The organism is Streptomyces sp. NBC_01016 (assembly GCF_026341035.1).
GTDB lineage: Bacteria > Actinomycetota > Actinomycetes > Streptomycetales > Streptomycetaceae > Streptomyces.
In genome coordinates this window covers 4,795,789-5,252,804 of record NZ_JAPEOQ010000001.1, presented here as the reverse complement: position 1 = coordinate 5,252,804, position 457,016 = coordinate 4,795,789, and the positions used below count along the sequence as shown (strand labels likewise).

Genomic DNA, 457,016 nt, shown 5'->3' with positions numbered 1-457,016 from the left:
CGCGCCAGGATCCGGCCGAACCGTGGCGCCTCCCGGTGGACGCCGAGGGGCCGCGCGCCAACCGGCAGGCGCTGCGCGACGTGATGGACCACTGGCTGTCGCTCGGCCTGTCGGGCTTCCGCGTCGACATGGCGGCGTCGCTGGTCAAGGACGACCCCGACCAGTCGGCGACCTCGGCGCTGTGGCGGGAGCTGCGCGGCTGGCTGGACACCGCGCACCCGCACGCCGCGCTGCTCTCCGAGTGGGGCGACCCGGCGACCTCGGTCCCCGCCGGTTTCCACGGTGACTTCTTCCTCCAGTTCGGCCCGGTCCGGGACGGCATCGCCCTGCGGTCCCTCTGGAACAACTTCGAGGGCACGGTCAGCGAGCCCTGGGAGCCTCTGGAGCCGTATTTCGGGGCGGAGGCCCAGGGCTCCCCGCGGACGTTCCTCGACATCTGGCGCTCGACCACCGACACCATCGGCGACGCCGGGTTCGCCTGCCTGCCCACCGCCAACCACGACTTCTCCCGCCTGTGCTGCGGCCCACGCACGCCGGAGCAACTCCCCACCGCGTTCGCCTTCCAGCTGACCTGGCCGACGCTGCCGGCGATCTACTACGGCGACGAGATCGGCATGCGCTACGTCCCCGGCCTGCCCGACCACGAGGGCAGCCGGCTCGGCCCGCGCTACAACCGGGCCGGCTCGCGTACGCCGATGCGGTGGGACGGCACCGAGAACGCGGGCTTCTCCACCGCCCGGGCCGACAAGCTGTACCTGCCGCTCGACCAGGCCCCGGACCGGCCGAACGTCGCGGACCAGCGGGCCGACCCCGACTCACTCCTGCACCTGGTCCGACGCCTGATCGAACTGCGCACGTCGCGCCCGGAGTTGGGCTCGCGTGGCGCGACCCGTGTGCTGCACGACGGGTATCCGCTGGTGTACGTACGGGGTGAGCACCACCTGGTCATCGTCAACCCGGGCCGCGACGCCACCACGTTCGACCTGCCGTCCGAGTACGCGGGCCGGGCCGCGACGCCGCTGCTCGCGCAGGGTGTCGAGGTGGCCGAAGGAGCGGTGCGGGCGGCCGGGTTCGGCTTCGGGATCTTCGAGGTCTGAGCCGGGCCGCTCCTACGACGTGGGCGGGGCGCCGAAGAGGCGGAGGACGCTCAGGCGGAAGGCGGCCTCGGCGTCGGCGTGTGTCATGCGGCCGGAGGTCGCCTCGTCGCCCGCGGCGTGGCCGAGGGCGACCGTCGAGGCGACCAGCCAGTGCGTGGGGAGGTCCGGGGTGAACTCGCCTGCCTGTTGCCCCCGTTCGACGAGCCGGGCGAGACGTTCCGTGACGGGTTCATGGAGTTCGCGGTCCCGGTCCTCTTCACGACCCCGGCCCTTTTCGCGACCCCGGCCCTTTTCGCGACCCCGATCCTCTTCGCGGTCCCGGTCCTCTTCGCGGTCCCGGTCCTCTTCGCGGTCCCGCTCGGCTCGGTCGCCGGGCTGCGGGGGCGGGGCGGCGGCCTGGAGGAGCGGGGCATTCTCCTCGAACGACCGCCAGGACGCGTCGAGGAACCTCAACAACGCCGCCGTGGCCGATCCCTCGTCGAGCATCGCGGCTTCGAGCGCGGTGACAGACTCCGCCGTCATCCGGTCGACCGCGGCCCTGACCAGACCCTCGCGCGAGGAGAAGTGGGCATAGACCGTCTGCCGGGTGACACCTGCGGCCTGCGCGATGGCCGCCATCCCCGCGTCGGGCTGCCGCCGGAGCAGTCGGGCCGCCGCGTCGAGCACCTGGGTCCTGCTGCGCTCTGCATCGGCCCTACGGCGCGGGCGGCGTTCCTCGGAGGCAACCATCTCTTCCACCCTTGTCAGAATTACCGGATCGGGGATATCTTACAGACCTGTAAGAGATCGTAGCCGACCAGGGCTCGCCGACTCGTGGCGCCGGCGTGCACATCGAGAATCCACGGAATCCACGGGGAGCAGCCATGCCGCCTTTTGCCGACACCGATACCGCGACGTTCATCGGCGCCTTCTTTGATTCCCTCACCTCCTCGACCGTCCGGGGCGACGCTCCGGACGAGGTGATGGAGCGCCACTTCACCCCGGACATCGTGCAGTTCAGCGACGGTATCCGGCTCGATCACCAGCGCCTCCGCGATCACTTGCGGCCGGTCTCCAGGAACGTGACGGACTGGCGCTTCGAGGTCCACGAGGCATTCGCGGACGGCACGCACATAGCCGCCCGCCTCACCATCCACGCCGGCACCCGCAAGGGCGGCCCCGCCAGCACCGACGTACTCCTCTTCGCGGACTTCACGGACGACGGACGCATGCACCGCGCGCACCAGCTCACCCGCACTCTTCCCGAGCCGGGCGTCCAGGCGGAGGCGGAGGCGGAGGCGGCCACGTGAATGCATCCCGTGCCGCGCGGATCCGGCTCGTCCACTGGGTCGCGCTGCTCGCCACCGGTCTGTTGGCCGGCGCGTTCGGGTACGGCGCCGCCAACCTCGCTCCCACCTTCGACGCCGTGCCTCAGAACATGCGGTTCGACTTCCACACCGAGCTGATGAAGGTCAACGGGATCACGATGCAGGCCGCGATGGCCGTGTCCGCGCTGAGCTCCCTCGCTCTCGCCGTCCTCATGCGCGGTCACCACCGGGCCGTGGCCGCGGTGGCGTGCGCGTTCGCCATCACCTCCTTCCTTGTCACCCGCTTCGGGAACGTTCCGATCAACGGCAGAATCAAACAGTGGGCGGTGCACGGGGCTTCGGCGGACACGGCGGAACTCCTACGGCGCTGGGAGCTGTTCAACATCACCCGGACCCTCACCGCCGTCGTCGCGTTCACCCTCCTGATAGGTCTCGCCCTGCGGCCGCGCGTGGCGGAGGTGGACCGGGCCGCCGCCCTCAGCCCTTCCGCACGGTGAACTCCGACCGCTTCACCCGCAGCAGCGTCCGCCCACCCTCCGACGAAGACTTGGCACCTTCGCAGCGGGCCGGTCCGTCGACGGCGACCACGGCCTCGGCGCCCAGCGCGCGGAATGTGACCTGCCCGTCGCCGACACTCGTGATCTCGGCGGTGGCGTAGGCGAGGCGCAGGCCGCCCGCCGTCACCCCCAGCGGCAGGATCGCCGCGCTGCGGCCGGGGATGTGGAGGCGTTCGCCGCCGAAGAGGGCTTTGCCCTTCTCGGTGACGGAGACGTTCTCCGCGTATCCGGAGGTGACGTTGAAGGCGTGCAGCAGGCGGCCGCCGTCGGCGTCGCGCGTGGTGAGCAGGAAGACGCCGGGGCGGGTGGCGGAGTGCCGCACGGCAGGTGTCGCGCCGAGTTCACGGAACGCGCCCAGCCAGAAGTCGAGGTCGCAGCGGTAGTCCGTGGCGACGACGACGGCCCGGCCCTTGCCGACGGGGATGTCGAAGCCGCAGCCCTTGCCGGTGGTGAGTTCGCGCAGGATCGTCGTCCCGCGGCTCGACGCGCACAATTGGGCCTTGCCGACGCGGATTTCGGCGATGCCTTCGGCCCAGCCGTGCGCGGACACCGACAGCCAGAACCGGTCGGCGTCGGTCATGGTCTTCTCGGGCTTCAGGCCGAGCGCCTCCTGGAGGACCGTGCAGCTCTCGCCCGCCATGTCCTTGCCGGGCACCTTTCCCGAGAGGAGCAGCTTGCCACCCGCTTCCAGGTAGCGCACCAGCCGCTTCTGCAGGGCGGCCGCGAGGTACTCGCCGGTGGCGAGCGCGAGGACCGGCACGTCCTTCGGATCGACGTCCCCAGCTTGGAGGTTGATGCTTCGGTAGCGGAAGCCGCCGAGGAGCATGGCGCGGGTCAGCGCCCCGCCGGGCCCGTAGCCGCGGGTGCTCTGCACATCGGCCAGGACCGCGTCGGCCTTGTCCCGCCCGGGCGGGTGGTACTCGGTCAGGTAGTGGTCGGGTACGAAGGCCAGCGCCACGTCGTCGTACTCGGGGCGGGCCGTCGCGAGGAGCGGAGCGAGCGCACGGACCGAGCGGGCGCTGCGCCGGGTCGGCTCGAAGCTGACGCCGCGCCGGCCCTCGGGGTCGACGGGCGCGGCGAAGCCGTGGCGTTCGCCGGTGATGCCGATGCGGTCGTTGCCGTCGCCCGTCGGCTCGTCGAGCTTGGGGTTGAATCCGCCCGCGAACAAGTAGTAGTTGAGCATTTTGTTGCCCTGGGCGAGGCAGAGGCGGGTCTTGAGCCAGGTGCTCTCGGCGTCGCTCTGGTCCGACAGGGTGTTTCCGTAGTCGGCGTGCCCGGCGTCGAACTCAAGGGCCGACAGGGGCTGGTCGTCGTCGGCGACCGCGTCCATGAAGGCGTTGATCAGGTACAGGTCGGTGACGTTGTGGAGGTCGAGATCGCCGAGGTAGAAGTCGGCGCCGGCGATCATGCCGGGCCTGCCCGCGTAGGTCTCCATGAGCTGGCTGATGCCGATGGGGAAGTTCTCTGCGGTGCCGCCGCCGGTGCCGTGGATGTTGATGAGGAAGGGGATGCCGGACACACCGCCGTCGTGCGCGTAGCGCTTCAACTCGTCGACGTAGCGGGCGAATCGGCCGCGCATGAACGTGCCGAGGTCGTGCATGAGCGCGGCGGCGTACGCGTCCTTGGGGGCGCGGATCGCCTTGTCGCGCTCGTCGGCGGAGGCGCCCGCGAAGGGGTAGCGGTCCTTGAGACCGTCGCCGTATGTCGCATCGAGCCAGTCGTTGAAGTCGGCCAGGAGGCCCGTGGTGAGGTTCGGGCCGTTGCTGACCCAGGCCAGCATGCCGATCTCGTTGTCGAGTTGGCAGGCGATGACGCCAGGCCGCCCCTTGCGGTGCAGGCGCTCGGCGAGCACCGGCATGACGGCCGCGTACCAGCGCTCGACCTCTTTGAGGTAGGCCGGGGCGAGGTAGTCGAGGGCGGCGGTGGTGGCCTCGGCTCCGTCCCAGCCGGTGCCGACGATCTCGGGATGGTCCTTGGCGACACGGAGCGGCACGCCCTCGCCCTTGAGCTCGGCCATGGTGAAGGGGCCGGGCCGTGCGATGACCTTGAAGCCGTTGTCGCGGCAGAGGTCGAGGAAGGCGCCGAGATCGCGTTCGGGACGGGTGCGTCCTGTGACGTCGAGGCTGCCGTCGCCGGTCTCGTGCCACATCCAGGGGATGTACGTGGCGATGGTGTCGAGCCCGGCCTCCTTCGCGCGGTCCAGGCGGGAGTGCCAGTCCGCGCGCTTCAGCCGGAAGTAGTGGATCTCTCCGGCCATCACCACGGTGGGCTCGCCGTCGATCCACAACTGCTTGTCGCGGAAGGTGACATCGGCGTCTGTGTGGGTGGCGGTGCCGGGCTCAGCGGCGACGGCTTCGGTGCCGGTGCCTGCCGCGAAGGTGGCCGACGCGGCGGTGAGACCGGCGAGCACGGTGCGACGGCGGGTGCCGGTGGTCCCCGGGGACATGACAGGGGGAAGTCCGGAAGACATGGCGGCTCCTGTGGGGAGGAGAAGAGGAGGGGGCGGTGCCCGTCACAGGTGCTCGGGCACATCCTGGTAGTGCAGTTGAAGCTGCGTGAGCTGCTCGGTCAGTTCCTCGACCAGGTCCGCGTACGCGGGGTCGGCGTAGCGGTTGTGCAGTTCGTCCGGGTCGCGGATCAGGTCGAACAATTCCCACTCGGGGGTCCTGCGCTCGTACTTCGCGCCGGGCTGGCCCGAGCCGTGACCGGGGTAGTGGATCAGCTTGTGGGTGTGGGTGCGGATGCCGTAACTGGCCTGGACGTTGTGGCAGACGTCGAGGTGCTCGAAGTAGCGGTAGTAGACGGCCTGCCGCCAGTCCTCCGGGTGCTCGCCGCGCAGGAGCGGGAGCAGGCTGCGGCCCTGCATGCGCGGGTGGGGCCGCGCGCCCGCCAGGTCGAGGATCGTCTGCGCGTAGTCGATGTTGACGACCAGCTCGTCGCAGGTCGACCCCGCCGGCACCACACCCGGCCAGCGCACGACGAGCGGGATCCGCAGCGACGGGTCGTACATGAACCGCTTGTCGAACCAGCCGTGTTCACCGAGGTAGAAGCCGTGGTCGGAGGTGTAGACGACGGCGGTGTCGGCGGCGTCGCCCGAAACGTCGAGGTGGTGCAGGACGCGGCCCACACTCTCGTCGAGTGCGGCGATGACCCGCAGGTACTCCTTGATGTAGCGCTGGTAGCGCCACTCCCGCTCCTCGCGCTCCGAAAGGCCTTCGGGGACGGGGGCCTTGAGGTCGCTGTCCTGGAGGTCGCTCATCCGCATCTCGGCCTCGGCGGCGGCACGGGCGCGGTGACTGTAGTCGTCGTGGAGCGTCGCGGGTGCCGGGATGTCCTGGTGCTCGTACAGGTGGCGGTGACGCTCCGCCGGTTCGAACGGGCGGTGCGGGGCCTTGTGCTGGATGAGCAGGGCGAACGGCTTGTCGGGGTCGCGCCCGTCGAGCCAGTTCAGCGCCAGGTCCGTGATGATGTCGGTGACGTAGCCGGTGTACTGGTTCTCGCCGTCGCGGGTGACGAAGGTCGGGTCGTGGTAGACGCCGTGCTCCGGCAGGATCTCCCAGTGGTCGAAGCCGACCGGGTCGCTCTTCGGGCCGTGCCCGAGGTGCCACTTGCCGATGATGGCCGTCTGGTAGCCGGCGGCCTGGAGCAGCGCCGGGAAGGACGGCTGCGCGGAGTCGAACTTCTGGCGGTCCTGCTCCAGCGTCGTCATGCCGTTGATGTGGCTGTACGTGCCGGTGAGCAGGCTCGCGCGGGCCGGGGAGCAGATCGAGTTGGTGCAGAAGGCGTTGTCGAACCGCATGCCCTCGGCGGCGAGCCGGTCCACGGCCGGGGTGGTGTTGATGACGCTGCCGTACGCGCCGATGGCCGGGACCGCGTGGTCGTCGGTCATGAAGAGGACGAGGTTGGGGCGGCGGCTTCCGGGAGGCGTGGTCCCGGCCCTTGCCCGCCGCATCACTTGAGGCCCGCCGTGGCGATGCCCTGCGTGAAGAAGCGCTGGAGCAGCACGAAGACGAGCAGCACCGGCAGGACGACCAGGAAGGCACCCGCCATCAGTACGCCGTTGGAGCCGTCCGCCTGCGTCGGGTCGGTGGCGAACGTGGCGAGGGCGACCGGCAGCGTGTACTTCGACGGGTCGTTGGTGACGACGAGCGGCCACAGGAAGTTGTTCCACGACCCCAGGAACGTAAAGATCGTCAGCGTCGCCAGGGCCGGTTTGACCAGCGGAAGCACGATGCGCCAGAAGATGTACCACTCACGGGCGCCGTCCATCCGGGCCGCTTCAAGGAGTTCGTCGGGCACGGCCTGGATGAACTGGCGCATGAGGAAGACACCGAAGGCGCCGGCCGCGAACGGCAGGATCAGCGCGGCATAGCTGTCGACCAGATCCATCCCGCTCATCATCACGAACTTCGGCAGCAGCATGAGGTTGTCCGGCACCATGAGCGCGCCGAGCACCATCGCGAACACCGGCCGCTTCCCCATGAAGTTCAGCTTGGCGAGCGCGTAGCCGAGCATCGAGCAGAACAGCAGGTTGCAGGCGGTGACGAAGACGGCGACGAGGGCCGAGTTGAAGAACGCCTGGCCGACGTCCATCAGGTCCGCCAGCTTGCCGAAGTTGGCGAGCGTCCATTCGGTGGGGATCCACACGGGCGGGCTCGCGCCCAGCTCGCGCGGGGTCTTGAAGGAGGACAGCGCCATCCACAGGAACGGCGCGACCATCACGAGCAGGCCGACGCTCAGGAGCACGTACACGGAGGTGCGCGACAGGCGGGACCTGCCCCCGCGGCCCCGGACGTCGGTCGTGGTGGCGCTCATGAGGTCTTGTCCTTCAGCAGGCGGAGCTGGAGCGAGGTGACGGCGAGGACGATCACGAACAGGACGTACGCCATGGCGCTGGCGTAGCCCATGTGGAAGAAGTCGAAGCCCTCGCGGTACATGTCGAGCGACAGCGTCATGGTGGCCTCGTTGGGGCCGCCCTGCGTCATCACGAACGGCTCCTCGAAGACGTTGAGGAAGCCGATGGTGGTCATCACGGCGACGTACAGCATCGTCGGCCGGAGCAGCGGCACCGTGATCTTGCGGAGTTCCTGGAAGGGTCCCGCGCCGTCGATCCGGGCCGCCTCCCGCACCTCGGTCGGGATGGCCTGGAGGCCCGCGAGGAACAGCACCATGGCCGTGCCCATGTTGCGCCAGACCGCCATCACGATCAGGGACGGCATCGCGAGCGTCTCGGACGCGAGGAAGTCCGGGGTGGAGAAGCCGAGTTGGTGGCCGACGCCGGCGATCAGGCCCTCGCTGGGGTCGAGGACGAAGCGCCAGATGACGGCGACCGCGACGATGGCCGTGACCACCGGGGCGTAGAAGCCGACGCGGAAGAAGGTGCGGAAGCGGTCGATGCCCGAGTTGAGGAGGACGGCCGTGACGAGGCCCGAGCCGATGGTGAGCGGCACACCGAGGACCACGAAGTACAGGGTGTTGAGCAGGGCGCGGACGAACTTGTCGTCCTGGAACAGCTTCGTGTAGTTGTCCAGGCCGACGAACTGTGCGGACAGCGGGTCGGTGACGTTGCGCAGGCCGAAGTCGGTGAAGCTCATCAGGAGCGTGGCGACGATCGGGAACGCCATGAAGGTGAGGAACACGGCCAGGAACGGCGTGGAGAACAGCCAGCCGGCGAGATTGTGGCGCGCGAGCCGGTCCTTGCGCAGACCCTTGCCCCCCGGGCGGGGCGGGACGTCGTCGGTACGTCCCGCCCCTTCCGGGTCCTTGCGCACGCGGCCTTCGGCGCCGGTGGCCGCGGTGGTGGAGCTCATGACGTCAGCCCACCAGTCCCTCGACGGACTTCTGGAGCTGCTTCGCGGTGGCGCTCGCGTCGGCGCCGCGGGCGATCTTCTCCAGGGAGGTCTCGATCTGCACGGCGACCTCGTTCCACTTCTCCACCGGCGGGACGGCCTTGGCCGAGCCGAGCGCCTTCTCGAAGACGGGCAGCGAGCTGTCGCCGCTCTTCATCGCGGGCTGGTCCCAGGCGGCCTTCGCGGCGGGCAGCGTCTTGTCGACCTGGTACCAGTGGGCCTGCACCTTGGGTGTGGCCAGGTACTTGGTGAACTCCTCGGCGGCCGCCTTGTGCGCGCTGTCCTTGAAGGTGACCAGGGAGGAGCCGCCAACCCAGGAGGTGGACGACGTGTCGCCGGGCACGGGCGCGACGGCCCACTTGCCCTTCAGCTCCGGGTGCTGGTCGTTGATGTTCTGCACCATCCAGGGGCCGGACTGGAACATCGGCCGCTTGCCGTTGGAGAAGTCCTTGGCCGCGTCCTCGCCGGGCGTGAAGTTCTTCTTGGCGAGCCCCTTGTCGAAGTAACTCCCCCACGCCTTGAGGGCCTTGACGGCCTGCGGCGAGTCGAGGGCGGGCTTGCCGTCCTTGCCTATGAGCTCGCCACCGGTCGAGTACAGGTACTGGAGCCAGCCCTGCCAGGCGCCGGTGCTGCCGGGCTGCAGCTGGGTGCCGTACTCCGCGCCGTGCTTCTTGTACGCGGTGGCGAGCGCCTGCTGGTCGGCCCAGGTGGTCGGCGCCTTGGTGACACCGGCCTTCTTGGCGAGGTCGGTGCGGTAGTAGAGCGCGCGCACGTCGGCGTACCAGGGGACACCGTAGGCCGTGCCGTCCTTGACGTTGCTGTCCCAGGTCGCGGGGAAGAAGTCGGAGCGCTTGAAGGCCTTGGTGTCGACCGGTTCGAGGGCGTCGAGCGCGATGAACTCACCCATCATCGTCGAGCCCATCTGCGCCATGTCCGGGAGCTTCTTGCCCGCCAGGGAGGACACCAGCTTCTGGTGCACGACGTCCCAGCCGACCGGCGTGATCTTCACCTTGATGTTGGGGTGTTCCTTGGTGAACTCCTCGGCCACGGGCTTGAGTCGCGCACCCTCCTCCCCCATGGCCCACACGGTCAGCGTCTGCTTGGCGTCGGCCGCGACCTCCTCGCCACCTCCGCTTCCGCACCCGGTCAGGGCGATGGCCGACACGAGGGTCAGGGCCAGACCGGTGGACAGGGTGGTGCGTGACATGGCTCCTCCTAGACGCGCAATACGCGCTTGTGCTCGGGCTGGGGCGAGCAAGCGGCAACAGCCGTTGTATGCGCTGCCTGTATGCGCTTACACAACGATGCAGGCACGACCCTGACGCACGGTTTGGGTCAGCTCAAGAGCCACAGAGGTAACGCTTGGGTAAACCTGCTGAACTGGAGGTACGGGACGGGGAGTCGGAGGGGTGGGCGCGGCACACCGAAAACCGGGTGACCGGCGCGCGGGCGGGGCATGCTGGGCCGGGTACCGCCGCGGCTGAGTCCGCGCCCCGGACCTGCGCCTGACTGGCCGGGCTCCGCCCCGGACCGCACCTGGCCCCGCCGGGCCGCGCCCCGGCCCCGCGAAGGCCCCAGCCTTGCTCCGCCCCGCTCCCCCACCTATGGTGAATGCGCTTTCATCCGTCGGAGGGCCGGTCACGCCCCCGCAGCAGACTCGGGGGCCGCCCACATGACCACCACCCCCACGGTGTACGACGTCGCCGAACGCTCCGGCGTCTCGATCGCCACCGTGTCGCGGGTCTACCGCAACCCCGACTCCGTACGCGCACAGACCCGCGAGAGGGTGCTCGCCGCCGCCCGCGAGCTCGGCTACGTCCCGAGTGGCAACGCCCGGGGCCTGGCGAGCCGTTCGACCGGCGTGCTCGGCCTGTGCTTTCCCGACTACTCGGATCCGGACGCCGAGTCGGAGGCGGAGGCCGGGGTCGGCGACGAACCGGACGACAACGCCGCGATGCTCTACTCCGACCAGATCATCCGCGGCATGGAGCGGGCCGCCCGCCGGCACGGCTACGCGCTGCTGATCGCGGCATCACTGAAGAGCGGCCCCGAGACCCTGGTCGCGAAGGTGGCGGGGCGTGTCGACGGTTTCGCGGTGCTCGCCCGCACCGTCCCGACGGAGGAGCTGGAGGTCATATCGCGTCGGCAGCCCGTCGTGATGCTGGCGGGCCCGCGCGAACCCGGCGAGCAGGACCGGCCGGTGCGGCTCGACCACATCCAGGTCGCCAACGCCGACGGACAGCGCGAGTTGACCCGCCATCTCATCGAGGACCACGGCCTGCGCCGCCTGGCCTACGTGGGCTCGGCGGAGGACTCCCCGGACGTGGAGGCCCGGTTCCACGGCTACACCGAGGCCTGCCACGCCGCCGGCATCGACGTGGCCGACGTACCCGATGTGCGCGTCGGCATGATGACGCAGGCGGAGGGCGCGCGGGCCACCGAAACCCTGCTCGACCGCCCCGGCGAGCGCCCCGAGGCACTGCTCTTCGCCAACGACCAGATGGCGGTCGGCGCCCTGCACACCCTGGAGCGTCGGGGTCTGTGCGTGCCGCAGGACGTGACGGTCACCGGCTTCGACGGCATCCCGCTCGGCCGCATGGCGCGCCCCGCGCTCACCACGGTCCGTCAGCCGATGCGCCGCATGGGCGAGGAGGCGGTGGAGCTGCTGGTGCGGCGCCTCGGCGGCCAGGGGAACAAGGAACCCGAGTCGCTGACGCTGCCGGTTTCGCTGGTACGCAGGGCGAGTTGCGGCTGCTGAGGCCCGGCCTCTTTCGCTGGACAGCTGGATAGGCTGAGCCCCCGTCCACACCTCCTGGGGGAGCAAATGGCCAGTAGATTCACCGAGTTGGTCGTCGACTGTCACGATCCGGAGCGGCTCGCCGCCTTCTGGTGCGAGGTCCTCGACTTCAAGGTGCTCGAACGGAGCGAGGACAAGGTCGAGATCGGCTCCTGGGAGCCGACCGTCGAGGAGGTCCGGGCCCGCCAGATGCCGCCCACCTTAGTGTTCATCCGCGTACCCGAGGGCAAGAGCGTGAAGAACCGGCTCCACCTGGACGTCAGCCCGGTCGACCGCAGCACCGACGACGAGGCGACGAGGCTGCTCGCCCTCGGCGCCACCAAGGTCGACGTGGGCCAGGGCCCCGGCCGCAACTGGGTGGTCATGGCCGACCCCGAGGGCAACGAGTTCGACGTTCTACGCACGCTGGCGCCGTCCGACTAGCCACACGGCGCACCCCGCCCTCATCGTCATCCCCATATCGGTCATACTCGATGAAACATGCACAACGTCTCAGATCGAGGAGTCCGTCATCACCATCACAGGACCCGCGCCCCGAGCAGCCGTTGACCGAGCCTCCGGCCCCTCCCGGCTGTGGCACGGCGTGTTGGCCGTCGTCGTCGCGGCGGCGCTCGTCGCGCAGTTCGTGCTCGTGTTCAGCGGTGGGTCCTCCGCCGGGGCCGGGGACACGACAGGGGACGAGGCCGGCACGTGGACCCGGCTGGTGCGCATGCTCAGCTACTTCACCATCCAGAGCAACATCCTCGTCCTGGCCTGCGCCGTGATCCTGGTGCTGCGCCCGGGCCGGGACGGCGCCGGGTGGCGGGTGCTGCGGCTCGACGCGCTGCTCGGCATCACGATCACCGGTCTGGTGTTCGCGATCGTCCTCGCGCCGCAGATCCACGCCGAAGGTGTCTCGCTGTGGATCACGGTGGGGCTGCACTACATCGCGCCGCCGATGACGCTCGTCGGCTGGCTGCTGTTCGGGCCGCGCGGGCGGATCGACGGCGCGACCGTGGGGTGGGCGTTCGTGTGGCCCGCGCTGTGGATCGCGTACACGCTCGTGCACGGCGCGGTCACGGACTGGTACCCGTATCCGTTCCTCGACGTGCACACGCGCGGCTACGGCCTCGCGCTGCGGAACATCGTCGGGGTGCTCGTCGTCGCGGGGCTGCTGGCCTGGTTGTTCGGGTGGATCGACCGGCGCCTCGGCCGCCGACTCAAGCGGCCGCTGCCACTTCCCGATCACTTCTGACACGGCAGCGCACCACCGTGCGCTCCGACGGGAACCGGGACGTCAGCGTGCTGGAACCTCGGCCCACACGCAGTGTCCGACCGCGAGCCTCCGGCTGCCCCATGCGCCACCTACGAGCCGGCCCACCAGCAGCAGGCCACGGCCCCGCTCGACGGAGTCGGGCGCGACAGAGGTGCGTCGCAGGACGGCGGCCGGCAGGCCGGGGCCGCGGTCGAGGACCTCGACGCACAGGGTCCGGCCCACGGTGAGGCGCAACTGGTAGGGGCCGCAGGCGTGTTCGCAGGCGTTGGCGACGAGTTCGCTGGCGACGAGGACGGCCGCGTCGACGGCGCGCGGGTCGACGGCGTACACGTCGAGCGCCTGCCGCACCCGCTCGCGGGCCTGCGCGGCGGCGAGTTCGATGGGCTGGTTCCAAGTCAGCAACGGGCGGGAGCGTTCCGCGTATTCGGGCAGCGCCTGCCGACCGTCCGCTGTGCTCCGCTCGCTCGCCCCATTCGCGCGGTAGACGTACATGACGGTTCCTCCGGATCGGTACGTGGGGTGGCACCCTTCCCATGACATTCGGCGCAGCCGTGCAAGCGGTTTGGAATACGGCGTGCGACCGCCGGGCGTTCACCGGCGCGCGGCCGATCCCAGGACAACCCCCGCGCACCCCCTGTCATCACGGCCCCGTCGCGTGAAAGGATGCGCGGGCACAACTCCGACACAGCACCGCCGCAGGAGGCCCGCATGCGTAGGAGGACGGGCGGGCTGATCACGACCGGCGACGGGACCGTGGTGATGCTCGCCGAACAGCGCCCCGGCGCCGACGGCCAGTGGCGGATCACCGCCCGCACCCAGGCCGGCCGGCAGATCGCCGAGGTCCGGTTCCGGCTGTGCGAGGACTGCGCGGTCGGGCGGATCCAGGGGATCTGGGTCGACGAGTTGTGGCGCCGCGAGGGGATAGGCCACGAGTTGTTGCGCGGCGCGATCGCCGTCGGTGACGGCTTTCGCTGGACCACCACGCTGCAGTCGTCCATGGGCCGCCGCTTCTTCGTGGCCACGGGCGCGACGGAGGGCGTGGAGCTGCTGCACGGCCGGCCGCTGTGCGCGCACATGATGGGGCGGTGGGGCCGCGCCTGGGCGAGACGGGCGGCGGCCTGAGCCGGTCGCCGTCACTCGGATCTCTGCTGCATGGACCGGTGTCCCCTGGGTACGCGGGGGCGCCACCCGCCATCCACCAGAGGCTTGATCATGGATTCGAACGCAACCCCGCAGAACGGCTCCTCCCCCGCGCAGCAGGCGCTCAGCGCTCTCAGCATGAATACAGAGGACCAGGGCGCGCTCGACGCGCTCGCCGAGTGCGAGGTCCTCGTGCCCGTGCCCGACGAGGTGGGCGCGGAACAGGACGCGGCCTCCCCCGGGCTGTCCCTGCCGGTCATCGAGCAGCCCGGCGGCGAGCAGCTGGTCCCGCTCTTCACGTCCGAGCTGCGCATGTCGGAACTGCTTCCGTTCATCTCGCGCTGCACGCCGGTGCCGCTGGGCGCGCTCGCCGCGAGCTGGCCGACGGAGCTGTCGATGACGATCGACGCGGGTTCACCGGACGCCCTGACGCTCAACGGCGCGGGCGTAAGGGAGTTGCTCGGCCACCGGACCTGAGCAGGACCCTCCGTACCGCACCCCCACCGAGGACCACTGACGACCACAGAGGAGGCCCCGTGCCCTTCCGTGACCGTACGCACGCCGGTGAAGAACTCGCCCTGCGGATGCTGGAGTGGGCCGACTCCAGCGATCTCGTCGATCCGGTCGTGCTCGCGCTGCCACGCGGCGGCGTCCCCGTGGCGGCGCCCGTCGCGCACGCGCTGCAAGCGCCCCTCGACGTCCTGGTCGCCCGCAAGATCGGCGTGCCGGGCCGGCGCGAGACCGCGATCGGCGCCGTCGTCGACGAGGAGCCGCCCCTCTTCGACCGGGTGGCCCTCGAACTCCTGGGCCTGAGCGAGGAAGGGCTCGGTTCCGATGTCGCGGCGGCGCGGGACGAACTGCGGCGCCGCACCCACGCGTACCGCACCGACCACCCCACGCCGCCGGTCGAGAACCGGACGGTGATCGTGGTCGACGACGGGCTCGCCACCGGCCTCACCGCCACCGCGGCCCTCATGTCGCTACGCCGCCGGGGCGCGGACCGCCTTGTCCTCGCGGCACCCGTCGGCAGCCCGCAGACCGTGGCCGACATGCGGGGGCACACGGGCGACGTGATCTGCCTCGAACAGCCGGCGGACTTCCACGCCGTGAGCGAGGGCTACGACCGGTTCCCGCAGGTCTCGGACGCGGAGGTGATGGACGTACTGAACGCGTTCCACGCCCGCGAGGACCGCCACGAGAGAAGCGGCCGCGGCTGACCCGTAGAGGCCGAGCCGCGTCACCACCCGGTGAGCACCAGATGGTTCACGAGCAGGGCGAGCGCCACCTGCGCGGCCAGCCACGGTCTCGCCCGGGGGAGGAACGCGCAGGCGGGGACGAGCCACATCGCGAAGGGCAGCCAGATGCGTTCGGTCTCCGCCTTGCTCATACCGGACAGGTCGGCGGCGAGCAGGGCGAGGAGCGCGGCCCCGGCGAGGAGCGCGAGCCGGGCCTGCCCGCCTCCCCTGCCGTCCGGCCGGACCAACTGCCCGACCGTCCGCCGCAGCCCCGCCACCGTCGCCACACCGACGACCAGGACCGTGCACGCGAGATTGGCCCACACCCAGTAGCCGTACGGTCGGATGCCGCCTGCTCCCTGGTCGTAACGGGTCATCAGCAGGTGGTACGCCTCCCACCAGTTGAACCCGGCGAGCGTGAACACCACCGGCACGACCACGAGCCCGGCGCAGAACAGGGCCGCCAGTGCCACCGGCCGCTCCCGCACCCTCCCCCGCCCGAGGAAGAGGACCGCAAGCCCGATCAGCGCGAACAGCGTGAGCCCGTACGAGAGGTAGCAGGTCAGGCCGAACAGCAGCCCGGCCCCCGCCGCCCACCAGACCGAACGCCCGCTCACCGCCAGCGCGAGCAGGGCCACCGCCCACGCGGCGACGGCGGCGAAGTACGCGTCGGCCGAGACGCCCATCCACACCGCGCCGGGCACGACGACCATGAACGGGGCGGCGCGGCGCGCCAGTTCCTCCCCGGCGAGCGCGCGCACGGCGACGAGCACGGCCACGCACGCCGTCGCGCCGACGATGACGCACCACAGGCCCGCCCATCCCCCGCCGCCGAGCCCGATGCGGTCCAGGAGGACGAAGGTGAGCGGGGCGGCGGGCGGGTGCCCGGCCGTGTGGGCCGGCCAGTGGTCCGGTGAGTCGATGAGGATGTGCCGCGTGTAGTCGCGCAGGGTGGCCGGGATGTCGTGGAATCGGTCGATGACCTGCAGATATTCGTACTTGGTGGTGAGTCGTTCCGCGACGCCGCGGTGCCAGCCGTCGATCAGGGCGAGGGAGAGGACCCAGGCGGTGGCCGTGGCCCAGGCCGAGGCGAGCAGCGCGCGCCAGCGGAGCCGGGTCGCGAGGGCGGGCCCGTACGCGACGACGGCGGCGGCCACCGCGAGGGCGGCGGGTGTGCCGGGGCCGAGGTGCGGGAGCCACTTGCCGTACAGCGGGGGCGCGCCGACGTGCAGGGTGCCGTAGGTGTCCTCGATGTGGCGGCCGACGAGCACAGCGGCGAGGACGAGGAGGAGCGCGGAAGCGGCGGCGTACAGGTCGCGGCGCGTGCCGCGCGGTTCGGTGCGGGGGTCCGTGCGGGGGTTCACACCGGAACGCTAGGCCGAGAGGCGTCCCGCACTGCGCCGACCGGCCCTGATGTCAGCGTTTCGTCATGAGTCGCGCACCCCGCCGGCCGGTACTCGCGGCCTACGGTCGAGACATGCGCGACACCCCCGCCTCGCCCTCCTTCTGGCGCAGCCCGCTGCGCGGCCCCTGGTTCACCTCCGTGCTGGGCCTCGTGCTGCTCGTCGGCATCACCGCCCTGTTCGTGACCGGCCTCGTCTCGTACGCGGCGTACAACCCGGGCCTGGCCCCGGTCAACGACAAGACCCCGGACAAGGGGATCCTCGGCTTCTACCTCTTCGCCTGGCCGACGGATCCGCACTGGCTGTACCGGCTCACGCAGGGCGTGCACGTCACGCTCGGCGTCACGCTGATCCCCGTACTGCTGGCGAAGTTGTGGTCGGTGGTGCCGAAGCTGTTCGCGCTGCCGCCGGCCCGTTCGCTGACGCACGCGCTCGAACGTGTCTCGCTGTTGCTGCTGGTCGGCGGCGGGCTCTTCGAGTTCGTCACGGGGGTGCTGAACGTGCAGCTCGACTATCTCTTCCCCGGCTCGTTCTATCCGCTGCACTTCTACGGGGCGTGGGTGTTCTTCGCCGCGTTCGTGGCGCACGCGGTGCTGAAGGTTCCGGCGGCGGTGCGCAATGTGCGTCGTGCGCGCGAGGAGGGGGAGTTGGTGGCTCCGCGACCGGATCCGCCGACGGTGTCCCGGCGGGGCGCGCTGTGGTTCGTCGGGGGCGGCTCGCTGCTGTTGTTCGGTACGACGGCCGGGCAGAGCTTCGACGGCCCGCTGCGCCGCACCGCGCTGCTCGCCCCGCACGGCGGCGCGGACCCGGGGACCGGCCCCAACGGCTTCCAGATCAACAAGACCGCCGCCTACGCGGGGATCGACCGCGCGGAGACGGCCGAGGAGGCGTGGCGCCTGGTCGTGGTCGGGCGTTCGGGCCGCACGGTCCGCCTCAGCCGCGCGGAGCTTGCTCAACTCCCCTTGCACAGCTCGGCGTTGCCCATCGCGTGCGTGGAGGGCTGGTCGACGTCCGACCAGTGGTGGCGCGGCGTACGGCTGCGGGACCTGGCAGCACTCGTGGGCCACGACGGCGATCCGCCGGATGTGCTCGTCGAGTCGCTGCAACGGCGCGGCGCCTTCCGACACGCCGCGCTGCGCGCCAACCAGGTCGCCGATCCACGGTCGTTGCTCGCCCTGTACGTCAACGGGGAAGCGCTCTCCGCCGATCACGGCTACCCGGCGCGCGTGATCGTGCCCGCCGCACCGGGGGTGCTCAACACCAAGTGGGTGGCCCGACTCACCTTCGGAAAGGTGTGACCCCGATGTCACTCTTGCGTCGCATCCCTCTGGGAAGCCCGCTTCAACTCCTGTTGCTGCTCTGCTCGTTCGCGCTCGCCGGGTACGCGGGGGTGCGGATGCTCGCCGACGACTGGTTCGGGGTGGCGCTGTGGTTCGTAGGCGCGGCCCTCGTGCACGATCTCGTACTGGTGCCGTTGTACGCGGGCGTGGACCGGCTGCTGGTGCGTGGGAGCGCGGCGGCCGGGCGCCGGGAGCGGGTGGGGTACGTCCGGGTTCCGGCCGCGCTCTCGGCGCTGCTGCTGCTCGTCTGGTTCCCGCTGATCAGCGGGGCGCAGGAGGAGCGCTACCGGTCGGCGACCGGCCGCTCCGCCGATGTGTACCTCGGCCACTGGCTGCTGCTCACGGCGGCGCTGTTCGCGGGTTCCGCGCTGGTGCTCGCCGTGCGGGTGCGCAGCGCGGCGAAGCACCGGCCGCCCACGGACCACTGATCGACGGGGCGCAGACCCGCCCCGGCCGCGTACCGGAGCAGGGCGGGGGTGCCGAGCCGCGCCCACGGGAAGGGGTGACCTCCGGACTGCCCCGGTGAGTCGGTGACCTGCACGCTCGCCCGCTCGTCGACGTCGACGGGCGCGGCTTCGGCTATCAACATCCCGCCGGGGGCGAGGAGTTGGACGACGCGGGCGAGCAGGGCGGCGGGTTCGCCGCCGATGCCGATGTTGCCGTCCATCAGCAGCACGGTGTTCCAGCGGCCCTCGCCGGGCAGCGGATCGAACACCGAGCGGCACAGCGCCTGGCCGCCGAGACCACGGCTGTGGGCGACGGCGGCGTCGCTGACATCCACGCCGAGTGCGGTACGCCCCTGCCCGGCGAGCTCCGCGACGAGCCGTCCGGGCCCGCAGCCGACGTCGAGCACGGCGCCCTCGCAGCGTTCCAGCACCTGCCGGTCGACGGCGTCGGCCCGCGCACACCATCGCTCCACCTCGAGGGGCAGCAGCCACCCGTCGGCGCGCCGCAGGAACAGCGGCCCGCGCCCGGTGCGCAGGGCGGCGGAGTACGGGTCGGCACCGGCCCAGGGGGCGGCGGGCGGGGCGCTCACCGGTCGGCCCCGGCCGTACAGTGCGCCAGGCGCGCCGCGAACCGGCCGTGCGGTGCCTCGGCGGCCACGGCCGCGGCGTCCTCGGCGGTGTCGACGTCACGCAGGGGCGGCAGATCGCGCACCCGCAGGCCCGCCTCGACGAGCCGGGCGCGCTGTGCGGCGCCGGTGTGCGCCGTGGACATGGGCACGCCGCGCAGCAGTCCCGGTTCGGGGTCGGCCAGGCCGAGGGCCCAGAAGCCGCCGTCGAGGGCCGGGCCGAACCAGGCGTCGCAGTCGGCGAAGTCGACGGTGAGGAGCTCGGGCCGGACCTGCGGGGTGTCCATGCCGATGAGGAGCGCGGGTCCCGTGCACCCGGCGAAGGCGGCCGCGAGGCGTTCGTCGAGGCCGCCCGCGCACTGCGGCACGACCTCGAAGCCGGGCGGCAGCCAGGGGCCGGGCGCGCCGTCGAGGACGAGGACGCGGCGGGCGGCCGGGGCCTGGGCGACCGCCTCCAGGGTGTCGGCGAGCGCGGCCTCGGCGAGCTCCGCCGCCTCCTGCGGCGTGAAGGGCGGCGTGAGGCGGGTCTTGACCCGGCCGGGGCGCGGCTCCTTGGCGATGACCAGGAGGTCGACCGGCGATTGACGGCGTGTGCTCACCGCGTGCTTCCTTCCCGTACGGGCGTCTCGTTCAGCACCCGGCTCATGTCGCGCACCGCGTGCCAGGTGCCGCGCCAGGTGCCGGTCACCTTGGAGGCGCCGGTGCGCGGCAGGTACGGCACGTCGTGCTCGGTGATCCGCCAGCCGGCGTCGGCCGCGCGCACCACCATCTGCAGGGGGTAGCCGCTGCGCCGGTCGGTGAGGTCGAGTCCGAGCAGCGCCTCGCGGCGCCCGGCGCGCAGCGGCCCGAGGTCGTGCAGGCGCAGGCCGGTCCTGCGGCGCAGCATGCGGGCGAGCGCGAGGTTGCCGGCGCGGGCGTGCACGGGCCAGGCGCCGCGCGCCGTCGGGCGGCGCCGTCCGAGGACCAGGTCGGCCTCGCCGTCCGCCACTTCGCGGACGAAGGGGACGAGCAGCCCCGGGTCGAGGGAGGCGTCGCAGTCGCAGAAGCACACGATGTCGGCGTCGGACGCGGTCAGGCCCGCGTGGCAGGCGGCGCCGAATCCGCGCCGCTCCTCGCGCACGACCTGGGCGCCCAGCGAGCGGGCGATCCCGGCGGAGCCGTCGGTGGATCCGTTGTCGACGACGAGGGCGCGCCAGTGCGGCGGGATCCGGTCGAGGACCCAGGGCAGCGCCTCGGCCTCGTTGAGGCAGGGAAGGACCACGTCGACGGTGGTGGGTGGGCTTGTCACGGGTCTCACCCTACGAGCCCGATTCCGACATTTCGGGCGCGGGATCCTTACGAAACACGGACGTCGACCGCTCGGCCCCGGCCGGGACGCCGCGGAGGCCCGGCGCGGTGCGAGGCTGGTGGCATGCAGCAGTCATACGAGCCCACGGGGCCGGCCCCCGACGGCGGCGCGGCCCGCGTCCTTGTCGTCGACGACGATCCGACCGTCGCCGAGGTGGTGGCGGGATACCTGGACCGCGCCGGCTACCGCGTGGACCGCGCGGACGACGGCCCAGCCGCCCTCGCGCGGGCCGCCGCGCACCGACCCGACCTGGTGGTCCTCGACCTGATGCTGCCCGGCATGGACGGCCTGGAGGTGTGCCGCCGAATGCGTGAACGCGGCCCCGTCCCGGTCATCATGCTCACCGCGCGCGGCGACGAGGACGACCGAATTCTCGGCCTGGAGGTCGGCGCGGACGACTACGTGACGAAGCCGTTCAGCCCGCGCGAGCTGGTGCTGCGCGTGGAGTCGGTGCTGCGCCGCGCCCGCCCCGCCACCGCACGGCAAAGCCCGCTGCGCGCGGCGGGCCTCACGGTCGACCCGGCGGCGCGCCGGGTCACACGGGACGGCACCGAACTCGCCCTGACCTTGCGCGAGTTCGACCTCCTGGCCTACTTCCTGCGCAATCCGGGGCGGGCGTACAGCCGGGAGGACCTGATGCGCGAGGTGTGGGGCTGGGAGTTCGGCGACCTGTCGACGGTCACGGTCCACATCCGCCGGCTGCGCGGCAAGGTCGAGGACGATCCGGCCCGCCCGCGCCTGATCCAGACGGTGTGGGGCGTGGGCTACCGCTTCGAGCCCGCCCCGCGCACCGAGCCCGTCGAGCGGGAGGCCTGACCGTGCACGACAAACTCCTCATCGCCTTGTACGCCTTCGCGGGCGCCGCCGCCACGGGGCTCGCCGGTGCGGCCGCGCTGCGGCTGCTGCGGCGCCGCTCGCTCACCGCCTCGCTCGCCGTGGTCGCCACCGTCGGCGTGGTCGCGATGCTGGCGGGCACGCTCGCCGTGGCGTGGGCGATGTTCCTGTCGCCGCACGACCTGTCAGTGGTGACGACGGTGGTGGCGATGGCGGCGGTCGTCTCGCTCGCGACGGCACTCGTCCTCGGCCGCTGGGTGGTGGCGCGCAGCCGCGAACTGGCCGACGCAGCCCGCTCGTTCGGCGACGGCGGCGACTTCGCCGCGCCCGACGCCCCGGCCACCGCCGAACTGGAGGAGCTCAGCCGGGAGCTGGCGGCGACCAGCGCCAAGCTCGCCGCCTCCCGTGAGCGTGAGCGCGCCCTGGAGACCTCGCGGCGCGAGTTGGTCGCCTGGATCTCGCACGATCTGCGCACCCCGCTCGCGGGCCTGCGCGCCATGGCGGAGGCGCTGGAGGACGGCGTCGCCGCCGACCCGGACCGCTATCTGCGCCAGATGCGCACCGACGTCGAGCGGCTCAACGACATGGTGGGCGACCTCTTCGAGCTGTCCCGCATCCACGCGGGCGCGCTGCCGCTGGCCCCGGCAAGGATGTCCCTGTACGACCTGGTCAGCGACGCGCTGGCGGGCGCCGACCCGCTGGCGCGCGAGCACGGGGTGCGGCTCGTCGGCGAGCAGGTGGAGCCGGTGCCGGTGGAGGTCGACGGCAAGGAGATGAGCCGGGTCCTGGGCAATCTCCTCGTCAACGCGATCCGCCGCACCCCGGCGGACGGCACGGTCGCCGTCGCCGCGCACCGCTCGCCGGAGGGCGTGGTGGTGTCGGTCTCGGACGCCTGCGGCGGCATCCCCGAGGAGGACCTCCCGCGCGTCTTCGACACCGGCTGGCGCGGCACCCACGCCCGTACTCCCCCGGCGGGCGCGGGCCTCGGCCTCGCGATCGTGCGCGGCATCGTGGAGGCGCACGCGGGCCGGGCCACGGTCAGCAACATCCCCGGCGGCTGCCGCTTCGAGGTCACGCTGCCCAGTGCCGCCGCGAGCGCCGCCGCACCGTGATGGCCGCCGTGCGGCATGGCTTGGAACCCTCGACGGCGCGCGCCGCGGCGACGATGTTCGGGCGCGAGCACCTGCTGACCCACTGACCGGGGCTCACCTGTCCATCGCGGCGCGCGCGAACTCCCGTACCCCGTCGTCGAATTGCACCTCGGGCTTCCACCCGAGCTCGGCGCGGAGCCGCGCCGAGTCGGCGGTGATGTGCCGGACGTCGCCGAGACGGTACTCCCCCGTCACGACGGGATCGGGCCCGCCGTACGCCGCCGCGAGCGCCGACGCCATCTCGCCGACGGTGTGCGGCGTGCCGCTGCCCGTGTTGTAGGCGCGCAGCACGCCCGGCTCGGCGTCGGCCTCCAGCGCCACCGCGTTGGCCTCGGCCACGTCCCGTACGTGCACGAAGTCGCGCCGCTGGCGGCCGTCCTCGAAGACACGCGGCGCCTCGCCGCGGGCGAGCGCGGAGCGGAAGAAGGAGGCGACACCGGCGTACGGGGTGTCGCGGGGCATCCGCGGCCCGTACACGTTGTGGTAGCGCAGCGAGAGCGCCGTCCCACCGCTCGCGCGCGCCCAGGCGACGGCGAGGTGTTCCTGCGCGAGCTTGGTCGCGGCGTACACATTGCGCGGGTCGACGGGGGCGTCCTCACCCACGAGGCCGGGCGCCAACTCGGCGCCGCATTCAGGGCACTTGGGCTCGAACCGTCCCGCGTCCAGATCGGCGGCGGTGCGCGGACCGGGCCGGACGACGCCGTGCCGCGGGCAGGCGTAGCGCCCCTCCCCGTAGACGACCATCGACCCGGCGAGCACCAACCGCGGCACACCGGCCTCGGCCATGGCGGCGAGCAGCACCGCCGTGCCGAGGTCGTTGCGCGAGACGTACTCGGCGGCGTCGGCGACCCCGTTGCCGAGCCCGACCCGCGCCGCCTGATGACACACGGCGTCGACGCCGACCAGCGCGCGGGCGACCGCGTCGGGGTCGCGCACATCGGCGCCGGGATCCTCCCGCACGTCGAACACGACGGGCTCGTGCCCGCGCGCGGTCAGCGCCTCGACGACATGGGACCCGATGAACCCGGCACCGCCGGTGACCAGTACTCGCATGCCGCCACGCTAGATCCCCCGGCCCCGCACACCACGGCAACGGGCCGATGCGTCACTACTCCGTAAGACCCGGCCGCACCGCCCCTTGACACGTTTTGCATAATGCAAAGGTCGGTATTTTGCATGGTGCAAACGTGAGGCAGGGAAAAGAGTGAGCGGCACAGGAGGCGGCCTGCGGGCACTACGCCCGATGCTCGGCGGCCGGGGTTCGACGATGGTTCTCGCGGTGCTCGTGGGTGCGGGAGCGGGGCTCGGCTCGATCGTCTTCCGCTGGTGCATCCAGACGTTCACGCGCCTGTTCTCCGGGCACGGCGACTACGCGGCGGACCCCGGCAGCGCCAACCCGCACGTGCCCTGGCTCGGCCCCTTCTTCGTCCTCGTCACCCCCGTCATCGGCGGCCTCCTCTACGGTCCGCTGGTCAACCGCTTCGCCAAGGAGGCGCGCGGGCACGGCGTGCCGGAGGTGATGCTCGCGGTCGCCAAGCGCGGCGGCCGGATCAGCCCGAAGGTGGCCGTCGTAAAGACACTCGCTTCGGCGCTGACCATCGGCTCGGGCGGTTCGGTGGGGCGCGAGGGGCCGATCGTGCAGATCGGCTCGGCGCTCGGTTCGACGCTCGGCCGCATCACCGGACTCTCGGAGGAGCGGTTGAAGCTGCTCGTCGCGTGCGGCGCGGCGGGCGGCATCGCGGCGACGTTCAACGCGCCGCTGGCCGGTGTGTTCTTCGCGATGGAGCTGATCCTGCGGACCTTCACCGTCGAGGCGTTCGGCGCGACGGTCCTGGCCAGCGTCACCGCGAGCGTGATCGGCCGGGCCGCCTTCGGTGACGTGGCATTCCTGAGCCTGCCCGACTTCCCGGTCCAACACCTCGGCCAGTACGCCCTGTTCGCCGTGCTCGGCGTCGTCGCGGGCGCGGTCGGCGTCGGCTTCTCGCGCGTCCTGTACGCGATCGAGGACGCCTGCGACTGGCTGTGGCGCGGCCCCGAGTGGCTGCGCCCCGCGGTCGGCGGGCTCGCGCTCGGCCTGGTCCTGCTCGCGCTCCCCGAGATGTACGGGGTCGGGTACCCGGTCCTGGAGAAGGCGACGGAGGGCGGGTACGCCATCGGCTTCCTGCTGCTCCTGCTCGTCGGCAAGATGATCGCCACGAGCCTGACCATCGGCATCGGCGGCTCGGGCGGGGTGTTCGCGCCGAGCCTGTTCATCGGGGCGATGCTGGGCGCCGCGTTCGGCGCGGTCGCGCACGGCCTGCTGCCCGGCACGGCGGGAGCCGTCGGCGCGTACGCGCTGGTGGGCATGGGCGCCGTCTTCGCGGGCTCGTCCCGCGCGCCGATCACCGCCGTGGTGATCCTCTTCGAGCTGACCGGCGAGTACTCGATCATCCTGCCGCTGATGCTGGCGATCGTCCTCGCCACCGCCACCAGCCGCCTGCTCACGCGCGACACCATCTACACGCTCAAGCTGCGCCGCCGCGGCATCGACCTGGACGGCCCGGCGCCGGACGCGCCGCTCGGCGGGCAGCGGGTGGCCACCGTCCTGGAACCGCTGCCGACTCCCCTGCCCGCGTCGCTCCAACTGGCCGACGCCGCCGAGCTGTTGAGCCGCTCTGGCCACGGCGCCCTGCCCGTGTGCGACGACCGTGGCGCACATCTCGGCGTCGTCACGGCGCAGACGGTGGCCGAGACGCTGGCGGAGCAGCCGGACGGGGCGCCGTCCACCGTGGGTGAACTCGCCCTGCACACGCCCCGCGTCACCGCGGACCAGCCGCTCGCCGCGGCGCTGCACACGCTTCTCGCGGCGCCCGGCACGGGACTCCCGGTGATGCACACCGACAAGGACGAGCCGGTGGGCTGGCTCAGCCACCAAGGGGCGCTGCGGGCGCTGCACCGGCCTGCGCCCGCGCAGGCCTCGTCCGCACAGGGCGTGCCCGCGTAGGTTCAGCCGGCGGAGCCCGTCGGCAGATCGGCCCAGCCCAGCGGGTGCAGGGTCGGGTCCGGGTTGTCGGGTGCCGAGGGCTCGCCGCCTGCCTCGTTGAACGCGTCCAGCGCGCCGATCAGCGACGCGCGCTGCTCCGGGTCGAGGCGCTCCACGATCCCCGCGATGTCCTCGCGGCGCCGCGTGGTCACGTTCTCGACGGTGCGGCGCCCCTCGTCGGTCAACTGCAGGAGCGTCTCCCGGCGGTTGGCGGGGTTCGCGCGGCGGTCCGCGAGTCCCGCCGCGATCAGCCGGTCCACCATCCGCATCGCGGTGGACGGCGCCACGTGCAGCTGCTCGGCGAGCATGACGAGTTTGGTGGCGCCGCGCGTCGAGAGCACCACCAGCATCCGGAACTGGGCCAGCGTCACCCGGTCCTCGACCTCCGCGAGGGACCGGGCCGACACGGCGACGAGCAGCCGCGACGCGGTGAGCACCGCTCGGGTCACCGCGTCCACGTCGTCCCGGCCCTCGGCCCGGGGCCCGCTCCCGCTCTCAGCCATGCGCCCTCCTCGCGGTGTCGATACCCGCCAGTATGAGGTCGATGCCGGCCAGGAACTGCGCCCGGTCGTCATGTTCGGGCAGTTCCGCGGCCACCTGCCGCAGGAACGGGTAGCGCGTGGCGTCAAGTTCATTCCACCGGGCGGCGATTCCGCCGAGGAACGCCGAGCGGTCGGTCGCGCCCGGGAGTACGAGGCCGGCGTTCGCGGCGTTCTGAGCTGCGGCTCCGAGTACGTAATTCAGCAGCGCGGAGGCGGAGTTGAACTGCTCGGCGCGCGCGACGCCCAACTCCTGGAGCCGGCCACCGAGGCCCTCGAAGATCTGCAGCAGCGCGGCCCCCCACGGCTCGCGGGAGAGCTGGGTTCCCACCCACGGGTGCACGTCGATCGCATCGAAGACGCCGAGCGCCAGGACACGGATCCCCTCCCGCGGATCCTCGTCACGGGCCACGTCCGCCATGACGCGCGTGACGACGCCGTCGGTGGCCGCGGCGAGCAGCTCGTCCTTGTTCGCGACGTGCCAGTAGATCGCTCCGGCGCCGGTCGCCAGACGCGCCGCGAGGGCGCGGAACGTCAGCCCCTTCTCGCCCTCGGTGTCGAGGATCTCGATCGCCGCCTCGACGATCCGCTCCTTGGAGAGCGCGTCGGTGCGCTGTGCCCTGGTCGCCATGGGTCCCATTTTGACACGGCTGGAACATTGTTCCAAACTGGTACTGGAACAACGTTCCACGCTCATCGCTTCCCGAAATCTCGGACTCTCGAAACGGAGCAAGATCATGAACACGACTACGCACACGACTGCGAACACGACCACGCACACGACCACCCCGATCACGATCGTCGGCGCGGGCCTCGGCGGCCTCGTCCTCGCCCGGGTCCTGCACGTCCACGGCATCCCCGCGACGGTCTACGAAGCCGACCCCTCGCCGGACTCCCGCACCCAGGGCGGCCAGCTCGACATACACGAGGCCGACGGGCAGGCGGCCCTCGCGGCGGCCGGGCTCACCGAGGAGTTCCGCGCGATCATCCACGAGGGCGCCGAGGCGCTGCGCGTGCTCGACCAGCACGGCAAGGTGCTGATGGACGAGCCCGACGACGGCAGCGCGAAGCGCCCCGAGGTGCTCCGCGGCGACCTGCGCCGGATCCTGCTCGACTCGCTGCCCGGGGGCACGGTCCAGTGGGGACACAAGATCACCGGAGTCCTGGCGCTCGGCGACGGCCGCCACGAGCTGGCCTTCGCCGACGGTTCGACCGTCACCACCGGCCTCCTCGTCGGGGCCGACGGCGCCTGGTCGAAGGTCCGTCCCCTCGTCTCGGACGCCACGCCCGCCTACACCGGCACGACGTTCGTCGAGACCTACCTGTACGACGTGGACGAGCGCCACACGGCGGCCGCCGACGCGGTCGGCGCCGGCGCCCTGCTCGCCCCTTCCCCCGGCAAGGGCATCAACGCGCACCGCGAGGCCGGCGGCATCATCCACACCTACGTCCAACTGACCCGCCCCGCCTCCTGGTTCGCCGACATCGACTTCACGGACGTGGCCGCGGCGAAGGCCCGGATCGCGGCCGAGTTCGAGGGCTGGGCCCCGGAGCTCACCGCCCTGATCACGGACGGCGAGTCGGCCCCGGTCGCGCGCATGATCCACACGCTGCCCGACGGACACCACTGGGACCGCGTGCCGGGCGTGACGCTGCTGGGCGACGCCGCGCACCTGATGCCGCCGTCCGGCGACGGCGCCAACCTGGCCATGTTCGACGGCGCCGAACTCGGCAGGGCGATCGCCGCGCACCCCGACGACATCGAGGCGGCCCTCGCGGACTACGAAGCGGCGATGTTCACCCGCACCTCCGGCTTCTACGACGACGCGCGTGAGATCTTGGACCTCTGCCTCGGCGACGGCGCGCCGCACTCACTCGTCGACTTCTTCACCGCGGCTGGTGAGTCCGTCGCTGGCGAGTCGGCTGCCGGCGAGTCCGTCACTGGTGAGCGCGTCGCCGGTGAGACGGCGACGGAGTACGACGCCGCGCGAGCCTGACCCGACGAAACCCACCGAAAGGCACCGGCGCACCCACCCGCACCATGGTGCGGCGCCGACCCTGGCGGGACAATGTGCCGGATCCGCCCCTCGCCGGGACGGCCCCGCACACTCGTCGAAGGTGGCACCCGTGAATATCGACGGCAGCGACGGCTATTACGACCTGGGACCCTTCCACCGCGAGGTCACCACCGGCTCACCCGAGGCCCAACTGTGGTTCGACCGCGGCCTGTTGTGGGTGTACGGCTTCCACCACGAGGAGGCGGCCCGCTGCTTCAAGCGGGCCATCGAGGCCGACGAGCAGTGCGCCATGGCCCACTGGGGCCTCGCCTACGCGCTGGGTCCGAACTACAACAAGCCGTGGGAGGCGTTCGACGAGCGCGAGCTGACGTCGAGCGTCGAACGGACCCACCACGCCGTCCAGCGGGCCACGCTCGCCGCCGCCCGCGCGACACCGGTCGAGCAGGCGCTGGTCGACGCCCTCCGGCACCGCTATCCGTCCCCCGGTCCCGCCCCCGACCAGTCGGTGTGGAACGAGGAGTACGCGCAGGCCATGGGCAAGGTCTACGCGAACCACCGGGACGACCCGGATGTCGCGACGCTGTACGCCGACGCCCTGATGAACCTCACGCCCTGGCAGCTGTGGGATCTGCCCACCGGTCGTCCCGCCGAGGGCGCCCGCACCGTCGAGGCACGGGAGGCGCTCGAACACGCGCTCGCGCGGCCCGACGGCCGCGACCACCCCGGCCTGCTGCACCTCTACATCCACCTCATGGAGATGTCGCCGACGCCCGAACAGGCGCTGCCGGTCGCCGACCGGCTCCGGGGCCTGGTGCCCGACTCGGGTCATCTGCACCACATGCCCACGCACATCGACGTGCTGTGCGGCGACTACCGGCGCACCATCGAGGCCAACACCCGCGCCATCGAGGCGGACGAGCACGCACTGGCCCGCGACGGCGCGATGAACTTCTACACGCTCTACCGCTGCCACAACATCCACTTCCGGCTCTACGCCGCGATGTTCGCGGGCCGGGCCGAGGTCGCGTTCGACTCCGTGGACCGGCTCGAGGCGGCGGTCCCCGAGGAGCTGCTGCGCGTCGAGTCCCCGCCCAAGGCCGACTGGCTGGAGGGCTTCCTGGGCATGCGGGTGCACGCCCTGGTCCGCTTCGGCCGCTGGCAGGACCTCATCGACCTGCCGCTGCCCCGCGACCCGGAGCTGTACTGCGTGACGACGGCGATGACCCACTACGGCAGGGGCGTGGCCCTCGCCGCGACCGGCCGCACACAGGAGGCCGCGGCGGAACGCGCGCGCTTCACCACCGCCGTGGAACGGGTGCCGCAGTCCCGCACCCTCTTCAACAACACGTGCCTCGACCTCCTCGCCCTGGCCGGGGCGATGCTCGACGGCGAACTCGCCTACCGGACGGGCGACTTCGACCAGGCCTTCACCGACCTTCGCCGCGCCATCCACCTCGACGACACCCTTCCCTACGACGAGCCGTGGGGCTGGATGCAGCCGACCCGCCACGCATACGGGGCACTGCTCCTGGAGCAGGGCAGGGTGGCGGAGGCCGCCGACGTCTACGCCGCCGACCTGGGCCTCGACGACGCCCTCCCCCGCCCCCTGCGCCACCCCAACAACGTGTGGGCGCTGCACGGCTACCACGAGTGCCTGCTCCGCCTCGACCGCGACGCGGAGGCCCGGATCATCGCCCCGCAGCTGACGACGGCACTGGCGGTGGCGGACGTCCCGATCCGCTCGTCGTGCTACTGCCGCCTGGACTCGGGGACACCTGAGGAGGAGAACGACTGCTGTTGACGGCTGCCGTTCAGGCCCTGCCCAGCAACCTGGGTCAACTCCCCCGTTCATCTCTCACGCCTGGCCCCTCACTCCTGACTCCTCACTCCTGCTCCTCCAGCAGACAGAACCCGCCGCCACGGCAATCCCCGCACACCTCCCCTTCGCGCTGCCCGCTCCCGTGGCAGGCCCCGCACAACCCGTCGTGCCACGTCGTCCCGTCCAGCGCGTGGTGCGGGTGCGGATAGTGCGTGTCGGGGAGCACGCACTCCACCTGTGTGTCCGGATGCCGTCGGACACACAGGTCCCGGCCGGGCTGCCGACGCCGAGCTTCCTCTGTCATGACTCCTGCTTCCCCTTCCGCTACGACTCCAGGGAAGCATCCACCACTGACAATCGGGCCGACAGCGCCCCGCCGGGCCGCGCCGCAGGCCCCGGTGTCAGGCTTCGGCGCGCTCCGCGGTGACCACCACCGCCGTGTACGGCAGGGTGAATTCGCCGCCCATCGCGTCGATCGCAGCGCCCGTGCGCGCCAGCAGGTCCGCCAACTGCTCCGGCCGGTACGTGCCCGCCTCCCCGCTGGTGCGCAGCTGTTCCAGCCACGCGTCGCGCGTGTACGTGGCCTCCCAGTCGAAGTGCCACTCCTCGGGCTCGCCGAACAGAGCGGTGTCGCGCAGCCCGTCGGCGACCTTCGTGAAGATCGCCCCGTACGCGTCGAGCGTGGGGCGGGCCCAGGGGTTGCGCGGCGAGTCGGGCAGGGCCTCGCGGTGGGCGGCGGCGAAGGCGGCCGCGAGCTCGGGCCCTGGGCGGAAGACGTTCCAGAAGAGGGCGAGGCGTCCACCGAGGCGCAGCACCTCGGCCGCCTTCGTGGCTCCTGCGACCGGGTCGACCCAGTGCCAGGTCTGTCCCGCGACGACCGCGTCGAAGGTGCGGCCCGCCGCGTCCCAGGTCTCGAACTTGCCGACTTCCACGTCGAGTTCGTGACCGCGGGCGTACTCCGCCATGCGCGCGTCGACGTCGATACCGAGGACGGTGCAGCCCGCCGCCCGGAACTGGCGGGACGCGATGCCGGTGCCGCAGCCGACGTCGAGGACGTCAGGGCCGGGCGCGGCGGCGGCGATCCGGGCGACCAGGGCATCCGGGTAGCGGGGCCGGGTGCGGTCGTAGCGCTCGGGGTCGGCCCCGAAGGACTCCGCCATGGCGCGGGCCTTGTGCGGTTGGTTCGCAGCGGCCTCAGAGGGCTTCACATCACGAGTGGGCATGCGCCCACCATAGTGGGCACTCGCCCACTCTTCTACCCTGAGCCGAACCCCGAGCCGAGTCGAACGAAGGAGAAGCGCAGGTGCCGACCGGTGTGGCCATACGCGATGTGCGGGAGCAGCTCTTCGACGCGGCCGAGCGCGTCCTCATGCGGGACGGGGCCGCCGCGCTCACCAGCCGGGCGGTCACCACGGAGGCGGGCTGCGCCAAGGGCGTGCTGCACCGCCACTTCGCCGATTTCGACGCCTTCCTGGCCGACCTCGTCATCGACCGCGCGGGCCGCATGGAGGAACGGGCCGCCGCGCTCGTCGCTACCGCCGGCACCCGTACCGTCGTCGACCTCCTCACCGACGCACTGACGGACCTGTTCACGCCGGTCGTCGTCGCCATGGTCGGCCTGCTCACCTTCCGCGACGGCCTGCGCGCGCGACTGCGGGCGGCCGGGCGGCCCGGTGTCACGGTCCTGTCGGACGCCACCGCCATGCTCCGCTCGTACCTCGAAGCGGAGCGGCAGGCCGGCCGGTTGACGCCCGACACGGACATCGACTCCCTGGGCCTGACCCTCATCGGCTCGGGCCACCTGCTGTACGCGAACCGGGAGGACGGCCCGCCCGCGGAGGCGGACGTCCGCCGGGTCGTCACGTCCGCCGTCGCGGGAGCGCTGCCCCACTAGCAACTGGACGGATCGTCAGGCGCCCGCGTGCACGCCGATGCCGCCGGAGACGGCGAGGTTCTCGCCGGTGATGTAACCGGCGGCGTCCGAGGCAAGAAAGGCCACGGTCTCGGCAACGTCCGAGGGTGTGCCGACGCGGCCCAGCGGGACGCCCTCACCCCACGAGTCGACCATTTCCTGGGAGACGCCCAACTTACTGTAGGCGGGGGTGTCGATCAGCCCTGGGCTGACGGCGTTGACGCGGATGCGGCGCGGGGCGAGTTCGAGCGCGAGGGACCTCACGAGAGGCAGCAGGGCCCCCTTGGCGGCCGTCATGGCGGCCCCGATCCCTTCGCCGGCCCCGACGGTGAACACGACCGACGCCCCCTCCTTGAGGTGCGGGAGCGCCTTTTGCAGGGTGAAGAAGTTGCCCTTGACGTTGATGTCGAAGAGAGCGTCGAAGGCATCTTCGTCGGTCGACTCGATCGGGCCCGGCCGGGAAATGCCGGCGTTGAGGAACAGCAGGTCGCGGGAGCCGAATTCGCGGCGCACCTGGCCCATCAACTCGTCGACGTCGGACAGGGACCGCGCGTCGACCCGGACCACCTTGACGTCCTCGGGAAGTCCGGCCTCGGTGACGTTACTGACGCCGGTGACCATGACGCGGTAACCGCGTGAGCGGAGCAGTTCAGCGGTGGCCTTGCCGATACCGCTGGTTCCACCGGTGATCAAAGCTGCAGGTGCAGACATGGTGCGCCCCTTTGCGTGCTGCCGGAGGTAGGAATTGACAGCCTACGTCAACCTGTCAGCGACTGCCAAACTTCGTGCGAGTGCCACCCTGGCAGTGCCGGGATAGCCTGAGGGCATGAAGCAGGAAGCCAAGACGGCGGCAGGCGCACCGGCCACACTGTGGGACCGGACGCGGCAACTGGCCTCCAAGGAGATCCTCGAGACGGCCCTGCACCTGTTCACCGAGCAGGGTTACGACGAGACGACCACCGCCCAGATCGCCCGCGAGGCCGGCGTCTCCCAGCGCACCCTCTTCCGCTACTTCGGCACCAAGGAGGACCTCCTCGGCGGAGGCCAGGAGCAGTTCGGGCAGGTCCTGACGGACGCGATCAACGAGCAGCCCGCCGGGGCCGACATCTGGGACACCCTGCGCGCGGGGCTCGCCGCCGTACTGGCGCTGCACGACAGCCGCGAGCAGGCCCTGGAGCGGTTCCGCCTCCTGCACAACACCGCCTCGCTGCGCGCCGGTTGGCTCGAAAAGCGCATGCGCCTCCAGGAGGCCGTACTGCCGCTCATCGAGGCGCGCATGGGCATCGCTCCCGGCAGTACGGACCCGAGGGCCCGCGCGGTGATCGCGACGGCATTCGCATGCCTGGATGCCGCATCGATGACCTGGGTCGACAACGGCGGCAAGGGCGACATCATCGACCTGTACGACGCGTGCCTGGCCGCGGTGCGCGGCTGACCGCAGCGCACGACCGGCTACAGCATTGCGACCGCCGCCCCACTCGTGCCGGAGCGCCACCTTCATCTACCTGAGCACCTCCTGAGAATGTCTCCCAAATTGTTGACACTTACGTTGACAGTTGATGCCGTAGGTCCGGGGACGGGACTCGCTCGCCCCAAGAGCCACACGGGAGCCACGAGTTGAAGCACAGGGCCATCAAGCGCAGAAACGTCGTGATCGGGATCGGGGCGACCGCGGGCGCCGCGGTCGCAGGCGGTCTCACCCTGTCCGCGCAGGCGTCGACCGGAACCGCGCCCGACGAGCCTTCCGGCGCCCTCACGTTCGACACGGACGCCTACAAGGAGCTGACCACGACCGTCACCACCGACGACGGCGACAAGGAGGTGAAGTACCGCTTCTGGAAGGCGATCACCTATGTCGCGAAGCCGGTCGACGAGACGTACCAGAGCCTCAACGTGAGTGAGCCGGTGGAGATCGACGGCAAGGCGATCGACGCCTCCGACGCGCCCATCCTGTTCGCCAACTCCGTCGGCGGCTATATGCCGTCCTCCGTCGCGGACGCGGACGGCGTAGGGGGCGGCGGCATGCCCGGTGGCGGCGGTGGCGGTGGCGGTGGCGGTGGCGGCGGCATGCCGGGCGGTGGCGGCGCGATGAACGCCAACCAACTGCTCGCCCTCGCCGCCGGCTACGTCGTCGTGGAACCGGGAGCGCGCGGCCGCACCCTCAAGGACGACGACGGCACGTACTACGGCACCGCGCCCGCCGCGATCGTCGACCTGAAGGCCGCCGTGCGCTACGTCCGCGCCAACAAGGGCCGCATTCCCGGCAACACCGACCGCATCGTGTCCGCGGGCACCAGTGCGGGCGGCGCGCTGTCCTCGCTGCTCGGCGCCTCCGGCGACAGCAGGATCTACGCGAAGTACCTGGCCGACCTGGGCGCGGCCGACGCCTCCGACGCGATCTTCGCGACCGGCGCCTGGTGCCCCATCGCCGACCTGGAACACGCCGACGGCGCGTACGAGTGGAACTGGGGCGCCAACAAGCAGAGCAACGGCGAGCAGGTCGACCAGGCGACGTCCAAGCAGTTGCGGGCCCAATTCGCCGAGTACCAGGCCTCGTTGAGGCTGCGCAGGATCGACGGGCACGGGCTGCTGACCGCCCGGAACTACGACGACTATCTGCTGACGCACTATCTGCAGCCGTCGGCCACCCGCTATTTGAAGGGTCTGTCGGACAGCGACCGCGCCGCGTACCTCGCCGACAACACCTTCATCACGTGGCACGGCGGGCGGGCCACGTTCACGTGGGAGGACTTCCTCACGCACGTGGGCGCGCGCAAGAAGGACACGCCCGCCTTCGACCCGTTCGACCTGTCCGCCCCGGAGAACAACGAGTTCGGCGCGGGCACCACCGAGGCGCGGCACTTCACCGCGTACGGCGCGCGGCACGACACGTCCGGTCTGGACAGCAAGCGCGTGGCGTCGGACATCCCCGAGAAGCTCGACCTGATGAACCCGATGTACCACCTGGAACGCCGCAACCCCGGTCGCTCCAAGCACTGGTGGATCCGGCTCGGCACCAAGGACAGCGACACGTCGCTGACCGTCTCCGCCAATATCGCGGCGAGTGCGGCCGGGCTCGGTGACAAGGTCGACCACCTCTACTACTGGGACCAGGGGCACGGGGCCAACACCGATCCGGCGGACTTCATCGCGTGGATCGCCCAGGTGACGGGCCACAAGAGGAAGTAGGCGCGACGCACGCGAGCCACTGTGGCCCGGCCCCCGCGAAGGGGCCGGGCCACAGTGCCGTACGCACGGATCAACCGGCCATCGCCGGCGCTCCCTTCCTGCCCCCGCTCCCCCGGTTCGCCCGGACCCTGATGGTGAGCGCGGCCAGCGCCATCATCACCGCGCCGAACACGGCCGCCACGGCGAACATCGAAAAGCCCAGGTCCGCGTGGCCGGCCGCGAGCAGCTGGCCGCCCATCCACGGGCCGAAGACGGCGCCGAAGCGGCCCATGCCGGAGACCCAGCTGAGCGCGGTGGGCCGGTCCTCCTCGACGTGGTGCGAGCCGACCGTCGCGTACACCATCGTCTGGCCGCTGAACAGGAGCAGCCCGGCGAGGAAGACGACGCCGTACAGCACGACCACCGACATGTGTACGCCCATCAGGTAGACGAAGACCGCGGTCAGCGCGAACCAGATGATGACGATGCGGCGCGGGCCCACACGGTCGGCGAGGCGGCCCGCGACCAGCATGCCGACGATGCCGCCGACGTTGAGGAACGTCGAGAAGAGCAGCGAGTCACCGGTGTCGTAGCCGAGGTCGCCCATGATCTTCGGCAGCCACTGGCCGACCCCGTAGACGAGCAGCAGGCCGGCGAACGACGTCAGCCAGAAGCACAGCGTCGTCAGCCACTGGCGGCCACGGAACAGGGCCTTGATGCTCTCCAGCTTGTCGGCGGCGTGCCCCTTGGGCTCGGGCAGTTCGAGGCCGTACGTGCCCGCGAGGGCCTGCGCGTCGCCGGTACGGCCGCGGGTGAGCAGGTTGGTCGGCGACTCGGGCAGCAGCTTCAGGGCCAGCGGCAGGAAGATCAGCGCGGGTATCGCGCCGACGAGGAAAGCCGAGCGCCAGCCGAAGTCGTCGATCAGCCACAGCGCGAGCAGCGGTGCGACCGCGCCGCCGGTCTGGTGGGCGGTCATGATGACACCGGTCGCGAGCGCCTTGCGGGCGCCGGTGGTGAACTCCATCCCGTACGAGATGGCGATCGGCAGCAGCGCGCCGAGACCGAAGCCGCACACCAGGCGGAGGAAGCCGAAGACCCCGGCGCTCTGGGCGAATCCGCAGCCGACGGTGGCGATGGTGAAGACGACGACCGAGGTGAAGACGGTCTTGCGGCGGCCCACCCAGTTGCTGACGGTGCCGGAGAGGATCGTGCCGACCAGCATGCCGAAGGTGGTGTAGCTGCCGATGTCACCGGCGGAGGCGTCGGTCAGGCCGAGTGCCTTCGAACCGAGCATGTGCGGCAGCGCGGAACCGTAGATGAACGTGTCGATGCCGTCGATGAACACCAGCGCCCAGCACAGGGCGATGACGATGGTGCGGCTGCGGCGGGACGGGTCCGCGGCGACGGCGGAGGCCGCGTTTTTGGGCAGGGCGGAGCGGTAACGCGAGGACATCGTTGTTCCTCTCGTCCGGGCGGTCCGGTGGCGGCCCGGTAAGGGTGGAGTGGAATGCGCGGGGACGGTCGGGGTCAGGTCTTGATCGGCGGGGTTCCGTGGGTGTGGAAGGACTCGATGGTCTTCAGGCCCCAGGCCTGGCCCTTCTTGCGCTCTTCCTCGGTCCAGGTGATGAGCGGCCAGTCGGGGGCGAGGACGAGGCGGGTGAGCGGGTTGCACAGCTCGATGCGGTTGCCGCCGGGCTCGTAGACGTAGAGGAAGAACGTCTGCTGGATGGCGTGCTTGTGCGGGCCGGTCTCGATGAACACGCCGGTGTCGATGGCGAGATCGGCGGCGCGCAGGATGTCCTCGCGGTTGTCGGTCGCGAAGGCGATGTGGTGCAGGCGGCCGTTGGCGCCGGTCCAGTCCTCGGTGTAGACGACGTCGTACGACTTGTTGGTGAAGGTCAGCCACTTGCCCGCGATGCGCCCGGTGTCGAGCTGGATCTGCTCGGTGGGGCGGGCGCCGAGGACGTCCGACTGGAAGTCGGCGTTGAGCGCGACGTCCGAGGCGAGGAAGTTGACGTGGTCGAGGCGGCGGACGCCGACGCCGCGGTTGGGCTTGGCCTGCGGCTGGTTCTTGAGGGCCGGCTTCAGCTCGTCGGGGGCCCGGTAGTGCTCGCTGTCCCAGTAGAGGGCGAGTTCGTGGCCGTCCGGGTCGGTGGTGACGAACAGCTTGCCGATGCCGGGCTCGTCCTCCGCCCAGTGTCCGGTGCCGCCGGACTCCTCGACCGCCTTGATGCGACGCTGAAGCGCTTCCTCGCTGGAGGTGCGCAGCGCGATCCGGCCGAGTCCCGGCTGGTCGCGGGCGGTGAGGACGAGGCTGTGGTGCTCGTAGTCGTCGAAGGTGCGCAGGTAGACGCTGTCGCCGTCCTGGCCGCAGACGGTCAGGCCCAGGAAGTCCGTGAAGAAGCCGACGCTGGCGTCCAGGTCCGGGGTGAACAGCTGGGCGTGGCCGATGTGCGCGATGTCGCCGAGGGGCGGAGTCATCGGGGACCTCCTGAGTTCTGTGCGGGGAGGGATGCGGTGTCGACGGAGCGCGGGAAGACCGCGCCGTCGAAGAGTTTTCGGGCCGTGCGGACTACGGCGGTGCGCCGCGGGGCGGGAAGTCCGTCGGGGCCCGTGGTGAGGCCGGCTTCGATGTCGGTGAAGCCGGTGGGGTGCTCGATGCGCAACCGGTCTGCTCCCGTGGGCGGTTGGGCGATGCCGTCCGCCACGCTGCCGGCCATCCGCAGCCCTGCCGCCACGCTCGCCGCGCCGAGCACGCCGATGGAGGTGTGGCAGCGCACGGGGATGAACGTACGGGTGGTGACGGCGCCGCCGTGCCGGGGCGGGGCGAGCAGGGTCAGCTTGGGGACGGTGGCGTCGGAGACATCACCGAGGCCCATCAACTCACCGGCTTCCAGGCGGATTTCACGGAGACGCCGGGTCAGCTCCTCGTCCGCCTCCAGCTCCTTCGGGTCCTCGTAGCCGGTGACCTTCAAGGAGTCGGCGGGTATGAGCACGGTCGGCATGCCGTTGTCGACGCAGGTCACCTCGGTGCCGGCGACCGTGTCGCGGAGGTGCCCCGTCGGAAGCAACGCGCCCTCGCCCGGCGGGAATTCGATGACCACGGCGGCCGCGGTCCCCGGTACACCGGAGATCTCCGCGTTGCCCGTGTAGTCGACCCGGCCGCCCGGCGTGGGGAACGTGGCCGTGGCCCGGTCACCGGAGTTGACCATGCGGATACGGACCGAGGTCTCCTCCTCCCCCGCGGACACCAGGCCGCGCTCGACCGCGAACGGGCCGATGCCGGCGAGGATGTTGCCGCAGTTCTGACGGGCCGACACCACGGGTTCGTCGACGTTCACTTGGAGGAACAGGTAGTCGACGTCGGCGTCCGGGTCGTCCGAAAGTGACACCACCGCGACCTTGCTGGTGAGCGGGTGGCCACCCCCGATGCCGTCGATCTGGCGCGGGTCGGGGCTGCCCATCACCCGCAGCAGCAGCTCGTCGCGGGCGGCCGGTTCGGCGGGCAGGTCCTCGGCCAGGAAGTAGGCGCCCTTGGAGGTGCCGCCGCGCATCAACAGACAGCGCACCTCATCGAACCGGGCCCCTTCCGACCCGGCCCCCTCCGCCCCGGTCACGAGGTGTGTTCCTCGTACGTGCGGTACTCGACGCCGAGCCGCTTGAGGGTGTCGCGCAACCCGTAGCGGTCCAGGCCGAGTTGGCCCTCCAGGAAGGCGGCGCGGGTGGCGGCCTCCTTCTCCTCGCGGGCCTGGGACTTCTCCGCGGCCTCGGCGGCCCGTTCACGCGGCACGACCACCACACCGTCGTCGTCCGCGACGATGACATCACCGGGACGGACGGTCTCACCCCCGATGACGACCGGGACGTTGACGCTGCCGCCGGTCGCCTTCACGGTGCCCTGCGCGGACACGGCGGCGGACCAGGCGTGGAAGCCCATCTCGCGCAGCTCGGCGGTGTCACGGATCCCGGCGTTGGTGACGATGCCGCGCACCCCGCGCTTCTGCAGCGCCGTGGCGAACAGCTCGCCGAACATGCCGTCGGTGGACGGAGATGTGGTGGTGACGACGAGGATGTCGCCCTCGCCGCACTGCTCCACGGCCGCGTGGATCATGAGGTTGTCGCCGGGCCAGGAGAGCACCGTCACCGCGGTGCCGGCGATGCGCGTGTCCTGCTGATTGGGGCGCAGGTGGTGGCCGAGGAGGCCGGTGCGGCCCATCGCCTCGTGGACGGTGGCGACGCCGTACCCGGCGAGCGCCTCGACGTCCTTGGGCTCGGCCTTGGGCGGGTTGGTGACGATGACGCCGGGCATCAGGCGAGCTCCTTCGCGATCTGCGGGTACGGGCGCATGTACGCCTCGGCCATGGTCTTGTGGGCGAGCCCCAGGTTGGGCCCCGCGTTGCGCTTGAGCTGCACACCTCGGCGTACGGCCAGGTCGGTGTAGTACTCCCACAGGTGCTGCTGGGCGCCCAGGCACTCCATGGCCTTGCGCTTGATGTCCCAGACCTCGGTGATGTCGAGGAGGACCTCGGGCTTGAAGCCGCTCATCTCGGGCTGGTGCGGCTCGAAGTAGAAGACGGGCGGGGCGCCGATGATCTCGCCCTCGCCGGGGTAGCCGATGGCCTGCGCGAGGACGCGGGCCTGCAGGGCCATGCGGTTGGCGGCCGGGTGATCGCCGTTGTACGGGTCCTCGACCGGGTGCGTGAGCACCACGTCGGGCTGGGTGTCCCGGTAGACCGTGACGAGCCGGTCGGTCAGCTCGGCGGTCTCGACGAGGGGGTAGTCACCGGCGTCAAAGAAGTGCACGTCGGCGCCGAGCGCGGCGGCGGCCCGCTCCGCCTCGTCGCGGCGCAGCGCCTTGATCTCGTCGAGCTTCTTGCCCTCCCGCCAGGCCTTGGCGGACTCGCCGCGCTCCCCGAACGTCAGGCACGCGATGCTCACCTTCTCGCCGCGGGCGGCGGCGAGCGCGATGGCACCGCCGGCCCGCCACACGAAGTCCCCGGCGTGCGCGGTGACCACGAGGGTCGATCGTGGCGGGGTGGCGGGCACGTTGCCGTTGGTCATTGCTGCATCTCCTAGGTGACAGGTGTGCGGCCCGCCCCCGGTGCAACGTCAGTCGGCGCTCAACACGTCGATCACACTGCGGAGGTGGGCGCGGACGGCCGTCTCGGCCGCCTGCGGGTCCCTGGCGCGGATCGCCTCGATCATCGCCAGATGCTCGCTCAGGGACTGCTGCGAACGCCCCGGACGCAGCGCCAACTGGAAGCGGTGACGCACCAGTTGGGCGTTGAGCCGCTCCAGGAGCCCGACGGCCGTGTGCTGGCCGGAGATCTCCCGGATGCGGGCGTGCAGCTCGTGGTTGAGGTCGGAGTAGGTGAGCGGGTCACCGTCCGCGACCGCCTTGGACATGGCGTCACCGAGCCCGGTGAGCTCGTCGAGCTGCGCGTCGGTGGCCTCCTCTGCCGCCTTGGCCGCGCACAGCCCTTCGAGTGCCATCCGGCACTCGGTGATCTCCACGGCCTCCTCGACCGTGACGACCCGCACCCGCGAGCCGCGGTTACGGATCCGCTCGACCAGGCCTTCCGCGGCCAGCTCGAGCAGCGCGGCACGGATGCTCGCCCGCGTCACGTCGTACTGCTCGGCGAGTTCGTTCTCCACCAGCCGCTGGGCCGGTGACATCTCGCCGCGCAGAATCGCCTTCCGCAGCTGATCGAGCGCGTACTGCTTGGCCTGCTCTCCGGAGCCCGGACGGGCTTCCTCCGGCATCTGCCCTCCCTGAGTGAGTGCGTGTCGACGCTAAATCTAGGCGAACAGAATTGTCAACGATTTTGTTCGCAACCTGTCCGCACGCTTTGACCCGCCACTGGCGCCCCGCGCGACGGCAGCGCGACTCAACTCCCCTCCCCACACCGCGAGTTCACCCCTTGTACGCTTCCGCTTCGGACACCACCCCCTTCCCCCTCACACCAAGATCACAGAATGCATCCGCCATGCTCACGCCATGAAGGAGCTTTCACGTGGCCATTCCACGGACGTCCCTGCTGGTCCTCGCCACCACCGTCGCCGCGCTCGCCGTGACCGCGACGGGCCCGGCCCAGGCCGCCTCTCGAGCGCTGCCCGCCGTCCCGCCGCGCGCCGAGACCGCCGCCCTGCACGACGACGCCGCGGGCGGTGACGCGGACGCCGACGACCCGGCGATCTGGCGCAACCCCGCGGACCCGGACCGCAGCCTCGTCGTCGCCACGGCCAAGCAGGGCGGCCTGCGCGTCTACGACCTCGACGCGCACGAGGTGCAGTCGCTGCCGGCCCCCGCGGGACCCGGCGCCGACGACGCGCCCGGCCGGTTCAACAACGTCGACCTGGTCCACAGCGCCGGCCTCGGCGACCTGGCGGTGACCTCGGACCGCGGCAACGACCGGCTGCGCTTCTACCGCATCGACCGCGACCGCGCCGGCGGCCCGCTCACCGACGTCACCGACCCGAAGGCGGCCCCGGTCTACTCCGGCTCCCAGGACGAGATCAACGAGCAGCGCACGGCGTACGGCCTGGCCACCTGGACGGACAAGGCGAGCGGCCGCTCGTACGCCCTGGTCAGTCAGCGTGAGCGCACCCGCCTCGCCCTCCTGGAACTCAAGGGCAACGCCGACGGCACGGTCGGCTACACCAAGGTCCGCACCCTCGACCTGCCGTCCACCTTCGGCCTCCCGAACGGCGCCACCTGGTCACCCTGCGGCGAGCCCGGCGAACTCCCGCAGGTCGAGGGCATGGTGGTGGACCCGGCGACCGGCACGCTCTACGCCGGCCAGGAGGACGTCGGCATCTGGCGGCTGCGCGCCGACCTCACCGGCGCACCGAAGCTGATCGACAAGGTGAAGGAGTACGGGGTTCCGGGCACGTACGACGAGGCGACCGAGGAGTGTGTCGCGGGCGCCGACCCAGGCTTCGGCGGCAAGCGCCTCACCGCGGACGTCGAGGGCCTGACCCTGGTCACCGAGAAGGACGGCGACGGCCTGCTCCTCGCCTCCAGCCAGGGCGACAACACCTTCGCCGCGTACGACCGCGAGGTCTCCGACGCGAACAAGTACGAGGGCGGCTTCCGCGTCACGCCCGCCTCGGCGGAGCTCGACGGCTCCGAGGAGTGCGACGGCGCCGCCGCGCTGAACGAGCCGCTGGGCCGCCGCTACCCGAACGGTCTGCTGGTCGTGCAGGACGGCCACGACGCCCCGGGCGAGACGGACCGCCCCTCCACCAACTTCAAGTTCGTGGACCTGGGCGCGGTCACGGACGCGGTCGACGACTGACGGCCTCGGCGGGCCGCTCGTCGAACGGCCCGCCCCACGGAGCCTCCAGCGCCGCACGCAGCCCGCCGAGCACCTCCTCCCCGATGCGCTCCGCCAGCCGGGCCTCGAGACCGTCCAGGGCCCGCCGCGCCCGCTCATGGGCGCGCCGCCCCTCCGCGGTACGGCGGACCAGGCGCTGCCGGGCCGACGCGGGGTCCGGCACCTGCTCCAGGAGGCCGTCGTCGATCAGGGCGCGGACGGCCTGATGGACGGTCTGCCGGGTCACGCCCATGCGGCGGGCCAGCTCGGAGACGGTGGTGCCGTCCGCGTCGAGCATCGCGAAGAGCTGCACCTGGGTGGGCGTTATCGGCGCCACACCTTGCGCCTCCAGAGCCGCGAGCAGCCCGTCCTCGAACCAGCGCCGGGCGTCACCGAGGAGCTGCGGCAGATCACGTCGGGGCTGGCTAGTCACTTCTTCGTCCTCCCGGACTCCCGGATACCTCGACACAGGCACTGTCCTTGCTCTTGCCCGTCGACCTCTTGCTTGTCGACCTCTTGCCTGTCGACCTCTTGCCTGTCGACCTCTTGCCTGTCGACCGCTTCACATGTCAGGCTACCTGACACAGAACGTCAGGCACCCTGACACAGGCAAGGATGATCCGCATGACCATGGAGTTCGCGACGCGCTACCGCAGCGCCTCCCGCATACCGGCCGACCCGTCGAAGCCGTACGTGATCGAGAAGGGCGAGGGCGACCGGGCCCACCTCTTCGGCGATCTCGTCACCGTCTACGCGGGCGGCGAGCAGACCGACAACACCTTCAACTTCTTCACCGTCGAGGGCCCGAAGGGCGACATCATCCCGGCGCATGTGCACGCGGACACCCACGAGGTGTTCTACGTGACGCAGGGCGCGGTCCGGCTCTTCGCCGAGGACCCCGAGGGCGAGCAGCTGGAGCGTCTGCTCACGCCCGGCGACTTCGGTTTCGTGCCGAAGAACTGCGCGCACGCCTACCGCATGGAGCGCCACCACTCCCAGGTCGTCGGCGTCGCCGCGGGCCCCGGCGGAACCTTCGAGCGGTTCTTCGAGACGCTGGGCACACCGGCGGAGGAAATGGGCCTGCCGGCCCGGCCGTTCGTCCCCGAGCCGCACAAGTTCGGCACGGTGCCGCAGGAGTACGACGTCCGCTTCCTGCCCGACCACCAGTGGCGGACCTCGTGACGCCGGGCGAACTGCGGCAGTTGATCGCCGCGCCGCCCCCGGACGTCACGCCGCTGCCCCGGTCGACCGAGTACGCGGGTGGCGTCCGGGCGTTGCGCGGCGTCCCGTACGCGGACGTGGATGGTGCCCGCCCGCTGGAACTCGACCTGTGGCTGCCCGCGTCGGCGGGCCCGGCGCCGCTGGTGCTGTTCGTGCACGGCGGGGCGTGGCGGCGCGGCCGGCGTGACGACATGGGTGTGCGTACGCGGGGGTGGGCCCCCGGCCCGTTCGAGCAGCTCGCGGCGGCGGGCCTCGCGGTCGCCTGCGTGGACTACCGGCTCAGCGGCGAGGCGACGTTCCCCGCGCCGCTGGAGGACCTGCGGTCGGCGCTGCGCTGGCTCGGCCTGCGCGCGGACGAGTTGGGCATCGACGCCGAACGCACCGTCGTCTGGGGCGAGTCGGCGGGCGGCCATCTGGCCTCGCTGCTCGCGCTCACACACGACGAGCCGCGGCTCGCGGGGGCGGTCATCTGGTACGGCCCTGCGGACCTGACGACGGCGCGGCCCCCGTTCGATCCGGCCAACCCGGCCACGCCCGAGGCGCTGCTCCTGGGTGACGCCCCATCTTCGGTGCCCGAACTGGCGGACGCAGCAAGCCCGTTGAGACGGGTGCACGCGGACGCACCGCCCTTCCTCGTCGTGCACGGCGAGGCCGACTCGATGGTGTCGTGCTCCCACGGCCGTGACCTGTCGGACGCGCTGCGGGCGGCCGGGGCGCCGGTCGAGCTACGGACGGTGCCGGGGGCCGACCACGGCTGGCACGGCGCGGACGACGCCGAGGTCCGGCGGATCTTCACCGCTTCCCTGGACTTCGTACGGCAGCACACCTGACCACCCCTTTGCGCCGCACGGTTGACCTGGCAGATTGGTGTGTCCCTGCCCCCGCCTGGTGAAGAGGTGCGCGATGAGCCCGCAGTTCGGCGACTACCAATTCGAGATCTACCTCGACGGACTGCGGGGCGTCACGCCCTCGCAGCCGATGGACTTCGCCACCCTCGAACAGCGGGCGCAGGCGGCCCTCTCCCCCTCCGTCTGGTCCTACGTCGCCGGGGGCGCGGGCAACGAGCACACGCAGCGCGCCAATGTGCGGGCCTTCGAGCGGTACGGACTCGTGCCCCGGATGATGGTGGGTGCCACGCAGCGCGACATGTCCGTGGACCTGTTCGGGATGCGCCTCGCCTCACCGCTGTTCATGGCGCCGGTCGGCGTGATCGGGCTGTGCGCGCAGGACGGACACGGGGACCTGGCGACGGCGCGGGCCGCGGCGCGCACCGGCGTACCCATGGTGGCGTCGACGCTGACGGTCGACCCGATGGAGGACGTGGCCGCCGAGTTCGGTGACACACCTGGCTTCTTCCAGCTGTACACACCCACCGACCGGGCGCTCGCCGAGAGCCTCGTCAAGCGGGCGGAGGCGGCGGGCTACAAGGGCATCGTGGTCACGCTCGACACCTGGGTCACCGGCTGGCGCCCGCGCGACCTGTCGACCTCCAACTTCCCGCAGCTGCGAGGCCATTGCCTCGCCAACTACATGTCGGACCCGCGCTTCCAGGAGATCGCCGCGAGCACCGACCCCACGGACCTCGTACGGTCCTGGGTCGGCCTCTTCGGCAACCCGCTCACCTGGGACGACCTGCCGTGGCTGCGCTCGCTCACCGATCTGCCGCTGATCCTCAAGGGCATCTGCCACCCCGAGGACGTGCGCCGCGCCAAGGATGGCGGCGTGGACGGCATCTACTGCTCCAACCACGGTGGCCGCCAGGCCAACGGCGGCCTTCCCGCGCTCGCCGCGCTGCCGGGAGTCGTCGAGGCGGCGGAGGGCATGCCAGTGCTCTTCGACTCCGGAATCCGCTCGGGCGCCGATGTCATCAAGGCGCTCGCGCTGGGTGCCACGGCGGTGGGCGTCGGGCGCCCGTACGCGTACGGGCTCGCGGTCGGCGGCGACGACGGCCTCGTGCACGTCCTGCGCTCCCTGCTCGCCGAGGCCGACCTGATCATGGCGGTGGACGGCTATCCGACCCTGGCGGACCTGACACCGGAGGCGTTGGTGAAGTCGGGTCCCTACGGCGATTGAGCAGCGGAGCCCCGTGGCGTGGGGGCTATCGCAACAGGTCCCGTACCGCCGCGAGCGCCGCCTCGGCCGTCGCCGGGTCCACGCCCGGACGGGCGAGCGCGCTCATCGGGATGGGGGCGGCGTCGGGCAGCCCGGCGCAAGGGGTCAGGCCTTCGGGTTCCTGGCCGACCGCCGCGAGCAGCGCCACGCCCTGGCCCGTGCGGGCGAGGTCCAGGGCCCCCGCGAGATAGCCGGCGTCGCCGACGACCGAGGCCGGCACCCCGCGCGCGGCCAGGGTCCCGATGGCCCTGCGGCGAATGGCGCAGGGGTCCTCGATCGCCACGAGAGGCACGGGCTCCGGGGCGGTCGGCGGCTGCCAGCCGGGGACGGCGTACCAGGTGAGTGGGAGTCCGCCGACGGGTGTGCCCTCGGTGGCCGCGGCCTCGGTGACGTACACCGCGACGTCGACCCCGCCCCGTTCCACGGCCTCCACCAGGCGGGCGGAGCGGTCGATGCGGAAGCGGACCCGGCAGCCGGGGCGCACCTCCTGGACGGCCGCGGTGAGCCGGGGCAGGAACTGGTCCGCGGCGTGCTCGGTGGAACCGATGGTCACGGTGTCGCCGTCGGCGTCGAGCAGCGTGCGTACGGCCTCGTCGTGGACGGCGAGTATCTTCCGCGCCTGTTCGAGCAGCAGCCGCCCGTCGGGGGTAAACCGGGTGCCTCTGCCCTCGCGTTCGACGACGGGCCGCCCCAGGGTCTTCTCCAGCTTCCGGACGTGCTGGCTCACCGCGGACTGGCTCAGGGACAGGGCCTCACCGGCGCGGTGGAAGCCGCCGCAGTCGGCTATGGCCGTCAGGCTGCGCAGGGCGACGAGGTCCAGGAGGGGTCGGGGCATGCCGTGACAGTAGTCGTCATCGGCGATCGATCGCGATCCCTGATCGGTTTCGATCCGAATTCGTCGTTGGACGCTGTCGACCACGGCCGGTCATGATGGGCACATGTTGCACGCGCCGTCTTCCGCTGCCTTTCTGACGCGGCGCCGAGTCATCGACTTCGGCGTCACGTGCAGCGCGCGCTGTCGCTGACCTCCTGCCGCACTCCTCCCCTTCACCGCGTCGCGCCTCTTCACCGCGTCACGCGTCGCCCGGCTCACGCCTGCACCGACGCGTGACCTCGCGGCGCCCGAAGGGCCCGGCCCGCTGCGCCTTCCCTTCCCCTCGGCACCCCTGATCCCCTCGGCACCCCTGACACCGCCGATCGCCCTCGCCCTCCCCCTCGCCCGATGTCCGCCTGCCCCGAACCGGGAGTCCCCTCCTCATGCCCTCACCCCATGCCGAACTGCCCTTGATCGTGGAGGCCCTGGCATGACCGTGACCACGACCGTCGCCGAGTTGCGCGAGCAGCTCGCCTCCGACGCTCCACCTGCTCTGCTCGACGTCCGCTGGGCGCTGGGCGACCCGCACGGCCGCGAGCACTACGCCGAGGGGCACATCCCGGGCGCCGTGTACGTCGACCTGGAGACGGAGCTGGCGTCCGCTCCGACGGCGTGGGGCGGCCGCCATCCGCTGCCACCGATCGACCGACTCCAGGACGCCGCGCGCCGCTGGGGCCTGCGGCGGGACCGGCCCGTCGTCGTCTACGACGACCTGGGCAACACCGCCGCGGCGCGGGCCTGGTGGCTGCTGCGGTACGCGGGCCTGGACCGGGTGACGCTGCTGGACGGCGCGCTCGGCGCCTGGCGCTCCGCCGGTCTGCTGTTGGAATCGGGCCAACCCGCCGCCCCGCCGCGGGGCGATGTCGTCCTGCGCGAGGGCGCGCTGCCGCTCACCGACGCCGACGGGGCGGCCGAACTCGCGGCATCCGGGCTGCTGTTGGACGCCCGGGCCGGTGAGCGGTACCGCGGCGAGGTGGAGCCCGTCGACCCGCGCGCCGGACACATTCCGGGCGCGGTGTCCGCGCCGACCGGCGAGAACCTGGCGGCGGACGGCACGTTCCTGCCCGCCGACGAGCTGCGCAAGCGCTTCGCGGAGCTGGGGGCCGACGCGGCCGGGCGAGGTCCCTACGCGACGGGGCCGGGCGCCGACACGGCCGGGCCAGGTTCCTACACGGCCACGCCGGGTGCGAATTCCGCACCCCGCATCGGTGTCTACTGCGGCTCCGGTGTCACCGCGGCCCACGAGATCGCCGCCCTGGAGATCGCCGGGTTCCGTGCCGTCCTCTTCCCCGGCTCCTGGTCCGCCTGGTCCACCGACCCCGACCGCCCTGCCACGAAGGGAGAGCGGCCATGACGACGGACCACCTGGACACCGCGGTCCTGTCACCACCCGCGGACCATCCGCCCGCGCCGTCCGCCCGTGTCACCATCCGTGGCACCGCGAAGACCGGCCGCCGCCTCGCCGTGCCACGTTCCGTGCGCCGGGCCGCAGGACCCGTCGGACTCGTCCTCCTCTGGTTCCTGACATCGGCCACCGGTGTGCTCCCGGAGTCGGTGCTCGCCTCGCCCGTGGACGTCGTCCGGCAGGCCGTCGAACTCACCCGCAGCGGCGAACTGCCCGACGCCGTCGCCGCGTCCGGCCGCAGGGCCGCCACCGGATTCCTGATCGGCGGATCGGTGGCGCTGGCGCTGTCGCTGCTGGCGGGGCTCTTCCGGCTCGGCGAGGACGTGGTCGACTCCTCGATGGGCATGTTCCGGGCCATCCCCTGGGTGGGTCTCATCCCGCTGTTCATCGTGTGGTTCGGCATCGAGGAGACGCCGAAGATCGCGCTGGTCGCGCTCGGCGTGACGTACCCCCTGTACTTCAACATCTACGGCGGCATCCGCTCCACGGACGCCCAACTCGTCGAGGCCGCCCGGATGATGGGGCTCGGCAAGCTCGGCCTGATCAAATACGTGATCCTGCCGAGCGCACTGCCCGGCGCGCTCGTCGGACTGCGGTACGCGCTGTCGACCGCCTGGCTCGCCCTCGTCTTCGCCGAGCAGATCAACGCGGACGCCGGTCTCGGCTATCTGATGAGCAACGCCCAGCAGTACTTCCGTACGGACGTCATCGTGCTCTGCCTCGTCGTGTACGCGCTGCTCGGCCTCGTCTGCGACTTCGCCGTACGGATCCTTTCGCGCCGGCTGCTCGCCTGGCGCGCCAACTTCGAGGGCGAGGCATGACCCCCATGGCCGACACCGTCACCAAAACCGAAACCGAAACCGAAACCGAAACCGGCACCGGCACCGGCACGCACACCACGGTCAACAGCGTTGAGATACGCGGCCTTTCGCGGGCCTTCGACGGTCACACCGTCCTGCACGACCTGGATCTCGACCTGCGCGAGGGCGAGTTCGTGGCGCTGCTCGGGCACAGCGGCTGCGGCAAGTCGACGCTGCTGAGGATTCTCGCCGGCCTGGACGAGGAGATCGGCGGCGAGGTGACCGTGCCCGCGCGGCGCAGTGCCGCCTTCCAGTCGCCGCGGCTGCTGCCCTGGCTGAAGACGTGGCGCAATGTCGTGCTCGGGCTGCCGGGCCGGCCCGACCGGGCTCTCGCCGACAAGGCGCTCGCCGAGGTGGGCATCGCGGAGCGCGCCACCGTCTGGCCCAAGACGCTCTCCGGCGGTCAGGCCCAGCGTGTCTCCCTGGCCCGCGCCCTGGTCCGCGAGCCCGAACTGCTGCTCCTGGACGAGCCGTTCGGCGCCCTGGACGCGCTCACCCGGGGTCGGGTCCAGCAGTTGGTGGCCGAGCTGTGGGAGCGGCACGGCTGCGCGATCCTCCTGGTCACGCACGACGTGGAGGAGGCTCTGCTGCTCGCCGACCGGGTCCTGGTGATGGACGAGGGACGCATCGCCCACGAGCTCACCGTCGACCTGCCCCGCCCCCGCGATCTGACCGCCCCCGAGTTCGTCACCCTGCGCGCCCGCCTCCTCAACTGGCTCGGCGTGACCGGCACCCTGGAAGGAACCCCGTCGTGATCCGCAGAATCGCAGCCGCCGCCCTGAGCCTCACCGCCCTTGTCTCGCTCACCGCTTGTGGCGCGGACTCCTCCGCGGACGCCGCCGCCGAGGACGGCCGGGCCACCCTCACCATCGGCGACCAGGCGAAGACCCTGCAGACCATGTTCGCCGCGTCGGGCGCCCTCAAGGGGGCGAAGTACAAGGTGAAGTGGGCCGAGTTCGAGGGCGCGGCGCCGCTGTACCAGGCGGTGCAGGCGGGCGCTGCGGACACCGGGTACTCCGCCGACCTGCCGGCGCTTCAGGCGCTCAGCGGCGGGCTGAAGATCAAGAACATCGCCGCCCTGAAGAACGACGGCTCGCACGTGGGCATCGTCGTCCGCAAGGGTTCCGGCATCGACAGCGTCAAGGGTCTCAAGGGCCAGAAGGTCGTAGTGTCCTCGGCGAAGGGCAGCATCTCGGAGTATCTGCTGGCCAATGTGCTGAAGCAGCACGGGCTCAGTTACCGGGACGTCAAGGTGCAGTATCTGCTGCCGACCGACGCGCAGGCCGCGTTCGCGTCCGGGAAGGTCAAGATCTGGGCCACCTTCGGCGTCTACCAGACCGTGGGCCTCCAGCAGGGCGGCAAGCTCCTCGTCGACGGACAGGACGGCCGGGTCAGCGGGATCGGCTTCGTCAACGCCTCCGATGACGCTCTGGCCGACTCCTCGAAGAAGGCCGCGCTCACCGACTTCGTGAAGCGTCTCGGCACGGCCCTCAAGTGGACCAGCACGCACAAGGACGCCTACGCCAAGGCCATCGTCGAGCACAACGGCGCCGACCCCTCCGTGGCGAAGACCCTGGCATCGGCGGCGTACGGCAAGGTCCTGCCGGTCTCCGCCGACGTGAACAAGACCGTCCAGGGCGTCGCCGACCTCATGAACGGGATCGGAGTCCTGAACCCGAACGTCGACGTGGCGAAGTCGGCGGACACCTCGCTGCTCAAGTGACCCACCCCCACAACTGACCTTTCGAGCCCAGGAGTTGTCCATGCCTGTCGAGTTCATCAGCGCCGTCCACACCGATTCCGGCGCCTCCGGTCCCGCCGCCGCGAGCCGCACCGGCTTCGACCCCGCCTACCTGCGCAGGTACGCCCGCGCCCTGGACGACGGGGGTTTCGACCACACCCTGGTCGCCTACCACTCGGCCTCTCCGGACGCCCTCCAGGTCGCCCAGTTCGTCGCCACCCACACCGAGCGCATCCGGCCGATCCTGGCCCATCGGCCGGGCGTCGTCTTCCCCACCCACGCGGCCCGCGCCCTGGCCACCCTCGACCGGATCAGCGACGGGCGACTGTCGCTGCACATCATCTCCGGCGGCAGTGACGAGGAGCAGCACCGCGAGGGTGACTACCTCAACAAGACGGAGCGGTACGAGCGTTCGGACGAGTACATCCGGATCCTGCGCAAGGTGTGGCAGTCCGAAGGACCGGTCTCGCACGAGGGCAAGTACTTCCGGTTCGAGGGCTACCACTCGGACGTGAAGCCCGTGAACGGGCTCGTGCCGATCTCCGTCGGCGGCTCGTCCCAGGACGCCTACCGGGTCGGCGGACAGCAGGGCGACATCTTCGGCCTGTGGGGCGAGCCGCTGAAGGAGACGGCCGAGCAGATCGCCGCCGTGAACGCGGTCGCGGACGCGGCCGGGCGCCCGCATCCACGCATCTGGGTGTCGTTCCGCCCCATCGTCGCGCCCACCGACGAGCTGGCCTGGGAGAAGGCGCACCGCACGCTGGGGGCGCTCCAGGACCAGGCACGCAACACCGAGTTGCTCCGGCACTACCGCACCACGGGCCGCCCGGCCAATGTCGGCTCCCAGCGGCTCCTGGACGTCGCCGGGCGCGGCGAGGTCCACGACCGCTGCCTGTGGACCGCCCCCGCCGTCGCCACCAACGCCGCGGGCGCCTCGACCGCCCTTGTCGGCTCGCCCGAGACGGTCGCGAAGGCGCTGCTCGACTACGTCGACATCGGCTGCGACCTGCTGTCGATCCGCGGCTACGACCCGCTCAACGACGCCATCGACTACGCCCGTCACGTGGTGCCACTGGTACGCCAGGAGCTCGCCCATCGGGCCACGACCCGCGCCGCCTGACCGAACCAGGACACCGAGATGACCACCGCACCCCAACGAACCGCCTCCGCCACCCTCCTCGGGCTGCTCGCCCGCGACCTGCCTCCCGACCGGCTGAGCACCGACCCGGCGGCCCTCGCCGCACACACCACCGACCGCTCCGGCACCCGCCCGGACGGGGAACCCCTGGCCGTGGTGCACGCCCGGCACACGCAGGACGTGGCACTCGCCCTGCGGCACGCCCAGGCACTGCGCGTGCCGGTGGTGCCGCGCGGGGCCGGTACCGGCCTGTCGGGCGGAGCCACGGCCGATGAGGGCTCCCTGGTCCTCGACCTCTCCCGGATGAACCGGATCCTCGAACTCGACGCCTTCGACCAGGTGGCCGTCGTGGAACCCGGCGTCATCACCGCGGAGCTGGACCGCGCGGCCGGTGCGCACCGGCTGCGGTACGCGCCCGACCCGGCGAGCGCGGCCCTGTCCACCATCGGCGGGAACATCGCCACCAACGCGGGCGGTCTGCGCTGCGCCAAGTACGGGGTCACCCGTGACAGCGTCCTCGGCCTGGAGGCGGTGCTCGCCGACGGAACGGTGGTCACCACCGGGCGCCGTACCGTGAAGGGCGTCACCGGGTACGACCTGACCGCGCTGCTCACCGGCTCGGAGGGCACCCTCGCGGTGATCACCGGGGCGACCCTGCGCCTGCGGCCCGTCCCGGTGACGGTGGCCACGCTGGCCGCGTACTTCCCCACCTTCGAGGCGGCCGCCGAGGCCTCGTACGCGATCGCGCGGGCCGGCGTCGAGCCCGCGCTGGCCGAACTGGTCGACGGCCCTGTACTCCAGGCCATCGACCCGGCGCTGCGGGAGCGGGGCGCCGCGCTGCTGCTCGTGCAGTGCGACGGGGCGGGCGCGGCGGTGGAGGCCGCGGCGATCGCCCGGCTGATCGCTCCGTCGGCCACCTCCGTGGAGACCACCGAGGACCCGGCCGAGTCGGAAGCACTGCTGGCCGCCCGCCGCCTGGCGCTGCCCGCGCTCGAGAGGCTGGGCCGCCCACTCATCGAGGACATCGCCGTGCCGCGCTCCCGGCTCGCGGAGGCGGTGCGGGAGATCCGGGCGATCTCCGCGCGCCATGACGTGCCCGTGTTCACCATCGCGCACGCGGCCGACGGCAATCTGCACCCGATCGTCGTCGTGGACCGGGCCCTGGACCGACTGCCGGACGCCGCGTGGGAGGCGGCCGGCGAGATCTTCGCGCTGGCGCTGCGGCTCGGCGGGACACTCACCGGAGAGCACGGGGTGGGCCTGCTGAAGCGGCAGTGGGTCGCCGAGGAACTCGGCCCCGCGTCCCACGCGTTGCAGCGCGGCCTCAAGGAGGTGTTCGACCCGCGGGGCATCCTCAACCCCGGAAAGGCCCTGTGACACCGGGGGCGGGCGGGCTCAGCCGGCGGACACCGCGTCGATCAGGCGCGTGAGCGCGTCGGCGGCCTTCGCCAGTCCGTCGTTCGGGGTGACCGGCTCGTCGAGGTAGCGGTCGCGGCGCAGTTCCAGCATGAGGGCGGTGACGCGGGGCTCCGTGCCGTAGTACGTCAGGGGGACGTACGCGCCCGCGAAGGGTGTGTTCACGGCCGTGTCGCCGTACGGGGCGAAGGCCTCGCGGGCCCGGGCGAGGAGGGTGTCCGGGGTGTGGAACGGGTCGGTGCCCAGGCAGACCGGTGGGCGCGGGTCGCTGCCGTGCAGTTCGTAGGGCAGGGCCCGGCTCGGGTAGGAGTGGACGTCGATGACGACCGCCCGGCCGGTCGCGGCCAGGCGGTCCGCCACTGCTTGCGTCATGGACTGGGCATAGGGGTGGAAGTACGTGTCGAGCAAGGCCTGCTCGTCCGCCGGGGGTTCGGGGCGCAGTGGCTCGCGGTGTGTGGTGCGTGTGTAGACCGCGCCCATGCCGACCGACCGCATCTCCTCGCGTTCGTCGGGGAACCGCTCCGGGTCGACGACCAGGCGCGAGCGCTCGTTGACGAAGCACCAGGGTGTGACGGACGCGGCCCTCGCGGCGCGTTCCGCGACGGCCTCGGTGTGGGCGTCGGTGATGAGGTCCAGCTCGTGTTCGAGGGCGGCGTCGTCCAGCAGGAGTCGTGAACGCACCCGCTCCGGGATCTCACGGGAGGCATGCGGTACGTGCAGGAGCACCGGGGAGTCCGGATCGCCGGGGTGCAGCCGGTGGGGCGGTGTGTCCATGTGTCCCACTCTCCCATCCGTCCATTTCCTGGGACAGGTGGTTTCGAGGTGTGGGCGAGGGGTAGGGAGCCCAGCCGCTACTACTGAATGGACAGTGAGTAGCTGAAGCGCGACAGGAGTACCTCACCTTGCCCGAAGCACCTGCAGAACTCGTGCGCCACCTGTGGATCCCGCTCGCCGACGGCACGCGGCTCGCCGCCCGTGTCTGGCTCCCGGAGGGCCCCGCACGCCCGGCACCCGCGATCCTCGAATACATCCCGTACCGCAAGAACGACGGGACGGCCGACCGCGACAACAGCCTGCACGCCCGCTTCGCCTCGTCCGGCTACGCCGCCGTCCGCGTCGACCTGCGCGGCAGCGGCGACTCCGACGGGCTGATGCTCGACGAGTACGCGCAGCAGGAGCTGGACGACGGCGTCGAGGTCATCGCGTGGCTCGCCGAGCAGGAGTGGTGCGACGGCACGGTCGGCATGATCGGCAAGTCGTGGGGCGGCTTCAACGGCCTCCAGATCGCGGCCCTGCGCCCGCCCGCGCTCAAGGCGATCGTGACGGTCTGCTCGACGGACGACCGGTACGCCGACGACGTGCACTACACGGGCGGTTCGCTGATCGCCTCCGAGATGCTGCCGTGGGCGTCGACGATGCTCGCCTACAACGCGCGGCCCGCCGACCCCGCCGTGGTCGGCGACGACTGGCGCGAGCGGTGGCTGGAGCGGATGGCGGACACCCCGGTGTACGTCGAGGAGTGGCTGCGGCACCAGACCCGCGACGCCTTCTGGAAGCACGGCTCGGTGTGCGAGGACTTCGGGGCGATCGAGGCGCCGGTGCTCGCGGTGGGCGGCTGGTACGACCCGTACTGCGGCGCCGTACTGCGCCTCCTCGAAGGCGTGAACAACGCTCCGGTGCGGGCGCTCGTCGGGCCGTGGGCGCACACGTATCCGCACCAGGCGGCGCCCGGGCCCGCGATCGACTTCCACGGTGAAGTGGTGCGCTGGTTCGACCAGTTCCTGCGCGGCAAGGACACCGGGGCCCTGGAGGATCCGGCGCTGCGCGCATGGCTGCCCGAGTGGGCGGCGCCCGGCGGCGACCGCGAGCAGCGGCCAGGCCGGTGGGTGGCCGAGCAGCAGTGGCCGTCGGAGCGCATCGAGCGGCAGGAGTTCGCGCTGGCCGGCGAGTCGGCGGGCGAGGCGGTCGAGCACGACCCGCTGCGCTTCAGGGACGCACACCTCGACAGCACGCGCGTACTCGGCACTGCGGGCGGCAGCTGGCTCCAATTCGGTGACGCGGCCGGGCAGTTCGGCCCGCAGGGCGGCGACGACGGGCTCGCGCACTGCTTCACCACCGCGCCGCTCGACGAGCGCGCGGAGATCCTCGGCGCACCGTCCGTGACACTGCGGGTGAGCGCCGACCGGCCCGCCGCGCAGCTCGCGGTGCGGCTCAACGACGTGGCTCCGGACGGCAGTTCGCGGCTCGTCACGCGCGGCCTGCTCAACCTCACGCACCGCGAGGGCCACGAGGAGACGCTGCCGCTGGAGCCCGGGCAGGCCTACGACGTGAGCGTGCCGCTGGTGGCGACCGCGCACGCCTTCGCGCCCGGCCACCGCATCCGGGTCGCGGTCTCGTCCTCGTACTGGCCGCTGGCCTGGCCGTCCCCCGAGCCGGTCACGGTCACCCTGCACCCCTCCCCCGCCACCGCGCTCCACCTGCCGGTCCGGCCGCCGACGGACGCGGACGACGAGCTTCGCCCCTACGGGGAGCCGCAGCCGGACCTGCCGGTCGAGCTGTCCACGTCCGGTGAGGGCGCCTCGCGGCGGATCGAGCACGACCCGGTCACCGGCCGCACGGTCGTCGAACTCGTCATTCGTGACGGGCAGTTCAAGGACCTCACCGACGGCCTGTGGAAGCGCGGCGACGCCGTCGATCGCTTCTCGCTCACCGAGGGCGACCCGTCCTCCGCCGTCGTGGAGTGCGAGCGCACCGAGGAGGGCGGGCGCGGCGACTGGCACTGGAAGGTCGTCACGCACAGCCGGATGACCGCCGACGCCTCCGCGTTCACCGTCGTCAACACCCTCACCGCCTACGAAGGGGACACCCGCGTCTTCGACCGCACCACGGACGCAGTGATTCCCCGGCAGGGAGTCTGAACATGCGCAGACGCACGTTCCTGACCGGCTCGCTCGGTGTCGTCGCGGCCGCCGGAGTGGCCACGGCCACCGGGTCGGCCGCCGGCACGGGCCCCGTGATCACGGTCGGCTCCAAGCAGTTCACCGAGTCGTGGGTGATGGGCGAGCTGTACGCCCAGATCCTGCGCAAGCGCGGCTTCGACGTCGTCCTCAAGTCCAACGTGGGCAGCGCCGACCTCATCGACCGCGCGCTGCGCAACGGGCAGATCGACCTGTACCCCGAGTACACGGGCGTCATCCTGCAGACGTTCGCGATGCCGAAGCACATGCCGACGACGGCGCGCGACACATACGAGGCGGCGAAGAAGTTCGAGGCGGGGCGCGGGATCTCGCTGCTGCCGCCGACGCCCTTCCAGAACCGCAACGCCGTCGCCGTGCGCACCGCCGACGCGCGCAAGCACAAGCTGAAGACCGTCGGCGACCTCGAGCGCCTCGGGAAGATCTCGTACGCCGAGTACCCCGACAACATCACGGGACCGCTCGGCTTCGACGCCGTCGTCAAGGCGTACGGGCTGCACGACATGAAGGTGCGGCCGCTCAACATCGGCCTGCAGTACCCGGCGCTGAAGAACGGGGACGTGGCCGCGGCCGACGTGTTCACCACCGACCCACAGCTGCGCCGCTACGACTTCACCATCCTCGACGACGACCAGGCCATCTTCGGGTTCCAGAACGTCTCCCCCGTCGTACGCACGTCCCTCGTCGAGAAGTACGGCAAGCGGCTCACCGAACCGCTGAACGCCGTCGACGAGTTGCTCACGGAGGAAGCGATGCAGGCCCTGAACGAGGCCGCCGCGATGATGCGGCTGAGCCCGGCGAAGGTCGCCGACCGGTTCCTGAGAGCGAACAAGCTGATATGACCGTGACCGAGGAGCATTCCACGATGCAGACCGCTGGCGCCGCCGACGACATAGTTTTCGACTCGGCCACCAAGACGTATGACGGCACCGACGACCCCGCGGTCGACGCGCTGTCCCTGACCGTCCCGGCGGGCGAGATCTGTGTCCTGCTCGGCGCCTCCGGGTGCGGCAAGACGACCGCGCTCACCCTCGTCAACCGGCTCACCGAGCTGACGAGCGGGGACATCCGGATCGGCGGCAGCAGCATCCGCGAGCAGGACGTCATCGAACTGCGGCGCGGCATCGGCTACGTCATCCAACAGGCCGGACTCTTCCCGCACTTGACGATCGAGGAGAACGTCGCGACGGTGCCGCAGGTGCTCGGCTGGAAGAAGCCGAGGATCGCGGAGCGCTCGCGCGAGCTGCTCGAACTGGTCGGCCTCCCGCACAAGGAGTACGCCCACCGCTACCCCTCGCAGCTCTCCGGCGGCCAGCGCCAACGCGTCGGCATCGCACGGGCGTTGGCGGCAGACCCGCCCATCATGCTGATGGACGAGCCGTTCGGCGCGCTCGACCCGGTGACGCGCGAGCACGTGCAGGACGAGTTCCTGCGCCTCCAGGAACAGGTGCAGAAGACGACGCTGTTCGTCAGCCACGACATCGACGAGGCCGTCCGCATGGGCGACCGCATCGCGATCCTCGCCAAGGGCGGCAAGCTGCTCCAGTACGACACCCCGGAGCGGATCCTGCGCGAGCCCGCCGACGACTACGTGGCCCGCTTCGTCGGCACGGACCGTGGACTGAAGGCACTGACCCTGCGGACGCTCGGCGACCTGAAGCTGGAGCCGGCGGACGAGGCCGGTTCCGACGACGTGCTGCGCACGAGCGACACACTGCGCACCGCCCTGTCGGTGCTGATGGCCGGCGGCGCCGAGCGGCTGTCCGTCACGGACGAGGCCGGAAAGCCGGTGGGCTCCGTCACCGTCGAGCTCATACGGGAGGCGGCGTGAGCGGGTTGCTGTCCCTGGCGGCGGGAACCGACCCCGTCATCCCCGACTTCGGCACGGTCAGTTCGTGTGTGCGCGACAACGGCGTGTTCTGCGTCGACTGGTTCACCGCGAACTTCTCCAGCGTGTTCGGCCCGGCTCTGGTCCAACACGTGCGCCTCACGATGATCGCGGTCGGGATCGGCTTCCTGATCGCGTTCCCGCTGGCTCTCCTCGCCCACTTCCGGAAGTGGCTGGTCAGGCCGCTGGGCGGGCTGACGTCGTTCCTCTACACGATCCCGCCGATGGCGCTGTTCACGCTGCTCGTCCCGGTGTCTGGCCTGTCCGTGCTCACCGCCGAGATCGCCCTGGTCGCGTACACGCTGATGGTGCTGTTCAAGTCGACGGTCACCGGCCTCGGCGAAGTACCGGAGGACGTACGCCGTGCGGGGGTCGGCATGGGCCTGACCCGGCGCGAGATCCTGTGGCGCATCGAGCTGCCGCTCGCGCTGCCCGCCGTGATCAGCGGGCTTCGGGTGGCGACCGTGACCACGATCAGCGTGGTCGAGATCGCCGCGTTCATCATCGACCAGGGGCTCGGTTCGCCGATCATCCAGGGCCTCCAGTCGCCGTTCAACACGCAGTTCATCGGGGCCGGTCTGCTCGCCGTGGCGCTCGCGCTCGCCGCCGACGGACTGCTCGTGCTGCTCGGCCGGGTGCTCACGCCGTGGGCCAGGACGCGGAGGACCGTCTGATGCACACCTTCCTCTCGAGTTTCTCGTTCATGGCCGACCACTTCGGCCTGCTGCTCAGCCGGACCGTCGACCATCTGCTGCTCTCCGCGGCCGGAGTCGCCGTGGCCCTGGTGATCGCGGTGCCGCTCGGTGTGTGGCTCGGGCACCGCGGCAAGGGCTCGTTCCTGACGGTCAGCATCTCCAACATCGGCCGGGCACTGCCGTCCCTGGCCCTCATCGCGATCTTCCTGGGCCTGCTCGGCATCGGCTTCGTGAACGTCATGACGGCGCTGGTCATCATGGCGATCCCGCCGGTGCTCACGCACGCGTACCTGGGTGTGGAGCAGGTCGACGCGGACCTGGTGCGGGCCGCGCGCGGCATGGGTCTGACGCAGTGGCAGATCCTGTGGCGCGTCGAACTGCCCCTCGCCCTCCCGGTGTTGTTCACCGGCATCCGGATCGCCGTCGTGTACGTCATCTCCAGCGCGACCCTGGCGGCCGTCGCGGGCGGCGGCGGGCTCGGCGACATCATCCTCAACCAGGTGTCGTACGGCCTGTCGGGCGTGATCGCGGCGGCGCTGTGGGTGGCGGTCCTGGCGCTGGTTGCCGACGGCCTGTTCGGGGCCGTCGGCAACCGGCTCGCGCCGCGTGGGACGCGCGTCTAGAACGACCGTCTGGGACGCCCGTCTGAGACGGGCGTCCGGGACGCGCGTCTAGATCCCCGCGTCGCAGCAGCCCTCGCGGCGCATGTGGCGGCCCACTTCCAGCCAGTCGTCTCCGGTGGCCCTCAGTGTTCTGGAGGCCACCGGTTCGAACGAGCCGACAAGGTCGGCCTGTTGGAAGGGGACGCCGCCGCGCAGCACGGCCGTCGTACGGATCAGGTCGTCGAAGTCGGTGAACGGGTCGCCGTCGACGATCGTGAGGTCGGCGAGCTTGCCCTCCTCCAGGGTGCCCAGGTCCGCGTCCGCCCCGAAGATCCGTGCGGGCATGAGCGTCGCCGTGTGCAGCGCCTGGGCCGGGGACAGCCCGCCGCGGTGCAGGGCGCGCAGCGCCAGGTGCAGGTGGAGGCCGACCGGGACGAGCGGCTGGTCGGTGCCGAGCGCGATATGCCCGCCTGCGGCGAGGACGCGCCGGTACACCGCCAGCTCCGTGTCCAGCGTGGCAAGTTGGGCAGCCGTGGGCGGTGTCTTGGCCAGCTTCTCCACGGCGGCGGTGTCCCACGGCGGCATCAGGCGCGTGACGCGCGGGTCGTCCGCGAGGGCCGGATCGGCGCCGATCAGCGGCTGTGCCGTGAACGGAGTCGCGATGAGATGGAAGTCGCCGGTCCTCGAGTAGATCTCCTGGACGTCCTCGCCGGAGTGGCCCGTCGCCGTCGTCGCGTGCCCGAACTCCAGGCGCTGGGTGGCCTGCAGATGGGTCGTCAGGTCCTGGCCGAGCTGGATTCCCGGTGTGCACAGGTGGCTGCCACTGCGCACCCCGAGATGTTCGTGCGCGAAGGATGCCGCCTCCTTCATCACCCAACCCGGCGCCCGCACATAGGTTTTGACGAAGTCCCAGTCGAGCGCGGCGGCCCGGTCGAGGGAGCGGCGCAGGCCCGCGCGGGTGCGGTGGGCGCGTCCCATGCTGTAGGCGACGCGCGGCCCGTCGAGCAGTTCGCCGGTGGCGAGGAGCCGCGGCCCCGCGAGCGCCCCCGCGTACACCGCTTCCCGGATGCGGGCCTGCTCGTAGGCGAAGCCGCCGAGGGAGACCGCGGTGGTGATGCCGTACGCGAGTTGCAGCGCGGTCTGGCGGCCGCCGTAGGTGGACTGCCAGGGGTGGGTGTGGGCGTCGAAGAGGCCCGGGATCACGGTCTTTCCGGAGGCGTCGATGCGCTTGGCGGATGCCCGGCTGCCCGCGCGGTGCGGGGTGACGGCGGTGATGCGGCCGCCCTCGACGGTGACGTCGACGTCGTCGCGGACCTCGGATCCCGTGCCGTCCCAGAACCGGCCCGCGTGCACGACGGTGTCGGCGGGGCGGGGGCGGCGGTGGTCGAGCGGGATCCTGACCGTACGGGCGGTGCCCTTCGCCACGTCGAGGAGGCGGAGTCGGCCCGCGCTCAGGTAGAGGAGCTGCCGGCTGTCGGCGGACCAGCTCGGGTGGTCCGCGGCCTCGTCGGTGACCTGGCGGGGCTCGCCGTCCGGGGTGCCGTCGGCGCGTACCGGCAGCAGCCACAGCGCGGACTCGACGACCACGGCCATGGTGCGGCCGTCGGGCGACCACACCGGCCCGGAGTCGTAGCGGTCGGCGATCGAGACGTGCGGGGCGACCGCGTGGACGACGGCCTTGCCGGTCCCGGTGTCGACGACGCGGATGAGGTTGTAGCCCTCGCGGAAGCGCTGGTTGAGGCGGCTGCGGTCGCACAGCGCGACGTATCTGCCGTCGGGCGACCAACAGGGTCTTCCGGGCAGTCCGCCGCTGCCCATCGGCGCGGCGAGGACACGTTCGGTGCCTGCGGTGAGGTCGCGGACGACGAGGTTGCCGGACATGTCGATGCAGGCGAGCCGGTTCCCGTCGGGCGAGAGCGCGGGGAAGACTCGGCCACCCTCGGCGAGCACCGTCTCCTTGCCGCTGTCCAGGTCATGTCGGCGTACGGAGAACAGGCCCGCCCGGTCGTCGGCGTAGACGAGCGCCTTGCCGTCGGGGGTCCAGGTCGGGGCGAGTACGTAGCGGGTCTGCGGGGCCTGTACGACCTTGCGCGGGGCACGGCCGCCCGAAGTGGCGCCGATCCACAGCGAGTTGAGGGCGGCGAAGGCCACCTGCTTGCCGTCGGGCGACAGCGCCGGCAGGTGCGGGGAGCGGACCGGGCGGACTCCCCCGGCCTCGAAGTCGTACTGCTTGACGCGGTAGCGCGGCCGGTCGACCGGGAGCTTCGCGGTGAACGCGATCCGTTCGCCCTCGCTCGGGGCGGCGGGGCGCACGAGACGGAAGCGGCCGTCGACGGTGAGCAGCAGGGTGTCCGGGCCCGTCCAGCGTGGCGGCACGGGGGCGAGGTCACCGGGAACGTCGACCGGCTTTCCGTCGACGACGAGGGTGCAGGTGGCGGCGGGTGACGCGGTGGTCCGCAGATAGGCGAGGGAACCCTTGGCCTTCGGCGCGACGGCGGGGGTCATGACCTGGGCGCCGGAGTCGTCGGTGTGCTCTGTCGTGACGGACCCGGTTCCGTCGGCGGCGACCGAGGCGAGGGTGGACGCCTGGAGGGTTCCGGCGTCGGTGACCACTCCTCGTACGAAGAGCACGCGCGTGCCGTCGGCGGACCAGGTCGGGTCGAAGTCCTCCCAGGCACCGGCCTGCCCCGGGCCTTCCTGGCCGGGAGCGCCGGTGAGGCGGGTGAGGGTTCCGTCGCGTACGTCGATGGTCCAGATGCGGTACGGGGCGGCCGACTCGGGGTCGCCGCCACGCTCGGAGGCAAAGGCGATCCGGTGGCCGTCCGGGGACCAGGCGGGGCCGCGGTCGTCCCACGGCCCGTCGGTGAGCTGCTTCGGCGTGCCCCCGTCGGCGTCCAGAAGCCACAGGTGGAAGCCGCCGCCCTGGTAGCCGCAGACGACGAGCCGTTTCCCGTCGGGGGCGAACTGGGGGCGGGTGGGCTCGAGTTCGGGGGTGGTGAGCGGTCTCGCGGTGCCGCCCTTGCGCGGGATCGACCACAGGATGTTCTGGATCTCGGCGACGAAGCGGTCACCGGACGGGGCGAGGGTGGCGGCCCCATTGGTGGCGGCGGTGAAGGAGAGCGACGCGGGGGCGGTCGCGGCTGCCGCCGCCGCCGTCGCCGGTTCGAGGAGCGCACCGGCGCCCGCGGCGACGGCGCCGGCCGTGGCGGTGGTGGTCTGCAGGAACCGGCGGCGGGTGAAGGACGGGCCGGCGACAGGGGCGGTGACGGGGGTGGTGTCCATGAGACTCCCATTGCACGGAGGGCATGTGGGCCCACGGGACCGAGGGGGCCCGTGGGCCTTGCGGGACCGAACTGTGCGCGAGTCGGAGAAGGGACGCACAGCAACATACGTGGCACCCGCAGTGAGTCAACATGGCCGACGCCGCGAACCGGCCGATGGACACACGGAAGCCGCCCGCCGGAGTGGGCACGGCGGGCGGCTTCCAGGAGCTTGAAGTCCGGCTCTGCGTTCGGCTTTCCGCTACTGCTCGACCGGGCCGGTGGGTCCGGTGAGCGGCAGCACCGTCTGGCACTTCACCGCGCGGGGGTGGGCGGGATCGAGCGCGTTCAGTACGTGGGTGAGGGTGATGGGATCGTACGGGGCCTGGAGATGGTCGGAGTAGTCCTTGGCGCAGGTGTCCTGGAGGCGGATGTTGCGCACGGTCGCGCCGGGGCCCGCCTTGAGGAAGGCGTTGGTGTAGGGCGTGACCACCTCGTCGTACTTGGTGGCGATGACGGTGTAGTCGACGCCCGGCACGGTGTCGCCGCCGGCGTCCAGGGCCTTGTTGAAGTCCGAGCCGATCTCCTGCTCGGAGAGGGCCGGTGCGGTCTTGTCGAGGAACCCGTTCACCGGTTGCAACAGGTGGAGTTGGCGGCCGAGTTCGGTGATTCCGGAGAGCGTGGTGCCGTGGTTGGAGGGGGTGATGCCGACGAGCTTGTCGACCTTGCCCGCGGCGCTCGGGTCGTCCTTGAGGTAGGTGCGGGGCAGCGGGCCGCCGCCCTGGGAGTGGCCGACGAGGTCGACCTCGGCCGTGCCCGTCGCGCCGCGCACCTTGTCCACGAAGGCGCCGAGTTGAGCCGCGCTCTCCTTCATGTGGGCGGTGCCCTGGATCGGCGACGTCTGCTTGTCGGCCCCGTAGTTGAAGGCGAAGACGCAGTAGCCGTTGTTCGCCAGCAGGGGCGCCGCGCCGCGCCAGTTGTCGTTCATGTTCTCGAGCGTGCCGTGGACCAGGACGACGGGTCGCGGATGTTCGCCGCTCGGCTTGCAGCCCCAGTCGTTCGCGCCGGGCGGCGCCTCACCGGCCTTGAAGAATCCGGCCAGGAATCCCTTGGTGAAGTTGTACTCGACCGGCCGTTGCTCCTCGGCGGCGGTCGCGTGCGGGGAGCCGAGCGAGACAAGTCCCGCGATTCCGAGGACACCCGCGGCGGCCGCGCCGAAAACCCTGCGTCTCATTTCCAGTACCGTCCCTTGTTCTGGAATGCCGCGTACTGCGCGGCATCGGACGGCGTGAAGCTAGGAGACACCGGAGGGGCCCGGCAATGGTGTTGGCACGGCGGTGCGTTCGGCGCGCAGAACGGTGCCAGGTTTCCGTACGCACGCCGATCGAAAGTGTCACTTGGGTGAGCGCTTCGCCGCTCCCGCGACCCCAGTGATCCGCAATATCGCTGGTGAACGACCGACTAGCACCGGTAGTTGACTTCCTGTCAACATCTTGACCCGCGAGTAACCTCGACCCATACTCGGCGGACGGACGGACCTGGGAGCGAAGGGATGAACGGTTCCGACACGGCGGCAATGCCGTCTTTCGGCGGCGCATGGGCAGTGTTTCCGCAGCGCCTCGGAGACGAGCTGCGCAAGGAGAACCGCACCCTGGCGGCCGAGATCATCCATGAAATCCGGCGCCAGATCCCGGAATTCTCCCGGCCGTTGTCGGGGAAGTTCGGGGCATTCATTCGAAACGGCGTGGAAACCGCTCTCGCCGAATTCGTCGACCGGGTAGGCGAGGGCGGCGGCGAACTCGACGCGCGGCGCCTTCCGGTCTACCGGGCGCTGGGGCGCGGCGAGTTGGCGGTGGGACGGAGCCTGGACGCGCTGCAGGCGGCATACCGCCTGGGCGGCCGGGTGGCGTGGCGCCGCTACGCGCGGGTGGCGCGCCGCCTGTCGCTGGGCACGGAGGCGGTGGCGCAGCTCGCGGAGACGGCGTTCACCCACATCGACGAGATCGCGGCGGAGTCTGTCGCCGCGTACGCCCGCGCCCAGGCGGACGCGGCGGGAACCCTGGGGCGTCGCCGCCACCGTCTCCTCACGTTGCTGATCGCGTCGGACCCGCCGGCGGCGGACGCCTTGGAGCAGGCGGCGCGGGATGCGGAGTGGGCATTGCCGGAGACGGTGGCGGGGGTGGCGTTGGGGCCTCGGCGGGTTGCGGGGTCCGGGGCCGGGGCGACTGGTCCGGGGACGGGGCCTCCCGGCGGTTCACGGTCACCCGCGCCCGGCACCGGCGGTTCACAGTCACCCGCGCCTGGGACCGGCGGCTCCCAGTCACCCGCACCCGGCACCGGCGGGTCCCAGCGGCCCGCATCCGCCCCGGGTGGGCAGCCCACGGCATCCGCCCACGACGACGCGGATGCCGCGCCCACCTTCCGGAAGCCACTCCCCCAGGACGTGCTCGCCGAGCTCGACGGCCCCGCCCCCTGCCTCCTCGTCCCCGACCCCGACCCCGACCTCAACCCCGGCACCCTCCTCACCGACCCCCGCCTGCATCGGCTGCTGCACGAACGCTCGGGTGTCATCGGCCCCGTCGTCCCCCTCGCCCAGGCCGCCGATTCGCTGCGCTGGGCCCGGACCCTGCGCGAACACGGTCCCGCCGACGCCCACCGGGAGGCGGGCCGACACCTCCCGGACCTCCTCCTGCTCGCCGACCCCGCGCTCGTCCGCCTCATGGCCACGCGGCGCCTCGCGCCCCTCGCAGGCCTCACTCCGAAACAGCGCAACCGCCTGGCCCACACCCTCCTCGCCCACCTGCAGAGCCCGCACGGCAGCGCACCCGAACTCGCCGAGCGCCTGGACATCCACCCCCAGACCGCCCGCCAACGCCTGCACCACCTGCAACGCCTCTTCGGCCCCGCCCTCACCGACCCGGACGCCCGCTTCGAGCTGGAGGCGGCGCTGCGCGCGAAGACACCGGAGACCCAACCGTAAGCCCGTGACCTGCGGGAACGCCCGCCGGTCACCTCCAAGGAATACCCCACCCCGTACCTCCGTTGAAGGGCTCGAGCAAGGAGGCAACAGTGGAGCAGCAGTACTACACGCACGGGACGGCCGCGGAGCGCTGGGACCGTGCCCAGATGTTCTTCGACGCCAAGGAGTACGCGAACGCCGCCCGGATCCTCGACGGCCTCGTCGAGGAGGTACCCGAGCAGACCGGCCCCCGCCTCCTCCTGGCCCGTTCGTACTACCACTCGGCCCAACTGGGCCGCGCCGAGACCGAGTTGCGCACCATCGTGGAGCGCGACCCGGTGGAGCACTACGCCCGCCTGATGCTCGGCCGCACGCTGGAGCGGCAGGGCCGGGGCGACGAGGCGGCTCCGCACCTGCGGATGGCGTCGGCGCTGTCGGGCGACTTCGACTAGCTGGTCGCGCGCCAAGCACAGATCAACAGACACAGAACAGCATGCGGGTCCTGCCATCCGGGCAGGACCCGCATGCTGTTGAGGCTCGTACAGGTCTAGCGCAAGCCGGATGCCAGAACTCGCCCGAGCGCCGCCCTGCCCGCAGGCCCCCATGTCGGCTTGCCGCCAGGAAGACCCCGATCACCGTTCTGGCCCATGAGGATGAGGAAGAGGCTCTTCATGGCGGCCAGCCCTCGGGCACGCCGGACCGTCGCGTCGTCCGCACGCGCGTACGCCTCGAAGAACCGTGAGACCACGCCCGCGGGAAGGAGCAGCCACGCCGCCGCGAGGTCCCATGCCGGGTCACCGGCGAACATGGCATCGAAATCGACCACGCCCGAGAGGGTCCCGTCCGAGACGACGACATTCGCGGGATGAAGGTCACCGTGCAGCCATACCGGTGGCCCCTGCCACTCGGGGGCCGCAACAGCGTCGTCCCAGACGTCCCGGACGGCCCCGACCTCGGCGGCAAGACCGCCGGCGTCGATGGCTTTCAGGAAATCCTCGAAGCCGTCCGTGCACTTCTTGGGGTGAGCGCCGCGGTCCGAACTGGCCGGCGCCTCGGCGGGCGCCTCCACATGCAGCGCCCTGAGGAACCCCGCCAACGCGTCGGCCGCGTGGTCGCCGCGACTGATCGCGGCAGAGTCCAGCGGCTCGCCGCGAACCCACGTCATGACACTCCACGGCCTCGGAAAGCGCGCGGACGGTTCACCGATCCGCACAGGGGTCGGCACCGGGAGCGGAAGACGCGGGGCCAGGACAGGCAGCCAGCGGCACTCCTTGCGCAGAAGCTCCGGGACACCTTCCATACGCGGCACGCGCACGGCCAAATCGTCCCCGAGACGCCACATCTTGTTGCCCCAGCCGCCCGCCACTTCGCGGATGGGCAGCCCCGCGAGGTCCGGATGCTGGTCGGTGAGCAGGTCGTGCACCAGCTCTGCAGTGATCTCGATCTCGCCGTCGGTCATGCGAAGCCACAGTAGGTGCATTCCTGCTGACGGCTCAGCCGTGTTGCGCGTTGGTGGCTCAGCCGTGTCGCCTGCCGGTGGCTCAGCCGAGTCGCCGGCGGACGGTGACCGCAAGACCCAGGAGAGCGCTGCCGCTGTGCCGGTGAACGGGGCCGACGCAGGCCGTACAGCCAGCCCGAGAGCAGTCCGGCCAGGCTGGCGGCGGCAACGATGGGTGCGGCCGCCCCAGGCGTTCCGTGCTCGGTGGCAAAGGCGCTCACCGAGAGGCTCATGGTGCCGAAGTACAGGCCGATGGCCAGGTTGAGTGCGGCGAGGAGGAGGAAGTCGGGACGCAGCAGCGTCGGCTCGGTGCGGAGCCCCTCGGCGTGCCGGCGGGCAGGACTGGGGGCTGTCCGGGTCTGGAGCGTGAGGGCTCCTCCCCCGCCCAGTACCAGGGCTGTGGCGAGGGCGCTGGCAAGCGGAGTCGCCCCGGCCGCACCGAGGGCGGTGACCAGGACGGGGCCCACCAGAAAGGCACTGGCGTTGGCGAGTGATTCCAGGGAGAAGGCGGTGGGCAGTTCGTCGTCGCGCCCGTCACGGAGCAGATGGGCCCAGCGCGCACCGGAGAGCGCCCCGAGCTGAGGGATGGACGCACCGGCGCAGCAGGCGGTGGCGACCGCTGCAACAGGCGCGGTGAGCGTGAGGACTCCCGCCATGGCCAGGCCGTGGGCCAGGAGGGAGAAGGGCAGGATGCGGGTCTGCCCGAACCGGTCGATCAGACCGGCCAGTTGAGGCCCGACCAGTGCCTCGGCGAGGGCGAACCCGCTGGCTGCGAGGCCTGCCGTGCCGTACGAGCCGGTGCGGGCGTGCAGCAGCCAGACCAGACCGATGCCGGTCATGGCGATGCCGACGCGGCCCAGGGCCGCGGAGAGGAAGAAGGCGGTGGCGCCGGGGATGCGCAGCAGGGGGCGATAGCCGGATGCGGCGGAAGGCATGACGATGTCCTTCGGTGCCGCCGGGCGGGGTGGGCCACGGTGGATCGCCGGCGCCTGGCACCGCATCGGGTGCGACGAAATCACTGGTGCGATCCGTGGCCCGCCGGGGACGTCCAGAACTGCGGAAGGACGGGACACGCGTCCTTGCCGCCGCCCCAACTCACCAGGCGGAGTACGCTATTTCGGTCCGGGCCAAGGCGGACCCGGACGACTGCGAGGACCGTAGCAGGAGCCGGAGCGGAGCAGCCGTACGGCCGGGAGCCGCGGCGGCCGCGCACCCGTGAGCTGGGACTCGGCTAACCTTGCTGAACGATGAACCGCACAGATCAGCCCGCGCCGGCCCCTCGCCTGACCACTCCCTGGGGAGACGTCGACCTCACCCGCTTCCCGGAGAACCCCCGCGACCTGCTGCGCGCATGGGACGCCGCGGACACGTACCTGCTGCGGCACCTCGCCGACACGGGAACGGACCTGACGGGCGCGGTGACGGTGGTGGGCGACCGCTGGGGCGCGCTGGCCACGGCGCTCACGGGGATCCCCGGCTGTACGCCGACCCTGATCTCGGACTCGCACCTCGGCCAGCAGGCGACGTACGCGAACCTGACCCGGAACGAGCACACGGGCACCCGCCTCCTCACCACGCAGGACACCCCTCCCGCGACCATCGACGTCCTCCTCGTCCGCGTCCCGAAGAGCCTCGCCCTCCTCGAGGACCAACTGCACCGCCTGCGGCCCGCCGTGCACGCGAACACGGTGGTGATCGGCACCGGCATGGTGAAGGAGATCCACACCTCGACGCTGAACCTGTTCGAGCGGATCATCGGCCCGACGCGTACGTCGCTGGCGGAGAAGAAGGCGCGGCTCATCTTCACGGAGCCGGACCCGACGCTCGCCCCGGCCCCGAACCCGTGGCCGCACACCTACCAACTCCCATCCGACATCGGCCCGTTGTCCGCTCGCCCGGTGGTCAATCACGCGGGCGTGTTCTGCGCGGAGCACCTCGACATCGGCACCCGTTTCCTCCTCCAGCACCTCCCGCGGGCCACGGACGCGCGCAGGATCGTCGACCTGGGCTGCGGCAACGGAGTCGTCGGCACGAGCGCCGCGCTCACCCACCCGAACGCGGACGTCCTCTTCACGGACGAGTCGCACCAGGCGGTGGCTTCGGCGGAGGCCACGTACGCCGAGAACGTCGGAGACCGACCGGGCAAGGCCGAATTCCGCGTCGCCGACGGCCTCGCCGACACACCTCCCGGCAGCGTGGACCTGATCCTGAACAACCCGCCGTTCCACACCCACCAGGCCACGACGGACGCGACGGCGCACCGCATGTTCACCCAGGCCCGCGCGGCACTCCGCCCCGGCGGCGAGCTGTGGGTGGTGGGCAACCGTCACCTCGGCTACCACGTCAAGCTGCGCCGCCTGTTCGGCAACAGCCAACTGGTCGCCAGCAACGCGAAGTTCGTGATCCTGAAGGCGGTCAAGCGAGAGCCTCGCGACCGGCGCGGCTGAGCGCGTTCAGGCGGACCGGATGACGTGGTGGATCGCGGCCGCGACGTCGACGGCCACATGGGTGGGCCGGTAGCCGTCCGCGGCCCAGGCCCGCCCACCCGAGACCCATACGCTCCGCAGCCCGAGCGCGTGGGCGCCCGCGATGTCGGCATGGGGTGAGTCACCGACGACCCACGCCCCCTCCAAGGGAACGCCAACGGCTTCAGCGGCCGCCCGAAAGATCTCCGGATCCGGCTTCTTGTGACCGACGGCCTCAGAAACGGCCCACCCCTGAACAAGCCGGTCGAGCCCGCTGGTCCGCATCTTCGCCACCTGCTGGGCAGTACGGCCGTTCGTCACGATGCCGCAACTCCAGCCCCCGCCCGCGCTTTGACCAACGCATCGCGAGCGTCCTCCGCCAGGACGACACGATCCGCACCACCCCCATCAAGAAGCGCACGAACGGCCGCGACAGGCACCACATCGCCGTACCTGTCCGCCATCGCCGCGGCGACTTCCCCACGCGCCGCGTAGCCACCGCCATCCAGATCCATCACCCATCCGACATCGACGGCGGCCAAGCCGTACTCGGCGAGGAAGTCCACGACGGCTGCACGGAATGCGGCATCTCGGTCGACCAGGGTGTTGTCCAGATCCAGCAACAGGAGCGGAAGCGGCATGACCGGAAGTGAATCACGCTCCGCAAAACCGAGTGCCGCCGCACGCTGTCGGCTGGTTACGCACGGGCCACGCCATGCCAGTACGCCGCGATCTTCGAGGTCTGCCGCACGATGCGGTCGGGTTGCGGCGGCGCAGGCCAGAACTGGAGGAGGTAGTGGTCGGCCGCATCGCCCTCCACACGCGTGTCAAGATCATGCCCACGGTCCATCCCCCGCCCGCTGTAGCGCACCCGGTAGTCGGTCTCCTCGAGTCCGAGCGGCCAGTCCCGCTCCCCGGCCCACTGCTGCAAGCAGGAATCGCCGGAGAGGGGCCGGAAGGACACCTCCACGATGTCCTCCCACACCGGGTCGACAGCGGGTTCACGGTCGTGGACTTCTACGGTGAAGCCCACATCCCCCGTGTGCAGTCCGGTGACCAGCCACAGAAAGCCCGGGACCGCCGCACCGCACAGACCGGATGCCTGTCCGGCGAACGTCTCATCCAGATCCGGTTGATCATCGTGCTCGCTGACCACGTAGACCTGCCCATACGAAACATGAACCTCACCCGTAACCGGCCTGTGCACCAGGGCCCCTCCCCATACAGGCCGCCAGCGTCAGCGGCCATCGTGGCGTCATGCTAAGCGGCCCCACTGACAGTGCGAGGTGCTGCCACCTGCGGCCCATCCCGAGAGGCGCGACAGTGAAAACTATGAGTGCCTGAGTGGTGACGGGATGCGTATCCGTCACGTCTTCGTCTCACTCAAGGAGTCTTCATGAAGCCCATGATCAAGCTGGGTCTCACGGCAGCTGCGGCCGGCGTCGCCGTCCTCGGAACAGCTGGCATCGCCGCCGCCGACACCGACCCGTTTGGTGTGGCGCAGAATTCGCCGGGCGTCGTCTCCGGCAACGTGGCTCAGGTCCCGGTGCACATCCCGGTCAACGCCTGTGGCAACTCCCTCGATGTCGTCGGCCTGCTCAACCCGGCCTTCGGGAATGCCTGCTTCAACAAGTAGTGACGCAACGAAGCCCCCCTGCGCCGCAAAGGCGGAGGGGGGCTTCGTCGTTCGCCGGTCCTGACCCGGACCTTGTAGGAACGTCCCCCTCCGGGCCACGATGCCCGCATGAAGGGTGATCTTTTTGCGAGCGAGTACATGGTGCAGCCCGCCGTCGCGCCGGGCATGACCGTTCAGAACGCCAAGTCGATCCGGTACGTGATCGACGGCGAAATGCTGGCTCGGCAGGGGGCGATGGTCGCGTACCGGGGGAATCTGAAGTTCGAGCGGAAGGGGCAGGGCGTCGGCGGCATGCTGAAGCGTGCCGTCACCGGGGAGGGGCTTCCCGTGATGAAGGTGCACGGCCAGGGCGAGGCCTGGTTCGCGCAAGAGGCGCAGAACGTGTTCGTCGTGGACATCGAGCCCGGCGACGTGTTCACCGTCAACGGCCGCAACGTGCTCTGCTTCGACCCCACATTGACGTACGAGATCAAGACGGTGAAGGGCGCCGGGATAAGCGGCGGCGGGCTGTTCAACAGTGTCTTCACCGGGCACGGCCGGCTCGGACTCGTCTGTGAGGGCAACCCGCTGGTACTGCCGGTCTCGCCGCAGCAGCCCGTGTACGTGGACACGGACGCGGTCGTCGGGTGGACCGCCGGTCTGCGTACCTCACTGCACCGTTCGCAGTCGCTCGGCTCGATGATCCGCGGCGGGTCCGGGGAAGCGGTGCAACTCATGCTGGAGGGCGAGGGGTTCGTGGTCGTACGGCCCAGCGAGGCGAGCCCGCAGAAGCCGCAGCAGCACTAGCGCCGGTGTAGTCAGCGCTCCGGTACCTGACCAGTACCGGAGCACCAGCAGAGCGGGAATCGCTCAGACGACCAGGACCCGGCGCCCGCGCGTGTGGCCTGCCTGGCTGTCGACGTGCGCCGCCGCGGCCTCGGCCAGCGTGTACGACCTCTCGACCGGGATGTGCAGCTTCCCCCGAGAGATGAGGTCCACGGCCTCGGCCAGCGCCTGCGGCACACTCCCGGCCGCGCCCGAGAACCGGACCCCGAACTCGGGCGCACCGAGGTCGGCGATGGAGATCACCTTCTGCGGGTCCCCGGTCAGTTCGACGAGTTCGCGGATCACGCCCGAGCCGGCCAGGTCGAACGCCGCGTCGACCCGGCCGATCCCCCGCACCCGCTCGACCCAGCCCTCGCCGTACGTCGTGGCGTGGGCGCCCAGGCCGCGCAGGTAGTCCTGGTTCGCGGCCCCGGCCGTACCGATCACCTTGATGCCGCGGTCGCGGGCGATCTGCAGCACCGCAGAGCCCACTCCCCCGGACGCGCCGCTGACGAGCAGTGTCTGCCCCGGCCGGACACCGGACTCGCGGATGAGGCGCAGTGCGGTCTCCACCACGGACGGGTATCCCGCGGCCTCTTCGAACGTCAGCTCCTCGGGCATGCGGGCCCAAGCCGTCAGCACGGCGAACTCGGCGTAGGTGTCGATTCCTTCGCCGAACACCCGGTCCCCGACCTCGGCCCCTTCGACGCCCTCACCGACCTCGTCCACCACCCCCGCGGCGTCAAGGCCGACCCCGGAGGGCAGTTCGATCGGATGGGCCCCCAGCACCTGCCCCTCGCGGATCCTCCAGTCGACGGGGTTCACGCCGGCAGCGCGCACGGCGATGCGTATCCGGCCGGGGCCCGCATGGGGATCCTCGGCGTCGATCAGGTGCAGCACGTCAGGGCCGCCGAACTCGGCGAAGCTCACTTTTTTCATGCGGCCGACCGTAACACTAACCGTTAGTGTTTCACGACGGTTAGTTTTTTATAGCTGTTGTTCTTTTGCATCTGCTAGCGTTCGAGCATGACCGAGCCGCCGTCCGGACGTCGCGAGCGCAAGAAGGCCGCGACCCGCCAGAAGATCGCCGATACCGCCCTGCGGCTCTTCCTGGATCGCGGGTACGACGCGGTGGGCATCCGCGACGTGGCCGCCGAGGCCGACGTGGCCGTGACCACGGTCTTCTCCCACTTCGCCTCGAAAGAGGCCCTGGTCTTCGAGCAGGACCAGGACTTCGAGCAGCGCCTCACGCGGGCAGTCAACGACCGGGCGCCGCACGAGCCCCTCATCCCCGCACTGCGCCGCGAGATCGAGGCCCTGGTCCGGCACTGCACAGCGGACAGCTCCGCCCCGATCTGGCAGATGATCGAGTCCTCGCCGGCCCTGCGGAAGTACGACGAGTCGATGCGGCTGCGCCACGCGGAGTCGCTGGCCGCGGCCATCGCCGCCGACCCCGACCTGCCGCACACCGCCACGGCCTGCCGGACGATCGCGAGGTTCGTGATCGACGCGTTCGCGCTGGCCCGCGAGGCGGCCGAACCGGACGCCGCACTCGACGAGATCTTCCGGATGGTCGAGGCCGCCTGGGAGGCCGGCCGCCCCGCGACCGACGCCATCGCCGACACGGACACGGACACGGACACCGACACAGGCGCCAAAGCGACGGCCTGAGGGGCGCCCTAGAAGACGTGCGGCGTCGCGTTCGCGTGTTCCTCCACCGCGATCCGCGCCAGCTTCGTCAGCATCATTCCGTTGCGGACCGCCACCAGGTAGTCCACCGGGAGCCCGTGCATCCGCGTGCCCGGCCCCCTGAGCGGGTGCCAGTCGAGGACGAAGAGGGTGTGCTCGGCCCACGGGATGAGGGTCATCGCGATGCGGGCGGCCCCGAACGGGTCCGCCTTCGCCTCGAGTTCGAGGCGCTGCTCCGGCTCGCAGATCCGGACCGTGCTGGTGTCGTCGAGGGTCAGCGGGCCGAGGCCGACCCGCACCTTGAGCGCGGCGCCCACATCCGGCCACGCGGGATCGACGTCGAGCACCTGCCGGGTTCCCGTCACCCACTCCCCGTAGCGGTATCCGTCCGAGAGCAGCGCCCAGACCTCGGAGGGTGAACTCAGGATCAGTCGACGGGTTCTGGCCATGGGGTCCGTCACGCTCCTGTTCCCGTGTTCCCAGCGGACACGGATGCCGTATTTCAGGACAAAACTAACAGCGGGCCCGCCCCCTCGCCCGAGGAGGCGGGCCGCGCCCGGATCGGTCCATCGGTCCCGAAGGTCGCGTATACGTCGCGTACACACGGGGGCTCCGCGACAATTGCGCGATGACAGCGACGGCTGGTCCTACTCCCGACGCCGCCCCCGGCATCCGGCTCTCGTCGGCGCGCGGGCGGTGGATCCTCGCGTGCGTGGTGCTGGCGTCCGGGATGGCCATGCTCGACGGGACGGTCGTCAACGTCGCCCTCCCGACCATGGGACGCGACCTCGGCGCCTCCCTGTCCGCGCTCCAATGGGTCGTCAACGCCTACATGCTGACGCTGTCCGCGCTGCTCCTGTGGGGCGGCGCGATGGGCGACCGGATCGGGCGACGGCGGGCGCTCGTCCTGGGCGTGGCATGGTTCGCGGTCGCCTCGGCGGCGTGCGGACTCGCCCCGAACGAGGGCACGTTGATCGCGGCGCGGGCGCTGCAGGGGGTCGGCGGGGCGCTGCTGACCCCCGGGTCGTTGGCGCTGGTGCGGTCGGTGTTCCACCCCGACGACCAGGCCCGCGCGGTGGGCGCCTGGTCGGGTCTTACCGGCGTCGCGGGGGCGCTCGGGCCGTTCCTCGGTGGGTGGCTGATCGATGGGCCCGGGTGGCGGTGGATCTTTCTCATCAATGTGCCGATCGCCGTCGTCGTGCTGGTCATCGCCCTGCGCCACGTCCCCGAGAGCCGGGACGCCGCGGCCGCGGACGCCCCCTTCGACCAGGTCGGTGCCGTGCTCGCGGCGGTGTGTCTGGCCGGGGTGAGTTACGCGCTGATCGGGTCGTCGGGCGGTGCGTTCTCCGTGGCGGCCGGCCTCGCCGCGCTCGTCGGTGTCGCCGCGGGTGTCGCCTTCGTGGCCGTGGAGCGGCGGCGGGCCGCGCCGATGCTGCCGCCGTCGCTGTTCCGCTCGCGCCTGTTCAGCGCCGCGAACGGGATGACGCTGTGCCTCTACGCGGGGATCGGCGGCATCCTCTTCATGCTGCCCGTCCAGCTTCAAGTCGCCCTGGGGTACGACGCGTTGCAGGCGGGAGTGGCGACGTTGCCGGTGACCGCGATGATGCTGCTGCTGTCGCCCAGGGCCGGTGATCTGGCGCGCCGGGTGGGGCCGACGCCGCCCCTGGTCGTGGGACCTGTCGTCGCCGCGGTCGGGGCGCTGCTCATGTTGCGGATCGGTCCGGGGTCGCCGTACGCGACCGATGTGCTGCCCGCGGTCGCCGTCCTCGGGCTCGGCATGAGCCTCTTCGTGGCCCCGCTGACGACGACGGTGCTCGCGTCGGTGGAACCGGAGCACGCCGGCCTCGCCAGTGGCGTCAACAACACGGCGGCGCGGGTCGCACAGCTGCTGGTGGTCGCCGCGCTGCCGCTGGCCGTCGGCCTGTCTGGCGATGCGTACACGCGGCCCGAGTCCGTGGACACGTCGTTCCACCGGGCCGCGGCCGGCTGCGCCGCGCTGTTCGTACTGGGCGCCGCCACGGCGGCCCTGTTCATCCGGCCCCGCTCGGTGCGCCCGCGCCTGGAGGCCGCGCCCCGCCCGCAGTGCCGGTCCCATCTCGGGGTCTCCGCACCGGCGTTGGAACCGGGCGCCGAGCGGCGCCGGTAGGCAGGGCGCAGTCGTACGTCGGCCGCGGCCGCGAATTCGCGTGCAAGCGGCGCCCAACCCTGATGGGATCATCCGTCGTGAACGACGACTTCCTCAGCAACCCGGACCTGACGGACAGGATGGAGCGGAATCTGGCGGAGCACGCCTGCCATCTGCATCGCGGCATGGGCGGCGCGACCGTCACGGAGGCCGATGACCTCCTGATTGCCGATAGCGGCCTGGACGACGACACCTTCAACATCGTCGCCGCGGCCCGCTTCACCGACGGCACCTCGGCGGCACGTATCGCCGAGACGCAGCGCGCGCTGGCTCGCACCGGGCGTCCGTTCTCCTGGTGGGTCGGGCCCGCCTCGACGCCACCGGACCTCGGCGCCCGCCTGGCAGCGGCCGGTCTACCGACGGCCGAACGCGAGACGGCGATGTGGGCCGAGCTGGACGACACCCTGCCGGCGCCCGACGTGCCCGGACTGGACATCCAGGCGGTGGCCACGCCCGAGCAACTCGCCGACTACGCCGCCGTTCTCGCCGCGAACTGGACCCCGCCCGCCGACACGGTCCGCCGCTTCTTCGCCCAGGCCGCTCCCCTGGCCCTCGACCCGCACTGTGAGGCCCGCTATCTGGTCGGCTACGTGGACGGCCGCCCGGTCTGCTCGGCCGAGGTGTTCCACCACGCGGGGGTCGCCGGGATCTACAACATCAGTACGCTGTCGGCCCACCGCCGGCGCGGCTACGGCGGCGCCATGACCCTCGCCGCACTCCACACGGTCCTCGACCGGGGCCACCGCATCGCGGTCCTCCAGGCGTCCCCCGACGGCGAACCCGTGTACCGCAGGTTGGGGTTCCGCACCTGCGGCGAGTTCACCGAACACGCCGTCACGCCCTGACCCGGCCCCTCGAAACCATCACGGGCCGGGGCGTGGGGGCCCCTGCCGCTGCAGCAGTCGGCGGCACTGTCGGACCCGGCGGGGCCGCCCCGACAACACGTAGCCGGCTGACGTAGGGTTCCTCCCCGCGGCCGCTGCCGCCCCACCCCATGTCAGGGCGCCAGCGGCCGTTGGCACGCCCCCCACCCACCCCAAAGAAGCGCGCCGGCACAGCACGGCGCCGCACTGACGATCCCGGAACGAGGGCCCCACCGTGACCGAGACCAGTACCCGACCCGCCCCCGCGGCGGACCTTCCGCCGCCCTCCCTGTCGACGAAGCGGCGCCGCTTCCTGACCAAGCTGTGCATGGTGATCGCGGGCGGCATGTTCATCGACGGGTTCATCCTCGGCAGCACGGGCGTCGTGATGCCGGCGATATCGAAGGACCTGGGCCTGTCGTCCGCCGGCGAGGGGCTCATCGCCGCGGCCGCGCTGCTCGGCATCTTCCTCGGCGGCCCGGTCGGCGGCTATCTGGCCGACCGGTTCGGCCGCAAATCGATGTTCACCATCGACCTCGCCCTGTTCCTGGTCTGCTCCGTCGCCCAGTTCTTCGTCACCGAGGCGTGGCAGCTCGTCGTGGTCCGCCTCGTCATGGGCCTGGCCATCGGCGCCGACTACTCCATCGGCTGGCCGCTGCTCGCCGAGTTCGCACCCGCCCGCCTGCGCGGCCGGCTGCTCGCCGTACAAGAAGTCGCCTGGTACGTCGGCTACCTCATCTCCTACGCGGCCGGCTACGCCCTGATCGCGTCCACGTCCGTCAGCTGGACCGTCATCCTCGGGCTCAGCACCGTCCCGACGGTCATCGTCCTGCTGCTCCGCCTCGGCACCCCCGAGTCACCGCGCTGGCTGATGAGCAAGGGCAGGACCGAGGAGGCCACCGCCCTGGCGAGCGAGTACCTGGAAGAGGAGGACCAGCGCGACCTCCACACCCCGGCGCCGCGCACCGGGGGAGGCTTCGGCCGGCTGTTCTCCCCCGAGTACCGCAAGGCCACGATCTTCGTGAGCGTCTTCTGGGTCTGCAACGTCACCCCGTACTTCGCCATCGGCGCCTTCGCACCGACCGTCCTGGAGCACCTCGGCATCAAGGACGGCCTGACCGGCGCGCTGGCCATCAACGGGCTCGTGGTCGTCGGGTCGATGGTCTCCGTGCTGCTCATCGAACGCGTCGGACGGCGCAAGCTGGCCGTTCCGCCGTTCTGGATCTCCACCGTCGCCCTGGTCGTCGTCGCCTTCTTCTCGGGCACCTCCGCCGTCCTCGTCCTGGTCTGCTTCCTCGTCTTCTCCCTGGTGAACGCCGCGTCCACAGCGCTGTCCGGGGTGTATCCGGGTGAGGTGTTCCCCACGGAGATCCGCGGCGCGGGCGTCGGCTTCGCCACCGCCGTCTCCCGCGTCGGCGCCGCGGCCGGCACCTTCCTCCTGCCGCTCTCCGTCGACAGCCTCGGCACCTCCGTGACGATGCTCCTGGCGGCCGCCATCAGCCTGATCGGCGGCATCGTCTCGCACCGCCTGGCCCCCGAGACCAAGGGCCTGACCCTCAGCCAGGCCTGCGCCCCCGCGCAGTCGGCCTGAACCCGTAGCACCGCGACGACACGTCCCGGCTCCTGCTCGTCGGCAGGGAAGCAAAGAACCGCGACGAGCGGGAGCCGGGGCGTGAGCTCCACCTACACGCCAGAACCACGCCGGTTAAGTCTGTTCTGTCCGGTGTTCCAGGCGGTAGCTTTGACAAGAGGTCGCCCGAGGGAGGCTGATGCCATGCCGTGGTACGTCTGGCTGCTCGCCGCCGCGGGTCTTGGCGCCGCGGAGTTCTTCACGCTGACACTGGTCTTCGGGCTGTTCGCGGGTGCGGCCCTGGTGGCGGCGGTGGTCGCCGGCGTGGGTGTCGGCCTGCTCGGCCAACTCGTGGCGCTCGGGGTCACGGCGGCCGCGGGCCTGATCCTCGTACGGCCTGTCGTGCTGCGCCACCTGGCGCAAACGCCCCTCATCCGCGACGGCAGCGATGCTTTGATCGGCAAGCGCGCCGAGGTCATGCAGGAGGTCACCGCGACCCGCGGCCTGATCAAGCTGTCCGGGGAGCAATGGTCCGCCCGCACCCTCGACGAGAGCCACGTGATCCCCGTGGGGGCGCTGGTCGACGTCATGGAGATCGAAGGCGCGACGGCGGTCGTCTACCCCCGCGAGCTCCTGCCCTGAACCGAACGGCCGACCATCCAGCAACGGAGGAAGCGTGGACGCAATTGTCATCCCGATTCTGGTGGCGGCCATCGTCGTCATCCTTCTCGTGGCCACCTCCGTGCGGATCGTCCCGCAGGCCCGCCGCTACAACATCGAACGGTTCGGCAGATACCGCCGCACCCTCCAGCCCGGCCTGAACCTCGTGCTGCCGGTGGCCGACCGCGTCAACACCAAGCTCGATGTGCGCGAACAGGTCTATTCGTCCGACCCGAGGCCGGTCATCACCGAGGACAACCTCGTGGTGAACATCGACACCGTCCTCTACTACCAGATCACCGACCCCAGGTCGGCGGCGTACGAGGTGGCCGACTACCTGCAGGCGATCGACCAGCTCACCGTGACCACGCTGCGCAACGTCATCGGCAGCATGGACCTGGAGGAGACGCTCACCTCACGCGAGGAGATCAACACCCGGCTGCGCACCGTCCTCGACGACGCCACCGGCAAGTGGGGCATCCGCGTCAATCGCGTCGAGATCAAGGCCATCGACCCGCCGAACACGATCAAAGAGGCGATGGAGAAGCAGATGCGGGCCGAGCGGGACAAGCGCGCGGCCATCCTGCACGCCGAAGGGGAACGACAGGCCAAGATCCTCACTGCGGAGGGCACGAAGCAGAAGGACATCCTGGAGGCACAGGGCACGCAGCAGGCCATGATCCTGCGGGCGGACGGCGAGGCCAAGGCGGTGGAGCGCGTCTTCCAGGCCGTCCATCGCAACAACGCCGACCCGAAGATCCTCGCCTATAAGTACCTCGAGACGCTGCCGCACCTGGCGAAGAGCGAGAACAACACGTTCTGGGTGATCCCGGGAGAGCTGACGGAGGCGGTCCGCTCCGTCTCCAGCGCCTTCGCCGACCACTCGACGATGGGGCTGCCCAAGAACGTGCAGGCCGAGGAGGCCGCCTCCGGCCACGCCGCCGACACCGCGGACGACAGCGGAACCCAGGAGATCGAGCCGGGCCCGCAGAACACCGCCGCCGCGGCCGCCGACGAGGTCGCCAAGCAGGCCGCCGCCGCGGTGAACAACGCGAAGGCCGAGGCGGAGGCCGCGAGGACACCCCAGGTGCCGGGCCGGGGGAAGCCGTCCACGGACTGAGCGAGTCCAACTCGCCTGCTTCAGCGCGTAGTTGACCGCTCGATGCGGCGATCGGCGTGGCCCCCTCCTCGACCATTCCTCACCGGTCGGTGTCCGGAGGTGGGACCGGCCGCTCCGACAGCACGGGTTCCGCGCGGAGTTCGGGCCCGCGCAGCCTCAGCAGCGCCTCGAACTCCCGCGTGCGGCCCGCCTGGTACGCGGCGATGCTCTCGGGGTCGTACTCGTAGAAGCCGGTGTGGTCCTGGAGGCCGCGGCGGTGGGTCGCCATGTTGTCCTCGACCACGGCCGGCGCGCGGAACCGGTCGCCGAGCTGGGCGGTGAGGTAGCGGGAGGCGTAGTACAGGATGTCCCCGCCGCCCCAGTCGATGAACTCCAGGGGGCCCAGGACGGAGAAGCGTGTTCCGAGGCCGGCGCGTACGGCGAGGTCGATGTCGGTGGCGGTCGCGACGCCCTCCTCGACCATGCGGGCGGCCTCGTTCATGACGAGGGCCTGGAGCCGGGGCACGATGTAGCCGGCCGCGGGTCCGCACACCACCGGTATCTTGCCGATCCGCCGGAGCAGCCCGGTCATCCGCTCCACCTGCCCGGGGTCGGTACGGTCGCCGCGGCTGACCTCGACGAGGGGCATGAGGTCGGCGGGGTTCAGCCAGTGCGCGTTCAGGACGCGGCTCGGGTCGTCGACGAGGTCGGCGATCTCGGTGACGAGGAAGGTCGACGTGGTCGAGGCGATGACCGCGTCGTCCGCCACGTGCGCGTCGACCCAGGAGAGGATGTCGCGCTTGACGTCGATGACCTCGGGCACGGCCTCGAACACCACGTCCGCGTCGGCGAGTCGGATCTGCGCGGACTCGCGGTCGCAGACGACGAGTTGGGGTGGCCGGCCGGAGTCGGCACGTAGGTGTTCCCGGATCTGCTGCTCGGCCGCCTTTCGGTACGGCGCCCGGTCCTCGTCCGTCTCCTTGACGTCCGCGAGGGTGACGTCCATGCCCGCGGCCAGGAAGGCGCGCGCGATGCCCTGTCCCATGCGTCCGGCACCGACCACCACCACGTCGATGCGTTGCGTCGCTTCGGTGTCTTCCGTGTCCGTCATGCCGGCAACCCTTCGTGAAGCAGCTTGGTCAGTTCGGGACGGGTGAGCCGGGCCAGGCCGAGGGACTCCAGCGTGCGGCCTTCGGCGTACAGATCCTTGCCTGTGACGGCGGACGCGATGCTCAACAGGCCCTGTGCGACCGGTGTTTGGATGCCGGCCCAGCGTCCGACCGACACCAGGAACGACAGGCCGAGGCGGGTGTCCTCCAACATGTACCGGTGGTCGAGCAGGTCGATCTTCTCCCGCCAGTCGCCGCTGTCCGTGAGCCGTTCGTGGGCGGCGCGGCCGTACATCCACTCGTCGCCGTCCGTCGCGTAGTGGTCGGCGAGCGGGAAGTGCGGGGCGGCGTACCCGAGCGCCTCGCGGACCGCGATCCGTTCGGCGTCGAGGGCGTCGGTGACCCAGCGGATCGACGGCTGGGTCCCTTCGTTGTGGATGTCCCAGGACGAACTGTGCTCCAGCGGACCGGCGTTCATGAGGATGAGCGGCGGATGGATCACCGGGCCCGCGTTCATGAGCGCGCCACTGAGGCTGTCCTCGACCGGTTCGACGGACGGGTAGGCCTCCCGCAGCACGCGGAACGCCGCGTCGGAGGAGCGGACCGGGAAGACGCCGGTGGGCAGCCGCGTCGCGTACCCGCTCACCACCACCTCGGCCGGTCCGTGCGTACGCGCCAGATAGGGCAGCGTGCCGGTCTCGGCGAGCGCGACGTCCGCCGTGTTGCCCGCCTCGGCCATCGCCTTGGCGAAGAGCAGCGTGCCGAAGGTACCCGGCGGCAGGAACACCACCTGGCCGTCCCGGAGCAGCGGTGCCACCCGGGCGGCCAGGTCCTCGTGCACGGTGGCCGGCAGCGGTACGACCACGAGTGTCGCGCCGCGTACGGCTTCCGCGAGGTCCGCGACGGGATGGATGGCCCCGGCGCGTGCCGTGTCGCTCACCGGTACGTTCCTGCTGCCGCGATGGTCGCGGACGCCGAGGGCGCCGAGGGCGCGCAGCGCGTCCAGGGCCATGGTGTCCCGCCGCCACCAGCGCACGGTGTGGCCGTTCTCCGCGAGTTCCGCCGCCGCGGCGAAGCATCCGTGTCCGCCGCCGAGGATGGTGATGTCCATGAGTGGTCCCGTTCCCTTCAGTTGAGCGTACGAAGCGCGGTTGCGCGGGTCGTGCTAGGTGGCGACGTTCGGCTCCTGTGCGATGGCGCCCGGTCCTTGGGCTGCGAGCCGTTCCTCGCGTGCGAGGCTCCGGCGGAAGTGTGCGCAGCCGCGCCACAGCAGCACGATGCTGCCGACCGAGGCGACGCCGTACACGAGCGACAGGGACGTGCCGATGCGCCCGGCCGATCCGAGCAGTTCGTCCGTGACCAGCGCGACCAGCGTGGTACCCAGGCCCACGGCGGCCAGGTTCGAGATGAGCAGGAAGACGGCGGACACCTGGGCGCGCATCTGGTTCGGGCTGAGCACCTGCATGGCGGCAGTGGACGCGGGCATCGGGAACGAGGCGAAGAACATCGTGACCGCGAGCAGCGCCAGCGACAGCCACAGGGGTCTGACGTGCGGGAAGACGATGACGGGGACGAGCATGCCGATCGCGCCGACGACCCCGGCGCGCATCGCTCCGTCCGGGTGTCCGAGCTTGGTGAGCCGGTCGACCAGCCACCCACCGAAGAGCACACCGGAGCCGTTGGCCAGCAGGACGACACCACCCAGCACATAGCCGACCTCGGTCGCGCTCAGCCCGAACGCGCGCATGTAGAAGGCCGGTACCCATGCCATGAGGCCGAGCAGCACCATCGCGTAGCAGGAGAAGCCCGCGTAGTGGCAGAAGAACGTCCGTGCGTGGCTGCGCAGGAAGGTGAACACATCGCGCATGGCCACCTTCCGTACGGCGCCCGCGGAGTCCCGGGCCAGCCCGCGTCGCACCGGGTCGCGGACCGTCAGCAGGAACACGAGCGCGACGAGCAGTCCGGGCAGACCGATGATGAAGAACGTCAACTGCCAGGCGTGCACGTCTCCGACGAGCGGCAGGGAGACCCGGTCGACGTCCTTGAGCAGCCCGATGACGTACCCGCCGATGAAGAACGCGGCGCTGCCTCCGATGAACGAGCCGAGCGAGTAGATCCCGGCCGCCCGGCCCAGCCTGCTCTTCGGGTACATGTCGCTGAACATCGAGTACGCGGACGGGGTCAGCGACGCCTCGCCGACACCCACCCCGACGCGGGCCAGGAACATGTGGGCGAACCCCTTGCTCAGCCCGGAGAGCGCGGTGGCCAGACTCCACAGCGCGATGCCGATGGAGATGATCACGGGGCGCGAACGGCGGTCGGCGAGCGCCGCGATGGGCAGTCCCATCACCGCGTACAGCACGGAGAAGGCGAGCCCGCTCAGGAGGCTGAACTGCGTGTCCGTCAGGCTGAGATCGCGCTTGATGGGCTCGATCATCAGCGACAGGGCCTGGCGGTCCACGAAGGACAGGACGTACGCGGCCGTACAGATGCCGACGATGTAGGACTTGTACCGCTCGGACATGCGGGGTTCGGGTTCGATTTCGGACAGCAGTGATGGCTCGGTCATGGGACGGCGCCTCATCGGGTCTGGGTGGGGTGGTGCCCGGTACGAGATGGTGCTGGCCAAACGAGTTCAGAGGCTATCCACGCCCAACTCGCCCAGCCATCCCGGGAATCCCGGTGCGGAGTCGGGGATTTCCCGCATCACCTCGGCCGCCGACTGTCACCGCGGCGATGGGCGGTGCGGGAGCGGGTGCCTGGAGGTCCTAGAGTGGGGCCGGTCTTGAAACAGCAAGGAAATGGGGATCAAGTGGTCGACATGGCAGCCGCGGCGCGGAAGGTCTTCGACCGGTACGACGTCGACGGGGACGGGCAGTTGACTGCCGAGGAGTACCGGCAGGTCGTCGCGGAGCTCGGCGACACGGGCGTCACCGCGGAGGCCGCGCAGGAGCTCATCGACACCATCGACAGCGATGGTGACCGCAAGGTCTCGTTCGAGGAGTTCCGGGCCTCCATGGGGCTCTGACCCCGAGCCACCGCGTGTGCCCCCGGATCCGCGGATCCGGGGGCACAGGCATGTGTGCATCGGCAGGCACCGGACATGAAGGTGACTTGCGGTGCTTCGGTCGCTGGGAGTAGGTCCTGCGCCCGAGGCGCGCTGCGCGCCTGCTTGGCTAGGGTCGGCCCTCATGGAGACCACAGGAATCGTCCGCCGCCGGACGGCGGAGCGCTTGCGCGACGCTCTGGAGCGGCTCGCCACCGAACGGGACGTATGGGTGTCGACGGCCCACCCCGATCACGGTCCGCACCAGGTGCCGCTGTGGTTCCTGTGGGACGGGAGCGCGGCGTGGCTGTGCACCGGCGCCGCGTCCGCGACCGCGCGCAACGTCCGCGAAGAACCGCGTGTGCACCTGTCGCTGCCGGACACCTTCGACGTACTGCTCCTCCAGGGTGAGGCGGAGTGCTTCCCTGACCAGGAGGTACCCGAGGGCGCGGCGGCGGCGTTCGCCGAGAAGTTCGGGTGGGATCCACGCTCGGAGGACGGCTCCTTTGTGTACGTACGCGTGATCCCGCGGACCGTGCGCGCCTGGCGCGGCGAGCCGGAACTGCGCGGGCGGGTCATCATGCGCGACGGGATTTGGCTGGAATAGGGGCACCCTCTTCGTCCGGTTCGTCGGCCGCTTCGGCGCGTGGCCGGCGCCACCAGTGGTCGCGGCGCGGGTGCAGTGCCCGGCCGAGCCTGCGCCCGATGAGCAGATAGCCGAGGAAGGCGCCCGACGCGTTGAGGATCACGTCATCGATGTCGAACGCCCGGCCGGTGACCAGCAGCCCCTGAGCGACCTCGACGGTCAGCATCACCAACGCCGTCATGAGCACCACCCGGACGAAGCCCCGGGTGCGCGGGAAGAGCACCGGCAGCAGCACTCCGAACGGCATCCCGAGGACGACGTTCCCGCCGACCTGCTTGATCGTGTCGAGCCAGTCGGGCTGGTCGAAGTACACGCGGATCGAACTGCCCGGGTCCAGGTTGGTGTGCGTCAGCGATTCCGACATGGGGGACGGAACGAGGGTGGCCTTCGCCAGCCCGACGGCGAAGGCCACCATGCAGACGAAACCAACCGCCATGACGAGGGCGCGGACCAGCCGCCGCCCCCACGAGCGCCTCTGCGTGCGGGATTCGGTTTCCATGTGCCGTCGTTTACCACGGAGTCGGCGCCGCACACGCCCTGTGTACGGCCGGAATCCATCGGTCCACTGCGGACGCGGGTTTCACGCCAAGACCTTGACACGCTCACGACCACTTGTATGGTCTAGTCCAAGCAACGGCCGTTCTGCACAAGGGAGTTCACCCGCGCCACGCGTCGGGTGAACTCCCTCCTGCCCCACTTCGCGCCTCTTGGCCCCACCCTCGAGAGGCCGGCCCGAGCGTGCGCCCCCACTTCACGCACGCCCCGGGAAGACCTGAAGTGAAGGAGTACGCATGAACGCCAGAAGGAAGACCGCCGCGCTCATCGGCGCGGCCCTGGCCCCGGTCATCGCCGTCAGCCTTCCCGCCGGTTCGGCGAGCGCCCACGGCTACATCTCCACCCCGCCCAGCCGACAGGCACAGTGCGCGGCAGGCACCGTCTCCTGCGGTGACATCACCTACGAACCGCAGAGCGTCGAAGGCCCCAAGGGACTGACGAGCTGTAGCGGCGGCAACAGTCGGTTCGCCGAACTCGACGACGACTCCAAGGGCTGGGTCGCCACACCGGTCTCCCGCAATGCCGCCTTCGAATGGAAGCTGACGGCGCAGCACGCCACCAGCACCTGGCAGTACTTCGTCGGCGGCCAGGAGATCGCCGAGTTCAACGACAACGGCGCGAAGCCGGGCGCCACGGTCACTCACCAGGTGGACTTCGGTTCACTGACGGGCCATCAAAAGGTCCTGGCCGTCTGGAACATCGCGGACACGACGAACGCGTTCTACTCCTGCATCGACGTGAACGTCGGCGGCTGAGCGAGCACCCCGGTACGGCGGCGTCGCGGGCCCTTCCCCCACGGCGGGCCCGTCCCGTCCCAGCCCGCGGCGCCGTACCCCCCACCCCCCACCACTCCCCCTCGATCGGAGTGCTTTGCCATGCGCCTCCGCACGCTCAGTCTGCTGACCGCGACCGCGACCGCCGCCGTCCTCGGGTCCCTGACCCTGGCCGGCCCCGCGTCCGCCGAAAAGGTCGACGCGCAGGCCGACTTCGTCGTCAGCCAGGGCCAGTTCGACCAGATGTTCCCGGGCCGGAACTCCTTCTACACGTACGAAGGCCTGACCGCCGCGCTCAGCGCCTACCCGGGGTTCACCGGCACGGGCAGCGACACCGTACGCAAGCAGGAGGCCGCGGCCTTCCTCGCCAACGTGAGCCACGAAACCGGCGGACTGGTCTATGTCGTCGAGCAGAACACCGCCAACTACCCGCACTACTGCGACAGTTCACAGTCGTACGGCTGTCCGGCGGGCACCGACAAGTACTACGGACGTGGCCCGATCCAGCTCAGCTGGAACTTCAACTACAAGGCCGCGGGCGACGCGCTCGGCATCGATCTGCTCCACAACCCCGATCTCGTGCAGAACGACGCGGCCGTCGCCTGGAAGACCGGCCTCTGGTACTGGAACACGCAGAGCGGTCCCGGCACCATGACCCCGCACAACGCCATGGTCAACGGTTCCGGATTCGGCGAGACCATCCGCAGCATCAACGGCACCTTGGAGTGCAACGGGGCAAACCCCGGGCAGGTCCAGAGCCGTATCGACAACTACAAGAAGTTCAGCCAGATCCTCGGCGTCGACCCGGGCGCGAATCTGAGCTGCTGAGCCGAAAACAGGGTGTCGGCGCCGTCATGGTGTGCCGAGCCACGTGCCGGGAAGTCGTCCTCGAGGTGCGCCGAGTGATCAATATGCACAGACTCGGCCCTGACGAGCAGAGATGAGGACGACAGCGAGAGGCGGCATCGGCACGTGGCCCACACACCTTCTGACGGCCCGACCCCCAGAGGCCGCAAGCGTATGCCGGAGACAGTCGCGGGCATGCCCCAGCATGTGCGCGAGGAACTGGCTCGTCGGCTGCGACGCACCAAGCGGGCCTATCGCAAGCAGGACGTCCAGGTCGTCGAGAAACCGCTGCTCAAGCGTGCTGTCGGCGCCTCGGCGCTCGGCAACTGCATGGAGTGGTTCGACTTCGGTGTCTACAGCTATCTCGCAGCCACCATCGGCAAAGTGTTCTTCCCGGGCGCCTCTCCGGGTGCCCAGCTGATCTCGTCCTTCGCAACATTTGCTGCCGCATTCGTGGTGCGACCGCTCGGCGGCCTGGTGTTCGGCCCGCTCGGTGACCGGATCGGGCGGCAGAAGGTACTCGCCACCACCATGATCATGATGGCGGCGGGAACGTTCTCGATCGGACTCATCCCGAGCTACGCGACCATCGGCATCGCCGCTCCGATTCTTCTGCTGCTCGCCCGAATGGTGCAAGGCTTCTCGACCGGTGGCGAATACGGCGGTGCCACCACCTTCGTCGCCGAGTATTCGCCGGACCGACGGCGCGGCTTCCTCTCCAGCTGGCTCGACTTCGGCACCTTCGTCGGCTACGCCCTGGGCTCCGCGCTGGTCACCGTATTGAACGTGGTCCTCACGGACGACCAGATGCTGACCTGGGGCTGGCGCCTGCCGTTCCTGATCGCGGGACCGCTGGGCATCATCGGCCTCTACATGCGGCTGAAGCTGGAGGAGTCCCCCGCCTTCCAGCAACAGCTCGACGAACACGAGAAGAGCCTCGCCCAGGACTCGGTCGGCAGTGAGTTCAAGACCATCATCCGTGAGCACCGGCGCCCCCTGCTGGTGTGCATGGGCCTGGTCCTGCTCTACAACGTCACGAACTACATGGTCACCGGCTATCTGCCGACCTATCAGACGGAAACGCTGGACCGCTCCAGTACCTCGGCGGACATCCTGGTGCTCATCGGCATGGTGTGGATCGTCCTTCTCATCACGTTCCTCGGGCGCCTCAGCGACCACATCGGCAGGCGCCCCCTGTACGCGGGTGCGGCAGTCGCCATGATCATCCTCGCCATCCCCGCCTTCCTCCTCATCAAGGCGCAGGGCACCTGGCCACCCATCTTCGGCGTGCTAATCCTCTCCACGCTCCTCGCGTGCTTTGCCGCACCGAGCGCGGCCACGCTGCCCGCATTGTTCCCGACCGCGGTGCGGTACGCGGCCATGGGCATCGGCTTCAACTTCGCCGTGGCGGCGTTCGGAGGCACCACCCCGCTGGTGACAGAGGCGCTGGTGAACGCGACCGGCGACAAGTTGGTGCCCGCCTACTACTTGATGGCGGCCGGAGTCATCGGCCTGGTGACCGTCAAGTTCCTGCCGGAGAGCGCCCAGTTGCCCCTCAGCGGGTCCCAGCCGATGGTCGGTTCGGCGGAGGAACAGAAGGAACTCATCGACACGTCCCAGGACTTGTACCAGTACGCCAAGGAAGAGTCCTCGGCGCGCTGACCACCCTCGCCGATCAGCGGTGGACCCGGGGGTCGGGTTGGCGCCGGGTGGCATGGATGGAGCCGAGCAGGCCGAGGGACTGGGCGCTGGGGCTGCCCGGGTCGGCGTGGTAGATGACGAGCTGCTGGCCGGGCGCTTCGCGTACGTCGAAGGCCTGGTAGTTGAGCGTGAGGGCACCCACGTCCGGGTGGAGGAAGTGTTTGGCGTCCTGGGTCTTGCCGCGCACGGTGTGGGCGTTCCAGAGGCGGGCGAAGTCCGCGCTGTGCTCGGTCAGGGTGCGGACGAGCTCGCGCAGCCGTGGGCTGTCCGGGTCGAATCCGGTTGCCTCGCGAAGGTTGGCGACGGTGGCCTGTGCCGCCCGGTCCCAGTCCGCGTAGAAGGTACGGCCCGCGGGGTCGAGGAAGGCCATGCGGGCCAAGTTGTCCGCCGGCTCGAACGGGGCGTAGAGGGCATCGGCCAGGGCGTTGACCGCGAGGAGGTCCAGGGTGCGGTTCATGACGAACGCCGGCGTGTTCGCGTAGCCGTCCATCAGCTGGCGCAGCGCCGGGCCGACCCGCTCGGCGGCGTGGGCGGAGGACCGGTCGTCGGGCGTGGCCCCGGCCAGCCGGTACAGGTGTGCGCGGGCGTCCGCGTCGAGACGCAGCGCGCGGCTGAGGGCGTCGACCACCTGGGCCGAGGGACGGCGTTCGCGTCCTTGTTCCAGGCGGGTGTAGTAGTCGGCGTTCACTCCGGCCAGGACGGCGACCTCCTCGCGGCGCAGTCCGGCGACTCTGCGGGCCCCATGGCTCGCCATACCGACGTCCTCCGGCTGAAGGCCGGCTCGGCGTGTGCGCAGGAAGTCTCCCAGGAGGTTGTCGTCCATGCGTTCAGGCTAGGCGGCGGCCAGATGGGCTGCCTGGGTGTGCTGCACCCAGGCAGCACACGTCCTGGTTGATGGCCACTGACCTGCGCAGACTCGGTGCGGCAGGAACCGCAGCATGTCGGCATCAACGAGAAACAAGGACTCCACCCATGACGGGACAACGACTTGACGGCAAGGTCGCCCTGATCACCGGCGCGACCGGCGGCCTCGGTACAGCGACCGCCGAGCTCTTCGCCCGCGAAGGCGCCCGGCTGGTGATCACCGATGTCGCCGCAGGTCCCCTGCGGGACCTGTCCGACCGGATCGGGGCACACGGTGCGGAGGTCGTCGCCGCCCACCTCGATGTCTCCTCCGCGCGGGAATGGGACGAGGTGATCACCCTCGTACGGGACCGATTCGGAACCCTGGACGTGCTCGTGAACCTCGCCGGCATCGTGGACTGGCCAGGTGTCGAGGACACGCGGGAAGAGGCTTGGGACCGCGTCATCGACGTGAACCAGAAGGGCACATGGCTCGGCATGAAGGCGTCGATGCCGCTCCTGCGCGCGAGCGGCAACGCGTCGGTCATCAATACGTCGTCGGTACTCGGCCTGGTGGGAAGCGGCGCGGCTGCGGCCTACCAAGCGTCCAAGGGGGCCGTGCGCCTGTTGAGCAAGACCGCCGCGGTCGAGTACGCCCGGCAGGGAGTACGGATCAACTCGGTGCATCCCGGGGTGATCGCCACACCGATGATCCAGGAAATCCTGGACGACCAGGGCGACCAGCAGCCGGACATCCAACGCACCCCGATGCGGCGCGCCGGCCGCGCCGACGAGATCGCCCCCGCGATCCTCTTTCTCGCCTGCGACGACTCCTCGTTCGTCACCGGCTCGGAGCTGGTGGTCGACGGCGGACTCACCGCGCACTGAGCAGACCGACCGGGGCGCGCGGCGTCCACGACCGTCCGGCTGTGTCCACAGAAGCATCCGAATCCACCGAGTTCGCTGGGAAGACCGCCCTTGTCACCGGGGCCACTCGGAAGACCGGCCTCGCCCTGCTCGACCGGCCGAGCAACGCACCCCGAGACGTCGCGCGTTGCTCGGGTCAGTGGCGGCGGACCAGCGGGAAGGGCAGGGCCCGGCCGGCCTGAGGAGGACGCCGAGACCTCGATGCTCGCGCTGCACCTGCACCTGCTCCGGTTCGCGCTCGGGCACATCAACACCCTGCTGCCGCAGCGCGAGGGCCGGGCACAGCGACAGTTGACCCGAGGTCGAGCCGCTTGCCCATATCCAGGCGGGAGCTCCGGTATTCAGGCTCTTCCGACAGCAAAATCGACGTGAAGTCGTGGACGAGGACGTCGGATGCAGAACCGCAGTGGCGTACTACGGCTGCGAGGAACATCGGTACAGCCGTGGCATTCAAGGCACGGCTGTGCGTCTATCCAGTCCTTGATGCCCTCTCGGACGGTCGACTACGAGCCCGCCCCGGCCCGTCCTGTTCTTCCCGCCCCTCTCGGTGCGCCGGCATCGGGGCCCCGGCCGCTGGCGGGAGGGCCGCGGCGATGCAGTCGAGGACGCGCTGGAGCCCCTGCCGGAACTGACCTTCGCGGCTCAGGTGCGGCTGGCGCGCCTCCGTCACGATCTTGGTGAAGATCGGGTACTCCCCGCTTTTCACCAGCCCGTCGATGTACGGGTAGCTCCGCTCCATCCATTCCGACTCGCTGAGACCGCTGCGGCGGACTTCCCTGGCCGTGCTGATCTCCTCGCGGACGATGCCCTCGACGTAGCTGTTCAGCAGGGCCACGAGGCCGAGGTTCTCGTCGATGGGGACGAAGGCGTCGAGTACGCCCATCAGCCCTTCGACCAAGCGCAGTTGGTTGGGGCCGAAGCTGGGGAGTGACCGCTGCACGGTGGCGATCCACGGGTGCCTCATCCACATGGTCCGCAGCTCGTCGGCGTAGCGGGTCAGGTCGGCGCGCCAGTCGCCCGAGGGCATGTCCGTGACGTCGATCTCGCCCATCACCTGGTCGGCCATGAGCTCGATCAGGTTCTCGCGGCTCGGGACATACCGGTAGAGCGACATCGCGCCGGCGCCGATCTCGGCGGCGATCCGCCGCATGGTGGCGGCTTCCAGCCCCTCGGCGTCGGCGATCCGGACGGCCGCCTCGGTGATCTTCGCGCGGCTGTGGACGGGCGTCGGCCCGTAGGCCGAGCGCTCGGGCCGCATCCAGATGTTCACGTACTCGGCGTCGGTCACCGTTTCCACCTCCTTGGTTGCGTACATAGTACCCAGTCGTTTAGCGTGCCCGTCGAGACCGCGTACAAGGTACCCAGTGGAGGGGTCTTATGCCTGATCCGATCGTGGTCGCCGAAGGGCTGCACAAGTCGTTCGGCGACAACCACGCCCTGCGGGGTCTGGACCTGAGCGTCCCGAGAGGAAGAGTCTGTGGCGTGCTGGGGCCGAACGGCGCTGGCAAGACGACCGCAGTGCGCATCCTGGCCACCTTGTCCGATCCCGACGCCGGGCACGCCCGCATCGCCGGACACGACGTCGTCCGCGAGGCCGGCAAGGTGCGCGCCAGGATCGGGCTCGCGGGCCAGCACGCTGCCGTGGACGAGAAGCTCACCGGTCGCGGCAACCTGCGCATGTTCGGGCGCCTCTCCCACCTGTCCCGGCGTGAGGCGCGACGACGGGCCGACGGGCTGCTCGAACGCTTCGACCTGATGGACGCCGCCGACCGGCAGGTCGCCGGCTACTCCGGTGGCATGCGCCGCCGCCTCGACTTGATCACCAGCCTCATCCTGCGCCCCGAGGTGCTCTTCCTGGATGAGCCGACCACGGGCCTGGATCCGCGCAGCCGCGGCGAGATCTGGGACAGCATCCGTGAGCTGGTGGCGGACGGCACCACGGTGCTGCTCACCACGCAGTACCTGGACGAGGCCGACCAACTGGCAGACGACATCGCCGTCGTCGACCACGGACAGGTGATCGCCACGGGCACACCCGACGAGTTGAAGGCCACCATCGGCGACCGCCTCGACGTCGAACTCGAAGACCCCGCCGCCCTGGACACGGCGGCGACCGTGCTGAAAACCCTGGCCGGAACCGATCCCACGGTGACCGCCGACCGGCTCAGCGTCGCCCTGCCGGGCGGCGGCTTCCGGCTCTTCGACGCCATGCGCGAGCTCGACCGCGCCGGGGTCGCCGCGGCTGATGTGCGGCTGCGCCGTCCCACCCTCGACGAGGTGTTCCTGCGCCTCACCGATCGGAAGGAACTGGTCCGATGACCGATCTCGCCCCGCCGCCGGGTCACCGCCTGCGATGGACGTTCACCGACGGTCTGGCCCTCGTCGGCCGCGAGCTGGGACGGCTGCGGCACGCTCCCGGCGAGCTCGTTGCCGCTTTGATCTTCCCGGCCGTCATGGTCGTGCTCTTCGGGTACGTCTTCGGCAGCGCGATCCAGGTGCCGGACGGCGGCGACTACCGCGAGTACCTCATGCCGGGCCTGTTCGCGATGGTGACCTTCTCCGCGTGGTTGGGGGTCATGACGCGGATGGCCGCCGACGCCTCCCGCGGTGTGATGGACCGGTTCCGCTCCATGCCGATGGCGCGCTTGGCGGTGCCGTTCGGGCAGACCGGCGCCGACCTGCTGACCGGACTGCTGATGCTGGCCGTGATGGTGGGCACGGGCCTGCTGGTGGGCTGGCAGCCGCACCGCGGCCTGATCCCCACCGCCCAGGCGTTCCTGCTGATGATCGTGCTGCGGTACGCGCTGAGCTGGGTGGGTGTCTATGTGGGTCTCGCGGTGAAGAACGACCAGGTCGCCGACGCGATGGTGCCGCTGGGCCTGCCGTTCACGATGCTGTCGAACGCGTTCGTCCCGACCGACGGGATGCCGGGGTGGCTGCGCTTCCTGGCCGACTGGAACCCGGTGAGCGCGCTCACCGCCGCCGCACGGGAGCTGTTCGGCAACCCGGGCACCCCGTCCGGAGACGTGGCCTGGCCACTGGCGCATCCGGTGACCACTGTCCTGCTCTGGTCGTCCGCGCTTCTGGTGATCTTCGTCCCGCTGTCGCTCCGCGCCTACATGCGCAGAGGACGCTGACCACTCCAGGCATCTGCCCCGCAGACCGATCGCCGCTCACCGCGCCAGAGCGGCGCTCAACGACACCGACGCCATGGAGACGTCATGAGCTTGTTCCGGCTCGACGCCAGCATCCTTCCCGGCACATCCGACAGCGCCGAACTCGCCGACCTCTTGGAATCGGAGTGGACCGCAGTCCACCGCGACGCGACGGTGGTACGCCGCCATCTGGGCACCGACCCACTGCCCGCCGAAGCCTGGGCACATGCCCACACCGCAATGCGACGCCCGGACCCGACCGCACTCCCGCCCAGCGCGACGCGCTCACCCTCGCTGGGTCGCTCACCGCGGAACTCGAGGCCGCCTCGGCGGTGGTGCTCGCCGTGCCCTCCCCACCTCACCGCACCACAACCGGCACCGTCACCCTCACCGCCTCCGCTCGTCCCCCATGGCGCGCCTGGTGCACGTCGCGGTACGACCCGTCCGCCCGGCGCCGTTGGTACACCAGCGTCAGCCGTGCCGCTCCCCTGCGCAGCCCGCGGAGCGTCACCGTGCCGTCCTCGACGCGTACCGACGCCAGGCCGGCCGGACGTACTTCGGCCCGCACCCGGTTCTCCGGTGCCGACAGGTCGAACGCGGCGCCCGCGGCGCTGCGCACCACGCAGGAGACGTCCGCGGCCCCGCCCACGTTCACCGCGGCCGGTCGGGCGGTGAGCCTGAACGGGGCGGTCCCGGCGGGCACCGGTTCGTCGCCGGTGGACTGGTCGATGGTGAGCAGCAGGTGGCCCGCGGCGTCCACGCGGTGGTCGTCGATACGCAGCCGCTCGGTGTAGACGACGCGGTCGGGCGACGTGGGCGACGTCCGGCCGTGGTGCACGTAGTACAGCTCGCTGCCGTCCGGTGAGGCGGTCAGACTGCCGTGGCCGGTGGAGTACATCCCGACGTCCGGATTCTGCGAGAGCACCGGGTTGTTCGGGTACTTGCGCCACGGACCCAGCGGGTGATCCGCGACCGCGTAACCCACGCCGTAGTACTGGTTCTCGAAGTTGTTGGCCGAGTAGGTCAGGTAGTACAAGGTGCGCCGCTCACCGGCGTGGACGTAGTCGTGCCGCCAGGCCGTGGAGCCCTCTTCCCAGCGACGGTCCTTCTTCGAACCGCCCGACGTCGCATGGTCGTTGACGTGTGCGTCCTCCCAGGGCTGCGGGTCGGCCGCGTAGGTGAGGACGGGCACGAACCCGTCCCGGCGCAGCTCGTCGGCAGTGCCGGTCCGCGCGTTGGCGTCTGCGTAACGGGGGTGGATGGTGGGCATGGTGGCGCCCTCGGGGTCCCGCCACCAGTGCGTGGTCAGCTCGACGGCGGCGATGTTGGATTCCTCGATGTACTTGCCGAGGCCGGTGTCCCACACCCAGTTGCGGTAGGCGTTGCTGGAGAAGTAGAGGTAGATCCGCCCTTCGTCGAAGAGCAGGTTCGCGTCGATCATCGGTATGTAGGAGCCCAGCGGAGCGGTGCGCCCCTCCTCCTCGGTGGCCGGCGGGGTGAGCTGGTCGGCATCCATGATCAGGTTGACGTCGTGGTAGTCCGGTTTGTACGGGTGGTAGTCCAGCGGCCGGTCGTCGATGTTGCGGAACGGGCCCTCGGGCGTGCGGGACACCGCGACCCCGATCGAGCACGGCTCCTCGAAGTCCGCGTGGCGGAAGTACTGTTCGGCCATCGTGCTGCCCATGCGGGCCGCGTAGAACAGGTAGTACAGGCCGGTGTCGGGGTTGCGGTAGACCTCCGGCGCCCAGAACCAGTCCTTGCCCCACTGCTTCGGGTCGTCGGCACGCAACGCACCACCGGGCAGGCGCTCCCACGTCGACAGGTCGGGCGAGCGGTGGACGCCGAAGTAGTAGCCGTCGTCCGAACCGCCCGTGCAGTACGCGTAGTAGTAGCCGCTGGGCTCGTCGAACAGTACGTAGGGGTCACCGCCGGACGTCATCGCGTCGTTGGCGTACGTGGCGTCGGTGGCGGTGAACGCGCCTGCGCCGCGGTCGGGTTGCCGCGGCGAGGCGACGGCGGCGCCGGGCGCCAGGGCCGCGGCGGCGAGGGCCAGCGTCCCGCCGAGGACGGCGCGTCTGGCGGGCGGGAGAGAGGGGCCTTCGGGCCGGCGGCTCATGACTGCACCTTTTCAACGTAACCATGCGCTTCAACGAAGCGACGAACAAAGGGGGTTGGGGTGTGCGGTCCGGTGGGACCGCCGGTCTGCGGTTCGGTGGGACCGCCGGTCTGCGGTCCCACACATCTGCCGCGGTCAGCAGCCGCCGCAGTTGTAGAACGTCACGTCCCAGTGGTTGCCCTCGTCGGCATACACGTTGCCGGACGCGGCCTTGTACTGCGGGGCACCGTCGCCGCGCAGACCGATGTAGGAGAAGTGATTCTTGACGTAGTTCGTGACGCAGGTGCTCTTGCCGAAGTCGAGCTTGTAGCCGTTCCAGTGCGAGTACGTGCCGCTCGCGTGGCCGGTCTCGGTGCCACCCGTGATGTTGAGCGCGCACCCACTGGCCGACTTCAGCGTCTGGGCACCCTGGGCGGTGGCGAGATTGAGCTGGTCGAACGACGTGCACGTGGACACATTGCGGTCGGAACAGCCGCCGGACGAGGACCAGGTGATCCCGACCGATCTGAACATCGACGTTGCCGTCGCGTGCGAGATCTTCGTGGCGGCGAACGCGTCGGTGGCGGTCGTCAGCACACCGAATCCGGGGGCGACGAGAGCGCCCGTGGTGAGGGCGAGCGCGGTGAGCGCGGAACGAATACGCATGGGAATCGCGGTCCTTCCTGCCAGTGCCTGAGTGGGATGTGACAGCTGTGGTGCAGGTGGATCGGCACAGATCGTGCCAGGGTCTACGCGCGTGGGGAAGACCTGGGACGGTCGGGGGCGCGGCGGGCGACCGGACAGGACCGAGGTCGTCACCGATCGGCGACGACCTCGAGATCGCCGCACCACCCCAAAGGCGATACGATACGTCTCGTCTAGCGTTGGCCCCGCCCTGGAGGAGAACCATGGAACGCTTCATCGACGCAGCACCCGGTGTACGGCTGTGGACGGAAGACCGGGGTGACACCGACGCGTCTCCGATGCTGCTGATCATGGGAGCGCAAGCGTCCGGCCTGGGCTGGCCGGACGAACTGGTGGACATGCTCGCCTCGCGCCATCGCGTGATCCGCTACGACCACCGCGACACCGGTCGCTCCACCTGGGCGTTCGACCAACGGCCCTATCCCCTCAGCCAACTTGCGGAAGACGCCGTCACGGTGTTGGACGGCCTCGGCGTCGAACGCGCCCACATAGTGGGCATGTCACTGGGTGGCATGCTCGCCCAGCTCCTCATCGCCGACCATCCGGACCGGTTGCTCAGCGCGACGCTGATAGGCACGAGCGCGCTCAGCACCGTCCCGTACATCCAGCCGGACGGAACCCGGATCCCGCCTGAGGAACTCCCCGGTATCGCACCCGATCTGCTTGAGATGTGGTGCCGTCCCGTTGTGGACCTCGGCCTGGAAGCGGAGTTGGAACGGCGGGTCGAGCACTGGCGGATTCTGGGCGGCGATCAGCTTCCCTTCGACGCCGAATACGTCCGCGCCCTGGAGCGAAGGGTCATCGAGCACACCGGGCACTACGCCACCAGTACCGCGCATGCCCGCGCCGACGCGTCCGACCTGGACCGCACCGAGCAACTGGCAGGGGTCACAGTGCCCACCCTGGTCACCTCTGCTCCCGCCGAACCGGTCTCCCCGCCGCCCCATCCCGACCACCTCGCCCAGGCGATTCAAGGCGCACGCATCATCGAGATCCCCGGCATGGGGCACGCACTCCCACCTGAGGTGCACACGCCGCTCGTCGCCGCGATCCTGGACCACACCACCAGACACTGACTGGACCACACCACCAGACACTGATGCGAGGCCATCACCACCGAGGCGACCACCGCACCCCACGGCACGCTGTCGGCGGTGTCGGCCGCAACACTGCAGGACACACTTCAGCAGCTGCAGTCGATCCTCGGTGCCATCGACGACGTGCCGCCCGCCGCCCCCACGATGCGATACGCGCAGGGGCCGGCAGGCCGCCCGTGACGCGTCAGGTCCTGTTGGCGATGGCGGCGAACCCGCCGTCGGCCGGGACGTCCACCGTCAAGGTGTCATCGGCCGTCACCTTGTGGCTCTCCCGCACGAGTCCGTCCGGGCCGTCCCTGACCACGTCGATCGTGTACGTACCGTGCCCCAGGAAACGCAGCGGCACCTTCTCGGTGTGGGCCTCGCCGGCGGTCACGTTGCCCAGGAACCAGCGGTTGCCGTCCCGGCGGGCGAGGGTGGTCTTCTTGCCGGGGTCACCGGCCACCAGCCGGGTCTCGTCCCAGACCGTGGGCACGGTCTCCAGGAACTTCTCCAGCTCCGGGCGCTTGCGGTACTCCTCCAGCGAGCCCGCGAAGTTCTGCAGCCCGGATTCGTAGACCACCGAGAGCGCCAGCTCCGCGGCGTCGGACACCGGGATCTTGCCGGTCTGGAAGTCCATCGGGGTGAAGTCCATGGAGCCGACCACGTTGCGGGTGTAGGGCAGCACGGACACGTTGGCCGCCGTCACGTTCATCTGCTCCGCGCCGTGCACCGCCTCCATCGACATGACCTGCGGCCAGGTCCGCTGGACGCCGTGCGGGATGGTCGAGCCGTGGAAGTCGACGAGGAGGTGGCGGGCCGCCGTCTCCTTGAGGATCCCGTCGTACCACTGGTAGCGGACCTGCTGGTCCGAGTCCATGAAGTCGATCTTGACGCCGACGACACCCCAGTCGGCCAGCTTGTCGAACATCGCCTTCTGCTCGTCGGCGGTGTCCACGTCGGTGTAGTGCAGCCAGAGCAGCACCTTGACGCCACGCTCCTTGGCGTACGCGGTCAGCTCCGGCATCCAGTCGGTGGTGTTCCAGCCGTCGTCGACGAGTGTGTACTCCCAGTGGTGCTCGGCGGCGTAGTCCACCATCGACTTCTGCTTCTCCAGGCTTCGTTGAGCCTCGTGGCCGCCGTCCATCCACGACCAGGCGACCTTGCCGGGCTCGATCCAGGAGGTGTCCTTGACCCGGGACGCCGGGGCGACGTCGTCGGTGAGCGTGGACTCCGTCACGGTCGCCAGATCGCCGGTCGTCACCGTCCGCCACGGGGTGCTCAACGGCCCGGACGAGTCGACCTCTTCGTCCGCGAGCGAGACCCGGTACTCGCCCTTGCCCTTGGTGTGCGCCAGATGGCTGCCGGAATAGCTGCCGGTCACGTCCGACTCGCTCAGCAGCACGTAGTCGCCACCGGACCCCGTGCCGCGGGTGCGGAACAGTGCCGGGTAGGCGTAGTCGTCGTCTGCGGCGCCGGCCGCCGAGGTCGACTGGTGTGCGGCTTCGTAATTGCCGTCCGACCAGGTGTTGATCCACGCCGGCGCGCTGTCGGGCACCTCGAAGGTGGAGGCCTCCTTCGTGACCTTCACACCGTCGCCCCGGGCGTCCGGCACCACGTAGCGGTACGCGACGCCGTCGGCCGCGGCTCGCACCACGACCCCGAGCCGGGCGCCGTCCGCGTTCTCGAAGTCGAACCGGGACTCCGTCTGATCGACCGTGCGCTTGAGGCGCTTGCCGACGGTGGCGGTGTAGCGCTCGTGCACCTTCCGGTCGGATCTGTGCACGAACTTCAGGCCGGACGTCAGATCACCCTCGTCGGTGACGATGCCCAGCGCCCCGGGTTCGAGCACGGTGCGGCCGTGCAGACCTACGCCGAGGGTGAGCCTTCCGTCATCGGCCAGGCGGAGGTCCGCAGTTGGCCCGGTTCCACCCCGGGAGACGGCCCAGCACCGGTGGTCGTCGGCCTGCGCCGACGGGGCGAGCAGGCTGCCCGCCATGGCCGCGGTCGCGATGGCGACGAGCAGCACGGATGGTCGTACACGCATGAGTTCCCCTTGGTCTCGTGGTCTCGGAAGCCGACGGCAGCATCAGGGTTTCCGGACGCGGCGCCCGCTACAGCAGGGTCAAGCTGTCGATGTTCGCGCCGGCGGACCGGGTGAGGGCCGCGCGGACGGTGACGTTCTCCCCTTGCGGGAGATCCGCGGTGAAGGAGGCCGTGGCCCAGGTGTCCCAGCCGCCGGTGGGCGGCATGGCGAGGGTGGCGACTTTCGTGCCGTTGACGTCGACGTCCATGGGGCGGTCCGCGTCACCGCCGTTGGCGTACCGGACAAGGAGCCGCTTCTCGCCCACCGCGGGCACGGTGACGGTCCATGCCAGGGTCGATCCCGCCGCCGACGTCCCGGTGAACTCGGCGTAGCCGGTGCCGGTGTAGCCGGGGTGGCGGCTGCCGATGACGAAGGCGCTGTCGAGCCGGGCGGCTTCGGCCTGGTGGACCGTCCCGCCGCCGACTCGGGGGTACGGGGCGCCGCTGGGTTCGACGGTGACGGCCCTGCCGCCGCCCTTCGCCATCCGGATCTCCGGGGTGACGACGCTCAGGACCTTCGCCTCGGCGTCCCACACACAGCCGGCTCCCTTGTCGCTGAGGAGGGCGGCAGCCTCACTGGTGAAAGCGGGCAGCGTGCCACCGCCGTCGACCCGCATTCCCACGGGGCTCGCCAAGCCGTGGAAGCGGACGAGGAAACGGCGGGCGTCGGGCGCACCCTCGTACGAGCCCTTCGGGTGCGCGATGACGGCGCGGGTGGAGGCGTCGGTGAAGGTGAGGCGGGTGACACTCGTCTGCCTGCCGCTCCGGTACGCCTCGGTCACCCCATCGTCCTCGACGACGTCGAAGACGCCGTCGGCCCCCGCGTAGACATCCATCTCCAGCTGCCGCTTGGTGAGGTAGGCGGTGCTCTGCGCGTACGGGTACTTGGGCAGGATCGCCCCTGCCCTGACGAACAGGGGTGTTTCGCCGGTACTCGCGGTGTGGGAGAGGTCTTCGCTGTCGGATCCGGTGTGCTTCTCATCCGTCCAGAAGTCGTACCAGTGCGCACCGGCCGGCAACCAGATGTGCTGCTCCCCGCCCTCGGAGGTGACGGGGGCGACGAGGAGCGAGGGGCCCCACATGTACTGGAGGTCGTGGGTGTAGGCCTGGGGCCGGTCCTGGTGGTCGATCACCATGGCCCGGGCCATGGGCATGCCGGTGGCGGCCTGGTGGGCGAGCGTGTAGACGTACGGCATCAGGCTGTAGCGCAGCTGCCCGAATCGCGCGAAGTCCGCCTGGGCCTGCGGGCTTTGGTCGAGTGGCCAGCGTGATGCCCGCTTGCCCTTGTCCTTGGTCGAGGCGGTGCCGTGCGGGCGCCAGATCGGGGCCAGACTCGACCAGCCGACGGGCCAGTTGCGGTAGAAGGCGTCGGAGATCACCTCGCCGTGGCCAAAGCCTCCGCCGTCGATGTTGGCGTACGGGAATCCGCCGAGGCCGGCCGTCTGCATGCCCCGGATCTGGTTGCGCATCTCGTCGTAGGTGGAGTCGATGTCACCGGTCCAGTAGTGCCCGTAGCGCTGCTGGCCCGCGGTGGCACCGCGGCACCAGGTCCACGGGCGTTTGCCGGGCCCGATGTGCCCGGCCCCTGCCGGGTCCCAGCCCTCCTCGCCGACTCCCTTGTGCAGGTTGAGAAAGTAGGCGTTGCGGTCCTCGGACCAGGTGCGGCCGTCCGCCGTCTTCGCCGTGTACGGGATGGCTCCGAGGTCGTCGACCTCGTCGATCCACAGTCCGTCGCCGGGATACTCGAGGGCGGGGTCGAGTGCCTTGCCCCAGAAGACCTTCCACACCCAGGCACGGGTGTCACGGTTGCTCCAGTCGGGAACGGCGTTGTTCTCCTTCACACCCGCAAGATCGGCGACCGCGAAGCTGTAACCAGGGGGCGGGCCGCCCTTCCAACCCGCCATCTCGTTGGTGTTGTTGCGGTTGTAGTCCAGCGTCACGGTGACGCCGTTCCCGGCGGCCCACTTCTGGTACCCGGCGGGGTCGGGCCAGCGCTCGCGGCTGAACTCGAACCACGATCCGGACCAGGAGCCCGAGCCTTCGCGCCAGCGGTTGTCGTTGACCTGGTGGTCGAACGGGAAGCCCGCGGCGCGGTGTCGGGTGACCTTCTCTCGCCACCAGTCCTGGTCACTGACGTCGGCGAAGTTCTTGTCGGACATCTGAAGCCCGAAGATGGACCGCTGAGGCAGCCGCGGACGCCCGGTCAGCTGCGTGTAACGGTCGAGGAGCTGCGCGAACCGGGGGCCGTTGATCAGGAAGTAGTCCAACTGGGGGCGCGCTCCCCCGGCGTCATGACCGTCGGCGTGGAACCCGTACCCGCCGCTTCCACCGAAGCTGAACGTCGTGTCGAACGTGGTGTTGAAGAAGACCCCGTACCCCTTGCTGGAGAGGTAGAACGGCACGATCGCGGGCGCCTGATTGTCGGGGTTCTCCACTGCGCCGGAGTAGTTGTGGGACACCGTGTCACCGGTACGGTCGAGTCGCGGCGTGCGGCCGAGGACGCCGTGCCCCGCCTTCAGGAAACGTTCGTCGGCCTGTGGTGGCGCGAACGCCTCGGCGGCGACCGTGTGGTCCGGGCCGCTCCAGGTGATGCCGTGACCAGCGTCCTCCTTCGCGAGCAGGGCGCCGGTGTCCCGGGCGTAGAACTCCAGCCGTAATGGCTTCTTGCGCAGGACGACGCGGGGACCGTCCGTCGCCGCGGTGCGGAACTCGACGGTGTCCTCGGTGGCCCTGACGTGCAGGCTGCCGCGCATGGCGGAGTGGCTCCGCGGCTGCACCATCTCGTAGTGGGTGTCGGGGAGGAAGCTCTCCCCGGCGCGGGCCGCGCGCACCCTGACGATCTGGTCGCCGTACGCGGTGAGGCGCAGCCGCTGGCCAGTGACGCTCGTGACGGTGACGCTCCGGCCGTCGTCGGTGGTGTGTCCGGCGTAGTCGGTGAGTTGTTCCTGCGCGTCATCTGCCGCGTGGGCGCTCTGCGGCACGACGGCGCCCGCGGCCAGGGCGCCGGCCGCCGTCGACAGGAGGGTTCTGCGTCTGATGCGTTCGCGCTTCATCGCGTCTCCAAAATGGACCGAATGGACCGACTGGACCGGACGGAGTCGTGCGGCTCAGAGGGACGGGCGATCACCACATGACATCGTTGTCAAAGCCTCCGTACACGCATCACTGGATGTATTTGTGCGGTGCCGGTGAACCTAACGGGCGACCCTTCGAGGGGTCAACAGCCGTGCACCACCTGCCCGTTGGGAGCGCGGCACTGGTGAGCCGGCGGGGCTCCGAGGGCGGGTGGGAGGTGCCCGTCCAGGTACCGCGGCTCCCACGTCGAGCGTCCAGGAGTTCCACCAGCCAACGGTCACCGTCGTTCCGCTGAGGCTCAGCAGGAGCCACACCAACGGGGAGGAACCGAGGTCGTCGGTGTTCCAGCGGTCTCCCGCGTAGATGTAGGTAGTGGCTGAAGTGCCTCGGACCGGGATGATGTTCGCGGTCTGCGTGTTGTACGTCTTGGTGCCCTGAGGCGCCAAGGTGCGGAAGGACGACCAGGAGCCGGAGAGCGAGGTGGCGGTCGCGTAGACGTTGTCGGCTCCGGTGGTTCCCGCCGCGCCGAATCGCGGGCTTAACCGTGCTTGAGCCGGATCTCAAGGCCGACTTAAAGATCGCCGACCGGGCCCTCAGCGATCGTTTCAAGACACGCCGACGACTAGATTCGCCCCGTGAGTCCCGAAGCAACCGCCCCTGATCCGTCCATGTACCCCGCCCTCTCCGCCTACTTGGCACAGACACCACGGCTCGGGGGACGCAGGACGGACAGGTCGTCGCACACAGAGGCCGGACCGACCCACCCCGTGCCGTCAGCCGCCTCACCCACCTCACACCGCAGGACGGGCAAGGGGCGTCGCCGCACGGCCGGCCCGGCGAACCGGACGACCGGTGCCGCCACCCCGGCACTACGCATCCCGCTGCCGCGCCCGGGGTACGCGTTCGCCGCCGTGATCGCCCTGGCCACGGCCTCGTTCCTGGCCCCGACGCACGACTCCGCACCCACCCGACCGCACGCGGCAGCCCCGCACCAGCCCGACGTGTCCAGCCCTCCACACCCTCCCGCGAGCCCACCGTCCCCCACCGACAAGCCCGCACATCACTCCGCTCCTCCGGCGAACCCCGGCACCTCCCGACCACACACGACCCCGGATCCGGACGAAGGAGACCAGGATGTCCTCGCTGTCGGCAGTACCGGCAGCGCGGTGGTGCGGGTACAGGAACAACTGCGGCAACTGAGGCTCTACACAGGCCCCTTGGACGGCCACTACAGTCACGACGTCGCAGCCGCGGTGGCCCGCATGCAGCAGGCACAGGCCATACCCGAGCCTCTCGGCCACTACGGACCAGCGACCCGCGCAGCGATCACCACCGCGGCCACCTGACTCCGACTCCCCCCACTCCCCCACTCCTCCACACCCCCACACCCCCACACCCCCACACCCCCACACCCCCACACCGAAAGGTGACCACATGCACCGCAACGCCCTGCGCGCATACGCCACCGCGGCGGCCGCTATCGGCTGCGCCATCACCTTCTGCGTCTCCACCGCGCACGCCGCCGTCATCTGGGACGGGGACGCGTCCCAGGGCACGGGCGCCTTCGCCACCACGCTGTGCGACAGCCCCGGCAGCGTCACGACGGGCAACTGGAACGACGGGCACGGCACGTTCTTCAAGTTCAACAAGCCCATCGGCACGCCGCGTTGCGAAGGACACAGCGTGCGTACCTCGGCAGGCGAGTACACGTTCAAGAACAACAGCACGTACTGGTTCGGCTGGGACTCGATGACCAAGACCGGCAACGCGCAGACCGTGTTCCAGTGGAAGTCCAACGGCACCAACGACCAGCACAGCCAGAACTATCCCGTCCTCATGAAGGTCGAGGACGGGCAGCTCAAGGCCTGGTACGTCGCACCCGGCGAGACGTGGATCCCCATTGGCAGTACGCCCTGGACCGAGGGCGCCTGGCACTCCGTCCAACTGGGCATCACCACGGACTCCGCGGGGCAGGGCACCTTGTCCGTCTACAAGGACGGCAACCGGTTCGCCTCCCGCACCGGGGCCCGAACCTGGGACGACCTGGGCAACAAGCCACGCTGGGGCACCTACTTCGGCACGGACACCAGCACCGCCTCCATCAACTGGGTCGCCGGACTGAAGATGGGGACGTCCCGGGAAGACGTCGACTGAACCACACACCCGCCCGGTCCACGCACATCGCAGGCAGGAACCCGGACACTCGACCCAGCCGGTCCGTGAGATCTTTCCTCGGCTCCGACCTCTTCCCCATACCAACCAGTCGGTACTACCGTCGGGCCACTCCACGCGCACAGTCAACATGCCGTGGGCTCACGGAACCGGACTGGGAGGCACGGTGTCGATCACGCCTGCGGCGGCGCAGCACCCGAGTACCACCGGGCGGGGCGCGCCCCTGCGTCTGCTCGGAAACCGGCGGCTCGACCGGTATCCCGAACGCGGGCCTCGCTACTGGTACTTGGGGATCGTGGTGGCCGTCACGATCATTCTCTACTACCAGCTGTACGTGCAGTACGCGGTGTCGACCGCCATCATCGGCGAGTACGACATGTCGTTCCGGTACTTCGTGTACATCTCGGTGGCGGCGAACGCCGTCGGCGCGTTCGCCTCGCTGGCGGCGGGCCTCGCCGACCGGTGGGGACGGGCCAACATCGTGGTCTACGGCCTGCTCGTGGTGGGTCTGCTCACCACGTTCGCGCTGCCGCACGCGCCGGACAAGGTGAGCTACCTGCTCGGATACTGCGCCGTCGCGCTCGTCGAGGGCATGATCCTGGTGGCGACCCCGGCGCTGATCCGTGACTTCTCTCCGCAGCTCGGCCGCGCTTCCGCGATGGGCTACTGGACGATGGGGCCGATCATCGGCAGCCTCGTCGTCACCGCGGTGACCTCCCGCACCTACGGGGGCGGGACGAACTGGCAGGACGAGATCCGCTTCGCCGGGATCAGCGGACTCGTGTTGTTCGTCGTCGCGTTGTTCGGGCTGCGGGAACTCGCGCCGGCACTGCGCGACCAGATCATGGTGAGCCTGCGCGACCGTGCGCTGGTCGAGGCACGGGCCAAGGGCATCGACACGCAGGCGGCGCTGCACGGGCAGTGGCGGCAGATGATGCGCCTGGACGTGATCGGCTCGGCGGTCGCCATCAGCCTGTACCTCATGCTGTACTACGCGGCCGTCGGCAACTTCGTGCTGTACTTCTCCACCACGTTCGGCTACACACCGCAGCGCGCGAACGCCCTGCTCAACTGGTACTGGGGGGCCAACGCGGTGTCACTGGTGGTCGCGGGGCTGCTGTCCGACCGGCTGCGGGTGCGCAAGCCCTTCATGCTCCTCGGCGCACTCGGTTCGATCGGGTTCACGGCGGCGTTCGCCCTGCGCGCCACCCAACCGGGCACCGGCTACTACACGTTCGCTCTCATCGTCGTCGGGATCGGAGTGACCAGTGGTGTGGCCTACTCGCCGTGGATGGCGAGTTTCACCGAGACCGTCGAGCGGCACAACCCGGCGGCCACGGCGACCGGGCTCGCGATCTGGGGCTGGGTCGTGCGGATCACGGTCGCCCTCTCCGCTGCCCTGCTGCCGCTCGTCGTGCACTCGACGACCCCGCTCATCGAGCACGGCGCCGAGGTCAAGCAGGCCTCCGTGCAGGCGGCTCCCGCGCTGAAGATCCGCGCGGCCCACCCGAAGCTGTTCGCCCAACTCGACACGTATGCACCGGGGAAGGTACCGCCGGCGCTGCACGAGCGCGCGCAGGAAGAGGTCGGTGCCGCCGGATTGCGGACCGTACAGAAGGCGGCACCACAGCTGAAGGTGCTCAGCGAACACGGAGCCGAGGTCGAGCAGGCCACCGCCGACACCCCTGGCCAGTGGCAGGCGTGGTGGTGGGTGTGTCTGGGCGGGCAGGCACTGTTCCTGCCCTTCGTGTTCGTCATGTCGGGTCGGTGGCGGCCGCGGGACGCGCGGCGGGACCTCAGTGACCATGAGGAGGCCGTGGCCCGGCAGTTGTCCGAGATGCACAGCGAAGAGGAAGAAGGTGCCCGCGCATGAGCGCCCCCACCGAGCTGCACGCGCTGACCGCACTGGAACAGGCGGCCGCCGTCCGCGCAGGCCAGGTATCCGCCGTGGATCTGGTACGTCATCACATCGGGCGCGCCGACGCCCACGACAAGCGGTTCGGCGCATTCATCACCCGCACGAACGAGGCGGCGCTGGACGCCGCGGCGCACGCCGACGCCACGCCGGCCGCGCAGCGGGGCACCTCTGCCCTGTTCGGGGTTCCGACAGCCGTCAAGGACCTGGTGGACACCGCAGGTGTGACCACCACGTTCGGCTCGAAGGCCTTCGCGTCACGGGTACCGACCCTCGACGCGCACAGCGTGACTCGCCTGCGGAACGCCGGCACGATCAGCCTCGGCAAGACCAACACCCCGGAATTCGGCTGCTGTTGCTACACCGACAACGACGTCGTGGGCCCGGCCCGCAACCCGTGGGACCCGGCCCTGTCGGCCGGCGGGTCGAGCGGGGGCGCGGCCGTCGCGGTGGCACTCGGGCTGGTACCCGTCGCCCACGCCAGCGATGGCGGCGGCTCGATCCGTATCCCGGCGAGCGTGTGCGGACTGTTCGGTATCAAGCCCTCACGTGGCCGCGTCAGTTCCGGGCCGGCCGGCGCCGAGGCGACCGGTCTGTCCGTGCAAGGGCCCCTGGCCCGCTCGGTACGCGACGCGGCCGCACTGCTCGACATCCTGGCAGGGCCCGAACCCGGTGACCCCCACTGGGCACCCCCGCTGCCGTCCGGCGAATCGTTCCTCGGCCACGCGGACCGTCCCCCGCGCAGACTGCGCATCGGCCGGTACGCGACACCTGCCGCGCAGGGCATCACCGTGGACCCGCAGTGCCTGGCCGCCTGGGAACACGCCTCTCACCTCCTGGAACGCCTCGGGCACACCGTGGAGGACATCCCCACACCCTTCGGCCCCGAGATCAGCGACCACTTCGTGACGGCATGGGGTGTGCAGTCCCTCGGCCATGTCCTCGACACCGAACAAGAGGCGCTGCTGCGGCCGGTGACGCGGGCTTGGCGGGAATACGGACGCGGAGTGAGCGGCGAAGAGTTCGCGGCCGCACTGACCGCAATGCACCGGGCGTCACGCGCGGCGGTACGCGCGACGCAGGACTATGACGCCGTACTGACACCGACCCTGGCAACACTGCCACAGCCGCTCGAGCACTTCGACGAGTCGGGCGACCCGTTGGTGAACCTCCATCGCCAGAGCGCTTTCAGCGCGTTCACCAGCCCGTACAACATGACAGGCCAGCCGGCCGTCAGCCTCCCCCTGTACTGGACACCCCACACCGGGACCCCGGTCGGCGTCTCACTGGCAGGACGGCCCGCGGACGAGGCCACACTCATCACGCTCAGCGCCCAACTGGAAGAAGCAAACCCCTGGCGCCACCAGTACACACGCCTGCAGACCGCACACTGACCCCGGCTCGGGGGCCCGCCGACCATAACGCTTGGTCCACCATCACAACTCCGGTACGGACGACGGGAAATGACCCGCCCCCCGACCGGTGTGCCGACGCCGCCTCCAGCAGCGCCCGCGATCAGTGGGCGCCCGGCTTGGCCGCGACACGCTCCAGGACGGCGTCCAGTTCGGCGCGGGACCACCAGGAGCCGTCCCGCATCACTCCCGCGATCCTTCGGAGAGCGGCGTGGTCCTCCAGCGGGTCCTCGTCGAGGAGCACCAGGTCGGCGGGCATACCTGCGGCGACCTGACCGAACTCGCCTTCCTCGCCCAGGAATCGGGCCGCTTCGGTCGTTGTCATCCGCAGGATGGTCAGCGGGTCGAGCCCGGCCTCGGTGAGGTGGTCGAACTCGTCGTGGAGGGCGAAGCCCGGGATGATTCCCGCCGCCCCGCACGCATCCGTACCGGCGACCATCGGCACTCCGGCGTCGGCGAAGGTCTTGGTCATCCTCAGCTGGGCCGCCCAGTGGTTGTGCAGCGCGTCGCGGGTGACGTCGGGGAGCTGGGAGAACTTCTTCGACGACTTGTCCCAGGTACGCAGTCCCTCGGGGGCCATGTAGCGGCGCCTCGGGTCCTGGGTGTGTTCCGGTGAGTCGCCGAACTGCTGGGTGTGGACCCGGATCAGGGTCGGACACTGCCACGTGGTGTGTTCGACGAAGAGGGCCGCCAGTTCCTCCGCCTTCTGCTGGTCGTACGTGCCGTCGGCGAGGTCGTACGCGTGCGCCTCCGTCTCGGACGTGGCGGTCGCGGGGTTGGTGACCATGCCCTTGATCAGCTTCATCGCCAGCTTGTCGGCGCCCGGGATCTTGACCTTGGGAATCGGCGGGAGCTTGCGGGTGGCGTTGGTGGCCCGCACCTCACCCTCCTTCGAGGACGCCGCGGCGAACACGGTGACACCGGGGCCGAGGTGCTCGATCGACCACACACCGCCGTGGGCCGCCTCACGAGGATCGAGGTCGGCGGGCAGGTGGCCGCCGAGACGGATACCGAGACGGTTCGCCTCCTTCAGAGCCGCCAGGAAGGTCTCCCGGGTCGTCATGCCCGCCTTGACGAAGTCGGCGCCGTCCCGGTGCTGTTCACGTACGGCCTGCACCGCACCGTCGGTGGTGCTCGCGTTCAGCGGGGTCAGCAGGTCACCGGCCGTCGCCTTGAGCGCGGGCGCGCCGGTCGGCTGCGGCAACGTGCCCGCGCTCCGGGACTTCAACAGCGCCCGGTTTCCCGACATCTGGCGGAAGCCGACGACACCGTTGGCGAGCATCAACGCGTACGTGCCGTCGACGTCCTTCGGGGTGTTCAGGGCGTGCAGGTGCATGTCCATGTACCCCGGGACGACGAACCGGCCCCGCCCCTCCACCACGTGCGCATCCGAGGTGGGCGCACCGGTCGCGGTCACCGACGTGATCCGGCCGCCTTCGACCACCACGTCCTGGCCGGGGGTGCGGCGCCCGTCCAGCGGGTCGACCACGGTGACGTCGCGCACCACCACGCGCCCGTTGACCGAGGACGGCTCGACGTACCTGCTCATGTCTCTCCTTGATGTCGTCTTGATGTCATCGCGAGATGTGGTCTTGGTGTCATCGCGGGATGTCGTCTTGGCGCCATCGCGGGATGTCGTCTTCGTGTCATCGCGGCGTTCGGGCCTGGGCGGCCGTCATTCGGCGAAGAGGCGACGCGCGTTGCGCGTCGTGAGGTCCCGCCAGGTCTCGGTGGCGGACGGCTGCGCCGCCGAGTCGACGGAGGCCACCTGGGCGAGGGCCCCCTCGGCAGGTGTCCAGCAGTAGTCACTGCCGTACAGGAGGCGCTCGGTGCCGAACGCGGCGTCCAGGGCCGGGATTTGGCGCGGGAAGGGTGTGCCGGCCATGTCGTACCAGAGGCGGCCGAGCTGCTCCAGGGCGCTGGGCGCGTCCTTGTTGCTGCCACCGAACACGGTGCTGAACAAGTCGATCCGGTCGGCGAACAGCGGCAGCGCTCCCCCGCCATGGGTCAGCACCCACCGAATCCGCGGAAAGCGGGGGAGTACGCCGCGCAGAAGCAGGTCGCCGGCGGTGCGGGCGGTGTCGAAGAGGAACTCCAGCATCGGCCGCGGCCGCCCCAGGGAGACATCATCGACGTTGGGCGGTGACGTGGGGTGGACGAAGACGAGGGCGCCGCGGCGGTCGAGGTCCTCCCACAGCGGTTCGAAGCGCGGATCGCCGAGGTAGACGCCGTGATGGTTGGTCTCCACGGCGACCCCGTCCGCACGGAGCACGTCGAGGGCGTGGGCGACTTCGGCCAGCGAGCCCTCGACGTCGGGCAGCGGCAGGGAGGCGAAGTGGCCGAACCGCTGCGGCCGTTCGGCCCGCACACGGGCGCCGAACTCGTTGACCTCACGCGCCAGCGAACGGGCCGCGCCGTCGTCCCCGAAGTGCACGCCCGGCGAGGAGATCGACAGGTAGGACTTCTCGATGCCCGAGCGGTCCATCAGGTCGAGGTGCTGCTCGACGCTCCACGAGGGCCAGCCCGGCATCCCGTCGGGGTGCTCGACGCCGGCGGACCGGGCCGCGGCGACGTAGCTGTCGGTGACGAAGTGGGCGTGGACGTCGATGAGGCCGGTCGGGGTCGGGGTCATGCGGGGCTCCCTGGATTGCAGGTCCGTACCTGAACCAGCGTAGGAACGCCGCCGTAGAATGGAATTGGTGATGCCAATGAATGAAACGCCGAGTTCTGGTGGCGGCGACTCCCGGCCGCGACGCGGAGGGAAGCCCGCCGAGGGGCAACCGGTCATCGACCGGGCCTTCGCCGTGCTCGGCACGTTCGACAGCGATCATCGTGCGCAGACGCTCGCCGAGCTCGCGCAGCGCAGCGATATCCCCCGCAGCAGCGCGCTGCGGCTCGCCCGGTCACTGGTGCACGCGGGTGCGCTGGAACGTCTCGACGACGGCCGCTACGTCGTGGGGCTGCGGCTGCTGGAGACCGCATCCCTGGCGCCGCGCGGGCACGGGCTGCGGTCCGTGGCCATGCCGTTCATGGAGGACCTCTTCCACGTCACGCGGCAGCACGTGCTGCTCGCCGTGCGCGAGGGCGAGGAGGCCGTGCTCGTCGAGCGGCTCTCGGCGCTCGACGCCAGCCCCGTGCGCTACCGCGTGGGAGGCCGCCTTCCGCTCGCGTCCACCGGCGCAGGACTGGTCCTGCTGGCGTTCGCCCCGCCGCCCGTCCAGGACCACGCCATCGCGACCTACGCCCCCGGCGGCGAGGGCCACGACGACATCTGCACCCCGGCCGACCTGCGGCGCATGCTGGCGGAGGTCCGGCGCGGCGACCACGCGTTCGGCCGTCAGAGCCGCCCGTGGCCGGTGACCACCGTGGCCGCGCCGGTGCGGCAGGGGGACGAGGTGGTGGCGGCGTTGTCGGTGGTGGCCCCCAGCACCGGCTTCGCGGAGGCGGGCTTTGGGCCTGCGGTGCGGGCGACGGCCCGGGCGATCTCGCGTCGACTTGACGAGGACGACCGGCGGACGACGCGCCCCGGCGACGCCGACACCGGTCCGTGAGGCTGAGGCCGGGACGGGTCGGGCCGGGCCGGGCCGGGCCGACGCGTGCCTGACCCCCACCGCGGCGGTTACCTAGCCCCTATCCGCCTCCAGCAACCTCCGTTAGGTACAAACCTAGACGTCCGCACCATCAACCTCAGCGAGCAGCCGGATCTGAGCGCACGCCCAGTCTCGTCCCGCACGCAGAGCCTCGTCGCCCCCGGCGTCGTCGTGCATGGTGGGCGCGTTGTCGCGTCCCTCCGAGCACCGTGACAGCCTCATCTCTTCTCCTTCGGCCGCCGGTTCCGCGCGCCGAAGCGCAGCCCATCCCTTCGGCCGAGGCCCTTCCGCGCTCCCGAGTCGGTCCTCGTTCTCAACCAGCGAGGCGTCCCGGCTCTTGCCTTGCGGGCGTACGCGGCGATCGTGGGTTCGGCGTCGGACGGGGCGGTGACGGTGTGAAGGGGCGGGCCGACCCTCCCGACGAACCGGCCGACCGGGCGCACCCGCTGGAGACGTCCGCCCCCCATTACCTTCTTCGTAGCCCCGCAACGGGGTTACCGGCCTTCGGAGTTGGCATGACTACCTCCCCTTGTCGAGATCATGGCCTGGGGGGTGGTGTCACCGGCTCCGGAGGCACTGACAGACCACTAATTAGGGGCATGACCACCGGCCTTTTCGCAGGTCGGGAGGCTCTTCGTAATGTGGATGTGGCGATCAGTGCCGTGGCGAGGCCGGGTGAACAGCACCGAAGGAACCATGACGTGATCGATACCAGCAGCATCGACGTCTACCTCGGACTGGACGTCGGCAAGGGCGAACACCACGCCACCGCACTCACCCCGACCGGCAAGAAGACCTTCGACCGACGGCTGCCCAACAGCGAGCCCAAACTCCGCGAGGTCTTCACCAAACTGCAGGCCAAGCACGGAACCGTCCTCGTCATCGTCGACCAGGTGGCCTCCATCGGAGCCCTGCCACTGGCCGTCGCCCGCGACCTGGGCTGCCACGTCGCCTACCTGCCCGGCCTGACCATGCGGCGGATCGCCGACCTCTATCCCGGCGAGGCCAAGACCGACGCGAAAGACGCGTTCATCATCGCCGACGCCGCCCGGGCCATGCCGCACACGCTGCGCTCGGTCGACCTCGACGACAACACGATCGCCGAACTCCAGATGATCGTCGGGTTCGACGACGACCTCGCCGCCGAGGCAAACCGCCTGGCCAACCGGCTCCGCGGCCTGTTCACCCAGATCCACCCACACCTCGAGCGGGTGATCGGCCCACGCATCCAGCATCCCGCGGTGCTCAGGCTATTGGATCAGTTCGGATCCCCAGCCCAGATCCGTAAGGCCGGACGCCGCCAGCTGATCACCTTGATCCGGCCGAAGGCACCGCGGATGGCCGAGCGACTGGTCGAGGACATCTTCGCCGCGCTCGACGAACAGACCGTCGTCGTTCCGGGCACCAACGCGGCCACGCTGATCGTCCCGAGCTTGGCCAACTCGCTCCAGGCCGTGCTCGACCAGCGCAAACTCCTGGCCCACCGGATCGAACAACTCCTGGAGGCACACCCTCTTTCCGAGGTCCTGATGTCCATGCCCGGCATAGGCATCAGGACCGGCGCCCGCATCCTCATCGACGTCGGTGACGGCACCAGCTTTCCCAGTGCCGCCCACCTCGCGGCCTACGCCGGCCTCGCCCCCGCGACCCGCAGCTCCGGGTCCTCGATCCGCGGCGAACATCCCTCACGCAGAGGAAACAAGCAGCTCAAACGCGCCTTCTTCCTCTCCGCTTTCGCAGCTCTGGCCGACCCTGCATCGCGGACCTATTACGACAAGAAGATCAAGGAGGGCAAGCACCACACCCAAGCCCTCCTCTGCCTCGCCCGCCGCCGAGCCGACGTCCTCTTCGCGATGCTCCGCGACGGCACCTACTACCAACCACCAACCCCGATCGCCCCTTGACCAGAGTCATAGGGACACCCCCCCATGGAGCGCGGAGTCGTCGGCGCGTACGTGGCAGTGGTCGGACCGGCCTCGGACGGCGACGCCGTCACGGTGAGAGGGGAGACGACCGTGACCGGAAGGTGCGGCGGTAGGCGTCCGGGGGCACCCCCACCGTCCGGTTGAAGTTGCGGCGCAGTGTCGTGGCCGTACCCATGCCGGTGGCGGCCGCGATGGTGTCGACCGTGTCGTCCGTGGTTTCCAGCAACTCCTGTGCGTGCCGGATCCGTTGGACGAGCAGCCACTGCAGCGGGGTGGCGCCGGTGACCGCCCTGAAGTGGCGCCCCAGGTGGCGGGAGCTCATCCCGGCCTGGCGCGCCAGGTCGTCCACGGTGAGCGGTTGGTCCAGGCGCCGCATCACCCACGGGAAGAGCCCGGCGAGTGGGTGGCTGTCGGGGGCCGGGACAGGCGTGGTGACGAACTGGGCCTGGCCGCCGTCCCGATGGGGCGGCACCACCAGGCGCCTGGCGAGGGTGTTGGCGACCGACGAGCCGTGGTCGAGGCGGACGAGGTGCAGGCACAAGTCCATGGCGGCGGCCTTGCCCGCGGACGTGAGCACGCGGCCGTTGTCCACGTAGAGGACGTCCGGGTCGACCTCCACCCGAGGATGACGCTCGGCCAGCACCTGGGTGTGGGCCCAGTGCGTGGTGGCCCGCTTGCCGTCGAGCAGGCCGGCCGCGGCCAGCACGAAAGCCCCCGTACACAGGGAGGCCACCCGCGCGCCCGCCTCATGGGCCGCGCGTACCGCGTCGACCAGCTCGGCCGGCGGATCCACGTCGATGTCGGCCCAGCCGGGGACGATCACGGTGTCGGCGCACGCGAGTTGATCGAAACCGTGGTTTGGCTCCAGCCGGAACCGCCCGGCCCGCACAGGACCCGGCCCGCAGACCGCGAGGTCGTACCAGGCGTCGGTCGGGACGACCGGGTTGGCGCCGAACACCTCGCAGGCCAGCGCCATCTCGAAGTGCAGCATTCCGTCGGTGACGGCCACAGCAACCGTAGTCATGTCCGGAATTGTACGGGCCATGTCGTTCCGGACACTCGTGCCGAGTGCCCTTCTCGACCAGGATCTTCCTTACAGAGCACGGCGGTTGAAGCATTCCACTTCATTCGGATACGTCGACGAGTACGAGGAGAACCCATGGGATCGGGCCAGGCGGTTACGGTGTTCGGCGCGTACGGGCACACCGGGCGGTTCGTTGTGGCGGAGCTGCGGACGCGTGGGTTCCGCCCGGTGCTGAGCGGCCGCGACGCCGACAAGCTGAAGACGTTGGCCTACGAGACCGGGTTCGACGCTCTCGACGTCCGCCCGGCGACCGTCGACGACCCGGCATCACTGGATCGCGCGCTGGCCGGCAGTGCTGCGGTCGTCAACTGCGCGGGCCCGTTCGCCACGACGGCCGCCCCGGTGATCGAGGCGGCGCTGCGGGCCGGTGTCCCGTATCTCGACGTGGCGGCCGAGATCGAGGCGAACATCGACACCTTCGCTCACTTCGCCGACCGGGCGCGGGACGCACACGCGGTGATCGTGCCGGCGATGGCCTTCTTCGGCGGCTTCGGCGACCTGCTGGCCACCGCGGCCATGGGCGACTGGACATCGGCCGACGAGGCGCACGTCGCGTACGGGCTGAGCAGCTGGCACCCCACGACCGGGACGCGCACCGCGGGTGCGGTGTCCCGGGAGCGGCGGGACGGTCGGCGCGTCCGCTACTCGGGCGGGCGCCTGGAACACCGCCACGACGCGGCGCCGACTCTGGAGTGGGACTTTCCCGCGCCGATGGGCCGCCGCGCCGTCGTCGGGGAGTTCACGATGGCCGACGTCGTGACGCTGCCCAGTCATCTGACCATCCCCGAGGTGCGCACCTACATGACCGTCGAGGCGGCCCGGGACATCGCCGCACCCGAGACGCCGACACCGGCGGCGGTCGACGAACACGGCCGCTCCGACCAGACGTTCGTCGTCGACGTCGTCGTCCGCTCGGGCGCCACGGAACGGCGCGCCGTGGCCCGCGGCCAGGACATCTACGCCGTCACCGCGCCACTGGTCGTGGAGGCGGTCGACCGCGTCCTCACCGGACGGGCCAGGACGGTCGGGGTCGCCTCCGCAGGCGAGCTCTTCGACGCCCCCGACTTCCTTCGGGCGCTGGCTCCGCACATCACCGTGGAACTGGGACGGTAACGGACAGGCGGGGGAACAGCGGCTGTGCTGCGGGCAGCAGCCCGTCGACCGGTGTCAGCTGTCCGGTGATCCGCATGGCCCGGCGCCTTCCGGCAGACGTCCACCAGCGCCGGCTCCCCGAGAACCGCCGGCGCGGAGGCGGGGACGACTCCGTCGCGAAAGCGGTGGACCATCGTCACGATGCGGTGGACGAGGTTTCCCGACCCACACCAACTGGCCTTCGCGGCTGGGCTCGCATCACCGACCAGGCCGCCTCCCCCGTTTGTACTTAACGGCGGTTGCCTAGCCCCTATAAACCTCCAACAACCGCAACCACACCTCACTGATCGTCGGATACGCCGGCACCGCATGCCACAGGCGGTCGATCGGGACCTCGCCCGCGATGGCGATCGTTGCCGAGTGGATGAGTTCGCCGACCGCCGGGCCGACGAATGTGACGCCCAGGAGGATCTCGCGGTCGAGGTCGACGATCATGCGGGCGCGGCCCGTGTAGCCGTCGGCGTAGAGGCCGGAGCCGGCCACGTTGGCCATGTCGTAGTCGATCGCGCGGACGCGGTGGCCCGCTGCCTCCGCCTCGGCGAGGGTGAGGCCCGCGCTCGCGGCCTCGGGGTCGGTGAAGACGACCTGTGGGACCGCGTCGTGGTCGGCCGTCGCGGCGTGGGCGCCCCAGCGGTCGGTCTCCAGGAGCGGGACGCCCGAGGCGCGGGCGGTGATCGCGGCGCCGGCGATGCGGGCCTGGTATTTGCCTTGGTGGGTGAGGAGGGCGCGGTGGTTGGCGTCGCCGACCGCGTAGAGCCAGGTGCTCTCCTTCACCCTCAACGAGTCGTCGACCTCCAGCCAGGAGCCCGGTTTCAGGCCCACCGTCTCCAGGCCGATGTCGTCCGTGCGCGGCGCGCGGCCCGTCGCGAAGAGGATCTCGTCGGCCTCGAGGGTCGTGCCGTCGTCGAGGGTTGCTGTGACCGTTCCCGCGGGCGTCCTCTCCACCGATGCCACCGAGGTTCCCGTGCGGAGTTCCGCGCCCGCCTCGCGCAGCGCGTCCGCGACCAGCTCGCCGGCGAAGGGCTCCATGCGGTCCAGGAGGCCGCTGCCGCGTACGAGCAGCGTGACCTGCGAGCCGAGTGCCTGCCAGGCCGTGGCCATCTCGGTGGCGACCACGCCGCCGCCGACCACAATGAGGCGGCCCGGCACCCGGTCCGCGCTCGTGGCCTCCCGGCTGGTCCACGGCTTGACCGCGTCGAGGCCCGGGAGTGGCGGCAGGGCGGCGCGGGTTCCCGTGCAGACGGCGACCGCGTGGCGTGCCGTGAGCGTCGTCACCGTGCCGTCCTCGGCGGTGACCGTGACGCTGCGCGGTCCGTCGAGGCGGCCGTGGCCGCGGTACAGGTCGATGCCGATGGACTCCAGCCAGCCGACCTGGCCGTCGTCCTTCCAGTGAGAGGTGTAGTCGTCGCGGTGCGCGAGGACCGCCGGGGCGTCGAGCGGGCCCTGCACCGCCTGGCGCAGGCCCGGCACCCGGCGGGCGTCGGCGCGGGCGATCACCGGGCGGAGCAGCGCCTTGCTGGGCATGCACGCCCAGTACGAGCACTCACCTCCGACGAGCTCGCTCTCCACGATGGCGGCGCTCAGTCCCCCGGCTCGCGCGCGGTCGGCGACGTTCTCGCCGACGGGTCCGGCTCCGAGCACTACGACGTCGTACGCGATGGCTTCGGTCATACGCGCCAGTGTCTCAGTGTGGTCGGATGTGTGCGTGCCGAGCACATGGGTACGAGCGCGGAATACGTCCGACATCCGGACGGTTGTGCACAGCGGCTTTGCCCCCGACGGCTTCGCCCCGAACCCCGGAAGCAGGAAGAGGGAAAACACCATGAGCAGCACCACCACGGAGCTGACCAAGGAGAACTTCGATCAGACGGTCACGGAGAACGAGTTCGTACTGATCGACTTCTGGGCTGACTGGTGCGGGCCTTGCAAGCAGTTCGCCCCGGTCTACGAGGAGGCCGCTGAGGCCAATCCGGACCTGGTGTTCGGCAAGGTCGACACCGAGGCGCAGCCGGAGCTTGCCGCCGCTTTCGGGATCCAGTCGATCCCGACGCTGATGATCGTGCGTGACCAGGTTGCCGTGTTCGCGCAGCCGGGGGCGCTGCCGAAGGAGGCACTCGAGGACGTCATCGGCCAGGCCCGCAAGCTGGACATGGACGAGGTCCGTGCGTCGGTCGCCGAGCAGCAGGCGAAGGCCGAGCAGGAGGGCCAGGGGCAGGGGCAGGGTCAGGAGGGCTGAGACTCTTCCTCCCCCCTCCCTCTGTCACTCGATTGAACCCGAGGCGGTCGCCTTTTTGGCGGCCGCCTCGCGGCATGTCCGCGGCCTTGCCGGTGGGGCGTGCGCGTCAGGCCGACTCGCGTGCCACCAGTGTCACCGCCAGCGCCTCGCACGGTTCCGGCTCCGTGTCCTCCTCCGGGGCCCTGACCAGGCGGTCCACCAGTTCGGCGAGCTCCCGGCCCGAGGGCAGGTCGAGGCGCACCGTGCTCAGGCGGGGGCGCAACAGTCGGCCCAGCATCAGGTCGTCCGCGCCCATCACGGCGACGTCGCCGGGGATGTCGACGCCCGCGTCCTGCAGCGCGCGCATCAGCAGCATGGCGTACTCGTCGTTGTACGCGAACACGGCCTGGAGCCCCAACTCGCTTACCTGCGCTGCGGCTTGGGACGCGTCCTGCTCGTCGTACGCGAGGGGCAGCGGGACCGTCTCCGCGCCCGCCTCGCGTACGCCCTCAAGGCGCGGCACCGCGAACATGTCGAGGCCCGTCTCCTTCGGCATGACGACGCCGATACGCCGGCGGCCACCGTTCAGGAGATGCGCGGCGGCGACGCGGCCGACCTCCCGGTGGTCCGTGAGCAGGGCGTGCGCGCCCTCGACCGGCTCCGGGCCGAGCGTGATGACGGCACGGGCCCCGGAGCGGCGGAGCACGGCGATGCCGTCGGGTCCCATTCCGACCGGGCCCAGCACGGCGACGGGGCGCAGCTCGGCCCAGGCGCGCGCGGCGTCGTCGCCGCTGAGGCCCACGCTGCCGTACTGCACGACGGTGTAGTCGAGGCGGCTCAGCGCCCACTGGAGTTCGTTGAGGAAGGCGCTGTACAGAGGCCCGATCGGCACGTCGGGGGTGGGCACGAGGACGATCCGGGTGTGTCCCGCGCGCAGGCTGCGGGCGGCGGCGTGCGGGACGTAGCCGAGTTCCTTGGCGGCCGCGTGGACGCGCCGCCGGGTCGGCTCGCTGATGCGGACCGCGCTCGTGTTGTTGAGCACGTAGCTGACGGTGGCGCGCGAGACCCCGGCGAGGCGTGCGACGTCGGCACTCGTGGGCAGGGCGCCGGACGCGGCCTTGTGGGGCGCGGACGGCTGGGCGGACTGCTGCTTCGGTATCTGCACCATGACGTACGGCATCCTTGCAGACGCCGCCCAGCGGCTTCGGCTACCCCCTGCCCCCAGCCCCTACTCCTGGCTCAGCCCCGCGCCAAGGTCCTCCACAGCTTCGGGTCCTCGAAGTTCAGCGCCCACAGGACCGTGTTCCGTACGCCGTACTTCCGCAGGACCGGGAGGTGTGCGGCGGTGCCGGCGGCGTCCTGGTACCAGACGGTGCGGCGGGTCGCCTTCTTGCCCTTGCCCTCCTTGTACGTGAAGTGGGGGGTGCGGGACTCCGGGTCGAGGGCGTAACGGGCGCCGACCTTGCGGCGCAGCACCTCGGCGGACCTCGACGTGACGTGCCGGGCGCGGTGCTTGCCGCCGCCGTGGGGGCCGCCGACCTTCCAGTTCCAGCCGTACGCGGGCAGCCCCATCTCCAGTTTGGCGCGCGGGACTTGGGTGGTGGCGCGGGAAAGGATCTCGTCGTACCACTGGGGCGAGGCCAGCGGTCCCGGCTTGCCCTCAGCGGAGTGCAGGTTGTACGCCATGATCCGCACCCGGTCGGCGGCGGCGCCCAGCTTCCGGTAGTCCCAGATGCGGCCCGTCGAACGGGTCTTGGGCATCACGGTCAGGAAGCACTTCTTGCCGGAGGCGTGCAGGCGCGCGCAGAGTTGGGTGGCGAAGGTGGTGTAACCGGCGCGCACCGCACGGTACTTGTCGTCGGGGGCGGTGGCGATCGACTCGTAGTCGATGTCGAGCCCGTCGTAGGCGCGGCTGCGGACGACGTCGAGGAGCGCGTCGATGTGGCGGGTGCGGGACTTCTTGTTGTTCAGGACCTTGGCCAAGGCGCTCGGCTTCATCGTCTCCATGACCGTGGGGACGACCTGGATGCCGCGGGCGTGCAGTCCGTTGATGATGCGGCGCTCGCCCGCGCCGGTGTGGCCGGCGACGCGGGCCGCGGATTTCGTCTCGTACCAGAAGGGGCTGATGGTGCGGATCTGCGCTGCGTGGTCGAGGGCGTTCTGGTAGGCGGCCTCCTGGTCCCAGTACGGGAGCCAGGCGGAGACGGTGCGCGGGGGCGCGGCCTCGGATGCGGCGGGCCCGGCGGGCGCCGCGGCGGTGAGGGCGAGGGTCCCCGCGAGGACGCTGAGGACGGTGGTGTGACGTCGTTTCATGGGGCGAGCCTGCGGCCCATCCGGCGTACCCGCCGCAGGGATTGGGCCGGTCGGCGTCTAACGTGACCCGCGTGACTGCCTATACGGATGACCATGCATACGAACACCCCGGCCGCGGCGGCGCGACGGCCACGGTGGAGGCCGAGCCGACACGGGTCGGCGCGGTGCGCACCGAGTACGCGCCCGCGCACGACGGCGACCCGGATCCCGGCGAGATCGTGTGGACCTGGGTGCCGTACGAGGAGAACGACGGGCGCGGCAAGGACCGCCCGGTGCTCGTGGTCGCCCGGGAGGCGGCCGGCACCCTGCTGGCGGTTCAGCTGTCCAGCAAGCGGCACGACGGCGACCGCGAGTGGGTGGCGCTCGGCTCCGGCCCCTGGGACAGGGACGGCCGGGACTCGTGGGTGGACCTCGACCGCGTGCTGCGCGTGCACGAGAAGGGGATGCGCCGCGAGGCCTGCGCCCTGGACCGCGGCCGGTTCAACACGGTGGTGCTGCGGCTGCGGGAGCGCTACGGCTGGCGCTGATCCGTCGGGCCGACGCCTCTCGGGCTGAGGCGGGCCGGGCCGAAGGCGCGCTCGAACGCGGAGCGGGTGGCCGCGCCCTTCGTCCGGTCGAGAACGGCGAACACGACCTGCTCGAAGCGGTCCGCGAAACGCCCTTCGAGCGGGGCGCGGAAGGCCTCGGCCACCTGCCCCGGATCGTTGCGGAACACCCCGCAGCCCCAGGCCCCGAGGACGAGCCGCCGGTACCCCTCGGCCCCGGCGACCTCCAGCACGCGCTCGGCGCGCGCGGCCAGGGCCGCGGGTATCTCGTGCACCCGCTCCGGGGTGCGCTGCGCGATCACTCCCGCGTTCGGCGCGGGTGACGTCAGGAAGCCGGCCTCGAACGGCGCGTCGAGCAGCCGGCCCTGGTCGTCACGGAACACCGGGACGGCCGGCGCGTGAATGACCCGGTCGCTGTAGAAGGCGTCGCGGTGCTCGCGGTGGTGGGCGTAGAACTGGGGCACCTCGATGAGGCACGTGTACAGCGCGGAGCAACGACAGAGCGCCTCTTCCTGGGCCTGCGCCCCGTTGAGATAGCCGCCTCCGGGGTTGCGCGCCGAGGCGAAGTTCAGGACCGCCACCGGCTGCGGCCGCTCCCCCACCATGCGCCGTGCCGCCTCCAGGCTGCTCTCGCCCGTGACCTCGACGTTCTTCCGGTCCACGGGCGGCATCGGTGGCACGGGCACAGGGTCGGGCCCGTACATCCTGGTGCCCGCCCGCGCCCGCTCCACCGCGGCGCCGATCGTCACCACGCGGCCCCCGTCGCCCGCGTACTCCCCCGAGTCGACGATCTTCTCCGTGCTCCGCGCGAGCTCGCGCAGTCGTGCGCTCACGCCGCGTCCCCCGTCGTCTCCCCCGTCGTGTTCATGAATCCATCGTGTACGCACAGTGACTGCTCGGGCAACAGGTTTTCGCCGTGCCCGGACAAGTGCCGGACAAGTCCCGGACAAGTCCCGGGGATGTCCAGAGGCACTCTTGTGCGAGCCGCCCGAACCGTCTTGGGTGGAGGGTCTGCATCGCCCGGAAGGGGCCCGAACCACGGGCCGAATCGACGGCATGGCCCCCACCAGGGACCATGGAGAACGTGCGAACCAGGAGGAATCCCCCCATGAGCGAGGGAGACTGTACGGCGTTCGGTGAGCTGGTCACCGAGGCCGAGGCGGAGGCTCTGGTACGGGGCATCTGCTTCAAAACCGGACCACCGCGCAAGGTCGGGGTCGAGCTGGAATGGATCGTGCACGAGCCGCGGCCCCTGCTGAAGCCGTGGCACCCCTTACCACCCGAACGACTCGATGCGGCGTACGTCGCACTGCGCGCCCTGCCTCTGAGCTCGGCGCTCACCGTGGAACCCGGCGGGCAGCTGGAACTCAGTTCGCTCCCCGCCTCCTCCCTCACCGAATGCGTCTCGGCCATGCGGGCCGACCTGACCGCCGTGCGCGCCGCGCTCCGCGGCCACGGACTCACCCTGTCGGGACACGGCACCGACCCGTGGCTCCCCCCGCGGCGCGTTCTCCATCAACCCCGTTACGACGCCCTGGAGGCGTCACTCGACCGTGCCGGGCCCGCCGGGCGCTCCATGATGTGCTCGTCCGCGTCCGTGCAGGTGTGTCTGGACGCGGGGCACGAGGAGCCGGGCCCGCAGGGGCTCGGCAGGCGCTGGCGGCTCGCGCATCTGCTGGGCGCGGTCCTGGTGGCCGCGTTCGCCAACTCGCCGATGCTGTCCGGGCGCCCGACCGGCTGGCGCTCCACGCGGCAGTTGCTGTGGGAGCGGATCGACGTGGGCCGTTCCGGCGGCGTACCCCTCGACTTCGATCCGCGCGAGGCATGGGCACGGCACGTGCTCGACGCGCCCGTGATGTGCGTGCGTGCCGAGGACGGGCCGTGGCAGGTGCCGGACGGGCTGACCTTCCGCGAGTGGGCGCGCACGGGTGAGCCGCGGCCGCCCGCCCACTCGGATCTCGACTACCACCTGACCACCCTCTTCCCGCCCGTGCGCCCGCGCGGACACCTCGAACTGCGCATGATCGACGCGCAGTCGGGCGACGACGGGTGGCTGGTGCCGCTCGCCGTCACCACCGCCCTGTTCGACGACCCGCAGGCCGCCGAGACCGCGTACCGCGCGGTCAAGCCGCTCGCGGAGCGCGCGGGCCCGCAGCCCGCTCCGCACAACCCGCTGTGGCACGACGCGGCGCGGCTCGGCCTCACCGATCCCGAGCTGCGCGAGGCCGCCACGGCCTGCTTCACGACAGCGCTGGAAGCACTGCCGAGGATCGGCGCGGGCCCGGACGTGCGGCAGGCGGTCGCGGACTTCACGCGCCGCTATGTCGTCCGCGGCCGCTGCCCCGCCGACGACGTGCTCGACCAGCTCACGCGACAACCCGCTCAGGGGAGGACGGTCCGGTCATGACCGCTGAGGAGAATGTCACCACGGACCCGGAGGCGCTTCGCGGCCGCGCCGCGGACGCACTCGAGGCCGCCCGGCGCCGCACGACACTGCTGACGAGCTGTGTCGACGAGGGCGAACTCACCGCCCAGCACTCGCCGTTGATGTCACCGCTCGTCTGGGATCTCGCGCACATCGGGAACCAGGAGGAGCAGTGGCTGCTGCGCGCGGTCGCGGGACAGGAGGCGATCCGCCCCGAGATCGACCCGCTGTACGACGCCTTCGAGCACCCGCGCTCGGAGCGCCCGAGCCTGCCGCTGCTCGCGCCGCATGAGGCGCGCGGCTATGCGGCGGACGTCCGCGGGCGCGCCTTCGATGTGCTGGAGAAGGCCTCGTTCGAGCCGGAGGGGACGCGGAGCCTCACCCGCTCGGGCTTCGCCTTCGGAATGATCGCCCAGCACGAACAGCAGCACGACGAGACGATGCTGATCACGCATCAGCTGAGGAAGGGCGGCGCGGCGCTCACCGCGCCCGACCCGGAGCCCCGGGCGCGTCCGTACGACGGTCCCGCCGAAGTCCTCGTCCCCGGCGGGCCGTTCACGATGGGCACGACGGCCGAACCGTGGGCCCTGGACAACGAGCGTCCCGCGCACACCCGCCTGGTTCCGCCGTTCCACATCGACACGACGCCGGTGACGAACGCCGCGTACATGGAGTTCGTCGAGGAGGGCGGCTACCGGGAGGAGCGCTGGTGGGCGCCGGCCGGCTGGGCGATGGTGCGCGAGCACGACTTCGAGGCGCCGCTGTTCTGGCGCCGCGAGGGCGGGCAGTGGCTGCGCAGGCGGTTCGGGGTGACCGAGCCCGTGCCGCCGGACGAGCCGGTGCTGCACGTGAGCTGGTACGAGGCCGACGCCTATGCGCGGTGGGCGGGGCGCCGCCTGCCGAGCGAGGAGGAGTGGGAGAAGGCGGCCCGCCACCACCCGGCCTCGGGCCGTTCGATGCGCTACCCGTGGGGTGACACGGACCCGACGCCTGACCGCGCGAACCTGGGCCAGCGCCACCTGCGGCCCGCCCCGGCCGGCAGCTATGAACTCGGCGAATCCCCGCTCGGCGTACGGCAGTTGATGGGCGACGTGTGGGAGTGGACGTCGAGCGACTTCCTGCCCTACCCGGGGTTCGTGGCGTATCCGTACCGCGAGTATTCGGAAGTATTCTTCGGGTCCGACCACAAGGTGCTGCGTGGTGGTTCGTTCGCCGTGGACGTGGTGGCGTGCCGGGGCACGTTCCGCAACTGGGACCATCCGATCCGCCGGCAGATCTTCTCCGGGTTCCGCACGGCGTGCGACGCCGAGCCACTGGAGCGTGCCTGATGTGCCGTCATCTTGCCTATCTGGGGCCGCCGGTACCGCTCGGCGAGGTCGTCGACGCGCCGCCGCACAGCCTGTTCCGGCAGTCCTGGGCGCCGCGCAGGCAGCGCCACGGCACGGTCAACGCCGATGGTTTCGGGGTGGGTTGGTACGCGGACGGCGACCCGGTGCCCGCCCGCTACCGCCGTGCCGGACCCATCTGGGGCGACGCGGCCTACCAGGACCTGGCCCGCGTGGTCCGCTCCGGTGCGCTGCTCGCGGCGGTCCGTGACGCGACGCTCGCCGGGGCGGACGGGGAGGCGGCAGCGGCCCCGTACGCGACCGGGCCCTGGCTGTTCAGCCACAACGGGGCGGTACCGGGCTGGCCGCAGTCCCTGACCTCTCTGACACCCACCCTGCCGCCGACGGACCTGCTCTCCATGGAGGCCCGCTGCGACGCGGCGTTCCTGTGGGCGCTCGTCCTGCACCGGCTGCGGGCGGGCGACGAGGAGGCGCAGGCGCTCGCCGACACCACCCTGGAGATCGCCGAGGCGGCGCCCACCGCCCGCCTCAACTTCCTGCTCACCAACGGCGAGACGATCACCGCCACGGCCTGGGGCGACACCCTTTGGTACCGCACCGAGCCGGGCCGCTCCGTCGTCGTCGCCTCCGAGCCCTACGACGACGATCCGCACTGGATCGAGGTCCCCGACCGCACGCTGCTCGCGGCGAGCCGCACCGACGTCCTGTTGACCCCGCTCAAGGAGCCCTCCGCGTGAGCCCGTTCCGCATGACCCGCACCCTGCCCGAGGACGCCACCGACGCAGCCCTTCGGGCCGACGTCCAGCACGGCCTGACCAGCTCCCCGAAGACACTGCCGCCCAAGTGGTTCTACGACGCGCGCGGCAGCGAACTCTTCGACGAGATCACCCAGTTGCCCGAGTACTACCCGACCCGCGCCGAGCGCGAGATCCTGATCGCGCGCGCCCACGAGATCGCCGCGGCGACCGGTGCGCGCACGCTCGTCGAGCTGGGCTCCGGCTCGTCCGACAAGACGCGCCACCTCCTGGACGCGCTCACCGACCTCACGACGTACGTTCCCGTGGACGTGAGCGAGAGCGCGCTGCGCGGCGCGGCGGACACGCTCCTCGCCGAGCGGCCCGCGCTCGACATCCACGCCATGGTCGCCGACTTCACGGCCTCGTTGGAGCTGCCGGAGACACCCGGGCCGCGCCTGGTCGCGTTCCTCGGCGGCACGATCGGCAATCTGCTGCCGGACGAGCGGTCGGCCTTCCTGACGGCGGTGCGCGGCCTGCTCTCCCCCGGCGACTTCTTCCTCCTCGGCACGGACCTGGTCAAGGACGAGGTGACGCTGGTGGCGGCGTACGACGACGCGGCGGGCGTCACGGCCGCGTTCAACAAGAACGTGCTGTCCGTGATGGACCGCGAGCTCGGCGCCGATTTCCGTCCCGACGCGTTCGAGCACGTCGCCCTGTGGAACGCCGAGTGCGAGTGGATCGAGATGCGGCTGCGCTCCACCACGGCGCAGACCGTGAAGATCCCGGCCCTCGACCTCGAGGTCGACTTCGCGGCGGGCGAGGAGGTGCGCACGGAGGTCTCGGCGAAGTTCCGCCAGGAGGGCGTGAAGGCGGAACTTCACGACGTGGGCCTTGAGTTGGGCCACTGGTGGACGGACGAGGAGGGAAGGTTCGCGCTGTCCTTGAGCAGGGCGTCGGCCGGACCCTTCTAGGCGGGGCCCTTCTGGACGGGGCTCTTCTGGACGGGGCTCTTCTAGGCGGGGCCCTCAGGACCTGTCCGACGGGCCGGCGGGACGGTCCGCTGTGACCAGCCAGGACGTGCTGAGCAGCCGGACCGTCCCGTCCGCCGCCTCGAAACCGCGCAGGTGGTCCGTCAGGGTGCCGCGGGCGCGGGCCTGCGCGCCCGCGCCGGTCTGCTCCATCAGGTGGCGGCCGGGGCCGGTCCCCAGCAAGAACTCCGCCGCGTCCTCGGCGCCGGTCCCCCATGTCCCGTGGGCCTGCGCCTGGTTGACGGTGACGGCGGTGAAGCCGGCCGCGGCGAGTACCTCGCGGATGCGGTCCGGGTCGGCGAGGGAGAACATGCCGGGCAGCCCCGCCCGCCCGAGGTCGCCGACCGGCAGGACGCCGCGCAGGGATGCCATCGCCGCGACCCAGTCGTTGAGGGCGGCGGCGGCCGGGCAGACGAAGGCCAGGCGGCCGCCGGGGCGCAGCGCCCTGCCGACGTTGGCGAAGGCCGCTTCGGGGTCGGCGTAGAACATCACCCCGTAGCGACTAATCCCCGCGTCGAACGCGCCCGCCTCGAAGGGATGCGTCTGCGCGTCGCCCTGCGTGAAGGAAATGTTGGCGATGCCCTCCCGGTTCGCGCGGGCCCGCGCCTCGGCCAGCATGGGGCCCGACAGGTCGAGGCCCACCGCGTAACCGTGGGGCGCCCGGAGCGCGGCGAGGCGTGTGGTCTGCCCGGAGCCGCAGCCGAGGTCGAGGACCCGTTCGCGCCCGGCGACCCGGGCGGCGGCGAGGAGCGGGGCGTTGAACCCCTCGTTGACGGCGTTCCAGCGGTCCTGGTGCCGGGCCCAGTGGGCGCCTTCCGGGCCGTTCCACGCATGCGCCTGCTCTGTGTTGACGATGTCCGGCACGGGGGCCTCCTCGGGTGAAGGACGGAGAATGGGCGTGCGCCCAAACAGTATGGGCATGTGCCCAACCTGGCAATCCCCGCTACCATCCGGGATGTCGTGCCCCTCGCGGGCAGCGGAACCGGAACGGAAGAGGGGCCCATGTCACCGCGCGGAGTGGCGACGCCCGATGTGCGCGAGCGACTGTTCGCGGCCGCCGAGCGCGTCGTGCAGAGGGACGGCCCTGGCGCGCTCACCAGTCGGTCCGTGACCACCGAGGCGGGCTGCGCCAAGGGGCTGCTGCACACGCACTTCGCGGGGCTCGACGAGTTCGTGGCCGAACTCTGCCTGGACCGCTTCGCGCGGACCGCGACGAAGGCGCGGGCACTGTCGGAGCTCGTCGGAAAGGGCACGGTGGCGGGGAACGTCGACGACGTCGCCCAGGCGCTGTTCGACTCCGGTGGCCCTGCCGTCTCGGGCCTCGCCATGACCCGCCCCGCCGCCGCGCTGCGCGTCCGCGAGGCACTGGAGGGCGGGGCGCCCGGCTTCGCGACCATCCAGGAGGCCGTCACCGGCTATTTGGAGGCCGAGCGGGAGCTCGGCCGGGTGGCGCGGGCCCTCGACGCGGGCGCGACGGCCCTCGCCGTCGTCGGCACCGCCCATCACCTTCTGATGACGAGCTGGCCGGGCGCACCGGACCCGCGGCCCGAAATGACGCGACTGGTGGCCGCGTTGCTGTGCAGGTCATAGACCCTGTCTTCAAACTCCCGTCTGCCCGACGGCGTTGACGGGAGTTCGAGAACAAGGCCTAGTGGCCCGCGGGCTCCGCGGCCGCACCGGTACCGGAACTGCCCTCTGGGATCGCGGACTTGGCCGGCTCGTCCGTTCCGGTGTCGCCCTGGCGGCTCCGCGTGCGGTGCCGCAGCAGGGCCAGCGGGGTGAGGAGTACGGCCAGGAGGCCGCCGCCCAGGCCCAGGGCGGGGAAGCCGGCGCCCGCCACCACCGCGCCGGAGGCCGCCCCGCCCGTGGCGCCCGCGAGGGAGATGCCGACGTCGACGAGGCCCTGGGTGCGGGCCCGGGTGGCCACGGGGAGCGCGTCCGTGATGAGGGCGGTGCCGCTGACGAGGCCGAAGTTCCAGCCGAGGCCCAGCAGGACCAGGGCCGTGGCGAGCGCGGCCACGGAGTGCGGCGGCGCCAGGGCGGCGAGCGCACCCGCCGCGAGCAGCGTCGCCCCGGAGGCCGCGGCCAGCCACAGCCGTCCGATGCGGTCGACAAGGAGTCCCGTGAGCGGGGACGGCAGATACATGGCACCCACGTGCAGGGCGATGACCAGGCCCGTGGCCTGGGTACCGTGCCCGTGGGCCTGCATATGGACCGGTGTCATCGTCATGACAGCGATCATCACGAGCTGGGTGAGGACCATGACGGCGGTGCCGGTGGCCACGCCGCGGGTGTCCGTACGCCCTGCGTTTCCGGTGGCCGACACCCGCTCCGCCGCCTCCTCCTCGGCCGCTCGCTCGCGCGAGAGCAGCAGCGGGTCGGGGCGCAGGAGGACGGCCAGGGCCACGGAGGCCGCACCGTACGCGACCGTGGCGAGCAGGAAGGGGCCCGCGAGGCGCGGTATGCCCCAGGCGTGCGCCCAATTGCCCGTCGCATGGACGAGGTTGGGGCCGATGACCGCCCCGAACGTCGTCGCGAACAGGACGGTGCTGACCGCCCGGCCGCGCCGCGCGGGCGAGGCGAGGTCGGCCCCGGCGTACCGGGCGAGGAGGTTGGCGGCCGTGCCCGCGCCGTACACCAGCAGGGAGACGAACAGCAGCGGCACGCTGCCCGCGACCGCGGCGAGCACGACGCCGAGGCTGCCGACCGCGCCGGTCCCGTACCCCAGGGCGAGTCCGGGGCGGCGGCCCCACCGCTGGCAGAGCCGCCCGATGCCCACCGACCCGAGCGCGGCGCCCCCGGTGAACAGCGCGCTGGGCAGCCCGGCAAGACCCGTGGAGCCCAGCATCTGCTCGGCGAGCAACGCCCCCACGGTTATGCCCGCGGCGAGGCCCGCCCCGCTCAGGGCCTGGCAGAGGACGAGGACGGCCAGCACCCGCCGCTGCGCGGGGTGTTCGGGCGTCGGCCGTCCGGCCCGCGGGGACCGTGCCGCAGAGGTCACGCCGCGCCCATCGGTTCGGCGGGGGCGCTCGGCGCCATCGGTTCGAGCGCCGCGATCTCGTCCAGCGGCATGCCCAGGTGCTGGTGCAGGTAGCGCACGATGGTCCAGTGCGGCAGCGCACCCTCGTCGAAGGGCCCGAACTCCCGGCAGTACAGCGGGATCCAGCGCAGCGCCTCCTCGGCGACCTGCTCGCGGCCCGGCTCGGCCTGGTAGTCCTCGTAGGCGATGCTGCGATGGTGGATGAAGTACCGGCCCGGCAGGCGCTCCTCGCACAGGGCGACGTACTCGCGGGTCTGCAGGATCAGGTAGTGCCAGATCTCGTCAATGGCCTGCTCGACGGGGAGGAAGAGGCCACTGAGCCGCTCGCGGTACTTCGAGACGAGGTAGAGGTAGCGGAGGCACTCGGTGATCTGCCGCTCCACGTAGGCGCGTTCCTCGCCGGTCTCCTCCTCGCCGGTCTCCTTCACGAAGTACGCGACCACCTCGCCGTGCAGGTCGTGCCCGAGCAGTTCGCGAAGGTCCTCACCGGTGACGGTCGCGGCGGGCGCCTCGTGCGGGTCGTTCTGGTTGCCCATGTGGCTCTGGTTGTCCACGTGGTTCTGGTCGTTCACGTGGTTCTGGTCGTTCACGTCGTTCCCCTCAGGTGCTTCCCTCGGTGCTTCCCCGGTACGTCCCGGCCCTCGCTGCCCCGTGTGGCAGATACCCCTCAACTCCTCGCCAGCCAGGCGTACTTGCCGGAGGCGCCGATGGGGATGTGGTCCCGGTGTTCGACGCGGCAGGCGCGCCCGGTCAGCGCGGAGACGGAGCGCCCCACTGCTTCGGACTCGTCCGTGCCGAGCGGCTTGCCGTCGAAGGTGGTGCAGCGGAGCACGGCCGACTGTGGCCCACTCCCCTCCGACTCACCCTCCAGCAGCAGCAGTTGGTGCACGAAGACGCGGGGTGAGGCGGCGCCGACCCGCTCGTCCAGGTCGCCCGCCGCGACGGGCCCGTCCGGCCCGTCGAGGAGCTCCTTCTCCCGGCCGCAGAACGAGACGATCTTCTCGGGGTCCGGCGAGCCGTCCCGCGTACGGGCGCAGTCGCCGGAGCGATAGCGGACCAGCGGCATGTGCGGGTTGCGGACGCTGGTGACGATGAGGGAGTAGAGGGTGCCACCCGGGGCGACGGGGAGGAGCTCGACGCTCATCCCCTCCAGGTACGGGCGGTAACTGCCGGTGCGGTCACTGTAGAAGAGGTAACCGAGCTCGGTGCTGCCGAAGAGGTCGACGACCGGGCAGTCGAACCGGCTCTCCAGGAAGCGGCGCACGTTCCGCGGCGTGTACTCGTACGCGGTGATGATGCTCGCCGGGCGCGGGAACGCCTCCGGGTCCTCCCACAGTCCGGCGTCCTCGGCGTGGCGCACGAGGTGCGCCAGGTGGTAGCCGGAGCAGTCCAGGTGGTAGCGGCCCTCGGGGTGCGAGGCGGCGATCGCGCGCAGCTCACCGAGCATGCGCTCGACATCGGCACGCTCCCACAGGGCGGGGTCGAGCCGCAGGTTGAGGTAGACGGTGCGCTCGTCCAACCGCCGGTCCTCCAGGGAGGGTTCGGCGTCCGGGGTACTCGCGTGACCGTCGTTCCCGTCCTGCCCGCCGCGCTTCTTCGCGTTGACGCGGGCCACGTGTTCGGTCGCCAGGACGGTGGTGAGGGAGGCGCGCCGGCAGCCGTCCCGCCAGGTGTGCGCGATGTCGGGGTGCTCGCTCCACAGCCGGTAGTAGGAGCGGAGCAGGAAGTAGGGGGGTCGGATGAGCTGCATCCGCGCGTGGTTGGTGCCGGTGGACAGGACGTACTCCGCCTCGCCTGCCGTGAGGGCGACCTCCAGCTGCGGCGTCATCCAGTTGTCCGGGAATCCGCGGGCGATCTCGGGCTTCTCCAGCACGGGGAAGTGGCCGCGCGCGACGGAGTCGCGGTAGATCGGTATGTCCTTGACCTGCTCTATGACGTCGGCCGTCGGCTGACCGTCCATGGTCGTCCTCGGAGGATCGGGAACGTGGGGGGTGAGGCGGGCGGGGCGCTCACTGTCGCCCGTACGCCGCCTGGAGGCGGGCCGGGCCGGTCCTGTCGGTCCGACCGCGGCCCGCTCCGGGGACCGCCGCTGTCACCTGGGCCGGTGTTCAGCCGCAGCCCTTGATCATGCGACCGGGTGCGTCCCGCTTCAGGAAATGCAGCCGGTCTTCGGGGCGGCGCTGATGCAGCCCGCCTTGGGGGCCGCGCTGATGCAGCCGTCCTTGGCGGCCGTCGCCGAGTTGGCGGCGACCCAGCCCTGCCAGTTGGCGTCCTGGGCCATCTTCTTGACGAGCTTCTCCATGTCGACCTCCGTAATGGGTGGGGACAGCGGTACGACCAAGATCCGTACCGCCCGGCCGAGCGTAAAAGGGGCCCCAAGAAAATGTCAAAGGTCGGTAAAGTGAACGAGCCAACGACGAGGGGAAATCGGCTCGAACTGATCGTTAACGGGGTGCCCTAGCCGCGCTCGTCGAGGCGGTGGGTGATCTCCCGGGAGGCCCGCTCCGCCTCCGTCGACGGGTCGCCGCCGGCGAGGACCTTGGACATGTACTTCTTGATGGGGTTGTCGCCCGCCTCCACGTTCGGCCACAGCGGCGAGCGGGGCGTCGCCTTGCCGTGGGCGGCGCCGACGGCCATCGCGGCCACGCCCGGCTCGCCCGCGACCGCGCCGGCGAGGGTGGTCTTGTTCGGTACGTAGTTCATGGTGCGGGCCAGGTCGGTGTTCCACTTCTCGCCGGCCAGCGCCTTCACGACCTCGACGGCGCCGTTCCGGTCGTCGGTGTTCGCCGGCACGACCAGGTCGGAGCCGCCGGTGAACACCGTTCCCGGCCTGCTCGACGTCTTGCCGGGGATCGGGAAGTAGCCCAACTTCCCCTTCAGTTCCGGGTTCTTCTGAAGGATGAGCTGGGTGGCGCCCGGCACGGAGATGATCTGCGCGATGTCGCCGCGCGCGAACTGCTCGGCCTGCGGCGGGTGTTCCTCGTCGGCATCCTTGGGACCACCGCCGAGCGCCTGGAGTTGTCGGTAGAAGGCCATGCCGCGCAGCGCGGCGGGGGTCGCCAGGGTGCCGGACCAGACGCCCGAGGACTCCTTGGCGAGGTGGCCGCCCTCGTCCCAGATGAACCCGGAGAGCGTGTACCAGTCCTGTCCCGCGAGGTAGATGCCCTGGGTGCCGCCGGAGTTCAACTCCCGCGTCGCGTCCAGCCATTGGGCGCGCGTGGTGGGCGGCTTGTCGATGCCCGTCTGCCGGAAGAGGTCCTTGTTGTAGATGACGACCCGGTTGGCCGCGTACCAGGGAATGCCGTACTGCCGGGAGGTGTCGACGCCGGGCTCGGCGAGGCCGGGCAGCCAGTCGTGCATGCCGAGGTCGCGCGCGGACTCCAGGGAGAGGTCGAGCAGGCCGTCCCCCTCGACGTACTGCGGGACCTGGGTGTTGCCGACCTCGATGACGTCGGGTGCGCCGGACTCGTCGCCGCGCTCCTTGCCGAGCGCCTTGGTGACCTTGGCGCCGATCCCGGTCCAGTCCTGGATGCGGATGTCGAGGGTGATGCCGTCGTGCCGGTCCTCGAAGTCCGCCGTGAAGCGTTTGACGAAGTCCTCCGACGCGCTGCCCCGCATCAGCCACACGGTGACCGTCTTCTCCCCCTCCCCCGTGCCCGGCAGGGCTCCGCATCCGGTGAGCAGCGCGGCGGTGGCGAGGAGGGAAGTGAAAGTCAGGGCGGGGCGGCGGGAGTTCACGTCGGTCACTTTCTGCCTGCGGACAGGGAAGGTCGGCCCGACGTGGGGGATGAGCGCACGGCTCGTACGGGTGTTCAGGGAGTTTGGTATAGACCAACGGAGGGGTCAAGAGGTGTGGCATACGGATGGCGGGCCACGCCCCGCTGGGGCACGGTGGAACCATGTCGAACCACACGTATCGCGTCACCGAGATCGTCGGCACCTCTCACGAAGGCGTGGACGAGGCGGTCCGCAATGGGATCGCGCGCGCCTCGCAGACCGTGCGCAACCTCGACTGGTTCGAGGTCACGCAGGTCAGGGGGCAGATCGTCGAGGGCCAGGTCGAGCACTGGCAGGTCGGCCTGAAGGTCGGCTTCCGCCTGGAGGACGACGCCTGAGCCCGCCCCGGCTCAGGTCCGCCCCTCGCGCTCCTGCGCGTCATTCAACGCCGCCGACGTGCTCGCCCAGCGGGCCCGTACGACGGTGAATCCGGCGCGCTCCGCCTCGTCGCAGACCAGCTCGTCGTCGTCCACGAACGCCCGGACCTCTCGGCCGCGGGCTATGCGGCGCAGGACGTCCAGCTTGGTGCGCCGGGCCGGCCTGCGGTCGTCATTGCGCCGCATGTGGACCGGCCCCTCCGGCAGCTTCTGCGCCGCGAGCCAGGCCGCGGTGTCGGCCCGGCACCGCTCCGGGCGCCCGGTCAGATAGACGACGTCGCATTCCGCCACGTACGAGAGGACGAGCGCGATCCCCTCGGCGAGCGGCGGATCGTGCGGCGCGGCCGCGAAGAACGCGTCCCAGTCCCGCGGCCGGCGCTCCAGGAACCGCTGGCGGTGCGCGGTGTCCGCGAGGGTGCCGTCGAGGTCGAACACGGCGAGGGGGCGTCTGTCACTGGGCATGTCGCTCAGCTTATGCGGAAGGCCCTGCGCGGCTTGTGCGGAAGACCCTTCGCGGCCCGGGAATCCCTGGGGCGCCACGGCGTTGAACCAAGGTGTGAGCACCGTGATCGAATCGACCCGCTTCTCCGTCCTGGACCGCTCCCGCACCCGCGAGGGCCACTCCGACCAGGACGCGCTGCGCGACACCGTTTCCCTGGCCCAGGACCTGGAGCGCCTCGGCTACAGCCGCCTGTGGGTCTCGGAGCACCACGGTGTGCCGGGCGTCGCCGGTTCCGCGCCGACCGTGCTCGCGGCGGCCGTCGCGGCGGCGACCCGCACCATCCGCGTCGGCACCGGCGGTGTCATGCTGCCCAACCACCAGCCCCTGGTCGTGGCCGAGCAGTTCGGGGTCCTGGAGTCGCTGTTCCCCGGCCGGATCGACATGGGGCTCGGCCGCTCGGTCGGGTTCACGGGCGGGGTGCGCAAGGCGCTCGGCCGGGACAAGGACGACGCCGACGACTTCGCGGCGCAGCTCGACGAACTCCTGGCGTTCTTCACCGGTACGTCGCCCACGCGCGTGCACGCCCGCCCCGCCGAGGGCCTGGCCGTCCCGCCGTTCGTGCTCGCGATGGGAGAGGGCGCCTCGATCGCCGCCCACGCCGGTCTCCCGATGGTGATCGGCGACCTCCGCTCCCGCGAGAAGATGCTGCGCGGCATCGACCGCTACCGCGCCGAGTTCCGCCCCTCGCCCTGGGCCGCGGAGCCGTACGTCGTGATCTCGGGGACGGTGGCCGTGGCGGGCAGCGAGCCGGAGGCGCGCCGGATCCTCGCTCCCGAGGCCTGGTCGATGGCGCACTCGCGCACGCACGGCACGTTCCCGCCGCTGCCGCCCGTCGAGCGCATCGCGGGCTTCGACATGACCGAGAAGGAGCGGGAGCTGTACGAGTCCGGGCTGCGCGGCCACATCGTGGGCACGGAGCAGCAGGTCACCGACGAGCTGGAAGCGGTGATCAAGGAGAGCGGGGCGCAGGAGGTGCTGGTGACGACCAGTACGTACGACCGTGAGGCCCTGCTGGAGTCGTTCCGCCGTCTGGCCAGGATCGCGCGCCTGACGCCCCGCTAGGACGCCCCGCTAGGTGCGCTCCTTCACTCCGAGGCCGTGCAGCAGCATCGGCAGTGACGCGTGCAGTTCGCGTTGCCAGTACGGCCAGGTGTGGGTGCCGGGGCCGTAGAAGTTGGTGGTGAGGTGCTTGGCGCCCGCCTTCCTCAACTGGGCGGCCAGGGCGTGGTTCTGGCGGTTGAAGTCGGCCTCCAGGGCATTGGTGGTGGTGCCCGCCGGGTCCAGCGGGCCCGCGGTGCCGTCGCCGCAGGACAGGTACACGGGTAGCGACTTGAGGCGCTTGGCCAGGTGGTACGGGTCGTGGGCCGCCCAGATGTCGCGCTGCGCGACGGGGTCGCCCCATACGCGCAGGGGGTCGTCGCCCTGGCCCGCGAAGAAGCCCATGATGCGGCTCGTCGACTCGTCGTTCAGGAGCGGGTGCGCGGAGCCGGAGTAGGCCGCGGCCGCCTTGAACATCCCCGGGTGCCGGGCCGCGTACAGGAGCGCGCCCTGGCCGCCCATCGAGAGGCCCGCGACGACGCGGCGGGAGCCCGCGCCCCAGTCGCTCTCCAGGAGGCGGCGCAGGTCGCGGGTGTGGAAGGTGTCCCAGGCCGGATCGCCGCCCTCACCGTGGTTCCACCAGTCGCTGTACCAGCCGTTCCAGCCGGCCTCGGGCATCACGACGAGGACGTCGCGCAGGCTCTCCACGGAGGCGACGTCCGTCATGTTCGTCCAGGACGTGTAGTCGCCGCAGCAGCCGTGCAGCAGCCACAGCGTGGGCCAGTGCTTCGTGCGGTCGCCCGGGTTCCAGCCGTCGGGGGTGAGCAGGCGGACCTTGACCGTGCGCCCGCCGAGCGCCGACGCGCGTACGGAGAGGTCCACCTGACGGTCGGCGACCTGAGTGACGTCGACGACCTCGGCGGCGGGCCGCGACTTCGTGGCGGCGAGGGCCGGCGGGGCCGAGCCCAGGGTGAGCAGCAGGGCGGCCAGGACGAGCAGCAGGCGTCTGGTGCGGCGGGTCAGGGCGGCGGTCATGGCGGCTCCCTCGATTCGTCCGGCGCTCGGGTCAGTGGATGTCCGCTTGGGTCAGTGGGTGTCCGCTTGGGTCAGCTTGCGTCAGTGGGTGTCCGCTTGGGTCAGCTCGGGTCAGTGGGTCGCGGGGAGCACCAACAGGGCCTCCCCGACCGGGCGTTCGCCGGTCGCGTCGGACGGATCGTTGATCACCTGGTCATCGACGACCATCGTGGTCGAGCCGCCGCCGTCGAGGTTGATGGCGTCGCGCAGGCCGAGGGACTTGGCGACATCGGCGCTCTCGTTGATGCTCAGGCCGAGGGATCCGGTGCCGCGGCCGTCGGCGGTGACGAGCACCGTGCGTCCGGCGGCGTCCGTGCCGGCGAGGGTGCGCGGGTTCCGCTTGTGCACCCAGCCGTAGTAGAAGCTCGGGTTGTCGGGCTGCACCATGCCATCGGTGGCCGGGGTGACATGGAGGCGGCCGTCGCGGACGAGTTCGGGGCCGCCGTTGAGGATGCTGGTCGAGCGGGAGGCGGTGAAGGGCCGCCCCTTGGTGTCCTTCAACCCGCCCTGGATACGGAGGGGTTGACCGATCTTGGCGAGGGCGGTCAGCTGCGCCGCGTACGCGCCCGTGGCCTGGACGCTGCGGCCTCCGGCAGGCAGGGCGCCGCCGCGCGACGAGCGCACCTCGACGACCCGGCCGGCCCGGTCCAGGACGGCCTCGGCGCCGTCGCCCTTCGGGGTCTGCTTGCCGAACTCAGGGGTGAACGCGACGAGTTCGTCGGGGTCGGTGCAGGTGGTGTCGTGCAGCGGCCGGGCGGTCGGGGTGTCGTCTGCGGTGCCGCCGCAGTTGCGGATCAGGCCGGGGACGCGGTCGATGCCGTCGAGCGGCAGTTTCGCCCCGCCGACGCGGACGCTCCCCCGCCAGGTGAACCGCTCCACCTCGGTACCGCGCGCGGAGTCGTGGACGACGAGGCCGGGCCGGCCGTTGACTGCCTCGCTCAGCAGCCGGCCGTTGTAGACGCCGACGCCTGCCGGGTCGCCGGGGGCGCCCGCCTTGGGGTCGAGGACGAAGAAGCCCGCGTTGACGCCGGCCGTCGCGCCCTCGGCGGCGGCGAGCGCGCTGGTGGTCTCGCGGTTCTCCAGGTCGGGGCCGTACGAGGCCTTGAGGTCGCCGTGGAACTTCTTCGGGTCGATGGTCAGGACGTCGACGCGCCAGGGGCCGCGGTCCCCCGCGTCCCCGTCCCAGCCGGTGTACCAGGCGGATCCGGTGTATCCGGCGGCGCGCAGCCGGGTGCGTTCGGCGGTGGCAGCGGCCTCGGTCGGGAAGGTGCCGACGCGGACCCGCCAGCCGAGCGCGCCGCCCGCGTAGTCGGCGGTCGCCGCGGTGGTGACCTTCTCCGAGCGGGCATCGAAGCCGTCCGCGCGCAGGTCGGAGGCGAGTTCGGCGGCGCTGGCCGCGTCCTTCAGGGCGGTCGGCGGCGCGTCCGGGTCGGGCGATCCGACGCCGCCCGGGATGGAGACCTCCACGGTCCACGCCACGGCCGGGGCATCGGCGCCGCGCACGATCCGGGTGAGCGTCACGCCCGGCTGCAGTGTCCGTGTCGTCCGCGTCTCGGACAGGTCGGCGGCGCCGAGCGGCAGGCCGCCGCGGCGAGGACCGGACGAGGCGGGGGCCGGTGACGACGTGGCCGGTGCGGTCGCCGCACCCACGAGGGCGAGAGCGCACAACGCCGCGCCCACGCCGAACAGTCTGCCGCTCACAAGCCCCCCACTCACTGCCCGAATGACGACCTCCGTAACGGTGCGTGAGCCCATGACCACCAGTCAAGGCGTGTGCACATCATTCATCGGGCGTTCTCCGTGCCGCCGCTGCCGCGACGTGGGTGGATCATGGAGTACGACACCGTGACCGCACAGCCGTCCGTACGACCGGGAGCCCGCCCCATGCACCACCCCACCTCGCCCGACCCCCGCCACGACGGTCTCGTGCGGGTGCGCGGCGCCCGCGAGCACAACCTCAAGGGCGTCGACGTGGACATCCCGCGGGACGTCCTCGCGGTCTTCACGGGGGTGTCGGGCTCGGGCAAGTCGTCGCTCGCTTTCGGCACGATCTACGCCGAGGCGCAGCGGCGCTACTTCGAGTCGGTCGCCCCGTACGCCCGCCGGCTGATCCATCAGGTCGGCGCGCCGAAGGTCGGCGAGATCAGCGGGCTGCCGCCCGCGGTGTCGCTTCAGCAGAGCCGTTCGGCGCCGACGTCCCGCTCCTCGGTCGGCACGGTCACGACGCTGTCGAACTCGCTGCGGATGCTGTTCTCGCGGGCAGGTACGTATCCGGAGGGCGCGGAGCGCCTGGACTCGGACGCGTTCTCGTCCAACACGGCGGCCGGGGCGTGCCCTTCGTGCCACGGCCTCGGCCAGGTGCACCGCACGACCGAGCAACTGCTGGTGCCCGACCCTTCGTTGTCGATCCGCGAGGGGGCCATCGCGGCGTGGCCGGGTGCCTGGCAGGGCAAGAACCTGCGCGACGTCCTCGACGCGCTGGGATACGACGTCGACCGCCCGTGGCGGGAGCTGGCGCAGGCGGACCGGGACTGGGTCCTGTTCACGGACGAGCAGCCGGTGGTGACCGTGCACCCGGTGCGGGACGCGGGCCGCATCCACCGCCCTTACCAGGGCACGTACATGAGCGCGAACCGGTACGTGCTCAAGACCTTCTCGGACTCCAAAAGCCAGTCGCTGCGCGCGAAGGCGGAGCGGTTCCTGGAGAGCACGCCGTGTCCGGCCTGCGGCGGTGCCCGGCTGCGCGCGGAGTCGCTGGCCGTCACCTTCGCGGGCCGTACGATCGCCGATCTCGCCGGTGTCCCGCTGGCGGACCTCGCCGACCTCCTGGCCACCGAGGGCGGCACGTCCGAGACGGCGCGCGTGCTCACCGAGGATCTGCGGGCCCGCATCGCCACGGTCACGGAGCTCGGGCTCGGCTACCTCAGCCTCGACCGGTCGACGCCCACACTGTCGTCGGGTGAGCTCCAACGGCTGCGCCTGGCAACCCAGTTGAGGTCGGGTCTCTTCGGCGTCGTGTACGTCCTCGACGAGCCGTCCGCCGGGCTCCACCCCGCCGACACCGAGTCGCTCCTCACCGTCCTCGACCGGTTGAAGGCGTCCGGCAACTCCGTCTTCGTGGTCGAGCACCACCTGGACGTCATGCGGCACGCCGACTGGCTGGTCGACGTGGGCCCGCAGGCCGGGGAGCACGGCGGCCTGGTACTGCACAGCGGCCCCGTGGACGGCCTGCGCGAGACCACGGACTCGGCGACAGCCCGCTACCTCTTCGCCGAGGAACCGGCGACCGAACGCCAAGTCCGGGTGCCTACCGGCTGGTTGAAGGTCGGTCCGGTGACCCGCCACAACCTGGTCGACGTCACCGCCGAGCTCCCGCTGGGCGCCTTCACCGCCGTCACGGGCGTCTCCGGTTCCGGGAAGTCGACGCTGATCGGCGAGATCACCGAGGACCTGGAGGGCGTCGGCCGGCTCGTGGTCGTGGACCAGAAGCCCATCGGCCGCACACCCCGCTCCAACCTGGCCACGTACACGGGCCTGTTCGACGTCGTACGCAAACTCTTCGCGGCGACCGACGAGGCGAAGACGCGTGGCTACGGCGTCGGCCGCTTCTCGTTCAACGTCACCGGCGGGCGCTGCGAGACATGTCAGGGCGAGGGCTTCGTCAGCGTGGAGCTGCTGTTCCTGCCGAGCACGTATACGCCGTGCCCGGACTGCGCGGGCGCCCGCTACAACCCCGAGACCCTCCAAGTCACTTACCGGGGGCGGAACATCGCCGAGGTCCTCGACCTGACGGTGGAGTCCGCGGCGGAGTTCTTCGAGGCGGCAGACGACGATACGGCTGCCGCGGCCCGTCCCGTACTGCGCAGCCTGCGCACGCTCCTCGACGTCGGCCTCGGCTATCTGCGACTCGGGCAACCCGCCACCGAACTGTCGGGCGGCGAGGCCCAACGCATCAAGCTGGCCAGCGAGTTGCAGCGCGTGCGGCGCGGCCACACCCTGTACCTCCTCGACGAGCCGACGACCGGACTGCACCCGGCCGACGTCGAGGTGCTGCTGCGGCAACTGAACGGCCTCGTCGACACCGGGCACTCCGTGGTCGTGGTCGAGCACGACATGGCGGTGGTGGCCGGGGCGGACTGGGTCGTCGACATGGGGCCCGGCGGTGGCGGCGCGGGCGGCCGGGTGGTGGCGGCAGGCCCGCCGCGGGAGGTCGCCGCCGCACCCGAGAGCGCCACGGCGCCATACCTGGGACGCGCGCTGCCCTAGAGTCTGCCCGCCGTCACGGGCAGGCACTCGGCGAGCAGGTCGACGACGTCGCGCCAGGCTCGCCGCGCGTGCTGTGGGTGGTAGCCGACGCCGGGACGTACGGTGTGGTCGACCGGCGGGTGGTGGAAGGCGTGCAGGGCACCGCCGTAGACCGCGAGGCGCCAGTCGACGCCCGCGGCCTGCATCTCAGCGGTGAACGCCTCGCGTTGCGCGGGTGCCATGATCGGGTCTTCCGACCCGACCCCGGCCCACACCGGGCAGCGAATGCGCGCTGCCTCGCCCGGTCGGCCCGTGGTCAGTGCGTTGACTGTCCCGATCGCGCGCAGGTCGACGCCGTCACGCCCGAGTTCCAGCCCGATGGCGCCCCCGGTGCCGTAGCCGACGGCGGCGATCCGGTCGGGGTCGGTCCGCGGTTCGGTGCGCAACACGTCGAGCGCCGCATGACCGATGCCCCGCATCCGGTCAGGATCAGCGAGCAGTGGCATGCAACGGGCCAGCATCTCCTCGGGGTCGCTCAGATAGCGCCCGCCGTGGAGGTCGAAGGCCAGCGCTACATATCCCAGCTCGGCGAGAGCATCGGCCCGGCGGCGCTCGACGTCACTGAGCCCCGTGCCCTCCGGTCCGAGCAGCACCGCGGGCCGGCGGTCGACACCGGCCGGGAGCGCGAGGTGCCCGATCATCGTCAGCCCGTCGGCCGGATACTCGACCGTACGCGTCGTCATCGTCGCAGTCGTCGTCATGAGACTGGACTGTAGTGATCGTCGAGCCCGGTCCGGCCGCTGTTCTGCCGCAGGCAGAGCAGCCTGACTCCGAGCAGGCGAGGGGCGCCGGGGGGAATCTTTGTGGCGGTGGCGGAACGCGATGACGGGACCGGAGGTTGAGCACCACGCCGGTCCCGCCCACCCCGCGCTCTTCGCGGGACGCCTGTCGCGCTTGGTCGATCAGCGGCTGACCTTGCGGTTCGCGCGCAGCCACTCCTTGTTCATGCTGGTGATGGAGAACAGCGGGATGCCCTTCGGGCAGGCCGTCGCGCACTCGCCGGTGAGCGTGCAGCCGCCGAAGCCCTCCTCGTCCATCTGACCCACCATGTCGAGGACGCGGGTCTCGCGCTCGGGCGCGCCCTGCGGGAGGACGTTGAGGTGGTTGATCTTCGCCGAGGTGAACAGCATCGCCGCGCCGTTGGGGCAGGCGGCGACGCAGGCGCCGCAGCCGATGCACTCGGCGTGCTCGAAGGAGAAGTCCGCGTCCGGCTTGGGCACGGGCGTGGAGTGTGCCTCGGGGGCGGCGCCCGTCGGGGCCGTGATGTAGCCGCCGGCCTGGATGATCCGGTCGAAGGCCGAGCGGTCCACGACCAGGTCCTTCACGACCGGGAAGGCGGAGGCGCGCCACGGCTCGATGTCGATCGTGTCGCCGTCCTTGAAGGACCGCATGTGCAGCTGACAGGTGGTGGTGCGCTCCGGGCCGTGCGCGTCGCCGTTGATGACGAGCGAGCAGGCGCCGCAGATGCCCTCGCGGCAGTCGTGGTCGAAGGCGACCGGGTCCTCGCCCTTGAGGATGAGCTCCTCGTTGAGGGTGTCGAGCATCTCCAGGAACGACATGTCCTGCGAGATTCCGTCCACGTCGTACGTGGACATGTGGCCGTCGGCGTCGGCGTTCTTCTGGCGCCAGACGCGCAGGGTGAGCTTCATGCGTAGCTCCGCTGAGTGGGGTGGACGTACTCGAAGACCAGGTCTTCCTTGTGCAGGGTGGGGGCAGCGCCGGTGCCGGTGAACTCCCAGGCGGCCGCGTAGGAGAACTCCTCGTCGACGCGGGCGGCCTCGCCGTCGGGGGTCTGTGACTCCTCGCGGAAGTGGCCGCCGCAGGACTCGGCGCGGTGCAGCGCGTCGAGGCACATCAGCTCGGCGAGCTCGATGTAGTCGATGATGCGGTTGGCCTTCTCCAGGGACTGGTTGAACTCCTCGCCGACACCGGGCACCTTGATGCGGCGCCAGAACTCCTCGCGGATCTGCGGGATCCGGTCGAGCGCCTTGCGCAGCCCCGCGTCGGTGCGGGCCATGCCGCAGAACTCCCACATGAGCTCGCCGAGTTCACGGTGGAAGGAGTCCGGGGTGCGGTCGCCGTCGACCGCGAGCAGCTTCGCGAGCCGCTCCTCGGTCTCGCGCACGACCTCGACGGTGGCCGGGTGTTCGGCGTTCACCTCGTCCTTGTGCGGGTGCTTGGCGAGGTAGTCGTTGATGGTGGCCGGGAGGACGAAGTAGCCGTCCGCGAGGCCCTGCATCAGCGCGGAGGCGCCGAGCCGGTTGGCGCCGTGGTCGGAGAAGTTGGCCTCGCCGACCGCGAAGAGCCCGGGGATGGTGGTCTGGAGGTCGTAGTCGACCCACAGGCCGCCCATCGTGTAGTGCACGGCGGGGTAGATCCGCATCGGCGTCTTGTACGGGTCCTCGTCGGTGATCCGCGCGTACATGTCGAAGAGGTTGCCGTACTTGGCCTCGACGGCCTTCTTGCCCATGCGCTTGATGACATCGGCGAAGTCGAGGTACACACCCTGCCCGCCGGGGCCCACTCCCCTGCCCTCGTCGCACACGTTCTTCGCGGCGCGGGAGGCGATGTCACGGGGCACGAGGTTGCCGAACGCCGGGTAGATGCGCTCCAGGTAGTAGTCGCGCTCGTCCTCGGGGATCTCGCCCGCGGGACGTGTGTCGCCCTTCGCCTTCGGCACCCAGATGCGGCCGTCGTTGCGCAGCGACTCCGACATCAGGGTCAGCTTCGACTGGTGGTCGCCGGTGCGCGGGATGCACGTCGGGTGGATCTGCGTGAAGCACGGGTTGGCGAAGTAGGCGCCGCGCCGGTGGGCGCGCCAGATCGCCGTGGCGTTGGAGTTCATGGCGTTCGTCGACAGGTAGAAGACGTTGCCGTAGCCGCCGGAGGCGAGCACGACGGCGTCCGCGAAGTACGTGTCGATCTTGCCGGTGATGAGGTCACGGGCGACGATGCCGCGGGCCTTGCCGTCGACGATGACGAGGTCGAGCATCTCGGTGCGCGGGTGCAACTCGATGTTCCCTGCGGCGACTTGGCGGCTGAGGGCCTGGTAGGCGCCGAGCAGCAGCTGCTGTCCCGTCTGGCCGCGGGCGTAGAACGTACGGGACACCTGCACACCGCCGAAGGAGCGGGTGTCGAGGAGGCCGCCGTACTCGCGGGCGAACGGCACACCCTGCGCGACGCACTGGTCGATGATCTCGACGGAGATCTGCGCGAGGCGGTGCACATTGGACTCGCGGGCGCGGAAGTCGCCGCCCTTGACGGTGTCGTAGAACAGGCGGTGCACCGAGTCGCCGTCGTTGCGGTAGTTCTTCGCGGCGTTGATGCCGCCCTGCGCGGCGATCGAGTGGGCGCGGCGCGGCGAGTCCTGGTAGCAGAACTGGACGACGTGGTAGCCCTGTTCGGCGAGGGTGGCACCGGCGGAGCCGCCCGCGAGGCCCGTGCCCACGACGATGACGGTGTGCTTGCGGCGGTTGGCCGGGTTGACCAGCTTGGCCTCGAAGCGACGGGTGTCCCAGCGCTCGTTGACGGGGCCTTGCGGGGCCTTGGTGTCGACGACCGGTTCGCCGGTTGAGTAGTCCGCATACTCCGTGGATACAGTCATGTCTCTCAGCTCACCAATCCGGTCATGACGCCCACGGGCACGGCGATGAAGCCGAGCGTGAGCACTACGGCGAGTACGTTGCCGACGGTCTTCAGAACGCGGTCGCGGGTGCGGCTGCCGACGCCGAGGGTCTGTGCGGCGCTCCAGAACCCGTGCTGGACGTGGAAGCCGAGGGCGAGCATCGCGACGATGTAGATGACGTTGCTGTACCAGGTCGAGAACGTGTCGATGATGTTCTGGTACGGGCGCAGGTGCTCGTAGCCCCCGGGGTGCACCGTGCCGGTCGTCAGGTCGAGGATGTGCCAGACGATGAACAGGGCGAGGATGATGCCGCCCCAGCGCATGGTGCGCGTGGCGTAGTCCGAACGCGGCTTCTTGTGCACGTACTTGCTGGGGCGCGCCTTGATGCCGCGCCGGCTCAGCTGGTACGCGGACGTGGCGTGCGCGACGACGGCGACGACCAGCACCACCCGGACGATCCACAGGCCCCACTCGTAGTGGAGGACCGGCTCGCCCATGGTCCGCAGCCAGTGGGCGTAGTGGTTGATCTCCGGAGGACCGAAGAAGATCTTGAGGTTTCCGATCATGTGGGCGACCAGGTAGAGCAGCATGACGAGGCCGCTCACCGCCATCACGGTCTTCTTCCCGACGGAGCTGTCCCAGACAGTGCGTGCCATGGACGGCCGTCGGTCCGTCCTCGTTGCCAGAGCCATGGGTCAAGACGCTAGAGCCCAAGGGCCCGATCGGTCCAAGACATGGTCCGCCTCATTTCGATAGGCATTCGCTATCGAGGGAACTATGCTGGCCGGTATGCAGTTCCAGCAGCTCCAGTACTTCGTCGCGGTCGCGGAGACCCGGCACTTCACGCGCGCCGCCGAGCTGGTGCATGTCGCCCAGCCGTCACTGTCCCAGCAGATCCGGGCGCTCGAGCGGGAGCTGGGGGTCGATCTCTTCCTGCGGGCCCGCGGTAACATCTCGCTGACCGACGCCGGGGAGGCGCTCCTGCCGCTCGCCCGCAGGATCCTCGCCGACGCGGACACGGCGCGGCACGAGGTGCAGGAGCTGGCGCAGCTCAAGCGGGGCCGGGTGCGGCTGGGCGCGACGCCTTCGCTGTGCACGGGCCTGCTGCCGGACGTGCTGCGATCCTTCCACGACCGGTACCCGGGGATTCAGCTGCTGATCGAGGAGGGCGGCTCCCACGACCTCGTACGAGAGCTCGCGCGCGGCGCCCTCGACCTCGCGCTCGTCGTCCTCCCGCTGCCGGCGCCCGCGCCCGCCCTGACGACGGTGGAGCTGCTGCGCGAGGAGCTGGTCGTGGTGTCGTCCCAGGACGCGCCCGCGCCGGGACGGGGCCGGAAGTCCGTACGGATCTCCGACCTGGAGGGCGAGCGGCTCGTCATGTTCCGGCACGGGTACGACCTGCGGGAGCTGACCGTCGCCGCGTGCCGGGGCGAGGGGTTCGAGCCGGACTTCGCGGTGGAGGGCGGCGAGATGGACGCGGTCCTCGGGTTCGTACGGGCCGGGCTCGGGGTGGCGGTGGTGCCGTGGATGGTGGCGCACCGGGCCGGGGCGGATCTGCGGGTCACTCCGTTGGCCAAGCCGGGGCTGAGCCGCACGATCGCGCTGGCGCATCGGTCGGATGTGGCGCCGCCGCGGGCTGCGCGTGAGCTTCAGCGGATGCTTTTCGAGGGGCGGGAGTAGCGGGTTGCGGTCACCCCTCTTGTTTGCGGTCACCCGGTGGCGCGGTCGCGGGGCTCTGCCCCGGGCCCCGCTCCTCAATCGCCGGAGGGGCTTAAATGGCGGAACCGGGCTGCGGTCGCCAGAGCCACTACGGGTCCCGGTCCGTGAGGCAGTACGTTCCGCCCGACGGGTCTCGCAGGACCGTCCAGGCGCGGCCCTCCTGGAGGGGTGTCGCGCCCAGTGACGTGTGCCGGGCGACGGCCTCCTTGCGGTTGGCGCAGGCAAGGTCCGCGTGGGCGGAGGGTGGGTCGTCGGTGTCGAGGCGTTGGAGCAGGAGTTGGATCGGCGTCGCCTTCAGGAGGCGGAACTCCGGGCTCTCGCAGGGGACTTCGGGCCATTCGGTGAGCGCCGACCAGAAGTCGGCCTCCGCGTCGTACGCGCCCGGCGCCGTGTCCAGGCACAGCTGGTCGAGGCGGCTGCGGGGCTCGGTGGTGGGCGGCGGGACCGTGTGCTCGCCGCGCCACGTGTCCACGCAGAACCGGTGCCCGACCGGTGAGCGCAGCACTTCCAGGCCGGGTTCCGCGTGCAGCAGGCTCGCGCCGAGCCGGCGGGCCCGCTCCCCCGTGGCCACCACGTCGTCCACCAGCAGGTCGAGGTGGGCGCCGCCCGGCCCGTCCACCACGCCCTGAACCTTCACGCAGGCGTCGGTGGCGTCGGGCAGCAGCGTGGCGAACTGCCCTTGTTCACCCCGGAGTTCGGAGGTCCGCGTCCCGGTCGCCCGCGACCAGAACGCGCAGGCCGCGTCCAGAGTGGCGTACGGCCGGTCGAGGAACAGATACGCCCAGCGGATCATCCGACGCTCACCCCGTCGCGTCGGCGAGAGCCAGTTCGTGGAGGCGGTCCGGGGGGCCGGGGCGGGCGTAGTACCAGCCCTGTGCGGTGTCGCAGTTGAGGTGCCTGAGCTGCTCGGCCTGCGCCCCGGTCTCCACGCCCTCGACGGTGACCGAGAGGTCGAGGCTGTGGGCGAGCGAGACGATGCCCTCGACGATCTTCAGGTCGACGGGGTCCGCGGGGAACTGCTGCATTCCCTGCGTGAAGGAGCGGTCCAGCTTCAGAACGTTCACGGGCAGGCGGCGCAGGTTGGCCAGATTCGAGTAGCCGGTGCCGAAGTCGTCCAGGGCGATGTCGACGCCCATTTCGGAGAGCCGTCTGAGGGGCTTCAGGAGGTCGTCGTCCGCCCCGATAAGGGCCGATTCCGTCACCTCCAGACACAGCGCGTCCGGTTCGAGGCCGAAGCGCTCCAGGATGTCGACGGTGTCCGTCACCAGGCCGGGGTGGGTCAGCTGCATCGGGGACAGGTTGACGTTGATGCGGAACGGTCCCGCCTCCTCGTACCGGTCCTGCCAGATCCGCGCCTGCCGGACCGATTCCTCGAGGACCCAGCGGCCGAGCGGCACGATCAGCCCTGTGTGCTCGGCGAGCGGGATGAAGCGGTCGGGGCCGAGCACGCCGTGCTGCGGGTGCAGCCAGCGGACCAGGGCCTCGGCACCGCGCACACTGCCGTCGCCGAGGTGCACCAGGGGCTGGTACTCGATGAAGAACTCGCCGCGGTCCAGGGCGGCGGGCAGCGCCGTCGTCAGACCGTGCCGCGTGATCGCCCGGGCGTCGGCCTCGGGGTCGGCCAGCTCGTAGCGGTTGCCGCCCGCGGACTTGGCCCGGTACATCGTGATGTCGGCACTGCGCAGCACCTCGGCGGGGCTGCGCTCGGCGGCCGGACCCTCGACGATGCCGACCGAGCCGCGCACGGTCAGCTCGCGGCCGTCGATCCGGATGGGCGTGGCCAGGGCGTGCATGATGCGTCCGGCCAGCTCGTCGACCTCGGCCTGGGTGTCCTTGCCGGTGGTCAGCGCCACGAACTCGTCGCCGCCGAGCCGCGCGACCATCTCGCCGGGCGCGGTGGCGCAGGCCTGGAGACGGTCCGCTACCTCGACGAGGAGCCGGTCGCCCGCCGCGTGGCCGAGGCTGTCGTTGATTGTCTTGAAGCCGTCGAGGTCGAGATAGCAGAGGCCGAAGCGCATGCCGTTGCCCGCGCTGAGCACCTTCTCCAGGCGCTCGAAGAACAGGGTGCGGTTGGGGAGCCCGGTGAGCGCGTCATGGGTGGCTTCGTAGCGCAGCCGCAGGTTCAGCAGCCGGCGCTCGGTCACGTCCTCCATGAGCGCCAGCTGGTACTGGGGGGCGCCGTCCGCGTCGCGCAGCAGCGAGACCGTCAGGTTCGTCCACAGGGCGGTGCCGTCCGGGCGCGAGTAGGCCTTCTCCACCCGGTAGTGCTCGCGGTCCCCCTGCACCAGCTCGTGGTACATGCGCCAGATGTGCGGGGCGTCCTCGGGGTGGGTCAGCTGGTGGGCCTTGCGCTTGAGCAGCTGCTGCCTGCTGCCGCCGAACATCCGCACCATCGTCTCGTTGACCTCGAGGATGGTGCCGTCGAGGTCGGCGATCCCGATGCCGATCGCGGCGCCGTGGAACACCGCGCGGAACTTGGCCTCGCTCGCGTGCAGGGCCTCGGCGACGGCGCTGCGGGCGTCGAGCGCGGCGCGCGATATGGCCTCCTGTTCGCTGCGGGTGCGCTCCCGCAGCGCGCCCGCGAACCCGGCGGCCATCGCGTGCTGGATGCGGGCGCAGCGGGAGCGCAGTTCCTCCGCGCGCTCCGCGGAGGGCGCCTGTTCGCCGCAGTGCCGGACGAGATGTGTCTCCACCACGTCGAGGGACTGGGTGAGCGCCTCGGGGTCGGTGCAGTGGGCGTCGACCAGGGCCGCGCCGACGGCCTGTGCCTCCGCGCTGTCCAGGGCCTGCGCGGCGAGCACGGTGCGCAACCGGCGTACGAGCGGCACGAGTTCCGTCTCGAACTCGTGCCGGGTCAGCGAGGTCGCCGTGACCGGGAAGATCGCCCGGCTCCAGATCATGGCGAACTCGCGGGCTCTGTCTTCGGTCCCGCCCGACGCATCACCGCCGATGCCGTCGTCGGTCCGTGCCGACTTGCCCGCCCGGCCGGCTTTTCCGGCCTGAGGTCCGGGGTTCGTGCCCCGGGAGGATGCAGCAGTCACGCCTTGCGCCCCACTCCCACATAGCCCGCGTACGTGTACGGGTCCTCGTCCTCCGGGGCGGTGTCGGGCCGCCACACCGGCATCGCCACGATGCCCGGTGCGACCACCTCGTACCCCTTGAAGAACCGTTTGATCTCGTCGCGGTTCCGCATGATCAGCGGATTGCGGACATCGTTTCGATAGACGTCGACCATCCCGTCCGCCCGCTCCGTCTCTATGGGCATGCCCTCATTGGAGGCATGCGTCACAATGAGCAGGCTGCCGGGTGCGAGCGCCTCACTGAGTTCGGCCACCGCCGCGTACGGGTCGTCGGCCTCCTCGATGAAGTGCAGTACGGCGACGAGGAGCAGGGCCACCGGCCGTTCCAGGTCGAGGAGTTCGGCGACTTCGGGGCTCTCCAGGATCTCCCGCGGCTTGCGAAGGTCCGCCGTGACGACTCCGGTGTGCGGGACGTCCTCGAGGACCGCCTTGCTGTGCGCGACGGCGACCGGGTCGTGGTCGACGTACACCACGCTCGCTCCGGGGCTCGCCTGCTGGGCCACCTCGTGCACATTGCCGAACGTCGGGATGCCGGAGCCGATGTCGAGGAACTGTGTGATGCCCTGCTCGGCGGCGTACCGCACGGCCCTGCGCATGAACGCCCGGTTCGCCTGCATGATCTTCGGCAGCCCCGGCAGGAACTCCATGGCCTTGCGGGCGGCCTCCCGGTCGACCTCGAAGTTGTGCGAACCGCCCAGGTAGAAGTCATAGATTCGGGACACACTGGGCACCGAGATGTCGATGCCCCGTGGGGCCCAGGCGGGACGCTGCATCAAGGTCTCCATGGCGTAGGCGTGCCGGTGTTCGAGCAGAGGCTACTGATCCACCGCCAATGGAGCGAGTCAAAACGGAAATTGACCGTCCGTTCCCGGTCACTGCCTCCGTCACGTGCCAATCGGCAACGATCCGAAACCATCCCGAAACCTTCTCTTTCCTCGACGAAAAGAACCGGCCCGCTCCCTCCACACGGCCTGACCTGGCCATGCGGGGAACGGACCGGCGACGAGCCAATTCCGTTGACGACTCTACTGTGAGCGACTCACCGAACGCACTTGACCCTCCTGGTTGTTACTTGGGAGCGCCTACCGGCTTTCCATTCGGAGCGGCCGCGTACCAAGTACCTCCTACGCCCTGACCGTTCGTGTCACCTGGCTTTTTGTCGCCCGAGAAGGTGTAGACGGGCCAGCAGTTCAAGGTCTGCTGCTTGGTTCCGTCGGGCCTTGTGAAGGTCATGTAGCCCTTCAGTGGAATGTTCTGCGTGTCGTTCTTCGCAACCGGAGCGAGTGCGGGCCACTTCTCGGCGCAGGCGCCGACGCAGTTCGACTTGATGGGCCAGGCCGAGTCCTTGAGGAAGCGGTAGACCGTCATGCCGTTCTTGTCGACGACGACCTCACCGAGCTTCGGGTCGTTGCGCGTGGAGAGGCCCTCGAGGTCGGCGGGTTGGGCCCCGGCCTCCTGCTCGGCCTTCTTGTTGGCCTTCTTGCCGTCGGGGGCCGCGGCCCACCAAGTTCCGCCCACTCCCTGGCCCTTGACGTCACCGGCCTTCTTGTCCATCGCGTAGTGGTACATGGGCCAGCCGTCGACCGTCAGCTGCTTCGTGCCGTCGGCGGCGGTGACCTCGCCGAGCAGTGAGGCGTCGACGCCGGGCGCGGCCTTGGCGCCGCTCGCCGGCACGACCGGCCACGCCTTCAGGCAGGTCGCGTCGCAGTTCGACTTGGGCGGTTCGGCGGTGTCCTTGTCGAAGCGGTACAGGGTCATACCGTCGCTGTCGGTGAGCACCTTGCCGAGTTCCTCGCTGTCCCACGAGGCCAGCTGTCCCGCGGACTTGGCCTTGGCCGCGCTCTTGTCGGTGGTGCCCGACGAGCCGTAACCGTCGGAGGACCCGTAGCCGCCTTGCGCATCGGCCGCGCTGCCCACGTTCTGGCCCGTGTCCGCCTGGTCGCCCTGGTCCTGACCGCACGCCGTCGTCAGCGCCAGCAGGGCCGCAGCTGTCGCTACGAGCGAGGCGCTCCGCCAGGAGGTCTTCATCTCAACTCCCGCACATTGCTTGGGTGTTGTGCGAGCCCCGGGTGGGTCGCACATGGCCCTAGGTACGCGCGGCGGTGACGGCTGTGTTCAATGCGGGGGAAGATTTCTTCGGGTGCGGCAGAGGAGTGCCCCGTAAGGCGCAGGTTCCGTAGCAGGCCCGCGCACTCCTGCAAACCCGAATGCTCCCGCGCCCCACCATCGGGGCATTCCGGGTCCGTGTCGGCGTGCCGGGGCCCGCCGCTGCTCAGGATCATGGTCGTGCATCGAACCAAGCGCTCCGGGTCAGCCCTGGTCACCCGCGTCATCGCGGTGCTCGCCACCGCCTGGCTGTGCGGCGCGCCGAGCGCGGCCGCCATCGCCGCACCGCTCGCCGTCCCTGCCGACGCTTGCGCGTACGCCTCCGTCGACGGCGGCTCGTCGGGCGACGCGGTGGCGGTCTCCGGCAGCGGCGTCATCTGCCGCGCGGGCCCCAGCACTCCCCCACCGAAGAAGCCCGCCCCCAAGCCTCCGCCCCCCAAGCCGGCGCCCCCACCACCTCCTCCACCTCCGCCGCCAACACCTCCACCGCCTCCGCCTCCACCTCCGCCGACACCAACACCGACCCCGACGCCTCCCCCACCTCCGCCCCCGGCTCCCGAACCGCCCCCGAAACCACAGCCGAAGCCGACCCCGACCCATACGAAGCCGCCGCCCAGCCCGAAGCCGGTGCACTACCCGGCCTACCGCCCCACCGCCCACCGCGCCCCACCGCGCGGCGGCCCGTCCCTGGTCACGCTCACCCTGCTCATCACAGCGCCCGCGGTGCTCGCCGTCGCCGCGCTGCGCCCCCGCTGAACTTGTTGAACATTTGTGGAGCTGTCGATGTCGGAATGGCTTGTTCTCGCCCTCGCGATGCTCGCGGTCTGCGGTGTCGTCCTCGTCGTCCAGGTCCTGCAGCAGCGCAGGATCGGCGATGACGACGACCCGTCCGAGACTCCCGACGTCATCGAGTACATGACGATGATGATCGGCGTGGTCTATGCGATCGTCCTCGGCCTCGCCATCGCGGGCGTCTGGGAGGGCCGCAGCGCCGCCGAGGACCACGTACGCAACGAGGCGCAGGCGCTGCACGAGGTCAATGAACGCGTCCGGGTCTACCCGGCGGACGTGCGGGACAAGATTCGCGCGGATGTCGACAGGTATGTCAGCCATGTCGTCACCACCGAGTGGGACTCGATGCGCAACGAGGGCGAGCTGACCGCCAAGGGTGACGCGCTGCTGCAGAAGGTGCGCGAGGACGTCACGGACTTCGAGCCGAAGAACGACTTCCAGGCGCAGGCCTACCAGCCGCTGCTCGACCAGGTGACGGCCGCCGACGAGGCGCGCGGAGCCCGCTCGGACTCGACGAGCGCCACGATGCCGGGCGTCGTCTGGTTCGGTCTGATCGTCGGCGCCCTGGTCACCATCGGCATGATCTTCGCGCTGCAGATCAGGCGCACCAAGCGCGAGCTGGTCCTCGCCGGGCTCTTCTCGTCCCTGATCGCGTTCCTGCTCTTCCTGATCTGGGACCTCGACGCGCCGTACAGCCGGGGCGTCGCGGCCACGGCGGAACCGTTCCTGATGCTGTTCCCCGGCGCGAACTGACCGTTTCCTGCTGCGGTTCGCCCCTGCGCGCCGCACGCTGTGGTGCATGACCCGATGGCACGCACCGATCGTCGTCCACCCGCCCGCACCGGCGGGTGGACGGCATGTCTCCGTCCGCGGACAGGCGCTCGGCCTGGCGCACAGCGATACGGACCTGACCGAGCTGCTGCGTCGCGCCGGGTTCGGCGAGTCGGACGTGACGCTGGACGATCCGCACCTCGTGGAGTGGCGCGGCGCGGACCCGCACGTCTGGCACGCCGGCGGTCCGATCGAGCATCAGCACGGCCGGGAAGACACCTGACCGGCCCACATGTGTGCCCCGTTCGTACGACACCGATCGCGGCCGTACGGGGGTGTCCCTAGCGTTTCCGGCATCGAGGTGCCTGTCCCCTGCGCGCGGAAACGGTCCGCTGCCGCTCCTCGTGGACCCCGGAGGAACCCCATGCACGCGATACGCGCCGCATCCGCCGCCGCTCTCTCGCTCACCGCACTGACCCTGACCGCGCCGACGGCGCACGCCGAGGACTCCGACTCGTTCCGGCCGAGCATCTCCCCCACCACGATCGCCGCGGGCGGCAAGGTGACCCTGTCGGCCAGCGGGTGCAAGGGGGGCACCGAAGTGTCGGCCGGGATCTTCGACACCGCCAAGATCGGCCCCGGCGAGGGCCCCCGCACCGTTCCCGTCGACTGGGACGCGAAGCAGGGCGCCGCCTACACCGTGACGTTCACCTGCGACGGCGGCCAGCCCCGCAGGGTCGACCTCACCATCGCCACCGGCCGCCCCGACTCCTCCCCCAGCCCCGTCCCCCAGGGCGTCAAGGCCGGTATCGGTGGCAGCGCCGGTGGGCTCGACCTGCAAGAGGTCGCCCTCGGTGGCGCGCTGATCGCGGGCGCGCTCGGCACCGCGTACGTCGTGGCGCGCCGCCGCACCGGCGACAAGAGCGCCTGACCCGCCCGGCCCCGCCCCATGTCGAACTGGCGCTTCGCGGACGAGGAACGGCCCAGAAGGCGCGCCCCGTGGGGTGTGCTCGCGCTGGTGCTGCTCACCGGGCTCGCACTCGTCCGCAGCGGGTCGGGGGAGTTCGACTCGGGCCCGCCGCAGCCCGCATCTGCGGCAGCCGACGAACGGCGCGCGCCTGAGCCGGCGCAGGCGAAGGCCGCCCGCCCGCTGTCCTTCTCGCCGGTCGACCGGGTCCGGATCCCGGCGATCCGGGTCGACGCACCCGTGACGGAGGTCGGCCTGGACGCGGAGGGCTGGATCGACGCGCCGCCGCCAAAAGAAGCCAATCTGGCGGGCTGGTTCTCGGGCGCGGCGGCGCCCGGCGAGCGGGGCACCGCGGTCGTCGTCGGCCACGTCGACAACGCACGCGGCCCCGCCGTCTTCTACGGCCTGGGCTCGCTGCGCGAGGGCCACCACGTGGAGATCCGCCGCAAGGACGGCAGGACGGCCGTCTTCCGGGTCTACGGGGTCGAGGTGTTCGCGAAGTCCCGCTTTCCTGGCCGCAAGGTCTATCGCTCGCACAGCACACCCGAGCTGCGGCTCATCACGTGCGGCGGCCACTTTTCGAAGCGTGACGGTTACGAGGGGAATGTCGTGGCGTTCGCGCGCCTGGTGTCGACGCGCTGACGTCACATCACAGATGTCACGTCACAGGTCTCACGCCCGGATGTCGCGTCACACGCCGTACGGGCGCGGAACCGTCATCCGGTACCCGGCGTCTAGCAGGCGCGGCAGGTAGCTGCGTACGGCGGTGAGTGTCTGGGAGCGGTCGCCTCCCGCGTCGTGGTTGAGCACGATCACGCCGGGGGCCGCCCGGTTCACGACCCGCGAGATCACCGTCGGGGCCCCGGGGTTGTCCCAGTCGAGCGAGTCCACGGTCCAGGCCAGGGGCTCCATGCCGAGTTCGGTCCCCAGCTCGAAGACGTTCCGGTTCCACGCACCGTAGGGCGCCCGGAACCAGAGCGGAGGCTCGCCGATGGTCCTCTCGATGAGCTCGCAGGTGCGCTCGATCTCGGCGCGGATCCGCGTTCTGTCCAGCTTCAGGAGCAGGGGGTGCGTCCACGTGTGGTTGCCGATGACGTGTCCTTCGTCGACCATCCTGCGCAGCAGGTCGGGGCTTTCCCGCGCCCTGTCGCCGCACACGAGGAAGGTCGCGCGCACGTCGTGTGCGCGCAGGATCCGCAGGATCTCGGGGGTGTACGCGGGGTCGGGTCCGTCGTCGAAGGTGAGCGCCATGGCGCGGTCGCCGGGATCGGTGCCGAGGCTCAGGATGGGCGCCTTGCGCACCTTCAGGGCCGCGCGCCGCGGACCGCCCGGTCCGGCCATCGGGCGCAGCCGGTACGTGGACGGCTCGCGTACGGGTCGGGCGGCCCCGCCCGCCGGGTCCGGGGCGGCGCCCTGCCGGTCGGGTCCCGCGCAGCCGGTGAGCGCGGCCAGGCCGACGGCGGTGACGCCGCGCAGCAACGCGCGCCGTCCCGTGGTGTCCTGATGCTTTGTCATGATTAATGCGTGACACGGCACGCGGGCGCCGCGCACGGAACCACCGGATGGGACGCGGGAAAGCACCTGATCGGCGGCTTCTCGGTTAACCTCTGCCGCGTGACCGAAGATCAACCACATCAGTTCGAACGTGGCACCGACGGACCGAAAGTGATCGTCGTCGGTGTCGACGGATCCGATTCCTCGTTCCGCGCGGCGGCCTACGCAGGGGGCCTGGCCCGCAGGCAGCACGCGCTGCTCGCCGTGGTCTACGTGCAACCCGTGATGACGAGCGGGGCCGCGCTCGGGGTGCCCGTCGCCGAGACGACCGACGAGATCGCGGAGGGGCTCATCGCCTACATCCGCGAGGCCACGGAGCGGGTCAAGGGCATATACGACGTGCGCTGGGAGTTCCACACCTTCCGCGGCGACCCGTTCAACGGCCTGGTCACGGCCGCCGACGAGTTGAAGGCGGACGCGGTGGTGGTCGGTGCATCGGAACAGGCGGGACACCGCATCGTCGGCTCGGTCGCCGTACGCCTGGTGAAGGCGGGCCGCTGGCCGGTCACGGTCGTCCCCTAAAAATTTCCGTGGGTGCGCCAACGGCGCTGCTGTCTTCCGTACCTGCCGCCACAGCGGCATCATGATCGGCCGTCAGCCGTCGTCGCAGCAGCGAAGAGGTGAGGTCCCCATGACCGTCCCCCCGAAGATCTCGAGAGGGCAGGGCGTACTGCGCCGTAAGCCCATCGAGCAGATCGAGGACACGGAGTCCGGCGGAAAGCTCACCCGCTCCCTCGGCCTGTGGCAGCTCACCGCGATCGGCGTCGGCGGCATCATCGGCGCGGGCATCTTCACCCTCGCCGGCACCGTCGCGAACGGTACGGCGGGGCCCGCGGTCCTCATCTCGTTCCTCATCGCGGGTGTCGCGAGCGCGGCCGCGGCCCTCTCGTACGCCGAGTTCGCCGGGATGATCCCGAAGGCCGGGTCCGCGTACACGTACGGCTACGCCGTGCTCGGCGAGATCGTCGGCTGGTTCATCGGCTGGGACCTGCTCCTGGAGTACACGGCGATCGTCGCGGTCGTCGCCATCGGTATCTCCGGCTACTTCAGCTTCCTGCTGGGCGAGATGGGTGTCGACCTGCCCAGCTGGATGCTGGGCGCGCCGGGCACCGGCGGCGGCCACAAGGTCGACCTGTTCGCCGCGGCGCTGTGTCTGCTCATCGCGTGGCTGCTGAACATGGGCATGAAGAACGCGGCCCGCTTCGAGACCTTCGTGGTCATCCTCAAGGTCCTCGTCGTGCTGCTCGTCATCGGCGTCGGCGTCTTCCACATCAACTCGGACAACTACACGCCGTTCTTCCCGTTCGGCGTCAGCGGCGCGTTCACGGGCGCGGCCACGGTCTTCTTCGCGGTCTTCGGCTACGACGCCATGTCGACGGCGGCCGAGGAGTCGAAGGACGCGCAGCGCCACATGCCGAAGGCGATCATCTACTCGCTCATCATCTCGATGATCCTGTACGTGCTCGCCTGCCTCGTCCTGACCGGCATGCAGAACTACAAGGACATCGACCCGGAGAGCGGGTTCTCGACCGCGTTCAAGTCGGTGGGCCTGAGCGGCCTCGCGGACGTGATCGCGGTGGGCGCGATCATCGGCATCCTCACCGTGATGTTCACGTTCATGATGGGCGTCACGCGCGTGTGGTTCGCCATGTCGCGCGACGGCCTGCTGCCGAAGTGGTTCGCGAAGACCCACCCGACGCGGCACGTGCCGACCCGCGTGACGTGGATCGTCGGCGTCGCCTCGGCGCTCATCGCCGGGTTCCTGCCGATCGGCGAGGCAGCCGAACTCACCAACATCGGCATCCTGTTGGCGTTCGTCGTGGTCTGCGTCGCGGTGATCGTGCTGCGCTACCGCCAGCCGGAGCTGCCGCGCTCCTTCCGCACGCCGGCCATGCCGTTCGTGCCCGTCCTGGGCATCATCTTCTCGATCTGGCTGATCACGTTCCTGCAGTGGCAGACGTGGGTGCGGTTCGCCGTGTGGTTCCTGATCGGTCTGGTCATCTACTTCGGCTACTCCTACCGGAAGTCCGAATTGGCCCGTACATCCGACTGATTCGGCTGATTCCGCACTGGCCCGCCGGGGCTCCACCCGTCCCGCTCGCCGCACCGCTCGTCGAGGGCTTCGCCCCGCCCGCCGCACATCCCCGCGCGTCCCCTGGGCGCGCGGGGCGTGCTGCGTTGCCATACGCCCATGACGACGGCGCTCACGACACCCACGACGACGGAGGAGGACCTCGCCCAGGTCCAGCGGGAGCACGGCGGCCCGCTGTTCTCGTTCCTGCTGCGCCTGTGCGACGGTGACGCCCAGCGCGCGGAGGACCTGGTCCAGGAGACGTACGTACGCGCCTGGCAGCATCCGGAGGCCCTCGACCCGCGCTACGAGTCGGTGCGGCCCTGGCTGTTCACGGTCGGGCGGCGGCTCGCCATCGACGCCCGCAGGGCCCGGCTCTCGCGGCCCGCCGAGGTGGGCGACGCCGTCCTGGAGAACGCCCGCGTGTGCGCGGACCACGCGGAGCGTTCTGCGGCCGCGCTCGACGTGCGGGAGGCCGTGGCGACCCTCTCCCCCGAACACCGTGCCGTGCTGCTCGAGGTCTACTTCAAGGGCGCCAGTGTGGCGGAAGCCGCACGCGCACTCGGCATCCCCACCGGTACCGTGAAGTCCCGTGCGTATTACGCGTTGCGGGCGTTGCGGCGCGTTCTTCCGGGTTATGCATCCGACCTGCGATGAAACCGAGGGCCGGGTCAAGCATCGGTAAAGCGCCTTGCTCCGCACCCCCTTTCCTCGATTGAGTAATCCGCTGTCCTCCCCGGTGAGTTGAGACGGGTGGTCCGGGGGCCGGAGCAGCACGCGGACCGGAGGAAGGCAGGAAGGCGATGCGGTACGGGAGCGATGAGGGCACGGACGGCATGTCCGGCGCCGAGGGTGGACCGGGCGGCGGACTCGTCGTCCCCATGGCGTGGTTGTACGCGGAGTACATCGCGGACGAGTTGTTGCGGACGGGCGACCTGATGCCCCCCACGTCCTTCGAGTTCAAGGCGGGGCGGGACGCGCTCGCGCTGACGATCTTCCTGTCCGACGCGGGCGACGAACTGTCCGGGATCCGCGTCGTGTCCCAGCTGGAGAACTGGCTGTCGCTCACGGCGTACGACCAGCCGTGGCAGTCGTGGGTGCGGGACCGCTTCACGGAGCGGCTCGACCAGGACGCGCTCGCGCGGCGGCCCTCGCCCGACCTGCTGCTCGCCGAGGCGGCGTGGAGATGGCTGGAGGAGACCGAGCTGCTCGCCCCCGACCTGGACGCGGTGCCCGTGCCGGACGAGGAGGACGGGCCGCAGGTGTGGACTCCGGCGTGGCAACTCGGGTTACCGCTCGGCCACTTGGCGATCTCGCTGTTCTAGACCTCGCGCTCGTAAGAGGTCTACGGCGCGTACACGCCCGCCCGGTACTTCGGGATGCGGATCGTGATCTTCATGCCCGCACCCTCCGCGGTCTCGATCACCAGGCCGTACGCGTCGCCGAAGACCTGGCGCAGGCGTTCGTCGACGTTCGACAGGCCGATGCCGTGCCCCTGGCCGCCCTCGCCGCGCAGGATCGCCCGGAGTTCGCCGGGGTTCATGCCGACGCCGTCGTCCTCGATGACGACCTCGGCCTCGGCTCCCGCGTCGGTGGCGCCGATCGAGATACGGCTGCGGGTGACGGCGCCCTCCAGGCCGTGCTTGACCGCGTTCTCGACGAGCGGCTGCAGACAGAGGAACGGCAGAGTGACCGGGAGGACCTCCGGGGCGATCTGCAGGGTGACGGAGAGCCGGTCGCCGAAGCGGGCGCGTACCAGCGCCAAGTACTGGTCGATGGAGTGGAGTTCGTCGGCGAGCGTGGTGAAGTCGCCGTGGCGGCGGAACGAGTAGCGGGTGAAGTCGGCGAATTCCAGGAGGAGTTCGCGGGCCCGCTCGGGGTCCGTACGGACGAACGAGGCGATCGCCGCGAGGGAGTTGAAGATGAAGTGCGGGGAGATCTGCGCGCGCAGCGCCTTGATCTCCGCCTCGATGAGACGGGTGCGGGAGCGGTCCAGTTCGGCGAGTTCGAGCTGGACCGACACCCAGCGGGCGACCTCGTCGGTGGCGCGGGCGAGCACCGCGGACTCGCGGGCCGCGTAGGCGACGACCGCCCCGAGCACCCGGCCGTCCGCGACCACGGGCGCCGCCACCGCCCACCGCAGCGGGCAGTCGTCGTTCGGGCAGCCGCAGCCGAACGCGGCGCTGCGGCCACCGGCCAGCACCGGGCCCACCCGCTCCATCACCTGGGCGGCGTGGGCGTGTTCGGCCGCACCGTCCCAGGCGAGGACGGTGGAGCGGTTGGTGACGGCGAGGGCGTCGGTGCCGAGCAGCGTGCGCAGGCGGCGCGCGGACTTGCGGGCGGTGTCCTCGGTGAGGCCCGCGCGCAGCGCCGGGGCGGCGAGCGAGGCGGTGTGCAGGGTCTCGAAGGTGGCGCGCTCCACGGGCGTGCCGACGTCGCTGCGTCCGTCGGGGTGCGCGGTGCGCCGCCCGAGCAGGAATCCGGCGCCGAGCAGGAGGGGGCACAGGGCGATGAGGACCGCGGTGACGGTGCCGCTCACTCGGGATCGCCTCCCGTCTCCCCCGCACGCGCCCGGGGCGGCTGGCCGCCCAGCGCGTCGAGACCGCGTCCTGACGCCCCCAGCGACTCCGAGAGGTGCAGCCGCGTCATCGTCGCCGTCGTGTGCGGCGGGATCGCGTCCCGCGTGGCCAGGGACACCAGGATCATCGCCAGGAAGCCGACCGGCACCGACCACACGGCCGGCCAGGCGAGCAGCGTGTGCAGCCAGCCGGACGTGACAGGTCCTGCCACCGTCAGCGTCACCGCGACCAGGGCGGAGCCGCCGCCGAGGAACAGGCCCGCGAGGGCGCCCGGCGGGGTGAGACGGCGCCACCAGATGCCCAGGATGAGCAGCGGGCAGAACGAGGACGCCGACACCGCGAACGCCATGCCGACCGCGTCCGCGACCGGCACTCCGTCCACCAGGAGCGCCCCGCCGAGCGGCATGGCGATCGCGAGCAGCACGGCGAGCCGGAAGTGCCGTACGCCGCGCGCCTGCAGCACGTCCTGGCTGACGACCCCGGCGACCGCCATCGTCAGCCCCGACGCGGTGGACAGGAACGCCGCGAACGCGCCGCCCGCCACCAGCGCGCCGAGGAGGTCGCCCGCCACCCCGTCGAAGACCCGCCCCGGCAGCAGCAGCACCGTGGCGTCGGCGTCCTGGGTGGCGGTGAGTTCGGGCGCGTACAGGCGGCCCAGCCAGCCGTACACAGGCGGCAGCAGATAGAAGAGGCCGATCAGGGCGAGGACCACGACGGTGGTGCGGCGGGCCGCGCGGCCGTTGGGGCTGGTGTAGAAGCGGACGACGACGTGCGGCAGGCCCATCGTGCCCAGGAACGTGGCCACGATCAGGCCGTACGTGGCGTAGAGCGGATGGTCGGCGCGGCTGGTGGCGAGCGGCTGGCCCGCGCCGACCCCGGCGGACGGCGGGGCGAGGGTCGCGGCCTCCGGTGGCGGGGCGCCCTGGCCGTGCCAGGCCAGCAGGAGAAAGAAGGCGGGCACCAGGAGGGCCGTGAGCTTGAGCCAGTACTGGAAGGCCTGGACGAAGGTGATCGAGCGCATGCCGCCCGCCGCGACCGCGAGCACCACGACCGCGGCGACGAGCGTCGCCCCGAACCAGCGGGGCGCTCCCGTGAGGATCTGCAACGTGAGGCCCGCGCCCTGGAGCTGGGGCACCAGGTACAGCCAGCCCGCCCCGACCACGAACAGGCTGACCACGCGCCGCACTTGGCGGGATTCGAGCCGGCCCTCGGCGAAGTCGGGCAGCGTGTACGCGCCCGAGCGGCGCAGCGGCGCCGCGACGAAGACGAGCAGCACCAGATAGCCGGCCGTGTATCCGACCGAGTACCAGAGCATGTCCGGGCCGTGGATGAGGAGCAGCCCGGCGATGCCGAGGAAGGAGGCGGCCGAGAGGTACTCGCCGCTTATGGCCGCCGCGTTGAGCCGGGGTCCTACCGTGCGGGACGCCACGTAGAAGTCGGACGTCGTGCGGGAGACGCGCAGGCCGAAGCCGCCGATGAGGACGGTGGCGAGGACGACGACGGCCACCGCCGTGATCGCGTACGCCTCGTTCACGGCGCTCCGTGGTCGTGCGCGTCGGCCGGGCGGCCGCGTACGAGGTCGGCGAAGTCGCGCTCGTTGCGCTCGGCGCGGCGTACGTACCACCAGGCGATGAGTACGAGGAAGGGGTAGCAGCCGAAGCCGAGGACGAGCCATTGGACGGGTGCGTTGCGCAGGGCGCCGAAGAACAGCGGCAGGGCCGCGACGGGGACCGCGAGGAGCATGAACGCGGTGATTCCTGCGCGGAGTTGGCTGCGCATGAGGGAGCGGACGTAGGCGGCGCCGAGGGTGGTCTGTTCGTCGATCTCCCATTGCGTACGGAGGCCTGCCGGGCCGGGGGGTTGGCGGGGTTCGCCGGTCACGGTTTCGCGTTGCGGGGGATCGGGCACGGGCGGAGTTTAGGCAGGTGGGGTGGGCTGGGGGAAGGGGTGGCTCGCGGTTCCACGGGGGTGCGGTCGCGGGGCTCTGCCCCGGACCCCGCTGCTCAATCGCCGCAGGGGCTTGATTTTGCTGGACCGGCGCCGGAGCTAGATTTGCTCGGCCCGCGCCGAAGCTTGAATTGCTCGACCCGCGCCGGAAGAGGCTACGGTCTGCGCATCAGCAGTTCTCGTACCCGGCTCGCATGTCTGCGGCTTACCGCGATCTCCGCCGAGCCGACCCGGACCGTCATTCCGCCGCCGTCGAGGCGGAGTTCGTCGATGCGGTGGAGGGCGACGAGGTGGCTGCGGTGGACGCGGACGAAGCCGAGTTCCTGCCAGCGTTCCTCCAGGGTGCTGAGCGGTATCCGCACCAGGTGGCTGACGCCGTCCTCCGTGTGCAGGCGCGCGTAGTCGCCCTGCGCCTCGGCGTAGATGATGTCGGAGATGGCCACGAGCCGGGTGATGCCGCCGAGTTCGACGGGGATGCGGTCGGCGACGGTGGCCGGGGGCGGGGCACTGACCACGCGTTCGGCGACCCGGCTCACGGCCTCGGCGAGGCGCTCGCGGCGCACCGGCTTGAGGACGTAGTCGACGGCCTTCAGGTCGAAGGCCTTCACCGCGAAGTCCTCGTGAGCGGTGACGAAGACGACGAGCGGGGGCCGCGCGAAGCCCGCGAGCAGCCGCGCCACGTCGAGTCCTGTCAGGCCCGCCATCTGGATGTCGAGGAAGAGGACGTCGATGGCCCCGTCCCCGCCGGGCCCCTCCTCCAGGGCGCGGCCGATGCGGCGCAGCGCCTCGTTGGCGTCGGTGGCGCCCTCGGCGCTGCGTACGCGCGGGTCGGCCCGCAGGAGGTACAGGAGTTCGGCGAGGGCGGGTTCCTCGTCGTCGACGGCCAGTGCGCGCAACATGCCGCGGAGTGTAATCGCGCGGTCGCTTGAATGAATCAGCCGCCTCCTGCGTACCGGTAACCGACAGACGGAGGAAGGCATGTGGTCCCTGGAACGGCATCGCGACGTAGGCGCCTACGCGCTGGGGGTTCTCGACCCCGCGGAACGCTTCCGCTTCGAGGACCATCTGCCCGAGTGCGCCACGTGCGCGTCCCTGGTCGGTGAACTGGCGCCCACGACCGGTGTGTTGGCCGTGTACGCGCGGGCGACGCCGCCGTGTGTGGAGGCGTTCGCCCGCCCGGCGCCCACGTTCCTCGACCGGGCCGTGGATCGGCTCGGCGCGCTGCACCGCAGGGCGCGGCGCCGGCTGTGGGGTGCGGCCGTCGCGGCGGTGCTGGTGCTCGCGGCGACGGGGCAGGGAGTCGCGCTGCTCACCGGGATCGGTACGGGTCCCGGGCACACGGCGACGCTGCGCGGCCACGACGCGGGGACCGGTGTGGCGGCGACCGTGACGGCGGACGACCGGGACTGGGGAACACAAGTGGGCCTGGACGTCCGGGACTCGGGCGGGCCGCGGGTGTGCGAGCTGGTCGCGGTGGGCCGGGACGGTTCGGAGCAGACGGTGGGGACGTGGACGGTACGCGGGGACGAGGTGGCGCTGGACGGCGGGGTGGCGGCGCGGCCCGCGGACCTCGATCGGTTCGAGGTGCGGGCGGACGACGGGGTGCCGCTGCTGTCGCTCCCGATGCGCTGAGCCCCTATTTGAGCAGTCGTGACATCCGCCGGTCCGCGAGCGGCTTGCCGCGCGTCTGGCAGGTCGGGCAGTACTGGAGCGCGCTGTCGCTGAAGCTGACCTCGCGGACCGTGTCCCCGCACACGGGGCACTTCTCCCCGGCCCGCCCGTGCACGCGAAGCCCGCTCTTCTTCTCAGCCTTGAGCTTCCCGGCGGCGACCCCGCGCGAGCGCTCGACGGCTTCGGTCAGCGTCGTGCGCATCGCCTCGTACAGCGTGTGCACGTCCTCTGCGCTCAGCCCGGACGTCGGTTTGAACGGGGACATGCGGGCGGCGTGCAGGATCTCGTCGCTGTAGGCGTTGCCGATGCCCGCGATGAGCGACTGGTCGCGCAGGGCGCCCTTGATCTGGCGCCGCTCGCCTTTCAGCAGTTCGGCAAAAGCCGCCTCGTCGAAGTCGTCCGCGAGCGGGTCGGGTCCGAGGCGGGCGATGCCGGGGACGTCCCCGGGGTCGCCGACCACGTACACGGCGAGCTTCTTCGTGGTCCCGGCCTCGGTGAGGTCGAAGCCCTCGCCGGTCTCCAGGGCGATGCGCAGCGCGAGCGGTCCCTTGCCCGGTTTCGGCGGCCCGTCGGGGAGGCGCTCCTTCCAGTGCAGCCAGCCCGCGCGGGCCAGATGCGTGACCAGGTGGGGGCCGTCCCCGGTGCTCACGTCCAGGAACTTGCCGTGCCGCGCCACGGCCGTGACGGTGCGGCCCTCCAGGGCGGTGGGCGGCGGGTCGTACGTCTTCAGGACGCTCACCGCGACCGGCAGGACGCGCACGATATCGCGTCCCACCAGGTGCTCGGTGAGGAAGTCCTTGAGCGCTTCGACCTCGGGGAGCTCCGGCATGTCCGTCAGCCTCTCACTCGCGCGTGGGCACCACGAATTCGCACCAGACGCACTTGCCCCCGCCGCGCGCCTCCACGCCCCACACGTCGGCGAGCTGGTCGACGAGGAACAGGCCGCGTCCCGATACGCCGTCCTCGCCCGCCTCGCGGCGGCGCGGCAGGGCGCTGGAGGTGTCCTCCACGTCGACCCTGAGTCTTCGGTCGGCGCCGGTGAGGACGCGCAGGGTGACGATGGCGGGGCCTTCGGTGTGCATGAGGGCGTTGGTGATCATCTCGTCGGCGACGAGTTCGATCTCGTCGGCGTTCTCCTTCGCTCCCCAGGCGCGGACGGCGTGCCGGATCATGTGGCGGGCGGCCTTCAGCGCCTCCGGGTCGCCGGGCGGCACGTGTTCGGTGAGTCGGCTGCCGCTCTGCACCGCGCCCGCGCCGCGGCGGCGCAGGAGCAGCAGCGCCACGTCGTCCTCGACGTCGCGTTCCTCGCACGACGCGACGAGCCGGTCCGCGAGCAGGTCGAGGTCGTCGGGGCCCGTGCCGATGAGCGTGGTGAGGGTCTGGAGCCCGTCGTCGAGGTCGGCGCCCGGCTGTTCGACGAGGCCGTCGGTGCACATCACCAGCGCCTCACCGGGGTCGAGTTCGGCGGTGGTCACCGGGTATTCGAGCCGCCCGAACTCGGCCGACAGGCCGAGCGGGAGCCCGCCCTCCACCGCGAGCCTGCGGCAGTTTCCGCCGGTCAGGCGCAGCAGCGGGTCGAGGTGTCCGGCCCGGACGAGCTGGACGACGCCGGTCGACAGGTCGGCCTCCGCGTACAGGCAGGTCGCGAAGCGGTCGGTGTCGAGTTCGTGCAGGAAAGAGGAGGCGCGGGCCATGACGGTGGCGGGCGTGTGGCCCTCGGCTGCGTAGGCGCGCAGCACGATGCGCAGCTGGCCCATGACGGCGGCGGCGTGCGTGTCGTGTCCCTGTACGTCGCCGATGACCGCGCCGACGCGGCCGCCGGGCAGCGGGATCACGTCGTACCAGTCGCCGCCGATGTCCCGGCCGAGCGAGGCCGCGCGGTAGCGGACGGCGAGGTCGGCGCCCGGCACGTTCGGGATGGTGCGCGGCAGCATGGCCTGCTGGAGGCCCTGGGCGAGGTCCTTCTCCTGCTCGTAGAACATGGCGCGCTGGAGGCTCTGCGCGATGCTGCTGCCGAGCGCGACCATGACGTTGCGCTCGGAGTCCGTGAAGCCCTGGCGGTCGTGGAAGAGCAGGCCGACGACGCCGATGGGCCTGGCCTGCGCGATGAGCGGCAGGTAGGCGGCCGAGGTGATCTCCATGTGGGCGATCCGCGGCCACAGCTCGGGGTAGTCGGCGGCGAACTCCTGCGGTGACTCGATGAAGCGGGGCTGGAGGGTGCGCACGGCCTCGCTCATCGGATACGGGTCGTCGACGCGGGTGGTGTGGATGCCCGGAACGAAGGTGCCCTGGGGCCCCTCGGCGACGAGGTGGATGCGCCCGGACCTGACGAGGCCCATGACGAAGCTGGCCGAGCCGCGTTGGTCGACGCCGTGGGTGTCGCGCAGCACGTCGATGACGTCCTGGACGGTGCGGGCGTGCGCGAGGGCGGCCGTGGTGTTCTGCACGACGCCGGTGTCGCCGCTCCGGAGGGCTCGCCGGGCCTCACGCTCGGCGTGCACGGTGGCGTCGTTCAGCTCGTCGGTGGCGTCGCGGACGATGCCCACGATGCGGCGCGGGCGGCCGTGCTCGTCGCGTCGGATGTAGCCGCGCGTGTGGGTCCAGCGCATCTCGCCCGTGCGGGTGCGGATGCGGAAGTACGTCCCGTAGGTCTCCTCGCCGCTCTTCAGGGCCCTCGCCACGAGGCTGTCGAGCCGCCCGCCCTCACTGACCGGCACCCGCAGGGCCAGGGTCTCCGGGTTGCCGTCGTACTCCTCGGGGCGCAGGTCGAAGACCTCGTGGGCCTGGGCGTCCATCGCCATGAGGCCGGTGTCGAGGTCCCAGTCGAAGCTGCCCATACGCAGGCCCCGGCCGTAGGCCTCCAGAAATCCGCGTGGGGAGTCCTCCGGGCCCTCCCCGCCTGGGGCGTTCCCGGACTCCTCGCCGCCCCCGTTACCCGCGCCCATGGGCCCCACGCTAGGCCGAGCCCCCTTCGCCCGCACGTCGTGACCTTGGCGGGAAACGGGGCACACACTGGTGGCATGGACTGGTTCGACGCTACGGACTACTGGCTCGCACGCCTGGTGTTCCAGCGGGGCCTCGCGGCGCTCTACCTCGTCGCGTTCGTGGCGGCGGCGCTCCAGTTCAGGGCGCTGCTCGGGGAGCGCGGGCTGACGCCGATCCCCCGGTTCGTGGCGCGCGTGCCGTGGCGGGCCGCGCCCTCGCTGTTCCGCCTGCACTACTCGGACCGGTTCTTCGCCGGGTGCGCGTGGGGCGGCGCGGTGGTGGCGGCCGGGCTGCTCGCGGGGGTGGACGGGCTAGTGCCGCTGTGGGCGGCGATGCTGCTGTGGCTGGTGCCGTGGGCGCTGAATCTGTCGATCGTGAACGTGGGCCAGACCTGGTACGGCTTCGGCTGGGAGTCGCTGCTCCTGGAGGTCGGCTTCCTGGCGGTGTTCCTGGGGAACGACGAGGTGGCGCCGCCGGTCCTGGTGCTGTTCCTGCTGCGCTGGGTGCTGTTCCGGCTGGAATTCGGGGCCGGACTGATCAAGATTCGGGGCGACGCGTGCTGGCGGAAGCTGACCTGCCTCGACTTCCACCACGAGACGCAGCCGATGCCGAACCCGCTGAGCTGGTTCTTCCACCACCTGCCGCGCCCGCTGCACCGGGTGGAGGTCGCGGCCAACCATGTCACCCAGCTGGCGGTCCCCTTTCTCCTCTTCACGCCGCAGCCGGTCGCCACCTGGGCGGCGGCCCTGATGATCGTCACTCAGCTGTGGCTGGTCGCCTCGGGCAACTTCGCGTGGCTGAACTGGCTCGCGATCGCCCTGGCGGCCTCCGCGCTCGACCTGTCCGCGCTGCACACACCGCCCGCGCTCCCCGAGGCGCCGCTCTGGTACGAGATCGTGGTCATCGCCCTCACGGCGGGGGTGGCGGCGCTCAGCTACCGGCCGGTGCGCAATCTGCTCTCGCGCCGCCAGTCCATGAACCGCTCCTACGACTCCCTGCACCTGGTCAACACGTACGGGGCGTTCGGCTCGGTCGGGCGGGTCCGGCAGGAGATCGTGATCGAGGGCACGGCGGAGGAGGTGCCGCGCCCCGAATCGGGCTGGCTGGCCTATGAGTTCAAGGGGAAGCCGGGCGATCCGCGCCGGCTGCCGCGCCAGTTCGCGCCGTACCATCTGCGGCTCGACTGGATGATGTGGTTCGCCGCGCTGTCGCCCGCGTACGCCAGATCCTGGTTCCAGGGCCTGGTCGAGCGACTCCTGGAGGGCGACCGGGACACGCTGCGACTGCTGCGCCACTCCCCCTTCCCCGCCGACGCGCCGCCCGTGCACATCCGGGCGCGCGTGTACCGCTACCGCTTCACGTCGTGGCGGGAGCTGCGGGAGACGGGGGCGTGGTGGGAGCGGACCTACGTACGGGAGTTCCTGCCGCCGACCCGGCTGAGGTAGACGCGGCGGGCGGTGTCCCCGAAGATGTGCGGGTCCGCTCCGCCCACCAACTCCCGTGATATGTCGACGACTTGTTGATAGGTGGCCGCGAGCGTGCACACCGGCCAGTCGGAGCCGAACATCACGCGGGCGGGGCCGAAGGCGTCGATGACCGTGTCCGCGTACGGCCGCAGATCGTCGACGGTCCAGCCCGCCCAGTCGGCCTCGGTGACCATGCCGGAGAGCTTGCAGACGGTGTTGGGGAGCGCGGCGAGCGCGCGCACGTCGCCCCGCCAGGGGTCGAGCTCCCCCGATGCGATCGGCGGCTTGCCCAAGTGGTCGAGCACAAAGGTGAGTTCGGGGTGTTCGGCGGCGGCCTTCACGCAGGCCGGCAGCTGGTGCGGCAGGACCAGCAGGTCGTAGACGAGCCCGGCGTCCGCGACGGCGGCTAGCCCGCGCCGCACTTCGGAGCGGAGCAGCCACTCGGGGTCGGGCTCGCCCTGCACCTGGTGCCGGATGCCCACCAGGTGCCGCCCGCCCGGCAGCTCCCGCAGCCGCTCCAGGGTGTCGCCGACGTCGGGCCGGGTCAGATCGGTCCAGCCGACGACCCCCGCGACGAGGTCGCTGCGCTCGGCGAGCGCCAGGAACTCGGGCGTCTCCTCGGCGACGCTGACCGTCTGTACGAGCACGGTGGCGTCGACACCGGCCGCCCGCAGGTCGGGGGCCAGGTTGTCGAGGGTGAACGTGCGGCGTATCGGCGCGAGTTCGGGTCCGGTGATCCAGTCCTGGTCGCGTACGGAGAGGTCCCAGACGTGGTGGTGCGCGTCGACTGTTCCGGGTGTCACGGCAGCTCCCATGCGACGGGCAGTCCGGCGTCGGCGCCTTCGGCGGAGTAGTCGTGGGCGACGTCGAGGAGTTCGTCCATGCGGGCCTGCCAGGCGATGTTCACCGGCAGCTTGTCGAGTTCGGCGAGCATGCGGGCGTAGTCCTCGCACTCGATGACGTGGAACAGGTCGGTGCCGCTGCGCCAGATCGTCCACTTCCGGGCGCCCGCCGCCCGGATCGCGGCGACGAGTTCCTCAGGCACCTCCCGGTGGGCGGCCTCGTACTCGTCGATCAGGTCGGCGCGGACCTTGGTGTGCAGGGCGACTCTCACGTGTGCGGCTCCTGTTCCGAAGGTACGGGCACGTCGGCCGGGAGGAGGTGCCGGTCGCGGGCCTCCTGCCAGAACGCGGCGGGCACCGGGGTGGTGAACTGCTGTGCCGTGTCGGCGACTTCGGCGGCCGAGCGGGTGCCGACGAGCACGCTCGTGACGCCCGGGTGACCGAACGGGAAGGCGAGCGCGGCGGCGCGCAGGGTCGTGCCGTGGCGCTCGGCGAGGTCCTTGAACCGCCTCGCGCGGCGGAGGACCTGGGGCGAGGCCAGGGCGTAGTCGAAGGTGCCGCCCTGCTTGGGGTCGGCGAGCAGTCCGGAGTTGAAGACGCCGCCGACGACGACGGAGACGCCGCGTTCGGCGGCGGTGGGCAGCAGCAGCTTCAGGGCGCGCTGGTCGAGGAGCGAGTAGCGGCCGGCGCACAGCACCACGTCGACATCGGTTTCGCGGACGAAACGGGACAGCATCGCGGACTGGTTCATGCCCGCACCGATGGCGCCGATGAGCCCTTCGCCGCGCAGCCGCTCCAGCTCCGGGTAGGCCTCGCCGAACGCCTCCTTCGCGTGGTCGTCGGGGTCGTGGATGTAGGCGACGTCGATGCGGTCGAGCCCGAGGCGGCCGAGGCTCTCCTCGATGGAGCGGCGCACCCCGGCAGCGCTGAAGTCCCACACCCGGCGCGCGGTGGCGGGCACCGCGAAGCCGTGTGCACTGTCGTCGCCCACGGCCTCCCCGTTCGCGGACCGTTCGAGCAGGCGGCCGACCTTGGTGGACAAGGTGTACGAACCCGTGGGCCGGGTGCGCAGAAACTCGCCGATCCGGCGCTCGGACAGGCCGAGGCCGTAGTGCGGCGCCGTGTCGAAGTAGCGCAGGCCCGCGTCCCAGGCCGCGTCCAGGGCGAGGTACGCCTCTTCGTCGCGGACGGGCGTGTAGAGGTTGCCGATGCCCGCGCCGCCGAAGCCGAGTGCGGTGACCGGGACTTCGCCGCGGCCGAGTGTGCTGGTGCGCATGCGGATCACTGTTCCACGGGGCGAAGGCGCAGCCCCTGCATGCCGCCGTCCACGGCGACGGACGTGCCGGTCGTCGCGCCGGACAGGGGGCTCGCCAAGTGGGCGATGGCGCCCGCGACTTCGGCGGCGGAGACCAGGCGCCCGGTGGGCTGGCGGGCTTCGAGGGCGGCGCGTTCGGCGGCCGGGTCGTCCGCCTTGTCGAGGAGTCGGCCGACCCAGGGGGTGTCGGCGGTGCCGGGGTTGACGCAGTTGGCGCGGATGCCCTCGCGTATGTGGTCGGCGGCCATGGCGAGCGTGAGGGAGAGGACCGCGCCCTTGGACGCCGCGTACAGGGCCCGCTGCGGGAGCCCCGCCGTGGCGGCGATGGAGCAGGTGTTGACGATCGCCGCGTGCTCGGAGTCCCGCAGCTTGGGGAGCGCGGCCCGGGCGACGCGGACCATCCCGATGACGTTGACGTCGAGGACCCGGTGCCATTCGGCGTCGTCGTTGTCGGCGACGGTGCCCTGGGCGCCGATGCCCGCGTTGTTGACGAGTACGTCGAGCCCGCCGAGGTCGCGGGCCGCCGCGGCCACGGCGGCCCGCACCGCGGCGTCGTCGGTGACATCGGCGGCGTATCCGCGCAGCGGCTTCTCCACGTCGGTGATGTCGCGGTCGAGCACCGCGACGTCGGCGCCGCGCGCGGCGAGCAGCTCGGCGGTGGCCCGGCCGATGCCGGAGGCGCCGCCCGTGACGAGGGCCTTCAGGCCCGCGAAGTCCTGGACGCTCTGGACGCTGGCATCGCTCATGCGGCGGCTCCGTTCGGGTCGGTGGATCCGGGAGCTTCGGTGGATCCGGGTGCTTGCGTAGCGAGGTCCTTCGCCCAGAACTCGCCGTCCGGGTAGGTGAATTCGGCGATGGACGAGGCGTGCATGGTGGCGGAGAACCCGGGGGCCGCCGGGGCGGCGTAGTGGCCCTGGCGGACGACGACCGGGTCGACGAAGTGCTCGTGCAGATGGTCGACGTACTCGATGACACGGTCCTCGGTGGTGCCCGTCAGGGCGACGAAGTCGAACATCGACAGGTGCTGGACGAGCTCGCACAGGCCCACGCCGCCCGCGTGCGGGCACACGGGGACGCCGAACTTCGCGGCGAGCAGGAGGATCGCCAGGTTTTCGTTGACGCCGCCGACGCGCGCGGCGTCGATCTGCAGGATGTCGATGGAGCCTGCCTGGAGAAGCTGCTTGAAGACGACGCGGTTCTGCACGTGTTCGCCCGTGGCGACCTTCACCGGGGCGACGCCCCGACGGATCGCCGCGTGGCCCAGGATGTCGTCCGGGCTGGTCGGCTCCTCCACCCAGTACGGCTCGAACTCGGCGAGGGCGTTGGTCCATTGGACGGCGTCGCCGACGTTCCACCGCTGGTTGGCGTCGACGGCCATGCGGATGTCCGGGCCGACGACCGCGCGGGCGGTGCGGCAGCGGCGGATGTCGTCGTCGAGGTCGGCGCCGACCTTCAGCTTGATCTGGGTGAAGCCGTCGGCGACGGCCTGCCGGGCGAGGCGGGTGAGCTTCTCGTCGCTGTAGCCGAGCCAGCCGGGAGAGGTGGTGTAGCCGGGGTAGCCGCGCTCGACGAGGCGCGCGGTGCGGTCGGCGGCGCCCTGCCGCCCCAACTGAAGGAGCTCCAGGGCCTCTTCGGGGGTGAGGGCGTCGGCGATGTAGCGGAAGTCGACCTGAGACACCAGCCACTCGGGGTCCGCCTCGGCGAGCAGCCGCCACAGCGGTTTGGCGGCGCGCTTGGCGGTGAGGTCCCAGGCCGCGTTGACGACGGCGCCGATCGCCATGTGCATCACGCCCTTCTCGGGCCCGAGCCAGCGCAGTTGACTGTCGCCGATCAGGTCGCGGTTGAGGCTGCCGGGGTCGGCGCACAGCGCGTCGAGCGGGCGGCCGACGACGTGGTGGCTCAGCGCGCGGATCGCGGCGACCTGGACGTCGTTGCCGCGCCCGATGGTGAAGGTGAACCCGTGCCCCTCGTGTCCGTCGGGGTCGTCGGTGCGCAGCACGACGTACGCGGCGGAGTAGTCGGGGTCGGGGTTCATGGCGTCGGAGCCGTCCAGCTCCCGGGAGGTCGGGAACCGGATGTCGTACGTGTCGACGGCGGTGACGCGGGGCGAGGTGGAGGACACGTGCTGCCTTTCGGGCGGGGGCGGAGGCACTGCGACTGCGGGGTCAGTCCTGGGCGCGGCCGGTGGTGACACGGGCGACCATGAGGGCGAGCAGGATGATTCCGCCGTAGATGGCCTGGATCCAGAAGGACGGCACCTGGGCGAGGGTCAGCATGTTCTGTACGACACCGAGCAGGAGTACGCCGGTCAGGGCGCCGAACATGGTGCCCTTGCCGCCGTCGAGGCTGATGCCTCCGATGACCGCGGCGGCGAACACCGTGAAGATCATGTTGTTGCCCTGGTTGGCGCTGATGGCACCCACGTATCCGGTCTGCATGATGCCGCCGACGGAGGCGAGGACACCCGCGACCACGAAGACACCGAGCATGACGCGCTCGACGCGGATGCCCGCGGCGCGCGCGGCCTCGGCGTTGCCGCCGATCGCGTACAAGGCGCGGCCCACGCGGTGGTACTTGAGGATGAGCCCAGCGACGCCGAACGCGATCGCGGCGAACCACACCGACATCGGGACCCGCAGGAACGTGGAGGTGGCGAGCGCGAAGAACGCGTCGGGCATTCCGAACAGTGTCTTGCCCTTGGTCGCCCCGACGAGCAGTCCGCGCAGCACGATCAGCATCGCGAGCGTCACGATGAACGCGTTGAGCTTCAGCTTGACGACGAGCACACCGTTGAAGGCGCCGATGCAGGCTCCGGCCACGAGCACCGCCAACAGCGAGACGGCGACGGGGAATTCGGTCCCGAACCCGGACTGCGCGACGGGCAGCACGAGCAGGGCGCCGAAGGCCGGCGCGATGCCGACGACCGATTCCAGCGACAGGTCGAACTTGCCGCTGATGAGCACGAGCGACTCGGCGAGCACCACCATCGCGAGGGCGGCGGAGGAGCCGAGGATGGAGATGATGTTCTGCTCGGTGAGGAACGAGTCGTTGAGGACCGCGCCGAGGATCAGGAGCAGCAACAGGGCGGGTACGAGGGCGAGTTCGCGGGCGCGGCGGATGAGGACGTTCCGGGCTGACCCGCGCTGTTTCGCCTGCCCTGTCGCCGACACCTCGGGGCTCTGCCCCGGACCCCGCGCCTCAACGGCCGGCGGGGCTTGATTACCTGACGTCACTTGCAACCCCCTCGATCGACGCGATCAATTCGTGGTCCGCCCACCCCGCCGCGTGCTCCGCGACAACACGCCCGTGGAACAGCACAAGCACCCGGTCACACCGCCGCAGGTCGTCGAGCTCGTCCGACACGACGAGGACCGCCGTGCCGTCGTCCCGCGCGCTGTCCACCCGCCGCAGCAGCGACTCCTTGGACTTCACGTCGACGCCGGCCGTCGGATTGATCAGCACGAGCAACCGCGGGTCAGAGGCGAGCGCACGGGCCATCACCACCTTCTGCGCATTGCCACCGGACAGGTCGGACACGGGCTGGTCGGGCCCTTCCGTATGGATGTCGAGCCGCTGGATCAGCTCACGGGCGAACCGCCGGCGGCTCTCCGTACCGATGAAGCCGCGCCGGCCGAGCCGCCCGAGCACCGACAGCGTGGAGTTGTCACCGATGGACATCCCGGTGACGAGCCCCTGGTCGTGCCGGTCGCGCGGGACACACCCCACGCCCGCGGCGAGCGCGGCGGACACGTCCCCGAAGGGCAGCACGCGCCCGTCGAGCCGGGCGATGCCCGACGTGGGCGTGTGCAGTCCGGCGAGGGACTCCGCCAGCGCGATCTTGCCGCTGCCGCTGGAGCCCGCGAGCCCGACGACCTCGCCGCGCCGCGCGGTCAGATCCACGTCCTCGTACGTGTCCGAGGTCAACCCCACCACCTCCAGGACGACGGGCTCGACCGCCTCCTCGGCCGCCTGCTCGACGACCGCCTCCGCCGCGGCCGCCGCCTGTTCCGCGACCGCCTCCCCCGCCATCGCCTCGACGAGGGCGGGCCGCGGCAGTTCGGCGACCGGGGCGGTGGTGATCCAGCGGGCGTCGCGCAGCACGGTGACCGTCTGGCACACCTCGTACACCTCCTGGAGGTGGTGCGAGATGAACAGGAAGGTGACGCCCGATTCCTGGAGCGCCCGCATGCGGGCGAAGAGCCGCTCGATCTCGCGGTTGTCGAGCTGCGCGGTCGGCTCGTCGAGCACGATGAAGCGGGCACCGCCGCTCAACGCCCGCGCGATCTCGACCATTTGCCGGTCCTCGACCTTGAGGTCGGCGGTGCGCGCGCCGGGATCGACGCGCACGCCCCACGTGTCGAGCAGCTCCCGGGCCTCGGCGTCGAGCTTCTTCCAGCTGAAGAAGCCGCGCCGGGCGCCCGGCTGCCGGTTCAGGAACAGGTTCTCCGCGACGGTCAACTCGGGGATGACCGTGGGCTTTTGGTAGACGCAGGCGACCTTGGCGCGCCACGCCTCCCGGTCGCCGAGCGGCGGCGCGGACTCCCCGTCGAAGGTGAGCGTGCCCGCGTCGGCGGCCTGCAGCCCGGTGAGGACCTGGACGAGCGTGGACTTGCCCGCGCCGTTGCGCCCGACGAGCGCGTGGGACTCGCCCGCGCGCACGGTGAGCCGGCCGTCGGCGAGGGCGACCGTGGGCCCGTAGCGTTTGACGATGCCGCGGGCCTCGACCAAGGGCGGGGTGGCGGCGGTCACTTGACCGTGTTTCCCCACAGCTCGGAGTCGTCGACGTTCTTCTTGGTGACCAGCGGGGCGGGCAGTTGGTCCTCAAGGGTGCCGCTGGGCAGCTTCACGATCTTCGAGCCGTGGTCGGTGGCCCCGGGCTTGAACTTCTTCCCCTGCATCGCCGCCTTGATGTAGTACATGCCGTACTTGGCGTACGTGTCGGCGGGCTGCGAGACCGTCGCGTCGATCTGGCCCTTGCGGATGGCGGCGAACTCCTGCGGGATGCCGTCGTTCGACACGATCGTGATGTGCTTGGCCGAACCCGCCTTCTCCAGCATCCCCTTGGACTTGAGGGTCTGCAGCGTCGGCGCGAGATAGACCCCGCCCGCCTGCATGTAGATCCCCTTGATGTCGGGGTTGGCGTTGAGGAGGGTGTCGAGCTTGGACGCGGCGGTGTCCGACTCCCACTTCGCCGGGATCTCCAGGACCTTGAGCTTCGGGTATTTGTCCTTCACGCAGTCCCGGAAGGCCTTGGACCGCTCGCGTCCGTTCACCGACGCGAGATCGCCCATGATCTGGACGACCTTGCCGGACTTCACGTGGTCGCCGAGGTACTCGCAGGCCTTCTTGCCGTACGCGACGTTGTTGGCCCGTACGACCATGGCGACCTTGCCCTTGTCGGGCGCGACGTCCACGGCGACGACCGGCACGCCCTTGCGCTCGGCCTGGTCGAGCCCCGCGCCGATGGCGGCGCTGTCGAGCGGCGCGACCACGAGGCCCTTCACGCCCTGGTTGAGCTGGTTGTTGATGTCGGTGATCTGCTGCGACGGGTCACTGTTGGAGTTGACGGTCTTCAGCGCGTCCACGCCCTCGGACTTCGCCATCTTCGGCACGTAGTCGTTGTACGACTGCCAGAACGGCGAGGTCAGCAGCGGCAGGATGACACCCACCTTGCCCTTGCCGTCGCCGGCTCCGCCGCCACCGCCCGCACCGGCCGCGGTGTCCTTGGTGCTGCCGCAGGCGGCGAGGGCGAGGGCGGCGCAGCCGAGCAGGGCCACCGCGCCCAGCCCCCGCCTTCTGGAACTGCGGGCGCGCGAACTGCGAGCGCGCGCCGCGCTGTTCCCCCTGGTCGTTCCCTTCGAGTCCATCGTGGTGCCAGTCATCGGACTGCTCCTCGGCTCCTGAAGTCATGGGCGCGGTCGGTCCCCGCCCCTCCGGTTCCGGCCCGCGCCGAGATATTTATCAGACCACTTCGGGGCCCCAACACCCTTCGTAGGCAAGTTTTCTCGGTATTTACGCCCTCTGGGGCTGCGAAGAGGTCCGACTTCCTCGGTAGTGGTCCGACCACCTGGCTGGTTACACTGCGCGGCATGCAGAAGGCCACCGTCACCCAGCGGGCCATCGACCAGCTCAAGGCGATGATCGGCAGCGGCGAGCTCCAACCGGGCCAACGGCTGCCCACCGAGCGGGATCTGGCCGTGCAGCTCGGCATCTCGCGCAGCTCCATGCGGGAGGCGATCCGGGCGCTCACGGTGCTCGGCGCCCTGGAGGCGCGGCACGGATCCGGCATCTACGTCACGCAGTTGGAGGCCGGTGACCTGCTGGAGACGTTCGGGGTCGTCGCCGATCTGTCGCGCGGGCCCCGGCTCGTGGAGCTGCTCGAGGTGCGCCGCATCCTGGAGTCGACGGCCACGGCGCTCGCCGCGGCGCGGATCACCCGTGCGCAACTCGCCGAGGTCGAGGACCACTTGGCGGCGATGGAGGCGACGGACGACCCGGAGGAGATCCTGTCCCACGACCTGGCGTTCCACCGGACGATCGCCGCGGCCGCGGGCAACGACACGATGGCGGCGATCCTGGAGGGTCTGTCCTCCCGGACCTTCCGGGCGCGGGTGTGGCGCGGCTATGAGCAGGAGGGTGCCTTCGAGCGGACCCGTCGCGAGCATGCGCGGATTCTGCGGGCGCTGACGGCGCGGGATCCGGAAGCGGCGAGGGCCGCTGCCGCGGCGCATGTGGGTGAGGTGGAGGAGTGGTTGCGGGGGCAGTTGGGCTGACGCCCCCGGTCGGGCGGGGTTGACGCCGCGGGGCTCTGCCCCGGACCCCGCGCCTCAATCTCCCCCAGCCAACGCTGGGAGGTGCCCCCTGCGGGGCTTGAAATGACGAGACTCAGTCGCCGACCGGGCCAGGTTTGCCGACAGGACTTGAGACGGTCGACCCGGACGCCAGGGAGGAGGCGGTCGGTCCGGCCGCCGCCAAGCTGGTCGACTTCTTCGGCAAGCATCTCTGATCAGGCCCGCCTCTGATCAGGCCCGCCTGAAGCCCGGAACCGAAGGCCCCACGCCCACCGCGAGTGTGGGGCCTTCGCGCGCGCTCACTCCGAGGCCGCGACCTCCAACGCCGTCAGCAGCAACTCCAACGCCACCTCGAAGGAACTCCCCGCCATCAGCGGCAAGTGATCGCGCGCAGCGCCGAGTTGGGGATGCGTCTCGGCCGAAAGGTTCGCGTACTCCCCCGTCCACGCCCGGTCGTCCGCCTCCCGCCGCTCCGCGGGCAGCGCCAGATACGCGGCGTCGAGGGCCGCGTGGCCGAGGACGGTGTCGACGAAGGCGGAGTAGTGCCGCACCGCGTCCTCGTCCCCGAAGCCGGCCCGCTTGAGCAGCCCGATCCCCGCGTCGACGGCCCGGAACTCGTGCGGACGCCGCGTCACCCGGTACGCCGCGAGCGCCGCCACCCGCGGGTGCGCGCGGTACCCGCGGTGGATGCGCAGGCCGAACTCGCGCAGCCCGTCGCGCCAGGCCATCCGCTCGGGGTGGAAACCGTCCATGGCCTCGCCGATGAGCCGGTCGGAGACGGCGAGCAGCAGGTCGTCCGTGCTGTGGAAGTAGCGGTACAGCGCGCTCGGGTCGCAGCCCAGGGCCGCGCCGATCCTGCGCACGCTCAGCGCATCGCCGCCGTGCTGCCCGACCAGGCGCAGCGCGCATTCGACGATCACGTCCTCGGACAGCAGCACCCCCGATCTGGTCGGCTTGCGGCGCCGCCGCTCCACCGGGATCCGCCCTTCCGGCACGGCCCTCTCCCCTCCTTCGCCCGACGCGTCCCGCTTATGACAACACCATTGACGCAAGCTGACAAGGCCGATTTGATCGCGGTCGCCGCCCCTCGCACACCTCCCACTCCCCTGTCCTCCCTGCCTCCCCTGCCGTCAGGAGATCGATCATGAGAAGCGAACCACCGGGCCTGCGCCGCTCCCTCGGCCTCGTCGACGGCATCGCCATCGCCGCGTCCAGCACCGCCGCGACCACCAGCATCGGCATCGGGATGGGGTCCCTCGCCGCGACGGTCGGGCTGCACGCGCCCGCGGTCCTGCTCGTCGCGTTCGTGCCGATCCTGGGAATCGCGGTGGCCTACGCGCGGCTGAACCGCCAGGAGCCGAACATGGGCAGCGGCTATGTATGGGTGGGCCGTTCGCTCGGCCCCTGGCTCGGCTTCCTCACGGGCTGGGTCACGCTCGTCGGCACACTGATCTTCATGGCGTACACGAGCGCGGTGACGGGCTCGGTCTTCCTCCAGTTCGCCAACAAGGCACATCTGCATACGGTGTTGGGGATTGACCTCGACCCGAACTCGACGGCACTTTCGACCGTCGTCGGCCTGCTCGTACTCACCGCCGTCACCGTCACCGCGGTCACCGGCGTCCGCAAGGCGACCCGCCTCCAGGCGTGGCTGCTCGTCTTCGAGTACGTGGTGCTGCTCGGGTTCTGCGGCTGGTCCCTGGTCACCGGCTCGCACGCCTTCCAGTGGTCGTGGTTCAACCCGTTCGACATCCACGGCGGCACGGCCTTCGCGCAGGGCCTGGTCCTCGCGGTGTTCTTCTTCTGGGGCTGGGACGCGGCGTTCACGGTGACCGAGGAGACGAAGGACGTGCGGGACGCGGGGCGCGGCGGGTTGATCGCCCTGTTCGCGATGCTCGGACTGTTCCTCTACGGTTCCGTGGCCTTCCAGCGCGAGATGTCGCTGCCCGAACTGGTCGAGCAGGGCCCGCAGGCCCTCACCTACCTCGGCGCGAAGCTCGCCGACGAGCCGGTGGCCAGCCTGCCGCTGCTCGCGCTGCTGTTCTCGGCGGTGGCCTCCCTCCAGGCCAGCGTGATCCCGACGGCGCGCGGGCTGCTCGCGATGGGCCGGGACCGCACGATGGGCCAGGTGTGGACGCGGGTGAGCCCCCGCTACGGTTCGCCGGCCGCGGGCACCGTCGTCGTGATGTCGATCGCGGCGGCCGTGGCCCTGCTCGCCCTGGCGATACCGAAGTTGAACGAGATGATCCTCGCCGCCGTGAACTCCATCGGGCTCACCGTCGCCCTCTACTACGGCCTCACGGCCCTCGCCTGCTCGGTCCGTTTCCGCTCACTGCTGCGCACAGCGCCCCGCGAGGCGGTGCGCGCGGTCCTCGTGCCGGGGCTCAGCGCACTCGCGCTGCTCGGCATCGGGGCGTACCTGGCGTACTCGTACGCGACGATGAGCGACCACTTCGAACTGTCGCCGGACAACGGCTGGTTCATGCTGGCGGTGCCCGCGGTGATCGTCGTGTCCGGTGTCGTGATGGCCGCCGTCGCCAAGTACGGGCGCCGCTCCCCGTACTTCAGGACCGGGCGCGGCACGGACGCCGACGCCGTCGAACTGGCCGGGCCGACGGCCAACTGACCGCCCTCTCGTAACACCCGCACATGTACTAGGAGTTGAAAACATGTCCACACCCGCCGACCTCGTCTTCACCGGCGGTCCCGTCCACACCGGCTCCCCCGCCCGCTCGCGCGCCACCACGGCCGCGGTGCGCGGCGAGCGGATCGTCGCCGTAGGCCACGACGAAGTACGCGAGTTGATAGGCCCGCGCACCGAAGTGGTCGACCTGGCGGGGAAGTTGCTGATCCCCGGTTTCCAGGACGCGCACGCGCACCCCGTCGGGGCGGGCATGGAGATGGGCCAGTGCGATCTGAGCGGCTCGACGACGCTCGCCGAGTACCGGGAGCGGATCGCCGCGTACGCGAGCGCGCACCCGGACGCCGAGTGGATCACCGGGGGCGGCTGGGCGATGGAGGCGTTCCCCGGCGGGCTGCCGACGGCGGCCGAGCTCGACGCCCTGGTGCCGGACCGGCCGGTGTATCTGGTCAACCGCGACCACCACGGCGCCTGGGTCAACTCGCGTGCCCTGCGGGCCGCGGGGATCGACGCCCGTACCCCCGACCCGGCGGACGGCCGCATCGAGCGCGAACCGGACGGCACGCCGACGGGCATGCTCCAGGAGGGCGCCGCGAACCTCGTCGGCCGTCTGCTGCCTCCGGTCACCCGCGAGGAGAAGATCGCGGGCCTGCTCCGCGCCCAGGAGCACCTGCACTCGCTCGGCGTCACGGCCTGGCAGGACGCCATCCTCGGCGACCACGCCAACCTCACCGACCCGACGGACGCGTATCTGGCGTGCGCCGACGACGGGCGGCTCACCGCGCGTGTCGTGGGCGCGCTGTGGTGGGACCGCGCTCGCGGCACCGAGCAGATCGGGGAACTGCTCGCCCGGCGCGAGGCCGGCACCCGTGGCCGGCTCCGCTCGACGACCGTGAAGATCATGCAGGACGGGGTGGCGGAGAACGGCACGGCGGCGCTGCTCGGCCCGTATCTCGACGGCTGCGGCTGCCGCTCGGACAACAGCGGGATCAGCTTCGTACCGCCCGAGGCGCTGAAGAAGTACGTGACCGAGCTGGACGCCCACGGTTTCCAGGTGCACTTCCACGCGCTCGGCGACCGGGCCGTCCGCGAGGCACTCGATGCCGTGGAAGCGGCACGGGGGGCCAATGGTTGGACGGATACCCGCCCGCACCTGGCTCACCTTCAGGTCGTGCACCCCGATGACATCGGCCGGTTCCGGGAGCTGGGCGCGACGGCGAACATGCAGGCGCTGTGGGCCGCGCACGAGCCGCAGATGGACGAGCTGACGATCCCGTTCCTCGGGGCGGAGCGCTCGGCCCGGCAGTACCCGTTCGCGGCGCTGCTGGGGGCGGGGGCGACACTTGCGGCGGGCAGCGACTGGCCGGTGAGCAGCCCGGATCCGTTGCAGGGGATCCATGTCGCGGTGAACCGGGTGCTGGCGGATGCGCCTGCGGGGACGCCGGTGTTCCTGCCGGAGCAGCGGATCGGGCTGGGCGATGCGCTCGCGGCGTACACCTCCGGTAGCGCGTACGTGAATCATCTGGACGCCGATACCGGGGTTATCGCGGCGGGGTGTCTCGCGGACCTCGTGGTCCTGGACAGGGACCCGTTCGCCGGGCCCGCGACGGAGATCGGCGCGACGCGTGTCGAGCAGACCTTCGTCGGGGGTCAGCGAGTGTTTGCCAGTTGACGCCCAACGGGGCTGGGGCCTCGGGGCTCTTCCCCGGACCCCGCGGGCTCTCGCCCGAAAGGCGGGGCTATAGGTGCCCCGTCGGACTCAATCCACGCTGGGCAGAATGTGCGGCTCAGCCAGATCGTCCTCGTAACCCGCGAGGCGAATCGGCGCCGACCTCGCCCAGACGTCGAGACTGCCAAGCTTCTCCGGCCTGCGTCGGCCGGCCCGCTCGGCTCGGTCCTTAGGGCTCTGTTCGCGATTCGTCTTCTCTGGTGTCACCGCGCACTCCTTGTGTGTCGGGTAACCCGCTTCGGCGGTCCGTCCCTGCGTCGCGCGGGGTCCGGCGCCCGATCGGGCTTGTGTAGAGGGCCAGTTCGGGCGCGGTGGCGCCGGTTGTCGCTCGTTGGGTCGGCCGTGGTTCTCGGTCTGTCCCTGTACGGCCACCATGGGTCGAGGTGTCGGACCCACTTGCGGTAACCGTGCGGCTACAGCCTAACCATATGAGCGGGGGTCCGCTCACTGGGGCTGGAATCTCTGGGTCTTTCGGAGGTCGCCTGGCGTTCATTCAGCCATGGACACCCGTCCAGGCGCGAAGGGTTTTCGCTCGTACGGGGGCACTTCAGGACATCACGGCGTGTCGCCAGGCGGTGTTGACGCGGCCCCAGGCGTCGCCCGGGGCCGACGAGGCGCGTGGGACGGGGCGGCCGACGCCGGAGATTGGCGTCAACTCGCCCCCTGCCGCCGGACGCTAATCGCTCTCGACCGGCACGTTCTCCGCGCGCCCACGCAGGGTCCGTACGAGGAAGAACGCTCCCACCAGCACGACGACCGCGACCAGGACGAGCAGGTCCGGGACGCGGTCGCCCATGCCGCGCGCCCACTGCTCGGCGGCGAACGAGTTGTCGACGTCGAGGAGTCCGGGAAGCGCCGTCGTCCCGTCGAAGACCAGAAACAGCGTGCCGAGCGCCAGGAAGAACAGACCGGAAGCCAGCGACGTCGAGTGCGTCTCGAAACGGCCGATGCGGATCGGACGGCCGCGCAGCCACCGCTTCCCGCCAAGGTCGAACCGTTCCCACAACAGCGCGAGCAGGAACAGCGGTACGGCCATGCCCAGGGCGTACACCGCGAGCAGCGCACCGCCGTACACCGGGTGCCCGCCGAGCGCCGCGACCGTGAGGACGCTGCCGAGGATCGGTCCCGCGCAGAAGCCGGCAAGGCCGTAGACCGCCCCGAGCGCGTACACCGACACCGCGTTGGTGGGGCGGATGCGGCCGGAGAGTTCCGACATGCGGCGGGAGGCGAAGCCGCGTCCCGCGATCTGCAGCACGCCGAGCGCGATGATCAGCCAGCCGCCGATGGAGACGAGCAGGTCACGGTTGCCGTAGAAGAAGCGGCCCGCGTACGAGCCGGCGGCGCCGAGCGGGACCAGGGTGGTGGCGAGCCCCAGGTAGAAGACTCCGGTGCGGGCGACGAGCCGCGTCGGGCTGTCGATGGAGTACGCGAAGAACGCGGGCAGCAGCAACGCGCTGCACGGGCTGAGCAGGGCGAGCAGGCCGCCGAGGAATGCCGCGAAGTAGCCGATGTCGCTCACTTGCCGCCGCCGGACTTCGCGGACTGCGCCTTCGCCGCCTCGATGGCCTGCTCGAAGGCGGCCTCGGGCTGCGCGCCCGCGATGGGCTGGCCGTTGATGAGGAAGGACGGCGTGGAGGTGGCTCCGAGCGCGTACGCCTCGTCGCTGTCCTGCTTCACCGCGGCCTGCGCCGCCTTGCCTGCGCGGTCGGTGCGGAACCGGTCGAGGTCCTTCACCCCGGCCTCGCGGGCGAGCGCGTCGAGGCGGTCCGCGCCGAAGCCCTTGTCCTTGGCGCCGTCGGCGTACGCCGCCTTGTGGAACTGCCAGAAGCGGCCCTGCTGTCCGGCGGCCCACGCGGCGCGCGCGGCGGACTGCGAGTCGGCGCCGAAGATCGGGAAGTTGCGCCACTCGATGCGCAACGTGCCGTCGTCGACGTACTTCTTCACCAGGTCGGGTTCGGTGTCGCGGGCGAACTTCCCGCAGTAGCCGCACTTGAAGTCGGCGTACTCGATGAGCACCACGGGCGCGTCGGCGCGGCCCTGCGCGAGCGGGTCCTTGGCGTCGCGCCGGGCGAGCTTCACGAGCTTGTCGGTCAGCTCGTCGTTGGCCTCTGTGGTGTCCGCCTGCTGCTGGTCGGCCACGTCGGTACGGGCCTCGGGCCTGGTCGCGGTGTACGAGACGGTGCCGAGGAGGATCGCGGCCACGGCGACGGATGCGGCGATCGCGGCGGTGCGGCGCTGCTTGGCGCGGATGGAGGTGTTCTTGGGCATGACGAAGTCGTCCTTGCGTGCGTGAGGAATGCGTGATGACGGGTGGGGCGGGGCGTCATCTACACGCGCAGGACGGACAGTTCGACCGGTGAGGGCGGATCGTTGGGCGGCGGCGGGCCGCGGCCCACCGGGGTCGGCGGCACGATGCCCGTGAGCGGCGCGGCGGCGCCGTGCCCGTGGGCGTACGCGAGCGGGGCGAGGAGTTCGTGGGCGCTCGTGCCGCGCGTGGGCACGCCCTGGCGGCTGTCGGGGGCGTGCTGCCCCTGTGGGTCGCAGTCCGGTGTGCCCGGCGACGCCAGTTGCTGTACGGACGCGAGGGCCGGGGCCGGTTCGACGGGTGCGCCGCCGAAGTCGCTGCCCCATGCCGTGCCCAGCACGGTGACCAGGAGGGTCACCAGCAGAGCGGGAACGGTGAGGCGGCGCATGCGGCAATTCTGCACCATGGGAGAAAGGGGACAGCGTTCACGTCCTGTTGACCGGTGGGTCGGCTCGGCCTCAGTTCGCCATGGTCTGCTTCCGGACAGGCTGCGGAAGAGCTTCGGGAGGAGTCTCAATGGCGAAGTCAACTGCCATGGAACGCGTCGAACTGCGCACCGTCGAGGAATTGATGGCCGCCCTGCACGCCTGCCGGGGCGCCTGGGACGCCCCGGACCGCAGCGGCGATCCCGTCGATCTGCACGATCACGCGCTGCAGACGGCGGCGCTGCTGCGCCGCTCCCGGCCCAGCGACAAGGAGTTGCAGGTCGCGGGCCTCGTCCACGACCTCGGGCATCTGCTGTGCCCGGGCGACGACGCGGGGCACGCGGACCGGGCGGCGGACGCGGTGCGCGGCCTCCTCGGCGAGCGGGTGGCACAGCTCGTACGGCTGCACGTGCCGGCGAAGCGGTATCTGGCGACGACCGAGCCGGGGCGCGGCCTGTCCCCGCAGAGCGCGCTGACGCTGGGCGTTCAGGGCGGCCCGATGACGCCCCGGGAGGTGGCGGCGTTCGAGGCGGACCCGCATTCCGAGGATGCGGTGACGGTGCGGCAGGCGGACGACGCGGGCAAGGTGGTGGGCCTCGACGCGGGGGTCCTGGAGGACTGGCGCCCGGTGCTCGAACTCGTGGCGGCCACCCACGCCGCGTACGTCCGCTAGTCCGGCGGCCTCCACAAACGGCCCACGAACCGTGCACGGCTGACACATCGTCATACACCGTGCGCCCGTGAGACCGTACGCGCATGGCTGCGTCCCCGATGGCTCCCACGGATCACCCGCGCGTGCTCGACGGCAGGGCGGCCGTCGTGACCGGCGCCTCGCGCGGCATCGGCCGCGCGATCGCGGAGGAACTCGCAGACTCCGGCGCCCTGTTGTGCGTGACGGCGCGGGATCCGCACGGGGTACGCGAGGCCGTCGCGGCGCTGCGGGCGCGGGGCGCGGAGGCGGTGGGTGTGCCCGGGTCCGTGGCCGATCCGGCGCATCTGTGGGAGGTGACGGAGCGGACGATGGCCGAGTTCGGGCGGGTCGACATCGTCGTGAACAACGCCGCGACCAACCAGCCGTACGGCCCGCTCATGGACGCCGATCCGGATACCTGGCGCACGGCCTTCACGATGAACGTGGAGGCACCGCTGCGTCTGGTGCAGTGCGCGTGGCGGGCGTGGATGAGCGAGCACGGCGGCGCCGTCGTCAATGTGTGCACGGAGGGCGCGGGCCATGTCGGCCCGAACGTCGGCGCGTACGGCACCAGCAAGGCGGCACTGCTGCACCTGACCGCTCAACTGGCGGGCGAGATGGGCCCGTTGGTGCGCGTGAACTCCGTCTCCCCCGGCCTCGTCCGCACCGAGATGGCCCGCTTCGTGTGGGAGCGGGCCGAGGAGTCGGTGGCGGCGGGGCTTCCGACCGGGCGGATCGGGGAGCCGGAGGACGTGGCGCGCGCGGTGCGCTGGCTGGCCTCGGACGAGGCGTCCTGGATCACCGGGGCGGAGCTGCTTGTGGACGGCGGTACGCGGGTGCGCGCCGCCTCAGCGGGCGGCGCGTCGAACGACGCCGTCCACAAGCAGCTGCGTCACCACTTGCCGGGCTCGTAGTCCTTCAGGAAGACGCCGTACACGTCGTCGCCGGCCTCGCCGCGGACGACGGGGTCGTAGACGCGGGCGGCGCCGTCGACCAGGTCGAGCGGGGCGTGGAAGCCCTCCTCGGCGAGGCGCAGCTTGTCGTAGTGCGGGCGCTCGTCGGTGATCCAGCCGGTGTCGACGGAGGTCATCAGGATGCCGTCGGCCTGGAACATCTCGTGGGCGCTGGTGCGCGTCACCATGTTCATCGCGGCCTTGGCGGCGTTGGTGTTCGGGTGGCCCGCGCCCTTGTAGCCGCGGCCGAAGACACCCTCCATCGCCGAGACGTTGACGACGTACGCGCGTCCGCTCTCCGCCTTCTTCGCGGCGTCGGACATCGCCGGGCGCAGCGCGCTGATCAGGATGAACGGCGACGTGTAGTTGCAGAGCTGGGTCTCGAGCAGCTCGACCGGGGAGATCTGGTCGATGGTCTGCACCCAGGTGTTGGAATCGACGACGTCCGGGACGAGGCCGCCCGCGTCGATCGCGGAGCCGTCGAGGTGCCGCTCGACGCTCGCGTTGCCCGCGACGAGCGCCAGGTCGGCGACCTTCTGGGCGTCGATGCCGCTGGTGCCGATGGGCAGCGCGGCGATGCCGTCGACGGAGCCCGAGTTGAAGGCGCCGATGACGTGGTGCGGCGGCAGCTCTCCTGCGGGCAGCGGCGCGCTCTCGCCGTCGACGAGGGCGGCGTAGGCGGAGGGCAGCCGGCGCACGGTCTGCGTCGCGTTGTTGATGAGGATGTCGAGCGGGCCCGCGGCGGCGACCTGCTCGGCGAGGGCGACGGCCTGGCCCGGGTCGCGCAGGTCGAGGCCGACGACCTCCAGGCGGTGGATCCAGTCCGCCGAGTCCTCCATCGCCTTGAAGCGGCGGATGGCGTCCTTGGGGAACCGGGTGGTGATCGTGGTGTGCGCGCCGTCACGGAGGAGGCGCAGCGCGATGTACATGCCGATCTTGGCGCGGCCGCCGGTGAGCAGGGCGCGCTTGCCGCTGAGGTCGGCGCGGGCGTCGCGCTTCGTCCGGTTCAGGCGGGCGCAGTCGGGACAGAGCTGGTGGTAGAAGTAGTCGACTTCCACGTACCGGGTCTTGCAGGTGTAGCAGGAGCGCGGGCGCTGGAGTATCCCCGCGAACCTGCCCTCCTCGGTCTGCGAGGAAGGCAGGATGCCCTCGGTCTCGTCGTCGATGCGCTGCGCGGACCCGGTCGCCGTCGCCTCGGTGACCGCCTTGTCGTGGGCGGTCTTGGCGGCGCGGCGCTCCTGGCGGCGGCGCTGCTTCACGGTCCGGTAGATGCCGGCGGTGGCCCTGCGGACGGTGATCGCGTCGGGATGGTCGACGTCGATCTCGTCGAGCTCCTCCAGCACACTGAGGCAGACGGCGAGCCGCTCGGGGTCGATGCCGGGGCCGAGGTCGGCGTCGCCGCTCTCGACGGCGTCCGTGGCCTCGACGACCTCGTCGGCCTGGTTGTCCTCTGTCACGGTCATCGCCGCTGCTGTTCCTCGTGTCGCTCGTGCCGCGGCGACACCTGGGGGCCGCGGCTGCCAAAAGGCGGCACCTTACAGGTCACTCGGTTGATCCCGCCAGATCCGGAGGATACTGGCGGGAGCGGCGTCGACCCAAATGACGGTCGTCGGCACCAGCGGCTACGTCAGGTCGCCGCCTTCTCGCACGCCGCCCCGAGCGCGGCCACTTCCTCCCGGATCGCCCGCGCCAGCACGTCGAGGTCCGGTACGGCGCTCGCGTCGGCGACGAGGCCGTAGTGGACCCGCCCGCGGTACGTCGACACCGCCACCGCGAGGGACTGGCCCTGGGCCAACGGCGCCAGTGGGAAGACCTCGGTGAGCGGGCAGCCGCCCAGTTTCAGGCCGAGGCTGGGCAGCGGCACGCTCGTGACCAGCAGGTCGAAGAGGAGGCGCGCGTTCTGGCCGACGAGGCCGCCGCCGAGCCGGAGGCCGAGCGGTGGGACGTGGTCGGCGAGCAGGGCGACGGCGCCCGCGCCGCGCGTGGGCCCGACGTCCTTGCGCCGGTTCATGGCGGCCCGTACGACCCGCAGCCGCTCCACCGGGTCCGGCTCGGCGACGGGCAGGCGCAGGAGGTAGCCGGAGAGCCGGTTGCCCTGCGGGTGGGCGGTGCGGGGCCTGCGCCGGGAGACCGGGACGAGGGCGCGGGGCTCGACGCCCTCGCTGCCGTCGCCGCGCTCGTCGAGCCAGCGCCGGACGGCTCCGGCGACCACGGCTATCAGCACGTCGTTCACCGTGCCGCCGACCGTCTTGCGGATGCGGTGCACGTCGTCGAGGTCGAGCACGACCCCTGCGGTGCTCCGGGTGCCGCTGGCCTTCGAGGTGAGCGCGGGCGACGTGCGCACACCCCAGGTGGCGCGGGCGACGGACGCGCCGATGGACACGGCCTGTGTCGCGCTGGTCGCCAGCGCCCGCACATGGTCGGGGTAGCGGCGCGGGTCGAGGTCACCGAGGGTGATCTCGCGCAGGCCGGGGAACGGGAGGCGCAGTCCGCGGCGCGGGGCGGGCGCGTCCTTCGGGGTGCGACCGGCGGGCAGGTCGATCGGGTCCATGACGCCGGCGGCGAGGGTCAGGGCGCGCAGCCCGTCGGCGAGTGCGTGGTGGAACTTGAAGAGCACGGCGAACGACGCGCCGTCGGCGGCCGGCAGCACGTGCGCCTCCCACGGCGGGCGGCCGCGGTCGAGCGGGCGTTCCATGAGCGCGCCCGCGGCGGCGTGGAAGTCGTCGACGGGCCCGGCCATCCACACGTGGTCGAGCGGGTCGAAGTCGGCGGCGGGCACGCGGGCCGCGCCGCCGACCGGCACGAGCACGCCGGCGATCCGCATCCGCAGGCCCGCCACGCCCGCGGCGCGGGTGGCGAGCAGCTCGAAGGCGTGCCGGGCGGCTCCGGGGTCGTCGGCCTCGAACACGCCCAACGCCCCGAGGTGCATGGGGTGTTCGGCGGTCTCGATGTTCCAGAAAGTCAGGTCGAGTGGAGCGAGCAAGTCCGAACTCAGAGAGGTCATGAAGGGCTCTCGCGTCGACGACGGTGAGCCCGCAGTCAACCGCCAGCAGTCGATTACGGTCAAGTACGATCATGCCACTCTGCGTTAACAACTGATGAAGACCCGCCCCTCTGGGAGAGGCGGGTCTCATGTGACTCAGTAGACCACTCAAGTGGCGTGTCGTTTACGTCACTTGAGGGCGGGCGGCGCCGCGTCGGCACCGGTCCCCCACGCCGACGGTTCGCCGCCGACGGTGAAGGACAGGTTCCGCAGGCCCCGCAGATCCTCCGTGGTCAGATACGTCTTGTCGTACGCGGCGCCGTCCGTCCGCGCCGACTGGATGTACCGGTTGCCCTCCGAGGTGCCGGGCGCCCGGACGGTCAGCGCGCCCTTCGGGTAGTAGCGCCGGTCGAGCGTGACGTCGACCCGCTCGAAGACGGGCGTCGACAGGCTCCACGTGTCCGTGCCGGGCTGCACCGGGAAGATCCCGATCGACGACAGGACGTTCCAGGCGGACATCGTGCCCAGGTCGTCATTGCCGGTCATGCCGGTCGGGGTGTCGGTGAACAGGGTCAGCGCGGCGTGCACCACGTCGGTGGTCTTCCACGGCTGACCGGTGGAGAGGTACGTGTAGGGCGCGATCAGGTCCGGCTCGTTCTGCGGGTTGTACTTGTCCGCGTTGTAGTAGTCGTACGGGCCGTTGACCCACACCTCGCGGGCGGTCTTCGCGGGGTCCTTCACCAGCTCGTCGTAGGCGAAGAACGAGTCGAGGCGCTTGTTCGCGGCCTCCTTCCCGCCGATCAGATCGACCATGCCGGGCAGGTCCTGCGGGACGAGCCACTGATACTGCCAGGACGTGCCCTCGTGGAAGCCCTCGCTCTTGGCCGGGTCGGCGGGGCCGGTGAAGGCACCCGAAGCGTCGCGCGCACGGAAAAATCCGGTCAAACTGTCGTAGATCTTCCGGTAGTTCTGCGCCCGCTCGGTGTACCGCTTCGCGTCGTCCTTGTGCCCGAGCTCCTTCGCCATCTGGCCGAGCATGGCGTCGGACAGGGCGTACTCGAGGGTGGCCGAGGCCCCGTGGTCGTAATCGGAGTCGCCGGGCTTCACGTGCTCGCGGTCCTTGATGTACGGCGCGAACCCGTCGGCGAGGTACTCCTTGTTGGCCTCGCGGCCCACGGGGGCGGAGTCGGCCGGCGGCACGCCGTCGGCGTTCTTCTTCAGCGCCCGGTAGGCGTCCTCCTCGTGCCCCTTGAGCAGACCCTGCTGGTAGGCGTTGGTGAGGAAGGGGGTGACCGGGTCGCCGGTCATGATGTTCGTCTCGACCGTGCCGTAGCCCCACTTGGGCAGCCAGCCGCTGTCCTTGTCGATCCGGATCACCGACAGCGCCATGTCCCGCGACTCGCGCGGCGCCAGCAGCGAGAGCAGCTGCGCCTGGGTGCGATACGTGTCCCAGAGCGACCAGTTCTGGTAGTACGTGAATCCCTTGGCGCGGTGGATCTTCTGGTCCCAGCCGGTGTAGCGGCCGTCGACGTCGCTGCCGATGTTCGGCGCGAGGAACGAGCGGTACAGCGAGGAGTAGAAGGTGCGGCGCAGGGTCTCGCTGCCGCCCTGTGCCTTGACGTCGTCGAGCCGGTCCTCCCACGCGGACTGGGCCGCGGCGTGCACGGAGTCGAAGGAACGGCCGCCCTCCGTACGGAGGTTGAGCGCCGCGCCGTGGGCGTCCACGTAGGAGATCGCGGTCGTCGCCTCGACGGTGCGGTCCTTGCTGGTGTCGAAGCGGAGATACGCGCCGTTGCGCTCGGCGTCCGCGGCCGAGGACTTGGAGCCCTCGGTGACGGTGTCACCCTTCCAGGTGCCGGACGTGGCGAAGGGCCGGTCGAACTTGGTGATCGTGTAGAGCGTGTACTGCTTGGTGTCCTGGCAGAAGCCGCTGCCGGTGATGGCGGTGCGCACGGTCCTGCTGTCGAGGATGTCGACCTTGGTGTGCACGGTCTTGTGCAGCGACTGGCCCGCGTTGATCATCACGTTGGCCTTGTCGGTGGCCGGGAACGTGTACTTCTGCACGCCGGTCCGCTTGGTGGCGCTCAGCTCCGCGTCGATGCCGGTCTTCAGGCCCACCTTGTAGTAGCCGGGCGACGCCTTCTCGTCGTCGTGGCTGAACTCGGCCGCGTACTTCGCGTAGTCCGTGCTCCCAATGTCACCCACGGTCGGCAGCACCGGCAGGTCGCCGCCCAACCCGCAGCCCACGCCGGACAGATGGACGGTGGAGAAGCCGCGGATGTGGTTCTCCGAGTAGTCGTATCCGGTGTTGTGCCCGGTGTCGGGCGAGAACTGCACCATGCCGAAGGGGACGGCGGCGCCCGGATAGGTGTTGCCCTCGTTCTCCGTGCCGATGAACGGGTTGACCAGATCGGTCAGTTGGCCGTCCCCGGAGGAGGCCGAGGCCGCGGCGGGTGCCGCGAGGCCGGCGCCGAGCAGCGCGGCGGCCGCGGCGAGCACCCCCAGTGTGCGGCGGACGGGTCTTCTGCGGCTTCTCATCCTGCACCCTTCGACAACGTTGTCAGCATGGCTGGTCATTCTTCGTGCGCCCCAACGGCCCGTCAAGACTCCGGCGCCCACCAAGACTCCAGCACCCATCAAGAATCCAACCGCCACAGGTGGTCCTCCGTCCCGTTGTCGGCGAACTGCACGACCTGTGCGCTGTCGGCCGTGGACATGCCGTCGACACCGAGCACCTTGCCGCTGTGCCGGTTGCGCAGCAGGAACCAGCCGTCGCTCTGCTCCTCCCGCTCCCACAGCAGGCCCTCCCGGCCACTGCCGTCGTCCTCGTACTGCACGACCAGCGCGCTGTCGGCGGTGGAACTCCCCTTCACTGCCAGGTACTTACCGCTCTGGCCGTTGCGGATCCGGAGTGCGCCCGCGTCGGCCGGCAGGAGCTGCCACGCATGGTCGCCGGTGCCCGCATTGCGGAACTGCACGACCCGCGCGTCGTTGTCCGTCGACATGCCGTCGACCGCGAGGACCTTGCCGCTGTGCCGGTTCAGCACACGGTGGTGGCGCGGCTGTGGCGTCCACGAACTACCACTCGGGGCCGCGGTCGGGAACGCGGTGATCCGCAGCCGGGCCGCGCCCATCGGCACCAGGGTCACGTCCTCCACCACCGCCCGGCTGCGCGCGGGGCTCGGTTGCAGGGGTGCGACGACGCCCTCCTCGTCGGCGATCCACTCGGGGATGCGGCGGGCCCGCGCGGTGAGCGTGAGCGGCGTGCCGTCCAGGGTGAACGGGTTGTCCGCGAGCGGCCCCTCCTTGCGGTGCACGGTGGCCGAACTGCCCGCTATCAGACCGTAGTTCCAGGGCGTGGTGGCGTGCACGTCGTACTCGGGGAATGTGTCGTCGCCGCCCGTGCGCACATATCTCTCGCCGATCCGCAGCGAGTACGTGAGCGGGCCGTGGTCGACGCTGACGCTGTCGTGGTTCCCCTTCCAGGTGCGCAGCGCGGTCCTCTGCGGCAGGCGCAGCCGCACCTCGTCGCCGTCCCGCCACGTGCGCCGGACCTCCGCGAACGAGGGCCCCTTCGCGGCCTTCACCGGGCGGCCGTTGACCGTCAGGCGCGGCGCCTCGCACCACCCCGGAATGCGCAGGCGCAGCGGGAACTCCACCGCACGCTCCACGCCGACGCTCAGGGTCACCGTCTCGTCGAAGGGGTACTCCGTCTCCTCCCGCACCGTGACCTTCACCCCGTCGCCCGCCTCGGCGCGTACCTCGCACGGCGCGTACATCGCGGCCACCAGCCCACCGTCGGGCCCCGCGAGCCACAGTTCCTCGGCGAAGTAGGGCCAGCCCATGCCGTAGTTGTGCGGGCAGCACCGGTACTGGTCGACGCCGGGCTGGAAGGACTGCATGGCGAAGCCGTTCTGGAACTGCCCGTCGGTCTTGCGGGTGTTGTCGAGGTCGATGCCGTTGGCGCTGGTGACGTAGTGGATTCCCTTGCCGGTCGGGTCCAGGGCGGCCGGGAGCATGTTGAAGGCCAGGTCCTCGCAGCGGTCCGCCCACACGGGATCGCCGGTGATCCGGGTGAGCAGCTCGTGGCTGGCCATGAACTCGACGATGCCGCAGGTCTCGAACCCCTGGCGCGGGTCGCCGAACCCGGGCCGGGCGTTCTCGTCCCCCGCCATGCCGCCGCCGGGGAACTGCCCGTATTCGTGCAGCACTTGGTCGTACGTGCGGTAGGTGGCGCGGCGCAGTTCCGCCGCCCCTTCGGTGGCCCACTGGGCGTACTGGGCGGGTTCGCGGAAGCCTTGGGCGATGTTGACGTTGTGCGGGGTGGGGAGCTTCCCCGTCCAGTCGGCTCCGTAGCGGTGCATCTTGCCGACGAGGTCCACGAGGAAGGCATCGCCGGTCCGCTCGTACAGCCAGCGCGCGGTGTCGATGCCGTCGCCCCAGCGCACGGAGACCCAGCTGCTGTCGAAGGCACCCTTCCCCTGGGTGGCCATGTAGGTCATGAAGCGGGTCAGGAACGGCACGATGCGCTCGTCGTGGGTGTACTCCTCCCACGTACGCAGCGCCATCAGGAGCGGCAGGAACGGCCAGAAGTCCGGGCCTCCGTTCAACGACGTGCGCAGGGCGCGCGGCCCGAAGAATCCGTCGGACTGCTGGGTGGCGAGGATGGGGTCGATCCAGCGCCTGCACGTGGCGAGCGCGTCGGCGTCGCGAGTGGCGATCGCGAGGGGCACGAACCCCCGCAGCCAGTAAGGGACTTCCTCCCAGCCGGCGAGTTCCGGGTGGATCCAGCCGCACGTGTCCATGTCGAGGAAGTGGGACTTCCGCTCGTACCGTCCGCACAGTCCGGCCAGTTCCAGGCGCAGTTGGCCGGCGAGCCACCCGTCGGCGGTGACGCTGCCGACGGGCAAGCGCGTGAACGCGTCGGCGGCCGGTCCCGACGCGTCCGCCCGCGCCGTCGCGGTGCCCGCACCGCCCCACGCGGTGGCCGCACAGGCCACCGTCGCGGCCTGGAGCACGCCGCGTCGAGTCACAGTCATGAAGTGCCTCCTACGAAAGAGGGGCGGGCCCGTGAGTACGGGCCCGCCCCAAGGGCGTACGGGTCAGGAGCAGTTCGCCACGGTGTCCTGCGAGGCGTCGCGGATCAGCGCCTGCTGGGCGTCGTGCACCCGCTTCACGTCGGGCTTGACGACCCGGCGGTCATAGGTGAGCAGACCGTTCAACTCGCCCTCGACGTCGGAGATCTGCGTGTAGACGGCGCCGTTGCCGCCCTTGCAGGCCAGCTTGTGCACCTCGTCCAGCTTCTCGAGGTAGCCGTCCGTGTACGTCGCCGGGTCCACGTCGACGTAGGACTGCTGGACCGACCAGGCGTGGCCCGGCACCGCGAGGCCGAGGCCGCCGTACTCGCCCGCGACCAGGGCGCGTTCGCCGTCCGGCTTGGGTGGCAGGGCGGGGCTCGGGTAGCCGTGTTCATCCATGATGTCGCCGGTGCCGCCGTCCTTGCCGAGGTTGAGGCCCGACATGCCGTTGATGAGGCGGGTCGGGTCCCAGGACTTGGCCTGGGTGGCGAGGCGGCCCTCGTCGTACTGGCCCCAGCCCTCGTTCAGGGTGACCCACATGACGACCGACGGGTGGTTGATGTGCTGGTCGATCATGATCTTCATCTCGCGCTCGAACTCGGCGCGGGCGGCCGTCGACGGGTTCGTGCCGGCCTCCATCGCCGGCATGTCCTGCCAGACCATCAGGCCGAGCTTGTCGGCCCAGTAGAACCAGCGGTCGGGTTCGACCTTGATGTGCTTGCGGACCGAGTTGAAGCCCATTTTCTTGTGCATCTTCAGGTCGTACGCGAGCGCGTCGTCGCTGGGCGCGGTGTGCAGGCCGTCGGGCCAGAAGCCCTGGTCGAGGGTGGCCATCATGAAGACCGGCTTGCCGTTGAGGATGGTGCGCGGCGTGCCGTTCACCTTCTCGACGGAGATCGAGCGCATCCCGAAGTAGCTGCCGACCTTGTCCTCGCCGACGCCCACCTTGAGGTCGTAGAGGAAGGGGTCGTCGGGCGACCACAGGTGCGGCTTGGCGATCTTCAGGGTGAGCGGTCCGCCGGAGGTTCCGGTGGCGGTGGCGACCTTCTTGCCGTCCGCGTACGCCGTCGCCGTGACGGGGACGCCGTCACGAACACCCGTTGCGGAGATGGCCACTTCGCCCGTCTTCACATTCGGCGTCACCTTCAGGTCGGTGGCGTGGTCTGCGGCGACCGGCTCCATCCACACGGTCTGCCAGATGCCGGAGGACGGGGTGTACCAGATACCGCTGGGGTCGAGCCGCTGCTTGCCCATGGGCGGGTTCTCGGCGTTGTCGGCGTCGGTCGGGTCGTAGACGCCGACGATGAGTTCCTGAGTGCGGCCCGGCTTGAGGGCGTCGGTGACATCGGCGCTGAACTTGTCGTAGCCGCCCTTGTGATCGGCGACCTTCGTGCCGTTCACGTAGATCTCCGACTTCCAGTCCACGGCACCGAAGTTGAGCCGCAGCCGCCGCTTGTCGCCGACCTTCCAGTCGGCGGGCACGGTGAAGGTGCGCCGGTACCACATGCGGTCCTCGTGGCGCTGGACGCCGGAGAGCTGGGACTCGACCGGGTAGGGCACGAGGATCTTCTCGCCCAGCTTCTTGCCGACCGGCGGCTGCTCGCCCTCCTTCGCGGCGGCGAACTCCCAACTGCCGTTGAGGTTCTTCCACTTGTCGCGGGTGAGCTGCGGACGCGGGTACTCGCGGTGGGCGTTGGCCGGGGTGACGTCGTCGCCCCACTTGGTGGTCAGCTCGTGCGTCGAGTGGTTGGGCCCGCTCGACCAGAAGGAGCCGATGGCCGTGCCGTCGCTTCCGGCCAGTCCGCCCTTGCCGTCGTACGTCACGTCGGCCTGGCCCGAGGCGTCGCCGTCCTTGTTGCCGACGACCGGCTCGTCGAGGCCCACGATCAGCGCGCGCGGGTCGTCGGGGTCCGCCTTCGCCGTGCCGAGCGGCCACTTGGCACCGCCGATGACGGCCTTCAGGTGATCGTTGATGTCACCGGGGACGGCGCCCAGCTTCTGCGCGAAGTCCAGCTTCAGGGTGCGGCCGTCGCCGAGCACGGTGGTGCCGATGGCGCCGTCGTACTTCCAGTCGTCGGGGATCCGGAACGCGGAGGACGGGATGGCCTCCTTCTTCTCACCGGGCTCGGTCCAGCGCAGGTGGAGGTTGGAGCCGCCGATGTGCTCGAAGTACTCGACCTTGATGTCGACCGCCTTGCCCGCGGTCAGGTCGACGGGCTGGGAAGTCTGTTCCTTCTCCCAGTCGTCGACCCAGTGGTCGATGACCAGCTTGTTGTCGACCCACAGCCGGAAGCCGTTGTCACCGATCATAGACAACGTTGTCGGCCCGGACTTCTCCGGCACCAGCTTCCCGGTCCAGCGCACGCTCGCGTCGTCCGCCTGGCCGGTCGCGGACGACAGACGGGAGTCGAGGCTGTTGAAGTCGATCTGCGGGTCGAAGCCGGTGGCCTTGAGCTTGTCGAAGTCGAAGGCGCCGGAGGCGGACTGGGTGTAGTACTCGCCCTTCAGTCCGTGCGGCACGACCGGGTCGTCGTCCGCGGTGGCGGCGGCGCCGGACGGGGCCACCGCGAGAGCGCTGAGGCCCAGGGCCGCGGTGAGGAGCAGGGACAGATGCCTTGCGTGACGTCTGAGGGTTCGGGGTTCTCCGGGATTTCTGGGGTTCCTTGTGCGCACGGATCCTCCTGTGCTGGGACGCGTCGAGGATGAGTGGCGGCTCGCCGCTCGGGTCTGTGCAACTGCGGTGTATTACGTTGGACTTCGTTGAACATTGTTGCGGGGACGGGCAGTTGGCATCACAGCACGGGCGCGCGTCCCCGGCAAGACCGCGGGACCCGGATGGCCACTGAAACCACACTGAAACCAGCCTGAGTGCGCCGTGCCACAGCCTCTGCCGCATGACCACCACGACAGCGACACCCCCTCCCCTCGCCATCGCGGCGAAGGGGCTCCGCAAGGCCTACGGCGACAAGGCCGTGCTCGACGGCATCGATCTCGCGGTGCCGGCCGGCTCCGTCTTCTCGCTGCTCGGGCCGAACGGCGCGGGCAAGACCACCGCCGTCAAGATCCTCTCCACGCTCGTCACCGCCGACGCGGGCGAGCTGTCCGTCGGCGGCCACGACCTCGCCGCCGACCCCCAGGCCGTGCGCGCGGCGATCGGGGTGACCGGGCAGTTCTCGGCCGTCGACGGCCTGATCACCGGTGAGGAGAACATGCACATCATGGCGGATCTGCACCATCTGCCCCGGCGCGAGGGCCGCCGGCTGGCCGCCGGGCTCCTCGACCGCTTCGACCTCTCCGAGGCGGCAAGCAAGCCCGCGTCGACGTACTCCGGCGGCATGACGCGCCGCCTCGACATCGCCATGACGCTGGTCGGCTCCCCGCGCATCCTGTTCCTCGACGAGCCGACGACCGGCCTCGACCCGCGCAGCCGCCACACGATGTGGCGCATGATCCGCGAACTCGTCGCCGACGGTGTCACCGTCTTCCTCACCACGCAGTACCTGGACGAGGCCGATGAACTCGCCGACCGCATCGCTGTGTTGAGCGAGGGCCGGATCGCCGCCTCGGGCTCCGCCGAGGAGCTGAAGCGGCTCGTGCCGGGCGGCCATGTGCGGCTGCGGTTCACCGATCCGGCCGGCTACCGGGGCGCCGTCGCCGTGCTCCGCGATGTCACCGCGGACGACGACGCGCTGACGGTGCGGATCCCCAGCGACGGCACCCAGCGCGAACTGCGCTCCGTACTCGACTGGTTGGACGCGGCGGGCATCGAGGCGGACGAGCTGTCCGTGCACACCCCCGACCTCGACGACGTGTTCTTCGCCCTGACCGGCGGCGCCGAGCAGACCCTCCGGCCCGAGGAGGCCCTCCGATGAACAGCACCGCCCTGTCCCTCGCCGTTCGCGACTCGTCCACGATGCTGCGCCGCAACCTCCTGCACGCCCGCCGCTACCCGTCGCTCACCCTGAACATCCTGCTGACACCCATCGTTCTGCTGCTGCTCTTCGTGTACGTCTTCGGCGACGTGATGAGCGCGGGGATCGGTGGCGGCCCCGCCGACCGCAGCGCGTACATCGGCTATCTCGTACCGGGGATCCTGCTGATGACCATCGGTGCCACTCCGGCCGGGACCGCGATCTCGGTCACGATGGACATGACGGAAGGGATCATGGCCCGTTTCCGTACGATGGCCATCCACCGCGGGTCCGTACTGATCGGGCATGTCGTGGGTAGCGTGCTGCAAGCGGTCGCCGGCGTCATTGTCGTTGGTGCGGTCGCGGTGGCCGTCGGCTTCCGGTCCACGGACGCGTCCGCCCTGGAGTGGCTGGCGGCGTTCGGCCTGACGGTGCTGGTGGCCGTGGCGCTGTGCTGGGTGGCCGTCGGGATGGGCCTGGCCAGTCCGAACGCCGAGGCGGCGAGCAACAACACGGTGCCGCTGATCATCCTCCCGTTCATCTCCAGCGCCTTCGTGCCGATCGACGCGATGCCCGGCTGGTTCCGGCCGGTCGCCGAGTACCAGCCGTTCACGCCCTTCATCGAGACACTGCGCGGACTGCTGCTCGGCACGCCGATCGGTCACAACGGGTGGCTCGCGGTCGCCTGGTGCCTGGGCCTGACCGCACTCGGGTTCTTCTGGTCGAGGGCGCTGTTCAACCGCGATCCGGCGTAGCGACGGCGCGGGCCGCGTCCCGCAGTTCGTCTCGCCCGAGGGCGGCGTACTCGGCCACCGCGTCGGTGTACGCCGCCCGGTCGGCGCTCTCGGCCGCCTGTCGGGCACGGGCCGCCGCCATCGTGGGCTGGAAGTCCCGCAGCACCCACAGCCGTTCGGCCAGGGCGAGCGTCCGTACGGCTTCGGGGGTACGGTCCGTGAGCCCGGCCGCGCCGAGCGCGTGCAGCACGGTGCCGAGGACGGGGAGTGCCAGCTGGTCGGCGGTCGGCCCCGCGTGCACGGCCCGCAGCCGGTCGACCGTGTCGGCGACCGGTGCGAGCCGGTCCACGTACGCGTGCGCCGTCACCGCCGTCGCCTGGATCTGCAGAGCCCACGGGTCGTGCCACAGCTCCCCGTCGTGCTGCGCTCCGGCGGCGGGCAGCCGTGCGACGGCACGGCGCCACAGCTCAAGACCGGCCTCGGTGTCGCCGCGGGCGAGCGCGATCTCGGCGCGTACTCCCAGGTCCGGGCTGTAGAAGGGGTCCTTCTGCGCGGTTCCCTCGGCCTCCGCCCGCCGCTGCCACGTCTCGGCCTCGTCCGGATCCGCGCGTTGCAGGCAGGCGAGCGCGAACCCCCAGCGGATGCCGACGTAGTCGTTCTCGTCGCCGAACCGGGGCAGTGCCTCGCGGGCCGCCCCGAGGTAGCGGTACGCGGCGTCGCCGTCGCCCGTCGTCAGACACAACTGGCTCAGCCGTGAGTAGCCCATGACCTCCAGGGGCGGGCTGTCGACCGCCGCCAGGACGTCGACGACCCGCCGCGCCGAGGCGAGCGTGCGGCCGATGTCGTGCTCGTACTCCCAGACGTACGTGGCGACGCTCTCGGCGACGGAGACGACCAACGGGTAGTCGCTGTCGCAGAGTTCGCGCAGCACGTCGTAGTCGGGAGGCAGCATCTCCGGTACGGCGACCAGCACGACCGCGATGGCGCGCAGCAGCGTGTCCGGCGGGGCCGGGGGCAGCCGGCGCAGGGTGACGAGGTGGCGCAGGACGCGCGGGGCGTGGTCCACGATGAGGCTCGCCGCGCACAACACCGCGGCGGCCCGGGCCACTTCGACGTACCCGGGTTCGGGGCGGTAGTGCGAGAGCGGGGCGCCGGTGTCGGCCGCGAGGGCGAAGAGGCGGGCGAAGTCCGAGTCGGTGGACCACAGGGCGGCGAGTACGGCGGTGACGGCCGCGGTGGTGGCCCCCTCGCCGCGGGCCAGGGCGTGCCGGAGGGCGGCGACGAGGTTGTCCTGCTCGGACTTGATCAGCTCCCGGGTGTCGGGGGAACGCGGGCCGAGCAGCGTGTCGTAGTGAGCGACACCGAACTCGCGTGCCCAGGAGCAGAGTTGACCGAGAGCCCGTTCCTCCTCGCCGGATTCCGCGAGCCGGGCCGCGCTGAACTCCCGTACGGTCTCCAGCATCCGGAACCGGACCCCTGAGGGGGTGTCGGCGACGGTCAGGAGTGACTGCTCGGCGAGCTGTTCCAATACGCCCAGTACGTCCAGCACGTCCAGCGCGTCCTTGCCGAGGACCCGTTCCGCCGCGTCGGCGGAGAACCCGCCGGGGAAGACGGACAGCGTGCACATGGCGGCGCGGGCCTCGTCCGCGAGGAGGTTCCAGCTCCACTCCACGACGGCGTGCAGGGTGCGGTGCCGCTCGGGAACGTCGCGTACGCCGCCGCGCAGCAGGGCGAAGCGGTCGCCGAGGCGGCGCGCGATCTCGGGCACGGACAGGGCCCGCACCCGCGCCGCGGCCAGCTCCACGGCGAGCGGCAGCCCGTCGAGGTGTCCGCACAGTTCGGCCACCGCGTCCGGCGGCAGGTCGACGCCGGGCCGTGCGGCCCTGGCCCGCTGGCCGAACAGCTCGACGGAGGTGTCGGGACCCAGCTCCGGCAGCGCGTGCACCGCCTCCGACGTGAGCCCGAGCGGCGACCGGCTGGTGGCGAGCACGCGCAGGTCACGGGCGCGGGACAGCAGCGCCTGGACGAGGTCGGCGACCGCCCCGACGACGTGCTCGCAGTTGTCGAGGACCAGCAGCGCGGGCCCGGCACCGAGCGTCCGGACGATGCCGGACACCGGGTCGGCCGGGGCATGCCCGGCGACGGCGCCGTGCCGCCCCTCCCCCACGCCGAGCGCGGAGGCCACCTCCGCGGCGATGTCCGCGTCCGCGGGGACACCGGCCAACGGCACGGCGTGCACGACGCGTTGCCCGGCCCGGCGGATCACGGCGTACGCGAGCCGGGTCTTGCCGAGTCCGCCGGGGCCGACAACGGTCACGGCGCGCGCCTCACGCAGCAGTCTCTCCACCGCGGCGATGTCCTGTTCACGGCCGAGGAGTTGGTTCGGTTCGTGCGGTACGCCGTGCCGGACGACGGCCGGTTCGTCCCGCAGCAACTCGGCCTGAATGTGACGGAGTTGAGCACCGGGCTCGGCACCCAGTTCCTCCCGGAGCCCACGGCGGTACGTCTCGTAACGAGCGAGCGCGGTGGAAGGGCCGGCCGTGGCGGCCTCGGCGCGGAGCAGTTCGGCGAGCACCTCCTCGTCGCGCGGCAGCCGTACGGCGGTCTCCGCCAGCGGGCCCGCGGCCTCCGCGTACCGGCCGAGCCGGGCGAGCGCGAGGGCCCGCGCGCGGACGAGCTCCCGGCGGACCGGGGCACGTTCGGCGCGCAGCGCGGCCACGGGATCGTGCGTGCCGCCGGCCTCCTCCGGGGCGCCCTCCCACAGGGCGAGCCCGGCCTCGGCCCCGGCCAACGCGCCTGCGTGATCCCCGGCCCTGGCCCGCTCCGCGCACACGGCGGCGTACCGCAGCAGCGCGGAGCTGTCGACCTGGTCATCGGCGAGGCCGAGCCGGTAACCGGTCGGCGTGCTCGCGATGACATCGGCGCCCAGCTGGGCCCGCGCCCGCGCGACGAGGACCTGCACCGCCTTGCCCGGGTGCTGCGGCAGCTCCTCAGGCCACAGCCCCGCCACCAGCCGCTCCGTGCTGCACCCGGTGCGCGGCTCGCTCGCGAGGAGGGCGAGCAGGCCGCGCAGCCGGGGCGCGGTGACCTCCTGCCCGCGGTGGGCGACGCGGGGCAGGAGGGTCAGGTCGGTGGCCATCCGTGCAGGTTAGCCAAGCGAGCCGGGCGCGGGCGCCGCCCCGGCTCCACGCGGCGTCGCACGAGGGCGACTCCCGGCACGGAGACTGCTACACCCAGGGCGAGCCAGAACACGAGCTTGCCCGACGGCCCGTTGACCGTCCGCAGTTCCCCGTCGTCGTGCCGGCAGAACGAATCCGGCGGCAGGTACCGCGAGACCGGCGTACCGGCGCCGTGGCACGGCGAGGTCTCCGGGAACAGGGCCGGTTGCGCACGCTGTGAGAGGAACCCGCCGACGAGCACCGTCAACCACCCGGCGGCCAGGAACACGGTCATCATCCAGGCCGGGACCTTCGCTCGTCGCCCCAGCAGCCACAGGCCGCACGTCGGCAGGGCGAACACCAAGAGCGGCACGGACAGCACCAGCAGCGCTTTCATGAGCCAAGTACAGCACCGGCCACCGGCGCGCCCTCCCCTTTCTGCTCAGTGCACCGACTGCCCCTTGCCGAGGGCGATCACCCCGGACTTCGACACGGTGTAGAGCTCCGCGTCGCGGCCCGGGTTGACGCCGATGGTCGCGCCGACCGGGACCTCCACGTTTTTGTCGAGGACGGCGCCGCGTACCACCGCTCCTCTGCCGACCCGTACGTTGTCGTGCAGGACCGAGCCCTGGACGACCGCGCCGTCCTCGACGACGACGCCCGGTGAGAGTACGGAGCGGGTGACCTGGCCGCGGATGACGCAGCCGGGGCTGACGATGGACTCGGCCGCGATGCCGCCCGCGCAGAACTTGGCGGGCGGCAGCTGGCCGGGGTGGGTGTAGATCGGCCAGCGGCGGTTGTCGAGGTTGAAGACCGGGGTGTCCGAGATGAGGTCCATGTGGGCCTCGTAGTAGGCGTCGAGGGTGCCGACGTCGCGCCAGTAGCCGTGGTCCCGGTCCGTCTCCCCCGGCACGTGATTGCCGTCGAAGTCGTAGAGCTGGGCGACGCCTCGCTCGGTGAGCATCGGCACGATCGAACCGCCCATGTCGTGCGCCGAGTTGGCGTCCTCGGCGTCGGTCGTCAGCGCGTCGACGAGGACCTTCGAGGTGAACAGGTAGTTGCCCATCGATGCGAACACCTGGTTCGGGGTGCCGGGCAGCGGCGGCGGATCGGTCGGCTTCTCCAGGAAGGCGTCGATGCGCGTGCCGTCACGGGCCGGCGTGATGATCCCGAACTGGGACGCCTCCCCGCGCGGCACCCGGATGCCCGCCACCGTGACGCCCGCGCCCGACTCGATGTGCTGGGCGAGCATCTGCCGCGGATCCATCCGGTACACGTGGTCGGCGCCGAACACCGCGATGTAGTCCGGCTGTTCGTCGTGGACCAGGTTGAGGGACTGCAGGATCGCGTCTGCGCTGCCCGAGTACCAGCGCGGCCCGAGTCGCTGCTGGGCCGGGACCGGAGTGACGTAGTTGCCGAGCAGGCTCGACATCCGCCAGGTGGTCGTGACGTGCCGGTCCAGCGAGTGCGACTTGTACTGCGTCAGGACGCAGATGCGCAGGATGTCGCCGTTGACGAGATTGGACAGGGCGAAGTCGACCAGGCGGTACGTACCGCCGAACGTCACCGCGGGCTTCGCCCGGTCCGCGGTGAGCGGCATCAGCCGCTTGCCCTCCCCACCTGCCAGCACGATCCCGAGCACCGAAGGTCCGCCGCGCATCCCAACCCCCCTGTGATTCACGTACCGTTGAGAATCTCCTGGTACACGTCGACCGTGCGCCGGGCGATCGCGTCCCAGCCGAACTCCGCCGCCGCCCGCTCCCGACCCGCCTCTCCCATCGCCCGCGCCGCACCGGGATCGGCGACCACCCGGTTCAGGGCGACCGCGAGCCCCGCCTCGAAGGCCTCGGGCTCCGCGGCCGCGTACGGGACGAGCAGCCCCGTCTCGCCGTCCGCGACGACCTCGGGGATGCCGCCGACCTGCGAGGCGACCACCGCGGTGCCGCAGGCCATCGCCTCCAGGTTGACGATGCCGAGCGGCTCGTACACGGAGGGGCACGCGAACACCGAGGCGTGCGTGAGCAGTTGGATGACCTCGGCGCGCGGCAGCATGGCGGGGATCCAGCGCACCCCGTCGCGCGTGGCCTTCAACTCGTCGACCAGCTCCCGGAACTCGCGCCCGACCTCCGGAGTGTCCGGCGCGCCCGCGCAGAGCACGACCTGGACGTCCTTCGTCAGCCCCTTTGCCGCGCGCAACAGATGGGGCACGCCCTTCTGCCGGGTGATGCGGCCGACGAAGAGGATGTAGGGGCGCTGCGGGTCGATGTCGTAGCGGCGCAGCACGTCCGTGCCGGCGTCCGCGTGGTAGAGCGAGACGTCGATGCCGTTGTGCACGACACGGACCTTCTTCGGCTCCAGGGCCGGATAGCAGGCGAGGATGTCCTTGCGCATCGCGTGCGACACGGCGATCACGCCGTCCGCGGCCTCGATCGCGGTCCGCTCGGCCCATGCCGACAGCGCGTAGCCGCCGCCCAGCTGCTCGGCCTTCCAGGGGCGCAGCGGCTCCAGGGAGTGCGCGGTCATCACGTGCGGTATCCCGAGGTGCAGCGCCGCCAGATGCCCGGCGAGGTTCGTGTACCAGGTGTGGGAGTGCGCGAGGTCGCGGCCTTCGAGTGCCGCGGCGATGGCCAGGTCCACGGAGAGCGTGCGCAGCGCGTCGTTCGCCCCGTCGAGCGCGGGCCAGGCCCGGTGCCGGCGCACGCCGTCGGCCGCTCCCTCGCCCCACGTGTGCACCTCGAGGTCGACGAGGGGGCGCAGCTCGCGCGCCAGGAACTCCACGTGCACTCCGGCACCGCCGTAGACATCCGGCGGGTACTCCCTGGTCAGCAGTCCCACACGCACGCGCGGCCCCCGTAGTCGTCGGTCGGCGACACTCGCTCCGGATCGCTGTTCGAAAGCGCACCTCATGGTCACCCATGGAGGGCCCGTGCGGAAGAGCGCGGACCGTAACGGGCCCGAGTCTCCCCCGGGTCCCTGGGGCACCCGCCCTGGGGATGAATCAGGATGCGGCCTACTCCAACGGGAGTAGGACCCAATGCGTGCTCAAGTCGGACGACAGGGAGAGGTGAAAAGAGCGATCGTAGAGAGTATGAGAAGCGACCGTGCGCCACGCTGCACCCCCAGGGGCGCCTCATGAGCGACCTGGTGCTTTCCGTGCTGCTCTCGCTCGTCTCCGCCGTCGCGTACGCGGGCGGGGCGATCGTGCAGGAGCGCGTGGCCGTGACGTCGCCCAAGGCGGCGTACGCCCCCCTGCGCCGGCCCGCCTGGTGGGGCGCCGGATGCCTGAACGGCCTGGGTGCGCTGCTGCACGTCGCGGCGCTCGCCTTCGGCCCCCTCAGCGTCGTACAACCGCTGGGCGCCCTGACGATCGTGCTCGCCCTGCCGATGTCGGCGCTCCTGGTGGGGCGCAGGGCCGGGGCGACGGCCTGGCGCGGCGCGATCATGGCGACGGTCGGCCTCGCGGGGCTGCTCTCGCTGACCGGGTCCACGACCGAGCAGTCACTGGACGGGACGCAGCGCCTGTTCGTCGGTCTGATCACGGTGGGCGGCGTGCTGACCCTGATGTCGTCGGCCCGCGTGGCGCACCGGCACCCCGTGGTGCGCGCGGTGCTGCTCGCGGTGGCGGCCGGCGGCGCGTTCGGCATGGCGTCGGTGTTCACGAAGTCCGTGACCGAGGACTGGACCGGGCAGCCGCTGGAACAGCTCGCCACGCTCCTCGCGATCGCGGGCCTGGCCGTGACCGGGATGCTGCTGTCGCAGGCCTCCTACCGGGGCGCAGGGCTCGCCGCACCACTGGCGACCGCGACGGTCGTGAACCCCGTGGTGGCGGCGACCATCGGCCTCACCATGTTCGGCGAATCGTTCCGGTACGGCACGATCGGCACGATGCTCGCGCTCGCCTGCGGCGTCGTGGCGGCGGGCGGCCTGATCCTGCTGACGACGGAGCGCATCGGGCGCGGCCGCCGGTCGCGCGCCTCGGTCGTCACCACCCTCCCGCACGGAGCGTCACCGGTGATCCCGCCCGTGGTGCCGGACAGCCCGGCCGGGCTCGACTCCGTGCCGCTGCCGCAGCGCGCGCCGGGCCCCCGGCAGAAGCCGCCGTGCGGGGGCTGGACGGCCGAGGACATCCGGTCGTCCTGATACCGGCCCTGAGGCCTCTCGGACGCTCAGAGTCCCTGAGGCCTCTGGGACGCTCAGATCCTGACGCCGCGGGCCCGCAGATACGCCAGCGGGTCCACGTCACTGCCGAAGCCGGGCCCCGTCCGCACCTCGAAGTGCAGATGCGGGCCCGTGCTGTTGCCCGTGGAGCCGGAGCGTGCGATGCGCTGGCCCGCGACCACGCGCTGGCCGCTCTTCACCGTCAGCGCCGACAGGTGCCCGTACTGGCTGTACTTGCCGTCGGCGTGCCGGATCACCACTTCGTAGCCGTACGAGCCGCCCCAGCCGGCCGAGACGACGTGCCCTGCGGTGATGGCCTTCACGGAGGTCCCTGTGGGCACCGCGAAGTCGACGCCCGTGTGGTAGCCCTTCGACCAGGAGGAACCGGCGGCGCGGTAGGGGGTGCCGAGGGACGCGGCGACGGGGGCGACGGCGTTGTGCGTGGTGGCCTTCGCCGTGTCGGACTTCTTGGCGACGGGTTTCTCGGAAGTCTTGGCGGCGGGCTTCTCGGCGACGGGCTTCGAGGCCTTCTTCGCGGTCTGCGCCTGCGTCTTGCCCTTCACCTTCCCCGGCATGCCGAGGCGCTGCCCCGGCGTGATCAGGTCCGGGTCGGAGCCGATCGTGGCGCGATTAGCCGCGTACAGCGCCCGCCAACCGCCCTTCACGGACCGCTCGGCGGCGATTCCGGAGAGGCTGTCCCCGCTGACGACGCGGTACATCTGGGCGCGTCCCGCCCGTGACTGCGGCGTGGCCTGCGGCCGCACGTCCGGCGTCGCGGTCGTGCGGGTGAGGTCCGCGCGCTGCGAGCACACCGGCCAGGCGCCGGGCCCCTGCCCCTTGAGCACCTTCTCCGCCACGGCGATCTGCTGGTCCCTGGTGGCGAGGTCGGCGCGCGGCGCGTACGCGGTGCCGCCGTACGCGGCCCAGGTGGAGCGGGTGAACTGGAGTCCGCCGAAGAACCCGTTGCCGGTGTTGATGCTCCAGTTCCCGGAGGACTCGCACGCGGCGACCTTGTTCCACGTGTGCGCGTCCGCGGCCTGCGCCGTGCCCGCGCCGACGATCGGTATCGCCATGCCCACACCGCCCACGGTCACGGTGAGCGACGCCCGATTGACCCGGCTCGGCTGATACCGGCGGTGCCGGCCGCGTAACGCCATGAATGCCCCCTCAGCCACACGTAGGAGCGGCAAATTAGCCGCTCCTACGTAAGTGGACAAGAGTGCCCCGAGCCACCTTGGCGGGATTCAGCCCCTCAAGTGCCCAGGAATCCAACGAAGTTGTGCGGCCTGCTGGAAGGGGCCGCCGCCCTCGTGGTCGTTGAACGTGTACACCTCGATCGTCTTCTCGCTGCCCGCCCAGTGGTTGTACGCGCCGAAGACCGTGGACGGCGGGCAGGTCAGGTCCTCCAGGGCGGCGGAGAACAGGGTCGGCGCCGTGGCACGCGCCGCGAAGTTGATGCCGTCGAAGTAGGAGAGCGTGCGGAAGGCGCGCTCGTCCTCGCCGATGTGGGCCTTGAGGTAGAGGGCGATCTCCCGGTACGGGTGACGCTCGGTGAGCGTGGCCGCGCGCCGGAAGTCGCACAGGAACGGCACGTCGGGCGCGGCAGCCCGCAGGTCGGGCACGAGGCCCGCCACGGCGATCGTGATGCCGCCGCCCTGGCTGCCGCCGGTGACGGCGACCCGCGAGGCGTCCACGAGCGGGTGCGAGCGGGCGGCGTCGACGGCGCGCACGGCGTCCGTGTAGACGCGGCGGTAGTAGTACTCGTGCGGGTCCTGGATGCCGCGCGTCATGAAGCCCGGCTGGGACGGCGTGGAGCCGACCGGGTCGGGGGTGTCGCCGACGCTGCCGCCGCTGCCCTGCCCGCGGGTGTCCATCACGAAGTGCGCGAACCCGGCGGCCGCCCAGCGCAGGTGGGTGTGCGGCAGGCCGCGGCCGCCTCCGTAGCCGATGTACTCGACAACGGCCGGAAGCGGCTCGTTCGCGCCTGCCGGAAGGACCAGCCAGCCCTTCACGGGATGCCCGCCGAAGCCCGCATACGTAACGTCGAATACGTCGACTGCCGTGTACGGGACGTCGACGGGCTCGAAGCGTGCGTCCAGGTCGTGCTCCCTGGCCTCGACCAGGGTCTTCTCCCAGAAGGCGTCGAAGTCGTCGGGGGCGGTCAACTCCGGCTGATAAGTACGCAACGCATCGAGTGACAGGTCGAAATGAGGCACGCACGGCTCCAATTTCGTAGAGAGTCCACGGTGGAGAGAATCCATGGTGGGGTCGGATCGCCAACCTAACGCGACTTCCCACCAGAAATGAACAAGATCTTTCATCTTCCGCAGGCACAAGCAACAGAAGCGACAGGAGCGGCAGGCATGAGCGACACAGCCCAGATCGGTGTCACAGGGCTCGCTGTGATGGGGCGCAATCTCGCCCGGAACTTCGCCCGCAACGGCTACACGGTCGCCCTTCACAACCGCACGGCGTCCCGTACGCACGCGCTGGTCGAGGAGTTCGGCGAGGAGGGCATCTTCGTACCGACCGAGACGGCCGAGGAGTTCGTGGCCGCGCTGGAGCGGCCGCGGCGCCTGGTCATCATGGTGAAGGCGGGCGAGCCGACGGACGCGGTGATCAAGGAGTTCGCGCCGCTCATGGAGTCGGGCGACATGATCATCGACGGCGGCAACGCGCACTTCGCGGACACCCGTCGCCGTGAGAGGGAACTGCGCGAGCAGGGCATCCACTTCGTCGGCACCGGCGTCTCCGGCGGCGAGGAGGGCGCGCTGCACGGGCCGAGCATCATGCCCGGCGGCAGCGTCGAGTCGTACGCCTCGCTCGGCCCGATGCTGGAGAAGATCTCCGCCAAGGCGAAGGACGGCGCGCCCTGCGTGACACACGTCGGCCCCGACGGGGCGGGCCACTTCGTCAAGATGGTGCACAACGGCATCGAGTACGCCGACATGCAACTCATCGGCGAGGCCTACCAGTTGCTGCGCGACGTGGCCGGGTACTCCCCCGCGCAGATCGCCGACATCTTCCGCACCTGGAACACGGGCCGCCTCGACTCCTACCTGATCGAGATCACGGCCGAGGTCCTCTCGCACGTCGACGAGGCGACCGGCAAGCCCTTCGTGGACGTCGTCCAGGACCAGGCCGAGCAGAAGGGCACCGGCCGCTGGACGGTACAGATCGCGCTCGACCTGGGCGTGCCGGTGTCCGGCATCGCGGAGGCGGTGTTCGCGCGCTCCCTGTCCGGGCACGCGGAACTGCGCACCGCCTCACGCGAGTTGGCGGGTCCGACGGCCGTGGCACTGAGCGAGTCGGAGGCCGCCGCCTTCGCCGACCGCGTCGAACAGGCCCTGTACGCCTCGAAGATCGTGTCGTACACGCAGGGCTTCCACGAGATCTCCGCGGGCAGCGAGGAGTACGACTGGAACATCGACTCCGGTGCGGTGGCCCGGATCTGGCGCGGCGGCTGCATCATCCGCGCCGCGTTCCTCGACCGGATCACGGCGGCGTACGAGGCCGAGCCGAACCTGGTCTCGCTGCTGTCCGACAAGGGCTTCGCCGACGAGATCGCCGCGGCGCAGGACGACTGGCGCTCGGTCCTGGTCGCGGCGACCACGCAGGGTGTGCCCACGCCGGGCTTCGCCGCCGCGCTCGCCTACTACGACGCGCTGCGCGCCGAGCGCCTGCCGGCCGCGCTCACGCAGGGCCAGCGGGACTTCTTCGGCGCGCACACGTACCGCAGGGTCGACCGGGAGGGCTCGTTCCACACGCTGTGGGGCGGTGACCGCTCCGAGGTCGACGCGTAGCCGCTAGGCGGGTGAGGGCTCGGGCTCCGGTGGGTGTGGATCGGGGTCCGGGTCCGGGAGCGGCGGCGTCGGTGACGGCGAGGGCCGCGGCGAGGGCTCGGGCACCGGCGTCGGGAACGGGTCCGGCATCGGACCGGGATCCGGCCGGTCGGGACCGGGGCCGGGCCCGGGCGTGGGGGTCGGCGGGACGGGATCGGGGAACGGTTGGGTCATCGTTGGTTCCTCCAACGGTTCGGAGGGGACCTTTCCACTGTCTCCCGGCTCGCGTGCCCACGCCCGCCGAGTCCACGCCTACGACCCGTCGAGTGGCCGGCCGAGGTCGGCGAGCAGCTCGTCGAGCGCCTGCGTGAGGGCCTCGACGTTGGCCGGATCGAACCAGGTGGTGCGGATGCGTTCGTTGTTCCCGTTCGGCGTCTCGTGGTCGGCCGCGAGCCGGTTCAGGGAGCGGGTCCCGTCGCCCAGCGAGCGGCCGATGCCTTGGAAGAGGCCGCGGACGTAGCGGTCGGCGTCGTCGGGGGCGATGCCGTGGTCGGCGGCCCATGCGGCGAGCGTCGCGAGATACGCGTAGTGGGTGGTCAACGTGCCGGTCAGCGCGGAGAGAACGTTGAAGGCGGCCTCGTCCGCGACGGGCAGCGCGCCGCCCATCCGCGCGAAGAAGGCATCCACCTCCGGGTGCGAGGGGTGCACGACCGTGACGGAGCGGCGTTCGCGGATGGTCGGCAGGGGGATGGCGCGGACCAACGGGACGTCGGCGCCGAGCGTTCGACGCAGTTCGTCATTGCCGACGCCGGCCATCACGTTGACCACGACCCTGTCGCCGTCGATCCGTAGTCCGGCCACGGCGTCGTGCCAGTCCCGGCGGCGCACCGCGAGGAGCACCAACTCGGAGCGGTCCACCACCTCTTGGTTGTCGGCACACACCGTGACACCCGCGTACTGCTCGGACAGTGCCTCGGCCGTGCGGGCTCCCCGCGGGGAGAGGAACACCTCCGGCCAAGCACCGCCCTCGTGGCGCAGGCCCTCGACGACGGCCCGGCCGATCTCGCCCACCCCGATGATGCCGACGCGTCGCACCGTCTCCTCCTCCACCAACTGTCTCCTCCTCCATGGGTCCGTGATCACGTCGAGGCGGGTGCTGCGCGACGGGCCCGTCGCGCAGCACCTCGTTCAGTCCGCCAGGGCCGCACCGAGGAACTCGCGGATCTCCGTGCGGGCGGCCTCGGCCTGCGGTTCCATGCCCGGCAGGGAGAGGAACGCATGCTTCGCTCCCGGGTATTCGGTGAGCCTCACGGGTGTCCCGGCCTCCCGCAGTCGTTCGGCGTAGCGCCGGCCGTGGTCGGCCACCGCGTCCTGGGTCGGCACCACCACGAGCGCCGGCGCGAGTCCGCCCAGGTCGTCCGCGTACAGCGGCGAGTACGCGCGGGCATCGATCCCCGGCGGGACGGACAGTCGCCGCAGGAAGCGCAGGAGCGGCAGGGCGCGGGTCGGGCTGTACGCGTACTCGGCCGTCGAGGAGTGGTCCTCCATCGTGTCGGTCACGTCGACCGCGGGGTTGACGAGCACCTGCGCCCTGAGCCGCAGGCCGGCCTCGCGGGCCCGGATCGCGCTCAGGGCACTGATCAGCCCGCCGAAGCTCTCGCCGAAGACGGCCGTGCGCGCCGGGTCGACGCCCCACTGCCCGGCGTTCCGCACCACGTGCCGCAGCACGTCCCAGCCGTCGTCGGCGGCATGCGGGAGCGTGCTGTCCTGGGCGACGAGGCGGTGCTCGACCGAGACGACGACCGCGGGGAGCCGGGCGGCGAGGTGACTGTTGGCCCAGTCGCACTGCGCCGCCGTACCCACGAAGCCTCCTCCGTGCACATGGATCACGAGCGGCAGATCGACCCGGCCGCCGGCCTCCGCGTCCCGGGTCGCCGCCGGCCGGTACACCCGGACAGGCAGGTCGCGGCCAGGCAGCGCCACGTTCCGCCAGTCGACGACCGCGTCCGGGTCCGGCTCGCCGAGGACCACCCGAGCCGCACGGGACGCCCTGAAGCGGTTCTCCGCCTCGCGGTAGGCGATCAGTTCCTCGTTGGTGATCGCCGAGAAGTCCGGCTCCGGCGGCCGCTCCACAGCAGTGGTCTCACTCATGTCCCGTCTCCCCTGCGTCTGTTCGCTGCTTCGTCTCTTCGCTGCTCCCGATCGGGAGGCCCGGTCGGGCATGTGTCCTTAGTATGCACGCGGTGCGTGCATAACCAAGTGCATGACTGAAAACTACGCTCAGTGCAGTGCCGAGTGCATGGCCATGTGCATGAGCTAGGCTCGGCCGGGACGAGAGGGGAAAAATGGCAGCCCGAAGGCGCTGGTCGACCGAGGAGATCCTGGACACGGCGGCGGAGCTGCTGCGCACGAGCGACGCCGAGTCGTTCAGTGTGCGCAAACTCGCCGGCGCTCTCGGGACGGACTCCTCCAGCCTGTACCGGCACTTCCGCAACAAGACGGAGCTGCTGCGCGCGGTCGCCGACCGCATCCTTGCGGCCGCGATGGAGGGCTACCGCCCCGAGGGTGACTGGAAGCAGCGCATCACCGCGACGGCCCTGCGTCTGCGGGAGTCCTTCGGCGAGCACCCTCAACTCGCCGCGGTCTGGGGGCGCTACGCGTCCGGGGGTGCCGGCTCCCGGCTGGTCATGGAAGAGGTACTACAGGCCTTGCGGACCTCGGGCCTGCCCGATGAGGAGATTCCGGCCCGCTACCACCGGATCGTGATCCTCGTCGCCTCTCTGATCGCCTCCGAGGCGGGCATCGGCAGCCTCACCCCCGGCGAGTACGAGCAGGGCATGGAGCAATTCCGGGTCGCGGTGCTGGGTGCCGACCCCGAGCGCTTCCCCGCCCTGGCCCACTTCGCCCGCGAGATCCGCCCCCTCGGGGCCGACCGCGGTGCGGCGTTCGACGAGATCCTCGCCGCCCACCTCGCCCGGATCGAGGCCGCGATTCCCTGACGCGGGCGGGGTGGTGCGGCGCGTGAGGACCGGGCCGATTCTCAGCCTTCGGTGCGGCGCAGCCGTACGACGGGAATGTCGCGGCTCGTCTTCTTCTGGTAGACCGCGTAGTCCGGGAACAGCTCCACCAGGGAGTCCCACACCCGCGCCTTGTCCTGCGGCGACAGGGTCTCGGCGCGCGCCGTGAACCGCTCGGTTCCCACACGCAGCCGGACCTCGGGGTTGGCCTCAAGGTTCAGGTACCACTGCGGGTGCTGGTCCGAGCCGCCGTACGACGCCACGATCAGCTGGTCGTCACCGTCCGTGCCGTAGATCAGGACGGTGCGCCGCCACTGGCCGCTCTTGCGGCCCTCGTAGTCGAGGAGCAGGCACGGGGCGCCGTGGATGCTGGTGCCCTTGGTGCCGCCGGACTCCTCGTAGGTGCGGGCCTGTTCGGCGACCCAGCCGGTGGGGCTGATGACGACGTCGGTGCCGGGGTCGGTCATGCGGACTGCCTCCTGGTTCGGGGAGCCGGCCGGTCGCGCCGGCGGGCTCCCGGGTTCCGGGTAACTCCCTTCAAGCTAAGCGTTATTGGCGCTCGCGCATTCCGACGCGGCGGCGCCGAGTCCGGGGCGCGGGCTGGAGAGCACGGGCAGGGCGGTGTGGGCGCGCTCGGCGGCGTCGGTCAGGGAGGCCTGGGCCAGGACGATCACGTCGGCCTCGGCGATGCCGTCGATGGCGGTGGCGACGAGCGCGAGATACCCGTCCCTGTCCCCGGCGAGGAACAGCTCCCAGGCACCCTCGACGAACACGGTGCGCACGTCCACCGCGCGCCCGGCCCGCCGGGCCTCCTCCTCGACCAGGTCGACCGTCGGCCCGAAGGTGCTGCGCACCGTGGCGACCACGGCGATCCGCTCCCCCTCGGCGACGGCCCGCGCGGCCATCGGCCGGTCCACGCGCAGCACGGGCACACCGGCGTCCGCTGCGAGGCCCTCCGCGACGGCGCCGAGCGTGGAACACGTGCACAGCACGGCGTCCGCCCCGTCGGCGACGGCCGCGACGAGCAGCTCCCGGACCTCGTCGGTGACGGCCTCGGGTCCCTCGGCGCCGGCCCGCACGAGCAGTTCCTCGCGTACGACGTGACGCAGCTCCAGGCCCGGGTGGTCGGCGTCGCGCAGGGCGTCGAAGACCGGCACGTGGACGGGCGAGGTGTGCACGAGCGTCAGGTTCATGACCGGCACCCTATGCGCGGATGATCACCGGGCGCAGGGCCGTCTCACCACTTGTCGGGGTCGGCCTCGACGGCGGCCTTCGCGGCGAGCAGCAGGTCCGCGGAGGCCTCGGGCGCCTCGCCGGGGTGCCGCTCGGCCCACCGGACGACGAACGGGCACAGCGGAGCCACGGCCACCGACTCGGCGGCGGCGATGCCGTACAGCTCGCGGGTGAGCGAGCCCGCGATCCCCTTGCCCTCGTGTTCCGGCTCCACGACGGTGTGCACCGCAACGAGGGCCCGCTCGGGTTCATCAAGGACGAAGTACTGGATGCGGCCGACGACTTCGCCGCCGGAGCGGGCCTGCAGCAGCCCGTGCTCGCGGTCGTCGCGGATCTCGATGTCACTCATGGGCTCTCCTGCGTCGTGGGCGACCCCGGTCGGCCTGCACGACACACGGCCGCGCGTCGCGGGCCTCGGCCTCCTCGACCCGACCGTAACTGATGATCGCGATGTCAGGTCACCGCGTACGCGATGTCGCGCACCGCCGTCCGCGGGTGGGTGAAGCAGCCGAAGTGGCCGCCGTCCAACAGGCGAGCCTCCGCCGTGTTGTCGGTGACGGTGTGCCAGGCGCGGTCGGTGTCCTGCGAGAGGTCGTGGTCGTCCGTCCCGCGCACCGAGGTCAGCGGCACGCTCAGTGGCGGGCCTGTCGTGGGGCGGTAGTCCGTGAGGAGCGCGAGGTCGGCGGTCAGGGTCCGAGTGGCCAGTGTGGCCGTCTCGGTCGTGGTCAGGTCGGGGGTGTCCAGCCACTGGGGAGGCGTGTCGGCCTCCGCGCGGCAGGCGGCCGCGGCCTCGGCAGGGGGCGGGCTCCCGGAGACGATCAGGCGGCGCGGCTGCGGAAGGCCGAGCAGTGCGAGGTGGCGGCAGGTCTCGTAGGCGACGACGGCTCCCATGCTGTGGCCGAACAACGCGTACGGCTTGTCGGCCGCCCATTGCAGGGCGAAGGCGATCTGCCGCGAGAGTTCACCGAGGCCCGACGGGTACGGTTCGCCGACGCGGTCCTCACGGCCCGGGTACTGCACGGCCCACAGCTCGCACGCGTCGGGCAGATGGGGCAGCCAGCGCCGGTAGACGCTCGCCGCTCCCCCGGCGTGCGGGAAGCAGACGAGGCGGACGTCGGCGGTGGGAGAGGTTCGCAGCGGGCGCAGCCAGCGGGCCGCGGGCCCGGCCGCGGCGGTCATGACCGGCCCGCCGCGGTGGCGGTGTGCGCGGTGTCGACGGCGCGTGCCATGTCGGCCAGGGTGGCCGAGGCCTGGAGTTCGCGCAGCGGGATCTCGGTGCCGAAGCGGTCGTTGACGGCGAGTGCGAGGCGCATGGTGAGCAGGCTGTCGGCGCCGAGGTCGTAGAAGTTGTCGTGGCGGGAGGCGGGGGCCGGGCCGAGCACGCCTGCCCATTCCTGTGCGAGGGCCTGCTCCGTGCCGGGCCGTGGTGGTTCCTGTGGCGTGGGTTCGCGTGGCGGCGCCGCCCAGGAGATGAGCTGTTTGCGGTCGACCTTTCCGTTGCCGTTCAGGGGGAGTTCGGGCAGCAGCAGGTAGTCGGCGGGCTGGGTGTAGGAGGGTAGCCAGCGCCGGGCGTGGTCGCGTACGTCGTCGAGGTCCACGCCGTCGCCCTGGGGCACGAGGTAGGCCACGATGCGGCGGCCCGCTCCGGTGCCGGCCAGGACGGCGACGGCCCTGCCGACGGCCGGATGCCTGCCCAATACCCCTTCGATCTCGCCGAGTTCGATGCGGTACCCGTTGAGTTTGATCTGGTGGTCGGCGCGGCCGAGGAACTCCAGGACGCCGTCGGGCCGGTAGCGGCCGAGATCTCCCGTCAGGTACCAGCGCATGCCGTCGCGCTCGACGAAGCGTTCGGCGGTGCGGTCCGGGTCGGCGCGGTAGCCGAGGGCCACGCCGGTGCCGCCGATCCACAGTTCGCCGGGCACCCAGTCCGGGCAGTCGCGTCCGTAGGCGTCCACGGCCCGGTAGTGCTGGTTGCGCAGCGGGGTGCCGTAGGGCACGGACGGCCAGTCGGGGTCGGTCTCGGTGACTTCGTGGAAGTTGGAGTAGACGGCGCCTTCCGTCGCCCCGCCGCAGGCCACGAAGTGGCAGGAGGGCAGCAGGCGGCGCAGGCGTCCCGGCAGGTCGGTGCCGATCCAGTCGCCGCCGGTGAACACCAGGCGCAGGCTGTCGGTCGCGCCGCGCAGCTCGCCCGCGGTGATCAGCATGTCGAGCAGTACGGGGACGGAGTCCCAGACGGTGACGGCATGCGTCTCGATGAGGCGGAGCCATGCCTCGGGGTCGCGTCGTTCCTCGGGGCCGGGCATGACGACGCGGCCGCCCGCCATCAGCGGACCGAAGATCTCGTAGACGGACAGGTCGAAGTCGAGCGCGGAGACGGACAGACAGCAGTCCGCGGGGCCGACGCGCCAACGCCCGTTGAGGTCCTCCAGGGAGTTCACGGCGGAACGGTGGCTGACCTCGACACCCTTGGGGGTGCCGGTGGAGCCGGAGGTGAAGATGATGTACGCGGGCGCCTCGCGGTCACCCAACACCGGTGCGGGCAGCAGTGGTTGGGCAGGATCGAGGGCGGCCTGCCACGACAGACGCAGCGGCCCGTCGTCGGGCCGCCGCTCACCGGGCGTCGCGGCGTGCTCGGGATCACATATCACCACGCGCGCCCCGGACACCCCGAGCACCTGGCCCCTGCGCTGCTCGGGCTGTTCGGGGCCGATGGGGACGTAGCAACCACCGGCCGCCAACACGCCCAGGGCCGCGGTGACTTGGGCCTCTCCCGAGGTCAGACAGATCCCGACGGGTTCGCCGCCGCGCACCCCGAGGTCGCGCAGGCGGGCCGCGAGACGCAGCGCACGCTCGGCGAGCTCGCCCCGGGTGAGGGTCGTGTTCTCGTGGTGCAGGGCGGGAGAGGTGGCGTCGGTGGCGGCCAGTTCGAAGAAGCGCTCGTGCAGCAGCAGCCCGCTCTCGGGCCCGGTGGTGTCGTTGACCCGGGCGCGGGTCTGGCGCTGGCGCGCCGGAAGCCGCTGCGGGACCGGCGAGCTCCAGTCACGGTCGGCGAACGCCCGCAGCACGTCGTCGCAGTACTCGGTCATCGCGTCGAGCGTTCCGGGCAGGAACACCTCCTCCACGGCGTCCCAGGCCAGCACGTAGCCGTCCGCCGGATCGTCGGAGACGGGGTGGGCCAGACAGTCGAGCCAGACCTGCGGAGTGTGCGAGAGCATCCAGGTCAGCGAGCCGAACCGGCGCGTGAACCGGCGGGAGACCCAACTGTGTTCGAGTTCCGTATAGACGACGCCGAGCATGCCCGTGCGCTGCCCGTGGCCGCGCGCCGCCTGCTGGAAGTCGTCCACGGTGGGCGCTTGTGCGCGCAGCACGCCCTCGGAGCCGTGGGCGAGTGCGCGGAGGTCGGCCGGCGCTCCACCGGGCACCCGGGCGGCCGTCAATCGGCTGAAGTCGCCGACGGTCCGCTCCAGTTGGGGGTTACCACCGGGCCGGTCGAAGGTGGGGGTGTTGAGGACGAATCCCGCCGCCGGGTCCGCCTGCCAGCGGTGCAGGGTCGCGCAGAACGCGGCGAACGGGACGGCCCGCGCGGAGATGCCGCAGGCCCGCGCCCGGTCCTGGATACGCCGCCACACCGCGCCCGGCACGGTCACCTGGCGCCGGGTGAACCGGGGGACGCCCGCCAGTTCCTCGGGTTCGGTGGCGTACGGCAGCCGGGGCGCGGTGCGCGGCGCGGAGGTGCCGTCGCCGCCCTCGCCGGTCCGGCGCTCGTCCCGCTCCCCGTTGTCGTCGGAGCTACGGCGCCGGTGGTCCGCGAAGTCGGGTGACACGTGCGGGAGTTCACCGTCGTACAGCGCGACCAGGTCCTCGAAGAGTACGCGGATGGCCACCGGGTCGGCCGCCAGCAGGTCGATGTCGGCGTGCAGCCGGGATCCGCCGCCGGGCAGGAGGGTGAGGCCGAGGTCCATCATGCGTCCGGCGGCGACGTCCAGGCGGCGGTGCGCCATCCGTTCGCGGATGCGGTCCAGTTCGCCCGCGACGGTGGCGGGGTCGGCGCCGCGCAGGTCGTCGACGACGAGCCGGCCGGTCGGCGACGCCAGCGGGGCCCCTTGGTCGAGGCCGTTGAACGCGGTGCGCAGGGACACGTGCCGTTGCTGGAGCCGGTGGTAGGCGTCCTGGAGCCGGGTCTGGTCCGGCGCCCGGTCGTGGTCGAACTCGAAGGTCATGTGGCAGCCGGTCCCGCCGAGCGGTGTGCCGTCCTGGCGGCCCAGCAGATACGCCCGCTGGACGTCGGTGAGCGGATAGGGGGCGAGGTGGGAGGCGTAGGAGGTGTGGGGGGCCTGCGTCATGAAGTCCTCTCCAGTCGGTCTGCGGCCTGGGCCGCGGCGACGAGCGTCTCGGCGCCGCGCCGCACTTCGTCGTCCGTCACGGTCAGCGGCGGCATGACCCGCACGCAGTTCCCGGCGCTGCCGCCAAGACCCACCAGGAGCCCGCGGGTCCGGCACTCCTCCTGCACGGCGGCGGCCGTCGCCGGGTCCTGGAACGCGACCGCGAGCAGCAGCCCCCGCCCCTGCACCCGCCGTACGCCGCCGACGCCCGCGAGCCCCGTCTCCAGGAGGCCGCGCAGGAGATGCCCTGCCGTGTGCGCCCGGGCCGGGAGGTCACGGTCCTCGATCACGTCGAGGGTCGCGAGCGCGGCGGTCGTGGACAGCTGATTGCCGCCGAACGTCGAGATCGACGGCATCGGCAGGCAGTTCATGACCTCACGCCGTCCGACGACGCCGCCCAGCGTCAGCCCGCCGGCCAGGCCCTTGGCGAACACCAGCAGGTCCGGCCTGACGTCGTCGTCCCACTGATGCCCCCACCACCGTCCGGTGCGCCCCCAGCCGGTCTGTACCTCGTCGCAGATCAGCAGGGCTCCGTGGGAGCGCACCGCGCGGGCGTAGGCGGCGAGTTGCCCGTCGGCGAGCGGGACCGCCCCGGCCACGCCCTGCACCGGTTCGGCGATCAGCGCGGCCACCGGACGGTCCGGCTCGCTGTCCAGAACCCGCGTCAACTCGCTTACTCCATGGGCAACTTGATGCTCGTCCGCCACCTCGCCGGGCCCGTCCTGCGGCGGGACGTCCGGCACGAGCTCGACCCGCAGCGGGGTGCGTCCCGCGCCGTGCCAGCGGTGGTCCCCGGTCACGGCGAGCGCGCCGAACGAGCGGCCGTGATAGCTGTGCCGCAGCGCCACGACCCGGCCGCTTCTCCGGTGCTCGGTGGCCAGCAGCAGCGCCGTCTCCACGGCCTCGGTGCCCGAGCAGGTGAAGAACACCACCGCGTCGTCGATCCCGGACAGTCGCGCGATGCGCTCGGCCAACTCCACCTGGGAGGCGATGAGATAGAACGTCGAGGTGTGCACGACGCCGGTCCGCAGCTGCCGCTCGACGGCCTCGCGCACCTCCGGTACGTCGTAGCCGAGCAGGTTGACGGCGATGCCGGAATAGAAGTCCAGGTACGTACGGCCGTCACTGCCGCGCACGGTCCGGCCGCTGCCCGACACGATCTCCAGCGGCTCCCGGTACGACAGCGGGGACCAGGGCGGCAGGACCGCCCGGTGCCTCTCGATCAGACTGCGGTCACCGATGACGGGCCTCCTTCGTCGTGTGCGCCGGGATGCGGGACGACAGCGGGCGCCGGCCCGGCGGGCGCTCCCAGCGCCATGCCTCCGACGTGCATCACCTCACTGCCCGACCCGGCCAGGAACGGCGCCGTGACGGGCGCTTCGAGTGCACCGATGGGGCAGGCGCCGAGCCCGAGATCGGCCGCGGTCAGGCACAGCGTCTGCATCAGACATCCGGTGTCGCGGTAGACGAGGCTGAGCGTCATGCCGCCGTACTTCCATGACGTACGGGTCACGTGGGAGGCGAAGTACAGGCTGACGGGCGGGGCTTGGTCCATCCGTCCCGGCACGGTGACCAGCCGGTCGACGAGCTCTTCGAGATGCGCGTCCCACCCGCCGCGGCGCTCCAGCGTGTGCCCGAAGGGGTCGTAGTGGTGGACGCCGGGCTCGAGGCCGTCGACGGACCTGGCCAGGACGTAGATCTCCAGGCTGTGCCGACCGCCCCCGGAAGGGGATGGCCGCTGGGTCTGCTGGTGCTCCAGTGGCGACAGGTGGCCCCGCACGCGCGCCGCGCGCCCCAGCAGTGTTCCGAGGAGGTGGAGCGGCACCGGCTCGCTCGTGAACTCGCGCAGACTGCGCCGCTGGGCGAGCACGGTTTCGAAGGGGTGGGTCGGCGCCGGGGCCGGCGGGTCGGGCAGCCGCGTGACGGTTTCCGGCGTGGCCGGTGCCGGTATGCGGGCCGGGGGTGGCGTGCCCGGCAGGGAGTCGATGTCCGGGGGCACCATCGAGGCCTCCCGATGTGCGGCGCTCTGGTGCGGGCTGCAGCCGCCGGGATGATCGGGCGGGCTGTCGCGCGCGGCAGACACGGTGACGAGACCGGCCAGCTCCGCCGCCTCCAACACCTCTTGTAATCGGGCGAGTTGTGGAGCATCGGGCCACCGGCGGTGCAGCTCCTCGGCGGTGGTGGGGGCGCCCAGTCGGGACAGGACGCGCAGCGTGAGTTCGGGGTCGCCGGACGGGTCCGGCCAGGGACATCGGCGGCCGCTGCGCGCGTCGATCAGGAGGACGGGATGGCCCGCCGGATCCTCCTCGTCGGACGCCCACTCCATCAGGAGGTCCGGGTCGCGTTGATAAAGGAGCGGATCACTCATGCAGTCCGTATGCCTCACAAAAAACGGTACGGAACATGCACACGCCACATTCGGTATAAGTGTGACGATCGCACTTTCGGTGGGCTTTATCCGACTCGGGGGCCGGCGGTGAGGCAGCGGCCGTGCCCCGAGCGGCGAACTATTCGGCCCCTGCGCTCGGCACCAGGTTCGACGCCGACGCCTTGATCAGGTCCAGGGCCTGCGCCACCACCGGGTGCCGGGCGCCGCCCTTGCGGGTGGCGGCGAGGATGCGGCGGGCGGGGGCGGGTTCGCCGGAGAGGGGGATGCGGGCCACGGGCCATTCGGTGTTGATGCGGGCCAGGCGCGGCACCAGGATCACGCCCAGGCCGTGCGCCACCATCGCCGTGCCGGTGTCCCACTCGTCGGACTGGTGGCCCATGTCGGGCATGAAGCCGGCGGCCATGCACGCGGTGACCAGAAGGTCGTGGTACGTGGTGCCCGGTGTGCCCACGATCCAGGTCTCGCGGGCCGCGTCCGCCAGGACCACCCGCTCGCGCGCCGCCAGCGGATGGTCGGCCGGGACGACCAGGTCGAGCGGGTCGTCGAGGAGCGGCTGCTGTTCGAAGCGCTCGTCGGTCAGCGGCGGCGAGTCGGCCGTCACGACGACCAGGCCGAGGTCGGCCTCGCCCGTGAGCAACAGCTCGAAGCAGCGCGCCGGCTCCGCCTCCACCAGGCGGACCCCCAGCTGCGGATGCCGATCGCGCAGGGTCGCCGCGGTGGACGGCAGCAGACGCGTCGCGGCCGTCGAGAAGCCGCAGAGCGTGAACGAGCCGGTCTGAACGTCGGCCATCGCCGCGAGGTCACTGCGCGCCCGCTCCCACTGCGCCTCCAGGACGGCCGCGTGCTGGAGCAGCGTACGGGCGGCGGCGGTCAGCTTGATGCCTCGGCCCGCGGGCTCGAGGAGCACCACGCCGACCTGCTCGGCCAGCTGCCTCAGCTGGTACGAGACCGTCGACGGCTTGAGCCCCGTGGCCTCGGCGGCCGCGGTCACGCCCCCGTGCGCCTCGACCATCTGCAGCACCTTGAGCTTGGGATCGATCATTCGACCATCTTGCACGGTCACATGCAAGATCGTGTAATTGTGTCGATGGGTTAGCGGTGACACCCTGCGGTGGTGTTGATCCGCTTTATCGCCCGGGCCACGGCAGGCCTGTTTCTCGCAGTCGTACCCGCAGTCCTGATCGCCTCGGAGCAGAGCGATCCGGCCGTCGTCTGTTGTATGCCGTTGTCCGTTCTCGTGTGCTCGGCGCTCGCGCGGCCGCTCGCCGCGGAATGCGGCAGCCGCCCCGTCCAATTCGCGGGCCTGACCGCCCTGTTGGCGAGCCTGTCCGTGGTGTCGTTGACGGCTGGGCAATGGTCGGCCGGGATGTCGGTCTGGCCGACCGTGGCCGCCTCCGTGTTCGCCGGATTCGGTCACGGTCTCGCCCGCGGCGGAGCGGGCGCCGCCCTCGGCGTGCGCGCACCCACCGTCTCTTACCTGAGCTTCGGCCTGCCGGTCGTCGCCACGGGTCTGCTCACGCTCCTGTGTTCGGCGGCGACGGCGACAGCCCTGGTGGCCTCGGTGGTGGCGCTGCTCGTCTTTCCGGCGACTGGCGCCGCCCTCGGGACCGGCCGCGCCGGGCGCCGCCCGGATCGGCGCATTCATTGGATCGACCTGAACCACCTGTGCGGGAATCCCACCCGCAGTACCGCGCAATTCTGAGGAGTAGTACGTGCCAGCCGCGCACACCGTTTCCGAGCTTCCCGATACAAGGGCGGCCTCGGCCGGCGAAACATTGGTCACCGACCCCAAGGTGACCAGAAGGGCCGTCGGCGCCGCAGCCATCGGAAACATCACCGAGTGGTTCGACTTCGGCGTCTTCGCCAATCTGACCCCGGTACTCACCGCGGTGTTCTTCACCGGCGCGAGCCCGGCCGTCGGCACGATCGGAACCCTCGGCCTGTTCGCGGTCGCCTTCCTGGTCCGCCCGATCGGCGGCATGTTCTTCGGCCCGCTCGGCGACCGGATCGGCCGCACCAAGGTGCTGTCGATCACGGTCATCATGATGGCCATCGGCACGTTCGTGATCGCGTTCATCCCCGGCTACGAGACATGGGGCCCCGCCGCCCCGCTGCTGATGCTGCTCGCCCGCCTCGTGCAGGGCTTCTCGACCGGCGGCGAGTACGGCGGCGCGATGACGTTCATCGCCGAGTACGCCCCCGACAAGAAGCGCGGATTCCTCGGCAGCTGGCTGGAGTTCGGCACGCTGACCGGCTATCTCCTCGGCGGCGTCGCCGGCCTGGTCATCCAGCTGCCGGGCGTCATGTCGCACGAGGACCTGCTGTCCTGGGGCTGGCGCATTCCGTTCCTGATCTCCGGGCCGATCGGCATCATCGGGCTCTACCTCCGCCTCAAGCTGGAGGACACCCCCGCGTTCAAGGCCGTCGTGGCCGAGCAGCAGGGCCGTGAGGGCAATCAGACCCTCAAGGAGATCCGTCGGGTCTTCACCGACCACTGGCGGCCCATGCTGATCTGCATGGGTCTGGTGCTCGTCTTCAACGTCACCAACTACATGCTCACGACGTACATGCTGGAGTACATCGACAAGTTCGCCCCGTCGGTGAGCCCCACCTGGGCGCAGCTCCTGGAGATCTCGGTGCTCGCCGTCGGCATGCTGCTCATCACCTTCGTCGGCCGGCTCTCGGACCGCATCGGGCGCAAGCCGGTGCTGTACTTCGGCTGCGGCATGCTGATCGTGCTCGGCGTTCCTTCCGTGCTGCTGATCCAGCAGAACACCCTGATGTCGGTCTTCTTCGGCCTGGTGCTGATGTCGATGATGCTGCTCTGCTTCAACAGCACCATCCCCTCCACGCTTCCGGCGCTGTTCCCGACGGACATCCGCTACGGCGGTCTGTCGATCGCGTTCAACCTCTCGGTCTCGCTGTTCGGTGGCACGACCGCCGTCGTCAACGCCCTTCTGGTGGAGGCCACCGGCGACGTCAACGTGCCCGGGTACTACCTGATGGCGGCGGGCGCGATCGGCGCCGTCGCCGCCTACTTCGCGGCGGAGTCCGCGGGGCGGCCGCTGCCGGGTTCGGCCCCGGCGGTGGAGGCCCCGGCGGTGGAGGCCCGCGCCTGAGGCACGCCGTCGCTCATCACCCCGGTCACATATGTTGAAACTTGTGTGACCGGGGTTTTGACGTTGTCCGGATGATGTCGCGGGGCTGTCACAGGGGAACAAATGAGCGCATCGACATGCCTACGGTGTCGGTGTACCGGACAGCAAACCCCCACGGAATGGACCGCAGTGACTCGGCACACCACCTCCCGCCGCTTGCTCTTGGGCGTCTCCGCCTCCGCCCTCCTCACTGCCGCGTGCTCGCCGTCGTCCGACACCAAATCATCGGGATCGAAGACCTCGCCGTCGCAGTCACCGTCGGTCGAGGGCAAGGCAGCCGCGGCCGAGGGCAAGGTCCCGGGCGGCGCGCCCGACGGCGCCCTCGGCGTGAACTTCAACGAGGACCCCGCGGGCCTCGGCGCCACCCAACTGAAGGCACTCTCGGCCACCTGGGTGCGCGGCTTCGTCCCGATGACGCCGGGCGATCTCGACGGTGACGTCACGCAGCAGCGCGCCATCAAGGCGCTCCTGACCGCGCACGGTGACGGCCGCAAGACGATCCTCTCGCTCAAGTTCCCCTATGCGCTGGGGCCCACGAAGGGCCCGCTCCCCACGCCGGGCAGCGCCGAACTGAAGGATCTGCTGGCCCTCGTGAACCGGGTGCTGGCCGCAGTGCTCGGCAAGGTCGACATCCTCACGATCGGCAACGAGCCGTTCCTGGAGACGCTGCAGGAAGAGCGCAACAAGACGCTCAACGTGTTCTACGAGACGCTGGCCCGCCACGTCATCGAATACCGGGGGCAGCACGGCGGCGCGGGCTCCGGGACCAGCCTCTACATGGGCGCGCTCAACCACCTCGACGACCCGGCGGGCCGCACGCCCGCGACCGAGCGGTGGCTGCGGTTCGTCAACAAGACACCCGAGCTCGCCGGCGTCGACATCCACCCGCACGTCACGTCGCTGCAGAACGCCGCCAAGTACTTCAACTACGTGGTGCCGACCCTGCGTTCGGACCAGAAGTTCCTCGCCACGGAGTTCTCCCTGGTGCAGTTCTGGAAGGAGCACATGCACGACCCGGTGTCCCCGGCGTTCGCCAAGCGCTACAACGTGGACCCGGGCCGGAAGGTCTGGCAGGTGATCGGGGACGCCATCCAGCAGCCGTTCCCGCAGCCGAAGTGGAACGACTTCATCTCCATGACCCAGTGGTTCGACACCAGCAGGAACTACCTCACCGAGCAGATGAAGGCGTTCCGCGACACCGGGAAACTGGCGGTGGCGACCTACGGGGGCCTGCAGATCGAGTCGATGGCCTCGGGCTGGGACGCCAACAAGATGCCGTGGATCCTCAACCCCCTGTACGCCAACCGGACCGTGCGGCCGGGCGAGGGCGGCACCCTCGGCCGCAGCGTCTGGTTCGAGCAGTTCCGCGCGCTGCAGAAGACCGGCTGAGCGCGGCCGGTCAGCGCGCGACGGTCGGGGCGTGGCGCGACGCGTTGCCGACCACCGTGTTGCGCAGCGTTCCGAGGCGTTCCACCTCCACCTCCACCACGTCGCCGGGGTGCAGCAGCCACGGGGGCGTGCGCGCGTAGCCGACGCCGGAGGGTGTGCCGGTGGCCAGCAGGTCGCCGGGGCGGAGGGTGAACGTACGGGAGATGTGGGCGAGCGTGTCGCCGACGCCGTACACCATCTCGTCGGTGCGGCCGTCCTGGACGATCTCCCCGTTCACCCGGGTGACCACGCGCAACCCCTCGCGCAGGTCGCCGACTTCGGCGGCCGGGACCATCGGGCCGAGCGGGCCCGAGCGGTCGCCGTTCTTGCCGAGGATCCACTGCGAGGTGAGCTTCTGGGCGCGGCGCGCGGTGAGGTCGTTGAACGTGGAGTAGCCGACGACCGCGGCCAGCGCCTCCTCGGGGGTGGCGTCCACGAGCGGCGCCCCGACCCACGCGACGACCTCGCCCTCCCAGTCCAGGCCGTCCTCGCCGGACGGGACGGGGACGTCGGCGCCGTCGACAGTGAGCGACTGCGTCCAGCGGGCGAACAGCGTGGGGAACTCAGGCAGTTGAGTGTCGCGGAAGGTGCCCTCCGCCACGTGCTTCAGGTAGTTGAGGCCGATGCAGATGACGCGGGCGTCGGGGCGCACCGGGGGCACGAACGTCACGGTCGAGGCCGCGAGCGTCGGCCCGTCGGCGCCCGCCGCGAGATGTCCCGACGGGTCGGACCAGAACTCCTCCACCGGAGCCAGCACGGTCACCTCCCGCCCGTCGTCGGAGAGTTGGGCCACGTCCGTGCCCCTGTCCGAGCCCGGCTGCCGGATACCCACTATGCGCATGCGCTGCTCCCACATCGGAGGAAACCTCCAATCCCTTTAAAGGTTCGGAGGTTTGTGCTTCGATGGCGACTATGCCTGACGAACCAGCGGCCCGACAAGCGCTCATCGGCGGCCTGGGCGCCGCGCCCCGTCGTACGCGGGCCGAGCAGCTCGCCGCCGACCTCGATGCCCGCATCCGCGCGCTCGGCCTCCGCGCCGGCGACCCCGTGGGCACCCTCGACTCCCTTCGGGAGGAGACGGGTTACGCGTATTCGACGGTCAGCGAGGCGGTGCGGATCCTGCGCGACCGCGGGGTGCTGCAGATCCGTCCCGGCCGGGGCGGCGGCCTCTTCGTCGCCGACCGGGGCCCGGTGGTACGCCTGCGCCACACCTTGCTCGACGTACGGGACGAGCCGGAGACGGTCGCCGACGCCATCGAACTCCGCGACCACCTGGAGGTGTTGGTCGACATCGGCGCCGCCCGCTGCCGCGCCGACGAGGACGTCGCCGAGCTGCGTACGCTCCTGGAGGGGATGCGCGCGGCGCCGGACTGGGACGCGTTCATGCGGGCCAACTGGGCGCTGCACGAACGGATCGCCGCGATCTGCCCCAACCGGATGGCCGCCGCCGTCTACACCGGAACGCTCGGCCACCTCAACGCCTCCGCCTCCTCCCGGCTCGACGACGACACGGAGGCCTCGCAACGGTACCGGGCCGAGCGGTGCGGGGCGCACGAGGACCTCGTCGAGGCCATCGCCGCGGGCGACGAGTCCGCCGTGCGCGCGGCCGTGGCCCGCCACAACACCACCAGCTAGGGCCTGTCCGGGAGGAACGCCTCATGTCATCCGCCGCGTACCGCGAGTACCTCTTTCCGCCGGACCACCCGCGCATCCAGGAGCTCAAGGGCCTTGACCCGTACTCCTATCGGGAGGTCGCGCGGGCCGAGGGCACCTTCACGGGTGAGCTGATCCGCGGCTGGACGCCGCTCTACAAGAACGACTTCCGGGGCATCACGGAGAACGGCTCGCTGCGCGAAGGCCTCCATCTGCTCGAACCGGCGAAGCCGGGCGAGGAGGCACCGGTCGGCGACATGGTCTCCGCGGCAAGGGAGTTGCTCGACACACTGGACGCGGAGAGCCGGGACCGGATCTGCCACGCGGTGGACGCGGTGGAGTGGCAGACATGGGCCAACCCGGAGTTCATGCAGTTCGACACGGGCCTGCGGCTCGAGTTCCAGCCGCCCGAGGTGCGCCGCGCGGCCCTCACCCTCGTACGGGAGTCCCTCAGCGCGGAGGGGTACGACGAGGTCCGCACGATGATGCGGATCAACGGCTTCCTCGGTGAGGCCGTCGACCTCGAGAACATCCTGGGCGAGTTCAGCTACAACATCGCCCTGTACGGCACCCCCGACGAACACGCCCCGTGGGGATGGCAGCTCTTCGGCCACCACTGCGCCGTCAACTGCCTTGTTGTGGAGGGCCGTTCGACCGTCGGTCCGGTCTTCCTCGGCGCGGAGCCCAACGAGATCGACGCCGGGCCGCACGCCGCGACGACCGCCTTCACCGAACGTATCTCGCTGGGCCGACAGGTCATGGCGGCACTCACCACAGAACTGCGCGCCGCGGCGACCGTGTACGAGCGGATGGTCGACCCGGGCATGCCGGAGGGCCGGGTGCACCCCGGTGACGAGCGACATCTCGCGGGCGCCTTCCAGGACAACCGCGTGATCCCTTTCGAGGGAGTATGTGTGCGTGAAATACCCTCCGCCGCACGCGAGTTGGTGATGGCGACCGTGGAGGAGTTCCTCAAGCTTCTGCCGCCCGGCCCCCGCGCCGCGCGGATGCGGGAGGTGCGCGCGCACCTGGACGACACATGGTTCTCCTGGATCGGCGGCCACGGCCCCGACGACGTCTTCTACTACCGCGTCCAGTCCCCCGTGGTCATCGCCGAACTCGACCACCACTGCGGGGTGTTCCTCGACTACGACTCCCCCAAGCCGTTCCACGTCCACACCGTGCTGCGCACACCGCACGGCAACGACTACGGACGCAGTTGGGTGCGACAGTGGCAACAGGGGCGTCACCGGTGACCGAGGAGGACGCTCGATGACACGCACCACTGGCGCACGTGCGGCCACAGCACTCGGTCTGGCCATGCTCTGCATCGAGGGATACGACCTCTTCATCCTCGGCGCGGTCGGCCCCTCCCTCCTCAACCACCCCGGCTGGGACGTCACCAAGTCCACGCTCGGCCTGCTGGGCAGCCTCACCGCGCTCGGAATGCCCATCGGTTCCGTCGCGGCGGGCTGGGCCGGGGACCTGTACGGGCGGCGGCGACCGATGGTCATCAGTCTGGCCTGGCTCTCCGTCTGGATGCTGCTGAGCGCGGTCGCCGGGACGCTCGGCCTCTTCGCCGCGACCCGCTTCGCCACCGGCATCGGCCTGGGGGCGCTCATCCCGCTGGTCACCGCGTACGTGAGTGAATCGGCGACGCCCGCACGCCGCAACCTGCAAGTCGGCACCGCGCTGACCGGCCTCGCCTTCGGAGGCATCATCACGGGTGTCCTCGGCCGCGCGCTGCTGCCCGCGTGGGACTTCCACTCCCTGTTCCTCTTCGGTGTCTTCCCGCTCGTGCTCATACCGGTGGTGTGGCGGCTCGTCCCTGCGTCGGTGCCGTCGGCGGCCGGTGGGGAGCGGCCTGCCTCCGCCAACCGCCTGGGCGAGATCCTCGTCGCCCGGCACCGCAGGGCGACACTCCTCTTCTGGGCGGCCACCTTCACCGGCCTCGTCCTCGTCTACGGTGCGGGCACGTGGCTGCCGACCCTGATGGTCAAGAACGGCTACGACCTCAGCTCGTCCCTCGAGTTCTCCATCGCGTTCAACGCGGGCGCGGTGCTGGGCACGTTGGCCGCCGTTCTGTTCGCCGACCGCGGCCTCCTCAAGGCCGCCACGGTGGCGAGCTTCGTCCTCGCCGCACTCGCCATGATCACGTTGAGCACTCCGCAGCCCCGCCCCGTGCTGCTGCTCGCGTCCGCGGTCGCGGGGCTCGGCGCCCTGGGCACGCAGAACCTGGTCAACATCGCCGTCGCCCACTACTACCCGCCCCACCTGCGCGGCACCGGCCTCGGGTTCAGTCTCGGGGTCGGCCGCATCGGCGCCGTGGTGGGACCGAGCTACCTGGGCGCGGTCACCGTCCTGTTCGCCTGGCCCAAGGCCGGCTTCTACGCGTTCGTGGTTCCGGCACTGCTGGGGGCGGGGTTGGCGGCGATGTTCAAGGGCACCTCACGCCGCTCCGAGGCAGCCACCCCAGCCCGCGCGACACCGCGAGCCCGCTGGCGATGACCGCGGGCCGCACCGCCCGCAGATCCGCCGTGCCGGCCCGTACGACGACGCCGAGCGCGGCGACCACCGCACCGTCGGCGTCGAGGACGCGGGTGGCCACGGAGTCCACGCCGGGCGAGGTCTCCCCGTGCACCGTGGCCGCCCCGCTCTCGCGCACCTCGGCGAGCTCGGCGCGCAGCCGTTCGGGCTCGGTGAGCGTCCGCGGAGTAGGCGCCGGGAGCCCGTCCCGTACCAGTACGTCGATGAGTTCGGGTGCCGCGTGGGCGAGGAGCACCTTGCCCACGCCCGAGCTGTGCAGGGGCAGCCGCCCGCCGGGCCGGAACTCGACGTCGACCGCGCGCTCGGCCGAGAGCCGCTCGACGAGCACCGCCGACGTACCGTCAAGGACCGCGATCTGCACGTGCTGACGCAGCGCGGCGTGCAGGTCCTCCATGTACGGCAGCGCGACCGTGCGCAGCGGAAGGCTCAGCGGCGCCAGCGTGCCCAGCTCCCACATGCGGATCCCCACCGTGAACGTGCCGTCCCGCGCCCGGTCGAGGGCGCCGGCCTCGACGAGCTCGAGGGCGAGCCGGCGCACCGAGGCGTGCGGAAGACCGGTGGCACGGGTCAACTCGGCCAAGGTGAGCCGGGAACGGCCGGCACGGAAGGCGAAGAGGACGTCGAGCAGACGCGCACTCACGCTGCGCCCGGGCTGCCCGGTACGAGACATCCACCCCTCCTTCTCCCTCTACGCATGGGTAGTTGACGCCGATGTTCGCTCAATGAACATAGCGGTTACGCCGGTTGGCGGGGAGGGCGAGGATCCCCAGGGTGCCGCGAAGACAACGACGTACGCGGCGGAGTCCAGGAGGAAGCCAGTGCGCAACAAGCAGCAGGCAGGACCGCGGATCGCGATCGTGGGCGGTGGCATCGGCGGCATGGCGGCCGCGGCCTTCCTCCACCGCGCCGGACTGGACGTGACCGTCCACGAGCAGGCGGCCGCGCTCACCGAGGTCGGCGCGGGCCTGGTGCTCGCGCCCAACGCGGTGCGGCCGCTGCGCGCGCTGGGCGTGGCGGAATCCGCGCTGCGCCGGGCCGTACCCCTGGACTGGGGCTGGGAGTTCCGCCGCTGGGAGGACGGCACGGTGCTGTCCGCGGAACGCCTCGACGGGGTGTGCGAGCGCCTCTACGGGGAGCGCACGTACACCGCGCACCGCGCCCACCTGCTCGACGCGCTCAGGTCGGCGGTGCCGGACGAGGCGGTGCGGCTCGGGGCGCGCTGCACGTCCGTCGAACCGCATGCCGACGGCGTACGCCTGACCTTCGCCGACGGCACCCGCACCGACGCCGACCTGGTGATCGGCGCGGACGGCATGCACTCCCTCGTCCGCGAGACGGTCGCCGAACCGGAGCGCCCCCGCTTCTCGGGCCTGTGCGCCTTCCGTACGGTGGTCCCCGCCGCGGCGGCCCCCTCCTTCGCCCTCCGCCGCGCGCAGACGCTGTGGCTGGGCCCCGGCCATCACTTCGTGCACTATCCGATCTCCGCCGGCGCGGGCGTGAACGTGGTCGCGTTCGCCCCGGCGACGGACGAGACGGAGGAGTCGTGGAGCGCGACGGCCACGGTCGAGGAGTTCCACGCGGAGTTCGCCGACTGGGACGACCGGGTGACCACCCTCATCAAGTCCGGTTCCCTGCCCGGCCGTTGGGCCTTGTACGACCGCCCGCCGCTGCCCTCGTGGACCCGGGGCCGCATGACCCTGCTCGGCGACGCCGCGCATGCGATGTTCCCGTTCTACGGCCAGGGGGCCGCGCAGGCGCTGGAGGACGCGGCGGTCCTGGCCCGCTGTCTCGCCACCGACCCCGACACCCCGGACCGGGCCCTCGCCCGCTACGAGTCGGAACGCCTCCCGCGCACCACCCGCCTCCAACAGGCGAGCCACGCCCGCGCCGACGCCAACCACCTGCCGGACGGCCCGGAGCAGCGGGCCCGGGATGCGGCGCTCGGGGACGCGGATCCGTTGGTGGGGAGTGGGTGGATATACGGGTACGACGCGTCGGCGCTTGCCGTGTAGCGCCCCACCGTGCAGGGTTCTCTGGCCGACGACGTCCATGAACACGAAGGGGAGTTGACTGTGGCGATCGATCCGAAGGGTGCCGATCTCAAGCGACTGCTGGCCGAGGATCCCGGCGGCCCCGTCGTGATGCTCAACCTGCTGCGCTTCGCACCGGACGGCCGGGCGCTCTACCAGGAGTACGCCCGCCGCGTGGAGGAGGTGTTCCTGCCGCGCTACGGCGGAGAGGTCCTCTACTCCGGCTCGGGCGAAACCCCGCTGGTCGCCGAGACCGGCCAGGCCTGGGACGCGGTGCTGCTCGTGCGCTACCCGAGCCGCGAGGCCTTCAGTCGCATGGTGTCCGACCCGGAGTACCAGGAGGTCACCGGGCTGCGTACGCGGGCGTTGAGCGAGGCGGTCTTGCAGCCGTTGTCGGGTGGAGCGTGACGCCCGCGGGGCGTCACCGCGACGCCTTCCCCGGCGCCAGGTCGGCGAGGAGTTCGTCCAGCACGGCCTCCTCTTCGACGCGTACACCCATCTCGGCCAGCGCACCCGGCAGTTCGGGGTCCCAGGGTGCGGCGGCGGGGGCGCCGGTCAAGAGTTCCGCGCCGGTCAGACCGGTGGCGGCGCGGCGATAGTCCGCGGCCGTGTAGCGCCAGGGACGCCACGCGATGTGCCGGGCGAGGGTGGCCGCAATCCGGAGGCCGCCCCAGTCGAAGTCGCCGTGGTAGCGGAAGCCGACATCCGGGTCCGGGTCTTCGGTGCGCATCCCCGCCAGCAGCGTGAGTGCGGCCGTCGATGGCTGTCCCTGCAGGCACACCAAGGGCGGACAGAACGGGCCGTACTCCTCGGCCGCCGCGGACAGGACGGCCGGGTTCTCGCAGATGTACACCGGGCCGGCCACCTCGATGTGGTGCCCACGCGCCAGTTGCCGGAGTGTCAGGACAGCCGGTTCCCCCGTATCGGCGAGCCAGTCCAGGGCCGGGGTACCCCGCAGGTTGAGGGTGAGGACGGTGGAGGAGAGGTCATCGCGCAGCAGTCCGGCGGACGCCCACGCCTCTCGCCGCCACCGGGAACCGCTGCCGTCCGGGAACCCGGTGAGCGCACGGACACCGGACAGGACGAGGGTCGCCAGCGGAGTCCCGTCGTCCAAGGCATGGGCGGATCCGAGCACGCGGGCCGCATAGGCCGGTAGGGAAACGGGCGGGGCAGCGGGCAGGTGGCGCAGCGCCTGCACCGCGTCCGCCACGAGTGCGCGCGCCGTGTCCGGGTCGCCGGACAGCCGTCGCACGAGGCCGCTGCGGGGCAACTGCTCCGTCCAGGAGCGAAGTTCAGTGGGCGCGCCTGCCGCGGCCACCAGATCGTCCAGCGGCCCGTACGCCGATCGCCAGGCCCGCTCCTCGCGCATCCGGGTGGCGGCGAGTGAAGTGACGGCGCCGGTGAGTGCGACGACGGCCGGAGCAAGGCCGCCCGGGCTGGCTCCGGAACGTCGCAGGAGCGCGTCGACGACATCGAGGCGCACGCTGAGGCTGCGCCCGCCGACCCGCGGCGGACGCCCCAAGAGCCGCTCCGCTGCGGCCTGTTGAGCGGGGGTGGGGGCGGTCAGGCTGACGCTCCCGGTGAGGAGCTCGTCCCGTTCGAGGCGCCGCCGCGCACGGTCGAGCAGCCAGGCCAGATCGGGATCGCCAAGCAGGCGTCGCAGGCGGGGGCCATCGACGGGAGGTGCAGCCTGCCCGTCCGGAGCGGGCGCTGCCCAAGTGGGCCCGGGCGGCGCCGAAAAGCTCGACTCCGGCCCCAGCTCCTGGCCCTGCTGGTGCCGTGGCTGCTCGCTCAGTCCCACAGCGACTCCTGGGCCGCATCGGCGTCGACTGCCCCGACAAATCCGCCGCTGTACTCGGAGGCTTTGGGCCCTCCCGGTACGGCCCGGGGGCCAGGCACGACGGGTATGAGCGCCGCGCGCGGGTCCGGGCCTCTCTCCCGCCGCGCGCCGTTCCACTCCCACCGACTGACCAGCACGGCGGCGACCTCGTCGATCCTGGACAGCTGCGCGATGGCGACGCCCGGCACCTGCGGATAGCACGCCCACTCGCGCTCGCTGGTCATCACCACGTCCAGGTCGAAGGCGTGCAGCAGACCGAGGCACTTGGCGCGCGAGTCGTCGTCGACGCCCGCGAACGCCTCGTCGAGTGTGACCAGACGCGGCGCCTGTGGATTGCTCGCCGTCTGGTAGTGCGAGGACGCGGCGGCGAACAGCGGCACCGACACGGCCAGGACACGTTCACCGCCGGAAGCGGGTCCGGTCGCCGGCACCCACTTGCCATGCTGGTGGCGCTCGATGCCGAACTCGTGCCAAGAGCGGTAGTCGAGCGCCTCGGTCAGGTACTCCAGCCAGCTTCCCGCACTGTCGCCCTCCTGCTGCGCCGCGATCTGTGTCTGGAGGAACTCGCCGACGGCGGCGCGGTCCTCGGTCGACCACGCGTCAGCAGACTGCCGCAGGAGTTCGCGGGCCCTGGCAAGCCCGGCCGGCGCCTTGCGGGACGGGCGCCACACCAGGCGCAGCCGCATACCTGTGGAGGTGGGCCGATCCTCGAGTTCGGCATTCATCGCCACCACCTGCCGCTCCGCAGCACCGATCAGCTCCTGCAGCGTTCCCGCGACCTCGGTGAGCAGGTATGTCTCCAGGATCTCGCGCTCGTGCGCGGACAGGATCCGCTGGAGTTCGGCCACCTCGGCGGTGAGCGCCCCGGCAAGCGCGGGCACGGCGCGTTCACGACCCTGGTACACGATGTCGACGACCATGCCGTCCTCGACCATCCGCGCCGACGCGGAGTGCCCGTGCCGGGAGAGGGCGTCCTGAAGTGCCTTGTACTCCTCGTTCAGGCGCTTCTGTACGCGCTCCCACGCCCCGTCCGAGCTGTCGACCGAGCCCAGTTCCTGCTCGACGGCGCGGGCGAGCGCGATCGCGGGAGTCGGCGCCCAGGGCCCGGAGTGCTGGTCGGGGACGTCGAGTTCGGGCAGCGCGACAATGAGCAGGCCGGTGCCGACGAACCTCTGGAACGCGGCGATGGCGTCCGCACGCTGGGCCGTGGCCGCCGTGATGTCCTCCTGGAGCTGCTCGATGCGGCCCTCGGCCTTGTCCGCGAGGCGCTGCGCGGTGGTGTGCGCCTCGCGCGCTCTCCGCTCGTCTTCTGCGCAGGTGCGCAGTGCGTCGGCGGTTTCGGCGAGGCGGCGCTCCAGATCGGCGACGGCGGCACCGACCGTGGAACGGAGGGTGAGGTGGCGTTCATCGGCGGCGGCTGCCAGGCGCACCGCCTCCTCGGCGCGCGAGGCGAACGCCTCGGCGCGCTCGGCAGCCTGTCCGGTCTCGGCCCGCTCCTCGGCCAACGCGCTCGCGGCCTCGCCGCGTTCGCGTAGCTCGGGCCAGAGAGCGGCGAGCACGAGGGCGTGGCCGGTGAGCCCCTGGCGCACGGCATCGAGTCCTTCACGGTCCGCGGGAAGCCCCAAGTCGGCCGCCGTGTCGTCGAGTTCGCGGTCCGCCGACTCGGCGTACTCGATGGCGCGAGCCAGTCGTCGGGCCTGCTCGGCGTGGCGCTCCCCGGCCCGCTGGGCGGCCGCTGCGGCCGTGCCGGCATGGGCGTAAGCCTGGCGCAGAGGTGCATCGTCGGGCAGCGCGGCGAGTTCGGTGTCGAGGGTCCGGCGGCGGGCCTGAACACGTCTGCCGGCTTCCTCGATGCGACTCAACTGCTCGCTCGTGTACTCCAATTCGGCAACGACGACGGCAATGCGCGCACGGCGCGCCGCCTCGCGGGCCCCCTCCCCCACGTACGCGGCGGCCGGCTTGGTCCAGCGGCCGGTGAGAGCACCGACACGGAAGCGGCCGTCGGCACTGACGGCCGTGAGAACGCCCGCGCTCTCAGCGGAGTCCTCGATGGCCCGCGCGTCCAGGGCGATGGAGCGCAGCAGTCGGTCGACCGCCGCTTCGGACACGGCGGTCGCGCCCGCGTCCGCGTGGTCGATCGCGGGCCGCAGCACGTCGGCGAGGGTCGGTCCGGCCAACGGGGCAGAGGCGCGTACGAGGACGTCCTCCGTGTCGACGGTGGTCATGGCGCTGCCGTCGGGCAGCACCCAGGCGTCGAGCAGCCCGGACGCCTCGAGAGCCGCTTCGAGTCCGGCTCGCGCGTCGGCGTCGAGCCCCGAGGCGTCCGCGCTGTCGTCACGAAAGTCGACGAGTCGCCACAGCGGGGCTCCCTGCCGCCCTTCCCGCACGCCGTCGCCACGTGTGTACGGCGCGGACGGCCCGCGCTGACCGCCCGCCTCCAACTGCTGGTGTTCACGACGTAGTTCGGATTCCGCCGAGCGCAGGGCCGCTTCCCTCTGCGCGTTGCCGGCCGCCGCGTCGGCCAGTTCGGCGGCACGCACACGCTGGGCGGCACCCACGGCGGCCCGGGCGGGCGACGGGCCGTTCAGGTGGCCGGTCCAGTCCTGGAGGCGGTCGAGCATCCCGGTCTGGTCGTCGACCATCAACTCCGTGCATTCGGCGAGGTGTCCGCGCACGGATTGAACGAGGTCCCGTCCGCGGTCCTCGGCCGCCGCGTCCGCCTCGGCTCTCAGCTCGGCGGTGTGGGTGACTTCCTCCTCCGTCTCGTCGGCGCGGTGCGCGGCCGCGAGCCGCTCGGCGGAAGCCTCTTCCACGCGTGTGGCGAGGGCGTCGACGTGCGCGACGGTGCGGTGACGCCGCTCCACCTCCCCCTCGGCGGCCTTGCGCAGCTCCGCGAGCGGCGCGCCGTCGACGCGGATGTCGGTGGTGATGCGGGCGGCCCGGGCCGTGTCCGTGGCGCGCGACAGGGTCTCGGCCACGCGCTCCTCGACAGCCCGAAGCCGGCCGGCGGCCGCGTTCTCCCGCTCGAGGGCACGCTGGTGCAGGGCCTCGGCCTCAGCGCGGTCGCGCGCCACTTGTGCGGCGTCGGCCGCCGTGCGGTGCGCGTCGGCGGCGGCCTGTTCCAGGGCGCGTGCGTCGCGCATTTCGGGGCCTTCGCGCAGCGCGGTGTCCTGCGCGGCAAGACGGGCGGCAGTCTCGTCGAGCACGGCGAGCCGCGCGGACGCCGCCTCGCGGGCCGTCTCCGCCGCCGCCTTCTCGGCCTGGTGCCGGTTCAGGTCGCGGTTGAGGGTCTCGTACCGCACGTGTTCCTCACGCGGGAGACGGGCACGACGGCGGGAGGCGACGCGGGCGTAGCGGCGGTAGTGGTCGAGGAAGGCGGTCGCGGCGCGCTCCGCCTCACCGGCGGCACGCAATTCGTCCTTCTCCTCGTCGAGGGACCGGAACGCCTCGGCGACGTCCGCGACGACGGCCTGATCCATCGGCGGCAGCGCCTCGGTCAACGCCCGTGACAGGGCCGCCTCGTTGGGCCGCTTGGACAGCTGCGGCTGGCGGAGCTGGACGAGCAGGTCGACAAGGGCGGTGTAGCGCTGTTCCCCCAGTCCGAACAGGGCCTCGTCGACGGCCCGCCGGTACGCCTTGGCCGTGTCGTGGACCATGCCGTGCCCGGCGACGGCCTCGGCGAGCCGCTCCCGGGACAGCGCGGTGCGGGTGGCGTCCAGCAGGTTCAGGTCGCGCCCGATGCGCTGGTCGGTGACGGCGAACCAGTGGCGGGCGATGCCGCGCCCGGCGACCGCCTTCAGGCCGCACAGGAGCGTGCGGAAGTGTGCCTCGCCCGTGGTCTCGTCGACGCGGCCGAACTCGATCCAGGTGTAGCCGAGCCGTTCGGAGTGCGGGTGCTCGCCGCCGAGCAGGAGGTTCCACTCCATGCGCTTGTGCGGGTCGCCGTCCGGTTCGACACGGCGTGCGGAAAGGTCGCCGTCCAGGAGGAACGGCAGTGTCAGGGCCAGGACCTTGGACTTTCCGGTGCCGTTGTTGCCGCGCAGCAAAAGCCGCCCGTCACGGAACCAGAACTCCTCGTCGTCGTAGTAGAAGAGGTCGACGAGCCCGATCCGCAGCGGCTTCCAGCGCCCAGGGGCCGGTTCGGGGAGGTCCTTGAGGGGCTGGCCGGCGGCCGGCGCGGCGGGGTCGGTCATGGTCACAGGCCCTTCCGGGGTGTGGCGGTGCGGGTGGTGCGGGTGTCGAGCACGACGGTCTCGCCGACGGCGTAGCGGGCGAGCGCGGGCCGCGCGCGCACCGTGGTGCCGTCGCGCGTGATGAGGCCCAGGGCTTCGAGCCGGGTGACGGCTCGCTCGACGAGTTCGGGTTCGGCACCCGGTTCCTTCGCGGTCTTGGCCCAGTAACTGCCGTGCTCGGTGGCGAGCTCACGTACGCGCACGTGCAGCGTGGCCAGAGTGACGGGCTTGTCCTGGGCGGCGAGATGCTCGGCGAGGAGCAGGGTGATGTGGCCGTTGGTGCCCTGCTCGGGCATGCGCACGTCTGTCAGGTCGTCCTTCGGGTCGACCATCGCGATGCCCTCGGCCCGCACCTCCGCGACGAGCCCGGTCAGTTCGGTGATGCGCGCGGTGAGGAAGGAACGCTGACGGGTCAGATACGACAACTCCGCGTCGGTGAGTTCGTCGTAGTAGAGAACGGGGTCGTCGAGCAGGCGACGAGTGAGGGTGTGCCGGGTGGCACGGAAGCGCAGGTCGTCGCTGTCGAGGGCGGTCTCCGCGGTGAGCGCGGCGAGGCGCTCCTCGAACGTGGAGGCACTGACGAGCGAGGGGCCGTTGCGCGTGGCGAGCAGCCCGGCGAGCACGCGGCGCTCGACGTCGTAGAGGACGTCCCCGGCGCCGTTGACGTACGCGTCCTCGTCCCCGGCGACCCGGCGCAGCACTCCGAGGCGCAGCAGCAGGCGCACGACGGCGGCGAGGTCGAGGCGTTCGTCGCGCCGGTCCAGGGTGAACTCGATTCCTGTGGCGACCAGTTGGGGATCGGCGGCGTCGAGGACGATGTGGTCGGCGAGTCGACCGAGGGCGATCTGTGCCTCGCCGCGCTCCAAGGCAGCGAGGGCGAGGCACAACAGGACGTAGCGGCGCCGCGTGAAGGGGCGGGCCGCGGCGTTCGGCTCACGCGCGGGGTGGGTGGCGTCGTGCCGGGTACCGGGGGCCTTGCGCAGGCGGGCGGCCTGCGCGTCGACCTGGAGCGACCAGCCGGTGTTGCGGTCGAACCAGTCTCGCAGGTCGTCGGCGTGCCCGCGCACCAGCCGGAATTCGTCCGCGTACGGGCCCGTGGCGAGCAGCAACGGCTCGTTGAGCAGGGCCCGCGCGGCCCGCTGGAAGTCGGCTGCGCGCTGCCCGTCGAGGACTTCGGCGAGGGGCGTGGTCATCTGACAGCCCCTTCCGTGGCCGCGGCCGTGTCGCCGATGGCCAGGTCGACGATCTCCACGAGGTGATCCGGCCCCCGGAAGATCCCGTCCGGCAAGCGGATCTCCGCCTGCCCCGCATCACGAGGCAGGGCGGTCAGGCGGATCTCCATGGCCCCGTCGTTACTGGTCGCGACGGTTTGCGTCATGCCGGGGCGCCATGTGGCGAGGGCGTCACCGAGCAGTTGGAGGAAGAGCCGGAAGGCGAGCGTGTCGAGTTCACCGAGCCGGGAGAGGCGTATCTCCCCGTCGGTGACGAGCCGGGCGCGCGCGGCGGCCGTCTGCGCGGACTGCTCTGCGGCGAGCGCCGCGAGATGGCTTCGGGCCGCCGAGCGGTCCTCGACCCTGCGGGTCTTGCCACGCCGCTCGTAGCTGCCGGTACGGCGCAGCTGGGGGCTGATACGCAGGGCCGGCGCCTCGGCCCAGGGGGTCGCGGCGGCGACCGGGTCGGCAGCCCGTTCGCTGGCCGTGTCCGCGTCCACGGAGAGGTGCCGGGCCGGGTAGAGGCCGAAGGCGGTGCGCCACAACCGGTGCCGGGCCGCGTCGTCGGGGGCCTCGGCGAACCAGCGGGCCAGCGTACGGAAGTCCGCCGACCGGTCCGAACGGCCGGCCCGGCGGTCGTTCAAGGAACGGACCACCGCGAGGAGTTGAGGGATCGCACCGAGCGCCCGGCCGCGCAGCAGCCGCGCCTGCGATTCCCGCCCGACCTCGGAGACGAACCAGGCGGCGAGCCCGTCCCAGCGCCCGCTCCACCGGTCGTAGGCCAGCTTCTCGGCCCGGTCGGCCTCCTCGGGCGCAGCGTCGCCGGCCTCGCGCGCGGCGGCGATCCTCAGCAGCGGTTCGATGCGCCCTTCCAGCTCTCCGATGAGCCGGGCGATCCGCCCACCGAGGGTGATCAGGTCCTGCACAAACCTCTGGAGGTAGTCGATGAGCTGGTCCTTGTACGCGAGGAACACCTCGACCTCGACGCCGTGGAGGTCGATGGTGCTCTGCAGGGACCCCATGAACGCCCTGGCGTTGTCGGCGAGATCGGTGAACCGGCTGGTGAGGGCGTCGAGGGTGAGATGCACCTTCGCCGGGTCGCCCGCGCCCGCCTCGACATCCGAGGCGATGACCAGCAGGGCCCGCAGCTGCGTGATGATGTCGTGCAACGCGACCGCCTGCAGTGCACCGCGCCGCCCCAGCGCGTTGTCGTACGTCTGCAGCGCTTCTTCGGCGGCCTCGCCCGCCCGTGTCAACTGATAGATGAACCGTTTGCGGTAAAAGTCCTCGACTGCGGTGACGCGCGCGGTGTCGGGGTCGGCCCTCAGGTTCCCCCATCGCACCAGGGTGTCGAGTGCCTGCCCGACCTGGTCGACGTCGGCGGGGCGCCGCTGGGTCGGCAGCATCCCGTGCACGTCCTCGGGGCGCAGGTGTACGGCGAAGCGCTCCTTCGCCTCGAGGAAAGTGCCCATGACGGCGCGATACAGCACGGTGTTCTGCACCGTGAGGTGCGCGAAGGGCGAGTAGTCCTCCGTGTCGGCGTGCGGTGGTGGTTCTTCGATCATCGCCGCCCATTGTCCCCGACGACGCAAGCGCCGGGCCGGGTATTCGCCGCATCACCGCCGGTCACGACTGCCCGGTGGTAGCGCCATGGCCGCGACTACACCACCTGCCGTACCCCCTGGCCCCCGATCCCAGGGTTTTCCCCGTGGCCCAGGGGGTACGGCCGGGTCCATCGTGGAGACACGAAAGCACACGGGGGCTTTCGACACGGGGGACCCGACGGGGGAACAACGGGGAACCCACGGGGGATAACGGGGGACTGGGGGTGCCCGATGCGGGCACCCCCACTGTCTGTGCGCGCTGCGGAGGTACGTCAGGGGCGCGCCGACTCACTGAGCAGGCGCACGAGTTGGGCCCGCCGGTGCACCCCGTCCAGCTTTCGGTAGATGTTGCCGAGGTGGAACTCGACCGTCTTGACGCTGAGGAAGAGCTGTTCCGCCGCTTCGTGGTTGGTGACTCCGCGGCCGACCGCCAGGGCCACGCGGAGTTCCTGGGGGGTCAGCCCGTCCAGTGGTGTGGGGCCCGAGTCGACGCGGTCGCCGCCCGCGGCGTGGAGTTCGGCGGCGGCGCGGCCCGCCCAGCCGGCCGCGCCGAGGCGATCGAAGGTGGCGAGGGCGCGCTGCAACCGGCGGCGGGCCTCGCTGCGACGGCCGAGGCGGCGCAGGAGCTCACCGCACGCGAAGTCGGTCCGTCCCCGCTCGAACGGGGCCTGGATGTCGCCGAGTTCGGCGAGCGCCCGGTCCATGTGCCGCTCCGCGTAGGCCGGTTCGAGCATGCCCCGGCAGCGGGCGGCAGCGGCGGCGGTGATGGGGCGCCTGCCCCGGCCCGCCTCGTGGTCCAGGACGCGCAGCACCTCGTACGCCTCGTCGGTGCGGTGCAGATGGACGTAGGCCTCGGCGAGGTCGGCGGCCCAGGAGAGATAGAGGCCGTCGCCGCGGCCGTTGGCGAGGGAGAAGGCGCGTACCTCTTCCAGGTGTGTCGCCGCGTCTTCGTAGCGCCCCAGGCCGAGTTCGAGGAGGCCGAGCGCTCCACGCGCGCGTGCCGCGTCCATGGGGAGTTCGGCGGCCGCGGCCAGGGAGCGGCACTGTGCCTCGTGACTGCGGCAGTCCGCCTCCCTGCCCAGGACTGCCTCCGTGCGGGCCTGCGCCGCCAGCGCCCGGCACACCTCGATGACACGGCCCGTGTCCTCGCCGAGGCGGACGGATTCGTCGGCGTGGGCGAGCGAGGCGTTCCACTCGCCGCGCCAGAACTCGACGACGGAGAGCGTGCCGAGGAGGTGGGCGAGGAGGCCGACCGTGCTGGAGGAGCGGGCCGCGTGCACCGCGCGGTCGAGGAGCGCGTGACCCTGGTCCAGCTCTTCCGTGGCCAGGTAGCACAGGCCGCCGACGCCGGAGACCGGGTAGGGGAAGGACAGGTCCGGTACGGCCAGGGGCTTTTCGAGGTCGTGGAGCAGGGCGCGGCCGTCCTCCGCGTTGCCGCCCAGGAGTTCGACCAGCGCGTGCAGGAGGCGTACCGGCAGGGCCGCCGCCGCGTCACCGAAGGCGTCCGCGAGCTGCATCGATTCGGCGGACGTGGCGCGGGCTGCCGTGAGGTCGCCGATGGCGAGTTCGGTGAGGGTGATGCCGCCGAGCATGACGGCGGCGAGCGAGGGGTCGACGCGGCGGGCCTCGTCGACGGCCGAGCGCAGCTGCTCGCGCGCGCGGGCGGGGCGGCCGCGCTGGATGTCCACGTAGCAGCGCAGTTGGCGCAGCTCCAGGCGAGTGCGTTCGTGTGAGGCATGGTCGAGGGCGCGGTCCAGAAGGTCGGCGGACTCGTCGAGCGAGCCCGCGGCCTGGGCGGCGCGGGCGGCGGCGAGCAAACGGAGCGCCTTGCCCTCGTCGTCGGGGGTGAAGCGGGCGGCGTGGGCGTAGAGGCGGGCGGCGAGCGGGAAGGTGAGGCTGGCGGGGCCGCCGGACGCCGCCTTCGTGAGCGCGGCGGCGACCTCTTCGTCCGGGTCGGCGCCAGATTCGGACAGGTGCCAGGCGTAGCGTTCGAGCGCGGCGGGGGCGCGGGCGCCCTGGAGGGCCCGTGCGACGGTGCGGTGGGCGCGCCAGCGGCGGACGGCGGTCGCGCCGTGGTAGACGCCGGAGCGGACGAGCGGGTGCCGGAAGATGTACGCGCCGCCCTCGACCGTCATCAGGCCTGCCCGCTCGGCCGGTTCGAGGTCCGCGTAGGTCAACTCGTGGGCGCGCAGTACCCGTTCGGTTCCGGCGAGCGGGCGGGGGCCGAGGACCGCGAGCAGCAGCATGGCGTCCCGGGTGGGGTCGGGGAGCCGGGTGATGGCGCTGTGGAAGGTGCGGGCGAGGATGTCTCCGATGGGCAGCGGGGCGCCGCTGTCGGGGCGGTGGCCGCCGTGGGCGATCAGGGCGGGGAGTTCGACGAGGGCGAGCGGGTTGCCGCGGGCCTCGGACAGCAGCCACTGGACGTCGTGCGGCGGCAGCGGCTCCGCGGCCTCCTCGGCGACGAGTTCGCGGGCCGCCCCGGCATCGAGACCGTGGAGGCTGAGGGACTCCACGGGCGCGAGGCGGGAGGCGGTCTCGTCGGTGTCGCGGGTGGCGAAGAGGGCTACCACGCCCTCGCGGCCCAGGCGGCGGGTCGCGAAGGCGAGGGCGTCCAGGGAGTACGGGTCGAGCCATTGGGTGTCGTCGACGACGACAAGGACAGGGCCCGATTCGCTGATCGCGCCCAGCAGGCTGAGCGTTCCGGCGGCGACCGCGAACCGGTCCTGCGCGACGGCGGGCCCCAGGGCGAGGGCGCCGGTGAGGGCCGCGGCCTGCCGTTCGGGGATGCGGTCGAGGTGGTCGGTGACCGGCCGGAACAGGTCCGCGAGCCCCACGTACGGCAGTTCGCGCTCCGTCTCGATGCCCTGCGTGTGCAGCCGCGTGAGGTCACGGGCGACGGATTCGGCGTAACCGAGCAGGCTGGTCTTCCCGATGCCCGCCTCGCCACGGACGACCAGGGCGGCGCTGTGCCCGGTGCGCGCGCCGTCGACGAGGTCCGCGAGGCGCGCGCATTCCGCTGTGCGACCTACCAGCATGCGGTCAGGGTAACCCGCGGTCACGTTGCGGCGTGAGTGGTCAACTGGCCGTTCGTGCGGGCGGGTTGGGCACATCAAGCCCCGCTTCGGGACGAGAGCCGGCGGGTCCCGGGGCAGAGCCCCGGGACCGCAACCACGGCGAGCGTGGCGCTCCCTACGCCGCCTCCACGACCTCCGCTCCCCCGAACTGCGTCCGGTACAGCTCCTCGTACCGGCCGCCCCGCACCACGAGCTCCTCGTGCGTCCCGCGCTCCACGACTCGCCCCTCCTCCACCACGAGAATCTGGTCGGCGGAGCGGATCGTCGACAGGCGGTGGGCGATGACCACGGCCGTGCGCCCCTCCAGCGCCTCGGCGAGAGCTTCCTGCACGGCCGCCTCCGAGGTGTTGTCGAGGTGGGCGGTGGCCTCGTCGAGGATGACGACGCGCTGGCGGGCGAGGAGCAGCCGGGCGATGGTCATGCGCTGGCGTTCGCCGCCGGAGAGCCGGTAGCCGCGTTCGCCGACGACCGTGTCCAGGCCGTCCGGCAAGTCGCGGACGAGTGCGTCGAGGCGGGCGCGGGTCAGCACGTCCCACAGGTCGTCCTCGCTCGCCTCGGGGCGGGCGAGCAGCAGGTTCGCGCGGATGCTGTCGTGGAAGAGGTGTCCGTCCTGCGTGACCATGCCGAGCGTGGCGCGCAGCGAGACGGCGCTGGTGTCGCGCACGTCGACGCCGCCGATGCGGACGGCCCCGCCATCGGTGTCGTAGAGCCGCGGCAGCAGCGACGCGATGGTCGACTTGCCGGCGCCGGAGGAGCCGACGAGCGCCACCGTCTGGCCGGGTTCGGCCCGGAAGGAGACTCCGTGCAGCACCTCGGCGCCGCCGCGTGTGTCGAGGGAGGCGACCTCTTCGAGCGAGGCCAACGACACCTTGTCGGCGGAGGGGTAGCCGAAGCGGACGTCGTCGAACTCGACGGCGACCGGGCCCTCCGGGATCGCGCGGGCGTCGGGCTTCTCGTCGATGAGCGGCTTGAGGTCGAGCACCTCGAAGACCCGCTCGAAGCTGACGAGCGCGCTCATCACCTCGACGCGGGCGCCGGCGAGCGAGGTGAGCGGCGCGTACAGGCGGGTCAGGAGCAGCGCCAGGGAGACGACCGCGCCCGCCTTCAGGGTGCCGGTCAGCGCGAAGTAGCCACCGAGGCCGTACACGAGTGCCAGTGCGAGGGCGGAGACGAGGGTGAGCGCGGTGATGAACGCCGACTGCGCCATGGCGGTGCGTACGCCGATGTCGCGCACCCGGTGGGCGCGTTCCGCGAACTCGGCCGACTCGTCGCCGGGCCGGCCGAACAGCTTGATCAGTGTGGCGCCCGGCGCGGAGAACCGCTCGGTCATCCGCGTCCCCATGGCCGCGTTGTGCTCGGCGGCCTCGCGCTGGAGGCGGGCCATGCGGGAGCCCATGCGGCGGGCGGGGAGCACGAAGATCGGCAGGAGGACAAGGGCGAGCAGCGTGATCTGCCAGGACAAGGTCAGCATGACCGCCAGGGTCAGGATCAGCGTGACCACGTTGCTGACCACACCGGACAGCGTGTTGCTGAAGGCGCGCTGCGCGCCGATGACGTCGTTGTTGAGGCGGCTGACCAGGGCTCCCGTGCGGGTCCTGGTGAAGAAGGCGACGGGCATGCGCTGTACGTGGTCGAAGACGGCGGTCCGCAGGTCGAGGATGAGGCTTTCGCCGAGGTTCGACGAGAGCCAGCGGGCCAGCAGCCCGATGCCCGCCTCGGCGAGCGCGATGACCGCGATGAGGAGGGCGAGCCGGATGACGCGGCCCTCGTCGTCGCCGCCCACGATCGCGTTGACGACCGTGCCCGCGAGCATCGGCGTCGCCACGGCGAGCAGCGCGGTCAGGATGCTCAGGAACACGAACTGGGCGATGCGGCGCCGGTGCGGCCGGGCGAAGCCGGCGATCCTGCGAAGGGTCGCGCGGGCGAAGGGACGGCCCTTGGGCCCGCCGTCCTGGGCGTTCATGACGCTGTGCAGCTGCGTCCAGGCTGTGGTCTCCATGCTCATGCCGATGACGTTAGGACCTCAACCAATCTTGAGGTCAAGAACAATCGAAAACCACGGGAAATGGCGTACGACTGTGCACCGGTCACAGCGCTCGCTCCAGAAGATCGAGCGCGGCGCCGACACCCCGGTCACACCTCTTGACCCTCGGGTAACCGGAACGTAACTTCGCTTCAATTCTTGTGCCCATTACACAAGTTGTGGGCCCCGTACGATCGGGAAGCGAAGGAATGCCGGAGCTACGCAGACGTACCCTGCTGTCCGCGATCGGCGTCACCGCCGGCGCGGGCGCCGTCACCACCAGCCAGACCGCCACCGCGTACGCGGCCACGACGGACACCGCCGCGCCGCCCGCGCGGTACGAGAGCAAGGTCCGGGGCCTCCTGGCCCGTATGACTCTCGAAGAGAAGCTGGGCCAGCTCCAGCAGCTCCCCTGGTCCTACGACCTCAATCCGGGCTCCGGCACGACGAAGGCGGTCGAGGACGCGGCGCGGGCCGGGCGGGTCGGCTCGGTGTTCAGCATCTTCGGCGCGAAGACCACCAACGAGTTGCAGCGCATCGCCGTCGAGGAGTCCCGGCTCGGCATCCCGCTCCTTTTCGGCCTCGACGTCATCCACGGCTTCTGGACCAACTTCCCGATCCCGCTCGCCCAGGCCTCCAGCTTCGACCCTGACGTGTCCCGCTCGGACGCAGAGGTGTCCGCCAAGGAGGCCCGCTCCAACGGCGTGCACTGGACGTTCGCGCCGATGATGGACGTCACGCACGAGCCGCGCTGGGGCCGGATCGCCGAGGGCAACGGCGAGGACCCGTATCTGACCGCGCGGTTCGCGGCGGCCAAGGTGAAGGGCTACCAGGGTTCGGGCTACGGCTCGAAGGACACCGTCGCCGCGTGCGCGAAGCACTTCGTGGCGTACGGCGGCGCGGAGGGCGGCCGCGACTACAACACGGTCGACGTGTCCGAGTCGCGCCTGCGCAACCTCTATCTCCCGCCGTTCAAGGCGGCGTTGGACGCGGGCGTCGCCACGGTGATGGCCTCCTTCAACACCATCAGCGGCGTCCCGGCGCACGGCAATCCGCACACGCTCACCGACATCCTCAAGAAGGAGTGGGGATTCGAGGGCCTGGTCGTCAGCGACTACACGGGCGTTCAGGAGATGATCGCGCACGGCTTCGCCGAGGACGGCGCGGACGCGGCCCGGCTCGCCCTCAACTCCGGTGTCGACATGGAGATGACGAGCACCAACCTCCTCACCAACGGCAAGAAGCTGCTGCGCGCCGGGAAGATCAAGGAGCAGCGGATCGACGAGGCGGTGGCGAGCGTGCTCCGCCTCAAGTACGAACTCGGCCTGTTCGACGACCCGTACGTGGAGGAGTCGACGGCGATCAACGAGCCCTCGGCGGCCGCCCGCAAGGCGGCGTGTACGGCGGCGTCCCGCTCGATGGTCCTGCTGAAGAACGAGCAGGACGCGCTCCCGCTGAAGAAGTCGCTCAAGTCCCTTGCTGTGGTTGGCCCGTTCGGCGACTCCTCGGATCTGCTCGGTACGTGGGTGGTGCCCGCGTCGGCCGAGAAGTTCCCTGCGGTCAAGGTGCTCGACGCGGTGAAGAAGGCGGCGCCGGACGCCAAGGTCACGTACGCGCGCGGCGTCAACCCGGAGGGCAAGGACACCGGCGGCATCGCGGACGCGGTCACCGCCGCCAAGTCCGCCGACGTCACGATCGTGGTCGTCGGTGAGCCGTCGTCGATGAGCGGCGAGGCCGCGGCCCGCAGTGACATCTCGCTGCCGGGCGCGCAGGAGAAGCTGATCGCGGCGATCGCCGGGACGGGCAAGCCGTTCGTGGTGGTCCTGGTGGGCGGCCGGCCGTTCACCGTCGGCGACTGGCTGGACAGCGCCCCGGCCGTCCTGGAGGCCTGGCACCCCGGCATCGAGGCGGGCAACGCGATCGCGGACGTCCTGTTCGGCACGGTGAACCCCGGCGGCAAGCTGCCGGTCTCCTTCCCGCGCACGACCGGCCAGATCCCGATCCACTACAACCACGAGTCGACGGGCCGCCCGTACGACAAGGACAACAAGTACACGTCGAAGTACCTGGACCTGCCGCCGACTCCGCAGTTCCCGTTCGGCTACGGCCTCAGCTACACGACGTTCGCCTTCGGTACGCCGAAGCTGAGCCGCTCCTCGATCCCGGCGGGCGCCCTGCGCAAGGGCGACACCTTCGAGGTGTCGGTCCAGGTCCGCAACACCGGCTCGCGCTCCGGCGACGAGGTCGCGCAGCTGTACGTGCGCGATGTGGCGGCGTCCCTCACCCAACCGGTGCGCAGGCTGCGCGGGTTCAAGCGGGTCACGCTGGACGCGGGCGCGTCGACGACGGTCCGGTTCCAGCTCGGCGCGGAGGACCTCGGCTTCTGGACGAACGACTCCAGCGGCGAATTCCGGGTCGAGGAGGGCACGTTCGAGCTGTACGTGGGGAACAGCTCGACGGCGGATGCGAAGCTGAAGCTCACCGTCACCTGACCCCGTTGCCCCGGAGGTTCCCATGCCGGTCCGCGTCGAACGCGCAGGCCACGTCACCACGGTCGTCCTGTCCCGCCCCGAGGCCCGCAACGCGGTCGACGGGCCGACGGCGGACCGACTGGCCGCCGCCTTCCGGGCATTCGAGGCGGACGACGCGGCGCGGGTCGCCGTGCTCTGGGGCGAGGGCGGCACGTTCTGCGCGGGCGCCGACCTCAAGGCGATCGGCACGGAGCGCGGCAACCGGGTGGCGGAGGACGGGGAAGGGCCGATGGGCCCGACCCGCCTCCGCCTGACGAAGCCGGTCATCGCGGCCGTGGCCGGTCACGCGGTGGCGGGCGGACTCGAACTCGCCCTCTGGTGCGATCTGCGGGTCGCCGAGGAGGACGCGGTGTTCGGTGTCTTCTGCCGCCGCTGGGGCGTCCCGCTGATCGACGGCGGCACGGTCCGCCTCCCCCGCCTCATCGGCGAGAGCCGCGCGAGCGACCTGATCCTCACCGGCCGCCCCGTCCCGGCACAGGAGGCGTACGACATCGGTCTCGCGAACCGCCTCGTCCCGACCGGGAGTTCGCGCGCGGCGGCGGAGGCGCTCGCCGCGCAGATCGCGGGCTTCCCGCAGGACTGCCTGCGCAGCGACCGGGCGTCCCTGTGGGAGCAGCACGGCCGGGACGAGGCGGCGGCCATGGGCACCGAACTCCGTTACGGCATGGGTGTATTGGGCGGGGCGCTCGAAGGGGCGGGGCGGTTCGCGGCGGGGGCGGGGCGGCACTGGGCCTTCGAGGAACACGGTCCGGAACGCGACTGAGGCGGCGGGGCTGCTGGAGGCGGGACGCGGCTGGGCCGCTGGATGCCGGACGCGGCTGACCTCACAGGAGCCGAGCTGCAGAGCCGACCTCAGAAGCTCACCTCACCCGACCTCAGAAGCTCACGCCACCCGACCCCAAGACCTCACCTCACCCGAGCTCAAGAGTCGTCACGCCGAAGACCCGCTCCTCGGCGAACGCCCGGACCGGCCCGGTGTACATCCGGGCCGTCTCGAACCCCGGCACGAGACCCCGCCCCTCGGCGAGAGCGACCGCCGCCGGGTTCGACGCGGGCACATCGAGGCCGACCGGCCGCCCCGCCGGAGCGAGCGCGTCGAACAGGACACGCGCGTCGTCCGGCGTGTCCGCGAACAGCGGCCCGATCCGCGGCATGTCCTGCCCCTCGCGCAGCACGCCGTACCCGGTGACGCGCCCGCCGACGACGCGAGCGCGGACGACGTGCCCCTCCGTGGTCAGCCAGGACTCGAGGAAGCGGGGCCGGTCCGCCGGATAGCAGGCACTGTCGTACACGACGAGTGGCGCGATATCGCCCTCGACCGGCACGACGCCGTCGGCCGTGGGCCCGACCGCACCGCCGGTCGCGATCCCGGTGAACCGGACGGTGCGGTGGGCGAGTTCGAAGCCGGACTTGCGGTAGTTGCCCTGCTGGGCGACGACGCCGTCGAGCCCGACGGTGCGCCCGGCCGCGTGCGCGAGCCCCGCCTTCCATGTGTCGATGCCGTGGCCGAGGCCGCGCAGGTCGGGACGGACGAGGTAGCAGCCCAGGAAGGCGTACGCGTCCCCGTAGTTGACGACGGAGACGGCGGACACGGGCTCGCCGTCGATCCGGCCGAGGAAGAACCCGTCGGGGTCTTGGGCGAAGAAGCTGACCCCGTCGGCCACGCCGGGGTTCCAGCCCTCGTCGGCGGCCCACCCGCGGATCACCGGCCAATCGGCGAGCGTGGCGCGGGAGATGTCGAGGCGTGCGGGACGCTGGGGGACGCCACTCATGCGCGATGCTCCTGTCTCAGTTTCCACTCCGATGCCTCAGTTTCCACTCCGAGCTTCCACCCCGACCAGCCGTCCTCCCCCATTGCACCCACACGCTTCGCACACGTACGGCAGGATGTTCGTGCAGGCACTCGAACATCCACGGACGACAGGGGAGTTGCAGCCACCCATGCCCTCGACGCCCGACACATCCCCCACTCCACCGCGCATCGACACCAGCAGGCCGCACCCTGCGCGGGTGTACGACTGGTATCTCGGCGGCAAGGACAACTATCCGGTGGACGAGGAACTCGGCCGGCAGATCACCACGCTGGAGCCGACGGCCAAGTATGCGGCGCGGCACAACCGTTGGTTCATGCATCGCGCGACCCGGATGCTCGCGGCGCGCGGCGGCGTCACGCAGTTCCTCGACATCGGCACCGGCATCCCGACCGAGCCGAACCTGCACCGCATCGCGCAACTCGCGGCGCCCGAGGCGAGCGTGGTGTACGTCGACAACGACCCGATCGTGCTGCGGCACGCGGAGGCGTTGCTGCGCGGCACGCCGGAGGGGGTCACGCGCTACGTCCAGGCCGACGCCCGCGAGCCGGACAAGATCATCGAACTGGCCCGGGAGATCCTCGACTTCGAGCGCCCGATAGCGGTGTCGTTGATCGCGCTCCTGCACTTCATCCCGGACGGCCAGGGCGCGTACGACATCGTGCGCACGTTCGTCGACGCCCTGCCCTCGGGCAGCCACTTGGTCCTGTCGCACGTGGCCGCGGACTACGACCCGTCGCGCACCCAGCAGGCGATCGACATGTACGCGGCCGGCGGCGTCACCCTCGCGCCGCGCACGCACGAGGAGATGACGAAGTTCTTCACAGGGACCGGACTCGAGCTCGTGGACCCCGGTGTGGTCTGGCTCCCCGACTGGCACCCGGAGTTGGCCGTCGACGAGGACCGCGACGGATCGCCGGTGCCGATGTACGGGGCGGTGGGCCGCAAGAACTGAAGTGAGCTGAACCACCAGGCCACTTGGGAGCGACAGGACTTACGACGCCTTTACGCATGACGAAACTCACACATGGCGATAGCCACGTGACGGACCGCAGCGAATAGACGTACGGATCCCCTACGCTCTTTCACATGTCCGCCATCCCAGCCTCACGCTCCATACGGTCCGCCGACGTGGTCAACGAGCAGATTCGTGACCTCTGGGCGCGCACGGGTGGGCGCCTGAACCCCGAGGACCGCGCCGAGTACGAGTCGCTGGTCACGGAGTGGGCGTCCGCGATCGGCAGTGGGGTCGCGCAGCGCGCGTGACCCCACCCCGCGACCGCCGCCGCAGTCAGGACTGCGGACGGGAGCCGTGATTCGCCGCGTGCTTGCGGCGCGCCTTCTTCTTCCGACGACGCTTCGACGACATGGGACCTCCCGGGGCGGAATGGGACATTTCGCCTGTTAACCATTCCACAGGCCCCACCCACCCGCGAACGGACACCCGGCTACGCAGCGCGACGGCTCGCATACGCAGGTCACCACTCTCGGCAACCACTCCAGATGCGTCCCCTGCCGAGCGCTCATACCGTTGCTGCCATCCCCCAGCTCAACCACGCAAGGAGCAGTCATGGGTGACGACAGCGCCATGGACAAGGTCAAGGGCAAAGCCAAGGAGATGACCGGCAAGGTCACCGGCAACGACCGGGTGAAGGCCGAAGGGCAGACCGACCAGGCCCGTGGCAAGGCCAAGGAAGGCGTCGAGAGCCTCCGCGACAAGGCCGAAGGCGTCCGCGACTCCCTGCGGCGTGACGACGACCAGTAGTCGGCCTCGTACCGTGCCCGTGCCCTCCCGCTAGCGGGAGGGCACACGCATGCGGCGGCACGCGGCCCGCACGGACGTCACCCCGAAAGGCGCGGCGTCCGTGCGGACAGAAATCCGCAGGACTGCCCGCCCGCCTACTCCGGCGGCGTCGGCGTGTCCGCGCTGCGGTACATGGCCTGGAGGTCCATTTCGAGCTTGACCGTGGGGCCGACGACCGCGATGCCCTTGGCGAGCATGGTGCGCCAGTTCAGCGTGTAGTCCTCGCGGTGGAGTTCCGCCGTGGCGAGGGCCGCGCAGCGCAGTTCCTCGGCGTAGCCGCCGTTGACGACGCCGAGGTAGCCCGTTTCGAGGTCGACCGTGCGGCTCACGCCGTGCATGGTGAGGGCGCCCTGGACGGTCCACTTGGAGCCGCCCCGGTAGATGAAGCGGTCCGAGCTGAAGTGGATGTACGGGTAGTTCTCGATATCCAGGAAGTCGGCGGAACGCAGGTGGTTGTCGCGGGTGTTGTTGCCCGTGGTGATCGACCCGGCCTCGATGCGGACCTCGACCCGCGAGTCGGCCATGTCGGGCGCGATCTGGATGCCGCCCTCGAAGCGCGTGAAGCGGCCGTGGACGTGGGCCATGCCGACGTGCTTGGCGATGAAGCGGATCGCGGTGTGCGGCGGGTCGAACATCCAGGTGCCGGGCTGCGGCAGCTCGGGCGAGCGGCCGACGTGCAGCTGGATCCCGGTGAGCGGCAGCGTCTCGCCCTCGACGACCTCGACCGTCTGCTGGAACGGCTCCAGGCCCTCGGCCGCTATCAGGATGCTGTAGCGGCCGGGCTCCAGCGTGACGAAGACCAGGCCGAAGGGGTCGGTCGTGGCCTTCACGGAGACGCGCCCGCTCTGCGACTGCGTCACCGTGACCTGGGCGCCCGGCATGGGCTGACCGAACGGGTCGATCACCTCGCAGTGCACGCCGCCCGCACCCTGCGGCACGGAGTGGACGGGCCCACCACCCCGCGCTGCGGAACCGGCGCTCTTACGGCGGAACAATGCGAGGGGCATGAGGGGCCTTTCTTGGACATGTGACACGAGCGCGCCCACCTTGCCATGCACCCCGCCTGCCCAAATGGGGCGGAGTCGCGTATTCCGGCAGGCGCCAACCCGCCATTTCACAAGACCCACACCTTTCCGACGCCACCCGACCCCTGGACGTCACGCTCCTTCTCTCCCTCCCCGTGCGTGTTCACGGGTTCTCCGCAAAGCGTTGACGAAGCACGAAGCGCTCTGGCAGGGTCGCGAACCGGCGCCACCCCCACGTGGGACCGAGGAGATCCCCACCCGATGAAGTCAAGGCACACCCCCGCTCGCAGGACCGCGCCCCACACCCCCGCCCTGCGGCGCTTCGCCGAGACACACTGGGCCAGGGAGCCGGTGGTCGTCCCCGACGCCCCGGCGCTGGGTCTCGACCCGGCCGACGCCCACGCGCTCCTCCTGGCGGCGGCCGCACAGCCGGATCCCGTCCCACTGCGCCTGGCCACGGCCGACGGTGTGCTGCGCGAACCGGGCCCCCTGCTGCCCGGCCCCGCCGACCGGAACCTCGGCGGCTACGTCGCACGCCTCGCCTCCGCGCCGCAACTCGGCGGCGACGGCTGGCTGCTGACCGCCTCCGACCCGCTGCACCGTGACTTCTCCGCGTGGTCGCGGGTACGGGACGCGCTGGCCGGGCTCTGGCGGTACGTCGGGTGGCCCGCGGTCCCGGTGACCGCGGAGTTGGCCGTCGGCGACCGACACCACTCCGTCACCGAGGCGGGCGACCCCGGCGCCGCGTCCCTCACCTGGGTCATCGACGGCGAGCTGACCGTGCGGGTGCGCCCCGAACACACCGGAACCGAGTACGAACTCCGGGCCACTGCGGGTGACTTGGTGCACTGGCCCGCCGGGAGCCGGCACCTCGATCACCGTACGGGACCGTGCACGACGCTCCGGGTGAGTGTGCCCGCCCGGACGGCCTCGGCCCTGCCGCCGGTCCTGGACGCCGTCAGCGGGCTGATGCGAAGACGCGGCCCGCACCCGGACACCCCCGTGACGCTCCCCCACCCGCTGCCCACGAGAGCCGACGGACGGCTGGCGTTACCCGCCCGGCTCACCGCCTCCGCCCGGCTGTTCACGGACACCGTCGCCGATCCGGACACCGAGCGAGCCCTGCTCACCCACTGGGCCGGACTGCGCTCCGCCGCGGGCCTGAACCCGGCACCCGCGCCACGCCCCGTCGTGCCCCTCACCTCCCGGCACCGATTACTGTGCGTCAGCGAGATCATCCGGGTCGCCACCGGGGCGGACGACGCGCTGTGGGCGGCAAACGGACATGTCTGGCCGGTGCGGGGCCGCGCTGCCGACCACGTACTCAGCCACCTGCGCACGACACACCAAGACACCACGGTGGCCGACCTGGCCCGCTCGTCGGGGCTGTCCGACCGCTCCGCTCACCTCCACGGTGTGCTCCGCGAGCTGTGCCGTTCACGGGCCGTCGCGATCACGCCACCGGACCCGCACCGGTGACGGCGGGCGCCGCCACCCCGATCGACGTCCTCGGACCCGTCGGCCGGTCGGTCGACTGGCAACGCGTCGCGGCGGACCATTGGGACCGCCGGCCCGCGCTGCTCCGCCCGATCCGGACTCCCGGCCGAACCGCGCCTTTCAACCCCCACGAGGTCTTCGAGGGCGCCGTCGCCGCCGCGCACCACACCACGGCGGACGCCGACGAACGGATCCGGTTCACGGTGGGGCCGCGCCGCCTCACCGACCCCGGTGACCTCCTGCCCCGGCCGGAGGACGGGTCGTTCGCGGCCTACGACCGCCGCCTTGCACGGCAGTTGGGCGACACCCCCTTCGCCCTCGTCGTCCGGGAGCTGCACGCGGGACACCATCCGCTGTGGGCCAGGGAGCGGACCTTCCTCGCCGGCCTGTGGGACGAGGTCGGCCAGCCCCTGGCGCCCATCGGCACGACGCTGTGCCACGGAACGTCCGAGCCACCACGCCCCTCGCCCTCCCACCACCGAGCAGCAACGTTCCTCTACGTCCTCCACGGCCGCCCCCGATTCCACCTCACCGGCCCCGGGGACCGACGCTGGACGGCCTCGGCGCTCCCCGGCGACCTGCTCTACTGGCCCGCCGACCACGAGCACACCGTCCACGCGCCCGGCTCCCCCGCCACGACCGTGCGCATCTCCGTCCCGCGCGCCGCCTCGCCGCTCATCAGCCACTCCTCCCCGCACGGGACGTGGGGCACGGTCGACACCCTCGTACCGCACGGCGAGCCACCCGACGACCTGCCCGGCACCCTGCCCCCTGCCCTCGCCGCTGCGCTCGACCACCTCCGCCAGGAGGCCCGCCCCGCACCGCTCCAACGGCGCCTGGCCCACGAGGTGTTGCGGCACGCCACGGACGGCGGCCTGCGCCCGGCACCGGCGCCCACCCGGCCCGGCTACTTCACCGACGACGACGCGGTGCGGGCCACGGAGCGCGTGGTGTGGATGCCGGCCGGCGGGCAGCGCCTGGTCGCGGCGTGCGGACACGTCACGCGGACCGGGCTGACGGCGCGCGAACTGGGCGCCCTGATCGGCCGCTTGAACGACGGCGAGACGCTCCCGGTGGGCGAACTGACGCCGCCCGCACGCCGGTTGCTGGCGCGACTCTCCGCATTCCGCGCCGTGGAACGCCTGTAGAACCCACCCCGCCTAGATACGCAGGACTTCTGCAAAATTCTCGTACGCACGGGGTTCCCCGACCCCCACCCTTATGCAACAGTCCTGCACAACCGGACCGACGACACCGACGACACCGACGACGCGGCGGAGGAACAGTCCATGGCGGGGCACGACCGGGCGCGCGGGCACGATCTCGCGGCCCTTCGCGGACTCAACACCTCAGTGGTGCTGCGGTCGTTGCGCCAGGAGAGCCCGCAGACGGTCAGCCGTCTCACCGGCTCCACCGGCCTGTCCCGGCCCACGGTCGAGGTGCTGGTCGAGGAGCTGATCGCACAGGGCTGGATCGCGGAGACGACCGCGCCGCCCGCCGTACGCTCCCCCGGGCGGCCCGCGCGCCGCTTCCGGTTCCGGGCCGAGGCCGGGCACGTCGTCGGCGTCGACATCGGCCTCAAGAAGCTGGTGCTGCTCCTGTCCCGCCTCGACGGCGAGATCGTCGCGCGCCACCGCGAGGACTTCCCCACGCCCCTGACCGGCGCGGAACGCATCGAACTGCTGCGCACCAGGCTGCGCACCTTCCTCGCCGACCACAGACTGGGTCCGCACGACGTGTGGTCCGTCGGCATCGGCGTGCCGGGCATGGTCGACGACACCGGCCGGATCCGCTCCGTGATCGTCCCGGACTGGACCGACCTGGACCTGGCGCGCCGCCTCGCGGACGAACTCCCCTGCCCCGTCCTGGTCGAGAACGACGTGAACCTCGCGACGCTCGCCGAGCACTGGCAGGGCGCCGCGGAACTCGCGGACGACGTGGCGTGCGTGCTCGTGGGGCGGCGCATCTCGTGCGGCGTGATGATCGACGGGCGCCTGCACCGCGGGCGCCGCGGCGGCGCGGGCGAGCTGGGCATCCTGCCGCAACTCGGCCTGAACGAGGCCGGGGACGCGCTCGGCTGGGACGGCGACCGGCTGCCCGGCGAATCGGAGACCGACGCACTCGCACGCGCCGTCCGCGCCCAGCACCCCAAGGCCCTCGCCGTCCTGGACCGCTACCTCGCCGGCGTCGCACCCGGCATCGCCGCACTCGTCCTCGCCCTCGACCCCGAACTCCTCGTCCTGTCCGGCGCCCTGTCCCCGGTCGGCGACCCACTGGGCCCCCTCCTCGCCGCCCACCTCTCCCCCCTGACCCTCCACGTCCCCCTCATCACGGTCAGCACGCTGGGCCGCGAGGGCGTGGCACTCGGCGCGGTGCGCCGCGCCCTGGACGAGGTGGACACCCATCTCCTCGACGGGGCGGGTCCTTCGCGCCCGTCGTCCCCCGCTCACTGACACCTCTCCGTACACCTACCGACCGGAGGCGCGCATGCGCAGGAGAAGTCTTCTCGCCGGTGCCCTCGCGGCGACCCCGTTCGCCGCCGGCTGCAGCGCGAGCGGCGGCGATTCCACCGCCGCCATCCGCACGGGCCGCACCGCACTCTCGTACGGCATGTGGGACCCGGCCCAGGTCCCCGGCATGCAGCAGGTCATCCGGGCCTTCGAGCGCGAGAACCCGGACGTCTCCGTGGAAATCCAGCTCACCCCGTGGAACTCCTACTGGACGACGCTGCGCACGGCGATGCGGGGCGGCACGGCGCCCGACGTGTTCTGGATGAACGCCGTGAACATCAAGCTGTACGCGTCCAATGGCACGCTGGTGCCGCTCGACGAGCACATCGCCCGTGCCCGCACCCCGGTCGGCAAGCATCCCGAGGCACTGGTCGACATCTACAAGTACGGCGGCAGGCAGTACGCGCTGCCGAAGGACTTCGACACGATCGGGCTCTGGTACAACAAGGAGCTCTTCGACAAGGCCGGCGTCAAGTACCCGGATTCCTCCTGGACGTGGGACGACCTGCGCGACGCCGCGCGCGAGCTGACCGATCCGAAGCGGCGGGTCTACGGGATCGCCGCCGAGATGGACCGGCAGAACAAGTTCTATCCGACGATCTTCGGCGCCGGCGGCTACGTGCTGCGCGACGGCCGCTCCGGGTTCGCCGATCCGCGCTCCATCGAAGGCCTGCGCTTCTGGACCGACCTGGTGGACCGCGGCTGGTCGCCGCCACAGAGCGCCATGTCGGAGGTCCGGGCGCGCAATCTGTACCTGTCGGAGCAGGTGGCGATGAATTACGACCTGTCGTCGATGGCCTCGTTCATGTACGGGACGCCCGCCATCAAGGACCACGGCGGCGTCGCGGTCCTGCCGAAGGGGCGGGAGCGGGCGACCGTCATCCACGGCCTCGCGAACTGCATCAGCGCCAAGTCCCGCAAGCGGGAAGCGGCCTGGAAGTTCGTGGACTTCATGGCGCGGAGCCGGGCGGGCGAGATCCAGGCCAAGGGTGGAGTGACCATCCCCTCGTACGCGGGGACGCAGGACGCCTGGCTGAAGTCGATGCCCGAGTTCGACCTGCGGTGCTTCCTCGACATGGTCGACTACGCGTACCCGTATCCGAGTTCACGGAACACGGCCGTCTGGGAGGACCTCGAGTATCTGCTGCTCGGGGCGCCGTTCAGCGGCAAGGGCGGCATCGAGGGCGCGGCACGCACGCTCGCGAAGCAGATGGACCGGGCGCTCGACGAGGAGGACAACTGATGGCCGTGTTCCCGTCGACGGCCGCCGCGGAGGCGGAGGGCCGCAGCAGGAAACCTCGTACGAAGGCGGGGCGCGAGGGCACCACGCGCGGACCCAACTCCCGCACGCAGAAGGCCGCGTATGTCTTCATCGCGCCGATCGGACTCGGCTTCCTGCTGTTCTACCTCTGGCCGATGCTTCAGACCTTCGGCTTCAGCTTCACCCACTTCGGACCGTTCGGCGGCAACACCTGGACCGGCGGCGAGAACTACGCGCGCGTGCTGCAGGACGTCACCGTGTGGCGGGCCATCGGCAACACGCTCCTGTACGGGGCGATCGGGCTGCTCACGCTGCCGCTGTCGATCGCCGTCGCGGCCCTGCTGAACCGGCGCGGCCTGCGCGGCGTCGCCGTCTACCGGGCCCTGTACTTCATCCCGTTCGTGACGCTCCCCGTCGCGGTGGGCCTGGTGTGGAACTGGCTCTACAACGGCAACTTCGGCCTGCTCAACGAGGTGTTGTCGTGGTTCGGCGTGTCTCGGCACTTCTGGGCCTCGGACCCGTCGACCGCGCTGTGGGCCATCGGGGTCGTCGCCGTGTGGCAGAGCGTCGGCTACTACCTGATCATCTTCATCGCGGGGATCAAGGGCATTCCACAGGACTACTACGAGGCCGCCGAGCTGGACGGGGCGGGCCCGGTGCGCCGGTTCTTCACCATCACGATCCCGCTGCTGAGCCCGAGCATCTTCTTCGCCGCCGTCATCTGCGTGATCAACTCGCTCCAGATGTTCGACCTGATCTACGTGATGATGAGCCCCATGAACCCGGCGCTCGGGTCCACGCAGTCCGTCGTCAGCCTCTTCTACCAGTGGGCGTTCCAGCAGAACAACCAGGGCGCCGCGGCAGCTCTGGCCTTCCTCCTGATGCTGCTCACGGCGGCCCTGACGTTCCTCCAGTTCCGGCTCCAGAAGAAGTGGGTGCACTATGCGTGACTCGCTGCGCCGCGTGAACGGCGGCTCCGTCGCCACGCACGCGCTCCTCTCGCTCGGCGCGCTCGTGATGGTCTTCCCGTTCCTGTGGCAGCTGCTCACGGCGCTGAAGACGCTGCCGGAAGCGGTGCACGTACCGACGACGTTCCTGCCGCGGCAGTGGAACTGGGGCTCCTTCAAGGAGGTGTTCACGGCACTGCCCTACGGGGAGATGCTCGGCAACAGCCTCATCAACACGGCCGGCCGCACCGCGGGGCAGCTAGTGTTCTGCTCGCTCGCCGCGTACGCCTTCGCGCGGATGCGGTTCCGGGGCAAGAACGTGCTGTTCGCACTGTTCCTGTCGGTGCTGCTCGTCCCGTCCTCGCTGCTGATCCTGCCGCAGTACGACATCATCCAGCGGCTCGGCCTGCTGAACTCGCCGCCCGCGCTGTTCCTGCCGGGGATGTTCAGCGCCTTCGGCACCTTCATGCTGCGGCAGTTCTTCCTCTCCCTGCCCCGGGAGCTGGAGGAGGCGGCGCGCATCGACGGCGCGGGCCCCTTCCGCATCTTCTGGTCGATCATGCTGCCGCTGATCCGCCCCGCCCTCGCCGCGCTCGCGGTGATCACGGCGATGTGGTCGTGGAACGACCTGCTGTGGCCGCTCGTGGTGAACACGGACCCGGCGAAAATGCCGATCAGTGCCGGGCTGACCTCCCTGGAGGGGCAGTTCGAGACCAACTATCCGGTGATGATGGCCGGTTCGCTGATCGCGAGCCTGCCGATGATCGTCCTCTATCTCTTCCTTCAGCGGCACTTCGTGCAGGGCATCGCCCAGAGCGGCGCGAAGGGCTGACCCGAAGGACGAACCGCCCCCTCAGCAAAGGAGCTTCATGGCACGCCTCGACGTGGGCCTGATCGGTGCCGGCGGTATCGCCCGTGCCCATCTGCCCGCCTGGACCGCCCTGGGCGCGCGCGTCACGGTCCTGTCCACCGACGGTCATGCGGAGCAACTGGCCGCCAAGTACGCCGAGTTCGATGTGACGGCGGTACAGAGTCTCGCCGAACTCCTCGACCGGTGCAGCGTCGTCGACGTGTGCACCCCTACGTACACGCACCGGCAGCTCGTCCTCGACGCGGTCGCCGCGGGCAAGCACGTGGTGTGCGAGAAGCCGCTCTCGCTCGATGTCGCCGAGGCGCAGGAGATGGCCGGTGCGGCGCGGGCGGCGGGGGTGCTGCTGTTTCCCGCCCACGTCGTGCGGTACTTCCCCGCGTACGCGGCGCTCGCCGGTGCGGTCGCGGCCGGGAAGATCGGGGAACCGGCGGCGCTGCGGTTCACGCGGGCCGGGCGCTTTCCCGTGTGGGCGCCGTGGTTTTCCGATCCCGCGCTGTCGGGTGGCATTCTCGTCGACCAGATGATCCACGACCTGGACTTCGCGCGGCTGCTCGCCGGTGATGTCGTGCGGGTGCACGCGCAGGTGCGCGGCAAGCAGGACGCGGGTGCGGTCGCGGGGGACGTGGCGACCGGCACCGCGGTCCTCACGCACGCCTCCGGCGCCGTCAGTCATGTGCTGGGGGTGTGGGGGCAGCCCGATCTGCCGTTCCGGACGACGTTCCGGGTCGCCGGGCCTGGCGGGATCCTGGAGCACGACTCCACCGCCCACACCGGCTTCCGGGTGCTGGCGCAGGGGGTGCGCCAGGTCGGTGAGGGCATTCCGGGCAGTCCGATGACGGAGAGCCCCTATCTGACAGAGCTGCGGGAGTTCGCCGCGGCCGTCGAGGGCGGTCACGCGCCCCGCGTGACGGCGCACGACGGCGTCGAGGCCGTGCGGATCGCGTGCGCCGCCGCCGAGTCCGCGCGCACGGGCGCGCCCGTCGAACTGAAGGTGACCGAGGAGGCCGGGCTGTGAAGGGCGTGCAGGGCTTGAAGGTGGGTGTGTTGTCGTTCGCGCATGTGCACGCGGGCGGTTTCGCGCGGCAGCTCGCCGCGATGGACGGCGTGGAGGTGCTCGCGGCCGACCCCGACACAGATCTCGCGGCACCGGGCGAGGCCCGGGGGAAGGACTTCGCGTCCCGGATCGGCGTCAACTACGTAGACACGTATGAGGAGTTGTTCGCCTGGGGGCCCGACAAGGTCGTGGTCTGCTCGGAGAACGTGCGGCACAGGGCGCTGGTCGAACGCGCGGCCGCGCACGGCGTCGACGTGCTGTGCGAGAAGCCGCTCGCCACGACGCCCGAGGACGGCGCGGCGATGGTCGAGGCGTGCCGGGCCGCCGGGGTGCGGCTCGCGGTGGCGCACCCGGTGCGGTTCAGCCCGGCCTATCTCGCGGTGCGCGAGGCGGTGCGGGCGGGCACGACGGGTGAGGTGCTCACGGTGGCCGGCGCCAACAACGGCTATATGCCGGGCGCGCGGAGCCGCTGGTTCACCGACCCCGAACTCTCCGGCGGCGGCGCCGTCATGGACCACACCGTGCACGTCGCGGACCTCCTCGACGACCTCTTCGAGGGCTCCCCCGCGCGCTCCGTCTACGCGCAGACCAACAACCTCTTGTACGAGGGCCGGGCCGCGGTCGAGACGGCGGGCCTGCTCACCGTGACGTACGCGAACGGAGCCGTCCTCACGCTCGACTGCAGCTGGAGCCAGCCGCAGCACCACCCCGCGTGGGGCGGGCTCTCGATGCAGGTCATCGGCGAGCGGGCGGCGCTGGAGATGGACGCCTTCGACCAGAAGGTGCACGGCTTCAGCGAGACGGCACGGGCGGCCGTGGAACTCCCGTACGGCGTCGATCTGGACGCGCTGATGCTGCGGTCTTTCCTGTTCGGAGCCGACAGTTCCCCGGTCGATGTCACCGACGGCGAGGCCGGGCTGAGGTCGCTGCGGATCGTGGCCGCGGCGTACGAGTCGGCGCGGACGGGGCGGACGGTGCCGGTGACCGGCTAGCCCGTGATCGGGTTCGGCCGCCGGGCCGGGACCGGTCCGGCGGCCGGTCTCTGTCCGGCCGTCGGGATCACCGGCTCCGGGCAGGCAAGGCGTGCGACAGCGCGCGCATGCTGATGTCGACGACCGTACGGAGCTGCTTCTGGCTCGTCCCGGCCCTGCTCATCACGGCCAGCGACTGGTTCACCGCCGCGAGGTGCACCGCGAAGTCGTCGGCATCGCCCTCGGCCAACTGCGCGGCCCCCAAAGCGGTCCGCAGGCGCGCGCATTGCAGGCCCAGGGCCTCGGTCGCGCGTGCGGCGATGGCGGGGCTGAGTGCGGGTGACGACATTGCGGTCTGGGCGACCAGGCATCCGTCGGGTACGTCGGGGTCGGCGATGCGTTGCAGGGTGACCTCGAAGAATGCCCGTACCGCCTGGAGCGGTTCCTCGGACGCACGGGAAAGTGCCTGGTCGTAGCTGTCTCCGTAGCGCGCGGCGTAGCGGTCCAGGCAGCGCAGGTAGAGCGCGTCCTTGTCGCCGAACGAGGAGTAGAGGGAGCTGCGGTTCAGCCCGGTCGCCCTGGAGAGGTCGTCGACGGACGTGTCGGCGTATCCGGCCCGCCAGAACTGGGCCATCGCCGCGTCGAGCGCGACGCCCACGTCGAACTGCTTCTTGCCCGCCATCACGCATGCACCTCGTTCCTGGGCCGGTCGTCGTGGCCCCCGCCCATCCTATCTTGAACTAATCAGTTCAAGATGCCGTAGGCTCGAGGAATGACCGACGACGACGCCATGACCATGCCCCTGACCTCGAACCGCTCCCGCGGACAGAACCCGCTCCCCGGGCTGCCGCTGCACGACCTCGCGGGGTTCACCCACCGCTGGGTCGACGCGGACGGCATCCGGCTGCACGCCGTGGAAGGCGGCCGGTCGGGCGGCCCCACCGTCGTGCTGCTCGCCGGATTCCCGCAGACCTGGTGGGCCTGGCGCAAGGTGATGCCGAGCCTTGCCGAGCGCTTCCACGTGATCGCGATCGACCTGCCGGGGCAGGGCCACTCCGACCGCCCTCAAGGGGGCTACGACACCCACACCGTCGCGTCGCGCGTCCAGGCCGCGCTGGACGCGCTCGACGTGCCGAAGTACTGGCTCGTCGCCCACGACATCGGGGCCTGGGTCGCCTTCTCGCTCGCCCTCAAGCACGAAGAGCGCCTGCACGGCGTCGCCCTGCTGGACGCCGGCATTCCCGGAATCACGCTCCCGGACTCGATCCCCACCGATCCCGAACGGGCCTGGAAGACCTGGCACTTCGCGTTCCACCTGGTGTCGGAACTGCCCGAGACCCTCCTCACCGGGCGCGAGCGCGACTACGTCGAATGGTTCCTGAAGACCAAAACCCTTCTCCCGGACGCCTTCGACGGTGCGGAGATCGACCACTACGCCGCCGCCATCGCGGCCGAGGGCGGACTCCGGGCGTCTCTCGCCTACTACCGCGACGCGGCGGAATCGGCGCGCAGGAACCATGAGGCTCTCGGGCAGGGGAAGTTGACCGTTCCGGTCCTGGGGATCTCCAGTTCCCATGGCTCGATCCCCGACATGGCCGCCTCGATCGGCCCGTGGGCGGAGAACGCGACCGGCGCCTTCATCCCAGAGGCCGGGCACTTCATCCCCGACGAGCAACCCGACGCGACGGTGGACGCGTTGACCGCGTTCATCGATCGCGGGCGTGTCGGGTAGTTCGCCGTCACCCGCCGACCGGACACCCGGCGGCCCCGGTCAGCCGCGAGGCTCCCGCCCCGCCGCGGCCAGCACCCGCGCCGCCTCCCGGACCGCCGCCGTGTTCGCCTTGCCCTGCCGGGACCCCGCCAGCTTGGCCTTGATGTGGTCGCGGACGGTGATCGGCTCGTAGGCGAGGCCCGCGTCGGCGTCGAGGTGGCTGGGGAGCGTGGCGATCACCGCGTCGATGTTGCCGTCGTGGAAGTACGCCACCGAGCGGCGCCGCTTGATGGCGCCGTCGACGATCGGCGGCTTGACCCGGTGCAGGGTCGACATCCAGCGGTCGTTGGTGAGGCGGGCGGTGAGGTCGCCGAGGTTGACCAGGAGGGCGCCCTCGGCCGGGGACACGTCGTGCCAGACGCCGTCGGAATCGAGCACCTGCAGCCCGGCGACACGGTCCGCCCACAACACCGTGACCAGGCCGAAGTCGGTGTGCTCGCCCATGCCGGTCAGGTCGCCGTCGAGGGTGACGGTGCCTTCTGGGAGCGCGTAGTTGTTCATCCGCAGGACGTCCACGGAGTGGTCGGTGAGCGCCTCGAAGTGGCCGGGCTCCAGGCCGAGGGCGTCGCCGAAGGCCCGGGTCAGGACGCGGGCGACGCGGCCCGCGTGGGCGAAGTAGGCCTGCACGCGCGGCTCGAAGGCATCGAGTTCGGCGGGCCATACGTTGCGGCCGTAGTCGTCCTCGGAGAGGTCGAGGCCGGGGAAGGAGCGGGCCTCGGTGCCGACGTTGAACGCCTCGAAGAAGTCGTTCATCCGGGACGCAGACTCGACACCGAGGCTGAGGCTGAGCGACTCGCTCTTCGGCGGGCTGTAGCCGCGGTTGGCGCCCGTGACCCGGTAGGCGTTCTTGCGCTCGGACGGCAGAGCGAAGAAGTCGTCGACGGCGTCGGCCAGTCCGTCGAGCACCGCGTCCGGGACGCCGTGCCCGCGGATCTGCACGAAGCCCACGCGGGTGCAGGCGTCGTCGAGGGCGCGGGCCACGCGGGCCAGGTCCTCGGCCGAACCCCCGTCCACGTAGGGGCCGATGTCGACGACGGGGACCTCGAACGGGGTCGTCGCGGTCGGTTCGGGCACGGGCGTCTCCCTTGGTGAGGACCTCGACGGGCGGTCGCCTACATTGTTGATGCGAAACGGCTGGTGCGAAACGGCTGGTGCGAAACGGTTGATGCGAAACGGTTGATGCGAAACGGTTGGCGCGAACTGCTGGTGCGGACTGCTCGTACGAAATTGTTGGTGCGAACATTTTCCGCGTACGGTCCATGCCGTTTCGGCAGCGTAACGCGCCCAGTTGACCCTCGCCGCGTCCAGCCCCACGTACATCACATGGGCCCACCACACCGGTTTCCGCACACTTGAGGTCCCCACCCTCTCCACACTTCGGGCACGTACGGCAGGATGTCCGCAGTGCGCCCCCGACCGCGATTCCGGTCGGCGCGCCACCTCCGTCCCCGAACAAGCAGGTACCACGTGACCACACATCACATATCCGTCCCCACCGCAGCGTTCAGTCCCCGTGCGGGAGGTGCCCGTTGAGTCGCGGCATCGAAGTGCACGACCTGATCCTCGCTGGTGTCGCCCTGCTCGGCGGCCTGCTGGCGGGACTGCTGCTGCGCACCCTGCTGCGCTGGCTCGGCGTGCGCGCCGGGCAGACGCGGTGGTCCGGGGACGATGTGATCGTCGACGCGCTGCGCACGCTGGTGCCGTGGGCGGCGTTCGCGGCCGGCGCCGCCGTGGCCGCCGAGGTGCTGCCGCTCACCCCGCGTACGGGGCGGAATGTGAACATGGCGCTCACGGCGCTGCTCATCGTCATGGCGACGCTGACGGCGGCGCGGGTGATCACGGGTCTAGTGCGGGCGGTCGCGCAGTCGCGTGCGGCCGTGGCCGGTTCGGCGACCATCTTCGTGAACATCACGCGGGTCGTGGTGCTCGCGATGGGGTTCCTCGTCGTGCTCCAGACCCTCGGCATCTCCATCGCGCCGCTGCTCACCGCGCTCGGTGTGGGTGGTCTGGCCGTGGCGCTCGCCCTTCAGGACACGCTCGCCAACCTGTTCGCGGGCGTGCACATCCTGGCCTCGAAGACCGTCCAGCCCGGTGACTACATCCGCCTCAGTAGCGGCGAGGAGGGCTATGTCGTCGACATCAACTGGCGCAACACGGTGGTGCGGCAGCTCTCCAACAACCTCGTGATCATCCCGAACACGCAGCTGTCGGGCACGAACATGACCAACTTCAGCCGCCCGGAACAGGAGATGACCCTCACCGTGCTCGCCGGGGTCGGCTACGACGTCGACCTCGAGGTGGTGGAGCGGGTGACGGTCGAGGTCGTGACCGAGGTGATGAAGGAGGTCGAGGGCGCCGTGCCGGAGCACGAGCCGCTCGTGCGCTTCCACACGTTCGGCGACTCCCGGATCAGCTTCAACGTGATCCTGGGCGTCGGCGAGTTCAGCGACCAGTACCGGATCAAGCACGAGTTCATCAAGCGGCTGCACGCGCGCTTCCGCGCGGAGGGCATCAGCATTCCGTCGCCCGCGCGGACGGTGGCGCTGACGGCCGGCAGCCCCTCGATCGTGATCCCGCATCAGCGGGACGCGCAGGGGACGCCCGTCGCCCCGTCTCTGTAGCGCTCGACTCTGTAGCGCTCGACTCTGTAGCGCTCGACACCCGTCAGGTGCGGGCCGCGTCCGCGAGGATCTCTCCGACCACGCGCGACGCCGTCCGCACCATGAACGGGTTCAAGTCCCGGTAGTACGCCAGCTCGTGCGCCGCGATGGTCAGCGCCCAGCCACGCCCGCGCACCCACGTGTCGTCGTCGACTGCCGCGGCCTCCCGGAAGGTCCGCCGTTCCGGCCCGCCGAGGACGTACCAGGCCGTGATCAGGTCGACGGCGGGGTCCCCGGTGCCCATGCACCCGAAGTCGATGACCGCGCCGAGCCGCCCTCCGGACACCAGGAGGTTGCCGGGCTGCAGGTCACCGTGCAGCCACACCTCGCGGCCCGCGCCAGGGGTGCGCACCGCCTCGTCCCAGACCGCGAGGGCCGCCGCGGAGTCGATCGTTCCGTCCAGACGGCTGATCACCTCGCGGGTCCCGTCGGCCCGTTCGGCGAGCGGCCGGCCGCGGAACGACTCCGGCGCCCCGGCGGTGTCGATCGCGCGCATCACCGTGACGAACCCCGCCAGGTCCTCGGCCAGCGCCTCGGGCCGGTCGAGCCGCCCCACGACGGGGTTCTCGCCGGGCAGCCAGCGGTGCACCGCCCACGGCCACGGAAAGCCGTGCCCCGGCTCCCCCTCGGCCACCTGCTCCGGTACGGGCACCGGCAGCCGGGCGGCGAGATACGGCAGCCATTGCCGCGCCCCCGCCAGCTCGGGCACGATCCCGTCCTGGCGCGGCAGCCGGACCACCAACTCCTCGCCCAGCCGGTACAGAACGTTCTGCGTGCCGTGCGAGTCGACGTACTTCAGGGGCAGCTCCGCCCACTGCGGGAACTGCTCGTCGACCAGCGCGCGGACGAGGTCCTCGTCGATGTCCGGCTCGTCCTGGTGCAGCTTGCGAACGCCCATGGTCACCTTTCGCGGGAGCGGTCCCCTGGCCGGGCCGAGCGTAGCCAGGCCCGACCGCGCCCCGCGATCGGATTTCCGCTCACATCCGCGGGGTCACCCGGAGACCGAGGCCCGCCCGTTCTCGATGTGGCCCATCAGGCGCCGCGCGAAGTCGGGCTCGTCCTCGCAGCGCACCACCAGGTCGTACCAGCCGTGGGACTTCGCGGCGGGGTGCGTCACGGTGGTGCTGTCGCCGGGCGCGACACGGACCTGCCGGGTCAGGGCCGCGGCGTCGGCGGCGCGCACGTAGGCCTGCGGGCGGACGGTGAACACCTTCGCCTCGGTGCCGTGGTTGGCCAGCTTGATGCGCAGTTCGCGGGTCTTGGCGCGCACGGACGACGTGACCTCGGCGGTGGACGCGGCGAGGCCCGCGAACTCGCGGCGGAAGCCGTTGGGCCCTGTGACGGTGAACCGGTAGCGGTCCTTGGCCGGCGTCACGGTCAGGGCGCGGGTGCCGGAGACGTCCCGGTGCTGCGGCACGTCGAACTCCCCCTCGTACGGGTAGAGCGCGAAGTGGGCGCTGGAGGCGCCGGTGTTGGCGAGCGTGACCTCGACGCGCCCCTCGGCGATCCGTGCGTACGCGTCGGTCTGGTACGGCAGCGGGCGCGCGGGCCGGGCGCCGGGCTCCTGTACGGGCATCTTCTGGTCGGCCGGCGGGCTGGGCTTCCACCGGGCGGCGGCGGGCGGCACCGGGCCCGGGTTGTGCACGGCGGGCTGCTTCTCGGCGGTGTCGAAGTCGAACGCGGAGGTCAGGTCGCCGCATATCCGGCGGCGCCACGCCGTGATGTTGGGGTCGTCGATGCCGGTCCACTTCTCCAGGAAGCGGTTGACGGAGGTGTGGTCGAACAGCTCGGAGCAGACGTGACCGCCCACCGACCACGGCGAGACGACGAGCATCGGCACGCGCATCCCGAGCCCGGTCGGCTGCCCCTGCCACCACTCGTCGGGCTCGCCCGCCTCGGGCACGGGCGGCGGGACGTGGTCGAAGAAGCCGTCGTTCTCGTCGTAGTTGATGAGCACGACGGTCTTGCGCCATACGTCGGGGTGCGAGGCCAGCGCGTCGAGCACCTTGTACGGGACGCTGGCGCTCGCGGCGGGGACGGAGACGCTGGGGTGCTCGGAGTCGACCGCGGACGGCACCAGGTAGGAGACCGCGGGCAGCTTCTTGGCGGCGACGTCGGCGGCGAAGCGCTCGGCCAGGGTGCCGGTGGGCACGCGGCGCAGGGCGCGCTCGAACAGGCTGCGCTCGGCTTTGGTGAGCGCCTTGACGCCCTCCTCCAGGAGCCCGAGCAGCCGGTCCCGCTCGGCCGTGTCGCCGGCGTCGGCGGCCTTGCGGACCAGCGCGTAGAACGACTCCATGTACGTGTGCCCGCCGGTCTTGGCCAGCGCCTTGCGGGCGACGGCCTTGAAGGAGGCGTAGAACTCGATCTGGTTGTCGGTGAAGTTCTCCCACTCGGTGTACGTCTGCCAGCTGCGGCCCTCCTTCTCGAGGAGTTCGGCGAACGTGGGCCAGTCGTAGCCCTTGTGGGTGCCCTCGTCGTACGCGTCGTTGCCGATGGCGCGACCGCCACCCGGCTCGTCGCCGGAGTTGCCGCTCCACAGGTAGTTGCGGTTGGGGCTGGTGGAGCTGTGCATGGAGGAGTGGTAGGCGTCGCAGATGGTGAACGTGTCGGCGAGCTCGTACTGCAACGGGATGTCGGAGCGGTCGTAATACGTCATGGTCGCCGCGGTCTTGGCGGAGACCCACTGGTTCATCCAGCCGTTGTTCCAGGCCTTGTGGCCGCCGTTCCAGTCGTGGTTGAGGGCGTCGATGTACTGCAGGTCGTGCTGCTGTGCCTCGGCGGCCGCGCGCACGGAGAACGGCAGGACTCTCTTCGCGCCGTCCGGCTGCTCGAACACGGGCTTGCCGTCGGCGAGTTGGACGGCATTGAGGTCGCCGAAGCCGCGGACGCCGCGCAGCATGCCGAAGTAGTGGTCGAAGGACCGGTTCTCCTGCATGAGGATCACCACGTGCTCGATGGCGTCGAGCCCGCCGGACGGCGGCGCGGCGGCCAGGGCGCGCTGCAGCGAGGGCGGCAGCAGGGAGCCCGCCGCGGCGGCTCCGACGGCGCCCGCGCCGAGGGCGAGGGCGCGACGCCGGGACACGGGGTTGGAGAGGGGATGGGGCATGTCGGCGGCTCCTGGGTTCGGTGGGCACGGTCGGTACGCAGGGACGCTACGAGTGCAGACGGTACGGATGGTGAGCACCGGATGAACTCATGTCGGCACCACACAATCAAGCTCTGGACAAATGTGAGCATGGAATTGCTTGAATTTGACGAGTAGTGTGCGCCGCATGCTGGCAGAGCGACGACACCACCTGATCCTGCGTGCGCTGCGCTCCGGTGGGCCCGCGTCCGTCGCCGAGCTCGCCGAGCAGCTCACCGTGAGCCCGGCGACCATCCGCCGCGACCTCGTGAAGCTGGAGGAGGACGGGCTCCTCACCCGCGTGCACGGCGGCGCCGTCATGGAGGAGGGCGACCAGCCCTTCTCCGAGGTCGCGCAGGTGCGGGTCCCCGAGAAGGACACCATCGCCGAGCACGCGGCGTCCCTGATAGCCGACGGCCAGTCGGTCCTCCTCGACATCGGGACGACCGCGTACCGCCTGGCCCGCCAACTGCACGGCCGCCGGCTCACCGTCATCACCAGCAACTTGGTGGTGTACGAGGAGCTGGCCGACGACACCGGCATCGACCTGGTGCTGCTCGGCGGCATGGTGCGCCGCGAGTACCGCTCCCTGGTCGGCTTCCTCACCGAGGACAATCTGCGCCAGCTGCACGCCGACTGGCTGTTCCTCGGCACCAGCGGCGTCCGCCCGGACGGGCAGGTGATGGACACCACCGTGGTGGAGGTCCCGGTCAAGCGGGCCATGATCACGGCCGCCGACCGGACGGTGCTCCTCGCCGACTCCTCCAAGTTCCCCGGCACCGGCATGGCCAAGGTGTGCGGCCCCGACTCCCTCGACGTCCTCGTGACCAACTCCTCTGCCCCGGCGCCGACTTGTGCGGCGCTGACGGAGGCCGGCGTGAAAGTAGTCCAAGTATGAAGCTGACGATTCTCGGTGGCGGCGGATTCCGGGTGCCGCTGGTGTACGGGGCCCTGCTCACCGACCACGCGGAGGGCCGCGTCACCGAGGTCGCCCTCTACGACCTCGACGGGCAGCGCCTCGACGCGATCGCGCGGGTCCTCGCCGAGCAGGCCGAGGGGGTGCAGGACGCGCCGGCGGTCACCGTCACCACCGACCTCGACGAGGCCGTGCGCGGCACGGACTTCGTGTTCTCGGCGATCCGGGTGGGCGGCCTCGAAGGGCGCGCGGCGGACGAGCGGATCGCGCTCGCCGAGAACGTTCTGGGCCAGGAGACGGTCGGCGCGGGCGGACTCGCGTACGGTCTGCGGACGCTCCCGGTCGTCGAGGAGATCGCGCGGCGGGTCGCCGAACTCGCCCCGGACGCCTGGTTCATCAACTTCACCAACCCGGCGGGCCTGGTCACGGAGGCGCTCGCGGATCACCTGGGCGACCGTGTCATCGGCATCTGCGACTCCCCCGTGGGCCTCGGCAAGCGCGTGGCGCGGGCGCTCGGCGCCGACCCGCAGAACGCGTGGGTGGACTACGTCGGCCTCAACCACCTGGGCTGGCTGCGCGGGTTGAAGGTGAACGGCCGCGACGAGCTCCCCCGCCTCCTCGCCGACGACACCCTCCTCGGCTCCTTCGAGGAGGGCAAGCTGTTCGGCACGGAGTGGCTGCGCGAGTTGGGCTCGATCCCCAACGAGTACCTGCACTACTACTACTTCAACCGTGAGGCGGTCCACGCCTACCAGGAGGCGGAGGCCACGCGCGGCGCGTTCCTGCACGAGCAGCAGTCCCGCTTCTACGACCGGATGCGCGACCCGGCGGCCCCGCCGCTCAAGACGTGGGACGCGACGCGGGCCGAGCGCGAGGCCACGTACATGGCGGAGAACCGGGAGGCTGCGGGCGCGGGTGAGCGCGACGAGGCCTCGCTCACCGAGTCCGGCGGCTACGAGAAGGTGGCGCTCGACCTGATGCGGGCCATCGCCCGCGACGAGCGCACCACGCTGATCCTCAACGTCCGCAACCGCACGACCCTTTCGGCCCTCGACGCGGACGCCGTGATCGAGGTGCCGTGCCTGGTCGACGCCAACGGGGCGCACCCCGTCGCCGTCGACCCGCTGCCGGGGCACGCCACGGGCCTCGTGACGTCGGTGAAGGCGGTCGAGCGGGAGATCCTCGCCGCCGCCCGCTCCGGCTCGCGGGCGACGGCGGTGAAGGCGTTCGCGCTGCATCCGCTGGTGGACTCGGCGAATGTCGCGCGGCGTCTGGTGGACGAGTACCGGCAGGCGCACCCGGGCCTCGCCTACCTGCGCTGACCCTCCCGGTGCTCGACCGAGTTCCGGTATCCGTACGCCGCGTAGACGCCCACCCCGATGAGCATCCACGCCGCGAACCGGACCCAGGTCACCCAGTCCAGGTTGCTGATCAGCCACACGGAGAACGCGACGCCGATCGCGGGAATCCATGGCACCAGCGGCGTACGGAAGGAGCGCGGCAGATCGGGCCGCGTCTTCCTCAGCACGACGACGGCGATCGCGACCACGATGAACGCCATCAGGATGCCGATGTTGGTGAGGTCGGCGGCCTCCCGGATGGGCAGGAACCCGGCGATCAGCGCGGAGCCGATGCCGACCGGCCAGATCACCCGCGTGGGCACGTGCCTGCGCGGGTGGTTGCGCGCGAAGTAGCGCGGCAGCAGCCCGTCGCGGCTCATCGAGTACCAGACCCGGGACACCGCCAGCATGTTGGCGAACGCCGAGGTGGTGATGCCGATGACGGCACCGACGGCCACGACGAGACCGAGCCCGCCGAGCCCAACTGCCCCCAGAGCACTGGAGAACGGACTCGCCACATCGATATCCCGATAGTTCTGCATCCCCAACAGCACGACACACACCGCGAGATAGATGAACGCGGCGATGCCGAGCGAGACGAGGATGGCCTTCGGTAGCACCTTCTTCGCCTCGGCGCTCTCCTCGGCGGCCGCGCTCATGGCGTCGTACCCGTAGACGGCGAAGAACGCGGTGGCGGCGCCCGTGAACGCTCCCCCTACTCCGTAGGGAAGAAACGGCGTGTAGTTACCGGACTTGATGTGAAAGGCCCCGGCGACGACGACGAGCGCGACGATCCCCAGCTTCACCACGACGAGGATGGTCTCGAACCTCGCCGACTCCTTCGTCCCGCGCGACAGCACGAACGCAAGCAGCAGGCACAGCAACAGAGCGAACAGATCGACACGATGCCCGGACCCGGTGCCGGGCGCGCCGAGCATCCAGGACGGCACATCGATCCCGACATGCTCCAGGATGTACGAGAAGTACCCGGACACCGCGATGGCGACCACGGCCACGATCGCGGTGTACTCGAGCAGCAGGTCCCAGCCGATCGCCCAGCCGACGAACTCGCCGAGCGCGGCATAGGAGTACGTGTAAGCGGAGCCCGCCTTCGGGATGGCGCCGGCGAACTCGGCGTAGCAGAGGGCGGCCGCACCGCTGGCCACGATGGCGATGAGGAACGAGAGCATGACGCCGGGCCCGGCGTCCTCGTTGGCCACGACGCCGGCCAGCGAGAAGACTCCCGCGCCGACCAGGCCACCGAGACTGAGGGCGACCAGCTGCCACAGGCCCATGGTGCGGCGCAGTCCGCCGCTGGTCTCCTCCTCCGAGTCGTCGACGGGCTTGAGGCGGAAGATGCCGGCGCGGGAGAGGAGTCCCCCGTCGGGCCCGGCCGGGTCTCGGGTTGGATTGGTTGTCGTACGGGACACGGTGACTCCTTCAGGGACCGCGGGGGCCCTGCTGTGTCAGAGCACGAAGCCGTGCGGGAACGGGTCGCGCGGGTCGAGGAGGTAGTTGGCCGTGCCGGTGATCCAGGCTCGTCCGAAGAACTCCGGTACGACAGCGTCGAGTTGACCGACCTTCGCGTCGCCGACGAGCCGCCCGGTGAACCGCGTACCGATGAACGACTCGTTCACGAACTCGGTGTGCAGCGGGAGTTCGCCGCGCGCGTGCAGCTGCGCCATCCGGGCCGAGGTGCCGGTGCCGCACGGCGAGCGGTCGAACCAGCCGGGCTGGATCGCCATGGCGTTGCGCGAGTGCCGGGCGGTCGAGTCGGGGGCGAGGAACTGCACGTGCTTGCAGCCGCCGATGACCGGGTCCAGCGGATGCTGCGGCCGGTTGTGCTCGTTGATGGCGTCGGAGATGGCGAGCCCGGCCTTGAGGATGTCGTCCTTGCGGGCCCGGTCGAAGGGCAGCCCGAGCTGGTCGAGCTCGGTGATGGCGTAGAAATTGCCGCCATACGCCATGTCGTAACGGACCTCGCCGAACCCCGGCACCTTCACGGTGGCATCCAGCTCCAGCGCGAAGGCATCCACATTGCGCAGGGTGACCTGCTCGGCGACACCATCGCGCACACCCACCCGCGCCTCGACGAGCCCGGCGGGTGTGTCGAGCCTGACGACGGTCTCCGGCTCGCTCACCTCCACCATTCCGGTCTCCACGAGCACGGTGGCGACGCCGATGGTGCCGTGCCCGCACATCGGCAGGAAGCCGCTGACCTCGATGTACAGGACACCCCAGTCCGCGTCCGGACGGGTCGGCGGTTGCAGGATCGCGCCGCTCATCGCGGGGTGGCCGCGCGGCTCGTCGACGAGGAACCGGCGCAGCTCGTCGAGGTGTTCAAGCGCGTAGGTGCGACGCTCGGCCATGGTGTCACCGGGGATGGGACCCACGCCGCCGGTGACGACGCGGGTGGGCATGCCCTCGGTGTGCGAGTCGACGGCACTCAGCGTCCGGACGGACCGCATCAGACCGCCTCACCCTTCTCCAGGGACGCGATCGCGCGGGCCATGTCGGCCTCCACCTGCTCGCGCATCTCGGGCAGCAGCGCACCGCGCGGCGGCCGGCAGGGCCCGCCGAACCGCCCGACCTGCTCCATCCCCAACTTGATGGCCTGCACGAACTCGGTCCGCGAGTCCCAGCGGAAGGCGGCGACCAGCGGCTCGTACAGCGCCCGCGCCTCCTCCACCTTGCCCGCGATGGCCAGGTCGTAGAGTCGGGCGGACTCGGCAGGAAAGACATTCGGGAACCCGGCGAACCACCCGGTGGCCCCCATCAACAGACTCTCGAGCACGACATCATCAGCGCCACTGATGATCTCAAGGCTCGGCGCCTTCTCCTTGATCTCAAGCACCCGCCGCACATCGCCGGAGAACTCCTTCACGGCGACGATGTTGTCGATCTGCGCGATCTCGGCGAGCAGATCAGGCGTGAGATCCACCTTCGTGTCGAAGGGGTTGTTGTACACCATCACGGGCAGCCCGACGGAAGCGACGGCCGCGAAATGGTCAATGACATCACGGGAGTTGGCCCGGTACAGGGTGGGCGGCAGACACAGCACACCGTCGGCCCCGTCCTCGGCCGCGACCTCGGCCCAGTGCTTCGCCTGGTGGGACCCGACCCCGTGCACCCCGACGACGACAACACCATCGTCACCGACGGCCTCAATGGCGGTCCTGGCGACCCTCCGACGCTCCTCGTCCGTGAGGGACGAGTACTCACCGAGGGACCCGTTCGGACCGACACCACGGCAGCCGTTGTCGACGAGCCAGCGGCAGTGCTCGGCGTAACGGTCGTAGTCGACGGCGAGCCCGGCGGGCGCGGAGGCGTCCTCGGAGTAGGGCAGAGCGGTGGCGACGACAACGCCACCAAGACCGATGGAACCCTTCGCCTGCTGCTTCTTGGCACTCATGAACTGCTCTCCTCTGTACGGGAGTTGGTGGCGGACGTGTCAGTGGTTTCGGCGGACGTGGCAGTGGTTTCGGGGATCGTGGCAGTGGTTTCGGGGGTCGCGGCCAGATCGCCCAGCCGGACCGGGCGGGCGATGGGCCGCCGGTGCTCGCTGGCCGGGGGCAGGCCCGCGATGGTGTGGTCGTCGTCGCCGGGCGCGCGCAGGCGCGCACTGATCTCGGCGACGGTGGGCCCGCACATCCGGGCCTGGCAGGGTCCGAGTCCGGCGCGGGTGGCGAGTTTGGCGGCGCGCGGTGCGGAGGTGGACTCGTCGGTGGCGGCGCGGCACACGGTGGCGTAGTCCGTCTCCTCGCACCGGCACACCACGGTCTCGGGCCGCAGCCAGCCGGACCAACCAGCCCCGATGGGGTGCGCGCGGGCAAGGCGCGCGGCGAAGGCGCGGCCCTGGTCACGGCTGGTCCGCAGCCGGCGCACGGTCACGGCGTTCCGGTCGCCGCCCGCGGCGAGCCATCCGGCGAGCGCACCCTCGACGCGGGCGGCGGGCGCGCCCGCGACGCCGGTGATCTCCCCGGCCGCGTACACGTCGGGGCAGGTGGTGCGCTGGTCGCCGTCGACCTCGACGAACTCCCCTGCCGGGGTGGCGCGCAGCGCGCACCCGGCGGCGAGCGGCAGCTCCAGCTGCGGACTGAACCCGTGCGAGACACACACGGCGTCGACGGCGACGGTCCGCTCGCTCCCCTGCACGACCGACCAGTCGGCGCGCAACCGAGCGGTGACGACCTCCTCCACGCACCCGTCGCCGCGCGCCTCGATGACGGTACGTCCAGTGCGGTACGGAACCCGGTGCCGCGCCAACAGGGCGCTGTACTCGGCGAGTTCGGAGGCCTTCCCGGCCTGCGCGGCCAGCTCCCAGGGCCGCCGCCCCCACCCTCGGGCGAGAGTGGCGGGGGTACTGGCCTCCAGCACCTCACGCACCCGCGCCCCGGCCTCGATCAGCGACGCCGCCACCGGCAGCAGGAACGGCCCGCTCCCGGCCACGACCACCTGGTCGCCGACCACCACCCGCTCCCCCTTCGCCAGCGCCTGCGCCGCGCCCGCGGTGAACACGCCGGGCAACTCCCAGCCGGGGAAGGGCAGTACGCGGTCGTGGGCGCCGACCGCGAGCACGAGCGCGTCGGGGTCGAGCACGGGCCGGTCCCGGCCACCCCCGTCGGACGGGCCGCGCAGCACGTGCACGCGCGGCGGTCCCGGCTCGGCGGGGTCGGGGCGCTCCAGGGCCCACACGGCGGCCTCGGACCACCAGGCGCAGCGCGGATGGGCGAGGACCCGGCGGCGACGTGCGTCGAAGGCGCGCCAGCCGTGGTGCAGGCGCTCCGGCCGGGCGGCGGCGTAGGCCTCGGGGAGCATCCGGTGGTACTGGCCGCCGGGCTGCTCGGCCTCGTCGACCAGGGTGACCCGCGCGCCCGCACCGAGCGCGGCATCGGCGGCGGCGAGCCCTGCGGGCCCCGCGCCTACGACCACTACGTGGCGTGTCATGTGGCCTCCGTGGGGATCGGGTTGAGCGAGTACGTGAGGGTGAGGGGACTGTGACGTGGGACTTCGAATTGGCCGTAGTTAGGCGTCACAGTCCCGGACCGCGGGCAACGAAGCCGGCCACGCGGACGACGCGCGCTCACCGTTCCTCCCCGCGCGCCTGCCTCCGTACCTCGTCCCCGTCCCGCGCCCGCCTGCGGCACGCCCGTACGTCGCGCTCGGGGCCGACCGTGACCAGGCAGTCGAAGCAGGCACCGATGCCGCAGAACACTCCGCGGGGCGCGCCGGAGCAGCCGGTGCGCCAGGCGCGGCGGCCGGAGGCGAGCAGGACGCCCGCGATGGACTGGCCCTCGATTCCGTCGACGGGCTCCCCGTCGACGGTGATCGTGAGCGGCGTCTCGCGCCGCCCGACGGCGTCCGTGGCCGCCGGTATGCGTCGTGGGCTCATGCTGGCCAACCTCCTTGAGCGGTTCCCAGGACGGCCGGGCGGTCCACCCGGAACGGTGTCGCGTCGATCTCGGTGGGCCGGCCCAGGAGCAGGTCCCGCACGAGGCGTGCGGTGCCGACGGACAGGCCGATTCCCGCGCCTTCGTGGCCGCCCGCGTGCCACAGCCCGGCGAGGCGCGGGTCGGGCCCGATGACGGGCAAGTGGTCGGGTACGTAGGGGCGGAAGCCGCCGTAGGCGCGCATCACCGGGACGTCCGTGAGGGACGGGAAGAGGCGCAGCGCCTTGGCGGCGATCGCGGAGAGGGCGTCGACGCGGAGCCGGTCGTCGAAGCCGACGCGGCGGCGCGAGGAACCGATGAGGACGCTGCCGCCGCGCGTGGATTCGACGACGGCGGAGGTCTGCAGGTCCTCGGCGCTGCTGCCGACGGCGCCCACATAGTCGGCGTCGTACACCTTGTGGAAGACGGTGGGCGGGAGCGGGGTCGTGACGAGGACGTCGCCGCGGCGGGGGCGGACATCGACGGGTGCGCCGAGGCGGGTGGAGAGTTCGCCCGCCCAGGGTCCTGCCGCGTTGATGAAGATGTCCGCCTCGATGAGTTCGCCGTCGGACGTGCGGACCGCGGTGAGGCGGTCGGAGCGGGTGACCGCGCCGTGCACCTCGCAGTGGGTGCGGAGGGTCGCGCCTGCCCGCAGGGCGTCGGCGAGGAGGGCGGCGGCCGCGCCGGAGGGCTGGACCTGGGCGTCCTCGGGGTAGTGGATGGCTGCCGTGTGTTCCCGGGTGACGTACGGCTCGGCGGCCGCGAGTGCCCCGGCGTCCAGGGTCTCGGCGCGTACGCCGGCCTCGCGTTGGGCCGCCGCGAACTTCGTCAGTTCGCGGGCACCGTCGTCGGTGGTGGCGACGACGATGCCGCCCTTGGGGTCCCACTCCGTCAAGTCGCCGACGCCATCAGCTCGTTCGGACATCTCGGCGATGATCTGAGGCCACAGGCGGCCGGACAGTTGCGCCAACTCGAGTTCGGGGCCCGGGCCCTTGTCGGATACGAGGATGTTGCCCTCGCCGTGCGCGGTGGTCGCGGCAGCCGGGCGGCCGCGGTCGACGACCGTGGTGGCGCAGCCCGCGAGGGCCAACTCCCGCGCACAGGCGGCTCCGACGATCCCGGCCCCGAGAATGACCGCCCGCGTTCCATACATCGAACCGCCTCCGTTCGCTTCATCGAACAGCTCGGAGGCTAGGGCGGCCTTTCAGGGGGTGTCAACGGGTCCGGAAGGAGTGATCGATTAATTACCTGTAACGCTCACTCGTTCTCAGGTTCGGAGGCACCCGGCTTCGGGTGCGGGATCCCCAAGTGGGCGTGCTCGTGCGGCCGATACTGGAGCAGCAGCACCGAGTGCACGTCGCCGTCGAGCGCCGTGTAGGAGTGCGGGAGCGTGGCGTCGAAGCCCACGTAGTCGCCGGGGCCGAGCTCCACCTCGTCGCCGTCCACGCGGACTTGGAGCCGGCCGGTCTGCACGATGGTGTGCTCGGTGCCGACGTGACCGAGCGAGTCCTGCCTGCTGTCGGCCCGCACCACCTGGTCGTACACCTCGAAGACCAGGTCACCGAACTCCATCCGGCGCAGCGGCCGCAGGTCGACGCCCTGACCACTGAGCACCTCGACCTCCTTGGCGCGCACGACGGTCAGGCCGCCCGGCGCCCGCGTCTCCAGGAGGTCGGAGACGGGTACCTCCAGGGCGCGCGAGAGGCTGAACACCGTCTCGATGGTGGGGTTTCCGGTGCCGGACTCGAGCTGGGAGAGCGTCGCCTTGCCGATCTTGGAGCGTCGCGAGAGCTCCGATATCGACAGGCCGCGCTGCGTCCTCGCTCGGCGGAGATTGGCCGCCACCATGTCGCGCACCGACTCCTGAGGAACGTCCATAGCCTCTCCCTGACTCCCTTGACAGCGTTCGCTTTGACGAACACTATGCCGCACAACGCGTTTACTGACCCGAACGGTTCCTCGTTCGTTTCCATACTTTCGACGCTTTCGACGCAACGGCACCCAAGTACACGCCACTTGGAGGACTGATCGTGCGGCACCCCTCTGAACGTCTCCGACCGCTCCCCGGCGCCCAGGTAGAGCTCGTCGGCGGCCTCCTCGCCGACTGGCAGCGCCGCAACCGCGAGGCGACTCTGCCGCACACGGTGGAGCAGCTCCGCGCGGCGGGCAATGTGGACAACCTCCGCAGGCTTCTGCCCGATGAGAGCGGGGCCACCGCGTTCCGCGGGCGGTATCCGTTTCTCGACACCGACGTCTACAAGACGTTGGAAGGGCTTGTATACGAACTGGCCGAGCAAGATGGCGAGTTGGGCGGTGAGTTGGGCCACGAATTGCGCGGTCGTCTGCGTGACTTCTACGAGGAGGTCGTCACGCTGCTCGAGCGGGTCCAGGCCCCCGACGGGTACCTCAACTCCTATTACCAGGACCCCGACCAGGCCAAGGAACCCTGGTCCGACCTCGCCTGGGGGCACGAGCTCTACTCCTTCGGCCACCTCGCCCAGGCCGCGATCGCCGCTCACCGGCGGCTCGGCGACCGGCGGCTGCTCGATGTCACCGTGCGTTTCGCCGACCTCGTAGTGAAACGTTTCGGTCCGGGTGGCGAGGAGGCCGTCTGCGGGCACCCCGAGGTCGAGATGGCTCTGGTGGAGCTGTACCGGGAGACCGGGGACGACGCCTACCTCGCGCAGGCCCGGCTCTTCATCGACCGGCGCGGGCAGGGGCGGCGCAGCGGGCTGCGGCACAGCGTCTTCCCGCCCTCGTACTTCCAGGACGAGGTGCCGCTGCGCGAACTGCCGTCGGTGACCGGGCACGCGGTGCGCATGGCGTATCTCGCGGCGGGTGCGGCTGACGTGGCGCTGGAGACCGGCGACGGCGCGCTGCTCGACGTGTTGGGCCGACTGTGGGCCGACATGGCGGCCACGAAGCTGTACGTCACCGGGGGCCTGGGCAGCCGGCACTCCGACGAAGCGGTGGGCGACCGCTTCGAGTTGCCCTCCGAGCGTTCCTACAGCGAGACCTGCGCGGCGATCGCCACCATGCAGTGGGGCTGGCGGATGTTCCTGGCCACCGGGGACGCCACGTACCTCGACACCTTCGAGACCGTCCTCTACAACGCGTTCGCGGTCGGCCCCTCCGCCGACGGCCGCGCCTTCTTCTACGACAACCCGTTGCAGCGCCGCGCCGACCACGAGCAGCGCAGCGGCGCCGAGGCCGAGGGGGAGCTGCTGCGCAGGCCCTGGTTCGGGTGCCCGTGCTGCCCGCCCAACATCGTGCGGTGGATGTCCCAGCTCGGCGAGCACCTCGCGGCCGAGCGCACGGACGAGCTCGTGGTCGCCGGGTACGCGACGGCCCGGATCGACGGCCAGGAGCTGGCGGTCGACATGGTGACCGGGTATCCGTGGGACGGCGAGGTCCGCCTGACGGTCCGTACGGCGCCGGAGCGGCCCTACGCCCTCACCCTGCGCGTACCCGGCTGGGCCGACCCGGGCGATGTGCGGCTCACCGTGTGCGGGGAGGCCTCGGACCCCGATGTGGCGGACGGCTGGGTGAGCGTCCGGCGTCTGTGGCGGGTCGGCGACGAGCTCGTGCTGCGGTTGCCGATGGCCGTGCGCGCCCACGGTTCCCACCCCTACCTGGACGCGACCCGCGGCGCCGTCGCCGTCGCCCGCGGCCCTCTCGTCTACTGCGTCGAGCAGCAGGACTGCGGCGTCGACATCGACGACGTGACGCTCGACGTGGCCCAGGTCGCGGCCTCCCGTCCGCGTACGGACACGGACTTCGAGGGCGCGGTCGTCCTCGACGCGGAAGCGGGCGTCGCACCCCCGACGTCGCCCGAGCTGTACCCCGTACTGACCGGCACCGCCACGTCCGCCGCGTCCGCCGCGGACACCGCCGCCAAGACCACCGGCCTCACCCTCGTCCCCTACTTCCTGTGGGGCAACCGCGAGGCAGCATCCATGCGGGTCTGGATCCGGCGCGCCTGACCGCCGGTCCTCCGCCTCCCCCTCGCCTGTCTCTCCCCCTCGCCCCTCTCGCCCTTCCCCCTCTCCGCACTCTCCAGAAGGCGTCATGAGAAAAGCAATAGCCCTGCCCGCCGCCGTCCTGTGTACCGCGCTCGCCCTGACGCTCTCCGCCTGCAAGGGCGGCGGCGCGTCGGCCGCCAAGGAGGCCGACCCCGGCGCGGCCGCCGCGACCGGTGGCACGGTGCACGTCCTGGCCAACGCCGACTTCTCGCACCTCGACCCGGCCCGCGGGTTCGACGGCGGCGTCAACAACTTCTATCGCCTCATCTATCGCACCCTCACCACAACGGCGGCCGCCCCCGGCGCCAAGGGAACGAAGATCGTCGGTGACCTGGCCACCGACGCGGGCAAGCCGTCCGACGACAACAAGACGTGGACGTTCAAACTGAAGTCCGGCACCGCCTTCCAGGACGGCTCCGGCATCACCAGCGAGGACGTCAAGTTCGGGGTCGAGCGCGCCTGGGACCCTGATGCCGGGATCGGCTCGCCGTACGCGAAGCAGTACATCGAGGCGCCGGACGACTACCAGGGTCCGTACAAGTCGGGTGGCCTGTCGAGCATCGAGACGCCGGACGAGCACACCATCGTCTTCCATCTCAAGAAGGCGACCGCGCAGTTCGGTTACATCGCCGCGCAGCCCACGTTCACGCCGTTCCCGAAGGGCACCGGCACCAAGGCGGCCTTCGACCGCGAGCCCATCGCCTCCGGCCCGTACAAGCTCAAGAGTTATCAGCACGGCTCGAAGCTCGTCCTCGTACGCAACAAGGCGTGGAAGCGGTCGACGGACAAGGTGAGGGACGCGAAGCCGGACAGTTTCGTGTGGACCTTCGGTCTGGACCCGGCGACCATCGACGAACGTCTCATCGCCGGGCAGGGCGCCGACGCGAACGCCATCACCGGGGCCGCCCAGCTCCAGCCGGCGAGCGTCTCCCGCGTCCAGACCCCGCAGCTCAAGCAGCGCACCCTGTCGGGCATGACGGGCTGCACCTCGTACATGAGCATCAATACGAGCAAGGGTCCGCTCAAGGATGTACGGGTCCGTCAAGCCATCGAGTATGCGGTCAACAAGCAGACGACTGTTGATGCGCACGGCGGTTCCTCGCTCGCGACCGTGGCGACGTCCATCGAGCCGCCGGGCATTCCGGGCCGTGACACGACCGACGTGTACCCGAGCAAGGGCGGCACCGGTGATGTGAAGAAGGCCCGCAAGCTCCTTGCCCAGGCGGGGCGTTCCAAGGGCTTCACGTTCACGCTGGACACCCGAGCGGCCGGTGTGGAGCAGGCCACGGCCGTCGCGGTGCAGCAGTCCCTGAAGCGGGTAGGCATCAAGGTCAAGGTCAACACCATTGACACGTCAACGTTCTACGAGGTCATCGGTACACCCTCGCAACAGCACGACGGCGCGCTGACCGGCTGGTGCCCCGACTGGCCGGGCGGCAGCACCTTCCTGCCGCCGCTGTTCGACGGCCGCAACATCTCCAACAGCGGCAACCCGAACATCGCCATGCTCGACGACAAGAAGATCAACGACCGGATGGACGCGATCGAGGCGATGAGCGATCCGGACGCGCAGAACGCGGCGTACGGGAAGCTCGACGGGCAGATCATGAAGCTGGCGCCGATCGTGCCGCTGCACTACACCAAGGTCGTCTCCGTCACCGGCGACAACATCGCGGGCGCGTATCTCAGTCAGTCGTTCTCCGGCGGCATCGACTTCGTCTCCGTCGGCCTCGCGGACCCGGAGAAGTAGCCCGCCATGTCCACTTCCGTCCTCCACGAGGCGCAGCCGGGCACGGCCGGCGCGCCGCCGGGCACCGAGCTGCCCGGCTCCACCGGGCGCCGGGTCCTGCACGCCCTGTCCCGCGATGTCGGGGCGGTGCTCAGCACCGCCTTCCTGCTCCTGATCGTCCTGATGGCGCTGTTCGCCCCGCTGCTCACCATGATCACGGGGCACGGCCCCGACGCCTTCGACCGCGCGGCCGTCGACACCGACATCGGCGGCCTGCCGCGCGGTTCGTTCGGCGGGATCAGCGCCGAGCACTGGTTCGGCGTCGAGCCGCAGAACGGCCGCGACGTCCTGGCGCGGATCGCCTACGGGGCCCGTACCTCACTTCTGATCGCCGTCGCGGCCACCCTGATCACCACCGCGATCGGCACGGTCCTCGGGGTGCTCGCCGGGTTCCTGCGCGGCTGGGTGGACACGGTGATCTCCCGGCTCATGGACTTCCTGATGGCGTTTCCCGCGCTCATCTTCATGATCGCGATCCTGTCCGCGCTGCCGGGCAGCGGCCGGGCGCCGCTCCTTGTCGTCGTGCTCAGCGTGTTCGGCTGGCCGTATCTGGCGCGCGTGGTGCGCGGGCAGACGCTGGCGCTGGCCGAGCGGGAGTTCGTCGAGGCGGCCAAGGCTTCGGGCGCGGCCAAGTGGCCCCTGGTGTTCAAGGAGATCCTGCCGAATCTGCGCAACTCGGTCCTGGTGATGGCGACGTTGTCGGTGCCTGGCTACATCGGTACGGAGGCGGGTCTCTCCTTCCTCGGCGTCGGTGTCACCCCGCCGACGGCGTCGTGGGGGCAGATGATCGCGAGTTCCGTCTCCTGGTACCAGGTCGACCCCCTGTACTTCGCGATCCCCGGCGCCTTCCTGTTCGGCACGGTGCTCTCGCTGACCGTGCTCGGCGACCGGATCCGGCACGCCCTCGACGCGGGGGAGGCCGTCTGATGGCCCGTTATCTCGCCGGACGCCTCGCCTGGGTGGCGCTCATCCTCGTGGCTGTCTGCGTCTTCACGTACCTGATCTTCTTCCAGCTCTCCCCCGACCCGGCCGTGATGATCTGCGGCAAGACCTGCACCGCCGAGCGGATCGAGACCATCAGGTCGTCCCTCGGCCTCGATCTGCCGTTCTTCACCCAGCTGTGGGACTTCCTCAGCGGCATCGTCGTCGGCCGCGACTACGGCAGCGGCGCGAACCTCGTGCACTGCCACGCCCCCTGCCTCGGCTACAGCTTCCAAAGCGGCCAGTCCGTCTGGGACATGGTTCTGCAACGCCTTCCCGTGAGCGCGACCGTCGCGATCGGTGCCGCCGTGCTGTGGCTGCTCGCCGGGGTGGCCTGCGGGCTGCTCAGCGGCGTCAAGGAGGGCACCTGGTGGGACCGCGGCGCGATGAGTCTCGCGCTCGGCGGCTCCAGCATCCCCAACTACGTGCTGGCGCTGGCCCTTCAGTACGTGCTCGTGGTCAAGCTGCAGATCCTGCCCTTCCCTGCGGCGGTCTCCTTCGGCGACGATCCGCAGATGTGGCTCGAGTCGTATCTGATGCCGTGGATCGTGCTCGCCACCGGATACGCCTGTCTGTACGCCCGGTTGACCCGCTCCAACGTCATCGACACCCTCTCCGAGAACTTCGTGCGTACGGCGCGGGCGAAGGGTCTGCGGCCGACGCTGCTGATGCGCCGGCACGCGCTGCGACCCGCGCTCACCCCCATCACCACGCTCTTCGGCATGGACTTCGCGGGGCTGCTCGGCGGGGCGATCATCACCGAGACCGTCTTCGGGCTCAACGGCGTCGGCAAGATGGCCTCCGACGCGATCTCCAAGAACGACCAGCCGGTCATCATGGCGGTCACGCTCCTCGCGGCCTTCTTCGTGGTGCTCGGCAACCTCGTCGTCGACGTCCTCTACACCTTCCTGGACCCGCGCGTGAGGATCACCGCGTCATGACATCCGAGATACCGAACCAAAGAGCAGCTACGGACGGCCTGTTGACGGTCGAGGGGCTGACCGTCACGTTCCCCACCGGGCGCGGGCCCGTCGATGTCGTCCGTGATCTGTCGTTCACCGTGGAGCGGGGCGAGACCCTCGGCATCGTCGGCGAGTCCGGCAGCGGGAAGTCCATGACCTCGCTCGCGGTCATGGGCCTGCTCCCGCGCGGCGCGCGCACCAGCGGCAGCGTCCGCTTCCAGGGCCGCGAGCTGCTCGGCCGCCCCGACCGGGAGCTGCGGCGGCTGCGCGGTGACGCGATGTCGATGGTGTTCCAGGACCCGCTGTCCTCGCTCAACCCGTACTACACGGTGGGCCTGCAGATCGCCGAGGCCTACCGCAGCCACCGCGGCGGCTCGCGGCGGACGGCACGCAGGCAGGTCATCGAGGCGCTCGGCCAGGTCGGCATCCCGAGGCCCGCCGAGCGTGTGGACCACTTTCCGCACCAGTTCTCCGGCGGCCAGCGGCAACGCGTCATGATCGCCATGGCGTTGGTGTGCGAGCCGGCGCTGCTGATCGCGGACGAGCCGACCACCGCCCTCGATGTCACCGTGCAGGACCAGATCCTCACGCTCCTCACCGAACTCCAGCAACAGACCAGCACCGGCATGCTGTTCATCACCCACGATCTGGCGGTGATCGCCAACCTGGCGGGCCGTGTGCTGGTGATGCGGGGCGGCGAGCAACTGGAGTACGCGACGACGGAGGACGTCTTCTGCGCGCCCCAACACGCGTATACGAGAAAGCTGTTGGAGGCGATCCCCCGCATCGACGACGAACTGGCCGAGCCCGGCGGGACGCTCGCCGATCTCACCCCGCTCGGCGCGGCACAGGAGGACCCCCGGTGACCCCCGACCACTCCGACTCCGAGCGCGTGCCGCTGCTGCGTGCCCGCGGGCTGACCAAGACGTTCACCACGCGCGGCTCGCTCGGCCGCACGTCCGTGACCACCGCGGTCGACGACGTGAGCCTCGACATCCACCCCGGCGAGACCCTTGCGGTGGTCGGCGAGTCCGGCAGCGGCAAGTCGACCACCGCGCGCCTGGTGGCCAAGCTGATGGAACCCACCGCCGGCACCCTGGAGTTCGCGGGCGAGGACGTGACACGCGCGGGCGGCGCCGCGCTCGCCCGCTTCCGCAGCAACGTACAAGTGGTGTTCCAGGACCCGTACTCCTCGCTCAACCCCCGGCACACCGTCGAACGCATCCTGACCGCCCCGCTCGACTACCAGCACCTGCCGATCCCGGGAGGCCGCCGCGCCTTCACCCGCGAGCTGATGGAGCGCGTCGGCCTCAACCCGGACCACGCGCTGCGCTATCCCGCGCAGTTCTCCGGCGGGCAGGCGCAGCGCATCGGCATCGCCCGCGCGCTCGCGGTCGGCCCGCAACTGGTGATCTGCGACGAGGCGGTGTCCGCGCTCGACGTGTCGGTGCAGGCCCAGGTGATGAACCTGCTGCTGCGCCTGCAACGGGAGAACGGCTTCTCCTACCTGTTCATCGCCCACGATCTCGCCGTGGTCCGCCGGATCGCCCACCGCGTGGCGGTGATGCACCAGGGACGTATCGTCGAGTCCGGCCGCGCCACGGACGTCTTCGACCGGCCGCGGGACGCGTACACCCGCACCCTGCTCGGGGCGATCCCGCGCATCAACCCGGAGTGGGACCGCCGTCGGCGTGCCGCTCCCCGGACCTCTCAAGGACTGGAGTCGGCATGACAGAGACGACCCCCGCCACCTCCGCGCCCAGGTCGAGCACCCCGGATCCCCGGATGCCGCGCCTGGCCGAACTGCCGGACTTCGCCGCGTACATGGGCCAGGGCTGGGACGAGGCCGACCGGACGCCACCGACCGTGCCGGGGGTCGCCGATGCGGCCGCCGCGCACCGTGCGCGGCTCAGTGCCGAGTTCGCCGGGCGGCCGCTCGTGGTCGCCGCCGGACGGGCCCCGGTGCGCAGCAATGACACCGCGTACGACTTCCGGCCCGACAGCGACTTCTACTGGCTGACCGGTTGCGCGGTCGAGGGCGCCGTTCTGGTGCTGCGTCCCGCGCCCGGCGGGCACGACGCGGTGCTGTATCTGCCGCCGCCGGCCCGCCCCGGTGAGACCGGGTTCTTCGCGGACGCGGCGCACGGCGAACTGTGGGTGGGCCCGGCCCCCGGTCTGGACGACTGGCGCGAGGCGCTGCGCGTGGACACGGCGCCGCTGGGCGCCCTGGACGAGGCGCTGGCCGCGTGCACGTCGCAGGGCCCGCTGCTCACCGGGCCGCTCGACCCCGACATGGCCCGCCGCCACGGGATCGGGGTCTCCGCCGACCTCGGCCGGGCGCTCTCCGAGCTGCGCATGGTCAAGGACGCGTGGGAGATCGGCCAGCTGCGCGAGGCCGTGAACCGTACGGTCGAGGGCTTCGCCGCGGTGGTCCGCGAGTTCCCCGCGGCCGTGCGCGGCGGCGGGGAGCGCTGGCTGCAGGGCACCTTCGACCGCTACGCCCGCACGTACGGCAACGGTCCCGGGTACGCCACGATCGTGGGCAGCGGCCGCAACGCCGCGACCCTGCACTGGGTGCGCTGCGACGGGCCCGTGGCCGAGGACGCGGCGGTGCTCCTGGACATGGGTGTCGAGACGCGCAGCTACTACACGGCCGACGTCACCCGCACCTTCCCGGCGTCCGGCCGCTTCACCTCCGCCCAGCGTTCGGTGCACGACCTGGTGGAGCGCGCGCACCGGGCCGGGCTCGACGCCGTGGGCCCGGGGCGGGACTGGGCCGACTTCCACACGGCGTCGATGGAGGTGGTCGCGCGCGGCCTCGACGACTGGGGGCTGCTGCCGGTCTCCGTGGACGAGGCCCTCTCCCCCAAGGGCCAGCACCACCGCCGCTACCTGGTGTGCGGCATCGGCCACCACCTCGGCCTCGACGTGCACGACTGCGCCCGCGCCGACTACTCCGCGTACCAGGGCGCCCGCATGACTCCCGGCATGGTGCTCACGGTCGAGCCGGGCCTGTACTTCCACGCCCATGACACGACCGTGCCGCCGGAGCTGCGCGGCATCGGGGCGCGCATCGAGGACGACATTCTGGTGACCGGGTCCGGTTCAGAGGTGCTGTCGGCCGAACTGCCCCTGGATGCGGCTGGGTTGGAGCGCTGGATGGCGGCGTAGCCGGACCGCCACATCCTTACGTGTCTCACATATCGAACACCCATTACCGGTAAGTGAGACACATGAAAGGTTGTGATCCTCGTACCGTCCGACCGGTGCGAGGGTCGCCGGCGTCGAGTGCCGGTGGACGTACACCGCAACACCCCTGGGATTGACCCGAAGATGTCCGCTTCTGCCACCGGCCCGGCCCCTGCCACGTCCGCCGCGCCGTCACCCTCCTCCGGCCCGAAACCGGCCGCGCCGGTCAACCCGCGCTCGCGGGTCCTGATCGCCAGCCTCATCGGGACGACGATCGAGTTCTACGACTTCTACGTCTACGCGACCGCCGCCGTACTCGTCTTCCCCGCGCTCTTCTTTCCCAGCAGCGACCCGACCACCGCGCTCCTGTCGTCGTTCGCCGTGTTCGGCGCCGCGATGGTGGCCCGGCCCATCGGCGCGGCCTTCTTCGGGCACCTCGGTGACCGGCTCGGCCGCAAGAAGACGCTGGTCGTCTCGCTGCTCACGATGGGCATCGCCACCTTCCTGATCGGCGTGCTGCCCACGTACGGGTCGATCGGCTGGGCCGCCACCGCGTTCCTCGTGCTGATGCGGCTCGCGCAGGGCTTCGCGCTCGGCGGCGAGTGGAGCGGCGCGGCGCTGGTCGCGACGGAGAACGCGCCTCCGGGCAAGCGGGCGCTGTGGGGCACGTTCCCGCAGCTGGGCGCGCCGCTCGGGTTCATCATCGGCAACGGCCTCTTCCTGGTCATCGCCGCCCTCCTGCCGTCCGCTGCGGGCGCCGACCCCTCGCAGCCTTCGCAGGCGTTCCTGTCGTGGGGCTGGCGGATCCCGTTCCTGTTCTCGGCCGTGATGGTCGCGATCGGTCTGTGGGTGCGGATGCGCCTGGTCGAGGCGGAGGTCTTCACCAAGACGCAGGAGACCAAGAAGGTCCGCAAGCTGCCGCTGGCGACCGTGTTCCGGCACCACTGGAAGCAGCTGATCCTCGGCACCTTCGCGATGCTGGCGACGTACGTGCTCTTCTACCTGATGACGACGTTCTCGCTGAGCTACGGCCGCACCGCGAAGGACGCCGCCGTCCCCGGGCTCGGCTACAGCTACACCACCTTCGTGCTGATGCTGATCTTCGGCGTGGTCTTCTTCGCCGCGTTCACGCTGATCTCCGGGCCGCTGGCCGACAAGTACGGCCGCCGCAAGACGCTGGCCTGGATCACCGCGGGCATCTTCGTGTTCGGCCTGGTGTGGGTGCCGCTGATCGGGCTGGGCACGCTCGGTGTGGTGCTGTGGCTGGTCCTCGGCTTCACGCTGATGGGCCTCACCTTCGGCCCGATGGGCGCGCTGCTCCCGGAGATGTTCCCGACGTCCGTGCGCTACACCGGCTCCGGCATCTCGTACAACGTCAGCTCCGTCCTCGGCGCGGCCGTCGCCCCGTTCATCGCGGTGGCGCTGTGGGATGCCGGCGACGGCTCTCCGTGGCTGGTCGGCGTCTACCTGTCGGCGATGGCCGTCCTCACCTTCGTCGCGCTGCTGTGCAGCAAGGAGACGAAGGATGTGGAACTGGAGGCGGGCGAGAGCCCGGCGTAACCACCCTCTACGCAAAAGCCCGGGCCACCCTTCGTGGGCGGCCCGGGCTTTTGCGCCTACTCAGCCGCGGCGGCCGCGGGAGGTCGCGCGGCGGTGACCGGCCCGGACGAGGGTGATGGCCAGTCCGAGCGCCGTGAGCAGGCCCGCGCCGAACAGGAGCGGGCGCGCCGACGACGGCCCGGTGTCGGCCAGTTGGTCGCCCGACGGACCACCGGTGGGAACCGAGGTGGTCGGACCGGGAGACGGCGGCGTCGAGGTCGGAGTCGGGGTCGCGCTGGTGGGTGACGGCGTCGGGGTCGAATTGGTCGGTGACGGGCTCGAGCAGCCCTCGCCCGGCGTGTAGCTGAAGGTGATCCGGCCGTTGCCGGAGCGGGCACCGTCGCTGAAGGTGCTCCCGGTCGGCCCGATGCTGGACCCTCCTCCTCCGCCGCCGCCGGAGTTCTCACCGCCTCCGCCGCCGCCACCGCCCCCGCCGACGGCACCGCCGCCCCCGCCTCCGCCGCCCGCGCCACCGGTCGTGCCGGTGGGAGCGATATCGGGGTTTCCTGCGCCGCCGGTGCCACCGCTGTCCGGGGTGCCCGCCCCGCCGTCCTCGCCCGCCAGAGTGGGGCTGTTGTTGATCACCGTGCCGCCCTGACCGCCGGCCGCGCCCTTCCCGCCGGCCTGGCCTCCTCTCGCGGCTCCGACGGCGGCCCCGTCGTCGCCGCCGTCGGTGCCGTCCCGGCCCCCGCTGCCGCCGTTCACATCGGGGAGCCAGCCCGCCGCCCCGCCACCGCCCCCGGCGATGATCAGGGGGCTGCCGGACCGGAGCACGGTGCTCGCGCCGCCGCCTCCGCCGCCGTCGGGCCGGCCGGTCCCCGCGCCTCCGGAGCCACCACCGTTGTAGCCACCGGTGGTGCTGCTGCCCTGTCCGCCGACCTGCACCCGGAACACGTTGCCCGGTGCGACCGTCAGCTGGGCGCTCACCTGGCCGCCCAGACCACCGGTCGAGGGCGCCACGGAGCCGCCCTGCGCACCGTCGGCCACCACTTGGAGCCGGCACACACCCGCGGGGACCACGAAGCCCTGCCCGCTGCCGGTGTACCCGAACGTCGCCGTCTGCGGCGCGGCGGCGGACGCGGCCGGCGTCGCGGCCTGCCCCACCGCCAGCAGTGCGGCGGATCCCACGAGAGCCCCGGCCACGCCCAAGGGTGCCGTGCGAGCGATGCGGGTCCGGCAGGCGGCCGACCGCTTACGGGGGCGCTCCCCCGCGGTCCGACGATGAGGTGTCACAGGAAATGACCTCGTTCCAGAGCGGGGGCCGTGCGTTGACGGCATGGGACGTCAACCTGGCTACCACGGCACACCAATGGGGTTCCCGGCCGACACTCGCCCCGCAGCGGAGGAGTCATCCGTCCGGCTCAGCCCCCGGCGCCCTGCCCCGCTCTTCCCTCCGAAGCCCCGTCCACCGGCCCCGATGACGCGAGCCTGGGCGGCCACACCCCCGCCACCAGCACACCCTCCGCATACGCCCGGGCGACCAGTTCCGTGCGGTTCGACGCGCCCCAGCGGCGCGACAGTTGGCGCAGGTGGTAGGTGACGCCGTCGGTCGTCAGGCCGGTCTCGCGGGCCGTGCGGGCCGTCGTCGCGCCCGCGGCGAGCAGCGCCAGGATCCGCGCCTCCTGCGGGTGCGCGGGCGCGGACGCGGACGGCTTCGCGTCGGGCCCGACGGCCGTGTCCAGCACCCGTACCGTCACCAGCAGGTCGGGCACGCGGTTCGCGGTCTCGCTCACCGTGTCGACGATCAACTCGCCCCGGCGCCGCGCCCCGTCGCCGCCGCGCCAGGCCACCGCCACCGTGTAGCGCGAGCGGCGGCGCGCCTTCTGCGCCTGTGCGATCCGGTCGACCTGTGCCGCGTCGACCGGAGCGAACAGGTCGAGGATCGCGCGCCCCTTGAGGCGGCCCGCGGTGGTGCCCCACTCCAGGGCGAACGCGGCGTTCACCAGCCGTACGTCGCCGTAGGGATCGCACACCGCGACCGGCATCGGGATCCGGTCGAACAGCACCATCGCGCGATTGCGCCACAACACGGCGTCCCCGGTGTCCACCGACGCCTCGCCTCCCGCCTCCGTACGTACCGCTGTGCCACGGACGGCGCCCGCGCACAAGTCCGATACACCGTCAGCCACTACACAATCATGTAGTGGACCTGGCCTGGCCGGCAGGGGGAGCGGATCAAGCTGGAAGGCGCAGCTCCCCCACGCTGCGACAGCAGGTTCCCCCTCGCGAAAGGCACCGCCCCACCATGCCGGACTCCGCGCCCGCCCCCTCCCCCACGCCCGACGACAGCGCCTACGCCGCCGCCGGTGTCCCCGTCGTCGACGTCACCGCCATCGGCCTCGGCCCCGGACCGCTGCAGCAGATCATGGGCCTGATGCGGGAGCACGGTCCGCAGCTGGTGCGGCGGGTGCACGGCCGGGACGCCCTGTTCGTCTCCGAACTCGACCTCGTCACCGAGCTCGCCGACGAGACGCGGTTCGCGAAGAGCATCGGCCCGGCGCTGCGCAACGTCCGCGAGTTCGCCGCCGACGGCCTGTTCACCGCCTACAACGACGAGCCGAACTGGGCGCGCGCCCACGACATCCTGATGCCGGCCTTCGCGCTCGGCTCCATGCGTACGTACCACCCGGTGATGTACGAGGTCGCGCGCCGCCTCGTCGACTCCTGGGACCTCGCCGCCGCCGACGGCAGCCCGGTCGACGTGCCCGGTGACATGACCCGGATGACGCTCGACACCATCGGACTCGCCGGATTCGGCTACGACTTCGCCTCCTTCGCGAGCAGCGAGCCGCACCCGTTCGTCGAGGCGATGGTGCGCTGCCTGGAGTGGAGCATGAAGCGCCTGGCGCGGGTGCCCGGCGGCGACTACGAGGCCGCCGACGCGGCGTTCCGCGCCGACGCCGACTATCTCGCCCAGGTCGTCGACGACGTGATCAGCGCGCGCGTCGAGAGCGGCGAGCGGCACACCGACGACCTGCTCGGCCTGATGCTCACGGCCGAACACCCGCAGGACGGCTCCACGTTGGACACGGCCAACATCCGCAACCAGGTCATCACGTTCCTGATCGCCGGGCACGAGACGACGTCGGGCGCCATGTCCTTCGCCCTGTACTACCTCGCCAAGAACCCGGCCGCCCTCGATCTCGTACGTCGCGAGGTGGACGCCCTGTGGGGTGACACCACGGACCCGGCGCCGGACTTCGACGAGGTCGGCCGGCTCACGTACACCCGGCAGGTCCTCAACGAGGCGCTGCGCCTGTGGCCCACGGCCGCCGCGTTCAGCCGGGAGGCGCGCGAGGACACCCTGCTCGGCGGCCGCATCCCGCTGCGCGCGGGGCAGGCCGTGACCGTCATGTCGCCGATGCTGCACCGGCAGCCGGTGTGGGGCGACAACCCGGAGCGCTTCGACCCGAACCGGTTCACGCCGGAGGCCGAGGCGGCCCGCTCCCCGCACGCCTTCAAGCCCTTCGGCACCGGTGAACGGGCCTGCATCGGGCGGCAGTTCGCGCTGCACGAGGCGACGATGCTGCTCGCGATGCTCGTGCACCGCTACCGCCTGGTCGACCACGCCGACTACGAGCTCTCCGTGAAGGAGACCCTCACCCTGAAGCCGGACGGCTTCACCCTCACCCTCGCGCCGCGCACCCCGGCCGACCGCCGACACACTCCCCTGCCCGGCGCCGCAGGCAAGGCCGAAACAGACCTGGTGTCCGACACACTGCCGGCACGGGTACTGCCCGGCACCCGCGCCCTGTTCCTGCACGGCAGCAACTACGGCACCTGCACGGGGCTCGCCGCCCAGCTCGCCGACGAGGCCGCCGCGCTCGGCTGCGAGACGGAGGTCGCTCCGCTGGACGCGTACGCGGAGGGCCTGCCGACCGACCGCCCCGTGGTGATCGTCGCCGCGTCCTACAACGGCCGGCCCACCGACGACGCCGGGCGGTTCGCCGCCCGGCTCGACACCGACACACCTTCGGACGGCGTGGAGTACGCCGTGCTCGGTGTCGGCGACCGCAACTGGGCCGCCACCTACCAGCACTTCCCCACCCGCATCGACGAGCGCCTGGCCGCGCAAGGCGCCGAGCGGCTGTGCGAGCGGGCCGCCGCCGACGCCTCCGGCGACCTGGGCGGCACCGTCCGCGCCTTCACCGCCGACCTGCGCACCACCCTCCTGGAGCGGTACGGGGACCCCGAAGCCACCGCCGCGAACACCCCCGCCGAGCCCACCACCTCGTACGAGATCCGCGAGATCACCGGCGGGCCGCTGGATGCCGCGGCGGTCCGGCACGGGCTCGCTCCGCTGACGGTCACCGAGGCGCGCGACCTGACGGCGCCCGGCCACCCCCGCGTCAAGCGGTTCGTGCGGCTCGCGCTGCCCGATGGTGTGTCGTACCGGACCGGCGACCACCTCGCGGTGCTGCCCGCGCACGAGGACGGGCTCGTCGAGCGCGCGCTGAAGGTCCTCGGCCTCGACCCGGACGCGCTGCTCGACATCCGGGACGCCCGTCCGCGGCGCGACGCCCTGCCCCTCGACCGGCCCGTCACCGTACGCGAACTGCTCACGTACCACGTCGAGTTGCAGCACCGGCCGGGCCCCGACGAGGTGGCCGCGCTCGCCGCCGCGAACCCCTGCCCGCCGGAGGCCGCCGCGCTGCGGGAGCTGTCCGCAGACGACCCGCGCACCTTCCTCGACCTGGTCGAGGACCACCCGGCGCTGCGCGACGTCCTGAGCTGGGACCTGCTGCTCGGGCTGCTCCCGCCGCTGCGCCCGCGCCACTACTCCATCTCGTCCAGCCCTGCCGAACTCCCGGGCCACGTCGACCTGATGGTGTCCGTGCTCGACGCGCCCGCCGCCTCCGGCACCGGCCGCTACCGGGGCACGGGCTCGCACCACCTGGCCGCGCTCCGCCCCGGTGACACCGCCCTCGGCCGTGTCCAGCCGTGCCGCGACGCCTTCCGCATCGGACCTGACACCCCCGAGCCGGTCATCATGATCGCCGCGGGGACGGGTCTCGCCCCGTTCCGCGGAGTGCTCACCGAACGAGCGGCGCAGGGCGCCCAACTGCCGCCCGCGCTCCTCTACTTCGGCTGCGACCACCCCGAGCGGGACTTCATGCACGCCGACGAACTCCGGGCCGCCGACGCCGCGGGCGCGGTCTCGCTCCGCCCCGTCTTCAGCGACGCCCCGGTCGACGGCCACGCCTTCGTCCAGCACCGCATCGCCGCCGAGGGCGCCGAGATCGGCCGCCTCCTCGACGCCGGGGCGCGGGTGTACGTGTGCGGGGACGGCGCCCGGATGGCACCCGGCGTCCGCGCCGCATTCCGCGCACTGCACCGCGAGCGCACACCGGGCGCCGACGAGTCCGCAGCCGAGCAGTGGCTAACCACGCTGATGGCCGAGGGGCGTTACGTGGAGGACGTGTACGGGGGCTGACCGCACATACCCCACCTCAACGGGCCGGTTCTGGCTGTCACTGTGCTACGCCGGTACAGGGCAGCCAACCGGGCCGCTGACGGTCGGCCGCCGGGGCCGCCACGACCACCACCCGCGGCTCGCCGGCGTGAACCCTTCCGGACCGCGATAGGTGTCAACCCGCCGCCGGCACCAGCGCCGCCGCCGCCGAGCGCGCCGCGGCCAGCGCCTGGCGGTGTTCGGCGCCCGGCTGGCCCAGGACGACCCGGGTACTCAACCCGTCGAGCAGTGCGAGGAGTTGGGCCGCTCGGCCGGGGACGTCGTCGACGGCGAAGGCGCCGCGGTCCACCCCCTTGGCGAGGATCGCCTCCAGGTCGCGCTGCCAGCCCTGGTCCAACTCCTGCTGCGCGGCGCGCAGTTCGTCGTCGGAGCCGGAGCGTGCCCACAGCTCGATCCAGAGCATCCAGCGCGGGTCGCGGGGGCCGGCCGGCAGATACAGGTCCAGGAAGAGGTCGAGCCGGCGGGCCGGAGTCACCCTGCGGGCCAGCAGCCCCGTCCGCTCGTCGGTGAGCGCGGCCTCGCTGTACCGCAGGGCCTCGACGAGCAGCAGGTTCTTCGAGCCGAAGTAGTAGAGCAGGTGGCCCCCGCTGGTACCGAGCCGCTTGGCGAGCGAGGCCATGGTCAGGGACGCGAGACCCTGCTCGGCGACGACGGCCGTCGCCTCCTGGAGCGTACGGGTCCGCAGATCGCCGCCCGACCGCCCCGGCCGTGCCGCTGTCGACCCTGCCATCCGCGCCGCCCCTCACCGCTGTTCGTACGGATCGCAGCCTACCTCTTGACGTGGGGCGGCACCTCGCCGCATCTTGAATGCCATTCAAGTTTCTTGAACGGCATTCAAGCCGTTCCCTTGCGACGAGAGGCGACGGCATGACGGCACACCCGACCGCGCGGAACGCCCCCACGCCGGACGCTCCCGCGCAACCGGCCCGGGACGAGGTGTTCCAGGTCGAGGAGCACGGCATCGACCCGATCCCGGAGTCCGAACGGCACGGCGGGGCGCGGGACCTGTTCTGGCTCTGGTTCGGTTCGAACCTGACGTTCACCTACGTCATCAACGGCGCGCTGGCCGTCTCGTTCGGACTGTCCTTCTGGGAGGCCGTGCTCGCTGTCGTCCTCGGTGGCCTGACGTTCTTCGCCATCAGCGCGGCAGGCATGAGCGGCGTACGGACGGGCACGGCGACGCTGGTGATCTCCCGCGCCGCGTTCGGTGTGCGCGGCAACTGGCCGGCGGGCCTGCTGAACTGGATCGTCAGCATCGGCTACACCATCGTGAACACCGTCGTCGGCGTCCTCGCGCTCCAGGCGATCTGCGCCGAACTCGGCTGGCACGGCACCGCCGCCCGCGCCGCGAGCCTCGCCGCCACCCTGGCCCTCACCTTCGCCGTCGCGCTGTGGGGCCACGCCACCGTGCAGTGGGCCGAGCGCTGGCTGGCGTACGCGCTGACCATCGGGTTCGCGGCGATGCTGCTGTTCCTGCTGCCGGGCACGGACACCGGCGCCGCGCCCGCGCCGGGCGGCGCGGCCGCCTGGTCCCTCGCGTTCGTCGTGGTCCTCGCCGGGCCGATCAGCTATGTGCCGATGCCCGCCGACTACACCCGCTACCTGCCGGCCACCACCACTATGCGCGCGCTCACCTGGAACGGGGCGCTCGGCGGACTCATCTCCTCGGTGGCCCTCGGCGTCGCCGGCGCGGCGGCCGCGACACAGGCCGACCTCACGGACGCGGTGGCCGGGACGCAGGGGCTGCTGCCGGGCTGGTTCCAGCCGCTGTTCCTCGCCCTGGTGCTCGGCGGATCGGTCACCAACTCGATCATCACGCTGTACTCGTCGAGCCTCAACCTCCAGGTCCTCGGCATCCCTTGGAGCCGCGCGAAGGCGATCCTGATCAGCGCGGCGGTGACGGCCGCCGGTTCGCTCGCCGCGCTGTTCCTGGTCGACTTCACGGAGTCGCTGCTGTCGTTCCTCTCACTGCTCGTCATCGTGTTCGCGCCGTGGGGCGGTGTCTTCCTCACCGACATGGTGCTGCGCCGCTGCCGCTACGACGCCGAGTCCCTGCACACCGGACGCGCGGGCCGCTACTGGTACCGCGCCGGCTACAGTCCCGCCGGCCTGACCGCCCTGCTCGCCGGCATGGTCTTCGCGGCGCTCACCTGCGACAGCGCCCTGTGGCGCGGTCCGCTCGTGGCCCCGCTCGGCGGCATGGACCTCAGTGCCCTCGGCGCCGTCGTCGCAGCCGTCGTGTACGCGGCGCTCGCCCGCACCAGCGCGCGCCCGCACACCGCGTGACACCCCTTCCCTCACCACACCCCTCGTACGAGAAGGAACCGCACCCCCATGGCACGCGCACAGCACCACTCCCCCGAACCCGCCCCCGCCGACCTCGTCCTGCGCGGCGCCCGTATCCACACCGTCGATCCGGAACTGCCCGCGGCCGAGGCGCTCGCCGTGCGCGACGGGCGGATCGTGTGGCTCGGCGACGACGCGGACGCCGGGCCCTGGACCGGCCCGGACACCCAAGTCGTCGACGCGGACGGGCGGCTCGTGCTGCCCGGGTTCATCGACTCCCACAACCACGTCCGGCTCGGCTCGGACGACGCCTGCGTCCAACTCGCCGGAGCGGCAAGCCTTTCGGAGATCCACGACCGCATCACCGCGTGGCGCGAGCGGAACCCGGACGCCGCCTGGATCGAGGCCGAGGCATTCGACTACTCGGCGCTGCCGGACGGCCGGATGCCCACGGCCGCCGATCTCGACCCGGTCACCGGTGACACCCCCGCCATGGTCCTGAGCTACGACGTGCACACGGCCTGGCTCAACTCGGCGGCCCTGGACCGACTCGGCGTGCGCGCCGACCGTACGGAACTCCCCTTCGGCATCGCCCAGACCGACACGACGACCGGTGAACCCACCGGATTCGTACGGGACTTCGCCGTGCGCGGGCTGTCTCGCGACGGCCACCGGGCGCTGCGCGAGCTCGGTGTGCCGTGGGCGTCCCCCGAGCGGCAGTACGGGCGGCTCGTGAAGTCGCTCGACGACGCGATCCGGTTCGGCATCACCACGGTGGTAGAGCCGCAGAACTCCCTGGACGACCTGGCCCTGTTCGAGCGGGCCAGGGCCGAGGGGCGGCTGCGCTCGCGGCTCGTCGCCGCCCTGTTCCACCCACGCGGCACCTCGGACGCGGACCTCGACGACTTCGAGGCAGCCACGCGCGCGTACCGCGACGAGCGGATGCAACTCGGCCCGCTCAAGCTCTACATCGACGACGTCGTGGAGCCGCGCACGGCCGCGCTCCTCGAACCGTACTCGACCGGCTGTGGGGGTCACCGGGGCGAGACCTTCTACCCGGCCGAGGAGTTCGCCGACCTGCTCACGAAGCTGGACGCCCGCGGCTTCCAGTGCTTCGTGCACGCCACCGGCGACCGGGGCATCCGCACCGTCCTGGACGCCGTCGAGCAGGCCCGCGCCGTCAACGGGCCGCGCGACGCCCGCCACCAGGTCGTGCACGTGGAGTGCCTGGACCCGGCGGACGCGCCGCGCTTCGCCGGGCTCGGCGTCGTGGCGTGCATGCAGCCGCGGCACTGCGCACCGGAGATCGCGGGTCCCGGACAGGACTGGGCGGCGAACGTCGGCGCGGGCCGCTGGCACAAGGCATGGCCGATGCGCACCCTCGACGCGGCCGGCGCGACGCTCGCGTTCTCCAGTGACTGGAACGTCGCGGAGATGGACCCGATGATCGGCATCTACACGGCCATCACCCGCAAGCCGCTGGCCGGCGGCCCGGCGTGGATGCCCGAGGAGACGGTCGACGTGGCCACGGCCGTGCACGCCTACACGATGGGTTCGGCGTACGCCAACTTCCTTGAGGACGAGCGGGGTTCGCTGTCCGTAGGCAAGGTCGCGGACTTCGCCGTGCTCTCCCGCGACATCCTCCGGGCCGCCCCCGAGGACATCCCCGGCACCGTCGCCGAACTCGTCGTGGTGGCTGGGGACGTGGCCCACGAGACGGGCATATGCAGGAGCGGGCATTCCGTGAAGAATTGATGGGCACCTTGCTCCTTTTCGCCATTTCTCTCTGTACGGCAATGCGTGCATTCCACCGGTGAAGACCTTTCTCACAGTGGACCTGGTCGCAGAAATGAGGCAATGAAACCGCGCATTAACTGACGCGTATCCACCGGGACTCCTGGCGTCGATGCACTCCTTGGCATTGCAGGTCCGCCGTCAGGAGGAAATTCATGTCCTTCTTCGCCAGGGCTTCCTGGCCAGGAGACCACCGTGACGAGGTCGTGGCCGGCGCGCTCGCCGCCGCCGTGATCATCGTCCTCGGCTACGCGTCCGGCATCGGCGCAACGGCCGACCAGACCACAACCGGCTCCGCCCCGCCGACCGTCGGGGCGCCCGCCTCCCCGTCCGCCCCCAGCAGCCCCGATCCGACACCGACCGAGTCCCCCACGTCGGATTCCGGAGGTGACGGAACCGGGGACACCGGCACGCTGCCCGTGGGCGGAATTCCCGGCGGCGGTACGGGAGGAGCGGGGGAAGCCGCGGGCGGCCATGAGGGGCACGCCAATTCCAGTGGCCTTCCCGGTGACTCCGGCCATTCCGGTCACACGTCGCCGACGTCGCCGAACTCGCCGACCCCCTCATCACCGCCGTCCGCCACCCCCTCACCTTCCCCCTCCTCCCCCTCGACGTCGCCGTCGTGCGCGGACGGAGAAGTCCGCCTCGTACAGCCGCTCCTGAAGGGGGCGCTCACCCCTGTGACCGGGCTTCTGGATGGCCTGACCAACGGGGGCGACGGGACCTCCTCATCGGCGCCCAGCTCTCAATCCGCATCCGACGAAGAGGCCACCCCCTGTGTCGGCCTGGCCTCCGACCCCGCCCTGCTCACGGAGTTGACGCCGTGAGAACTCGCACTCGCTCCCTTTACGTCGTCGTTCTCGCCCTCGTGGCGCTTCTGTTCACGACCCCCGCCGCCTCCGCTCACACCGAGCTGGAGTCCTCGTCCCCCAAGAGCGGGGCCCGTCTCGACGAGCCCCCGAAGGAAGTCACGCTCACCTTCACCGAGCCCGTCGACCTTGCCGACCTCCATGTCACCCTGGGCGGCGACGAGTTGGCGCTCGCGCAGGAGAAGGGCCGCGACACCGTTGCCGCCGACATCCCCCTACGCAAGGCCAAAGAAGCCGGCCGCCACCTCACCTTGGCTTGGCATGTACGCAGCAAGGAGGACGGACATCCGTCCTCCGGGTCGCTGTCCTTCGCCCTCCCCGCGCACACCGGTTCCGCCGCTCCGGACCACGCCTCCACGGACGCCGCCGCCCCCGCGGTCGCGCCGTCCGGCACGGTCCGCACCGCCTGGGCCGTCGCCCGCTGGGTCGGATATCTCGCGCTGGCGCTGTACGTCGGCGGGCTCGCGTTCGTGGCGATGCTGTGGCCCGATGGCTCACGGGAGCGCAGGACCCGGCGCATCCTCGCCTCGTCCTGGGCGGCCGGTCTCGTCGCCACCGTGGCGGCGGCCGGGCTTCAGGGCGCGTTCGGCGCGATGGGCTCGATCGGCGACGCCTTCAAGGCCTCCACTTACGTCGACCTGCTGGGCAGTGAGGTCGGTGTCGCCCTGGCCTGCCGGACCCTGATGTGGGTGCTCGCGGCGGTGGTGCTCGCCGCGCTGCTGCAGAACGGCGAGCGCGCCGCACGGTCGCCGGGCTGGCGGGTCGGTGCGGCCGTCGCCTGCCTGGGACTGCTGCGCACCACGGGCATGGCGGGCCACAACTCCGAGGGCAGCCACCCCGGTTGGGGCGCGGTCGCAGACCTCGTCCATCTGCTCGGCATCTCGCTGTGGCTGGGCGGACTCACCCTGCTGCTGGCCGGCGTGCTGCCGCGCCGCCGCCCGGAGGAGATGTCGACCGCCGTCTCCGGCTACTCGGCGCTCGCCGGGGTGTCCGTCGCCGCGATCGCGGCAGCCGGGGCCGTACTCACCTGGCAGGTCGTCGGCTCGTTCGACGCCCTCTTCGCCACCGGCTACGGGCAGCTGCTGCTCGTCAAACTCGCCCTGCTGGCCGGGGTGTTGCTCGTCGCACAGCGCAGTCGCGGCTGGGTGCGCACCCGGCTCGACATCGCCGTTCTGCTGCGCGGGGACCGCGCGACCGTACGGCCCTTCGTCTACTCGGTCGCGGCCGAGACGGGGCTCGTCCTCGTCGTGCTCGCCGCGACGAGTTTGCTGGTCACCGCCGCTCCCGGCCGTTGACCCGCGTACCACCATCACCCAGTCCACAAGCCGATCCGCAAGGATCCGTGAGGAGAAGTTCGTTCATGACTACTGACGTTTCCGATCGCGACACACAGGCGCGGCAGCGCCCGCCGTCCCGGCGCGGCAATCGTGCCCTGCTCGCGGCCGGGCTCGGCGCCGCCCTGGCGTCCGTGGGCTGCCTCGGCCTCCTCCAGGCGGCCGACGGAGCCGCGGCTCCCGCCACCGCCGCGCCCCAACCGGCCGCCGAGGCCCACTCGATGGCCCAGATGCAGGAGCAGCGGCCCGCCGCCGCGGCAGCGGCGGCCGACCACACGATGAAGATCGCGGACATGAAGTTCGCGCAGACCAAGATGACCGTCAAGGTCGGCGAGACCGTGAAGTGGGTCAACGAGGACACCGCTCCGCACACGGTCACCGCGACCAGCGGCCCCGCGAAGTTCGACTCCGGCACGATGGAGAAGGGCGACACCTGGTCGTACACCTTCACCAAGCCGGGAACGTACGAGTACTACTGCGCCGTGCACCCCGACATGGTCGCGTCGATCACGGTGGTGGCGGACGACTCCGGCGGCGGGGCGGGCGGTTCGGACACGGGTGGTTCGGGCAGCACGGGCGGCTCCGGAAGCACGGGCGGTTCCGGCTCCGGTGGCTCGACCGGCGGCAGCGGATCCGGCGGCTCGACGGGCGGTTCCACCGGCGGCTCGTCCGGCGGTTCGTCCGGGGGTCACGAGTCAGGCGGCTCCATGGGCGGCGCCACCGGAGGGTCGAGCGGCGGTTCCGGCGGTGGCGACGACGGTGACGACGCCGGGCAGTGCCAGAGCGTCCAGCAGGTCCTCCTGCCCATCCTCCAGCACCTCAACAAGGCCCACCTGGAGGAGTCCCCGGGCCAGCAGGTCCAGGACGCGCTGAAGCTCGACAGCTACATCAAGATGCACACCGTCTGGGTCGAGTCGATCCTCACGCCCACCGTGGAAGGCGGCGGCTCCGTCCTCGACGACACGCTCGGCGTCCTGCTCCAGCACGTCAACTCCGCCCATCTCGAGGAGTCCCCGGGCCAGCAGGTGGCGGACATCCTCAACCCGGACGCGTACGTCAAGATGCACACGGTCTGGGCGGAGCACCTCCTCGCACCGTCGATCAACTACGTCTCGACCTCCTGCTGAACCGAGGTCGCCGACGAGGCGCGTGATGGCGGGCCGGCCGAGTCGCAGTCGGCCGGCCCGCCACCGCCGCCATTGTCCCCGCACGACCCGCCCAATGCCATGCCCCTCCCTCGTGAACCGAGGTGCCCGCCATGAGCGCACACATGACCACGCAGACCCTGCCCGTCCCGTCCGCCGCCCCGCCCGAACCCGGCCCTTCCTGGCTGCCACGCCCCGGCGCGTACGCCGCCGCCGGAGACCGCTGCATCGTCGAAATCAGCACCCGGCTCGGCCCGTTGACCACCCTGCGCCGCCGCGTCACCGCCGACGAGGCGACACTCACCGTCGCACCGACACCCGACGACTGTGTGCTGGCTCTCCGGCTCACCGGTGACGCGCTCGGCGGCGACGAGCTCTCCTTCGTCAGCACCGCCCTCGAACCGCGGGCGGACGGCGCCCAGTTGCTCGTCCACGGTGAGCTGGCCACGGCCGACACGACCGTTCCCGGCGTCCCCGCGACGCTGCCCCTGCGCGTCGTTTCCCGCACGGACGACACACTCCTCGTCCTCGGCACCGCCCGCGTCCCCTACGGTCACCTGCGCCGCACCACGGGCTTCGCCCTGTCCCGCATCCGCCCCGCAGACCAGCTGCGTCTGCTCGTCGCCGCGGAGTTCACATGCCCCGCCTGACCCACCGCGCCGCACACCTCGCGCTCGCCACCGTGATCGGCTCCGGCGCCGTCGTGTTCCTCCCCGTGCCCGCCGCACACGCGGCGGGTCACCAAGTCCTCATGTCGGACTACAAGTTCGGGCCCCGTACGCTCACGATCCCGGTCGGCGACAGCGTCACCTGGGTCAACCAGGACACCGCGCCGCACGACGTCAAGACCACGTCGGGCCCGGCCTCGATCCACTCACCGATGCTCGACAAGGGCGGCACCTGGAGCCATACGTTCACCAAGGCGGGCTCGTACGGCTACGTCTGCACCGTGCACCCCGGGATGACCGGCGGAATCGTCGTCAAGGCCGCCGCGACGACCCGCGCCCCGGCTCCCAGCACCCCACCCCCGGCGGCCGCACACACCCACGAACACCCCAGCCCGACACCCACCAAGACGTCGAGCGCGAGCCCCACCCCCAGCTCGACACCCACGCCGTCCGAACACCACAGCAGCGCGGCCGCCGCGCCACCGGCCCCCGCATCGCCCACACCGCAAGCGGAGCAGACCCCGGCGACGCAGGCCGTCGGCGCCGCCCGCCCGCTCGACCCGCTGCTCGTCCTGGCCGGGATCGTCGCCGGGTGCGCCGTGCTCTGCCTGCTCCTGGTCGGCTCCCGTGCGGCGGCGGCCTCCGCCGCGCACACCCCGGAAGGGAGGTGATCACACCGAGCGGAACCGCCACCCATGGTCGACGGGCCCGATCCCGGCCCCCAGCGCGAACCCCGCCGCGATGGCCCCGGTGACGTACTCCTTGGCCCGGCGCACCGCCTCCGGCACCTCATGCCCCTGGGCAAGACCGACCGCGACGGCCGAGGCGAGGGTGCAACCCGTGCCGTGGGTGTGGGCGTTGTTGTGGCGCGGCGAGCGCAGCCAGTGCTCGTCCGTGCCGTCGGTGAGCAGGTCGACGGCCTCGCCGGGCAGGTGACCGCCCTTGATGAGCACCCAGCGGGGCCCGTAGGCGAGCAGCCGCTCGGCGGCCCGCCGCATGTCACGTTCCGCGGTGTCGGCCTCGACCGCGACGCCGGTGAGTTCGGCGACCTCGTCGAGGTTCGGCGTGACCACCGTCGCCACCGGCAGCAGGCGGTCCCGTACGGCGTCGATCGCGTCGTCGGCGAGCAGCCGGTCGCCGTGCTTGGAGACGCTGACGGGGTCGACGACGACGGGTGCCGGCGCCTCGGCCAGCAACTCGGCGACCGTGACGACCATGTCGGGGTCGGCGAGCATGCCGGTCTTGAGCGCCTGCACGCCGATGTCGTCGACGACGCTGCGGTACTGGGTGCGCACGGCGTCGAGCGGGAGGCTCCAAGCGCCTTGTACGCCAAGGGAGTTCTGTGCGGTAACGGCGGTGAGCACGCTCATGCCGTGCGCGCCGAGGGCCAGCATGGTCTTGAGGTCGGCCTGGATCCCGGCGCCTCCGCCGGAGTCGGACCCGGCGATGGTGAGCACGCGGGGCGGCGCGACCGCGGGCGGTGTCTCGGTCATGCGGAGGCATCCTTTCGGATACGGGGACGGGTGTGGGTATCTCGGCTGTCGGACCAGGCGTCGGCGTAGGTCCGGGCGGCGACCAGTGGGTCGTCGGCGGCGCAGATGCCCGAGACGATCGCGGCCCCCGCCGCGCCCCCGGCCCGCAGGTGCGGCAGGTCGGCGGGGATGACGCCGCCGATGGCCACGGCGGGCAGCGCACTCGACCCGGCCAGCGCGGCGAAGCCGTCGAGGCCGAGTGGCTCGGGGGCGTCGTCCTTGGTGCGGGTGGTGTGCAGGGCGCCGATGCCGACGTGGTCGACGCGGGCGTCGGAGACCGCGGCGGCGTTCAGCTCCTGGGCGGTGGCCGCGCTCAGCCCCAACACCGCGTCGTCGCCGATGAGTTGACGTACGGCGGTGGCGGGCAGGTCGGACTGGCCCACGTGGACGCCCGTGACGCGTGCGCCGTTCGCCCGTGCGGCCAGGAACACGTCGACCCGGTCGTTGACGATCAGCGCGACGTGCTCGGGCAGGACCTCGGCGACGTCCAGGACGGTGCACAGGAACTCCCGTCCGCTCGCGTGCTTCTCCCGGATCTGTACGGCGGTGACGCCCCCGGCCACGGCCTGCGCAACGGTCTCGGCCACGGTCCGGCCGCGGGCCGCGCACTGCGCGGTGTCGGTGACCAGATACACCGACAGGTCGACACCGGCATCCATCGGCCGAGGGCGGGCCGTCATGTGTGCCGTCATGACACCTCCGCCCGCTTCGCGAGGTCCTCCGGGGTGAGCGCGGCGAGCGCGTCCAGGAAGCCGACGGCGAAGCTGCCGGGTCCTGCCGCGGTCCGGGCCGCGGACTCGGCGGCGACCGTGTACGCGGTGGCCGCGGCGACGGTCGTCGCGAACCGGTCCTCGTCCACCGCGGCGAACGCGGCCATCACCGCGCCCAGCGCGCAGCCGCCGCCGGTCACGCGGGTCAGCAGGGCGTCCCCGTTGGCGATCCGGGCGGTGCGCGTGCCGTCGGTGACGTAGTCCACGGGCCCCGACACGGCGACCACGCTGCCCGCCGTCCGCGCGAGCTCCGCGGCCGCGTCCTCGGCGTCGTCGACACCGTGGGAGGCGTCCACGCCCCGGCCGCCGCCGCCCGCGCCCGCGAGCGCGATGATCTCGGAGGCGTTGCCCCTGATCACGGTCGGCCGCAGCGCGAGCAGGTCGGCGGCCAGGGCCGTGCGTACGGGCAGCGCGCCGATGGCCACCGGGTCGAGCACCCACGGTGTGCCCGCCTCGGTCGCGGCGCGCGCCGCCTCGGGCATGGCGGCGCGCTGCTCGGCGCGCGGGGTGCCGAGGTTGACCAGCACGCCCGAGGCCACGCGGGCGAAGGGCCCCGCCTCGTCGGGGATGTCGACCATGGCGGGCGCGGCGCCCACCGCGAGCAGCACGTTGGCGGTGAACCCGGTGACCACCGCGTTGGTCAGGCACTGCACCAGCGGTGCGTCGTGCTGTACGCGCCCGAGCGCCTGCGCCGCGAAGGCGACGAGGTCTTCGGGGCGGCCGGGGGGCGTCTGGTGCATGGGGTGACTCCAGGTACAGGAGGTGCGACAAGTACAGGTGGTGCGAGGTGCAGGGCTCGTACGGCAGGTCAGCCGCGTCGCCGCAGCCGCAGCGGCGCGTACACAACGGCGGCCACGAGGAACGCTACGTAGTACGACACGTCCGCGCCGTGCAGCGCTTCGGCCACCGGGCCCACGTACAGGCTGGTGTCCATGAACGGGACCGCCGCGGCGAAGGCGGCCGCGAAGGCCAGCAGCGCCGGCCAGGCGGGCTGCCGCCGCTCGCGCTCGGCGACGAGGTCGAGCGGCGCTCCGGCCCGCGCCCTGGCCCGCGCGCGCCAGTCGACGAGGACGATCGCCACGAACCCGGGAATCCAGTACCCGACGAACAGCAGCACATTCTGGAACCGCGCGGTGGTGTCGGCGGCGTGCATCCACAGCACGAGCGGGAAGCCGAGCGCGGCGGCGAGGGCGGCGGCCACCGGGCGCGGGATGCGCACGCCGATGGTCTGCAGGGCGAGCGAGCCGCTGTAGTCGTTCATGGCGTTGCTGCACAGCGCAGCCAGCGCCACGGCGAGCAGCCCGAACGCGCCGACCGCTCCCCCGCCGAGGATCTTGTCGACCCCGGCCGCCGTCTGGTCGGTCAGCACGGAGGCGCCCCACAACCCGAGCGCCTGCACGGCCACGAACGACACGAGCAGGCCGAGCAGCGTGTACCAGAACATGCGGGTACGGGAGGTGGTGGCGGGCAGGTAGCGGCTGAAGTCGCTGGCGTACGGCGCCCAGGACAGGCTGAGGCTCAGCGCGATGGTGCCGGTCAGGACGAACGCGCCGGCGCGGTCGGCCCCGTGCACGGAGCCGTGGGCGGCCGGGTGCACGCCGTCGAGCAGCCGCCAGGCGATCAGCGCGAACGCGGCGCCGAGCACAAAGGTCATGACGATCTGCAGCCGGTGGATGGCCTCGTAGCCGAAGACACCGAGCAGGCCCTGAGCGAGCAGCATGACGAGGACGCCGGCCCAGAACGGCCAGCCGAACAACCGGGCCAGCGCGTCGCCGCCGAACAGGCCGATCAGCGCGTCCCACGCGATGGACGACAGCCACTGCAGCACGCCCGGCAGCACGACGCCCCGCCCGAACGCGAGCCCGGCCAGCGGCAGTTGCCCCGCCCCGGTCCGGCTCCCCCACGTCCCCAGGTAGGCGGTCGGCACCGCCCCGACCAGGGTGCCGAGCACGACGGCGGCGAGCGCGGTCGCGAAGTCGAGGCCGAGCGCGATGCCGACGGTGCCGGTGAAGACGCCGGTCATGGTCAGGTTCGGGGCGAACCACACGGTGAACAGGCGCCCGGCCCCGCCGTAGCGGTTGCCCTCGGGCACCGGTTCGATGCCGTGCCCCTCGATGCCGAGGTCGCCGGGTGCCGCGGGCATCCGCCCGTCGAAGGCGCCGCTCTCGCGGTCGGCAGGCAGGCCATTGGAAACATGCGCGACAGGCATGAGACATCCCTCCGCCAGTACGAACTGGTTCAGGTTCGACGGGTGTGTTCTCAGCCCTCGGGTGGGGCACCCCGTGTCCGGTTACGGCGGCCAGGGTAACGCGATGGCCGGGGTCGGTGCGCGCGTGGGTTCCCGTTCCGCCATGCCGCCTCTACCTTGCCCCGTGCAAAGTCCGCAATGAGGACCTGTGCGGCAGCTGGCCGACTTCCATCGGGTTTGCGATGCCGCGGCGCCCTCCCGCCGCGTGGGCACGGGGCCGGCGTCCGCAGGGACACACCACGAAAACGGGCCGAGATCCATCGGTCACCGGGCAAACACCGCGCGGCCTTGATCATCGCATCGAGCTAATGTCACCGGCTTTCCTTGGTTGGGCGGTCGAGGCGGCCCTTACGGTGATCCAGGTTCTGGACGCATTACCCCTGACATATCCATCTTTCCTTCTTCTGTCCCGTTGTTACGGGCAAGCGCGCTTTCGCCCGACCAAGGAGAGCTCACTCGATGACCGTTGACTCGACCACGCCGGACACCGCGTCGGTGCCGCGGCAGCAGACCAGCCTCGGCACGGCGGCCGCCCGCAACCTCGCCACCACGACCAAGTCCGCACCGCAGATGCAGGAGATCACCTCGCGGTGGCTGCTGCGGATGCTGCCCTGGGTCGAGACCAAGGGCGGCGTCTACCGGGTGAACCGCCGCCTGACCTACACCGTCGGCGACGGGACCATCGAGTTCATCCAGGACGGCGGCGACGTCCGGGTGATCCCCCGCGAACTCGGTGAACTGGCGCTGCTGCGCGGCTTCGACGACGTCGAGGTGCTCACCACCCTCGCCGACCGGTGCGTGCAGCGCGACTTCCGGGCCGGCGACACACTGGTCGAGCGCGGGGCACCGGCGGACAAGCTCCACCTGATCGCCCACGGCCGCGTCAGCCAGCTCTCCGAGGGCGAGTACGGCGACGAGGTCGCGCTCGACGTCCTCGCCGACGGCGACCGCTTCGGGGACAGCGCGCTGCTGGACGAGGACGCCCGCTGGGAGCAGACCGCGGTCGCCGAGACCTCGGGCACCCTGCTCACCCTGTCGCGCTCCGACTTCGCGGCCGTGCTGTCCGCGGCACCGCACCTGCGGGAGCACGTCGACGAGTTCACGTCGCTCGCGAGCCGGGGCCAGAACCACCGAGGCGAGGCCGAGATCCCCATGTCGGCGGGGCACGTGGGCGAGCACGAACTGCCCGGCGCCTTCGTCGACTACGAGGCGAAGCCGCGCGAGTACGAGCTCTCGGCCGCCCAGACGATCCTGCGGGTGCACACCAGGGTCGCCGATCTCTACAACGAGCCGATGAACCAGACGAAGGAGCAACTCCGGCTCACCATCGAGGCGTTGCGCGAGCGCCAGGAGCACGAGCTCGTCAACAACCGGGAGTTCGGCCTGCTCCACAACGCCGACTTCAAGCAGCGCCTCCAGCCGCACTCGGGACCGCCCACGCCGGACGACCTGGACGAGCTGCTCTGCCGCCGCCGCGGCTCGAAGTTCTTCCTCGCGCACCCCCGCACGATCGCGGCGATGGGGCGCGAGTTCAACGCGCGCGGGCTCTATCCCGACCACGTCGACCTCGGCGGCCAGCAGGTGCCGGCCTGGCGCGGGGTGCCGATCCTGCCCTGCAACAAGATCCCGGTCACCAAGGAGCGCACCAGCTCGATCCTCTGCATGCGTACCGGCGAGGACAACCAGGGTGTCGTCGGCCTGCACCAGACCGGGCTGCCGGACGAGTACGAACCGGGGTTGTCGGTCCGGTTCATGGGCGTCGACGAGCAGGCCATCACCAAGTACCTCGTCAGCACCTACTACTCCGCCGCGATCCTCGTGCCGGACGCGGTCGGTGTGCTGGAGAACGTGCAGATCGGCCGCTGGCCCAGCAGGTAGCGGAGCAGGACCTTCGGCCGACCGCCCCACCAAGGAGCCCTCAAGGAGACATGGATGCCCCCGCCTGAGCCGACACCTCCTCAGTCGAGCCTGCCGGAAGCGGTCTCCCGCTTCGGGGCACAGGTCCTGGCCGACGCCGCGGCCCGCGCCCGTGACATCGGCGCCGTCACGGGCGGCGCGCCCCGAGGGGCCCCGCCGGCCGCCGAGGCACCCACGGTCGAGGTGCCGCCGGCCCCGGTGCCGGTCGAGGCGCCTGCGGCCGAAGTCCCGGCCGCGACCGCCGACTTGGAGCGGCTGCTGCGCGGGCCCAGCGGCCTCGGCACGGCGGGCCTGCGGCTGACTCCGCGAGCGGAGCCGAGTCCGTCGGACCCGGCTCCGACGCCAAGTACCGCGAAGGGCCGGCCCGTTCCCGGCCTGTACCACCACCCGGCGCCCGACCCCGATCCCGTACGGGTCGCGGAGGTCGGCCGCCGGATCAAGGCCTGGGCGCTTGACGAGGTCGACCTGTACCCCGACGACTGGGAGGAGGAGTTCGACGGATTCTCCGTGGGCAGCTACATGGTCGGCTGCCACCCCGACGCACCCACCGTCGACCACGTCATGATCGCCACCCGGCTGATGATGGCCGAGAACGCGCTGGACGACTGCTACTGCGAGGACCACGGTGGCTCGCCCGTCGGCCTCGGCTCCCGGCTCCTGCTCGCGCACACCACGCTCGACCCGCTGTACACGACGCGGGAGTACCAGCCGCAGTGGGCGGATTCGCTCTACGCGGACGCGCCCCGGCGCGCCTACCGCTCCGCCATGGAGTACTTCGTCCAGGCCAGCAGCGCTTCGCAGGCCGACCGCTACCGGCACGACATGGCCCGGCTGCACATGGGCTACCTCGCCGAAGCGGCCTGGTCCGAGCACGACCACGTACCGGAGGTGTGGGAGTACCTGGCAATGCGCCAGTTCAACAACTTCCGCCCCTGTCCGACCATCACCGACACCGTCGGCGGCTACGAACTGCCGGCGGATCTGCACGCCCTGCCGGACATGCAGAAGGTCATCGCGCTCGCGGGGAACGCGACGACCATCGTCAACGACCTGTACTCGTACACGAAGGAACTCGACGCTCCCGGACGGCACTTGAACCTGCCGGTCGTGATCGCGGAACGCGAGGACCTGTCCGACAAGGAGGCCTACCTCAAGTCGGTCGAGGTCCACAACGAACTCATGCACGCCTTCGAGACAGAGGCCGCGGCCCTGGCCGCCGCCTGCCCGCTCCCGAACGTCCAGCGCTTCCTGCGGGGCGTCGCGGCGTGGGTCGACGGCAACCACCAATGGCACCAGAACAACACCTACCGCTACAGCCTGCCCGACTTCTGGTAAGAGATAGGACACATCAGTGACCAGCACCGAACTCACCGCCACGGCCCCCACGACCACCCCGTACATCCCCGAGCCGGCCACCCCCTACCAGGGGGACATCGCCCGCTACTGGGACGGCGAGGCCCGGCCGGTCAACCTGCGGCTCGGCGATGTCGACGGTCTGTACCACCACCACTACGGCATCGGCGCCGTCGACCACACCGCACTCGGCGACGGGACGGGTGCCGCGAACGAGCAGAAGCTGATCGCCGAGCTGCACCGTCTCGAGTCGGCACAGGCCGAGTACCTGCTCGGGCACCTCGGTGACATCGGACGCGACGACACCCTGGTGGACGCCGGCTGCGGCCGCGGCGGCTCGATGGTGATGGCGCACCAGCGCTTCGGGAGCAAGGTCGAGGGAGTCACGCTCTCCGCCAAGCAGGCCGACTTCGCCAACGGCCGGGCCGAGGAACTCGGCATCCAGGACCACGTCAGGGCGCGCGTCTGCAACATGCTGTCCACCCCGTTCGAGACCGGGCAGATCTCGGCGTCGTGGAACAACGAGTCGACCATGTACGTCGACCTGCACGACCTGTTCGCCGAACACTCCCGCATCCTGGAGGTCGGCGGCCGTTACGTGACCATCACCGGCTGCTGGAACCCGCGGTACGGTCAGCCCTCGAAGTGGGTGTCCCAGATCAACGCGCACTTCGAGTGCAACATCCACTCGCGCCGGGAGTACCTGCGCGCGATGGCCGACAACCGCCTGGTGCCGCAGACCGTCATCGACCTCACGCCCGACACCCTTCCGTACTGGGAGCTGCGGGCCACGTCGTCGCTGGTGACGGGGATCGAGGACGCGTTCATCAACTCGTACAGGGACGGCTCGTTCCAGTACCTGCTGATCGCGGCGGACCGCGTCTGACCGTCCGCTGACCACCAGGGAGGGGCCGTTCGCGAGCGGCCCCTCCCCCCTTCGACACACCCGGCGTTCGCGCCTGTGCCATGATCCGTCGACGGCGGCCGGCCCTGGGGAGGGACCGGCCGCCACTTACACGGCACGACACAAGGGGAGTTCACAAGTGAATCCGGGTGGGGATCAGAGCGGTTCGTCGCTGTCGGACGAGGATTGGGAGCGCTTCCTCCAGGAGTCCGAGGACGGTGTGCGGGACGCTCCGAAGGAGCCGTCGGCGCGCGCCCGCATGGTGACGCGCCGTTTGCAGGAGGAGGACGCCCGGCCCGATCCGTGGCGTTCGCACCAGCCGGCCCGGCCGCGCCGCCGTACGGGTTGGTACGTGCTCGGCCTGGTGGCGGCGCTGGCCGTGGTGGTCGTGGCACTCGCTCCGGGACGGGTGACGGACTGGTTCGGGTCCGGGTTCGGGTCCAGCTCCGCCTCCGACGAGACGACACCGCTCGCCGCGTCGCCGCCACCCGCGGGGTCGGCGGAACTCCCCACACTGGCCGAGCCGTTCAAGGGCTCCCCCGCCGCACGCTGGGCCTCCGGAACGGCCGGGATCTCTCTGCCCGCGGCCCGGGCCACCGGCTGGATGAGCAAGGCCCAGGTCGCCCGGACCCTCGAACGCTCCCGGGACTTCCTCGCCGCGTCCAGCCTGGAGCCCGGGGTGCTGCGCGGCGAACACCCCGCCGAGGCCATCGCCCTCATCAACCCCCACCAGCCGAAGGAACGCTCCTTCCTGGACAGGTCATTGACGTCACCGAGCGAAAAGTACAACCCGCTCGTCCTGTTCAGCCGCTTCGACGCAACGAAGGTCGAGCCGGCCGGCGACGTGGTCAAGACCCGCGGCCGCATCACGTACCGCGCAGGCGAAAGGGGTGCGCTGGAGGTCACCACCGACGTCACGTACGTGTACCCGGTGATGAGCGCGGAGACCGGCGACGACCGTGTCACACGCGTCATCGTCCGCCGCGAGGTCGTCATGAACTGGCCCGACCCGGCGAAGGTGATCACGGAGCCGGGCACCTTCTCGGTCGTCTCGAACCGCGTCGACACCACCAACGCCGGCTGCGAGACCTACACCGGCTACCTCACCCCGACCTTCACCGCCGAGCACGCCGCCGGCGACGGCCCCGTGGTGGACCCGTACGACCGGAGCGTCGCGATGGACGAGCGGATGGGCGGCGCCGGGGACGAGAGGTGCGGGGTCGCTGCGCGGTCGTGAACCGGAAGGGGCGGCGCGTCCGCCGAGCGCCCCGCCCCGCCCTGCCCCTCGCCGACCCGATCCATCAGGGGCGCAGTGACTCGGCCAGCCGCTCCAGGTGCCGCCTGATGTCGGCGAGCAGGTCGGTGCGCCCGCCGGACAGGACCCACTGCAACTGAAGGCCGTCGGACACGGCGATGCACTCCCGTGCGATGGCCTCGTAGTCGACGTCCTCACGGAAGAAGCCCTTCCGGGCACACGCCTCGAAGCGTGCCGCGAGTTCACTGATCGTGCGTTGGTACCTGGCCGCGAAGAGCTCGTGTGCGGCGCTGGACGGGTCCGCCGCCTCGGCGCTCAGCGTGACGAACAGTTCGATGAGTCCCGGCTCGGAGACGAATCGTCGGGTGACCGCGAGCAGGGCGTCGATCAGCGCGTCCCCGTCGGCGTCGGCCGAGGAGTCCACGAGGGCGGCCGCGACATCGAAGCGGTGCTCGGCGACCGCGAGCAGCAGGTGCTGCTTCGACGGGAAGTGGTGCAGCAGGCCGGTCGCCGTGATGCCCACTTCCTTGGCGATGCCCGTCATCGAGGTGTTCGCATACCCCGTTGTCGCGAACCGCTCGGCGGCCGTCGCGACGATGCGGTCCCTTCTCTCCCGTCCCACGGCGTAGCTGCCTCGACGTCTCGACTCGCTCATGCGCCGCAGCCTATCCCCGAAAACCGAACCCATTGGCTTTTCATTGAAACCCGAGTACTTTCGGTTTTCGTTCTCGCCGCCCGACGAGGCATGTCACGAAGGAGCCGCCGGTGGTCGCAGCACCCGTCACCCGCCTGACCGTCGAGTACCAGCCCGCCGCCCTCGCGATCGCCGTGCCGTGCCCACGCCTGTCCTGGGTGCCCGGACGGGAGCAGTCCGCTTACGAGATCGAGGTACGTGCGGCCGGTGAACTCGTCGCCCACACAGGGCGCGTGCCCAGCCGGGAGTGCCACCTGGTGGAGGTGCCGGATCTTCGCCTGCGTTCCGACACCGACTACGAGTGGCGCGTGCGCGTCTGGGACACGGACGGGGCGGTGAGCGGCTGGGCCTCCGCCCGGTTCGGAAGCGCGCTGCTGTCCGCGGACGACTGGACGGCCAGCTGGGTGCTGCCGAAGGCGCGCCCCACCGACATCGAGCGGTGGACCCTGCTCGACTGGGTCACCGGCCGCCGCCCCCAACAGGAGGCGGGCGAGCGCCTCGTACCGGTGCAACTGCTGCGCCAGCGCTTCGATCTCGACGCCTCCGTGGCGCGAGCCCGCCTGTATCTGACGGCCCGCGGCATCTACACCGCGGAGCTGAACGGCCGGCGCGTCGGCGACGAGGTCCTGGCGCCCGGCTTCGACAGCTACACCTCCCGCCTCTCCGTGCAGTGCTACGACGTGACCGATCTGCTCGGCCGCGGCGACAACATCCTGGGCGTGGCGCTGGCGGACGGCTGGTGGGCCGGGCGGATCGGGCTGACTGGGTCGAGCGCCCAGTTCGGCGCCACCACCGGCGCGCTCTGGCAGTTGCACATCGAGACGCAGGACGGACAGCGCCACCGTGTCACCTCCGACGGCGACGTGGTGTCCGCCGAAGGACCGTGGCCGTACGCGGACCTCTTCATCGGCGAGCGCTTCGACGCCCGCCTGTACGACCCGGATTGGAGCACGCCGGGCTTCGACGACACCACCTGGAACCCTGTCGAGACGGAGCCGGCCGACCCGAACGTACTCGTCCCCTTCGCCGGGGAACCGGTCCGCCGCGTCGACGAACTGCCGGCGCTGTCCGTTGCCCCGGACCCCGACGGCGGCTGGATCGCCGACTTCGGGCAGGTGGTCGCGGGCCGCGTCAGGATCACGCTGCGGGCGCCGGGCGAGGGCGACACCGTCACGCTCGAACACACCGAGACACTGGACGCGGACGGCCGCTGGTTCGAGAACATCGAGGGCATCAACAAGGAGCAGCGCGACACCTACGTCGCCGCAGGCCGCCCAGTCGAGACATACGAGCCCTCCTTCACCTTCCACGGCTTCCGCTACGTACGGGTGCGCGGGATCCAGGCCCCGCCCCACCTCGACGACCTGCGGGCGGTGGTGCTCTCCAGCGACCTGCCGCAGACGGGGTCCCTGCACCTGTCCGACGAGCGCCTGGACCGGCTGCACCGCAACGTGGTGTGGAGTCAGCGCGCCAACTTCCTGTCCGTACCCACGGATTGCCCGCAGCGCGAGCGGGCCGGGTGGGCCGGAGACATCCAGGTCTTCGCCCCCGCGGCGGCCAACAACGCGCTCGTCGCACCGTTTCTGACCCGATGGCTGGACAACCTGCGCGCGGACCAGGACAGCGAAGGGCGTATCCCGATCCTCTCCCCTCGCTCGGCCTACGACGACCAACTGGCGGACGCCGCCGAGGGGTTCGGCTCCATCAAGGCCTGCGCCGGTTGGAGCGACGCCATCGCCCTGGTGCCCTGGGTGCTCTACGAACGCTACGGCGACCGGCGGGTGCTGGCCGACACACTCGATGCCGCGCTGCGCTGGATCGACCACCAGCGCGGCAGCGCCGTCGAGTTGCCCGAGCGGCTGCGTGACACCGCCCTCACACCCGAACAACACACCCGCCAGGCACTCCTCTACAACGCGGGTGAACACTTTGGCGACTGGCTCACACCGAGCACCCTGGAGGGGCGCCCCCTCCATGAGGCCATCGGCGTCGCTCCGAAGCTGACGGCCGAGCTGATCGCGCCGATGTTCCAGGCACAGACGCTCACGGTCACCGCCCGATCCGCCGCCGCACTCGGCCGCACCGCCCTCGCCGCGCGACTGCGCGACGAAGCCGCACACGTCCGCGCGGCCTTCGCGGCCGAATACGTCGATGCCGAGGGACGTCTACCGGTCGCCCTGCAAGGCCCGTACGTCCTGGCCCTCGCCTTCGACATGGTGCCGGCCGCGCAACGCCCACTGCTCGTCGACCATCTCGTACACCTCATCACCGAGCGCGGCGAACGCCTGGACACCGGATTCCTCTCGGTTCCGTATCTGCTCGATGTCCTCTGGGACGCAGGCCACGCGGACCTCGCGCGGCGCCTGCTGTGGCAGGACCGGTGCCCGTCGTGGCTGTACGAGGTCGACCGGGGCGCCACCACCGTCTGGGAGGCGTGGGACGCCATCACGCCCGACGGCACGGTCCGCGCGGTCTCCTTCAACCACTACGCCTTCGGCTGCGTCGACGACTTCCTCTACCGCCGCATCGCCGGTATCCGGGCCACCGCCCCGGGCTTCCGCTCCGCGGTGCTCGAACCCGACCTCACCGGCCCGTTGGACCACGCCGACGCCGAGGTGTGGACACCGTACGGCCCGCTCCGCGTCGACTGGACCGTCACCGCCGGTGTCGCCGCGATCCACACCGAGATACCGCACGGCGTGGACGCCGTACTGGTCGCGTCCGGCCGCTCCGTCCAACTCGCCCCAGGTACCCACTACTTGCACATCTCCCTGCCCGCACAGGAGCACGGCAAGAAGTAGCACTACACCCCACGGTCATGCTTCGGACAAAGGAGTTCCCGATGACCGCCAACGCACTCCCGCTCACTCCGACGAACGCCTCCGCCACCAACGACACGGGCCCACGCCGCGGATTCATCCTCGTTCTCGGCCTCGCGGTCGGCTCCCTCAACGGAGTCCTGCTCGCCGCCTCGATCCTCACCCTCTCCATAGCGGCAGGCGGCATCGACAGCGCCCGGGCCACGACCGTGCTCTCCGCCGCCGTCACGGCCGGTGGGGTCGCCCAACTCGTGGGCTACCCCTTGGTCGGCCGACTCAGCGACCGCACCGCGTCACGATTCGGCCGCCGTCGCCCCTACCTGTTCATCGGGGCGGTCGTCATGGCCATCGGCGGCGCACTGGAGGTCGCCGCCCGCTCGACCACGGTCCTCGCTCTCGCCTACGTAACCCTGTCCATCGGCGCGGTCTGCGCCCTCGTGGCATGCAACGCGATCGTCCCCGACCAACTGCCCGCCGAGCGCCGCGGTCCCGCGTCCGCGGCCATCGGACTCGGCGCCCCCATCGGCGCCGTGGTCGGAATCTTCCTGGCCCAACTCGGCCAGCCGGACCTCGGACTCATGGTCCTTTACCCCACCGCCCTGGGCATCGCCTCGGCACTCGTCCTCGCGGCGTTCATCACCGACCGGCCGATCGGCCGCGCCGAACGCCCGCGGGTCACGCTCCGGATGACCTTGACGACCTTCTGGGTCAACCCGGTCCGTCACCCCGCCTTCGGGCTCGCCTGGCTCAGCCGCTTCTGCATCTTCTTCGGCGTCTCCAGCGTCAACGGCTACCAGGCCTTCTACCTGATCACGGTCCACCACATCGACCCGGCGACCGTCGGCACGAGCGTTCTGATGGCATCGCTTGTCGGCACGGGCACGGCCGTCCTCTTCTCACCGCTCGCCGGAAAACTCTCCGACAAGGTCGGCCGGCGCAAACCCTTCGTCATCACCTCCGCGGTGCTGTTCGCCGCCGGGCTCGTCCTCACGGCTCTCGCCCGCGACTTCCCCGCATTCCTCGCCGCCGTGGCCGTCACCGGCCTGGGGCAGGGCATCTACTTCGCGGTCGACTTCGCCCTGATCACCGAGGTCCTGCCCGACCCGGACAACACCGCGAAGGACCTCGGCATCATGAACCTCGCCATGTCCCTGCCGTCCTCGGTCGTCCCCGCCATCGCCCCGACCCTCCTCGCGATCGGCGCGTCGACCGCGGCCCCGCAGAACTACACCGCCCTGTTCGGCGCCGGAGCGGTCGCCGCCGTCATCGGGGCCCTGGCCATCACCCCTATCCGCGGGGTCCGATAGCCGCCCACACGCGCCCAGTTCAGGCACGAGCCTCCGCGGCCGCAACGATCCAGTTCCTGAACTCGACGGCGTAGTGCCGCATGTGGTGGTCCAGAACGTCCTCGGGGCAGGCCGTGGGGAAGTAGACCGTCAGGCTCGCGGTGAACCCGTCGGCGGTGTCGCCGAACTGGATCAGCGCCCGCCCGACGACGGTGCCGTCCTCCAGGAACAGGTTCGAGGACTTCCTGTTCGGAAACTCCGCCTCCGGCAGGAGTTCGGCCGCGTCGTCGGCCCAGGCCATCGCGGCCGTCCCCCAGCCGCCCATGTAGAACGAACAGACGTGGGGGCCGATGTTCTCCACCACGCGCGCCCCGATCTCATCGGCGCCCATCACGTAGTGCTCGGGGTGGGCGGCCAGGAGCGGGCGCTCGTCGCCGCCCTCGAAGGCCGCGTCCATCCAGGCCAGGAACTCGCCCGAGGTCAGGCCACGCGCCGTGAGCACCGTCGTGCCCGCGTTGAACTTGCCGTCGGAGGTGCGCGCACACTCCCGCAGGAAGTCGTTGCCCTTCTCGATGTCCTCGGCCAACAGGTCGAGCAGGCCCTCGCGGCCCAGTCGCGTCCGGAAGCGGTCCAGGGCGCGGCGCGCGTAGAACAGCTCCATGTCGTCGATGCTGCCGGTACCGGTGGGCCCCGAATCGAGCGTCACGGTCACGGCCTGGGCCTTCTGGTTGTCGGTCACGGGCAGCTCCTCCAGTCAAATGCGAACGTGCATATACGTTCGCTTTATGGCGATGAGAGTAGCCAGAGCGGGACACCCCTTGTCAACAACCGCTGCCATGACCGCCGTCGATACGATGCGGGGCATGACCGACCAGCACGACCGCCCGGCGCCGTACCGACAGCCCCAACAGGCGCGCAGCGCCGCGACGCTGGCCCGCGTGCTGCGCGCGGCGGAGGAGATCGCCGCCTCGTCCGGCCTAGAGGAGATGACGATCACCGGCGTCGCCGCACGCGCCGGCGTTGCGGTCGGCACCATCTACCGCCGCTTCGAGGACAAAGAGCAGCTGATCAACGCACTGACGGACCGGATGCTGGAACGGCGCGAGGCGTACGTGACCGAGCAGCTGAGCAAGGCCGAGCCGTCGCTCCCGGGCGTCATGGACGCCTACGCGCACGCCCTGCTGCAGTCCTTCGCCGACCACAGCAACCTCTTCCCCGAACTGCTGCGCACACGGGGGACCAAGCCTCCGGACCGCGGGGCCCGCACCATCACCGAGGTTCACCGCCTTCTGCTCGAGGCAGCGGCCCCCTATGCCGGCGAGATCCGTCGCTCCGACCCGCAGAAGGCTCTGGACACCGTGGCCCGCGCCATCCTCGGCGCCTGCTTCCACAACTCCGTACGCCCCGACCCGGCCACCGGCGAGCAGGCCCAGCGCCAGTACGCGGACGAACTCAGCGACATGGCGATCGCCTACCTCCTCACGCCCGACCGCCGCGGCGCCGACCGCACTTGAGGCACCGTTAGCCGTCGACGGCCGGCGGCGCCGGGACCAGCACGCTCTGCACGGCGGGCCCGACGAGCATGATCAGCTTCCCACGCTCGGCGCCGGTCAGCGTGGGGACACCGACGACGCGGCGCCCCACCACGAGCCCCACGAGCATCGATGACACGATCCCCGCACGGAGCGTCGCGTCGTCGATGTCGCGCGACGTAATGGCGTCGACGAGCAGCCGCTCCTCCAGGAACTCACGCAGCTGGTCGTTCGCCTGATCGTTGGCGATGGCACCCCGGAGCATCGCCATGAGCGGCTCCGAGCTCGCGGCGTCCACCTCCCACACATCGAGGAAGGCCCGTACGACGCGTTCACCGAGTCCCTCGTCCAGCCCCTCGAACGCCTCGCTGAAGCGTGTCAAGGCCTCCGCGGGGACGGACATCACGGCGGCGAACAGCTCGTTCTTCGACCGGAAGAACTGCATCACCAGCGACGCGTCCACCCCGGCGTCGGCCGCGACCCGCCGGATCGTGGTCGCGGTGAAGCCGTCCGCCGCGAAGCGGGCGCGAGCCGCCGTGAGGATCGCCTGCCGGGTCGTGTTCGTGCCCGGCCGGCGCCCGCGACGGGCGGCGGGGGCGGTCTCGGCGACGGGAGTCGTGTGCGCGGTCATGCCCCAAAACTACCTCCCATGCAATTAACTCAACACGTGTTGAGTTTTCGCTGCCGCAGACCTACGCTCGAAATGTCGGCAGAGCCCGTCCGTCGGCACAGAGATGCGAGGTACGCGCCATGAGCGATGTCCAGAAGGTGTACATGCCGTCCCAGCCGCTGGAGCCGGGCCCCCGCTACGGGATCCTGAGCGACTTCGAGCCCGGGACGCGCACGCTGGAGGCGGGCTTCCGGATCGCGCCGCCGTTCAAGCCGCTGCCCGTCGACATCGTGCTCGACAAGGACGTACCGGTCACCCTGCGCGACGGCGTCACGATCCACGTCGACGTCTTCCGTCCCACCGGATCCGAGCAGGTACCGGTGATCGTGGCGTGGAGCCCGTACGGCAAGGGCCAGGGCTCGTCCGCCAGCGTGATGGGCATCTTCGGCATGGTCGGCCTCGACAACGGCATCGTGTCCGGACTCGAGAAGTTCGAAGGTCCTGACCCCGCCTACTGGTGTGCGCGGGGCTACGCGATCTGCAACCCGGACATCCGGGGCGTCGCCAACTCCGAGGGCGACAGCGTCCTTTGGGACCGCCAGGAAGGCCGTGACTGCTACGACCTGATCGAGTGGCTGGGCGTCCAGGACTGGTGCACCGGCAAGGTCGCGATGAGCGGCACCTCCTACCTCGCGGTCTCCCAGTGGTTCACCGCGGCCGAGCAGCCGCCACACCTGGCGGCGATCAACCCGTGGGAGGGCGTCAGCGACGTCTACCGCGACCTGGTCATGCGCGGCGGCATGCCCGACACCAGCTTCGCCCGCCAGCTCCAGGACAACAGCTACTACGGCAGGGCCCACAAGGAGGACATCCTCACCGAGGCCGAGCACCACCCGCTGATGGACGAGCTGTGGGAGAACAAGATCCCGCAGTTCGAGAACATCAACGTGCCCGCGTACGTCGTCGCCAGCTACTCCAACACCCTGCACACCGCCGGTACGTTCCGCGCCTGGCGCCGGATGGCCTCCACGGACAAGTGGCTGCGCATCCACAACAGCCAGGAATGGCCCGACTACTACGACGAGACCAACGTCGAGGACCTGCGCCGCTTCTTCGACCACACCCTCAAGGGCGAGGACAACGGCTGGGAGCAGACACCCCGCGTGCGCTACTCCCTCCTCGACCTCCACGGCGGCGACCAGGTCAACGTCCCGGCGGACCGGTTCCCGCCGGCCGATGTCACGTCGACGAAGTACTACCTCGACGGGCGCACCCGGACCCTGGCAACCACGGCGCCCGCCGTCGAGGGCACGGTCGGCTACGACGTCGCGGCCAGCCCGGACCTGGTGTCGTTCGTGGCGCGCTTCGACGAGGAGACCACGCTGGTCGGCTACCCCAAGGCCCACCTGTGGGTCGAGGGGGACGGCTCCGACGACATGGACCTGTTCGTCCTCGTCCAGAAGCTCGACGCGTACGGCACACCGCTCCAGGCGTTCACCGCCCTCAACCAGGGCGCGCTGGCCATGGACGTCACCGAGCGGGGTGCCTCGATCCTGCGCTACAAGGGCTCCGACGGGCGACTTCGGGTCTCGATGCGCCACCTGGACAAGGCCCTGGCCACCGACGACGTCCCGGCACACACCTTCGACCGGGTCGAGAAGCTCTCCCCCGGCGAGGTCGTCGACGTCGAGATCGACCTGCTGCCGGTCGGCCTCACCTTCCAGCCTGGCGAACAGCTCCGCTTCATCGTCAGCGGCCGCTCACTGCTGGGCACGATGATGCCCGGCATCCGCGAGTACGCCCCGGCCAACAGCGGCCGCCACATCATCCACACCGGCGGCGACCGGGCCTCGTACCTGCAACTCCCGGTCAAGCAGGCGTGAACAACCGTCTGCTCAGGCGGGAAGTTCGGTGATACTGAGGGCGAAGTCCAAGTTCCCCACCCCGTGGTTGGCGAGGCCCACCGTGACCACGCCCGCCCCTTCCAGCCAGTGCGCCATTTTCAGGCCGCCGACGTCGAGCGGACGCATCCCGAGGCTTTCGATGAATGCCTCCACGCTCTCCTTGGCCCGCGCACTGTCGCCGGCGATGAAGACGTCGGGCCGACCCTTCTCCAGGACATGGCGGAAAACGGTGTTGAACGCCTTCACCACGTCGGCGTCGGCCGGGGCCGCCTTGGCGACTTCCTGCGCGATCGAGGTCTCCTCGCGGTGGGCCAGCCCGTCGAACGTGGAGTTGAAGGGATTGCTGATGTCGACGATGACCTTGCCCGCGAGTGCGTCTCCATAGTGGGTGACGACCGGTACGACGCCGTCGTGCAGCAGGGCCACGATGACGATGTCCCCGGCCGGGGCGGTGCCCCATTCTCCCGTCGTGGCGCCGCCGCCGAGAGCCTTGGCCAGGTCGTCGGCCTTGGACTGATCGCGGCCCATGACCTCGACGGTGTTGCCGCCCGCTATCGCCCGCGCGCCAATGGTGCGGGCCATGTTCCCGGTGCCGATGATGCTGATGCTGCTCATGAGGTGTCCTGCCCTGGTTGTCGGGTGGTGTGCGGTTCAGAGGGCGGTGGTGCCGCCGTCGGCGACCAGTTCCATGCCGTTGACGTAGCTGGAGTCGTCCGAGGCGAGGAAGAGGGCGGCGGAGGCGATCTCGTCGGGGCGGCCCATCTCGCCGCGGGGAATGAGGGACTCGAACTGGCTCTTGGTGGCCTCGTCGAAGAGTTCTTCCTGCTTGGCGGTGGCGACCTGGCCGGGGGTCAGGACGTTGACGCGAATGCGGCGGTCCTTGAGCTCGTTGAGCCAGATGCGGGCCCATGCCTGCTGGACGGCCTTGCTGCCGGCGTAGACGCTCCAGCCGGGGAACGCGCCGAGGGAGGCGTTGGAGCCGGTCATGAGGATGGAACCGCCGTCGTTGAAGAGCGGGAGGGCCTTCTGGACGGTGAACAGGGTGCCGCGGGCGTTGAGCCCGAACCAGGTGTCGAACTGGGCCTCGGTGATCTCGCCGAGCGGGGCGGGCTCGCCCCCGCCCGCGCTGGCCCACAGCACGTCGAGGCTTCCCTTCTCCCGCTTGACGGTGTCGTACAGGCGGTCCAGGTCGTCCAGGTTCGCGGCGTCGCCCTGGACGCCGGTGACGTTGCGGCCGATCTGCTTCACGGCCTCGTCCAGGGCGTCCTGGCGGCGGCCGGTGATGAAGACGTGCGCCCCTTCGTCGACGAAGAGCTTCGCGCCGGCCAGCGCCATGCCGGTGGTGCCGCCGGTGATGACCGCGACCTTGCCGTCGAGCTTTCCCATGGTCGTTCCCTTGAGTCGGTAATGCCGTGTGTACCTGGGGCGACGGCGTTAAGTACACCGTCTTGTGTGCTTACCGTACGGGGCGGACGCCCGGCGCGCAATCTATGTACACCGGTCGTTACCCAACTCGGGTACCATGGCTCCATGACGGAGACGGAGACGGAACTGGAAAAGGGCCCCACGGGCCGCCGCCGCGGTCGGGGCGCGCGCGAGCGCATCATCAGCACGTCCCAGCAGCTGTTCCGCGAGCAGGGCATCAACCGCACCGGTATGAACGAGCTCTGCGCGGCTGCCGAGGTGTCCAAGCGGACGGCCTACCAGCACTTCAACGGCAAGGACGAACTCGTCGCCGAGTACCTGCGCCGGTTCGACCCCTCCGTTCTGTCCGGCGTGTTCGACCGCACCGACCTCACGCCCCGCGAACGGCTCCTCGCCGCCTTCGACGTCTCCCCCACCACACCCCTGTGCCCCTACATCGCGGCGGCCGTCGAGCTCCACGACCCCCAGCACCCCGCGTCCCAGTACGCGCGTGACTACAAGAAGGCCGTCGCCGCGCGGCTCGCCGACACCGCCCGCGAAGCCGGCGCCGCCGACCCCGAACAGCTCGGTGAGCAGCTCGCGCTGCTGATCGACGGCGCCGCGGCCCGCACCCGGGTCCTCGACGCCGACGCCTTCCCCACCGCCGCCGCCATCGCTGCCGCCCTCATCGACAACGCCATCCCCGCCACAGCCGGCGAGGACCGGCGATGACCGGCGACGCGAGGAAGCATCAAGGTGACTCGGCACTCCGCGGCCGGACTGGACACGCTGCCGGTTCGAACTGACGGCTGATCACATCGGTCCGTACGCGGTGGCGCACGAAGAACTCGTACGCAGCCGGGGAGAGAGACGGGGGCCAGTCGGCCAGCTCAAGCGTGCCTTGAGGCGGCACCGCCTCCAAGCTGCCACATCTCGTAGTTCCCACACTCTGCCGTGATCTCGGCCGTCGACCGAGCCGCGGTGACGAAGTCGTCCACTACCGGCGAGGTGTGCGAGGCCGCCACCGCGAGGCACACCTGGTCGGGTGTCAGATCCGGGATGGGCACATAGGCGACGTCCGGATGCGAGTAGAAGACGGACGCCGAACGGGCCAGGAAGGAGATGCCCCGGCCGGCCGCGACAAGCTCGAGCGTCTCGTCCACCCCGCGCACCGGGTACCCGGCATTGGGGAGCGGGCGCTTGGTGGGCTGCGTGCTCGGGTCACCGTGCCAGACCAGCGTTTCACCGGCCAGGTCGGCCTCGGCGACCTCCTTCTTGCCGGCGAACCGGTGTCCTGCGGGCAGTACCGCCACCCGCGGCTCGGTGTACAGCGGGGTGACACGCAGGCCGGCCTCGTCGATGGGCAGCCGCACATAGCCGACGTCGATGCGGCCGTCGAGCAGCATCGCTGCCTGGTCGTCCCCTTCGATCCGCTGCACGTCCACGGCCACGTCCGGGTGCCGCTCCTCGAACGCACGGGCCGCCGGGATGACGGCAACGCCGGCCCGGAAGCCGACCATCAGCCGCCGCTTGCCGCCGGCGGCCGCGGACACCCGGCGGCGGACCGCGTGGGTTGAGGCGAGCAGCGGAACGGCGTCGTCCAGCAGTTGCCGGCCCGCATCCGTCAGCTCCACGCCGTGGCGATCCCTGGTGAACAGCGTGGCGCCGAGATCCTTCTCGAGCGCGCGGATCTGCCGACTGAGTACCGGCTGTGCGATGTGAAGCTCATCGGCGGCGCGGCCGAAATGCAGTTGGTCGGCCACGGTGACGAAATAGCGCAGTTTGCGCAGATCCAGATCCATGGAACCCCCAGCCCCATGATACCTCGAGGGTATCACCGCGGCTTCAATAGGTCTTGGACGCCACTCGGGCCAGATGACAGCATGAAAAGCAGGAACTTAAGGACGTCGCAGTGAATTCGACAGCAGAATTCTGCACAAGAATTCCGCATCGGAATTCGACCATGGGATTCAACGGCAGGACCACAACCCGGAAAGCAGGAACACCGATGAGCAGCATCAGCGTTATCGGACTGGGAAACATGGCCCGCGCCTTGGCCACTCGGGCGCTCGCCGGCGGTAACGCCGTCGAGATCATCGGCCGCGACCCGGCCAAGGCCAAGGACTTGGCCGCCACGCTCGGCGGCGCCACTGTCGGGACGGCCGGGGCCGCCCCGGACGGGGACATCGTCGTCCTCGCCATGCCGTACGCCGGCGCGGTGGCCGTAGTGAGGGAGTACGGGGACGCACTGCGCGGCAAGATCATCGTCGACATCACCAACCCCGTGGCCCCCGACCTGCAGGGATTCGTCGTCCCCGACGGCAGTTCCGGCGCACAGGAGATCGCCAAGGCGGCTCCCGACGACGCGCATGTCGTCAAGGCGTTCAACACCGTGTTCTCCCACGTTCTGGCGGCAGGACCGGCCGAGGACCGCCCTCTGGACATATTCATCGCCGGCGACGACGCGCAGGCGAAGGCACGTGTGGCGGCGTTCGTCGAAAGCCTGGGGCTGCGCCCCTGGGACACCGGGGACTTGTTCATGGCGCGGGCACTGGAGAACGTCGCCCTGCTGGAGTTGGGCCTCATGAACAACTCCGTCAAGCACACCAAATTCTCCCTCGGCATCACCCTTCTCGGCTGAGCGCACCCGTACCACCATCTCTCGTGCCGCATTACGCAGCCCATTCACGGCACGAAAAGACTCTGCACCTACCTTCACAAGGACAGGTTAAAGATGCGCGTATTCGTCGCTGGAGGGACCGGCCATTCCGGTTCGTACATCATTCCCGAGCTGATCGCCGCCGGGCACGAGGTCACCGGCCTGGCCCGGTCGGACGCCGCCGCGGCGGCATTGTCCGCGCTCGGCGCGAAGGTGCGTCGCGGCGACCTTCAGGATCTCGACGGGCTCAAGGAGGCAGCCGCGGACTCCGACGGCGTCATCCACGTCGCCCACCGGCAGGATCTGCTGCCCTCCGGCGGGCTCGACGCCGTGGCCGCTGCGGAGCTCCCGATCGTGCTCGCGTACGGCGAGGCACTCGCGGGAACCGGAAAGCCGCTGGTCACGGCGGGAAGCATAGGCTCGCCCGGCAACCTGGAGCGGCCGGCCACCGAGGCGGACCCGGCCCTCCCCGCCGGCGAGGAGCACAAGGGCACGCTGCGGGTCCGCAACGTCGTGGAAAGGGCCGTTGTCGACCTCGCCGGGCAGGGTGTGCGGTCTTCCGTCGTGCGGATCGCCAACATCGCGCACAGCACGACCGATCGTGCCGGCTTCCTTCCCACGCTGATCGCGCTCGCGAAGGAAAAGGGGTTCGTCGGCTACCCCGGCGACGGCGCGAACCTGTGGAACGCCGTGCACATCCGCGATGCCGCCACCTTGTTCCGCCTGGCGCTGGAGAAGGGGCCGGCCGGCACATACTGGCACGCGGTCGAGGACGGGGGCATCGCGTTCCGCGACATCGCAGAGGCCATCGCCGGCCGCCTGGGCCTGCCCGCCGTGAGCGTTCCCAACGATGCCCTGATGACTCCGGGGTACTTCGGGTTCCTCACGAATATCGTCACGCAGAGCTATCCGGCGTCCAACCTCATCACCCGCCGGACCCTCGGCTGGGAACCCGCCCGGCCCGGCCTGCTCGCCGATCTGGACAACGGCCACTATTTCCCCGCCGGTTGACCACGTGCCCGCCCGGCCGACCGCGCTCTACCCCATCACGGCGACCGCCAACACCACGACGAGCAGACCACTGACCAGGCCGGCCGCGATGAGGCGCAGCGTCGCGGAGAGGTGAGCCGGCGCCGGTGTCGGAGTATGGACGCAAGAACAGGAGCCCAGGCCGTGCTGGAGGAGGGGTGAGTCGATCCAGTACGGGGCGGACAGCTCGGCGAGGGGCTCATCGTGCAGTGCGTGGCTCATACCTGGGAAACGACTGTGCCCCGTGCGCGGGCGCGTGCCCCGGCGAAACCGTTATCTCGCCGGCCCCGCACGAGTGAAGCCGGATGCGCTCCGTGAGCGAAAGTGCCGATGTGAGGCCAACGTCGTGGACGAGTGGTGCTCGCGGCGCGGAATCGGGGTGCGTGCCGTCAACCCGCCGGGGCCGGCCCCGTCAGTGCGTACGGCTGCTCATTCCGCCTTCTCAGGGGATCATGGTGGGGTGGAAGAGGACGCCGCTCCCAGTCCGGGTCCCGTCTTTGACTTGGAGAGTCTCCAGGCGGCGACGGTGGGGGCAGGGCTGGTCACAGGGCCCTTCCACCGGCTGAGAGAGCGCAACCAGCCGTTCGAGAAACTGTTCGGCTTCTGGCGGGTGGGGCAGGAAGCGGGCGTCGCCCTGGCGGGGCCTGCCCTGCGGCCCGTGCTGCGTGCCCTGGATCTTGCCGGGACGGAGCGATCGACCGTCCTGGTCGATGTCCCCGGCAGTCACTCCGAGGGCGCGGCGCACCATGCGTGTGTGGTGACGTGCGTCCCGGTGCGGATCTGGTGCGGGCGTGCCACGTTGCTGCTGGCCGCGCGCATCACGACGCGCGTGCTCGGTGCCGGTGGTGGGGTGCGGGAAGAGGCGCACGACGCTCCCGCGAATGCGGTCAGGCGCTACGAGGCCCTGCTGTCGGCCATCCCGCACGTGGTCTGGCTGATGGACAGGGACGGGAGTGTGTCGGCCCTGGTCGGCCGGTTCGGACAGGGCAGTGGCGGCCTGTGGAACCCGGACGGGAACGGCTCGTGGATGGACGCCGTCCATCCCAAGGACCGCGCGTGGTTCGAGTCGAAGTGGCAGGACACCGCGCGCGGCCGGTCGCTCCTCGATGCGGAGATCCGCGTACGGGCAGCGGACGACACCGGCGGTTACCGCCACGTGAAGATCATTGCCGTACCGGTGCTGAGGGACGGCGAGCTCGTCGAGTGGATCGGCACGGTGAGTGACGCCGAGGAGCAGTGGCACAGGCAGATGCGGGAACGGCTCCTCGCAAGGGTGGCGGCCGAGCCCGTGGCGGGTGACCTCGCGGAACTGTTCGCCGGTACGGCCTCGGCCGTGGTGCCCGACCTCGTCGATGCCTTCGCCGTCTTCCAGCTTCAGAGCGGCGGCCCCGCCGGGCGCGATCCCGGCTCCGGCCTCCACCTCACCAGCCGGGTGCGCATCGCCCGCTCCCCGAACCTTCCGCCGATAGCTCCGCTCGCGGGCGACTTCGTTCTCGGCCCGCTGGCCGAGCAGGCGATCGAGCAGCGCCGGGCCCGGGTCATCAGGTTCCCGGTCGGCAGACCGCCCGATGGCCTGCTCTCGGGACCGACGCGGGCGTGGCTGGCCCGCGCCCAGGGCACGAGCCTGACGCTGCTGCCGATCGTCGTGGACGAGCGGACGGTGGCCCTCGCGGCGGCGGCGACCTGCCAGGGCAATCCGCCACCGAGCGACGCGGACATCGAGCTTCTCCAAGAGGTCCTGCACCGGGCTCAGGGCCCCGTGTCGCGCACCCTTGAACTCCAGAATGTGCGTGACACCGCCCTGGCCCTTCAGCGCTCGTTCCTGACCGCCCCTCCCCAGGTCGACGGTGCGGAGCTGGCAGCGGTGTACCAGCCCGCCAGCTCCCGGGCCGAGATCGGCGGTGACTGGTACGACGCCACGGCCTGCCGCGACGGATCCCTGACCCTGACGATCGGCGACGTCGCCGGGCACGACCTGAACGCCGCGACAGCCATGAGCAAGGTCAGCAACATGCTGCGCGGCTTCGCCTACGACAACCCCACGAGCCCCGCCCGGACGCTGAGCCGCCTGGACCAGGTGACACAGGGCCTCGACACCAGTCCGTACGTCACCATCCTCCACGCGGTGCTCACCCCGACGGAGAACGGTGGCCGGGATGTGGTCCTGTCCAATGCCGGACACCTCCCGCCCCTGCTCATTCCGGCCGGCCATGGGGTCCCGCGCTATCTCACCGCCGTCGACGGTCCGGACCTGCCCCTGTGCGTGGCACCTGGCGCGCAACGCGGTGAGTGGCACGAACAGCTCGGGCCGGGAGACACCCTGCTGCTCTACACCGACGGCCTCGTGGAGGTACCCGGGCAGGACATCGGCGACGGGCTCGGGCGGCTGGCGACCCGAGCCGCCGACCTCACGTCCCAGAGCCTGCCGCTCGCGACCCTCATCAAGGAGCTGCTCACCCTGCCCGGCGAGCGCCGCGACGACATCGCCATCATCGGCCTCCGTGTCACGGCCAACTCGCCGTGGACGGAGGGGACTTCAGGCATTCACCAATAGGATCTCCCGACCTGCAAGAGCTGTAGTCCGTCAAGGGCGACGGACGACGAGTTGAGCCGCCATGCCCCCGCTCCCGACGGCCCAACACCCGCCGCTGGAGGAACAGTTGACTCCCAGAAAGTGGGTGCGGTCGAACTGCGTCCAGGATTTTCCGCTGTCGGTGCTCACATCGCTGCCACTGGGACCGACCGCGACAGCAGTGTGTCCGCCGCCGGGGACCCAGGCCACGCTGTTGCGGAACCCGCTGAGGGGGTCACCGATCGACCAGGACGAGCCACCGTCGGCAGTGGAGGCATCCACACCCGAATCGATCCCCTCGCCCGGGTTGAAACCGCCACCGACCGCAAGGCCGTGCCGGGGGTCCCGGAAGGACAGCGAGGCGATGCTCGCCGTCTCGCCGCGAATCGGAGTGTCGGCAGCACTCCATGTCTTGCCGCCGTCGCGGGTATGGAACACCTGAGGGTTGTGACTGGAGCCGTCGCTGGTGCCGGTCGTCCCGAACCAGGCGTTACGCCGGCCGTTGGCGACCATGCACGTGCCGGTCGCCAGGGCGCTGTCGCCGGGTGTCGCGGCAGGCATTCCGCCGGACGGTGTCTGGCGCCATGTCCGGCCGCCGTCCTCGGTGGCCAGAATGCGGTACTTGCCGCCGACGGGGTCACTGACCGCAAGGCCGTGGCGGTCGTCGAAGAACGCCATGCAGTCGTAGAAGGCGTCCGGAAGCGTGTTGCGGAACACCAGTTGCCAGGTGGCCCCGCCGTCAGCGGTGCGGTAGATCCGCGAGGGTTCATCACCGATGGGAAGTGCCAGGACGAGGGCGTGATCACGGTCGAACGCCTCGACGTCCCGGAAGCTGTCGACGGCCCCGCCCGGCGGGGTGACGTCCTGCCAGGAGCGCCCGCCGTCCACCGTCCGCACCACGGAACCGTCGTTGGTGGCACCCCCGAATCCGCCACCTGCGGCCCACACCACCTTCCGGTCCACCACATCGAGTGTGATCAGCGTGTTGGTCGTGGCAGTCGGTGTGAGGCGCCACGACGGCAGGTCAGCCCGTCGATCCGCCGCAACGGACTCGGCAGCCGCCCCAGGAGCGATCAGAGCAACCACGAGTCCGACCACGATGAGTATCCGGACCGCGATCCCACGAACACCAAGTTCCATCCCACGAAGACTGGTTCGTCGCTGCGGGACCGGCCACCCCTGTAACTGGCCATTTCTGACGAGCAATTGGGGCACGGCAGGTGCAGCTCAATCATCCGACCCGCTGGGGCAACACATTGATACTCGTGGATGGTCCGGCGTCGCACCGACCCTCACGGCACAACCGTTCCCCCGACCCCCCGCGCCATGAAAGGGTCTTGACCATGGCGGAGCACCCCGAGCACACCTGGGACCACGAGGTCGACCTGCTGGTCCTGGGGTCCGGGGCGGGTGGTCTCGGCGCGGCGGCCGTCGGCGCCGAGGAGGGGCTCGACGTCCTCGTCCTGGAGAAGACGGAGTGGCTCGGCGGCACCACCGCCTACTCGGCCGGCACCGCCTGGATGCCCGGCCACCGCCACCAGCAGGACCCGGCCGCCGACACCGAGGCGGCGCACGAGTACCTCGACGCGCTCGTCGGCGACCGCGCTCCCCGTGCGCTGCGGGAGAGCTATCTCAGCCACGGCCCCGCCATGGTCGACTACTTGGAGAAGCGGCTCGACGTCGGCTTCTGGCACTCGAAGACGGTCGTCGACTACCACCCCGAGATCGCCGGGTTCGGCATCGGCCGCGCCCTGGAACCGCGTACGTTCGACGGCCGCAGGCTCGGCAAGGCCCGCTTCAGCCGGGTCCGCCGCCCGGTCCCCGAGTTCGCGCTGTTCCGGGGCACGCTCATGGTCCGCCGCCCCGAGGTGAACCGGCTCCTGAGCATCTTCGACGGCTCACCGCGCGGCGTCGCCACCGCCCTGCGCCTCGGGGTGCGCTGGGCGTGGGACATGCTGGGCCACCCGCGCGGCACCCGCCTCGCCATGGGCAACGCGCTGGTCGCCAACCTGTACCACCAGCTGCTCCGCCGTCGCGGCGACGTCTGGTTCACGGCCCGTACCAGTGAACTCGTCGCCGACGGCGAGGGCCGTGTCATCGGTGCCGTCGTCTCGCACCGGGGGCGCACCGTCAGCGTCCGTGCGCGTGGGGGCGTGGTCCTGGCGGCGGGTGGCTTCTCCGCGAGTCATGAGTTGAGGGAACGTCATCTGCCGTATCCCACAGCCCAGTTCACGCGGGCGGGCGAGGGGTCCACCGGCGACACCATCACTCTGGCCGCCGGGGTCGGCGGGGTGCTCGGCGAGCCCCGCGACGACAACGCGCTGTGGTTCCCCAGTTCCATCGGCCGCCGCCGCGACGGCTCCACCGCCGTCTTCCCGCACATCTGGGACCGCGCCAAGCCCGGCATCGTCGCCGTGAACGCGGCCGGGCGCCGCTTCGTCGACGAGTCCGTCTCGTACCACCGCTTCACCCGCGCCATGTACGACGCGCACAAGTCCGTGCCCTCGATCCCGGCCTGGCTGGTCACGGACGCGCGCACCCTCGCCAAGTACGGTCTGGGCATGGTCCATCCGCACCTGCCGAAGTCCCGGCTGCGGCGCCACGTCGCGTCCGGGTATCTGCGGACGGGCCGCACCCTGCAGGAGCTCGCCGCGTCGATCGGCGTGGACGCCGAGTGCCTGGCCCGTACCGTCGCCGACAGCAACCGGTACGCGGCGACCGGCGTCGACGAGGAGTTCGGCAAGGGATCGCACCCCTTCGGCCACCAGTACGGCGACCCGGCCCACACCCCGAACGTCAACCTCGGCCCGATCGAGAAGGGTCCCTTCTACGCCATCGCCGTCGTCCCCACCCCGCTGGCTACCGCACTCGGTCTGCGCACCGACCCCGAGGCCCGCGTCCTCGACGCGAAGGGCGCCCCTGTCCCCGGCCTCTACGCCTGCGGCAACGACGCCCACTCGGTCATGGCCTCGGAGTACCCGGGCGCGGGCTGCCAGATCGGCGCGGGTCTCACCTTCGGCTACATAGCGGCCCGCCATGTCGCCCGACACACCACGGGCCTCGCCGACCCGTCCGTCACAGCCCCAGATAGATCTGCCGGACCCGCGGATCCTCGCTGAGTTCCTCGGAGGTGCCGGTCATGGCGACGGCGCCGTTCTCCATAACCAGGCAGTGGCTCGTCGCGCCGAAGGTGAGCTTGGCGTTCTGTTCCACGAGGAGCATGCTCAGTCCGTCCTCGCGGAGGCGGGTCAGGACGCGCAGGATGTCTCCGACGAGCTTGGGTGACAGGCCCATCGAGGGTTCGTCCAGGAGCAGGATGCGGGGTTGTGCCATGAGGGCCCGGCCGATCGCGAGCATCTGCTGTTGGCCGCCGGACAGGGCTCCGGCCAGGCGCTGGCTCATCTCCCCCAGGACCGGGAAGAGTTCGTGGACCTCGGCGAGCGTGGACCGAGTGTCGTCGTCCCAGGCACGGGCGTACGCGCCGAGCAGCAGGTTCTTCTCCACCGTCAGGCCGGGGAACACATGGCGGCCCTCCGGTACGTAGCCAATGCCGTGCCGGACCATGTCGCGGGCCCGTACGCGGGTCAGGTCGAGGTCGCCCAGCGTGATGCGTCCGCCGCCGCGCGGGACCAGGCCCATCACGGCCTTGAGCGTGGACGTCTTGCCCGCGCCGTTGGCGCCGATGATGCCGACCGACGCGCCCGGTTCCACGCTGAAGCCGATGGAGCTGACCGCGCGGACGCCTCCGTAGTGGACGGACAGGTCGTCCACGGTGAGGGTCGCGGCGGGCGGGGTCGTGGGGGTGCGGGGGCGCGGAGCGGGGATCAGCTTCACCGGGTCGGCTCCTTCGGCAGCGGCAGCGGTGGTGTGGGCGCCGGCAGCGGGACGTCGTGGGCCATCGCCGAGTCACCGAGGTACGCCTCGATCACCTCGGGCGACGCGACCACCTCGGCCGGTGTGCCCTCGGCGATGACACCGCCGCTGGACAGGACGGTGACGCGTTCGCACAGCGACATGACCAGGCCCATGTTGTGCTCGATGAGGACGACCGTGGTGCCGCTGTCGCGGATGGAGCGCACGATGTCGGCGAGCTGGCGGACTTCGTCGCCGTTGAGGCCCGCCGCCGGTTCGTCGAGCAGGAGGAGGCGCGGGCGGGCGCCCATGGCGCGGGCGATCTCGATGCGGCGCTGGATGCCGTACGGGAGTGAGCCCGGCGCGGAGCGTGCGAAGTCGGTGAGGCCGAAGCGGTCCAGGAGTTCGGCGGCCTCGTGGCGCAGGCGCCGTTCCCTGCGGGCCACGCCCGGCTGCCACACGGCGTACTGCCAGATGGTGCGGGTGCGGGTCCTGTCGAGGGCGACGAGGATGTTCTCACGGACCGTCAACTGGCCGAACAGGCGCAGGTTCTGGAAGGTGCGGGCCATACCGAGGAGGGACAGCGCGTAGGGGCGGGCGGTCGTGGTGTCGCGGCCCGCGAAGGCGACCGTTCCCGAACTGGCCCGGTAGAAGCCGGTGATGACGTTGAAGAGAGTCGTCTTTCCGGAGCCGTTCGGGCCGACGATGCCGCGGATCTCGCCGGGGCGCACCGTGAGTGAGACATCGTCCAACGCCCGCAGGCCGCGGAAGTCCTTGGTGATTGAGCGGATGTCCAGGAGGGGTTTCTCGGGGGCGGCCTCGTCGGGCGTGGGCACCACCTCGTACGGCTGGAAGGGGCGCAGCACCGCGCGGTCCTCGCTCCTGCCCCGCCGCCTGTTCGTGAACTCCCTTATACGGGAAGGGATTCCGGCCAGACCCGTCGGTGCGAAGACGACCATCAGGACGACCACGACGCCGTACCCGAGCTGTGCGTACGTCGAGAAGTCGGAGAGCCACTCGCGGATGAGGGTGAGGCCGACCGCCCCGACCACGCAGCCGACGAGGGAGCGGCGGCCGCCGATGATGACCATGGCGAGCAGGATGAACATGTTGGCGATGGAGAAGGTCTCCGGGGCCACGTAGCGGATGAGCCCCGCGTACAGCACCCCTGCCAGGCCTCCGTAGAAGCTGGCGAGGAGGAAGGCCGTCATGCGCAGCAGCGGGATCTCCGCGCCCATCGCGCCGGCGGCCAGCGGGTCGTCGCGCATGGCGCGCAGCCGACGGCCCAGCGATGTACGGACGACGAAGAGTCCGAAGCCGAGGCCGAGGGCGCAGATCACCAACTCCAGGTAGTAGTAGAGGTATTCGCTGGAGAGGTCGATGCCGGGCAGGGTGGGCTGTGGGATGCCGGAGATGCCGTCGGCGCCGCCCGTGATGGACGCGTTGGTGATCCAGTTGATGAAGCCGAGAGCCAGGCCGAGCGTGACGATGCCCAGGTAGTGGGACTGCATGCGCAGCGCGGGGATGCCGACGAGCAGGCCGGCGGCGACCGTGGCGAGCAGGGCGAGCACCGCCGATATCCAGAAGCCGTAGCCGGAGTGGGTGGTGAGGATCGCGACGGCGTAGGCGCCGACGCCGAAGAAGGCGACCTGGGCGAGGTTGATCTGCCCGGAGATGCCCATGGCCAGGCCCATGCCGATGGCCAACAGGGCATAGATGAGGGCGATGTTGACGATGTGGATGGCGTAGCCGCCGAGCCCGTACGGCAGCAGCCAGCCGGCCACCGCGAGTACGCCGAGGCCCCCGAGTCGATAGCGGCGGGTCATGCGCGGCTCACCGTCCTCTCCCCGAAGACGCCCATCGGGCGGATCATGATGGCGACGGTGAAGACCAGGAAGGTCACGAGCACCGAGTAGCCCTGGAAGTGTCCGGCGGCGTAGGAGTCGAGGACGCCGATGGCGAGTCCGCCGACGACGGCGCCGGGGATGGAGCCGAAGCCACCGAGCATGGCCGCGGCGAAGCCCTTGATGCCGAGAGCGCCGCCGAGCGAGGCGTCGACGTAGAGCATGGGTCCGACGAGTCCGCCGGCGAGCGCGGCGAGTCCGGCGCCGATGCTGAAGGCGAGGGCGTTGCTGCGGCCGACGTTGATGCCTACGGCGGTGGCCGCCTCGTGGTCCATGGCGACGGCCTGCATGGCGGCGCCCCGCTTGGTGCGGGCGAGGAACCAGGCGAGGCCGGTCACGGCGAGCGCGGCGACGGCCATGACCACGAGGTCGTAGGTGCGTACCCGGACACCGAAGAGTTCCAGTGGGGCGGACGGGACGGGCGAGGGCACCGCTCGTCCCGTGGTGCCCCAGATCAGGATGGCGACGGCCTGGAGGACGATGCCGAAGCCGATGGTGCCGATCAGCATCAGGTCGAAGTCCTTGTTCTCCAGCGGGCGCAGCACGCGCTCGATGACGAGACCGATGGCTCCGGTGACGACGATCGCCACGATCATGGCGACAGCGAAGGGCAGTTTGGAGGTGAGGTAGAAGGTCGACGCGGCGTAGGCGCCGATCATGGCGATGTCGGCGTGGGCGAAGTTGACGAGCCCCATGGTCCGGTAGACGAGCGAGAAGCCCATGGCCACCAGGGCGTAGACGGCGCCGAGGCTGAGTCCGCCGACGAGTGTCTGCAGTGTCTCTTGCATGTCTGCTCAGCTCCCCCGGGTCACTGCTGCGGGACGAGCTTGCCGGCGCGGATGACGCCGATGGTGGTCTTGGTGATGCCGACCCCGTTCTCGCCGAACTCGAAGTCGCCGAGCAGGCCGTCGTAGCGGGTGTCGCGGATGGCGTCGGCGAGCTTCTGGCCGGTGGCGGCCTTGCTGGTCTTCAGCGCGGTCAGCAGGATGTTCGTCCCGTCGTAGGCCTTCGCGCCGTGCAGTTCGGCGGCCTTGTTGTACTTGGCCTGGTAGGCGGCGGCGAACTTCTTCGACGCGGCGCTGACGTCGTTGCTCAGGTACGGCGAGCTGACGATGGTGTCCTCGACGGCGGCCTTGCCTGCGGTGTCGATGAAGACGGGGGTGCCCTGCGGGGCGGCGCCCGCGAAGGGCGCGGTGATGCCCAGGTCGCGTGCCTGCTTGACGATCAGGCCGGCCTCGACCTCCTCCGAGCCGATGAACACGACGTCGGGCTTCTTCGCGCGGATCTTGGTGAGGGCGCTGCTGAAGTCCTTCTGGTCGGTGGTGACCACCTGGTCGGTGACCGGGGTGACACCGAGGTCCTTGGCCGCCTTGAGGAACGCGTCGTGCTCGCCCTTCCCGAAAGAACCGTTGTTGGAGATCATCGCGATCTTCTTGTGGCCCTTGTCCTTGACGAGGTACTCGGCGAGCGTCGCGTCGTACGTCGTCGAGGTCGGCCCGTTGAGGAAGAGGTACGGGCTTCCGACGTCGACCAGGGCGTCGGCCTGCCCCGAGGTGATGTTGGGGATCTTGGCCTGCTGGAGGATGGGCGCCATGGCCACGGTCACCGCGCTCTCCGCGGTGCCGATCATCGCGACGTAGCCCTGACTGTCCAGCTTCCGGGCGATGTTGGTGCCGGTGGTGGGGTCGCCCTGGTCGTCGAAGAGCTTCACCTGGATCTTCCGGCCGTCGACGCCGCCCTTCTTGTTCCACTCGTCGATGGCGAGCTTGGCCCCCTTGTACTCCCAGTCGCCGAGCGAACTCAGCTGTCCGCTCTGCGCGTTGACGACGGCGATCTTGATCGGGCCCGACGAGTCCTTGTCGGAGTCGCCGGATTCGCCGGGCGCACTGCACGCGGTGAGGGCGGCGGCCAGCGCGGCGGCCGTGCAGACGGCTGTGCGGGTGGTGCGGATCATGAGGTCACCTCGTTGTGGCGGGGACGGGGTCAGCCGGGCGGGAGTAGGGGGCGGCGGTCAGTCGGTGAAGGATCCGCGGTAGATGTCCTTGATGTTCCAGTGCCCGGGGGTCGGCACCGGTTCGTTGACCATGGGTACGTCGATGACGGCGGGCCTGCGCCGGGTGATGGCGTCGGCGAGTGCCTTCGCGAGGTCGGCGGGGGCGGTGACGTGGTAGCCATCCGCGCCGCAGGAGGTGCCGAGGTCGGCGAAGTCCGGGCTGTACGGGCGCCCTTCGGCGTCGGTGAACTCGCAGCCGTAGGACCGGCCGAACGAGGCGGACTGAAGGTCGGCGATGGTGCCATGGGCCCGGTTGTTCATCACGACGAAGATCACCGGGAGGCCCTGTTCCACCGCCATGGGCAGTGCGGGGAGTTGGGCGCTCATGCCGCCGTCGCCGATGAGGGCGACCACCACCCGCTCGGGCTCGGCCAGTTGGACGCCGACGGCGGCAGCGGGACCGAAGCCCATCGTCGAGGCGCCGCCGGGCGTGATGAACCGGCCACCGGTGGGGAGTTCGTAGCACTGGGCGACGCCGTTCTTGTTCCAGCCGACGTCGGTGACGAGGACCGCGTCTTCGGGGAGCGCGTCGCGCAGGTCGGCGAGGATGCGCTGGGGGCGCAGCGGGAACGCGTCGCTGCGGCCGTCCTCGCGGGCCGTGTCGAAGACGGCGCGGCGGGCTGCGGCGATCGAGGCGCGCAGTCCTTCGCGTTGGCGTGGTTCGGGCTGCCGGGCACGGACGGCGGCGGCGATGGCCCGGACCGCGTCGGCGACATCCGCGACGGCGCCGATCTCCACGGGGTAGTTGCGGCCGATCTCGGCCGGGTCGATGTCGATCTGGATGAGCTTGCTGGGCGGGCTGTCCTTGTCGCCGAACGTCCAGGTGTACGCCGGGTCCCAGGAGCTGGCGTCGGTCTCGGCGAACCGGGTGGCGAGCGCGAGGACGACGTCGGCGCCCTTGGTGTACGCGTGCGTGGAGTCCAGGCCCCAGAAGCCGGGCATGCCGAGCAACAGCGGGTGCGTATCGGGGAGTATGCCCTTGCCCATCAGGGAGTGGGCGAGGGGGATGTCGAGGTGTGCGGCGAGTGCGGCGAGGGCTTCCCGGGCTCGGGGGTCGCGCAGGCCGCCGCCGAAGTAGATCAACGGCCGCTCGGCGGCGAGGAGTTGGTCGGCGATGCGCTCGGCGGTCGGCCGGTCGAGGCCGGGTGCGCCGCTGACGGCGGGCAGCGGGTACTGATCCTCGTACGGTTCGACGGGCCGGTTGAACAGGTCCATGGGGATGTTGACGAGGACGGCGCCGGGGCGGCCCGACTGCGCGGTCCAGAAGGCGCGTTCGGTGGTGCGGGCAAGGTCCTGGACGCGGTGCACGTCCCAGGTCCGCTTGGTGAACGGCCGGTAGATCGCGCTCTGGTCGGCGTCCGTGTGGAGGTTGACCTCCTGGTGGGGGTGGCGGCCCGCGTAGTACGAGGGGATGTCACCGGAGAGGACGACGAGGGGCACGGAGTCGAGAGCGGCGGTGGCCACGCCGGTGACCGCGTTCATCATGCCGGGGCCGACGTGGGTGAGGAGCACGCCGGGGCGGCCGGTGGCGCGGGCGTAGCCGTCGGCGGCGTGGGCGGCGGCCTGTTCGTGGCGGGCGATGACGAACTCGATGGAGCTGGGGGCGAGGGCGTCGAGCAGGGCGATGTTGGTGTGTCCGCAGGTGCCGAAGATGTGGCGGACGCCGTAGGACTCCAGTTGGCGGACGAGGGCGTGGGCGGCGGTGACGGTCCCGTCGGGGGTCGGCGCCGGGTCCTGGGTCGCGGTCTCGTGCGTCTCGCTCTCTTGCGGCTCGTTCTGTTGCGTCATGCGTCCATCTCCCCGTCGAGGGTGGTCGTGTCGCCCCACACGGACAGGCCGCGGAGCATGAGCGTCTTGACGACGGTGTAGTCGTCGATCATCGAGCGGGGTGTCTCGCGGCCGAAGCCGGAGTCCTTCACACCACCGAACGGGACATGGTCCAGGCGGTAGTTGGAAGTGCCGCCCGCGATCAGCGCGCCGGTCTCCAGCTCGCGCCAGGCCTTGACGATGCGCCCGATGTCGCTGGTGAAAAGCCCCGCCTGTAGCCCGTAGCGGCTCGCGTTGCACGTCTCGATGACCGCGTCGAAGTCGTCGTACGGGAGCACGGTGACGAGCGCGCCGAAGACCTCGTGCACGACGACTGAGGCGTGCGCGGGTGGTCCCGCGACGACGGTGGGTGTCACGGTGGCGCCGTCCCGGTGGCCGCCGCGCAGCACGCGCGCCCCGGCGTCGGCGGCCTCGGCCGTCCAGCGCACCACGCGTTCCGCGGCCTCCTCGTCGACCATGGCGCCGACGTCGGTGTCCGGGTCGAGCGGGTCGCCGACCTTGAGGCCGTCCACCGCCGTGGTCAGCAGGGCGAGGAAGTCGTCGTAGCGGGAGCTGTGGACGTAGACCCGCTGGACGGAGATGCAGCTCTGGCCCGAGTTGCTGTATCCGGCGCGGGCGCACTCCTTGGCCGCCTTCGCGAGGTCGGCGTCCTCGCAGACGATGGTGGCGGCGTTGCCGCCGAGTTCGAGGACGAGGCGCTTGGCGCCGGCCGCGCGCGCCACGGTCTGTCCGGTGGCCGCGCTGCCGGTGAAGCTGATGACGGCGACCTGGTCGGCCGCGCACAGCAGGGCGCCGATCTCGCCGCCGCCGTGCAGGAGTTGGACGGCCTGGGGCGGCATGCCGGATTCGAGGAGCAGCGCGACCACGGCGGCGGTGGCGGCCGGGGCCTGCGGCGGGGCCTTGACGAGGGTGGTGTTGCCGGCAGCGAAGGAGGCGCCGAGCTTGTGGGCGAGCAGGTTGGCGGGGGCGTTGAACGGGGTGATGGCGAGGGCCACCCCGGCGGGCGCACGATAGGTGAAGGCGGTGTTGCCGACGCCGCGCTGCCGTCCGGCGACGGGCAGGGTGTCGCCGCCGATCTGCCGGGCCTCGGCGGCGCAGACCGCGAAGGTGTCCGCCACGCGGTCGATCTCGCCGAGGCCGTCCTTGAGCGGCTTGCCCAGTTCGAGGGCCAGCAGGCGGGCGAGGTCCTCGCGGTGGGCCGTGGCGGCCGCGGCGGCCCGGTCGAGGATGTCGGCGCGGGCGGCGGGCGCGAGCCGGGCCACGGCGCGGGCGGAGGGGCGGGCGTAGGTCAGGGCGCGGGTGACCTCTTCGCCCGTCGCGGCGGTGGTCCGGCTGACGGTGCGGCGCAGGTAGGGACCGGTGCGCAGGAGTTCGGGTCCGTCACCGCCCCACCGGCCGGCGATGAACGGGGGCGCGTCGACGACCACGCCGTCCACGCCGGCCTTGAGAAGGGAATCGAGCATGACATCTCCCAGGAAACCGCTGAGTGGTACTGGTGGACTGCTCTGTGGTTCGGCGTGTAACGTACGGGCGCCAACTCGCCGTGACAAGAGGTCAGTTGAAGAATCAGTTGAGGAAGACCTCCGCGGATGGCATCCACCGGCGGCAGGCACGGACGACAGCGGACGGAAGGCGGTCCCATGGGCAGCACTGACAGCACCGGACCCGGGCAGGCGGCGGAGGCGACCGGCGTACGCAGTGTGCGCAGGGCCCTGGACATCCTGGGGTTGCTGACCGAGGATCAGCCGGCGGTCACCCTGCGGGAGATCGTCGACGCCACGGGGCTCGCCAAGACCACGGCGGTCCGCATGGTGCAGACCCTCGAACAGTGCGGCCTTCTCTGGGACACCCCTGCCGGATACACGGCGGGCCCCGGCCTGTGGCGCTGGGCGCACCTGGCGCACACGAGCTGGGAACTCCCGCGTGAGACACGCAAGTTGATGCGCGAGCTGGCGGAGGAGCAGCAGGAGACGGTCAACCTGTTCATGCTGCGCGGGCTCAGCCGGGTGTGCGTGGCACAGCAGGAGAGCCCGCAGCCGCTGCGCCATGTGGTGCGGGTGGGCGACGAACTCCCGCTGTGGGCGGGGGCTTCGTCGAAGATCCTGCTGCGTTCGGCGCCCGAGAGCCTGCTGCGTCGTGTCGCCGTCGACTCGCCGCACGGCGAGGGGCACGCGCGGCAGCTGCGGGTGTGGGCGGACGTCGCGGTCGAGCAGGGGTTCGCCGTCAGCAGGGGCGAGCGCGACGAGGGGCTCACTGCGGTGGCGGTGCCGGTGCTCGGCCGCACCGGCACCGTCGTCGCGTCGCTGTCGCTCAGCGGCCCGAGCCACCGTTTTCCCGAGGCGACCGTCCAGCGGTTCGCCACCGCACTCGTCGAGGTCGCCCGGCAGATGTCGGAGCAGGGCTTCGACCACCCGCTCAGTCCGGTCGGCCCGGCCGGCGGCAGGAAGTGACTCCAGCATCGCCAGCAGGAAGTGACTCCCGCAGGGGACCCGTAACGGACCCGCAAGTGCCGTGCGGGGGCCGTGAGTCCACTCCAGAAACCGGTAAGTCCACCACGGAGCCGTGAACCCACTCAGGAACCGCAGAAGGAGCCGGTGCATGCCCGAACGACCGCTCTCAGGAATCCGCGTACTCGATCTCACGAACGTGCTCGCTGGACCGTACTGCAGTTACCACCTCATGCTGCTCGGCGCCGAGGTCGTCAAGATCGAGCAGCCCGGGAAGGGCGATCTGGCCCGTGCCCTCGGCCCCGATCCCGAGCTGAACCGCAGCGGGATCGGCGCCTCCTTCCTCGCCCAGAACGCCGGCAAACAGTCCCTCGCCCTCGACCTCAAGGACCCGGCCGACCGGGCCGACTTCGAGCAACTGGTGCGCGGCGCGGATGTACTCCTCGACAACTTCCGGGCCGGGGTCCTCGCCCGTTTGGGATACGACAGTGCCCGCCTCGACGCCCTCAACCCGCGCCTGGTCAGCTGCTCCATCACGGGCTTCGGGCAGTCGGGCCCGATGAGCGGCGCCCCCGCCTACGACCAGATCATCCAGGGCGTGTCGGGGATGATGAGCATCACCGGCACGACGGACACCGCCCCGCTGCGCGTCGGCTTCCCCGTCTGCGACTCGCTCGGCGGCATGGGCGCGGCCCTCGCCATCAGCGCCGCCCTGCTCGGCCGCGAGCGGACCGGGCAGGGCGCCCACCTCGACGTCTCGATGCTGGAGGTGTCGCTGTCCGCGATGGGCTGGGCCGTCTCCAACTACCTTGTCAGCGGGGTCGATCCGGAGCCGATGGGCGACCAGAACGCGACGGCCGCACCCTCCGGAACCTTCGAGACCGCCGACGGCGGCCTGAACATCGCGGCCAACCGCCAGGAACAGTTCGCCACGCTCTGCCGCCTCACCGGCCTCTCCCATCTGATCCACGACGCGCGCTTCGCGGAGCGCGAGGCCCGCAAGCTCCACCGGGCCGAGCTGAACGCCGAGTTGAACGCGGCGCTGTCGCAGAAGACGGCGCTGGAGTGGGAGGAGACACTCTCCGCCGCAGGTGTCCCCGCCGCGCGTGTGCTGACCGTGCCGGAGGCGGTGGAGCTCGAACAGCTCGCGCACCGCGGCTTCTTCACCGATCTCCCCTATCCGGACGGCTCCGACCGTACGCTGCGGGTCAGCGGCAACGGCGTCCTGGTGGACGGTGAGCCGCTGCCGCCGGCCTCCCCTCCCCCGCTGCTCGACCAGCACGGCGAGGAACGGGCGCGGCTCATCGCGCGCTGGCGCTCCGACAGCCGCGCCACAGAGGCGCTGCGCTCATGACGGCCTCACCCCCTGAGGGGCAGGACCCGGACAGCCAGGTCGCCCAGTGGTGGGCCACAGCCATCAGCCGTATCGAGCCGGGCATCATCGAACTGCGCGAGCACCCCGTGCAGGAGCTGATCGGACACACCACCTTCGTCGAGACCATCTGGCTGCTGCTGCGCGGCGAGCTCCCCCGCCCCGACCAGGCCCGCCTCCTCGAAGCGGCCCTCGTGGCGGGCGTCGACCACGGCCCGCAGGCACCCTCCATCGCGGCCGCCCGGATGGCGGCGACCTGCGGAGTCGGCCTCAACAGCGCGATCGCGACCGGGGTGAACATGCTCGGGGACGTGCACGGCGGGGCGGGCCAGCAGTGCGTACAGCTGCTCACCGACATCGTCGACCTGCACGCTCAGGGACGGGCGTTGGAGGCCGCCACGGCCGACGTGATCACCGAGTGGCGTGCACGTTCCCGCTATCTGCCGGGCTTCGGCCACCGCTTCCACCCCCACGATCCGCGCCGCGACCCGCTGCTCTCACTCGTGGACCGGGCGGTGGCGGACGGCACCGTCGAGGGCGCCTACCTCCGCGCGGCTTTGGCCGTGGAGTCGCACCTCAACCGGGGCCGCGAGGGCCGCAAGCCGGTCCCGATGAACATCGACGGCGCCACCGCCGTCATCTACGCCGAACTCGGCTTCGCCGCGCCGCTGGCGCGCGGCCTGTTCGTGCTCAGCCGCAGCGTCGGCATCCTGGCGCACGCCTGGGAGGAGACGGGGCAGGGGCGCCGCAACAAGAGCCCCATGCCGCCGTCGATGATCCCGGTCCACCTGGTGGTACCAACCTCACCTGCATAAACGGCAGTTGAGGAAGTTCACGGCAACAACCCCCGCCCCAGGTATTGCCATGCCCGCACCCCCGTCCCTAACGTGACCCACCATCCCGCGAACCTACTGTGCGGAACTTTCGAACCATCTAGCGGACCTTGATCGAATCGAGGCACTGAACGATGGAAAGACGCACCTTCCTGCTGACCGCCGCCGCGAGCGGCGCAACCACGCTCCCCGCAGTCGCCGCCTCCGCCGAGGCGGCCCCGAAGCCCGCCGGCCTCGCGCTCCCCGTCCCCGCACAGCCCGCCACCCTGGGCGTCGCCGCACGTGACTGGCCCAAGGTCGGCGGCAACTTCGGCAATCAGAACCACTCCACCCTCACCGACATCACCCCGGGCAACGTCAAGAAGCTCGGCGGCGCCTGGCACATCAACCTGGAGGGCGGCTCCACCAGCGCGTACCAGCAGTGCACGATCGTCGTACAGAAGGGCGTGCTGTACGTCGAGACGACACAGCAGAACGTCTTCGCCGTCGACGGGCGCACCGGCAAGGTGCTGTGGAAGACGAACCTCGGCACCGAGACCACCAACATGCGCGGCGTCGCCGTCGCCGAGGGCAAGGTCTTCACCATCTCGGGCGCCAACATCGTCTACGCCCTCGACCAGAAGACCGGCGCGGTCCTCTGGCAGAAGAAGCTGATCGTCGAGGACAACGGCGGCGACGACGGCTGCGACATCAACAGTGGCCAGTGCGGCGGCAACAGCGGCGGACTCGCCGGCGCGGTCGTGCACCACGACGGCAGGATCTACGTCGGCACCGAGGGCTCGACGGCCGGCGCGCGCGGCCGCGGTTACGCACTGGACGCGAAGACCGGCGACGTCGTGTGGACCTTCTGGGGGCCGCCGGGACCGGGCGAGTACGGCCACGACACCTGGGAGGGCGACTCCTGGAAGACCGGCGGCGCCGTGCCCTGGATCCACCCGGCCGTCGACCCCGAACTCGGCCTGGTCTACTGGACGTTCGGCAACCCATACCCCCGCACCGACGGCTCCTCGCGCGGCGGAGACAACCTCTTCGCCAACTCGATCGTCGCGATCGACGCGAAGACCGGGAAGCGGCGCTGGCACTTCCAGTCGGTGCACCACGACATCTGGGACGCCGACAACGTCATGGCGCCGGTCCTCGCCGACCTCCTCGTCGACGGCAAGAAGCGGCAGGTCGTCGTCTACGGCTCCAAGACCTGCTGGTTCTACGTCCTGGACCGGCGCACCGGCGAGGCACTGCACGGCATGGAGGAGCGCAAGGTCCCTCAGCACACCCTCCAGAAGACCTCACCGACGCAGCCGTTCCCCGGCGGGGAGCCGTTCACCGACCCGTTCCCCCGCTTCGACAAGCCGACGAAGCCGGTGCCGTTCTACCCGGCGGGCGGCCTGTACTCGGTGTTCTGGGACCGGGCCACCATCATCTTCCCCGGCGCGGGCGGCGGCGGTGACTGGGGTTTCCCGTCCTTCAGCCCGAAGACCGGATACGTCTACATCGGCTACGGCCTGGTCAACTCCTCGTACTCCAATACGCGCGGCGGAAGGGTCAACACCGCCCGCCCGCTTGGCGAGTTGTTCGGCGGCGGCCTGGTCGCCATGGACCCGCGGACGAACACGGTCGCCTGGCGCAAGGAGGGCGACTGGTCCCTCGCGCACGGCAACGGCATCCTCACCACGGCGGGCCGTGTCCTCTTCCAGGGCCGCCCCGACGGCGTACTCGAAGCGATGGACGACACCGACGGCTCGACGCTGTGGACGTGGCAGTGCGGCGCCGGGGTCAACACCATCCCCGTCTCGTACGAGATCGACGGCGAACAGTACGTCGCCGTCCTCGCGGGCGGCAACGGGTTGCCGTTCCCCGACATCCCGCGCGGCGACCACCTGTGGGCGTTCAAGATCGGCGGCAAGGTGGGTCAGGCGCCAGCGCCCACACCTCCGTCGCGCCGCAACCAGATCCGCACCGCGGCGGTCACCGGCGAGACGGCCAAGAACACGGTCACCCTCGGCCGCGTCTGGGACACCAAGACCAACGCACCAGGCACGACGGAGAACACGGTCGCGCAGAACGCCATGGCACCCCAGCACCTCACCGTTTCCGTCGGCACGGAAGTCACCTTCACCAACCCCGCCGACAATCAACAGGCGCACGGCGCCGCCGCGTTCTTCGACGCCGAATTCGACACGGCGCTACTGATGCCGGGCCAGTCGGCCAAGCACACCTTCACCGAGGCGGGCGAGTACTTCTACAACGACCCGGCCTTCCCGCAGTCCACGGGCAAGATCGTCGTCAAGTGAGAGTTCCGAGAGTTTCCATGGGAGGTCCGACCGATATGACGGCAAGACCCCGCACCCCGATGACCCTGCTCGCGGCGGCACTCGCGACCGCTCTCGTGGCCCTCGCGGCCTTCCTCGGCGCAGCCCACGGCCAGACCCGCGACACCAAACCGGGTGCCACCGGAGCCCAAGAACTCGGCGACCCCGACTACGGCGTCTGCCGCGGCACGAGCCCCAAGTGCTACCACGACTGGGGCAACTTCACCCCGGCCACCGACGGCTACAAGGTCCTCCTCTACACCCGCACCGCCGGCCCCCGCCACGCCAACCTCGGCCCGGCCCTCGGCAGCGGCCTCAACCCGACGCTGAACGACACGAACGTCGTCCAGAAGGCACTCGTCGCCATGGGGAAGAAGAACAACTTCACGGTCGACTGGACGGAGGACGTCACCCAACTGGCCACGCCCTCCCGCCTGTTCAACTACAACACGGTCATCTTCTACTCCACCAGCCGCGACACACTGGACGACGCGGCGCAGACCTCGCTGCGCCAGTACGTACGCGGGGCGGCGGCTTCGTCGGCATCCACAACGCCTTCGGCACGGAGTACAACTGGCCTTGGTACGAGGGCCTGTTGGGCAACGCCAACTTCTACGACCACGGCCCGAACCAGCCCGGCACGGTCGTCACGGAGAACCACCGAGACACTTCAACCAAGGACCTCCCGGCACGCTGGAACTTCACGGACGAGTGGTACAACCTCGTCCCGGCCCCCACCCGCGTACGCCTCCTCGCCACGGTCGACGAGTCCACCCTCGCCGAAGGCGCGACCGGCAACCAGGGCCACCCCGGCCACGGAAAGTCCCACCCGGTGGCCTGGTGCCAGTACTACGACGGCGGCCGCGCCTGGCTCACCACACTCGGCCACGACGCCAAGGACTTCGCCTCGGACGGCTCCTTCCCGGGAGCCGAACAGTTCCAGAAGCTGATCCTGGGCGGCATCGAGGGGGCCATGGGCAAGGCCCCGTTCTGCCGGGCGGGGTGAGTCACGGGCTTCTGGCCAGGGCGGGCAGGGTGAGCAGCGGGAACCCGGCCGTGAAGGGGCGGGGCGGCCGTCGCCCGCACAACCGCGGTACCGTCCACCGCCGCATCGGCCGATCGGCCCCTCCGTGAGAGGCCCTGCCATTCCCCCTAACAGCTCGGCCCCCCATAAAGCCCCACAGACGCGATGACACAGGTGACACAGTCGTAGGCTGCCAGCGAGAGGTACGGCCGCAGGGTTCCTCCCGGGTCGGGTCACGGACAGCGCATGTCGGCGTGCCCGGCACCGCCTCGCCGCGCGCCGCGTCGGGCTCCCGACGAGCGGTGGCCGGGCGACCGGACCAGAGTGGAACCGGCCCGAATGCGATGGAGCGGAGAGCACTGATGCACAACATCCACCTGCGCGATCTGGAAGTTTCCCGGATCGGTCTCGGCGCGATGGGCATGTCCCAGGCCTACACCGGCGCCGGGAAGGACGACGCGGAATCGATCCGCACCGTGCACCGCGCCCTGGAACTTGGCGTCACCTTCATCGACACCGCCGAGATCTACGGTCCCTACACGAACGAGGAGCTGCTCGGCCGCGCCCTGAAGGGACGCCGCGACGAGGTCGTCCTCGCGACGAAGTTCGGCATGGTCTCGCACGACGGCGCGGGCCCCGGGAACCTCGACTCGGGCGCGGCCAACATCCGCACCGCCGTCGAGGGCTCCCTCACCCGCCTCGGCACGGACCACATCGACCTGTACTACCAGCACCGCGTCGACCCGAACGTTCCCATCGAGGAGACGGCGGGCGCGGTGGGCGAGTTGATCGCCGAGGGCAAGGTCCGCGCGTTCGGACTGTCCGAGGCCGGGCCCGACACCATCCGCCGGGCCAACGCCGTGACGCCGGTCAGCGCCCTCCAGTCCGAGTACTCCCTGTTCACCCGCGACCCGGAGGCCCAGGTCCTGCCGACGCTGCGCGAACTGGGCATCGGCTTCGTCCCGTTCTCCCCGCTCGGCCGCGGCTTCCTCACCGGCACGATCCGCTCCATCGAGGGCTTCGACAAGGACGACTTCCGGCGCGACAACCCGCGCTTCACCGGCGACAACTTCGCGCACAACCTGCGCCTGGCCGACGAGGTCAAGGAGATCGCCGCCGAGGCGGACGCCACCCCGGCCCAGGTCGCCATCGCCTGGCTGCTCGCGCAGGGCGACGACATCGCCCCCATCCCCGGCACCAAGCGCGTCACCCGCCTCGAGGAGAACGCCGCCGCCGACACCGTGCGGCTCTCCACCGCCCAGCTGGAGCGCCTGACGAACCTCCCGCCGGCGGCCGGTGACACGCACACCGAAGCCCAGATGAAGATGATGGAACGCTGACCCCACCGCGCCCTGCACCGTGCCTCCCTCTGGAGAACACCTGAGCAGGAGCCCTCTGTCGATGAACTCGCCCACCCCTCCCAGCAGGCCGCCGTGGCACACCGTGCTGCGCGGCCTGCTGGCCGGAGCGGCGGTGGCGACTGTGGCGACGTCCAGTGCCTGCTCGTCCTCGAACCCCACTCCGAAGGCGGGTCGACGACGGCGAGACCGTTCGCCGGGTCGAGCATGGCCAGGAACGCGTGGGCCGGGTTGTCCAGAGCGGCCCGGATCAGGGTGATCGAGCCGGTCAGGTTGGTGGTGATCAGGTGGTCCACCTGCGCGTCGGTCGCTCCAGAAGCCGGCTGGACAGCGCGTGCCCGAAGCCGCTGTTGACGCCGGTGATGAGCCAGGTACGAGAGGTCATGCGTGGTCTTCCTCGGAGGTCGCGGGGGCGATGTCGTCGACCGCGCGCAGGGCGTTGAGGGTGCGCGGGTAGCCGATGAACGGCAGCAGCGCGGTGAGTACGGCGATCAGGGTCGCCCGGTCGTTGCCCACATGGAGGTTGGCGCCCACGTGGCCACGGACCTGCGGGTCCGCCCCGCCCAGCGCGGCGAGCAGCGCGAACGTCAACAGTTCGCGGGTGGGGACGTCCAGGCCGGTGCGGGTGTAGTGGTCGCCGAAGCAATTCGCGCTCAGCAACTCCTGGATGTGCTGCTCGTCGGCGGGCGCGTTCGCGTACATGGTGTCGACCGTGGTGTCGCCCACGATCTGCTTCTGGACGGCGAGACCGTCGGCGCCCCGAGTCTCGGGGGTGGTCGTGGACTGACCGGCCAGCGGCAGTTCCACACCCCGCTCGGTCAGTACGTCGTTCGTGGCGTGCAGGAAGTCGAAGACCCGGGCCATGCCGACGTACGGCACCGCCTGGTACACGACCTCCTTCACCTCCACCGGGGTCACACCGACGGTGAGTGCCGCGCCCAGCATGACGCGGTACTCGGGCACCGCGCCGACCGCGATCATCGCCGCGAGCTGCATCGCCAGGCGTGTGCGTTCCGGCAGGTCGGGGGTGTGTCGCAGCACCTCGTCGAAGGCGAAGTTGTCGAAGTACGCGATCAGCTCCGGGTCGGTCACCGCGAGCGTCGAGACATGGCCGGGGAACAGCCGCTCGTGCGCGGACCGTGCGGCATCGTTGGGCTTTCGGGCCTTCATGGCCGCACCAACTCCTTCAGAGTGTCGATGGTGTCCCTCCGGCAGTGACCGCTGACCATGTTTCGCAGCATGTCAGGGGTGCCTCTCGGGACGCGCGTTCACCGTCCATCAGACCTCGGAACGGCGCCCGGCGGCAGGCCCTGTCGTTCGGGGTACTGTCAGTCCCCCTCAAAGTCCGCCGGTCGTTCGGCGGCCTCGGGCTGTGCGAGGAACCCGCACACCAACGGCGGGCTCCGGGGGTGCGGTCATGTCGAGCAGAACCACGGCGTCGTAGTCGGGGGTGCCCGGCTCGGCCAGGTACACGCCGAGCTGTTGACCAGGGGTGCCGTTCAGCGGCATGGACTGGGAAGTGAGCGTGAGGGTGCCGACCTGTGGGTGGTGAATGGTCTTGTGGCTGGCCTTGCCGCCACTGACCTCGTAGCGCTCCCAGAGTTTGGCGAAGTCCGGGCTCTTGAGGAGGAGTTCACCGACGAGACTGGTGAGGTCGGGGGCGTCGGGCGCGGTGCCCGCCTGGGCGCGCAGTTCGGCGATGCAACCGCGGACCTGGCGGTCCCAGTCGGGCAGCACTGCTTGGGCGGCGGGGTGCAGGAAGAGATACCGGGCGAGGTTGCGCTGCTTGTGCGGCCAGTCGGCCATGCCCGCGTACAGGGCGAGGCCGCCGGGGTTCCAGGCGAGCAGGTCCATGTTGCGGCTGACGATGTACGCCGGGTCGGGACGCAGCGACTCCAGCAGCAGCCGGAGGTGGGGGCGCACGGTGCGGCTCGGTGCCGGCGGCGGCTGGGGCGCGTAGCGGGCGGCGCGGGCAGCCAGCTCACGTAGGTGCTGCTGCTCGGCGTCGTCGAGCTGCAGGGCGCGGGCGAGCGCGTCGAGGACCGAGGGGCTGGGACGGGTCTCCTTGCCCCGTTCCAGACGTACGTAGTACGCGATGCTGATCCCGGCCAGGGCGGCCAGCTCCTCCCGGCGCAGGCCAGGGGTGCGGCGCAGGCCGGCCCCCGCAGTGAAACCGACCTGTTCCGGGCTGGTCGCGGTGCGGCGTGCACGCAGGAACCGACCCAGCTCCGCGCCCTCGCTCGCACCGCTGGGGGTGTGTTCATGTGCCATTTCTCCAGTCTCGCCCCGGACCGGCCGACTCGGCGGTGCGGTGGGGGTCCCTGTCATTACCCCAAAGATCCCGGTCTGCCACCGGGACGAGATCTCGCCGAAGGTGGTTGTGCGGCACGGCTCCGGCAGCCGCAGCAGTAGCGATCGCCTGACGGTCACCCGTGGACGGGCAGGCCGCACACGCAGGCAGAACAAACCTTGGAGCAAGAACCATGAAGCACACCACGCTCGGAGATCTCGAGGTCTCCCGGATCGGTCTGGGCGCCATGCCGATGAGCGACGCCCTCTACACGGGCGCCGGCAAGGACGAGGCGGAGTCGATCCGTACCCTGCACCGGGCGCTGGAGATGGGCGTCAACTTCGTCGACACCGCCGAGGTGTACGGCATGTACACCAATGAGGACGTCGTCGGCAGGGGCCTCAAGGGGCGCCGTGAGCAGGCGGTGGTGGCCACCAAGTTCGGCTTCATCTCCTACTCGGGCCGCGGCGAGGGCGCCCTCGACTCCAGCCCCGAGAGCATCCGTATCGCGGTGGAAGGCTCCCTGAAGCGGCTCGGCACCGAGTACATCGACCTGTACTACCAGCACCGCCTGGACCCGGCCACGCCCATCGAGGAGACGGTCGGCACGCTGGCGGAGCTGATCCAGGAAGGCAAGATCCGCGCCTACGGGCTCTCCGAGGTCGCGGCCGGCACGATCCGCCGGGCCCACGCGGTCCACCCGGTGGCGGCACTGCAGACCGAGTACTCGCTGTGGGAGCGCCCCGCCGAGACCGAGCTGCTGCCCCTGACCCGGGAGCTGGGCATCGGCTTCGTGCCGTGGGCCCCGCTGGGCCACGGCATGCTCACCGGCAAGATCCGCTCGACCGAGAGTTTCAGCGCGGAGGACTTCCGCACCACCAACCCTCGCTTCACCGGCGAGAACTTCCAGGCCAACCTGCGCATCGTCGACGAGGTCGAGGCCATCGCCGCCGAGGCCGGTGCCACGCCGGCGCAGATCTCCCTGGCCTGGCTGCTCGCTCAGGGCGACCACATCGTCCCGATCCCCGGCATCGAGAAGGTCGCCTACCTGGAGGAGAACGCCGGCGCCGACGCCATCGAGCTCAGCCCCGAGCAGCTGGCCAAGCTCGACGGGCTCACCCCGCCGGCGGGCGACCGGCTCACCGAGGACTACCTGAAGGTCATCGAGAGCTGACCGGGGCCCCGCTCCGCGTCTTCCGGCCTCCCGCACCACCTCGCACACACAAGGACCCCTCATGTCTGCAAAGTCCCCCCTCATCACGCTGAACAACGGCGTCGCCATGCCCGCCCTGGGCCTGGGCGTGTACCAGAGCACCCCCGAAGAGACCGTCCCCGCCGTGGAGACGGCGCTCACCAACGGCTACCGGCTCATCGACACCGCGGCCGCGTACGGCAACGAGAAGGAGGTCGGCGAGGGCATCCGCCGCTCCGGCGTCGACCGCTCGGAGGTGTTCGTCACCACCAAGCTGTGGCTGACCGACTACGGGTACGACTCCACCCTGCGCGCCTTCGACACCAGCCTGGCCAACCTGGGCCTGGACCACCTCGACCTGTACCTGCTGCACTGGCCGGTCCCCTCCGACCTGGACGCCACCGCCGCCTCCTACCGGGCGGCCGAGAAGCTCCTGGCCGACGGCCGGGTACGGGCCGTCGGTGTGTGCAACAGCAGTCCGGCCCACCTGGCGGGCCTGATGGAGCGGACCGAGATCGTCCCGGCGGTCAACCAGGTCGAGCTGCACCCGTACTTCACCCAGCGGGACGTCCGCGACTTCGACGCCGAGCACGGCATCGTCACCCAGACCTGGTCCCCGATCGGCGGCGTGAACCGCTACTTCACCGACACGCCGAGTGCCGCCACCGACCCGCTGCGCGACGAGGTCGTCACCACTCTCGCCGAGAAGTACGGCAAGACCGCGGCCCAGGTCGTCCTGCGCTGGCACCTCGAACGCGGCTTCTCGCCGATCCCCAAGTCCGTCAAGGCGCACCGCATCGCGGAGAACATCGACGTCTTCGACTTCTCCCTCACCCCGGACGAGGCCGCGACCATCGACGCCCTGGACACCGGAGTCCGCGGCGGACCCGACCCCGAGCAGGTCGGGCTGCGCTCCTTCTCATGAGCCCGCCCGGGGGCGCCGCACCGGTCCGGAACCGGCGCCCCCGTCCACCCGCTACCGTCCGTAGGTCTTCTTCCATCGCGACCGGTGCCGACGGTTGCCCTGACCGCCACCGTTGACGGCAACCAAGGACGTCAGAGCCGCCCCGCTGTTCCACAGGCCGAGATGGTCCCGATGGACGGCAAGAATGTCGTTGTCGACGGCGAACCTCTCGGACGGCCCGGTAAACCGGGTAGTGGTCACGAAGACAGCGACATCGGCCTTGAAATGCGTCCGAGCGCCGAGCAGGTCGCGCAGCTCGCGGCTGGGGATACTGGCGGCCGGGGCGTAGCGCTTGCACTGGATCACCATCGAGCGGCCGTCCGGCAGTCGGCCCACGACGTCCGCACCGTTGTCCCCGCTGCCGCCGACCCGACGAACCTCGGTGCAGCCGTCGCGTCGACACAGACCGGCGACCAGGTCCTCGAACTGCGTGCCGGTCATCACGTCCACCTCGGCGAGCGTGCGACGGCCGGACCTGACCGCCTCGTTCCGACGCCAGGCCCTGTCTCCGCTTCGCAGCAGCCGGTCGGTGCGCCACAGCCACCACCCCGTACCACCCAGCACCACGGCAGCCACCAGGACGGTGACATAGACCCAGATGTGCTCCCAGTACACCAGCACGAGGATCATCAGGACCAGACCGGTCGCCACCGTAGCCCTCAGTCGGACGGCCCGCCGGTTTCGCGCCGCGGAGCGGTGTCGTCTGCGTCGGACCATGACTCCGCCCCCCCTACGGCAGTTCCCTTCCCACAGTGTCCTCAGCGCACTTGGGCGCGGAAAGGCCGCCAATCAGCCACACCGTGAGGCGAAGACCCAAGCACCGCGCGGACTCGCATGAGTGACTCCGCACCCACCCCGACCAACAGGACCTCGGGACTCGACACATCACTGCGACGCCCTCCCGCGCGTTACGCCCAGGAAACCGGACGCACCCCCTCCCGGTAACAGGCGCTGCATAGGAAAGGCACATCACCCGCGCACCCCACGTGTCACCACCTGGCATGTGTATACCGCGATACGACGAGGGGCCTTGATGTCACACGAGCCGCGTATACCGAACCACCTTCCCGGTGCGCCCGCCGCCGAGGCCACCGAACTCCCCGCGGTGTACGAGGCGTTGGCGTCGCGGCTCGGGCGGCGCGGGCTGTTGCGCGTCGCGGCGGGGCTCGGCGCGGCCGGTGGAATGGTGGCCGTGGGTTCGCATGCCGCTGCGGCGGCGGCCTCGCGTCCCGCCACCGTCTCCCGACCTGGGCGCGTCCTCCAGCCCGGAAAGGGTCCCATCCACGGTCAGCACTACCTGCGGGCCACGCCCGACACCGTCCGCTGGGGCTACGTGCCCGCCCGCGACGCCGAACCCGTGCTGCGCATGCGATCCGGCGAGACACTGACCGTGGATGCCCTCTCGCACGAAGGACTGCTCGAGGACCAGGGGCGCGACCCGGTCGCCTGGTTCGGGGAGCACGGCGTCGGAAAGGAACAGGTGTTGCGGGACGCGGTCGATCTCGCCCGCGACTACACACGTACGCCCCGCTCCTTCGACACCGACGGCCCCCACGTCGTCCTGGGCCCGGTGCACGTGGCGGGCGCCGAGCCCGGTGACGTACTGAAGGTCGAGACACTGTCGCTGCTGCCGCGCGTGCCCTACGGCGTCGTGTCGAGCCGGCACGGCAAGGGCGCCCTGGCGCGTGCCCGGGACGGCGGCGCCCCCGACGGCATCACGCTCGACGAGGTCATGCCGCCCGTCGCCGCGGACGGCCGGGCATCCGCCAAGGACCCCGAACAGTACGGAAATGTCTCGGTGTTCACCCCGATCCGCACCGGCGGCGGCAACGGGGACGGGCACGGGGTGCTGCCCCTCGACGGGCCCGGCGAGGTCACCTTCCCGCTCAACCCGCACATGGGCCTGATGGGCACCGCGTACGCCGACGCCGACTCACTCACCGACCCGCTCCTGAACTCGATCCCGCCCACCCTCGGCGGCGGCAACATCGACATCCGCCACCTCGGGTCCGGGTCCGCCTTCTACCTCCCCGTGCACGCCGAGGGTGCCCTCTTCCACACCGGCGACCCGCACTTCGCGATGGGCAACGGCGAGGTGGCGCTGACCGCGCTCGAGGGGTCGCTGCGCACGACGTTCCGGCTCACCGTCTGCAAGCCCGGCTCCGGCGACGCCCCTTCGGTCGCGTACCACTACCCGTTCGGGGAGACCGACGAGGCGTGGCTGCCGATCGGTCTTTCCGATCCGGACGGCGCGGCCGGGGACAAGGGCCAACTCTCGGACCTGGACGTCGCGATGCGCCGCGCGGTCGTCAACGCGCTCGACTTCCTGCAGTCCGACCTCGGCATGAGCCGTCCGGTCGCGTACGCGTATCTGTCGGCGGCGGCCGACTTCGAGGTGTCCCAGGTCGTCGACCGGACGACCGGGGTGCACGCGGTCATCAGGAAGCAGGACTTCGGGCGGTAGGCCCCCTCCCTCATTCCAGCGCCTTCTTCCAACACCGCACGACCACCCACCAGTTGAGGAGTTTTGTACGCATGCAGGCAGTGAATCGACGGGGTTTCCTCACTCTCGCGGCTGCGGCGGGCGCCGGTGCGGTGCTGCCGCTCGGTGCACAACACCCCGCCTCCGCGGCACCGCGGCCCGGCGCCGTCGACCCCACCGTGTGGCGGGAGTTCGGTGCCCCGCTGGTGGCCGCGACCGGGCACGGGCCGCTGTCCGGGTTCAGTGTCGCCGTCAAGGATCTGTTCGCCGTCGAGGGGCACCGGGTGGGCGCGGGCAATCCCGCGTGGCTCGCCGAGAGCCGACCGCAGGCGGCGACCGCCGCGGCGGTCGCCGCTCTGCTCGCGGCGGGTGCCGACGTCGCGGGCATCGCCCGCACCGACGAGTTCGCGTACAGCCTGGCCGGCACCAACGGCCACTACGGTACGCCGCCCAACCCCGCGGCCCCCGACCGCATTTCGGGCGGCTCGACCTCCGGGCCCGCCAGCGCCGTCGCGCTCGGTCAGGCCGACATCGGCCTCGGCACCGACACCGGCGGCTCGATCCGGATCCCCTCCTCCTATCAGGGGCTGTACGGCATCCGCCCGAGCCACGGCGCGGTGTCCACCGCGGGACTGCTGCCGCTCGCGCCGTCCTTCGACACGGTCGGCTGGATCGCCCGCGACGCGCGCACGCTGCGCGCGGCGGGCCGGGTCCTGCTCCCCCGCGCCGAGGGGCCCATGCCCTCGGGTGCGGTGCTCGCCCAGGACATCGTCGACGTGGCCTCGACGGAGGTCGCCGCCTCTGTGCGACGGGCGGTGGCCGGCTGGCGTCGCGCCGCGGATCTGCCACGGCTGCGTACCGTACGGTTCGACGCGAGTGTGCTGCCCGGGTGGGTGCGCGCCTTCCAGACCAAGCAGGGCGTGGAGGCCTGGCGCCAGTGGGGGCCATGGGTGTCCCGCCACTGGGACTCGCTCAACCCCGATGTCCGGGCGCGCTTCGAAACCGCGTCCGCCTACACCTCCGCCGACCTGGCCGCCGCCGAGCGCGTGCTGCGCGAGGCCCGGGACCGCGTCGACGATCTGCTCGGCGACCGGATCCTTCTCCTGCCGTCCGCGTCCTCCGTGGCCCCCACCCGGGAAGAGGCCTCCATCGGCGGTCCCGCCATCGAGGAAACCAGGGCCCAGACCTTCCAACTCACCTGTCTGGCAGGCCTGACGGGGCGCTGCGCCGTCAGCATTCCCATCCGCAGCCGCACCGCTCCGGTGGGCCTCTGCCTCGTGGGGCCGCGGGGCAGCGACCGACATCTGCTGGATCTGGCGGTGCGGGTGGCGGCGGCCGGGGTCGCCTCCCGGTGAGAGTCGCTCGCCGCGCTGGTCCCGGCCTGGCGAGAATCGCTCGCCGCGCCGGTCTCGGCCCGGCGAGAATCGCTCGCCGCGCCGGCCCCGACCACCTTCACAGCAGCCCCGGCGGATGGAACTCCCCCCCCGACTCTCGGTCCCGGTCCAGCCAGTAGCGGCGCGGCTCGGTGAGCATGACGTCCACGCCGGCCTTCACGATGCCCGGCACCTCCGCCAGTTCGTGGTCGATGAACGCCGCCAGAGCGGCCCGGTCGGCCACGAGCCCGGTGCACAGCACGGACAGGTCGCCCGCGACGTGGGCGGTGAGCCGGGTCTGGGGCAGCCGGTCGATGCGACCCATCACGTCGGACGTCGAACCGGGGGCGACGCGCAGACGCAGCAGGAACGGGGTGTCGAACCCCAGCCATTGCGAGACCGTCTCGAGCCGCGGCTGGACCCAGCGTTCGCCCAGGACCCGGCGGACGACGCGGTGCGCCGTGGACGTGGCCAGGCCCGCGGCCCGGGCGATGGCCGCGGCGGAGGCCCGGCCGTCCCGCATCAGGTGGGCGACCACGGTGCGTTCGGACTCGCTGAGCGGCTTGCCGGGCGGAGTCGCGGTCGCGGTGCCCTCGGGGTGGACGCCGGTTGGGCACCCTGCTGACCGCGGCCACCTTCCGCGACCCGGGGCTGCTCGCCACCACGGTGGCCACGGTCGACGAGATGAGCGGCGGCCGCGTCGAACTCGGTCTCGGTGCGGGCTGGTACGCACGCGAACACGAGGCGTTCGGCATTCCCTTCCCGCCGCTCGCCGAACGCTTCGACCGGCTCGAGGAGCAACTCACCGTCATCCGCGGCCTGTGGGACAGCGCCCCGTTCTCCCACGACGGCACGTACTACCGCCTCACCGACAACCACACCCCGCCCCGGCCCACCCACCGCATCCCGGTGATCGTCGGCGGTGCAGGCCCACGCCGAGACCGACCGCCGGCCCTCGGTCGCAACCTCCGCCTTCCTGCGGGAAGCGGCGGTGGTCGGCACCCCGGACACCGCCGTCCAGCACATCCACCGCCTGGCGCAGGGCGGCGCGGACACCGTGTATCTGCACCTCTACGACGCCGGCGACCTGGCACACCTGCTCCTGCTCGGCGCGGAGGTGCTTCCGCATCTGCCATGACGATGCGGCGCGCCGGCGCCGGAGTTGATGCACCCCTGCCCCGTAGCGGACCGGGCGGCAGTGTTTGATGGCTGGGCGTTCCCGTGCCACACGTGAAAGGTGCCCGAAATGCCACTGCCGAGTGAACTGGCCGCCGCCCTGGACGGGCCGGCCATCTGTTTCCTGACGACGCTCATGCCGGACGGCTCGCCTCAGATCACCCAGACCTGGGTGGACAGGGACGGGGACCAGGTGGTCATCAACACGGTGACCACCCATCAGAAGATGCGGAACATCCGCCGCGACCCCCGCGTCGCCGTCGGCATCGCGGACCCGGCAGATCCTTCGCGGTACTGGGCGGTGCGCGGCCGCGTCGTGACGTCCACGACCGAGGGTGCGGAAGCACACATCGACAAGGTGGCGCACAAGTACCTGGGCGGGCCCTATCCCTGGTTCGGCGGCCGCGACCAGGAACGCGTCCTGCTGACCATCAGCGCCGACACGGTGCACTCTCCGCGGGGCTGACCGACGTCGCGGCAGAGGTCCGCCCAGGCGCCGTACGGGCGGTGGGCGGACACTCGATCCGATCAACTCCCGGACCGCAAACGGTCAACTCTGGCTGGAGAACGTCCTGTTACTCGCCGGCCGTTGTCGCCTGCCACGCGCCCGGGCGTTGGCCTGTGGCCCTGCGGAAGAAGACCGAGAAGTTGGATGCGTCGGGGAAGCCGAGTGTGTCCGCGCAGCGGGCGGCGCTGAGCCGGTCGTGCGCGAGGAGCCGTTTGGCTTCCAGGACGATCCGTTCGACGATGTACGCCTTCGCGGTGCGGCCGGTGGCCTGCTGCACCGCTCGGGAGAGGGTGCGGGGCGCGTATCCCAGGGCGCGGGCGTAGTAGCCGGCGTCGTGGTGCTCCCGGAAGTGCGCTTCGACACTGGAGCGGAACAGCCGGAACAGCCGGAACACCGGATGTGTGGACCGTGCTTCGGCGTGCGGTGGGCGCAGCCGCGCGATGAGCGCGGAGAGCAGGATTCCGGGCAGCTCCGTCGAGAAGTCACCGGGCGGGGCGGATGCTTCGAGGAGCAGATGGTTGCGCGCCGTGTCGACGAACGGCCAGTCGGTGTCGGGGATGCTCCAGTGCGCGGCCAGATCCGGGGACGCGACCAGCTCCCGGGTGGCGTCAGCCGGGGAACGGCCCGACCCTGGTGTTCCTGCACTACTGGGGTGGTTCCGCCCGCACCTGGGACCTCGTCGTCGACCGCCTGGCGGGCCGTGACGTACTCACGGTCGACTTCCGCGGGTGGAGCCGCTCGAGCGCTCTGCCCGGTCCTTACGCCCTCGGCCAGCTCGCCGACGACACACTCGCCGTGCTCGCCGATGCGGGGGTCACCGACCACGTCCTGGTGGGGCATTCAATGGGCGGCAAGGTCGCACAACTGGTCGCGGCCACCCGGCCTGCGCGGCATCGCGCAGGACACTACCGAGCACACCCGCATGGTCGGCGTGCCCGCACTCGTCGTCGCCGGAGAACACGACCAGGTGGAGCCCGTCGACGTACTCCGCGACAACCTGGTGCCCTACCTCTCCCAAGCCGACTTCGTGGTGATCCCGCACACCGGTCACCTGATCCCGCTGGAAGCCCCGGCCACCCTCGTCGACGCCATCACCGCATTCGCGCCGACAGCCTGAGTGAACGCTGGTCCGAACACGAACACGAACACGAACACGAACGCGAACGCCGCCCCCCCTTGGCGCGGCGTTCGCGGGCGGTCGCTACGGCCTGGTGAACGTCATGTGCGTGACGCCGCCAGGCGTTGTCACGGACTCGGTCCGGAAGCGCTTCTCGAGTCCCTCGAGTCCGTCCCACAGGCGCTCGCCACGGCCCAGAAGGATCGGAACGACGACGATGTGCAGATGGTCGACGAGGTCCTCGGCGAGGAACTCGCGGACCGTGGTCGGCCCGCCGCCGATCCTCACGTCCAAGTCGCCCGCGGCCTCGCGCGCCTGACGGAGTGCCTCCTGCGGCGTGGCGTCGACGAAGTGGAATGTGGTGCCGCCCTCCATCTCCACCGAGGGGCGCGGGTGGTGGGTCAGGACGAACACCGGGGTGTGGAAGGGCGGATTGGGCCCCCACCAGCCCTTCCAGTCCTCGTTCTCCCACGGCCCGCGCTGGGCGCCGAACTTGTTGCGGCCCATGATCTCCGCCCCGATGCCGGCGTCCCAGGCGCCGGCGAAGGCGTCGTCGACACCAGCGGTCCCACCCGGCTTGCCCAGCATGTGCTGGAAGGTCCTGGTCGGGAAGAACCACTCATGGAGCCGCTCGCCGGCGTGGCCGAACGGGGCTTCGAGACTCTGGCCTTCGCCGGTGGCGAATCCGTCGATGGAGATGGCGAAGTTGTGGACCCTTACGCGGGACATTTCATCGACTCCTGCCGTCGAAGCGATGTGATTGCGAATTGCAATCACTAGCTGTGCGTGAGCCTAGACTTGGTGATGGCAGAATGCAATCACTGGAGGTGGGCAACTGGAGGTGGGTAATGCGAGACAGACCGCGGTCCGGATGTGCGATCAACGCGGCCGTGGAGGCACTCGGGGACCAGTGGAGCCTCATCGTCCTGCGCGACATGGTGTTCGGCGGACGCCGACACTTCCGCGAGCTGCTCAGCGGCTCCGAGGAGGGGATCGCGTCGAACATCCTCAGCAGCCGCCTCAAAACCCTCGTCGCCGGCGGTCTGCTCACGCAGGAGCAGGCCGAACGAGGACGTCGAGCGACCTACAGCCTCACGGAAGCGGGCATCCAGACCGTCCCCATCATGGCCGCGCTCGGCTCCTGGGGAATGCGGCACCGCCCGACCACCCCCGAACTCACCGTCCGCGCCCGCCTCTTGGAGGACGGCGGCCCGCAGCTCTGGGAGGACCTCATGGACGAACTCCGCGAGGTGCACCTGGGCATCCCCCGCCCGAACCCCGACCGTCCCCGGGCCTCCAAACTCCTTCAGGCCGCCTACGAACAGGCCCTCACGGAGACGCACTGACGGTCACCCCCGATACGGGGGACACATTCACCCCGTACCGTTTCCGCATGCACCTACGCCCCTCCGCCCGCTCGCACCGCAGGCCACATGTCCGCTGACCCGCACGCCCTCGACGGAACGTCGCACGAACGCGGCCCACGCCCCGTCCCGTCGAGAGGTGACGGTTCCGTGCGGACCTGGCGAGCCGCGCTGCGCCGCACCCCGGTGTCGATGTGGCGCGACGACATGTCGGACTCCGCGGCCGCGCTCACGTACTACGCGATCCTGACCGTGCTGCCCTCCCTTCTGGTCATCTCCCTGGCGTTCAGCCTCATCAGCCCGGAGACGGCCGAGGAGTTCATCGCCCACGTCAGCGAGTACGCTCCCGGCCAGTCCGGCACCCAGCTCCACGACGTGTTGTCCCGGGCGCTGCACCACGGCACGGCCGCCTGGATGCTGCTGGCCGCCGGCTCGGTCAGCGCGCTGTGGTCGGCCTCCAGTTACCTCGCGGTGTTCCGTCGTGCGGTCCACCGCATGCACCGGGTGGCGGACCGCCGCTCGACCTGGCACAAGGCCCACCGCATCCTGATCACGGCCCTCGCCCTGCTCGGCATCCTCGTCCTCAGCGCCCTGGTGCTCCTGATGACCGGACCGGTCGCCGAGACACTGGGCCGCTACCTCGGCCTCGGCACCGTCGCCTCCTTGGCCTGGAGCCTGCTGCGCTGGCCCCTGCTGCTGTGCGTGGTCGCTCTGCTCGTCGTCATCGTCTTCCGTACCGGTCCCGCACAGGCCCGCGTCCGTACCCACAGCATCCCCGGCGGCGCCCTGGCAGCCTTCCTGTGGCTGTGCGCCTCCGCCGGATTCGCCTTCTACACCTCGGAGTTGAGCGCCTACAGCAGGCTCTACGGATCGCTGGCGGGCGCCGTGGTCTTCCTCATCTGGCTGTGGCTGTCCAACCTGGCGCTGCTCGCCGGCGCACAATTCACCGCGGAGCTCAGCGAGTTGGAGACGCGGTCGTCGGACTGAGCGACACGTGCGGTGCGGCGGCTCACTTCCGGTGGGTGGCGGCCAGGGTCGTGGTGAGACTGCCGGTGAGGGCGGTGTCGTCGTGGGCGGTGCTCGCCCAGGCGATGTGGCCGTCGGGGCGGACGAGGGCGGCACGGACGGTGGTGAAGTCGGCCGGAGGCTGGTCCGGGGTGCCGGCGTGGACGTGCAGTCCGGGGCGCGCGTACCCGGTGAGACGTCCGCTGCCGGTGAGGTCCAGCAGGAGGTAGCGGTCGGCGCGCAGCAGGGCGAACAGGCCGGTGTCGCCGATCCGGAGGTCCGGGGCGCGGGTGCCGGTCAGCGGGTGCGCGTCGGGGGCGGCGGGCGGGTAGGTGACGGCCAGGGAACTGACCTGGGTCGCCAAGTGCTCGTTGAGGTTGGGCAGGTTGGTGATCAGCCGGGCGAGCAGGGCGCGCAGGTCGAGTCCTTCGGGGGTGAAGGCGGTCATCAGGGCGACCTGGGCGCGGCTGGTGGTGGTGAGGTCGACACCGACCGGGTGGCGTTCGGCGTGGTAGGTGTCCAACAGGCCGCCGGGAGCCCAGCCGTTGAGGATGGCGGCGAGCTTCCAGGCAAGGTTGGCGGCGTCCTGGATGCCGACGTTCATGCCGACGCCGCCGGCCGGGAAGTGCTGGTGGGCGGCGTCCCCTGCGAGGAAGACGCGACCCTTGCGGTACCGGTCGGCGAGGTGGGTGGCATTGCCGTAGCGGGAGAGCCAGACCGGGTCGCGCAGGCCGAAGTCGGTGCCGGCGATGCCGATGACGTTTTCGCGCAGTTCATCCAGGGTGAGGTCGCCGGGCCAGCTGGTGGTGAGGTCGCGGGGCGTGATGCCGACCAGGCGGTGGATACCCCCGGGCATGGGGACGGCCATGAGGGCGCCCTCGGGGCCGAAGTAGCTGTAGCCGGGGGCGGGCGGGTCGTCCAGGGCCACGTCGCCGAGCCAGCCGAGCACAGTGGAGGGGGTGCCGGGGTAGTCGATGCCGGCCTCGGAGCGCACGGCGCTGCGGGCGCCGTCGCAGCCGACCAGGTAGGCCGCCTGGAGGGTGGCGGGCCCGTGCGGTCCGGTGGTGTGCACGGCGATGTGGTCGGGGTGCCCGGTGAACCCGGTGACCTCGTGTCCGCGCAGGATGTGCGCGCCCAGGTCGAGGGCCTGGCCCTCCAGCAGTGCCTCGGTGCGCTCTTGAGGCAGGGCGAGGGTGTACGGGAAGGGGCTCGGCAGGTGGCGAAAGTCCAGACGGGAGTCGAGGCCGCCGAAGTGGCCGCCGGGCAGCGGTATGCCCTCGCTCACGAAGGGCTGGTGCGCGCCGCGGGAGGCGAAGGTCTCGATGGTGCGGGGGTGCACGGTCAGGGCGCGGGAGCGGGAGTCGCGTTCGAGGCGGGGCTCGATCACGGCGACGGTGACTCCCGTGCGGCGCAGTTCGCCGGCGAGCCACAGGCCCACGGGCCCGGCGCCTGCGACGACAACTTGGTAGTCCATGGTCCTTCTCTCCCTCGAAACACACTCTTGGTCGGTGACCAATGATTGAGCTGGAGTAAACTAGGTCAGTGACCAAGAAGCAAGCCAGGGAAGACGCGGCAGGCCAGCTCACACGCACCGCCGTGATCGATGCCGCGCTCCAGGTACTGGACGAGCGTGGCCTTGACGGCCTCTCCACCCGGGCGGTCGCCGACCGCCTCGGGGTGCGGATGAACACGGTGCTGTGGCACGTGAAGACCAAGGCGCGGATGTTGGAACTGATGGCCGACGCTGTCCTCGCCGACATCGGCTACGACGACCTGCCCGACGCCCCTCTGGAACGTGCCCGCGAACTGACCGCCCGTTACCGGCGCACGCTGCTCGCCCACCGCGACGGCGCAGCCCTGATCACCGGCACCTATTCAGCAGAGCCGAACACGCTGCGCTTCGCCGACCGCCTCGTCGACGCGTTCCTGGAAGCCGGTGCCGACGAGCGGCAGGCGGCATGGACGACCTGGACGGTCAACTACTTCGCCCTCGGCCTGACCCAGGAGGAACAGGCCGCCCCCGAAGAAGGCGACGAACGTCTCGACCAGGCCGTCGACCCCGCCGCACACCCGGCGCTGCAACGAGTCCTGCCCCACCTCCGCCAGAACTTCGACGAGCGCTTCACCTTCGGCCTGGAGGCGATCCTGTCCCGCATCTCGGCATGACGGTGTGCCCTCCTGAGGCGTGCCCCAGGAGCTGCGGATCGGGGCATCGAGGTGCGGCAACGGTTCGGCAGCCGCCGATCTCGACGCGTTCCGCATGCAACGCCCCGCCCTGGGCACTCCTCCACGAGCCGGCCTAGCGGAATACGGGCTGCGGGGCCGGGCGAAGACTGCCATGGTGGCAGTGGAGGACAACGTGTTCGGAGCGGGTCGTGTCATACGGAGCGGGTCGTGCGGAGGGCAGCCACTCGGGCCTGTCCGCCGCGTTGCAGTCGAACCCCGCACCGGTGCCTGCGCGTCGGCCGCTGACCAGCCCAACACCCACCGGAGCCCTCATGCCCGACCCAGGAAAGCCACAGGACCAGAGCCCGCCCGGGACCCCGCTGCCGTGAACCGCGCATCTTCGGCGAACGCCCGTGACTACCGAGCGGTCGTGGTGGTGGCCTCCTCGGCCGGTGGTGTGGAGGGCCTGCGGACGCTGCTGGGCGGCCTTGACCCCGAGCTGCCGGTGACCGTGCTGGTCGCGCAGCACCTGCGCCGCGGCCGCGAGACACAGATCGTTCCTGTGCTGTCCCGTGCGACCGCGCTCGAGGTCGAGCTGGCCCGGAACGGGCCCTTGCGTGCGGGAGTCGTTCATATCGCTCCACCCGACCGGCACCTGTGCGTACGACAGGACGGCAGGAGACTGTTCCTGGCGGACGAGGAGCGGGTGAACTACGCCCGCCCGGCCGCCGATCCACTGTTCGAATCGGCGGCGACAGCCTTCGGGCGGGGCGTCATCGCCTGCGTGCTGACCGGCTCCGACGGCGACGGCGCCCAAGGTGTCTCCGCCGTCAAGGCACACGGCGGCACCGTCATCGTGCAGGACCCGGACACCGCCGCGTTCCAGGGCATGCCCCAATCGGCGATCAACACGAGCCTCGTCGACCTCGTCCTGCCTCTCGAACGCATCGCACCGGCCATTGCGGAGTGGGCGGGCCGCTGACCTGCCCGGTGGTCGACACCGCCCGCTCTTTTGTAGGGTCGAGGACACAACGAGCACGAGCTTGGGAAAACAGGCTCGCTCCAGGGGTACGAGCCACCCGCAACGGGTGTTGATCGGCCCCTGGTCATCTTGCTGACCGCGACGATGAGGAGCGAACCATGGCCACACGTCACGTGCACGACGATGCCCCTGACACCGAACAGGACTTTCTCCGGCTCGCGAACACGCCCGAGGGACGCGAACGGGACACACTGGTGGAGCAGTTGGTGGAGGCCTGGCTGCCCATGGCACGCCGTCTCGCCGGCCGGTACCGCAACAAGGGCGAGAATCCCGATGACTTGAACCAGGTCGCGGCTCTGGGCCTCGTGAAGGCCGTCGAACGTTACGAACCCGGGCGCGGAGTCTTCGAGGCGTACGCGGTTCCCACGATCACCGGCGAGCTGCGCCGCCACTTCCGTGACCACACCTGGGACGTACGCGTCCCGCGGCGCGTCCAGGACCTGCGCAACAAGGTCCGTGTCGCCCGCCGGGACCTGCTCGACGAGCCCGATCACCGCCACGAACCCGACCTGGAGGAGATCGCGGCCCGGGCCGGGCTGACCCTGGACGAGGTCCGCCGGGGCATGGAGGCGCTGGAGAGTTACAGCAGCCTGTCCCTGGACGCCGAACTCGGCTCGTCCCAGGACGGAGGGGACGCAATCAGCCTCGCCGACACGCTCGGCCAGGAGGAGCCCGAGTACGATCTGGTCGCCGACCGGGAAGCAGCCAAGGAAGGCCTACGGACACTCCCGGAGCGTGAGCGCTCCATCCTCTACATGCGCTTCTTCGAGGACATGACGCAGTCCCACATCGCCCAGGAGATGGGCGTCTCCCAGATGCACATCTCCCGCCTCATCAGCCGCAGCTGTGCCCAGGTACGGGAGTACGCGGCACCTGACATCACCGAGAGTCAGCAGGCTGCCTGACGGTTCAGACGACCCCCCTCCCGCCCCCGCTCCGAACGGACATAGCGGCTCGTTCGTTGGGCACGCGGAGAGAACTGTTCACGCACCGGCACAGGGCCGATCGTGCGCCGGTTACCTGAAAGGAACGTGCCGCATGCGCAGTGTCGGGGTGGAAGAGGAACTGCTGCTCGTCGACCGTGACACCGGCGAGGCACGCGCCATGTCGAGCGCGGTCATGGCGGTCGCCGCCCGCGAGGGCGATGAGGCCTTCGAGGCCGAACTGCACCGCGAGCAGCTGGAGTTCGCCACCAGCCCGCACGAGGCGACGTCGGATCTCGCCGTGGACATCGCCCAGTGCCGCAGGGCCGCCACCGATCACGCGGAGAAGCTGGGCTGCGCGGCCGCCGCTCTCGCCACGTCCCCGCTCCCGGTGAGCCCCACCGTGGGTACCGGTGCACGTCACCAGTGGCTGGCGGAGGAGTTCGGCCTGACCACGCAGGAGCAGCTCACCTGCGGCTGCCACGTCCACGTGTCCGTCGAGTCGGACGAAGAGGGCGTCGCCGTGCTGAACCGGATCCGCCCCTGGCTGTCGGTGCTCGTCGCGCTGAGCGCCAACTCGCCGTTCTGGCAGGGCAAGGACTCCGGGTACAGCAGCTATCGCAGCCGGGTGTGGGGGCGTTGGCCGTCCGCGGGGCCGGTGGAACTCTTCGACGACGCCGCCGCGTACCACCGCCAGGTCGAGTCCATGGTCGCCACCGGTGTCGTACGGGACGAGGGCATGGTCTACTTCGACGCCCGGCTGTCGGCCGCCCACCCGACCGTCGAGGTGCGCGTCGCCGATGTGTGTCTCGAACCGTCGACGACCGTTCTGCTCGCCATGTTGGTACGTGGTCTGGTCGAGACGGCGGCACGCGAGTGGCGCTCCGGCGAGCCCGCTGCCGACCACCCCGTGGCGCTCCTGCGCCTCGCGGCCTGGCGCGCAGGCCGCTCGGGCCTCGACGATCAGCTCGTGAGCCCCCTGCTGATGCAGCCCGTACCGGCCCGGACCGCCGTGGACTCTCTCCTGGAACACGTGCGGCCCGCACTGGAGGACGCCGGTGACTTCGAAGAGGCCCAGGCACTGGTGTCCCGGCTGCTGCGCGACGGCAACGGCACCCGCCTGCAACGCGAGGCCTTCCGGCGTACGGGCAGCCTGCGGGAGGTGGTCGCGGAGTGTGTGCGCAGGACCCACAGCGGCGTGTGAGGCGTCCGCCTCCGCACAGGCGGCACCGAAGTCAGGTCTGCCGCGAGTGCACCGGCCCACGCCGCCGATGAAGAGCACCGGCGCGGCCACCCAGGGCGCGATGTCCAGCGGGTGCCACCGCCACGATCGTCACGTCGAGCAGGCTCATGAAGCCGGCCACCAAGGTGGCTGCCGGATTCGGCGTGCTCCGTGGATCGGCATCCTCGGTAGCGTGGCCATCTACTGCACGGGGTGTCCATGGGAGGCCATGGGTCCGGCCGGCCCCTGCAGGTCCCCCGACGGAAAGTGATGAGGCGGCAATGAGTGAACTGACGAAGCCCGAGGTCGACGTTCCGGAGGGCGAAGCTCCCACCGAGCTGACCATCCGCGACCTGGTCGTCGGGGACGGGGCCGAGGTGAAGCCCGGCATGGTGGTCAGGGTCCACTATGTCGGGGTGACCTTCGCGTCCGGGAAGGAGTTCGACGCCTCCTGGGACCGGGGCGAGCCGTTCAAGTTCGCCGTGGGCGGTGGCAAGGCCATCAAGGGCTGGGACCGCGGGGTGAGGGGGATGAAGGTCGGCGGTCGGCGCGAGATCATCGTTCCCCCGCGTCTCGGCTACGGCAATCAGTCGCCCTCGCCGTTGATCCCGGCGGGCTCGACCCTCGTCTTCGTGGTGGACCTGCTCGACTCGTATTCCAGGACAACCGGGTGGAGCAACTCCTGACGAGCTCGTGCATCCATCACTGCGATTCACCACGCCACAGCAGGCACTTTCGCAACCAGCCCTAGAGGCCCCACAGCCCCTTGCCCACGGCCAGGGCGCCGCCCGCCACGGCGAGGCCGAGCACCATCACCCGGACAGCGCGTTCAGGGACGCGCCCGGCCAGGCCCCAGCCCACGAGGGCGCCGGCGGTGAGAGCCGCGCCCGCCACCCACCAGGCCCGCCGGTCGAGCCCCGGCAGGCCTCCGGCGGCGACCGAGACGACGTTCACCACGACGCCGTAGAACTGGGCGTTCGGCACGAACTCGCGCATGGACCAGCCCGCGTTCACTCCGTACAGGGACATCGGGGGTCCGCCGACGCCGGCCGCCGCGTTCATGAATCCGCCCGCGCCGCCGGCGGCGAGCGCCCCGCCCGTGCCGCGGAGGGCGGACAGCCGCAGTCCCCGCGCGACCAGGCCGACGGCGAGGCAGACCAGGGCACCGAGCACGACCATCAGGACGGGTTCCGGCAGTCGGGCCGCCGCCCAGGTCCCCACCGGCACCGTGCACACGGACGCGGCGACGAACGGCGCCATCGCCCGCAACCGCACCCGGCGCCAGCCGCCCGCCAGGCCCGCGCAACTGACCACTCCCGCAGCACAGTTGGCGAGCAGCACCCCGTCGTTCGGGCCGAGCAGAAGCACCAGCGCGGGCACGGCGACCAGCGCGAAGCCCATCCCGGTCAGCCACTGCACGCATCCGGCGACCGCGACTGCGCAGGCCAGCACCACATCACTCACCGCGCGAGCGTAAGAGCCCACGAGCCGGAGAAGAACCCCTGTGACAGCGTAGCCGTGGCGTACCACGAGGAACACGGCCCGCAATTGCCGACGGCGGTGTTCACCGCCGTCGGCACCTACTGCGGCCTGTCCATCGATGAGGCCGCGGTGAAGGCCGGCAGTCTTCCCGGCGTGCTCGTCCCCATGCCCTGACCACCACAGCCGACGACGTCGACCCCCACCATGGAGCATCTGCCGTGGGGGGTAACGACAGGGTCCCCCACCTTCGGCGGCGTCTCCTTACGCTGGCCGCATGGACAACCGGCAAGAAGTCAGTGCATTCCTGAAATCGCGCCGCGCCAGGATCACCCCGGAGCAGGCGGGTCTGCCCGTGTACGGGCAGCGGCGGGTGCCCGGGCTGCGCCGGGGAGAGGTCGCGATGCTCGCCGGGATGAGCGTCGAGTACTACACGCGCATGGAGCGCGGCAATCTCGCGGGGGCCTCCGACAGCGTCCTGGACGCCCTCGCCCAGGCCCTGCGGCTGGACGACACCGAGCGGGACCACCTGTACGCCCTGGCGCGGGCGGCCGGCAGCAGCCCGGCGCGCGGCCGGCGCCGGTCGAAGAAGGCGACCGTTCGGCCCAGTGTGCTGCGCATCGTCGAGGGCCTGCACGACCAGCCCGCGTACGTGCGCAACAACCGTATGGACATCCTGGCCGCCAATCCGCTTGCGCGGGCCCTGCACTGCGAGCTGTTCGCGACCGCGGCCGAGCCGGTCAACACCTGCCGGTTCGTCTTCCTCGACCCGCGGGCCACCCGCCTCTACCCCGACTGGGAACGGGTGGCCCGCGAAGGCGTGGGGGTGCTGCGGGTCGAGGTCGCCAAGAACCCCTACGACCGTGAGCTGTCGAACCTGATCGGTGAGCTGTCGACCCGTAGTGACGCCTTCCGCACCATGTGGGGCGCGCAGGACGTGCACGTCTTCACCGAGGGCACGAAGCGGTTCCTGCATCCGGCGGTGGGCGAGATGGAGCTGGTCCACGAGACCTTGGACCTGCCCGGTGACGACGGCCTGTCCATCACCGTCTACAGCGCCGATCCCGGGACACCCGCCGCCGACGCCCTGCGGCTCCTGGCCAGCTGGGCCGCCACCCAACGGCAGGAAACGGCCGCGGAGCAGTCCGGCGCCGAGGGCTGACGCCGAACCCCGTCCCGCCTCGGCGCGGAGGGGTGCCCTGCCGTTACCCCTCACGAACGTGACTGTTTGCCGCCCGCCGCGACTGGTTCCGTAGATCTCGGCGGGGTGTTCACGCCCCCGCCGGTACGTCCCCACGGCACGTCCGCCCCCGGTCGCTCTCCAGCGCCCGCCGCGCGTGCCGTCCGATCGAAAGGACCCTCGGTGACTTCCGCCGCGTCCCCCTCCCCCACCACCGGGCAAGGCCCCACAGCCGGCGCTTCGCCGGAGCACGACGGCAGCGCGCCCGTCCTCACAGAGAAGGTCAAACTGCCGCCGGTGGTATGGCTGTTGGGTGCCATCACCTTCATCATGGGCACCAGCGAGATGATCGTCACCGGCCTGCTGCCGCAGCTCTCCGGCGCCCTCGGGGTGAGCGTGTCCAGCGCCGGGATGCTGATCACCGTCTTCGCCGTCGGCATGATGATCGGCGCCCCCGTGATGTCCCTGGCCACCCTGCGCCTGCCACGCCGCAACGCATTGATCGCCGCACTGCTCGTCTTCGCCGCCGGCCACGTCGTCGGCGCCCTGAGCTCCGGCCTGGGGCTCGCCATGGTGGGCCGGTTCGCCGCGGCGCTGGGCAACGGCACCTTCTGGGCCGTGGGCGCGGTGATCGCGACCGCCGCCGCGGGCCCGGCCGCCGGCACCCGCGCCATGGGCGTCATGGTCGGCGGCACCACCCTCGCCAACGTCGTCGGCGTGCCCCTGGGCACCGCCGCCGGCCAGCTGTCCGGCTGGCAGACCCCCTTCTGGGTGCTCGCCGCCCTCGCCGTGATCGCCGCCGCTGTGATCGTGCGCCGGCTGCCCGCCGACCGTGGTGGGGCCGACGGCACGCTGCGCGCCGAGACGGCCTCGCTCAAGCACCCGCGCCTGTGGCTGGTCTACCTGGCCATCGCGCTCATCCAGGGCGGCGTCATGGCCGCCTACAGTTACGTCGCCCCGCTGCTGACCGACCGTGCCGGCCTCGCCGAGGCGGCGGTGCCGCTGGCGATGCTCGGCTTCGGCGCCGGCGCGCTGGCCGGTACCACGCTCGGCGGCCGCCGCGGCGACAGCAAGCCCTACGGCACCCTCATCCCCGCCACCGCGGCTACAGCCGCGATCCTGGCCGCGATCACCCTGTGGGCGACCAGCAGCGTTCTCGCCGTGGTCCTGGTCGTGCTGCTCGGCGCCGCCGGCTTCGCGACCAATCCGGTCGTGGTCGGTGAGGTGGTCCGCGTCGCCGGAGCCGGCCGGGCCCTGCCCATGGCGCTGGCCACGTCCGCGTTCCAGGTCGGCATCGCCCTCGGCTCCTGGCTCGGGGGCGCCGCCCTCACCTCCGCCTTGTCCCTGCAGGGGCCGCCGCTGACCGGCATGATCCTCGCCCTTCTGGCGCTGGTGCCGCTGGGCCTGCTGGCCGCCTCGCGGCGCAAGGCGGGAACGGTGACGGAGAGCTGACCGGGGCCGGGGCCGGGACCGGGAGCACGTTCACCTGCCCCCGCCCGGCAGCGGTGGCTCTGGGTGCGCGAACACCCCCTCAACGACAGGGTGTTGCGGTGTCTCAGGGGCACGCGCAGATCGTCATCACCTCGTAACTGCGCTTCCCCCGAACACATCCGATCAGGCAAGCTCAAGATCGAACAAAGGCGCGGCCCGACTGGCCGACTGGCCGACCGGCCGCACATCCATACAACAACGGGGGAACCACATCATGTTTCGCAACCACCGCCGCAAGGCCGTCCTCACCGCCGCCGCTCTGATGGCCACGACCACTTTGCTCACGGCATGCCAGGGAGGCGCGGACGGGGGCGACGCGTCGAGCAGTTCCGGGTCGTCGACCGCGGCCTCGGATGCGAAGGAGAAGTCCGGAGCCGACGGTGCGGGTTCCGCGGGCGGCAGCACGGAGTCGCAGGCCGGCAGCGGTTCCGGTTCGGGGGGTACGTCGCAGGGCAAGGGCGTGAGCGGAACCTGGTTCGGCACCGTCTCCTACCTGGCGCCCGGCAAGTACACCGTCAGCGACCTGAAGGACACCGAGCAGGCGTTCTTCACCTCGACCGACACCAACATCCAGGGCGCCGGCCGCATCTGCGGCGACGCCGAGGGCCAGGCCGCCACGCCGTGCACCGAGAAGGAACTCGAAGCCGCGGCAAAGAAGGGCGTACCCGCCACGGTGAAGGTCAAGAACGGCACGGCAGTCAGCATCGTCGAGGACCACTCCAGCAGCGGTGGCGGCGACTCGGACACCGTCAAGCCGAGCGGCACGCGCTCCGGGGAACTCGGCTACCTGGCCCCGGGCAAGTACTCCCTGGTCGACAGCGACGGGAACACCAGCTCGTTCTTCAGCGCCACCGCCACGACCATTAACGGCAACGGCTGGATCTGCGGCGAGAACGGCGACAACAAGCGCTGCACCGAGGGCGAGCTCGAAGCCGCGGCGAAGAAGGGCGGCGTGCGGGTCGTCGTCAAGCTCTACAACGGCGCCGCGGTCACCATCGACGAAGAGCACAACTGAGCCACCTCCGGCCCGACTCTCTCGTGAGCCCCCGGCAAGTGGGTCCGACGTTCCGGACCTCTCGTCGGGGGCTCACGACGTAAGGAGTCGGCCGGACGGATCGACATCGAACTCCCGCGGAAAGCCTGGCGCCTTCGAGGTGCAGCTGTTAGCTTCCCCTCCCGTCAATCATACATTCAGTCACAGCATGTATGAATGGAGGGGCCATGCAGGGAAAGACCGCCGTGGTACTCGGTGGCAGCGTCGCGGGACTGTGCGCCGCGGGTGCGCTCGCGCGCCATTTCGACAAGGTGATCGTCCTGGAACGGGACCAACTCCCGCCGGACGCCGAGCATCGACGCGGTGTACCGCAGAGCAAGCACCCGCACTTCCTGCTCAACTCCGGGCGCCGCGCGATCGGTGAGATCTTCCCCGGCTTCGAGGACGCGCTGATCGCCGCCGGCGGCATGCTCCTGATGCCGTCGCTGGACGCGGCGTACTGCGAGAACGACGGCTGGGCCGCGCGCAAGTCCAGTTCGATGACGATGGTCTACAGCTCCCGCGTGCTCATCGAGCGGGTCCTGCGCGACAAGGTCCGTGAGCTCCCTGCCATCGAGATCCGCGAGGGCGTGGCCGTCACCGGACTGCGTACCAGCGTGGGCGGGTCAACGCCCGGGCGCGTAGAGGGAGTTGAGTTCCGCACGGAGGACGACTCGGGCTCGCTGGACGCCGAGCTCGTCGTCGACGCGCTGGGGCGGGGCTCCTCCGTGGCGGACTGGCTGAGCGGGGCGGGGTGGCCGGCGGCCGAGGAGAGGACCCTCGACGCCAAGGTCACCTACACCTCACGGTGGTACGACCTACCGCCCGCCGACCGGCGTCCCGCGTCGTGGTGGTGGAAGCACCTGGTCGTCACCCCGACCCAGGACACCGGCGACCACCCCGAGGAGCACGAGTTCCTCAGCAACTTCTTCCCGATCGAGGGTGATCGGGCCATCGTGTGCATGGGGGCGTGGGGCCTGCGGATGCCGCGCGACGTGGACACGTTCGAGGCCGCGGCGGACCGTGTGCGGGCGGCGGCCTTCGGGCGGGCGATGCACGACAGCACGCCCACGTCCGAAGTGCACCTGACCCGCTCGACCGGAAACAAGTGGCGCCGCTTCGACCTGCTGGACCGGCCGCCCCTCGGCCTGGTGAGTATCGGTGACTCCATCTGCGCGTTCAATCCGTTCTACGCCCAGGGCATGAGCTCGGCGGCCCGTTCCGCGCTCATCCTCGCCGAGCTGCTGCGCGCCCGCGACACCCTCGACGGCGCCTTCTTCCGCGAGTTCCTCGATCGGCAGAAGGAGTCGCTCGACGTGCCCTGGATGCTCGCGATGGCCCGCGACCAGGCCTACGACTTCGCGACCGGCACCGAAGTCGTCCCCACCTGGCGCCGCAGGATCGCCGCACGCATGAGCTGGCCGGTCTTCAACGCGATCACCGCCACGAGCCGCGAGGACGACTACGTGGACCGGACGTTCACCGCCGTCTTCAACCTCGACAAGTCGCTGCGGGAGATGGCCACCGACCCGCGCTTCTGGCTCCGTATCGCGCGCTACAAGGTGCGCGAGCTGCTCGGCCGCACGGTCGTTCCCCACGGCTTCGACGACCAACAGGACCCGCCCGGAACCGACTTCACCGGCATCACGAAGGCCAACTCCCGGACCTACGAGAACCGTTCGCCCGCCACCGAGACCGACCTCGTCAACGACTGAGACACCACCGCCGACCGACTGGAATCGCCCCGAACCGACTGGAACCAACCGGAACCGACTGGAGGAGTGACGAATGGGCTACTCATGCGACGCCGCGGCCGAGCGCCTCGCGGAAGGGCTCGGCTTCTCGTGCCATGACGCGGCTCCGATCGTGGATTTCCGCAACCCGTTCGGCCTGGAGAGCGGCACCATGCCGTTCCTGGAACTGCTCGTCATCGGCGGGGCGGTGTTCGCCTTCGTCCACGCCTGGCGGCGGTGGCGCCGCGACGGCGACCCGGTCAACATCTCACTGTGGTTCGCCTCGGTCGTCTACCTGGCGGTGATCGAGCCGCCGCTCTACTTCCCGAGCTGGTTCGGGCTCCAGGAGCACGTCGGGTTCATCTTCTCCCACAACGTGTTCACCGTGCAGTTCATGTACGACCGGCTGCCGCTGTACATCGTGGCGTTCTATCCGGCGCTGTCGCAGCTCGCCTACGAACTCGTCCGCGTCCTGGGCGGCTTCACCCGGCGCGGCCGCCTTTCCGGTCCGGTCGCCGGGTCGCTGGCCGTCGCGTTCGTCTGCCAGGTGTTCTACGAGATCTTCGATCAGCTCGGGCCGCAGCTGAAGTGGTGGGCCTGGAATCCCGGCAACACGATGATCAACGAACCGGCGCTCGCCTCGGTCCCGATGAACAGCATGTTCCTGTTCGCGTCGGTGTCCTTCGGTGCGATGACCTACCTCGTCGTACGGTTCGTCGGCGCACGGGACGGCCGTGCCGCGCTCACCGGCCGGCAGGTCGGCCTGCGCACCGTGGCGGCCGGTGTCCTGACACCGTTGGCGATGGGCATCGCCGGGGTGCCCAGCAACCTCTTCGCGGGCGGGGACCAACTCGGCATCCAGCGAGCCATCCTCGGCGTCGAGATCGCCCTCGTCTGGATCGTCGGCCTCTACCTCCTCGCGGACGTGTGGCGTGCGCGCCGTTCGCGGCCGATGCCGGTTCCGGCCGCGTCACCGGGGTTCGCGCGGACGTATCCGGCGCTGTACCTCGTCGTCCATGTCGTGCTCTGGCTGGTCGCGTTGCCGGCCTACGTCGATGCGTCCAGCGGCGTCACCGAGCAGGGCACACCGGTCGGCAGCCTCTGGTACACCGCTCTGCGCGCCGTCGCCGCGACCGCCCTGGTCGTGGCCGCACTCCGCGCAACCAGGCCCCAACCGGCCGTGGAGCCTGTGCGATCCTGAGGCCATGGGGCACCACGGCTGGGGAGGCCGACCTCCCGCATCGGACGCGGAGGCACGGCAGCGGATCATCGACGCGACCGCCCGCTGCGTCGACCGGCACGGCGTCACGAAAACGACCCTGTCCGACGTCGCGGCCGAACTCGGCGTCACCCGCCAGACCGTGTACCGCCACTTCGGGCGACTCAGCGACATCGTCGCCGAGGTGGCGGCCCAGGGCGCCGAATCGTTCGTCGACCTGATGATCGCGCACCTGCAAGGCATCACGGACCCGGCCGAAGCCGTCGTCGAGGGCATGGTCTTCTGCGTACGGACCATCCCCACCGAGCCACGCCTGAGCCTTCTGCTGCAACTCGGCGACACCACCGCCTTCGGCCGCGGCGCCACCACCAGTGACACCATCGCCTACGGCGCCAGGATGCTGCGGCGCTTCCCCGTCGACTGGGCCGCCGCGGGCGTCGGCGACAAGGACCTCGACGGCCTCGCCGAGATGATCATGCGGCTCCTGACCTCACTGCTCCAGCACCCCGGTGAGCCACCACAGGACGAGACCCGACTCCGCACCCTCCTCAACCGCTGGCTGGCCCCGGCCCTGTCCCGGACGGCGGCGTCGGCGCGCGTGACGGGTGACTCGGCCTGACCAGTCGAGCCGAGCCGTCCCGGCCATGAGCGTCAGCCTTCGAACTCAGCGGAGACTGCAACCGCGGCCATCATGTGAGAGCGATCAACTGGCCGTATCTGTGGCCCCGCCTGACAGGAATTCGCGAGCCCCGCGCATCCTGGTGCGGAGACTGCGCTGGGTTCCGCTGCTGTCCAGACGCACGTCCAGCGGTCCAGGCACGCCCGTGTCGGCCCGTCGCCGCGCAGGCAGAGTGGCCGGGTCGAGGCCATCGCGGCGAGCGATCAGGAGGCCGAGTTCGTGACGGCTGACCGCGTCCGGCCCTGCGACGTGGCGGATTCCGGCGTGATCGGAGGACGCTAGTTCCAGAATCGCGGCAGCAAGGTCCGACACATGCACGGGGCAACGGACATCGTCGGTGAACAGGGCCCCGTCACGGCGCCCACCGGACAGCTCATGCACCAACGTCTCGTGCGCGGAATCCCCATCGCCGATGATCAGCGACGTTCGGGCGATGACGGCTGCCGGGGCCAGCAGACGGATCGCTGTCTCGGCGGCGGCCTTCGCAGCGCCGTAGGGCGTGATCGGATCCGGTGCAGCGGCTTCGTCGTAGTAGGCCTGTGCTCCGGAGAAGACCGCGTCGCTGGACACGTGCACCAGCCGTGCTCCCCGGCCGACTGCGGCCATCGCCACCCGGATGGCTCCCTCCGCCGTGGTCGCCCAATCTGCCTTCCGTGAGGCCGCGTTGACCACAACACGTGGATCCACTTCGTCGAGCACCGAGGCGATCTCCGCACGATTGCGGAGGTCAAGCGGCAGCCACTGAACCTCGGAGGAGCGGCCGGGGTTCCTCATGAAAGTCGCGGCAACGGCGTGCCCGGAAGCTGTCGCCTGTCGTGCCAGTTCCCCGCCGAGGAAACCGCTGCCGCCGATGATGAGCAAGGTCATGACCCGACACACTATGCCGAGAAGGACCGCCTAGCAGGGGTGCGGTGACCGGTGGAGGGCGGTGAGGAGGACGCGACCGGCCCTCTCGCCAACTCCCGCTCCAGGACCAGGAACAGCGCCTCGCTCAGCTTCGGCCGGGCAGCCACGATTTCGGGTCGGCGGCCTCCGCCGGCCTGCGCGCCAGCAGTCGGCGGGCGGGCCGCTCGGTCTCTTACCAGGTCACGGGCAGTGCGTGCAGGCCGTAGATGATGGCGTCGTATTTGAAGGGGATCGCGTCGAGGTCGTCGACGGCGCGGAGGGTGGGGATGCGGCGCAGCAGGGTCGGGTAGATGACCTGGAGTTCCATGCGGGCCAGGGGCTGGCCGACGCAGTGATGGGCGCCGGCGCCGAACGCCTGGTGCTGGCGGGCGTTGCGGGTCAGGTCGAGGCGGTCGGGTTCGGGGAAGACCGAGGGGTCGCGGTTGGCGAGTTCGCCGAGGAGGATGACGCCGTCTCCGGCGCGGATGGTGTGCCCGGCGACCTCGATGTCCTCCATGGCGGTACGGCGGCGGCCGAGGTGGACGATGGAGAGGTAGCGCAGGAGTTCCTCGACGGCGGTGCGGATGACGGCGGGGTCGTCCGTGTCGCGGATCAGGGCCAGTTGGTCGGGGTGCTGCAGGAGCAGCAGCGTACCCAGGCTGATCATGTTCGCGGTCGTCTCGTGTCCGCCCAGGAGCAGCAGCACACCCATGGTGGCGGCCTGGCGGCGGGTGATCTCGCCGCTCTCGATCTGCGTGCAGAGGCTGGAGAGGAGGTCGTCGCCGGGTTCGCCGAGCTTGCGGCCGACGAGGTCGTCGAGGTACGTGGCGAGGTTGGTGTGGGCTGTCCCGCGTTCCTGGGGTGAGGCGGTGGCGGAGACGATGCTCTTGCTGTTGGCCTGGAAGAACTCGTGGTCCTCGTACGGGACTCCGAGCATCTCGGAGATGACCAGGGAGGGGATCGGCAGGGCGAGGGCCTGGACGAGGTCGGCGGGCTTGGGGCCCGCCAGCATGGTGTCGATGAAGTCGTCGGTCATCTTCTGCACGCGGGGGCGCATCGCCTCGACGCGCTTGATGGTGAAGGCGCCGCTGACCATGCGGCGCAGCCGGGCGTGTTCGGGGTCGTCCATGCCGACGAAGCTCAGGTCGGTGCTGCCCGCGTGGGCGTGTGCCGGGTCCACGGGGCTGGGGAAGCCCGGCCGGGTGAACTCCACGCTCAGGCGCGGGTCGGACAGCAGGGCCTTCTGTTCGGCGTGCCCGGTCACAGCCCAGGGAGTGCTGTCACCCCAGGAGCGGACCCGGGTGACGGGGCCGTGTTCGGACAGCGCCCGCATGCCGGGAGACGGGGCGAAGGGGCACTTCGAGGAGCGCGCCGCAGGGAAGTCGGGGATCTCGGGTGTGCCGGCTTCGGGGGTGGCAGGCGTGGTGGTCATGATGTCCTCCGGTGGGGGCCGCCTCCGTCGTGCGAAGGGTGGGAGGCGTGCGCGGATCAGTCGGTGGGTGACGGAAACGTGCGAGGGTGCGGCGTAGTGAGAGCCGCTGGGGTGGCAACCGGTTCGGGCGGCGGGCTTCGGGGCACGCGCGGTCGGCCTGCCGTTGCGGTCAGCCGGTGACGTGTGTGGGCCGAGGCGTACCTGTCACTCGGTATGGGCCCTCGTCAGCGCGAGGCGGCGGCGGGTTCGACCCGGGGTGCGGGGGCGTACCGGTCGAGGAGGGCCTGGCGGTGTTGGCGGGCCTGCTTGGGCATGTTCCAGCCGAGGACCGCGATGGGGCGCCCCTCGTCGTCGAGGTACTGCGCGACGAACCGGCCCTGTTCCGTGTCACCTTCGACGATGTGCACGTTCGCGGTGGGTGTGGGCAGCCCGTACACCTGGATCTTGACGCCGAGTTGGTCGGTCCAGAAGTAGGGGACGGGACTGTAGGGGCGGTCCTCGCCCAGGATGTTCGCCGCGACCAGCATGGCCTGCTCGGTGGCGTTCGTGCGGTTCTCCAGCCGCAGCGACCGTCCGAGGCCTTCGTGGTGGAAGCGGGCCACGTCTCCCGCCGCGTAGATGCCGTCGGCGGCGCGGCAGCGGGAGTCGCACTCCACGCCGTCCCGCAGCGCCAGTCCGCTGTCGGTCAGCCAGTCGGTGGCGGGGGTGCTGCCGACCGCCGTGACGACGAGATCGGCGGGAAGGGTTTCGCCGTCGACCGGACGGACACCGGTGACGCGTCCGTCGGCCGTCTCCAGCCCGTCCACCAGTGTGTCCGGGCGCAGCCGCACTCCGTGTTCGGTGTGCAGTGCGGCAAGGCGCTGGGCGATGTCGTAGCCCAACTGCGCCTGCATCGGCGCGGTTTGAGGCCCCGTCATGGTGACGTCGGCGCCCATGAGGCGGGCCGTGGCGGCGATCTCGGCGCCGAGCACGCCGTCGCCGACGACCACGACCCGCTCGGCCTTCAGCAGTTCCTCGCGCAGCCGGCCGGCGTCGTCGAGGGTCCGCAGCACATGCACGCCCGTCGCGCCCTTCGCGCCCGTCGCGCCCTTCGCGCCCGACAGGCCGGGCAGCCTGCGTGCGTGCAGTCCGGTGGCCAGTACGACGGCCTCCGCCCGCAGCTCCGCTCCGCTCGCGGTACGCACCGTGCGCGTGTCGGCGTCGAGGGCCAACGCCCGCTCGCCGAGGACGAGTTCGGCGTCCAGGGCGTCCAGCACGTCACGGGTGCGCAGCTGCGTGCGCTCGGCCTCCCAGGTGCCGGCGAGTACCTGCTTCGACAGGGGCGGGCGGTCGTACGGCGCGCCTTCTTCCTCGCCGAGCAGCGTGATCCGTCCGCGGTAGCCCTTGCGGCGCAAGCTCTCCGTGACGGCGAGACCCGCGGCACTGGCCCCGACGACAAGCACGTCCGACGGCGTACTCACGCGTCCTCGTGCAGGTGGATGGCGGCGGCAGGGCAGACGCCTGCGGACTCGCGGACTCCCTCGTGGTGCTCTGCTACGGGCGCGGCGTCGAGCAGGATGACGATGCCGTCATCGTCACGCTGGTCGAACACTTCAGGCGCGATCACTACGCACTGGCCCGCGCCGCAGCACTTCTCCTCGTCAACAGTTATCTTCACGCTGTCTCCCTTGTCGAGTCGAGTCGGGTCAGGCCGGACGGCGTTGGTTCGCACCGGCCTGTAACGGTCTTTCAGCGACGGGTGGTGGGCGCGGCGAGGAGCCCCACCAGCGCGTCCTCCAGCGCGTCGGCGATGCGCTCCCAGGACGGGCCGGGCTCGGCCGGGACTTCGGCGAGGGCGCGTTCGCGCTCCGCGCAGGTATGGGTGATCAGATGGCGGGCCATCTCCGCGCGCTGGGGGCGGACTTCGGGAGGCACGATGTCGTACAGGCACCGGCCCAGCCCCTGAAGGGTGCGGCGCAGGCTGTCACGGGTGAGGGACTCGTCCGTCACCAGCGTCCGCATCAGCGGGTCGGTCATCACCTGCGCGGCGAACCGCGCGTGCCAGGACGGAAAACCGAGGGCCGCGTGATACTCGGTCACCGGACGCAACAGGCAGCGGACCCAGTCCCGCAGGTCGTCGCTGTCGCCGGCGGCCTCCACGTAACGTGTGCGGATCACGTCGACCTGATCGCCGTGCCTGGTCATCATGGCCCGCACGAGGGTCGCCTTGCTGCCGAAGTGGTAACTGACGGCCGTGGTGTTGCCCTGGCCGGCCGCCTCGCCGATCTGCCGGTTGGAGACATTCGACAGCCCGTGCTCGGCGTAGAGGCGCTCGGCCGCGGCCATGATGGCCTCGCGGGTGCCGGCGCCGCGACCGGTGCGGGGCTGGGTGCTGTTCACCATGTCAGGCTCCTCGATTCCGCGCTCTTGATCACTAGACCTCACACTTCCAGTTAAGTCAACCGACTGACTTAATATCTGGTCCGGCCAGGTGGGCGCGACGGGCCGGAAACGGAAGCAGGGTCACCCGTGCCCCTGCGGGATTCGAGTCCTCGTACACGAGGCCTGGGGTCTGAGGCCTCAGGGATTCACCGCACGCCGATCCCCGCCAGCAGATCCTCGTCCTGCCGCAGGATGCGCGCATGCAGTGCGCGCAGCGTCGGGCCCGGGTCCGCGCCCAGGGCTTCGGCGAGGCGGTGCCGGGTCGCCTCGTAGGCGGCGAGGGCTTCGGAGGAGCGGCCGGTGCGGTAGAGGGCGTGCATCAGCAGCTCCACCGGACGCTCGCGCAGCGGGTGCGCGGCGATGAGCCGGATCAGCTCGTGGACCTGCTCGAAGGAGCGGCCGTGGGCGATCTCGCCGGCCAGCCGTTCTTCCTGTACGGTCACGCGCTTCTCCGCCCAGCGCTGACGTTCGGCCTCCAGGTAGGGGGCACGCAGGCCCTCGGCGAAGTCACCGCGCCACAACTCTTCCGCGCGCCCGACGAGTTCGGCGGCCGCAGGCAGGTCGCCGGCGTCCCGGGCGGCGATGGCCCGGTCCACCAGGGAGCGTCGCTCGCCCAGATCGTCGATGCCCGCGCCGGCCAGCCGGTATCCGCCGCCCGTCCAGGTCAGGTCGACCGCATCGCCGAGGCAGCGACGCAGCCCGGAGACGTACTTCTGCACCAAGTTCCGTACGTGGCGCGGCGGTTGACTGCCCCAGACGGCGTCGACCAGAGCGTCGTACGAGATGGAGCGCCCTTCTTGCAGGAGCAGGACGGCCAGGACGGCCCGCTGCTGCGGCGGGCCCAGCGGCACCTCCTGTCCGTCCGCGCCCAACACCCGTACCGGGCCCAGCATTTCGAACCTCAACACCCGCTCGGCCTTCACGTGCGCCCCCTCACCCATGGGGCGAGGGTAGCCCGGGTGGCGTTCCAGCGGTTGTTCCAGCGGGCGTTCCAGCGCTCGGTCAGCGGTGGCATCGAGCCTGGCGGTCACGGAACACCCACCCTGGGAAAGGCAGTTCACCATGCTCACCGCTCTGGCCCGGCTTGCCGTACACCGAGCCCGCACCGTCCTCGTCGTCTCCCTGCTGGCCTTCCTGGGGCTTGCCGGGTACGGCGCGGGCGGGCTCGCGGAGCTCGATCTGTCGCGGTGGAACTCACCGGGGACCGAGTCCGTCCGGGCCGGGGAGGTGCTGCGCGAGGAGTTCGACACCGGGAACCCCAACGTCGCCCTGCTGGTCACCGCCCGCGACGGCGACGTCGACAGCGCCGCGACCCGCCGGGCGGCGAACCAGCTGCAGCGCGAGGTCGAGAAGGTCCCGAACGTCACCGACACCACGTCCTACTGGCAGGCGGACAGCCCCGCCCTGCGCGACAGCGACGGCCGCCGCGGACTGCTGCTCGTCCGCCTGGAAGGCAGCGCCACCGACACCCGCGACCAACTGGCTGAGCTGTCCCCGCGGTTGCCCCGCACGGCCGGTGCGGCCGTCGACGTCCGCGTCGGCGGCCAGGAGGAGATCTCGCGCCAGGTCGGCGAGCAGGCGCGGACGGACTTCCTGCGCGCCGAACTGTTCGCGCTGCCCGCGATCACCCTGCTCCTGATCCTGCTCTACCGGCGCACGGTGGCGGCCCTCCTCACGGTCGCCGTCGGTCTCCTCGCCGTGGTCGGGACGCTCGCAGGGCTGCGGGCCATCGCGCAGTTCACCGAGGTGTCGACGTTCGCCGCCAACCTCGCGCTCGTGCTCGGCCTCGGACTCGGCGTCGACTACAGCCTGTTCGTCATCAGCCGCTACCGGGAGGAACGGACGGCCGGCCACGCACAACAGGAGGCGGTGGCCCGGGCGACGGTGGCGGCGGGCCGTACCGTCCTGTTCAGCGGCGTCACGGTGGCCGCTTCGCTCAGCGCCCTGCTCGTCTTCCCGTTCTTCTTCCTGCGCTCCTTCGCCTACGCGGGCGCGCTGGTCGTGCTGACGGCGCTGGCAGGGGCCGTGATCCTGCTGCCGGCCGCGCTCTCCCGCTGGGGCGACAAGGTCGAACGCCGGTCCCCCGTACGCCACTCCGGCCTGTGGCACCGCACCGCGCTCGGCGCGATGCGCCGCCCGGTGTCGTCCGGGATCGGCGTCCTGGCGATCCTGCTCCTGGCCGGCGCGCCCCTGCTCGGCCTGCGCTTCGGCCTCCCCGACGAGCGCACCCTCCCGGAGGGCGCCTCCTCCCGCACCACGTCCGAGATCATCCACCGCACGTTCCCTGCCGAGCCCACCGACACCGTCCACCTCGTCCTGCGGGGCCCCGCCCCCGAGCCCGCGGCCCTCGCCTCGTACGCCGCCGAACTCTCCCGCATCCCGGGCACGTTCCAGGTGGACGCCCCCACCGGCGCCTATCGCGAGGGGCAACGTACCGGCGCACCCGGCCAGTCCGGCCTGACCTCCCCCGACGGCCGCGTCCGCATCGCGCAGATCCCCACCCAACAGGCCATGTACGGCAACGTCCCGGCCTTCGTCGACCGCATCCGGACCACCGAGTCACCCACCACGTCCGTCCTCGTCGGCGGCTACCCGGCCGAGACCACCGACTTCCGCGCCACCCTCCTGGACCGACTGCCACTCGCCGCCGGAATCGTCCTCGGAGCGACGTACCTCCTGCTGTTCGCGATGACCGGGAGCATCCTGCTGCCGCTGAAGGCGACGATCCTCAACCTCCTCAGCCTGTCCGTCATGTTCGGCTGCCTGGTGTGGGTCTTCCAGGACGGCCACCTCTCCGGCCTGCTCGGCTTCACCGCGACCGGCTCGATCGAACCGAGCATCCCGGTCCTGATGTTCTGTGTGGCCTACGGCCTGTCGATGGACTACGAGGTGTTCCTGCTCGCCCGCATCAAGGAGGAGTACGACCGCACGGGCAGCACCCGCCCGGCCGTCGCGGAGGGCATCCGTAGGACCGCCCCACTGATCACCGCGGCCGCCGGCATCCTCGCCCTGTCCTTCCTCTCGTACGCGTCGGGCGGCGTGCTCTTCCTCAAGGAGCTCGGCATCGGCACCGCCCTGACGATCCTGGTCGACGCCACCCTGATCCGCGTCGTCCTTCTCCCGGTCACCATGCGCCTGGCCGGCCGCGCCAACTGGTGGGCCCCGGGCCCGCTGCGCCGCCTGCACGACCGCATGCGGAAGTCCTCCGCCCTGTCACCGGAGAGCGAGCCGGAAGACTTCACGCCACCGTCGTCCCGTGAGCTCAGCACGAGGCGGTGACCTCTTCGATGCCGCGCGGTGAGTACGCCGTGCCGGTGCTCGGGAAGTGTTCGAGTTCTTCAACGACCTTTCCTGGGACGGCGACATGGACGGCAACCGGCCCCGGGACAGCCACATGGCGACCGGCACCGCCTCCCACCCGTGGAACGGCACGTTCAACAAGGCCTCCGTCTCCCCTCCCGCATCAGTAGGTCGGCGCGGTTCAGCCCTGCAAGCCGACCGTCGAGTTCGGCTGCGTGACTGGAGAGTTGAGCGGATCGGGGGCGTGAAGGTGCCAGTCGGTGCGTCCCTGGAACGCGTCACCGGCGCGCAGCACGAGCTGTTCGTCGAAGCAGCGTCCCGCGATCTGCAGCCCCAGGGGCATGCCGTCGTCCGTGAAGCCGAAGGGGACGCTCATCACCGGGTTTCCGGTGGTGTCCCAGTAGCCCGTGTACACCGGCCCGATGCCGCCGGGCTGGAAGAATCCGTCCTTGACGCGTTCCAGGGAAGCGGCACCGCCGCCGACGGTGGGGGTGAGGATGAGGTCGACGTTCTCGAAGGTCCGCTGGATCGCCTTCTGGCCGACGCGGCGGGCCCGTTGGGCCTGGAGGTAGTCGGCGGAGCTGTAGTAGAGGGCGGCGCCGATGGTCTGCCGTGTGGCGGCTCCGTAGTCGAGCCACCGGGTACGCAGGTCCGGCAGGTGATAGCTGAAGGCCTCGGAGAACATGATGACTTCGTCGGCCGTGGTCATCTCGGCGTAGTGGGGCAGTGCGATGTCGACGACCTGGGCGCCGAGTCCGGCGAGGACTTCGAGCGCGGAGTCGAAGGCCCGGTTCAGGGCCGGGTCGTACTCCGGGTTGACACGCTCCAGGCGGTCGACGCCGATGCACACTCCGGTGAGATCCCCTGTGAGGGCGCCCGTGTAGTCGACGCTCGGCGCCGCGGCGAGGGTGGGGTCCGAGGGGCGGGGCCCGGCCAGTACGTCGAGCAGGGCGGCGCAGTCGCGAGCCGAACGTGCCATGGGGCCGATGTGGTCCAGGGTGTAACCGAGCGGCACCGTACCGGACTTGGGGACCAGGCCGTACGTGGGCATGAGGCCGGTGATGCCGCAGTACGCCGCGGGTATCCGGATGGAGCCGCCGGTGTCGGTGCCGAGGGCGCCGTGGACGGCGCCGAGCGAGACCGACGACCCGGAACCGGAGCTCGATCCGCCGGCCCAGCGCTCAAGGTCCCAGGAGCAGCGCGGAATCGGGAACGGCTTGGCGGGGTCCGGCATGCCGATGGCGAATTCCATCGTGGTGAGCTTGCCCATGACGATGCCGCCCGCGGCCCTCAGCCGTTCGACGACCACGGCGTCGCCGGACATCGCCGTGCGGTCGTGGACGAGCGACTGCGCGGTGGTCTCGCCTTCGCGAGTGCTGATGATGTCCTTGATGCCCAGCGGTACTCCGTGCAGGGGGCCGACCGGTTCGCCGGCCGCCAGGGCGTCGTCGGCGGCCCGAGCGGCTTCGAGCGCCTGCTCGTCATAGCGGGCGAGATAGATGCCGACCGCCTTGTCGTACTTCTCGGCGGCTTCGATCGCGTCGGTGACGACCTGGACGCTGCTTGTCGCCCCGGTCCTGATCGCCTCGGCGACGTCCGTGAGGGTCTTGGCTCCCGTGGTACTGCTGACACCCGTGGTGCTGCTGACAGGGATACGGTCCACTGTGGTCATGTCGGTACGCGTCCTCCGGTCGGATCAGGTCAGGGCGTTGAAGGTCACGGCCGGCTCCTCGTAGCGGACGCCGTTCAGTCGGTAGAGGGCCGCGAGCGCAGCCCTGCACGGGGCGTAGTTCGCCACGAAGAAGTCGACCTCCTCGTGAGGGACGGTCAGGCCGTGCTGGGCGATGGCGGCTTCGACGAACTCGCGGTCGTGGGGCGTGGGCGTGGGCTGGGGCATGACTCTCCTCGCGTAGGGGCCTACCGGGAACGGAGGACCCACAAGGCCCACAGGACCTTTGGGCGACAACAGCTTTCGTAGGTGGGGTTACGCGTCGTGGTTGCCTCTGGGGCTCCGGGATTTCCGTTTCTCCGAACGGGTGCCGACATGGTCCGACCGCGTGCCAGGGCGCGTCGAGGCCCAGGTCCCGTTTCGCTGCGGGGCGTGGTGGGGCTACAAGTGCCGGGCACCCGGGGGCCGTTGGGACAGGACAGCAGGGTGTGTCACGTCCGCGCCACACGCGTCCGGCGAGGCGCGCCCCCGCGCGCGTATCGCCGGGGCGAGACTCCGAACTGCTCCTGAAAGCGCGCGTGGAAGGTGGACGTGGACCGGAACCCGCAGGCGTGCGCGATGTGTTCGACCGTGACCCGTGCTCCCTGGAAGCGCAGCGCCCGCTCGGCGCGCCCCAGTCGGCAGCGCAGGATCTCCGCGGCCACCGTGGCTCCGTGCTCGGCGAAGGCCCGGAAGACGGTTCGGCGCGAGACGTGGAGCATGGCGGCCAGGGTGTCGGGGCCGAAGCCCGGATCGTGGCTGGAGGTCTCGATCAGGGACATGGCCTCGGCATACAGACGCTTCGACGCGCTCAGTGCCCGAGCCAGGTCGGGGCTAGTTCCCATGAGCATCTCGGTGGCCTCCAGCAGGCTCGGCAGGAGGCTGGACAGCGGTCCCGGCCCCTGCCGGGAGACCAAGGACCACAGGCCTTGAACGAAGGCCAGCCACGGAGCCCCGAGCCCGTGCGAGTCGACGCGCAGGGCATGAGTCATCAACTCGTCCACCCGCGTCCCGCGTCGGCGCATCTCCGCTGTCGGCACCGACAGAACCAGTTGCCGGAAGCCCCCTGGACAGTGAAAGCGGAACGGCGCCCCAAGATTGACGAGGCACGCCTCACCGCTGCGCAGGACCGTCTGCTCGCCGTTCTGCTCGGCCACGGCGCCGCCGTCGAGCATGAGGACAATGTCGATGCGCTCCGCGGCATCCCGCGCGACATCTTTCGAACTTCGGTGGGAGACAAGCGACTTCGCGTCGACGCTGAGCATATGAAGGTCCCTCTCCCCCACCGCCCGCAGCTCCCCTGCGAAGTCACCGCCCATCGCGCGGAAGGACATGCCGGCGTGTTCGCGTTCCATGACCTCCGTCCACTGACGAAGGTCCGCCGACTTGTTGCGCCGTATCGCGTCCCCCTGACAGGGAACGCGTTCACTCATCACGGACACCGGACTCCTTCCAGCAGGAACAGCCAGCAAGGAACGTAGGGACGTCCTGTTTCGTACGAGTAACGGGATGCGGGCGCACCGTCGTGCGGGCGACCCGGCGCCCGTCGCCGTACGCCCGGTGCGGCGGGAATTCCCGCGGACTCTGGTCAGATGGTTGAGAGACGGATCATTCCGGGTGAGGCTGTGGGCTGTAGTCGATGAAGGGATGACCCGCCATGGCCGCCACCGCCAAGCCCCCGTTCCGCGCCGACCACGTCGGCAGCCTGCTGCGCCCGCCCGCGCTCCTGCGGGCGCGGGCGGAACACGCCGCAGGGAAGATCGACGACGCCGCGCTCGCCGCCGCCGAGGATGCGGCGGTCCGTGAGGTCGTCGCACTGCAGAAGGAGGCAGGACTGCGCAGCGCGACCGACGGCGAGTTCCGCCGCGCCTCCTGGCACATGGACTTCATCTACTCCCTCGGCGGCATCAGCCGCGTAGAGGACGAGTCGCTGCATGTCCGCTTCCACAACGAGGACGGCGACATCGAGTTCGCGCCGCCCTCCACGCGCATCGACGGCAAGGTGCGTCTCGAGCGCACGATCTTCGCCGACGCCTTCTCCTTCCTCCGTGACACCGTCACCGACGGCATCACCCCGAAGCTGACCATCCCCTCGCCGAGCATGGTCCACTACCGCGGCGGCCGCGCCGCGATCGACGCGTCCGTCTACCCCGACCTCGACGCCTTCTGGTCGGACCTGACCGACGCGTACGCGGCCCAGATCCGCGGCGTGCACGAACTCGGCTGCCGCTACCTCCAGTTGGACGACACCTCGCTCGCCTATCTCAACGACCCCGAGCAGCGCTCGTACGTCTCCTCCATCGGCGGCGACGCCGAGCACCAGCACGAGACGTACATCGCCAACATCAACAAGGCCCTGGCCGGCCGCCCCGACGATCTGCGCGTCACCACCCACATGTGCCGCGGCAACTTCGCCTCCTCCTGGGCCGCTTCGGGCAGCTACGACTTCGTCGCCGAGGCGGTCTTCGGCGGCCTCGACGTCGACGGCTTCTTCTTGGAGTACGACGACGAGCGCTCGGGCGGGTTCGCCCCGCTGCGCTACGTCCCCAAGGACAAGCACGTCGTCCTCGGCCTCGTCACCACCAAGCGGCCTCAGCTGGAGGACAAGGACGCCCTCAAGCGGCGCATCGAGGAGGCCTCGCGCTACATCGACATCGACCAGCTGTGCCTGTCCCCGCAGTGCGGCTTCTCCTCCACCGTCGAGGGCAACAAGCTCACCATTGAGGACCAGTTGGCCAAGCTCCGGCTCATCGTGGAGACCGCGGAGGAGGTGTGGGGCGGGGTGTGAACCAGACTCGACAGGGGGAAGCAGTCACCCCAACTCCGCACGCCAACTCCGAAGTCCTGTGACCCCGTTGCTGGGCCATGGCGTCAGCGTGCGAACTTTTCGATGGCCGCTGGGGTGACGGGGGTGAAGAAGTTCACGAGGTTGCCGTCGGGGTCGCGGAACAGTAGCGACCGGTTGCCCCAGGGCATCGTGGTGGGCCCGCCCACGAAGTCGGTGACGAGGCCGGTCAGGTTCTGGTGAACGCGGTCCACGTCGTCGACGAGGAACTCGGTGATCACGCTGTGGTTGTCCGCCGGGCGGGCGGAGCCCGGGGCGAACAGCGGGACGGTGCGGGTGCCGGCGATCGCGAGGGTGGCGCCCGCGGTGTCGAGTTCGGCGAAGTCCTCGGTGGCCCACGTCGCCCGCACCCCCGTGGCTCGCTCGTAGAACTCGACGAGGCGCGCCACGTCGCTGGTGATGATGCGGATCGAGACGAACTTCATGGGGGGGCTCCTTGGTTGTGCTGGTGGTGGCGTGCACTGCGCAGGTTAGGAGCAATAGAGGACAGAATCGGTCCGGTATTCACGTTAAGTTGTGTGCATGTCCCGACCCACTGCCCGCGTGCTGACCCTCCTGGAGCTGCTGCAGTCGGGCGGCACCCGGACGGTGGCCGAACTCGCCGAGCGGCTCGGCGTCGAAGGGCGCACCGTGCGGCGGTACGTGGACCAACTGATCGACCTGGACGTGCCCGTGGAATCGGTGCGCGGCCGCTACGGCGGGTACCGGCTCGCCCCCGGGTACCGGCTGCCTCCGCTCATGCTCAGCGACGACGAGGCGCTGGCCGTGCTGCTCGGTCTGGTCGCCGGCCGCAGAACAGGGCTGCCGACGACGCAGCACACGGCAAGCGAGACGGCATCGGCGAAGATCCGCAGGGTGCTGCCCAAGCACACCGCCCGCCGGCTCGACACACTCCTGGAATCCCTCGCCTTCACGGAACAGCCCGGAGAGTTCGACACCCCGGACGCCGATGTCCTGCTCACCCTCGCCGATGCGGTGCACCACCGCCGGCCGGTCTCGATCCGCTACACCGACCGCGACGCACGGCCCAGCGAACGCACGCTGCACGCGTACGGGATCGTCGCCCATTCGGGCCGGTGGTACGTCACGGGCAAGGACGCCCGGATCGGCGAGGACCGAACCTTCCGGCTCGATCGCATCGCGGACGCGCGGACCCTGCCCGGCTCGTTCGAAGCGCCCGTTGGTCCCGGTCCGGCACAGCGCCTGCTGTCGGCGTTCGCCACGGCCGAGTACCGGCATGAGGTGACCTTGCGGATCCACGGGACAGTCGAGCAGATCCGCACCCACCTGCCCGCCACCGTCGCGAGCCTGGAAGAGCACGAGCCCGCGGCGGACCAGGAGCGGGCGACCGAGCGCTGGCTGCGCGTCGAACTGCGGGCGGAGCGGCTCGACTGGCTGCCTCCCGTACTCGCTGCACTCGACCGGCCGTTCGTCATCGAACGCCCCGATGAACTGCGCGACCTCGTCACCGCGTTCGCCGATCGCCTTGCGTCCTACGCCCGCCGAGCCTGACCGCGGGGAACCGATGTCATGAGACCGACGTCATGAGATGGCACACCCCTGGCCTTCAGGGGATGCCGGCCCTCGCCTCAAGCGCGAACGCTACGTACTGGACGTACTGGCGACAGGGGGTGGCGCGGTCGGCCCAGAGCTCCGACCTGCTCGGGCGCCGCCATTCCGACCTGCGTACGTTCGGTCGCAATCTTCGCCACGAAGATAAAAGTCGACGTCGTGTAGATTATGGATTGCGGGTCGGCGCGCTGCCCGACCGCGCTCCCCGAGAGAGCAAGGTGAGTGCAATGAAGACATTCCTGATCACCGGCGTGAGCAGCGGCCTGGGACGGGCCTTCGCGCAGGGCGCCCTTGATGCAGGCCACACTGTGGTCGGCACTGTCCGCAAGGAGTCCGATCTGGCGGCGTTCGAGGAGCTCGCGCCGGGTCGGGCGCACGCCCGGCAGCTGGACGTGACCGACGATGCCGCGGTGTTCGCGACGGTCGAGGAAGTCGAGTCGTCCGTCGGCCCGGTCGACGTGGTCATCGCCAACGCCGGCTATGGCCTGGAGGGCGTCTTCGAGGAGACGTCGCTGTCCGACGTGCGGGCCCAGTTCGAGACCAACGTGTTCGGTGCCGCTGCCACCCTCCAGGCGGTGCTGCCGTACATGCGTCGCCGCCGCTCCGGTCACCTCATGGCGGTCACCTCAATGGGCGGCCTGATGGCCGTGCCGGGCATGTCGGCCTACTGCGGAAGCAAGTTCGCCCTGGAAGGCATGCTGGAGGCAATCGGTAAGGAGGTCGCGTCCTTCGGGATACACGTGACGGCCATCGAGCCGGGTTCCTTCCGTACCGACTGGGCCGGCCGCTCGATGACCCGCTCCGAGCGATCCATCGACGATTACGACGCGTTGTTCGCCCCGATCCGCGAAGCCCGCGTCAAGGCGAGCGGCAACCAGCTCGGCAACCCGGAGAAGGCTGCCGCCGCGGTACTGCAGATCCTGGATGCGCCGAAGCCGCCGGCCCACCTGGTTCTCGGTTCGGACGCCTTGCGCCTGGTCGCCGCCGGCCGACAGGCGGTGGACGAGGACATTCGCACCTGGGAGTCCCTCTCCCGCACCACCGACTTTCCCGACGGCCAGCAGATCGCGGCCAGTTGACCACAGCCCTCCTTCGACGAACTCCAGCGGGTGGGCGCCGCCTGCCGGGGAATCCGGCTGCGCACCGCCCACCGCGACCGCCCCGGACCCCAATCCGTTCGTGCAGGTGCCTTTCAGCCGGTCATGACGCGACGCCAGATACCGACAGTGGTCGCTGTCGCCCGGGCCAGGTCGGGCTCGGGCGAGCAGGCAGCACGGTAGAAGGTGCGCTCCGTCATCCAGCACAGCGCATACGCCAGGGCGGCCGCATCCTCGGCGCCGTCGCCCTCTGGGACGCCTGCGCGCTTCAGGACCTCGGTCATGGTGCGGGCGAAGGCTTCGACGGTGTCGTTCCAGGCAGCGGCGATCACGGGGTGCAGCGCCGAGTAGTCGACGGCCGCACGCATGACGGTGCCGTGTTCGCGCCAGACCTGCTCGACTCCGCGCACCGCCCGCTCCATGGCATCGGCCGGTGCGGCGGCCTCGTCCTGGGCGGTGCCGTCGGCCGTGGCCCGGACGGTGCGCATGGTGCGCTCCACGAGCGCCGCGAGGACTTCATGCTTGTTGCCGAAGTAGAAGTACAGGGAGCCACGCGAGATGCCGGCGCCCTTGGCGATCGCCTCGACGGTCAGGTCCTCGAGGCTTGTGTGCTCAAGCAGCGCCTCGGCTGTGTCCAGAAGGGCCTGTTCACGCAGGTCGCCTTTCCGGGGCGTGTCCTTGCGCCTTCCCACGGTCTTCTCCCCTGATCTGCTCTCTGCGAGCCGGCATGTCCGCCACTGTCGGCGCAGAACGGCCGACCGTCACCACGCAGATGCCTCCGGCCGTGGAATCTACACTACGTCGACTTTTCCCTCGGTGCCGCAGGAGAGGGACACCCCGGCGCCCCCACAACGGGACATTGGGCGGGGCCCAAACAGGCGTCAGCCCTCGGGGTTTCGGTGTTGCCTGCGCAGGGCGGCCCAGTGGCGCAGGCGTTCGCTGATCTGGGCTTCGTAGCCGTTGCCGGTGGGCTGATAGTACGTCTCGCGGTCCATGTCGTCGGGGAAGTAGTCGGCTCCCGAGAAGCCGTCCGTGGTGTCGGGGTCGTACTGATAGTCCTTGCCGTAGCCGAGGTTCTTCATCAGCCGGGTCGGGGCGTTGAGGATGTGGGCGGGTGGCATGAGGGAACCGGTGCGGCGAGCGGCGCGGTGTGCGGCATTGAAGCCGCGGTAGACGGCGATGGACTTGGGGGCGGTGGCGAGGTAGACGACGGCCTGGGCGATCGCCAACTCGCCCTCGGGGGAGCCGAGTCGCTCGTACACGTCCCAGGCGGCAAGCGTCTGCTGGAGGGCGTGCGGATCGGCGATACCGATGTCCTCCGCCTGCTGGGAAATGCGCAGTGGGACGCCCGGACTGTCGCCGCCCACCTCGGATTCTCCGATGCCACGAACTTCGGCCGCTTCTTCCGCGACCGCACCGGTCTCACCCCGGCCGCCTTTGCGACCAGGGATGCAACGCGCGGCTAGGTGTGCCGACTTGGCCCGGCTGCGTGACGAATCCCCGCGTCCTTCCCGGCCCGCTGCACGTTTGCCGAGTCTGACGACGCGGCCCCGGGCGAGCCTGCGACGATCTGCGGATATCGCTGTCGGCCATTGCCTCGCTCGTCCGAAATCCGATCACGACGCCCACTGCTGTGCTGCGTACCCGCGTGACCAAAGACGCGGAAGTGCCGGCGCTACGGCACGAGGACGCAGTGCTGCGCCGGCACCGTCAACTCGTCGCCCGGAAATGGACGTTCGTGGATCGGAAGCCCCTCTGTCGAGTGATGCCCAAGACGAGGAACACCGGCCGGGTCACAGGCACCAAGTGCAGCCTGCCGCCCGTCGAAGCGGCATCACATTGATGCCGGACCAGGAGAGTCAAGCCCCGCTCGAGTCAGTGAACGACGCCCCGGCCAGACCGGATTCGCACCGCCGCGTGCGCAACGGCACCACCGCCTCGTCCATGCAAGGGCAGGGAAACAGGTATACAGGTCGAGTTCCCCGGCGACACCGGGCCTGGATCGCGTCACCTGTTTCGCCGGCCCGAATGGCCAACGGAGCGTGGCAGATCCCAGTGAGCGACGTCACGGCCATCGGGAAGACATCGTGGCCAAAGATTGTGGCTGGAAACCAGGGGGCTGCTTTACGCGCCCCGGAGCCTGACCTGACCAGCTTTTGACGCAAGAGGAGCCCCCATGCAGCAGTCGGCCAAGCGACGGATCGCCGTGCGAGCAGTTGGAGCGCTGTTGACGGTGGCGTTCGCGGCGAGTTGTTCGGCGAGCGTGGGATCGAAGAACGTGAGCAAGGACGAGGTCGCGAAGCAGGCCTCAACGGCCCTGGGCAAGCAGATCGGCCGGGAGCCCGACGACATCACCTGCGAGGACAGCCTCAAGGCCGAAGTGGGCGCGACCGTACGCTGCAAGCTCACCGACGGCGGCGAGAAGCTGGGCATGACGGTCACCGCGAAGTCGGTCGACGGCGACAAGGTCAACATGGACTTCAAGGTCGACGACGCTCCGGGTGCCGACGACTCCGCGGATCCGGAGCCCACCGACGAGGCGAGCACCGGCACTGGCGGTGGGTCGGTGAGGAGGGCGGAGGTGGCCCGTCAGGGCAAGGCCGCCCTGACGGCGCAGGTCGGCAAGGAGCCCGACGCCTTCTCCTGCCCCGAGGACCTTCCGGCCAAGGTGGGTGCCGTCGTCCGCTGCCAGTTGGTGTCGGAGGGCAAGCAGTACGGGGTGACGGTCACCGCGAAGTCGGTCGTCAACGGCCGGGTCAGCATGGGCTTCAAGGTCGACGACGCCGCGGTCGGCTGACCCCGGCCACCATGCCGGCGCCATGCTGAGCCGCCAGAACACGAGGGCGTGATGTGCGTGGGGGGGGGGCAGGGGGAAGACCTCGCGTGGAGAGCCTCCCCCGCTCCCGGCTCAGAGGGCGGGGAACAGCCATGGTCTCCTCGAGCTCGGCGCCCCTGCCCCCTTCGGCTACGCCGCCGACTCCGGTTGGCGTTCAGCGGCATCCGGCGTCCCGGCCCCCGTAACAGTCACGGCACTCTGCACAGAGCCCGCACCGCGGCCGAAGAACAGCGATGCCGCGAACGCCACAAGGCCGATGACGCCCGCGAGGACGAACGCCGCGCTCAGGCCACTCGCGTCGGGCGCACCGGACGCACCGTCGGACGCACGGGACGCCACGGTGACGAAGACCGCCGTACCGAAGGCGCCCGCGACCTGCTGCATCGTCGCGAGGATCGCACTGCCGTGGGAGTGCAGGTGGTCCGGCAGCACGTTCAGGGACGCCGTCATGAGCGGGGTCATCATCAGGCCGAGCCCGCCCATGAGCAGCAGGTGCATGCCGATGACCGCCGCCAGCGAAGAGTCCGGGTCGAGCAGCGAGAACAGCCACAGCGAGGCCGCCAACGCGGCCGCCCCCGGGATCACCAGCGGACGAGCGCCGGCGCGGTCGTAGAGCCGGCCCACGGGCCGGCCGAGGACGCCGAGGAGCAGGCCGCCGGGCAGGACGGCGAGGCCGCTGACGAAGGTGGTCGTCCCCATGACCGTCTGAAGGTAGAGCGGCAGCAGAATCGCGGCCGCGCCCAACATGCACATGAACAGCAGCGCGGACAGCAACAGGGCTACGGAGAAGGTGGGGTTCGCCAGCGGGCGCAGGTCCAACAGGGCGCGATCCTGGCTCTGCAGGCGCAGTTGGCGCAGGACGAACACGGTGAGGGACAGCAGACCGGCGACGATCGGCATCCATGGCTCGACGGTGTGTTCCCCGCCGCCGGACTCGCCGATGGAGGCGAGGCCGTAGAGGACGCCGCCGAAGCCGACGGCGGAGAGCACCACCGACAGCACGTCCAGCGGCACCTTCCGTGTCTCGCTGTCCAGGCGCAGCCATATCGCACCGATCACCAATGCCGCCAGTGCCAGCGGCAGGACGATCCAGAACATCCAACGCCAGCCCAGCGAGGACAGCACCGCGCCGCCCACCGTCGGGCCGATGGCCGGGGCCACCGCGATGACGATCGTGATGGTGCCCATCATCGCCCCGCGACGCTCCGCAGGGACCAGGCGCATCACTGTCGTCATCAGCAACGGGATCATCACAGCGGTGCCGAACGCCTGCACCACGCGTCCGGTGAGCAGCACGCCGAAGCCGGGCGCGAGGGCGCTGATCAGGGTGCCGGTGCTGAACGCCGTCAGCGAGGCCAGGAAGATCCCGCGCACGGAGAAGCGCTCGAGAAGGAAGCCGGTGATGGGGATGACCACGGCCATCGTCAGCAGGAAGCCGCTGGTCAGCCACTGCACGGTCGTCGTGGAGACCCCCAGGTCGACGGTGAGGTCGCGCAGGGCGACGCTCAGGATCGTCTCGTTGAGGATCATCACGAACGCGGACGCGACAAGGACCGCGATGAGGACACCCGCGCGCGCTGATGTCCCGCCCTCGGGCGGGGCGGCCGTACTGCCGCCCTCCCCGGGTGCGTCCACGTTCTCGACGTTGGTTGGCTGGCTCATGTGGGGCTGTACCTCGCAAGAGTCGGTCGAAGTCATCGGCCGGGCCGTACGCCGCGGGCCAGGACTTGGCACACACGCACAGGCCGGGCCGCTCAGGGCGCTCACCGCAGGGCAGGAGAACGGCGCGCACACGTAGTGCGCACTCAACCCCCAACGGACCGTCGGTGCACGGCATTCCCGATATGACGGCGCTCACAGCAGATCGCGCCATCGCAGCGGATCACGCCGACGCGCCGGATCACGCCGACGCGCCGGATCACGGCACCGCGCCGGATCGCCGCCGTCGGCCTATCCCTGCGGGAAGTCGACACCGGCCGCGATCAACCGCGCCTCGACCAGCGCGTTCAGCCGGGCGATGGAGGGGGCGTCGTCCTCCCGGTGGCGGTTGACCAGTGCGTATCGGGCCGCGTTGTCGGCGCGGCCCCGAAGCCTGGTTCCCGCCGCCAGCAGCTCGCGGTCGGCCAGCAACTTCTCGGCGAGCGCCGCCGCCAGTTCGTCGAGCCGCGGGTCGTCGGGCGGCCAGGACCCCGCGTCCCAGGCGCGCTTGGTCAGCTCGACGTGCTCGGGATCGTCGAGGAGGTGCTCGAGCCGGGTCAGGAAGGTGTCGAACATCTCCGGGACCAGCGCCCGGGTGAGCACCAGCGCCTCCCGTTGCGTGGCCAAGTACTCGCCGCGGAAGCCGAGTTCGGCCATGCGATCCAGGACCTCGCAGGCCCGGTCGGGCAGCAGGGCCCTGTCGCCATGGGTGATCCGGTGCAGCGTGTCGCGGCGCGCGACGAGGTCCTCGATCTGGTCGGTGAGCCGGCGGTGGACGTCGTCCAGGGCGGCGGTGAACCGATCGGGCGCCGCGTCGAGCAGTTCACCGACCTCGGCGAGCGGCACTCCGGCCCCGGCGAGGGTCCGCGCCTGGACCAGGCGGAGCAGTTCGGCCGAGCCGTAACGCCGGTAGCCCGACGTGTCCCGCTCCGGCTCGGCGACCAGGCCGAGCCGGTGATAGTGCCGCACGGTCTTGATCGTGACGCCCGCGTAGGCCGCCGCCTGACCGATGGTGAGCCCGCCCTTGGCACGCATCCGTTCCAACTCCCCCCGAAGAGACTTGACCTTGACCTTAGGGCAGGGACCAGGCTCGCCGTACTGCCACTTCGGGCAGAGGAACAGAGGAGACGACCATGAGCCAGTCCCCGCACACCGCAACCGACTTCGCTGCCGGGCCGGACCGTCCGCAACTGCGCGGCGTCCTCCAGGAGATCGTCGATTCCGGCATCACCGGAATTCAGCTGCGGGTGGACGACGAACGGGGCGCGTGGGTCGCCACCGCCGGCGCGGCAGAGCTGGACGGCAACGCCGAGCCGCCGGCCGACGGGCACGTACGTATCGGCAGCAACACCAAGACCTTCACCGCGACCCTGGTGCTGCAACTGGTCGCCGAGGGCAAGGTCGACCTCGACGCGCCGGCCGTCGACCACCTCCCCGAGTTCGACCTCGACCGCCGGATCACGGTGCGCATGCTGCTGCAGCACACCAGCGGGGTGTTCAACCACACCGGCGAGCTCTTCGAGGACGGGAGCGTGGTCCCCGGGATCACCTCGACCATCGCGGGCAAAGAATGGGTGGACAAACGCTTCCACGCCTACCGTCCACAGGATCTGGCCCGGCTGTCGCTGTCGAAGCCGCCGCGGTTCGAGCCGGGCGCGGGCTGGAGCTACTCCAACACCAACTACGTGCTGGCCAGGCTGCTGGTCGAGAACGTCACCGGCCGACCGTGCGCCAAGGTGACACAGGAACGGATCCTGGACCCGCTCGGCCTGACAGGCACGGTGGTGCCGGGCACCTCGCAGGACATCCCCGAGCCGTACGCCCACGCCTACTACCGGTACGAGGACGCCGGCCGCCGGCACACGGTCGACGTCAGCCGCCAGAACCCGTCCTGGGTCGACGCCGGCGGCGACATGATCTCGACCACCCAGGACCTGCACACCTTCGTCTCGGCGCTGGCCCGCGGCGAGTTGCTGCCCGCCCCGCTCCTCGCCGAGATGAGCAAGCCGCACCCCGAGAGCGGCTTCGGGCTCGGCCTGCGCATCCAGCAGACCGGCCCCGACGGCGAGACCCTCCTTTTCCACAACGGCGGCCACAGCGGCCACGCGGCGCTGATGTACAGCACGGCCGACGGCAGCAGAACCCTGACCGCCGCGCTCAACTACGTGGACGACGCCGAAATGACCCTGGCGGTCCCGTTCATGAAGGCTCAGGAGAGGCTCGTCGAGGCGGTGTTCGGCGGCTGAGCCCGCGCAGCGGGGCGGACGGCGGTGGGGACGGCTCGTCTCAGCGACCGGGGGCCCGGCTCCACGTCCGTTCGGCTCCGCGGCGCCGCGAAAGACATGCCGTCACATGGCCAACAACCGTTCGTACGCTGCGCCGCGCCCCGAGAAGAGCCTGTACGCCGATGAGGACCCGGACAAAGTTCGACGTCACCGAAGGCCATGCCCCACTGGCGGCAGCGGAGACGGCCAGGAGAGCGCCACCGAGCATGTTGATCACCCGAAACACCTGGGCGTCCGGCTCGATGACACGACGCGAGACCAACAGGTAGGCGGCAGCCGTGGACAGGGCGCCTACCCACCCTGCTGCCGTCGCCGCTGAGGTCGCGATTGCCTGCACGTCCCCCATGGTGGACACCCCGGTCCTGGACCGCAATTGCGTTCCGAATTCCCGGGCCTGGAACTACAGATCCACGAGATGGACGGCGAGAAGGCGCAGCAAGAGCTCCGCGCCGGGACGGTGGACCTCCTGATCGTGGAAGCCGAGACCCCCATCGGCCGCAGGTCCGCGCGTGGAACCCGCGACGTGCCGATCCCCGAGGAGCCATGGGTGGTCGTCACACCCGCCGGAACTCCTGCACCCACAACCCTGACGGACCTCGAACACCTCACCTGGCTCGGTGTCGACACGTACGCCGCCGCCCACGGCGCCACCGAACACGTACGCCGCGGCATGCCCCTCGCCCGCACCGCCCACAGCTACTACGACTACAACGCCGCCCTGGCTCTGGTCGCAGGAGGACTGGGCGTCGCTGTGGTGCCGTCGCTGGCCGTGCACGGCATGCCCCTTGAGCGCGTCAAGGAGGAGGCGCCGGTGATGACAACGGCCTTGTCCTGGAGGTGGTTCATGGGGATCTTCCGATGAAAAGGCTCGGCACGCTGCTGTCCTGTTGGGGCAGCACGGCCGGCAGCGATGAGGTCGCGGGATGTCAGCGCTTGCGACGCTCGACGACGTAGGCGTACTGGTCCGGCCAGGTCGGCTCGGCGCCGAGCGCCAGCGCGGCGTGCTGGGCCCAGTAGGGGTTCCGGAGCAGTTCACGGCCGAGGAAGACCGCGTCGGCCTGCCCGCTGGAGAGGATGCCCTCCGCCTGCTGCGGCTCGGTGATGATGCCGACGGCGGCGGTGGGGATGCCGGCCTGGTTGCGGGCCTGGTCAGCGAAGGGCACCTGGTAGTTCGGCCCGGCGGCGATCTTCGCGTCGCGGACCATGCCGCCGGTGGACACATCCAGCAGGTCGACGCCGCGGGCCTGGAGCTCCTTGGCAAGGCGGACGGTGTCGTCCCCGGTCCAGCCCTCGCGAGCGTCCTCGGAGTTCTCGGTCAACCAGTCTGTGGCCGAGGTACGAAAGAAGACCGGCAGGTCCTCGGGCCACACGGCGCGCACGGCATCGACGACCTCCAGGGCGAAGCGGATGCGGTTCTCGAAGCTGCCGCCGTAGGCGTCCGTGCGGTGGTTGGAGGCCGGGGAGAGGAAGGAGTTGATCAGGTAGCCATGGGCGCCGTGCACCTCGGCCACCTGGAAGCCGGCGGCCAGCGCGCGCCGCGCGGAGTCGGCGAAGTCACCTACGAGCTGCTGGATCTCGTCCACGGTCAGCTCGTGCGGGACAGCCAGCCCGTCGTACGCGATTGCGCTGGGGGCGACGGGCTGCCAGCCGTTCTCGTCCTCGGGCAGGTAGCGGTCGGACAGCCAGGGCTTGTCGACGGACGCCTTGCGGCCTGCATGCGCGAGCTGGATGGCCGGGACGGCGCCGTGCGCCTTGATGGCCTCGGTGATACGGGCGAACGCCTCCTGCTGGCGGTCGTTCCACAGGCCCAGGTCCCAGGGGCTGATGCGCCCGTCGGGACGTACGCCGGTGGCCTCGGCCATGACCAGACCGGCGCCGCCGGCGGCGCGGGAGGCCAGGTGGCTGAGGTGGAAGTCGGTCGGTGCACCGGTGTCCGGGCCTTCGGGGGCGGCGGAGTACATGCACATCGGGGACATCCAGACCCGGTTGGGTATCTGAAGGGATCGCAGGGTGAAGGGGGTGAACAGGGCAGTCATGTGGGGGGCTTCTCTCGTGGTCGGTGATCGATGACAGCGCGGGTCGGCCGCCGTCGGAGGTCAGGCGATGATCGTGTGGAGGCTCGCGGCAGCCTGGGCGTAGGCCGCTTCGAGGACCGTGGTGGCTGCCTGGGCAGTGGCTACCTCGGCCGGGTCGAAGGTGGCGTGTCGGCTGAGGAAGGCTCCCTTGGTGTCGACCGCACCGGGGCAGGTCCGTTGCCGCCCCGATGATCTCGGTCGCCCGCCAAGCTCCTGCCCGCCTGTGCCATCAGGCGGGCAGACGAGTGTCGATGACGAAGTTGGTCTCGATGAGCTGGCCGGGGAAGAACAGGTCGGCGACGCCGATGGTGCTGCTGGTGGGGCGGTGGTCGCCGAAGTAGGCCAGGTTGGCGGCCGCCATCGCGTTGTTGTACTTCGGCAGGTTGACGATGTACTGGGTCTCGGAGACGACCTGATTGCGGGTGGCGCCGTAGTGGGCGAGAACCTTCTCGAAGTTGGCGAAGACCCGCGCGGTCTGGGCCTCGAAGTCACCCGGGTACAGGAAGTTGCCCTCGTCGTCGTGGGAGAGCTGGCCCGAGACGTGGATCGTGTGGTCGACCTTGATGGCCTGGGCGAAGCCGAACTCGCGCTCGCCCGGGACGCCGTGGCTGTAGGAGTCGATCGCAGTCATGGTGGTTGGCCTTCTCTGGTGGTGGGGGCGGGGCGCGGGGCTCAGACGGCGAGGCGGGCGACCGCATCGGCCACGGGGGTGTCGCCGGAGGTCAGCTCGACGATGACGCGGCTGAGGGCGGGCTCGTGCAGGGCGGCGTCGATGAACGCGGCGACATCGTCGCGGTGCACGTCGCCGTACTCGACGGCCGGGCCGGCCGTGACCCGGCCGCTGCCGGGGGTGTCCAGCAGGGTCCCCGGACGGACGATCAGCCAGTCGAGATCGGTGCACGTCAGGTACACATCGGCACTCTTCTTGACCTTGATGTAGTGCTCGAAGCCCTCACCGGCCTCGCCGCCACGCAGCGCGTCGGGGAAAACCGAGACCAGAACGAACCGCGTCGCCCCGGCGAGCACGGCCGCGTCGGCAGCCTTGCGAAGGCCCTTGCCGTCGATGAGGGTCGTCTTGTCCGAACCGGTGCCGTGCGCGCCGGCCGAGAAGACCACCGCGTCATGGCCCCGCATCTTCTGCGCGAGGTCGTCGACCGAGTCGTTGATGAGATCGCCGGCCACCGGCGTCCCACCGGACTCGCGCACGGTCTCGCCCTGATCGGTCATGCGGTGCATACCGGTCACCGAGTCGCCGCGCGCGGCGAGGAGTTGGGTGAGACGGCGACCGACTCCACCGGCCGCGCCGATCTGGAACACCTTCATGAGTTCGTCCCGGCTTTCGAGTAGTGGTCAGTAGGGAGGAGGTGCGGTGCTTGCCGGTCAGGCGGCGAACACCTGGGAGTCGTCGGCGAACGCCTTGAACTCCAGAGCGTTGCCCGCCGGGTCGAGGAGGAACATCGTGTGCTGCTCGCCCTTCTGCCCCTCGAAGCGGACGTAGGGCTCGATGACGAACTCGGTACCTGCCGTGCGCAGCCGCTCGGCGAGCTCCTGGAAGGCAGGAATTGCCAGGATCACCCCGAAGTGCGGCACCGGGACATCGTGACCGTCGACCGGGTTGTGTATACGCTGCGCACGCTCCGGTGCGAGGTGGGTGACGAACTGGTGGCCGTACAGATTCCAGTCCACCCAGGTGTCCGCGCTGCGGCCCTGATCCAGACCCAGCACGTCGCCGTAGAAGCGACGCGCGGCGGACAGGTCGTCGACCGGCACAGCCAGGTGGAATCGCGGGATCGGGGACTCGAGAACGCTCATGACGCTGCCTTCCGGGAATGGGTCCAGAGGGTTGACTTGTCTCAATGTTAACATTGAGACAATAGCAAGATGTTAACATTCGGACGTAGCTTGAGGAGGTGTGCATCGGACATGGGTGATCAGGGCAAGGTGTCCCCGGCCCGCCGCCGCGGCCTGTCGGACGAGGTCGCGGACCGGATCCGCGAGGCCATCTTCAATGGGGTCTACGCCCCCGGCGCACAGCTCCGCGAGGTGGAACTGTCCACCACGATGGACGTCAGCCGCGGTCCCGTACGTGAGGCACTGCGCGTACTGGAACGCGAGGGGCTGGTCCACTGCGCGTGGCATCGCGGGACGACAGTGACGACGGTGTCCGCCGAGGATGCCGCCGAGCTCGACAGCCTACGTGGCGCGCTGGAGGACCTGGCTGTCCGCCAAGTGATCACGCGCGCCTCGGACGAGGACCTCGCGTCCCTCGCCAAGGCGGCCGAGGTCATGAAGCACGTCACGGACGCCCACGAGATGGTCCGACTGGACATCGCCTTCCACGACGCCGTCTTCGCCGCCGCCGGCCACCAGCGCCTCGCCGACGCCTGGGACGGCATCCGGTGCCAGGTCCACCTGTTCCTGCTGACCCGGATCAACCTCAGCACCGACGGGTACCTCGGCTGCATCCCGCGCGAACACCACGGGCTCGTGACCGCGCTCCGCTCCCGCGACACCGAAACGGCGCTCGAACTCTTCGCCGCGCACCGTCACCACGCCGTCGCTGTAGTGACCGGGAACGCCGACCCGAACTGAGGGGCCCGGCCGGCCGCAGCCTGTGGGGCTCGTAAGTCATCGCTGCCGGTGGAGTCGCGGGCCACGCCAAGGCTGGTGGTTGAGATGCTGCGGTGGTGATCGTCTCGATGCTGTACCAGGTCACCCAGGCGTTGCTATCCATGCCGGGTGCCTGCTGCACCGCAGCACGGCCAAGGACGCCCAACTGCTGGTACTGAGGCATGAGAATGCCGTGCTGCGTCGGCAACTTGAGGGCCCGGCCCGTTAGGAGCCGGCGGACCGGGCCTGGTTGGCCGCGCTGTCGTCGCTGATACCGCGCTACGACTGAAAGCGTGCCCTCCCGGTCACCCCGGGGACGTTGACGGCCTGCCACCGCGGGCCGATTGCGAAGCGGTGGGACTACTCTCACGGGCATCGACGGGGCGCCCCCTCACCCGTCCGTCATGCCGTCGGGGAAACAACGCCCGAGATCGCGTTCAGTTTCCTGGCCCTGCGCACGAACCCTTGATGCAAGTCACGTGCCGCCTGCGCCACCGCGTCGCCCCTCCGGCGCTGCAGCATGAGAAGGACGCACGTCGAGTCGTCCGCGATCGGCCGGTAGGTGATCCTGCCGAGCCGTTCCAGCGGATCGCCGATCACACTGAAGTCCGGCAGGACCGTCGCACCGAGCCCCTCGGCCACCATCAGCTTGCCCATCTCGGCGCCGTCGGTGGAGTACGAGAACACCGGGTCCCGGCCTGCCAGGAGCCGGTGCACGAACCGGTGCATGACATAGCCGGAGCGCATCGCCACCAGAGGTTCACGGAGCAGCTCCTCCACCGTGATCGCGGGCCGGGCGGCGAGCGGGCTGTCGGGGTGCACGCACACCACCGGTCTGCCGCGCAGGAGTTGGGACGACTCCAGGCCCGCGGGCACGTCGTCGCCGGCCAGATGGTTGACGAGGCCCAGGTCGAAGCCGCCCTCGGACAGGCCCCGTTGAATCTCCGGCTGCTGCGTCCCGACCACCTCGACCTGTGTGACCGGATGCGTCGCGCGGAACTCCCGCACCACCGGCACGAGAAGGGGAATGGTCGCCGCGTTCACCGTACCGACCCGCACCATGCGGCTGATCCGGTGTTGCTCGCCGGCTGCGGCCCGGAGCCGGTCCAGCGCCTCCAGCACGCCTGCGATGTGCGGCAGCAGTTCCCGGCCCTGTGTGCTCATCGTCGATCCGGAGCGCTTGCGCTCCAGGAGGTCGACTCCCAATTCCCGTTCCAGGTTCCTGACGGTCTCGCTCAACGCGGGCTGCGACACACGCAGTTCCTCCGCCGCCCGGCGCAGAGAGCCGAGCCGGGTCACCGCGGCAATGTATTCCAGTTGTTCGGTCCGCATGCCAGCAGAATGCGGATGCCGATCCGGACAGTGCAAGGGTTCCCCTGTCACAGGCTCGTGAAATTCAATGGTCCACGATGCGAAACCGGTCTGGTTTCCCTTGACGGTTTTCAGGACGCCCTGCCAGCATCGAATCCATGAACAAGCAACTGGACCTCACGCGGCGACTCCATGTCGACCTCGCGCGCGTCTCCAGTGCTTCCTGTCGTGCTTGCGGCCTGGATCGCCAACTCGCGGCCTGAATCGCTGATCCGCCGCTCTCCCCCAGCACCAGCACCAGCACCCGTCATACCGACCGGCGTGCCGTGCCGTGCCGTCCTCGCACTGCCTGAATCCGGCTGCCGCACATGCCTGCCGAATTCGGCGTGCCTGAAATTCCCAGCATTCCGCATTCCGCGACAGGAGTTCCGCATGCCCGCGCCCCTGAAATTCGCCTATTGGGTCCCCAATGTCAGCGGCGGCCTGGTCACCAGCAAAATCGAACAGCGCACCGACTGGGGCTACGAATACAACCGGGAACTCGCCGTCCTCGCCGAGAACAACGGCTTCGACTACGCCCTCAGCCAGGTCCGTTACATGGCCAGCTACGGAGCCGAGTACCAGCACGAGTCCACCAGCTTCAGCCTCGCCCTGCTGCTGGCCACCGAGCGTTTGAAGGTCATCGCCGCGGTGCATCCCGGACTGTGGCATCCCGGCGTCCTCGCCAAGCTCGGTGCCACGGCGGACCACCTCTCCAAGGGCCGGTTCGCGGTCAACGTCGTCAGCGGCTGGTTCAAGGGCGAGTTCACTGCCCTGGGCGAGCCCTGGCTCGAGCACGACGAGCGCTATCGCCGCACCGAGGAGTTCATCCGCGCGCTCCGCCAGATCTGGACCGAGGACCACACCGAACTCGCAGGCGACTTCTACCGGTTGCGCGACTTCACCCTCAAGCCCAAGCCTCTGAACACTCCCGAGCGGCCTCATCCGGAGATCTTCCAGGGCGGCAACTCCACGGCTGCGCGCGCCATGGCCGGCCGCGTCTCCGACTGGTACTTCTCCAACGGCAAGGACTTCGCCGGGGTCACCGAGCAGATCGACGACGTACGCAAGTCCGCCGCCGAAGCGGGCCGCAGCGCACCGAAGTTCGGCCTCAACGGCTTCCTCATCGCCCGTGACACGGAGGCCGAGGCACGCGAGACGCTGCGCGAGATCGTCGCCAAGGCCGACACCGAGGCCGTCGAAGGCTTCGGTGCCGCCGTCAAGCAGGCCGGCCGGTCCGCCGCCGACGGCAAGGGCATGTGGCAGGACTCCTCCTTCGAGGACCTGGTGCAGTACAACGACGGCTTCCGCACCGGGCTCATCGGTACACCGGAGCAGATCGCCGAGCGGATCGTCGCCTACAAGAAACTCGGCGTCGATCTGCTCCTGCTCGGCTTCTTGCACTACCACGAGGAAGTCGAGTACTTCGGCCGACGGGTCCTGCCCCTGGTGCGCGAACTGGAGTCCCAACTCCCGTCCTCCGAGGACTAGTTCACGTCGCGCTCGTTCCGCCCGATCGTCCCGCACACCCTCCGTACTGCCCACCTTCCGCACCGCACCGCTCCGCTCCGCACCGCGAAAGAGGTCACACACCATGAGCACCGTCACGCCCGTCGACTGGCAGACCCGCCCCGCCCCGCAGTCGGCCGAGGACTGGATCACCCGCGCCAGCGAGGTCGCCACTGTCCTGGCCACCGACGCCGCCGCCCGCGACCACGCCGGCGCCACTCCGTACGCCGAGGTCCAGCTCCTCAAGGACTCGGGCCTGGTCACCCTGCTCGGCCCCACCGAGCACGGCGGCGCGGGCCAGGAGTGGCCGACTGCCTACCGGGTGGTCCGCGAGGTGTCCAAGGCCGACGGTTCCATCGGCCAGCTCCTCGGCTACCACTACCTGTGGAACTGGGCCGCCCGCCTGGTGGGCACCCGCGAGCAGTGGGAGCACGTGGAGGCCGAGGCGGCCAGGAACCGCTGGTTCTTCGGCGGAGCCGTCAATCCGCGCGACGCGGACGTCGTCGTCACCGAGGACGGCGACGACCTGGTCTTCACCGGTCGAAAGTCCTTCTCCACCGGCAGCAAGGTCTCGGACGTCACCGTCCTGGAGGGTGTCTTCGAAGGCACCGACCAGCACGTCTTCGCGATCGTGCCCTCCGACAGCGACGGCCTGACCTTCCACGACGACTGGGACAACATCGGCCAGCGACTCACCGAGAGCGGCGGCGTCACCCTCGATGGCGTCCGCACCCCGTGGGCCTCGGCAGCCGGATACGTCGACAAGAAGTTCCAGCCGCGCATCTACAACACCCTCAACGTTCCCACCATTCAGCTGGTGTTCGTCAGCTTCTACCTCGGCATCGCGGGCGGTGCGCTGCAGACGGCCGCCACCTACACACGCGAGAAGACCCGCCCCTGGCTGCACGGCGGCCATGAGCACGCGGTCGACGAGCCGTATGTCATCGACATCTACGGCGACCTCACCGCGAAGCTGTGGGCGGTCGAGGCACTGGCCGACACAGTCGCCGCCGAAGGGCAGCGACTGCACGAGGAACCCGACGCGGTCACCGAGCAGTCCCGTGGCGAATTCGAGGTGCGGGTGGCCGCGGTCAAGGCACGCGCCACCGACGTCGCCCTGGAAGTGTCCAGCCGCATCTTCGAGGTCACCGGGGCCCGCTCCACCGCCAGCTCCGAGGGCCTTGACCGGTTCTGGCGCAATGTGCGCACCCACACCCTGCACGACCCGGTCGCCTACAAGCGCCGCGAAGTCGGACGCTGGGTCCTGGGCGGTGAGCTGCCCGAACCGACCTGGTACTCCTGACCGCTCCCCGGGGCGCCTCCCACACCACGGGAGGCGCCCCGCCATCCGAAAGGGCGCCCCTGGCCACCGTCCTGTCCCTCTCCGGCAGCCCCTCCGCCTCCTCCCGCACCGGAAAACTGCTGCGCCACCTCGATACGCACCTCGCCGCCCAGGGCCACGAGGTGAGCCCGCTCGACGTCCGCACCATCCCCGCCGAAGCGCTCCTGGGCGCCGACACGTACTGGCCATCGACTACGCCCTGCGCCCGGTGCTCAGTTCCATGGGCGCCGGCCACATCGTCCAGGGCTGGTTCACCCTCGACAAGGACCTCACCGCCCACGAGGACGGCACCCTGACCGTCGCGCCGGCCGCGGGCGAAGCCCTGCCCCAGGTCCTCGACCAGTTCGTGTCGGCCCTCAGCCGTACACCGCTGCTGGCCGCGGCGGGCTGAGCGACTGAAGTGGCCCCTTTAGGGTGCCTTGCCTGGGCCGCCCCGCCTCCTCAATGCCCTCACTCCTCGCCGGGCACCACACGGGTGCCGCCGATGGCGCCGAGCCAGGCGGCCGAGGGTTTGGGCGTACGGACGAAGGTCTCGCGGTCGACGGCGATCAGGCCGAAGGTCGGCGCGTAGCGGCCCCATTCGTAGTTGTCCAGGGCGCTCCAGTGGAAGTAGCCGCGGACGTCGATGCCGTCCCGCATCGCGGCGGCCAGGGAGTCCAGAGCGCCGGTGGTGTACTCGATCCGGCGGGCGTCGTCGGCGGTCGCGATGCCGTTCTCGGTGACGATCAGCGGGGTGCCGCCGCTGACGGAGGCGCTGTGCCGCACGGCATGGCCGAGCGCCTGCGGGTAGTACTCCCATCCCATGAGGGTGCGTTCCGCGCCCTCGGGTACGGGCAGCCGGCCGTTCGGGCCGATGAGCGTGCGCGTGTATGCCTGCACTCCGAGCCAGTCGTCGCCGCGGGCCGCTTCGAGGAAGACGTCCACACGGGAGCGCCGGAAGGCCGCGGCGACATCCTCGGCCCCGGGCAGGGGCTGGCACACCAGGTTGGCGACGGACCAGCCCGTACTCGCCTGTGGGGCAAGGGACTTGACCGTGTCGACGGCGCGGGCGTGCGCACGTATCAGGGCATCGGTGGTGGCCTCGTCCGGGGCCGGCGGGTTCTCGGCGAAGTCCACGGGCTGCCCTGAGGCGAGGGCCGTCTGCGCGGCGGCCATGACGGCGAGAATGTTGGGCTCGTTGATGGTGCACACGTGTGCCACGTCCGTGGCGAAGATGGGCGCTGCTGCCGTGAGGTAGCGGGCGAAGAGTTCGTCCGATCCGGCGGCGGCCCAGCCGCCGCGCTGGGCGAACCAGCGGGGTGCGGTGAAGTGGTGCAGGGTCACCATGGGCCGCAGGCCCCGCTCGCGGGCGCCCTCGACCATGCGCCGGTAGTGGGCGATGGCGGCGCGGGAGAACTCGCCCGGGGCCGGTTCGATGCGGGCCCATTCGATGCTGAACCGGTAGTCGGTGAAGCCGAGTTCGGCCAACAGGTCCATGTCCTCGCGCCAGCGGTGGTAGCTGTCACAGGCGTCACCGCTGGGCTCTTTGACGTACGGGATTCCGCTGTGCTCGAACTCCCACCAGTCGCTGTTGGTGTTGCCGCCCTCGATCTGGTGGGCGGCGGTGGAGGCGCCCCACAGGAATCCCTCGGGCAGGCGTCCTGCATGCGTCATGAGCTGCTTCTCTCTTTCGGGTGTGAATCGGGTGTGCATTTGGGTGTGAAAGCGTCAGGCGGTGGGGTCGAGGGCCCGTTCGCGGCGCGCGTGCAGTTCCTTCTGAACGCGGGCCACGTCGTCGGCGTACGAGCGGTGAAGGAGCGTCAGGAAGACGCCGTTGATCAGCATCAGGACGACAAGGGCCCACAGGAAGACCGCGCGCAGCCCGACGGCGTCGCCGAGGAAGCCGGCACCCAGGCTGTACGCGGCCCAGGCGATCGCCTCGACGATGGATACGTAGAGGGCGAACGCGGCGCCGCGCAGTTCCGGTGGGGTGATGGCCATGACCATGGGGCGGTTGACGCTCGGGTTGATGCCCTGGGTCGCGCCCATCAGGGCGAAGAAGACGCAGAACACGGCGATGCTGTCGTAGCCGAACTGGGTGCCGAAGTAGGCGAAGAGCGCGAAGGCGAACTGGGCCGCCTGGAGGACCGCGACCAGGCCGTGGCGCGGGCTGCGCCGGGTGGCCCGGTCTGCCGCGAAGCCGCCCAGCAGCGTGCCGAGGAAGTAGCCGACACCGAAGGGCAGCAGCACGATCGACGCCTTCTGGGTGCTGAAACCGTAGACGTCCACGAGGAAGACCACGCCGAAGGTGCCCACCAGGAGGTGTCCGGACAGCAGGCGCGAGACGAGCAGGACCACCAGGCTGCGGATCCTGAGGAGCGAGAGCGCCTTGGTCCAGGTGAGTTTCGCCTGGGCGTCGCGGGTGGCGCGGTCGAGGTCGGCGAGCTGCTCCTCCGCCGCGCCGCGCCCCGGATCGCGGAACCCCGCCCAAAGGGCAAGCCCCAGCAGGATGTTGAAGACGCCGATGCCCCACAGGCCCCAGCGCCAGCCGTCGTCGACACCGGCCAGCTGGCCCTTGAGCGGGCCGATCACGGCGGTGACCAAGGAGACCGCGCCGTAGACCACGCCGACCGCGCGGCCCCTGGACGATCCGCCGAAGAGGTCACCGATCAGCTCGGTGATGATGGGGTTGGCGGCCGCATATCCCGCCGCCAACACGGTGTAGAGGACGAGGAGTTGGGTGAAGTTCTGCGAGAATCCCGCGGCCACGCCCCAGACACCCCAGAGTCCGGTGGCCATCACGAGGACGCTCTTGCGCGACCAGCGCTGCGCCGCCCACACCCAGAAGGGTCCGGTGAAGGCGCCCACGACCTTGGCCGAGGCGGTCAGTATCCCGAGGGCGCCAAGCGAGACCCCGAGGGACTGCCGAATCAGCGGGAAGAGGCTGCTGACCAGGCTCGCCTCGGTACTGTCGACCAGCATCGTGCCGCCGAGCAGGGACAGCTGCCGCCAGCGCCCCTCGACCCGGACCTCGGCTTTGGGCGTGACGGGGCTCTGGCTAAGCTCAGGCATCGCGCCATCTCTTTTCTCTGCGTTCTTCTTGGCGGGAGATCTGCGGGAGGGAGAGGGCAATCGCCGGTGACGGGGCGGCAACCCCGTCACCGGCTCAAATAGCCGCAAGGTGCTCAGAGTTGAGCGAGTTCCTCGGCCACCAGGCGGAGGTTCGACGGCGGGAACAGCGCGCCCGCCATCGCGGCGACGTCGATGAGCGGGGTCGCCCCGATCATCTGAAGGAGCTCCGAGTCGGCGACGCCGGGCAGGTGCCTGCGCAGCACTTCGATGGCGACCGGGTCGGAGATCAGCGCCGCGAGGGGCGTACGCAGCGACAGGCGGCCCTCGGGGAAGTCCTCGGCGCGGGGCAGCGGTTGGGCGGCCCTCTCGGCCTGCTCGCGCTGGGCCCGTACCAGGAGGTGCTTCTCCGTGACCGGGCCGTGGGCCGGCAGACCGAGGCGTTCGTACTGGCTGGGCGGGGCGTCGCCCGCGCGCATCAGCTCCACCAGGTGGGTGGCCATGCGGAGTTCGACGTCGTCGTCGACCAGCGGGGTGTGCTGCTCGGGGTCGGTCTCCAGGTCGAAGAGGAGCGTGCCGTGGTGGTACGGGTTGACGAGGGTGCGGCCCGGGACGCGCAGGGTGCGGACGTTCTTGGTGAAGTCGAACGGCTCGGCCAGTTCCAGGTCTACGAGCTCGGCGGGCGAGAAGCGGCCCCGCATATGGGTCGGCATCAGGGTGTGTTCGTACAGGGGCGCGTTGTCGGGTGAGGCGGGCGCCCGCATGTAGACGTAGCGACCGTCGGTGACGTTGACGTGTCCGCCATGGATGCCGAACAGGCCCGCTTCCCGCACCGGGATGTCCTCGGCGACCGGGAGCGGCGCGCCCTGCATGTCGCCGGGGCGGTCGACGCCGAAGAACTCAAGAAGGGTCGGCGCCACGTCCACGGTCTGCACGAGCGCCGAACGCCGTTCGCCCGCAACGCGGTTGCGCGGATCCCAGGCGAACAGCGGCAGATGCACCAGCTCGTTGAACCAGGGCTGGACGCTCTTGCCCCACCAGCCCTTCTCGCCGAGCAGCAGCCCGTGGTCGGTGTTGACGATGAGCAGGGTGTCGTCCCACAACTCCAGCTCGTCCATGGCGTCCAGGACCCTGCCGAGCGAGTGGTCGCACATCGACAGGAGCGCCCCGTACTCGAAGCGGGCGTGCTCCACCTGGCCGTCGGTCTCGACGACGCGCTTGTAGTCGGGCCAGTCGAAGTGCGGTCCTTCGTAGTCGTGCGGGTAGAGGTCCTTGTACTGCTGGTGGCTGAAGAACGGCTCGTGCGGGTCGAAGGTCTCGATCTGCACGAACCACCGGTCGGCGTCCTTGTTCGTGCGGACGAAGTCGAGGCCCGCGTCGAAGGTGAGGGTCTGGGGGTGCCGGTCCTCGGTCGCCATGTGGGGGCGGTTGACCCAGTCCTGGCGGTAGGCGCCGAAGCGCATCCGCTTCAGGTCCTCGGGTATCTCGGGGTCGGCGACCTGCCCCTTCCACGGGTCGCCCTCCTGGCCGCGGAAGAACTCCCAGGTGTTGTAGCGGCCGTGGTAGGTGGCGCCGCCGTCCTCCCAGTAGTGCGGATGGTCGCTGACGAGGTGGGTGTGGACGCCGTTCTGCTTGAGGAGTTCGGGCATCGAGTCGTCGAAGGGCTCCAGCGGGCCCCAGCTGCGGTGCAGGAAGTTGTGCCGCCCGGTGTGGAGTTCGCGGCGGGCCGGCATGCAGGGCATCGAGCCGGCGTAGGCGTTGTCGAAGGTGACGGCCTTCTCGGCGAGCCGCGCGAAGTTCGGAGCGTGGGTCCAGTCGCCTCCGTACGGCGGCAGCATGTGCCGGTTGAGGCTGTCGAACATCACCATGATGGCCCTCATCGGACGGGCTTCCCTTCTGTCAGGCTGCGCAGGGTCCGCTCCAGCCAGTCGACCCAGCGGTCCATGGCGGACGCGCCGAGCGTGTGGAGCGCGTCGTGGACCTGCCGGTCGAGGTCCTGGTCGAGGCCGGGTGCCGGGTCCTCGTAGTGCAGGGTGCGGTCGCGGTCGCGGTTCTTGGCGATCTGCGCGCGGCGGTAGTCGAGTTCGGTCCCGACGATCCGGATCGCGGCGTCCTTGTCGAGCGGCGCCGAGACGCTGAACCGCGCGAGGAAGTCGATCTCCTGGAAACGGCTGGGCGGCTCGTAGGGCGAGCGCACCCATTCCATGAGGACCTCGCGCCCGCGCGCCGTGAGCCGGTACACCTTGGCGTCCGGGCGGCCCTCGCGCGCGTCGACCTCGTGCCGCACCCAGCCGTCGGCCTCCATCTGCCCGAGCTTGCGGTAGATCTGGCTGTGATGGGCCCGCGCCCACAGGAACTGCCCTTCGACCTCAAGCCACTTGCGCAGGTCGTACCCGCTGTAGGGGCGCCGGGCCAGCAGGCCGAGCAGGACGTACTCGAACTTCACGGGGGTGGACTCCCTTGTACGGACGCCGCGTTCGCTGCGTTCGCTGTGTTGCTATGTGCAGTTTCACCTAGGTGAGAATTCATATATCCGCGTCACGGGGACGTCAATGGGTTGTGCGGGCCGACGGCCGACCGCACCGTCTCGACCAGTTCGTGTACGTCGTCGAAGCCGAGGGGGACGATCGGGAGCCCGGCGAGCTGGCTGAGGCGCATGTTGGCGACCATGCGGTGGCGGGGGCTCCCCTCCTTGGGGTAGGCGTCGCCCATGGACTTCTGGACGCGGTTCAGCAGTGCCTCGATGGCCGGGCCGCCCACGGGGTGGGCGAGCCATACCGCGACGGTCGAGTCGGCGTCGGGCCGGTCGGCGTAGGCGTCGCCGTCGACCGGGACCGTCGTGGTCAGCCGGATGTCGCGGCTGGAGGCCCCGACGTCGATACGGTGGTCGGCGCCCTCGACGAGCCAGGTGCCGGCCGCGGTGTCGAAGTAGGCGAGGTCGGCGCGGGCGATCCGGACGGTGACGTCCCGGGTCTCGCCGGGCGTGAGCCACACCGTGGCGAAACCCTTCAACTCCCGTACGGGGCGCCGGGCCCGCTCCCCCGGCGCGGCCACGTACACCTGGACGACCTCGTGTCCGGCCCGCTCCCCCGTGTTGGTGGCCGACACGGTGACGTCGAGCCCGCCCGCGTCCGGGACCACCCGCAGATCCGCGTAGCCGAAGGTCGTGTAGGAGAGGCCGTGTCCGAAGGGGAAGGAGACCGCCATGTCGCGGGCGTCGTAGTGGCGGTAGCCGACGAACTGCCCCTCGCTGTAAGCGACATGGTCGTTCTCGCCGGGCCAGGCCAGGTACGCCGGGGTGTCGGCGAGCCGCAGCGGGATGGTCTCCGCGAGGCGCCCCGACGGGTTCGCCCGGCCGAACAGGAGGTCCGCGGTGGCCGATCCGCCCGCCTGTCCGAGCAGCCAACCCTCCAGGACGGCCGGTACGTCGTCGATCCACCCGGCCAGGCGCACGACGCCGCCGTTGGCGAGGACCACGACGGTGTTCGGGTTCACCGCCCGCACGGCGGCTAGCAACTGGGTCTGTTCCACAGGGAGTTCGATGTGCTCACGGTCGTAGCCCTCCGACTCATAGCTCGGCGGGAGGCCGAGGAAGAGGACGGCCACGTCCGCCGACTCGGCCGCGCGGACGGCATCTTCACGCAGCGCGGCCGCGTCGGCGTCCGGGGCGTCGACGGGGAAGCCGGGAGCGAAGGTGATGTGCGCCGCGGGCGCGGCCTCGACGACCGAGGTGAGGGCGTCGTCGAGCCGGGTCGGGGTCACGCGCGAGCTGCCCTCGCCCTGATAGCGGGGCGTACGCGCGAACTCGCCGATGACCGCGACGTGTTGGGGCGCGGCGGGGTCCAGCGGGAGGAGTGCGCCGTCGTTCTTGAGCAGCACCGCCCCGCGGGTGGCGACCTCGCGGGCCAGGTCGTGGTGGGCAGCCGGGTCGTAGGAGGCGTCGGGGCGCGCGTGCACGGCTGCCTTGCGGGCGAGTGCCACGACCCGCGCGGCGCTGCGGTCCAGCGCTTCCCCGGCGAGTTCACCTGATTCCACGGCCGCGACGGCCCGCGCGGGGCCGACACCGGACGAGGACGGCATCTCCAGGTCGAGCCCGGCGGCAAGCGCCGGCGCCCGGTCGACGACGGCACCCCAGTCGGAGACGACCACGCCGTCGTAGCCCCATTCGCCGCGCAGGACGTCGGTCAGAAGCCACGGATTCTGCGACGCGTACACGCCGTTGACCCGGTTGTAGGCGCACATGACGGTCCAGGGCTCGGCCTCGGTCACGACGCGGTGGAAGGCCGGGAGGTAGATCTCGCGCAGTGTGCGTACGTCGATGTCCGCGCTGACCGACATGCGGCCGGTCTCCTGGTTGTTCGCGGCGAAGTGCTTGACCGAGGCACCGACGCCCCGCGCCTGCAGCCCCTTGACCCAGGCCGTTCCCAACACCCCACTGAGCAAAGGGTCTTCGGAGAGGTACTCGAAGTTGCGTCCGCACAGCGGGCTGCGCTTGATGTTGACGCCGGGGCCGAGCAGCACGTGCACGCCGTGTGCCAGGCACTCGCGGGCCAGCGCGCCGCCGACCCGCCCCGCGAGGTCGGAGTCCCAGGTGGAGGCCAGGGTGACGGCGGGCGGGAAGCAGGTGGCCGGGGCGCTGCCGTTGATGCCCAAGTGGTCGGCGTGCGTGTCGTTCTGCAACCGCAGCCCGTGCGGGCCGTCCGAGAGACGGACCTCCGGGATCCCGGCGTCCGGGAGTGCGGTGGTGTGCCACCAGCCCGCGCCGGTGGTCAGGTCGGCCTTCTCGGCGAGGCTCAGCCGGGCCACCGTCTCGCCGGGCGTCTCCGTCGGCTGGTTCGGGGTGTTCATGTCTTCTCCTTGGAGCGGGGTGCGGGGTGGTGCGCGGTGCGGAGGCGGTGGTGGTCCGCCGTGGTCATCGGACGCTCTTCACCCGCAGGACGGCCACCGCACCGAGCAGCGCGAAGGCCAGGGCGAGAGGGAAGAGCGTGCGGTAGCCGCCGAGCCAGAGGACGACGGCTCCGGCGATGGCGGGCGCGAGGACCTGCGGCAGGGTGGCCGCGACGTTCACGACGCCCAGGTCGCGGGCGAAGGACCTTTCGGACGGGAGTACTTGGGAGATGAGAGCGGTGTCCACGCCCTGGAAACAGCCGAAGCCGATGCCCACCAGGAAGGCCATCACGGTCATGCCGGTCATGGTGGGGACGGCGAACGGGATGAGCATGGCGCAGCCGATGAGGGACGCCGAAGCCACCACGAACACCTTGCGTCGGCCGAGCCGGTCCGAGAGGGGTCCGGTGACGACGACGGCCGGGAGCAGCCCCGCGACGGCGGTCAGCGCGAGGACGGGTACGCGGTCGATCGCCTCGCCGTGCAGGCCGATGTAGTCCTGCAGGATGTAGAGCTTGTAGCCGAAGACCAGGAAGTACGCCAGGTTGGTGCTCAGCCTGCTGACGAACACCCAGAAGAAGTCCGGGTGCTTGCGCGGGTTCGGCAACAGGCCGCTCAGGAACTCACGTACCTGGAAGGGCTCTTGGGGAGCGTTCCGGCTCGGGCGCTCCGGGTTGAGGGTCACGAGGACGACCGCCAGGGCCATGGCGAGCAGGGCGAGCGCCACGTACGCCGTGGTGATCCGGTCCTCGAAGGTGGCGGCGAAAATCTGACCGAAGAGCGAGCCGCACATGGAGCCGAGGCCGGTGACCGTGGAGAACACGCCGCGCTTCTCGGGCGGCACCCGGTCGGGCATGACGGCCGAGAGCGGGCCCTCCCCGAAGTTGTAGCCGAACTGCACCAGGCACCACAGGGCCAGCATCGCGGGTACGGAGCGGGTGAACGCCATGCCGATCAGGGCCAGTCCACCGGCCGCCACGCCCGCCACGACCCAGGGCCCGCGCCTCCCGAAACGGCTGCGGGTCCGGTCCGAGACGGCTCCCGCGACGGGCTGGGCGACCATCGCGACGAGCGCGCCCACCGTGGTGACGACCGCGAGCGTGCCGACCTTCGCGCCCTCGCCCACCGTGCGCTGGACCTGGAGGGCAAGCAGGGTGCCGGGGACGGCTCCCCACACGAGGGCGATGCCGAGGTGGGCGGGGCCGATGCATGCCATCAGGCGTCGCAGCGCCCGCCCGTCGAGCGCCGGGGTGGCCGAGCCGGCCGGCTCGGCAGGGATCGGGGAGGGAGCTCGGAGCTCGCCAGGGGGTCTCGCCATCGGGACCTTCTTTCGGTGGGCCGCACGGGGCCACACCTGCGACTGACGAGAAACAGTACGGCGTACTGTTTTTGCGGGCAAGGCTTTGCGCAGGGGAAATGACCGCCGCATAGGGTGGCCGCGTGACAGCCAGAAATTCCTACCCCAAGGGGGTCGCCAAACGGGAGGAGATCCTCAAGGTCACCCTTGAGATCTTCGGCCGCGAGGGCGAGCGGAACACCACCCTGCGGATGGTCGCCAAGGAGAGTCGCATCAGCCTGACCGGGCTGATGCACTACTTCGAGTCCAAGGACCACCTGCTGACCGAGGTCCTGCGCGCCAACGACCGCGCGGCCGAGGTGCGTTTCCGCGACCCGGAGGCCGTGCACGATCCGGGCGAATTCCTGGCCAAGGCCCTGACGGTGAACGCCGCGAACGCCGCCCGCGTCCGGCTCTACGTCACCCTTGCCGCAGCCTCGACCGACTCGGCGCACCCGGCCCACACGTACTTCAGGGAACGCTTCGCACTACTGCGCGCCACGATCGCCGAGCACCTCGCGGCCGAGCAGCGGGCCGGCCGGGCGAACCCCGGCCTCGACCCGCGCTTCACCGCCTCAGCCCTCGTCGCCGCGACCGACGGCATTCAACTCCAGTGGCTGAGCGACCCCGACATCGACATGGCGGACCACGTCCGCGGGGTCTGGCGGATGCTCACGGCGTCGCCCGGCTCGTCGGACGCCGCCGCATCACGCACCTAGCACCCATCACGCACGTAGCACCTCAGACACGGTCGGCCACATCATGGCCCGTAACCGCGCGGGCGTAGGCGCACAGAGCGGTGATCACTTCGGTGCGGGAGCGGCGGCCCGCGAGGATCTCCATCTGGTAGCCGTCCTCCATGGCGACGAAACTCGCGGCGAGCAGGCGCGGTGGGTCCTGAAGGGTGAAGTGCCCCTGGGCCTGCCCGAGGACCAGGATCCCTGAGTACACGGCGATCTGGCGTTCCGTCAGTGCGCTGTCGAGGGCCGCGGCCCTGGCGTCGCGCAGGCACCGTGGCCAGTACTCGAAGAGCAGCCGGGTCAGCGTGTCGTCGGAACCGCTGGCGACGCCCATGTCGATGCAGGCCGCGAGTTGGTCGCGTGCGTCGGTGAAGCGGTTCGCCGCGCGTTCTCGTTCCTGGCTGTAGCGCTCGATGGCCTGTTGGTAGGCCGCGCGGACCAGGGCGTCCAGGTCGCCGTAGTAGAGCACCGCGGCCGGGGTGACCCCCGCTTCGTCCGCGATGTCGCGCAGCCGCAGACCCTCGAGCCCGCGCGCCACGAGGGCGCGCTCCACCGCTCTGCCCAGCTCGGCCCGGCGGGCCTCCTTGCTGCTGCCCTTCCTCGCGGCCACACCGTTCCCCTCGCCGTTCTGTTGTACGCAGATTTAACGATAGCCCGGCACCTATTGACGGGACAACGACCCACGTCTTAAATCTGCGTTTAACAAACCTGCGGCTTACGGAGGCACCATGCCCAACCCGACCGACGCCGAGGCCAGAACGGAATCCGCGCCCGCCCGGGACAAGGGATTGCGCGGCGGCGTGGTGGGCCTGCTCGCCTCGGTCACCCTCGGACTGTCCTGTGTCGCCCCGGCGTACAGCATCGCCGTGACCCTCGGCTTCGTGACCCTGACCGTCGGCCAACTCGCGCCGGCCGCACTGCTGCTGGGCTTCGTGCCGATCCTGCTCACCGCGTTCGCCTTCCGTGAGCTGAACCGCGAGATGCCGGACTGCGGCACCACCTTCGTGTGGACCACGCGCGCGTTCGGGCCTCTGACCGGCTGGCTCGCCGGCGGTTGGGTGGTGCAGATCGCCACGTTCATCGCGATGACGGCCCTCTCCCAGGTCGGCGCCACCTACCTCCTCCAACTGCTCGGCCTGCACGCACTCGCCGACAGCAGTACCGCCGTGGCGATCACGGCGGTGGTTCTCCTGGCGGCGGTCACCTCGATCGCCTACCGGGGTCTGCACCTCGCAGCGTCCGTCCAATACGTGCTGCTCGGGCTGCAGTTGGCCGCCCTGCTCGGCTTCGGCGCCGCCGCCTTCGCCCGCCACGGCGCCGTCACCCCGTCCCTGTCCTGGCTCAACCCCTTCGCCGTCGACGGCTTCGGCCCGCTCGCCGAGGCGGTCATGCTGTGCCTGTTCATCTACTGGGGCTGGGACGCGCTGATCACCGCGAACGAGGAGACCCGCGACGGGGAACGCGTCGCGGGCCAGGCCGCCGTCATCTCCACCCTCGTACTCCTCGGGACCTACCTGTTCACCGCCTTCGCGGCGATCAGCTTCGCCGGGACCGGCACCGGCGGGACCGGGCTCGGAAACCCCGACAACGCCGCCGACGTCCTGTCCACCCTGGCCCCGCCGGTCCTCGGCACGGCACTGGCCAAGGTGATGCAGCTGGCCGTCTGCGTGTCCGCGGTCTCCGCCCTGCTCACCAGCCTCGTCGGCTCTTCGCGCGGCACCCTGTCCATGGCCACCCACGGCGCCCTGCCCGCGGCCTTCGCCCGAGTCCACCCCAGGCACCGCACCCCCGGCTTCGGCACCGTGTTCATCGGCGCGACGGCCGCCTGCCTCCTCGTCGTACTCACGCTCGTCTCCACCGACTTCCTCGGCGACGCCATCCTGTGCATCGGACTGCTGATCGCCTGCTACTACGGCACCACCGCGCTCGCCTGCGTCTGGTACTTCCGGGGTCGCCTGCGCGACTCGCCCCGCGACCTGCTGCTGCGCGGGGTCCTGCCCCTGCTCGGCGGGCTGATGATGCTGGCAGCCTTTGCCCGCAGCGCCCACGACATGTACGACCCGGCCTACGGCAGTACGTCCTTCCACGGCATCGGCGGAGTCTTCCTCCTCGGCGCCGGCACCATCGTCACCGGCGTCCTGGCCCTGACCGTCGTCCGCACCCGCTTCCACCGCTTCTTCCGCGACGGCCGCACCACGGTCGCCGAACTCACCATCACCGAGGACTGACACACCCATGCGCACGCTCGCCATCGCCGCCGTCCAAACCACCCCCGTGCCCCACGACCTCGAAGCGACCTGGCAGCGCTTCGCCGACCAGGTCCGGTCCACCCGCGACCTGTTCCCCCACGTACAACTCGTCGTCGTCCCCGAGCTGTTGCTCGCCGCCGAGGGCGCACTGCTCCAGCCGGCCCCGGACGACTGGATGGAACAGGCGGCCGTCACGGTCCCGGGCCCGCTCACCGACCGGATCTGCGCCCTGGCCGTGGAGACCGGCCTGTGGCTGATCCCGGGAAGCGTGTACGAGCGCGCCGAGGACGGGCACATCTACAACACCGCTCTGGCCATCTCCCCGGAGGGCGAGATCGCCGCCCGCTACCGCAAGGTCTTCCCGTGGCAGCCGTACGAGAAGACCACCCCCGGCCACGAGTTCACGGTCTTCGACATCCCCGGCGCCGGTCGCGTGGGCCTGGCCATCTGCTACGACGGCTCGTTCCCCGAGACGGTGCGCCAACTCGCCTGGCTGGGCGCGGAGATCGTCATCCAGCCCACCCTCACCCCCACTCGCGACCGGGAGATGGAACTGGTCTGCGCGCGCGCCAACGCCTGGACCAACCAGGTCTACGTCGTCAACGTCAACGCCGGTGACCCCGCGGGGGTCGGGCAGAGCGCCGTCGTCGACCCGGAAGGCATCGTGCGCCAGCAGGCCGGCCCCGGCGAGGAGACCCTCGTCGACGTCCTCGACCTCGACACCGTCACCCGCGTACGCCGCTACGGCAGCGCCGGCATCAACCGCCCCTGGAGCCAGCTCGCCCGCTACGGAACGTCGGTGAAGCTCCCGATGTACGGCGGCGAAGGCATCCACACACCGGACTGGCTCAGGGACGAGTCCCTGTAACGACTCCGCCGCGGCCCGCCCCAGCGCACACCGGACGGCCTCGTCGATCTCAGCCACGCAAAGGTCGGCGCCCTACGCTCCACCCCATGCACCTCGAAAACACAGGTGCCAGGGGGTGGCGTGTTCGGGATAAGCGGGCCCACCGCCCACGCCGGCGGGCCCGATGATGTCCCCTGTGCCGTTCGGAAACTCGTCGCAACCCCTCTCCCGGTCGTTCCCGGACACGAGAAAGGGGCCGTTCGAAAACGGCCCCTCATCTGCGACGTTCGATCGTTCGAACCGTCGGGACGACAGGATTTGAACCTGCGACCCCTTGACCCCCAGCAATGCGGATAAGAACGTCACGAGCTCTTGAACGCGGAACAGTGACCTTCACAGCCGCAGCACGCCGTCGGACTCCCCGCGAGCACCGCGACCGCTCTTCGAGGCGGCTACGCGCGCTGACACGACATGTGCCACCGTCAGCGAACGTACACGGCCCTCCGGGCCTGCATGATTCCGAGACCGCGCTGCCGCCCTCGGCAGGCCGGGTCTGAGAGTAGGACGTCGGCGACATGCTGCTCCGGTACGGCCGCGCCCCGCTCGGCGAGGGCCGTCGCCAGACGGGTCCCAGGGGGCGGTGTCTCGTCCGGGCGGTGTCTCGTCCGGGCGGTGTCTCGTCCGGGCGGCGGGCCGGTAGGGGTGTGGGTGTGGGTGTGGGCTGCTTTGTAGACGCGTGGGGCCATGCGCTGGGGCGTGGCACCCATGGCAGCCGCCGTCATCGCGTCTTGGATCAACCGCGCCCGACGGGCGTACAGCTGGCTTCACCACAACCATCCGTCCCATCCGACCGTCAACCACCCACGACCACGCAAGGAGCACACCCGTATGCCGATCGACTTCGAGAAGATTCCCACCGGACTCGTCAGCCTCACGAAGAAGGCCGCCGTCTCCCTGCGGAAGCAGGGCCTCGCCGGGCGACAAGCCGCCGTCTACCTCGTCCTCGACCGGTCCGGAAGCATGCGCCGCTACTACAAGGACGGCAGCATGCAGCACCTCACCGAACAGGCCCTCGCGCTGTCCGCGAACCTGGACGACGACGGAGTCGTGCCCCTCGTCTTCTTCGACACCGAGGCCCACGACACCGTCGACATCAGCCTCGACAACTACGTCGGCCGGATCGCCAAACTCCACGAAGCGCTCGGCCACATGGGGACCACGAACTACGCCGCCGCCATGGACGCCGTCATCAACCACTACCTCGCCAGCGGCGCCAAGACGCCCGCGTTCGTCATCTTCCAGACCGACGGCTCCCCCGACTCCCGCCGCGCTGCCGAACAGACCCTGTGCAAAGCAGCCCAGTTGCCGATCTTCTGGCAGTTCATCGGCTACGGCGACGACGAGTTCAAGTTCCTGCACAAGCTCGACGAACTGGCCGTACCGAAGAAGCGGATCGTCGACAACGCCGGCTTCTTCCCGGCAGGCAAAGACCCCAAGCTCATCCCCGACGGAGCACTCTACGACCAGCTCATGGGCGAGTACCCGGACTGGCTGCGTGCCGCCTCCACCGCCGGAATCATTAATTGACCGCTCCCGCCGTTGAGCGCACCCCTGCCGACAGGGCTCAGGCTCCGTGCGCCCGCAACGTTATTCGGGGCCGTTGGGGCCTACGCATGAAGTGGCGCGGGCCCTATCGTCGGGTCCGGACGACCCTCGGGAACCGCGCCCCACACGCCCGCTCCGTACGCTCAGTACGTCGGCCGCTGGGCTTGGACGCGGACCGCCTTCAAGTCCCCCATTTTCCAGTGCTGTTGCTGAGTTTGGTACGTCAATCCATGCCGAATACTCATACTCCGCCCCTGTTCCCTTCTAGAGTTGCCTCAGCGGCTTCTCCGAGGGGGTATGGAGATGGATCCGATGGTCATGGCAGCAGGCACTGCCCTGGTGGGGGCGATGGCCACGGATGCCTGGGGGCAGATTCGCGAGGCGGCGGTGGCGCTGTGGCGTCGGGTGAGTCCCGAACGAGCTGCTGCCGTGGGCGCGGAGCTCGAGGAGTTCAGGAGCCAGGTGCTGCAAGCTCGCAGGGAAGGCGACGCAGACACGGAGGAGGCCCTGATCAGCGCCTGTCGCCTCAGCCTGCACCAGTTGCTTCGCCAGGACCCGGCGCTGTACGCAGAGTTTAGGAACCTGTTCGAGCAGCATCTGGTGCCTGCCTTGAGCGAGGGCGAACGGACCGCCGTGCAGTCCATCGTGCAAAACGCCACCGTTTCCGGCGGCGTGAGTATTCAGGCCGGCCGGGATGTGCGCGGCCCCCTCCCTCCCCCATGACCGGCGCAGAGCCCCCGCTCCCGGCCTGGGCCGAACAGCGTGCGATTGCCTCGGGCACCGCGGAGGTGAACCAGGCCGGCCGGGACGTCCACAGGGCGACCCACGTGTACGAGGCGCCAACTCCGGCACGCCCGTCCGTCATCCGCGGCTTGCGCCGGAACTCGCCCTACTTCACGGGCCGCGAGAAGGAGTTGAAGGGCCTTCTGCGCACAGCGACGTCGGACCCTGTACGCATCCGGACCATCGACGGCATGCCGGGCGTCGGTAAGACCGCCCTCGTCACCCGGGCAGCGCATCTCCTCGGGGAGCAGTTCCCCGACGGCCAGTTCTTCGTCGATCTGCGCGCCCATGCCCAGGGCCAGTCCGCCGCGGACCCACACGATGCCCTCGCGAATCTGCTGGCCGGGCTCGGTATCGATCCCCGCAGTCTGCCCGCGACTCTTGAGGGCCGAAGCGGCCTGTGGCGCGACCAACTCGCGGGCCGACGCGTCCTGCTCGTTCTTGACGACGCTGCCGACAGCGATCAAATCGAGCCGCTGCTGCCTGGCGGCGCCAGCTGTATGACCCTGGTAACCAGCCGCCGTCGGCTGGTGGACTTCGACGGTGGCGAGCCGCTGACTCTGAACACACTGCCGCATGACGCAGCGGTGACCCTGTTCAGTCTCCTGGCACGCCACGCCCCTCTCCATCCCGCCCCCGATTCGTCCGCTGTGGTCAACCACCTGGTACGGCTCTGCGGCCATCTGCCGTTGGCGATCGTGCTGCTTGCCGGGCGCTTGGCCCACCGTCCGGCCTGGACCGTGGCTGACCTCGCGGCCGACTTCGCCGACGCAACGAATCGACTCGGCCATCTGGTGGCCGGCACCCGTGCGGTCGATGCCGCGTTCAGGCTCTCATACCAGAATCTCCCCCTGGCCAGGCGACAGCTCTTTCGCAGACTGAGCCTGCATCCCGGCCCGGACATCGACTTTTACGCGGCTGCCGCCCTTGATGGCGTGCCACCCGATCAGGCAGCAGACGGGCTTGAAGCGCTGTACACGGATCATTTACTGGAGGAAGTGGCCCCTCGCCGATATCGCCTGCATGACCTTCTCCGCGAGTTCGCCGCCACGTGCTGCACCGACCACGAACCCGCTGCCGATCGCGATCTCGCGCTGGAACGGCTCCTGACGTACTACCGGCGCACAATCGAGTCCGCTGAAGAGGTCATCGCCGCGCATCGCCGAGGGACACCAGCACTGCCCGACGCGAACAGCGCCCTGGCATGGCTGCGTACGGAGCGCGCCAACATCCTGGCGTGCCTGGACCACGCGAGCACCCACGGCCTGCCGACACATGTGGTCCAACTGGACGCGGCACTGGCCCCGTTCCTGCTGCGCGAAGGCCCCTGGCCCCAGGCCACTGCCCTACACGAACGTGCTGCCGACATGGCTTACCAACACGGGGACCTGCACGGTGGGGCCCATGCGTTCAACCGGATCGGCCTCGTCCGGTACATGACCGCCGACTACGCGGCCGCGAGCAGCTTCCACGAGCGTGCCCTGTCCCTCTTCGAGGAACTCGCCGACCAGCGCGGACAAGCCGACACCCTCAACCATTTGGGCAGGGTCCGTGCCACCACCGACGACTACGGGGCCGCGACCGACTTCCACCAGCGCGCTCTGTCCCTGTTCGAAGAACTCACCGATCAGCACGGCCAGGCCACCGCACTGCACGGCCTTGCCCGCGTCCGGTACATGACGGCGGACTACACGGCATCGACGGACTTCAACCAGCGCGCCCTGGCACTGTTCAGCGCACTGGGTGATCTCCGAGGGCAGAGCAACGTCCTCCTTGGCCTCGGCTTCGTCGACTACCTGACCGGGAACTACGTCTCAGCCGCAGACGTCCACGAACGCGCACTGGCGTCGTTCGAAGACCTAGTGTCCTGAGTCGTAAGTTCATGGGCGGTTGTAGGGTGGGGTAATGCCTGGTCCGACGCCGTTGCCACTGGAGCTCTCCGACCACGAACGCCGCGTGCTGCGGGGCTGGTTGCGCAAGCAGACCGCGTCTCAGGCGCTGGTGCTACGGTCGAGGGTCGTGCTGGCGTGCGCGGAAGGACGACCGAACGCGCAGGTCGCGAAGGACCTTGGCGTCTCGCGGGAGACGGTGCGCAAGTGGCGGGCACGTTTTACCGCTGACCGACTGGATGCCCTGGTGGACCAGCCGCGTTCGGGGGCGCCTCGGAAGATCACGGACGAGCAGGTCGAAGCCCTGGTGGCCAGAACCCTTGACCAGGCCCCGCCGGCGGGTGATTCGCACTGGTCGACGCGGTCGATGGCCGAAGCGGCGGGGATGTCGCAGTCGGCTGTCTCGCGGATCTGGCGGGCGTTCGGCCTCAAGCCGCACATCGTGGAGACGTGGAAGCTGTCGACCGACCCGCAGTTTGTGACCAAGGTCCGTGACGTGGTGGGCATTTACCTCTCTCCACCGGAGAACGCCCTGGTCCTGGCGGTGGACGAGAAGTCGCAGATCCAGGCCCTGGACCGAACCCAGCCCGTGTTACCGATGGCGCCGACGGTGCCGGCGAAGATGACGCACGACTACGTCCGGCACGGCACGACCAGTCTGTTCGCCGCCCTGGACATCGTCTCCGGGTCGGTCATAGCCCAGCATTACCGCCGCCACCGCCACCAGGAGTTCCTCCGTTTCCTGAAGGTCATCGACGCCGCCGTCCCCAAGGACCTCGACCTTCACCTGGTCCTGGACAACTACGCCACTCACAAGACCGAGCCGGTCAAGAAGTGGCTACTGCGGCATCCCCGGTTCCACCTGCACTTCACCCCCACCTCTGCGTCCTGGCTCAACCTCGTCGAGCGCTGGTTCGCCGAGCTGACCTGCCGCAAACTCCGCCGCTCGGCCCACCGCAGCGTCGTCGAACTCGAACGGGACATCCGCGGCTGGATCAACGAGTGGAACAAGAACCCCAAGCCGTTCATCTGGACGAAGACCGCCGACGACATCCTCGACACCCTCGCCGCGTACTGCACACGCATTAACGACTCAGGTCACTAGGAGACCGGCACGGGCAAGCGAGCGCCCTTCAGGATCTGGGCCGTGTCCGCTTCATCACCGGGGACTACGCGGCAGCCGCAGACCTCCACGAACGGGCCCTGTGCCTCTTCGAGGAACTCGGAGACCGCCACGGACAAGCCAACGGCCTCAACAACGTGGGTCGTGTGCGGTATGTGACCGGGGACTACACGGCAGCCGCAGACCTCCATGAACGGGCCCTGTCTCTCTTCGAGGAACTCGGCGACCGCCACGGACAAGCCAACGGCCGGATCCACTTGGGGCGCCAGCGGTTCGCGATCGGCGACTTCGAGGGCGCCATCACCCTGCACAGACAAGCCCTGGCCATCTGCGACGAGATAGGAAACCGCCACGGCAAGGCCAACGCCCTCCACGAACTCGGCCGCGCGCAATACGCGACAGCCAAGCACGCAGAGGCCGCGGCGCTCTACGAACGTGCCCTTCAAATCTTCCAGGAGGTGGGAGACCCGCAGGGCGAAGCAGAAGTCTGGAACAGCCTGGGCATCCTGCAGACTGCGACCAACACTCCTCAGCACGGACTCTCCGCACACCACAAGGCCCTGACCCTCGCACGCCAGGCGCACAGTCCCATCGACGAAGCAATCGCGTTGGAAGGCGCCGCAAGGAGTCGGATGCTCGCCGGCGACTTCGAAGGATGCATGGCTGACCTGAGACTGGCCGTACGGATCTACGACCGGATCGGAGCCGCCGCGTCCAAACTCGACGAGGGACGGACCTCGCGCTAGGTGTGCTGTTCTGACACGTTGGTGACGCGGAGCCAGACGACGACTGCTGCGACGGCCAGTGTGCCGTTGAGGACGTAGTCCCGATTGTCGTAACGGCTGGCACCGCACGGAACCGCTTCCACGTGCTGACGCACTGTTCGGCGGCACTACGACGGCGGTACTGCTCCTTCCCGACTATTGCAGCGCCTTCCAATGTCCGCTGACGAACGCCCCGAACCGAACCTTGGTAAGGCCCAGACCGCGGCATGTCGGCTCGTCTTCTTCAGCGGCGGAACCGCCAACCCGGGAGTTTGGTACGTGGTGCGCCGAGAACCCTGCGCACCATACTTTTGGGAATGTCGTGACGCTGACGACCGTAATAGATCTCCGCTGAGATTGTCGGCCTCGCGCTTTCATGCGGGCGCGAGGTTGGTTCCACCTTTTTTTGAGCTCACTCTGTACGGCCCAGCGCGACGTCCAGTACGTTCCCCTTCGGTCTGACCTTTGTCAGGTATGACGCTGTCACGGAGGTGTGCGCACGTGGACTTCCAGCTCACCGAGGACCAGGAGACGATCCGCAAGGCCGTCGCGGGACTACTCCGCGACTTCGACGACGCGTACTGGATGCGCAAGGACCAACAGCATGAATTCCCGGAGGAGTTCTACGCCGCCGTGGCTGGTGGCGGCTGGCTGGGGCTGACCATTCCGGAGGAGTACGGCGGCCACGGGCTCGGGATAACCGAGGCCACGCTGCTGCTCGAGGAGGTGGCGCGTTCCGGGGGTGGCATGAACGCGGCCAGCGCGATCCACCTCAACATCTTCGGGATGCACCCCGTGGTCGTGCACGGCGCCGAGGAGCTGAAGCGGCGCACGCTTCCCCGCGTCGCCACCGGCGATCTGCACGTCTGCTTCGGTGTCACCGAGCCGGGCGCGGGACTCGACACCACACGGATCACCACGTTCGCGCGCCGCGAGGGCGACCACTACGTCGTCGACGGGCGCAAGGTGTGGATCTCCAAGGCGATGGAGTCGGAGAAGATCCTGCTTCTGACGCGCACCACGCGCGCGGACGACGTGGCGAAGAAGACGGACGGCATGACGCTGTTCCTGACCGACCTCGACCGCGCGCACATCGACATCCGCCCCATCGCGAAGATGGGCCGTAACGCCGTGACCTCGAACGAACTGTTCATCGACGGGTTGCGGGTGCCCGTCGCCGACCGCGTCGGCGAGGAGGGCCAGGGCTTCCGGTACATCCTCGACGGCCTCAACCCGGAGCGGATGCTGATCGCCGCCGAGGCGCTGGGGATCGGGCGGGTGGCGCTGGAGCGCGCGGTGAAGTACGGCAATGAGCGGGAGGTGTTCGGGCGGCCGATCGGCATGAACCAGGGCTTGCAGTTCCCGCTCGCCGACTCCCTCGCCCGCCTCGACGCCGCCGAGCTGATGCTGCGCAAGGCGACATGGCTGTACGACAACGGCCGACCGTGCGGCCGCGAGGCGAACACCGCCAAGTACCTGTGCGCGGACGCCGGTTTCGACGCCGCGGACCGTGCGCTGCAGACGCACGGCGGCATGGGATACGCCGAGGAGTACGCGGTCGCCCGGTTCTTCCGGGAGGCGCGTCTGATGAAGATCGCACCGGTCAGCCAGGAGATGATCCTCAACTACCTCGGCTCACACACGCTCGGGCTGCCGAGGAGCTACTGAACCGTGACCGTCGGAAAGCCGTTCGCCGTCGTGAGCGTCCCGAAGGCCGCCGATGTCCTGGCCGCCGAGATACGGGAACGCATCCTCTCCGGCGAGCTCCCGGAGGGCTCGATACTGCCGACCGAACGGGAGTTGGTGGAACAGACGGGGCTGAGCCGCGCCACCGTGCGCGAGGCACTGCGCATCCTTCAGGTGGAGCGGCTGCTGAGGATCAGGCCGGGACGGGGCGGCGGCGCGTTCGTCCACCACCCCGACCACGCCTCGCTGGCCGGCGCGGTCGAGTTGGTCATCAGGGGCCAGCACCTGCGCCTCGACGCCTTGCACGAGACACGAGAGGCCGTGGAACCGGCCTGCGCCGCGCTCGCCGCCGCCCGGCGCACGGAGGTCGACTTGGCCCAACTGGGCGCTGCGCACGACGCGTTGATGAAGGCGGGTGACGTCCCCCGCTTTCTGCGCGCGAACGTGCGCTGGCACACCGCGGTGGCACACGCGTCCGGCAATGAACTCCTCATCGGTCTCATGACGGCCCTCGCCGACGCCATCTACGCCGCCACCGACATCGAACACTTCCTGGACAACGACATCCGCCGGGTCACCGCCCGGGCCCACGCACGGGTCACCGAGTCCATCCGGGCCGGCGATCAGGCCGGGGCGAAGCGGCGGATGGAGCGCCATGTGTGTGCGTTCGCACGGGCAGCGGGGCGGGTGGATCAGCGGGAAGGTGTGGAGCTGGAGGGGTGAGCCCCGCTGGTGGGGCCTCATCCGGTTATGGGCCGCCCGTCCACGAACGCCGCCCGCACGCAGTCCGCCGACAGCCCCCGGAGCGCCTCCCGCAAGGGTACGTGCAGCAGGCACAAATCGGCGCGGGCGCCCGGCGCGACGGCGCGCGGCGGGCCTCCGGGGGCCAGAGGCGCTCCCATGAACAGTCCGAGCGCGGCGCGTGGCGGCAGCGCTTCGGGGCCCTCACGCCCCACCGCCGCCCGCATCACCGCCCAGGGGTCCGCCGTCGCGTACGGGGCGTCCGTTCCGGCGGCGATCCGGACCCCCGCGGCCCGCAATGTCCCGCAGCGGTACAGGTGCCCCCGGTCCTCGGGGTGCACATCGGTCTCGTACGCGGCCGCCCGCTCGACCGGGAAGTGCGGCTGGGTGACCACGGTGACACCGAGCCGTCGCACCCACTCGACGGTTTCGGCGGGGATCACCGCGCCGTGCTCGACCCGGTCCCCGGTTACGGCGCCCGCCGTGTCCAGGGCGAGCAGGGTCACGAGGAGCTGGACGCGGGTGACGCAGTGGACGGCGACGGGGCGGGGCCTGGTCCGCGCGACGCGTTCGGCGAGCTCGTCGGGGGTGGGCAGGGTGAGGTCGTCGAGACGGATCTTCACCGGTGCCGCCGGGTCGAGGCCCAGGACGGTGAGGCGCTGCGGCAGCGGGCGCAGGATGGTGTGCAGGTCCGGATCCGGGTGCGGGTCGGCGTTGGTGAAGCCCGTGATGCCACGGGCCGCGGCCCGTCGCCCAACTCCGGTTAGGTCCAGGGGAGTTGATGGTACCCGGCCGCGCAGGCGCTCGTCCGACCTCCAGAACCGTCCGTCCCCCGCGTCGTCCATGCCCGCCGCACGCAGTGCCGCTCCGTTCCACACCCACAGCTCGCCGCTGCGGTGCTGCACGCGCACCGATCGGTCGGCCACGAGGCGATCGAGTGCGGCGCGATCCAGTTTCCCGGCGACGCTCTCGTGATAGCCGACGGCCCTCACCCACTCCCCCGGTGCTCCGCCCGTCAACGCCTTCGCGAGCTCGTCGGCTCCATTCACGTCAGCGGGCCCGACCCGGACGGACGCGGCTTCCGCGGCGAGGGCGGTGAGGTGAAGGTGATGGTCGTGGAGTCCCGGCAGAAGCGTGCCGCCATGCCCGTCGACGCCCGTGCGTCCGCCGAGTCCGGGGCCCACCTCGACGACGCGCCCCTCGGCCACTCGCACGTCAACGCGCCCGTACCCCTCGACGTCCACGTTCCTGATCAGCACGGCGGGGCCGCCGCTCGCCGGGCGTCCGCGAGTTCCGCGGCGCACGCGGCCATCGCCACGCACACGAGGTGTCCGCCGCCGTCCCGGAGCGAGCGGGTGGCGGCGCGGGCCGCGTAGATGCCGGTCACGGGGTCGGCGACGGCGTCACCCAGGAAGGCAGGGCCCGTGCCGTCGGGAGTACGTGTGACGAGTGCGCCTGCGACCGCTGCGTCGTCACCGAAAGCGATCCGGTCGTCGTCGCGGCCGTAGCCGGTGATGCTCACCCAGAGGCGGCCGGGTCGGGCCCGTAGGAAGTGTGCGACGTCCAGGCCGGCCCGGCGCAAGGCGCGCGGGCGCGAAGCCTCGATCACGACATCGGCGTCGCCGACCAGGGCGCGCAGGGCGGCGCGGTCCGCGAAGTCCAGGACGACACTGTCGTGCCCGTCATGCAGATGCCCGTAGAAGGCGCGGTTGCCGTGGCGGGCGCCGTCGGGGCGGTGCGCGCTCTCCACCTTGACCACGTGGGCGCCCGCGAGGCCGAGCAAGCGCGCACACAACGGGCCTGCCCACAGCGCGGAGAAGTCCACGACGCGGGCGCCGACCGGTGTCCGCCTGACGGCGGCGGGGCCGCCCCGGGTCCGCACTACAGGCGGGCGGCGCCCCCGTTCGGAGCCGAGCGCCGAGGCGGCCACGCCGAGCAGTTGGGCATGCCGGACGACCGTCGCGGCCGGACGCCTGGCAACCGCCTCCGGTAACTCACCTGCCCCGCCGAGGAGGTTGACGAGTGCGGGCACACAGGCCTGATCGTCCGGGCGGGCCAGGTTCACGGCCGCCCAGCCGTCGGCTGCCCGCAGCAGGTGGCAGGAGCCTCCGGCTGACGTGCGCCCAGGAACGGCGAAACCCGCGAGGCGTGCCCGCAGGGACAACTCCGCGTCCACGTCGATCGGGACGCCGGTGAGGGCAGTGAAGTCGTCGGCGACAGCGCGCAAGCGATGGAAGGGAACCATGCTCTCCAATCCGGCGTTCCCCCTTCTCTCGATCCGGCCAGCCAAATTACACTCGCCCGGACCCGAACGGGAGAGCGGAGCGCTGATGCCATGGAGACTCCCTGCGACCTGGTCGACCTGGACCACGCGCCCCGGCTTCGCACCCGCGACCCGCGCCCCCACGTCGCGATCGGCTACGCCGCCGAGCCGTTGGACATCTCCCCGAACCCGTACGACATCCTGCTCACCGGCACACCGCACGCGCCCCGCCCCTGGGTGAGCTGCCCCGACCTCCGCCGGACGGCGGCCCGGCTCGCCGAAACAGTCGCGGGGCGCTCCGAGGCGGCGACGATCCTCGTCCAAGTGCTGCGCATGGGCGAACATCTGCCCCCGCCGGACCGGCTCGTCGCCGAGTCGCTCGCGTACTCGACCCTGCAGGGTGGCACGGTGTTCCGGCAGTGGCTGGCCACGACCGTGCGCGGGGCCCCTCGGCCCGCCGCACAGCCCGTGCGCATGGACCGCGAAGGCGAGCGGCTGACCATCACGCTCGACCGCCCGTGGGTGCGCAACGCGATCGACGCGGTGACCCGGGACGGCCTGTGCGAGGCACTGGCGGTCGCCGTCGCCGACCCGGCGCTCAGACACGTGGACCTGCGCGGCAGCGGCCCCTCGTTCTGCAGTGGCGGGGACCTCTCCGAGTTCGGCACGGCCCGCGATCCGGCCCGTGCGCATCTGGTGCGCGTCGAGCGGAGTCCGGCGGCTCTGCTGTCGCGCTGCGCGGACAGGGTCACCGCACATCTGCACGGCGCGTGCGTGGGCGCCGGGATCGAAATGGCGTCGTTCGCCGCGCGGGTCGTGGCCGCGCCCGACACCTGCATCCGACTCCCGGAGGTCGCGATGGGCCTGATCCCCGGCGCGGGCGGAACGGCCGGCATTCCGCCGCGCATCGGGCGGCACAGGACCGCGTTCCTCGCCCTGTCCGGCGCCTTTCTGACGGCGCCGCAGGCGCTGGCCTGGGGACTGGTCGACGAGGTCGCCACCCATCGGGGAGCGGTGGAAAGCCCCCGCTTTTAAGGCAGTTGACTTCACGCAGGGCCCGTGCTTCCATTCCCATCAGTTGGAAATGTAATTCTCCAATACATCAAAGCGCCCTCTCCTGAGGAGTGGTGATGGCCTCGTCGTCCGTCTCGTCCGTCTCCGTCAAGGAACAGATCATCCTGGCAGCGGAGCGCCTGCTCGCCGAGCACGGTCTCGACGGGGCATCCCTCCGGCAGATCAGCGCGGCCGCCGGAAACGGCAACAACACTGCGGTGCAGTACCACTTCGGATCCAAGCAGACCCTGATCCAGGCGATCTTCGAGTACCGATTGCGGGACCTCAACGCGCGACGCGACGCACTCGTCGACGAGCGGCGTCCGCGCGACGTCAGGTCCTGGGTGGCGTGCCACGTCGTGCCGGTGCTTGAACAGGGCGAGCGGGACGGAAGCCGCTACCTCAGCTTCGTCGCCAAGTTGCAGCAGCACGGCCGCCGGGACGTGCTCGACCGCCTCGCACCCGAACTCCTGGCCCCCACCACCCGCTTCCGCACCGAGGTCGGCGCCCTGCTCGCTGGGGTGCCCGAGCCACTGCGGGGCCACCGCATCGCGCGAGCCACGGCGTTCGCCGTCCACGCGGGCGCCGAGCGGGAACAGAGCCGGGCCCGCGCCGAACAGGTGCTGCCGTTCGCCGCCCACGCCGGCGATCTGCTCGACGGGATCGTCGGCTTCCTTCAAGCCCCGGTATCGCCCGCGACTCTGACCGCGCTCGATACGGCGCCGCCGCACGCCGAGGCCCTGTCCCTCCACCCGTAGCAGTCAACCCACGTTGAAGGAGCGGTGGTTCGATGAGTATCGGGCTGCGCGACGCGGTCACGGTCATCACCGGCGCGGGCAGCGGCATCGGCCGCGCCACCGCCCACGCCTTCGCGCGGCGCGGAGCCCGGGTCGTCGTCACCGATCTCGACGCCGACCGGGCTCGCACCGTGGCCGGGGAGCTCGACGGCCGGGGTGTCGCCGCCCCGTGTGACGTGACCGACCTCGACGCGCTGCGGGCCGTGCGCGACCTGGCGCTCGACCGGTTCGGCCGCGTCGATCTGGTGATGAACAACGTAGGGATCCTCGCCGTCGGCCCCGTCGAGGACATTCCGCTCGACGCCTGGCAGCGCGTGATCGATGTGAATCTGCTCGGCGTGGTGCGCAGCAACCTGGTGTTCCTGCCCGTGTTGCTGGAGCAGGGCTCAGGGCACGTGATCAACACGGCGTCCACCGCGGGCCTGTTGCCGTACGGGTTCGACCGGCTGCCGTACACGGCGACGAAGCACGCGGTCGTCGGCCTGTCGGAATCGCTTGCGCTCTATCTGCGGCCGCGTGGCATCGGTGTCTCGTGCCTGTGCCCCGCCGGGGTGGCCACGAACATCGTCGAGCAGATCACCTTCTACGGGGAGCCGGCCGCGCCCCAGGGCCCCTCGTTTTCCGTCGTCGATCCGGACGCGGTCGGCGAGTTGGTCGCCGACGGCGTCGACGAGGACCGCTTCCTCATTCTCACCGCACCCGAAGCCGCCGAGGAACTACGCGAGTTGGGCGCGGACGTCGACCAGTACCTGACCCGTCCCAGAAAGGGCGCCGCATGACCAGGAGCAGCACCATCGACCGCATGAGCCTTGACGGCAAGGTGGCCGTCGTCACCGGTGGCGCGGGCGCCATCGGCCAGGTCTACGCGCGGGCCCTCGCCGAGGCCGGGGCACGTGTCGCGCTCGCGGATCTCGACGGCGAGGGCGCCGATCGGGCCGCCAAGTCCCTTGCCGCCGACGGGTTGCACGCGTTCGGCGTACGAGTCGACATCACCGACCGGGACTCGGCCGGGGCCATGGCGGCCCAGGTCGTCGAGGCGTTCGGCGGGGTCGACATCCTGGTCAACAACGCGGCATTGATGGCCGACATCCCGCAGGTCGACCTGCTCGAACTGCCCGGTGAGTGGTTCGACCGGGTCATGCAGGTCAATGTGTTCGGCGCGATCGTCTGCGCGGGCGCCGTGAAGGCGTCGATGGTGGAGCGTGGCGGCGGGCGGATCATCAACCAGGTGTCGGCCGGGGCCTTCATGGGCGGCGGCATCTACGGGGTGAGCAAGCTGGCACTGGTCAATGTGACGGTGGGGCTCGCCCGTTCGCTGGGCCCACTCGGCATCAACGTCAACGCGATCGCGCCCGGCCTCGTGGAGAACGAACCCGGGTTCAAGAGTCTGCCCGCCGACCATCCGGCGCGCGCGGCGCTCGCCTCCGCGATCCCCGGGAAGAAGCAGGCACCCGCCGATGACCTGCTCGGCACGCTGCTCCTGCTGGCGTCGCCGGCCGGCGAGTGGATCAACGGCCAGACCATCAACGTGGACGGGGGCTGGGTCACCCGGCTGTGACCACGCACCTCCGGTCCCACGCGGAACGACCCCTCCCCTCACGCCCTCCCGTACGTCCTTCCCCGAGAACGAGGCGGCACCGACATGACCGCAAGCCCCTCCCCCGTCACCGACGACCTCGGCGTCACCGGCCCGCTCATCAACGGCTCTTGGCCCGAGAAGACCTCACTGGGCGCCACCGACCACCTCAATCCGGCGACCGGTCGTGTCAACGGCTCGGTGCTGCTCAGCGGGCCGCAAGAAGTGGACGACGCGGTGGCCGCCGCGCGCGCCGCGCAGCCCGAGTGGCGGGCGATGTCCCCGGACAAGCGGCGCCGCATCCTCCAGCGTGTGGAGGAGTTGATGCTGGAGCGGGCGGGCGAGCTGGGCCGGCTCACGACCCTGGAGATCGGCGCGCCGATCATGATGGCGTCGGCGCTCGCCCACCTGTGCGCAGGCTGGTTCGGCTACTACGCCGGGTGGGCCGACAAGATCGAAGGTGCCACGATCCCGCCGAGCCCGCTCATGGTGCCGGGTCTCGACTACACCGTGCCGGAGCCGTACGGGGTGGTGGGCATCATCCTCACGTGGAACGGCCCGGTCATGTCGGTCGGCATGAAGATCGCCCCGGCGCTCGCGGCCGGAAACTGCGTGGTGGTCAAGTCCCCGGACCTGGCTCCCTTCGCGGTGGCGAGGTTCGGTGAGCTCGCCCTCGAAGCGGGGCTGCCGCCCGGGGTCCTGCACATCCTGCCGGGCGGTCCCGAGGCCGGTGATCATCTGGTGTGCCACCCGGACGTCGACATGATCTCGTTCACCGGCGGCATCCCGACGGCGCAGAAGATCCTCGACGCGGCACGTCACACCCTCAAGCCGGTGCTGCTGGAACTCGGCGGAAAGACGGCGAGCGTGGTGTTTCCCGACGCGGACCTCGACGCGGCGGTCGCCGAGACCGTGCGTTCCTGCATGAATCTCTCCGGTCAGGGCTGCAACCTCAGCACGCGGCTCCTGGTCCACCGCGACGCGTACGAGGATGTCGTGGCTGCCGCGGCGCGAGCGGCCGAGGCACTGACTGTGGGCGACCCCTTCGAGCGGACGACGGCGCTCGGTCCGGTGATCGGCCCGGCCGCACGCGACCGGATCCTCGGCGTCATCGAGGAGGCCGCGCACACCAGCAGGCTCGTCACGGGCGGGCATGCCGTCGATCCGGGCGGGCTGCCGCCGCAGGTCCGGGGCGGCAGCTTCGTCGAGCCGACGGTGCTCGCGGACGTCGCCGAGGACAGCGACGTGGCCCGGCACGAGGTGTTCGGACCCGTGCTCAGCGTTCTGCCCTTCGATGACGAAGACGAGGCGGTGCGGCTCGCCAACTCGACGCCGTACGGCCTCGGTTCGGTCCTCTACACCCGGGACGTGGCCCGTGTGCAGCGCGTCGTGCCACGCCTCCAGGCAGGCACCGTGCATGTCAACGGGGCGTCGGGGCAGCCGCCGGGCGCGCCGTTCGGCGGCTACAAGCACAGCGGGCACGGGCGCGAGGGCGGCAAGGAAGGGCTGTACGAGTTCCTGCAGACCAAGAACGTCTTCATCCGCGCGTAGTGACGAGGAACCACGAGGAGCCGCCATGAACGTCACCCACGACACACCATTCCGCCGGGCGTCGCGCGAATTCCTGGACGCGCAGGTGTGGGCGCGGCCGGGGCTGAGCCGAAGGGACCGGCGCTGGACCACTCTGACCTGCGTGGCGGCTGCGGACGCGCCCGAGCCGATCGAGGAGCAGGTCCACGCGGCGCTCGCGAGCGGTGACATCACGCTCACGGAGATGCTGGAGTTCGTGCTGCACTTCGCCGTGTACTGCGGCTGGCCCAAGGCCTCACACCTCGAAGGCGCCATCGGCCGCCAATGGGACCGCATCCACCGAGCACGCGGCGAACAGGCGCCGCCCTGGCCGGAGTTGGGCAACGACACACTCGGGCCGACCGACCTGAACAAGCGCCTGGAACGCGGCGTCGAGGAGTTCGTCGACGTGAACCTGACGCCGGCGCCCCCGCCGACCTCCCCGTACCGCCACGCGGGCATCCTGAGCTTCGTGTTCGGCCATGTGTGGCAGCGCCCGGGACTCGCCCGCCGCGACCGCCGGATCATCACCGTCACGTGTGTCGCGCTCGACGACTCACCGGTGCCGCTGCGCTCCCATGTCACCGCGGCGCTGCACTCCGGTGACATCACGAAGGCGGAGATGGACGAGATCGTGCTGCAGTTCGCCGCTTACTACGGGTTCGCGAAGGGGGACGCGCTCGCGGACGCCGTGGAGGCGGCGTGGGCGGCGATGCCCGGGTAGCCGTACGGGGGACGACGGGAGAGGCGAGGGACGGACGTCCCTCGCCTCTCCCCTTTCAGTGCTGCGTCACTCCGGAGGAAAGACTGGCTTCCCGCTCTCCGCGTCCTCGATCTAGATCGCCTCGACCGGACAGGACTCGGCGATCTCCAGGACCTCCTCGGAGGCGGGCACCGACTCGGCCCGGGCCCGGCCCTGTCCCTGTTCGTCGCGCTCGAAGGCGGCCGGCAGCGAGGCCACGCACAGTCCCGTGCGGACACACACCTTCGGATCGACGGCGACGGTCCACCGCTGTGTCATCGCCCCGCACCACCGATCACCAGCGGCAGCGTCTTCCACCCTCGTACGGTCGAGGTCTGGGCCAGTTCCGCGGCGTCCCAGTCGACCTCCCAGTCGGGGAAGCGGCGCAGGATCTCCTCCGCCGCAACCCTTCCCTCCAGGCGGGCGAGGGCCGCGCCGAGGCAGTAGTGGGCGCCGGCCCCGAACGACATGTGCTGGGTGACTCGGTGGACGTCGAAGCGGTCCGGGTCGGGGAAGCGCTCGGGGTCGCGGTTGGCGGCGGCCTGGATGAACAGGATCGCGCTGCCGGCCGGCACCGTGCGCCCGTACAGCTCGACGTCCTTGGTGACGTAGCGCGCGGTAAAGGGGCCCGTCGGTTCGAAACGCAGGATCTCCTCGATGGCGTTCGGAATGAGTGACGGATCGGCCGCGAGCTCCCTGCGAGCCTTCGGGTAGCGGGCCATCAGGGCGCCGAACCAGCCGATGAGGCGTCCCGTCGTCTCGTTGCCCGCGCCTGCCACCACCGAGCAGTACGTGAGCACCTCCTCGTCGGTGAGGGTGCGGCGGGTGCCCGTCTCGTCCTCGAACTCGGCGGTCATCAGCTCGGTCATGAGGTCGTCCGACGCGTGCTTCCTGCGCCAGTCGATGTACTCCTGGAGCCCTTCGGTGTTGAGCATTTCGGAGGGGTCGAGCCTGCCGCGGCCTGTCGTGTCGAGCGTGGCATCGGTCCGGTCGCGGTACGTCGCCTGGTCTGCCTCCGGGATGCCGAGGAGCATGCCGATCACCCGCATGGGCATCTCGGCTCCGACCGCCTCCACGAGGTCGAAGCGTTCGGCGCCGGTGACCGGTTCGAGGACGCCGATGCAGAAGTCCCGTATCTGCGGCTCCAGTTCGGCGATGCGGCGCGGGGTGAAGACGCGGGCGAGCAGCCGTCGGTGGATGTCGTGGACGGGCGGGTCCTCGAAGATGAGGGTGCCGGGCGGGATGTCGACGTTCGCCTGGATGATCTCCAGGATGTCGCCGCGCGAGGACGAGTAGGTCTCCCAGTCGGCGAGGCCGCGCTGCACGTCGGCGAAGCGGCTGACGGCGTAGAAGTCGTGCTGTGCGTTGTAGTACAGCGGGGCCTCTTCGCGCAGGCGGGCGTAGAGCGGGTAGGGGTCGACGGCGAGGGCCGGGTCGAAGGGGTCCCAGGAGAGGCCTTCGGTGGTGGTCATTTGAGCATGGCTCCCGCGTCGACGGTCTGGGTGCTGCCGGTGACGAAGCGGCCTTCGTCGGAGGCGAGGTAGAGGATGGCATTGCTGATGTCGCGGGCCTCGACCCATGGGGTGGGCAGGATGTGCATGCTCTGGGAGACGGCGGCGAAGTCGTCGACGGTGGGGTTCTCCAGGTCGGGGCGGAACATTTTGTACGTGCCCTCGTGCATCACCATCGGGGTGTTGACCTGGCTGGGGTGCACCGAGTTCACGCGGATGTTGTGTTCGCCGAGCTCCCAGGCAAGGGTGCGCATCAGGCCGACGACGCCATGCTTGGCGGCGACGTAGTGGCCGATGTGGGCGTGGCCGCGCAGGCCGCCGACGGAGCTGGTGAGGATGATCGAGCCGCCGCGGCCGCCGGCGATGATGTGCGGGATCGACACCTTGGTGGTGAGCCAGACACCGGTGAGGTTGATGTCGATGGTGTCGCGCCAGGTCTGCTCGTCCATCTGGTGGGAGAGGGCGCCGTTGCTGCCGATGCCGGCGTTGGCGCACACGATGTCGAGCCGTCCGAAGCGTTCGACGCCCTCGTCGACGACGGCCTTGAGCGCGTCGTGGTCGCGGACGTCGGCCTGCACGGCGTGGATGCGGCGGCCCAGTTTCTGCACCTGGTTGACGGTCTCGTCGAGGTCCTCGGGGGTCGACATGGCGAACTGGACGCCGTCGAGTTGCTTGCAGACATCAATGGCGATGATGTCGGCGCCTTCCTCGGCGAGCCGGATGGCGTGGCTGCGTCCTTGGCCGCGCGCGGCTCCGGTGATGAATGCGACCTTGCCTTCTACGCGTCCGGGCATGGGGTACCTCGTTCCTGGCGTAGCGGGTGGGGTGTGGTGGTGCCGGGTACTGGGTCAGGTACTAGCGGTGTCGTCGGCCGCGGCGGGCCAGGGCGAGCCACAGCAGGGCCGCGGCGGCCGTCACGGCGATGGGCGCGACGCGCTTGACCGTGCGGGCCGATGGTGTGTCGGCGAGATCGAGCGGGGCCGCAGGGACCGAACCCGCCAAGGGTTGTGGTGAGTCGATCGTCAGCTCCGCAGCAAGGTTCTCCGCGAAGCGGCCCATCAGCGCTCCGGACACCTCCGCGAGCGTGCCGCGCCCGAACTGGGCGGGCCTGCCGGTGACGGAGAGGTCGGTCTCGACGTGTACGTCGGTGTGTCCGGGGCCGGCGGTGGACAGGCGGCACGTCACGCGTGCCTTGGCGGTCCCGTTGCCGCGCGCTTCCCGGCCGCCCGCCTCGAGGACGACGACTTTCGCGTCCTCGTCGCGCGTCACGAAGGTCACGGTGCCGCTGTACGTGAGCGAGATCGGGCCGAGCTTGACCTTGATGCGACCTTGGTGGGTGTCCCCCTCGCTGCCTGTGAGGGTCGCTCCTGGCACGCAGGGCGCCACGCGCTCGACGTCGAGCAGCACCTTCCACGCTTCGTCCACCGGGACGGGGATGGCGAAGGTGTTCTCCAGTTTCATGCCGTCGTCGCCTCCTCGGCGGCCGCTCGCACGGCGTCGACAATGCCCTGGTAGCCGGTGCACCGGCACAGGTTCCCGGTCAGTGCCTCGCGGATCTCCTCGTCGGTGGGCTTGGGGTTCTCGGCGAGGAAGGCAGTGACCGAGACGATCAGGCCGGGGGTGCAGAACCCGCACTGGAGGGCGTGGTGATCTCGGAACGCCGCCTGCACGGTGGAGAGTTGGCCGTCCTTGTCCGACATCGCCTCGACCGTCGTCACCTCCGCCTCGTCGGCCTGTACGGCGAACACCAGGCAGGCGCGCACCGCCTCACCGTCGAGCAGGACGGTGCAGGCTCCGCAGACACCGTGCTCGCAGCCGAGGTGGGTGCCGGTGAGGCCGCAGTTCACGCGGAGGAAGTCGGCGAGGGTGAGCCGGGGCGGGACGTTCGCCCTGCGTGCCGTCCCGTTGACGCGGACGTGGATGTCGACGGTGGCCGGGTCAGCCATGGCGTGCCTCCTGTACGGCGCGGCGCCAGGCGCGGGCGACCATGGCGGCGCCGACGCGGGTGCGGTAGCGGGCCGATCCGTGCAGATCGGATGGTACTGACGGGAGCTGTTCCATTGCTGCCAGGCCGAGTTCGTCGGGGTCGGCCGCAGTGGGGTCATGGCCGAGCAGTTCGGCCTCCGCCGCGCGTGCCCGGGTTGCGGTGGGCCCGAGCCCGAACAGGCCGATGGCGCAGCGGTCGAGTCGCCCGTCCGCCGCGACGCGCAGCGCGACGGTGGCCCCGGCGATGGCGAAGTCACCGTTCCTGCGGGCGAACTCCTCGACGGCGTACCCGCAACGCCCGGTCCAGGCAGGGAAGTTGACGCCCGTCAGCAGCTCGTCGTCGGCCAGCGTCGTGCTCCACACTCCGGTGAAGAACTCTGCTGCCGGGATGGTGCGGCTGCCGCGCGGCGACTCCGCCTCCAGCTCGGCGTCCAGTGTCAGGGCGACGGCCGGGTATTCGGCCGCCGCGTCGGCGTGCGCGAGCGAACCACCGATCGTGCCGCGGCTGCGTATCTGGAAGTGGCCGATGAGGGGGGTGGCGCGGGCGAGCAGCGGGATCGCCGTGCGGATGTCCTCGGAGCGCTGGATGGTGGCCTGTGTCGTGCCGGCGCCGATCCGCACGCCGCCGTCGGCGCGCCGCTCGATGCCGCGCAGGGCCTCGACGCGGCGCAGGTCGACGAGGTGTCCGAAGGTCGCGAGGCGCAGCGCCAGCATGGGCACGAGGCTCTGTCCGCCGGCGAGCGGTTTCGCCTCGTCGCCGAACTCGGCGAGCAGGGCGACGGCTTCACCCGTGCTCGTCGGCGCGTGATACGTGAAGGGCGCGGGCTTCATCGGGCCGTCACCCCCTGCGCCTGCTCGATGAGTTCGACGAGGGACGCGGGGGTCAGGGGCAGCCGGTCGACGCGTACGCCGAGGGGTGCGAGCGCGTCGGCGACCGCGTTCACGACGGCGGGCGCGGAGCCGATCGCGCCGCCCTCGCCGACGCCCTTGTATCCGCCGGGGCCCGGGCTCGGTGTCTCGACATGTCCGATCTCGATCACCGGTACTTCGGTGGCGGTGGGCAGCAGGTAGTCCATGAAGGTGGTGGCGATCGGGTTGCCCTCGTCGTCGTGGGCGAGGTGTTCGTAGAGGGCGCCGCCGATGCCCTGGACTGTGCCGCCGCGGATCTGGCCCTCGACGACGCTCGGGTTGATCATCGGGCCGCAGTCCTCGCTGACGATGTACCTCAGCAGCTTCACCTCGCCGGTCACGAGGTCGACCTCGCAGGTGCACAGGTGGGTCGCGTTGGCCCAGATCATCAGGTGCGGTGTGTGGTAGCGGCCGCTCGCCTCCAGGCCTGCCGGTGTGCCGGGCGGCAAGGCGTGCACCTGGTAATACGCGATATCGGCGATCGCGGCGAGCGTCAGGCTCTCCTCGGTGCGCTTCACTGTGGCGCGTCCTCGCACGAACTCGACGTCCTCGACCGGTACGCCGAGGCGGTGCGCGGCGATGGCCAGGATCCGCTCCCGCAGTGTCCCGGCCGTCTCGGCGATGGCGCCCGCCGTCATGGGGCCCGAGCGGCTGCCGCCGGTTCCGGCGCCGTACGGGGTGACGGCGGTGTCGCCCTGCACGGTGCTGACGTCCTCAATGGCGACACCGAGCGCGTCCGCGGTCAGCTGCACGACGGTTGTCTCCAGGCTGTTGCCGCAGGATCCCCCGGCGACGTACACGTTGACCTTGCCAGAGGGTTCGATACGGATGGTGGCGCCCTCCGTGGCGTGGAACGGAGTGGCGCCCGCGGTCGGCTCGACGTAGGTGCACGTGCCGACGCCCAGATAGCGGCCGTTCTCGCGGGCCCGTGCCTGTTCCTCGCGGAAGGCCTCGTAGTCGAGCATGGTCAGTGCCTGCTCGAAGGTCTCCCGCGGGGAGATGTGGTCGTAGGGCATGCCGTTGAAGTTCGCCGTGGGAAGTTCGTCGGCGGAGAGCATGTTGCGGCGGCGCAATTCGACGGGATCGAGGCCGAGTTGGCGGGCGGCCGTGTCGAGCAGTACTTCGCGGGCCATCGACTCGTACTGCCAGGGGCCGCGATAGGCGACCCGCCCGCTGGTGTTGGAGAACACGAACCGGGACGAGAACGTGCCCTGCGGGATCCGGTACGGGCCGGGGAAGAGCATGCCGACGGCGATGCCGCTCTGCACCGGGGAGGGCGTCGGGTAGGCACCCGCGTCTTGTACGTGGTCGAGGGTCGCGGCGAGGATCGTGCCGTCCTCGTCGAGGGCGAGGCGGGCCTCGCCGTGCTCGTGGCGCGCCTGCCCCGCGGCGAGGAGGTGTTCCTGGCGGTCCTCGATCCACTTGAGGGCAGCGGGGAGTTTGGCGGCGGCGAGCAGCACGCACATGTCCTCGCGCTGCGGCAGCACCTTCTGCCCGAAGCCGCCGCCGGTGTCCCGCATGACGACGCGGACCCGGTGCTCGTCGATACCGAGGAGGCGGGCACAGAACGCGCGGACCTCGTGCGGGGACTGCGTCGCGGCCCAGATCGCCATCTCCCCGCCGGCCGCCGTCCATTCGGCGACGATACCGCGGGTCTCCATTGGGACGGGTCCGTGCGACTGCTGGTGGACCGTCTGCGAGACGACGTGCGGCGCACTCACGAAGACGGGGTCCAACTCGCTCATGGGGCGGCCGCCTAGCTGTCCGACGAGGTTGTCGGGATGGCTCGCGTGCACGGATTGCGGGGAGTCGAGAGCCGTCGCGTAGTCGACGACCGGCGGCAGCGGCTCGTAGTCCACGAACACCAGCTCGGCGGCGTCCTCGGCGACATAGCGGTCGGTGGCGACGACCATCGCGACCGGGTCGCCCGCGAACCGGGCCTCGCCCTCGGCGAGCGGTGGCCGGGGCGTGTCGGGATCGTCGCGCCCGTTGAGCGTGTACCACTGCTCGTGGACGCCGGGGTTGAGGTCGCCGGCCACGAACACGGCGTGCACGCCGTCGAGTTGGAGCGCCTCGGAGGTGTCGATGCCGAGGATGCGGGCGCGGGGCAGCGGGCTGCGGACGAAGTGGGCGTGCAGCATTCCGGGGCGTACGACGTCGTCCACGTAGGTTCCGGTGCCGGTCAGGAGACGGGGGTCCTCGACCCGGGGAGTGCGGGTGCCCGCGTACGGGGTGTGTCCGCCGCTTGGTGCCATCGGTTCCGATCCTCCGTTCAGGAGCCACAGGTGCTGAACGAGTGTTTAACCGAGGTGCTGAACGACTGTTTAACACCCGCGCTTCGCGGGCGTCAAGCACAATGACCGCATGACTGCCGCCGCGCCCCGCCGAATGGGATCCGAGACTTCGAAGACCCGCGCGCATCTGCTCGATGTCGCGGAGCGCCTCATGGTCGAGGAGGGATACGCGGCCGTCGGCGTGCGGCGGGTCGCGCGCGAGGCGGAGGTGGCTCCGGCGCTCGTCCTGTACTACTTCCGCACGCTCGACGACCTGTTCCTGGCCATGCTGCGGCGGCGCGCGGAGAGTGAGCTGGAGCGCGCCGTGCGCCGCCTGGAGGGCCCGCGGCCGCTGCGTGCGCTGTGGCAGCTCACGAGCCACCCGGGCAACACGCTGACCACGGAGTTCGCGGCGCTCGCCAACCACCGCAAGACGATCCGCGCCGAACTCGCCGGCATCTCGGAGCGCTACCGCGAGGCGCAGCTGGAGGTGCTGACCCGCCGGATCGAGGAGACGGGCGTCGAGCTGCCGCCGGGGCTGACCCCGGCGGTGCTGCTGGTCCTGGCCAACGCCCTGGGCCGGAACATGATGATGGAGCACACCATGGGCCTGACCGCCCGGCACGCGGAGACGCTCGCGTTCGTGGAGGACTTCCTCCAGGACCGCGAGGGAGAGCCCGGCACGCCGTAGGCCACGGGCCGCGCGGCGCTCAGTCCGCCTCCGTCGCCTCCTGGAACAGCAGGTCGAGGAAGGCCCGGACCGGCCCGACGATGTCGAGGTCGTGGTCCAACAGCCATTGCAGCTGAAGGCCGTTGAGGACCGCCTGGAGCAGGGTGGCCGCGTGCTCGGGAGCCAGGCCCGCGTGCAGCTCGCCGCGCTCGGCCTTGCCGTGCATACCCTGCGCGAAGTTCGTGCGTACCACCTCGTAGCGCTCGGTGAAGTAGGCGTGCGCGGGATGGTCGGGGCGCGCGGCGGCCGCGGCGAGTTCGAGCCACAGCCGTGTCAGCTCGGGTGACTTCTGGTGGTGGCGCAGGAGTTCGCCGAGGTAGGGGCCGAGCTCGTCCATGTCGGCGACCTGCGACTCGCCGTACTGCCACTCCTCCGTGTCGCGATCGGCGAGCACCGCGGCCAGCAGGTCGTCCTTGTTCTGGAAGTGGTGCAGCAGCCCCGCGTGCGTGATGCCGGCCCGCTCCGCGATCCCCCTCAACGAGGCCTTCGTGAAACCGTGTTCGGCGAAGCAGTCCCGCGCCGCACGCACGATCTCCGCCCGGCGGGCCGCCGTCTTCGCGTACGGCCCCCGCGCTTTCGCCTGACTCACAGCGCCCTCCCCTGGGGTGATGCAGCATCCGATAACGCTCTGATTACGAAGCCGAACGACAGTCTTCCCGGCGTCATTGATCGCGGTCTACCTTCCGAGCGAAAACCAACCACATGGTAACAGTTGGCTCGACCCCCGGAAGGACAGTCCCATGACCGCGTTCCCGCCCGACTTCCTCTGGGGCGCCTCCACCGCGCCCCACCAGATCGAGGGCAACAACCTGAACAGCGACTTCTGGGCGAACGAGGGCCGCATGCCCGGGATGGAGCGCAGCGGCGACGCCTGCGACAGCTATCACCGCTACGCCGAGGACATGCGGCTGCTCGCCGACGCCGGCCTCACCGCGTACCGCTTCGGCATCGAATGGGCCCGGATCGAACCGCTCCCCGGCCACGTCTCGCGCGCCGAACTCGCCCACTACCGGCGGATGATCGACACGGCCGTCGGCCTCGGCCTCACCCCCGTCGTGACGCTGCACCACTTCACCAGCCCGCTGTGGTTCGCGCAGGAAGGCGGGTGGCTCGGCGACCGGGCCGTGGAGCGCTTCCGGGCGTACGTCGAGGCGGTGTGTCCGATCCTCGACGGCGTCGAATGGGTCGTGACCATGAACGAGCCGAACATGCTGGCCATCATGGTCGGCATGGCCCGCGCCATGGCGGATCAGCAGGCGTCCGCGGATCAACAGGCGTCCGGGGAGTGGCAGAGCCCCACCGTCGACACCGAGGGCCCCCGCCCCGCGCTTCCCGCCCCGGACGTGAAGATCGGCGAACGTCTCATCGAGGCCCATCACGCGGCCCGAGACGTCCTGCGCGCACATCTGCCCGGCGGCAAGGTCGGCTTGACCGTCGCCAACCGCGCCTTCGTCGCCCACCCCGGAGCCGAGGACAAGAAGCGCGAACTGGACCACATCTGGGAGGACCTGTACCTGGACGGAGCGCGCGGCGACGACTTCGTCGGCGTCCAGTCGTACTCCGGCCAGTGGGTCGGCCCGGACGGCGTCGAGCCGCACCCTCCCCACCCCGACAACACCCTCGTCGGCACCGCCTACCGCCCCGACGCCCTGGCCATCGCGGTCCGGCACACCGCCGAGGTCACCGGCGGCCTGCCGATCCTGGTCACCGAGAACGGCATCGCGACCCACGACGACACCCGCCGCATCGCCTACACCGGCGAGGCGCTCGACCACCTCGGAGCGGCGATCGCCGAGGGCGCGGACGTGCGCGGCTATCTGCACTGGAGCCTGCTCGACAACTACGAGTGGGGGCACTGGGAGCCGACGTTCGGCCTCGTCGAGGTCGACCGGGAGACCTTCGAGCGCCGCCCGAAGCCGAGCCTGGCCTGGCTGGGCGGGGCGGCCCGCCGCGCCGCCGCCCAGTGAACCCGAACCCGTCAGCCACCTCGAGCGAAGGGGACATCCCAGTGACTTCGAGCGAAGACGACACCCTGCAGATTCCGGTACCGGACGTCTCGTCCCGATCCCTCGCCGAACTGATCTCGCTCTCCGGCCGGCGCGCCGTGGTGACCGGCGCGGGCCAGGGGCTCGGCCGAGCCATCGCGCAGCGGCTGTCGGAGGCGGGCGCGGACGTGCTGGTCACGGACGTCGACGAAGAACGCGCCGTGGCCGCCGCCGACACTCTCGAGGGGCGCGCCCTGCCGGTCCGGATGGACGTCACCGACCCCGACAGTGTGTCCGCCGCCGCCGACCGTGCGGTGCGGGACCTGGGCGGGATCGACATCTGGGTCAACAACGCGGGGATATTCCCAAGCGTCCCCGCCCTGGAAATGTCCGCGGGGGCCTGGGACGAGGTGTTCGCCGTGAACGCGCGGGGTGTCTTCCTCGGTGCCCGGGAGGCCGCGCGCCGGATGAGCGGGGCCGGTCACGGGGGCGCCATCGTCAATGTCGTCTCCACAGCCGGTTTCCGGGGGACGGCGCCCGGGCTCGCGGCGTACGTGGGCTCGAAGCACGCCGCGCGCGGCCTCACCCGTCAACTGGCGGTCGAATTCGCGCCTTTGGGCATTCGCGTGCTCGGGGTCGCCCCGACATACGTGCCCACCGAGGGGAACCTCGCGCTCGCCGGGGCCACGGATCCCGGCGCGGCCTCGCAACTCATGTCCGTGATGCAGCCGCCCATCCTGGGCCGCCTCGGCGTTCCCGACGACGTGGCCCGCATCGTGCTGTTCTGCGCGAGCGACCTGGCCACCTTCATGACCGGGAGCACGCTCCTCGCCGACGCGGGCGACACCGCCTGACGTCCCCTCTTCCCGACCAACGTAGGAGCCGCATGCTCTCGCCCCGCACCAGCCCCACCCGCGACATCGTCGGCCTCGACGGACTGTGGCGGTTCGCCCTCGACACCCGCGCGCCCGCCGAGCCCTGGTCCGCGCGTCTCGACACACCACTCGAAGCCCCAGTCCCCGCCAGCTACAACGACCTGTTCGTGGACCCGGAGATACGGGATCACGTCGGCGTGGTCTGGTACCAGCGCGAGGTGCGGGTGCCGCGCGGCTGGGCCGGGCAGCGCGTCGTGCTCCGCTTCGGCTCCGTCACGCACGCCGCCCGTGTCTACGTGGACGACCGACTCGTCGCCGAACACACCGGTGGCTACACGCCGTTCGAGACGGACCTCACCGACGTCGCACCCCCGGGGACCGGGTTCCGTCTCACGGTCGGCGTCGACAACCGGTTGACGAACGAGACACTCCCGCCGGGCACGGTCACCACCGTGCCCAACGGCCGTCAACGCCAGTCGTACCTGCACGACTTCTACAACTACGCGGGGATCGCCCGTTCGGTCCGCCTGTGCAGCACACCGCGCACGTACATCGAGGACATCACCGTCGTCACGGGGCGAGAGGGCACTTCCGGTGTCGTCGACTATCTCGTGGCGACCGTCGGCGATGCCGAGAAGGTACGGGTGCGTGCCGTCGACGAGGCGGGCGCGACCGTCGCCGAGGCCGCCGGGCCCGACGGGTCCCTCCACATCGAGAACGTCACATTGTGGCGGCCCGGCGCCGGCTACCTCTACGAGCTGGTCGTCGAACTGGTGGACAGCGGCGGCGAGTTGATCGACAGCTACACGCACCCCTTCGGCGTCCGCACCGTCGAGGTGCGCGGCACGGACTTCCTCATCAACGGCGAGCCGTTCTACTTCACCGGATTCGGAAAGCACGAGGACACCCCGGTGCGCGGCAAGGGCCACGACGACGCCTACCTCGTCCACGACTTCCAGCTCCTCGACTGGACCGGCGCCAACTCCTTCCGCACCAGTCACTATCCGTACGCCGAGGAGGTCCTGGACTTCGCCGACCGGCACGGCATCGTCGTCATCGACGAGACGGCGGCCGTCGGCCTCAACCTCGGCGTGCAGGGCGGTCTCACCGGCATTCCGCCCACCCCGACGTTCGCACCGGAGAACTTCGGCGGCGTCATGGGCGACGTACACGCCCAGCATCTAAGGGAGTTGATCGACCGCGACAAGAACCACCCGAGCGTGGTGATGTGGTCGCTCGCCAACGAGCCCGCCTCCAACGAGGAGGGTGCGCGGGAGTACTTCGAGCCGCTCGTCGCGCTCGCCCGCAAACTCGATCCGACGCGCCCCCTCACGTACTCGGCGGTCATGTTCGCGACCCCGCAGAACGACCGGATCGGCGACCTGTTCGACGTGCTCAGCATCAACCGCTACTACGGCTGGTACCTCTTCACCGGCGATCTCGACACCGCGGAGACATACCTGGAGCAGGATCTGCGCGGCTGGGCCGAACGGTTCGACAAGCCCGTGATGATGTCGGAGTACGGCGCCGACACCCAGCCGGGCCTGCACTCGGTGTGGGACGCGCCGTGGAGCGAGGAGTACCAGAGCGACCTCCTCGCCATGTACCACCGGGTCTTCGACCGCATCCCCCAGTTCGTCGGCGAACACGTGTGGAACTTCGCCGACTTCCAGACCTCGGCCGGCATCCACCGCGTCGACGGCAATAAGAAGGGCGTGTTCACGCGCGAGCGCAGGCCCAAGTCGGCCGCGTTCGCGCTGCGCCGCCGCTGGCAGGGACTCGACGGACGCAAGCCCGGCGCACCTGTCCCCCGAGAAGGCTGACGAAGGGTTCCTCATGGCTCAGGACATCGGTCACGGGACCCCTCCCGCGGGTCCCGCAATCGAGGCACCCGCATTGCGGAAGGTCAGCGCGGGCCACATCGCGTGGATGACGATCGGTAGCTTCGGGGCATCCATCGCCCTGATGGTCCCGCAGTCGTACTCGCTGGCCGTCCGCGTCTCCGAATTGGAGCCGGGACGCGAGGAGTTGCTCGGTTATGTCACCGGCTCCGCACAGTTCGTGTATCTGGTGCTCAGCCCGCTGATCGGCCTGTGGAGCGACCGGACGCGCTCGCGGCTCGGCCGCAGGACGCCGTTCATGCTGCTCGGCGCGGCCCTCGGAATGGTCGCGCTGCTCGGCATCGCGCTCGCGCCGAGTGTCCTCCTCGTGGGGCTCGCGTGGATCGTCGGCATGGTCGGCTGGTCCATGGCGGGCCAGGCCATCCAGAACGTGCAGGCGGACCGGGTACCCGAGGAACAGCGGGGCCGGGTATCGGCGCTGACCAGCGTCGGCACACAGATCGCACCGGTGGTCGGCATCGGTGTCGCGTACGCCGTGGCGTCGAGCACGCTGCTGGTGTTCCTGGTCCCGGGACTTGTCGGGGCGGCGCTCCTCATCCTCTTCCCCGTGTTCAAACCAGAAGGTGACTCGCGCGCGCTCGTGCGCACGAGCGGCGGCCTCACAGTGAAAAGCCTCATCGCCGGCTATGGCTTCAGCCCACGCACCTATCCGGACTTCGGCTGGAACTGGCTCGGCCGCTTCATCTTCTTCATGGGCCTGTACTTCAACACCGCGTTCGGCACCTTCTTCTACGCGCAGCGGCTCGACCTCCCGGTCAAGGATGTCGCCGGGGTGGTGGCCTCGATCGGGATCATCGGGGTGCTCGCCGCGACCGGGGGCGCGATCGCGGGCGGCTTCCTGTCGGACAAGCTGGGGCGGCGCAAGCTGTTCACCCTCATCGGTTCCGCGATCTTCGTGTTCGGAGCGTGCACCGAGGCGTTCGCCCACTCGATGCCGCAACTCGTCGTGGGTGCCGTCCTGATGCAGCTCGCGATAGCCGTGTTCGCCGCCGTCGACCAGGCCATCGTGTTCGCGATCCTCCCGGACCGCGCGCAGGCGGGCCGCTATCTCGCCGTCGTGGCGTTCGCCCAGAAGATCCCCAGCGCGCTCGCCCCGCTGATCGCGCCCCTCATCATCACTGTGGGCGCCACCGGCGGCGAGAAGAACTACACGCTGCTCTATCTGACCGGGGCCGTCTTCGCGTTCGTCGGTGGCCTGATCATTTTCACCAAGGTCAAGTCGGTTCGCTGAGCGGGCTGTTCGCACGCGACCGCGCCTTCACGTACGACAAGGATGAACATGAACGACGCTCCGTACGACCTGTGCATCGACAGCGGCGGCGACCATTTCCCCGTGTCGGGCTCCGCGCCGCGGCTGTCGTGGAAGCCGCCATCGGGCACCCGCCTTCCCGCGCGCTACCACGTGGAGTGCACGGTGGACGGCGAGACCCGGCCTCTCGCCATGTCCGACCGTCACCTGTTCGTACCGTGGCCTTGGGACGCCCTGCGCAGTGGGGAGCGGGTGACCTGGCGGGTGCGCGCGGCCGATGACGTCGCCTGGTCGCCGTGGCACCGCTTCGAGGCCGGCCTGCTCGACGCGGACTGGCAGGCGCGCTGGATCACGCCCGCCGAGTCCGCGGTCGACCCCGGCTACGGCAGACGTCCCGCCCACACCCTCGCCTGCGCCTTCGAGGTTCTTCCGGACGTCCGCTCGGCCCGCCTCTACGCGACCGCCCTCGGCGTCTACGAGGCGTACCTCAACGGCGAACGGGCCGGCACCGCCGACCTCTCCCCCGGATCCACCTCGTACGACAAGACGCTGCACGCCCAGGCCTCGGACATCACGCCGGCCGTCCGCACAGGCACCAACCGCATCGAACTCGTCCTCTCCGACGGCTGGTACCGGGGCCAGGTCGGCGCGTTCCGGCAGCCGGCAGGTTGGGGCTCCGTCCTCGGGGCGCGCGCCGAACTGCACATCGCGTACGAGAACGGGACGCGCCAGGTGGTCCGCACCGACGAGACCTGGACGAGCACCCGCTCGCAGATCACACGCGCCGACCTCATGGACGGCCAGAGCACGGACTTCGGCGCCCGGCCGGGGCCCGCACTGCCCGTGCTCGTCGACCAGGTGGAGGCTCCCCCGGTCGGCTGGTCCCCCGCGCCACCGATCCGCGCCGCCGAATCGCGGCCCGCTCAGTCGGTCAAGCAGCTCGACGACGGCCTGTGGATCGCCGACTTCGGGCAGAACGCGTCCGGGTGGCTCGCGCTCAGCGACCTCGGGCCTGCGGGCACGCGCACGGTCATCGACCACGGCGAGTACCTCGGCGCCGACGGCGATCTGTCGACCCACCACCTCGACTCGTTCCTGCCCGGTGACGACCTGGCACCCTTCGTTCAGCGTGACGAGACGGTGTCATCGGGCCGCCCCGGCGAGACTTTCGAACCGCGCCACACCGTGCACGGCTTCCGGTACGCACGCATCCACAGGGACGGCGGTGCCCCGCTCGACCCGGCGAGCCTCACCATGCGCGTCGTCCACACCGACCTGCGCCGCACCGGAACCTTCGCGTGCTCCGACGACGACCTCAACCGCCTTCACGCAGTGGCCGATTGGAGCTTTCGCGGCAACGCCGTCGACGTACCCACCGACTGCCCGACCCGCGAACGCCTGGGCTGGACCGGCGACTATCTGGTGTTCGCGCCGACCGCGACCCGCCTGTACGACGTGCTCGGCTTCAGTCGCAAGTGGCTGTGCTCGGTCCGCGACGACCAGCTGGACGACGGCCGGATCGCCAACTTCTCCCCTGACGGACGCCGCATCAAGCACCATCTCGACGACCGGTTCGCGATGATGACGGGCTCGGCTGGTTGGGGAGACGCGATCATCGCGGTGCCGTGGGAGCTGTACAAGTCCTACGGCGACCGCGAGGTGCTCGCGGAGAACTGGGAGGCGATGACGCGCTGGGTCGAGTGGGCGCTCGACACCGCCCGCACCGCGCGCCACCCGTCCCGCGTCGAACGCTCGGCGGAGCCGCTGCCGCACGAGCGGTACCTGTGGGACGGCTCCTTCCACTGGGGCGAGTGGACCGAGCCGAAGAAGAAGGGGCCCGACGGCATCCCCGTCGACCCGGTCAAGGCAGACCCGGCCGGCTGGTTCATGGCCGACAAAGGTGAGGTCGGCACGGCATTCCTGTACCGCTCGACGTCGACGCTCGCGCGGGTGGCGGAGGTTCTCGGCCGTACGGAGGAGGCCGCGCGCCACGCCGCGACCGCCGAGTTGATCCGTGCCGCCTGGCGCACCGAGTACCTCACCGCCGACGGGCGCACCTCCGGCGACACCCAGGCGGGTTACGTACGAGCGCTGTCCTTCGGCCTCGTCCCCGACGAACTGCGCGCGGCCGCCGCCGAACACCTGGTGTCTCTGATCCGGGCCGCCGACACCCACCTCGGCACCGGCTTCCTGGCCACCGGCGATCTACTCCCGGCGCTGTGCGACGCCGGTCACGCGGACGTCGCCTACGAGCTCCTCTTCCGGCGCACCACGCCGTCCTGGCTGTATCTGCTGGACCAGGGCGCCACGACGATCTGGGAGGACTGGGAGGGCATCGACGAGCACGGCGAGGCGCACGATTCGCTGAACCACTACAGCAAGGGCGCCGTGGTCCGCTTCCTGCACACCCACACCCTCGGACTGCGCCAGGCGCCTGGCTCTGTGGCCTGGGAGTCCTTCGAGGTGGCGCCCGTCCCGCACGCCTCCCTCACGTGGGCGCGCGGCACGCACGAGTCCCCGTACGGCACGATCGGCGTCGAATGGCGGGCGCAAGAAGGCGAGTTGACTCTCACGGTTGACGTCCCGCCGGGCACGACCGCGCGTGTGATGTTCCCGGACGGAACCGCTCGCACGGTGCCGCCCGGAAGGTTCCACGGCAACGGGCGGTGAAACGCTGTCACTGGCCGTGTTCCCCGAGCCGCGGCGGCGCCCCGTACGACGGCTCGTACCCGGCGACGTGGACGGGGTTGCCGACCAGTCGATGGTCGCCCGCCTGGATCACCGCGCCGGGTGTGCGTTCCAAGGCCTCGGGCAGCGTGCGGACCGCGGCGGCGGGGACGTGCAGGGGGCGCAGTCTCGCCTCCCAGCTCTCCGCCGTGTCCCCGGCGAGGGCCTTCGTGACGGCCGCGATCACGTCGTCGCGGTGCGCCGCCCGGCCCGCCATGGTGGCGAACGCGGGCTCGTTGATGCCGGCCTCGGTGGCGAAGGACCGCCAGAAGCCGTCGTGTGTGACGAACAGCGCCAAGTGGCCCTCAGCGGTGGGGAACAGCTGGGCCGGTACGTAGTAGGCGTGGGCGCCGCCCGGTGCCCGGCGGGGGACGGTGCCCTCGTTGAGGTAGGCGGCGGCGCGGTAGTTGAGTTGGGAGAGCATGACGTCGCACAGGCTCACGTCTACCTGTCCGCCGCGTCCGGACACGATCTGCGCGAGCAACCCCAACGCCGCTGCCATTCCTGCGGAGTTGTCGGCCGACGAGTAGCCGGGCAGCGTCGGCGGGCCTTCCGGGTCGCCTGTCAGGGCGGCGATGCCGGTGGCGGCCTGGACGACGTAGTCGAAGGCGGGGTCGTCGCCCGCTTCCCTGCCGTAGCCGGTGAGGGCGACGCAGACGAGACGGTCGTTGTACGCCTTCAGGTCGTCGTAGGTCAGTCCGCAGCGCCGGATCGCCGACGGCTTGAGGTTGACGAGCAACGCGTCGGCAGCGGCCACGAGTTGATGGAGCCGATCCTGACCCGCGTCCGTCGTCAGGTCCAGTCGGATGCTGCGTTTTCCGCGGTTGAGGCTCGCGAAGTAGGCGTCGGACACCTGTCGGGACAGGTCTCCGCCCGGCGGTTCCAGCTTGGTCACCTCCGCGCCCAGGTCGGCCAGGAGCATGGTCGCGTACGGGCCCGCGAGGATGTGTCCGACCTCCAGGACGCGGATGCCGGCGAGCGGTCCGGCGTTCACCGCAGCTCTGCGGCGATCGCCGCCACCGTCTCGCGGGTGCGGCGCTTGGACGCGACCAGCTCCTCACGGCCCTCGCCGATCGGCAGGAGGCGTACGGACAGGTCCGTCACGCCCGCGTCCGCGAACCGCTGGAAGCGGGCCTTGATCGCCGCCTCGTCCCCGGCCGCGCACAGGTCGCCGACATCACGCGCGTCGCCGTACTCCAGCAGGCGCTGGTAGTTGGGCGAGATCTCCGCCTCGCCGAGGATGCGGTTGGCGCGCTCGCGTGCGGCGTCCACCTCGTCCGGCCGGCACAGGCAGACGGGGATGCCCGCGACGATGCGCGGCGCCGGGCGTCCGGCCTCCTGGGCGGCCTTGGTGATGCGGGGCACGACGTGGTCGGCGACGGAGCGTTCGTCGGCCATCCACAGCACGGTCCCGTCGGCCCGCTCCCCCGCGATGCGGAGCATGACGGGGCCGAGCGCGGCGAGCAGGACGGGCAGCGGGGTGACCGGTGCGAGACCGAGCGGGTTGTGGACGGTAAAGGTGTCGTTCTCGACGTCCACCGAACTCGTGCCGCCCACGGCTGTGTTGAGGACGTCCAGGTAGTCGCGCGTGTAGGCGGCGGGTTTCTCGTAGGGCAGGCCGAGCATGTCCCGCACGATCCAGTGGTGCGAGGCGCCGACCCCGAGTGCGAGCCGCCCTTGGGCCGCGGCGTGCACGGAGAGCGCTTGGCGGGCCAGGGCGACGGGGTGCTGGGCGTGCACCGGGACGACGGCCGTGCCGAGTTCGATGCGCGAGGTCTCCGAGCCCATCAGCGCGACGGCGGTCAACGCGTCGAAGTCCGTGGGCACTTGAGGCACCCACACGGTGTCGAACCCGGCCTCCTCCGCCCAGCGCACATCGTCGAGCATGCGGGCGGCCTTGCGCGCGCTGTCGCCCCGCTCGGGGCCTGACATCACTCCGATACGCATACGGTGGGGCTCCTCACGAACGGGCTGCGGTCAGCTTGCGGATGTCGGCCACGATGTCGTCGAGCGGTGTGCCGGTCGGGTAGACGGCGGCGGCGCCCGCCTTCTTCAGGCGGCGGACGTCCCCGGCCGGAATGGAACCACCCACGACGACCGCGATGTCCTCGGCATGGGCCGCGCGCAGCGCCTCGACGGTGCGGGCGGTCAGCGCGATGTGGGCGCCGGAGAGGATGCTCAGGCCGACCACGGCCACGTCTTCCTGTACGGCGGTCGCGGCGACGTCGGCGACGCGCTGCCGGATACCGGTGAACACCACCTCGAATCCGGCGTCCCGCAGCGCTCGCGCGACGATCTTCGCGCCTCGGTCGTGCCCGTCGAGTCCGGGCTTGGCGATCAGTACACGGGCACCCATCAGAACACCACCGGCTGTCGGAACTCGCCCCACACCGCGCGCAGCACGTCGGACATCTCCCCGACGGTGCAGTACGCGGCGGCGCAGTCGACGAGCGGGCCCATGAGATTGATGTCCGGGACATCCGCTGCCCGCCTCAACTCGGCCAGTGCGCGCCGCACTTCGGCCGCGCTGCGCTCGTGCTTGACCTGAGCGAGCCGCTTCAGCTGCCGCTCCCGCCCCTCGGCGTCGAGTTCGTACGTCGCGAGGTCCGGTGGGGTCTCGTCCGCGGTGAAGCGGTTGACGCCGACGACGGGCCTGCCACCCGACTCGATGTCCTGGTGGGTTCGGTACGCCTCGTCTGCGATGAGCCCCTGCAGATAGCCGTCCTCGATGGCACGGACCATGCCGCCGTGCGCCTCCAGGTCGTCCATGATCTCGACGACGCGCTCCTCGGTGGCGTCGGTGAGGGCTTCCACGAAGTACGAACCTCCCAGGGGGTCGGCGACCGACGCGGCGCCCGTCTCGTACGCGAGCACCTGCTGGGCGCGCAGCGCCTCGGTCGCGGACTCCTCGCTCGGCAGCGCGAACGGCTCGTCCCAGGCCGCGGTGAACATGGACTGCACGCCGCCGAGGACGGAGGCGAGCGCCTCGTAGGCGACGCGGACGGTGTTGTTGCGGGCCTGCGGCGCGTACAGCGAGGCGCCTCCGGCCACGCAGCCGAAGCGGAACATGCACGCCTTGTCGGTCTCGGCGCCGAAGCGCTCGCGCACGATGGTCGCCCAACGTCTGCGCCCGGCACGGTACTTGGCGATCTCCTCGAAGAAGTCGCCGTGCGTGTAGAAGAAGAAGGAGATCTGCGGGGCGAACTGATCGATCGTCATCCGACCGCGCTCGATGACGGTCTCGCAGTACGTCACCCCGTCGGCGAGCGTGAACGCCATCTCCTGGACGGCGTTGGCCCCTGCGTCGCGGAAGTGGGCTCCGGCGACGGAGATGGCGTTGAAGCGCGGGACCTGCTCGGCGCAGAACTCGATGGTGTCGGCGATGAGGCGCAGCGATGGCTCGGGCGGCCAGATCCAGGTGCCCCGCGAGGCGTACTCCTTGAGGATGTCGTTCTGGATCGTGCCGGTGAGCTTCGCGCGCGGGATGCCGCGCTTCTCGGCGGCGGCCACATACAGCGCGAGCAGGATCGCCGCCGTGCCGTTGATGGTGAAGCTGGTGCTGATCCGGTCGAGCGGGAGGTCCTCGAAGAGCAGCTCGACGTCGGCGAGGGTGTCCACCGCGACGCCGACCCGGCCCACCTCGTCGGCGTACTCCGGGTCGTCGGAGTCGTAGCCGCACTGGGTGGGCAGGTCGAGCGCCACGGAAAGCCCTGTGGAGCCCTGGTCTAGGAGGTAGCGGTAGCGGCGGTTGGACTCCTCCGCGGTGCCGAAGCCCGAGTACTGGCGGCGGGTCCACAGGCGGCCGCGGTATCCAGTCGGGTAGTTGCCACGGGTGAAGGGGTACGTGCCCGGGTCCGGCGGTGTGCCGGGGGCGTCGGCCGCGGAGTAGACCGCTTTCAGGGGGAGGCCGGACGGAGTGGTGTGCGCGGGGTCGTCTGTCATGTGCTCTCCTGCCCCTCGGCGGTCAGCCGGTCCTTGAGGACCTTGCCGGTCGCGCCCAGCGGCAGCGCGTCACGGAACTCGATGTGTCGGGGCACCTTGAACCCGGCCATGCGCTCGCGGCTCCAGGCGATGAGGTCCTCGGCGCCCACCTGCTCGCGGGCCACCACGAACGCCTTGCCGACCTGCCCCATGCGCGCGTCGGGCACGCCGATGACGGCTGCCTGCGCCACCGCCGGGTGTTCGAGGAGGAAGCCCTCGATCTCGGCCGGGTAGGCGTTGAAGCCGCCGACGATGAACATGTCCTTCTTGCGTCCGACGATCCTCAGCCGGCCTTCCGCGTCGAGCTCCCCCAGGTCGCCGGTGTGCAGCCAGCCGTCGGGGTCGATGGTCTCCGCGGTGGCGGCGGGGTCGTCGAGGTAGCCCTTCATCACGGCGTAGCCGCGCACGAGCACCTCGCCGTCGTCGGCGATGCGC

At 70.9% G+C, this 457,016-nt stretch carries 406 protein-coding genes, 6 pseudogenes and 1 riboswitch (2 of these 413 only partly in view); of the genes and pseudogenes, 210 read left to right on the top strand and 202 right to left on the bottom strand.

Annotated elements, in window-relative coordinates:
• Positions 1-1,097, top strand: the 3' portion of a protein-coding gene (locus OG746_RS23590) for an alpha-amylase family glycosyl hydrolase (RefSeq protein ID WP_266717605.1). It extends 514 nt beyond the left edge of the window; the window shows 1,097 of its 1,611 coding nt (coding positions 515-1,611); its start codon lies off the left edge, out of view; its stop codon occupies positions 1,095-1,097.
• Between the two features lie 12 nt (positions 1,098-1,109).
• Here OG746_RS23590 and OG746_RS23585 read toward each other — a convergent pair whose 3' ends face one another.
• Positions 1,110-1,826 carry a TetR/AcrR family transcriptional regulator gene (locus OG746_RS23585; protein WP_266717603.1) on the bottom strand — a complete coding sequence of 239 codons (717 nt, stop codon included), beginning with the start codon at positions 1,824-1,826 and terminating at the stop codon, positions 1,110-1,112.
• 134 nt (positions 1,827-1,960) lie between these two features.
• On the opposite strand from OG746_RS23585, the gene OG746_RS23580 reads away from it, so the two are divergent.
• Both OG746_RS23580 and OG746_RS23575 read left to right on the top strand, forming a co-directional pair.
• The gene (locus OG746_RS23580) at positions 1,961-2,386 is read left to right on the top strand and encodes a nuclear transport factor 2 family protein (RefSeq protein ID WP_266717601.1); all 426 of its coding nucleotides are present in this window, start codon (positions 1,961-1,963) and stop codon (positions 2,384-2,386) included.
• On the top strand, positions 2,383-2,901 hold the full coding sequence (locus OG746_RS23575) for an anthrone oxygenase family protein (RefSeq protein ID WP_266717600.1): 519 nt from the start codon (positions 2,383-2,385) through the stop codon (positions 2,899-2,901). The genes OG746_RS23580 and OG746_RS23575 overlap by 4 nt, the downstream gene beginning before the upstream one ends.
• Here OG746_RS23575 and OG746_RS23570 read toward each other — a convergent pair.
• Genes OG746_RS23570 through OG746_RS23550 form a run of 5 tightly spaced genes read right to left on the bottom strand, consistent with a single transcriptional unit; the run spans position 2,882 to position 10,017 of the window.
• Complete coding sequence (locus OG746_RS23570) at positions 2,882-5,431, bottom strand: beta-galactosidase (protein ID WP_266717598.1); 2,550 nt, start codon at positions 5,429-5,431, stop codon at positions 2,882-2,884. The two genes, OG746_RS23575 and OG746_RS23570, sit on opposite strands and share 20 nt — an antisense overlap.
• Positions 5,432-5,473: 42 nt before the next feature.
• On the bottom strand, positions 5,474-6,913 hold the full coding sequence (locus OG746_RS23565; protein WP_266717596.1) for a sulfatase family protein: 1,440 nt from the start codon (positions 6,911-6,913) through the stop codon (positions 5,474-5,476).
• Positions 6,913-7,776 carry a carbohydrate ABC transporter permease gene (locus tag OG746_RS23560; protein WP_266717594.1) on the bottom strand — a complete coding sequence of 288 codons (864 nt, stop codon included), beginning with the start codon at positions 7,774-7,776 and terminating at the stop codon, positions 6,913-6,915. Before OG746_RS23560 ends, OG746_RS23565 begins: the two co-directional genes overlap by 1 nt.
• Positions 7,773-8,771 (bottom strand): carbohydrate ABC transporter permease, encoded by a 999-nt coding sequence (locus tag OG746_RS23555; protein WP_266717592.1) that lies wholly within the window; start codon positions 8,769-8,771, stop codon positions 7,773-7,775. Before OG746_RS23555 ends, OG746_RS23560 begins: the two co-directional genes overlap by 4 nt.
• A gap of 4 nt (positions 8,772-8,775) precedes the next feature.
• Positions 8,776-10,017, bottom strand: coding sequence for an extracellular solute-binding protein (locus OG746_RS23550; RefSeq protein ID WP_266717590.1), 1,242 nt, complete (start codon positions 10,015-10,017; stop codon positions 8,776-8,778).
• 465 nt (positions 10,018-10,482) lie between these two features.
• Here OG746_RS23550 and OG746_RS23545 point away from each other — a divergent pair, with 465 nt between their 5' ends.
• From OG746_RS23545 to OG746_RS23535, 3 genes are all read left to right on the top strand, one after another.
• Entirely contained in the window at positions 10,483-11,568 is a 1,086-nt protein-coding gene (locus OG746_RS23545) for a LacI family DNA-binding transcriptional regulator (protein WP_266717589.1), read from the top strand.
• A gap of 66 nt (positions 11,569-11,634) precedes the next feature.
• Positions 11,635-12,030: a VOC family protein gene (locus tag OG746_RS23540; RefSeq protein WP_266717588.1), complete on the top strand. Its 396-nt coding sequence runs from the start codon at positions 11,635-11,637 to the stop codon at positions 12,028-12,030.
• 160 nt (positions 12,031-12,190) lie between these two features.
• Positions 12,191-12,841, top strand: coding sequence for a Pr6Pr family membrane protein (locus OG746_RS23535; RefSeq protein ID WP_266717586.1), 651 nt, complete (start codon positions 12,191-12,193; stop codon positions 12,839-12,841).
• A 42-nt stretch (positions 12,842-12,883) separates the two neighbouring features.
• Here OG746_RS23535 and OG746_RS23530 read toward each other — a convergent pair whose 3' ends face one another.
• Complete coding sequence (locus tag OG746_RS23530; protein WP_266717585.1) at positions 12,884-13,354, bottom strand: ATP-binding protein; 471 nt, start codon at positions 13,352-13,354, stop codon at positions 12,884-12,886.
• Between the two features lie 216 nt (positions 13,355-13,570).
• On the opposite strand from OG746_RS23530, the gene OG746_RS23525 reads away from it, so the two are divergent.
• From OG746_RS23525 to OG746_RS23515, 3 genes are all read left to right on the top strand, one after another.
• Positions 13,571-13,984 (top strand): hypothetical protein, encoded by a 414-nt coding sequence (locus OG746_RS23525; protein ID WP_266717584.1) that lies wholly within the window; start codon positions 13,571-13,573, stop codon positions 13,982-13,984.
• Positions 13,985-14,074: 90 nt separating this feature from the next.
• Positions 14,075-14,479, top strand: a complete 405-nt coding sequence (locus tag OG746_RS23520; protein ID WP_266717583.1) for an SseB family protein — start codon at positions 14,075-14,077, stop codon at positions 14,477-14,479.
• A gap of 59 nt (positions 14,480-14,538) precedes the next feature.
• Positions 14,539-15,219 carry a phosphoribosyltransferase gene (locus OG746_RS23515; protein ID WP_266717581.1) on the top strand — a complete coding sequence of 227 codons (681 nt, stop codon included), beginning with the start codon at positions 14,539-14,541 and terminating at the stop codon, positions 15,217-15,219.
• Positions 15,220-15,239: 20 nt separating this feature from the next.
• Here OG746_RS23515 and OG746_RS23510 read toward each other — a convergent pair whose 3' ends face one another.
• Positions 15,240-16,601 carry a hypothetical protein gene (locus OG746_RS23510; RefSeq protein ID WP_266717579.1) on the bottom strand — a complete coding sequence of 454 codons (1,362 nt, stop codon included), beginning with the start codon at positions 16,599-16,601 and terminating at the stop codon, positions 15,240-15,242.
• 113 nt (positions 16,602-16,714) lie between these two features.
• Here OG746_RS23510 and OG746_RS23505 point away from each other — a divergent pair, with 113 nt between their 5' ends.
• Complete coding sequence (locus OG746_RS23505) at positions 16,715-17,938, top strand: molybdopterin-dependent oxidoreductase (RefSeq protein ID WP_266717577.1); 1,224 nt, start codon at positions 16,715-16,717, stop codon at positions 17,936-17,938.
• A gap of 325 nt (positions 17,939-18,263) precedes the next feature.
• On the opposite strand, the gene OG746_RS23500 is transcribed toward OG746_RS23505, so the two are convergent.
• Genes OG746_RS23500 through OG746_RS23490 form a run of 3 tightly spaced genes read right to left on the bottom strand, consistent with a single transcriptional unit; the run spans position 18,264 to position 20,340 of the window.
• Positions 18,264-19,016 carry a class I SAM-dependent methyltransferase gene (locus OG746_RS23500; protein ID WP_266717575.1) on the bottom strand — a complete coding sequence of 251 codons (753 nt, stop codon included), beginning with the start codon at positions 19,014-19,016 and terminating at the stop codon, positions 18,264-18,266.
• Entirely contained in the window at positions 19,013-19,651 is a 639-nt protein-coding gene (locus tag OG746_RS23495; protein ID WP_266717573.1) for a TIGR04282 family arsenosugar biosynthesis glycosyltransferase, read from the bottom strand. The genes OG746_RS23500 and OG746_RS23495 overlap by 4 nt, the downstream gene beginning before the upstream one ends.
• A complete protein-coding gene (locus tag OG746_RS23490) occupies positions 19,648-20,340 on the bottom strand; it encodes a glycosyltransferase family 2 protein (RefSeq protein ID WP_266717571.1) in 693 nt (230 codons plus the stop codon). Before OG746_RS23490 ends, OG746_RS23495 begins: the two co-directional genes overlap by 4 nt.
• 123 nt (positions 20,341-20,463) lie before the next feature.
• Here OG746_RS23490 and OG746_RS23485 point away from each other — a divergent pair, with 123 nt between their 5' ends.
• Together OG746_RS23485 and OG746_RS23480 are read left to right on the top strand one after the other, a co-directional pair.
• Positions 20,464-21,216 (top strand): response regulator transcription factor, encoded by a 753-nt coding sequence (locus tag OG746_RS23485; RefSeq protein ID WP_266717569.1) that lies wholly within the window; start codon positions 20,464-20,466, stop codon positions 21,214-21,216.
• A 2-nt stretch (positions 21,217-21,218) separates the two neighbouring features.
• Positions 21,219-22,346: a sensor histidine kinase gene (locus OG746_RS23480; protein ID WP_266717567.1), complete on the top strand. Its 1,128-nt coding sequence runs from the start codon at positions 21,219-21,221 to the stop codon at positions 22,344-22,346.
• A 93-nt stretch (positions 22,347-22,439) separates the two neighbouring features.
• Here OG746_RS23480 and OG746_RS23475 read toward each other — a convergent pair whose 3' ends face one another.
• Positions 22,440-23,438, bottom strand: coding sequence for an NAD-dependent epimerase/dehydratase family protein (locus OG746_RS23475; RefSeq protein WP_266717566.1), 999 nt, complete (start codon positions 23,436-23,438; stop codon positions 22,440-22,442).
• 214 nt (positions 23,439-23,652) lie between these two features.
• Here OG746_RS23475 and OG746_RS23470 point away from each other — a divergent pair, with 214 nt between their 5' ends.
• Complete coding sequence (locus OG746_RS23470; protein WP_266719148.1) at positions 23,653-25,368, top strand: chloride channel protein; 1,716 nt, start codon at positions 23,653-23,655, stop codon at positions 25,366-25,368.
• Positions 25,369-25,370: 2 nt separating this feature from the next.
• On the opposite strand, the gene OG746_RS23465 is transcribed toward OG746_RS23470, so the two are convergent.
• Together OG746_RS23465 and OG746_RS23460 are read right to left on the bottom strand one after the other, a co-directional pair.
• The gene (locus OG746_RS23465) at positions 25,371-25,910 is read right to left on the bottom strand and encodes a MarR family winged helix-turn-helix transcriptional regulator (RefSeq protein WP_266717564.1); all 540 of its coding nucleotides are present in this window, start codon (positions 25,908-25,910) and stop codon (positions 25,371-25,373) included.
• Positions 25,903-26,577, bottom strand: coding sequence for a TetR/AcrR family transcriptional regulator (locus OG746_RS23460; protein WP_266717562.1), 675 nt, complete (start codon positions 26,575-26,577; stop codon positions 25,903-25,905). The genes OG746_RS23465 and OG746_RS23460 overlap by 8 nt, the downstream gene beginning before the upstream one ends.
• A gap of 106 nt (positions 26,578-26,683) precedes the next feature.
• Here OG746_RS23460 and OG746_RS23455 point away from each other — a divergent pair, with 106 nt between their 5' ends.
• Entirely contained in the window at positions 26,684-27,943 is a 1,260-nt protein-coding gene (locus OG746_RS23455; RefSeq protein WP_266717560.1) for an FAD-dependent oxidoreductase, read from the top strand.
• Between the two features lie 121 nt (positions 27,944-28,064).
• Entirely contained in the window at positions 28,065-29,765 is a 1,701-nt protein-coding gene (locus tag OG746_RS23450; RefSeq protein WP_266717558.1) for a tetratricopeptide repeat protein, read from the top strand.
• Between the two features lie 82 nt (positions 29,766-29,847).
• On the opposite strand, the gene OG746_RS23445 is transcribed toward OG746_RS23450, so the two are convergent.
• Together OG746_RS23445 and OG746_RS23440 are read right to left on the bottom strand one after the other, a co-directional pair.
• Complete coding sequence (locus OG746_RS23445) at positions 29,848-30,087, bottom strand: hypothetical protein (RefSeq protein ID WP_266717557.1); 240 nt, start codon at positions 30,085-30,087, stop codon at positions 29,848-29,850.
• 97 nt (positions 30,088-30,184) lie between these two features.
• Positions 30,185-31,006, bottom strand: coding sequence for a class I SAM-dependent methyltransferase (locus OG746_RS23440; RefSeq protein WP_524540443.1), 822 nt, complete (start codon positions 31,004-31,006; stop codon positions 30,185-30,187).
• Positions 31,007-31,086: 80 nt separating this feature from the next.
• On the opposite strand from OG746_RS23440, the gene OG746_RS23435 reads away from it, so the two are divergent.
• Positions 31,087-31,677: a TetR family transcriptional regulator gene (locus OG746_RS23435; protein WP_266717556.1), complete on the top strand. Its 591-nt coding sequence runs from the start codon at positions 31,087-31,089 to the stop codon at positions 31,675-31,677.
• Positions 31,678-31,692: 15 nt separating this feature from the next.
• On the opposite strand, the gene OG746_RS23430 is transcribed toward OG746_RS23435, so the two are convergent.
• On the bottom strand, positions 31,693-32,406 hold the full coding sequence (locus OG746_RS23430; protein ID WP_266717555.1) for an SDR family NAD(P)-dependent oxidoreductase: 714 nt from the start codon (positions 32,404-32,406) through the stop codon (positions 31,693-31,695).
• A gap of 115 nt (positions 32,407-32,521) precedes the next feature.
• Between OG746_RS23430 and OG746_RS23425 the strand changes: the two genes are divergently transcribed.
• A complete protein-coding gene (locus OG746_RS23425) occupies positions 32,522-33,130 on the top strand; it encodes a TetR/AcrR family transcriptional regulator (RefSeq protein WP_266717553.1) in 609 nt (202 codons plus the stop codon).
• 182 nt (positions 33,131-33,312) lie between these two features.
• Complete coding sequence (locus OG746_RS23420; RefSeq protein ID WP_266717551.1) at positions 33,313-34,884, top strand: subtype B tannase; 1,572 nt, start codon at positions 33,313-33,315, stop codon at positions 34,882-34,884.
• Positions 34,885-34,954: 70 nt separating this feature from the next.
• Here OG746_RS23420 and OG746_RS23415 read toward each other — a convergent pair whose 3' ends face one another.
• The 6 genes from OG746_RS23415 to OG746_RS23390 form a co-directional block, all read right to left on the bottom strand.
• Positions 34,955-36,316, bottom strand: coding sequence for an MFS transporter (locus OG746_RS23415; RefSeq protein WP_266717549.1), 1,362 nt, complete (start codon positions 36,314-36,316; stop codon positions 34,955-34,957).
• A 74-nt stretch (positions 36,317-36,390) separates the two neighbouring features.
• Positions 36,391-37,344 carry a catechol 2,3-dioxygenase gene (locus OG746_RS23410; protein WP_266717547.1) on the bottom strand — a complete coding sequence of 318 codons (954 nt, stop codon included), beginning with the start codon at positions 37,342-37,344 and terminating at the stop codon, positions 36,391-36,393.
• Complete coding sequence (locus OG746_RS23405; RefSeq protein WP_266717546.1) at positions 37,341-38,480, bottom strand: 4-oxalomesaconate tautomerase; 1,140 nt, start codon at positions 38,478-38,480, stop codon at positions 37,341-37,343. The genes OG746_RS23410 and OG746_RS23405 overlap by 4 nt, the downstream gene beginning before the upstream one ends.
• Positions 38,477-39,172, bottom strand: coding sequence for a 4-carboxy-4-hydroxy-2-oxoadipate aldolase/oxaloacetate decarboxylase (locus OG746_RS23400; protein ID WP_266717545.1), 696 nt, complete (start codon positions 39,170-39,172; stop codon positions 38,477-38,479). Before OG746_RS23400 ends, OG746_RS23405 begins: the two co-directional genes overlap by 4 nt.
• On the bottom strand, positions 39,172-39,924 hold the full coding sequence (locus tag OG746_RS23395) for a PIG-L deacetylase family protein (RefSeq protein WP_266717543.1): 753 nt from the start codon (positions 39,922-39,924) through the stop codon (positions 39,172-39,174). Before OG746_RS23395 ends, OG746_RS23400 begins: the two co-directional genes overlap by 1 nt.
• Before the next feature lie 48 nt (positions 39,925-39,972).
• The gene (locus OG746_RS23390; RefSeq protein WP_266717541.1) at positions 39,973-40,626 is read right to left on the bottom strand and encodes a GntR family transcriptional regulator; all 654 of its coding nucleotides are present in this window, start codon (positions 40,624-40,626) and stop codon (positions 39,973-39,975) included.
• A 251-nt stretch (positions 40,627-40,877) separates the two neighbouring features.
• Between OG746_RS23390 and OG746_RS23385 the strand changes: the two genes are divergently transcribed.
• The gene (locus OG746_RS23385; protein ID WP_266717539.1) at positions 40,878-42,161 is read left to right on the top strand and encodes a phytase; all 1,284 of its coding nucleotides are present in this window, start codon (positions 40,878-40,880) and stop codon (positions 42,159-42,161) included.
• Here OG746_RS23385 and OG746_RS23380 read toward each other — a convergent pair.
• Entirely contained in the window at positions 42,139-42,612 is a 474-nt protein-coding gene (locus OG746_RS23380) for a MarR family winged helix-turn-helix transcriptional regulator (RefSeq protein WP_266717538.1), read from the bottom strand. The genes OG746_RS23385 and OG746_RS23380 overlap by 23 nt on opposite strands.
• A gap of 191 nt (positions 42,613-42,803) precedes the next feature.
• On the opposite strand from OG746_RS23380, the gene OG746_RS23375 reads away from it, so the two are divergent.
• The 3 genes from OG746_RS23375 to OG746_RS23365 all read left to right on the top strand — a co-directional run bounded on the left by OG746_RS23375 (position 42,804) and on the right by OG746_RS23365 (position 45,473).
• Entirely contained in the window at positions 42,804-43,361 is a 558-nt protein-coding gene (locus tag OG746_RS23375) for a quercetin 2,3-dioxygenase (protein ID WP_266717537.1), read from the top strand.
• On the top strand, positions 43,346-44,230 hold the full coding sequence (locus OG746_RS23370) for an alpha/beta hydrolase (RefSeq protein WP_266717535.1): 885 nt from the start codon (positions 43,346-43,348) through the stop codon (positions 44,228-44,230). Before OG746_RS23375 ends, OG746_RS23370 begins: the two co-directional genes overlap by 16 nt.
• Positions 44,231-44,303: 73 nt before the next feature.
• Entirely contained in the window at positions 44,304-45,473 is a 1,170-nt protein-coding gene (locus OG746_RS23365) for an alpha-hydroxy-acid oxidizing protein (protein WP_266717533.1), read from the top strand.
• A gap of 25 nt (positions 45,474-45,498) precedes the next feature.
• Here OG746_RS23365 and OG746_RS23360 read toward each other — a convergent pair whose 3' ends face one another.
• Positions 45,499-46,347, bottom strand: coding sequence for a LysR family transcriptional regulator (locus OG746_RS23360; protein ID WP_266717532.1), 849 nt, complete (start codon positions 46,345-46,347; stop codon positions 45,499-45,501).
• A gap of 469 nt (positions 46,348-46,816) precedes the next feature.
• On the opposite strand from OG746_RS23360, the gene OG746_RS23355 reads away from it, so the two are divergent.
• From OG746_RS23355 to OG746_RS23330, 6 genes are read left to right on the top strand one after another with little or no spacing between them, the layout of a single operon-like run.
• Positions 46,817-47,740 carry a sulfurtransferase gene (locus tag OG746_RS23355; protein ID WP_266717531.1) on the top strand — a complete coding sequence of 308 codons (924 nt, stop codon included), beginning with the start codon at positions 46,817-46,819 and terminating at the stop codon, positions 47,738-47,740.
• Complete coding sequence (locus OG746_RS23350; protein ID WP_266717530.1) at positions 47,737-48,612, top strand: ABC transporter permease; 876 nt, start codon at positions 47,737-47,739, stop codon at positions 48,610-48,612. The genes OG746_RS23355 and OG746_RS23350 overlap by 4 nt, the downstream gene beginning before the upstream one ends.
• Positions 48,613-48,617: 5 nt before the next feature.
• Entirely contained in the window at positions 48,618-49,406 is a 789-nt protein-coding gene (locus tag OG746_RS23345; protein WP_524540476.1) for an ABC transporter ATP-binding protein, read from the top strand.
• Positions 49,403-50,374 (top strand): ABC transporter substrate-binding protein, encoded by a 972-nt coding sequence (locus OG746_RS23340; protein WP_266717526.1) that lies wholly within the window; start codon positions 49,403-49,405, stop codon positions 50,372-50,374. Before OG746_RS23345 ends, OG746_RS23340 begins: the two co-directional genes overlap by 4 nt.
• Before the next feature lie 40 nt (positions 50,375-50,414).
• On the top strand, positions 50,415-51,512 hold the full coding sequence (locus OG746_RS23335; protein ID WP_266717524.1) for an LLM class flavin-dependent oxidoreductase: 1,098 nt from the start codon (positions 50,415-50,417) through the stop codon (positions 51,510-51,512).
• 18 nt (positions 51,513-51,530) lie between these two features.
• Positions 51,531-52,907, top strand: coding sequence for an FAD-binding oxidoreductase (locus tag OG746_RS23330; protein ID WP_266717522.1), 1,377 nt, complete (start codon positions 51,531-51,533; stop codon positions 52,905-52,907).
• An 18-nt stretch (positions 52,908-52,925) separates the two neighbouring features.
• Here OG746_RS23330 and OG746_RS23325 read toward each other — a convergent pair whose 3' ends face one another.
• The gene (locus tag OG746_RS23325; protein ID WP_266717520.1) at positions 52,926-53,720 is read right to left on the bottom strand and encodes an N-formylglutamate amidohydrolase; all 795 of its coding nucleotides are present in this window, start codon (positions 53,718-53,720) and stop codon (positions 52,926-52,928) included.
• Positions 53,721-53,848: 128 nt separating this feature from the next.
• Between OG746_RS23325 and OG746_RS23320 the strand changes: the two genes are divergently transcribed.
• Genes OG746_RS23320 through OG746_RS23300 form a run of 5 tightly spaced genes read left to right on the top strand, consistent with a single transcriptional unit; the run spans position 53,849 to position 59,127 of the window.
• Positions 53,849-55,864, top strand: a complete 2,016-nt coding sequence (locus OG746_RS23320) for a CocE/NonD family hydrolase (RefSeq protein WP_266717518.1) — start codon at positions 53,849-53,851, stop codon at positions 55,862-55,864.
• Between the two features lie 2 nt (positions 55,865-55,866).
• Positions 55,867-56,763: an ABC transporter substrate-binding protein gene (locus OG746_RS23315; RefSeq protein ID WP_266717516.1), complete on the top strand. Its 897-nt coding sequence runs from the start codon at positions 55,867-55,869 to the stop codon at positions 56,761-56,763.
• Positions 56,764-56,786: 23 nt separating this feature from the next.
• The gene (locus OG746_RS23310; protein ID WP_266717514.1) at positions 56,787-57,752 is read left to right on the top strand and encodes an ABC transporter ATP-binding protein; all 966 of its coding nucleotides are present in this window, start codon (positions 56,787-56,789) and stop codon (positions 57,750-57,752) included.
• On the top strand, positions 57,749-58,483 hold the full coding sequence (locus OG746_RS23305) for an ABC transporter permease (RefSeq protein WP_266717512.1): 735 nt from the start codon (positions 57,749-57,751) through the stop codon (positions 58,481-58,483). Before OG746_RS23310 ends, OG746_RS23305 begins: the two co-directional genes overlap by 4 nt.
• Complete coding sequence (locus OG746_RS23300) at positions 58,483-59,127, top strand: ABC transporter permease (RefSeq protein ID WP_266717510.1); 645 nt, start codon at positions 58,483-58,485, stop codon at positions 59,125-59,127. Before OG746_RS23305 ends, OG746_RS23300 begins: the two co-directional genes overlap by 1 nt.
• Before the next feature lie 48 nt (positions 59,128-59,175).
• On the opposite strand, the gene OG746_RS23295 is transcribed toward OG746_RS23300, so the two are convergent.
• On the bottom strand, positions 59,176-62,388 hold the full coding sequence (locus OG746_RS23295) for an amidohydrolase family protein (protein WP_266717508.1): 3,213 nt from the start codon (positions 62,386-62,388) through the stop codon (positions 59,176-59,178).
• A gap of 240 nt (positions 62,389-62,628) precedes the next feature.
• A complete protein-coding gene (locus OG746_RS23290; protein WP_266717507.1) occupies positions 62,629-63,600 on the bottom strand; it encodes an esterase/lipase family protein in 972 nt (323 codons plus the stop codon).
• Positions 63,601-63,918: 318 nt separating this feature from the next.
• Here OG746_RS23290 and OG746_RS23285 point away from each other — a divergent pair, with 318 nt between their 5' ends.
• Both OG746_RS23285 and OG746_RS23280 read left to right on the top strand, forming a co-directional pair.
• Complete coding sequence (locus OG746_RS23285; protein ID WP_266717505.1) at positions 63,919-65,346, top strand: PucR family transcriptional regulator; 1,428 nt, start codon at positions 63,919-63,921, stop codon at positions 65,344-65,346.
• Between the two features lie 146 nt (positions 65,347-65,492).
• A complete protein-coding gene (locus tag OG746_RS23280; RefSeq protein WP_524540475.1) occupies positions 65,493-65,777 on the top strand; it encodes a tetratricopeptide repeat protein in 285 nt (94 codons plus the stop codon).
• 95 nt (positions 65,778-65,872) lie between these two features.
• Here the strand turns inward: OG746_RS23280 and OG746_RS23275 are convergent, their stop codons facing one another.
• Together OG746_RS23275 and OG746_RS23270 are read right to left on the bottom strand one after the other, a co-directional pair.
• Positions 65,873-66,784, bottom strand: a complete 912-nt coding sequence (locus tag OG746_RS23275; RefSeq protein ID WP_266717503.1) for an aminoglycoside phosphotransferase family protein — start codon at positions 66,782-66,784, stop codon at positions 65,873-65,875.
• Positions 66,781-67,758, bottom strand: coding sequence for an MFS transporter (locus OG746_RS23270; RefSeq protein ID WP_266717501.1), 978 nt, complete (start codon positions 67,756-67,758; stop codon positions 66,781-66,783). The genes OG746_RS23275 and OG746_RS23270 overlap by 4 nt, the downstream gene beginning before the upstream one ends.
• A gap of 312 nt (positions 67,759-68,070) precedes the next feature.
• On the opposite strand from OG746_RS23270, the gene OG746_RS23265 reads away from it, so the two are divergent.
• The gene (locus tag OG746_RS23265; RefSeq protein WP_266717499.1) at positions 68,071-69,270 is read left to right on the top strand and encodes a methyltransferase; all 1,200 of its coding nucleotides are present in this window, start codon (positions 68,071-68,073) and stop codon (positions 69,268-69,270) included.
• Positions 69,271-69,276: 6 nt separating this feature from the next.
• Here OG746_RS23265 and OG746_RS23260 read toward each other — a convergent pair whose 3' ends face one another.
• Genes OG746_RS23260 through OG746_RS23250 form a run of 3 tightly spaced genes read right to left on the bottom strand, consistent with a single transcriptional unit; the run spans position 69,277 to position 70,444 of the window.
• The gene (locus OG746_RS23260) at positions 69,277-69,609 is read right to left on the bottom strand and encodes an HAD family hydrolase (RefSeq protein WP_266717497.1); all 333 of its coding nucleotides are present in this window, start codon (positions 69,607-69,609) and stop codon (positions 69,277-69,279) included.
• On the bottom strand, positions 69,606-69,929 hold the full coding sequence (locus OG746_RS23255) for a hypothetical protein (protein ID WP_266717495.1): 324 nt from the start codon (positions 69,927-69,929) through the stop codon (positions 69,606-69,608). The genes OG746_RS23260 and OG746_RS23255 overlap by 4 nt, the downstream gene beginning before the upstream one ends.
• Before the next feature lie 56 nt (positions 69,930-69,985).
• Positions 69,986-70,444, bottom strand: a complete 459-nt coding sequence (locus OG746_RS23250; protein ID WP_266717493.1) for a hypothetical protein — start codon at positions 70,442-70,444, stop codon at positions 69,986-69,988.
• A gap of 240 nt (positions 70,445-70,684) precedes the next feature.
• Here OG746_RS23250 and OG746_RS23245 point away from each other — a divergent pair, with 240 nt between their 5' ends.
• Both OG746_RS23245 and OG746_RS23240 read left to right on the top strand, forming a co-directional pair.
• Positions 70,685-70,924 carry a chaplin gene (locus OG746_RS23245; protein ID WP_323179649.1) on the top strand — a complete coding sequence of 80 codons (240 nt, stop codon included), beginning with the start codon at positions 70,685-70,687 and terminating at the stop codon, positions 70,922-70,924.
• 108 nt (positions 70,925-71,032) lie between these two features.
• Positions 71,033-71,710 carry an AIM24 family protein gene (locus tag OG746_RS23240; RefSeq protein ID WP_266717491.1) on the top strand — a complete coding sequence of 226 codons (678 nt, stop codon included), beginning with the start codon at positions 71,033-71,035 and terminating at the stop codon, positions 71,708-71,710.
• 63 nt (positions 71,711-71,773) lie between these two features.
• Here OG746_RS23240 and OG746_RS23235 read toward each other — a convergent pair whose 3' ends face one another.
• Complete coding sequence (locus tag OG746_RS23235; RefSeq protein ID WP_266717489.1) at positions 71,774-72,667, bottom strand: NADP-dependent oxidoreductase; 894 nt, start codon at positions 72,665-72,667, stop codon at positions 71,774-71,776.
• A gap of 87 nt (positions 72,668-72,754) precedes the next feature.
• Here OG746_RS23235 and OG746_RS23230 point away from each other — a divergent pair, with 87 nt between their 5' ends.
• The gene (locus OG746_RS23230) at positions 72,755-73,399 is read left to right on the top strand and encodes a TetR/AcrR family transcriptional regulator (protein ID WP_266717487.1); all 645 of its coding nucleotides are present in this window, start codon (positions 72,755-72,757) and stop codon (positions 73,397-73,399) included.
• 8 nt (positions 73,400-73,407) lie between these two features.
• Here OG746_RS23230 and OG746_RS23225 read toward each other — a convergent pair whose 3' ends face one another.
• Positions 73,408-73,866 carry an SRPBCC family protein gene (locus OG746_RS23225; RefSeq protein WP_266717485.1) on the bottom strand — a complete coding sequence of 153 codons (459 nt, stop codon included), beginning with the start codon at positions 73,864-73,866 and terminating at the stop codon, positions 73,408-73,410.
• 179 nt (positions 73,867-74,045) lie between these two features.
• Here OG746_RS23225 and OG746_RS23220 point away from each other — a divergent pair, with 179 nt between their 5' ends.
• From OG746_RS23220 to OG746_RS23200, 5 genes are all read left to right on the top strand, one after another.
• Positions 74,046-75,563, top strand: a complete 1,518-nt coding sequence (locus tag OG746_RS23220; protein ID WP_266717483.1) for an MFS transporter — start codon at positions 74,046-74,048, stop codon at positions 75,561-75,563.
• A gap of 119 nt (positions 75,564-75,682) precedes the next feature.
• Positions 75,683-76,447 (top strand): GNAT family N-acetyltransferase, encoded by a 765-nt coding sequence (locus OG746_RS23215; RefSeq protein WP_266719142.1) that lies wholly within the window; start codon positions 75,683-75,685, stop codon positions 76,445-76,447.
• 253 nt (positions 76,448-76,700) lie between these two features.
• The gene (locus tag OG746_RS23210) at positions 76,701-78,056 is read left to right on the top strand and encodes an MFS transporter (RefSeq protein ID WP_266717482.1); all 1,356 of its coding nucleotides are present in this window, start codon (positions 76,701-76,703) and stop codon (positions 78,054-78,056) included.
• A gap of 183 nt (positions 78,057-78,239) precedes the next feature.
• The gene (locus OG746_RS23205; RefSeq protein WP_266717480.1) at positions 78,240-78,677 is read left to right on the top strand and encodes an NfeD family protein; all 438 of its coding nucleotides are present in this window, start codon (positions 78,240-78,242) and stop codon (positions 78,675-78,677) included.
• 34 nt (positions 78,678-78,711) lie between these two features.
• Positions 78,712-79,815, top strand: a complete 1,104-nt coding sequence (locus tag OG746_RS23200) for an SPFH domain-containing protein (RefSeq protein WP_266717478.1) — start codon at positions 78,712-78,714, stop codon at positions 79,813-79,815.
• Between the two features lie 79 nt (positions 79,816-79,894).
• Here the strand turns inward: OG746_RS23200 and OG746_RS23195 are convergent, their stop codons facing one another.
• Genes OG746_RS23195 through OG746_RS23185 form a run of 3 tightly spaced genes read right to left on the bottom strand, consistent with a single transcriptional unit; the run spans position 79,895 to position 83,472 of the window.
• Positions 79,895-80,905, bottom strand: a complete 1,011-nt coding sequence (locus tag OG746_RS23195; RefSeq protein ID WP_266717476.1) for a 3-hydroxyacyl-CoA dehydrogenase NAD-binding domain-containing protein — start codon at positions 80,903-80,905, stop codon at positions 79,895-79,897.
• A complete protein-coding gene (locus OG746_RS23190) occupies positions 80,902-82,014 on the bottom strand; it encodes an NAD/NADP-dependent octopine/nopaline dehydrogenase family protein (protein WP_266717474.1) in 1,113 nt (370 codons plus the stop codon). Before OG746_RS23190 ends, OG746_RS23195 begins: the two co-directional genes overlap by 4 nt.
• 54 nt (positions 82,015-82,068) lie before the next feature.
• Positions 82,069-83,472, bottom strand: coding sequence for a spinster family MFS transporter (locus OG746_RS23185; RefSeq protein WP_266717472.1), 1,404 nt, complete (start codon positions 83,470-83,472; stop codon positions 82,069-82,071).
• Between the two features lie 252 nt (positions 83,473-83,724).
• Here OG746_RS23185 and OG746_RS23180 point away from each other — a divergent pair, with 252 nt between their 5' ends.
• Positions 83,725-83,931: an EF-hand domain-containing protein gene (locus OG746_RS23180; RefSeq protein ID WP_266719140.1), complete on the top strand. Its 207-nt coding sequence runs from the start codon at positions 83,725-83,727 to the stop codon at positions 83,929-83,931.
• 163 nt (positions 83,932-84,094) lie between these two features.
• On the top strand, positions 84,095-84,556 hold the full coding sequence (locus OG746_RS23175) for a pyridoxamine 5'-phosphate oxidase family protein (protein ID WP_266717470.1): 462 nt from the start codon (positions 84,095-84,097) through the stop codon (positions 84,554-84,556).
• On the opposite strand, the gene OG746_RS23170 is transcribed toward OG746_RS23175, so the two are convergent.
• Positions 84,528-85,094: a VanZ family protein gene (locus OG746_RS23170; protein ID WP_327654138.1), complete on the bottom strand. Its 567-nt coding sequence runs from the start codon at positions 85,092-85,094 to the stop codon at positions 84,528-84,530. The two genes, OG746_RS23175 and OG746_RS23170, sit on opposite strands and share 29 nt — an antisense overlap.
• A 292-nt stretch (positions 85,095-85,386) precedes the next feature.
• Between OG746_RS23170 and OG746_RS23165 the strand changes: the two genes are divergently transcribed.
• The 3 genes from OG746_RS23165 to OG746_RS23155 all read left to right on the top strand — a co-directional run bounded on the left by OG746_RS23165 (position 85,387) and on the right by OG746_RS23155 (position 88,431).
• Entirely contained in the window at positions 85,387-85,905 is a 519-nt protein-coding gene (locus OG746_RS23165; RefSeq protein WP_266717468.1) for a lytic polysaccharide monooxygenase auxiliary activity family 9 protein, read from the top strand.
• Between the two features lie 120 nt (positions 85,906-86,025).
• Positions 86,026-86,751 (top strand): chitinase, encoded by a 726-nt coding sequence (locus OG746_RS23160; RefSeq protein ID WP_266717466.1) that lies wholly within the window; start codon positions 86,026-86,028, stop codon positions 86,749-86,751.
• Positions 86,752-86,964: 213 nt separating this feature from the next.
• Complete coding sequence (locus OG746_RS23155; RefSeq protein WP_266717464.1) at positions 86,965-88,431, top strand: MFS transporter; 1,467 nt, start codon at positions 86,965-86,967, stop codon at positions 88,429-88,431.
• 13 nt (positions 88,432-88,444) lie between these two features.
• Here the strand turns inward: OG746_RS23155 and OG746_RS23150 are convergent, their stop codons facing one another.
• Complete coding sequence (locus OG746_RS23150; protein ID WP_266717462.1) at positions 88,445-89,293, bottom strand: helix-turn-helix transcriptional regulator; 849 nt, start codon at positions 89,291-89,293, stop codon at positions 88,445-88,447.
• A 149-nt stretch (positions 89,294-89,442) separates the two neighbouring features.
• Here OG746_RS23150 and OG746_RS23145 point away from each other — a divergent pair, with 149 nt between their 5' ends.
• Positions 89,443-90,201 (top strand): SDR family NAD(P)-dependent oxidoreductase, encoded by a 759-nt coding sequence (locus OG746_RS23145; RefSeq protein ID WP_266717460.1) that lies wholly within the window; start codon positions 89,443-89,445, stop codon positions 90,199-90,201.
• A 508-nt stretch (positions 90,202-90,709) separates the two neighbouring features.
• Here OG746_RS23145 and OG746_RS23140 read toward each other — a convergent pair.
• The gene (locus tag OG746_RS23140; protein ID WP_266717458.1) at positions 90,710-91,528 is read right to left on the bottom strand and encodes a TetR/AcrR family transcriptional regulator; all 819 of its coding nucleotides are present in this window, start codon (positions 91,526-91,528) and stop codon (positions 90,710-90,712) included.
• Positions 91,529-91,617: 89 nt separating this feature from the next.
• Between OG746_RS23140 and OG746_RS23135 the strand changes: the two genes are divergently transcribed.
• Both OG746_RS23135 and OG746_RS23130 read left to right on the top strand, forming a co-directional pair.
• Positions 91,618-92,559, top strand: a complete 942-nt coding sequence (locus OG746_RS23135; RefSeq protein ID WP_266717456.1) for an efflux ABC transporter ATPase subunit, DrrA-related — start codon at positions 91,618-91,620, stop codon at positions 92,557-92,559.
• The gene (locus OG746_RS23130; protein ID WP_266717454.1) at positions 92,556-93,377 is read left to right on the top strand and encodes an ABC transporter permease; all 822 of its coding nucleotides are present in this window, start codon (positions 92,556-92,558) and stop codon (positions 93,375-93,377) included. The genes OG746_RS23135 and OG746_RS23130 overlap by 4 nt, the downstream gene beginning before the upstream one ends.
• A 376-nt stretch (positions 93,378-93,753) precedes the next feature.
• Here the strand turns inward: OG746_RS23130 and OG746_RS23125 are convergent, their stop codons facing one another.
• Positions 93,754-95,511, bottom strand: coding sequence for a family 43 glycosylhydrolase (locus tag OG746_RS23125; RefSeq protein ID WP_266717452.1), 1,758 nt, complete (start codon positions 95,509-95,511; stop codon positions 93,754-93,756).
• Positions 95,512-95,646: 135 nt separating this feature from the next.
• Complete coding sequence (locus OG746_RS23120) at positions 95,647-96,156, bottom strand: hypothetical protein (protein ID WP_266717450.1); 510 nt, start codon at positions 96,154-96,156, stop codon at positions 95,647-95,649.
• Positions 96,157-96,398: 242 nt separating this feature from the next.
• Here OG746_RS23120 and OG746_RS23115 point away from each other — a divergent pair, with 242 nt between their 5' ends.
• Together OG746_RS23115 and OG746_RS23110 are read left to right on the top strand one after the other, a co-directional pair.
• On the top strand, positions 96,399-97,271 hold the full coding sequence (locus OG746_RS23115; protein ID WP_266717448.1) for an alpha/beta fold hydrolase: 873 nt from the start codon (positions 96,399-96,401) through the stop codon (positions 97,269-97,271).
• Positions 97,272-97,349: 78 nt separating this feature from the next.
• Positions 97,350-97,472, top strand: a complete 123-nt coding sequence (locus tag OG746_RS23110) for a hypothetical protein (RefSeq protein WP_266717446.1) — start codon at positions 97,350-97,352, stop codon at positions 97,470-97,472.
• A 4-nt stretch (positions 97,473-97,476) separates the two neighbouring features.
• On the opposite strand, the gene OG746_RS23105 is transcribed toward OG746_RS23110, so the two are convergent.
• Positions 97,477-99,318 carry a glycoside hydrolase family 97 protein gene (locus OG746_RS23105; protein WP_266717444.1) on the bottom strand — a complete coding sequence of 614 codons (1,842 nt, stop codon included), beginning with the start codon at positions 99,316-99,318 and terminating at the stop codon, positions 97,477-97,479.
• 67 nt (positions 99,319-99,385) lie between these two features.
• Positions 99,386-102,409 (bottom strand): TIM-barrel domain-containing protein, encoded by a 3,024-nt coding sequence (locus OG746_RS23100; RefSeq protein ID WP_266717442.1) that lies wholly within the window; start codon positions 102,407-102,409, stop codon positions 99,386-99,388.
• 657 nt (positions 102,410-103,066) lie between these two features.
• Here OG746_RS23100 and OG746_RS23095 point away from each other — a divergent pair.
• From OG746_RS23095 to OG746_RS23080, 4 genes are all read left to right on the top strand, one after another.
• Complete coding sequence (locus tag OG746_RS23095; RefSeq protein ID WP_266717440.1) at positions 103,067-103,777, top strand: peptidoglycan-binding domain-containing protein; 711 nt, start codon at positions 103,067-103,069, stop codon at positions 103,775-103,777.
• 88 nt (positions 103,778-103,865) lie between these two features.
• Complete coding sequence (locus OG746_RS23090) at positions 103,866-104,585, top strand: heparin lyase I family protein (protein WP_266717438.1); 720 nt, start codon at positions 103,866-103,868, stop codon at positions 104,583-104,585.
• Between the two features lie 184 nt (positions 104,586-104,769).
• On the top strand, positions 104,770-106,476 hold the full coding sequence (locus tag OG746_RS23085) for an MFS transporter (protein WP_266717436.1): 1,707 nt from the start codon (positions 104,770-104,772) through the stop codon (positions 106,474-106,476).
• A complete protein-coding gene (locus OG746_RS23080; protein WP_266717434.1) occupies positions 106,473-107,912 on the top strand; it encodes an amidase in 1,440 nt (479 codons plus the stop codon). Before OG746_RS23085 ends, OG746_RS23080 begins: the two co-directional genes overlap by 4 nt.
• A gap of 121 nt (positions 107,913-108,033) precedes the next feature.
• Here OG746_RS23080 and OG746_RS23075 read toward each other — a convergent pair whose 3' ends face one another.
• Together OG746_RS23075 and OG746_RS23070 are read right to left on the bottom strand one after the other, a co-directional pair.
• Positions 108,034-109,479, bottom strand: coding sequence for an amidohydrolase family protein (locus OG746_RS23075; protein WP_266717432.1), 1,446 nt, complete (start codon positions 109,477-109,479; stop codon positions 108,034-108,036).
• Positions 109,480-109,605: 126 nt separating this feature from the next.
• Complete coding sequence (locus OG746_RS23070; RefSeq protein WP_266717430.1) at positions 109,606-110,562, bottom strand: amidohydrolase family protein; 957 nt, start codon at positions 110,560-110,562, stop codon at positions 109,606-109,608.
• 70 nt (positions 110,563-110,632) lie between these two features.
• On the opposite strand from OG746_RS23070, the gene OG746_RS23065 reads away from it, so the two are divergent.
• Both OG746_RS23065 and OG746_RS23060 read left to right on the top strand, forming a co-directional pair.
• Positions 110,633-111,481: an IclR family transcriptional regulator gene (locus OG746_RS23065; protein WP_266717429.1), complete on the top strand. Its 849-nt coding sequence runs from the start codon at positions 110,633-110,635 to the stop codon at positions 111,479-111,481.
• 740 nt (positions 111,482-112,221) lie between these two features.
• The gene (locus tag OG746_RS23060; RefSeq protein ID WP_266717428.1) at positions 112,222-113,424 is read left to right on the top strand and encodes an IS110 family RNA-guided transposase; all 1,203 of its coding nucleotides are present in this window, start codon (positions 112,222-112,224) and stop codon (positions 113,422-113,424) included.
• Positions 113,425-113,512: 88 nt separating this feature from the next.
• Here OG746_RS23060 and OG746_RS23055 read toward each other — a convergent pair whose 3' ends face one another.
• On the bottom strand, positions 113,513-114,469 hold the full coding sequence (locus tag OG746_RS23055) for a helix-turn-helix domain-containing protein (protein WP_266717426.1): 957 nt from the start codon (positions 114,467-114,469) through the stop codon (positions 113,513-113,515).
• Positions 114,470-114,604: 135 nt separating this feature from the next.
• On the opposite strand from OG746_RS23055, the gene OG746_RS23050 reads away from it, so the two are divergent.
• Positions 114,605-115,642 (top strand): saccharopine dehydrogenase family protein, encoded by a 1,038-nt coding sequence (locus tag OG746_RS23050; RefSeq protein WP_266717424.1) that lies wholly within the window; start codon positions 114,605-114,607, stop codon positions 115,640-115,642.
• 282 nt (positions 115,643-115,924) lie between these two features.
• Here OG746_RS23050 and OG746_RS23045 read toward each other — a convergent pair whose 3' ends face one another.
• Positions 115,925-117,352 (bottom strand): dihydrolipoyl dehydrogenase family protein, encoded by a 1,428-nt coding sequence (locus tag OG746_RS23045; protein ID WP_266717422.1) that lies wholly within the window; start codon positions 117,350-117,352, stop codon positions 115,925-115,927.
• A gap of 151 nt (positions 117,353-117,503) precedes the next feature.
• On the opposite strand from OG746_RS23045, the gene trxA reads away from it, so the two are divergent.
• A complete protein-coding gene (gene trxA, locus OG746_RS23040; RefSeq protein ID WP_266717420.1) occupies positions 117,504-117,917 on the top strand; it encodes a thioredoxin in 414 nt (137 codons plus the stop codon).
• Between the two features lie 106 nt (positions 117,918-118,023).
• Here trxA and OG746_RS23035 read toward each other — a convergent pair whose 3' ends face one another.
• Entirely contained in the window at positions 118,024-119,064 is a 1,041-nt protein-coding gene (locus OG746_RS23035; protein WP_266717419.1) for a LacI family DNA-binding transcriptional regulator, read from the bottom strand.
• A gap of 71 nt (positions 119,065-119,135) precedes the next feature.
• Positions 119,136-120,209 (bottom strand): glycosyl hydrolase family 18 protein, encoded by a 1,074-nt coding sequence (locus OG746_RS23030; protein ID WP_266717418.1) that lies wholly within the window; start codon positions 120,207-120,209, stop codon positions 119,136-119,138.
• 71 nt (positions 120,210-120,280) lie between these two features.
• Between OG746_RS23030 and OG746_RS23025 the strand changes: the two genes are divergently transcribed.
• Positions 120,281-120,736 (top strand): type II toxin-antitoxin system PemK/MazF family toxin, encoded by a 456-nt coding sequence (locus tag OG746_RS23025; protein WP_266717416.1) that lies wholly within the window; start codon positions 120,281-120,283, stop codon positions 120,734-120,736.
• Here the strand turns inward: OG746_RS23025 and OG746_RS23020 are convergent.
• Positions 120,721-121,587, bottom strand: coding sequence for a TIGR02452 family protein (locus tag OG746_RS23020; RefSeq protein ID WP_266717414.1), 867 nt, complete (start codon positions 121,585-121,587; stop codon positions 120,721-120,723). The two genes, OG746_RS23025 and OG746_RS23020, sit on opposite strands and share 16 nt — an antisense overlap.
• 275 nt (positions 121,588-121,862) lie before the next feature.
• On the opposite strand from OG746_RS23020, the gene egtA reads away from it, so the two are divergent.
• Genes egtA through egtD form a run of 4 tightly spaced genes read left to right on the top strand, consistent with a single transcriptional unit; the run spans position 121,863 to position 126,233 of the window.
• Entirely contained in the window at positions 121,863-123,161 is a 1,299-nt protein-coding gene (gene egtA, locus OG746_RS23015; RefSeq protein ID WP_266717412.1) for an ergothioneine biosynthesis glutamate--cysteine ligase EgtA, read from the top strand.
• On the top strand, positions 123,158-124,507 hold the full coding sequence (gene egtB / locus OG746_RS23010; RefSeq protein WP_266717410.1) for an ergothioneine biosynthesis protein EgtB: 1,350 nt from the start codon (positions 123,158-123,160) through the stop codon (positions 124,505-124,507). The genes egtA and egtB overlap by 4 nt, the downstream gene beginning before the upstream one ends.
• Positions 124,507-125,262, top strand: coding sequence for an ergothioneine biosynthesis protein EgtC (gene egtC / locus OG746_RS23005; RefSeq protein ID WP_266717409.1), 756 nt, complete (start codon positions 124,507-124,509; stop codon positions 125,260-125,262). The genes egtB and egtC overlap by 1 nt, the downstream gene beginning before the upstream one ends.
• Positions 125,259-126,233, top strand: coding sequence for an L-histidine N(alpha)-methyltransferase (gene egtD, locus OG746_RS23000; RefSeq protein ID WP_266717408.1), 975 nt, complete (start codon positions 125,259-125,261; stop codon positions 126,231-126,233). The genes egtC and egtD overlap by 4 nt, the downstream gene beginning before the upstream one ends.
• Before the next feature lie 54 nt (positions 126,234-126,287).
• Here the strand turns inward: egtD and OG746_RS22995 are convergent, their stop codons facing one another.
• Positions 126,288-127,154 (bottom strand): class I SAM-dependent methyltransferase, encoded by an 867-nt coding sequence (locus tag OG746_RS22995; protein WP_266717407.1) that lies wholly within the window; start codon positions 127,152-127,154, stop codon positions 126,288-126,290.
• 138 nt (positions 127,155-127,292) lie between these two features.
• Between OG746_RS22995 and OG746_RS22990 the strand changes: the two genes are divergently transcribed.
• A complete protein-coding gene (locus OG746_RS22990; RefSeq protein ID WP_266717405.1) occupies positions 127,293-127,880 on the top strand; it encodes a TetR family transcriptional regulator in 588 nt (195 codons plus the stop codon).
• 58 nt (positions 127,881-127,938) lie between these two features.
• On the opposite strand, the gene OG746_RS22985 is transcribed toward OG746_RS22990, so the two are convergent.
• From OG746_RS22985 to OG746_RS22965, 5 genes are all read right to left on the bottom strand, one after another.
• Positions 127,939-129,291 carry an MFS transporter gene (locus OG746_RS22985; RefSeq protein WP_266717403.1) on the bottom strand — a complete coding sequence of 451 codons (1,353 nt, stop codon included), beginning with the start codon at positions 129,289-129,291 and terminating at the stop codon, positions 127,939-127,941.
• Entirely contained in the window at positions 129,288-129,866 is a 579-nt protein-coding gene (locus OG746_RS22980; protein ID WP_266719136.1) for a glycine-rich domain-containing protein, read from the bottom strand. Before OG746_RS22980 ends, OG746_RS22985 begins: the two co-directional genes overlap by 4 nt.
• Before the next feature lie 131 nt (positions 129,867-129,997).
• Positions 129,998-131,290, bottom strand: a complete 1,293-nt coding sequence (locus OG746_RS22975; RefSeq protein ID WP_266717402.1) for a phenylacetate--CoA ligase family protein — start codon at positions 131,288-131,290, stop codon at positions 129,998-130,000.
• A 189-nt stretch (positions 131,291-131,479) separates the two neighbouring features.
• Positions 131,480-131,632 carry a hypothetical protein gene (locus OG746_RS22970; RefSeq protein WP_266717401.1) on the bottom strand — a complete coding sequence of 51 codons (153 nt, stop codon included), beginning with the start codon at positions 131,630-131,632 and terminating at the stop codon, positions 131,480-131,482.
• Between the two features lie 155 nt (positions 131,633-131,787).
• Positions 131,788-133,068, bottom strand: a complete 1,281-nt coding sequence (locus tag OG746_RS22965; protein WP_524540442.1) for an extracellular solute-binding protein — start codon at positions 133,066-133,068, stop codon at positions 131,788-131,790.
• A 161-nt stretch (positions 133,069-133,229) separates the two neighbouring features.
• Here OG746_RS22965 and OG746_RS22960 point away from each other — a divergent pair, with 161 nt between their 5' ends.
• Positions 133,230-133,445, top strand: coding sequence for a dodecin (locus OG746_RS22960; RefSeq protein WP_266717398.1), 216 nt, complete (start codon positions 133,230-133,232; stop codon positions 133,443-133,445).
• Positions 133,446-133,457: 12 nt separating this feature from the next.
• On the opposite strand, the gene OG746_RS22955 is transcribed toward OG746_RS22960, so the two are convergent.
• Complete coding sequence (locus tag OG746_RS22955; RefSeq protein WP_443063028.1) at positions 133,458-133,946, bottom strand: phosphatase domain-containing protein; 489 nt, start codon at positions 133,944-133,946, stop codon at positions 133,458-133,460.
• 94 nt (positions 133,947-134,040) lie between these two features.
• On the opposite strand from OG746_RS22955, the gene OG746_RS22950 reads away from it, so the two are divergent.
• On the top strand, positions 134,041-135,048 hold the full coding sequence (locus OG746_RS22950; RefSeq protein ID WP_266717396.1) for an MsnO8 family LLM class oxidoreductase: 1,008 nt from the start codon (positions 134,041-134,043) through the stop codon (positions 135,046-135,048).
• Between the two features lie 9 nt (positions 135,049-135,057).
• On the opposite strand, the gene OG746_RS22945 is transcribed toward OG746_RS22950, so the two are convergent.
• Positions 135,058-136,059: an alpha/beta hydrolase gene (locus OG746_RS22945; protein ID WP_266717394.1), complete on the bottom strand. Its 1,002-nt coding sequence runs from the start codon at positions 136,057-136,059 to the stop codon at positions 135,058-135,060.
• A 111-nt stretch (positions 136,060-136,170) separates the two neighbouring features.
• Positions 136,171-137,799: a phosphodiester glycosidase family protein gene (locus tag OG746_RS22940; RefSeq protein ID WP_266717392.1), complete on the bottom strand. Its 1,629-nt coding sequence runs from the start codon at positions 137,797-137,799 to the stop codon at positions 136,171-136,173.
• A 183-nt stretch (positions 137,800-137,982) separates the two neighbouring features.
• On the opposite strand from OG746_RS22940, the gene OG746_RS22935 reads away from it, so the two are divergent.
• The gene (locus OG746_RS22935) at positions 137,983-140,364 is read left to right on the top strand and encodes an ATP-binding cassette domain-containing protein (protein ID WP_266719132.1); all 2,382 of its coding nucleotides are present in this window, start codon (positions 137,983-137,985) and stop codon (positions 140,362-140,364) included.
• Here OG746_RS22935 and OG746_RS22930 read toward each other — a convergent pair.
• The 4 genes from OG746_RS22930 to OG746_RS22915 all read right to left on the bottom strand — a co-directional run bounded on the left by OG746_RS22930 (position 140,361) and on the right by OG746_RS22915 (position 144,720).
• Complete coding sequence (locus tag OG746_RS22930) at positions 140,361-141,104, bottom strand: dienelactone hydrolase family protein (RefSeq protein WP_266717390.1); 744 nt, start codon at positions 141,102-141,104, stop codon at positions 140,361-140,363. The two genes, OG746_RS22935 and OG746_RS22930, sit on opposite strands and share 4 nt — an antisense overlap.
• A 201-nt stretch (positions 141,105-141,305) precedes the next feature.
• Entirely contained in the window at positions 141,306-142,052 is a 747-nt protein-coding gene (locus OG746_RS22925) for a succinate dehydrogenase/fumarate reductase iron-sulfur subunit (protein WP_266717388.1), read from the bottom strand.
• Positions 142,049-144,007, bottom strand: a complete 1,959-nt coding sequence (locus OG746_RS22920) for a fumarate reductase/succinate dehydrogenase flavoprotein subunit (RefSeq protein WP_266717386.1) — start codon at positions 144,005-144,007, stop codon at positions 142,049-142,051. Before OG746_RS22920 ends, OG746_RS22925 begins: the two co-directional genes overlap by 4 nt.
• A 5-nt stretch (positions 144,008-144,012) precedes the next feature.
• Positions 144,013-144,720, bottom strand: coding sequence for a succinate dehydrogenase (locus OG746_RS22915; protein ID WP_266717384.1), 708 nt, complete (start codon positions 144,718-144,720; stop codon positions 144,013-144,015).
• Between the two features lie 97 nt (positions 144,721-144,817).
• Between OG746_RS22915 and OG746_RS22910 the strand changes: the two genes are divergently transcribed.
• A complete protein-coding gene (locus OG746_RS22910; RefSeq protein ID WP_266717382.1) occupies positions 144,818-145,708 on the top strand; it encodes a LysR family transcriptional regulator in 891 nt (296 codons plus the stop codon).
• 127 nt (positions 145,709-145,835) lie between these two features.
• On the opposite strand, the gene OG746_RS22905 is transcribed toward OG746_RS22910, so the two are convergent.
• The 4 genes from OG746_RS22905 to OG746_RS22890 all read right to left on the bottom strand — a co-directional run bounded on the left by OG746_RS22905 (position 145,836) and on the right by OG746_RS22890 (position 150,855).
• Positions 145,836-146,540, bottom strand: coding sequence for a VOC family protein (locus tag OG746_RS22905; protein WP_266717380.1), 705 nt, complete (start codon positions 146,538-146,540; stop codon positions 145,836-145,838).
• Positions 146,541-146,547: 7 nt separating this feature from the next.
• On the bottom strand, positions 146,548-148,647 hold the full coding sequence (locus OG746_RS22900) for a putative bifunctional diguanylate cyclase/phosphodiesterase (protein WP_266719130.1): 2,100 nt from the start codon (positions 148,645-148,647) through the stop codon (positions 146,548-146,550).
• Between the two features lie 137 nt (positions 148,648-148,784).
• The gene (locus tag OG746_RS22895; RefSeq protein ID WP_266717378.1) at positions 148,785-149,600 is read right to left on the bottom strand and encodes an SAM-dependent methyltransferase; all 816 of its coding nucleotides are present in this window, start codon (positions 149,598-149,600) and stop codon (positions 148,785-148,787) included.
• 295 nt (positions 149,601-149,895) lie between these two features.
• Positions 149,896-150,855, bottom strand: a complete 960-nt coding sequence (locus OG746_RS22890) for an SCO0930 family lipoprotein (protein WP_266717376.1) — start codon at positions 150,853-150,855, stop codon at positions 149,896-149,898.
• A gap of 252 nt (positions 150,856-151,107) precedes the next feature.
• Between OG746_RS22890 and OG746_RS22885 the strand changes: the two genes are divergently transcribed.
• The 5 genes from OG746_RS22885 to OG746_RS22865 all read left to right on the top strand — a co-directional run bounded on the left by OG746_RS22885 (position 151,108) and on the right by OG746_RS22865 (position 154,105).
• A complete protein-coding gene (locus tag OG746_RS22885) occupies positions 151,108-151,689 on the top strand; it encodes a hypothetical protein (protein WP_266717374.1) in 582 nt (193 codons plus the stop codon).
• 27 nt (positions 151,690-151,716) lie between these two features.
• Positions 151,717-152,478 (top strand): bestrophin-like domain, encoded by a 762-nt coding sequence (locus tag OG746_RS22880; protein WP_266717372.1) that lies wholly within the window; start codon positions 151,717-151,719, stop codon positions 152,476-152,478.
• Between the two features lie 46 nt (positions 152,479-152,524).
• Positions 152,525-152,779, top strand: a complete 255-nt coding sequence (locus OG746_RS22875; RefSeq protein WP_266717370.1) for a hypothetical protein — start codon at positions 152,525-152,527, stop codon at positions 152,777-152,779.
• A gap of 141 nt (positions 152,780-152,920) precedes the next feature.
• Positions 152,921-153,427: a hypothetical protein gene (locus tag OG746_RS22870; RefSeq protein WP_266717368.1), complete on the top strand. Its 507-nt coding sequence runs from the start codon at positions 152,921-152,923 to the stop codon at positions 153,425-153,427.
• A gap of 18 nt (positions 153,428-153,445) precedes the next feature.
• Positions 153,446-154,105: a class F sortase gene (locus OG746_RS22865; RefSeq protein WP_266717366.1), complete on the top strand. Its 660-nt coding sequence runs from the start codon at positions 153,446-153,448 to the stop codon at positions 154,103-154,105.
• 48 nt (positions 154,106-154,153) lie between these two features.
• On the opposite strand, the gene OG746_RS22860 is transcribed toward OG746_RS22865, so the two are convergent.
• Positions 154,154-154,978 carry a polysaccharide deacetylase family protein gene (locus tag OG746_RS22860; RefSeq protein ID WP_266717364.1) on the bottom strand — a complete coding sequence of 275 codons (825 nt, stop codon included), beginning with the start codon at positions 154,976-154,978 and terminating at the stop codon, positions 154,154-154,156.
• A 99-nt stretch (positions 154,979-155,077) separates the two neighbouring features.
• Here OG746_RS22860 and OG746_RS22855 point away from each other — a divergent pair, with 99 nt between their 5' ends.
• The 4 genes from OG746_RS22855 to OG746_RS22840 all read left to right on the top strand — a co-directional run bounded on the left by OG746_RS22855 (position 155,078) and on the right by OG746_RS22840 (position 158,413).
• Positions 155,078-155,539, top strand: coding sequence for a universal stress protein (locus OG746_RS22855; RefSeq protein WP_266717362.1), 462 nt, complete (start codon positions 155,078-155,080; stop codon positions 155,537-155,539).
• A 109-nt stretch (positions 155,540-155,648) separates the two neighbouring features.
• Positions 155,649-157,070, top strand: coding sequence for an amino acid permease (locus tag OG746_RS22850; protein ID WP_266717360.1), 1,422 nt, complete (start codon positions 155,649-155,651; stop codon positions 157,068-157,070).
• Positions 157,071-157,208: 138 nt separating this feature from the next.
• Positions 157,209-157,745, top strand: coding sequence for a sigma-70 family RNA polymerase sigma factor (locus OG746_RS22845; RefSeq protein WP_266717358.1), 537 nt, complete (start codon positions 157,209-157,211; stop codon positions 157,743-157,745).
• 146 nt (positions 157,746-157,891) lie between these two features.
• Positions 157,892-158,413 carry a hypothetical protein gene (locus tag OG746_RS22840; protein ID WP_404073213.1) on the top strand — a complete coding sequence of 174 codons (522 nt, stop codon included), beginning with the start codon at positions 157,892-157,894 and terminating at the stop codon, positions 158,411-158,413.
• A 20-nt stretch (positions 158,414-158,433) separates the two neighbouring features.
• Here the strand turns inward: OG746_RS22840 and OG746_RS22835 are convergent, their stop codons facing one another.
• From OG746_RS22835 to OG746_RS22820, 4 genes are all read right to left on the bottom strand, one after another.
• Positions 158,434-159,627, bottom strand: coding sequence for a sensor histidine kinase (locus OG746_RS22835; RefSeq protein ID WP_266717356.1), 1,194 nt, complete (start codon positions 159,625-159,627; stop codon positions 158,434-158,436).
• A complete protein-coding gene (locus OG746_RS22830; protein WP_266717354.1) occupies positions 159,624-161,201 on the bottom strand; it encodes a sodium/solute symporter in 1,578 nt (525 codons plus the stop codon). Before OG746_RS22830 ends, OG746_RS22835 begins: the two co-directional genes overlap by 4 nt.
• On the bottom strand, positions 161,198-161,548 hold the full coding sequence (locus OG746_RS22825) for a DUF485 domain-containing protein (RefSeq protein WP_266719126.1): 351 nt from the start codon (positions 161,546-161,548) through the stop codon (positions 161,198-161,200). The genes OG746_RS22830 and OG746_RS22825 overlap by 4 nt, the downstream gene beginning before the upstream one ends.
• 221 nt (positions 161,549-161,769) lie before the next feature.
• A complete protein-coding gene (locus OG746_RS22820) occupies positions 161,770-162,513 on the bottom strand; it encodes a LytR/AlgR family response regulator transcription factor (RefSeq protein ID WP_266717352.1) in 744 nt (247 codons plus the stop codon).
• A gap of 79 nt (positions 162,514-162,592) precedes the next feature.
• Here OG746_RS22820 and OG746_RS22815 point away from each other — a divergent pair, with 79 nt between their 5' ends.
• A complete protein-coding gene (locus tag OG746_RS22815) occupies positions 162,593-163,246 on the top strand; it encodes a zf-HC2 domain-containing protein (protein ID WP_266717350.1) in 654 nt (217 codons plus the stop codon).
• A 4-nt stretch (positions 163,247-163,250) separates the two neighbouring features.
• Here OG746_RS22815 and OG746_RS22810 read toward each other — a convergent pair whose 3' ends face one another.
• Together OG746_RS22810 and OG746_RS22805 are read right to left on the bottom strand one after the other, a co-directional pair.
• Entirely contained in the window at positions 163,251-164,114 is an 864-nt protein-coding gene (locus tag OG746_RS22810; RefSeq protein WP_266717348.1) for an Fpg/Nei family DNA glycosylase, read from the bottom strand.
• 13 nt (positions 164,115-164,127) lie between these two features.
• A complete protein-coding gene (locus OG746_RS22805; protein ID WP_266717346.1) occupies positions 164,128-166,230 on the bottom strand; it encodes a SpoIIE family protein phosphatase in 2,103 nt (700 codons plus the stop codon).
• 75 nt (positions 166,231-166,305) lie between these two features.
• On the opposite strand from OG746_RS22805, the gene OG746_RS22800 reads away from it, so the two are divergent.
• Positions 166,306-167,715: a lipase maturation factor family protein gene (locus OG746_RS22800; RefSeq protein ID WP_266717344.1), complete on the top strand. Its 1,410-nt coding sequence runs from the start codon at positions 166,306-166,308 to the stop codon at positions 167,713-167,715.
• Here OG746_RS22800 and OG746_RS22795 read toward each other — a convergent pair.
• The 8 genes from OG746_RS22795 to OG746_RS22760 are packed head-to-tail and all read right to left on the bottom strand — an operon-like array spanning position 167,676 to position 175,775.
• Positions 167,676-168,551, bottom strand: coding sequence for an amidohydrolase family protein (locus tag OG746_RS22795; RefSeq protein WP_266717342.1), 876 nt, complete (start codon positions 168,549-168,551; stop codon positions 167,676-167,678). The two genes, OG746_RS22800 and OG746_RS22795, sit on opposite strands and share 40 nt — an antisense overlap.
• Entirely contained in the window at positions 168,536-168,850 is a 315-nt protein-coding gene (locus OG746_RS22790) for an L-rhamnose mutarotase (protein WP_266717340.1), read from the bottom strand. The genes OG746_RS22795 and OG746_RS22790 overlap by 16 nt, the downstream gene beginning before the upstream one ends.
• Positions 168,847-169,854 (bottom strand): aldo/keto reductase, encoded by a 1,008-nt coding sequence (locus OG746_RS22785; RefSeq protein ID WP_266717338.1) that lies wholly within the window; start codon positions 169,852-169,854, stop codon positions 168,847-168,849. Before OG746_RS22785 ends, OG746_RS22790 begins: the two co-directional genes overlap by 4 nt.
• 5 nt (positions 169,855-169,859) lie before the next feature.
• Positions 169,860-170,639: an SDR family NAD(P)-dependent oxidoreductase gene (locus OG746_RS22780; RefSeq protein ID WP_266717336.1), complete on the bottom strand. Its 780-nt coding sequence runs from the start codon at positions 170,637-170,639 to the stop codon at positions 169,860-169,862.
• Positions 170,636-172,015 carry an L-fuconate dehydratase gene (locus tag OG746_RS22775; protein ID WP_266717334.1) on the bottom strand — a complete coding sequence of 460 codons (1,380 nt, stop codon included), beginning with the start codon at positions 172,013-172,015 and terminating at the stop codon, positions 170,636-170,638. Before OG746_RS22775 ends, OG746_RS22780 begins: the two co-directional genes overlap by 4 nt.
• 43 nt (positions 172,016-172,058) lie before the next feature.
• Positions 172,059-173,063: an ABC transporter permease gene (locus OG746_RS22770; RefSeq protein ID WP_266717332.1), complete on the bottom strand. Its 1,005-nt coding sequence runs from the start codon at positions 173,061-173,063 to the stop codon at positions 172,059-172,061.
• A 49-nt stretch (positions 173,064-173,112) separates the two neighbouring features.
• Entirely contained in the window at positions 173,113-174,642 is a 1,530-nt protein-coding gene (locus OG746_RS22765; protein ID WP_266717330.1) for a sugar ABC transporter ATP-binding protein, read from the bottom strand.
• Positions 174,639-175,775, bottom strand: coding sequence for a sugar ABC transporter substrate-binding protein (locus OG746_RS22760; RefSeq protein WP_266717328.1), 1,137 nt, complete (start codon positions 175,773-175,775; stop codon positions 174,639-174,641). The genes OG746_RS22765 and OG746_RS22760 overlap by 4 nt, the downstream gene beginning before the upstream one ends.
• 207 nt (positions 175,776-175,982) lie before the next feature.
• On the opposite strand from OG746_RS22760, the gene OG746_RS22755 reads away from it, so the two are divergent.
• Positions 175,983-176,666 carry a FadR/GntR family transcriptional regulator gene (locus OG746_RS22755; protein ID WP_266717326.1) on the top strand — a complete coding sequence of 228 codons (684 nt, stop codon included), beginning with the start codon at positions 175,983-175,985 and terminating at the stop codon, positions 176,664-176,666.
• A gap of 317 nt (positions 176,667-176,983) precedes the next feature.
• On the opposite strand, the gene OG746_RS22750 is transcribed toward OG746_RS22755, so the two are convergent.
• A complete protein-coding gene (locus OG746_RS22750; protein ID WP_266717324.1) occupies positions 176,984-177,679 on the bottom strand; it encodes a TetR/AcrR family transcriptional regulator in 696 nt (231 codons plus the stop codon).
• 149 nt (positions 177,680-177,828) lie between these two features.
• Here OG746_RS22750 and OG746_RS22745 point away from each other — a divergent pair, with 149 nt between their 5' ends.
• Both OG746_RS22745 and OG746_RS22740 read left to right on the top strand, forming a co-directional pair.
• Positions 177,829-179,310 carry an APC family permease gene (locus OG746_RS22745; RefSeq protein ID WP_266717322.1) on the top strand — a complete coding sequence of 494 codons (1,482 nt, stop codon included), beginning with the start codon at positions 177,829-177,831 and terminating at the stop codon, positions 179,308-179,310.
• A 43-nt stretch (positions 179,311-179,353) separates the two neighbouring features.
• A complete protein-coding gene (locus tag OG746_RS22740; protein WP_266717321.1) occupies positions 179,354-180,997 on the top strand; it encodes an amidohydrolase in 1,644 nt (547 codons plus the stop codon).
• A 733-nt stretch (positions 180,998-181,730) separates the two neighbouring features.
• Here OG746_RS22740 and OG746_RS22735 read toward each other — a convergent pair.
• From OG746_RS22735 to OG746_RS22725, 3 genes are read right to left on the bottom strand one after another with little or no spacing between them, the layout of a single operon-like run.
• Positions 181,731-182,573: a cytochrome c biogenesis CcdA family protein gene (locus OG746_RS22735; protein WP_266717319.1), complete on the bottom strand. Its 843-nt coding sequence runs from the start codon at positions 182,571-182,573 to the stop codon at positions 181,731-181,733.
• Positions 182,570-183,322, bottom strand: coding sequence for a DsbA family protein (locus tag OG746_RS22730; RefSeq protein ID WP_266717317.1), 753 nt, complete (start codon positions 183,320-183,322; stop codon positions 182,570-182,572). The genes OG746_RS22735 and OG746_RS22730 overlap by 4 nt, the downstream gene beginning before the upstream one ends.
• 59 nt (positions 183,323-183,381) lie before the next feature.
• Positions 183,382-183,747 carry a hypothetical protein gene (locus tag OG746_RS22725; RefSeq protein WP_266717315.1) on the bottom strand — a complete coding sequence of 122 codons (366 nt, stop codon included), beginning with the start codon at positions 183,745-183,747 and terminating at the stop codon, positions 183,382-183,384.
• A 128-nt stretch (positions 183,748-183,875) separates the two neighbouring features.
• Here OG746_RS22725 and OG746_RS22720 point away from each other — a divergent pair, with 128 nt between their 5' ends.
• Both OG746_RS22720 and OG746_RS22715 read left to right on the top strand, forming a co-directional pair.
• Positions 183,876-184,457 carry an HD domain-containing protein gene (locus OG746_RS22720; RefSeq protein ID WP_266717313.1) on the top strand — a complete coding sequence of 194 codons (582 nt, stop codon included), beginning with the start codon at positions 183,876-183,878 and terminating at the stop codon, positions 184,455-184,457.
• Between the two features lie 83 nt (positions 184,458-184,540).
• Positions 184,541-185,389, top strand: coding sequence for an SDR family oxidoreductase (locus OG746_RS22715; RefSeq protein WP_266717312.1), 849 nt, complete (start codon positions 184,541-184,543; stop codon positions 185,387-185,389).
• Here the strand turns inward: OG746_RS22715 and OG746_RS22710 are convergent.
• The 5 genes from OG746_RS22710 to OG746_RS22690 all read right to left on the bottom strand — a co-directional run bounded on the left by OG746_RS22710 (position 185,368) and on the right by OG746_RS22690 (position 196,162).
• Positions 185,368-186,891, bottom strand: coding sequence for an SDR family NAD(P)-dependent oxidoreductase (locus tag OG746_RS22710; RefSeq protein WP_266717311.1), 1,524 nt, complete (start codon positions 186,889-186,891; stop codon positions 185,368-185,370). The genes OG746_RS22715 and OG746_RS22710 overlap by 22 nt on opposite strands.
• A 164-nt stretch (positions 186,892-187,055) precedes the next feature.
• Positions 187,056-188,423 carry a wax ester/triacylglycerol synthase family O-acyltransferase gene (locus OG746_RS22705; protein WP_266719124.1) on the bottom strand — a complete coding sequence of 456 codons (1,368 nt, stop codon included), beginning with the start codon at positions 188,421-188,423 and terminating at the stop codon, positions 187,056-187,058.
• A gap of 177 nt (positions 188,424-188,600) precedes the next feature.
• Entirely contained in the window at positions 188,601-190,949 is a 2,349-nt protein-coding gene (locus OG746_RS22700; protein ID WP_266717309.1) for a GH92 family glycosyl hydrolase, read from the bottom strand.
• A 98-nt stretch (positions 190,950-191,047) separates the two neighbouring features.
• A complete protein-coding gene (locus tag OG746_RS22695; RefSeq protein WP_266717307.1) occupies positions 191,048-193,450 on the bottom strand; it encodes a beta-L-arabinofuranosidase domain-containing protein in 2,403 nt (800 codons plus the stop codon).
• A 63-nt stretch (positions 193,451-193,513) separates the two neighbouring features.
• On the bottom strand, positions 193,514-196,162 hold the full coding sequence (locus OG746_RS22690) for a PA14 domain-containing protein (RefSeq protein ID WP_524540441.1): 2,649 nt from the start codon (positions 196,160-196,162) through the stop codon (positions 193,514-193,516).
• 221 nt (positions 196,163-196,383) lie between these two features.
• On the opposite strand from OG746_RS22690, the gene OG746_RS22685 reads away from it, so the two are divergent.
• Entirely contained in the window at positions 196,384-197,361 is a 978-nt protein-coding gene (locus OG746_RS22685; RefSeq protein WP_266717305.1) for an ATP-binding cassette domain-containing protein, read from the top strand.
• Complete coding sequence (locus tag OG746_RS22680) at positions 197,358-198,155, top strand: ABC transporter permease (RefSeq protein ID WP_266717303.1); 798 nt, start codon at positions 197,358-197,360, stop codon at positions 198,153-198,155. The genes OG746_RS22685 and OG746_RS22680 overlap by 4 nt, the downstream gene beginning before the upstream one ends.
• On the opposite strand, the gene OG746_RS22675 is transcribed toward OG746_RS22680, so the two are convergent.
• The 4 genes from OG746_RS22675 to glgA are packed head-to-tail and all read right to left on the bottom strand — an operon-like array spanning position 198,136 to position 204,127.
• The gene (locus tag OG746_RS22675; protein ID WP_266717301.1) at positions 198,136-201,273 is read right to left on the bottom strand and encodes an ATP-binding protein; all 3,138 of its coding nucleotides are present in this window, start codon (positions 201,271-201,273) and stop codon (positions 198,136-198,138) included. The genes OG746_RS22680 and OG746_RS22675 overlap by 20 nt on opposite strands.
• On the bottom strand, positions 201,258-201,689 hold the full coding sequence (locus tag OG746_RS22670; RefSeq protein ID WP_266717299.1) for a hypothetical protein: 432 nt from the start codon (positions 201,687-201,689) through the stop codon (positions 201,258-201,260). Before OG746_RS22670 ends, OG746_RS22675 begins: the two co-directional genes overlap by 16 nt.
• A 45-nt stretch (positions 201,690-201,734) precedes the next feature.
• Positions 201,735-202,952 (bottom strand): glucose-1-phosphate adenylyltransferase, encoded by a 1,218-nt coding sequence (glgC, locus tag OG746_RS22665; protein WP_266717297.1) that lies wholly within the window; start codon positions 202,950-202,952, stop codon positions 201,735-201,737.
• 17 nt (positions 202,953-202,969) lie between these two features.
• A complete protein-coding gene (glgA, locus tag OG746_RS22660; RefSeq protein ID WP_266719120.1) occupies positions 202,970-204,127 on the bottom strand; it encodes a glycogen synthase in 1,158 nt (385 codons plus the stop codon).
• A gap of 297 nt (positions 204,128-204,424) precedes the next feature.
• Here glgA and OG746_RS22655 point away from each other — a divergent pair, with 297 nt between their 5' ends.
• Positions 204,425-205,432, top strand: coding sequence for a DMT family transporter (locus OG746_RS22655; RefSeq protein WP_266717295.1), 1,008 nt, complete (start codon positions 204,425-204,427; stop codon positions 205,430-205,432).
• Positions 205,433-205,485: 53 nt separating this feature from the next.
• Here the strand turns inward: OG746_RS22655 and OG746_RS22650 are convergent, their stop codons facing one another.
• Both OG746_RS22650 and OG746_RS22645 read right to left on the bottom strand, forming a co-directional pair.
• A complete protein-coding gene (locus tag OG746_RS22650; RefSeq protein WP_266717293.1) occupies positions 205,486-206,607 on the bottom strand; it encodes a transglycosylase family protein in 1,122 nt (373 codons plus the stop codon).
• 87 nt (positions 206,608-206,694) lie between these two features.
• On the bottom strand, positions 206,695-207,666 hold the full coding sequence (locus OG746_RS22645) for an acetylxylan esterase (protein WP_266717291.1): 972 nt from the start codon (positions 207,664-207,666) through the stop codon (positions 206,695-206,697).
• A gap of 147 nt (positions 207,667-207,813) precedes the next feature.
• Here OG746_RS22645 and gnd point away from each other — a divergent pair, with 147 nt between their 5' ends.
• A complete protein-coding gene (gnd, locus tag OG746_RS22640) occupies positions 207,814-209,253 on the top strand; it encodes an NADP-dependent phosphogluconate dehydrogenase (protein WP_266717289.1) in 1,440 nt (479 codons plus the stop codon).
• A gap of 291 nt (positions 209,254-209,544) precedes the next feature.
• Here gnd and OG746_RS22635 read toward each other — a convergent pair whose 3' ends face one another.
• Both OG746_RS22635 and OG746_RS22630 read right to left on the bottom strand, forming a co-directional pair.
• Positions 209,545-210,342 (bottom strand): NAD(P)-binding domain-containing protein, encoded by a 798-nt coding sequence (locus tag OG746_RS22635; protein WP_266717287.1) that lies wholly within the window; start codon positions 210,340-210,342, stop codon positions 209,545-209,547.
• A gap of 78 nt (positions 210,343-210,420) precedes the next feature.
• Positions 210,421-211,383 carry an alpha/beta hydrolase gene (locus OG746_RS22630; protein WP_266717286.1) on the bottom strand — a complete coding sequence of 321 codons (963 nt, stop codon included), beginning with the start codon at positions 211,381-211,383 and terminating at the stop codon, positions 210,421-210,423.
• Between the two features lie 194 nt (positions 211,384-211,577).
• Here OG746_RS22630 and OG746_RS22625 point away from each other — a divergent pair, with 194 nt between their 5' ends.
• Positions 211,578-212,231 (top strand): TetR/AcrR family transcriptional regulator, encoded by a 654-nt coding sequence (locus OG746_RS22625; RefSeq protein ID WP_266717285.1) that lies wholly within the window; start codon positions 211,578-211,580, stop codon positions 212,229-212,231.
• 41 nt (positions 212,232-212,272) lie between these two features.
• Here OG746_RS22625 and OG746_RS22620 read toward each other — a convergent pair whose 3' ends face one another.
• The 8 genes from OG746_RS22620 to OG746_RS22585 form a co-directional block, all read right to left on the bottom strand.
• On the bottom strand, positions 212,273-212,716 hold the full coding sequence (locus OG746_RS22620) for a nitroreductase family deazaflavin-dependent oxidoreductase (RefSeq protein ID WP_266717284.1): 444 nt from the start codon (positions 212,714-212,716) through the stop codon (positions 212,273-212,275).
• A gap of 75 nt (positions 212,717-212,791) precedes the next feature.
• Positions 212,792-213,442, bottom strand: a complete 651-nt coding sequence (locus OG746_RS22615; protein ID WP_266717282.1) for an aspartate/glutamate racemase family protein — start codon at positions 213,440-213,442, stop codon at positions 212,792-212,794.
• Positions 213,443-213,486: 44 nt separating this feature from the next.
• Positions 213,487-213,831, bottom strand: coding sequence for a GNAT family N-acetyltransferase (locus OG746_RS22610; protein ID WP_266717280.1), 345 nt, complete (start codon positions 213,829-213,831; stop codon positions 213,487-213,489).
• A 104-nt stretch (positions 213,832-213,935) separates the two neighbouring features.
• Positions 213,936-214,661, bottom strand: coding sequence for a thioesterase II family protein (locus OG746_RS22605; RefSeq protein ID WP_266717278.1), 726 nt, complete (start codon positions 214,659-214,661; stop codon positions 213,936-213,938).
• Entirely contained in the window at positions 214,658-217,825 is a 3,168-nt protein-coding gene (locus OG746_RS22600; RefSeq protein ID WP_266717276.1) for a non-ribosomal peptide synthetase, read from the bottom strand. Before OG746_RS22600 ends, OG746_RS22605 begins: the two co-directional genes overlap by 4 nt.
• On the bottom strand, positions 217,822-219,021 hold the full coding sequence (locus OG746_RS22595; RefSeq protein WP_266717275.1) for an aspartate aminotransferase family protein: 1,200 nt from the start codon (positions 219,019-219,021) through the stop codon (positions 217,822-217,824). Before OG746_RS22595 ends, OG746_RS22600 begins: the two co-directional genes overlap by 4 nt.
• Before the next feature lie 65 nt (positions 219,022-219,086).
• The gene (locus tag OG746_RS22590; RefSeq protein WP_266717273.1) at positions 219,087-220,232 is read right to left on the bottom strand and encodes a SagB/ThcOx family dehydrogenase; all 1,146 of its coding nucleotides are present in this window, start codon (positions 220,230-220,232) and stop codon (positions 219,087-219,089) included.
• 139 nt (positions 220,233-220,371) lie between these two features.
• Positions 220,372-221,295 (bottom strand): LysR family transcriptional regulator, encoded by a 924-nt coding sequence (locus tag OG746_RS22585; RefSeq protein WP_266717272.1) that lies wholly within the window; start codon positions 221,293-221,295, stop codon positions 220,372-220,374.
• A 72-nt stretch (positions 221,296-221,367) separates the two neighbouring features.
• On the opposite strand from OG746_RS22585, the gene OG746_RS22580 reads away from it, so the two are divergent.
• From OG746_RS22580 to OG746_RS22570, 3 genes are all read left to right on the top strand, one after another.
• On the top strand, positions 221,368-221,955 hold the full coding sequence (locus OG746_RS22580; protein WP_266717271.1) for a hypothetical protein: 588 nt from the start codon (positions 221,368-221,370) through the stop codon (positions 221,953-221,955).
• A 91-nt stretch (positions 221,956-222,046) separates the two neighbouring features.
• On the top strand, positions 222,047-223,372 hold the full coding sequence (locus OG746_RS22575) for an MFS transporter (RefSeq protein ID WP_266717269.1): 1,326 nt from the start codon (positions 222,047-222,049) through the stop codon (positions 223,370-223,372).
• Between the two features lie 168 nt (positions 223,373-223,540).
• On the top strand, positions 223,541-224,800 hold the full coding sequence (locus OG746_RS22570) for a hypothetical protein (RefSeq protein ID WP_266717267.1): 1,260 nt from the start codon (positions 223,541-223,543) through the stop codon (positions 224,798-224,800).
• 10 nt (positions 224,801-224,810) lie between these two features.
• Here OG746_RS22570 and OG746_RS22565 read toward each other — a convergent pair whose 3' ends face one another.
• Positions 224,811-225,680 carry a fumarylacetoacetate hydrolase family protein gene (locus tag OG746_RS22565; protein WP_266717265.1) on the bottom strand — a complete coding sequence of 290 codons (870 nt, stop codon included), beginning with the start codon at positions 225,678-225,680 and terminating at the stop codon, positions 224,811-224,813.
• Between the two features lie 71 nt (positions 225,681-225,751).
• Between OG746_RS22565 and OG746_RS22560 the strand changes: the two genes are divergently transcribed.
• The 3 genes from OG746_RS22560 to OG746_RS22550 are packed head-to-tail and all read left to right on the top strand — an operon-like array spanning position 225,752 to position 229,000.
• Complete coding sequence (locus OG746_RS22560; protein WP_266717263.1) at positions 225,752-226,474, top strand: FadR/GntR family transcriptional regulator; 723 nt, start codon at positions 225,752-225,754, stop codon at positions 226,472-226,474.
• Positions 226,475-226,497: 23 nt separating this feature from the next.
• Positions 226,498-227,748, top strand: coding sequence for a DUF3500 domain-containing protein (locus OG746_RS22555; protein WP_266717261.1), 1,251 nt, complete (start codon positions 226,498-226,500; stop codon positions 227,746-227,748).
• Positions 227,749-227,764: 16 nt separating this feature from the next.
• Complete coding sequence (locus tag OG746_RS22550; protein ID WP_266717259.1) at positions 227,765-229,000, top strand: MFS transporter; 1,236 nt, start codon at positions 227,765-227,767, stop codon at positions 228,998-229,000.
• Here the strand turns inward: OG746_RS22550 and OG746_RS22545 are convergent.
• The gene (locus OG746_RS22545; protein WP_266717257.1) at positions 228,930-229,709 is read right to left on the bottom strand and encodes an IclR family transcriptional regulator; all 780 of its coding nucleotides are present in this window, start codon (positions 229,707-229,709) and stop codon (positions 228,930-228,932) included. The two genes, OG746_RS22550 and OG746_RS22545, sit on opposite strands and share 71 nt — an antisense overlap.
• A 148-nt stretch (positions 229,710-229,857) precedes the next feature.
• Between OG746_RS22545 and OG746_RS22540 the strand changes: the two genes are divergently transcribed.
• Positions 229,858-231,051: an FAD-dependent monooxygenase gene (locus OG746_RS22540; protein WP_266717255.1), complete on the top strand. Its 1,194-nt coding sequence runs from the start codon at positions 229,858-229,860 to the stop codon at positions 231,049-231,051.
• 9 nt (positions 231,052-231,060) lie between these two features.
• Positions 231,061-231,477, top strand: coding sequence for a DUF1330 domain-containing protein (locus OG746_RS22535; RefSeq protein WP_266717253.1), 417 nt, complete (start codon positions 231,061-231,063; stop codon positions 231,475-231,477).
• A 13-nt stretch (positions 231,478-231,490) separates the two neighbouring features.
• Here the strand turns inward: OG746_RS22535 and OG746_RS22530 are convergent, their stop codons facing one another.
• From OG746_RS22530 to OG746_RS22505, 6 genes are all read right to left on the bottom strand, one after another.
• Positions 231,491-232,870 (bottom strand): TIGR02679 family protein, encoded by a 1,380-nt coding sequence (locus OG746_RS22530; RefSeq protein ID WP_323179647.1) that lies wholly within the window; start codon positions 232,868-232,870, stop codon positions 231,491-231,493.
• Positions 232,861-237,102, bottom strand: coding sequence for a TIGR02680 family protein (locus tag OG746_RS22525; RefSeq protein ID WP_266717251.1), 4,242 nt, complete (start codon positions 237,100-237,102; stop codon positions 232,861-232,863). The genes OG746_RS22530 and OG746_RS22525 overlap by 10 nt, the downstream gene beginning before the upstream one ends.
• A 2-nt stretch (positions 237,103-237,104) precedes the next feature.
• Positions 237,105-238,334, bottom strand: coding sequence for a TIGR02678 family protein (locus tag OG746_RS22520; RefSeq protein WP_266717249.1), 1,230 nt, complete (start codon positions 238,332-238,334; stop codon positions 237,105-237,107).
• Positions 238,331-239,917 carry a TIGR02677 family protein gene (locus OG746_RS22515; protein WP_266717248.1) on the bottom strand — a complete coding sequence of 529 codons (1,587 nt, stop codon included), beginning with the start codon at positions 239,915-239,917 and terminating at the stop codon, positions 238,331-238,333. Before OG746_RS22515 ends, OG746_RS22520 begins: the two co-directional genes overlap by 4 nt.
• A gap of 311 nt (positions 239,918-240,228) precedes the next feature.
• Entirely contained in the window at positions 240,229-242,991 is a 2,763-nt protein-coding gene (locus OG746_RS22510; protein WP_266717246.1) for a helix-turn-helix transcriptional regulator, read from the bottom strand.
• A 154-nt stretch (positions 242,992-243,145) separates the two neighbouring features.
• Complete coding sequence (locus tag OG746_RS22505; RefSeq protein ID WP_266719117.1) at positions 243,146-245,029, bottom strand: ABC transporter ATP-binding protein; 1,884 nt, start codon at positions 245,027-245,029, stop codon at positions 243,146-243,148.
• 233 nt (positions 245,030-245,262) lie between these two features.
• On the opposite strand from OG746_RS22505, the gene OG746_RS22500 reads away from it, so the two are divergent.
• Positions 245,263-247,545, top strand: coding sequence for a glycoside hydrolase family 3 N-terminal domain-containing protein (locus OG746_RS22500; RefSeq protein ID WP_266717245.1), 2,283 nt, complete (start codon positions 245,263-245,265; stop codon positions 247,543-247,545).
• 22 nt (positions 247,546-247,567) lie between these two features.
• Positions 247,568-248,347, top strand: a complete 780-nt coding sequence (locus OG746_RS22495) for a crotonase/enoyl-CoA hydratase family protein (RefSeq protein ID WP_266717244.1) — start codon at positions 247,568-247,570, stop codon at positions 248,345-248,347.
• A 148-nt stretch (positions 248,348-248,495) separates the two neighbouring features.
• On the opposite strand, the gene OG746_RS22490 is transcribed toward OG746_RS22495, so the two are convergent.
• Complete coding sequence (locus OG746_RS22490; protein ID WP_266717243.1) at positions 248,496-249,356, bottom strand: GNAT family N-acetyltransferase; 861 nt, start codon at positions 249,354-249,356, stop codon at positions 248,496-248,498.
• Positions 249,357-249,525: 169 nt separating this feature from the next.
• Between OG746_RS22490 and OG746_RS22485 the strand changes: the two genes are divergently transcribed.
• Both OG746_RS22485 and OG746_RS22480 read left to right on the top strand, forming a co-directional pair.
• Complete coding sequence (locus tag OG746_RS22485; RefSeq protein WP_266717241.1) at positions 249,526-250,350, top strand: SAM-dependent methyltransferase; 825 nt, start codon at positions 249,526-249,528, stop codon at positions 250,348-250,350.
• A gap of 134 nt (positions 250,351-250,484) precedes the next feature.
• A complete protein-coding gene (locus tag OG746_RS22480) occupies positions 250,485-250,661 on the top strand; it encodes a hypothetical protein (protein ID WP_266717239.1) in 177 nt (58 codons plus the stop codon).
• 25 nt (positions 250,662-250,686) lie between these two features.
• On the opposite strand, the gene OG746_RS45635 is transcribed toward OG746_RS22480, so the two are convergent.
• Positions 250,687-250,764: a 50S ribosomal protein bL37 gene (locus OG746_RS45635; RefSeq protein ID WP_466231358.1), complete on the bottom strand. Its 78-nt coding sequence runs from the start codon at positions 250,762-250,764 to the stop codon at positions 250,687-250,689.
• Positions 250,765-250,965: 201 nt separating this feature from the next.
• On the opposite strand from OG746_RS45635, the gene OG746_RS22475 reads away from it, so the two are divergent.
• Positions 250,966-251,160 (top strand): CsbD family protein, encoded by a 195-nt coding sequence (locus OG746_RS22475; protein ID WP_266717237.1) that lies wholly within the window; start codon positions 250,966-250,968, stop codon positions 251,158-251,160.
• Between the two features lie 134 nt (positions 251,161-251,294).
• Here OG746_RS22475 and OG746_RS22470 read toward each other — a convergent pair whose 3' ends face one another.
• Complete coding sequence (locus OG746_RS22470; protein WP_266717235.1) at positions 251,295-252,206, bottom strand: YceI family protein; 912 nt, start codon at positions 252,204-252,206, stop codon at positions 251,295-251,297.
• A gap of 279 nt (positions 252,207-252,485) precedes the next feature.
• Here OG746_RS22470 and OG746_RS22465 point away from each other — a divergent pair, with 279 nt between their 5' ends.
• The 8 genes from OG746_RS22465 to OG746_RS22430 all read left to right on the top strand — a co-directional run bounded on the left by OG746_RS22465 (position 252,486) and on the right by OG746_RS22430 (position 261,356).
• Positions 252,486-253,703: a hypothetical protein gene (locus tag OG746_RS22465; RefSeq protein WP_266717234.1), complete on the top strand. Its 1,218-nt coding sequence runs from the start codon at positions 252,486-252,488 to the stop codon at positions 253,701-253,703.
• Positions 253,700-254,869 carry a hypothetical protein gene (locus tag OG746_RS22460; protein WP_266717232.1) on the top strand — a complete coding sequence of 390 codons (1,170 nt, stop codon included), beginning with the start codon at positions 253,700-253,702 and terminating at the stop codon, positions 254,867-254,869. Before OG746_RS22465 ends, OG746_RS22460 begins: the two co-directional genes overlap by 4 nt.
• A 141-nt stretch (positions 254,870-255,010) precedes the next feature.
• Positions 255,011-256,174 carry an ROK family protein gene (locus OG746_RS22455; protein WP_266717230.1) on the top strand — a complete coding sequence of 388 codons (1,164 nt, stop codon included), beginning with the start codon at positions 255,011-255,013 and terminating at the stop codon, positions 256,172-256,174.
• 34 nt (positions 256,175-256,208) lie between these two features.
• Complete coding sequence (locus OG746_RS22450) at positions 256,209-257,474, top strand: ABC transporter substrate-binding protein (RefSeq protein ID WP_266717228.1); 1,266 nt, start codon at positions 256,209-256,211, stop codon at positions 257,472-257,474.
• A complete protein-coding gene (locus tag OG746_RS22445; RefSeq protein WP_266717226.1) occupies positions 257,474-258,442 on the top strand; it encodes a carbohydrate ABC transporter permease in 969 nt (322 codons plus the stop codon). The genes OG746_RS22450 and OG746_RS22445 overlap by 1 nt, the downstream gene beginning before the upstream one ends.
• A complete protein-coding gene (locus OG746_RS22440; protein WP_266717225.1) occupies positions 258,435-259,271 on the top strand; it encodes a carbohydrate ABC transporter permease in 837 nt (278 codons plus the stop codon). The genes OG746_RS22445 and OG746_RS22440 overlap by 8 nt, the downstream gene beginning before the upstream one ends.
• Before the next feature lie 37 nt (positions 259,272-259,308).
• Positions 259,309-260,325, top strand: a complete 1,017-nt coding sequence (locus OG746_RS22435) for a Gfo/Idh/MocA family protein (RefSeq protein ID WP_266717224.1) — start codon at positions 259,309-259,311, stop codon at positions 260,323-260,325.
• Positions 260,322-261,356 (top strand): Gfo/Idh/MocA family protein, encoded by a 1,035-nt coding sequence (locus tag OG746_RS22430; RefSeq protein WP_266717223.1) that lies wholly within the window; start codon positions 260,322-260,324, stop codon positions 261,354-261,356. The genes OG746_RS22435 and OG746_RS22430 overlap by 4 nt, the downstream gene beginning before the upstream one ends.
• 67 nt (positions 261,357-261,423) lie before the next feature.
• Here OG746_RS22430 and OG746_RS22425 read toward each other — a convergent pair whose 3' ends face one another.
• Positions 261,424-262,017, bottom strand: a complete 594-nt coding sequence (locus tag OG746_RS22425) for a TetR/AcrR family transcriptional regulator (protein ID WP_266717222.1) — start codon at positions 262,015-262,017, stop codon at positions 261,424-261,426.
• Positions 262,018-262,125: 108 nt separating this feature from the next.
• On the opposite strand from OG746_RS22425, the gene OG746_RS22420 reads away from it, so the two are divergent.
• Positions 262,126-263,067, top strand: coding sequence for an alpha/beta fold hydrolase (locus OG746_RS22420; RefSeq protein WP_524540474.1), 942 nt, complete (start codon positions 262,126-262,128; stop codon positions 263,065-263,067).
• A 39-nt stretch (positions 263,068-263,106) separates the two neighbouring features.
• Here OG746_RS22420 and OG746_RS22415 read toward each other — a convergent pair whose 3' ends face one another.
• Positions 263,107-264,180, bottom strand: a complete 1,074-nt coding sequence (locus tag OG746_RS22415) for an isopenicillin N synthase family dioxygenase (protein ID WP_266717219.1) — start codon at positions 264,178-264,180, stop codon at positions 263,107-263,109.
• 455 nt (positions 264,181-264,635) lie between these two features.
• On the opposite strand from OG746_RS22415, the gene OG746_RS22410 reads away from it, so the two are divergent.
• On the top strand, positions 264,636-265,727 hold the full coding sequence (locus OG746_RS22410; RefSeq protein ID WP_266717218.1) for a mechanosensitive ion channel family protein: 1,092 nt from the start codon (positions 264,636-264,638) through the stop codon (positions 265,725-265,727).
• Between the two features lie 43 nt (positions 265,728-265,770).
• Here OG746_RS22410 and OG746_RS22405 read toward each other — a convergent pair whose 3' ends face one another.
• Both OG746_RS22405 and OG746_RS22400 read right to left on the bottom strand, forming a co-directional pair.
• A complete protein-coding gene (locus OG746_RS22405; protein WP_266717216.1) occupies positions 265,771-266,664 on the bottom strand; it encodes an aminoglycoside phosphotransferase family protein in 894 nt (297 codons plus the stop codon).
• A gap of 93 nt (positions 266,665-266,757) precedes the next feature.
• Positions 266,758-268,872 (bottom strand): phosphocholine-specific phospholipase C, encoded by a 2,115-nt coding sequence (locus OG746_RS22400; RefSeq protein ID WP_266717214.1) that lies wholly within the window; start codon positions 268,870-268,872, stop codon positions 266,758-266,760.
• Positions 268,873-269,038: 166 nt separating this feature from the next.
• Here OG746_RS22400 and OG746_RS22395 point away from each other — a divergent pair, with 166 nt between their 5' ends.
• Complete coding sequence (locus tag OG746_RS22395) at positions 269,039-269,788, top strand: DeoR/GlpR family DNA-binding transcription regulator (protein ID WP_266717212.1); 750 nt, start codon at positions 269,039-269,041, stop codon at positions 269,786-269,788.
• Entirely contained in the window at positions 269,785-271,128 is a 1,344-nt protein-coding gene (locus OG746_RS22390; RefSeq protein WP_266717210.1) for a 6-phospho-beta-glucosidase, read from the top strand. The genes OG746_RS22395 and OG746_RS22390 overlap by 4 nt, the downstream gene beginning before the upstream one ends.
• On the opposite strand, the gene OG746_RS22385 is transcribed toward OG746_RS22390, so the two are convergent.
• The 7 genes from OG746_RS22385 to OG746_RS22355 all read right to left on the bottom strand — a co-directional run bounded on the left by OG746_RS22385 (position 271,116) and on the right by OG746_RS22355 (position 278,453).
• Complete coding sequence (locus OG746_RS22385; protein ID WP_524540473.1) at positions 271,116-272,504, bottom strand: amino acid permease; 1,389 nt, start codon at positions 272,502-272,504, stop codon at positions 271,116-271,118. The two genes, OG746_RS22390 and OG746_RS22385, sit on opposite strands and share 13 nt — an antisense overlap.
• Positions 272,505-272,612: 108 nt before the next feature.
• The gene (locus OG746_RS22380; RefSeq protein ID WP_266717206.1) at positions 272,613-273,614 is read right to left on the bottom strand and encodes a proline racemase family protein; all 1,002 of its coding nucleotides are present in this window, start codon (positions 273,612-273,614) and stop codon (positions 272,613-272,615) included.
• Positions 273,614-274,558 (bottom strand): dihydrodipicolinate synthase family protein, encoded by a 945-nt coding sequence (locus tag OG746_RS22375; protein WP_266717205.1) that lies wholly within the window; start codon positions 274,556-274,558, stop codon positions 273,614-273,616. Before OG746_RS22375 ends, OG746_RS22380 begins: the two co-directional genes overlap by 1 nt.
• The gene (locus tag OG746_RS22370) at positions 274,555-276,093 is read right to left on the bottom strand and encodes an FAD/NAD(P)-dependent oxidoreductase (protein WP_266717203.1); all 1,539 of its coding nucleotides are present in this window, start codon (positions 276,091-276,093) and stop codon (positions 274,555-274,557) included. The genes OG746_RS22375 and OG746_RS22370 overlap by 4 nt, the downstream gene beginning before the upstream one ends.
• Before the next feature lie 136 nt (positions 276,094-276,229).
• Positions 276,230-276,538, bottom strand: coding sequence for a (2Fe-2S)-binding protein (locus tag OG746_RS22365; protein ID WP_266717201.1), 309 nt, complete (start codon positions 276,536-276,538; stop codon positions 276,230-276,232).
• Positions 276,535-277,728 (bottom strand): NAD(P)/FAD-dependent oxidoreductase, encoded by a 1,194-nt coding sequence (locus tag OG746_RS22360; RefSeq protein ID WP_266717199.1) that lies wholly within the window; start codon positions 277,726-277,728, stop codon positions 276,535-276,537. The genes OG746_RS22365 and OG746_RS22360 overlap by 4 nt, the downstream gene beginning before the upstream one ends.
• Before the next feature lie 104 nt (positions 277,729-277,832).
• A complete protein-coding gene (locus tag OG746_RS22355; protein ID WP_266717197.1) occupies positions 277,833-278,453 on the bottom strand; it encodes a helix-turn-helix domain-containing protein in 621 nt (206 codons plus the stop codon).
• A gap of 152 nt (positions 278,454-278,605) precedes the next feature.
• Here OG746_RS22355 and OG746_RS22350 point away from each other — a divergent pair, with 152 nt between their 5' ends.
• From OG746_RS22350 to OG746_RS22315, 8 genes are all read left to right on the top strand, one after another.
• Positions 278,606-280,558 (top strand): glycoside hydrolase family 127 protein, encoded by a 1,953-nt coding sequence (locus OG746_RS22350; RefSeq protein WP_266717195.1) that lies wholly within the window; start codon positions 278,606-278,608, stop codon positions 280,556-280,558.
• Positions 280,559-280,643: 85 nt separating this feature from the next.
• Positions 280,644-282,347 carry an ABC transporter substrate-binding protein gene (locus tag OG746_RS22345; RefSeq protein WP_266717193.1) on the top strand — a complete coding sequence of 568 codons (1,704 nt, stop codon included), beginning with the start codon at positions 280,644-280,646 and terminating at the stop codon, positions 282,345-282,347.
• Between the two features lie 6 nt (positions 282,348-282,353).
• Positions 282,354-283,313 (top strand): ABC transporter permease, encoded by a 960-nt coding sequence (locus tag OG746_RS22340; RefSeq protein ID WP_266717191.1) that lies wholly within the window; start codon positions 282,354-282,356, stop codon positions 283,311-283,313.
• Positions 283,313-284,308, top strand: a complete 996-nt coding sequence (locus OG746_RS22335) for an ABC transporter permease (RefSeq protein WP_266717189.1) — start codon at positions 283,313-283,315, stop codon at positions 284,306-284,308. Before OG746_RS22340 ends, OG746_RS22335 begins: the two co-directional genes overlap by 1 nt.
• Positions 284,305-285,195 carry an ABC transporter ATP-binding protein gene (locus OG746_RS22330; RefSeq protein ID WP_266717187.1) on the top strand — a complete coding sequence of 297 codons (891 nt, stop codon included), beginning with the start codon at positions 284,305-284,307 and terminating at the stop codon, positions 285,193-285,195. The genes OG746_RS22335 and OG746_RS22330 overlap by 4 nt, the downstream gene beginning before the upstream one ends.
• The gene (locus tag OG746_RS22325) at positions 285,192-286,061 is read left to right on the top strand and encodes an ATP-binding cassette domain-containing protein (protein WP_266717185.1); all 870 of its coding nucleotides are present in this window, start codon (positions 285,192-285,194) and stop codon (positions 286,059-286,061) included. The genes OG746_RS22330 and OG746_RS22325 overlap by 4 nt, the downstream gene beginning before the upstream one ends.
• Positions 286,058-287,500 (top strand): aminopeptidase P family protein, encoded by a 1,443-nt coding sequence (locus tag OG746_RS22320; protein ID WP_266717183.1) that lies wholly within the window; start codon positions 286,058-286,060, stop codon positions 287,498-287,500. The genes OG746_RS22325 and OG746_RS22320 overlap by 4 nt, the downstream gene beginning before the upstream one ends.
• Before the next feature lie 162 nt (positions 287,501-287,662).
• The gene (locus tag OG746_RS22315) at positions 287,663-289,078 is read left to right on the top strand and encodes an MFS transporter (protein ID WP_266717181.1); all 1,416 of its coding nucleotides are present in this window, start codon (positions 287,663-287,665) and stop codon (positions 289,076-289,078) included.
• A gap of 60 nt (positions 289,079-289,138) precedes the next feature.
• Here the strand turns inward: OG746_RS22315 and OG746_RS22310 are convergent, their stop codons facing one another.
• On the bottom strand, positions 289,139-290,245 hold the full coding sequence (locus OG746_RS22310) for a hypothetical protein (RefSeq protein ID WP_266717179.1): 1,107 nt from the start codon (positions 290,243-290,245) through the stop codon (positions 289,139-289,141).
• Positions 290,246-290,478: 233 nt separating this feature from the next.
• Complete coding sequence (locus tag OG746_RS22305) at positions 290,479-291,126, bottom strand: PAS domain-containing protein (protein WP_266719116.1); 648 nt, start codon at positions 291,124-291,126, stop codon at positions 290,479-290,481.
• A gap of 236 nt (positions 291,127-291,362) precedes the next feature.
• Between OG746_RS22305 and OG746_RS22300 the strand changes: the two genes are divergently transcribed.
• Positions 291,363-294,551, top strand: coding sequence for a bifunctional cytochrome P450/NADPH--P450 reductase (locus tag OG746_RS22300; RefSeq protein ID WP_266717177.1), 3,189 nt, complete (start codon positions 291,363-291,365; stop codon positions 294,549-294,551).
• 154 nt (positions 294,552-294,705) lie between these two features.
• On the opposite strand, the gene OG746_RS22295 is transcribed toward OG746_RS22300, so the two are convergent.
• The gene (locus tag OG746_RS22295) at positions 294,706-295,320 is read right to left on the bottom strand and encodes a TetR/AcrR family transcriptional regulator (protein ID WP_266717175.1); all 615 of its coding nucleotides are present in this window, start codon (positions 295,318-295,320) and stop codon (positions 294,706-294,708) included.
• Positions 295,321-295,457: 137 nt separating this feature from the next.
• Between OG746_RS22295 and OG746_RS22290 the strand changes: the two genes are divergently transcribed.
• The 7 genes from OG746_RS22290 to OG746_RS22260 all read left to right on the top strand — a co-directional run bounded on the left by OG746_RS22290 (position 295,458) and on the right by OG746_RS22260 (position 303,357).
• Complete coding sequence (locus OG746_RS22290) at positions 295,458-296,876, top strand: purine-cytosine permease family protein (RefSeq protein ID WP_266717173.1); 1,419 nt, start codon at positions 295,458-295,460, stop codon at positions 296,874-296,876.
• Between the two features lie 48 nt (positions 296,877-296,924).
• Positions 296,925-298,631: an amidohydrolase gene (locus tag OG746_RS22285; protein WP_266717171.1), complete on the top strand. Its 1,707-nt coding sequence runs from the start codon at positions 296,925-296,927 to the stop codon at positions 298,629-298,631.
• 194 nt (positions 298,632-298,825) lie between these two features.
• On the top strand, positions 298,826-299,497 hold the full coding sequence (locus tag OG746_RS22280) for a hypothetical protein (protein WP_266717169.1): 672 nt from the start codon (positions 298,826-298,828) through the stop codon (positions 299,495-299,497).
• The gene (locus tag OG746_RS22275; RefSeq protein WP_266717167.1) at positions 299,494-300,834 is read left to right on the top strand and encodes a copper resistance CopC/CopD family protein; all 1,341 of its coding nucleotides are present in this window, start codon (positions 299,494-299,496) and stop codon (positions 300,832-300,834) included. Before OG746_RS22280 ends, OG746_RS22275 begins: the two co-directional genes overlap by 4 nt.
• Positions 300,835-300,899: 65 nt before the next feature.
• Entirely contained in the window at positions 300,900-302,000 is a 1,101-nt protein-coding gene (locus OG746_RS22270; protein ID WP_266717165.1) for a cupredoxin domain-containing protein, read from the top strand.
• A 131-nt stretch (positions 302,001-302,131) separates the two neighbouring features.
• The gene (locus tag OG746_RS22265) at positions 302,132-302,668 is read left to right on the top strand and encodes a hypothetical protein (RefSeq protein ID WP_266717164.1); all 537 of its coding nucleotides are present in this window, start codon (positions 302,132-302,134) and stop codon (positions 302,666-302,668) included.
• Positions 302,656-303,357, top strand: a complete 702-nt coding sequence (locus tag OG746_RS22260; RefSeq protein WP_266717163.1) for a cupredoxin domain-containing protein — start codon at positions 302,656-302,658, stop codon at positions 303,355-303,357. The genes OG746_RS22265 and OG746_RS22260 overlap by 13 nt, the downstream gene beginning before the upstream one ends.
• Here OG746_RS22260 and thiD read toward each other — a convergent pair whose 3' ends face one another.
• The 4 genes from thiD to OG746_RS22240 form a co-directional block, all read right to left on the bottom strand.
• Complete coding sequence (gene thiD / locus OG746_RS22255; RefSeq protein WP_266717162.1) at positions 303,358-304,179, bottom strand: bifunctional hydroxymethylpyrimidine kinase/phosphomethylpyrimidine kinase; 822 nt, start codon at positions 304,177-304,179, stop codon at positions 303,358-303,360. It abuts the gene before it with no gap.
• Entirely contained in the window at positions 304,176-304,910 is a 735-nt protein-coding gene (gene thiE, locus OG746_RS22250) for a thiamine phosphate synthase (RefSeq protein ID WP_266717161.1), read from the bottom strand. The genes thiD and thiE overlap by 4 nt, the downstream gene beginning before the upstream one ends.
• Positions 304,907-305,728 (bottom strand): hydroxyethylthiazole kinase, encoded by an 822-nt coding sequence (thiM, locus tag OG746_RS22245; protein ID WP_266717159.1) that lies wholly within the window; start codon positions 305,726-305,728, stop codon positions 304,907-304,909. Before thiM ends, thiE begins: the two co-directional genes overlap by 4 nt.
• Before the next feature lie 68 nt (positions 305,729-305,796).
• Entirely contained in the window at positions 305,797-307,197 is a 1,401-nt protein-coding gene (locus OG746_RS22240) for a purine-cytosine permease family protein (protein ID WP_266717157.1), read from the bottom strand.
• Positions 307,187-307,281: riboswitch (TPP riboswitch) on the bottom strand. It overlaps the preceding gene by 11 nt.
• Before the next feature lie 414 nt (positions 307,282-307,695).
• Here OG746_RS22240 and OG746_RS22235 point away from each other — a divergent pair.
• The 4 genes from OG746_RS22235 to OG746_RS22220 all read left to right on the top strand — a co-directional run bounded on the left by OG746_RS22235 (position 307,696) and on the right by OG746_RS22220 (position 312,647).
• A complete protein-coding gene (locus OG746_RS22235; protein ID WP_266717155.1) occupies positions 307,696-309,114 on the top strand; it encodes a family 2B encapsulin nanocompartment shell protein in 1,419 nt (472 codons plus the stop codon).
• Between the two features lie 54 nt (positions 309,115-309,168).
• Positions 309,169-310,488 carry a family 2 encapsulin nanocompartment cargo protein terpene cyclase gene (locus OG746_RS22230; RefSeq protein ID WP_266717153.1) on the top strand — a complete coding sequence of 440 codons (1,320 nt, stop codon included), beginning with the start codon at positions 309,169-309,171 and terminating at the stop codon, positions 310,486-310,488.
• Positions 310,489-310,504: 16 nt separating this feature from the next.
• Entirely contained in the window at positions 310,505-311,392 is an 888-nt protein-coding gene (locus OG746_RS22225) for a geranyl diphosphate 2-C-methyltransferase (protein WP_266717151.1), read from the top strand.
• Positions 311,393-311,549: 157 nt separating this feature from the next.
• Positions 311,550-312,647 carry a hypothetical protein gene (locus tag OG746_RS22220; protein WP_266717149.1) on the top strand — a complete coding sequence of 366 codons (1,098 nt, stop codon included), beginning with the start codon at positions 311,550-311,552 and terminating at the stop codon, positions 312,645-312,647.
• 64 nt (positions 312,648-312,711) lie between these two features.
• Here the strand turns inward: OG746_RS22220 and OG746_RS22215 are convergent, their stop codons facing one another.
• Complete coding sequence (locus OG746_RS22215; RefSeq protein WP_266717147.1) at positions 312,712-313,320, bottom strand: TetR/AcrR family transcriptional regulator; 609 nt, start codon at positions 313,318-313,320, stop codon at positions 312,712-312,714.
• 110 nt (positions 313,321-313,430) lie between these two features.
• Between OG746_RS22215 and OG746_RS22210 the strand changes: the two genes are divergently transcribed.
• Positions 313,431-316,160, top strand: a complete 2,730-nt coding sequence (locus OG746_RS22210; protein ID WP_266717145.1) for an alpha-L-rhamnosidase — start codon at positions 313,431-313,433, stop codon at positions 316,158-316,160.
• A gap of 41 nt (positions 316,161-316,201) precedes the next feature.
• Positions 316,202-317,485, top strand: a complete 1,284-nt coding sequence (locus OG746_RS22205) for an MFS transporter (RefSeq protein ID WP_266717143.1) — start codon at positions 316,202-316,204, stop codon at positions 317,483-317,485.
• Positions 317,486-317,504: 19 nt separating this feature from the next.
• Here the strand turns inward: OG746_RS22205 and OG746_RS22200 are convergent, their stop codons facing one another.
• Positions 317,505-318,203: a hypothetical protein gene (locus OG746_RS22200; protein ID WP_266717141.1), complete on the bottom strand. Its 699-nt coding sequence runs from the start codon at positions 318,201-318,203 to the stop codon at positions 317,505-317,507.
• Positions 318,204-318,327: 124 nt separating this feature from the next.
• Here OG746_RS22200 and OG746_RS22195 point away from each other — a divergent pair, with 124 nt between their 5' ends.
• Positions 318,328-318,978 (top strand): TetR/AcrR family transcriptional regulator, encoded by a 651-nt coding sequence (locus OG746_RS22195; protein WP_266717139.1) that lies wholly within the window; start codon positions 318,328-318,330, stop codon positions 318,976-318,978.
• Between the two features lie 7 nt (positions 318,979-318,985).
• Here OG746_RS22195 and OG746_RS22190 read toward each other — a convergent pair whose 3' ends face one another.
• A complete protein-coding gene (locus OG746_RS22190) occupies positions 318,986-319,627 on the bottom strand; it encodes a TetR/AcrR family transcriptional regulator (protein WP_266717137.1) in 642 nt (213 codons plus the stop codon).
• Between the two features lie 119 nt (positions 319,628-319,746).
• On the opposite strand from OG746_RS22190, the gene OG746_RS22185 reads away from it, so the two are divergent.
• Entirely contained in the window at positions 319,747-321,489 is a 1,743-nt protein-coding gene (locus tag OG746_RS22185; RefSeq protein ID WP_266717135.1) for a CocE/NonD family hydrolase, read from the top strand.
• Positions 321,490-321,501: 12 nt separating this feature from the next.
• Here the strand turns inward: OG746_RS22185 and OG746_RS22180 are convergent, their stop codons facing one another.
• A complete protein-coding gene (locus OG746_RS22180; protein ID WP_266717131.1) occupies positions 321,502-322,125 on the bottom strand; it encodes an NADPH-dependent F420 reductase in 624 nt (207 codons plus the stop codon).
• Between the two features lie 36 nt (positions 322,126-322,161).
• The gene (locus OG746_RS22175) at positions 322,162-322,896 is read right to left on the bottom strand and encodes an SDR family NAD(P)-dependent oxidoreductase (protein ID WP_266717129.1); all 735 of its coding nucleotides are present in this window, start codon (positions 322,894-322,896) and stop codon (positions 322,162-322,164) included.
• 144 nt (positions 322,897-323,040) lie between these two features.
• Here OG746_RS22175 and OG746_RS22170 point away from each other — a divergent pair, with 144 nt between their 5' ends.
• Positions 323,041-323,646, top strand: coding sequence for a TetR/AcrR family transcriptional regulator (locus tag OG746_RS22170; RefSeq protein ID WP_266717127.1), 606 nt, complete (start codon positions 323,041-323,043; stop codon positions 323,644-323,646).
• A 158-nt stretch (positions 323,647-323,804) separates the two neighbouring features.
• Here the strand turns inward: OG746_RS22170 and OG746_RS22165 are convergent, their stop codons facing one another.
• Positions 323,805-324,716: a LysR family transcriptional regulator gene (locus OG746_RS22165; RefSeq protein ID WP_266717125.1), complete on the bottom strand. Its 912-nt coding sequence runs from the start codon at positions 324,714-324,716 to the stop codon at positions 323,805-323,807.
• A 206-nt stretch (positions 324,717-324,922) separates the two neighbouring features.
• Here OG746_RS22165 and OG746_RS22160 point away from each other — a divergent pair, with 206 nt between their 5' ends.
• Complete coding sequence (locus OG746_RS22160) at positions 324,923-325,555, top strand: NADPH-dependent F420 reductase (RefSeq protein ID WP_266717123.1); 633 nt, start codon at positions 324,923-324,925, stop codon at positions 325,553-325,555.
• 93 nt (positions 325,556-325,648) lie between these two features.
• Positions 325,649-326,584: an SDR family oxidoreductase gene (locus tag OG746_RS22155; protein WP_266717121.1), complete on the top strand. Its 936-nt coding sequence runs from the start codon at positions 325,649-325,651 to the stop codon at positions 326,582-326,584.
• Positions 326,585-326,611: 27 nt separating this feature from the next.
• Here the strand turns inward: OG746_RS22155 and OG746_RS22150 are convergent, their stop codons facing one another.
• Entirely contained in the window at positions 326,612-326,824 is a 213-nt protein-coding gene (locus tag OG746_RS22150; RefSeq protein WP_266717120.1) for a hypothetical protein, read from the bottom strand.
• Between the two features lie 280 nt (positions 326,825-327,104).
• Here OG746_RS22150 and OG746_RS22145 point away from each other — a divergent pair, with 280 nt between their 5' ends.
• The gene (locus OG746_RS22145; protein WP_266717113.1) at positions 327,105-329,156 is read left to right on the top strand and encodes a SpoIIE family protein phosphatase; all 2,052 of its coding nucleotides are present in this window, start codon (positions 327,105-327,107) and stop codon (positions 329,154-329,156) included.
• A gap of 30 nt (positions 329,157-329,186) precedes the next feature.
• Here the strand turns inward: OG746_RS22145 and OG746_RS22140 are convergent, their stop codons facing one another.
• Positions 329,187-330,137, bottom strand: coding sequence for a WD40/YVTN/BNR-like repeat-containing protein (locus OG746_RS22140; protein WP_266717112.1), 951 nt, complete (start codon positions 330,135-330,137; stop codon positions 329,187-329,189).
• 380 nt (positions 330,138-330,517) lie between these two features.
• Between OG746_RS22140 and OG746_RS22135 the strand changes: the two genes are divergently transcribed.
• Positions 330,518-332,293 (top strand): FAD-binding protein, encoded by a 1,776-nt coding sequence (locus OG746_RS22135; RefSeq protein ID WP_266717110.1) that lies wholly within the window; start codon positions 330,518-330,520, stop codon positions 332,291-332,293.
• Here the strand turns inward: OG746_RS22135 and OG746_RS22130 are convergent.
• The 6 genes from OG746_RS22130 to OG746_RS22105 are packed head-to-tail and all read right to left on the bottom strand — an operon-like array spanning position 332,250 to position 340,273.
• Positions 332,250-333,008, bottom strand: a complete 759-nt coding sequence (locus tag OG746_RS22130) for an ABC transporter ATP-binding protein (protein WP_266717108.1) — start codon at positions 333,006-333,008, stop codon at positions 332,250-332,252. The two genes, OG746_RS22135 and OG746_RS22130, sit on opposite strands and share 44 nt — an antisense overlap.
• Positions 333,005-334,852: a branched-chain amino acid ABC transporter ATP-binding protein/permease gene (locus OG746_RS22125; protein ID WP_266717106.1), complete on the bottom strand. Its 1,848-nt coding sequence runs from the start codon at positions 334,850-334,852 to the stop codon at positions 333,005-333,007. The genes OG746_RS22130 and OG746_RS22125 overlap by 4 nt, the downstream gene beginning before the upstream one ends.
• Positions 334,849-335,718: a branched-chain amino acid ABC transporter permease gene (locus OG746_RS22120; protein WP_266717104.1), complete on the bottom strand. Its 870-nt coding sequence runs from the start codon at positions 335,716-335,718 to the stop codon at positions 334,849-334,851. The genes OG746_RS22125 and OG746_RS22120 overlap by 4 nt, the downstream gene beginning before the upstream one ends.
• A gap of 20 nt (positions 335,719-335,738) precedes the next feature.
• Positions 335,739-336,884, bottom strand: coding sequence for an ABC transporter substrate-binding protein (locus OG746_RS22115; RefSeq protein ID WP_266717102.1), 1,146 nt, complete (start codon positions 336,882-336,884; stop codon positions 335,739-335,741).
• Positions 336,885-336,941: 57 nt separating this feature from the next.
• Positions 336,942-338,771, bottom strand: a complete 1,830-nt coding sequence (locus tag OG746_RS22110) for a thiamine pyrophosphate-binding protein (protein WP_266717100.1) — start codon at positions 338,769-338,771, stop codon at positions 336,942-336,944.
• Positions 338,768-340,273 (bottom strand): aldehyde dehydrogenase family protein, encoded by a 1,506-nt coding sequence (locus tag OG746_RS22105; RefSeq protein ID WP_266717098.1) that lies wholly within the window; start codon positions 340,271-340,273, stop codon positions 338,768-338,770. The genes OG746_RS22110 and OG746_RS22105 overlap by 4 nt, the downstream gene beginning before the upstream one ends.
• 177 nt (positions 340,274-340,450) lie before the next feature.
• On the opposite strand from OG746_RS22105, the gene OG746_RS22100 reads away from it, so the two are divergent.
• The 6 genes from OG746_RS22100 to OG746_RS22075 all read left to right on the top strand — a co-directional run bounded on the left by OG746_RS22100 (position 340,451) and on the right by OG746_RS22075 (position 348,135).
• Positions 340,451-341,260 carry an IclR family transcriptional regulator gene (locus OG746_RS22100; RefSeq protein ID WP_266717096.1) on the top strand — a complete coding sequence of 270 codons (810 nt, stop codon included), beginning with the start codon at positions 340,451-340,453 and terminating at the stop codon, positions 341,258-341,260.
• Between the two features lie 148 nt (positions 341,261-341,408).
• A complete protein-coding gene (locus tag OG746_RS22095; RefSeq protein ID WP_266717094.1) occupies positions 341,409-342,611 on the top strand; it encodes a CaiB/BaiF CoA transferase family protein in 1,203 nt (400 codons plus the stop codon).
• The gene (locus OG746_RS22090; RefSeq protein ID WP_266717092.1) at positions 342,608-343,444 is read left to right on the top strand and encodes a citryl-CoA lyase; all 837 of its coding nucleotides are present in this window, start codon (positions 342,608-342,610) and stop codon (positions 343,442-343,444) included. The genes OG746_RS22095 and OG746_RS22090 overlap by 4 nt, the downstream gene beginning before the upstream one ends.
• 152 nt (positions 343,445-343,596) lie before the next feature.
• Complete coding sequence (locus OG746_RS22085) at positions 343,597-345,753, top strand: BamB-related PQQ repeat family beta-propellar protein (protein WP_266717090.1); 2,157 nt, start codon at positions 343,597-343,599, stop codon at positions 345,751-345,753.
• Between the two features lie 562 nt (positions 345,754-346,315).
• A complete protein-coding gene (locus OG746_RS22080) occupies positions 346,316-346,777 on the top strand; it encodes a ThuA domain-containing protein (RefSeq protein WP_266719114.1) in 462 nt (153 codons plus the stop codon).
• A gap of 380 nt (positions 346,778-347,157) precedes the next feature.
• Complete coding sequence (locus tag OG746_RS22075; protein WP_266717088.1) at positions 347,158-348,135, top strand: aldo/keto reductase; 978 nt, start codon at positions 347,158-347,160, stop codon at positions 348,133-348,135.
• 399 nt (positions 348,136-348,534) lie between these two features.
• Here the strand turns inward: OG746_RS22075 and OG746_RS22070 are convergent, their stop codons facing one another.
• Together OG746_RS22070 and OG746_RS22065 are read right to left on the bottom strand one after the other, a co-directional pair.
• Positions 348,535-349,323, bottom strand: coding sequence for a carboxymuconolactone decarboxylase family protein (locus OG746_RS22070; RefSeq protein ID WP_266717086.1), 789 nt, complete (start codon positions 349,321-349,323; stop codon positions 348,535-348,537).
• A gap of 168 nt (positions 349,324-349,491) precedes the next feature.
• On the bottom strand, positions 349,492-350,424 hold the full coding sequence (locus OG746_RS22065) for a helix-turn-helix transcriptional regulator (protein ID WP_266717084.1): 933 nt from the start codon (positions 350,422-350,424) through the stop codon (positions 349,492-349,494).
• Between the two features lie 212 nt (positions 350,425-350,636).
• Between OG746_RS22065 and OG746_RS22060 the strand changes: the two genes are divergently transcribed.
• Positions 350,637-351,617 (top strand): aldo/keto reductase, encoded by a 981-nt coding sequence (locus OG746_RS22060; RefSeq protein ID WP_266717082.1) that lies wholly within the window; start codon positions 350,637-350,639, stop codon positions 351,615-351,617.
• A gap of 61 nt (positions 351,618-351,678) precedes the next feature.
• Positions 351,679-352,560 carry an aldo/keto reductase gene (locus tag OG746_RS22055; protein ID WP_266717080.1) on the top strand — a complete coding sequence of 294 codons (882 nt, stop codon included), beginning with the start codon at positions 351,679-351,681 and terminating at the stop codon, positions 352,558-352,560.
• A 51-nt stretch (positions 352,561-352,611) separates the two neighbouring features.
• Here OG746_RS22055 and OG746_RS22050 read toward each other — a convergent pair whose 3' ends face one another.
• Positions 352,612-353,250 (bottom strand): restriction endonuclease, encoded by a 639-nt coding sequence (locus tag OG746_RS22050; protein WP_266717078.1) that lies wholly within the window; start codon positions 353,248-353,250, stop codon positions 352,612-352,614.
• Between the two features lie 382 nt (positions 353,251-353,632).
• Between OG746_RS22050 and OG746_RS22045 the strand changes: the two genes are divergently transcribed.
• Positions 353,633-355,063 (top strand): acetamidase/formamidase family protein, encoded by a 1,431-nt coding sequence (locus tag OG746_RS22045; RefSeq protein WP_266717076.1) that lies wholly within the window; start codon positions 353,633-353,635, stop codon positions 355,061-355,063.
• Positions 355,064-355,134: 71 nt separating this feature from the next.
• Positions 355,135-356,436, top strand: coding sequence for an amidase family protein (locus OG746_RS22040; protein ID WP_266717074.1), 1,302 nt, complete (start codon positions 355,135-355,137; stop codon positions 356,434-356,436).
• 97 nt (positions 356,437-356,533) lie between these two features.
• Here the strand turns inward: OG746_RS22040 and OG746_RS22035 are convergent.
• Positions 356,534-357,046, bottom strand: a pseudogene (locus tag OG746_RS22035) (Lrp/AsnC ligand binding domain-containing protein); the annotation flags it as partial.
• Between the two features lie 74 nt (positions 357,047-357,120).
• On the opposite strand from OG746_RS22035, the pseudogene OG746_RS45440 reads away from it, so the two are divergent.
• From OG746_RS45440 to OG746_RS22020, 3 genes and pseudogenes are all read left to right on the top strand, one after another.
• Positions 357,121-357,330: pseudogene (locus tag OG746_RS45440) on the top strand (LLM class flavin-dependent oxidoreductase); the annotation flags it as partial.
• A 46-nt stretch (positions 357,331-357,376) separates the two neighbouring features.
• Positions 357,377-357,592, top strand: a complete 216-nt coding sequence (locus OG746_RS22025; protein ID WP_266717070.1) for a hypothetical protein — start codon at positions 357,377-357,379, stop codon at positions 357,590-357,592.
• 108 nt (positions 357,593-357,700) lie between these two features.
• Entirely contained in the window at positions 357,701-358,096 is a 396-nt protein-coding gene (locus OG746_RS22020; protein WP_266717068.1) for a PPOX class F420-dependent oxidoreductase, read from the top strand.
• Between the two features lie 109 nt (positions 358,097-358,205).
• On the opposite strand, the pseudogene OG746_RS22015 reads toward OG746_RS22020, so the two are convergent.
• Positions 358,206-358,745, bottom strand: a pseudogene (locus OG746_RS22015) (helix-turn-helix domain-containing protein); the annotation flags it as partial.
• Between the two features lie 23 nt (positions 358,746-358,768).
• Here OG746_RS22015 and OG746_RS22010 point away from each other — a divergent pair.
• Positions 358,769-359,255, top strand: a pseudogene (locus OG746_RS22010) (alpha/beta fold hydrolase).
• An 84-nt stretch (positions 359,256-359,339) separates the two neighbouring features.
• Here the strand turns inward: OG746_RS22010 and OG746_RS22005 are convergent.
• Positions 359,340-359,984, bottom strand: a complete 645-nt coding sequence (locus OG746_RS22005) for a dihydrofolate reductase family protein (protein WP_266717066.1) — start codon at positions 359,982-359,984, stop codon at positions 359,340-359,342.
• 119 nt (positions 359,985-360,103) lie between these two features.
• Here OG746_RS22005 and OG746_RS22000 point away from each other — a divergent pair, with 119 nt between their 5' ends.
• Both OG746_RS22000 and OG746_RS21995 read left to right on the top strand, forming a co-directional pair.
• Positions 360,104-360,601: a winged helix-turn-helix transcriptional regulator gene (locus tag OG746_RS22000; RefSeq protein WP_266717064.1), complete on the top strand. Its 498-nt coding sequence runs from the start codon at positions 360,104-360,106 to the stop codon at positions 360,599-360,601.
• A gap of 87 nt (positions 360,602-360,688) precedes the next feature.
• Positions 360,689-361,606 carry a YhjD/YihY/BrkB family envelope integrity protein gene (locus tag OG746_RS21995; protein ID WP_524540440.1) on the top strand — a complete coding sequence of 306 codons (918 nt, stop codon included), beginning with the start codon at positions 360,689-360,691 and terminating at the stop codon, positions 361,604-361,606.
• A gap of 22 nt (positions 361,607-361,628) precedes the next feature.
• On the opposite strand, the gene OG746_RS21990 is transcribed toward OG746_RS21995, so the two are convergent.
• On the bottom strand, positions 361,629-363,098 hold the full coding sequence (locus OG746_RS21990; RefSeq protein ID WP_266717062.1) for an FAD-dependent monooxygenase: 1,470 nt from the start codon (positions 363,096-363,098) through the stop codon (positions 361,629-361,631).
• Between the two features lie 68 nt (positions 363,099-363,166).
• Between OG746_RS21990 and OG746_RS21985 the strand changes: the two genes are divergently transcribed.
• From OG746_RS21985 to OG746_RS21965, 5 genes are all read left to right on the top strand, one after another.
• The gene (locus OG746_RS21985; RefSeq protein WP_266717060.1) at positions 363,167-363,790 is read left to right on the top strand and encodes a TetR/AcrR family transcriptional regulator C-terminal domain-containing protein; all 624 of its coding nucleotides are present in this window, start codon (positions 363,167-363,169) and stop codon (positions 363,788-363,790) included.
• A 385-nt stretch (positions 363,791-364,175) separates the two neighbouring features.
• Positions 364,176-364,772, top strand: coding sequence for a chemotaxis protein CheB (locus tag OG746_RS21980; RefSeq protein WP_266717058.1), 597 nt, complete (start codon positions 364,176-364,178; stop codon positions 364,770-364,772).
• A 158-nt stretch (positions 364,773-364,930) separates the two neighbouring features.
• On the top strand, positions 364,931-365,737 hold the full coding sequence (locus tag OG746_RS21975; protein WP_266717056.1) for a SigB/SigF/SigG family RNA polymerase sigma factor: 807 nt from the start codon (positions 364,931-364,933) through the stop codon (positions 365,735-365,737).
• Between the two features lie 133 nt (positions 365,738-365,870).
• Complete coding sequence (locus OG746_RS21970; protein ID WP_266717054.1) at positions 365,871-366,959, top strand: glutamate--cysteine ligase 2; 1,089 nt, start codon at positions 365,871-365,873, stop codon at positions 366,957-366,959.
• A 299-nt stretch (positions 366,960-367,258) separates the two neighbouring features.
• Positions 367,259-367,663 carry an FKBP-type peptidyl-prolyl cis-trans isomerase gene (locus tag OG746_RS21965; protein WP_323179645.1) on the top strand — a complete coding sequence of 135 codons (405 nt, stop codon included), beginning with the start codon at positions 367,259-367,261 and terminating at the stop codon, positions 367,661-367,663.
• A gap of 61 nt (positions 367,664-367,724) precedes the next feature.
• Here OG746_RS21965 and OG746_RS21960 read toward each other — a convergent pair whose 3' ends face one another.
• Positions 367,725-368,441, bottom strand: a complete 717-nt coding sequence (locus OG746_RS21960; RefSeq protein WP_266717052.1) for a sulfite exporter TauE/SafE family protein — start codon at positions 368,439-368,441, stop codon at positions 367,725-367,727.
• 54 nt (positions 368,442-368,495) lie between these two features.
• Between OG746_RS21960 and OG746_RS21955 the strand changes: the two genes are divergently transcribed.
• The 7 genes from OG746_RS21955 (at position 368,496) to OG746_RS21925 (ending at position 375,731) form a co-directional block, all read left to right on the top strand.
• Positions 368,496-368,633 (top strand): hypothetical protein, encoded by a 138-nt coding sequence (locus OG746_RS21955; protein ID WP_266717050.1) that lies wholly within the window; start codon positions 368,496-368,498, stop codon positions 368,631-368,633.
• 100 nt (positions 368,634-368,733) lie between these two features.
• A complete protein-coding gene (locus tag OG746_RS21950) occupies positions 368,734-369,618 on the top strand; it encodes a helix-turn-helix transcriptional regulator (RefSeq protein WP_266717048.1) in 885 nt (294 codons plus the stop codon).
• Positions 369,619-369,819: 201 nt separating this feature from the next.
• A complete protein-coding gene (locus OG746_RS21945; RefSeq protein ID WP_266717046.1) occupies positions 369,820-371,088 on the top strand; it encodes an MFS transporter in 1,269 nt (422 codons plus the stop codon).
• A gap of 253 nt (positions 371,089-371,341) precedes the next feature.
• Complete coding sequence (locus OG746_RS21940; protein WP_266717044.1) at positions 371,342-372,142, top strand: hypothetical protein; 801 nt, start codon at positions 371,342-371,344, stop codon at positions 372,140-372,142.
• Positions 372,143-372,348: 206 nt separating this feature from the next.
• On the top strand, positions 372,349-373,875 hold the full coding sequence (locus tag OG746_RS21935) for an FAD-dependent oxidoreductase (protein ID WP_266717042.1): 1,527 nt from the start codon (positions 372,349-372,351) through the stop codon (positions 373,873-373,875).
• Between the two features lie 73 nt (positions 373,876-373,948).
• A complete protein-coding gene (locus tag OG746_RS21930) occupies positions 373,949-375,094 on the top strand; it encodes a hypothetical protein (protein ID WP_266717040.1) in 1,146 nt (381 codons plus the stop codon).
• Positions 375,095-375,098: 4 nt separating this feature from the next.
• Positions 375,099-375,731: a TetR/AcrR family transcriptional regulator gene (locus OG746_RS21925; protein WP_266717038.1), complete on the top strand. Its 633-nt coding sequence runs from the start codon at positions 375,099-375,101 to the stop codon at positions 375,729-375,731.
• 84 nt (positions 375,732-375,815) lie between these two features.
• Here OG746_RS21925 and OG746_RS21920 read toward each other — a convergent pair whose 3' ends face one another.
• From OG746_RS21920 to OG746_RS21895, 6 genes are all read right to left on the bottom strand, one after another.
• Positions 375,816-376,658, bottom strand: coding sequence for an SDR family oxidoreductase (locus tag OG746_RS21920; RefSeq protein WP_266717036.1), 843 nt, complete (start codon positions 376,656-376,658; stop codon positions 375,816-375,818).
• A 211-nt stretch (positions 376,659-376,869) separates the two neighbouring features.
• Entirely contained in the window at positions 376,870-378,108 is a 1,239-nt protein-coding gene (locus OG746_RS21915) for a cytochrome P450 (RefSeq protein WP_266717034.1), read from the bottom strand.
• 224 nt (positions 378,109-378,332) lie between these two features.
• Entirely contained in the window at positions 378,333-379,568 is a 1,236-nt protein-coding gene (locus tag OG746_RS21910; protein ID WP_266717032.1) for an NAD(P)/FAD-dependent oxidoreductase, read from the bottom strand.
• Positions 379,565-379,765: a ferredoxin gene (locus tag OG746_RS21905; RefSeq protein WP_266717030.1), complete on the bottom strand. Its 201-nt coding sequence runs from the start codon at positions 379,763-379,765 to the stop codon at positions 379,565-379,567. Before OG746_RS21905 ends, OG746_RS21910 begins: the two co-directional genes overlap by 4 nt.
• A gap of 71 nt (positions 379,766-379,836) precedes the next feature.
• A complete protein-coding gene (locus tag OG746_RS21900) occupies positions 379,837-380,490 on the bottom strand; it encodes a TetR/AcrR family transcriptional regulator (protein WP_266717028.1) in 654 nt (217 codons plus the stop codon).
• Positions 380,491-380,675: 185 nt separating this feature from the next.
• Positions 380,676-381,470, bottom strand: a complete 795-nt coding sequence (locus OG746_RS21895) for an AfsR/SARP family transcriptional regulator (RefSeq protein ID WP_266717026.1) — start codon at positions 381,468-381,470, stop codon at positions 380,676-380,678.
• A 121-nt stretch (positions 381,471-381,591) separates the two neighbouring features.
• Here OG746_RS21895 and OG746_RS21890 point away from each other — a divergent pair, with 121 nt between their 5' ends.
• A complete protein-coding gene (locus tag OG746_RS21890) occupies positions 381,592-383,808 on the top strand; it encodes an MMPL family transporter (RefSeq protein ID WP_266717025.1) in 2,217 nt (738 codons plus the stop codon).
• Positions 383,809-384,010: 202 nt separating this feature from the next.
• Here OG746_RS21890 and OG746_RS21885 read toward each other — a convergent pair whose 3' ends face one another.
• The 3 genes from OG746_RS21885 to OG746_RS21875 all read right to left on the bottom strand — a co-directional run bounded on the left by OG746_RS21885 (position 384,011) and on the right by OG746_RS21875 (position 386,892).
• Positions 384,011-385,501 (bottom strand): amidase, encoded by a 1,491-nt coding sequence (locus tag OG746_RS21885; RefSeq protein WP_266717024.1) that lies wholly within the window; start codon positions 385,499-385,501, stop codon positions 384,011-384,013.
• A gap of 24 nt (positions 385,502-385,525) precedes the next feature.
• On the bottom strand, positions 385,526-385,726 hold the full coding sequence (locus OG746_RS21880; RefSeq protein WP_266717022.1) for a hypothetical protein: 201 nt from the start codon (positions 385,724-385,726) through the stop codon (positions 385,526-385,528).
• 263 nt (positions 385,727-385,989) lie between these two features.
• Positions 385,990-386,892 carry an AraC-like ligand-binding domain-containing protein gene (locus tag OG746_RS21875; protein ID WP_266717020.1) on the bottom strand — a complete coding sequence of 301 codons (903 nt, stop codon included), beginning with the start codon at positions 386,890-386,892 and terminating at the stop codon, positions 385,990-385,992.
• Between the two features lie 302 nt (positions 386,893-387,194).
• Here OG746_RS21875 and OG746_RS21870 point away from each other — a divergent pair, with 302 nt between their 5' ends.
• Positions 387,195-388,325, top strand: coding sequence for a 5-methyltetrahydropteroyltriglutamate--homocysteine S-methyltransferase (locus OG746_RS21870; protein ID WP_266717018.1), 1,131 nt, complete (start codon positions 387,195-387,197; stop codon positions 388,323-388,325).
• Between the two features lie 83 nt (positions 388,326-388,408).
• Here the strand turns inward: OG746_RS21870 and OG746_RS21865 are convergent, their stop codons facing one another.
• Positions 388,409-388,807: a VOC family protein gene (locus tag OG746_RS21865; protein WP_266717016.1), complete on the bottom strand. Its 399-nt coding sequence runs from the start codon at positions 388,805-388,807 to the stop codon at positions 388,409-388,411.
• Positions 388,808-388,904: 97 nt separating this feature from the next.
• On the opposite strand from OG746_RS21865, the gene OG746_RS21860 reads away from it, so the two are divergent.
• Positions 388,905-389,894 carry a helix-turn-helix transcriptional regulator gene (locus tag OG746_RS21860; RefSeq protein ID WP_266717014.1) on the top strand — a complete coding sequence of 330 codons (990 nt, stop codon included), beginning with the start codon at positions 388,905-388,907 and terminating at the stop codon, positions 389,892-389,894.
• A gap of 287 nt (positions 389,895-390,181) precedes the next feature.
• The gene (locus OG746_RS21855) at positions 390,182-391,033 is read left to right on the top strand and encodes an oxidoreductase (RefSeq protein ID WP_266717012.1); all 852 of its coding nucleotides are present in this window, start codon (positions 390,182-390,184) and stop codon (positions 391,031-391,033) included.
• A 113-nt stretch (positions 391,034-391,146) separates the two neighbouring features.
• Here OG746_RS21855 and OG746_RS21850 read toward each other — a convergent pair whose 3' ends face one another.
• Positions 391,147-391,743 carry a TetR/AcrR family transcriptional regulator gene (locus tag OG746_RS21850; protein ID WP_266717011.1) on the bottom strand — a complete coding sequence of 199 codons (597 nt, stop codon included), beginning with the start codon at positions 391,741-391,743 and terminating at the stop codon, positions 391,147-391,149.
• A gap of 189 nt (positions 391,744-391,932) precedes the next feature.
• Positions 391,933-392,313, bottom strand: coding sequence for an AAA family ATPase (locus tag OG746_RS21845; RefSeq protein WP_323179644.1), 381 nt, complete (start codon positions 392,311-392,313; stop codon positions 391,933-391,935).
• 54 nt (positions 392,314-392,367) lie between these two features.
• Between OG746_RS21845 and OG746_RS21840 the strand changes: the two are divergent.
• Together OG746_RS21840 and OG746_RS21835 are read left to right on the top strand one after the other, a co-directional pair.
• Positions 392,368-392,517, top strand: a pseudogene (locus OG746_RS21840) (helix-turn-helix domain-containing protein); the annotation flags it as partial.
• 710 nt (positions 392,518-393,227) lie between these two features.
• The gene (locus OG746_RS21835) at positions 393,228-393,848 is read left to right on the top strand and encodes a DUF4333 domain-containing protein (RefSeq protein ID WP_266717009.1); all 621 of its coding nucleotides are present in this window, start codon (positions 393,228-393,230) and stop codon (positions 393,846-393,848) included.
• A 168-nt stretch (positions 393,849-394,016) separates the two neighbouring features.
• Here the strand turns inward: OG746_RS21835 and OG746_RS21830 are convergent, their stop codons facing one another.
• Both OG746_RS21830 and OG746_RS21825 read right to left on the bottom strand, forming a co-directional pair.
• Positions 394,017-395,549 carry a DHA2 family efflux MFS transporter permease subunit gene (locus OG746_RS21830; protein ID WP_266717007.1) on the bottom strand — a complete coding sequence of 511 codons (1,533 nt, stop codon included), beginning with the start codon at positions 395,547-395,549 and terminating at the stop codon, positions 394,017-394,019.
• Positions 395,550-395,837: 288 nt separating this feature from the next.
• A complete protein-coding gene (locus OG746_RS21825; RefSeq protein ID WP_266717005.1) occupies positions 395,838-396,620 on the bottom strand; it encodes a MerR family transcriptional regulator in 783 nt (260 codons plus the stop codon).
• A 98-nt stretch (positions 396,621-396,718) separates the two neighbouring features.
• Here OG746_RS21825 and OG746_RS21820 point away from each other — a divergent pair, with 98 nt between their 5' ends.
• Positions 396,719-397,831, top strand: a complete 1,113-nt coding sequence (locus OG746_RS21820) for a serine hydrolase domain-containing protein (protein WP_266717003.1) — start codon at positions 396,719-396,721, stop codon at positions 397,829-397,831.
• Between the two features lie 40 nt (positions 397,832-397,871).
• On the opposite strand, the gene OG746_RS45630 is transcribed toward OG746_RS21820, so the two are convergent.
• Positions 397,872-398,216 (bottom strand): CBU_0592 family membrane protein, encoded by a 345-nt coding sequence (locus OG746_RS45630; protein WP_524540439.1) that lies wholly within the window; start codon positions 398,214-398,216, stop codon positions 397,872-397,874.
• A gap of 27 nt (positions 398,217-398,243) precedes the next feature.
• On the opposite strand from OG746_RS45630, the gene OG746_RS21815 reads away from it, so the two are divergent.
• On the top strand, positions 398,244-398,732 hold the full coding sequence (locus tag OG746_RS21815; RefSeq protein ID WP_266717001.1) for a LysR substrate-binding domain-containing protein: 489 nt from the start codon (positions 398,244-398,246) through the stop codon (positions 398,730-398,732).
• 64 nt (positions 398,733-398,796) lie between these two features.
• On the opposite strand, the gene OG746_RS21810 is transcribed toward OG746_RS21815, so the two are convergent.
• The 4 genes from OG746_RS21810 to OG746_RS21795 all read right to left on the bottom strand — a co-directional run bounded on the left by OG746_RS21810 (position 398,797) and on the right by OG746_RS21795 (position 401,757).
• Positions 398,797-399,906 carry an NADH:flavin oxidoreductase/NADH oxidase gene (locus tag OG746_RS21810; RefSeq protein ID WP_266717000.1) on the bottom strand — a complete coding sequence of 370 codons (1,110 nt, stop codon included), beginning with the start codon at positions 399,904-399,906 and terminating at the stop codon, positions 398,797-398,799.
• 268 nt (positions 399,907-400,174) lie between these two features.
• On the bottom strand, positions 400,175-400,576 hold the full coding sequence (locus OG746_RS21805; RefSeq protein ID WP_266716999.1) for a RidA family protein: 402 nt from the start codon (positions 400,574-400,576) through the stop codon (positions 400,175-400,177).
• Positions 400,577-400,617: 41 nt separating this feature from the next.
• Positions 400,618-401,268: an NAD(P)H-binding protein gene (locus OG746_RS21800; RefSeq protein ID WP_266716998.1), complete on the bottom strand. Its 651-nt coding sequence runs from the start codon at positions 401,266-401,268 to the stop codon at positions 400,618-400,620.
• 57 nt (positions 401,269-401,325) lie between these two features.
• Positions 401,326-401,757, bottom strand: coding sequence for a VOC family protein (locus OG746_RS21795; protein ID WP_266716996.1), 432 nt, complete (start codon positions 401,755-401,757; stop codon positions 401,326-401,328).
• A gap of 111 nt (positions 401,758-401,868) precedes the next feature.
• Here OG746_RS21795 and OG746_RS21790 point away from each other — a divergent pair, with 111 nt between their 5' ends.
• Complete coding sequence (locus OG746_RS21790) at positions 401,869-402,537, top strand: GntR family transcriptional regulator (protein ID WP_266716994.1); 669 nt, start codon at positions 401,869-401,871, stop codon at positions 402,535-402,537.
• A gap of 420 nt (positions 402,538-402,957) precedes the next feature.
• Here the strand turns inward: OG746_RS21790 and OG746_RS21785 are convergent, their stop codons facing one another.
• Positions 402,958-403,887 carry a LysR family transcriptional regulator gene (locus OG746_RS21785; RefSeq protein ID WP_266716992.1) on the bottom strand — a complete coding sequence of 310 codons (930 nt, stop codon included), beginning with the start codon at positions 403,885-403,887 and terminating at the stop codon, positions 402,958-402,960.
• Positions 403,888-404,024: 137 nt separating this feature from the next.
• Here OG746_RS21785 and OG746_RS45560 point away from each other — a divergent pair, with 137 nt between their 5' ends.
• The 4 genes and pseudogenes from OG746_RS45560 to OG746_RS21770 all read left to right on the top strand — a co-directional run bounded on the left by OG746_RS45560 (position 404,025) and on the right by OG746_RS21770 (position 407,147).
• The gene (locus OG746_RS45560) at positions 404,025-404,129 is read left to right on the top strand and encodes a putative leader peptide (protein ID WP_353962429.1); all 105 of its coding nucleotides are present in this window, start codon (positions 404,025-404,027) and stop codon (positions 404,127-404,129) included.
• 169 nt (positions 404,130-404,298) lie between these two features.
• The gene (gene sfnG / locus OG746_RS21780; protein ID WP_266716990.1) at positions 404,299-405,396 is read left to right on the top strand and encodes a dimethylsulfone monooxygenase SfnG; all 1,098 of its coding nucleotides are present in this window, start codon (positions 404,299-404,301) and stop codon (positions 405,394-405,396) included.
• Positions 405,397-405,499: 103 nt separating this feature from the next.
• The gene (locus tag OG746_RS21775) at positions 405,500-406,717 is read left to right on the top strand and encodes an acyl-CoA dehydrogenase family protein (protein WP_266716988.1); all 1,218 of its coding nucleotides are present in this window, start codon (positions 405,500-405,502) and stop codon (positions 406,715-406,717) included.
• Positions 406,718-406,776: 59 nt separating this feature from the next.
• Positions 406,777-407,147: pseudogene (locus OG746_RS21770) on the top strand (NADPH-dependent FMN reductase family protein).
• A 59-nt stretch (positions 407,148-407,206) separates the two neighbouring features.
• Here the strand turns inward: OG746_RS21770 and OG746_RS21765 are convergent.
• From OG746_RS21765 to OG746_RS21740, 6 genes are all read right to left on the bottom strand, one after another.
• The gene (locus OG746_RS21765) at positions 407,207-408,409 is read right to left on the bottom strand and encodes a glycoside hydrolase family 1 protein (RefSeq protein ID WP_266716986.1); all 1,203 of its coding nucleotides are present in this window, start codon (positions 408,407-408,409) and stop codon (positions 407,207-407,209) included.
• Between the two features lie 54 nt (positions 408,410-408,463).
• The gene (locus OG746_RS21760; RefSeq protein ID WP_266716984.1) at positions 408,464-409,807 is read right to left on the bottom strand and encodes an MFS transporter; all 1,344 of its coding nucleotides are present in this window, start codon (positions 409,805-409,807) and stop codon (positions 408,464-408,466) included.
• A gap of 113 nt (positions 409,808-409,920) precedes the next feature.
• Positions 409,921-411,684, bottom strand: coding sequence for a sulfatase (locus OG746_RS21755; RefSeq protein ID WP_266716982.1), 1,764 nt, complete (start codon positions 411,682-411,684; stop codon positions 409,921-409,923).
• Entirely contained in the window at positions 411,681-412,250 is a 570-nt protein-coding gene (locus OG746_RS21750) for a PadR family transcriptional regulator (protein WP_266716980.1), read from the bottom strand. The genes OG746_RS21755 and OG746_RS21750 overlap by 4 nt, the downstream gene beginning before the upstream one ends.
• A 92-nt stretch (positions 412,251-412,342) precedes the next feature.
• Positions 412,343-414,652, bottom strand: coding sequence for a glycoside hydrolase family 3 C-terminal domain-containing protein (locus tag OG746_RS21745; protein ID WP_266716978.1), 2,310 nt, complete (start codon positions 414,650-414,652; stop codon positions 412,343-412,345).
• A gap of 64 nt (positions 414,653-414,716) precedes the next feature.
• Positions 414,717-416,009 (bottom strand): MFS transporter, encoded by a 1,293-nt coding sequence (locus tag OG746_RS21740; RefSeq protein WP_266716976.1) that lies wholly within the window; start codon positions 416,007-416,009, stop codon positions 414,717-414,719.
• 122 nt (positions 416,010-416,131) lie between these two features.
• Between OG746_RS21740 and OG746_RS21735 the strand changes: the two genes are divergently transcribed.
• A complete protein-coding gene (locus OG746_RS21735; RefSeq protein WP_266716974.1) occupies positions 416,132-416,746 on the top strand; it encodes a TetR/AcrR family transcriptional regulator in 615 nt (204 codons plus the stop codon).
• 22 nt (positions 416,747-416,768) lie between these two features.
• Here OG746_RS21735 and OG746_RS21730 read toward each other — a convergent pair whose 3' ends face one another.
• On the bottom strand, positions 416,769-417,377 hold the full coding sequence (locus OG746_RS21730) for a TetR/AcrR family transcriptional regulator (protein WP_266716972.1): 609 nt from the start codon (positions 417,375-417,377) through the stop codon (positions 416,769-416,771).
• A gap of 118 nt (positions 417,378-417,495) precedes the next feature.
• On the opposite strand from OG746_RS21730, the gene OG746_RS21725 reads away from it, so the two are divergent.
• The 9 genes from OG746_RS21725 to OG746_RS21685 all read left to right on the top strand — a co-directional run bounded on the left by OG746_RS21725 (position 417,496) and on the right by OG746_RS21685 (position 428,436).
• Positions 417,496-418,995 (top strand): APC family permease, encoded by a 1,500-nt coding sequence (locus tag OG746_RS21725; protein ID WP_266716971.1) that lies wholly within the window; start codon positions 417,496-417,498, stop codon positions 418,993-418,995.
• Between the two features lie 7 nt (positions 418,996-419,002).
• Complete coding sequence (locus OG746_RS21720) at positions 419,003-419,884, top strand: carbon-nitrogen hydrolase family protein (RefSeq protein ID WP_266716969.1); 882 nt, start codon at positions 419,003-419,005, stop codon at positions 419,882-419,884.
• An 867-nt stretch (positions 419,885-420,751) separates the two neighbouring features.
• Complete coding sequence (locus tag OG746_RS21715) at positions 420,752-421,450, top strand: VWA domain-containing protein (RefSeq protein WP_266716968.1); 699 nt, start codon at positions 420,752-420,754, stop codon at positions 421,448-421,450.
• Positions 421,451-421,771: 321 nt separating this feature from the next.
• Positions 421,772-422,191, top strand: a complete 420-nt coding sequence (locus OG746_RS21710; RefSeq protein ID WP_266716966.1) for a hypothetical protein — start codon at positions 421,772-421,774, stop codon at positions 422,189-422,191.
• On the top strand, positions 422,188-424,122 hold the full coding sequence (locus OG746_RS21705) for an ATP-binding protein (RefSeq protein ID WP_266716963.1): 1,935 nt from the start codon (positions 422,188-422,190) through the stop codon (positions 424,120-424,122). The genes OG746_RS21710 and OG746_RS21705 overlap by 4 nt, the downstream gene beginning before the upstream one ends.
• 34 nt (positions 424,123-424,156) lie before the next feature.
• Positions 424,157-425,245 (top strand): IS630 family transposase, encoded by a 1,089-nt coding sequence (locus OG746_RS21700; protein WP_266716961.1) that lies wholly within the window; start codon positions 424,157-424,159, stop codon positions 425,243-425,245.
• A 35-nt stretch (positions 425,246-425,280) separates the two neighbouring features.
• The gene (locus OG746_RS21695) at positions 425,281-426,009 is read left to right on the top strand and encodes a tetratricopeptide repeat protein (RefSeq protein WP_323179688.1); all 729 of its coding nucleotides are present in this window, start codon (positions 425,281-425,283) and stop codon (positions 426,007-426,009) included.
• 519 nt (positions 426,010-426,528) lie between these two features.
• Complete coding sequence (locus OG746_RS21690) at positions 426,529-427,695, top strand: acyl-CoA dehydrogenase family protein (RefSeq protein ID WP_266716959.1); 1,167 nt, start codon at positions 426,529-426,531, stop codon at positions 427,693-427,695.
• Positions 427,696-427,698: 3 nt separating this feature from the next.
• Positions 427,699-428,436 carry a FadR/GntR family transcriptional regulator gene (locus OG746_RS21685; RefSeq protein WP_266716957.1) on the top strand — a complete coding sequence of 246 codons (738 nt, stop codon included), beginning with the start codon at positions 427,699-427,701 and terminating at the stop codon, positions 428,434-428,436.
• A gap of 17 nt (positions 428,437-428,453) precedes the next feature.
• Here OG746_RS21685 and OG746_RS21680 read toward each other — a convergent pair whose 3' ends face one another.
• Together OG746_RS21680 and OG746_RS21675 are read right to left on the bottom strand one after the other, a co-directional pair.
• Positions 428,454-429,758 carry an amidohydrolase family protein gene (locus tag OG746_RS21680; RefSeq protein WP_266716955.1) on the bottom strand — a complete coding sequence of 435 codons (1,305 nt, stop codon included), beginning with the start codon at positions 429,756-429,758 and terminating at the stop codon, positions 428,454-428,456.
• Positions 429,707-430,681, bottom strand: coding sequence for a CoA transferase (locus OG746_RS21675; protein WP_266716953.1), 975 nt, complete (start codon positions 430,679-430,681; stop codon positions 429,707-429,709). The genes OG746_RS21680 and OG746_RS21675 overlap by 52 nt, the downstream gene beginning before the upstream one ends.
• A gap of 108 nt (positions 430,682-430,789) precedes the next feature.
• On the opposite strand from OG746_RS21675, the gene OG746_RS21670 reads away from it, so the two are divergent.
• The 6 genes from OG746_RS21670 to OG746_RS21645 all read left to right on the top strand — a co-directional run bounded on the left by OG746_RS21670 (position 430,790) and on the right by OG746_RS21645 (position 436,436).
• Positions 430,790-431,752: an enoyl-CoA hydratase/isomerase family protein gene (locus tag OG746_RS21670; protein WP_266716951.1), complete on the top strand. Its 963-nt coding sequence runs from the start codon at positions 430,790-430,792 to the stop codon at positions 431,750-431,752.
• Between the two features lie 95 nt (positions 431,753-431,847).
• On the top strand, positions 431,848-432,528 hold the full coding sequence (locus OG746_RS21665) for a TetR/AcrR family transcriptional regulator (protein WP_266716949.1): 681 nt from the start codon (positions 431,848-431,850) through the stop codon (positions 432,526-432,528).
• A 32-nt stretch (positions 432,529-432,560) separates the two neighbouring features.
• Positions 432,561-433,346 carry an SDR family oxidoreductase gene (locus OG746_RS21660; protein WP_266716947.1) on the top strand — a complete coding sequence of 262 codons (786 nt, stop codon included), beginning with the start codon at positions 432,561-432,563 and terminating at the stop codon, positions 433,344-433,346.
• Positions 433,343-434,125, top strand: coding sequence for an SDR family oxidoreductase (locus OG746_RS21655; protein ID WP_266716945.1), 783 nt, complete (start codon positions 433,343-433,345; stop codon positions 434,123-434,125). Before OG746_RS21660 ends, OG746_RS21655 begins: the two co-directional genes overlap by 4 nt.
• A gap of 84 nt (positions 434,126-434,209) precedes the next feature.
• Positions 434,210-435,694, top strand: coding sequence for an aldehyde dehydrogenase family protein (locus OG746_RS21650; RefSeq protein WP_266716943.1), 1,485 nt, complete (start codon positions 434,210-434,212; stop codon positions 435,692-435,694).
• 25 nt (positions 435,695-435,719) lie between these two features.
• Complete coding sequence (locus OG746_RS21645) at positions 435,720-436,436, top strand: carboxymuconolactone decarboxylase family protein (protein WP_266716941.1); 717 nt, start codon at positions 435,720-435,722, stop codon at positions 436,434-436,436.
• A gap of 111 nt (positions 436,437-436,547) precedes the next feature.
• Here the strand turns inward: OG746_RS21645 and OG746_RS21640 are convergent, their stop codons facing one another.
• The 7 genes from OG746_RS21640 to OG746_RS21610 all read right to left on the bottom strand — a co-directional run bounded on the left by OG746_RS21640 (position 436,548) and on the right by OG746_RS21610 (position 443,115).
• Positions 436,548-436,733 carry a ferredoxin gene (locus tag OG746_RS21640; protein ID WP_266716939.1) on the bottom strand — a complete coding sequence of 62 codons (186 nt, stop codon included), beginning with the start codon at positions 436,731-436,733 and terminating at the stop codon, positions 436,548-436,550.
• A complete protein-coding gene (locus OG746_RS21635; protein WP_266716937.1) occupies positions 436,730-437,926 on the bottom strand; it encodes a cytochrome P450 in 1,197 nt (398 codons plus the stop codon). Before OG746_RS21635 ends, OG746_RS21640 begins: the two co-directional genes overlap by 4 nt.
• On the bottom strand, positions 437,923-438,759 hold the full coding sequence (locus tag OG746_RS21630; RefSeq protein WP_266716935.1) for a mycofactocin-coupled SDR family oxidoreductase: 837 nt from the start codon (positions 438,757-438,759) through the stop codon (positions 437,923-437,925). The genes OG746_RS21635 and OG746_RS21630 overlap by 4 nt, the downstream gene beginning before the upstream one ends.
• Before the next feature lie 61 nt (positions 438,760-438,820).
• Positions 438,821-439,426 (bottom strand): SRPBCC family protein, encoded by a 606-nt coding sequence (locus OG746_RS21625; RefSeq protein ID WP_266716933.1) that lies wholly within the window; start codon positions 439,424-439,426, stop codon positions 438,821-438,823.
• Positions 439,423-439,911: a (2Fe-2S)-binding protein gene (locus OG746_RS21620; protein WP_266716931.1), complete on the bottom strand. Its 489-nt coding sequence runs from the start codon at positions 439,909-439,911 to the stop codon at positions 439,423-439,425. The genes OG746_RS21625 and OG746_RS21620 overlap by 4 nt, the downstream gene beginning before the upstream one ends.
• Positions 439,904-440,782, bottom strand: coding sequence for an FAD binding domain-containing protein (locus tag OG746_RS21615; protein ID WP_266716929.1), 879 nt, complete (start codon positions 440,780-440,782; stop codon positions 439,904-439,906). Before OG746_RS21615 ends, OG746_RS21620 begins: the two co-directional genes overlap by 8 nt.
• On the bottom strand, positions 440,779-443,115 hold the full coding sequence (locus tag OG746_RS21610; protein WP_266716927.1) for a xanthine dehydrogenase family protein molybdopterin-binding subunit: 2,337 nt from the start codon (positions 443,113-443,115) through the stop codon (positions 440,779-440,781). The genes OG746_RS21615 and OG746_RS21610 overlap by 4 nt, the downstream gene beginning before the upstream one ends.
• A 109-nt stretch (positions 443,116-443,224) precedes the next feature.
• Here OG746_RS21610 and OG746_RS21605 point away from each other — a divergent pair, with 109 nt between their 5' ends.
• Complete coding sequence (locus tag OG746_RS21605) at positions 443,225-443,824, top strand: TetR/AcrR family transcriptional regulator (RefSeq protein ID WP_266716926.1); 600 nt, start codon at positions 443,225-443,227, stop codon at positions 443,822-443,824.
• 19 nt (positions 443,825-443,843) lie between these two features.
• On the opposite strand, the gene OG746_RS21600 is transcribed toward OG746_RS21605, so the two are convergent.
• On the bottom strand, positions 443,844-444,452 hold the full coding sequence (locus OG746_RS21600) for a TetR/AcrR family transcriptional regulator (RefSeq protein ID WP_266716924.1): 609 nt from the start codon (positions 444,450-444,452) through the stop codon (positions 443,844-443,846).
• Positions 444,453-444,603: 151 nt separating this feature from the next.
• Here OG746_RS21600 and OG746_RS21595 point away from each other — a divergent pair, with 151 nt between their 5' ends.
• The 5 genes from OG746_RS21595 (at position 444,604) to OG746_RS21575 (ending at position 452,543) form a co-directional block, all read left to right on the top strand.
• Complete coding sequence (locus OG746_RS21595) at positions 444,604-445,830, top strand: glycoside hydrolase family 1 protein (RefSeq protein ID WP_266716922.1); 1,227 nt, start codon at positions 444,604-444,606, stop codon at positions 445,828-445,830.
• A 41-nt stretch (positions 445,831-445,871) separates the two neighbouring features.
• The gene (locus tag OG746_RS21590; protein ID WP_266716920.1) at positions 445,872-446,702 is read left to right on the top strand and encodes an SDR family NAD(P)-dependent oxidoreductase; all 831 of its coding nucleotides are present in this window, start codon (positions 445,872-445,874) and stop codon (positions 446,700-446,702) included.
• Positions 446,703-446,734: 32 nt separating this feature from the next.
• Complete coding sequence (uidA, locus tag OG746_RS21585) at positions 446,735-448,546, top strand: beta-glucuronidase (RefSeq protein ID WP_266716918.1); 1,812 nt, start codon at positions 446,735-446,737, stop codon at positions 448,544-448,546.
• A 106-nt stretch (positions 448,547-448,652) separates the two neighbouring features.
• Positions 448,653-449,855: an MFS transporter gene (locus OG746_RS21580; protein ID WP_266716916.1), complete on the top strand. Its 1,203-nt coding sequence runs from the start codon at positions 448,653-448,655 to the stop codon at positions 449,853-449,855.
• Positions 449,856-449,903: 48 nt separating this feature from the next.
• Complete coding sequence (locus tag OG746_RS21575; protein ID WP_266716914.1) at positions 449,904-452,543, top strand: family 78 glycoside hydrolase catalytic domain; 2,640 nt, start codon at positions 449,904-449,906, stop codon at positions 452,541-452,543.
• A gap of 7 nt (positions 452,544-452,550) precedes the next feature.
• Here OG746_RS21575 and OG746_RS21570 read toward each other — a convergent pair whose 3' ends face one another.
• The 5 genes in view from OG746_RS21570 to OG746_RS21550 are tightly spaced (at most 13 nt apart) and all read right to left on the bottom strand, a layout consistent with a single transcriptional unit that may run on beyond the window.
• Positions 452,551-453,594: a CaiB/BaiF CoA transferase family protein gene (locus OG746_RS21570; RefSeq protein ID WP_266716912.1), complete on the bottom strand. Its 1,044-nt coding sequence runs from the start codon at positions 453,592-453,594 to the stop codon at positions 452,551-452,553.
• The gene (locus tag OG746_RS21565; protein WP_266716910.1) at positions 453,591-454,547 is read right to left on the bottom strand and encodes an LLM class F420-dependent oxidoreductase; all 957 of its coding nucleotides are present in this window, start codon (positions 454,545-454,547) and stop codon (positions 453,591-453,593) included. The genes OG746_RS21570 and OG746_RS21565 overlap by 4 nt, the downstream gene beginning before the upstream one ends.
• A 13-nt stretch (positions 454,548-454,560) precedes the next feature.
• Positions 454,561-454,956, bottom strand: coding sequence for a cobalamin B12-binding domain-containing protein (locus OG746_RS21560; RefSeq protein WP_266716908.1), 396 nt, complete (start codon positions 454,954-454,956; stop codon positions 454,561-454,563).
• Entirely contained in the window at positions 454,956-456,542 is a 1,587-nt protein-coding gene (locus OG746_RS21555; RefSeq protein ID WP_266716906.1) for a methylmalonyl-CoA mutase family protein, read from the bottom strand. Before OG746_RS21555 ends, OG746_RS21560 begins: the two co-directional genes overlap by 1 nt.
• Positions 456,539-457,016 carry the 3' end of a FadD3 family acyl-CoA ligase gene (locus OG746_RS21550; protein ID WP_323179643.1) on the bottom strand. The gene runs 992 nt beyond the window's last position, so only the last 478 of its 1,470 coding nucleotides appear in the window; its start codon lies beyond the right edge, outside the window; its stop codon occupies positions 456,539-456,541. Before OG746_RS21550 ends, OG746_RS21555 begins: the two co-directional genes overlap by 4 nt.

Excerpts from the sequence above, each read along its gene's own strand:
- OG746_RS23550 (WP_266717590.1), bottom strand. The coding sequence starts at position 10,017 with ATGTCACGCACCACCCTGTCCACCGGTCTGGCCCTGACCCTCGTGTCG.
- sfnG (WP_266716990.1), top strand. The coding sequence starts at position 404,299 with ATGCCCGCGCCCCTGAAATTCGCCTATTGGGTCCCCAATGTCAGCGGC.
- OG746_RS23175 (WP_266717470.1), top strand. The coding sequence starts at position 84,095 with ATGGAGACCACAGGAATCGTCCGCCGCCGGACGGCGGAGCGCTTGCGC.
- OG746_RS21650 (WP_266716943.1), top strand. The coding sequence starts at position 434,210 with ATGACCGCAAGCCCCTCCCCCGTCACCGACGACCTCGGCGTCACCGGC.
- OG746_RS22850 (WP_266717360.1), top strand. The coding sequence starts at position 155,649 with ATGACCGTCCCCCCGAAGATCTCGAGAGGGCAGGGCGTACTGCGCCGT.
- OG746_RS22005 (WP_266717066.1), bottom strand. The coding sequence starts at position 359,984 with ATGTCCCGCGTAAGGGTCCACAACTTCGCCATCTCCATCGACGGATTC.
- OG746_RS22860 (WP_266717364.1), bottom strand. The coding sequence starts at position 154,978 with ATGACAAAGCATCAGGACACCACGGGACGGCGCGCGTTGCTGCGCGGC.
- egtA (WP_266717412.1), top strand. The coding sequence starts at position 121,863 with ATGAGCGAGGGAGACTGTACGGCGTTCGGTGAGCTGGTCACCGAGGCC.
- OG746_RS22165 (WP_266717125.1), bottom strand. The coding sequence starts at position 324,716 with ATGGATCTGGATCTGCGCAAACTGCGCTATTTCGTCACCGTGGCCGAC.
- OG746_RS22175 (WP_266717129.1), bottom strand. The coding sequence starts at position 322,896 with ATGGGAAAGCTCGACGGCAAGGTCGCGGTCATCACCGGCGGCACCACC.
- OG746_RS22425 (WP_266717222.1), bottom strand. The coding sequence starts at position 262,017 with ATGGCGGGCAAGAAGCAGTTCGACGTGGGCGTCGCGCTCGACGCGGCG.
- OG746_RS21755 (WP_266716982.1), bottom strand. The coding sequence starts at position 411,684 with ATGAGGGCCATCATGGTGATGTTCGACAGCCTCAACCGGCACATGCTG.
- OG746_RS22170 (WP_266717127.1), top strand. The coding sequence starts at position 323,041 with ATGACGGAGACGGAGACGGAACTGGAAAAGGGCCCCACGGGCCGCCGC.
- OG746_RS23240 (WP_266717491.1), top strand. The coding sequence starts at position 71,033 with ATGAAGGGTGATCTTTTTGCGAGCGAGTACATGGTGCAGCCCGCCGTC.
- OG746_RS21705 (WP_266716963.1), top strand. The coding sequence starts at position 422,188 with ATGACCGGCGCAGAGCCCCCGCTCCCGGCCTGGGCCGAACAGCGTGCG.
- OG746_RS22885 (WP_266717374.1), top strand. The coding sequence starts at position 151,108 with ATGGTCGTGCATCGAACCAAGCGCTCCGGGTCAGCCCTGGTCACCCGC.
- OG746_RS22975 (WP_266717402.1), bottom strand. The coding sequence starts at position 131,290 with ATGGACGGTCAGCCGACGGCCGACGTCATAGAGCAGGTCAAGGACATA.
- OG746_RS22075 (WP_266717088.1), top strand. The coding sequence starts at position 347,158 with ATGCACAACATCCACCTGCGCGATCTGGAAGTTTCCCGGATCGGTCTC.
- OG746_RS22090 (WP_266717092.1), top strand. The coding sequence starts at position 342,608 with ATGACGGCCTCACCCCCTGAGGGGCAGGACCCGGACAGCCAGGTCGCC.
- OG746_RS22780 (WP_266717336.1), bottom strand. The coding sequence starts at position 170,639 with ATGAGCGATGCCAGCGTCCAGAGCGTCCAGGACTTCGCGGGCCTGAAG.
- OG746_RS22470 (WP_266717235.1), bottom strand. The coding sequence starts at position 252,206 with ATGCCCCTCGCATTGTTCCGCCGTAAGAGCGCCGGTTCCGCAGCGCGG.
- OG746_RS23180 (WP_266719140.1), top strand. The coding sequence starts at position 83,725 with ATGGCAGCCGCGGCGCGGAAGGTCTTCGACCGGTACGACGTCGACGGG.
- OG746_RS21630 (WP_266716935.1), bottom strand. The coding sequence starts at position 438,759 with ATGCCCGGACGCGTAGAAGGCAAGGTCGCATTCATCACCGGAGCCGCG.
- gnd (WP_266717289.1), top strand. The coding sequence starts at position 207,814 with ATGAGCGACACAGCCCAGATCGGTGTCACAGGGCTCGCTGTGATGGGG.
- OG746_RS23270 (WP_266717501.1), bottom strand. The coding sequence starts at position 67,758 with ATGCCTTCCGCCGCATCCGGCTATCGCCCCCTGCTGCGCATCCCCGGC.
- OG746_RS21645 (WP_266716941.1), top strand. The coding sequence starts at position 435,720 with ATGAACGTCACCCACGACACACCATTCCGCCGGGCGTCGCGCGAATTC.
- thiD (WP_266717162.1), bottom strand. The coding sequence starts at position 304,179 with ATGACCGAGACACCGCCCGCGGTCGCGCCGCCCCGCGTGCTCACCATC.
- OG746_RS22970 (WP_266717401.1), bottom strand. The coding sequence starts at position 131,632 with ATGGAGAAGCTCGTCAAGAAGATGGCCCAGGACGCCAACTGGCAGGGC.
- OG746_RS23080 (WP_266717434.1), top strand. The coding sequence starts at position 106,473 with ATGAGCGCCCCCACCGAGCTGCACGCGCTGACCGCACTGGAACAGGCG.
- OG746_RS22395 (WP_266717212.1), top strand. The coding sequence starts at position 269,039 with ATGCTGGCAGAGCGACGACACCACCTGATCCTGCGTGCGCTGCGCTCC.
- OG746_RS22555 (WP_266717261.1), top strand. The coding sequence starts at position 226,498 with ATGTCATCCGCCGCGTACCGCGAGTACCTCTTTCCGCCGGACCACCCG.
- OG746_RS22095 (WP_266717094.1), top strand. The coding sequence starts at position 341,409 with ATGCCCGAACGACCGCTCTCAGGAATCCGCGTACTCGATCTCACGAAC.
- OG746_RS23325 (WP_266717520.1), bottom strand. The coding sequence starts at position 53,720 with ATGGACACACCGCCCCACCGGCTGCACCCCGGCGATCCGGACTCCCCG.
- OG746_RS45560 (WP_353962429.1), top strand. The coding sequence starts at position 404,025 with ATGAACAAGCAACTGGACCTCACGCGGCGACTCCATGTCGACCTCGCG.
- OG746_RS22700 (WP_266717309.1), bottom strand. The coding sequence starts at position 190,949 with ATGAGAAGCCGCAGAAGACCCGTCCGCCGCACACTGGGGGTGCTCGCC.
- OG746_RS21700 (WP_266716961.1), top strand. The coding sequence starts at position 424,157 with ATGCCTGGTCCGACGCCGTTGCCACTGGAGCTCTCCGACCACGAACGC.
- OG746_RS23150 (WP_266717462.1), bottom strand. The coding sequence starts at position 89,293 with ATGGACGACAACCTCCTGGGAGACTTCCTGCGCACACGCCGAGCCGGC.
- OG746_RS22400 (WP_266717214.1), bottom strand. The coding sequence starts at position 268,872 with ATGCCCCATCCCCTCTCCAACCCCGTGTCCCGGCGTCGCGCCCTCGCC.
- OG746_RS22295 (WP_266717175.1), bottom strand. The coding sequence starts at position 295,320 with ATGGCAGGGTCGACAGCGGCACGGCCGGGGCGGTCGGGCGGCGATCTG.
- OG746_RS23045 (WP_266717422.1), bottom strand. The coding sequence starts at position 117,352 with ATGACCGAAGCCATCGCGTACGACGTCGTAGTGCTCGGAGCCGGACCC.
- OG746_RS23285 (WP_266717505.1), top strand. The coding sequence starts at position 63,919 with ATGAACGGTTCCGACACGGCGGCAATGCCGTCTTTCGGCGGCGCATGG.
- OG746_RS22205 (WP_266717143.1), top strand. The coding sequence starts at position 316,202 with ATGACCGCCAACGCACTCCCGCTCACTCCGACGAACGCCTCCGCCACC.
- OG746_RS22550 (WP_266717259.1), top strand. The coding sequence starts at position 227,765 with ATGACACGCACCACTGGCGCACGTGCGGCCACAGCACTCGGTCTGGCC.
- OG746_RS23215 (WP_266719142.1), top strand. The coding sequence starts at position 75,683 with ATGGAGCGGAATCTGGCGGAGCACGCCTGCCATCTGCATCGCGGCATG.
- OG746_RS22380 (WP_266717206.1), bottom strand. The coding sequence starts at position 273,614 with ATGCGGTCCGTCCGGACGCTGAGTGCCGTCGACTCGCACACCGAGGGC.
- OG746_RS21665 (WP_266716949.1), top strand. The coding sequence starts at position 431,848 with ATGGCCTCGTCGTCCGTCTCGTCCGTCTCCGTCAAGGAACAGATCATC.
- OG746_RS23310 (WP_266717514.1), top strand. The coding sequence starts at position 56,787 with ATGCAGACCGCTGGCGCCGCCGACGACATAGTTTTCGACTCGGCCACC.
- OG746_RS21925 (WP_266717038.1), top strand. The coding sequence starts at position 375,099 with ATGGGGCACCACGGCTGGGGAGGCCGACCTCCCGCATCGGACGCGGAG.
- OG746_RS22980 (WP_266719136.1), bottom strand. The coding sequence starts at position 129,866 with ATGGGCAACCAGAACGACCCGCACGAGGCGCCCGCCGCGACCGTCACC.
- OG746_RS22300 (WP_266717177.1), top strand. The coding sequence starts at position 291,363 with ATGCCGGACTCCGCGCCCGCCCCCTCCCCCACGCCCGACGACAGCGCC.
- OG746_RS22020 (WP_266717068.1), top strand. The coding sequence starts at position 357,701 with ATGCCACTGCCGAGTGAACTGGCCGCCGCCCTGGACGGGCCGGCCATC.
- OG746_RS22440 (WP_266717225.1), top strand. The coding sequence starts at position 258,435 with ATGCGTGACTCGCTGCGCCGCGTGAACGGCGGCTCCGTCGCCACGCAC.
- OG746_RS22545 (WP_266717257.1), bottom strand. The coding sequence starts at position 229,709 with ATGTCTCGTACCGGGCAGCCCGGGCGCAGCGTGAGTGCGCGTCTGCTC.
- OG746_RS22320 (WP_266717183.1), top strand. The coding sequence starts at position 286,058 with ATGACAGAGACGACCCCCGCCACCTCCGCGCCCAGGTCGAGCACCCCG.
- OG746_RS22590 (WP_266717273.1), bottom strand. The coding sequence starts at position 220,232 with ATGAGTGATCCGCTCCTTTATCAACGCGACCCGGACCTCCTGATGGAG.
- OG746_RS23035 (WP_266717419.1), bottom strand. The coding sequence starts at position 119,064 with ATGGTGCAGATACCGAAGCAGCAGTCCGCCCAGCCGTCCGCGCCCCAC.
- OG746_RS22450 (WP_266717228.1), top strand. The coding sequence starts at position 256,209 with ATGCGCAGGAGAAGTCTTCTCGCCGGTGCCCTCGCGGCGACCCCGTTC.
- OG746_RS22375 (WP_266717205.1), bottom strand. The coding sequence starts at position 274,558 with ATGAGTGCCAAGAAGCAGCAGGCGAAGGGTTCCATCGGTCTTGGTGGC.
- OG746_RS22925 (WP_266717388.1), bottom strand. The coding sequence starts at position 142,052 with ATGAAGCTCACCCTGCGCGTCTGGCGCCAGAAGAACGCCGACGCCGAC.
- OG746_RS23545 (WP_266717589.1), top strand. The coding sequence starts at position 10,483 with ATGACCACCACCCCCACGGTGTACGACGTCGCCGAACGCTCCGGCGTC.
- OG746_RS22900 (WP_266719130.1), bottom strand. The coding sequence starts at position 148,647 with ATGATCTGGAGCCGGGCGATCTTCCCGGTCACGGCGACCTCGCTGACC.
- OG746_RS21625 (WP_266716933.1), bottom strand. The coding sequence starts at position 439,426 with ATGAAACTGGAGAACACCTTCGCCATCCCCGTCCCGGTGGACGAAGCG.
- OG746_RS22760 (WP_266717328.1), bottom strand. The coding sequence starts at position 175,775 with ATGACTGGCACCACGATGGACTCGAAGGGAACGACCAGGGGGAACAGC.
- OG746_RS21935 (WP_266717042.1), top strand. The coding sequence starts at position 372,349 with ATGCAGGGAAAGACCGCCGTGGTACTCGGTGGCAGCGTCGCGGGACTG.
- OG746_RS22345 (WP_266717193.1), top strand. The coding sequence starts at position 280,644 with ATGAGAAAAGCAATAGCCCTGCCCGCCGCCGTCCTGTGTACCGCGCTC.
- OG746_RS22195 (WP_266717139.1), top strand. The coding sequence starts at position 318,328 with ATGACCGACCAGCACGACCGCCCGGCGCCGTACCGACAGCCCCAACAG.
- OG746_RS22340 (WP_266717191.1), top strand. The coding sequence starts at position 282,354 with ATGTCCACTTCCGTCCTCCACGAGGCGCAGCCGGGCACGGCCGGCGCG.
- OG746_RS22615 (WP_266717282.1), bottom strand. The coding sequence starts at position 213,442 with ATGAACCTGACGCTCGTGCACACCTCGCCCGTCCACGTGCCGGTCTTC.
- OG746_RS23580 (WP_266717601.1), top strand. The coding sequence starts at position 1,961 with ATGCCGCCTTTTGCCGACACCGATACCGCGACGTTCATCGGCGCCTTC.
- OG746_RS23355 (WP_266717531.1), top strand. The coding sequence starts at position 46,817 with ATGACCGTGACCACGACCGTCGCCGAGTTGCGCGAGCAGCTCGCCTCC.
- OG746_RS21920 (WP_266717036.1), bottom strand. The coding sequence starts at position 376,658 with ATGACCTTGCTCATCATCGGCGGCAGCGGTTTCCTCGGCGGGGAACTG.
- OG746_RS21940 (WP_266717044.1), top strand. The coding sequence starts at position 371,342 with ATGTTTCGCAACCACCGCCGCAAGGCCGTCCTCACCGCCGCCGCTCTG.
- OG746_RS21655 (WP_266716945.1), top strand. The coding sequence starts at position 433,343 with ATGACCAGGAGCAGCACCATCGACCGCATGAGCCTTGACGGCAAGGTG.
- OG746_RS22160 (WP_266717123.1), top strand. The coding sequence starts at position 324,923 with ATGAGCAGCATCAGCGTTATCGGACTGGGAAACATGGCCCGCGCCTTG.
- OG746_RS23230 (WP_266717487.1), top strand. The coding sequence starts at position 72,755 with ATGACCGAGCCGCCGTCCGGACGTCGCGAGCGCAAGAAGGCCGCGACC.
- OG746_RS22650 (WP_266717293.1), bottom strand. The coding sequence starts at position 206,607 with ATGGCGTTACGCGGCCGGCACCGCCGGTATCAGCCGAGCCGGGTCAAT.
- OG746_RS23430 (WP_266717555.1), bottom strand. The coding sequence starts at position 32,406 with ATGTCTGCACCTGCAGCTTTGATCACCGGTGGAACCAGCGGTATCGGC.
- OG746_RS23115 (WP_266717448.1), top strand. The coding sequence starts at position 96,399 with ATGGAACGCTTCATCGACGCAGCACCCGGTGTACGGCTGTGGACGGAA.
- thiE (WP_266717161.1), bottom strand. The coding sequence starts at position 304,910 with ATGACGGCACACATGACGGCCCGCCCTCGGCCGATGGATGCCGGTGTC.
- OG746_RS22330 (WP_266717187.1), top strand. The coding sequence starts at position 284,305 with ATGACATCCGAGATACCGAACCAAAGAGCAGCTACGGACGGCCTGTTG.
- OG746_RS22605 (WP_266717278.1), bottom strand. The coding sequence starts at position 214,661 with ATGACCGCCGCGGCCGGGCCCGCGGCCCGCTGGCTGCGCCCGCTGCGA.
- OG746_RS21995 (WP_524540440.1), top strand. The coding sequence starts at position 360,689 with ATGTCCGCTGACCCGCACGCCCTCGACGGAACGTCGCACGAACGCGGC.
- OG746_RS23315 (WP_266717516.1), top strand. The coding sequence starts at position 55,867 with ATGCGCAGACGCACGTTCCTGACCGGCTCGCTCGGTGTCGTCGCGGCC.
- OG746_RS23505 (WP_266717577.1), top strand. The coding sequence starts at position 16,715 with ATGCGCGACACCCCCGCCTCGCCCTCCTTCTGGCGCAGCCCGCTGCGC.
- OG746_RS21725 (WP_266716971.1), top strand. The coding sequence starts at position 417,496 with ATGCCCAACCCGACCGACGCCGAGGCCAGAACGGAATCCGCGCCCGCC.
- OG746_RS23280 (WP_524540475.1), top strand. The coding sequence starts at position 65,493 with ATGTTCTTCGACGCCAAGGAGTACGCGAACGCCGCCCGGATCCTCGAC.
- OG746_RS21615 (WP_266716929.1), bottom strand. The coding sequence starts at position 440,782 with ATGAAGCCCGCGCCCTTCACGTATCACGCGCCGACGAGCACGGGTGAA.
- OG746_RS23565 (WP_266717596.1), bottom strand. The coding sequence starts at position 6,913 with ATGCGGCGGGCAAGGGCCGGGACCACGCCTCCCGGAAGCCGCCGCCCC.
- OG746_RS21715 (WP_266716968.1), top strand. The coding sequence starts at position 420,752 with ATGCCGATCGACTTCGAGAAGATTCCCACCGGACTCGTCAGCCTCACG.
- OG746_RS21620 (WP_266716931.1), bottom strand. The coding sequence starts at position 439,911 with ATGGCTGACCCGGCCACCGTCGACATCCACGTCCGCGTCAACGGGACG.
- OG746_RS22420 (WP_524540474.1), top strand. The coding sequence starts at position 262,126 with ATGACCATGCCCCTGACCTCGAACCGCTCCCGCGGACAGAACCCGCTC.
- OG746_RS22465 (WP_266717234.1), top strand. The coding sequence starts at position 252,486 with ATGAAGTCAAGGCACACCCCCGCTCGCAGGACCGCGCCCCACACCCCC.
- OG746_RS22920 (WP_266717386.1), bottom strand. The coding sequence starts at position 144,007 with ATGACTGTATCCACGGAGTATGCGGACTACTCAACCGGCGAACCGGTC.
- OG746_RS23470 (WP_266719148.1), top strand. The coding sequence starts at position 23,653 with ATGGTTCTCGCGGTGCTCGTGGGTGCGGGAGCGGGGCTCGGCTCGATC.
- OG746_RS23235 (WP_266717489.1), bottom strand. The coding sequence starts at position 72,667 with ATGAAAAAAGTGAGCTTCGCCGAGTTCGGCGGCCCTGACGTGCTGCAC.
- OG746_RS22070 (WP_266717086.1), bottom strand. The coding sequence starts at position 349,323 with ATGAAGGCCCGAAAGCCCAACGATGCCGCACGGTCCGCGCACGAGCGG.
- OG746_RS23400 (WP_266717545.1), bottom strand. The coding sequence starts at position 39,172 with ATGCCCGGCGTCATCGTCACCAACCCGCCCAAGGCCGAGCCCAAGGAC.
- OG746_RS23275 (WP_266717503.1), bottom strand. The coding sequence starts at position 66,784 with ATGACCGACGGCGAGATCGAGATCACTGCAGAGCTGGTGCACGACCTG.
- OG746_RS23485 (WP_266717569.1), top strand. The coding sequence starts at position 20,464 with ATGCAGCAGTCATACGAGCCCACGGGGCCGGCCCCCGACGGCGGCGCG.
- OG746_RS21810 (WP_266717000.1), bottom strand. The coding sequence starts at position 399,906 with ATGACTGCCCTGTTCACCCCCTTCACCCTGCGATCCCTTCAGATACCC.
- OG746_RS21790 (WP_266716994.1), top strand. The coding sequence starts at position 401,869 with ATGGGTGATCAGGGCAAGGTGTCCCCGGCCCGCCGCCGCGGCCTGTCG.
- OG746_RS21860 (WP_266717014.1), top strand. The coding sequence starts at position 388,905 with ATGTCCCGACCCACTGCCCGCGTGCTGACCCTCCTGGAGCTGCTGCAG.
- OG746_RS22895 (WP_266717378.1), bottom strand. The coding sequence starts at position 149,600 with ATGCAGCGTCCCGCCTGGGCCCCACGGGGCATCGACATCTCGGTGCCC.
- OG746_RS22695 (WP_266717307.1), bottom strand. The coding sequence starts at position 193,450 with ATGACTGTGACTCGACGCGGCGTGCTCCAGGCCGCGACGGTGGCCTGT.
- trxA (WP_266717420.1), top strand. The coding sequence starts at position 117,504 with ATGAGCAGCACCACCACGGAGCTGACCAAGGAGAACTTCGATCAGACG.
- OG746_RS23300 (WP_266717510.1), top strand. The coding sequence starts at position 58,483 with ATGCACACCTTCCTCTCGAGTTTCTCGTTCATGGCCGACCACTTCGGC.
- OG746_RS22560 (WP_266717263.1), top strand. The coding sequence starts at position 225,752 with ATGCCTGACGAACCAGCGGCCCGACAAGCGCTCATCGGCGGCCTGGGC.
- OG746_RS23520 (WP_266717583.1), top strand. The coding sequence starts at position 14,075 with ATGGATTCGAACGCAACCCCGCAGAACGGCTCCTCCCCCGCGCAGCAG.
- OG746_RS22260 (WP_266717163.1), top strand. The coding sequence starts at position 302,656 with ATGCCCCGCCTGACCCACCGCGCCGCACACCTCGCGCTCGCCACCGTG.
- OG746_RS21825 (WP_266717005.1), bottom strand. The coding sequence starts at position 396,620 with ATGCGTGCCAAGGGCGGGCTCACCATCGGTCAGGCGGCGGCCTACGCG.
- OG746_RS22745 (WP_266717322.1), top strand. The coding sequence starts at position 177,829 with ATGAGAAGCGAACCACCGGGCCTGCGCCGCTCCCTCGGCCTCGTCGAC.
- OG746_RS22265 (WP_266717164.1), top strand. The coding sequence starts at position 302,132 with ATGAGCGCACACATGACCACGCAGACCCTGCCCGTCCCGTCCGCCGCC.
- egtC (WP_266717409.1), top strand. The coding sequence starts at position 124,507 with ATGTGCCGTCATCTTGCCTATCTGGGGCCGCCGGTACCGCTCGGCGAG.
- OG746_RS21640 (WP_266716939.1), bottom strand. The coding sequence starts at position 436,733 with ATGACACAGCGGTGGACCGTCGCCGTCGATCCGAAGGTGTGTGTCCGC.
- OG746_RS22435 (WP_266717224.1), top strand. The coding sequence starts at position 259,309 with ATGGCACGCCTCGACGTGGGCCTGATCGGTGCCGGCGGTATCGCCCGT.
- OG746_RS21890 (WP_266717025.1), top strand. The coding sequence starts at position 381,592 with ATGCTCACCGCTCTGGCCCGGCTTGCCGTACACCGAGCCCGCACCGTC.
- OG746_RS23220 (WP_266717483.1), top strand. The coding sequence starts at position 74,046 with ATGACAGCGACGGCTGGTCCTACTCCCGACGCCGCCCCCGGCATCCGG.
- OG746_RS21745 (WP_266716978.1), bottom strand. The coding sequence starts at position 414,652 with ATGAACACCCCGAACCAGCCGACGGAGACGCCCGGCGAGACGGTGGCC.
- OG746_RS22990 (WP_266717405.1), top strand. The coding sequence starts at position 127,293 with ATGTCACCGCGCGGAGTGGCGACGCCCGATGTGCGCGAGCGACTGTTC.
- OG746_RS22135 (WP_266717110.1), top strand. The coding sequence starts at position 330,518 with ATGGCGGAGCACCCCGAGCACACCTGGGACCACGAGGTCGACCTGCTG.
- OG746_RS21975 (WP_266717056.1), top strand. The coding sequence starts at position 364,931 with ATGGCCACACGTCACGTGCACGACGATGCCCCTGACACCGAACAGGAC.
- OG746_RS21805 (WP_266716999.1), bottom strand. The coding sequence starts at position 400,576 with ATGACTGCGATCGACTCCTACAGCCACGGCGTCCCGGGCGAGCGCGAG.
- OG746_RS23090 (WP_266717438.1), top strand. The coding sequence starts at position 103,866 with ATGCACCGCAACGCCCTGCGCGCATACGCCACCGCGGCGGCCGCTATC.
- OG746_RS23135 (WP_266717456.1), top strand. The coding sequence starts at position 91,618 with ATGCCTGATCCGATCGTGGTCGCCGAAGGGCTGCACAAGTCGTTCGGC.
- OG746_RS21900 (WP_266717028.1), bottom strand. The coding sequence starts at position 380,490 with ATGGTGAACAGCACCCAGCCCCGCACCGGTCGCGGCGCCGGCACCCGC.
- OG746_RS23570 (WP_266717598.1), bottom strand. The coding sequence starts at position 5,431 with ATGTCTTCCGGACTTCCCCCTGTCATGTCCCCGGGGACCACCGGCACC.
- OG746_RS22725 (WP_266717315.1), bottom strand. The coding sequence starts at position 183,747 with ATGCGCCGCCTCACCGTTCCCGCTCTGCTGGTGACCCTCCTGGTCACC.
- uidA (WP_266716918.1), top strand. The coding sequence starts at position 446,735 with ATGCTCTCGCCCCGCACCAGCCCCACCCGCGACATCGTCGGCCTCGAC.
- OG746_RS23070 (WP_266717430.1), bottom strand. The coding sequence starts at position 110,562 with ATGACCCCGACCCCGACCGGCCTCATCGACGTCCACGCCCACTTCGTC.
- OG746_RS22565 (WP_266717265.1), bottom strand. The coding sequence starts at position 225,680 with ATGCGCATAGTGGGTATCCGGCAGCCGGGCTCGGACAGGGGCACGGAC.
- OG746_RS23125 (WP_266717452.1), bottom strand. The coding sequence starts at position 95,511 with ATGAGCCGCCGGCCCGAAGGCCCCTCTCTCCCGCCCGCCAGACGCGCC.
- OG746_RS22155 (WP_266717121.1), top strand. The coding sequence starts at position 325,649 with ATGCGCGTATTCGTCGCTGGAGGGACCGGCCATTCCGGTTCGTACATC.
- OG746_RS22060 (WP_266717082.1), top strand. The coding sequence starts at position 350,637 with ATGAAGCACACCACGCTCGGAGATCTCGAGGTCTCCCGGATCGGTCTG.
- OG746_RS22190 (WP_266717137.1), bottom strand. The coding sequence starts at position 319,627 with ATGACCGCGCACACGACTCCCGTCGCCGAGACCGCCCCCGCCGCCCGT.
- OG746_RS22335 (WP_266717189.1), top strand. The coding sequence starts at position 283,313 with ATGGCCCGTTATCTCGCCGGACGCCTCGCCTGGGTGGCGCTCATCCTC.
- OG746_RS22110 (WP_266717100.1), bottom strand. The coding sequence starts at position 338,771 with ATGACGCAACAGAACGAGCCGCAAGAGAGCGAGACGCACGAGACCGCG.
- OG746_RS22585 (WP_266717272.1), bottom strand. The coding sequence starts at position 221,295 with ATGATCGATCCCAAGCTCAAGGTGCTGCAGATGGTCGAGGCGCACGGG.
- OG746_RS21575 (WP_266716914.1), top strand. The coding sequence starts at position 449,904 with ATGAACGACGCTCCGTACGACCTGTGCATCGACAGCGGCGGCGACCAT.
- OG746_RS22475 (WP_266717237.1), top strand. The coding sequence starts at position 250,966 with ATGGGTGACGACAGCGCCATGGACAAGGTCAAGGGCAAAGCCAAGGAG.
- OG746_RS23170 (WP_327654138.1), bottom strand. The coding sequence starts at position 85,094 with ATGGAAACCGAATCCCGCACGCAGAGGCGCTCGTGGGGGCGGCGGCTG.
- OG746_RS22365 (WP_266717201.1), bottom strand. The coding sequence starts at position 276,538 with ATGAGCCCACGACGCATACCGGCGGCCACGGACGCCGTCGGGCGGCGC.
- OG746_RS22800 (WP_266717344.1), top strand. The coding sequence starts at position 166,306 with ATGGACTGGTTCGACGCTACGGACTACTGGCTCGCACGCCTGGTGTTC.
- OG746_RS22910 (WP_266717382.1), top strand. The coding sequence starts at position 144,818 with ATGCAGTTCCAGCAGCTCCAGTACTTCGTCGCGGTCGCGGAGACCCGG.
- OG746_RS21835 (WP_266717009.1), top strand. The coding sequence starts at position 393,228 with ATGCAGCAGTCGGCCAAGCGACGGATCGCCGTGCGAGCAGTTGGAGCG.
- OG746_RS22740 (WP_266717321.1), top strand. The coding sequence starts at position 179,354 with ATGTCCACACCCGCCGACCTCGTCTTCACCGGCGGTCCCGTCCACACC.
- OG746_RS22785 (WP_266717338.1), bottom strand. The coding sequence starts at position 169,854 with ATGCGCACCAGCACACTCGGCCGCGGCGAAGTCCCGGTCACCGCACTC.
- OG746_RS23585 (WP_266717603.1), bottom strand. The coding sequence starts at position 1,826 with ATGGTTGCCTCCGAGGAACGCCGCCCGCGCCGTAGGGCCGATGCAGAG.
- OG746_RS21555 (WP_266716906.1), bottom strand. The coding sequence starts at position 456,542 with ATGACAGACGACCCCGCGCACACCACTCCGTCCGGCCTCCCCCTGAAA.
- OG746_RS22755 (WP_266717326.1), top strand. The coding sequence starts at position 175,983 with ATGCAGAAGGCCACCGTCACCCAGCGGGCCATCGACCAGCTCAAGGCG.
- OG746_RS22820 (WP_266717352.1), bottom strand. The coding sequence starts at position 162,513 with ATGTTGCGCGCACTGGCCGTCGACGACGAGGAACCCGCCCTCGCCGAA.
- OG746_RS22355 (WP_266717197.1), bottom strand. The coding sequence starts at position 278,453 with ATGGACGTTCCTCAGGAGTCGGTGCGCGACATGGTGGCGGCCAATCTC.
- OG746_RS21565 (WP_266716910.1), bottom strand. The coding sequence starts at position 454,547 with ATGCGTATCGGAGTGATGTCAGGCCCCGAGCGGGGCGACAGCGCGCGC.
- OG746_RS23290 (WP_266717507.1), bottom strand. The coding sequence starts at position 63,600 with ATGAGACGCAGGGTTTTCGGCGCGGCCGCCGCGGGTGTCCTCGGAATC.
- OG746_RS22100 (WP_266717096.1), top strand. The coding sequence starts at position 340,451 with ATGGGCAGCACTGACAGCACCGGACCCGGGCAGGCGGCGGAGGCGACC.
- OG746_RS23525 (WP_266717584.1), top strand. The coding sequence starts at position 13,571 with ATGCGTAGGAGGACGGGCGGGCTGATCACGACCGGCGACGGGACCGTG.
- OG746_RS22455 (WP_266717230.1), top strand. The coding sequence starts at position 255,011 with ATGGCGGGGCACGACCGGGCGCGCGGGCACGATCTCGCGGCCCTTCGC.
- OG746_RS23050 (WP_266717424.1), top strand. The coding sequence starts at position 114,605 with ATGGGATCGGGCCAGGCGGTTACGGTGTTCGGCGCGTACGGGCACACC.
- OG746_RS23335 (WP_266717524.1), top strand. The coding sequence starts at position 50,415 with ATGCCTGTCGAGTTCATCAGCGCCGTCCACACCGATTCCGGCGCCTCC.
- OG746_RS22480 (WP_266717239.1), top strand. The coding sequence starts at position 250,485 with ATGTCCGCCATCCCAGCCTCACGCTCCATACGGTCCGCCGACGTGGTC.
- OG746_RS22955 (WP_443063028.1), bottom strand. The coding sequence starts at position 133,946 with ATGCCCAGTGACAGACGCCCCCTCGCCGTGTTCGACCTCGACGGCACC.
- OG746_RS45635 (WP_466231358.1), bottom strand. The coding sequence starts at position 250,764 with ATGTCGTCGAAGCGTCGTCGGAAGAAGAAGGCGCGCCGCAAGCACGCG.
- OG746_RS21800 (WP_266716998.1), bottom strand. The coding sequence starts at position 401,268 with ATGAAGGTGTTCCAGATCGGCGCGGCCGGTGGAGTCGGTCGCCGTCTC.
- OG746_RS23265 (WP_266717499.1), top strand. The coding sequence starts at position 68,071 with ATGAACCGCACAGATCAGCCCGCGCCGGCCCCTCGCCTGACCACTCCC.
- OG746_RS22510 (WP_266717246.1), bottom strand. The coding sequence starts at position 242,991 with ATGCTGGTAGGTCGCACAGCGGAATGCGCGCGCCTCGCGGACCTCGTC.
- OG746_RS23055 (WP_266717426.1), bottom strand. The coding sequence starts at position 114,469 with ATGACTACGGTTGCTGTGGCCGTCACCGACGGAATGCTGCACTTCGAG.
- OG746_RS23465 (WP_266717564.1), bottom strand. The coding sequence starts at position 25,910 with ATGGCTGAGAGCGGGAGCGGGCCCCGGGCCGAGGGCCGGGACGACGTG.
- OG746_RS22625 (WP_266717285.1), top strand. The coding sequence starts at position 211,578 with ATGGCAGCCCGAAGGCGCTGGTCGACCGAGGAGATCCTGGACACGGCG.
- OG746_RS21760 (WP_266716984.1), bottom strand. The coding sequence starts at position 409,807 with ATGCCTGAGCTTAGCCAGAGCCCCGTCACGCCCAAAGCCGAGGTCCGG.
- OG746_RS22905 (WP_266717380.1), bottom strand. The coding sequence starts at position 146,540 with ATGATCCGCTGGGCGTATCTGTTCCTCGACCGGCCGTACGCCACTCTG.
- OG746_RS23410 (WP_266717547.1), bottom strand. The coding sequence starts at position 37,344 with ATGACTCCGCCCCTCGGCGACATCGCGCACATCGGCCACGCCCAGCTG.
- OG746_RS45630 (WP_524540439.1), bottom strand. The coding sequence starts at position 398,216 with ATGGGGGACGTGCAGGCAATCGCGACCTCAGCGGCGACGGCAGCAGGG.
- OG746_RS22870 (WP_266717368.1), top strand. The coding sequence starts at position 152,921 with ATGCACGCGATACGCGCCGCATCCGCCGCCGCTCTCTCGCTCACCGCA.
- OG746_RS22620 (WP_266717284.1), bottom strand. The coding sequence starts at position 212,716 with ATGACCGACCCCGGCACCGACGTCGTCATCAGCCCCACCGGCTGGGTC.
- OG746_RS22065 (WP_266717084.1), bottom strand. The coding sequence starts at position 350,424 with ATGGCACATGAACACACCCCCAGCGGTGCGAGCGAGGGCGCGGAGCTG.
- OG746_RS22715 (WP_266717312.1), top strand. The coding sequence starts at position 184,541 with ATGGCTGCGTCCCCGATGGCTCCCACGGATCACCCGCGCGTGCTCGAC.
- OG746_RS21595 (WP_266716922.1), top strand. The coding sequence starts at position 444,604 with ATGACCGCGTTCCCGCCCGACTTCCTCTGGGGCGCCTCCACCGCGCCC.
- OG746_RS23245 (WP_323179649.1), top strand. The coding sequence starts at position 70,685 with ATGAAGCCCATGATCAAGCTGGGTCTCACGGCAGCTGCGGCCGGCGTC.
- OG746_RS22445 (WP_266717226.1), top strand. The coding sequence starts at position 257,474 with ATGGCCGTGTTCCCGTCGACGGCCGCCGCGGAGGCGGAGGGCCGCAGC.
- OG746_RS22235 (WP_266717155.1), top strand. The coding sequence starts at position 307,696 with ATGACCGTTGACTCGACCACGCCGGACACCGCGTCGGTGCCGCGGCAG.
- OG746_RS22360 (WP_266717199.1), bottom strand. The coding sequence starts at position 277,728 with ATGTATGGAACGCGGGCGGTCATTCTCGGGGCCGGGATCGTCGGAGCC.
- OG746_RS22655 (WP_266717295.1), top strand. The coding sequence starts at position 204,425 with ATGAGCGACCTGGTGCTTTCCGTGCTGCTCTCGCTCGTCTCCGCCGTC.
- OG746_RS22865 (WP_266717366.1), top strand. The coding sequence starts at position 153,446 with ATGTCGAACTGGCGCTTCGCGGACGAGGAACGGCCCAGAAGGCGCGCC.
- OG746_RS21870 (WP_266717018.1), top strand. The coding sequence starts at position 387,195 with ATGGCCGCCACCGCCAAGCCCCCGTTCCGCGCCGACCACGTCGGCAGC.
- OG746_RS23460 (WP_266717562.1), bottom strand. The coding sequence starts at position 26,577 with ATGGCGACCAGGGCACAGCGCACCGACGCGCTCTCCAAGGAGCGGATC.
- OG746_RS22630 (WP_266717286.1), bottom strand. The coding sequence starts at position 211,383 with ATGAGTGAGACCACTGCTGTGGAGCGGCCGCCGGAGCCGGACTTCTCG.
- OG746_RS21830 (WP_266717007.1), bottom strand. The coding sequence starts at position 395,549 with ATGAGCCAGCCAACCAACGTCGAGAACGTGGACGCACCCGGGGAGGGC.
- OG746_RS21820 (WP_266717003.1), top strand. The coding sequence starts at position 396,719 with ATGAGCCAGTCCCCGCACACCGCAACCGACTTCGCTGCCGGGCCGGAC.
- OG746_RS22000 (WP_266717064.1), top strand. The coding sequence starts at position 360,104 with ATGCGAGACAGACCGCGGTCCGGATGTGCGATCAACGCGGCCGTGGAG.
- OG746_RS22180 (WP_266717131.1), bottom strand. The coding sequence starts at position 322,125 with ATGAGCAGCATCAGCATCATCGGCACCGGGAACATGGCCCGCACCATT.
- OG746_RS22520 (WP_266717249.1), bottom strand. The coding sequence starts at position 238,334 with ATGACCACGCCCCTCGCCGAAGTCCTCGACGGGCAGCGCGCAGCCGAC.
- OG746_RS23440 (WP_524540443.1), bottom strand. The coding sequence starts at position 31,006 with ATGCCCACTCGTGATGTGAAGCCCTCTGAGGCCGCTGCGAACCAACCG.
- OG746_RS22890 (WP_266717376.1), bottom strand. The coding sequence starts at position 150,855 with ATGAAGACCTCCTGGCGGAGCGCCTCGCTCGTAGCGACAGCTGCGGCC.
- OG746_RS23195 (WP_266717476.1), bottom strand. The coding sequence starts at position 80,905 with ATGACGGACACGGAAGACACCGAAGCGACGCAACGCATCGACGTGGTG.
- OG746_RS22040 (WP_266717074.1), top strand. The coding sequence starts at position 355,135 with ATGCAGGCAGTGAATCGACGGGGTTTCCTCACTCTCGCGGCTGCGGCG.
- OG746_RS23100 (WP_266717442.1), bottom strand. The coding sequence starts at position 102,409 with ATGAAGCGCGAACGCATCAGACGCAGAACCCTCCTGTCGACGGCGGCC.
- OG746_RS22185 (WP_266717135.1), top strand. The coding sequence starts at position 319,747 with ATGAGCGATGTCCAGAAGGTGTACATGCCGTCCCAGCCGCTGGAGCCG.
- OG746_RS23425 (WP_266717553.1), top strand. The coding sequence starts at position 32,522 with ATGAAGCAGGAAGCCAAGACGGCGGCAGGCGCACCGGCCACACTGTGG.
- OG746_RS23360 (WP_266717532.1), bottom strand. The coding sequence starts at position 46,347 with ATGCCCCGACCCCTCCTGGACCTCGTCGCCCTGCGCAGCCTGACGGCC.
- OG746_RS21660 (WP_266716947.1), top strand. The coding sequence starts at position 432,561 with ATGAGTATCGGGCTGCGCGACGCGGTCACGGTCATCACCGGCGCGGGC.
- OG746_RS22945 (WP_266717394.1), bottom strand. The coding sequence starts at position 136,059 with ATGACCGCCGCCCTGACCCGCCGCACCAGACGCCTGCTGCTCGTCCTG.
- OG746_RS22670 (WP_266717299.1), bottom strand. The coding sequence starts at position 201,689 with ATGAAAGCGCTGCTGGTGCTGTCCGTGCCGCTCTTGGTGTTCGCCCTG.
- OG746_RS23065 (WP_266717429.1), top strand. The coding sequence starts at position 110,633 with ATGCCAATGAATGAAACGCCGAGTTCTGGTGGCGGCGACTCCCGGCCG.
- OG746_RS22305 (WP_266719116.1), bottom strand. The coding sequence starts at position 291,126 with ATGGTGCTGTTCGACCGGATCCCGATGCCGGTCGCGGTGTGCGATCCC.
- OG746_RS21720 (WP_266716969.1), top strand. The coding sequence starts at position 419,003 with ATGCGCACGCTCGCCATCGCCGCCGTCCAAACCACCCCCGTGCCCCAC.
- OG746_RS22505 (WP_266719117.1), bottom strand. The coding sequence starts at position 245,029 with ATGGAGACCACAGCCTGGACGCAGCTGCACAGCGTCATGAACGCCCAG.
- OG746_RS23390 (WP_266717541.1), bottom strand. The coding sequence starts at position 40,626 with ATGCCGGAGGAAGCCCGTCCGGGCTCCGGAGAGCAGGCCAAGCAGTAC.
- OG746_RS21740 (WP_266716976.1), bottom strand. The coding sequence starts at position 416,009 with ATGGCGAGACCCCCTGGCGAGCTCCGAGCTCCCTCCCCGATCCCTGCC.
- OG746_RS22875 (WP_266717370.1), top strand. The coding sequence starts at position 152,525 with ATGACCCGATGGCACGCACCGATCGTCGTCCACCCGCCCGCACCGGCG.
- OG746_RS21965 (WP_323179645.1), top strand. The coding sequence starts at position 367,259 with ATGAGTGAACTGACGAAGCCCGAGGTCGACGTTCCGGAGGGCGAAGCT.
- OG746_RS21580 (WP_266716916.1), top strand. The coding sequence starts at position 448,653 with ATGACGATCGGTAGCTTCGGGGCATCCATCGCCCTGATGGTCCCGCAG.
- OG746_RS22935 (WP_266719132.1), top strand. The coding sequence starts at position 137,983 with ATGCACCACCCCACCTCGCCCGACCCCCGCCACGACGGTCTCGTGCGG.
- OG746_RS23560 (WP_266717594.1), bottom strand. The coding sequence starts at position 7,776 with ATGAGCGCCACCACGACCGACGTCCGGGGCCGCGGGGGCAGGTCCCGC.
- OG746_RS21610 (WP_266716927.1), bottom strand. The coding sequence starts at position 443,115 with ATGGCACCAAGCGGCGGACACACCCCGTACGCGGGCACCCGCACTCCC.
- OG746_RS22960 (WP_266717398.1), top strand. The coding sequence starts at position 133,230 with ATGTCGAACCACACGTATCGCGTCACCGAGATCGTCGGCACCTCTCAC.
- OG746_RS23345 (WP_524540476.1), top strand. The coding sequence starts at position 48,618 with ATGGCCGACACCGTCACCAAAACCGAAACCGAAACCGAAACCGAAACC.
- OG746_RS23255 (WP_266717495.1), bottom strand. The coding sequence starts at position 69,929 with ATGCCGCTTCCGCTCCTGTTGCTGGATCTGGACAACACCCTGGTCGAC.
- OG746_RS22600 (WP_266717276.1), bottom strand. The coding sequence starts at position 217,825 with ATGACGCAGGCCCCCCACACCTCCTACGCCTCCCACCTCGCCCCCTAT.
- OG746_RS22280 (WP_266717169.1), top strand. The coding sequence starts at position 298,826 with ATGTCCTTCTTCGCCAGGGCTTCCTGGCCAGGAGACCACCGTGACGAG.
- OG746_RS22215 (WP_266717147.1), bottom strand. The coding sequence starts at position 313,320 with ATGAGCGAGTCGAGACGTCGAGGCAGCTACGCCGTGGGACGGGAGAGA.
- OG746_RS22495 (WP_266717244.1), top strand. The coding sequence starts at position 247,568 with ATGCCGGTCCGCGTCGAACGCGCAGGCCACGTCACCACGGTCGTCCTG.
- OG746_RS23185 (WP_266717472.1), bottom strand. The coding sequence starts at position 83,472 with ATGACCGAGCCATCACTGCTGTCCGAAATCGAACCCGAACCCCGCATG.
- OG746_RS21765 (WP_266716986.1), bottom strand. The coding sequence starts at position 408,409 with ATGACGCATGCAGGACGCCTGCCCGAGGGATTCCTGTGGGGCGCCTCC.
- OG746_RS22115 (WP_266717102.1), bottom strand. The coding sequence starts at position 336,884 with ATGATCCGCACCACCCGCACAGCCGTCTGCACGGCCGCCGCGCTGGCC.
- OG746_RS22680 (WP_266717303.1), top strand. The coding sequence starts at position 197,358 with ATGAACAGCACCGCCCTGTCCCTCGCCGTTCGCGACTCGTCCACGATG.
- OG746_RS22315 (WP_266717181.1), top strand. The coding sequence starts at position 287,663 with ATGTCCGCTTCTGCCACCGGCCCGGCCCCTGCCACGTCCGCCGCGCCG.
- OG746_RS23120 (WP_266717450.1), bottom strand. The coding sequence starts at position 96,156 with ATGCGTATTCGTTCCGCGCTCACCGCGCTCGCCCTCACCACGGGCGCT.
- OG746_RS21990 (WP_266717062.1), bottom strand. The coding sequence starts at position 363,098 with ATGGACTACCAAGTTGTCGTCGCAGGCGCCGGGCCCGTGGGCCTGTGG.
- egtB (WP_266717410.1), top strand. The coding sequence starts at position 123,158 with ATGACCGCTGAGGAGAATGTCACCACGGACCCGGAGGCGCTTCGCGGC.
- OG746_RS21855 (WP_266717012.1), top strand. The coding sequence starts at position 390,182 with ATGAAGACATTCCTGATCACCGGCGTGAGCAGCGGCCTGGGACGGGCC.
- OG746_RS23330 (WP_266717522.1), top strand. The coding sequence starts at position 51,531 with ATGACCACCGCACCCCAACGAACCGCCTCCGCCACCCTCCTCGGGCTG.
- OG746_RS21930 (WP_266717040.1), top strand. The coding sequence starts at position 373,949 with ATGGGCTACTCATGCGACGCCGCGGCCGAGCGCCTCGCGGAAGGGCTC.
- OG746_RS22915 (WP_266717384.1), bottom strand. The coding sequence starts at position 144,720 with ATGGCTCTGGCAACGAGGACGGACCGACGGCCGTCCATGGCACGCACT.
- OG746_RS22805 (WP_266717346.1), bottom strand. The coding sequence starts at position 166,230 with ATGGGCGCGGGTAACGGGGGCGGCGAGGAGTCCGGGAACGCCCCAGGC.
- OG746_RS23445 (WP_266717557.1), bottom strand. The coding sequence starts at position 30,087 with ATGACAGAGGAAGCTCGGCGTCGGCAGCCCGGCCGGGACCTGTGTGTC.
- OG746_RS22880 (WP_266717372.1), top strand. The coding sequence starts at position 151,717 with ATGTCGGAATGGCTTGTTCTCGCCCTCGCGATGCTCGCGGTCTGCGGT.
- OG746_RS22675 (WP_266717301.1), bottom strand. The coding sequence starts at position 201,273 with ATGGCCACCGACCTGACCCTCCTGCCCCGCGTCGCCCACCGCGGGCAG.
- OG746_RS22795 (WP_266717342.1), bottom strand. The coding sequence starts at position 168,551 with ATGGGAGCTGCCGTGACACCCGGAACAGTCGACGCGCACCACCACGTC.
- OG746_RS22405 (WP_266717216.1), bottom strand. The coding sequence starts at position 266,664 with ATGGGCGTTCGCAAGCTGCACCAGGACGAGCCGGACATCGACGAGGAC.
- OG746_RS23295 (WP_266717508.1), bottom strand. The coding sequence starts at position 62,388 with ATGGACACCACCCCCGTCACCGCCCCTGTCGCCGGCCCGTCCTTCACC.
- OG746_RS23540 (WP_266717588.1), top strand. The coding sequence starts at position 11,635 with ATGGCCAGTAGATTCACCGAGTTGGTCGTCGACTGTCACGATCCGGAG.
- OG746_RS21795 (WP_266716996.1), bottom strand. The coding sequence starts at position 401,757 with ATGAGCGTTCTCGAGTCCCCGATCCCGCGATTCCACCTGGCTGTGCCG.
- OG746_RS21865 (WP_266717016.1), bottom strand. The coding sequence starts at position 388,807 with ATGAAGTTCGTCTCGATCCGCATCATCACCAGCGACGTGGCGCGCCTC.
- OG746_RS23225 (WP_266717485.1), bottom strand. The coding sequence starts at position 73,866 with ATGGCCAGAACCCGTCGACTGATCCTGAGTTCACCCTCCGAGGTCTGG.
- OG746_RS22500 (WP_266717245.1), top strand. The coding sequence starts at position 245,263 with ATGCCGGAGCTACGCAGACGTACCCTGCTGTCCGCGATCGGCGTCACC.
- OG746_RS21775 (WP_266716988.1), top strand. The coding sequence starts at position 405,500 with ATGAGCACCGTCACGCCCGTCGACTGGCAGACCCGCCCCGCCCCGCAG.
- OG746_RS22240 (WP_266717157.1), bottom strand. The coding sequence starts at position 307,197 with ATGCCTGTCGCGCATGTTTCCAATGGCCTGCCTGCCGACCGCGAGAGC.
- OG746_RS21785 (WP_266716992.1), bottom strand. The coding sequence starts at position 403,887 with ATGCGGACCGAACAACTGGAATACATTGCCGCGGTGACCCGGCTCGGC.
- OG746_RS23555 (WP_266717592.1), bottom strand. The coding sequence starts at position 8,771 with ATGAGCTCCACCACCGCGGCCACCGGCGCCGAAGGCCGCGTGCGCAAG.
- OG746_RS22285 (WP_266717171.1), top strand. The coding sequence starts at position 296,925 with ATGGCACGCGCACAGCACCACTCCCCCGAACCCGCCCCCGCCGACCTC.
- OG746_RS21635 (WP_266716937.1), bottom strand. The coding sequence starts at position 437,926 with ATGACCACCACCGAAGGCCTCTCCTGGGACCCCTTCGACCCGGCCCTC.
- glgC (WP_266717297.1), bottom strand. The coding sequence starts at position 202,952 with ATGCGCGGCGGACCTTCGGTGCTCGGGATCGTGCTGGCAGGTGGGGAG.
- OG746_RS23145 (WP_266717460.1), top strand. The coding sequence starts at position 89,443 with ATGACGGGACAACGACTTGACGGCAAGGTCGCCCTGATCACCGGCGCG.
- OG746_RS22370 (WP_266717203.1), bottom strand. The coding sequence starts at position 276,093 with ATGACACGCCACGTAGTGGTCGTAGGCGCGGGGCCCGCAGGGCTCGCC.
- OG746_RS21950 (WP_266717048.1), top strand. The coding sequence starts at position 368,734 with ATGGACAACCGGCAAGAAGTCAGTGCATTCCTGAAATCGCGCCGCGCC.
- OG746_RS22105 (WP_266717098.1), bottom strand. The coding sequence starts at position 340,273 with ATGCTCGATTCCCTTCTCAAGGCCGGCGTGGACGGCGTGGTCGTCGAC.
- OG746_RS21895 (WP_266717026.1), bottom strand. The coding sequence starts at position 381,470 with ATGGGTGAGGGGGCGCACGTGAAGGCCGAGCGGGTGTTGAGGTTCGAA.
- OG746_RS22230 (WP_266717153.1), top strand. The coding sequence starts at position 309,169 with ATGCCCCCGCCTGAGCCGACACCTCCTCAGTCGAGCCTGCCGGAAGCG.
- OG746_RS22055 (WP_266717080.1), top strand. The coding sequence starts at position 351,679 with ATGTCTGCAAAGTCCCCCCTCATCACGCTGAACAACGGCGTCGCCATG.
- OG746_RS21915 (WP_266717034.1), bottom strand. The coding sequence starts at position 378,108 with ATGACCACCACGCCTGCCACCCCCGAAGCCGGCACACCCGAGATCCCC.
- OG746_RS23375 (WP_266717537.1), top strand. The coding sequence starts at position 42,804 with ATGACCATGGAGTTCGCGACGCGCTACCGCAGCGCCTCCCGCATACCG.
- OG746_RS23155 (WP_266717464.1), top strand. The coding sequence starts at position 86,965 with ATGCCCCAGCATGTGCGCGAGGAACTGGCTCGTCGGCTGCGACGCACC.
- OG746_RS22150 (WP_266717120.1), bottom strand. The coding sequence starts at position 326,824 with ATGAGCCACGCACTGCACGATGAGCCCCTCGCCGAGCTGTCCGCCCCG.
- OG746_RS22840 (WP_404073213.1), top strand. The coding sequence starts at position 157,892 with ATGCGGTACGGGAGCGATGAGGGCACGGACGGCATGTCCGGCGCCGAG.
- OG746_RS23075 (WP_266717432.1), bottom strand. The coding sequence starts at position 109,479 with ATGAGCAGGTACGTCGAGCCGTCCTCGGTCAACGGGCGCGTGGTGGTG.
- OG746_RS22485 (WP_266717241.1), top strand. The coding sequence starts at position 249,526 with ATGCCCTCGACGCCCGACACATCCCCCACTCCACCGCGCATCGACACC.
- OG746_RS23030 (WP_266717418.1), bottom strand. The coding sequence starts at position 120,209 with ATGAAACGACGTCACACCACCGTCCTCAGCGTCCTCGCGGGGACCCTC.
- OG746_RS21970 (WP_266717054.1), top strand. The coding sequence starts at position 365,871 with ATGCGCAGTGTCGGGGTGGAAGAGGAACTGCTGCTCGTCGACCGTGAC.
- OG746_RS22085 (WP_266717090.1), top strand. The coding sequence starts at position 343,597 with ATGGAAAGACGCACCTTCCTGCTGACCGCCGCCGCGAGCGGCGCAACC.
- OG746_RS23130 (WP_266717454.1), top strand. The coding sequence starts at position 92,556 with ATGACCGATCTCGCCCCGCCGCCGGGTCACCGCCTGCGATGGACGTTC.
- OG746_RS22815 (WP_266717350.1), top strand. The coding sequence starts at position 162,593 with ATGTGGTCCCTGGAACGGCATCGCGACGTAGGCGCCTACGCGCTGGGG.
- OG746_RS22045 (WP_266717076.1), top strand. The coding sequence starts at position 353,633 with ATGTCACACGAGCCGCGTATACCGAACCACCTTCCCGGTGCGCCCGCC.
- OG746_RS23395 (WP_266717543.1), bottom strand. The coding sequence starts at position 39,924 with ATGACCAACGGCAACGTGCCCGCCACCCCGCCACGATCGACCCTCGTG.
- OG746_RS22930 (WP_266717390.1), bottom strand. The coding sequence starts at position 141,104 with ATGACGACGACTGCGACGATGACGACGCGTACGGTCGAGTATCCGGCC.
- OG746_RS23165 (WP_266717468.1), top strand. The coding sequence starts at position 85,387 with ATGAACGCCAGAAGGAAGACCGCCGCGCTCATCGGCGCGGCCCTGGCC.
- OG746_RS22525 (WP_266717251.1), bottom strand. The coding sequence starts at position 237,102 with ATGACCGACCCCGCCGCGCCGGCCGCCGGCCAGCCCCTCAAGGACCTC.
- OG746_RS22720 (WP_266717313.1), top strand. The coding sequence starts at position 183,876 with ATGGCGAAGTCAACTGCCATGGAACGCGTCGAACTGCGCACCGTCGAG.
- OG746_RS21605 (WP_266716926.1), top strand. The coding sequence starts at position 443,225 with ATGACTGCCGCCGCGCCCCGCCGAATGGGATCCGAGACTTCGAAGACC.
- OG746_RS21560 (WP_266716908.1), bottom strand. The coding sequence starts at position 454,956 with ATGGGTGCCCGTGTACTGATCGCCAAGCCCGGACTCGACGGGCACGAC.
- OG746_RS23160 (WP_266717466.1), top strand. The coding sequence starts at position 86,026 with ATGCGCCTCCGCACGCTCAGTCTGCTGACCGCGACCGCGACCGCCGCC.
- OG746_RS22685 (WP_266717305.1), top strand. The coding sequence starts at position 196,384 with ATGACCACCACGACAGCGACACCCCCTCCCCTCGCCATCGCGGCGAAG.
- OG746_RS22845 (WP_266717358.1), top strand. The coding sequence starts at position 157,209 with ATGACGACGGCGCTCACGACACCCACGACGACGGAGGAGGACCTCGCC.
- OG746_RS22810 (WP_266717348.1), bottom strand. The coding sequence starts at position 164,114 with ATGCCGGAGCTCCCCGAGGTCGAAGCGCTCAAGGACTTCCTCACCGAG.
- OG746_RS21710 (WP_266716966.1), top strand. The coding sequence starts at position 421,772 with ATGGATCCGATGGTCATGGCAGCAGGCACTGCCCTGGTGGGGGCGATG.
- OG746_RS22710 (WP_266717311.1), bottom strand. The coding sequence starts at position 186,891 with ATGACCGTGACAGAGGACAACCAGGCCGACGAGGTCGTCGAGGCCACG.
- OG746_RS21885 (WP_266717024.1), bottom strand. The coding sequence starts at position 385,501 with ATGACCACAGTGGACCGTATCCCTGTCAGCAGCACCACGGGTGTCAGC.
- OG746_RS22270 (WP_266717165.1), top strand. The coding sequence starts at position 300,900 with ATGACTACTGACGTTTCCGATCGCGACACACAGGCGCGGCAGCGCCCG.
- thiM (WP_266717159.1), bottom strand. The coding sequence starts at position 305,728 with ATGCACCAGACGCCCCCCGGCCGCCCCGAAGACCTCGTCGCCTTCGCG.
- OG746_RS22730 (WP_266717317.1), bottom strand. The coding sequence starts at position 183,322 with ATGCCCAAGAACACCTCCATCCGCGCCAAGCAGCGCCGCACCGCCGCG.
- OG746_RS23530 (WP_266717585.1), bottom strand. The coding sequence starts at position 13,354 with ATGTACGTCTACCGCGCGAATGGGGCGAGCGAGCGGAGCACAGCGGAC.
- OG746_RS22125 (WP_266717106.1), bottom strand. The coding sequence starts at position 334,852 with ATGACCCGCCGCTATCGACTCGGGGGCCTCGGCGTACTCGCGGTGGCC.
- OG746_RS23350 (WP_266717530.1), top strand. The coding sequence starts at position 47,737 with ATGACGACGGACCACCTGGACACCGCGGTCCTGTCACCACCCGCGGAC.
- OG746_RS22610 (WP_266717280.1), bottom strand. The coding sequence starts at position 213,831 with ATGAGTGACATCGAGATCCGCGACGACCGCGAGCACGGGCTGCTGCAG.
- OG746_RS22490 (WP_266717243.1), bottom strand. The coding sequence starts at position 249,356 with ATGAGTGGCGTCCCCCAGCGTCCCGCACGCCTCGACATCTCCCGCGCC.
- OG746_RS21875 (WP_266717020.1), bottom strand. The coding sequence starts at position 386,892 with ATGGAACGCGAACACGCCGGCATGTCCTTCCGCGCGATGGGCGGTGAC.
- OG746_RS21670 (WP_266716951.1), top strand. The coding sequence starts at position 430,790 with ATGGAGACTCCCTGCGACCTGGTCGACCTGGACCACGCGCCCCGGCTT.
- OG746_RS23205 (WP_266717480.1), top strand. The coding sequence starts at position 78,240 with ATGCCGTGGTACGTCTGGCTGCTCGCCGCCGCGGGTCTTGGCGCCGCG.
- OG746_RS22120 (WP_266717104.1), bottom strand. The coding sequence starts at position 335,718 with ATGCAAGAGACACTGCAGACACTCGTCGGCGGACTCAGCCTCGGCGCC.
- OG746_RS21880 (WP_266717022.1), bottom strand. The coding sequence starts at position 385,726 with ATGCCCCAGCCCACGCCCACGCCCCACGACCGCGAGTTCGTCGAAGCC.
- OG746_RS22515 (WP_266717248.1), bottom strand. The coding sequence starts at position 239,917 with ATGATCGAAGAACCACCACCGCACGCCGACACGGAGGACTACTCGCCC.
- OG746_RS22290 (WP_266717173.1), top strand. The coding sequence starts at position 295,458 with ATGACGGCACACCCGACCGCGCGGAACGCCCCCACGCCGGACGCTCCC.
- OG746_RS23415 (WP_266717549.1), bottom strand. The coding sequence starts at position 36,316 with ATGTCCTCGCGTTACCGCTCCGCCCTGCCCAAAAACGCGGCCTCCGCC.
- OG746_RS23455 (WP_266717560.1), top strand. The coding sequence starts at position 26,684 with ATGAACACGACTACGCACACGACTGCGAACACGACCACGCACACGACC.
- OG746_RS23475 (WP_266717566.1), bottom strand. The coding sequence starts at position 23,438 with ATGCGAGTACTGGTCACCGGCGGTGCCGGGTTCATCGGGTCCCATGTC.
- OG746_RS23365 (WP_266717533.1), top strand. The coding sequence starts at position 44,304 with ATGAGCCCGCAGTTCGGCGACTACCAATTCGAGATCTACCTCGACGGA.
- OG746_RS23190 (WP_266717474.1), bottom strand. The coding sequence starts at position 82,014 with ATGGACATCACCATCCTCGGCGGCGGACACGGATGCTTCGCCGCGGCG.
- OG746_RS22390 (WP_266717210.1), top strand. The coding sequence starts at position 269,785 with ATGAAGCTGACGATTCTCGGTGGCGGCGGATTCCGGGTGCCGCTGGTG.
- OG746_RS23105 (WP_266717444.1), bottom strand. The coding sequence starts at position 99,318 with ATGCGTGTACGACCATCCGTGCTGCTCGTCGCCATCGCGACCGCGGCC.